Origin of the sequence: Pseudoglutamicibacter cumminsii (genome assembly GCF_016907775.1) — a bacterium.
Taxonomy (GTDB): domain Bacteria; phylum Actinomycetota; class Actinomycetes; order Actinomycetales; family Micrococcaceae; genus Pseudoglutamicibacter; species Pseudoglutamicibacter cumminsii.
Genome location: NZ_JAFBCO010000001.1, coordinates 1,037,262 through 1,498,634 on the forward strand (window position 1 = coordinate 1,037,262; position 461,373 = coordinate 1,498,634).

A 461,373-nucleotide genomic window follows, 5' to 3' on the forward strand; every position below is an offset into this window, starting at 1 on the left:
ACGTCACGCACCTTGACAACGTTTTCGATCTCTTGATTGGACAGTGCGTTGGTGACCTCAACCAAGCGGGTCTTGTAACGTTCGAGCGTTGATAGTGCCTGGGTTGCGCGCGCAAGGATCGTTTCCGACCCTTCTAACTGGTGCCTTTGCCCGTCAACGTAGATCGTGATGGTGTTCATCGACTGGGACACCGCGATCACGGGGTAGCCGGTTTGGATTGAGGTTTGTTCCGCGGTGCGGTGGCGGGTGCCAGTTTCGGTAGCAGGGATGGTCGGGTCAGGAACCAGGTGAATGCCGGCATGAAGGATGCGGGTCAGATCTTTGGAGAGGATGATCGCGCCGTCCATTTTCGCGAGTTCGCGTAGCCGGGTTGGTGAGAACTCGATATCGATAGGGAACCCGCCAGTGGTCAGCTGTTCGATGCCTCGGTCGAAACCCAACACGATGAGCGCCCCGGTGCGGCCACGGAGGATCCGTTCAAGACCATCACGCAACTCAGTACCTGGCGCGATTTTGACCATCACTTGTCGTAGTGTCTCAGCCTGTTCGGGCTGCAGCTCGTCGGAGCGATGGTGGTCTGCCCGTACGTATTCTGGATAACGAGGCGTCACGAGAGTTGATACCTTTCACGTCGCACTGCGCGGCGAGGCGCCAACGCACGTCAAGACCTATCTATTTTAGGAGCGCTCGCCCGCGGGGGTGAAGCCCGCCAGGTGGAGGGCTTCCGCGAGGCTTGTTACGGTCCGGACGTCCATGCCTTCCGGGATTTTTCCTGGCCCGTTCGGGGAGGCTGGGACGATGGCCCGCTGATATCCCAAACGATGTGCTTCGGCTATACGCCGGTTAACATCCTGCACGGCACGCACTTCGCCAGCAAGGCCAACTTCACCGAACACAATCATGCGTTGATCCAAGGGATGCTCAGCTACAGCAGAAGCGACAGCGAGGCACGCGGCAAGATCAATCGCCGGTTCGGACAACCGGACTCCACCGACCGTCGCGACGAAACAATCCGTTTGCCCCAGAGCGAGCCCTGCACGCGACTCCAAAATAGCTAACAGCATCGAAACCCGCGAGGAGTCTAAACCGGTGGTACTACGACGCGGCGACGGCGTGGTCGCTGACGTCACCAACGCCTGTACTTCTGCGATGAGTGGACGGCGCCCCTCAACGGTTATAGTGAGGCACGTCCCTGGGACGGGTTGGATGGTTCGCGTGCGGAACAGCCCTGAAGGGTCCGCTAGCCCTTCGATTCCTGAATCTGTCAGGTCAAAGCACCCGACCTCGTCGGTGGGGCCGTACCGGTTTTTGACGGCCCGCAAGAGCCGCAAGCGTGAGTGTTTCTCGCCCTCAAACTGGCACACAACATCCACGAGGTGTTCAAGGAGTCGGGGCCCCGCGATGGTGCCTTCCTTGGTCACGTGCCCCACCACAATTGTGGTGATGCCTTTGGTTTTCGCGGTTCCGATCAACGCGGAGGCCACTTCACGAACCTGCGATACCCCTCCTGCGGACCCTGAAACTTCGGCTGACGCCAACGTCTGGACCGAATCCACGATCAACAAGTCAGGGTCGATCTGTTCGACCTGACCCAACGCCGTCCCTAGATCAGTTTCCGACGTCAAATACAGTTCGTCTGAGATCGCGCCGATGCGCTCTGCCCTCAACTTAACCTGCGCGGCAGATTCCTCACCCGAGATGTACAGAACCTTCAAACCAGAACGTGCAGACCGCGCCGCCGCGTCGATCAGCAGCGTCGACTTACCTACCCCAGGCTCACCAGCCAACAAGATGACGGCACCCGGAACCAAGCCACCACCCAGAACGCGGTCGAACTCGCCCACACCGGTGGGCCGATGCACCGCCGGTTGCGAGTCGATGTCAGCGATCTTCTGCGCAGGCTTACTCACCGACCGCACTTGAGTCAGCTGACCCAGCTCAGGGCCAACCTCTTCAACAGAACCCCACGTCCCGCACTCCGGGCAGCGACCAACCCACTTAACGGTCGCCCAACCGCACTCGTGACACCGAAACTCACTCGACTTTCGGGACGTCTTTTTCCCAGTAGAACTCATGCTTTTACCCTACGCAGATACCCTGACACTTTGTTCTCGAAGCGCGCCGCCACGCCCGACACAGCAGCCCGCCAAGGCAACGCCCTAGGTGCGCGGCAGATAATCCGACGCCGCATCGCGCGGAACCCCGGTGGCATGCAAAACATCCACTGCAATAGGCCGCAACAGCATGATCAACGTGGGCAACTGCATCGTCCCGCTGCGCCACGACGAAGCATCCAAGTCGCCCACGACTTCCTCCATGATGGAGCGTGCACGCCGCCGCATCATGTTCGCAGACCCGGTTGAGGTTTCCGCCGCGGAATTCGCTAAAGCATTCAGCGCGTCAGCGAACCCATCAAACAGAACATGCAAGCGTTGGCGCTGTTCCGCATCGGGCGCCAACGTATTTAGAAGCCCTGCCGCACGCCGAGCGACCACGTTGAGCCCACGCAAAATCAGGTCGGCAACATCCAATAGTTGTTCTTGGTCGCTTAGTTCGTTCCGGTGCCGCCGCCCCAGAACGCTCAACTTCGCGTAATCAGTTGACGTATTGAGCTCTTGTCGCGCCTGATCCACGAGCGCGCTCGCGTTACGCACCCGCACCAGTGTGTGCCAAGCCGCTTGTGAATCGGAACGTTCTAGCCCGTCACCCAGTTCGCGGAAACACTGACTGACCTCCCGCAAGAGCGCCGACAATTTAGCGGCCGGCGCTCGCCGTGGGTCACGTGGCCACAGAAGCATCAGCAAAAGTCCCACTGAACCGCCGATGACGGCGTCAATAGACCGTGTAAAAGGCCCTCCGTAGGGGATGGGCAGAAGCACCACGAGGAGGGACTGGACGCCCAGCTGGGTTGCGAAGACGACGCCCGGGTCGAGGAACCGTGCCAGAACTAGGGAGAGGAAAACAACGATGCCGGCTTGCCACACGCCCCGTCCGAGCAGAGTCATGAGGACGTCGCCTAAAGCGATGCCGAGTGTGCATCCGACGGCGACCTCGAGGGTTCTGCGGATGTGGGATGTGTTCGCGAAGCCGAGCACGATGAGCGCGCTGGTTGCCGCGAAGATGGGTTGCTGGTGGCCGAGCACTTTTTCGGCGAACCAGAAGGAAAAGACGGAGCCTACGGTTGCGAAGATGATCCGGGTCATTGAGATTTGTACCCGGCGTATTCCGCCCTTGAAACGAGTTTTGACGTTGCGGGCGATAGTGGACGATGCACGGGGTACCTTCTTTTGACCGCGTGTGGCCATCCCGCGCACCTCCTTACACCCGCTGTGATTAACGTCTACTGTCTATTCTTGCATCTCGGTGAATAGTTCACCTGTTGTTCATATAAGGCCTCAGCTTCTGTTACTTTGCGTCGTTAGCGTCTAAATGTCGCCGCAAAACCGCGGCACTCGCTTCCCCCAGGAATGAAAGAGAATGACCGTGCAGATTAAGCACTTCGGCCGTACGGCTGCAATCCTGTCCATCGCGGCCCTGGGCCTCACCGCATGTGGCCAGGCAAACAACACTTCGGAATCTTCGAACAACGGCTCGGACAACGGCGACGCCAAGCAGGTTTCCGGCACCCTCTCCGGTGCAGGTGCATCCTCGCAGGAATCTGCGATCGGCGCATGGACCGCAGGCCTCCAGGAGTCTCAGTCCAAGCTGAACGTTCAGTACAACCCAGCTGGCTCCGGCGCTGGCCGTAAGGCATTCTTGTCCGGCCAGGCTTCCTTCGCGGGTTCCGATGCTGCCCTTAAGGAAGATGAAGTTGCTGACGCAGAGAAGATCTGCGGCCCAGAGGGTGCTATCAACATCCCTGCTTACATCTCCCCGATCGCTATCGTCGTGAACCTCGAGGGCGTCGACGAGATCAACCTTGACGCTGAGACCCTTGCGAAGATCTTCGCTGAGAAGATCACCAAGTGGAACGACCCAGCGATCGCTGCGTTGAACGAGGGCGTCGACCTGCCAGACACCAAGATCATCCCAGTGCACCGCGCTGACAAGTCCGGTACCACCGACAACTTCACCGACTACCTCGCAGAGAACGCCAAGGACGCTTGGCCAGCAGGTAACGTCGAAGAGTGGCCATCGGACCTCGGCGGCGAAGCAGCTCAGGGTACTTCCGCTCTCGTTGGCGTTGTCCAGAAGAACAACGGTGCAATCGGTTACGCCGACAAGTCCGCAGCTGGCGACCTGACCCTGGCCAAGATCAAGGTTGGCGAGAACTTCCAGGCCCCAGAGGAAGAAGCAGCAGCTAAGTCCGTCGAAATCTCGGAGCGCCTCGAAGGCAAGAACGAGAACGACATGGCTGTGCGCATTAACCGCACCTCGACCGAAGAGGGCACCTACCCACTCGTCCTGGTTTCCTACCACATCTACTGCTCCTCCTACAAGGATCAGTCGACCGTGGACATGATCCAGGCATGGGGCCACTACGTAGTCAGCGAAGACGGCCAGAAGGCTGCCAACGCAGCTGCAGGTTCCGCACCGATGACCGAAACCATGCGTGAAAACGCTGCTAAGGCAATCGACTCCATCAAGGTCGCAGAGTAACGCACTACGTGTAGGGCGGCCGGCTTCATTGCCGGCCGCCCGCCACCGCGTATAAGCCCTTAATTTTTCCCTGGAATCACTCGCACAGGAGCAATCTCGTGACTTCCCCAACGCTGGCCCCGAAGAGTGGCCCGCTTGCTGAAAAGGCCAAAGGCCGGGTTGGTGACAAAGTGTTCTCCGGCGTCGCTCTCGCTGCCGGCATCATCATCCTTGTCATCCTGGTCTTCGTATCGGTATTCCTGGTCACCCAGTCCATTCCTGCGCTGACCGCGAACCCCGAAGAGATCACGGGCGGTGAAGGATTCTTCAAATACGTCCTGCCGCTAGCGATCGGTACTCTCATCGCTGCCGGCATTGCATTGCTCCTTGCAACCCCCGTCGCAATCGGTGTTGCACTGTTCATCTCCCACTTGGCGCCTCGAAGCATCTCGAAATCAGTCGGTTACGTGATCGACCTTCTGGCAGCGATCCCATCGGTCGTTTACGGCGCATGGGGCATGGCAGTCCTCGGCCCAGCCATGGTCGGCATCTTCAACTGGTTGCACGATAACCTCGGCTTCATCCCGATCTTCGGCGACCCATCCCAGACCGGCCGTACCCTGATGACCGCTGCGGTCGTCCTCGCAGTGATGATCCTGCCGATCATTACTGCGCTTTCGCGCGAAATCTTTGTTCAGACCCCTAAACTTCACGAGGAAGCGGCACTGGCCCTCGGAGCAACCCGCTGGGAAATGATCCGCATGGCGGTCTTCCCATTCGCCCGGGCAGGCATCGTGTCTGCAGTCATGCTTGGGCTTGGTCGTGCACTCGGTGAAACCATGGCGGTCGCAATGGTTCTCTCCGCAGGTGGCCTGACCATCAACCTGATCGGCTCCGGTAACTCGACCATCCCGGCCGACATCGCACTGCACTTCCCAGAGTCCTCCGGCCTGCGCGCTAACGAGCTCATCGCTGCCGGCCTCGTCCTCTTCATCATCACCCTCATCGTGAACTTGATTGCGCGGTGGATTGTGTCCCGTCACAAGGAATTCGACGGAGCGAACTAACATGACCCACCCGAATCACGAACGCAGCTCCCCGAAGTCTGAGGTAAAACCAGTGAACGCGACGCAACAGCGCAGCAAGAACGCTCCAGAGGGGGAACGCCGCCACGGCCGCAGCCGTCTCACCTCTGGGCAGATGCCACGATGGGGCGAGCCGCTCATCGGTCTGATCTCGTTGATCCTCGGCGCAGCCATTGTTGCCCTTATCGGATTCAACATCGCCGGATGGCTCTGCTTCTCCGCCATCATCTTCCTGATCGTCGACTTCGTCGCGATCCTGCTGGTCGAAAACCGTCGCCAAGCGACCAACAATCTAGCGCGCAACCTGATCGTTGGCGCTTTCCTGATCGCGTTGGTTCCGCTCGTCTCGGTGATCTGGACCGTAGTATCTAACGGCTCCAAGGCAATCTTTGCTCCAGGGTTCTTCGCATCTGACATGCAGGGCCAGATCGCGCTAGCCGACATCGAACACGTCCGTGAAGGCGGACCGCTCATCGGCGGTATTAAGCACGCACTTATCGGTACGTTGCTCATCACCCTCGCGGCCACCGTGATCTCGGTTCCGATCGGCCTGCTGACCTCGATCTACCTCGTCGAGTACGCACGCGACAACTGGCTCTCTAAGGTCATCCGTTTCTTTGTTGACGTGATGACCGGTATCCCATCGATCGTCGCAGGTCTGTTCGCGGCAGGTATCTCGGCCTACGTCATGCTTGACGTTCTCAAGTTGCGGCCAGGCTCCCAGTTGATCGGTTTCTCCGCAGCAATTGGTCTCTCTGTTCTCATGATCCCGGTTGTGGTCCGTTCTACTGAAGAAATGCTCCGTGTCGTCCCTAATGAGCTTCGCGAAGCATCCGCGGCCCTCGGCGTTCGCAAGTGGCGCACCGTCATGAAGGTCGTCCTCCCAACCGCGCTCTCCGGTATCGCCTCGGGTGTCACGATCGCTATCGCACGCGTGATCGGTGAAACCGCACCGATCCTCGTGACCGCCGGTACCGCATCGGTTGTAAACTTCAACCTGTTCAAGGACTGGATGATGGCTCTGCCGGTGTTCATCTATCGCCAGCTCAACTACCCAGCGGCGCCAGCGGCGCAAGACGCATCGACCCTCCGCGCATGGGGTGCAGCGCTGGTCCTGATCATCATCGTGATGTTGCTGAACCTGATCGCGCGCATCATCGCTAAGATGTTCGCACCGAAGCAGGCAGGCCGCTAAAGTTCGAGGGCGACTCAAAGCCCGGCCCTACGGAAGACCTCTCATAGACCACTGACCACCAGGTCAAAGTGAAGGAAATAAAACCATGGCAAAGCGCATCGACGTCACAGACCTCAACGTTTACTACGGCAGCACGCATGCAGTAAAAGACGTCAACATGACGATTGACCCTCGTTCTGTCACCGCATTCATCGGCCCATCCGGTTGCGGTAAGACCACGTTCCTGCGGACCCTGAACCGCATGCACGAAGTGATCCCGGGTGCTCACGTCAAGGGCAAGGTGTTGCTCGACGGCGACGACATCTACGCTCCGGGCGTTGACCCGGTCCGCGTCCGCACCGAGGTCGGAATGGTGTTCCAGCGCCCTAACCCATTCCCAACCATGTCCATCCAGGACAACGTGTTGGCTGGTTTCAAGCTCAACGGCAAGCGCCTCTCAAGCTCGAAGCGTGACGAGATCGTCGAGAAGTCCCTGCGCGGCGCTAACCTGTGGAACGAAGTGAAGGACCGCTTGGACAAGCCAGGTTCCGGCCTCTCGGGTGGTCAGCAGCAGCGTCTCTGCATCGCGCGCACCATCGCAGTTGAGCCGTCCGTGATCCTCATGGACGAGCCGTGCTCCGCGCTCGACCCGATCTCCACGCTCGCAGTTGAGGACCTCATCAACGAGCTCAAGGACACCTTCACCGTTGTCATCGTGACGCACAACATGCAGCAGGCGGCCCGCGTCTCCGACAAGACCGCGTTCTTCAACATTGCAGGCACCGGTCAGCCAGGCGAGCTCATTGAGTACAACGAGACGTCCACGATCTTCAACAACCCAGAGCAGAAGGACACCGAGGACTACGTTTCCGGCCGCTTCGGCTAAGCCGCGCTCTAGGTCTATGTCACGATGGTGACGTTCGGTTGATACCGGGCGTCACCATCGTTGTTTATGGGCTGGAACCGTTGGGGCGGGACCGTCGGTGCGCCGGAATCGTTGGCTTGGGACACCGGCGGTTTGGAGCCGTCGATGCGCCGGAATCGCTATCCGATGAGTGGCGAAGCAGCCAAGAACAGGATCGCGCTCACGAGGAACGTGGCGACCGGAGTCATCAACCAGTAGGACGCGACGTCGAGCACGCGCCGCTGATTCACGGTCACGTGACGCTGTGTGAGGCCCGCGCCCAGCAGGGACGTTGTCACCGACTGGGTTGAGGAGATCGGCAGGTGGAACGCGATCGAACCGAAGAACACGAGCAGCGACGAAGAAACTTTCGCCATGCCGGCGCGGAGAGGGTCGAGCTGCACGAGCCGCGTTGAAAGCGTGTAGGTAATACGCCAGCCGCCCACAACCATGCCTGCGCCGAGGATCAGCGCCGTAATCGCTTCGAAGCCAAGCATGTCGCCGTAATCGAAACCCATGCCGGCGGTGCTCGTCACAACAAGCAGGAAAACAGCTAGACGCTGGCCGTCCTGGAGTCCGTGGGCGAAAGCCACAGCCGCGGTAGCGGTGGCCTGGGAAAGGCGGCCGATGCGGTCGGCAGAGTTCGGGGTTTGGTACCGCATGAGCCACGCGATGGGGGTCATGATCAGGATCGACATCATGGGCGCAATGATCACGGTAACGACCAGCGGGAGAAACACGGCGATGAGTAGCGCGAGCCACACGCCTGTGTTTTCCATGTACCCAAGTGTCATGGCGGCAACCACTGCGCCAATGAGCCCGCCGTACATTCCGTGTGTTTGCGACGACGGCTGCCCACGCCACCATGTGAATAGTGACCACATCGCGGCGGAAGCTAGGGTCGCGATCGCCATCACGAGGCCGGCCTTCCCGCTAGCTAGGGTCAGCTCGAACTGGTCTTGGAACGCGATGCCGAGGCCGGTAGATAGGAAGGTTCCGGCGGCGGCGAAGCCAGCGACCATGATCGTCGCGAGCCCGGGAGTCAGCGCGCGGGTACGTACTGACGTCGCAACGGCGTTGGATGCGTCGTGGAACCCGTTGAGGAAGGTGACTAGCGCCCACAACAGGACCGCGAACACCAGGAGGAAACCCATCTCTAGGACTCCTTGACCAGGATGGTTCCCAGGTGGTTCACGGCCTGGAGCAGCTCATATTGAGCTTCGCGGAGGTCGTCGAGGAGCATTGTTTGGGATAGCGCTGTCTGTACGCGGGTGGTTTCGCTGACTTCACGTTTCCAGTTGCGGATTGCGTGACGACCGCGTGTGGTTAGGCGCATGAGATCAAGCCAGTCGTCTTCGACATTGTCGAGCTGGGCGAGGTGCGCGAACACTTTTCGGAACACTTTAGTTTGTTGCCCCATGAGTTCCAGGAGCTCCGCGAGCGAGGTTGAGCGCATCGGAATGGCTTCGGGGATGAGGCCGGCGGCGTTGTCGACGGCACCGATGGCGCTGCGGAGGTGGCGTGAGAACGTGAAGAGGTCTTCGCGGGGCAGTGGGTTGACGAACGAGGTCCGCAGGTGGGTGAGAAGTGTGTACGTTTTGTCGTCGACTTCGTTCAGGTTTTCTTTGATGGCTTCGCGTAGGGCGGTGCGTTCGGTTGCGGGCGCTGAGATGAGCTCAGCAGCTGAGGAGATGGCTTGGTGCAATAGCTCAGACATGCCGCTCAGCAACTTGAGGCTTTTAGCCTCAGAGGGGAATAGCCGCAGACGCACGGGTACCTCATTCTCACTTGGGACATTGTCACGCGGGACGTTACAGCTCGAAGTCTAGTGAGTGAAGGTTAACAGACCAATGTGGCTGATTGATGAATTCGTTGTGCCTCAGATGTGCGCGCTGCCGCGATAGTCTAGCGCCGGTGCAGCGGGCGGGTGGGGAGCGTGGGCCACGTGATGGTTGAGTGACACCGGGCCGGGGGCGCCTCTCGGCGGAAGGCCGCTCGAAGCGGCAAATATTTGGGGCCCGGGGCCTCCGCGGCCCGGTGTCTCTTCCAGTGTCCCAGATGGGGGCGGGGGCTCGTCAAGTGCCACGGTTGTTATTCGCGCCGTGGGCTGGGTTCGTCAAGCGCGGACTATTCGAGGTGGTTGCGCCGCCACATGTCGGCGGATGTGAGGAGGTCCGATGCGGTGGCTGTGAGGCGTCGTGAACTTTCGGTGAGTGAGCGGGCGTGGTGTGCGGCGTGAGCCTCGGCGCTGTCGGCGTGGGCTGCTTGTCCCGCGGCGATGACGCGGCAGAATGCTGCGGCCCGTTCGAGCGCGACGGCGAAGTCGCCTGTGTATGCACCGGTGAGGATCGCTGTGGTCACTTCAACCATTTCGGCAGGTCCCGGCGGGTCGGCAACCCCGGCGACGACGACTGTGACGTCATCCACTGACTTTCCGGCGCGGAATAGCGCAGACCAGCGGTCCGCGTCGTTCATGACGGCTCGGCGGAGGACGTAGAGGCGCCACAATGTTCCCGGCAGGGACACTGCGGGCGATGTGGACCACAGTTCTGCGAGCTCAAGGAGGCCGTCGGAGTCGGCGAGTTTGATGAGTCGGTCAAGGACGTCCGGCGCGACACCAGAGCGCCCGCGGTGCACGATGGCTTGGGCTGTCAGGTGTGCAGCCTCAGAATGGTGCGCGGGATCCGAGCCGGGAGCTTCACGGTCCAATAGTTCGGGAGGCATCACGGCCGGCTTGTGGTGGGTACGCGCCGAAGAACTCATCTTTACCAGTGTAGGAACCCGCGCTTTCGATGGCGTTCGGATGTTACTGGGCCGCCGGCCGGGGTACACGGCAGTGGTGGGTTAGGGAAACTATGGGGGTGTCGTTTACCATGGGTAGCTGGGGCCTATAGCTCAGCTGGCAGAGCACCGGACTTTTAATCCGTTGGTCCCGGGTTCGATCCCCGGTGGGCCCACACATAGATCAGCCTCGGAGCTGACGCGACGGTTTCCCGTCGAAGCGTCAGTTCCGAGGCTGATGTGTTTAAGGGAGCCGCAGGTCGCTACTACGGGGCCTCGCCCCCAGCAAGGCCGCCTCAGACCCCCAGCATTGTGGCGAGGTAATCGTTGAGGAGGATTCCGTTGGGGTCGACCTGCTTGCGGACCTCAAGCCAGTCCCCGAATTTCGGGTAGCGCTCGTGGAGGTCTTCGGGGCCGAGAGTGTGGAGTTTGCCCCAGTGTGGCCGTCCGCCGGCGGCTTTGAAGATGTCCTCGAGCACCGCGAAGTATTTCTTGTGTTCTTCGCGGTAGAACCGGTGCACCGCGATGTAGACGGAGTCGCGGCCGTGTGCGGTCGAGAGCCACACGTCGTCGCCTTTGGCGGCGCGGACTTCGAGCGGGAACGTGATCCCTTCGGGGAACGCGTTGACGGTGCGAACTACTTCGCTGAAAACCTCTTGGTAGTCGTTGATGTCGATCGCGTATTCCATTTCGCGGAACCGTGTGCGCCGTGGTGACACAAAGACTTTGTGGGACGTGTCAGCGAAACTGCGGTTTCCCATCGTGCGTGCCGCGAGCTTATTCAGTGCCGGCACGGTTTTGGGGATGAGTTTGCCGAGTTCGCATAGGGCCCGGTGGCCGCCGTTGTTGAGGAGTTCGTCTTCGAACCAGTGTTTGAACCCGGAGAGCGGTTTGTCGCCTTCGAAGCCAGGGGAGCGGCGGTTGATTTTGCGGGCGACGACGTCGGTGTGCTGGAACCAGTAGAACTCGACGTGGTCTTGTTCGCGGGAGAGGTCGATGAAGTTTTCGAGGGTGTCCGCGAGCGGTACGGGCCGTTCTTCTGCGTGGAGGATGAACGATGGCACGACGGCGATGGTCGCGTGGACGATGACGCCGAGTGCGCCGAGGCCTACGCGTGCGGCTTCGAAGAGTTCGGGGTGTTGCGTTGGGGAGGCGGTGACGATGTCGCCGGTGGGTAGCGCGATGCGTAGCGCACGGATCATGCCTGCGTAGCCGGTGTAGGCGAGGCCGGTTCCGTGGGTTGAGGTTGAGAGTGCGCCGCCGATGGTTTGCCGGTCGATGTCGCCCATGTTGGCGAGCGCTAGTCCGTATGGTTCAAGCAGCCCGGGGAGTTCCCAGAGGTGGGTTCCGGCGCCGAGGGTTACGGTTCCGCCCACGGGGTCGACTGCGTAGAGGCCGCGGAAGTGCCGCATGTCGAGCAGGATGTCGTCAGTGTGCGCGAGCGGTGTGAAGGAGTGGCTTCCGCCGACGGGGCGGACGGTGCGGTTCTCTTCTGTTGCGCGGGCAAGGAGCGCGGCGAGTTCGGTTTCGTCGCGTGGTGTTGCGATGTCGGCTGGTTCGCTGCGGTAGAGGCGGCACCAGTTGGTCCATTTGGTGGCGGACTTGCTGGTTTTGGCGGCGTGGCCCTGGGCGTCGGCTTGGGTGCTTGGCTGCGGTGCTGTTGTGGTTTTCACAGGAATGCTTTCCCTTCGCCGCGATAGGTGGGCCATTCGTCGATGACCTGGGAACCTGAAATGACTACGACGCTGTTGATGCGTTCTGATACTTCGCCGGCTTTTGCGTGGCGGAACCATACGATGTCGCCGATGTTGAGGTTGCGTGCGCCTGGCCCGGTGAGTGGGGTCTGTACTTCGCCGGGGCCTTCGGTGCCGCGGTATTTCACGTTGGGTGGCCACGCGATGGTGGGGAGACGGCTTGGTCCTGGAGGTCCGGAGGCAACCCAGCCGCCTCCGAGCACTGTTGCCGTGTTGTTGTTGGGTCGGCGCACAACGTCCATTCCGAACGTGAGCGCTGGCGCTGGTCTGAAGGCGGTGTAGTTGTCGAAGAGTCCGGGGCCGATGAGCCCGGATCCCGCCGCGACTTCGGTGATTGCGGCTTCTGCTCCGGTGGTTTCGATGGATCCGGTCCCGCCGCCGTTGACGAAGCGTAGCGGGGTGAGCGCGGAGATCGCTTCCACGGTTTCTGCGCGGCGGTGTGCGATGTCTTTCGCGGAGGCCGCTTGGATTCGCCGCAGGATGGTTTGCCGCGGAGTTTTGCCGGCGTTTGCTTCGCCTGCGATTTGTCCTTCGTAGGCCATGAGCCCGTCCAGGGTGAACCCTTTCCGGCCCACGATGTGGGTCGCCAGCTTGGTCACGGCCGTAGCGGTTGATAGCGGTGACCGTGCCGCGCCGATCATGACACCGCGTGCGGGGCGGTAGGACGCATCGAGCTCTACTGCGACTTTGAGGTCGGGGTGGCCGGGGGCTACATGGTCGATGAGGTCGAGTTGTTGTGGGTCGTCGACCATGAGAGTCACGTGTTCCAGTGCGGCTTCGCTGGTGGTCCAGGTTTTGATCGCGTCGATGTTGACGTTGGGGTAGGCGACCACGATGTCGCGATAGCCGTTTTCCGCGAGCCACACGGCTTCGGGGAGGGTGAAGCTCAGGATTCCTTCGAAGCCGGGGGTCTCCAACGCGGCGTCGAGGGCTTTGCGGATGCGGAGGGACTTGCTCGCGACGCGGATGGTCGGCGTGGATAGCGTTGCGTCGGTGCCGGCATGATGCGCGGCGGTGCTGCGGTGCGATGCTGCCTCAGCGAGCCGGGCGATGAGGTCGTTCGCGTTGGCCTGGAAGTGGTCAGCGAACAGGACACCCACGGGGCGTGACGTGTAGCCGGCATCAGCTAAGACGTCCTTGAGTGCCGGCCAGTCGATCTTCGCATCAGATATGTGACTGTTGTTGGTGCGATGCATGCTTCGTCCTTGAGGGATGTGCTGCAGGGATTCGTTCCGGAGCAACGCTTCGCGGATGCAAACGTGTCCTGGATGCAAACACTATGCCCCTTGTGACAGGCCTCACAACAGCAAAGGGCTTGATTAACTTCGAACAAGCACCGCATTAGGTCACGGAATGATCACGATTAGATACCGATACCTGTTCTCGAGTGTTACGGTCCACCAATGATCGGGCGCTCGATCCGCGTCAACTCAAGGAAGTATCCGATAACAACCCAGCTGTGAGAGAGCTGAGTTTTCCACCTTTCTCTTGCATCTGAGGGGAAACGTTCTACCGTGGAAGTATGCGACGTTTTTATGCGGCCGCCGGCGCGGCCCTGTTCAGCCTAACGCTGGGCGTCGCCCCTCAAGCTTCAGCCGCAACGCTGACTCATCAGCCGAGCGTGCTCACCGTTGACTCGACAGCGTCACCGCAGCATGGCAAGAAAGAGCAGCTCAGCGAAAAAGAATCGCTGCGCGTAGCAACTGTGAACGCCGGGTTGAGCGAAGACGAAGAAGGGGCGCTCGCCGAGCGCCTCGAAGGTGGCCAAGATGAGGCCGCCCAGATGCTCGCGCGCAATATCCAGAAGACGCGCCCTGATGTCCTGCTGATCACGGACATTGACACGGACACTCACGTCCCTGACATCTTCAAGGACCAGTACCTTGCCGAGGCGCAGGCGGACGGTGAGGCTGGATCTAAGGATCTTTCCCCGCTCGACTATCGGTACGTATATGCCGCGTCCACTAACGCGGGCGTGCAGTCGGGGGCGGACTTGAACGGTAACGGCTCCACCGGCGACGCCGGGGATGCATTTGGCGTTGGTCATTTCGAAGGCCAGCGCTCCATGATCTTGTATTCGCGTTACCCAATTAAGCAGGACGAGGTCCGTACGTTTAATGACCTCATCTGGAGTGAGCTCCCGGGCAATAGCCTCGACACGGAAAAGTATTCCAAGCTTGTGAGGTCGGTTCTGCCGCTGAACTCGACGAGCTTGTGGGATGTTCCGCTCGATGTCGACGGCGAAACTGTGCATGTTGTTGCAACAGGCCTCACATCGGATCAGGGTGAAGGTGCTGACGCGGACCGTCGGCTTGACCAGTTGCGTTTCCTCAACATGTACCTCAGCGATAGCGATGAGCTGCGTGACCTGACTGATGACGCCGGTGCTTACGGTGGTTTGGAACAGGAAGCTAACGCTGTTGTTCTAGGTGCGCTCGGCCCGGACCTCGAGTCGTTGGATGAAAACGCTGGGCAGAAGCGTCAGGACGCGGCGGAAGAGCTCGAAACGTTCTTGGACTCGGGCGAGCTGGACGTTGCGAAGCCTTCGAGCGCGGGAGCGCAGTGTGAGGACGATGCGTCGCCCCAGATCCGCACGATTCTAGACTTTGTGTGCGCAACCCAGTACGCGACTCGCATCGGTGGTGGCACGTCCCGCTCCGATTATGTGGCTGCTGCAAACGGCTCCACAATTTCGAAATCAGGGATTGAAGCCGCAATGAGCCGTGCCGTCGCAGAGAAGAGCAGCGCAGGAACCTCATCGGCTTCATCGGCCGGCGCCCGCCGCATGGTGTGGGCAGACGTCACGTTGAAGCGCGACTAGCTGACCCTAGCGAACTGCGGGCCGAGAGTTGCCGCTGATGAGCGGCTCTCGCATTGCGCGTTAGGCTGGGAACATGTCAACTGAGAGTGCACCTCAAACTAAAAAGACACCGCGGCGCGCCCGGAAGGCACGTAAACACAGCAAAACTGAGGCGTTGTTGCCGCGTGAAGCCACCGAGTTTCTTGCCCGCGGCATCGTTACTGACAGCGGCAACGTCAGTGATGGTTTCGAACGGGGCATCAAGCGCGTCGTCGGTTGGCAGCGGCCCGCTGTGGTCGCATACATTCGACGCCTCAGTGAGAAGCATCCTACGGCGACTCCGGCTGAGCTCGCGCGCATCCTTGAGACGAACTATGTCCGCACCGTAACCGGCATGGGTGCAGCGGGTGGTGCGGCCGCTATCGTGCCGGGGGTCGGGACGCTAGCATCCCTGGGGCTTTCCGCGGGGGTTGCGCTCGGGTATCTGGAAGCGACCGCGCTCTATGCGCAAGGGATGGCGGAACTGCACGGCGTTGCGGTGAATGATCCGGAACGTGCGGGCGAGCTTGTCATGGCGCTCATGCTGGGCGAAGAAGGCGTCAAGATCATTAAAGACATGTCGGGTGTCATCGCATCCGGTGGCACGGTGGGGATGCGCACGTTCTTCGCAACGGCGATTGGCGCGGGTGGATCCTATGCGTCCCTGGGGAAGCAACTGCATTCGCGGTTTTTGAAGAAGTTCGCTGCTCGGCAGTCGGCGTCCGCGGTGGGTAGGGCGCTGCCGTTCGGTGTGGGTGCGGCTTTCGGTGGTGTAGCTAACCGTGTGTTGGCTCGCCGCGTGGTGCGGGCTGCCCAGGAGATGTTCGGTGATATGCCTGCGGTGCGGCCGGAAGCGCTCGAGAGCTGAGGCCGGCGGGTTCCTGCTGGGCGCGTAAAGTTGGGTGCTTTGAAGTCTGACGTCCGGTCGTAGCCGGGATGTGGATAAGGAGTCCACGCAACTTTTCACAGCGGTCTTTCAGCTTGTGAAAAGTCCAGGTACACTCATGTGTTGTATATCACTCGTATCGCGTCAGCGCTGTGTACCTCAATATCACTGTGCACCTCAGTATCACTGTGCGGGGTTATCACTGTGTGGCGCGATGTCTCTACATAGAGCGGAGCGCTTATGGCTTGGGGTACCGACCTCACATCTGCACGCATCGCGGGTCGTAAACGACGCGCACGCGGCGTTTTGTCCCTCATCGCTTCCGTTGGTCTCGTTGGCACGATGTTCGCGGCGACTGTCCCGAGCCAGGCGGCTCAGGATCAGGCTGCGAACACGGTTGTTGCTGCGGCAGCAACGCAAGAGGCGAAGCCACGACAGATCACTGGAACCGTATACACCGACGACAACTGGGATAAGACCCATAACGACGGCGAGCAACTGCTGGCGGGTTACACGGTTGGGTTGTTTGACGCTAAGGTCTTGGGTACCGCTGGGAGGACGATTCCTCTAGACCTTGCGGTGGCCAAAACCACCACCGGCGAGGACGGGCGATACAGCTTTGAGGGCGTCGAAGATGGCAACTACGTCGTGGTCGCCTACCCGGTTGAGGAAACGGATGATCTGAGCCATGCAGGCGACTGGACCCCACCGGTGGGTGCTCCGTGGGTTACCAGGCCTCTCGAAGTCAATGAAACCACTGGGCATGCAGGTATTGACTTCGGTGTCATCAAGCCAAAACTCGGGTTTGAGGTGACCAAGAAAGTTAACGGCGCAGACAGCGTGAGCCTGGGCGTCGACGACAAAGCTACGTTCACCATCGAAGGTAAAAACACGTCCAACGTGATGGTGCAACAGGTGTACCTCAAGGACACCTGGGTGGCGGGGCGTACCCCGTTGAAGCTGACGTGCTCGCTTTTCAAAGCCGACGGCACCAAGTACACCAAAAAAGAGCTTAACGAGAGGTTTAAGAACATTTCCGCCAGCATGGCGGGCTTTGAAGAGGGAAACGGGTATCTACCGATGAAGATCGGTGAGCGGTTCTCTTGCACCGCAACCTACGTCGTGACGCAAGCCGACGTCGATGCGAAACAGGACCTCACAAACGAAGCCCAGGTTCGTGGTACATACTCGTATGTCCACCAGTTTTCAGGACGCAACGACACCCTCACCGTCAAGGCCTCCGACACTGCAGTGATTCGCCTCTCGGAGCAGGATCCCGCGCCGGAACCTACCGAGGAGCCGACGGGCGAGCCGACTGAGGAACCTACCGAGGAGCCGACGCCGGAACCTACGGAGGAGCCTACTGCGGAGCCAACGGAGGAACCGACGGCTGAGCCTACGGAGGAACCTACCGAGGAACCTACCGAGGAGCCGACGCCGGAACCTACGGAGGAGCCAACGGAGGAGCCTACTGCGGAGCCAGCTCCAGCGGCTTCGATGAAGCTTGAGACCCTCGTCGACGGCGAGAAGTCTGTTGAGAAGAACGCGGATGATGCCGCGACCTTCACGATGACGCTTGAGAACACGGGCGAAGCGGACCTGCACGACGTCACGTTCAAGAGTGCCTGGGTTGAAGGTAAAGACCCGCTCGAGCTCTACTGCGACGTTGACGGCGACTTCGTCTACGCGAACGACGAGAAGTTCACGCTGAAGGCAGGCGAGACCCTCAACTGCGAAACCGAGTACCGGATGACGCAGGAGGACATCGACGCGGGTAAGCCGCTGAAGAACACCGTGACCGCTGAGGCTGTGACGCGCCCTGCATCGGGAGAGCCGCAGACCCTCAAAGAGACGGACTCAGCCGAGGTCGTTCCAGCTGCTGTGGCGGCTCAGCTCGAGCTGATCAAGGAAGCCTGGGGCGAATACGGTACCGACAACAGCACCATCGGCGACGAGATCGAGTACATGTTCACGGTCTACAACCATGGCAACGTGACGGTAAGCAACATCGAGATCAATGACCCGATGCTCGCTGAAGCCGGCGCCGACGTCGTCTGTGAAGATGACACCCTCGGACCGAACGGTCAGACCGAATGCACCGCGGCGTACACCGTCACGGATGAGGACGTCGCCGAGGGGAAGACGGAACTTGTCAACACCGCGACCGTGAAGGGCAAGACCCCAGCCGGTGAAGGCGTTGAGAGTGACGCGGCAACGGCGACGACCGCAGTTGGCCTGCCGGGCTTGGCGATCGAGAAGAGCATTCTCGACGAGCCAGAAGAAGGCTTCACCGCGGGCGACACCGTGACCTACAGCATTGTGGTGACCGGAACCGGTACCGGCGGCACTGAATACGTGACCGTGCATGACAAGATGCTCGAAGACCGTGGCGGCGAGCTGACCTGTGAATGGGACGGCCGGGAGATCGCGAACGGGCAGATTTTCCTCGACCCAGAGGACACCGCTACCTGCACGGGCTCGATCACCGTGACGGAAGAAGACGTTGCGGCGGGCAAGCCGATCGTGAACACGGCGGAAGCGCGCGGTAGCTACAACGACGTTGAAGCTGAGACCGTGACCGCGACTGCGGAATTCACGCCGGCAGCGCCGGAAGAGCCGGAGCCGACTGACGAGCCGACTGAGGAGCCTGAGCCGACGGATACTCCAACGGACGAGCCGACCGAGGAACCGACGGAGCAGCCGGAACCAACCGAGGAGCCAACGGAGGAACCGGAGCCGACTGAGGAGCCAACGGACGAGCCGACCGAGGAGCCGACTGACGAGCCGACTGAGCAGCCGGAGCCAACCGAGGAACCAACCACGGATCCAACGGATGGCCCGACTGAGGGTCCGGAGCCGACTGACGAGCCGACGGAGCAGCCGGAGCCAACCGAAGAACCAACCACGGATCCAACGGATGGCCCGACTGAGGGTCCGGAGCCGACGGATGAACCTACCGAGGAACCAACTGCGGAGCCTACGGACGAGCCGACTGCGGAACCAACCCCGGATCCGAAGAAGGTTGAGCTGTCACTGACGAAGCTCGTTGCTGGTCCGGGTTCGGACGAGCCGGTTTCTGCGATCACGCTTGATGCCGATAAGAAGGCTACGTTCACGATCACTGGCACGAACACTGGTGATGTAGCTATTGAGAATGTTCAGCTCGTCGACACGTGGGTTGAGGGCAAGGATCCGCTTGTTCTTGAGTGCACGGTCGGGGACGACAAGGTGAATGTGGCGGACAAGTCCCTGCAGCTGCAGCCGGGTCAGTCGGTGACGTGTGTTACCGAGTACACCGTGACTGCTGAGGATGTTGCTGCCCAGGAGGATTTGGTCAATAAGGCGACGATCTTTGGCGACGGCGTCAAGGGCGAGGCGCGTGCTGTGAAGCGTGTGACGCTGTTCAACATGAGTGCTGTCGCGCGTGCCCTCGAGGCTGCCCCTGAGGTGACCGCGTCGTCTGAGGCTACTATCAAGATGGCTCCAGTACCGTCTGAGGATCCTACGGACGAGCCGACTACGGAGCCGACTGACGAGCCGACCGAGGAACCGACTGCGGAGCCTACGCCGGAGCCAACGGATGAGCCGACTGAACAGCCGGATCCAACGGAGGAACCGACCGAGGATCCTACGGGTGAACCAACGGACACCCCAACCGAGGAACCAACCGCGGATCCAACCGGCGAGCCGACGGATGAACCTACGGACGCTCCTACCGAGCAGCCAACGGATCAGCCGACCGGCGAACCTACGGATGAGCCAACTGAGGATCCAACAGATGATCCGACGAGTGGCCCGACTGAAGGTCCAGCACCGACGGATGCTCCAACCGATGCTCCAACGGACGAGCCGACGGATGAACCTACGGACGCTCCTACCGAGCAGCCAACGGATCAGCCGACGGAGGATCCAACGGATGAGCCAACCGATGAACCGAGCCAGGACCAGAATGTCCCAGCTCCGGGCATGCCAGGTGGCGACAACAGTGGCGACAACGCCGGTGACCACACCGACGGTCCAGGTTCGGGCTCGCTAGCCCAGACCGGTGCACAGGTCGCTGGAGTGATCGGGATTGCAGCCGTACTCGTGATCCTAGGCCTCGTGCTGACGATCATCATGCGTCGCCGCAGCCAGTAAAACGATCATGAATAACACGGCTATCGGGCTGCATCACTAACGTCAGTCCGACACCACAGAAAGGGTGGGAACACGAAGATCGTGTTCCCACCCTTTCTGTATCTAGCGAGCCTCACATAGGGCCGCCGAAAATGGCACACATCAACCAACCACAGAACTCACCACGCTAGCCAACGCGAAAATAGTGACACCCGCCAAAGAACCAACAACCGTGCCATTAATCCGGATGAACTGAAGATCCTTACCCACCATCAACTCGATACGCTCCGTAGCCTGAGACGCATCCCAATCACGCACAGTATCCGTAATCAACTCAACAGCCTTACCCCTATACCGCACAGCAGCCCACCGCGCCGCCTGCGCAGCCCACGCATCGACCTTCTCAGCCAACGGATCGCCGCCAACCAACCGCCGACCAAGATCAACCAAGCCATTCGTCAAAGACTCACGCAACGGGGCATCAACCGACACCGCCGCATCGGAAACAGACCGCTTCAACTGAACCCACACATCGGACGCGACCTGACGCAACCGAGGATCCGAAGCCAACGAGACCTTCAAACCCTCAAAACGCTCCTGCGTCACAGCATCCCGCTGCAAACCATCAGCCACCGACGCCAACCAGCCGTCAACACTCACACGCAACGGATGAGCCGCATCAGCACGCGCTGCCACTAAAAGACTCGCCAGCTCACGGTGCAGACGCTCACCGATCAACCGATCCACACGAGACGGCAACCAGCCCGGCGTCCTATCAGACACCAGCCGATGAACAACCTCCGAATGCTCCTGAAGCCAGCCCGCCGCTTGATCAATCAACGACTCCACCGCCGCAACATGCTGACGATCATCCACAACCCGACCCAAAACCACGCCAACCGTGCTAGCCCACTCAGGCTCAATCACATGCTCACGGACCAAACCCTCCGCGACCCGCTGAAAATCCTCATCAGCCACAACCTCCATGAGGCCAGAAGCGATCGTCAAAAGCTCGCCTGAAAGCCGCTCCGCACGGTCACGATCAGCGATCCAGCCGCCCAGGGGTTGCGCAACACGAAGATTCACTAAACGCTTCTCAAGAACCTCATCATTGAGGAAATTGTCACGCACAAAAACGCCTAAACTATCGCCAATCTGATCCTTCTTCCGGGGAATCAAACCCGTATGCGGAATAGGCAAACCCATCGGCCTGCGGAACAACGCCGTCACCGCAAACCAATCCGCCAACGCACCAACCATGCCGCCCTCGGCGCCCGCCCGGACGTAGCCAGCCCACACGTAACGGTCCTGCAACGCGAAACCCACCGCAAAAATCACAGCCAGAATTACGAGTAGTGCCGTCGCGACGAACTTCATTTTGCGAAGAGCCTGGCGGCGCTGCTCATCAGTCGGTAGGGTTGACCCGGCGGCGGGGGCCGGCGAGAGTTGAAAAGACGTGGACGGCACGGAAACCTCCCCAGAAGGAACGGACACCTCCATCTAAACACCCGCGCCGCATCGTTAACCGGCCACGGCACAGCAGTTAGGCTGAAAACGTGCCACGCATATTCGCCCACCGAGGATCATCAGGCCGCTACGCCGAAAACACGCGCGCCGCGTTCATGCAAGCAATCCAAGACGGGGCGGACGGCCTCGAATGCGACGTACGGCTCACCGGCGACGGGGAGGTCGTGGTGCATCACGACGAAAAGCTGGGGCGGACATCCAACGGTGTGGGCGCGGTTTCGGAATGGAGCTTGGCGGAGCTGCGGAGGGTGGACTTCAGCAGCTGGAAAACGTCGAGATGGCCGGCTGAATACGGCGGGGCAGGGGAACAGCTGCTGACGTTGAGCGAGCTGCTGGAGATCGCGGCGGCGGCAGGGCGGCCGATCGAGGTGGCCGTCGAAGTGAAACACACGCCCGCGCACAATCCCGAGCTCGACGACGCGGTGCTGGAGATCCTCACCACCCACCCCTCTTTAACCTTTAGCAACGTGAGTGCTTCTATTATGAGCTTCAGTCCGACTGCAGTAAGACGAATGACTGAAGTTTTCGGGGCTGCTAAAGTCTGCATGCTCATCGAAAACAAGCGGCGGACGGAACTACAAAGATCGAGACAAAACGTAGCAATGCAGCTACTCGATGAGCATCCGCAGCTTATGGCGGGGCCGGGCGTATCGTTCACCCGCGACCACGAAGAACACGTACGCCGATGGATAAAACAAGGCACAAAACACCGAGTGTGGACGGTAGATCGACTCGAAGATGCCCGGTATCTCCTTGAATTAGGGGTCGAAGAGCTCACCAGCAACTACCCGGCCGACCTCAGAGCAGCGCTGGGTCTCTGACACTCGCCCCAACCTCAGAAGTTAACCTTCGGCATCAAAATTGTAGTTATTTACTCCGCCAACAGAATTTCAGCAATTTCGGTGCCCAAGGTTTTATTGCAGGGGAGAAGCTGCCACATAGGATGGCATGCAAACCCAACCCCAGAGGAGCTGACATGCAGAACGAATCACGCCCCCGCATCGTTATTGCAACCCCGCTGAACGAAGAGCTCACCAACCGCATCATCACTGAACTACCCGAATGCGACATCGTCAGCGCGCCCGAGCTGCAACCACCAGCACGATACGCCGGCGACTGGCCAGGCGACCCAAACTTCAAACGCACCCCAGAAGAACAAGAACGCTACGAAGACATCCTCGCCACCGCCGACGCGCTCTTCGCAGTGCCAGACGAATCCGGGACACTCCTCGGCAAAATCATCCAGCGAAACGACAACCTCCGCTGGGTTCACACCACAGCAGCCGGCGGCGGGGCGCAAATCAAACGCGCCAACATCAGCCCCGAACGCCTCGAGTCGTTCACTGCCACAACATCGGCAGGCGTCCACGGGCAAACCCTCACCGAATACGCGCTATTCGGTGTGCTCGCCGGCGCGAAAGACCTGCCGCGCATCCAGAAAGACCAGCGGAACTCGCATTGGCCGGAGCCTCGATGGACGATGCGGGCGCTCGCCGACATGACCGTGCTGGTGCTGGGCCTCGGCGGGATCGGATCGCGTGCCGCGGCGGTGTTTTCTGCTGTTGGGGCTCGCGTCTGGGGCGCGTCGCGTTCCGGCCGGCCGGTTGACGGACTCGAGCGGGTCATCCCGATGGATGAGCTGCACAGCGTGCTGGGTGAAGTGGATGCGCTTGTTGTGACGTTGCCCGGGACGGACGCTACACGGCACCTGGTCGATGCGGAGTTCCTGAACGCTTTGAAGGACGATGCGGTTGTGGTCAACGTGGGCCGCGGTTCGGTGATCGATGAGGCGGCGTTGGTTGACGCGCTGGACCGAGGAAAGGTCAGTTTCGCTGCACTCGACGTCACGGAACGCGAACCTTTAGCACCAGAAAGTCCCCTATGGCAGCACGAGAAAGTGATGATTACCCCACACAACGCTGCGTTGTCCGATAAGGAACCGGATAGGGTCGTGGACCTGTTCATTGAGAACGCGAAAGCGTGGCTCGCAGGCGAAGAGATGAAGAACGTGGTCGACAAGGACCACTTCTACTGAGCTTTTTAGAACCTTCGGCATCGCTAGTGCTGAAATGCAGCCCCTGACGGGGCGATTTCAGCACTAGCGATGCCGAAGATGGTTTAAGGGGCTAATCCGTGATGCTCAGTTCGTTTCCGGGAACCGACGCCAGCAGCTTTCGCGTATAAGGGTGCCGCGGGTTCTTGAATATCTCCTCCGACGTCGCCGCTTCCACAAGCTCACCGGACTTCATTACACACACATAGTCCGAAATCAGTCGCACCACCGCCAGATCGTGCGAAATAAAAAGATATGAAAGCCCCTTCTCGGCCTGCAAGCGCCCCAGCAACTTCAGAATCTGGTCCTGAACCAGCACATCCAACGCAGACACCGGTTCGTCACACACAAGCAAATCCGGCTCCAACGCCAAAGCACGCGCGATCGCTATACGCTGCCTCTGCCCGCCAGACAACTCCGACGGATACCGTCCCAACAAATCCTCTGGCAACGCAACTTCATCCATCAGGGACCGCACCTTGTCGCGGCGCTCCGCAGGGGTCCCCACCTTATAGGCGTCCAGGGGCTCCCGAATGATACGCCCAATCGAATACATCGGATTCAGCGACGAATAAGGATCCTGGAAAATCGGTTGCATACGACGACGGACCCTCTTCCAGTCCGACTTCTTCAAACCTGACAAGTCCTCGCCGTCAAACTCGATCCGGCCGCTCGACGGCTCAGTCAGCCCCAACAACATCCGAGCTGTAGTCGTCTTACCTGAACCAGACTCACCCACAAGAGCAACCGCCGAACCGCGAGGAATCTCAAACGAAACATTCTTCGCCGCAAAGAAGTCCTCGCCACGCACCCCACGCTTCGGATAAGACTTGCTCAACCCCTCGACGCGGACCAGCGGATCCATCTCCGCCGGCGACGCCTCAGCGGAACCAGCCACCGCATCGTACGCCCCGCCTGCGCCCGTGAAATCGCCCGGCATCAAACGAGCCGCCGCAACCGACGGCGCAGCCCGCACCAACTCCTGCGTATAAGGATGCTGCGGGCTCTCCAAAAGCTGACGGGCAGGCCCCGACTCCACCACGCGCCCGCGATGCATCACCACCACATCCTCGGCGCGCTCCGCGGCGAGCGCGAGGTCATGGGTAATCAGCAGAACCGAAGTTCCGCGCTCGGCGGTCATCTCATCCAGCCGGTCAAGGATCACCCGCTGAACCGTCACATCGAGCGCGGACGTCGGCTCATCGGCAATCAAAAGACGCGGCTGGCATGCAAGCCCGATAGCGATCAGCACACGCTGCCGCAACCCGCCAGATAACTCGTGAGGATACTGATGCGCCTTCTCCTCAGGATTAGGGATACCGGCATCCCGCATGACCTCAAGGACGTGCTCATCTACCGTGCTCTTAGCTGCCGCCTTATTGACCAGCAGCGTCTCCGCGATCTGCCGCCCGACGCGCGCCACCGGATTGAGATTCGACATCGGATCCTGCGGAACAAGGCCGATGTGGGAGCCCCGGAGACGCTGAAACTCATGGTCGGAATAGGTGGCTAGATCCTGGCCGTCAAACGTTATAGAACCGGCAGTTACCGCGCCGTTGTCGGGGAGGAGGCCGATGATCGCCATGGCGAGGGTGGACTTGCCGGAACCAGATTCTCCCACGATGGCGAGGGTTTTGCCGCGGTTTAGTTGCAGGCTGGCGCCTTGGACAGCGTTGACGACACCATGGCGGGTCTTGAAACTGATCGAAAGGTCGCGGAGCTCAAGCAACGTGTCAGTTTCGGTTGCGCCAGGTGATTTACCGTCCTCGCGGGAAGTGGCGTGAGGCATACGTTCCATTTTGCCTTATGAGGTTCGATTTCCCACCGACGTTAATCTTCGGCACAGAAATTGTCGTTATTCCGCGGAAGGCGAGTCCGTGATTGCGCTGCCGAGTCAAGACAAGCGCATCCAAGCAGCGTTCCAGCTTGCAACTTTATTTCAGCAATTTTGGTGCCGAAGGTTAAAACAACTGCCGTTTTGGAGCACTCTCGTCGCTAAAGGTTCGAGAGGAGGTGGGCGGTGGCTTTCGCGATCGCGACCTCTTCATCCGTCGGCACGACCATGACCGTGATTGCCGAACCCTCGGCGGAAATCACAGTCGGTTCTTTCGCGACGTTGTTGTTTGCTTCTTCATCGAGTTCGATCCCCAACGGCGTGAGGCCCCGGCACACAATTTCACGGAAAGGCGCAGAGTTTTCGCCGATCCCGCCAGTGAACACGAGGCATTGCGCCCCGCCGATCGCTACGTGATACCCGCCGATGTACTTCTGCAACCGGTACGCAGCCACATCGAGCGCGAGCTGCGCTTCCGGGCTTGTTGCCGCCGCATCGACCACTTCTTTCATATGCGAACGCCCCGCCAGGCCCAGCAGCCCGGAGCGTTTGTTCAGCATGACATCCAGCTCGTCGGCCGTGTAGAGGCCGCGCTCGATGAGCTGCGTGACCACCGACGGGTCGAGGTCGCCCGACCGCGTCCCCATCACCAGGCCTGCCAGCGGCGTGTACCCCATCGATGTGTCGTAGGACTTGCCTTCGCGGATCGCGGTGACGGATGCTCCGTTTCCGAGGTGGGCGACGATGCCGTTGAATTCAGCACTAGCGATGCCGAGGGTTGCGGCGGCGACGCCGGCGACGTATTCGTGGCTGGTGCCGTGGAACCCGTAGCGGCGGACGCCGTGCTCCTTATAGAGCACGTCTGGGATCGCGTAGCGCCACGCTTTTTCCGGCATGGTGCGGTGGAAAGCGGTATCGAACACGACGACCTGCGGCAGGTCCGGCCACTGTTCCGATACGGCGCGAAGGCCCGATGCGGCAGCCGGGTTGTGCAGTGGCGCGAGTGGTGAGAGCGCGTCGATTTCCTCGATGACCTCGGGCGTGACGAGCGCGGGTTCGGAGAATTTTTCGCCACCGTGCACGACGCGGTGCCCTACCGCGTCGACCCCGTGGTCGGACCCGATTTCCCGGTCCATGTGTTCGGTGACGAGGCCCAGTGCTTCCCCGTGGTCGGCGACCCCGCCGAGCCCGATCTCTTCGATATTCCCGGAGAGCGCTTCGTCCCCTGTTTCCGGGTCGATGATCACGTATTTGAGGGACGATGACCCCCAGTTCATCACTAGAACGCGCACCGCAACACCTGAGCCTTCCACACTTTCCGTGGTGTGGCGCGTGTGTGAGGCGCCCACCACATCGTAGTCTAACTGGGTTTTAGCGCACTCCTGTTGCCGAAGTTAGTTTGTCTGGCGTGGGGTGAGGCTTTGCGCTTGGATCGCGGTGATGGCGACGGTGTTGACGATGTCGGCGACGGTGGTGCCGCGGGAGAGGTCGTTGACGGCCTTGTTGAGTCCCTGGAGGACGGGGCCGACCGCGACGGCGCCGGCGGATTGCTGCACGGCTTTGTACGTGTTGTTGCCGGTGTTGAGGTCGGGGAAGATGAGGACGGTCGCTTGGCCCGCGACGCTGGAGCCGGGGAGTTTGGAGGCGCCGATGGTGGCGTCGACGGCGGCGTCGTATTGGATGGGGCCTTCGACGGGGAAGTCGGGATGCTGGGCGTGCACGAGTTCGGTGGCTTCGCGGACGCGGTCCACGTCCTCTCCGGAACCGGATGCGCCGGTCGAGTAGGAGAGCATCGCGACGCGCGGGTCGACGTCGAATTGGCGTGCGGTCGCGGCCGATGCGGTGGCGATGGACGCGAGCTGTTCCGCGGTCGGGTTGGGGTTGACGGCGCAGTCGCCGTACACGAGGACCTTCTCCGGCAGGCACATGAGGAATACGGAAGAGACGATGTCGGCGCCCGGGCGGGTTTTGATGATCTGGAGGGCTGGGCGGATGGTGTCGGCGGTGGTGCCGACCGCGCCTGCGACCATGCCATCCGCGCCGCCGGTGTGGACCAGCATCGTGGCCCAGAACGTCTTGTCAGACATTTTGGCGCGGGCGTCTTGTTCGGTGATGCCTTTGTGTTTGCGTAGTTCGTAGAATTCGCGCGCGAACTCTTCGGTGCGAGGGTCGGTTTCGGGGTCGACGATGCTGATCCCGGTGAGGTCGATGCCTTTCTCGCGGGCCAGGGTCTCGACGTCCGAGCCGCCGAGGATGATGAGGTCGCAAATATTGCGACGGGTGATGATTTCAGCGGCGCGGAGGATGCGCTCGTCTTGCCCCTCGGGGAGGACGACGGTGCGGCGGTCCTGTTGCGCTTTGGTGACGAGCTGGTGGAGGAACCGGACGGGCGTCACGACGTTGGGCGCTGGTAGTTCGAGGCGCGCCAGGAGTTCGTGTTCGTCGACGGATTCTTCCCACGCGGCGAGCACGGCCGCGTTCTTGCGTGGGATGTTGTCGGTGACGTCGCCGTGGATGTTGGCGACGGTTTGCGCGGTGGTGAAGGTGCCGTCGTCGGTCGCGTAGACGGGGAACGGGGCTTCGGCGAGGATCGGCAGGACCGCGGAATCGACGGGGCGTGGGCCGGTGACGAGGACGCCGGCGGTTGAATAGAAGTCGAGGGTGCGGGACGCGGCGACGGCTGCGAGGAGGACGTCGCTGCGGTCTGATGGGGTGATGAGGAACGTGTCGTCGGCTTTGTAGCGTTCCAGGAGGTAGCCGACGTTCATGCCGGCGATGATGGTGTTGTTGATGGTGCGTTCGGGGTTGTTGGTGCCTGCGATGAGGCGGGCGTTGGTTGCTGTGGCGATGTTGTCGATGGTGGGTGCGGTGACGTCGGGGAGTTCCGGGATGACGTAGACCTTGCGGTGGGAGCGGCCTGGTCGGACTTCGGTGCGGATGTCGTTGATGTGGGCTGGGTTGGCGCGGTTGACGATCATCGCGAGGAGGGCGACGTTGGCGTCGTAGAAGGCGTCGCGGGCGAGGTCGACGGCTTCGGCGACGTCGTGTGGGGTTTTGTTGGAGCCGTTGACGACGCCGATCATGTGGCAGCCGAGGTGGTTGGCGAGGTGTGCGTTGAGTTCGAATTCGCTGCCGTAGTCGTGGCCGGTGAGGTCGGTGCCTTCGGTGACGATGACGTCGGTGTTGGCAGCGAGGGTCGAGTAGGTTTCGAGGGCGCGAGTGTAGATTTCTTCGGTGCGGCCGGCTGCGATGAGTTCGTGGGCTTCGCCGCGGGTGAGGCCGACGCCGGAGTTTTCGCGGGTGAGGCCGTAGTTGGCGCGGAAGTATTGGAGCGAGGTGTCGTTTTCGGGGGTGTCGGCTTCGGTGATGGGGCGGAAGAAGCCGACGCGGGTGGCGCGGCGGTGCAGGAGTTCGGTGACTCCGACGGCGACGATGGTTTTGGCTGCGCCGGGAGCGGTGGCGGAGATGTACAGGCCGCGGGTCATGAAGTCCTCGCTTGGGTTGTTGGGGGTGTACGTTCCCCATTTTCCCACCAATTTTAACCTTCGGCACTTTAATTGCTGTAAAAGTGGGGATTACGACACTAACGATGCCGAAGGTTAAGAAAAGGGCGGCACCTGTCTATGTGCAGCTCATGGATATGCGCTCTGGGGTGTACTGAAATGTCGTTTGGTCGGCTGTCTGGTTATTTTTATCGATATAACAGCACTCTTGTTGCCGAAGGTTGTTTTTAAGGAGGGTGGGTCAAGTATCTTGCTCTTTTTAGGCGGCCAGTTCGTAGTTGAGCGCTTCACGGATTGTGCGGATAACTGGGGATTGGCAGAGCCCCGGCGCCAGCCCTAGAGCCACTGGCTGCCATACTCGCAGCTTGATGCCGTAATGCCCGATCCGCACACCAAGCGGCCGAACAGGTCGTTGCCTACCGTTGCCGAGTTGGTTCCAGGCTGCTAGGCGGTCTTTCGTGAGCCATCCGAGCCGTTCTTGCCGGCACAGGTCGGTGTCTTTCACGATGATTTGTCGCCACCCCAGCTGGGCGGTGAGCGCGTTGCGTCGCGCGTCGGTCACTCGTTTCTGTTCGGTTTCGTGGATTGCGCCATCGTATTCGCATGCGACTTTCGCCTCTGGCCAGGTGAGGTCGGGGCGGACGATGCGGCGGCCGTCGTTGTCTTCGATCCACCTGTTGACCGCGGGTTCCGGGAGAGCGGCTTCGCGGCAGGCGAGTCGTAGCCGGGTTTCTTGCGGCGAGTCCGCACCGATGCGTGTGAGCCGTAGCGCTTCCCGAGCGATTCTGATGCCGGGGGTGTGGGGGTGGGCGTCGATGAATGCTGCGATTCTTTCGGGTGTGGATAGTGGTTTTTCACGGTTTTCGTACTTGGGGTTGGGGATGCGGATGATGTGGTCGAGGATGATCACCATGTTTTCGAGGTCGAGAATGTTGGCGAGGTCGAACCAGGTTCGTTCGACCGTGGTGATGCGGATGTGGGTGGGGAATTCGGGATCGGGGAGTGTTGTGACGTCGCCGGGTTTGAGGCGTCGTTTGTTCCATTCGAGGTGGTGGTCGGGGTGGTCGCGCCGCCATGTGCGGGACCAGAGGCTGATGCGTGGTGTTGGGGTGTTTGGGTCGTGTGTGGGGCTTTCGATCCAGTGGGGTAGCGGGAATTTGTAGTGTTGGGCGGCTTGGATGCCGGTGATAACGATGCGGGGTCGGCTGCGGCTGTATGCTCGGGCGATTGCGTCGGGGGTGGGTGTGGTGTTGCGGTGGCAGTAGATGCTTGGGGCTATGCGTTTGTATTGGTGTGAACGCAGTTGGCCGGGTGTGAGGCCGGCTTGGAGTGCTTCTTTGCGCGTGAAAGTGGTGTTGTGGAGTGCTTTGGGTGGTGGTGTTAGTTTTCGTCCCATAGATGCATGATGCAGTGTGTTGTGGGTCTTATAAACAGGTTTTTTCACATCTGTGGATAAATTATCTTTGGCAACGTGAGTGCTCGAAAAACTGTGGATAACGAGTGGGTTGCGTGGGTTTTCAGCACTAGCGTTGCCGAAAGTTAAAAGCTGTCACTTTGCTGGGCTTACTGGGGTAAACGTGGCACGCTGTTTTGTATGATTGCTGCTTTTTCTGTTGCGCCTTCTGGTGCTGGTTGTGATGCTGATGGCTCTGTTGCTGAGGCTGTTGCTGAGGCTGTGAAGGTTGTTCGCGAGTCGGGGCTGCCGAATCGCACGTCGAGTATGTTTACTGAGATCGAGGGCACCTGGGATGAGGTGTTTGACGTGATTAAGCGGGCTACCGAGGCGGTGCAGCGGTTCGGTTCGCGGGTTTCCTTGGTGGTCAAGGCTGATATTCGCCCTGGGTTCGAAGGTGAGATAGACGGTAAGCTTGAGCGCTTGGAGTCCGCTATTGAAAGGTCGGACGACTAGTTTTTGGTTTTAGCTGGTTCGCGTTGTGGCTTTGGGAGGTTTGAGTGACTGATTTTCCTGGTGAGGATTTTTCCTTCCAAGGACTGTTGTCTTCGGTTGCCCATGAGCCGGATGCGTTGGCGGCTATTCGCCGACAGATGGAGGCGGAGGGCGACTTGAGTGCGTCGCCTTCGTCGGGAAAGCTGTTGGCTTTGTTGACGTCGTTGACGCGGTCGCGTCGCGTCTTGGATATCGGTGCGGGACTGGGTTATTCGTCCGGCTGGTTTTTGCAGGCGTTGCCGTCTGATGGGCATTTACATGCCTTAGAAATTGATCGCGAGCGGGCGGCTAGGGCGCGGGAGAATTTGCGTCTGTTGGACCCTGAGGGGGAGGGGTCTGGTCGTTGGAATGTTGAGGCGGGGCCCGCTGTTCGGGCGTTGCATCAGTTGACGTGGAATCGGTTGGCGCCGTTTGATGTGGTGTTGATAGATGCGGACCCGGAGTCTGCGGCTACGTATTTGAAGTGGGCTTTGCGGTTGACTACGCCGGGTTCGGTTGTGATTTTGCGTGGCTTGAACGTGTTGGCGGACGCGGACTTGGAGGCTGCGGAACAGGCGTGGGCTGAGGAGTCGAAGGCCTCCGAATCTCTATATGCCGTAACCGGCATGAAATCTGCTTCAATAGATGCCGCTACAGGCATGTATGGTGCGCTCAAGCTTCTGCGGGATGACCCTCGTTTCGCAACCACGGCATTCGGCGGCGAGCATCAGTACACCTCAACGGGTACAGCGGTTGCGCTGATTACCGCGGCGAGCCCGCCGGCGTCCGCTGGAACTGATGTCCGCATCGAACCTATGACGCCGGAGACGGTCAGGGATGCGCTGCGAGTCAAAAACCAGGGCTGGCGCGACACGTACGACAAATATCTGGGCGAAGACGACCTGGATGACATGGACGCGCGGCTCGATAAGGACGTCGCGGCATGGTCTGCGATGTTGGAGCGCCCGGGGAATCAGTCGCGCTTCGCGGTTGCCCGCACATCGGATGGCCAGGTCGTAGGTGTTGCGACGGCGGCGCCTGTGCTTGATGACCAGGACCGTTTTGAAACGCACGCGAAGTGGCAGCTTTTCACGTGTTACGTGGATAAGGCGTGGCATGGCAGCGGTATCGCGTCGCGGCTGGTCGATTTCGTGGTCGGTGAGGATTCCTGCATTTTGTGGGTTGTTGAGGATAACGCCCGGGCGCGCGCTTTCTATACGAAGCTTGGTTTCGTTGCGGATGGCGCTGTTGAGGATTTGCCGGACGAGTGGTCTGGTGCGCGTGAGATCCGCATGATCCGCAACGTTCCAACGAAGAACCTCACTACGCATTCATGAGCAGGGGTTCGTCGCGCCGGAAGCGGGGGCGGGCGGCTCGTCGTTCGCAGGCTCTGCAGGTCGAGTCTTTAGCGCTCGATGGTGGTGTTGATTCCGATGCGGATGTTCCGCCGGTTGGTCCCGCGGATTTGCGGGAGGGCCAATGGCCGATTTCGACTGGCGTGGTGGCGTTAGAGCGGGATCCGTATTCGGATGACACATGGACGGTGCTCGTCAATGGGGTGCCGTCCTCGAGCGTGAATTTGTCAGATCCGCGGCACCTCGATTTCGAGTATATGCGGTGGATGGCATTAGTCCTGGGCATGTTTTTTGGCCGTGAGGATCGTGTGCGTGCGTTGCATCTGGGTGGCGGCGCGGCGGCTTTCCCGCGTTATGTGAATGCGGAGTTCCCTGAGTCCCGCCAGGTTGTTGTTGAGTTGGATGCGCGGCTTAATGAAATGGTGCGCGGCTGGTTTGCTTTGCCGCAGGCGCCGTTTTTGCGTCTTCGCTCTGGTGACGCTTTGGATGTTGTGCCGACGTTGATGGCGGGTAGCCGTGATGTTGTTGTGCGGGATGTTTTCGCGGGCGACGCGACGCCGGATGGTTTCGTTGATTCTGGGTTTGTCGCTGAGGTTGCGAGGGTTTTAGCCCCGGATGGGCTGTATCTGTTGAATGTGGGAGATGGCCCGGACCTGGTGAATATTCGGCGCGAACTCCCCACACTCAAATCAACCTTCGGCAACATAATTGCTGTTTCGGATCCCGCTGTGTTTAAGGGGCGCAGGCTAGGCAACATCGTGATGGGAGCGTCGAATCGGCCCTTTGGGGATACTGCGAAGCTGGTTAAAGGCTTGCTGTCTGACCCGCTGCCAGCTCAGTTAATTGAGAGCTCGGAGCTTGAAGCTCGCTTTGGCGCAGGGTGACCTACACACTAAAGACCGGGGCCAGCCGATGCAGTAAACATCTGCTGGCCCCGGCTCTTGGTCTGGCGCTGGTTACCGTGTTTGGCGTGGTTTGAAGATGGTGAGGTCTTGTTTTTCGCAGGTGGGGTCGTTGGTGGGGTTGCCTGGTTGGCAGGGCCCGGAGACGTTGACGGCTTTGAGTGTCCAGGCGCGGATGTTCAGTGGTTTGGCGTTGATATCGAGGGTGCCGGGGATGGTGTCCCAGGTTTTACCGTTATCGAGGCTGTACCGGCCGGTATAGGTCACGGTGGCATCGACGGTGTAGGTTCCGCGTTTGCGGTATTGGTGGGAGGTCGGTGTTTCTGTCTCCCATACGTGTGCTTTGGTGGGCAGCATCTTGCCTGGGGTGCGGGAGGTGCGGGTGTTGCCGTCCCCGTAGCTGTAGCTCCACTTTTGAGGTGTGAGTTCCACGGTGACTGGTTCGTCGAGGACCTTCACGGTTTTACGAACCACACCGTCGGACCCGCCTGTGTCGCCGTTGTTGCCGGTGAGGTAGAAGTTGGTCCAGGCGTTGGTGATGGTGTTGGGTTTGATCGCATCCGTGGTCACTTGGCCGGCATCGACCCGGATGCGTTTCGTTTCGGTCTCGACGAGGGTGCGGACCTCGGTCAGCGATAGCGGCCGCTGCTGTGGTTCTTGTTTGGATGGTTTGCCTTTGTATCGGCATGCGACCCGGGACTGACCCCCAGTCCGCGTGTAGAGCAGGTCGGATCGTTCGCCACACTCGCTCACGGCCCGGTGGGTGCACGCTTGGGTACGAGCTGCCTTGAGAGCGCGTCGGTCCTGAACCTCGGCTAGGTGAAGGCCGGTCCCAACCACTGTGGTCGATCCGGTGACCGCGCCGGACCGTGCCGCTACCCCCGTGGTCCTGCATGCTTGGTGCCATACAGGCCGCGGACCCAACCGCACCGGAGCGGCGGTCTGTTTCGTGCGGTGCCCCACAGGTTTAGTTCGATGGACAGTTTCATGTCTGGCTGATTGTGAGACTTCAACGCTGCCTGTGCCCGCCTCTTGGTCGAAGGATGCATCGGGTGATGCGAAAACGTAGCCTGAACCTAGAAGCATGAACGGAAGGATCATAAGCAGGCCGAGAGTCCGTTTATTCCGCAACTTGATACAGTCCTTCCATCTGCCATTTTCCGTCGACTCGGCGGAGCTTTACGAAGGCGTTTAACTCCGTTCCTCCCCGCAGTTCTTCGATCGGCTTCGATTTACCATGAGCGAATCGTTTACGTGGAGTCTCCGTTACAGTGAATTGGACCTCATAAAGTCCGTCGTTGTATTCCCTCAAATCGGGGTAAATATCGTTAAGAGTCAAGTCACCGCCGACGTTCCAGGTTTTCTGCGTTTGCATGACTTTGTAGCCATCTCGCAGCCCTTGGCAGTAGTCGCACGACTTGCTGGTCATTTCCCAGAACTCGGGCCGCAGGTCGTTGGTTTCTAGGCCATAGTTGAATTCCTTGACCCAGTGCTCAATGAACGCGACCTGGCCGGCCTTACTTTTCTCTTTCGCTACCTTGGGCAGCGGTCCCGGGTCAGGAACGTTGCGTGCCGGATGCTTGGATGTGGCCGGCTCGTATGGTCCCGATGGCGCTGCTGATTCAGATGGCGATGCGGCCGATGATGCGGGCGGTGGTGTGGCTGAGCTGTCAGCCACCTGGGTCACCGATGGCGATGCGGAAGCCGGCGGCGCGGTATCAGCCGGCGCCGCGTCGTCGTTATTGGTTCCGCAGGCCGCCAACCCGGTAGCGAGGGCAAGGGTGAGGAAGGTTGCGGTGGTGGTGGTTCGTTTCGGGTTGCGCATAAGGGGTCTCTTAGGGGGTTCTCGCTAGACGTGGTGGTTAGCGTGTTTGGCGTGGTTTGAAGATGGTGAGGTCTTGTTTTTCGCAGGTGGGGTCGTTGGTGGGGTTGCCTGGTTGGCAGGGCCCGGAGACGTTGACGGCTTTGAGTGTCCAGGCGCGGATGTTCAGTGGTTTGGCGTTGATATCGAGGGTGCCGGGGATGGTGTCCCAGGTTTTACCGTTATCGAGGCTGTACCGGCCGGTATAGGTCACGGTGGCTTCAACCGTGTAGGTTCCGCGTTTGCGGTATTGGTGGGAGGTCGAGGTTTCTGTCTCCCACACATCAGCTTTGGTGGGCAGCATCTTGCCTGGTGTGCGTGAGATGCGAGCGTTGCCGTCACCGTACGTATACCGCCATTGTTTTGGTGTGAGTTCTACGGTGACGGGTTCGTCGAGTACCTTCACCTTCTTACGGATCACACCGTCTGATGTGGGCGATCCGCCGTCGCTTCCGGTGAGGTAGAAGTTGGTCCAGGCGTTGGTGATGGTGTTGGGTTTGATCGCATCCGTGGTCACTTGCCCGGCATCGACCCGGATGTGCTTCGTCTCTGACGCGACGAGGGTCCGGACTTCGGTCAACGATAGTGGCCGCTGCTCTGGCGCTCGCTTAGATGGTTTGCCTTTATAGCGGCACGCGACCCGTGACTGGCCCCCGGTCCGCGTGTAGAGCAGGTCGGATCGTTCGCCACACTCGCTCACGGCCCGGTGGGTGCAGGCTTGGGTACGAGCTGCCTTGAGAGCGCGTCGGTCCTGAACCTCGGCTAGGTGAAGGCCGGTCCCAACCACTGTGGTCGATCCGGTGACCGCGCCAGACCGAGCCGCGACCCCCGTGGTCCTGCATGCTTGATGCCACACGGGCCGCGGACCCAACCGCACCGGAGCAGCGGTAGCCGGCTCTGGCGAAGAAGCCCCGGGAAGGGTTTTGACGTTCCGTTCCTCTTGCACGTCGTGTACCTCCAACCTGCCTCCTTCTCCGTCGTAGGAAACCTTTGCGGCGTTTGCAATACCACCATTGACGATTAAGAAGTAGCTGATGATTGCCGCAATAGCGCCGGTGATCTTGTTGCGAGTTTTAGCGCCCAGCACCGTATACCCCTTGGACTTCCCAGCCGTCATTCTTGCGTTCCAAGATGAGTGTTCCTGCATCAGTCGAGCCCGCTGCCGTTGTTTCTACTGCTGCTGACTCGCCAGGCCTAAAGAAGACCCGCTCTTCTTCATAAGCGGTAAACGTGACGTAGTACGTTCCGTCATCAAGTTTCTTATTGGGAGCGTGGATATTCTCGAAGTGGTTGTATCCGCCGACAATCCAAGCATTATCTTTCTTCATGCGCGCAAACGTTTTCTCGGCAGCTTGGCAGTATTTGCAGTCGCGTGAAGTGATCTCCCAGAACTCGTCCCGGAAGCCACCTGTTTCCCACGCATAGTTGACTTCTTTGAACCAGTGCTCAGCGAAAGCTATCTGCCCAACTTTGCTTTTCTCTTTCGCTACCTTGGGCAGCGGTCCCGGGTCAGGAACGTTGCGTGCCGGATGCTTGGATGTGGCCGGCTCGTATGGTCCCGATGGCGCTGCTGATTCAGATGGCGATGCGGCCGATGATGCGGGCGGTGGTGTGGCTGATGTGTCGGCCACCTGGGATACAGACGGCGCCGTATCAGCCGGCGCCGCGTCGTTGTTATTAGCGCCGCAGGCGGCTAGCCCAACCGCGAGAGCCAGCGTGAGTCCCGTTGCGATAGTACTTCGTCTTAGATCTGGCATGAATGTGCCCCTTAAACATGTCACTGCGTCCAGAAACTAAGGTAGGCAAACACAACTAGATGCACCATAGAAGAACAAAGCTCATATTAGATTCACAACCTGAGCACAGCTTTCAACGGTCGGATTCCCTGTAATTCCGCGGGAATCGATAACGGGACGGCCGCCTCGCCTTGTTGAACCTGTCCGAGCCTGCGGATAACAACAAGCGTGAAAGACGTCGAGAGTCATCAAAGCTACATAAGCGCGCCGGTAGCGCGCCGGTTGCGCTGCCCCGGCGACGGCCGTACCGCCGCCAGCCGGCCACCCGCCGGCCGCGGGTCCGCACCACCGAGCCACACCGCCACCCGGCCGCCCCGCATTGCCGGCCGTCGCCACGCCTGCCACCCCACCTCACCAACATAAAGCGGGGCTGCCGCGGCCAGTTTTCACTGGTCGCAACAGCCCCGCTGGGGTCGGCATTATTTCTACAATTTTAATGCCGAAGGTGAGATTTGGTTAGGCGGAGGCGCCTGTCCATCCGTCGACTAGACCCATCCCGAAGAACAGGATGAAGAACGCGGAGACGACCCACATGAGTGGGTGGACGTCTTTGACCCGGCCTTGTACGAGGCGGATGAACACGAACGCGATGAAGCCTGCACCGATGCCGTCCGCGATGGAGTAGGTGAACGGCATGAACAGGATAGTGAGGAACGCTGGCAGTGCGATGCCGATGTCGTTCCAGTCGATGTTGGTGACCTGGCTCATCATGAGGAAGCCGACGGTCACAAGCGCTGGAGCGACGGCTTCGAACGGCACGAACTGGACGAGCGGGGTCAGGAACATCGCGAGCAGGAACAGGACGCCAGCGACGATGGCTGAGATACCGGTGCGCGCGCCTTCGGCGATACCGGCGGAGGATTCAACGAAGATCTGGTTCGATGAAACGCCCGCGCCACCGCCGGCGACCGCGCCCGCCGCGTCGACGAGCAGTACGCGGTCCACGTTCTCGATGTTGCCGTCCTTATCGATCGTTCCGGCCGCGGTTGCGAGGCCGACCATGGTGCCCATCGCGTCGAAGAAGATGGACAGCAGGATTACGAACACCAGCAGGATCGCGCCGATCGCGCCGACGGATGCTGGGGTGAACGCTTCGACGACGTTGGCTTGCCCGATGAGGGACAGGTCAGGCAGCTGCCACGTGAAGTTCTGGCCTGGGACGACGAGCGCCCATCCGGTCGGGTTGTCTTCGCCGCCTGCGCCGATGTTGAGGGTCGCCTGCAGGATGTTCGCGAGGATCGCGGACGCGATGATGCCGATGAGGATCGCGCCGCGTACTTTGCGGACCACGAGGGCGATGGTGAGGAACAGACCGAACAGGAAGACGAGGGTTGGCCAGCCGACGAGGCGGCCGTTAATGCCGAGGGTGACGACGGTGCCTGGGCCGGTGCGTACGAAGCCCGCATTGACGAGGCCGATCAGTGTGATGAACGCGCCGATGCCGACGACGATCGCGGTTTTAAGCCCTGCCGGGACCGCGTTGAAGACTGCGGTTCGGAACCCTGTGAGCACGAGGACGAACATGATGGCACCCGCGATGACCACGAGGCCCATCATTGCTTGCCATGAGAGTCCCGGGTTGGTCGCGACGGTGACGGCTACGAGCGCGTTGACTCCGAGGCCGGTTGCGAGGGCGAAGGGCTGTTTCGCCCAGAGGCCCATGATGATGGAGAGGAGGCCGCCGACGAATGCGGTTGCTGCTGCGACGCGGGCGATGCCGAGTTCGTAGCCGTTGGTGTCGGCGCCTTGGAGGATGAGTGGGTTGAGGACGACGATGTAGCTCATCGCGAAGAAGGTTGCGAAACCGCCGCGGATTTCACGGCCGAGGGTTGAGCCTCGTTCGCTGAGCTTGAAGTATTTGTCGAACCCACTGGTGGTTTGGGTGGTTTGTGGTGATGACATGGTGTGAATTCTATCTGTTGTACGACGTGGGGTGAGGCTTGATGTCGCGGCTTTGCGTGGTGTTGTTGGTCGCTTTTGTGGGGTTGTGTTCGATGCGGGGTGGGGTTGGTCTGGGGTGTCAGGTTGCCGGGTGAATGATTATTGGTTTGAAAGTTATCGAATAGATGCAGGCTTGTAGTCGATTTATTGATGCTGTAGTTGTGATTTTTTAATGTGCGGTTGTGTGAAAGGTTGGTGAGAGGTTGCAAGGCCATCGCGCCTGTGAGGGTTTGCGCGGCGATACATGACCTGCTACAAGGTGTTGCCTGGAAAGTCGCTATTTTGTCACTTTGAAAGCTATATACTTTGCGGCCCTGTTGATATCATTAAGGCGTCTCATTAATCCACGATCTCAAGGAATGGGTGGAGTTCAATGGCTCGAATTGTTGTCGTCACCGGCGCTGGTTCTGGAATCGGTAAGGCTACCGCGGATCTTTTGCGGCAGCAGGGCGAGACCGTGATTGGCGTCGACTTGAAGGGCGCTGATCTTGAGGTCGATCTGACGAACATCGGGTCGATCGGGGACATGGTTGAGGCGATCAGCGAGAAACACGATCACATCGACGCGATCGTCGCGAACGCTGGTACAGCTTCGCAGACGCCACTCGATGTGAAGGTGAACTTCTTCGGCGCTGTCGACACGATCGAGGCGCTCAAGCCTTTGCTCGAGAAGTCGGACAATCCGCGCGTAGCTGTCACCGCATCGGCCGCTTCGCTTCAGCCGACGGACGTGAACCTGGTGAAGCTTCTGCTGGACGGCAAGCGTGACGAGGCCATCGAATACGGCGCCGCGCTCGCGGAGAAGGGCCAGGAAATCGGTTACGCGAACTACTCGGCGTCGAAGCGTGCGATCGCTACCTGGGTTCGCACCGTCGCCCCGACGGGGGAGTTCGCTGGTAAGGGCATCGCGATCAACGCGGTTGGCCCGGGCGTTGTTGAGACCCCGATGACGAAGGAGCTGCTCGCGACCGAGGAAGGCCGCAAAGCGGTTATGAGCGGCATGCCGGCACCACTGAACGGCGCCGTGCAGCCGGAAGCGATCGCTGAAGTGCTCGCGTTCCTCGTGTCGGAAGGCAACCGTTCGATGACCGGCCAGATCATCTACGTCGACGGCGGTTTCGACAGCATGGATCAGGGCCGCGGCGCCGACATCTGGCACGAACCAAAGCGTATGGACGAGATCGCATAACGCGCAGTTTTTAGATTCAACGGCCAACGGTGTCGGGATCCGCAAGGTTCCCGACACCGGTGCTTTAACTAACTAACACCAGCAGAAGGCGACAAGTAGCGACCACGCATCCACCCCATCGTCCTTTCAATCTTGGGCAACGTGAGTGCTGTAAAACTAAACCTTCGGCATCGTGAGTGCTGTTATTAATCTCCGGTTTTAGACCACGACTTCTCGCGGATACACAGGTTTCGCGGGTACGGTGGAAGTAGAACGCGGAAAACGCGAATCATCTGTAGGAGTTTCACCATGACCGAAAACCCAGAGACCACCCCGACCCCTCCCGCCAACGAACCGAACGTTGACACGTCGGCGTTGGACCTCGCCGCGATCCGTTTGGAAGCACGCAAGCAGGAGGACGCCCGCAACAGGGAAGAAGCGCAGAAGAAGAACACGCCTGGCGCTGGAGCTGTCGTCGTGGGTGTCGATGGTTCGGAGCAGTCGCTCGAAGCACTCGCGTGGGCAGCGGCCGAGGGTGGCCGTCGTAATCTTCCGGTTGAGGCCGTGATGTCGTACACGATCCCAACGTTCGTTGCTACCGCGATGGACGCCGGATATTCGGCGCTGGATGATGAGACGCTGCGTTCCGGCGCGGAGACGGTTTTGCGTGAAGCCCTGGCGGACTTGGATCGCCGCCGTCACGAGAATCCTGAGGTTCCGTTCGCTCCGGTTGACCGCGTGCGCGCCTACGTTGAAACGGGCGATGCGGCAGGCACTTTGCTGGAATACTCGCAGCACGCTGAGATGGTTGTGATGGGTGCTCGCGGCCGTGGCGGTTTCTTCGGCCGTATCTTGGGTTCGGTTGCTTCGGCTGTTCCGCCGCATGCACATTGCGCGACCGTGGTTGTGCCTAAGGGTTCGCTGGCGCGTAAGGAAGCGTCAGACACGGTTGTTGTTGGTGTGGATGGTTCCACTTCTGCTCGCCTGGCGATGCTGGATGCGGCTCGGGAAGCTGTTGCGCGCGGGTGTGAGTTGAAGGTTGTGTGGGCCCTGCCGCCGCTTTCAGGCACGCAGATGTGGGCGGCGTCCGCGATGGATCAGCAGTCGGTGATCCAGGAGATGAACACACAGCTTTCCGCAGCGGCTGACTGGTTGCGCCACCACTTTGAGGGTTTGCGCGTTTCGACTGCTGTTGTTGAGGGTGTTCCTGCTCAGGTTTTGATTGAGGAATCGAAGCGGGCCCGCCTGCTGATCACTGGTACGCGTGGCCGCGGCGGCTTCGCGGGCATGCTGCTGGGTTCGACGTCGCAGTCGGTCTTGAACCACGCGAAGTGCCCTGTGCTGGTGGTTCCGGCTCGTAAGGATGAGCGTATTGAGAACCGTGGCGAGTTCGGTCCGATGCCGGAGGCTGAGGAGAACTAACCGCCCCGTTTCGTAGGGTCTGGTCATGCCGGTGGGGCATGGCCAGACCCTTACTTTTTAATTTTGCTGGGGTTTAGTAGCGTGCCGCCAGCGGGTAGATGTTGTTGACGTAGCTGATCGGGGTGACGGAGATGCCTGCCCGCGGGTTGCGGGCGTGGACTACCTGGCCGTTGCCGATGTAGATCGCTACGTGGTAGATGCCCGATGGGGCGCCGTTATTGGAGGAGAACACGAGGTCCCCAACCTGCAGGTTTTTAAGGTTGACCTGCTGTGGTGCGCCGGTGAACTGTGCACTTGCTACGCGCTGTGTTGAAATACCGGACTGGCGGAACGCGTTCTGCACGAAGGACGAGCAGTCGAAGTATCGTGGACCGTTGGCGCCGAATACGTAGCCGTAACCGCTTGAGTTGGCGATGTTGAGTGCCCAGTTGAGAGCGGCCTGCTTGCCTGTTCCGGCGGATGCAACCTTCTTCTTGGCATCCTTAGCCTTCTTCTTTGCAGCGGCCTTCTTTGCGGCTTCTTCCTTAGCCTTCTTCTCAGCGGCGCGCTTCTCAGCGGCGCGCTTTTCAGCGGCCTTCTTCTCAGCGGCGCGCTTCTCAGCGGCCTTCCGCTCGGCTTCAGCGCGAGCGGCTTCCTCAGCAGCCTTCTTTTCGGCAGCCTTCCGAGCCTCTTCTGCCTTCTTAGCGGCTTCGGCTCGCTCGGCAGCTTCGCGCTCGAGGCGTTCGCGTTCGGCTTGCTGAGCTTCTTCTGCCTTGCGCTTGGCGTCTTCCTGTGCCTTGCGTGCTTCTGCGGCCTTCTTAGCTGCTTCAGCCTGCTCGGCTTCGAGCTGCTTGCGCTTCTCTTCTGCCACACGTTCGCGTTCGGCCTGCTCGGCGGCCTCGCGTTCGGCTTCTACGCGGGCGGCTTCTTCCTCTGCTTGTCGCTGTGCTTCAGCTAGCTCTTCGTCACTCGGGCCGTCGACGATTTCGCCGGCTACCGCATCGTCGGCTTCATCTTCGATGACGTTTTCAGGGCGTTCGATGCCGTCGACGACGGAGCTGGCCTGCTCTGCGGCCTGTCGCTCGGCTTCGGCGCGCGCAGCTTCAGCCTGGGCGCGGGCTTCTTCTTCACGCTGAGCTGCCTGTGCGGCTTCGAATTCGCGCTGGAGGCGTTCGTCTTCGCGCTTCTGGAAGGCCTTTTCTTCTTCGGAGCGGCTCGTTCCGTTGAGGTCAGCGAGGCGGTCAAGCAGTTCGTTCTGGTCTGCGGTTGCCTGCAGAACGGTGACGCGGGTTTCAGTGGCGACCTTCTGCGCCTTGGTTTCGGCGTCGGTCTGCTCGCCGAGTGCCTTCTCAGCGGCGTGTGCAGTTGCTTGTGCGTACGCGTCCCACTGGGATGCGAGCTCGGTTGCGTTGCGTGCGTTGGTGAGGTCGCGGGCGCGTGCGTCGGAGAGGTGACGGAGAACGTCGGAGCGGTTCAGGAGCTCCTGCGGGTCTTCGGCGGTGAGGAGTTCTGCTGGGCCGACTTTGATGCCGCCGTTGCGGTAGGTTTCCGACGCGATGCGGCCGAGGTCTTTGCTGGCGCGCTTTTCTGCCTTGCGTGCGGCCTCGAGCTGGCGCTTGGCTTCAGCGGCTTCTTCACCCTTCTGGACAGCGCGCTGCTGAGCGGCGCTGAGGGCGTCCCAAGCAAGCTGTGCGTTGGCCTGGGCGGAATTGAGGGTGAGAGACGTCTGGGTTAGCTGCGTCTCGAGGGTTTTGCGCATTTCCTTAGCGGATGCTGGGGAAAGCTTCGCAGTGTTGACTTCGTGTGCAGATGGGACGTTTGCCCGCTGCTTCTGCAGTGGCTTTGCGGTTGGTGCGCCCGGGAATGCGTTGGCGACGCCGACGAAGGTGGTTGCGGTGATCGCGACGGCGGTGACCGCGGCGGCAAGGCGGAATCGCTGTGCCATGGGGAAGTCCTTTTGTTTGGGGAAGCTCTGATTTGCCTGAATCGCGGCCCGCTTGTTGCGGCGAGATCACGATTCAGTAAAGGTCTCTCGGACACTCTACGAAACTTCTATAACGTTGGCAACATCGTAAACACAATTCACAGTAGTCACATGAGTAACACGAGTAACATTCGCCCCACAGATCTTTATCTTTGGCAACAAAATTGTCGTTATTAAGTACAGGAAGGATGCAGCGGCATGGCCTCGCAGGCCGCATAGGTAACGCAGAAATAACAGCACTCTTGATGCCGAAGGTTTGATTACAGGGGATGTGGGGCTGAAAAGAGACGCATCCCTTTCGGGTAACTCAGCGGAATCTACGCGGAATGAGTCGGGTTGGCGCTTAGAGTAGTTCTATGGACGTGATCATTTCTAAGACAAGAACAGATGCCGAAAAGAAGGCTGGCGCTGAAGTTGTTGACGCCATCCGTCGCAAGCCAGATTTGGTTCTTGGTTTGGCGACCGGTTCTTCGCCGATCGGCATTTACAACTACGTGGCGGAGCATGTTTGCGACCACGGGCTAGACGTGTCGAAGATCACGTGTTTTGCGTTGGATGAGTACATCGGCTTGGAGCCAACGCATCCGGAGTCCTATCACTCGGTGCTGACTAAATACGTCACTGAGCAGTGGGGTTTGAAGCCTGAGCAGGTTTTCATCCCTAATGGCATGGCTGAGGATCCACGCGCTGAGGCGGAGAAATACGAAGCTGAAATGGCTAAGCGTGGTTTCGCTGACCTGCAGATTGTCGGTATCGGCAGCAACGGCCACATCGGGTTCAATGAGCCGGGCTCCGCGTTGGGCTCACGTACTCGCGTGAAGACGTTGCACCCGCAGACGCGCCAGGATAATTCCCGCTTTTTCGATAACGACATCGATGCTGTCCCTGTTCACTGCATTACGCAGGGGATCGGTACCGTTATGGATGCGGACCGGGTGCTCATGATTGCGACGGGCGCGGCGAAGGCTGTTGCGGTCGCAGGCATGGTGGAAGGCCCTGTTGCTGCGATGGTTCCGGCGTCTGTGCTTCAGTTCCATCGTCGCTGTGATGTGTATGTCGATGCGGTTGCTGGTGCAGCGTTGAAGGCGCGGGATTACTACGATTTCGTTTCCGCGAACGAGGACGCGATTCCGAAGCCTCGCCGCTAATTTTTCATCTTTGGCATCGTGTGTGCTGTTATTTTGCGTCGCAAATAACAGCACACACGATGCCAAAGGTTTTAACGGGGGGTGGTTAGCCCCAGCCGAGTTCGTGGAGTTCGTCTTCTTCGAAACCGAGGTGGTGGGCGATTTCGTGGACGAACGTGATGTGCAGTTCCCGCACGATTTCGGCCCAGTTGGCGCAGGTTTCTTCGAAGGTGCTTTTGAAGAGGACGATGCGGTCGGGGAGTTGCCCCATTTCGTCTTCGCCGCGTTCCGTGAGTGGCGTCCCGTCGTAGTAGCCGTAGGTGAGCGCGTCGGGGTGTTCGCTGAATCCAGGTTCGGGCTCTTCCTCGATGAAGATATGAACGTTGTTCATCGCGGCGGTGAGCTCGCGAGGTAGCTGCTCGTATACCGAGTGGGCTGCGTATTCGAACGCTTCGGTGGTGACGCGGAAAGCCATGTTTTAACCATATGCGGCACCGGGTGACACGCCGATTAAACCTTGAAATCTCGGGGTTTTAGGTTAAATCTTGTGCTCGATTAGTCTACTTCGCGTTTATGCATTACACTGGTATCTCGGTGCACAACGCACTAGGCCCCCATCGTCTAGCGGCCTAGGACACCGCCCTTTCACGGCGGCGGCACGGGTTCGAATCCCGTTGGGGGTACGTTCAAAACTTTGGATTTGGACTACAAGATAAGTCCTGGTAGAGTTTTGACCTTGTGAGCGTTTTCGCTTCACGGCCCTGTAGCGCAGTTGGTTAGCGCGCCGCCCTGTCACGGCGGAGGTCGCGGGTTCAAGTCCCGTCAGGGTCGCGAGATCTTCGAAAGAAGCATCTGAACGGCCATCGCAAGATGGCCGTTCGGCTCTGTAGCTCAGTTGGTAGAGCGTTCGACTGAAAATCGAAAGGTCACCGGATCGACGCCGGTCGGAGCCACGTTTGAAACCCCCACTTCGTGTGGGGGTTTTTCTTTTTAATTCTGCTCCCGATGTTGCACGGGCTAGCAGGTGAATGCCCGGCCGCCGCTCGGCCTCCACGGCCGCCCGGCCGCCGGGGCCCGCGCCCCGCGGCGCACTCGTTAGCCAACAGGCAGGTTTTGTTGGGCTAGGTAGTCGAAGTCGCGGACATTTCCGCGTCTTCTTGCGTCTTACCGTGCGGTAGAGCGAAGCGGATTGTCATGACGATCAGAGCAAGGATGGTCCACCACATGTAGCTGTTAGCGACGATAATCTGCCAGGTGTTCCAGTGGTATTCGGTGTCGTTGTCGAAGGGCACGAACGCGTATGGTTCGTAAGCGAACGCTATGAAGCCGAGAGTGACCAGGGTGATCGATAGCCAGCGTGGGTTCGCGAGTGGGAAAGCGCGGTTCGCGGTTGCATAGCTCGCGAGTGCTACCAGGAGAATTGGCGCCCATGTCCAGTGGTGGCTCCAGGAGACTGGGCTGGCGAGGAGCGCGAAGAGAGAGTTGACGCAGAGCGCGGCGATCGGCGCCTGAGCTTTCAGTAGGTTGTGCATGATGAATGCGATGACTGCCAGTGCGAGGCAGACCAGCACGACCCATAGTAGACCGGACGATTCGTCGGTTCGGAGGCCTGAGCGGTAGAGCAGGCCGTTGATGCTCTGGTTCAGGGCGTATGCGGAGCTACCGATCCGCCCGGTTTCGATGAGCGTGTGAGTCCAGTATTTCAGCGAGTCTTGCGGCAGGATGAGCCACCCAATGGCGGTTGCGCCGATCGTTGCTGCGCCCATCCGTAGGATGGAGCCCCAGTCTTTACGTAGGAGGAACCAGAGGCCGAACACAGCGGGTGTCAGTTTGATGGCTACGGCTGCGCCTGTAAGAAGACCGCGATAGCGGCGAGGTACGACGAGCATGTCGACGAAGACTATGCCCATGAGTAGTACATTGATTTGTCCGTAGCCGATGGTGGTGTTGATGGGACTTAGGTAGATGAAAACTGCGGTGAGGGCTACTGAAATCCATCCTGCCGACATGCGGTCTAGTCGTGCCGCCGAGTTCAGTGTGTAGGCGAGCATCCACCATGTGACGCCGACTGTGGCGCAGGTCAGTAGAACGGCAGAGACGTTGAGGTGGACTAGCGCGAGGGGAGTGAAGAGTAGCGCGGAGATCGGCGGGTAGGTGAATGGTAGGTAGATGTCTTCGGTGATGTGGAACGCGCCGTCGTAGAGTTCTTGGCCGTCTAGGACGCGTTGCGCTCCGAGACGGTAGACGTCGAGGTCTAGGTTGTAGTTGAAGCCGTCGAGATTGAAGATTTTTTCCAGAACTAAAAGAACAAGCAGTACGCTCAACACTATTTTCGTTGTGCGGTTGATGTTGAGGTGCTTATAATCCGCCGGGTTTGGCGAAATCAGTTCTTTTGTCTGCATAGAGGCTGATTATTCCACTAATTCTGTAACCTCATGGAGCTGGCAATGCAGAGGGAGTTGAGCTGCTTCGTGCGTGGATGTTCTGCTCCCGATGCTGCAGGGGCTAGCAGGTGGATGCTCGGCCGCCGCTGTGTTAATAGCCTCGCCGACAAAGTCTCGACGTTGAAGGAATGCTTGCATGCATTTGATGCCGATGAATGTCTTTCATGCTTGCTGTTATCCGCAGGCCCGGACAGATTAAACATGACGACGCGGTCGTTCCGTTGCTGATTCCCGCGGAATCACAAGGAATCCGACCGATTGAAGCTGTGTTGAAGTTGTGAATCTAATATGAGCTTTGTTCTTCTATGGTGCATCTAGCTGTGTTTGCTTACCTTAGTTTCTGGAAACAGTGACATGTTTAAGGGGCACAATCATGCCAGATCTAAGACGAAGTACTATCGCAGCCGGACTCACGCTTGCCCTCGCTGTTGGGCTAGCTGCCTGCGGCGCAGATAACGACGACGCGCCAACGGCTGATACCGCGCCGCCGGCTTCCGCATCACCATCAGTAACCCAGGTGGCTGACGCCTCAGCCACACCATCGCCCGTATCATCGGTCGCATCGGCTTCTGAATCAGCATCGCCATCAGGACCCTACGAGCCGGCCACACCGAAACACCCCGCACGCAACGTACCCGTCCCGGGACCGTTGCCCGAAGTCGCGAAAGAAAAGAGCAAAGCGGGGCAGGTCGCGTTCATCGAACACTGGCTGAAAGAGCTTAACTACGGGTGGGAAACCGGATCCTTCCGGGACGAGTTCTGGGAAATCACTTCACGTGACTGCAAGTACTGCAACGAAATCAACAAAACGTTCTCGCGTATGAAAGACCACAAGGCCTGGACTGTGGGCGGGAAAATCCGTTACGAAAAGATCAAAGCACCGAATAAGAAGCTTGACGACGGCAACTACTACGTAACGTTCACAGTCCACGAGGCGGAACGTTCCTACTTTGTACCAGGAAAAGCCGAAGCCGAACAAACCGTGGCAGCCAACTCAACTGATGACGGCATGCTTGTGCTGGAACGTGTCGATAATCGCTGGAAAATAGAGGGGTTCTACGGTGTCAAACGCTAATACGCACAAGAAGCTCCTCGCTATAACTTCCACACTGACATGCCTTGTTCTCCTCTTCGTCGGCGAGAGGGCGCTTGCTATGGACCTCAATTTCCAGGACCAAGGGGTCGAAGCCTCAAACTTCTCTGAACAAAATTCGCGTGAGACGGGGCAAGTCCCACCGCCAACGAAATCTGTCACCCCGCCGGTGAAGGCTGCTGCTCCGGTGCGGTTGGGGTCGCGGCCTGTGTGGCATCAAGCATGCAGGACCACGGGGGTAGCGGCACGGTCCGGCGCTGTCACCGGATCAACTCGAGTGGTCGGGTCCGGTCTGCATATAGCTGAGATGCAGGACCAGAGAGCTCTCAAAGCAGCCCGCACCCAAGCGTGCACCCACCGGGCGGTGAGCGAGTGCGGGGAGCGATCAGACTTGCTCTACACCAGGACTGGGGGTCAGTCCCGGGTCGCGTGCCGATACAAAGGCAAACCATCTAAGCAAGCGCCAGAGCAGCGGCCATTATCGTTGACCGAGGTCCGGACCCTCGTCGAGACCGAAACGAAGCACATCCGGATCGATGCAGGGCAGGTCACCACGGATGCGATCAAACCCAACACCATCACCAACGCCTGGACCAACTTCTACCTCACCGGCAAAGACGGCGACACAGGCGGGTCCGACGGTGTGGTTCGTAAAACCGTGAAGGTGCTCGACGAACCGGTCACCGTGGAACTCACACCTCAAAAGTGGAGCTACAGCTACGGCGACGGCAACACCCGCACCTCCCGCACCCCAGGCAAGATGCTGCCGAGCAGAGCACACGTATGGGAGACAGAAACACCGACCTCCCACCAATACCGCAAACGCGGAACCTACACCGTCGATGCCACCGTGACCTATACCGGCCGGTACAGCCTCGATAACGGTAAAACCTGGGACACCATCCCCGGCACCCTCGATGTCAACGCCAAACCACTGAACATCCGCGCCTGGACACTCAAAGCCGTCAACGTCTCCGGGCCCTGCCAACCAGGCAACCCCACCAACGACCCCACCTGCGAAAAACAAGACCTCACCATCTTCAAACCCCGCCAAACATGGTAACCAGCGCCACGCCTTCGATACACGTTAGAGACGTCCCCATGCGAAACCGGAAACGACCCACCACCGCGACCATCCTCACACTCGCCCTCACCGCTGGGCTAGCAGCCTGCGGCGTGGATAACGATGCGAAGCCTGCCGCAGCGGCCGGGTCAGCATTACCATCGGAAAGCCCAAACGGCAAAGAAACCAAAGACGCGAAAGACCCAAAAGAGAAAACCCCTGAAACCAGCTCATCTCCAGCGAAACTGCATGAACTAGCGACATCCAAACGCCCAGCACGTAACGTCCCTGTCCCAGGTCCACTCCCCAAGGTCGCAAAACAGACGAACAAAGTAGGCCAGGCGGCTTTTGTTGATCACTGGTTGAAGGAAGTCAACTATGCGTGGGAGGTCGGTTCCTTCCGGAAAGAATTCTGGGAGATCACCTCACCCCAGTGTGAATACTGTAAAGCCGTTGACAAGGTCTTCTCACGCATGAAGGACCGCGACGCCTGGGTGGTCGGTGGAGAGATTCGTCTTGAAAACGTGCACATTCCAAATAAAAAGCTCAAGAACGGAAACTACTACGTGACGTTCACAGTGCACGAGGACGAGCGCTCCTATTACGTGCCCGGGAAAACGAAACCAGTCCAAACTGTAGAGGGAGGATGGGGCGACGGCACCGCTATGGTCTTGGAGCGCAAAGAAGCCGGCTGGAGAATGCGCGGGTTTTACGCAATCGACGATTTGCCTCGAGAGAAGTAAGGGGCACTAACAGGCGCGGTCAGCGCCTACCGGCCCTACGCAAAACACCAGCCTCTAACCAGCGTGAGCCCACATCGAAATTGAATCCCACCGCCGCCGCAACCGGAAATAAGCGGACGCGGCGCTCGACACATCCTCATCCAATAACGCATCCAACCCATCGGCGACATCCAAAGCCGAATCATCCGGCCACGCCCTCGCCGTCAACAAGCCATAATCCAGCTCAACCATGGAATCCGGGTGGAACTGCCCCAACCAATCATGCAACTCGGCAACCGACGCCAACATGCCACCCGGTTCTGACCCGTCATCATCCACACCTGACGCACCAAACAGGCCGGATAGCTCGCCATCCTCATCGAAACCGTCCGCATCGGACTCATCGCTCATAATCATAGAAAGGGACGACAACGCCTCAACCGCATACGAAGCTCGCTGGCGAGCCAACACCAAAGGCACCCGCACCGAAGCCGTGAACGGCTGCGAATCATCCGCCGTGACGACCTCCTCCTCATCCCCGGGACGGAACAGCGTGAACCAACTCAACGGGACCCGCCACGTAGACATCCGCGTGAAGGCGGATCTCCCGGTTGAGACGTTCGGTGGGGTTGTTGGACCAGATCTGCCGCCACACATCGTCGGGGAACCCGGTGAAGGCGAGCAGGTCCTCACGGGCATCGCCGAGGTGGTCAGCAACCTCGGGCAGCCTGCTGTCGGTGTACTCCAGCAGGCGGTCGAACTGCTCGTGCACGGCCGATGCGGTGGGCTGGTCGTACACGCTGTGCAACATCGCCTTCACCGCCGGCCACATGGACTTGGGGCACACGGCCATGAGGTTGGCGGCGTAGTGGGTGCGGCAGCGCTGCCAGGCGGCCCCGGGCAGGTGTGCCGCGATCGCCTCCACCAGCCCGGCGTGGGCATCGGAGGTCACCAGCCGCACTCCGCCCAGGCCACGGGCCACCAGGTCGGCGAAGAAGGTGTTCCACGAGGCCTTCGTCTCGCTGGTGGCGACTTGCATGCCCAGGACCTCGCGGTGGCCGTCACCGTTGACGCCGGTGGCCAGCAGCACCGAGGCTTTGACGACCTGCTTGTTCTCGCGGACCTTGATCGCCAGCGCATCAGCGGTGACGAACGTGAACGGCCCGGCCTCGTCCAGACGTCGGTGGCGGAACGCGGCGACCTGCTCGTCGAGGTCGGCGGCCATGCGCGAGACCTGGGATTTCGACAGGGCGTGGATGCCGAGCGTCTTGACGAGCTTGTCCATCCGGCGGGTGGACACACCAGCGAGGTAGCAGTCCGCCACGACCGTGATCAGGGCGGACTCGGCCCGCTTGCGGCGCTCGAGCAGCCACTCCGGGAAATACGAGCCCTGGCGCAGCTTCGGGACGGCGACATCGATCGTGCCGACGCGGGTGTCCAGCGGGCGCTGGCGGTAGCCGTTGCGGCGATTCGTCCGCTGCTCGGAGCGGGCGTTCCATTCGGCCCCGCACACGCTGTCGGCGTCGGCGGAAAGCAGGGCGTTGATCATGGTCTGCAGCAGCTCGCGCATCAGATCCGGTGATGCATCGGCGAGGGCACGGGGAATCGGCCAGCCACATCCCGTGCTCCTGCAATCGCTCACTATGAGCCTCCGCCGCAGCCGGAGGGAACCAGGCATCCAAAACATCCTCGGGCGCGTAATCCTCCAACAAAGACGCCGCAATACCCGCCCGCAACGGCTCCTGCGCAGGGCAAAACATCACGACATCGCCATGATCCCTGTCGAGCAGAATCGTGCGATACTGCTCAACCGTCCCATGCGGAAACGGATCCACCCGCGGCCGCGAAATACGCGCCAAAGAACGCCACAGCGTAGCCTCTTCATAGAATGGCGCATCCAACGCATGCCCCGGCGTGGCAATCAGAGACTGTTCAGCGTCATCGAAACTGGAAAACGGCGAATACACACGCAAATACGCGGTAGGCGGTGCGTTACGCAACGTCCCCATGGACATCTCCGGAAAACCGCCGATGCCGCGGCCACTACCGCTGCCGGCGCCGCCAGCGCTGTTACCGATGCCGTCACGGCCGGTGCCGCTACCACCGGTGCCGCCGTCGTCGTTGCCTGAAAAAGTCGCCATCAGACCGCTGAACCCAACTGAACCAACCCAGCGGAACTTTACGCCAGCGTCACGACGACCGGCGCATGATCCGACGGGCCCTTACCCTTGCGTTCCTCACGGTCAACGGCGGCATCAGTCACGCGCGCAGCCAAAGCGGGGGAGAGCAGCTGGAAGTCGATGCGCATCCCCTCACCCTTAGGGAAACGCAGCTTCTGATAATCCCAGTACGTGAACACACCGGGGCCGGGGTGGCGCTCACGCATCGGATCCACAAAACCGGTGCCCAGGAACGCGTGGAAAGCGTCGCGCTCGGGTTGGGAAACGTGAGTGAGTCCGTTGTCGAGGAAGTACTGCATATCCCATACGTCCTCGTCGCGCGGGGCGATGTTCCAGTCGCCCGTCAACGCGATTTGCGCCTGCGGATCCTCCGCTAGCCAGCCGGCCGCCTGCCGGTTCAGCTCCGCGAGCCACTCCAACTTATACGGCATGTGCTCATCGTCCAGGGCGCGCCCATTCGGCACGTACAAGCTCCACACGCGCACGCCACCACAGGTCGCGGCGATCGCACGAGCCTCCTGAACCGGATCCACCCCGCCCTTACCGAACGCAGGCTGGCCAGGGAACGTCCGCTCAACATCCTCGAGACCCACACGGGACGCGATCGCAACACCATTCCACTGCGAAAAACCGAAATGCGCTACGTCGTAATCGAGCGACTCGAACAGTTCCCAGGGGAAGTTCTCGTCCTTGCATTTGGTTTCCTGGATGGCCAGAACATCAACATCATTCTGCTCAAGCCACGCCTCAACACGGTCAGCGCGGGCCCGCAGCGAATTCACATTCCACGTTGCAATCTTCACGCACACAACCGTATCAACGTCCGCGGTGGCAGGGCGGCAGGGCACGATGCGGCGCCTCGGCAGTGCAAGGCCGCCACCCGCATCGGCGGCTACTTAGACCGGACCGACTTCAGCGCCGGGAAGTCGCGCTCCTTGTACTCGGTGCCCTGAGCATCGGGCAGCAGCTGCCCGTCGGGGCCGCGCTTCGCGGATTCTTCGTTGCGCAGGTCAACGCGGCGGATCTTGCCGGACACGGTCTTCGGCAGGTCCGCGAATTCGAGGCGGCGGATCCGGCGGAACGGTGGCACGTTTTCCTTGCAGTAACGGAAAATCGATTCCGCGGTTTCCGGGGTCGGTTCGTGCCCGGCCGCGAGAATGATGTACGCCTTCGGCACGGACAAACGGATCGGATCCGGCGACGGCACCACGGCGGCCTCCGCGACGGCGGGATGCTCAACCAGGACAGACTCCAGCTCGAACGGCGAAATACGGTAGTCCGAAGACTTGAACACGTCGTCGGCGCGCCCCACATATGTGTAGATGCCGCGCTCATCCACCTCAGCGATGTCGCCCGTGTGGTAGAGCCCGCCGCGCATCGCACGCTCGGTGCGTTCCGGCTCGTTGTAGTAGCCCGCCATGAGCCCGCCCGGGCGTGGATCCAGACGCAAGCACAGCTCACCCAGCTGCGCCTCTTCGCCCGTGGTCGTGTCGATCAAGACCGGCTCGTAGCCCGGCATCGCGCGCCCCATCGCGCCGATCTTCACCGGCATACCAGGAGGGTTCGCAACCTGGACCGTGGACTCGGTCTGCCCGAAGCCGTCGCGGATCGTCTGACCCCACGCCTTCGCAACGGTATCGATCACAACAGCGTTGAGCGGCTCACCAGCGGAAACCAGCTTCTTCGGCGGGTTCGTCAGACGCGTCAAATCAGCCTGGATCAGCATGCGCCACACGGTCGGCGGCGCGCAGAAACTCGTGACCGACTCCTCCGACATGTGCTCCATCAACTTGATCGCATCGAAACGCTCATAGTTATAGATGTAGACGGTTGCCTCTCCGATCCACGGCGCAAAAACATTCGACCACGCGTGCTTACCCCACCCCGGGGACGCGACGTTCAAATGCACATCGCCCGGCTCAATCCCGATCCAATACATCGTGGATAGATGCCCCATCGGGTACGAATAATGCGTGTGCTCAACCAGCTTCGCTTGCTGCGTGGTGCCCGATGTGAAGTACAGCAGCATCGAATCGTCACCGGTGGCCTTGTGTTCCGGAACGAACGATTCCGGCGCGGCATCCGCATCGGCCCAATGATGAGCCCCAGCGAAAACCGAATCGACATCGATCAGCGAGTACTCGCCCTCGATGTCCGCGAACTTCTCCAGATCATGCTGGTCAGCGATGACCCAGCGCGCACCGCCACGCGTAATGCGGTCCTGAAGGTCGGCGCCCACCATCTGGGTAGTGGTCGGGATCAAAACCGAACCGAGCTTCACGGAAGCCAAAACCGACTCCCACAGCTCAACCCGGTTCCCGAGCATCAAAATGATCTTGTCGCCAAACTTCACACCCAGCTGCGCCCACCACGACGCCACCTGATTCGACCGCTCCGAAAGCTCCGCCCACGTGCGGGTGGTGCGCGTCTCGTCGTCCTCAACGATGATGAGCGCAGGGTCGTTCGCGCGCTCGCCGGCTGCGACCTGATCGAACCAGTCGAACCCGAAGTTGAAGCCCGGGATGTCCGGCCACGTGAACGTTTCACGCGCTTTTTCGTAGTCCTCCCGGTAGGTCAGCAACTGGTCGCGTGCGGCCTTGTACTGCTCGAATTGTTGCGACATGGGTTCCTCCCGGGGTTCGTCGATCCCGCCGCTATTGATGCGGGCGGGGAGCGCTGGTTCGCGCGGTTTTGACGAGGTTTGTGTTGAACGGATTGTTGTTTAGGTTATCGATAAAAACGTTTGCGAGCCGGAAAGATACGGACCATGACGAAGGTCATTCGTGGTGGCGGGGTCAGTTCCGCCACTGCCTCATTCTTTCCACCAGGCGTCCGATGGGGTGGCTGGGGTGCGGCGCTTGTGTCGGCTACGGAGGTAGGCGGCTTCGATGCGTTCTGCTGCTTCGTCTGGGACAGTTTCGCCGCGCAGATACGCGTCGAGGTGGGCGTAAGAGACACCCATTTCGTCCTCATCGAGCCGGCCGGGTTGGCCGTCCAAGAGGTCCGCGGTCGGGACTTTATCGACCACGCGTTGCGGCGCCCCGAGGTGACGCAACAGTTCACCGACCTGCCCCTTCGTGAGCCCAGCCAGCGGGAGCACATCGGCGCCGCCGTCACCGAACTTAGTGAAGAACCCCATCGTCGATTCCGCGGCCTGATCGGTACCAACCACCAGCTGGCCGCGTTCGCCTGCGAGTGCGTACTGTGCCGCCATCCGCATGCGGGCCTTCAGGTTGCCGCGGTTGAAGTCCGTGAGAGGGGAGCCCGTGGTGGCTTCGATCTGCTGCTCAAGGCCGGCGACACCCGGCGCGATATCCACGACGTGCGGGTCATCGGCCTGGATGAAGTCCATCGCGGCCTGCGCGTCGGCTTCATCGGCCTGGATCGCGTGCGGCAAGCGAACCGCGGTGAACGTGGCGTCTGTGTTGTGCTGGGTACGGAGGCGTTCGACCGCGAGCTGCGCGAGGCGGCCCGCGAGCGACGAATCAACCCCGCCCGAAATACCCAAAACATAGCCGCGCGCGTGAGCCGTGAGGGCGTAATCCACCAAGAACTGGACGCGATCCTCGACTTCCTGAGCCGCGTCAATCTTGGGTTTGACACCCATTTCAGCGATGACCTGTTGCTGCAGAGACCTCATAAACCCAGCTTAGTCCTAGGCGTGGGTGTGTGGGTGGGTGCGTGGGCGGCGGCGCGGGATGGTGCCGGCTTACGATGCGGGTGGCGCCGGTGGCGGCGGCAAGAAACCACGCGGGGTGGTGTTGTCTTCCGGTTCTTCCGTCGGCGCAGGGTCAGCTGGTGGTGCAGTGTTTGTTGGTGGAGCTGGCGGAGGTGGCAACTGTGGGGAAGCCGCGGGCTCAGCGTTAGGCGCGGCTGCGTCGTGGGCTGCGGGCACATCGGGAGTTGTGGGTTCAGCGTTAGCCGCGGGCTCGGCGTTAGGCGCAACCGCATCGTCGGCTTCCTTGCTGTGCGGGCCGGCGCTCTGAGCGATCTCCTGACCAACCTCAGCCGCGGCCGCCTCAACAACGCCGCGCATCGAAACCTTCTCGGAAACCGGGGCATCCAGGCCGACATCGTCCGGGACCTGCGGAGCCGGAATCACGGGCTGAGCCGCACGAATATGCGGGTCAGCGATCGCCTCAGCCTCATGCTCGGCGGCACGAACCGCGGCATAAATGTCCTCAGAATCAGCGCCGAGGCGCTTAGCGATCGCGGCATCAACCGCATCGGCATCAGGTTCCCAATCAGTAGGTTCCCAATCCGTGGGCTCCCACGAAGAATGAGGCTCGGGAATCTCAAGCTCGGCAGGAGCCGCATCGAACGGCTCAACATCCTCGGCCGGGCCAGGAGGAGTAGGAAGAGACATCGGGTACCCCCAATCGTTGACCTAACCCCAGAATACGGGGAATAAGGCGTGAGGGAAATGAGGAAAACCCGGCGGAGCGCCTAAACTAGGGAACATGACCAGCAACGAACGCGCACGCCTGCAACAGCTCATCAGCGACCTCGCCGTGGTGCGAGGCAAAGTGATCCTCTCCTCCGGGAAAGAAGCCGACTACTACGTTGATCTGCGGCGGGTGACGCTACACCACGAAGCCTCGATTTTGATTGGTCGTCAGCTGCTGGAAGCCTGCGACGACGCCGGTGTGAGCTTTGAGGCGGCTGGCGGGCTGACGATGGGCGCCGACCCAGTGGGTACTGCGATCATGCACGCGGCGCGGGAAGCGGGACGTGAGATTGACGCGTTCGTGGTGCGGAAGGCCGCGAAAGACTACGGCATGGGCCGGCAGGTTGAGGGGCCGGGCGTTGAGGGGCGCGACGTGCTGATCGTGGAGGACACGTCGACAACCGGTGGTTCCGCGCTTACCGCGGTGGAAGGTGTGTGGAAGGCGGGCGGCAACGTGGTTGCTGTAGCGGTGATCGTTGACCGTGACACCGGCGCCGCTGAACGCATCAAGGAAGAAGCCGGCGTGCCGTACATCGCGCTGTTCAGCAAAAACGACCTCGGCCTCTAACCTTTAGCAACAAGAGTGTCGAAAAACCTTTGGCAACGAGAGTGCTGAAATAACCTTTAGCACCGTAAGTGTCGAAATAGATTGTGGCTGCCGCCCCTTGCCGGGGCGGCAGCCACTTTTGTGTGCGGCTTATGTACGCGGATGGTTGCGGCAGGAAAATAGCAGCACTAGTGATGCCGAAGGTTAAATGCGGCTTGGGTTGGCTGCCGAATAACAGCACTCACGTTGCTGAAAGTTATTTCAGCGCTCAATCCGCTCAACGTTATTTCAGCAATTTCGTTGCCCAAGATTAGAAACCGGGCTAGATGACGCTGAACTTATGCCCCGCACGCAGCCGTGCTCGAGCGATCTGCACCATCAGCAAACCCACAACAGCCCACGCCAAGCCGCGAACCGCATCGAACGCAAGCAAAGACCACGCCACGCCCGAGTTCAAGCTACCCACCGCATCGACCACACCAGTCAGCGGGACCACCGCACTCAACGGGGCCAGCCACTGGGGGAACAACGCGACCGGCACAATCACGCCCGCCATAACCGGCACAACAGCGCCGGCGAACGCGGCACCCTGATACGGGTCAGACAACGCCAAACCGATGCCCGACATCGAAATCCCCAACAAGCCGCCCACCAGCAAAGCGCACAGCACCAACACGAACAGCCGTGCCACAACCGCCAAGCTAGCGTGTCCGGACATCACCGTGATCACCGTAAGGGAGGCCAGACCGGCAGGCAACGCGAGTAGCACCGGCATCACCAGCGACGCCAGCCAGTACGCGAGATCCACCCGCCGGTATTCATGCACAACCTGGAATACCCCGAGGTTCCGGTCGGTCGCGGTCTTGGAAACCACCCCGGAACACACGCCCAAGCCGATGCCCACCAGCGTGGACGCATACGCGGTACGCAGCACATCCATGGACCCGACGTCCTTGGCGAGCAGAACACTGAACAGGATCTCTAGCAGCGGGATCGCAAGCATCGACACCAGCAAGGTTCCGATGGTCGCGTACGCAATCGACGAGGCTAAAGAAACCCTGAAAGCCGCGGCGAAACGAGATGCGAAACTCATCTAGATCACCGCCAAGGTGCCAGCGGAACGGGCCTTGCGGATAGCTGATTTGCCGAGCCAGTACGATGCGACGAACCAGCACGCTGTCACGCCCAAGCCGATGAGCAGACGGAACATGACCGCACCTTCCGGGACTTGGCCCAACAAAACCTGGGTTGAGGCTGACAGCGGAATAATGTAGCTCAGCTCGTGTAATACCGGTGGCGCGTCTGTAGAAGTGAAAACAAGACCAGAAAGAATGAAAACAGGAATCAGAAGAAGCTCTTCATACGCAATAGCGTTCGGTGTCAGCACGAAAAGCGCTGCAATCACAAAAGAAATGCTGAGACATGAAACCCACAGCAACAGGATGCTGACCGCAACCGAGGCCCCTGAAACCGGGGGAGTGCCGTGGCCTACGTCAGTCGCAATCCACAGTAGACCCCACGCGAGCCAAGCGACCGCGAAGGATAGAAGCCCGAAAACCGAGGCCGCAGACACAACGGCAGCCGCCGGGGAAAGAACGTTGATGCGTGCACTGAATAGGTGGACAAGCGTGCCTTTGAACCGTTCGAACCCGAGGATTCCCGCGGCAACAGTGGTGGTGGTCCACATACCAACGATGCCGCTACGCATCCACGCAACCCACGCGTCGCCACCCCACGCATAGTAGGCGAGCGCTTGAATAGCGAGAATGCCGAGGGTCGATGTGGCCATCAGCGAAACGAAAAACGGAACCCGAGCGAACTCGCCCAGGTGGAAAGCAACCATACGGAAGTAGCGCATCATGGGCGTTTAAGCTCACCTGCCAATGACAAATAGGCTTCCTCAAGCGTGGGCTGACGGGTTACTAAATCGTTCGGTATTTCGATGCTGTGTTCCCGGAAAATACGCTGCACTTCAGCTTGAATCTGTGCGGGAGTTTGGCTGCTTTCCCAGAAAATAGTGAGCCCCCATCGTGCGCCTTTCGGGGACTGCCGCAACTCTTTTACGTGCGGGTGGGAGCGTAGCGCTTCGACGATCTCGGTGTCGCCTGCGTGGATTGTTGCAGTGGTTGTAGCGGTGACACCTGCGTAATTCACGACTTCCGTGAGCCCGCCTGTGAAGTGGATGCGGCCGGCGCCGATCACGGAAATGACATGGGACACGTCCTCAATCTCAGACATCGTGTGGCTGGTGAGGAAGACGGCGTGCCCGTTGTTAGCGAGATCCTTCAGTAGGGCACGGATGGATAGCGCGATGTCTGGGTCGAGCCCGTTTGTTGGCTCATCCATGACGAGCAGGGCTGGTTCGCCCAGAAGAGCGCGGGCGATGTGGAGGCGTTGAACCATGCCGCGCGAGAAGGAATTAACTTTCTGCTTGCCGTTTTTAGATAAACTGACAGCGTTAAGAACCCGTTCGGCTTCGGTGGCGATGTCTTTTGGTGGGATGCCTGCGACGTTGGCGAAGAAACGCAAGTTCTTGATAGCGCTCGCCCTAGGGTAGAAGCCGAGCTCACCGCCGAGCGCGAGTCCGACATCGCGGCGGGCCTGCTGTGATTGCGTTGCGACGTTGTGGCCATTGACGATGACGTCTCCCCAGGTTGGGTCCAGGATAGAGGCCGCCATTTTCACCAAGGTAGTTTTTCCTGCGCCGTTCGGGCCAATGAGCGCATGGATCTGGCCAGGTTCAACGGTGAATGAAACGTCACTGACTGCAGTGAACTTTCCCTTGTCATACGTCCGCGAAACGTTCCGGAACTCTAATGCGGGAACCTTCGAATCAGTAGAAATGTTCTTCCCCTATTGTGTTTTGCTGAAGTGGGTTTTGGTGAAGTTGGCGCTAAAGCTGTTGACCTTTTGTCAGCAGGTTTTCGACATGAGCGGTGAGTGCGGCAAACCGAGTGACCGTGAGCCGGGCTAGAAATAGTGTGGCACAGGTCATGCAGAGGTGTAAATACTCTGGCGGGACTGCGATGACGGTAGCGGCAGGAAAATAACAGCACTAGTGATGCCGAAGGTTAAACACGGCCCGGGTTGGCTGCCGAATAACAGCACTCACGTTGCTGAAAGTTATTTCAGTGCTCAATCCGCCGAACTGTATTTCAGCAATTTCGTTGCCCAAGATTAAATCGCTTGAGGCTGGCGGGAATGAAATGGCGCACTCAGCGGTTGCTATAATTGACACGTCAACAAACTTCAGGGTTTAAGCCCCGGCATCTAGGAGAAACCACCATGGAATTCGGTATCTTCACCGTCGGAGACCTCACCCCGGACCCCACCACCGGCAAAATCCAGACCGAACACGAACGTCTCCGGTCCATCCAGAAATACGCGATCAAAGCCGAAGAAGTTGGCCTCGACTTCTTCGCACAAGGCGAGCACCACAACCCACCTTTCGTCGTGTCCTCACCAACCACCAACCTCGCCTACATCGCCGCGAAAACCGAGCGCATCAAACTCACCACCTCAACAACCCTCATCACCACCAACGATCCCGTCCTCATCGCCGAGGACTACACGATGCTGCAGCACGTATCCGGCGGCCGCATCGACCTCATGATGGGCCGCGGCAACACCGGCCCCGTCTACCCGTGGTTCGGCAAAGATATCCGCCAAGGCATCCCACTCGCGATCGAGAACTACCACCTGCTGCGCAAACTCTTCCGCGAAGAAACCGTGAACTGGGAAGGTAAATTCCGCACCCCGCTCCACGGCTTCACGCTCGCGCCACGCCCACTCAACGACACCCCACCATTCGTGTGGCACGGCTCCATCCGCTCCCCAGAAATCGCAGAACAGGCCGCCTTCTACGGCGACGGCTTCTTCCACAACAACATCTTCTGGAACATGGAACACACCGCATCCATGGTCCAGCTCTACCGCGAACGCTACGAACACTACGGTCACGGCGGAGCCGAGCAAGCCATCGTCGGCCTGGGCGGCCACATCTTCGTAAGCGAAACCGAGAAGAAAGCCAAGGAATTCTTCCGTCCATACTTCGACAAGGCGCCCGTCTACGGTTACGGGCCGTCGCTTGAAGAGTTCACGCGGGACACGCCACTGACCGTCGGCACCGTGGATCAAGTGATCGAACGGACGCTTGGATTCGCCGATGCGGTGGGCGACTACCAGCGGCAAGGCTTCCTGATCGACCACGCAGGCCTGCCGGAAGAGGTTGTGTTGGAGCAGATCGAGATCCTCGGCCGCGAGATCGTGCCCGTGCTCCGCCGCGAATTCGAGGCGCGCAGACCTGCCGGCGTCCCGTCGCGGGCACCAAGCCACGAAGAGCTCGCCGCCCTGCCGAAGGATCACGACTACCACCAGGTCATCTCGTCGCCAGTCGCCCGCGCGGCAGAAGCCGCGAAGCGGGCCGAAGCGGCGGAGAGCAACAACTAAGAGGGGGAGACATGGCACTCAAACTTGTTGCAGTAACAGCGGGGCTTTCGCAGCCATCGAGCACCAGGCTTTTGACCGATCAGATCGTCAACGCCGTCCGCGCCTCGGTGACCGCGCGCGGCGAAGACGTTGAGGCAGAGGTCATTGAGGTTCGTGAGATCGCGCAAGATCTCACGCAGACGATGCTGACCGGCGGGATGCCGACCCCGAAACTCACTGAGGTGCGCGAAAAACTTGCGGCGGCCGATGGTGTTGTTGCGGTGACGCCGGTGTTCACCGCGAGCATGTCGGGGCTGTTTAAGATGCTGTTTGATTCGCTCGATGTGGATACGTTGCGGGGTGTTCCGGTGCTGGCGGCGGCGACGGCGGGGACGCCGCGGCACCAGCTGGTGATTGATCATGCGATGCGCCCGATGTTCGCGTACCTGCACACGACCGTGGTCCCGACTGGTGTGTTCGCGGCGACCGAAGATTTCGGGACGGCAGCGGGGAAGGGGCTTGCTGGACGTATTGCGCAGGCAGCGGATGAGCTCACCCAAGCGATGATGAGCTTCGGCAACACAGTTGCTGGTTTCACCGCAACGCAGCAGCCGGCCGGGAAGGGCGGGCGTCAGCGGACGTCCGGGAATGAGCTGACGGACGTGGTGGATTTCGCGACCCTGCTCGAGGGACACGACGGAACCCCAACTTCCTAACGCCTAACCCCACCAAATTAACCTTCGGCACAAAAATTGTAGTTATTTCGTTGGTAGTGCCGCTGCCGCTGGCAGCGGCAGGGGAGTAACAGCCGTGCCACGGGGCACGGCCACACCACCAAGGCACGCGGCCGCAGCAGACCAAGGCGCAGTGGCACCGGAACCCGCGGCGAAAAATAACAGCACTAGCGATGCCGAAGGTTAAAACGGGAGGGTGGCTGCGCAAAAATAGCAGCACTCACGTTGCTCAAGGTTGTTTCGGTTCTCGAACCGGGCTGCGTTATTTCAGCAATTACGTTGCCCAAGATTAAAACGGGGGACGTACAGTTGTATCCCGTGAGCGAGAACCAAACACCAGACGAGAACCAAACCCCCGAGCACGTCGTCGGCGTCGGCCCCTGGGAAGGCCCCCACCCCGAAGGCGACCACTGGGACCTCGAACTCCTCACCCACGGCGACCGCCGCAACGTCCTCGACGAATACCGCTACTGGAAACACGAAGCTATCGTCGCCGACCTCAACGCCCGCCGCCACCCGCTCCACATCGCCATCGAAAACTGGCAACACGACTTCAACATCGGCACCGTCGTCCGGAACGCCAACGCATTCAACGCCGCCGCCGTCCACATCGTAGGCCGCCGCCGCTGGAACCGCCGCGGCGCCATGGTCACCGACCGCTACATGACCGTCATGCATCACCCGACCGTCGAAGACTTCGTGGCCTGGGCCCGGCAAGAAAACATCCCGATCCTCGGGGTCGACATTTTCCCCGACTCCGTCCAACTGGAAACCTACAACCTCCCAGAACGATGCGTGCTCGTCTTCGGGCAAGAAGGCCCCGGCCTCTCCGAAGAAATGCGGTCAGCCGCGAAAGACACCCTCTCCATCGAACAATTTGGATCAACCCGCTCGATCAACGCCGGCGTCGCCAGCGGAATCGCGATGCACGCCTGGATCCGCCAGCACGTCTTTAACCAACACCCCTAAACGCCAGCCCGCGCGGTGTTTCACGCCACACTGCGCAACTCACCCCGCCCCGCGCCACCCCAGCGCTCCAACGCAGCGCTGCACCAGCGCGGGTCGGTAGCATAGAGGAAGACAGCGGCACCGCCTTCCAGCGGAACCGTTACGTGCGCACACGCCGGCCGGCACGCAAGACCACGCTGGCCAGCACATCGTGCGCCTAGACAGCCGCGCCAGCCCCTATATAGAAGGAGCCCACATGGGTGTTGCAACACCGGACCAGTACAACCAGATGCTCGACACCGCCAAAGCCGGCGGATTCGCTTACCCTGCGTTCAACGTGACCAGCTCCCAGACGGTTTCCGCGGCGCTCGCCGGCCTCGCGGAAGCAGGTTCTGACGGCATCCTGCAGATCTCCACCGGTGGCGCGCAGTACTTCTCCGGCTCCACCGTGAAGGACCGCATCGCAGGTTCACTCGCTTTCGTCGCGTATGTGCGTGAGGTCGCGAAGAACTACCCGATCACCGTCGCGCTGCACACCGACCACGCGCCACGCGAACAGATCGACTCGTGGGTCATGCCGCTCATCGAGGCCTCCAAGGCGGAGGTTCAGGCCGGCCGCGACCCACTGTTCAACTCCCATATGTGGGACGGCTCCGCTGAGACGCTGAGCGAAAACCTCCGCATCGCGCGCGAACTGCTCCCGCTCACCGCGGCGAACAAGCAGGTCCTCGAGGTTGAGATCGGCGTTGTCGGTGGCGAAGAAGACGGCGTTGAGAACGAGATCAACGAGAAGCTCTACACGACCATCGACGACGCCGCTGCAACGGTTGAGGCGCTCGGCTCCGGTGAGTTCGGCCGCTACATGACCGCTCTGACTTTCGGTAACGTTCACGGCGTTTACAAGCCGGGTAACGTCAAGCTCCGCCCTGAGCTGTTGAAGGAAATCCAGGACGAAATCGGCCGCCGCCTCGGCAAGGATAAGCCGTTCGACCTCGTGTTCCACGGCGGTTCCGGCTCCTCCGAGCAGGAGATCGCAGACGCGGTTTCCTACGGTGTCATCAAGATGAACATCGACACCGACACGCAGTACGCGTTCACCCGCCCAGTGGTTGAGCACATGTTCCGCAACTACGACGGCGTGCTCAAGATCGACGGCGAGGTCGGCAACAAGAAGCTGTACGACCCACGCTCGTGGGGTGCCGCGGCCGAGAAGTCGATGGCTGACCGTGTGGTTGAGGCGTGCCAGGACCTCGGCTCTGCTGGGAAGGCGATCAAGTAATGATTGGCCGTAACTTGTTAGGGATCCCGGAGACGCGGATCCCGGAAAACCCTGAGTTGATTGCCCGGTACGATGCGGGCGATGAGGCTGAGGATTTGGTGCGTCAGTTCCCTGCCGAGCAGCTTCCATGGGCTTTGATGGCCGAGGATGCTGCCGCCGATGGCCGCGACATTGAGGCGTACGCGTTTGCCCGGGTGGGTTACCACCGTGGACTGGATGCGTTGCGTCGCGCTGGCTGGAAGGGGCAGGGCCCGGTTCCTTACGAGCATGAGCCGAACCGTGGTTTCTTGCGTTGCTTGTACCAGTTGAAGCTCGCTGCCGAGCGGATTGGTGAAACCGAAGAGGTCCAGCGGATCAGCGATTTCTTGCGCGATTCGGACCCGGATGCGGAAGCGAAGCTCGCCGCCAACTAGCCCTCTTTTTAACCTTCGGCATCAAAATTGCTGCAAATTTATGCGAGAGCATTAATTTTTTTACAGCAATTTTGATGCCGAAGATGTTTAAACCGCGGTTTCGCGCCGCTTGCGGCGCGCCCGCATGACCCCGCTAGCTTGCGAAGGCGCTGATGCCCGTGAGCTTTTCGCCCAGGATCAGCGTGTGCACCTCGTCGGTGCCTTCATAGGTTCGCACCGACTCGAGGTTGTTCGCGTGCCGCAGCGGCGAATAATCCAACGTGATGCCGTTACCGCCGCACACCGTGCGCGCCTCCCGCGCAATCTCAATCGCGGTCTTGACGTTCGCTAGCTTCGCAACGGAAATCTGGTGGAACTCCAACGTCCCCTCATCCTTCGCCCGGCCCAACTGCAGAGCCAACAACTGGCCCTTATTCAGCTCGACCGTCATCCGCGCGAGCTTCTCCTGCGTCAACTGGAACGCCGCCAACGGCCGCCCAAACTGTTCACGCTCCAACGCATACCCCAGCGCCGCCTCAATCGAATCTCGCGCGGCACCCATCGCGCCCCACGCGATTCCGTACCGCGCCTCATTCAAGCACGCGAGCGGGCCACTCAACCCCTGAGCGCCCGGAAGCAACGCATCCGCGCCAAGCCGCACCCCATCCAGGGTGATGTCGCACTGCAACGAAGCGCGCATCGAAAGCTTCTGCGTGATCGGTGTGGCCACAAACCCTTCCGAATCAGTCGGCACAATGAACCCGCGAACCATCGAATCCACACCCGGCTTCACGCGGGCCTCATCCAAAACACCAGCTGCCGCTGCGTCCTCGTTGCTCACGTGCGCCCAAATCACCGCAACCTGCGCGATCGACGCCAGCCCGATCCACCGCTTAGCCCCATCCAGGACCCATTCGCCGTCAACCCAGCGGGCACGGGTAAGCATCGAGACCGGGTCGGATCCCGCGGTCGGCTCCGTCAACCCGAAACAACCAATCACCTCACCCGCCGCCATCCGTGGAAGCCACTGCTGCTTCTGCTCCTCGGAGCCATGCTTATAGATCGCCGACATCGCGAGCGAACCCTGCACCGAAACCACGGTGCGCAAACCAGAGTCCCCGGCCTCAAGCTCTTGCATCGCGAGCCCGTATTCGACCGCGGACCGCCCCGCGCACCCGTAGCCGCTCAGGTGCATCCCGAACAGCCCCTCGGCCGCCATTTTCGGCAGCAACTCAACCGGAAGTGTCGCGGAATCGAACCACTCGGCGATGTTCGGCCGGATCTCGGCGTCCACAAACGCCGCCACGCGGTCGCGGGTCTCGCGCTCGGTTTCGCTAAGCATCCCGTCGATGTTCATGAGGTCTGTCCGGTTGCGTGGCATGGGTTCCCTTCCGTGATGATGCCGATGCGGTACGTGCTGCGCCGCGGCCGTTGCGTTCGTGGTTGGTTGCGTTGGTGGTCAGCGCACGATGTGCTCTCAAGCAATCAGGTCTGTTGCGTGGGTCACATCCTAGGGTCCATCTTGCCACCGGATGGCGCGCGGCGGAAAACTAGGGCCGGGGCGCGCCGCTGGCGCCGGGCCGGGCAGTCGTGCTCGCGCCGCACCCCGGTCGCAGCCGCTCGTCACCGGTCGCGCCCACGGCGACCGTGCCTCGTGTCTGGACCTAAACTCCGTCTAGATTCTGGACAGCTCGGGTTCGCCGTGATGTCATGTGACTATGCTCACATCAGGTGCAGGTCAGGTTCGGGGCCGTGACGCGGCCCAGGCTAAAGCCCAAATGAAAGGCCCCTTGGAGGGTCTCGTCGTCGCGGATTTCACCCGTATTCTTGCGGGTCCGTATGCGACGATGTTGCTCGCTGACCTCGGCGCTACCGTCATTAAGGTTGAGTCTCCCAGCGGCGACGACACCCGCACGTGGCAACCCCCGGCCCGCGACGGCGAAGCCACCTACTACCTGGGCGTCAACCGCAATAAGCACGCAATCGCCCTGAACCTGAAAGACCCACACGACCTCGAAACCGCCCACCGCATCGTCGCCAAGGCCGACGTTTTCATGGAGAATTTCCGTCCCGGCGGCCTCAAACAGTTCGGCCTGGACCCGCAGAGTGTTCGAGACAAGCATCCGCACGTGGTCCACGCGAGCATCACTGGTTTCGGCTCCCGCGGCGGCGCGGACATGCCCGGCTACGACTTGCTGGCCCAAGCGACCTCTGGCTTTATGTCTCTCACCGGCGAACCTGACGGCGACCCGCAGCGCGGCGGCGTGGCGATCTTCGACATCATGGCTGGCCTTCACGCGGCCGTCGGCGTCCTCGCTGCCCTTCGTCAACGTGAACAGACCGGCCGCGGCCAGCACATTGAAGTCAACCTCTTGAGTTCTGCGCTGTCGGGGCTGGCGAATCAAACCTCGGGTTTCGTCGGCGCGGGCGCGGTCCCATTCCGGATGGGCAACGACCATCCGAGCCTGTTCCCGTACGGCCCGTTCATGTGTTCCGACCGGCATGTGGTGATTTGCGTGGGTAACGACCGCCAGTTCGCGTTGCTCGCCAAGGTGCTCGGCACGCCTGAGCTCGCGGAGAACGAGGACTACGCGACGATGCCCGCCCGCAACCGCAACCGGGATGCGTTGCGCCCCCTGCTTGAACAGCAGCTCGCGCGCGCCACGGCCGACGAATGGGCCGCAACCTTCCGCAAGGTGGGGCTTCCGGCGTCGCCGATCCTTGGGGTCGACGAGGGTGTTGCGTTTGCTGATTCGCTCGGCTTGGATCCGGTGATGACACCGGAAGGCAATCCCGATGGGGTGCCTACGGTGCGTACGCCGTTGTGGCTTTCGGACGCGGAGCCTGCGTATCACAAGGAGCCGCCACGGATAGATGAGGATCGTGATGCAATCTTGGCGTGGCTCAAAGACTAACCGCGCCACAGATCAGCCGGCGCCGGAACGCACGCGGCAGGCCCGTAAAGCGGGTTTCGCGGCGTTCATTGGCACGACCATCGAATGGTATGACTTCTACACGTATTCAACCGCGGCCGCCCTCGTTCTAGGGCCGCTGTTTTTCCCGGGGGAGCTCGGGGTTCTGGCGTCGTTCGCGACGTTCTGGGTTGGTTTCCTCGCCCGCCCTCTCGGAGGCGTGATTTTCGGCCACTGGGGTGACACGTTCGGCCGCAAGAACGCCCTCATCACAACGCTGTTGCTTATGGGCGGCTGCACGACTGCGGTCGGTTTGCTCCCAACCTACGATGTGGTGGGCTGGTGGGCGCCGGCTGCTCTGGTTGTTCTGCGGCTGGTGCAGGGCGTCGCGATGGGCGGCGAATGGGGCGGGGCCGTGGTGCTCGCCGCGGAGCACGCTCCCGGAAACCGCGGGATCTTGTACGCGGCGTTCGCGCAGCAAGGATCCCCAGCCGGAAACCTGTGCGCCTCTGGCGTGTGGCTTCTAGTTGCGATGCTTCCAGACGACGCGTTTTTCACGTGGGGCTGGCGCGTCCCGTTCCTCATATCCGCGGCACTCGTAGCGATCGGCTTGTGGATCAGGGTCTCGGTTGACGAATCGCCTGCGATGATGCGCGGCAACCTCCACCGCCATGATGATGACCTGGCCACCGCGCCGGCTCGTGCCTCAAGCACCGCCACCGCAATCAAGCCTGCGCCAGCCGGCAACCCCACGAAGCCCGGGTCGCGAGCTCGCCGCGAGGCTCCCATCGTGACGTTGTTCCGGGAGCATAAGGCGATGGTTTTGTGGGGCGTGGGCGCGAGCGTTTTGGCGACCACGGTCACGTATTTCAAGGCTACGCTCGCGCTTTCGTGGGCCACGGATGCGGGCTTGTTCTCTCGGCAGGGTTTCCTGGCGATGGTCACGGCGGCCTTGGTGGTGCAGTTCTGTGTTCAGCCGCTGGGTGCGCTGTTGGTGCATCGTGCGAAGGAGCGCGGCCGCGTCCGCCGTACGGTCGCCGCGATGCTGAGCCCTGAGATCGTGTTGCTTCCGCTCATGTTCGTTCTGATCAGCACGGGCAACCCGGTGCTTGCGCTCGCGGGGATTTTCGCGGTGACCGTCCCGCACGCGCTGTATTTCTCAGCACTCGCGGGCTTGCTCTCGGAATCATTCCCGCCCGAGGTCCGGTACACGGGCATTTCGTTGAGTTATCAGGTCGCTTCATCGGTGTTCTCGGGATCGGCCCCGCTCATCGGGTCCGCGATGCTCACGATGACCAGCGGGCACATCTGGCCTGTTGCGGTGATGGCGTCGTCGTTCGCCGTATTGACGTTGGTTTCGGCTCTCAAGCTGTGTGGTTCTGGGATTGATAGAATCAGGGAGTAAGACCCTCAGCCGAAAGCGCGCGCTGGCGCGTGCGCCGACGATGAGGGTGTTTCCCTGCCAACGCACTAGAAGAAATGTGCGCGAGGAGTAGATGCATGCCGGCCGTCGTTATTGTTGGCGCCCAGTGGGGCGATGAAGGCAAAGGCAAAGCAACCGACCTGATAGGTGGTCGTGTTGATTACGTTGTGAAACCGAATGGCGGTAACAACGCAGGTCACACCGTTGTGGTGGGTGGTGAAAAGTATGAGCTCAAGCTCATCCCGGCAGGTATTTTGGCCCCGAACGTGATCCCTGTTTTGGGTAACGGTTGCGTTGTGAACCTTGAGGCGCTCTTCGAGGAGATCGATGCGCTTGAGGCCCGCGGCGCGGACACGTCGCGTTTGCGTGTTTCCGCGAACGCTCACTTGGTTGCCCCGTACCACCAGACTCTGGATAAGGTCACGGAACGCTTTCTGGGTAAGCGCGCGATCGGCACCACTGGCCGCGGCATCGGCCCAACCTACATGGATAAGATCGGCCGTCTCGGCATCCGCGTCCAGGACATCTTCGATGAATCGATTCTGCGTCAGAAGATCGAGGGCTCGCTGCGTCAGAAGAACGAACTCCTGGTCAAGGTGTATAACCGCCGTGCGGTGACGGTCGAGGAGATTGTCGAATATTTCTTGAGCTTCGCTGACCGCCTGCGCCCGATGGTGATCGACGCTGAGCTCGAACTCAACAAGGCGCTCGATGAGGGCAAGGTTGTTCTCATGGAGGGCGGCCAGGCGACGTTCTTGGACGTGGACCACGGAACGTACCCGTTCGTGACGTCCTCGAACCCAACCGCCGGCGGCGCGTCCGTGGGCGCGGGCATCGGCCCGACCCGCATCCAGCGTTCGATCGGCATCATCAAGGCGTACACGACCCGCGTGGGTGCCGGCCCGTTCCCGACCGAGCTGTTCGATGACATGGGCGAGCGCTTGCGCACCGTGGGTGGCGAGTTCGGCGTCAACACGGGCCGTCCGCGCCGCACCGGCTGGTACGACGCCGTGATGGCTCGCTATGCGTCCCGCGTGAACGGCTTCACCGACTACTTCCTGACCAAACTCGACGTTTTGACCGGTATCGAGAAGATCCCGGTGTGCGTCGCATACGACGTTGACGGTGTGCGCCACGACGAAGTCCCGATGACGCAGTCCGAGTTCCATCACGCTAAGCCGATCTTCGAGTACTTCGATGGCTGGACCGAGGACATTTCGAGCGCTCGTACGCTCGATGACCTTCCAGAGAATGCCCGTAAATACGTCAAGGCGCTCGAGGAGATGTCCGGCTGCCGCTTCTCCGCGATCGGTGTGGGTCCGGACCGTGACGCGACCATCGTCGTGCGCGATCTGATCGGCCCGGTTGAGGACAACTGAGCCTGAAGTCAACTGACCCCATCGGGCCCTGAAAAGACCGTTACTAACATGTGAAGCCAGCGTGCATAGAGCGTTTGTTCTATGCACGCTGTGCTTTACCCCTGAGTGTGTAGAGTAGGCCTCACACCGCTTGTTGCAGACAGCAAGGAGAACGCGATGAAGATTTCCGTTGGCCAGTTCAGCCCGACCGCCGATGTCTTCGAGAACCTCGAAACATTGGATAAGTTGGCGCGGCAGGCCGCCTCTGAGAAGGCGGACATGATCGTGTTCCCAGAGGAATCGATGCTGTCGCTGGTTCAGGCTGGCGATGATTTCGCTGACCTCGTTGAGAAGGGGTGGGAGCGTTTCGCCCGCCAGGTTGGTTTGATCGCTGCGAGCCACGGCATCGCTGTTGTGGTGGGCGGCTATGAGCCGAATGCGAACGGCAAGCCGTACAACACGTTGCTGGCTGTGGATGCGCATGGCGCGGAGCTAGAGACGTACCGCAAGATCCACTTGTATGACGCGTTCACGTTCAAGGAGTCGAACCGTATTTCCGCTGGCGACCCGTCGCAGGTTGCGACGTTCAAGTATGGGAACCTGACGTTCGGGATGATGACGTGCTACGACGTTCGTTTCCCTGAGCTCGCCCGCAACCTCGCGTTGGCTGGCGCTGATGTTCTGTTGGTTCCGGCGGCGTGGTACAAGGGCGAGAACAAGATTGACCACTGGCAGACGCTGCTGAAGGCTCGCGCTGTGGAGAACACGGTGTGGGTTGTCGCCGCGGGCACGGCGTCGAATCAGACGATCGGCTACTCGGTCATTCTGGATCCGTTGGCGCAGCCTGTCGCGTACCTTGAGGACGAGCCGTACGCCTTGGTCACGGGCAAGGTTGGCCGCAAGAAGCTCAAGAACGTGCGTGAATACTTGCCGGTTCTTGAGAATCGTCGCCTTGGGGTCGATGCGCCAAAGGCATGATCGTTGACCGCGGGCCAGCCGCGGCATCAGCTCTGCCCTGACTCAGGGCAGAGCCAGCCCCATCGTGAGAAAGCTACATCCAGTCTTTCTTTTTGAAGACGATGAACAGGAACAAAGCGAATCCGAACATTGCCGCGAGCGCGAGCGGGTAGCCGAAGCTCCATTCGAGCTCGGGCATGTTGGTGAAGTTCATGCCGTAGATCGCGCCGATGAGCGTGGGCGCAAAGATGATAGCCGCCCAGCCGGAGATCTTCTTCATGTCTTCGTTTTGACGCTGCGAAACAAGCGTCGCGTTGACCTGCAGGATCTGGTTCAGCGCGTCGCGTAGTTCGGCGATGTCCGGGATGATCTGTGACAGGTGGTCGGAGACGTCGTCGAGGTACATCCGCAGTTCGGTGTCGGTCCCGTAACGCGTGGTACCGATCAGCAAGCGGCGGATCACGGTCGCCAAACCGTTAGACATTTGGCGTAGCTCGATGATCTCGCGCGACAGGCGGTAAATACGCTCGGCAGCCGCAGGGTCGCCCGAGAACACCTGCCGCTCAATTTCCTCTTTGTCAGTCTCGAGACCACGCAGCACGGGGCCGTATCCGTCAACAACCGCATCGAGCACTGCGTGTAGCACGGCTTCAGGGCCGTGCTGGAGGAGCTCGTTTTGTTCGCCGAAGCGGTGCTCAAGCCGGAAACCTTTCGCCTGCCACGCGCGCACCGCCGCCTGGTCCTGGCACAGAACCGCCACCTGGTTGCCGCGCATCAAGAGGTTGAATTCGCCGAACACGACTTCCTCGATGTCATCCTGATATGCGACGGAGTGGGTCACGACGAATAAGGTGTCGCCTTGCCGCTCCGCTTTAGCGCGCTGCGACGGCGCCTGCAGATCCTCGAGCAGCAGCGGGTGCAGATCCCAGGCTTCGGCGAGCTCTTCGATCTGCTCATCGGTCGGCTTGTCCATCGAGATCACGACGATCTGATCAGGGTGCTCCTCGGAGTACTTGCCTGCAGTCTCGATGGTGTGGGCGCCGGTCAGCGGGAACGCGCCTTCGCTGTCGAAAGAGACAGCACGGATGTTGTCCTTCGGTACGTGAGGGGTCCGTGAAGCAACAGGGATGCGCTTACTACTCGAACGCGCCGGGAAAGGGGGCAGGCCGAGCTTGGAGCGAATCTTGTTGCGTGCAGACATGACTCTATTCTGGCACCAGTTCCGCCAGTTGCCTGTCAGCACGCCGCACGGTGACGCCTGCAACATCGAACATGAACCGCGCCGCGTAGACACGTCACAAGCTCTCCGCGGCGGCCGCGGCTACGCGCGCAGCTGCCGCTTGGAGGAGATGACCCCGGTGTCGAAGCCTGCGAGGTGGAGCCCGCCGTGGAAGCGTGCGTGCTCGATCTTGATGCACCGGTTCATCACAGCAGCGAGCCCGCCGGCCTCCGCGATGCGGGCGGCCTCCTCGTTCCACAGGCCCAGTTGCGCCCAGAACACCTTTGCGCCCACGCGCACGGCTTCCTCAGCCACGCTCGGGAGGTCTTCGTTGCGGCGGAACGCAACCACGACGTCGGGCACCTCTGGCAGGTCATCGAGGCTTGGATAGACCGGCTCACCCAACAGCTCGGTGGCTCGCGGGTTGATGAAGTACAGCTTGTACGGCGCGGAAGACTGCAGGTAGGTCGCCACGAAGTACGCCGCGCGGGCGGGATTCGTGGAGGCGCCGACGATCGCAACGCTCTTCGCGGCACGCAACAGGTTCAGCCGCTGCGGGGCGGACGGGCCAACCCACGTGCTGTTCGCTTCAGTAGTGGCGGTTTCGTTGCTCATTACGCTTCCTCCTCGCTCACAGCACCGTTCACGGCGGCTTCCAACGCTTGGTCGAGGTCCCAGATGATGTCCTCAACATCCTCAAGGCCCACGGAAATACGGATCAGGTCTTCACCGATCCCGCCAGCAGCGAGCTGTTCGGCGCTGAGCTGCTGGTGCGTCGTGGACGCCGGATGCAACACGAGGGTCTTCGCGTCGCCGATGTTGGCCAGGTGGCTTGCGAGCTGCAGGTTCGCGATGAACTCGGCCCCGACGTCGCGCCCACCCTTGACGCCAAAGCTGAACACGGAACCCACGCCGTTCGGCAGCAGCTGCTTGCCGCGCTCGTGGTAGGCGTGGTCTTCGAGGCCGGCGTAGGAGACCCACTCGATGCGGTCGTCGTCAGCGAGCCACTGTGCGACCTTGCGGGCGTTAGCGATGTGCGCGTCCATGCGCTGCGGCAGGGTTTCGATGCCGATGAGCAGTTGCCACGCGGACTGCGGCGCCAGGGAAGCGCCGATGTCACGCAACTGTTCGTTGCGCAGCTTGGTGAGGAAACCGTACTCGCCGAAGTTACCCCACCATGACAAGTCGCCGTAGGACGGGACCGGCTCGGTCATGGACGGGAAGTTTCCGTTGCCCCAGTTGAAACGGCCGGATTCAACGACGACGCCGCCCAGCGTGGTGCCGTGGCCGCCCAGGAACTTGGTGGCTGAGTGGATCACGATGTCCGCGCCGTGCTCGAGCGGACGGAAAATGTACGGCGGGGTCAGGGTCGAGTCCACGACCAGCGGGACGCCGTGTTCGTGGGCGAGGGCGCCAAGGCCCTCGATGTCGGTGATGACCCCGGATGGGTTCGCTACGACCTCGGTGTAGAGAACCTTGGTGTTCGGTTGGATCGCGGCGGCGAAATCCTCGACCTCGGTCGAGTCGATGAACGTGGTCTCGACTCCGAAGCGGCGCAGCGTGACGTCGAGCTGGGTCACGGTTCCGCCGTACAGCTTCGAGGAAGCGACCACGTGATCGCCGGCCTGGCACAGCGCGGCGAAGGTGATGAACTCGGCGGCCATACCCGATGACGTCGCAACCGCGCCGATGCCGCCCTCAAGCGAAGCCACGCGTTCCTCGAACGCCGCGACCGTAGGGTTAGCGATACGCGAATACACGTTCCCGTACTTTTGGAGCGCGAACAGCGTTGCCGCATCGTCCGCGTTTTCAAAGACGAACGACGTCGTGTTGTACAGCGGGACAGCACGCGAACCGTGCTCTGAATCAGGGGTAGCGCCCGCATGCAGGGCACGGGTACGGAAACCGAATTGACGGTCGGCAGAAGACATGGAACTCCTTTAATCCATCGATCCCGGCATGAGCACCATTCGCTGCAGCGGTGGTGCTGCGTCGATGGTTGCTGCGGTGTCACAGGGCCAGGTCCCTCGACCGCTCTAGATGGTCAGCCACCATTATGCGCACTCACCACAGCCAGGGCAAACGCATGTGACGTACTAAGGCGCGCAGGTAATAGTGTGGCCGGCATAAGCTGGGACTATGACCACGAGCCCAAATCACATCCCCTCACTAGCGCTCGTCCGCCACGGGCAGACCGACTGGAATAAAGAACGCCGTTTCCAGGGGAGCAGCGAGGTGCCGCTCAACGCGACCGGCATCGAGCAGGCCCGCGCCGCCGCAGAAACCTTGCGAACTGACGCGGCATCACGATGGGGTAGCCCGTGGGACGTCATCCTCACCTCCCCGCAACTCAGGGCACGCGAAACCGCGGAGATCATCGCTGAACACCTCGGACTCGGGGCGCCGCGCGTTGTCGCCGGGCTCAAGGAACGCTCATACGGGCCCTACGAAGGCCGCGCCTACGGCGACCTCGACAAAGAGACCTTCACCTACCTCTTCCCAGCGCACCTACCCAACGTCGAAGAGGTCGAGGCCCGCGGTAAAGAGCTCGGAATCCTCGAAGGAGTCGAAACCTCCAAAGATGCAGGCCACCGTGCCGCATCAGCGCTCGCCGAAACGCTCAGGGGCAACCCCGGCCAGCGCATCGTTGCAGTCTCCCACGGCTCAACCACGCGCTGCCTCCTCAACACCCTGGACGAGTGGAACATCAGCAACCCTGGCCTAAGTAACTGCGACATCCGCTACCTCACCCCAGCCCAAGAAGCCCACCTGCACCACATCCGCAACGCACTGCCCTAACCCGGCGCTACATCACAGCCCGGCCCTGCGTCACAAGACTGACCCACTACACTTGCTGTGACGCCGTTCACGGATGCAAGCCAAGGAATTCCATCATGAGCACAGCCAATTCGACTACGGCACACGAGCCGATCCCAGCAGAACTCAACGAGCAGGTCGTGAGGTTGCGCCGCTATTTGCACGCGAATCCGGAGCTGGACCGGCACCTGCCAGTGACCCAAGCGGCGGTTCTGGATGCGCTCGAAGGAACCGAAGGGATCGAGCTGCACACGGGGGAAGCGCAATCCTCCGTGACGGCGGTCCTGCGCGGCGCCGCGCCGCTGCCTGAAGGCACCCGCCGCCCTGTGGTCCTGCTTCGCGGTGACATGGACGCGTTGCCGGTAACGGAAGAAACCGGGCTCGAATATTCGCCGACCGAAGCCGGGAAGATGCACGCGTGCGGCCACGACATGCACACCGCTGGCCTCGTGGGTGCCCTGCTGTACCTTGCGCAGCGCCGCGAAGAACTCACCGCCGATGTGGTGGGCATGTTCCAGCCGGCCGAAGAAACCGCTGGCGGCGCCAAAATCATGATCGAGGAGGGCCTGCTCGAAGCCGCTGGCCAGCCAGTCGATGAAGCGTACGCGATCCACGTGTACGCCGACCGCTACGCGCATGGAACGTTCGTCTCCAAGCCGGGGACCATCCAGTCCGGATGCGACGACCTCGTCATCACGGTCCACGGCAAAGGCGGCCACGGATCCGCCCCACACCAAGCCGCAGACCCGGTGCCTGTCGCGGCAGAGATCGTCCTCGGCTTGCAGACCATGGTGACCCGCCAGTTCGACCCGTTCGACCCCGTCGTCGTGACGGTTGGATCGATCAAGGCGGGTTCAGCGGCGAACATTATCCCGTCCACCGCAACTATCGAAGTCACGCTGCGTTCCTTTAGCCCGGCTTCCCGCGAAAAGCTCGTGCCGGCGGTCAAACGCGTCGCGGAAGGCATCGCGGAAGCGCACGGTATGAGCGCAAGCTACAGCGTCGAATGCGACTTCCCGGTGACGGTGAACTCCGCCGAACATGTCGATTACGTCGCGGAGACCGCGCGCGAGCTGTTCGGAGAGCACGCTTATCGGGATCTTCCACGCACCGAAGCCGGATCGGAAGACTTTTCCGAGGTGCTCGAGCGTGTACCGGGCGCCTACATTTTCCTGGGCGCCGTGACCCAAGGCGAAGACCCCACTACGGTGCCGGGCAACCACTCGCCTCACGCGATCTTTGATGACCGCGTGCTCGGGCGCGGAGTACGGCTGTTCGCGGAGCTCGCGCTACGCCGCGGGCCCGTCGCGCAGTAACTACACGACGCAGCAACGACCTGGCCGGAGTAACGACCAGCCCGCGACGTGCGGGTCCACGGCCCTGATGAGCCGCGGACGCGAACATCTAGTAGTGGTAGGTATCCGATGGGGCAGGGGCCGGATCGGATGCCTTCCGCCAGTGCACGTTGTAGGCCTTCGCAAGCTCCAGGATCTTGTTCGCGCGGGAAAGACGCGGAAGGTCGGAGCCGTTGCGGATCTCGCCCCCGTCTTCCTCGAATTCCGCGAGGAACTCGTGCGCCCACGCAACGTCCTCGCCGGAAGGAGAGAGGCCCTCGTTGATGGTCGCGGTCTGCTCCGGAACCAGGCACAGCTTGCCGGTCATGCCGAAATCAGTCGTGACCGCGGCGGCTTCTGCGAGCTTGAGACCCGTCGTGCCCACGGTTGGGCCGTCGATCGGGCCCGGAAGGCCGGTCGCTCGGGACGCGATCGTGAACTGCGAACGCGCATAAGCGAGCGCCATCGGGCCGTCACCCATACCGGTATCGCGCCGGAAATCACCGATCCCGAACGCCAAACGATACGTGCCCTTCGCCGCGGCGATCGAATCAATACGCTGCAAGCCACGCGCCGTCTCAACCAAAGCAACCACAGGGATCCCCGGGAGCCGACGTGCGGTCTCGTTGACATGGTCGGTCGACTCAACCATCGCAAGGATCACGCCCGCCAGGCCGCCCTCAGCCACAGGGCCGCCCACGGCGGCCGGCAGCGTGCGAGTTAGAGCCTCAACATCGCCTTCCCAGTACTTGGTCGCATAGCCGTTCATGCGCACCCAAGCCGTGTGGCCCGTCGTCAGCCATTCGACCGCGGCTTCACGGGCGGCAGCCTTATCCTTGGGAGCGACGGCGTCTTCGATGTCCAAAACCACCACATCGGCGGCGGATTCTTCAGCCTCAGCGAAGCGATCAGGGTGCGCAGCGTTCGTCAAAAGCCACGAACGAGCGAGGTCCGGGCCGATCTTCTGACCAGCGGCGGTAGGGATCTGTGCAGGGAAAATAGGAGCCATGACCTCACGCTACTGAGTCTGGCGCTTCTTAACCCACGTTGTGACAACATATATCGCCGAAATCAACGCAATCCACACAGCGCCCGCGATGAGCGAGACCCGCGTACCTGGGAACCACGCCATCAAACCGATCACCAGAACCAAGAACGAGCCCGCGAAGATCGGGGTGATCGGCCACAACGGAACCGGGAACTCAAGGTCCTTCTTAGGGACGCCCTCGCGGCGCAGTTTGATGCGCATCGCGGTGTGGGACAGCAGAACCATGCACCACAGCCACGTGATCGCGAACGCACCAACCGAAGCGACGACAGCGAAAGCCGACTCCGGCATGAGGAAGTTCAAAACCACGCCTACGGTCAGTGCGCCCATCATGAGCAGCGCCGCAGCCCACGGAACGCCCTTACCCGTGGTCCGTGTGAACGCTCGTGGCGATTGCCCCAAGTGAGCCATACCGAACAACATACGGCCGGCACCATACGAGTTCGCGTTGATCGCGGAGATCGCGGCCGTGAGCACCACAACGTTCAAGATGTGCTGAGCCGCCGGAATGCCCAGCGCCGCGAAAATCTGCACGAAAGGTGAAGTGTCCGAGCTCATGTGGTTCCACGGAACCAGCGTCATGATGACGCCCAAAGCGAGAACATAGAACAGCAGGATACGGATCGGAACAGAGTTCACGGCGCGTGGGATCGCGGTGTGCGGATCATTGGCTTCACCCGCGGTCACGGCGATGGTCTCAATGCCACCGAAACTGAACACGACCATCGTGAGGCACGCCAAAATACCCATCACGCCGTTAGGTGCCAAGCCGCCGTGATCGAAGAGGTTATGAAGGCCCGGGGTGGCCTCGCCCGGCACGCTCATGCCGAAGATCAGGATCGCGATGCCGCCGAGGATCATCGCGATAACGGCGCCGACCTTGATGATCGACATCCAGAACTCCATCTCACCGAACACCTTGACGTGCCGGGTGTTGATGCCCGCGATCAGCAACACGACCGCCGCAGCCCAGATCCATTGAGGCGCGTTAGGGAACCACAACCCCATATAGACGGACACCGCGGTAACGTCCGCGATGGAGACGACGAGCATGCAGAACACGTACGTCCAGCCGGTCGTGAACCCCAGATAGCGTCCGAGGTACCGGGTCGCGTAGTCAGAAAACGCGCCGGCGACGGGGTTGCGCACCGCCATCTCACCCAAGGCGCGCATCACGATGAACACCGCGGCACCTGCCACGATGTAGGCGAGCAGAACGATGGGGCCAGCGGCCTTGATAGCGTCCGCTGACCCATAGAACAGCCCGGTTCCGATCGCGGAACCGAGCGCCATGAACTGGATGTGGCGCCCGGTCAGGCCTTTGGAGAGGGATGTCTGTTCAGCCTGCTGCCCGGCCTGCTCAGCCTGCTGCCCGGCCTGCTCAGCCTGCAGCCCGGCCTGAGGTGAAGCGTCGGTTTCTGACGACGTGTCTCTGCTAGAACGCATGCATCGAGACTAGGCCGATCAGTGACGCAATGCACATTCACATTGGGGGTCCTGCAGTCCGCCCATCGAAGTTTGGACGAACTGATCTCAAATCAGCTTAAATCGCGCATTTTCTCGGGTGTGGGATGTGCTCGCGCGAGTGCCGTGTATGCCCGCACCGCCAGCTAGCTCCGGGCGGCTTCCAGGACGTCCGGGATGCATTCTTCGTTCCGCAGGCTCGTGGTGTCGCCGAGCTGTTCGCCGGTGCACGCCTGGGTCAGGATGCGTCGCATGATCTTGCCGGAACGGGTTTTCGGTACGTCGGGCACAAGGATGATGCGGGCCGGCTTGGCGATGGGGCCGATCCCCTTGGTTACGGTGTCGCGCAACCGTTGCGTGAACTCCGCGACAGCGTCCTTGTCGGCGGACTCGCCGAGCAAGCTCTGATCCGCCGGGACAACGAATGCGTTGGCCGCGTGGCCGGTCTTCGCGTCCGGTACGGGGCACACGCCGGCCTCCACGACGCCGGGGTCGGTCACGAGTGCGGACTCGATTTCGATGGTCGAGAGGCGGTGACCCGAGATGTTGATGACGTCGTCGGTGCGTCCGAGAATCCAGGTGTCGCCGTCGGCATCGATTTTCGCGCCGTCGCCTGCGGTGAACCAACCGTATTCGGCGTAGGCCTTCCAGTAGGAGGTGTACCAGCGTTTCGGATTGCCCCACACGGTGCGCGCCATGGATGGCGGGAACTGGGTGAGCACGATGTTGCCTTGGGTTCCGGCCGGGGTTGGGTTGCCTTGGTCGTCGACGACCACGGTTGCGACTCCTGGCATGTCACGTCCTACGCTGCCGGGCTTAACGGTGGTTGCGTCAGGCCGCGGTGTGAGGATGGTGGAGCCGGTTTCTGATTGCCACCACGTGTCGACCATGCTGATGCCGCGCTCAGGCTCCCCGGTTTCGGGGTTGGCTGGCTGGTAGGTGTCGCGGCCGATCTGTTGGCGCAGCCAGCGGGCGGCCTCTGGGTTGACGGCTTCACCCACCGTTCCGCCGAGGCGGATGCTCGAGAGGTCGTATTCGGCCGGGATGCCGTCTGGGAACCAGCCCATGAGCGATCGTACGAGGGTTGGTGCGGTGTAGTAGGAGGTCACGCCGTAGCGTTGGATGACTTCGAAGTGCCGGCCAGGGTGTGGTGCGTTCGGTACGCCTTCGTAGATAACCTGCGTCGCGCCGGCCCCCAATGGTCCGTAGATTTCGTAGGTGTGGGCGGTGACCCACGCGAGGTCTGCGGTGCACCAGTGCACGTCGCCCGCGCGTTGCTCTGGGGCCGGGTGGGCGAAGATCTGGTTGTAGGTGGCTACTGCTCCGGTGAGGTAGCCGCCCGTCGTGTGCACAAGGCCTTTCGGTTTCCCTGTGGTTCCAGAGGTGTACATGATGAACATCGGGTTTTCCGCATCGAACGCTTCCGCTGTGTGCTCGCGCGGCTGGCGCGGAACGATCTGGTCCCACCAGATGTCGCGCCCTTCGGTCCACGGGATGTCGCGGTGGCCGGTGCGGTCGATCACGAGCACGTGCTCAAGCTGATTGTCGCCGGACGCGGCTTCGTCCGCGATGTCTTTGACGGGCACGGCTTTGCCGCGGCGGTACTGGCCGTCGCTCGTGACGAGCAGTTTGGCGCGGGTGTCTTCGATGCGGAAGCGCAGTGCTTCCGCGCTGAAGCCACCGAAAACGAGCGAATGCACAGCCCCGATGCGTGCGCAAGCAAGCGTGATGACGATGGTCTCGACGAGCACCGGAAGATAGACCACGACGCGGTCGCCGCGGCCGATGCCGAGTTCCGTGAGCGCGTGGGCGGCTTGCGAGACTTCCTCGGTGAGTTCGCGGTAGGTCACGGTGCGGCGGTCGCCGGGCTCGCCTTCGAAGTAGAGCGCGACCTTGTCCCCATTGCCTGCCGCTACGTGGCGGTCTGCGCAGTTGACGGCGGCGTTGAGGGTGCCTCCCGCGAACCAAGTTTGCTGGAGCCCTTCCTGAGTTTCAGGGTTGGGAGGGGTCAGCGTGTGCACGGTGTCCCAAGGGGTCTCCCAGGTGAGCTGGGCGGCCTGTTCCGCCCAGTACGCCTGATGTTCTTCGGCGCTGAGCTGCCTGGCGTCGAGCTGTGCTGTGTCCTGTGATGCGTCCTGTGCGGAGGCGGCTTGATGCGCGGGTGTTGACGTCAATGTCATGCTTTGTCACTCCATCGATCCTGGCGTGAGCACCATGCCCGTCGTAACCGGGGTGGTTGCTGCGGCGTCGTAGAGCCAGATCTCTCAGCCGCTCTGGATGGTTGTGGTGTCCATAGTGGGTGACGAAGGCGGCCTCACGCAAATCAGGTGGGCGTGTGTGTCATGTTGCTCAACATGGGCACGTTCGCAAGGTAGCGAAAGTGCCCGATGCGGTGGTTGCGTCGTTAACGGCTCTCGCGCTTCAGCGGTTGTTACGTGCTTGCTTGAGGCGCCATTTAGGCATCGCCGATGTGAGATGTCCGGTGGCTGCGCGGCTGGATGCGGAAGCTTGCCTTGCTTGTGCTCGCTTGGATTGTGTTTGTTGGACCCGCCGTTTATGGATGCGGTGCTGGTGCTCAATTCGCTGCTGACTCAGACGTTGGTTCTGAGTGACCGAGCCGCCGGCTTCCCCATGAGTGGCCACCGCATCGGAAGCTGAGTCTGTGGTGCCGTCCGTACGGGAGCCAGCCGCCGCATCGATCACCGGGATCGCGCCCGTGGACGGGTTCGCGCTGCGGGCCTCACGCCGCAAGATGGACGGGATGCGGCGGCGAGGCAAGCGGATTTCCGTGGGGCCCGGCAAGTATAGGTTGTACTTCTGGGCCAGAATCACCAGGATTCCGACGCTGAACATCGCAACGAACATGCCCCAGTCGGAGAGCTTGAGGTAGAAAAACAGCAGCATCTGTACCGAACCGAACAGCGAGGCCGTCGCGTACAGCGGGGAGCGCCTGAACACGGTCGGGACCTGACCGACCATGAAGTCGCGGATCATGCCGCCACCCACCGCCGTCATGACGCCCATCAAAAGCGACGGTAACCAATCCAAGCCGGCGGAGAGCGCTTTGAGGGTTCCGGTGGCCGACCACGCACCCAATGCGAGGCCGTCCAGCAGAGTGAGTGTGCGCGTCGTCCACTTGCCGTTGAGCGGCATGAGGAACGCGATGAACGCACCTAGGATCGCGGCCGGCAGATACCACGGGTTGGTGGTTGCGACGGGTGGGCCTTGGTCGATCATGAGGTCGCGGACAATGCCGCCGCCGAGCGCGGTGACGATCGCCATGACGACGAAACCGACGGGGTCAAAGTTCAGTCGCCGAGCAATCACCCCGCCCATGATCCCGTTGATGACAAGCGCGATGATATCGACGGTCAAGAAAACTTCTGGCCGTGCAAATTCCACGTCGCCATAGCCCTTTCGTCCGCAGAAATAACTGCCCTGAGCATATGCCCTGGGGCGGTGCGATGCTTCCGAAAGTGTAGTAGCCGGTTAGCTTGTGTCATTTTTTGTCATCGGGATTACGCGATTTGCGTGAGGTGCCGGGTATGGCTTTATGCTGAATCCGTATCCATCCAGAGCGGCCGAGAGATCTGGCTCGTAGACGCCGCAGCAACCATCCCGATGGATTCCCTAGCAGGAATCGTGAGGGAAAGGTGCTCCCGCCAGAAGACGATGGCGCAGCATTTCAGGGCTGCGGGAAAGGGTTAGCATGTCGTCTGAAAAACCTATTCTTCTCAACGCTTTTGCGATGAACACGATTGGTCACCAGTCCCCAGGCCTGTGGAAGCACCCTGAGGACACGTCGCGGGATTACAACAAGCTTTCTCACTGGGTTGAGCTTGCGCAGATCCTCGAAGAGGGCCGTTTTGCCGCCCTGTTCATCGCCGATGTGATGGGTGTCTATGACGCCTATCAGAACTCTCCAGAGACCGCGCTGCGTTCGGGCGCCCAGATCCCGTTGGCTGATCCGGCGGTCATCGTTTCGGCTATGGCGGCGGCGACCAAGAACCTCGGTTTCGGCGTGACAGCTGGCACCGCTTACGAGCACCCGGTTGGCTTGGCCCGCCGCTTGGCGAGCTTGGACCACTACACTGGCGGCCGCGTCGGCTGGAACGTTGTGACTGGCTACCTTGAGTCTGCGGCGAAGAACTTTGGCCAGACGCGCCAGATGGAGCACGACGAACGCTACGATCACGCGGACGAGTACATCGACGTTGTTTACAAGCTGTTGGAGGGTTCGTGGGAGGACGATGCGGTTGTTGCTGACCGCGAATCCGGCCTGTTTGTGGACCCGGACAAGGTGCACGAGATCGAGCACGAAGGTCAGTGGTTCAACGTTCCGGGCATCGCGATCACGGAGCCTTCCCGCCAGCGCACGCCGGTGATTTTCCAGGCTGGTGCGTCGTCTCGCGGTATGGCTTTCGCGGGTAAGCACGCTGAGGCTGTGTTTCTTTCGCAGGCGACCAAGGAAGGTCTGGCCAAGACGGTTAAGAAGATCCGCGAGGCTACCGTTGCGGCCGGCCGTAACGCTGATGACGTCAAGATTTTCGCGATGATTACCCCTGTTGTGGGTAAGACGAACGAGGAAGCGTGGGAGAAGTTCCGCGAATATCAGTCGTACGCGGATGAGCAGGGCGCGTTGGCGCTGCTGGCGGGCTGGACGGGCATCGACTTGTCTGAATACCCGTTGGACGCGGTGATTGGTGAGGACGTGGAGTCCAACGCGATCCAGTCTGCTGTGAGCATGTTCCAGGCGGCTTCGGGTGATTCCGATAAGCCGTGGAATGTGGGCCAGCTGGCTCGCTACATCGGTGTGGGTGGCTTCGGTCCGGTTGCCGTGGGTACCGGCCGCGAGATTGCCGAGCAGTTCCAGGAATGGGTCCGCGACACCGGTGTGGACGGCTTTAACGTCGCTTACGCGGTCAAGCCGGGCACATTCCGCGACGTCGTTGACTATGTGATTCCGGAGCTTGAAGCCCTGGGTGTCTATCCGACCGCAGAAGAGTTCGCCGAGGACACGGTCGCGTGGGACGCGGACCGTCCTGTTGAGGATCAGACCGGCTCTTCTTTGCGTCACGCTTTGTTCGGTCGTGGCGACCGTCTGCCGGAGAACCACCCGGGTGCGGCGGTGCGTCGCGGTAAGTGAAAGAATCCTTTCACCTATTGACTATGCTTTGGGGACACATGAAGATGTGAACTATGTAGGCATGTTGTGTGCCTTATGACCAGGGTAGGGAAATAAGACATGAAGGAAACGCGAGGTTGCGACGCTAGACGAGTGTGTCAGCGCGCGCCTCGCGTTTCTTTTGCTGTTAAAGCGGGCCTGGGATTCAAGGTGGGCATCGGCTTCGCGGTGTTCGGTGTTGCGTGTGCGTATCCGGTGCTGAACACTCAAGCCGTCGATGCGGCACACGCGGTAGTTGCGGTTGCTTCGACTAACGCTGTGGGCACGGATTCTGTTGTTACGGTTGAGGGTTCGGCTGAACGAGCGTCCGAACGCTCGGACCGTAATTCGAGCTCACCAGCGGCTTCATTGGGTCCGACACCAACGGTGACACCGCCAGCGAATCCATCGCCGTCCGAGACCGCGCCCTCTGGCACTGCACCAGCGGAACCGGCGCCAACGACAACGACGCCAACGTCTTCGGAACCATCAACTTCGGACCCAAGGACCCCGAACCCTACGCAACCAGGCCCTACGGACCCGAGCGCTACGAACCCGAGTCCGACGCATCCAAGCCCTACGGCACCGAGTGAGGGGCTCACGCCGACGGGTGAGCCGCTCCCGGGTGACCTGCCCACGGCATCGCCGAGCGACAGTGGCCAGTCGAGCGAAAAGGCAATCGTATCTGAGACGCCGATCGACGCCCCGGCACACGCAACCACTGTTGATACGCAACCAAGCAAAATCCACGGCGGGCCGGGGATGGCCACACCTCAAGGCGTCAAACCGGCCCCAGTGAAGCGTGCCCCTGTGAAGCTGCGCGAAGTCCCGAACGAGACTCCGCCGACAAGCGGCACTCCTACGAGCACCAAGATGCACGTGATCTACAAAGTCGAGAAAGCCCCTGAACCGACGTTAGGCACCGTGAACGTTGAACCTGTAGCGGACGTTAACGAGACCGCTAAAGGCATCGGCACTGCGGTTGGCGGTGGGATCGCGCTGTTCGCGATCGCTCTGTGGGGTCTGTTGCGCGGCCGGAAAATCTAACCAGATAAGGCTTTTTAACAAGCGAAGGTGTGGGCACCAGGTTGATGCCCACACCTTCGCTGTATTCGATGGATGCGCTAGGTTACTCAGCGCATCGGCTTAGCCGAAGTAGCGCTCCATGGTTTTGCCCCAGCCTTCGCGAACCTCGTCGAGGGTCGCGGAGAACTCGCCCTGAACCTCGATAGCGTTCGACGACGCATCGACCACACCAAGGCGAACGTGCGCGAAGCCGCGTGCCGCAGCCATAGCGGTGAAACGTTCCTCTTCGGAACGTGGCAAGCACACGAGTGCGCGAGCCTGCGACTCGGAGAACAGAGCGGTGAACGTATCGATGCCGTCACGCTGCTTGAGCTCATCCAGGTTGACACGCACGCCAACGCCGTAGCGCATCGACATCTCAACCAGGCCGGCAGCGAGGCCGCCTTCGGAGAGGTCGTGTGCGGCATCGAACATGCCGTCGCGGGAACCAGAAACCAGGAGCTGGCCGAGCGTGCGCTCGGCGTCCAAATCAACCTTCGGAGGAAGGCCGCCGAGGTGGTCACGCATCGCAGCGAATTCGGAGCCGTCCAGCTCATCGCGGGTCACGCCGAGCAGGTAGACGGCGTTGCCGTCGTGCTCTTCACGCCAACCGGAAACGGTGCGTGCCGTGACGTCGTCAAAGCGACCCATGACACCCACTACAGGGGTCGGGTGGATCGGGGTCTCACCGGTCTGGTTGTAGAGCGAAACGTTACCGCCAGTGACCGGAACCTGCAGCTCGAGGCATGCATCCGAAAGGCCCTCAATCGCCTGAACCAGCTGCCACATCACGTTCGGGTCCTCAGGGGAACCGAAGTTCAAGCAGTCGGTCACGGCCATCGGGGTAGCGCCCGAGGTCGCGACGTTGCGGTACGCCTCAGCCAAAGCCAGCTGAGCGCCAGCGTACGGATCAAGGTAGGCGTAGCGGCCGTTCGCGTCGGTTGCGAAACCAACACCCATGCCGGTGTTCTCGTCAACGCGAATCACGCCGGCATCGTCAGGGGACGCCATTGCCGTGTTACCGCCAACGTTGGCGTCGAACTGCTGGGTGACCCACGACTTATCGCACAGGTTAGGGCGCGCCATGAGCTCAAGCATCGCCTGCTTGAGGTCCTCGCCCTGTTCCGGCAGGTTCTTACCGGCCTCGGAGGAGCGGAACGTGTCAGCCTGCAGCGCGTCCTGGTAGTCAGGGCGAGCGTATGGACGGTCGTATTCAGGGCCCTCTTCAGCGGCGGTCTGCGGATCGATGTCCACGATGACCTCGCCGTTCCAGGTGATGATGAGGCGTGGTTCCTCGGTGATCTCACCGATCCAGGAGTATTCGACACCGTAGTGTTCCAGGACCTTCTCGAACGCTTCAGCGTTCTCGGGGGTCACCACGGCCATCATGCGTTCCTGAGATTCAGACATCAGGATTTCGGATGGGTTGAGGCTTGGGTCGCGCAACAGCACGTCCTTGAGCTCAACGTTCATGCCCACGCCACCGTTGGAGGCGAGCTCGCTGGTTGCGCAGGAAATACCTGCCGCGCCGAGGTCCTGGATCGCGACGACGAGCTCTTCACGGAACAAGTCAAGGCAGCATTCGATGAGGACCTTCTCAGCGAACGGGTCGCCCACCTGAACGGCAGGGCGCTTGGATGGCTTGTCTTCTTCGAAGGAAGCGGAAGCCAGAACCGAGGTGCCGCCGATGCCGTCGCCGCCGGTGCGCGCACCGAACAGGACCACACGGTTGCCTTCGCCCTTAGCGTTCGCGAGGTGGATGTCCTCGTGACGCATCACGCCCACAGCGAGCGCGTTGACGAGCGGATTGCCCTGGTAGACGGGGTCGAACACGGTTTCGCCGCCGATGTTCGGCAGGCCGAGCGAGTTACCGTAGCCGCCGATGCCGGCCACGGCGCCGTGTACGACGCGGGCGGTGTCTGGGTGGTCGATCGCGCCGAAACGCAGCGGGTCCATGACCGCTACGGGGCGGGCACCCATCGAGATGATGTCGCGAACAATACCGCCGATGCCGGTAGCGGCACCCTGGTACGGCTCAACGTAGGACGGCGAGTTGTGGGACTCGATCTTGAAGGTTACGGCCCAGCCGTCACCGAGGTCGGTCACGCCAGCGTTCTGGCCCATACCGACCAGGGTGTGCTTCTTCATCTCGTCGTCGACCTTCTTACCGAAGGAACGGAGGTGAATCTTCGACGACTTGTAGGAAGCGTGCTCCGACCACATCACGGAGTAGATCGCGAGCTCGGAATCCGTTGGGCGGCGGCCGAGGATCTTCTTGATGTCCTCGTATTCGTTTTCCTTGAGCCCCAGTTCAGCCCACGGCTGTTCGACGTTTGGGGTGGATTCGGCGTCAGCGACGGTGTCAAGGATGAAGTCTTGGGTGGTCACTTGGCGTCCTCCACGAAGTTGCTAATCAAGGAAGTGAACACGGTCAGGCCGTCACGGCCGCGGCCGTCGTCGGGACCAAAGCCCAGCTCAACTGCGTGCTCTGGGTGAGGCATCAGACCAACCACGTTGCCGGCTTCGTTTGTGATGCCAGCGATGCTGCGGCGGGAGCCGTTCGGGTTCCAGCCTTCGTAGCGGAACACCACGCGACCCTCGGCTTCGAGCATGTCGAGGGTCTTTTCGTCAGCGACGTACTGGCCGTCCTGGTTCTTCAGCGGGTAGACCACGCTCTGGTTCTTCTCGTACAGGCGGGTCCACTTGGTCTCGTTGTTTTCGATGGTCAGCGGCTGATCGCGGCGAATGAACTTGAGGTGATCGTTCTTGATCATCGAACCTGGAAGCAGGTGAGCTTCCGTGAGGACCTGGAAACCGTTGCAGATGCCGAGCACTGGGAGCTTATCGTCCGAGTTCGCGGCGTCGATGATGCTGTCCATGACCGGCGCGAAACGAGCGATAGCGCCCGGGCGCAGGTAGTCGCCGTAGGAGAACCCGCCGGCGATCACAACAGCCTGAACATCCTTGAGGTCGCCATCCGCGTGCCACAGGTTCACTGGCTCGCCACCGGCCAAGCGCACCGCACGGCACGCATCGCGGTCATCGAGCGTTCCAGGGAACGTGACAACGCCGATCTTGACACCCGAGTTCGGGTAGGTGTCCACGGAGTTATCAACCAAGAAAGGGAAATCGGTGGTGCGGGGCATTACTGACCGTCCTCAACCACAGCCACGTTGACAACGTCTTCGATGACCGGGTTGGACAGCAGGGTCTCAGCGGCTTCGCGAGCTGCAGCCAAGGTATCTTCGGTCACTTCGCCGTCCACGGTCAGTTCAAAGCGCTTGCCCTGACGGACTCCGCTGAACTGGGTGAAACCGAGGCGAGGGAATGCACCGAGAATTGCTTTACCCTGCGGGTCCAGAATCTCGGGCTTGGGCATGACGTCAACGACGATCCGGGCCATGTTGTGGGATCTCCTGAGGTGGCAGTTTTTTGTCGCGAGCACACGAAAGTGGTGCTGGCGCACTTGCCTCTCTATCTTATCCGTTTACGTCCACGCGTGGGATGTGATGCGTCTAGATGATGCCTTGGTTGAGCATCGCGGTTGCTACGCGGCTGAAACCGGCAACGTTCGCGCCGAAAACATAGTCCCCACCGCGGCCGTACTTATCGGCGGATTCGAGGCAGGTTTCGTGGATGTTCTCCATGATCTCGGTGAGGCGCTGGACGGTGTAGTCGAATGTCCAGGAGTCACGGGACGCGTTCTGTTGCATCTCGAGCGCGGAGGTCGCAACGCCACCGGCGTTAGCTGCCTTGCCTGGGCCGAAGAGGACCTTCGCGTCGCGGAATGCTGCCACCGCATCGGGGGTCGATGGCATGTTTGCGCCTTCGGACACGGCCTTGACGCCGTTGCGGATCAAGGTGTGGGCGTCTCGGCCGTTGAGTTCGTTCTGGGTTGCGCATGGCAGTGCGACGTCGGTCGGCAGGTCCCAGATTGAGCCGTCGGTGACTACGCGGGCGCCGTTGCCGCGGCGTTCTGCGTAGTCAGCGATGCGGCCGCGCTCGACTTCCTTGACCTGCTTGATGAGCTCGAGGTCGATCCCGTTCGGGTCGTAAACGTAGCCGGAGGAGTCGGAGCACGCCTGCACGGTCGCGCCGAGCATCTGGGCTTTTTGCATAGCGTAGATCGCGACGTTGCCAGAACCGGACACGGTGACTTTGGCGCCGTCGAAGGATTCGCCGCGGGTCTTGAGCATGGATTCCGCGAAGATCACGGCACCGTAGCCGGTCGCTTCGGTGCGGGCACGCGAGCCACCCCACAGCAGGGATTTACCGGTGAGGACGCCGGATTCGTAGGCGTTGGTGATGCGGCGGTACTGGCCGAACATGTAGCCGATTTCGCGTGCGCCCACGCCGATGTCACCTGCAGGGACGTCGGTGTACTGGCCGATGTGGGAGGCAAGTTCGGTCATGAACGACTGGCAGAAACGCATGATTTCCGCATCGGATTTGCCGTGCGGGTCAAAGTCGGAGCCGCCCTTACCGCCGCCGATTGGCATGCCAGTCAGCGAGTTTTTGAAGATCTGCTCGAAGCCGAGGAACTTGATGATGCCGATGTTGACGGACGGGTGGAAACGCAGGCCGCCCTTGTACGGGCCGAGGGCGGAGTTGTACTGAACGCGGAAGCCGCGGTTGATCTGAACCTGGCCGTTGTCGTCAACCCACGGGACGCGGAAGATGATCTGGCGTTCTGGTTCGCACAGGCGCTGCATGATCCCGTACTCCATGAGTTCGGGGTGCTTCTTCACGACTGGGCCGAGCGAATCGAAGACTTCTGCAACTGCTTGGTGGAACTCTGGTTCGCCAGGGTTGCGTCGAAGTACGTCAGCGTATGCATCCTCAAGCTGTGGTTCCACAGTTCCTCCTGAAATCGTCTTGCAGGTCTCCAGTGTAGAAAAATTTGTTGCCGGGCCGGTTTTTTATTTCATAACGGCTGGCAATGTGAAGAGTCAGGTCGATGTGTCTAGGCGATGTATCTAGGTGGCGGCTGGGACTTGTGGGTGGCGGATTCCGGGGTGAGTTTTAGGGATCGAGCCGAACAGCATCCAGCCGGACGCGATGAGGCTCACGGCGAAGAGTGGGTAGCTGAGCAGTACGTGCGCCACGGAGAGCCCGATGACGTGGCCGGTGGCCCAGAAGTAGCCGAGCACGATGACGCGGACGCCGTATTGAGCTACCCAGAACCAGGATGCTCGGTTGTAGGCGCGCAGGATGACAGGGTCTTTGCGCCAGGTTGTTTTGGTTCCGAGGATCGCGCCGAGCACGATCCCGAGGAACGGCCACCGGACCATGATGGAGGCCATCCATGCGAGCATCGAGGCGGCATTGGAGAGGAGCCGGAGCAGGAAGAAGTCCACGGCGTTGCCGGTGTAGACAGCGACGGCGGCTGACGCTACGACGGCGAGGAGCCCGAAGATCACTGAGGTCAGTTTGCGCCGCTGGTAGAGCGCGAGGCCCGCGATGATGAGCCCGGAGAGGGTTGCCGCGGCACCGCCGATGACGACGTTGTTGTTGCTGAGCATCCAAGCGATCACGAATACGACGGGCGGGATGGTCGCTTCGATCGCTGGTCGCGCGCCGCCGAGCAGCTCGAGGAGGGATTCGGACTTAGCGTTAGCCTCCGGCGTAGCGTGCTCTCCGCGCTCATGTGGTGTGGCCATAGGCGCTAGTCTAGATTCCGACCATCGTGTGTTCTGGCTCATATCGCACGCGATGGGGAAGGTGAGGTTTCATGGCCAAGGCAACTCCGGCATCGGACGCAACTGTTTCCACCGGTGCAGTTGTTTCCGCGGAAGCAATTGAAGCGCTCAACGTGGCGATGAGCGGCAGCATCGCGACGGATGAGGCGACGTTGCGTGCGTATTCGATTGACCGTTCGGGTGTTGAGCCGGATGGTGTTCCGGTTGCGGTGGTGTGGCCGGAGGATACGGAGCAGGTTCAGGCCGCGGTGCAGTGGGCGCGTGAGCATGGCGTGAGTGTGGTTCCGCGGGGCGCGGGCACGGGGCTTGCGGGGTCGGCGACGGCGGGCTCGGGTTCGCTTGTGGTGTGCCTTGAGCGGATGAATAAGGTTCTGGAGGTTTCGGCGGATGACCGCTTGGCGGTGGTTCAGCCGGGCATCTTGAACGATGAACTCAACGCTGTTCTGCATGAGGATGGCTTATGGTGGCCTCCGGATCCGGCGTCGAAGGCGATTTCCACGGTGGGTGGCAACATCGCGGCGAACGCTGGCGGGTTTTTGTGCGCTAAGTATGGCGTGACGCAGCAGTGGGTTTTGGGGCTCACGGTGGTTTTAGCGGATGGCCGTGTGGTGTCGATGGGGCGCCGCACCGTCAAGGGTGTTTCAGGTTATGACATCACGTCGATGCTGATCGGTTCCGAAGGCACGTTGGGGATCATCGTTGAGTGTGTTTTGAAGGTGCGTCCCTTGCAGTCGGCCGAGCGCGCGACTTTGGTTGCGGTGTGTGATTCCGCTGTCGATGCGGCGGCCGCTGCGAGCGCCGTGACGGCGGCGAACCTTCAGCCGGCGATGATGGAGCTTCTGGACGAGGTCACTTCGGCCGCTGTGGTGGGGCACTTGGTCGCTACAGATGAGACGTTTGTGGACCCGACTGAGGGCAAGCCGGCGTCGTTGCTTTTGGTTCAGACGGATGGCTTGGGTGCCGCCGCGGAGTTGGCTCAGGTGCACGATGCGGTGGCTGGTTTCGCCCGGCATGTTCGGGTTGCGCAGAGCGATGCCGAGACCGAAGCGCTGATCGGTATGCGGCGTGCTGTTTTCCCTGCGATTGAACGCATGGGCGGAAGCGTTTTGGTTGAGGACATCGCTGTTCCGCGGACGCGGATGGCGGAGGCGTTCACGCGGATGCGCGAGATCGAACGCAAGTATGGGGTCACGTTGCCGAGCGCGGCTCACGCAGGTGATGGCAACATGCATCCGGTGTTCGTGTTCGAGCCGGTCGCGGGCGAGACGGGGCTGGACGCGGTTCCGGCTCACGTGTGGGAAGCTGCCGATGAGGTTTTCACTGTTGCGCTGGAGATGGGCGGAACGCTCACCGGAGAACACGGTGTGGGCTTGCTGAAGAAGCGTTTCCTCCCGGAAGAGCTCGGCGAGGATCAGACGGAACTTCAACAACAGTTGCGGAAGGTTTTCGATCCGGAAGGGATCATGAACCCCGGCAAGGTCCTCGACTAGCCCGCGGCCTGTGGTGCGGTGCGGAGTCTGCGGAGCGGCACTAGCCGCCGCCAGCTAGCCCGCGGCCGCGCGGAACGAGCCGGCGGCCGCGCGGATCTCGGCGACAGCATCGAGCCCCCGCTGGCGCAGCTTCTGCGAGCGTTCGGAGAACCCGCGTTGCCGCTCAACGTATTCGGCCTTGCCGTCCGGGGTTTCGATCCGGATGGGTTCGAAGCCCCAGTCGCTCAAATCATACGGGGAGGCCTGCATGTCCATGATGCGGGTGTCCCACGCGAGCTCGAAAGCGTCCATGATCAGCCCAGAATCCACGAGCGGCGCGAGCTTGTACAGCCACTTATAGACGTCCATTCCGGCATGCAAGCAGCCTGGTTGTTCAAGCGCAACCTGCTTCTCACGCGTAGGTGTGAACTGATTCAACCCGCGAGCCTGCTGCGCATAAAACCGGAACGCGTCGAAATGCGTGCAACGGATCTGGTGGGTTTCAACCACCTCATCCGTGCCCGTGGAACCTAGCCGCAGAGGAACATGGTCGTGACGAACACCGTTCTCTTCGGACTTATACGCCATAGCCCACTCGTGCAGCCCAAAGCACGAAAAGCTACCCGGCTTCGCCGCAACCGAACTGAAGATCGTGTCAGCGAAGTCCACCATCCGCTCCCGCGCCCCCACGAACTCCGCGGCATCCACCGTGACGCCCGGAGTCCCGCGGCCATCGGCATCCTCAACCACCGTATAAAAGCGCCATCCAGACCGCTCAGCAACCGCATCGTCCCCTAACAACACCACCCCGGGGCCGGCGTGCCAGCGCTCCAGCTGTGCCGGCGGGAACGAGTAATACGTGAACAAGAAGTCATAAATCGGGTGGGCTTCTTGCCGCGCTCGCCGTTGCCGGAACGGTTCCGTGTACGCGCGGGCGCGTTCGGTGTGGGCCCGTGCTTGGGCACGCCACTGGTCCGGTGAAAGCAAGATGGGCATACATCCATTGTGGACGATGCGGGCGATGCGGCGGTACGGCGGATGCAGCCGATGCGTTGGCGCGGCCGATTGGGCCGCGCCTCACCGATCCTCAACCGAGGCTCAACCGATGACGTTCGCCGGGCCGATCCTGCGTAGACTCTTGAGTTGGTATCAGTTGTTGCAAACCGTTGGTTTGCGGTTCTCAGGAGCACCATTGTCGTTTTTGCCTCCGACGGCTCCCGCTGAGTTGCGGGCCGCGCTTGAATCCACCGAAACACGTACTGAGAAGGATTCGCTCGGTACACGCGAAGTCCCGGCAGAGGTGCTGTGGGGTATTTCCACGCTCCGTGCCGTAGAAAACTTCCCGATCACGGGCCGCACCGTTGGGCAGATCCGCGAGCTCGTGTGGGCGCTAGGCGCCGTGAAGCTTGCCGCTGCGCGTGCGAACCATGAGCTGGGCCGGCTTGATGACGCCCGTTGCCAGGCGATTGAGGCCGCGGCGCAAGAGGTCATGGACGGTAAGTGGGATTCACAGTTTGTGATCGACCGGGTCCAGGGTGGCGCCGGAACCTCAACCAACATGAACGCGAACGAGGTCATCGCGCACCGTGCGCAGCAGATCATCGGTGACGATTCGATCGAGATCAACCCGATCGACCACGTCAACGCCGCCCAGTCCACCAACGACGTCTACCCGTCTGCGCTCAAGCTCGCTCTGCATTGGGCGATGCGCGGGCTCATTGACGAGGTCGCGCTGCTTGCCGATTCCTTCGGTAAGAAGGCGATGGAGTTCGCGGAGATCACCAAGATTGGCCGCACCCAGCTTCAGGATGCGGTGCCGATGACGTTGGGCCAGGAGTTCGGTGCGTTCGCTGACGCGATGCGTGAAGACGTCGTGATGCTGCGGAACTTCATCCCGCACCTGCTGGAACTCAACTTGGGCGCTACCGCGATCGGTACCGGGATCACGGCGCCGGTCGGCTACCGGGAGCTCGTGCTCAAGCACCTCCAGCAGATCACCCAGAACAACGTGATCGGCGCCCGCAACCTTGTTGAGGCGACCTCGGACACGGGCGTTTTCGTGCTCGTTTCCGGCGGCCTCAAGCGCACCGCTATCAAGCTCTCCAAGATCTGCAACGACCTGCGTTTGCTCTCGTCCGGCCCGCAGGCTGGCCTCAACGAGATCAACCTGCCGCCGATGCAGGCCGGGTCTTCGATCATGCCGGGCAAGGTCAACCCTGTGATCCCGGAGGTCGTCAACCAGGTCGCGTTCCGCGTTGTTGGCGCTGATACGACGGTTGCGATGGCGGTAGAGGGCGGCCAGATGCAGCTTAACGCTTTCGAGCCCGTGATGGCGGATGTTCTGTTCGATGCGATCGAGTCCCTGCGCGCAGCATGCGCGACGTTGCGGTTGCGTTGCGTTGACGGGATCGAAGCGAACGAGGATGTGCTTTCGCGGCGGGTCGCCGAATCCGTGTCGGTTGTGACTGCGCTTTCGCCGCTGATTGGTTATGCACGCTCCGCCGACCTCATGAAGCAGGCGCTCGAAGAGAACGTATCCATCATCGACCTCGCCGTCCAAGAAGGCGTGCTCGATGAAGCCACGATCCGCCGCGCGATTGCCGACGCGACCGGCCACACCCAAACCGTGGAATAGAGGTAAAACAGCTTCCCACTTAACTTCCCACTCAACATAACACTGTGGGAAGTTAAGTGGGAAGTAAGTGGGAAGCTTGGTCGCGACGGATTTTGCCTGAGTGCTATGTCTTGATCCGGTAGCGCTGTCGAGGGCTTCTCAGCGGTTCAGTGCGCTCGACGATACCTTCCGCGATGAGTTCGTTCACTGCATTTTGAACTGCTGTGCGGCTCAGTTTTGTGCTCTTGACGAGCTCGGCTGTGGAAGCAGAGGCTTGACCCTTTAACGCGGTGAGTACTTGGTCAAAGGCGCTTGCATAGCGTTCTTTATCTGCCACTCGCCGTCGATGGAAAACAATGGTGAAGCTGTCTAGCCGGTTGATGTACTCAGGCGGCGGCATGAGGGCGTCGGCGAGCGAACGTTGAATGACAGCGATGCCCGTGCCCCTGTTTTCAGCCACGACACCTGCCCCGCCACCATCGTCGTGAAACTTTACGTCCTCGAGGAACGAAGAGAGGCGTTGGTTTCGAGTTGAGCTGACCCCTGGCTTCCCTAGGTTCCCTACGGTAACGCCTCCATAAAGCCCTCCCGGACTCGTGATTTCCAAGCGATCAACGAACATGTTGATTTGTACCTGGCTACCTTGCGCGTGAGGTGAGTAATCGCGGTGCATGAGGGCATTCACGAGAGCTTCGCGTACCGCAATAGGAGGGTAGTCAGGCAAATCCGAACGGTACTTTTCGCCGATCAGAGCGGCAGTACGCATGTTGCTTTTGACGATTTGGATTCCTTCGTCAACGAGCTCAGGGATGGTGCCTGTAAGGGTTTTGCTGTCCAGGAGTCGAATCCCCTCGGTAACAGAGCCCTTCGTAGTTCCTGGGAAGCTCGCGAATGTCACCGTGAGACGCGGAAAAAACTCCTGCGGGTATTCGCCCATAACAAGAAGGGATGCCAGCGTTGGGTGTCCGTCCTTGAGAATTCGCAGGCGTTTCATTGCTGCTTCAGTGCCGTCGTTAAACGTTTTGGGGCGACGCTCGCGCTGGACGGTCATGTAGGCATTCACGGTGTCTGAATGCAGGTCATCAAGTTGTGCTTCTGTTACGGGCTGTTCGTCCCATTTGGGTTGGACTCGCTCCTCGATGAGACGATCGACCTCGTATTGCGTGAGTCGGACGTCACCGTCGCCAACCCGTATATAGCTACCGCCGTATTTTCCCTGGGCAGTGACGTAACAAGGTTTGGCCTCGGAAGTCATTTCATTGACTTCCGCTACAACAACTAAGGAGTCCTCAAAGGGAACTATGTTGATGAGTGGGCGTACAGGAGGAGTGGTTTGGGCGCATTGGGTCTCCAGCGCATCCTGAGCCTTCGTGGCATCGAAGCCTTTTACAGGTAGGAAGCCGTTTGACTCATCGAGTCCCAGAATGATGAGGCCGCCGTTGGCGTTCGCGAATGCGCTGAGGGTTTCGCGGATTGACTTGCCCGCATTGCTTTTGACCTCGGTTGGCTGGTTGTCTGTTCCTATCAACCGCAGTGTGTGGACGATTGACTGTAAACGTTCGGTGTCCATGGAGTGCTCACTTACTTCCCACTTAACTTCCCACTCAACATAACACTGTGGGAAGTAAGTGGGAAGTTAAGTGGGAAGCTGTCAAGAGTGTGGGTGGGAGCCGAGCGCGCCTAGCGGCAGGGCGCTTAGCGTCCCGTGCCGCCGTAGACCGTGGCCTCCTGCTCGGTGTCCAGGCCGAATGCGGTGTGGATCGCCTCGACAGCCTTCGCGAGCTTGTCTTCGTGGGTCACGATCGAGATGCGGATCTCAGAAGTCGAGATCAGGTCAACGTTGATGCCTGCCTCATGCAGGGCGCGGAAGAACGTCGCAGAAACACCAGCGTTAGAGCGCATCGCAGCGCCAACCAGCGAGACCTTACCGATCTTGTTGTCCTGCTCGATATCCTCAAAACCGATCTCGGCCTGAGCCTCGCGCAGCGCAGCAACCACGCGGTCAGCCTGAGCCTTAGGCACGGTGAACGTGATGTCAGTCTTACCGGAACCCGCCGTGGAAACGTTCTGAACAATCATGTCCACGTTCGTGTCCGCCTGAGCGATGACCTCGAAAATATGGGCGGCCTTACCCGGGATATCCGGGACGCCAATAACGGTGACCTTCCCCTCGGAGAGGTCGTGAGCTACGCCGGCAACGATCGGTTGTTCCAATGGTTCCCCCTCCGGGAGTTCAATCTTGTCTGAAGCGTCAGGGACAATCCACGTCCCCTCATTGTGGCTAAACGACGAACGCACATGAATCGGGATCCCGAAACGACGCGCATACTCGACGCAACGCAAATGCAGAATCTTCGAACCGTGCGCCGCAAGCTCCAACATCTCTTCGCTCGAGAGCGTATCGAGCTTACGTGCATGATGAACCACGCGCGGATCAGCCGTGAAAACACCGTCCACATCCGTGTAAATCTCGCACACATCGGCATCCAAAGCCGCCGCGAGCGCAACCGCAGTCGTGTCAGAACCGCCGCGGCCCATCGTCGTAATGTTCTTCGAATCCTTCGACATGCCCTGGAAGCCGGCCACAATCGCGACCGAACCGAGCTCAACCGCGCGGCGCACGCGCGCAGGGGAGACCTCGACGATGCGGGCGGAGCCATGCAACGCGTCAGTAATCATGCCCGCTTGTGAACCTGTGAACGAAACAGCCTTGCCGCCTGCGGCTTCAATTGCCATCGCGAGCAGAGCCATCGACATGCGTTCCCCGGCAGACAACAACATGTCCATCTCGCGAGCGGGAGCCTTGTCCGTAATTTCGGCCGCTAAATCCAACAGCTCATCAGTGGTGTCACCCATCGCAGAAACAACAACCACAACGTCGTTGCCGGCGTTGCGGGTTTCCAGCACACGGGCGGCGACTCGCTTAATGCCGGCGGCATCCGCAACGGAGGAGCCACCGTATTTCTGCACGATCAGAGCCATGAGCGCCTTTCGCTAGGTCGATGGGGTGGCCGGCAGAAGCGGCAACGCCCCATGGGAAGTGTCTGTTTTAGCCTACGGTGCGGTTGTATGGCGAACACAATAAGTGACGCCCAATGCCACATAAGTTGTGTGACCTAGTCGGTATGGCGCGGTGGTTGGCAGTCTCTCTGGGCATCAGAGAGCATCCCTGGCCCTGTTGTTTACCTGATCTTTGATTATCATCTGTGGTGTGGAACACTTCAAAGGTGATTTCTTCCACTGGAATCAGGTTGACGGTGCCTTATGCGCGGCTATTCTGATTTCAATCGAAACAACAAGACAGGGGCGGGACCACGATGAGCAACAAGGAAGAGCTTCCGCAGCCATTCGGCTTGGAAATCAAAGCTTGCCGGCTCGACGGGCGAAACGTTGCTGGGCAACTCACGTTCGACGCCCCCTCTGAGCGCGTATCCATCCAAGTCGCGAGCCTGCACCATCGCTCAGACCACGTCCTGGTGACAGACACCAACGGCCAAAGCTACATGCTGGACCGCGACCAAGTCGTGTACGCGACCCGTCTGCAAGCCGATCAGCACCTCTTCCACATCCTCGCCGCGCTCAACAGCATCCAAGACGAACTCGAACGCGACTGAGCTGATTACACGGTTGAGCTAGTTACGCGGCCGAGCCCATGCCGTTCGGTTAGTCGATGAGCGAGCGGCGCCCCTCAAGCGCGCGACCGAGCGTGACTTCGTCCGCGTATTCGAGGTCCCCACCCACTGGCAGTCCGGATGCGAGCCGGGACACCTTCACGCCGATGCTCCGCAAGATCCGCACCAGATAGGTTGCGGTGGCTTCGCCCTCGAGGTTCGGGTCGGTTGCGATGATGAGCTCCTGGATCGCATCGTCCGAAAGCCTGGTTAGAAGTTCTTTGATGTGCAGCTGATCCGGGCCGATGCCCGCCATCGGATCGATTGCGCCGCCGAGCACGTGGTACCGGCCGCGGAACGCGCGTGTCCGCTCGATCACCATGACGTCCTTGGATTCCTCAACGACACAAATGATGCTGCCGTCCCGGTTAGGGTCGCGGCAGATCGCGCACTTTTCGTCTTCGGTGATGTTGAAGCACACTTCGCAGAACGACACTTTGTCCTTAACGACGCGGATGGCATCCGCGAGCCGGCTCATATCGTCTTTATCCGCTTCCAGGATGTGGAACGCGATGCGCTGAGCAGACTTGGGGCCAATGCCGGGTAGACGCCCGAGCTCGTCGATGAGGTCTTGGACGGCGCCTTCGTACACGGTGCACTCTCCTGACGGTTACGGTGAGGCGGATCAGCGACGGTGGGGTAGCGGATTGCCTTCGAGGTCTGTTTCTTCGATGAGTTTCGCGTTGAGTATGTTCTCGAACGCGGCCCGGCCGAACGCGACCGAGTTTTCGAGGTGCTCGTCATCCTCGCTCGGAACAAAGTCGTAGTCGTCGACCGGCTCTGGTTCCACGGGTGCGGGAACGCTTGATGCTGGCGCGCCCCAACCTGAACTGGTGCCTTGGCTCGAGTTATTACTCTGGGCGAGCAACTGTTGGTAGCGGCTGAGCTTCGCCCCGACTGGCCTGGCAGGAGGCGCCGCAGGGGTCGATGGGGTCGATGGGGTTGGCGCCGCAGTGGGTGATGGCGCGGCCGGTGTCGGTGACGCAGCCGCCGACGGGGCAACAGGCGTTGGGGACGGAGCGGCAGGCGCTGAGCCTGGCACCGGAGCTGCGGGCGCGTCGGGCTGCTGCGGCGTCGTTGCCGCGCGCGGAGCTGGAGTTGTAGGCCCGGCCGGCTTCTCGGGCTGAGGTTCCGGCTCCCCGAAGTTCGGCTCGCTGGCCTCGGGCTCTGGTTCCGGTTGTTCCTCGTATTCCGGCTCTGCATCATCCAGCTCTGCATCATCGGGCTCTACGGAGTCCGGTTCTGCGTATTCTGGTTCTGGATATTCCGGCTGTCCGGGTGCCTCGTAGTGTGGTTCCTTCGCGGCCGGAAGGTCGTTCCGGCCGTCAGCTTTTGGGCCGGCATCGCCGCCTTCAGCGACGTCGATGTCCGGTGTCACTCCTATCACGGCGCTGATGGAGGCCTTGAGTGTTTCGGCGGCATCGGCACGGTTCCGGAACGCGTTCATCGGCCCGGGGTTGCTGAACCCGAGCGTGAGCGTCTTTCCGTCGTAGCCGGCAATGGAGACGTCCTGCTGCAGGATCGACCACACGAACCTGCGGTTCTGCTTAACGTTCTCGAGAATCTGCGGCCAGGCCCTGCGGAACATCTCCACCGAGCCAGCGGCGCCCGCTGCGGGACGCTCAGCCTGCGGTTCTTGTGCAGGTGTGGGAACCGATGCTGGTTCCTCAGCAGGTTTCGGTGCTGGATTCGCTTCTTGCGTCGGCTCTGGAGCAGGCTTTTGCGCCGGAGCAGGTTCCGGTTTTGCCGCTGGTTCCTTAGATGGTTCCCGAGCCGGTTCCTGGGTTGGTTCCGGGGCAGGTTTGAACTCCGGCACTGGCGCTGCCGGTACACGCTCCTCGGCAGGAGATGGTTCTTCAGAGGCTCGAGGTGCCGCTGGGATCTGAGGTGCCGCTGGCGCGGCCGGAACGGCTGCCGCAGTAGGCGCGGCGGGCACACCTGGGGCGGCGGGTGCGGAGTTGCGCAACGCAGCACGCGCGGCGGCAACACCGCGCTCGCCGGCCGGCACATCAGGTTGCGCTGCATTGCTGTCAGGCGTCTTCGTGTCCGGTGCTGACTTGGTATTTGGCGCAGGCGCAGGGGACGCGCTACCGGCCTCCATCGGGCCGCCGCTGAAGCTCAAGTGGCGTTCAACCCGGTCCATGCGGGCGGCGAGGCCGCGGTCGGTGTCATCGGTGGACGGCAAAAGCAGGCGGGCGCACAGCAGTTCGAGGTGCAGACGGGGGCTCGTCGCGCCGGTCATCTCGGTGAGGGCAGCGTTAGTGATGTCACCCCAGCGGGACAGCTCAGCGGGACCCAGGCCCGATGCTTGGGCCGCCATGCGCTGGATCTGGTCTTCGGGAACGCCGTGCAAAACATCGGCCGCGTTTTCGGGGATAGCGCGCACCAGGATGAGGTCACGGAAGCGCTCTAGGAGGTCTTCGACGAAACGGCGAGGATCCTGACCGGACTGGATCACGCGGTCCACGGCCGCGAACACGGAAGCGGAATCGTGCGCAGCCAACGCATCAACCACATCGTCCAATAACTCACCGTGAGTGAAGCCAAGCAGAGCGACCGCGAGGTCGTAGGAGACACCGTCGTCCCCTGAACCGGCCATGAGCTGATCCAGGACAGAGAGCGTGTCGCGGGCGGAACCGCCGCCCGCGCGGACCACGAGCGGGACCACACCTGGGGCGATCGAAACATGCTCAACGTCAGCGAGGTGCTGCACGTATTCGGTCATCGGCTCAGGCGGGATCAGCCGGAACGGATAGTGGTGGGTACGCGAACGGATAGTGCCGATGACCTTCTCGGGTTCGGTCGTCGCGAAAATGAACTTGATGTGCTCAGGCGGCTCTTCAACGATCTTGAGCAGCGCGTTGAATCCGGCTGAGGTCACCATGTGAGCCTCGTCGATGATGAAGATCTTGTAGCGGTCACGCGCTGGGGCAAAGGACGCGCGTTCGCGGAGCTCGCGGGCGTCGTCAACACCGCCGTGGGAGGCGGCGTCGATCTCGATGACATCGAGGGAACCGGACCCTCCGGTGGCGAGGTCGCGGCATGACGGGCATTCACCGCACGGATGCGCGGTAGGGCCCTGTTCGCAGTTTAGGCAGCGAGCGAGGATGCGGGCCGACGTTGTTTTACCGCAGCCGCGGGGTCCGGAGAACAGGTACGCGTGGTTGACACGGTTCTTATCCAAAGCCACTTGGAGTGGTTTGGTCACGTGATCTTGCCCGATGACGTCTTCAAACGTGTCGGGTCTAAACCGGCGGTATAGGGCTGTGCTCACCCCTCCAGCCTACCCAGATACGGCAGGGGACCCATAGCGGCTGATTCGTGATCGTGGGTGGATATTCGTTCTAAGCAAACAAACAGGATAGTTCCTAGACATGCACGGGGAAGTGTGGAAGTGTCACAGGTAGAAGACCTCGGGGAATCACCCCGGTCTCAGCGTGAAAGGAGTATCCCATGAGCTTGGGAGACAAGTTGGAAAACGCTAAGGACAAGGTAGTCGGCACCGTCAAGGACAAGGTCGGCGAACTGCGCGACGACAAGGGCCAGCAGGCTGAAGGCAAGGCTCAGGACGCTAAGGGCCAGGCCGGCGACGCTGTTGAGGACGTCAAGGACAAGTTCAAGTAAGCCTTGCGTCACATAGATTTCAACGGTAGTCGCAAGCTACGAGTGTTCGGCTAGCTGACTACTGGAATACGTGCGAGGGGTTCATGGTGATGACCACCGTGAGCCCCTCGTCCATTTAATGGGTCTGACCCATTTAACAGGTCTATAGCAGGTCTGCCTGGTTGAAGCGTTAAAGTAGCGACCCCTCACGCACCTGCCAGAGCCCACTTACCCTTGCTGCCTTCCGGCCCTGGGGGAGTTCAGCGAGATAACACCACGTGAGGGGTCGCGTAACAGTCTAACTGAGAGGTCAATGGGACGCGAATCAGGCGAGATTCTGGCGTCGATTGGCTCTTAAACGTTTAGTTCGCTAAAGTATGTAAAGCCTTGTTCACGTTTCGGCTTGAACGGGTATCCGAGGAGGATTCGCCTAGCGGCCTATGGCGCACGCCTGGAACGCGTGTTGGGTTCACGCCCTCGGGGGTTCAAATCCCCCATCCTCCGCTTGTGTAATGTGTCGGGACATCGTTCATACGATGTCCCGACATTTTTTATGTCCTGGGGTGGTGATGTGTCGCGTCATCGTTCCGCTTTTTCTGGTGATGTGTCAGGACATCGTTCCGCTTTTTGGGTTGGTAGTTTTTGGTGGGGTCGATGGTGTATTCGCCGATGATTTCACCTGTTGTTTTGTTGATAGCGAGGGCCTGGGGGCCGTTGACGAGCAGGATGATGCGTTGTCTGTTGTGGGCGTGGCCGATGCCGAGGTGGCGGAGTTTTCCGGCGTAGCGGAGGGTGATTTTGCCGTGGCCGTCTACGCGGTCGGTGCGGACTCGCCAGCAGCTGTTGCCGAGTGTGATGGTGGGTTCGTCTTTGGGTGTGGCGGTGTAGGCCTGGTGGGGTGTGCGCCTGTTGATGGCTCGGTGTTTTCGTTGGGTGTTATAGAGGGTCTGGAAGTCGTGGAGTTGTCGTTGTAGGTCTTGGTGGGTTTGGGCTGGTGGTTGGGCTTTGAGCCATGTTTTCAAGGTGCGGTGGAAACGTTCGATTTTTCCTTGGGTGGTGGGTTTTCCGGGGCGGCCGTTCTTTTGTTCGATGTTGAGATCGGCGAGGAGTTGTTCGAAGGGGTTGGGTTGTTTATTGGTGGTGCGGCCTCCGGCTAGGCGTGTGGTGTAAACGAGGCCGTTATCGGTCAGGGTTGCTGCGGGTAGGCCGTGCTGGTCGGTGGCTTCTAGGAAGGTGTTGACTACGATGTGGCCGGTGATTCTGGGGTGGACGCTGATGTGGGTGAGGTAGCGGGAGTGGTCATCGAGCCAGGAGATGATTTCGGTGTCGGTGCCATCGGCTAACGGCCAGTGTGTGAAGTCGGACTGCCAGAGGCTGTTGGGGGCTGGGGCTTGGAATCGTTGCCATGAGGATCGGGGTCGTTTTTGTGGTTGGGGTTGGATTGTCCCGGCTGTTTTCAGGATCCGGAAGATGGTGCTGGTTGAGGGGCGAGTCTGCTCGGGTAGCAGGTCATAGATCGTTTCAGCACCAGCGTCTAGGCCGTCTCGAAGGAGTTGGTGGCGTAGCGCGAGGATAGTTTCGCGTAGTTTTTCTGGTGTCTGGTTGGGGTTGGTGTGCGGGCGTTTGGAGTGTGGGTGGAGTGCTTCAAGCCCGCCGATACGGAAGCGTTTGAGCAAGGTCCTGATCCAACGGGTGCTGACACCAAAATGTGCGGCTGCGTCTTTAACGCTCATCCCACCGTCAGTGATGGCTAGCACGATCGCTCTGTTGCGTGTGTATGTCATACCTCAGCATGCCGACTCACCCCACCTTATGCGGAACGATGTCGTGACAGACGGGTGAACGATGTCGTGACAGATGGTTGGCAGGGTGTCGTGGCACATCTGTGAGTGGGTTGGGGTGGTTAGGGGTGAACGATGTCGTGAAACCAAACACCCCATCCTCCGCTTGCACCCCCGGGATTATTGAGATTCCGGGGGTTTCCGCTTTAACCCGCGGGTTTCCAGATGGCGGTCATCGCGACGATCCGTCGTGTCAAAGCCCGTGCCGCCGCGCCGAACCAGCGATTTTTGTAGCAATTTAGCGAAAATTTGCCGCTATCCGTTCTTTAGGTTGTTTTTTGGCATATCGTGTTTCCAGGAGTAATCCCGATTACATTCGCCAAACTTAGAGGAGTGGATCATGGCGGAACAGAACATTCCGCAACCGCCGCAGCAGCCGGGCGGCGGGCAGCAGCCACAGAATAATCAGTACGGCGGCTACCCACAGCAAGGCGGCTACCCACAGCAGGGTGGTTACCCTCAGCAGGGCGGCTATCAGCAAGGTGGTCCTCAGCAGGCGCCTAAGCCGAGCCCGTTCCAGGGAATCTCGAAGGACGTCTACAAGAAGCTCGGCGTTGTGCTGGGTGTCGGTGTTGGTGCGGCGGTCGTTTCCGCGTTGATCTTCGGTTTCCTCTTCTGGGCCGTCTACGACGAAAACACGTCTTTCGGCGGGTACAGCGTCCCGGACTTCATGCGTGCGAACTTCTTCTCGTTCATGCATTTGCCGGCGGCGGGTTTCCGTAACGCGCTCCACTACGGTGGTAGCACTCTGGCTATCATCCCGCTCTCGATCTCGGTTCTCACCTTGCTTGCGATGTGGTTCTTCGGACGCAAGTTGCGCGTCACCACGCTGGTTTCGAACTGGATCGCTAAGCTCGTGATCGCCGCCGCTTCCGGCCTGGTGTTCTGGGGCGTTCTGGTTATTCTTTCCGCGATCTTCGCGTGGGCACCTGGCCATGGTAGTGGCGCGTGGGCCGGCTCGTTCGGCGGCGCTGTGTACACGCTCGTGACTGTGGGTGGTCTTGTGTGGTTCTTGCTCTCTCCGAAGGGCATCCCGGACAAGCTCAATATTGGCGTTGGCGTGCGTTTGCTGCTTGAACACCTCGCTTTCGCTGGCGTGTTCGCGCTTATCTTGGGCCTCATCGGCGTCCTAGCAGCAGGAGAGTTCGCTCCTAAGGGCATGCTTTTCGTCAGCATCCTTGCGGGCGTGCCGAACGTGATCTTCAGCTTCTTCAACACGATCTACCTTGGTTCGCTGTCCAACGGCTACGCGAGCGCATTCGGATACAGCACGTATCAGTGGTGGGAAGTGCTCATTGGCGTTATCGTTTCGATCATCGCGCTGGTGATTTTCGCTATCCGCTGGGCTGCACGCGGCCAGGCCGTAGCGCCAATGCACGCGATGTGGCGCTTGCCTGCCATCTACGCGGCAGCTGGCCTGTTCATGCTGTTCGCTCTGTACACGGGTAAGAATGCCGGCATGTCTGCCGGCCTTGGCCTCGCCGGCTGGAACTTCATGTTGTTGGCCGTGGTCGGTGCGATCATCGAGGTTCTGGCTCGTTTCGTTGTCCCGGCGTCGATGGGCTTCCTGCCGGGTACGCTGCTCAGCTGGATCAACGTTGGTATCCCGGAAGGCCCACAGAACTTCCAGCAGTTGGGACAGGTTGCGCACCAGCGCCGCCAGGAGTCGCAGGCTCGCATGCAGCAGATGCAACAGCAGATGCAGCAGCAGGGTCAGCAGTACCCGCAGCAGAACCCTTACGGTTATGGCCAGCAGGGTGGTCAGGCTCCGATGCCTCCGCAGCAGGGTCAGCCAGGTCAGTTTGGTCAGCCTCAGCAGGGTGGTCAGGCGCCGATGCCACCGCAGGGCGGTCAGGCTCCGATGCCTCCGCAGCAGGGTGGCCAGGCGCCACAGCCTCCACAGAACGGCCAGGGCGGCCAGCCGCAGAACCCAAACGGTCAGAACTAGTCATGGTTGATTGACCTTTCGCGTGGGCCTCAGCATCGATGGTGCTGAGGCCCACGTGTCTGTAAAGGGCACTGTGTGATCTGAGCGGCTGTGCTGAGTTTTTGCGCGGGTTCTCGCGTAATGTTTGAAGCACCATGATTTTTAAGGCTGTCGGCAGTTCTCGCCCTTATCCGGCTCACGGGTTGACCACGTCTCGTGACTGGGCTGGGGTGCCTCCACGGCAGGTGCGGTTGGCGGATTTGGTCACAACGAAAGACAAGTTGGACCTGGCTCAGTTGTTGAGTGAGGATTCGACTTTTTATGGGGACCTGTTCCCTCACGTGGTCAAATATGAGGGCGAGATGTACCTCGAAGATGGCTTGCACCGGGCTTTGCGCACGGCGTTGTATCGCCGTGAGGTGATGCATGCCCGTGTGCTTGATGTGGACGCGATGTATTCCGATGGGACACCGGTGAGGAGGCGGGGCGCATGAGTAGCAAGGACGCTGGCTCGAAGCCTGCCGCCGAGTCTGCCGCTAAGCTTGCGGCCACGTCCGATGTGACTGCGACGGAGAGCGGTGCTGAAGGTCGTACGGTTGCGTCTGAGCCGTTGCCGTCGTTGATTAGCGATGAAGACAAGGTTATGGCTCGTAGGTCGCGCGCGTGGGTTGTGGGCGGCCTCGTTGCGATCGGTGTTGCGGGAACTGCGCTGGGTTTCACATGGTGGCAGCGGGGTACGTGGACGCCGGATTTCCGCGCTCCGAATCCTGCCGTTGTGTGCCCGGTGTGGCCTTTGACTCCGGCAGCACCTGCCGATGTTTCTTTGAATGTGTTCAACGCTTCCACGCGGGAGGGGATTGCGGCAGAGGCCGCCGATACCCTGCGTGAACGTGGTTTTGATGTTCGCACGGTTCGTAACGCGACGTTGGATGTGAAGACGGCGGAGTCGGTTGCGTTGATTTATGCGGGCCCGGATGACACAGCTGCGGCGTTGGCTGTGCAGAATCAGATCCCGGGTTCTCAGGTTGTGTTGCAGCCGGATAGGACTAACGGGATTTTGGATGTGGCGTTGGGGGTTAAATATGGCGGCATCACATCGCCCGAGGGTGTCCCGAAGGGTAACGGGACGCTGAAATGCACTAAGCCGTGGTTTGAGCGCTGAACCGGTCTTATTGTTTATGACGTTCGATTGTTCATGATCTGCGTCATAATCAGGCACGGCTTACTGTGAGCTTCCACACTCGGTCTACTATGGCGGCAATACTTCCTGCCATCCCGTGGATTTTGTGAGGGGATTCAGCGATGCCTAATACCGCTGTTCGTGCTAACCGGACTCGTGTCGCGTTCGCGACACTCGTGGGTACCACTGTTGAGTGGTACGACTTCTTTATTTATGCGAACGCTGTAGCGCTTGTGTTTGCGCATCAGTTCTTTGAGCCGCTAGGGGCAACTGGCGCGCAGCTGGTTGCGTTCGCATCGGTCGGTTTGTCGTTCTTGTTCCGGCCGTTGGGTGCGTTCTTGGCGGGCCACTACGGCGATAAGCTCGGCCGCCGGAAGATGCTTGTGATTACACTGCTGTTGATGGGTGGCGCGACGACGGCTATCGGCTTGATCCCAACGTATGCGGCGATCGGTGTAGCGGCTCCGCTGTTGTTGTTGGCGATGCGTATTCTGCAGGGTATTTCCGCTGGCGGTGAGTGGGGTGGCGCTGTCTTGATGGCGGTCGAGCACGCTGGCCGTGACCGCCGTGGTCTTGCTGGTGCTGTCCCGCAGCTGGGCGTTCCTTTGGGCATGTTGTTGGCTTCGGGCATGATGGCGCTCATGACGGGTGTGATCGCTCCGACTGAGGAGGCGTTCAACTCGTGGGGTTGGCGTGTTCCGTTCTTGTTGTCCTTCCTGTTGGTGTTCTTGGGTTATTGGGTTCGCCGTTCTGTTGATGAGTCCCCTGTGTTCCAGGAGATCGCAGAGCGCAAGGAACAGATCCACATGCCGCTGGTGCAGCTGTTCAAGAAGTACTGGTATCTCGTGGTTTTGGGTGCGCTGGTGTTCGCGGGTAACAACGCGTCTGGCTACATGACCACCGGCGGGTTCATCACTAACTACACGACGTCGTCGTTGGGTATGGATCGTACGGATGTGCTGCTTGCGGTGACGGCGGGTTCGTTCTTCTGGTTCGTGTTCACGTTGCTTTCGGGCTTGATGGCTGACGCGATTGGCCGAGTGCGCACCTACCAGATTGGCTTCATCGTTCTGGGTGTCTCTGTGTTCTTGGTGTTCCCGATGATTTCGACGAAGTCGCTGGGGATGCTGTACCTCGCGTTGCTGTTGTTCTCGGTTGGGTTGGGGCTCACGTATGGTCCGCAGTCGGCCCTGTATTCGGAGATGTTCCCGGCTTCGGTCCGGTTCTCGGGTGTTTCGGTGTCGTATGCGATCGGTGCGATTATCGGTGGCGCGTTCTCGCCGATGATCGCGAAGGCGATCTTCGATTCGACTGGCTCAACAACCATGATTTCTTGGTATTTGTTGGCGTTCGTGGTGATCGGTTTTGTTGCGGTCTCGCTGATTCGTGACCGTAGGGGGATCGATTTGTCGATCAGCAATGAGGTTGAGCAAGCGCACGGTGCCGTGGTTTTCCAGAAGGCAGCTTGATGCCGAGGTAATGGGTGACCACCCCACGGTTTTTGGGGTTGGTGCGGTACTATTTTGACCGCGCCGACGCTCAGGATTGTTGCATTGGCGCTTCCCGCGTAATTTAGTGGGATAGGGGCCGTAGTTGAAGCGGTTCCTGACTGAAAGGGATCTACGAGCGTGATGCGACGCAGTGGGAGCGAGGTCGTCTGATGCCCGCTATGCAAAGGTTCGCTGCACATGGCAGCAAGTATGGGCAGTTGACGCTGTTCATGGTCCCGTTGGGGATCGCGATCAACTTTATTGCTGGGCAGATTGTGCTTCTGCTCAAGCTGCCTGTGTATATGGATGCGATTGGCACCATCCTGGTGGGTGCGGTCTGTGGGCCGTTGCCGGGTGCGTTGGTTGGTTTGTTGACGAACTTGATCAATGCGATCACGTTGCCGACGTTGGTGCCGTACGCGATTGTGTCGGTTCTGATTGGTCTGGCTGCGGGTTGGCTGGCTAGGGTCGGTTGGTTCCGTAACGTATTCCATGTCGCGTTCGCGGCGCTTATTTTTGCGCTGATTGGCGGTTTCATCGGTTCCCTGATCACCATCTGGGTTTTCGGTGGTTTGTCGGCGTCTGGTGTTGGCTGGGTGACCGGTATTCTCCGCTCGTTGGGCGTGGGTGAAACCGCGGCTGTGTACTTGGCCTCGATGCCGCTGGACTTCATCGATAAGGTTCCGTCTGCGTTTATTGCGTGGCTGATTATTTTGCGGATGCCTACCCGTGTGTTGGTCAAGTTGCCGTTGGGCGACAGGTATTTGAAGCCGCCTAAGAAGCACGATGCGTTGGCTGATGCACAGAAGCATCCGGGCGAATTGACGTTGGGTCGGTGATGGGAATGACTCAGAAAGTTCAGACTCAGGTAGCGCGGGTCAAGGACTTGCGTGCGTACTACTTGGACCGTTATTCCAAGCCGTATCGTTTGGGTAACCCGATCCGCGATCTGAACCCGCTGATCCTGTTTGCGTTCTTGGTCGCTATTGCGGTCGCCTCGATCGCGTTGCCGTGGCCGGTTTTGGCTCCGGCCGTCGGCTGTGTTGTGTTTGTGGTGATCGCGGTTCTTGCGAGCCGCGCTAAGCAGTTCATCCCGCTGTATCTCAAGCTGTTCTTGGGTGTGGGTTCGGTCCTGTTTATTCTGCGTGTGTTCTTGATCGCGCCAGAGGAAGGCGCAACGGTTTACTGGAGCTGGGGCGACAACCTGGCCCTGTCTACGACCTCGATCGCTGCAGCGGCACGCTTCACCCTCGTCGTGATGTCTTTGTGTGGCGCTTTGGCGCTGTTCTTCCAGCTGGTACCAGCTAAGAACTTGATGCTCGCGTTGCAGGGCGTTGGTTTGTCTTCGCGTTCGACCTACGTTGTGTTGTCTTCGTTCCAGTCGATCACTGATCTTCAGAAGATGTCGAAGGTTGTGGTGGATGCGCAGAAGGCTCGCGGTATTGAGATGGAGGGCGGTTTCTTCCGCCGTGTTGCCGCGTTCTTCCCGATCATTACTCCCGTGTTCCTTGCCGCGATCGGTCAGACGGAGGAACGTGCTCTCGCTTTGGATGCGCGTGCGTTCAACGTCCCGGAGAAGCCTTCTCAGTTGTCTTACTTGCCGAAGGTTGGTGTGGGGCAGTGGCTTCTGTTGCTGGTCTCGTTGGTGATCGCTGTGGGCTCCATCGTCCTGGCTGTGGTCCTGTAAGGGGTTCTTGTGAACATTGTTGAGCTGAAGAACGTTTCGTTTTCGTATACGCATCAGCAGGAGCGCGCGCTGGATGGCGTGAACCTTGAGCTGGCCCCTGGGAAGCTGTACGGCGTGGTGGGTCGTAACGCTGCTGGTAAGTCGACGCTGGCTTCGCTGATGCGTGGTTTGATCCCGTACTTCCACTCGGGTGATCTGGACGGCGAGGTTCTGTTGTGGGGCCGTTCGCTTGAAGAGTGGTCGCCTGCTGAGTTGTCTCGCCGGATCGGTTACGTGTTCCAGAACCCGTTCACGCAGATCTCTGGTGTGCGTGAGACGGTGTTTGAGGAGATCGCGTTCGGCCTGGAGAACCTGGGCTACACGCGTGAAGAGATCGTGGACCGTGTTCTGCAGGTTGCGGAGCGGATGGATCTGCTCCCGTTGCTGGAGAAGGACCCGAACGGTTTGTCGGGTGGTCAGCGTCAGAAGGTCGCTTTCGCTGCGGTGATTGCGATGGACGCGGACTTCATTGTGATCGATGAGCCAACCTCGCAGCTTGACCCGGAATCCTCGGAGGAGGTTTTCCGGATTATTGCTCAGCTGAAGGAGCGCGGTAAGACGCTGGTTCTGGTTGAGCACAAGGTCGACTTGCTCGCGGAGTACGTTGATGAGCTGATCGTGATGGAGGCGGGCCGTGTGACGGCTGCTGGCCCTTCGCGTGAGGTGTTTGCTTCGCAGGAGCTGGTGGATGCGGATGTTCCGCGTCCGGAGGTCACGCAGCTTGCGTTTGCGTTGCGTGAGGCGGGTGTTGCGGTTGATCCGCTGCCGATCACGTGTGAGCAGGCGTTGGAGGCGTTCGCGTGGGTTGGCGGTTCGGTTTCCGGCGGTTCTGCTGCCGATGCAGCTGGCACTGCCGGCACTAAGGGCACGGCTGTGAAGGGTGAAGGTGACCACTGATGTCGATTGAGTTGAAGGATGTCGCCTTCGCGTATGACGAGGCGTCCCCGGTTTTGGCTGGGTTGAACATGTCGATCGCTCCGGGCGAGCGGGTTGCGATCGTGGGTCAGAACGGTGCTGGTAAGACCACCACGGTGAAGCTTATGAACGGCTTGCTCAAGCCGACGAGCGGTAGCGTTCTGGTCAACGGCACGGATACGTCGAAGATGACGAACGCGAAGATGGCGCAGACTGTCGCGTACGTGTTCCAGAACCCGGATGATCAGCTGTTCCAGTCGGATGTGTATTCGGAGCTGGCATACATCCCGAAGTATTTGAAGTGGGGTAAGCAGGACACCAAGCAGCGTCTTGAGCGCGCTATTTCGATGACGGGTATCCGTCCGTTTGTTGACGATAATCCTGCTGACCTTCCGTTTGCGATCAAGAAGTTCGTTGCGATCGCTGCCGTGTTGGTTCCGCGCGTTGATTTCGTGATTCTGGATGAGCCGACAGCGGGCCTTGACGGCCGAGGCCTTGAGATCCTTCAGCGCATGTTGGATCGCTTGCATGAGGACGGCATCGGGGTCATCACGATTACGCACGACATGCGTTTTGTGGCTGATTCGTTTGATCGCGTGATTGCGATGGCGCACGGCAAGATCCAGGCGGACGGCACCCCGGGTGAGGTTTTCGCTCGTGACGATGTGCTGGCGGAGTGCCGTTTGCAGCGACCAACTGCGGCCCACATCGCACGCGAACTCGGCCTCGGTGATCACCTGGGTATCGAAGAGATCGCTGCCGCGATGATCGCTAAGAAGTAGTCCATACAAGAACCCGCTATAGCAAGAACCACTCCTAACCTATCGACGGCGCTGAGCTGAGGAGGATCATGTCTACGTTCCCTGTTGTGATGGATGTTGATACCGGCATCGATGATGCGATGGCGTTGATGTATGCGGTGCGTAACCCGCATATGGATGTGCGTGCGGTGTCCACGGTGGCAGGCAATGTGTCGCTCAAGCAGGTTGTTGAGAACACGGTGAAGATCCTGGATTTGATGGGCGCTAGCGATATCCCGGTTGCTGCGGGTGCTGTGGCGCCGTTGAATTCACCTGCTCGTGACGCGTCGTATGTGCATGGCGCGGATGGCCTGGGTGGCGTTGAGTTGCCTGCGCCGTCGCGTGAGCCTGTGGCTGAGCACGCAGTGGAGCTGATGCGCCGCACCATTATGGAATCGGAGCAGAAGGTCACGTTGATTGCGTGCGCTCCGCAGACGAACCTTGCGCTGCTTTTGCGGATGCACCCTGAGGTCACGGAGAACCTGGAACGGATTGTGTTCATGGGTGGCTCCGCGAGCGTGGGTAACGCGACTCCGGTTGCTGAGTTCAACATTTGGCATGATCCTGAGGCCGCGGACATCGTGGTGAAGTCTGGTGTGCCGCTGGTGATGTATGGCCTGGATGTGTTCAACCATGTCGCTATCCCGGACGATGTGGTGGCTGGCTTGAAGGCTTCGGACCATCCGGTGGCCCGTGCGTTGGGTGGTATCGCTGGGTTCACGTACGGCGATGACGAGGATGAACCGCAGGCTTATTCGTTGATCGGTGACGCTGGCGCGGTAGTTGCTGCAGTGCATCCGGAGATGTTTGTGAGCTCGGAGCACCGCATCGAGATTTCCTTGGCTGACGAGGTCACGCGCGGCCAGACCGTGGTGGATCAGCGCGCCCAGGTGGGTGAGGACCGCTTGCACGGTAAGAAGATCGACGAGATCCCGGTAGCGGAGGTTGTGTTCTCGGCGAAGGACGAGATGGAAGTGATCCGCGAGTTCCTCGACGTTGTGCTCGAAGGCGAGTTCAAAGAGCTGTATTCCTAAGAGTGAGGCCTTGCGCCTCCGTGAACGAGATCCGTTAGGTGTCGCGGACCCAGCTGCCGCATCCCATCGAACTGAAGAATTCGCCTTCTTTGAGGGTCAGGCGTGGTGTTCCGCTGTCGACCACACGGGAGTATTTCACCTTGGAGTAGGCAGAGTCTGCGTAGACGGCATAGACGCAACGGTCGCTGACACTGGATTTCGTGCGGTACTTGCCTTCGGGAATGTCTTCTCCGATTTCCCATTGGCCGCTGCTTCTGCCTGGCCGCGAGACGATCTCGATATCTTTCTCGAGTTTCTCGCGGTCCTTTTTGAGCTTCTTTCGATCTTTTTTGAGTTGCTCCTGGTCCTTCTTCAGCTTGGTTTGATCGTCTTGAAGTTCCTTCTGTTTCTTCTGTTGATCTTTCAGCTGAGCGTTGAGGCCGTGTTCTTCGTCTTTATAGGACGCGATGGTTTGCTCGAGTTCCTCGCGCTTCTGTTCGCCCTTGGCGGCCTGCGAATCAACCTGAGATTTCTCAGAGGACAGCTTCATGTATTCAGCTGAACGCGTCGGGTCTGGCGCGAGCAGGGTGTTGCCGAGGATCACGCCGCCACCGAGACCGAGCATTGCCGCTAGGACTGCGGCGATCGTGATGTTTTTGCCTGTTCCGTCTGATGAGCGTTTGGATGCCGAGCGGCGCGATGAGGCACGGCGGGACGATGCGGGGGAGGCCGCGTTGTGGGTCGCGGACATGAGTCCTGCCGCGGTCACGCCAGCTGCAACGCTGGTGGCTCGGCCGGAATCGGTGGAGTCGTCTAGGTAGGGGCCGCCGGATGGTGCGTTGACGGCGGAATATGTTGCCGCATCGAACGTTGCGGGGGCGTCCTGGTACCACATTTCGCTGTCGAGGCCGTGGTATTCACTGCTCGGTTCAGGGTCGACGAAAGGCCCTGAATCAGAGGAAGGGGCAGGCGTGAGGAACGCCGTGTGGTTGGTGAACGTCGCGTCGTCGATGCTCTCGCCGTGCGTGGTGTCCTCGTTAGGGAACTCTTCACTTTGGAAGTGAGTGTCCTGGAATGTGGTGCCGTGGCCGTCGGTGCCGTCGAGGCCTGCTCCGTGGAACGCGTCTAGCGGCAACGGTGCAGGCGGTACCGCAGGGGCCGCGTCGGACGTAGCCTCGGGAGCGGCGGGCGCGGCGGGCAGTGCTTGTGTTGCTTCGTCCTCGGGGCCAGGAGGAGGTGGGGACGCTGGGAAACTCTGCGTCGCTTCCTCATCATGACGGGAAGATTCAGACATTATTCCATCCAGAACTACAGCGGTGACTTAATTTCTAACTCACCATTGTGACCTGTTGACAGCTGTATTGCCTAGCCCGCTAAAGTTCCCGCATGAGCTACATCACATCATCGAACCATAAGAAAACCATCCGTGCAGTGTTCGCAGCATCCGCGGCAGCAGCTCTTATTGGAGCCTTGGGCGGTTGCGGAACAGCATCCGAGTCAGAACAAAATACGGCACAGGAAAGCTCGTCGCAAACCCACTCGGCCGAACAGAAAACTGCAGAATCCCGGCTCGCTGCCATTAAGAAGGAAGGCGTGCTCACCGTGTGCACTACGGGAGACTATGCGCCCTTCACGGTAGAAAAGGACGGCGATTTCAGCGGAATCGACGTTGATCTAGCTAAGAAATTCGCTGAAGATCTAGATGTCAAAGTGGAATTCGTGAGCACCGAATGGAAGACCCTGATGCCGGATTTCCTCGCCAAATGTGACATGGCGGTAGGCGGTATCTCCGTCAATGATGAGCGCGCCAAGAAAGTCGATTTCAGTTCCTCGCTGCTCAAGGACGGCAAGACGCCGATCGCACGTTGCGAGGAGAAGGATAAGTACAAGACGATCGAACAGATTAACCAGCCAGGCGTTGTGAGCATCATGCCGGAGGGTGGGACCAATCAGGTGTTCGCGAAGAAGCACTATCCGAAAGGCACCCTGAAAACTCACGACAACAAGACGATCTTCGATGAGATCGTTAAAGGCAGCGCTGACGTTATGACGACTGACCGTGCCGAAGTTCTGTACATCGACGAAAAATACCCGGAGCTGTGCGCGACTAACCCGGATCGTCCATTCGACCAGTTTGATAAGGCATTCATGTTGCCTAAGGGCGACGCCGAATTCAAGAAAGCTGTGGACGACTGGCTCGAGAAGAGCTTCAAGGACGGAACCTACCGCGAGATCGAAGAGCCGTGGGTAGGGGATCAGGAACTGAGCTTCCGCACGGAATAATCAGCTGCCCAACAGCAAACGCCGTAGCCCTGCCTCTTTAGGGTAGGGCTACGGCAGGGCCGCGACGAGGCGGGGCAGCACGTCCTGGATCGGTTCGGTCACCATAGCGTCGGCGAACGCATCGAACTGGGTCGGCTCCGCGTTGATGATCACGACCTGCGCGCCGTTTTCCGCTGCCAATGGAACCAACCCAGCCACCGGATACACGGTGAGGCTCGTGCCGATCGCAAGTACCACATCGCACGCTTGGGCGAGCTCGATGCTCGCCTGCATCGTGTCCTGATCGAGGGCTTCCTCGAACAAGATCACGGTCGCGCGAGTAATCCCGCCGCACTCAGGGCAACGTGGATCCGTCTCACCAGCGTGAACGCGGGCAACCATGTCAGCCATCGGGCCTTCCGCACCGCAATCCTCGCACCGCCAACGCCGCTGATTCCCGTGAATCTCGTGGACCAGTTCCGGTGAGTTACCCGCCACCAGGTGTAGGCCATCGGTGTTCTGCGTGACGATCCCCGCAAGCCGGCCCGTGCGTTCCAACGCAACCAGCGCATCGTGGCCCGGATTCGGCTGCGCCTTCAACGCGACCGAATCCGCGCGCACCTGCCACGCCTTACGCCGCACAGCCTCGTCACCGAGGTACCAGGACAGGGTGGAGATCCGCTCCGCATCGGGGTCCTGGGTCCAGCGACCCTGAGGGCCACGGAAATCAGGGATGCCCGATGCGGTAGAGATGCCCGCGCCCGTCAGTGCGAGCACGCGCTTGGCTCCAGAGAGCACGGTGGCGGCGGCATCGAAAGCTGCGGCATCAGATGGAGGGATCATTCGGGTACGGTTCCTGTTGCGTCCTCACCCTCGAGCCAATGACGCACGGCCTCGCGGCCGCGGTCCATGAGCTCTTCATGGTCGTCGCTATCGAGGTTGAAGCTGATAGAGGTGTACGGGGCGGTATCGATCGCGATCACGTTTTGACCGATCTCCGGGTCATCGATCCGGCGGGTCTCGCGGCCCTCCAAAACCACCTGACCCAAGGCACGCAACTGAGGTATCGGCTTACGCACCGACTCCAGCTGCTCCTTACCAGGGGTGCGCGGGGTCATATTGATGCCGATCGTAGGCCAGTCAGCCTCCCTCTCCTCATTATTAGCCAAGAGTTTGATAGGGAAGTTAGAGACCAGCCCGCCATCCGCAAACGTGACGGTGCCACGTTTACCTGTGATCTCAACAGGCTGGAACACGCCCGGTAGCGCGGCGGAAGCGTGCACCGCATCGGCCACTGAAATCTCATCCGGATCCAAACCGTAGTCCTCGGCATCCCACGGGAACACAGCCATGCGGCGCTGGCTCAGGTCAGTCGTGAGCGTCACGAAACCATAGCGATGCGTGATGTCCTCATCCGCGAACGGGGAATCATCGCGGCGCAGGTCACCGAAGGTTTCCGTTCCGAGGTCCTTCATGACTCCGGCGATCCACGAGTTCATATAGCGGCCCGGGTGCATGCCTCCGTACCGCAACAACCGGTACGGGATGGCGAGCTTGGATAGCGGGCCGAACTTGCTCGCGATTGGGCCAGCATCCAGGATCTTGGTGAAATCAAAGGACGTCACCAGGTCGCTGAACCTATCCAGGCTTTCACCCGAATGCTTCAAAGCGGCGAGCAACGCGCCCGCCAGCGAACCTGACGAACTGCCGATAATCCGCTCAAACGTGTAGCCCGCTGCACGCAGTTCATCCACCGCGCCAGCCACGGCAACAGCCTTCGCCCCGCCACCTTCAATCACCAGGTCGACCGGCTGTGGGGCGAGCCGTGCCTCCCGGAAAGTCGCTTCAGACACCGTAATTCTCTTCAGATACCGTAAATCACCTTAGACACAGTTGCCTTACACCGTCATCGCGATGAGCTTCTCGACCTGATATTCCTCGATGCCGTTGTGGCCGCCTTCCTTACCCAGGCCAGACGCCTTCACGCCACCGAACGGAGCTGCAGGGTCAGCCACAGCCGGACGGTTCAAGCCCACCATGCCGACTTCGAGCGCTTCAGCTGCGCGCATCGCCTGCACGATGTCCTGCGAGTACACGTACGCGACCAGGCCAAAGCGGGTGTCGTTAGCGATGCGGATGGCCTCTTCATCGGAATCAGCGATGTACAGGGACGCGACGGGGCCGAAGATCTCGGTGGTTGCGATATCGGAATCCAGCGGAGCGTTCTCGACCACGGTCGGGTTCAAGAAGTAGCCGTCGCTGTCCGGGCAGTCGCCGCCGGCAAGAACCGTGGCGCCCTTTTCCTGCGCATCGGCAAGTAGGCCCTGCACGCGCTCACGCTGGCGGTCAGAGATCAGCGGGCCCACTGTCGTCTCCGGATCAGTTCCGGCACCCACACGCAAGCGGGCGACTTCCTCGAGGAAGATCTGCTTGAACTCATCCGCAACATCCTTGTGCACGATGATGCGGTTGGCAGAAATACATACCTGCCCGGCATTGCGGAACTTCAGGCGCGCAGCGCCCTTCGCGGCCCAGCGGACATTCGCCTTGGACAGCACGAGGAACGGGCCGTTGCCGCCCAGCTCCATCGAGGCGGCCATGACGTTATCAGCGGCCTGCTTCAAAAGCTGAGTACCCACCGGAGTGGAGCCTGTGAACGAGACCTTGCGCAGGCGTTCGTCCTTCATGAGGTCAGCGGACTGCGCCGGAGCGTCAAGCGTTGGAACCAAGTTCACCACACCAGCGGGAACACCGGCGTCGTGAAGGACCTGAACGAACAGCGACATCGTCAACGGCGTCAGGTCAGACGGCTTGATGACTACCGTGCAGCCGGCAGCAAGCGCAGCGCCGGCCTTGCGTGCACCCATCGAAACTGGGAAGTTCCACGGGGTCACAAGATAGGACGGGCCCACAGGCTGATACGTCGTGATGATGCGGTATCCGCCCTTCGGGGCGGGAGCGAAGTTACCGGTCTGATGCTGAACCTGCTCAGAGAACCACCGCAGCATCTCCGCGGCATCGGTGGCCTCCCCCTTCGCTTCACTCAGAGGCTTACCCATCTCCGTCGAGACCACCTGAGCGATGTCATCGGCACGCTCAAGGATCAGCTCATATGCTTTGCGGAGAATATCGGAGCGTTCACGAGTGGTCGTGGAACCCCACTCCTTCTGCGCAGCAACAGCGGCATCCAACGCGCGCCGCGCATCCTCAACTCCCGCATCGGCCACCTGCGTGATCTCCTGGGCCGTGGCCGGGTTAAGAACAGGGAACGATGCGCCGCTGGCCGCAGCAACCCACTCGCCGTCAATGAACAAGCCAGTCTGGACGTCAAAAGAACCATTCGAGCTGGTGAAAGATACAGAAGTCATACTCAGAGTCTCCCACGTGGCACCCACCGAACTCCACGTGAACTCTTCGTGTTTTGTCAACGTTTCCACGGTTTTGAGGGAATCACCTGCCTACAATGGTCAAACAACGATGGTGGTGGTAGCGCCGGCACCAGATGCCGCGTTGCGCACATGGCAGGGCAGGTTGAGGGAAGCGAGGGGGAGAGAGCATGAGTGGTTCCCCTATGGCCTCAACCTGGCGCACTGATTCGCGAGCCGTGAAGCTCCATAAGTCGGTTCGAGTCACTGTCGGTTCGATCGTCACCAATTTGATCCCCACCGCGATTGTCGCGGTCTTCGTCTACACATCAGCCCCAGGCGCGGCGGTCGGCCGGGCACTGATGTATATAGGCATCCCACTTGGTGGCCTCATCTTCCTGGTTGCGATCGGCGGCGCCGTCGTGGCGCTCATCGTCGGGCACAACGAGCAACGTAGCCTTCGAGGGGAAAGCGGCGCCCACGTTGCCAACGCCCACGTTGCCGGCGGCGCCGGGGCTGGCAACGGTGCTGGGTCTGCCAACAGTGCCGGGGATGGGGCGCGCGTACCGTTGGGGCGCATCTGGACCATGCTCGTGGTAACGCTCGCTGTGACGGCGTCCCGCATCGTCGCCAATTGGTGGTTCTTTTCAACCAACGGCGCGGGCTCCGCGGCACGAACCGATGTAGGACCGGGGCCGTTCGTATTGACCTCGTGGATTCTCTACATTGTGGCCGCCGTGACGGCGTTCTGGACGTTCTTTGGGGTGCGGCGCTACGAAAAAGCCGTGGCGCCGGAGGCAGAGGCTACGGTACCGGGATCAGAGCCGGCCGCGAGCTAGATTTCCGACTCCTCCAACGCGGCGAGGAAATCCTCAAGCGAAGCCATCGGGGTCCCGTATTTTCTGGCGTTCTTCGCTTTCCCCGATTCACTGTTGACATCCGCGAGCACCAGCAGATCCGTGCGGGTTTTTGTGACGTTGGCGCTCGAAACGAATCCGTGTTCCTCTATGAACCTGGCGAACACGGCCCTGTCCCAGGTTTTGCCACCGAGCGTGATGGTGCCTGTGAACGCGATCCGCGCCTCCGGCTTCAGGAGGTCCGCAAGCACGGGGCCGGGCGCGGGCGGTTCGTACGGGATCACGACGCCAAACTCGGCTTCGATGGTGCGTTTGAGTTCCGTTGTTGCAGGGCCGAGGGTGCGGCCCTCGAGCCGGGCCGCCAAGTGGTTGATGTGCGCTTGCGTCAGCTGTTTATCCTGCGGAACGAATGTGAGTGGTTCAGCGGACGGAACGGCGGCGCTGGGGTGGGTACCGGCGTCGGTTGCGTTTGTAGCGGAACGGGTGAGTAGATAGCCAGAACATTTGCTGTGTTCCCATGCGGTCCATGGGTCAGGATCCTCAGGTGTGAATCCGTGGTGGGTATGGGCGAGTTCGCGCGCACGCGGGAGAGCGCCATTGGTTGAGAGGGCGGTGGAGTTCGCGGGGGTGGTGGGGCCGGCGCTCGCCGTGCGGTTACCGACGCCCCCTTCGCCGCCTATGTCAACAAACAGCGGCATATGTTCCATGAGTCCGAGCCGGCGCAACTCGAAATCGATGAGCCCGCGCAACGTATCAGCGTTCGCCGCGACCACGGTCCGGCCACCAAGAAGCGAGCCCAGCGCAGTTAATGCTTGCGCCGTATCCGGCGCGAGCGTGAGCATATCCGCATCGATACCGTACTTAGAAGCCGCATCCCCTAGATCCCGGCCAGGGTTCACGAGCGTTGATGCTTCCTCGCCGTCAGAGGTCACCACCGCGATTTCTAGCGGGCGTGGACGCCAGCCGCGTCCCGCATCACCTACCGTGACCACCGACATGAATGCAAGGCCGGCATCGTGGGCGGCTTCGGCATCGTGTGCGGAGTCGGTCAGTGTGGCGCCGCCAACGTCAGCGCCACGTTGGGAACGTAAGAAGCGCCGCAACGATGGGGCGACGTGGATGTCTTTCGGTAGAACGGTCCGCCGCAAAATCAGACCATCCATCGAACGGACACGTGATAACGCGACGTAGAGCTGACCGTCGGAGAACACGCCTCCGCGGATGTCCACGATCGCGCGGTCAAGAGTCTGGCCTTGGGCTTTGTGGATGGTGATGGCCCACGCAAGCCGCATGGGCAGTTGCCGGAACGTGCCCTGAACAGAATTCGAGAGCCGGCCGCTTTCCAACGCGATCGGGGAGAGAACTTCCCACGTGTGCGGGCGGGTGATGAAGATGTCGCCGCGAGGAGTGGCCACTTCCGCCCACGGTTCGCCGTCCTTATCCCAACCTAAGTCAGTGATCTCGCCCAGGGTTCCGTTAACCCAACGGTCCAGGGGATCGTTGACCACCATCATGACCTGCGCGCCAATCCGCAACTCCAACTCGTGGGGGACGGGCGTCTCGAAGCCAGTCAGGTCGCCGACGGTGTCGGCTTCGGAAGTCAGCGCGAACGTCGTGAGCTTTTCGAGTTCCCTCCGGTTCGCGGCATCCGCCATCCGGTTGGTGGTGGTGAGCGTCATCCACGGCTCATCGGCCGGAGGGGAGAACCCCGGATCAACCCGTTCGTTCAGCTCCGCGAGGCTGCGTTGTGTCAGTGACCCATCCCGCACACCGTTGAGCAACTCAGTGAACCGGGAGCCGTGTTCTTGCCGGAACACGTGAGTGAGCTCGAAGACGGGGAACGACCCTTCCGGGAAATGCCGTGCAGAAAAGAAGTACGGACTTTCATAGTCCTGTTCAAAACGCTCTTGTTCGCTCGGGCTCACCACAGGCGGCAGTTGATATACGTCACCCACCAGAACCAGCTGAACCCCACCGAACCGCTCGCCGGGCCGCGGGCCATACAGTTCCAGTGCGGCGGCCACCGCATCGAACAGATCAGCCCGCACCATCGACGCTTCATCGATAACCAGCACATCGAGCCGTTCCAGCACTTCACGATGGGCTGCAGGTGAATACCGAGGCGAGCGCACCATCGCTTCCGTCATGCCGGGCCGGAAGCTAAACAACCGGTGTAGCGTCAACCCGCCGACGTTCAGCGCGGCCATACCGGTGGGTGCAGCCACTAGTACGTTGCGGGATGTCTGTTCCATGAATAGCCGCACAAGCGTGGACTTACCCGTACCCGCTTTGCCTGTGATGAATGCGTGATTGCCCGCTTGGAGATGGTTGAGTACAGCACTCAACTCGGGGGTCATCACGATGCCGGGCATGGCTTGATCTTATCCGTGTGGGTGGGCTTGCGATGAGGTGGTTGGGTTGGATGCTCGGGGGATGGATGAACTGTGTGGATAGACATCGCTGGTTTGTTGAACGACGATGCGAGCTTTATTGCGTGTAGTGAACAGGTGGGGTGCTCAAGTGGACGGGACGCACCGGGTGTGTTTAGGTAGTTATCATCCGCTGTTTTCTAAGCGAATTCAGTGGAGTGTGTTCATGAGTTTAGCTTTGCTAGCCCGCAAACATGTACTTACGAACACTTTTCCGTGATGGCGGAGCGAGGACTTCTCACCCTTGGCTCCGCCATCACTCATTTAAAGGTGGGGTTAGGCGCCTAGCTGTGATGGGGTGAGGGTCTCTCAGCGGCCAAACGTCCATTTCTCTGTCCGCTCCATGGAACTGAAAAATATTTTTCAGGAATTATTTCGCGCCTCGAACGGACAGTTTGGGGTCATTTATCGTCATCTCTCATCTGGCGAGATCCGCTTGAAATCAATGAATTTTGCGAGACGTAGGGGCAGTTTTGAGTCAATTTAGGAACGTTCGTTCAGTTGAGTGAGCTGACTTTTGGCGCTTTGGGTTAGTAAATCCAGTGGGTATATTTACTCGCGAGTCACCTCTATCTCCGGTGAACCTGTGTATCTCTTGTGTGTCTGAGTGAAGGATTACTACTGTGGCGCAAGAAAAATTGCGGCTCAAGAGGCTAAAGAAAAGGGTTTTAGCTTCGATAGCTAGTTTTGGTTTGTTAGCAACGATGTCCCCTGCTGTCGCGTCATCCGCAACAGCGTCCCAAACGCCGGCTTCGTCGCATGGAGCGAAGCCGGCATCGGTGGTTTCGAAACTCACTACTCAGAATCAGGCTTCATCCAACGCTTCGATGACTCCAGCGCGCGTGAACTCGAACGTGTGCGCGCCGAACACCTCGTTCGGAATCCTAGAGAACGGGCAGTTGCGTAAAATTAACACGGCCGACGGGTCAACGCAGAACCTGGGGTCAACGAATCTTCGGGCCACTTACCCGCTGAGCGGGATGGACCTTGGCTATGACGCGGCATGGGCACGTAAAGAGCAGGTCAATGGTCTTGGTGTGACGCGGGATGGCAACACGTTCTATGCGTTCCGCGGCTGGTCGAAAGGGTCCTATCAGAACAGCATTTGGGTTGAGGGCGTGCGCCGCCACTTCGACCTGTTCAAGTACGACGCCAACGGAAACAACCCGGAACGTATCCCGATCACGGAGAACGGTCGCGACTATTACCAGTTCCGGGAGTTGAGCTACGAACAGCAGAACATGGACCTGATCGCGGGTGCTGTTAACCCCGCTGACGGTCGCTATTACTTCGGTGGGTTCCATCAGGAAAACGACGGCAATGGACGTTACAACCTCTACTTTGCTCTGCGCTCGGTAGATCCGAAAGGTGGGCGCCTGCGTCACATCGCGAAGGTATTCGTAGAAAGCAAAGCCGGACCGTACAGCTGGGACGATGCGAACGGTGACATCGTTTTCGACCATGCTGGTAACTTCCACTTGCTGTTCGCTAAGCAGCCGTCGGGTGGAACTTCTGCTGTTAAGCTCGTGACCATTCCGGAGTCGTGGCTTCCGGTAGACAGCAACACGCCAGATATGCCAAAGCTGTACGGTACGTCTACCGTGACTCGCTACATCAGCGGAGCTGATGGCGTTGCGAACAGCCTTTCCGTCGACTCAGACGGTCAGCTCATCATCGCTACGGTTCGCACCGCGTTCAAATACGATCCGACGTCATTCGTCTTGGACCGTAAGGCTAACTCGATCGATGGCAACACTGGTCTGATTAACACTGACCTCGCGTCGTGCCACACGCCACCGACGCTCGAAGTGAAGAAGGACGTTGTACAACGCATTGCGCAGGACGACCAGTTCCGTTTGACCGCGGACGACCAGGCTCAGGACAGTGGTATCTTCGCTGAAGCGACGACGAGCGGTAACAAGACCGGTGTGCAGGAGCAGCAGATCGGGCCAGCGATCGTCCGTTTTGGTGGTGAATACATCATCAATGAAGAAATGGCTGCTGGCTCCACTTCGAAGCTGAACAAATATGACACGACGTTGTCGTGCGAAGCGAGCTATCCGCAGGGCGGCACTGAAAAGCTCGAGCCGACCCCGGTTTCTGGCCAGCAATACAAGGTGACGATCCCTGAGCACAGCGCCAAGGGGCCAGCCAACGTTTCGTGCATTTACACGAACACTCCTGTTGGTAAAGATCCTGTCTTCAAGGTGAAGAAGGACTCGGCCGAGGCTGGCGCTACGGCAGCTGATGGTGAGTGGATGTCTGCTTACACCGTGACTGTCACTAATGATGGTGAGATCGACGGCACCTCCAAGGCTGTCACCGATACTCCATCGGTTCCTGCTGGTTTTGAACTGACTGAAGCCAAGGTTGACGGTGAGACCGTCGAGTTGGTTGATGGTTCGTTCACGATCAGCGAGGGTGTGAAGCTGGCTGCTGGTGAGGACAAGGTGTTTGAGGTTGTTCTCTCTGGTACCTATGAGGCTGGTAAGGCTGACTGGGTCGCTGTCGGTGAATGCGAGACCGAGGGTGAGGGCAATCCTGCCAAGGGTCTGTTCAACAAGGTGACCATGGAGGGTGACTCTGATGGTCCTGAGAACAATGACGCGTGTAACCCTGTGTCGAAGGATCCGTCGTTCAAGGTGAAGAAGGACTCGGCCGAGGCTGGCGCTACGGCAGCTGATGGTGAGTGGATGTCTGCTTACACCGTGACTGTCACTAATGATGGTGAGATCGACGGCACCTCCAAGGCTGTCACCGATACTCCATCGGTTCCTGCTGGTTTTGAACTGACTGAAGCCAAGGTTGACGGTGAGACCGTCGAGTTGGTTGATGGTTCGTTCACGATCAGCGAGGGTGTGAAGCTGGCTGCTGGTGAGGACAAGGTGTTTGAGGTTGTTCTCTCTGGTACCTATGAGGCTGGTAAGGCTGACTGGGTCGCTGTCGGTGAATGCGAGACCGAGGGTGAGGGCAATCCTGCCAAGGGTCTGTTCAACAAGGTGACCATGGAGGGTGACTCTGATGGTCCTGAGAACAATGACGCGTGTAACCCTGTGTCGAAGGATCCGTCGTTCAAGGTGAAGAAGGACTCGGCCGAGGCTGGCGCTACGGCAGCTGATGGTGAGTGGATGTCTGCTTACACCGTGACTGTCACTAATGATGGTGAGATCGACGGCACCTCCAAGGCTGTCACCGATACTCCATCGGTACCGGAGGGCTTCACCATCACCGGTGCGACTGTTGACGGTACCGAGGTTGAGATCACTGACGGTGTCTTCACGGTGACGGATGGTGTGAAGCTGGCTGCTGGTGAGGACAAGGTGTTTGAGGTTGTTCTCTCTGGTACCTATGAGGCTGGTAAGGCTGACTGGGTCGCTGTCGGTGAATGCGAGACCGAGGGTGAGGGCAATCCTGCCAAGGGTCTGTTCAACAAGGTGACCATGGAGGGTGACTCTGATGGTCCTGAGAACAATGACGCGTGCAACCCTGTCGGTAAGGACCCATCCTTTGCTGTAAAGAAGGATGCAGACACCACGTCTGTCGTGACTTCCGAAGGCAAGACCTGGAAGGCCACCTATAAGGTGACCGTTTCGAACACCGGCGATATCGCTGGCACGTCGCAGGCTGTCACTGACACCCCATCCGTTCCGAAGGGCTTCGCCGTCACCGGTGCGACCGTCGACGGCGAGGCTGTTGAGATCACTGACGGCACCTTTACGGTGACCGAGGGCGTGAAGCTCGCAGCTGGTAAGGCTAAGACCTTCACCGTGACCCTGACTGGTGATGTCGCCAAGTCCGGCGTCGCGTGGCTCGCAGTCGCTGAATGTGAACTCGAGGGCGAAGGTAACCCTGCCAAGGGCCTGTTCAACAAGGTCGCTATGGAGGGCGACTCCGATGGCCCTGAGAACAACGATGCCTGTGTTCCAGTCATCAAGGAAGGCGAGCCTGCCTTCAAGGTCAAGAAGGACGCAGACACCAAGTCCGTTGCCACGGCCGAAGGCAAGACCTGGAAGGCGGTGTACTCCGTGACTGTCGCCAACATCGGCGACGCAACCGGCACGTCAAAGACTGTCATCGACAGCCCGAGCGTTCCGGAAGGCTTCACGGTCACCGGCGCCGAGGTCGACGGCAAGGCCGTTGAACTGGTCGATGGATCGTTCACCGTGACTGAGGGCGTGAAGCTCAAGGCCGGCAAGGCTAAGACCTTCACCGTGACCCTGATCGGTGATGTCGCCAAGTCCGGTGTTGACTGGGCCGCCGCGGCTGAATGTGAGCTAACCGGCGAGGGTAACCCTGCCAAGGGCTTGTTCAACAAGGTCACCATGGAGAACGACTCCGATGGCCCAGACAACAACGACGCCTGTGTCCCAGTCGTTCCGCCTGCTCCACCAGAAGGGCCAGTTGATCTGTCCAAGACCGGTGCTGACGTGCTCGGCATCATCGGTGCAGGGACGGGGCTGCTGATGCTCGCAGGAGCCATGCTCATGTGGCGCCGCCGCGCAGCAGAACACTAAGGTACGGCTAAGGAAATAAGTAAGCTGCTGAGCAGCTAGCCCTCCCAAAGTGCGGGGTCAAAGATCAAAAAGATCTTTGACCCCGCACCCGTTTAAGCACCACGGACAAAAAGACATGACGCCTCCCGCCAGACCAGCCAGGTGGCAGCAAGTGTGTGAGTGTGGTAGAAATAGAACGCTATTGCAAATGAGTCTCAATAGCGTTAGATCTATTCTCCACATTAGAAAGCGCACAGTCATGCCGCCATTAGGGAACAAGGCTCCAGCGTCGAACGCCACGCCAGTTACCACCGCCGCGCCAGCCTTCAGCGCCAAGAAGCACGTGACCAAGGGCGTCAACGCCCGTCTCGCCGCCACCTCAGGTGTACTTGCCCTGCTGCTCGCGGGAGTCGCGCCAGTGGCGGCACACGCTACCGATGCTCCAGACAACGCATCAGCGATCGCTGCCACCACGGATAACTCAGCGGCGAACAACGCGACCGCGGCACCAGCAGCCGACCACCTGGTCCTTGAAAAGGGCCACGTCGACGCGTTCAACGTCACCGCATCCAACGGTGCCCTCAAACTCAACTTGAAGGAAGACGTCACCGGATCCCACGTTCAGCGCGACCCATCCAAGGTCGAACTGCACGTCAAGGACGCGGCCAAACAGACCATCCCAGACGGCTGGCCAGGCGCCGGCCAAAGCTACTTCCTGCCTCAAACGCAAGACCACAACCTCCTCTGGCCAGGATGGGACACCCTCGGAACCCAGGGAGGCGGGGTCGACAAGCACATCGACCTCGAATTCACCGCGGTCAGCGGCCCCGGCAAGGTGTATCTTTTCGGCACGAACGGCTTCGGAGGGATGGAGCCGCTGTTGAAGGGCGGCGCGACCGAGCTCAAAGCCGGCGCGGTGCGCGAACAAACCTTCCCAGCCCACACCCACGCGAACTGGGCGTTCACCAAGCCAGGCCTGTACAAGATCACCGTCAAAGCACGCGGCATCGCGAGCAAGTCTGGTGCCACTGTTGAATCAGAAGAGCAGACCTACTACTTCACCGTAGGCTCCAAGCACAAGGGAACAGCCTTCAAGAAGGCTGAACCAAAACCGCAGCCTGCACCAGAGAACCCTACGCCAGCCCCTGAGGAACCAAAGCCGTCGCCTCAGCCTGAGAAGCCAAAGCCGACGCCTCAGCCTGAGAACCCGGCTCCGGAAAAGCCAAAGCCAGAGCCAGAAAAGCCACAGCCAGAGCCTGAGAAGAAGCCTGCGCCAGAGAAGCCGAAGCCAGCGCCGGCTCCGGACAAGCAGAAGCCAGCGCCGGCTCCGGAAAAGCAGAAGCCAGAGTCGCAGAAGCCGGCCGTGAAGAAACCGGCAGAAAAGCCAGCTTCCGAAAAGCCCGAAGCAGTAGCACCATCGAAGCCAGTCGCTGAAGATGCTGGAGCTCCGGCAGCAAACGCGCCTCAAGCTCCGGCATCCCCAGGGGCAGCTCAGTGCATGCCAGTTGAGGAAGCGCGCGAGGCAACCCAGCAGGAAATTGAGGCAGCAAACTCGGGCGGACAGCAGGGCAAGACTCCCGCAACCACCGGAAGCGCGACCAAGGGTGGAACCTCGGCGCTCGGCGCATCGGGTCTGTTGCCGATGTCGCAAGTCAACGGAAGCGCGACGGTTCCAGCTAACTCGCACGTGCACCCGAACTGGGTGTTCTCCAAACCGGGCACCTATACGGTTCAGATCCGTCAGACCGCAACCCTCAAGAGCGGCGGAACCACGTCTGCTCGTGCAACCTTGCGCTTCAACGTTGGCCCAGGTGCCGCGGGTGCAACCAGCGGGCACTTCGACCTCGGCTCGCAGCTCAACGGCAAGACCCTGAAGGCATCCCTCAAGGACGACCGCAAGCAGCCAGCCGCGTGGATTGAACCAAGCTCGATCACGTTCGCACTCGGTGACGCGGCACGCGTCGCCGCGCCAGCCGGCATCGAATTCGTTGCACCGAAGGGCTCCAACGTGTGGATGGTCCCATCCACCCAAATCCCGGGTGTTCCATGGATCGGCGCAAACACGATGCACCCATCCCTCAAAGACACCACGGGCCCTGTGACGTGGACGCTCGAATCCGTGAGCGGTCCCGGTAACGTCGCGGTCTTTACTTCCGGCAACTTCGGCCAGATCGTTGGCCAGCGCTGGTTCAACTCGACCGCGGGCGCCGCAATGCCGGGCAAGCAGCCAGGCACACAGCCGGGTAACGGCTCGTCTACCCCTGGTTCCGCATCGGGCACTGAAGGCTCAAAGCCGACCGTGACCGTATCCGGCATCGCGAAGGACCAGAAGTCTGCGAAGAAGGGTCAGCTGTTCAAGAAGGGCAACAAGGTCATGGTTGTGGACACCGTTGGCCGTACCGCCGACGGCAAGCCATGTGCGCTGCCTCAGGCTAGCGGCGGTTCGCTTGCACGCACCGGCGCGGACGTCGTCCACATGGGTGTAGCTGGCGGCCTCCTCGCGGCAGTCGGTGCGGGAGCGTTCATGGTGCTTCGCCGTGCACGCAACGCGGAGTAATGCGTGAACCAACACCAAACGGATAACAGCCAGCAGGCCGCAAACGAGCCTGTACCTCAGCGGGGGCTCTCGCGGCGATCGTTTATCACGCTCGCTGTGGGGGCCGCCGCTGCGGCTGTTTTCCTCCCGGGGACAACAAGCCGCGGCCTCGAGAGCGGGGGTCTGCGGATCGTAGCGACCACCGGGATCCTCGCGGACCTCGCCCGCAACGTTGTCGGGGAACACGCCCACGTGAGTGCGCTCGTCCCGGACGGCGCTGACCCGCACTCGTTCGAGCCGACCCCGCGGGCGATGCGCGACATCGCGCTCGCGGACCTCGCGTTCTCGAACTACCTCATGTTGGAAGAACAATCGATCATCCGCGCGATCGACGGGAACATTGGCGCGGACGCAACCCACATTGCGCTTGCAGAGGAGGCCTCGGGTTACGGCGCGGAAATCATCCCGCTCGTGGAGTCCCGCTCGCTGGATGCCGTGTGGCTCGGGCTGCGGGTTGCAACAACAAGCGCGGATGCCGGTAGCAAGCTGACGCCGGGAACCAAACGTGGAGACGCGACGCGCTTGGGTCTCGTCTCGGCCGACGGCCCGGGCACGGTATTCGCTTTCGTGACGGGAACGTTCGGGCGGCCGGAGAAGGTCTTCGACTCCTCCTTGCCAAAAAACTCGCGAGAGAACATCACAAACCTCCCGCCGGGCGCACACACTCACATGTCGTGGGCGTTCACCGAACCGGGCGTCTACACGTTGCGCTTCCGTGCAACCCCTGCCGCCAGCGGGACGCTGGGCAATAAACAGGGCGACAACAGCGACCAAGCCGCCGATGTGTCGGGCATTGTGGCCTCGACGTTGCGGATCGCTGTTGGCGTGAGCCCTGACAAAGCTACCGCTGACATGCCGGCGGGGACAGCGGGGGCTGAGCCCCGCATCGTCAGCAAGGGGCATGCAGACATCACGGCGGACATCGTGAACCGTCGGCTCGTGATGCGTGTGGATGAGCCGAAGCCGGAGGACATTCCGCTCGAGAACACGGTGATCCACGTGCCACCGAAAGCGCTGCAGCCGATCCCGGCTGACCCCGCGTTCAGGTTCATCGGCCGCCCGGGAACCGACGTGTATCAGCTCCCGCAAGCGGTACTCGGCAAGCACGTGCACGGCGAAATCGACCCTCACCTGTGGCACGACGTGGCCAACGCGCAAGCCTATGTTGAGGTGATCCGCGACCAAGTGATCAAGAAAGACCCACGCAACGCGTCCCGTTACCGCAGCAACGCGTCGGCATACATTAGCCGGCTCGACGAGGTGGACGATTACGTTGCCCGCTCGATCAAGTCCATCCCGGAGCGCAACCGGAACCTCGTGACGACGCATGAGGCGTACGGGTACCTCGCCAACCGGTACGGGCTGGACGTTGCGGGTTCGGTTTCGCCTTCGCCGGGGCAGGAGCCCTCGCTCGCGGAACGCCGGAGGCTCGCCGCGACCTTGCGCGATCTCAACGTCCCGTCAGTGTTCATCGAACAAACCGCGGGCACCACGGCGCAATCGTTGCGGGACGCCGCGAAGCTGGCTGGGGTTGGTGTCGCGCCGATCTGGGGTGACGCGTTCAGCCCTGGCGTCAACACGTACGAACTTTTGATGCGCGCCAACGCGGATTCGCTCGCGCGCTCGCTCGGCGGGAAGCCGCTGGGTGATCACGATGCGCCCGGCCGGTAGCCGCGGCGCCTCACCTACCGTTGGTCGGCGGTAACCGCTGGCGGCCGGCCCTACATACTGCTGAAATCTGGAACTGATAAGGACACTCACGATGCTGAAGTTACATACGCTCAAGCCTGCGGGCAGGCTGTCGGCTCTTTTGTTGACCGGCGCGCTCGCTTTCGTTCTCGCTGTTGCTGGGGCTTTCGTGGGCGTTTTCGGGCAGGCTTCGGTGGCGCACGCTGAGCCGTCGGATGATCCGGCGCTCGAGCAGACGGTCGAATCGGATGAACGCACCGTCACGGGCGAGCCAGCTGTTATGGACGTGGGGCACGCTGATCTGGGGATGCGTCGCGTGGATGGCGAATGGGTTTTACAGGTTCGTGATGACCGCACCTCGCCTGCGGTGTGGCGCAACCTTGAGGACGTTGTGATTCAGGTGCACGACGCCGGCAAGCAGCAGATCCCGGACAGCGGCTACGAATTCACCGGCGCTAAAGGCGGCGAGGAAGCCTGGGTTGTTCCGCAGGTTGAGGTCTCCGGTGTGGTGTGGCTGGGCTGGAACACCCAGGACCCTGAGCTCATCAAGCACGCCGAGCGTGGCGTGACCATGAAGTTCAGCAAGGCCGAGGGCCCTGGCCAGCTCACTCTGTTCCTGCAGCCGGGTAACTTCGGTGACCCGCAGGTGCTGGTTGACAGCTCGAACCTCGCCGAACACAACAGCGTCTTCATCGAGAAGAACACGCACACTCACGCGAACTGGGTTTTCACGAAGGAAGGCCAGTACACGACTGACCTCACGATGACCGCCGAGGATAGCGAAGGCAAGAAGGTATCGGCCTCTGCATCACTGGTGTTCGCGGTAGGTGACGCTACGGATACCGATGCGGCGCACGAGGCCGCGAAGAAAGCCAACAGCGGCGGTAAGGAAGCGGCCGGTGACGGCGCTAGCAAGGGCGCATCGACTGAAGCGGGCGAGAACAAGCCGGCGGGCGCATCGTTGGCATGGTGGCTGGCCGGCGGTGCGGCTGTGGTGATCGCGGTGGGCGTGGTTGTCGGCGTGGTGCTGCAGCGCAAGCGCCGCGAAACCGAAGAGAAAGTGTGGGGCAGCGGTGCTGACGAGTGAGAAGAAAGCGCTGAGTGCCCGCAAAGCGCTGACGGATGAGCAGGCGTTGAGGGAACATCACGCGTTGCATCACGGCAACACGGTGCTCGAGGGTTGCGATGTGTGCGTCAACCTGGGGCAGCGGCCTGTTCTGGAGGGCGCCTCGATCAGCGCCGCCGCGGGGGAGATCCATGTTTTGTTGGGCCCGAATGGTGCCGGTAAGACGACGCTGATGCGTGCGTTGCAGGGGCTCGTCCCGTTGGCGGGCGGTTCGGTGAACCTAGAGGGCCGTTTGGGTTATGTTCCGCAGCGGCACGATATCGACTGGACGTTCCCCGTGACGGCGGCCGATGTGGTGCGGCTTGGACTGGTGCGTTCGGTTTCGCGGTGGCGGCGGCTGGGTGTTTCGCACATGAAGCGGGTTGCTCACGCCTTGGAGCGGGTTTCGATGACGCACTTGCGTGACCGCCCGATCTCCGAGATGTCTGGTGGTCAGCGGCAGCGGGTCATGATCGCTCGCGCGCTGGTTCTGGAGCCGAGCGTACTGTTGCTCGATGAGCCGTTCACAGGGCTGGACATGCCAACCCAAGAGGAGCTGTCCGCACTGTTCGTTGAGCTCGCGCGGCAAGGGGCGGCGATCGTGATGTCTACCCACGACCTCAGCCACGCCCTCACCATCGCGGACCGCGTGACGCTGCTGAACCGTACCGTGATCGCGGAAGGCCCGCCGCGTAGCCTCAACGATCCGAAGCTGTGGCAACGCACCTTCCAGGTCAGCGAAACCTCGCCGCTGCTAACGCAAGTTGGCGCCTTCACAGGCGCCGCCGCGTCGGACGGCGCGACTAAGCCAGCACCGGTGCCGATGACCAAATACAACGCAACCACCGCATCGGAGGGGGTGACGCATTCATGCTGACGCCGCTGGATTTTCTGCAGGATCTGTTCAACCCGCAGCTCGCGTTTCTGCCGAAGGCGCTGGTTGTTGCGACGTTCTCCGCGCTCGTGTGCGCCGTGGTGGGCACGCATGTGGTGTTGCGGGGGATGACGTTCATGGGCGACGCGATTTCGCACGCCGTTTTCCCGGGGCTCGCTGTGGCGTTCGTGTTGCAGGGTTCGCTGTTGTGGGGCGGGCTGATCGCCGGCGTGGTGACCGCTGTTTTGATTGCGGTGTTGAGCCAGAATGAGCGGCTGCGCTCGGATACGGTGATCGGTATTTTGATGGTCACGATGTTCGCGATCGGTATCGTCGTGATGTCGCGCGCGCCGGGCTATTCGGGCAGCCTCAGCACGTTCCTGTTCGGTTCGCTCACGGGTATCCCGGACTCGGCGCTCGTGACGACAGTGGTGGGGTCGGTTCTGATCTTGGGCGTGCTGGCTGTGTTCCATCGCGACCTGATGATGGTGGGGCTGGACCGCGGTTATGCCGCGGCGATCGGCATGCGGGTCATGCTGTTGGACATCGTGTTGGCGGTTGTGGTGACGCTGGCGGTGGTGATGAGCGTTCAGACGATCGGTAACATCCTGGTGATCGCGCTGCTCGTGACGCCGGCGGCCGCGGCGCGGATGGTGTGCGACCGGATGGTTCCAATGATGCTCACGGCGGCCGGATTCGGTGTGCTGGGTGCGTTCGTGGGGATCTATGTTTCGTGGTCGCTGGATGTGCCGACGGGCGGCGCCGTGGTTCTCGTGTGTGCCCTGATCTTTGTGTTGGCTTGGCTGTTCGGGCCGCGGCACGGTGTATTTGCGCGGCGGGCACCTCGATTGATTGCCGAGCGTTATAAATCCCAGCCAAATTGATATTTCAGTTCCTATTGATTGCCTCTTATTCTTAAAGAAGAGCAATCAAAGGAGGCGGCTGTGGACATTAAATCGTTGAGGTACTTCACGGCTGTTGCGCAGACCCTCCACTTCGGCGAGGCCGCAACGCGGCTCCACATTGCTCAGCCGGTGCTGTCGCAGACGATCTCCCGGCTTGAAAAAGAGCTCGGCACCACCCTGCTGAACCGCACCACGCGCAAGGTCGAACTCACCGAGGCCGGCGCGTACCTCAATCAGGAGGCCCGCCGCGTGCTCGCGGACGTCGATGCGATGATCGATGGGGTGCGCAACATCGCTAACGGTTCGGCCGGGATTATCCGCATCGGCTTCACCGGAACCACCGGTTTCGCTCAGCTCGCCCGCATCAAGCAAGCCGTGACCGAGGCGCTGCCGAACATCACGCTCGAAGTGCATACGGACCTGTTGACCCCGGCGCAGCTCGAACAGATCCACAACGGCCACCTCGACATGGGTATCCTGCGTGGCAACACAACGGACCCGGCGCTGGAAACGTATCCGCTCGGAACGGAACGCCTCGTGGCCGCGATGCCGGAAGGGCATCCGCTCGCCGCACCAGACATCGAGCCTGAGCTCAAAGACTTCGCGGGCGAAAACTTCATCGCTTTCGGCGATCCGCGTTCCAACGTCAACGCCCGCGGCGTGGCAAGCTGCCATGCCGCAGGCTTCACGCCGCACATCGCGCACACCGCGCCGGGCACGGCGGGACTGCTCGCGCTTGTCGCCGCGGGAGCCGGGGTCGCGTTCATCCCCGAATCCGTGCAGGCGCTCCAACCGCAAGGCGTGGTGTTCAAGACCGTGCCGGGAACCCTGCCAACCGACCTCGCGCTAGTAACCCGCGCCGGAACATCCAGCCCCGTGATCAAGCACGTCATCCAAGCGTTAGTCAGCACCGACGTCGTAAGCGACGCCGCGGCAGGCGACGCGGTGGGCGGCGACACTGCAGACGCAGACGCAACCAAGGTTTTGAACTCTTAACCAAACTTACGTAGGACTCACTGAAGGGAGATCGATGTGGCACAGACACGGTTCCATGAATCCGCGCTCGCCGCAGTAGAAGGCATCAAGGACGGTTCGACTGTTCTGATTGGCGGTTTCGGTATGGCGGGTATGCCCGTCACGCTGATTGACGCGCTGATTGAGCAGGGTGCGAGCGACCTCACGGTCGTATCGAACAACGCAGGCAACGGCTATACGGGGCTCGCGGCGCTGCTGCAGGCGGGTCGCGTACGGAAGATGGTGTGCTCGTTCCCCCGCCAGTCGGATTCCTATGTGTTCGATGAGCTGTACCGTGCGGGCAAGATCGAGCTTGAGGTGGTGCCGCAGGGCAACCTCGCTGAGCGTATGCGTGCCGCTGGCGCGGGCATCGGCGCTTTCTTCTGCCCGACCAGCTACGGAACCCCGCTCGCGGAGGGCAAGGAAACCCGCGAGATTGACGGCCGTAACTATGTGCTGGAGTACCCGATCAAGGGCGATGTGGCGCTGATTCACGCGGAAACCGCGGACAAGATGGGCAACCTCGTGTACCGGAAGACGGCGCGGAACTTCGCGCCAGTCATGGCGACCGCGGCAACCCGCACGATTGTTGAGGTGAACAACGTGGTTGAGGTGGGCGAGCTGGACCCAGAGAACATTGTGACCCCGAAGATTTACACCGACGACGTCCTCGACTTGTCGGCCCTGCCAAAGGAGGAGACCGCAGCATGAGCCAGGACAACGTGAAGAATGAAGCCGTAGGCGCTGGCGTGGAGGGCGCCGACGCGGAGCGCGGCACGGTTGAGCACACCGACCGCGGCCCGCTGGAGAAGACCGAGATGGCGCAGATCGTGGCCCGGGACATCCCGGATCACTCGTTCGTGAACCTCGGTATTGGGCAGCCGACCCTGGTTGCCGACTACCTGGATGCGGATTCCGGCGTGACGCTGCATACGGAGAACGGGATGCTCGGCATGGGTCCTGCGGCCAAGGATGATGAGGTTGATGAGGAGCTCATCAACGCCGGTAAGATCCCGGTGACGGAGCTGCCGGGGGCGAGCTTCTTCCATCACGCGGATTCGTTCGCGATGATGCGCGGCGGCCACCTGGACGTGTGTGTTCTGGGTGCGTTCCAGGTTTCCGGTGGCGGCGACTTGGCGAACTGGTCCACGGGCGCCCCGGATGCGATCCCAGCGGTGGGTGGCGCTATGGACTTGGCGATCGGCGCTAAGGATGTGCTGGTCATGATGACGCTGTTCACCAAGGACGGCAAACCGAAACTGGTCCCGGAATGCACCTACCCGCTGACCGGTACCGGGTGTGTTTCCCGCGTGTACACGGACCGCGCGATCTTCGATCTGACCGACGACGGCGTGGTTGTTCTGGAGACGTTCGGGATGAGCTTCGACGAACTTCAGGAAGCCCTCGACATCGAACTCAAGCGAGCATAGTTAGCGCTTGATGAGTTAGCGCTCGATTACTTAGCCCGAGAGGCGGCGGCGGGGCCGGCTTGGTTGCGTACCAAGCCGGCCCCGTTGTTGTTAGGTGGAGGCTTCTGTCCTTTCCTCAATATCGTTAAATGTGAGGATCTGTGTGACCTTATAGTTCTCGAGAGAATGGTCATTATTCCTTTGCAGATCCCGATCAAGTCCCGAAAATTGATAATGCTTGAAACTTTCGACCACTACGGATAATGTGATCTATATCACAGGTTAGGGGGTGATTGTATGAAAACTCTTCGGAAGGTAAAAGCTCGCTTGCGTGGCCAAGGGCGAATTGTTTGTCTGGCCTACTCGAAGCAATATACCTGGTAAAGTTCTCGTTTCTTCGGGAGGGCCGGGTCATCCGAGCCCTCCCGTTGTTTAGGTGAATTGGAGAGCACTATGCCTGTGAGAGGGCCAGATTTTCCGAGACAGTCGTTATGGAAGCACATGGTCGAGTGGCATGAAAAGTATGGCGAAGCTAAGACGCCGGTAAAGCTTGAAACGGGCCCGTGGTTAGTCACGGATGAGGCCTTAATAAAGGCAATATTGCACGACCAAGCGAACTACGTGGACGAATCAGCGTTTCTGCGGACACGCAATTTCTTTCCACTGCCGCACGATCAACGGGTAAGAGTCCTTAAACGGTTTATTGGCCTAGCATCGCCGGCAGTAGAGCAGCTGCCTGAGTTTCTTGATCAACAGTTCAAGAGACCACGTACGCTAAGGATGCAGTCAGACGGAATCTGGCTTATGTACTCTTTGTACAAAGATAGGATCTTCGATCCGCGACGGGCATCTGATTTCAACAACCACGTTGAATACTACCTTGGTAGGAAGACTGTACGGGACGACGTGCAAGGTGCTTTCTGGCGGTTGAAGGGTAAGGCTCGAGACGAGCTTGATCTGAAAGTTGGTGAACTTCTAGATCAAGAAAACCATGTTGCCTACGATGATCTCGTAACGATAGTTAATGACGTTGAACTGGAACTCCTACCGGCCGAAAAGAGTGAGCTTTTTCTTCGCTTGGTGCAGTCGTTAGTAGCCTTCACAGGTGCCGCTTTCGAGGTTGCTTTCTACTTTTTGGCAGTTAACCCATCGTGGCTTCAGTGGCTTGACAACGAACTCAAAGCCCGTGCGTTCATTCTGGAACTTCAGCGCTTGTATCCAACTGCCTGGCGACTTACCAGGACCGCGGCGAGAGACCACTATCTCAACGGTGTTTTAGTTGCGGAAGGAGACGAAGTGATTTTGGGACACAGCGTTGCTCAAAAGTCTATTGAAGCATGGGGGCGCGACAGTGAAATTTTCGACCCCGAACGCTGGGTACAACAAACACAGAATCGTCTATTGACTTTTGGGGCTGGCCCAGGAGTATGTCCAGGTAAAAATATCGCTATAAAACTTCTAACGCAGGCAGTACTTTGGGTGGGCACGAACGTCTCTGAACTTCAAATAAATAGTCCTGCTCAAGAGCCATATGTGCGGTCGATACTAGCCGCGCCGCGTGCGGAACTAAACTTTCACCGGAAATGAGTTGTCATGGGTGTGGTTAATCGCAGGTTGCGGTTGGCGAAAGCTTCGAACGCTGCTGACGCGTTTTTCGGGCAGGCTTTTGGGCCGTGGATTGAGATTGTCGCGGTTGCCCTCCTCGCCGCTAGCGCGTGGCAGATGGGTCTACTTAACGCGCTGACCACTGTGGCGTTCATGGTTCTGGGCATCCCCATCGGCGTTTTCGTTGACCGTTTCGAGGCAGTACGGGTCTTGAAGCTCGCGCTCGTGGCGAAGGTTGCGCTCGCCGCAGTGCTTGTCGCGGTGGCGGTGAGCGGGCATTTGACCATCCCGTTCCTGCTGGCGTTCGCGACCGTCATGGGTATTGTGACGGTCGCGACTGAGACCGCTCAGGTGTCCACGGTCCCAGCGCTTACGGATCATGACGGGCAGATCAGCCGGACGGTCGCGAACATCGCAACCTGGGACAGGATCGCCTCACTTGTTGCGCCGGTCGCCGTCGCTTACGGCGTCACGATGTTGGGCGCTAACTGGACGCTGCTCGCGGCCGTCGGTTTCGCGGTGCTCGCGATGATCCTCGCGCTGTTCATCGCGCGGCCGGGCGTGATGCAGGCTGTGCGGGATGGGGCGGAGTCGGGCGAGGTCGACGCGGATGCAGATGCCGATGCCGGGGCCGAGCAGACCGCCGGGCAGGCACCCGTGAAGCAGTCGTTTTGGGAGCAGGTCAAGGATGGCTGGTCGGTGCTGGTTGCTGACCGGCAGTTGGCGGGTATGACGTGGCTTTCGGCGTTCACTAACGCCGGTTTGTCGATGGGTGCCGCGGTTGAATCGATTCTGGTTATCCAAACTTTGGATTTGGGTGTCGAGTTTTACGGCATTCTTGGTTCCTTGGCGGCTGTTTCGGGGGTTGCGGCATCGTTCGTCTCGGGCCGTATTGCTGATGCAGTTCCGGTCAGGAAACTGTACGTGTGGGGCGGCATGGGGCAGGGCGTTGCCGCGTCCTTGCCGCTGTTTGCGTTGTTGGCGCCGCAGGCGGCCGTGGTGCTGCTGATTATTCACACGATGGCGTGGGGCATCATCCTGACTATCACGAACGTGGCCTCGCAGATCTATGCCGCGACCACCGTCGAACAGCGCCTGCTTGGCCGGATTTCTGCGTTCCGCCGCACACTCACGATGGGTTTGGTTCCGATCGGCAGCATTGTCGGCGGTGTCCTTGGCACGGTTGCCGGCCTGTGGTTGCCGCTGCTTTTGTGGCCGGTTTTCACGCTGTTCGGTGTGCTGATCTACATGACGTTGGATCGTCGCCGCGGCCCGGACACGGCCTAGAACCTCTTATAGCCAACGACAGCGGGGCCGGCTTGGTTGCGTACCAAGACGGCCCCTTTGTTGTTGTTCGTATAGGATTCAGGATGTTGTGTTGCAGATCACAGGGGGCTGTCGTTAACTGGGTCCCATTGCTAGAAATGAGTTGTCATGGGTGTGGTTAATCGCAGGTTGCGGTTGGCGAAAGCTTCGAACGCTGCTGACGCGTTTTTCGGGCAGGCTTTTGGGCCGTGGATTGAGATTGTGGCGGTTGCCCTCCTCGCCGCTAGCGCGTGGCAGATGGGTCTACTGAATGCGCTGAGCATGGTGGCGTTCATGGTTCTGGGCATCCCCATCGGCGTTTTTGTTGACCGTTTCGAAGCGGTCCGCGTCTTGAAGCTCGCGCTCGTGGCGAAGGTTGCGCTCGCCGCAGTGCTTGTTGCGGTGGCGGTGAGCGGGCATTTGACCATCCCGTTCCTGCTCGTGTTCGCGACCGTCATGGGTATTGTGACGGTCGCGACGGAGACCGCTCAGGTGTCCACGGTTCCGGCCCTTACGGATCATGAGGGGCAGATCAGCCGGACGGTCGCGAACATCGCAACCTGGGACAGGATCGCCTCACTTGTTGCGCCGGTCGCCGTCGCTTATGGCGTCACGATGTTGGGCGCTAACTGGACGCTGCTCGCCGCTGTAGGTTTCGCGGTGCTCGCGATGATCCTCGCGCTGTTCATCGCGCGGCCGGGTGTGATGCAGGCAGGGGCGGCCGCGGCAGAGTCGGGTGAGGGCGACGCGGATGCAGATGCCGATGCCGGGGCCGAGCAGACCGCCGGGCAGGCACCCGTGAAGCAGTCGTTTTGGGAGCAGGTCAAGGATGGCTGGTCGGTGCTGGTTGCTGACCGGCAGTTGGCGGGTATGACGTGGCTTTCGGCGTTCACTAACGCCGGCTTGTCGATGGGTGCCGCGGTTGAATCGATTCTGGTTATCCAGACTTTGGATTTGGGTGTCGAGTTTTACGGCATTCTTGGTTCTTTGATGGCTGTTTTTGGGATTGCGGCGTCGTTCGTTTCGGGCCGTATTTCTGATGCCGTGCCGGTCAGGAAACTGTACGTGTGGGGCGGCATGGGGCAGGGCGTTGCCGCGTCCTTGCCGCTGTTTGCGTTCGCGGTGCCGCAGGCGGCCGTCGTGCTGCTGATTCTTCACGCGATGACGTGGGGCATCATCCTGACTATCACGAACGTGGCCTCGCAGATCTATGCCGCGACCACCGTCGAACAGCGCCTGCTTGGCCGGATTTCTGCGTTCCGCCGCACACTCACGAGGGGGTTGGTTCCGATCGGCAGCATTGTCGGCGGTGTCCTTGGCACGGTTGCCGGCCTGTGGTTGCCGCTGCTTTTGTGGCCGGTTTTCACGCTGTTCGGTGTGCTGATCTACATGACGTTGGATCGTCGCCGCGGCCCGGACACGGCCTAGAGCCCCTTATAGCCAACGACGCCGGGGCCGGCTTGGTACGTAACCAAGCCGGCCCCGGCGTCGTTATGGCGGCAGCGCCGTTCTGGCGCCCGCGATGCAGCGGCAGCCGCCGCGCCGATTTCTACAATTTTGATGCCGAAGGTTAACTGAGTTATTTGTGGACGGGGCGGATCGCCAGGTTTTCAATCATCGCCTCCGGCGTCGCATCCACCGCGAGCCGGACCGTCGCGGCAACCGATTCCGGGCGGATATACAGCGAACCGTCGTAGTCGTGGTTACCGTAGGACGCCTGCAACTCCATCTGCATGTCCGTATCCACGCGGCCCGGATGGATTGAGGTAACCCGCACCGCGCCGCGTTCCTCCTCACGCAACGCATCCGAGAATGCACGCAGCGCGAACTTCGAACCCGAATACACCGCAGCCCCTACGCCGGAGAAATATCCGGAACCGGAGTTGATCGTCACAACCTGACCACCCGCAGCACGTAGCGCCGGCAGCAACAAACGCGTCAGCTCAGCGACCGCGAAAACATTGACCGCGAACACCCGCTCATACACATCCCACGGGGTCTCCGCGACGGTCTCGCCGTCAGCCACACCCGCCGAATGCACCAGAACATCCAACCGCGCGCCAGCACCGCCCGCACCGCCGCCACCGAAGCCGGCGTCCGCAACCGCGCGAGCAATCGCGTCTTTACCAGTCAGTTCGGCGATGAACGGGCGGGCACCCGGGAACTCGGCCAGCACATCGGCCAGTGAATCCTCACTAGAGGCACCCAAGATCAGCTCATGCGTCGAGGCTAGCTCGCGCGCAATCGCCAACCCGATGCCACGCGAAGCACCCGTGATCAACGCAACCGGCTTGTCGGAATCATGTGAAGTAGTCATGCAACCAACGTAGCCGCTCAGTGCTCGGTAAGAAACCAGCGCTTGCCAGGGACCCGCGTCGTCCTAACACCGGCACAGCCTGGGGTTCCTGAATCCGCGCCGTCCGCCTAGGATGAGGTGCACATCACTTTGCTGAAACGCCTGAAGCGTCTAGAGCGCCTGAAGCGCCCAGGGCACCTAAGCACCCAGGAGGTTGGGCATGGCTAAGCCGAAGATGCAGGAGCATTTGGAGAATCTGCGTCCGGATCCGTCGAAGGGTCGTGACGTTAAGCAGAAGTCGCCGGGGGAGTTGGACCCGGCTGTTGAGACACGCACGGTTCAGGTGCGTTGGGGTGGGCTCGTGCTCGGTGTGGCGTTGAGCTTGCTGATCTATTTCATCCTTCCGGATTCGATGTCGCATAACTCGCGACTGACGGCCGCTACCGCGATTGTGATGGCGGTGTGGTGGATGACGGAGGCGCTACCGATCCCGGCTACGGCGTTGTTGCCGCTGATTATTTTCCCGGTGTTAGCGCAGCCGATTCAGGCGGAGGGGAAGGACCCGAAGCCGGTCACGTTTGACATGGTGGGTGCCTCGTATGGTTCCAACACGATCTTCCTGTTTATGGGTGGCTTCTTCCTCGCGTTGGCGATGCAGCGGTGGAATTTGCACCGGCGGATCGCGTTGGCTGTTTTGCGGGTGATGCCGAATAAGCCTGGCGCGATGATCGCGGGCTTCATGATCGCGACTGGTTTCATTTCGATGTGGGTTTCGAACACGGCTACCGCGGTGATGATGTTGCCGATCGGTATGTCTGTGTTGTCGCTGGTGAATCAGATTACGCACAACGATGATGCTCACCCTAAGACGGGGTCGATTGCTTACGATGCGGAAGGCGAACCGGTCAGGTCGGCTGTTGACTTGATTCGCACTAAGTTCGGTTCCGCTTTGATGTTGGGTATCGCGTATGCGGCGTCGATTGGTTCGCTGGGTACGTTGATCGGTACCCCGCCGAACGCGTTGCTTGCGGGCGCGATGAGTGACCGTTTGGGTTTCACGATCGGTTTCGCTCAGTGGATGCTGGTGGGTGTCCCGATTTCGGTTGTGATGATGGCGGTGACGTGGTTCCTGCTGGTCAAGGTGTTGTTCAAGCCGGAGATCGACGAGATCCCGGGTGGCCGTGAGCTGATTCGTTCTGAGATGAGCAAGCTTGGCCCGATGTCGCAGGGTGAGATCCGTGTGATCATCGTGTTCATCGCTACCGCGCTTGCGTGGATCATCATCCCGACTGTCGCTCAGTTGACCGGCGGTAAGGCGATCATTTCCGATGCGGGCATCGCGATGGTCTCTGGTGTTGTGTTGTTCATGATGCCGGCTGGCGCTGAGCGTGGTGTGCGTTTGTTGGATTGGAAGACGGCTAAGGAACTTCCGTGGGATGTTCTGTTGCTGTTCGGTGGCGGTTTGGCGTTGTCCAGCATGTTCACGCAGTCGGGTTTGACGGACGACATTGGTGGTTTCGCGGCTCACTTGAACGGTGTCCCGCCGATTCTGATTGTTGCGGTTTTGGCTGCCGCGATTCTGTTCTTGACGGAGTTGACGTCGAACACGGCTACTGCGGCGACGTTCATTCCGGTGTCGATCGGTATCGCTACTGGTATGGGTGTGGATCCGTTGCTGTTCGCGGCACCTGTCGCGTTGGCGGCGACGTGCGCGTTCATGCTTCCGGTGGCGACGCCTCCGAACGCGGTCGCGTACGGTTCCGGTTACGTCACCATTGGGGAGATGATCAAGGGTGGCTTCTGGCTAAACGTCATCGGCATCGGGGTCGTTACGCTTGCAAGCTCGACCTTGCTTGTGTGGGTGTTCGGCCTCGCGCTGTAGGGCAACGTGACCTTATAGAAGCGAGCTGACGTCGTCAGCATCTGCTTTAGCGGTCCCGCAACCAACGTTGGTTGCGGGACCGCTTTTCGTTGCTGATGCCTCCGCCGGGTATTGTTGGAGGTTCGTTCATCGAAAAGAAAGAACAGAACATGGCTGCCGAGACTTCCGGCGAAGCAACATACGGTACATCGCTGACCAAAGCGGAGCCGTACGGTACAGAACAGATCCCCGATGTCGAGAGACACGGCAGCCCGCGAAGCCAGTTCACGCTCTGGTTCGCCGCGAACATGGTGCTCGCGGTTATGGTATCTGGTTTCTTCTCCGCGCAATTTGGTTTGTCAGTCATCCAGGGGTTGACCGCGGTCGCCACAGGAACGTTGTGCGGCGTGCTGGTGATGGGGTTGCTGGCCGGCATCGGTAGCAAGCTGGGCGTCCCGCAGCAGGTTCAGGGCCGCGGCCCCATGGGTTTCTACGGGAACTACCTGCCGATCACCCTGCTCACCATTGTTTCCGCGATCGGGTGGACGGCCGTGAACACGGTGTTCGCGGTGATCGCGCTCCAAGTGTTGGTGGACATCAACTTTGCGCTCGCCGCGGCACTCATGTTCGCGGTGCAGGCGGTCTTTGCGGTGTGGGGCCACAACGTGGTGCACGTCGTGAACAAGGTGGCGACCGTCGTGCTGACGGTGTTGTTCCTGGTGATCTCTGTGCTTTCGATGCGGGAGGCTGACTTCACGCTCGCTTCCAACCCCGATGCGGGCAGTTACATGGGCCCGGTAGCGGGCTGGGTCACGTTCGCCGGTTTCTTCTTCGCGTACGTGATGACGTGGACGCCGTTCGCATCGGACTTTTCGCGGTATCTGCCGCGCCGCACCCCGCATTCGAAGGTTGTGCTCTATACCGCCGGCGGCAGCTTTCTCGCGCTGACCTGGCTGGGTAGCATCGGTGTTCTGGTTTCCAGTTTCGCGGGTGAGCTGGATGCGATCCCTGCCCTGGCGCAACTAACGGGTTCGTGGGCGCCGGTCGCGATGATTACCGTGGTGCTGTCCACGATCCCGGTGAGTGCGATGAACCTGTACGGCGGCGCGCTCTCGCTGCTGACGCTGAAGGTTCCTGTGAGCCGTATTGTTGCGGTGGTCATTGTGGCAGTGGTGAGCCTCGGGATGACTCTGCTGATGCAGGATGACCCGTACGGCGGTTTCTATAACTTCCTTTCGGTGCTCGCTTACCTGGTGGTTCCGTTCAGTACCGTGCTGTTGTTGGATTATTACTTGCGGATGCGTAAACCCGCTGTGGATAGCTCGGTGGAGTTGTATAACACTGGCCGCCGGTTCGAGTGGGGTTTCTTCGCGTGGATCGGCGGATGCTTGATTTCGATGCTGTTCTGGGACACCGAACTGCTGGTGGGGCCGTTCGCTGAACTGTCCCGCTCGGTGGGTGACCTCGGTTTCCTGGCCGGGATCCTCGGCGCCGGGGTGCTCTATATGCTGATGTATAAGATGCCTGTGCCGACGGGCCTGTTGCGTACGCGGAAGGCGGCCCGCCAACAGGCAGAAGCCGAGGCGGCCGCTGAAGCTGACGTCGCTGGCGAAGCTGACTCCGCCGTCGACACTGGCGCCGCCACTGAAACTAAACCCGCCACTGAACTGGAAGGTTGAGGATTGATGAGTACCGCATCGGACGCTTCTGTTCCGGCAACCCAGCAGCGTGCACCGCAGAAGGGGGCGCTGGTTTTTATTGATATGCAGAACATTTTCGCTGACCAGGCTGGTCAGTGGGGTGTCTCAAATTACGCCGAGGTTGAGCAGGCGATGGCGCGGCTGCGTGAGCGGGATGACTCGCCGGTGATTTGGACTCGCTTTGTGCGGGACCCGGAAGAGCATGGCGCGTGGGCTGACTATTACGACCGTTGGGACGAATGCCGCGCCGAGCCTGAATCCGCGGTGTGGGACCTGACCTCCCCGGTGCTCGAAGGGGACCGGGTGTTGTCGATGCCGACGTTCTCCAAATGGGGCGATGAGCTCGCTGAAATGACCAAGGACTATGACCGCCTGGTGCTGGCCGGTGTCGCGACGGACTGCTGCGTGATCGGGACCGCGCTGGGTGCCGTGGACGCCGGCAAGTGGGTTACGGTGCTGACGGACGCGTGTGGCGGCGGAACCAAAGAAGTGCATGACCAGGCGATGGCGATCATGGACTGCTTCAACCCGATGCTCACGCTCATGACCGTGGACGAATACCTAAACTCGTAGGCGGACTGGAACCCGTAGCTGGAGAGGACGTGGCCATTGTGGCTGGTGCACCGCGCTGGAAGACTGTGCTGTTCGATTTGGATGGGACGCTGATCAACACGATCCCGTTGATTGTGGCGACGTTCCACCGCACGTTTGAGCATTTCGGGGTGCAGGCCCCGGATGATGAGGTCATGAAATCGTGGATCGGGTTGACGTTGGAGGACACGTTCCGCCCTGTCGCCGGTGAGGACGCGGCCGATGAGTGGGTTGCTGTGTACCGGAAGTTCAACCAAGAGATGCATGACGACGCGGTGGCTCCGTTCCCTGGCGTGGACCGGGTGTTGGCTGATCTTGAAGCGGCTGGTTGCACCGTGGGTGTTGTCACGGCGAAGCTGCCGGACATGGCGCGCCGCGGTTTGCGGGTGTGTGGTTTGCCGGAGCTGAGCCCGCTGGTGGGTAACGGTGACGTTGAGCGGCATAAGCCGGCACCGGACCCGGTGTTGAAGGCGCTCGAGTTGGCGAGTGCTGAGCCTGGCGGCGGCCCGGGTGGCGCCGTGTATGTGGGGGATGCGCCCACCGATATTCAGGCGGGCAACGCCGCCGGCGTGGACACCGTGGGTGTGACGTGGGGCGCGGCAACGCGTGAACAGATCGACACCGCGCACCCAGGACAGGTCGCTACGAGCATGGCGGAGCTACACAAGATCCTGCTGCCGGGTGGTTGACGCACGCCGGCTGAGGCGGGTGCAGGTAGAAGCGTGGAACGGGTGCGGCCGAAGCCGCATCCGTTCCCTTTTAAGCGGTGTGTTTAGGTGCTGTGTTTAAGCGCCGTGTTTAGGCGCTGTAGAGCGGTGGGACTGCGCGGTCTGTGCGTTCCAGAATGAACCAGTAGTTGCCGCTTTCGGCCGCCCGCTGTTGTTGCGCATCGAGCGGTTGGAACTCGTCTTCGTCGACAACGCTGTGCACTGTCCACAGCCCCTCGGCGGTGAAGAGATCGTGCCAGCCCGAGATCGACAAGGAGAGCTGAAGCAGGAGTTCATCGACGATGAGTTCGTCACCGTTCCAGACTCGTACCCGTTCAGTTTCGAGGTCGTAGCCGTCGCGGGGTTCCCGCTTTGCCAGCTCCCAACGTACCGTGATGTTTTGGTATTCAGGGTTCTCGGCTGGGTCTCCGAAGCCTTCCCAATCGCCGTATTCACCGGGCTGGGGACGTTCGGTCAGGTCCGCGCCGAAGGAATCGAGATGGATCAGGTACTTGCCGCCGGTGGTCACGCTCATCGCGGCGCGCCGCAGGTGGGCGGCGACCAGCTCCGGGGTGGGTAGGCACCGTACGGTGTTGAGCGCGGAGAAAGCCCCCGGGTATGTGGGCAGGAGCGCGACCTCGGTGAGGTCGCCGAGGATCAGCCGCGGCGTGTGTTTCGTTTTCCGTTCGGCCGCTGCCTCGCTGAGGTGGATGAGTGCGTCGCTTGAGGAGTCGATGCCGTCCACTTCGTAGCCGCGCTCCAACAACGGAAGCAACACGCGGCCCGAACCGCAACCGAACTCTACGAGCCGGTCAGCGTTGGTGGTGGAGGTGATGAAGTCGAGTTCTTCGCTCGCGTCCCAGCCGAAGATGTTGTCGTAGAGCACCGGGTTATCGAACAGTCGGCCGCCGGGCGCCTCATAGTTTTCGGCGTCGCTTGGCGGTTTCGTGGAGTGAGCCACCATCTTGGCGACCTTCTCGTGTGGGCACGCCGACTGTGCGTGCGACTGGTCGCCGGCCTCGTCGTTCAGAGTGACTTTGGGCGTCCATGTGCCCTGAGGGGTTTCAATGATCAAGGAATCTCCTCGTTTGATGTGCGAAATCCTTGCACTAAAGAATAACCGCAACGAGCCGCTAACGACTAGGCCAGACCAGGCGGGGGCTGGCCAGGTCGGGCGCGTCGTCTAGGCGGCGTTTGGCTGGCTGTTGGGAAGTTAAACCTGGGAAGTGAACCCTAGGCCTCGTAGTTAAAAACCGGATCGATGAAGTGGGCCACGAGCGCGACTTGGTCGTCGAGCTCGGCTTCGCATGCGTGCTCGAGGTGCTCCTTTCGACGCCAGGCTGCCCACTTGGACTGGCTGACGGCGCCGTAGCCTTTCAGATGTGGACCGACGGGTTCAAGGGAGATGCCGCGGTACTGAGCGACGGCTTCGGCCGATCGCCGTAGTTCTTGTGGGTCGAACCCTTGCCTGCAGAGTTGGACGATGTCGACGTAGTCGCGCCACCGCGTACTAGTGATGCCTCTTTCCAATATAGTGACGGCTTTCTCAGCGATTGTTGTCTCGGCGGCGTAACCCAGCAGCTGTAGTGGTTCGCCGAGTAGCCGATCGATTGTCACGAGTTGCGGTGGGGGAATGATGGGATCCCCGGTAGAAACATCCCATGCCGAGGTGCCTTTCCATGGCCCGATGGATGCTTTTACACGTACTCGATAGCCGGGATAGGTGGAATGTTCTCGGATCTCCTGAACTGTGATGCTCGCGTCGTCGAATATAACCCCGTCATCAGCGGACTGGTTGGCGATGTCGGCGACAACGAGGCCAAGGTGCTGTGGACTCACGTCTGCGTTGATGGCGTTAGCGTCCGCATCCTTTGTGGGACGGCGGACGCCATACGCTGCGAGCAGGATTCCTCCCTTGAGTACGAAGTCGTCTCCGTGTCCGCTACGCACCAGCCGGTCAAGGAACGACTCGTGCAGGTGGCGGATCATGTACTCCTGAGTGGGAGTTGGTGATCCTGTTTTGCTCGCTGTCGACCGAGCTTTGGCTTGGAGGGCGCGGAATACGACGTCGCCATGTGTCATGTCAGCAGCTCCAGGGCTTGGAGGAGCGGGGTCTTGGCCCGGGGGAGTTGCAGGGCGAGCTGCATCAGGGTGTTGGGTTTGCCGCCGCGACGCAACCATTCTTTGAGGGCGTCTCGCGCGGTTTCGTAGCCGAGCTGGCCGCGTAGCCGGAACGCGTCGGCGATGCAACGTTCAGGGGAATAGAGCCCGATCCGCAGGTCTGTACCTTCGATAGGTATTTCTTCGCGGCCGAGGTCGAAGGTTTCGGCGTCGAACTGGTGCCATGTGATCGCCTGCTCGGTTGTGGGGGAGCGGGTGCCGCGGGGGATCGCGATGTTGAGCGTGTCAGGGATCGCGTCAGTTAAGTCATGATAAGCGAGCGCAGAAGTGAGGCAGATCGTCGACTCGGGGCGTCGGGTTGCGGCTTCGGTCATGCCCCAGTCGGCGACTGGCGCGTCCTCGGGAAGATAGATCCCGCGTGCGATCCGCGTCATGGCGCCAGATTCTGCGGCCCGGTAGAGCCCGGTGCGGGACAGGCCTGCGCGGGCGGCGGTAGATGGGGTGATCGGACGCATGCGTTCACCTCCAGTACATGAAACAAAACGCTTACAGATAATTATATCTGTTGATGTTTAGTTCCGCTAGGGGCTGATGGATGTGACGTAAGTTAGATCTAATTGTTCTTTCGAACCAGTGACCTTATAGGACCGTTCACCGTGGTCTGGCCGCGGTGCGTGTTTCAGGAGTCTGAACGTTTTGGCGACACCGACGTCGATTGAGTTGTTCCTTGCCGATGGGACCCCGGGCGGGCTGATTGCGGCGGAGATTTCCGGGTGGACCGGCAAGATCATCGCCGCCCCACGGAAATCGCTGGGGGCGTTGCTGGCGCGCGAGGAGGCGCTCTCGAACGGCGTCTATATTCTCTTGGGTGAGGACGCCGAGTCCATCAACAACACGTGGTGCTACATCGGTAGGTCGGAGAACTTCGCGGAGCGGCTGCGCAACCATCAAGCGAATAAACCTAAGTGGCAGCGGGCCATCATCATCCTGAGCTTGCACCATTCCTTCAACGAAGGGCACTGGGGCTATATGGAAGCCAAGCTATTGCAGGAGGCGCGGAAGGCAGACCGGTGCAGCTTGGATGAGAACAAGAACAACCCGCGCTCCCGGAAACTCTCGGAATCGCAAGAGGCATCCGTCAACGAATTCATCCGCAAAGTGAAGCTGATTCTGCCGATGTTGGGCGTCAACATCTTGCGGTCCGCGTCCGGGGAGGAGGGTGCGGCGCCTTCCGTTCAGCGTGGTGTGAAGGACGAATCGCCGGTGTTTTCTCTGGTGCACGCCAGCCGTGGCGTGGATGCACGGATGCGGCCGGTGGATGGCGAACTGTTCGTGCTGGAAGGCTCGCGCCTGGTCAAGCAATGGGACACCAGTGCGGCGCGCTCTGAGCACACCCGCCGCAGCTATGAGGCGTTGGCACAGCAACATCGCAAGCTGATCGCGGACGGTTCGCTACGGGTAGAGGACGATGCGTGTGTTGCCACCCGCGACATCGTGTTCAACTCGCCCTCTACGGCGGCAGCGATATGTCTTGGCCGTAGTAGTAATGGCCGGATTGCATGGACAACTAGCGGCGGGATGACGTATGCGCAGTGGGAAGCCGCCGCGGAGTAGCGGTGGCGTGAGGAATGAGGTAGGGCCGATGAGTGATGAGTTTGTAGACCCTCTCTTGGTAGGTCTGCGCGAAGACCTGGTGACCAGGGGCCTGCGGCGTGTCCTGGATGCGACCGCCCTTGAAACGCAGATTGGCAAGGTTGACAAGGCCGACTTCCCGCACGTCGCGGCCCGCTTCGTTGCGGAACGCCTCGAACAAGAGCTCCAGCAGATCAGCGGCGAAGAAGAACGTATCGATTTCGTGAACCGGCTTCTGGCGACCATGAGTTCCGTGAGCCACGGCGAGCACATCGAGGGGCCTAAACCCCAGCAACTGTTGAGCACCGCGAAACCACCTCACAAGGCGCCGCAGTCACCGTCGATCCCGATCTCCGAAGTCGCTCTACTGACCAACGCGCAAGGCGACCCCCGCCTTGGCCCCGAGCTCAAAACCGAAATGCTCAGCGCTGACGCCGTCGACGTGGTGATGTCTTTCGTTCGCTGGTCCGGCATCCGGTTGATCGCTCAGGAACTTCAAGAGCTCAACCGGCGTGGAGTCCCGGTCCGTCTCCTCACCACCACCTATATGGGTGCAACCGAGAAACGCGCCCTGGACTATCTGGTGAATGAGTGCGGCGCCGAAGTCCGCATCAGCTACGACACCCAAACCACCCGCCTACACGCCAAAGCGTGGGTCTTCCGCCGCAACACCGGCTTCCACACCGGCTACATCGGCAGCTCCAACCTCAGCAAAGCGGCGATGGTGGACGGGCTCGAATGGAACGTGCGGGTTTCCAACATCCAGACCCCAGCGCTGGTCGAAAAGTTCGAGGCCACGTTTGAAAGCTATTGGCAGTCGCCGATCTTCGAACCCTACGTTCCTGAAAAGGACGGGGAACGGCTCCAGCAAGCACTCAACAACGGCGCCGCGGACAAGGTTCCGGACTCGCTGTTGGCCACGAACCTGGATGTTCGCCCGTACCCGCACCAGGCGATCATCCTGGACGACCTCCAACACGAACGCGAAGTCCTCAACCGGCACCGCAACCTCGTGGTTGCGGCAACCGGTACCGGCAAGACCGTGATCGCCGCGCTGGACTACCGCCGCCTATGCGAAAACACCAAGGGCCCACGCCCGCGGTTGCTGTTCGTTGCGCATCGGCGTGAAATCCTGGAGCAATCCCTGCGAACCTTCCGTGACGTTCTCGGCGACGGCTCTTTCGGGGAGCTGTTGGGCGGGAACTACCGGCCCACCAAGTGGGACCATGTATTCGCATCCATCCAGACACTGTCTCAGGAAACGGTCTTCACCAAGCTGGACCGCGATCACTTTGACGTGGTGATCATCGACGAATTCCACCACAGTGCCGGCGCCACGTACGAACGCGTCATCCAGCATTTTGATGGGTGTAAAGAGTTCCTGGGGTTGACCGCAACTCCTGAGCGGATGGACGGCCAGAACATCGTGGGCCAATACTTTGACGGCCGGATCGCGAGCGAACTCCGGCTCTGGACTGCGCTGGACAACGATCTTCTGGTTCCTTTCCACTACTTCGGCATCGCCGATGGTGTGGACCTATCCGGTGCCCAGTTCACTGCCGGCGGGTACCGGGTCGCGGACCTGGACCGTCTTTATACTGGCAACGATCAGCGCGCTAAGAAAATCATTCAAGCCACCCGCGAGATCGTGACTGATACCGGCAACATGAAAGCCCTCGGCTTCTGCGTCTCTGTTGACCACGCCACCTACATGGCCGAAGTTTTCAACCAGGCCGGCATCCCATCGGGCGTTGTCACGGGCAAGACCTCGCGCGAGGACCGCGACCAAGCGATCAAACAGCTTGCCTCTGGCGAGTTGAACTGCCTCATGGCGGTCGATGTTTTCAACGAGGGCTTCGACCTGCCAGCTATTGACACGGTCCTGATGATGCGGCCGACCCAGTCGGCCACCATCTTCATCCAGCAGCTAGGCCGCGGCCTGCGCCGAGCGAAAGACAAGAGCATCCTGACGGTCCTGGATTTTGTGGGTCACCAGCACAAGAACTTCCGCTTCGATATCAAACTGCACGCACTCACCGGTCAGGACCGGAAACAGTTGCAACGTTCTGCGGAGGATCATTTCCCGATGCTGCCGGCAGGGTGTCAGATTGTGCTCGATGAGGTCACTCAGAAGGAGGTTGTCGCTAACCTTCGGAGCCAGGTGACGATGAGCACCAAGGACTTCCTGGCGGATGTGCGCCAGATGAGCACGGCGGCTGACGTGAAAGCTGGCCTGCACCTCAAGGACTATTTGGAGCGGTCTGATCGCGACCTTCCGTCGGTATATAAACCGGGAGCGACCCGCACATACCTCGGTGATAAAGGACCGAACGCGTGGGTCCAATATGAAGCATGGGCGAATGAGCGCAGCTCGTTCCGTCCGAGCGAAGCCGAAAGCAAACTGCTGCAGCGAGCCAACAAGTTTGTACATGTGGACGACCCGGTCCGTTTCGAGGGATATCTGCGCGTATTGAACAGCGGCAAGGTCACACCTGAGTTGCTGCAGGATCCGGTTGCGTTGATGCTGTACTACTCGTTCTGGCCGTCTGGTCATGAGAATGGGGTTGCAGCTGGGTTGACGGAGCTTCTGGAGGCTCGGTTTGTGCGGGAGGAACTGGCGCAGATTATGCAGTTCCGGGAAGTGGTTTCCAGGGCTGTTCCGCGTCCGCTGTCTGGAGGGCTTGAGACCCAACCCATCAGAAGCCACGCGACCTATACCCGAGAGGAACTGCTTGCTGGCTTGGGCGTGGGGTCGCTGAACTCGGAGAAGCCTGGCAGCATCCGTGAAGGCGTGAAGTGGATTCCGGAACTGCAGACCGATGTGTTGCTGGTGACGTTGAAGAAATCGGAGGCCGACTATTCTCCGACCACGATGTATCACGATTACGCCTTGACAGACACGCTGTTCCATTGGGAATCTCAAAGCCTCACGCGGGAAGCATCGCCCACCGGGCAGCGGTACATCAACCACGAATCAGAAGGCTCGCACGTGGTCCTGTTCGTCCGGAAGGCGAAGAACGGTGAGATCGGAACGGAGCCATACACGTGCCTCGGTAACGCCCGCTATGTGAAGCATTCAGGGGAGAAACCGATGCAGATCATTTGGGAACTTGAACGCCCGATGCCGGCGAGCTTGTTCGATATCGCTCGCGCGGCTCGGTAGGTAGTAGCGGCGGGTCACGACATCGTCATGGCCCGCCGCTATCCCTCCGGGTAGATTCAGAGCATGGACCTGCATGAGTTTGTTGCACCCTTCGCCAAGCATCTTGGCGCGTGGAGCGGCTCCGGTCGCGGCTACTATCCCACCATCGACGGCTTCGAATACAACGAAACCCTCACCTTCACCGGTGTACCCGGCAAGCCGTTCGTCAAGGTTGAGCAGAAAACCACATCGCCCGCCGGGGCACCCATGCATGTGGAAACCGGATACCTCCGCTTCAGCGCAACCGACCACGTCGAACTGATCCTCGCGCAACCCACCGGGCAAACCGAACTGCTCGAAGGCACCTACAACCCCGCGAACGGGACGCTCGAGCTCACCGAATCCCGCATCGTGAACTCCAGCACCGCGAAAACCGTCAACGAAACCCAGCGGTTCTACACGTTCAACCGCGACCAGCTGACCACCGCGTTCCACATGGCCGCGGTCGGTGAAGCCATGACGCAACACCTCGAAAGCACGCTACACCGCACTGAAGCGGACCGCGCCGGGATGCACGCATAAGATAGCCCCGTGCCCATCACCCGCTCCATCCACGAAACCGCCGCCGCGCATCCCACGTGGCCCGCGATCACGAGCGAAAACTGTGTGCTCAGCTACCGCGAACTGGTGCAGGAAAGCTCCCGCATCGTCACCGCCGCCAACTGGCTGCACCGCAAAGCCCGGTTGGTGGGACGGAATGAGTCAGAGTCGCGGCCGGTGACCGCGGTGTGCACTACATCGGCGTTTGAAGCGGCACGGATCATGACGGCGCTTGCTGGTTCCGAACACGTTTTCGCGGCGATAGACCCGCGATGGCCGGTCGAACATCAGCGCAACATCGTGCGTTCGGCAGGGATCGGCGTGGTGATCGTGGATGACACACAATCCGCCGCAACCCTCCGGGAAGCCCTAGACGAGGAATGCGACGAGGACTGGGGCGGGATCGTCTGCACGATCACGGAGTTCCGGAATCTCGAACACGCGGTTGATACTGAGCCGGATGCTGCGGAGGAGGACGTTGCGAGGGAGGTGCCGGGCGAACGCCCCGAGGACGAACCTTTCCTCATGCTGTTCTCTTCCGGGACCACAGCCGCGCCGAAAGCGTTCCTCAAAACCCGCGGGCAATACCGGGCGAACCTCGAGGTCTCCAAACGACACCTCGGAGTAGGGCCTAAAGACGATGCTACTGGGCCAGAAGACGGTTCGACGCCGGGACATGGCTACGTGCCGGAGGGCGAGCTCGGGGCTCGCCTCCGGATGGGGCCGCGCGTGGTCACGTTTGCGCCGGGACCGTTCGCTTACTCACTCACCCTCTACGCGGCGGTGGAAGCGCTCGCGACCGGCGGCACCATCCACCTTTCCAGCAGCCACACCGACGGGCTCGCGCTCGCGGACCTGGGGGAGCGCATCGCGCGCGAAAGGATTACCCGCATCGTCACCGTCCCCGCGATGCTACGCGGCATCATCACCCAAGCCACCCGCACGCCGGAGCTGTTTGCGCGGCTGGAGCTGATCGTTGTGGGCGGCGCCGACCTCCCCGAAAACCTCCGCCACGAGCTCGCCGCCGTCCTCCCACGCACCGAACTCATCAGTTATTACGGCGCCGCGGAAATCGGGTTCATCGGGCAAGGAATCCCCGGCCACCCCGGATGGCATGAGGTCTACAACGGGGTTGACGTGCAGATCCGCGACGAGAACGGCGTGCCCGTGCGTGATGGTGAACGGGGCACCATCTGGGTTCGGGCCGCATCGGCCTCGGACGGATATGTGGTTGGCGGCAACACGGCACATGACGGCGGCGGCCTGCTGGATGAGCGCGGCTGGGCGAGCGTCGGCGACCAAGGCCGCACGCGCATCGTCGACGGCCGGCGACAGGTCCAGGGGGTGGGCCGCGCCGGCGACATCATCAACACCGGCGGCCACAAGGTCGCGCTCCCGGAAGTGACCCGCGCCTACACGGACTTCACGGCCGGTGGACAAGCGTTCGATGCGGTTGCGGTCGGGTTGCCGGATGCCACGCTGGGTACGGTTCTCGCGCTCGCCGTCGAAGACTTCGGGGTGGGACTGAGTAGCAGTGGGTTGAGCGGCAGTGGGTTGGGCGGCACCCGCGTCGACCCCCTCCTGACCAAGGCAGCGTTGCGTGAGTGGGGCAGGGAACGGTTGGCGCCGCAGTTCGTTCCGGCGCAGTACTACGTGGTGCCTCGGCTGCCGCGAACGGTGGGCGGCAAAATCAAGACCACCGAACTCGCCGAACTGCTTCGCTCCAGCCATGCTGCACAACACGGCGCGGAAGGGGTGCAACGGTTATGACGCACGCGAAAGTCACGATCACCGGGCTTGGTGCAATCACCCCGAGCGGGCTGACCGTCCCCGAGGTGTGGGACTCCGTCGTCAACGGCCGCAGCGGCATCCGGGTTCTGGAGGGCGAGGGGTTCGAAACCCCGCACGCCCGCGAACTCGCTGTGCGCATCGGCGGTCAGGTCCGCGGCTTCAACCGCGAAGACTACGTGGACCGGCAGCTCGCCCGCCGGCTCGAGGACATGCACGTGTGGGCCATCGCCGCCGCCGACCAAGCCCTCGCTCAAGCCGGCATTCACTTGCCCGGTGCCACCGAACCTAACGCTGCCCTGCCGTGGGATCCGTCGCGGGTTATGGTCGTGGTGGCTACGGGTTCGGGTCCGTTGCGGCCGCATCATGAGGCGGCGCTCGCGTTCGAACAACGCGGGCAACGCGGCGTCCCGTTGAGCCTTACGATGCACGGCGCCCCCGACGCCCCTGCCGCACTCATCAGCCAGCGGTACGGGGTCACGGGGCCGGCTCGTGCGGTGTCGGCGACGTGCGCCTCCGGTGCCGTCGCGCTTGGGGAGGCGATGCGCGCGCTACGTCACGGGTATGCGGACGCCGCGATCGTGGTCGGTGTAGAGGACTGCGTGAACCCGATCAACGTGTCCTCCAACGCGAACGTTCGGGCGCTCGCCGCGGGCTACGAGGCTAACCCCGAGCAAGCATCACGGCCGTTTGATCGCGGCCGAAAAGGGTTCGTGGTTACCGCCGGGGCCGCCGCGGTGGTTCTGGAACGTGAAACCGTTGCACAGTCCCGCGGGGCGCACGCGCTCGCGGAGCTCGCGGGTTACGGTGCTTCTTCGGACGCCCACCACCCGACGGCCCCTCTGCCCGATGGTCGCGGTGCCGCAGCCGCGATGCGCGCGGCTCTCGCTGACGCCGGGCTTACGCCGGAACAGTTCGCCACGGGCGGTCCGGATGGTGGCGCCAGTGGTCACGTTAACGCGCACGGAACCGGGACGATGGCAGGCGACGCGGCGGAGGCCGCCGCGCTCACCGCCGTGTTCGGCGGGGCAGGGAACCTAACCCGACTCCCGATCACCGCGACCAAGTCCTCGACCGGCCACCTGCTGGGTGCCGCGGGAGTCCTCGAGGCAGTGATCAGTGTGTGTTCGCTGCGGGAGGGGATTATCCCGCCGACCATCAACCTGGAGGACCCAGCGTTCCCGGAGCTCAACATCGTGCGCGAACCGCGCCGCATGACCCCGGAAAGTAACACGGCGGTTTTGTCTAATTCGTTCGGGTTTGGTGGGCATAACGCGGCGATCCTCATTACGGCGCGGGAGTAGGCGACCCGCGCGGAAGCCAACGGCCCAGCGCGCCTGGGGCACCGGCCGTCGGCCCCCGTAACAAGACGCGGCAACCCATTGAGGCGGGCCCTGCTCAGGCGTAGAGTGCAACAACGCCCGGAAGGCTTACACCGGCAGGTAGCCGGCGTGGACGGGCGCGACCTCAAACGCTCGCAGGAGAGTGAACCTCATGTCCGAAACCCGCATCGATTTTCTGTACCTCAACGAACCAGACATGATCGCCGCGGGGGTGACCGATATGGCGCGGTGCGTGGACGTGATGGAAGAGACTCTCGTGCTGCTGCGGCGCGGGGATTTCCGGATGGCGGGCGCGAACGCGATGTCGCACGGCGCGATGATCAGCTTCCCCAAGGAACCGGAATTTGAGAACATGCCGGCCGACGGCCCCGACCGGCGTTTCATGGCGATGCCCGCCTACCTGGGCGGCCGGTTCCACACCGCGGGCGCGAAATGGTACGGATCCAACGTAGAGAACCGGAAGAAGGGCCTGCCGCGCTCAATCCACACCCTGGCGCTCAACGATGCGGATACCGGGGCGCCGCTCGCGTACATGTCCGCGAACCTCATCTCCGCGTACCGCACCGGCGCGATCCCGGGCGTCGCGGCCAAGCATCTCGCGCGGAAGGATGCACGTACGTTCGGCATCGTCGGCCCTGGCGTGATTGGCCGTTCCGTTACGCAGGCCGTTATGTCGCAGTGCCCAGGCATCGAGGAGATCGTGGTCAACGGCATCGACCAACCGGATGTTGACCGCTACCGCACCTTCATCGAGCAGAACTTTCCGCACATCCGTTCGGTGCGGGCCGCATCGGACGTTGAAGAGGTAGTGCGGGCCGCCGATGTGGTGACGGTGACGGTCACGACCGGTGGCGAAGGCTCGTCCGCGTTCCCGTTCATTGATGAGGAGTGGATCAAGCCGGGCGCAGTTCTTTTGTTGCCGACAGCGGTGCGGTTCGATGACACGTTCATCGCCTCGGACCGCGTCACGAAGGTGGTGGATTCGTGGCGCCTGTACGATGCGTGGGCTGAGGAATACGGTGTGGGCGCCTACCAGAAGCTCGGGATTATCGGCACGCACTGGCACGACCTGATGCGGGCCGGGCTGCTGGAGCGGGACTCGATCGTGGACATGGCGGACATTATCGAAGATGCTGCGCCTGGCCGGCAGGATAATGAGCAGATCTTCCTGTATTCGGTGGGTGGTATGCCGGTTGAGGACGTCGCATGGGCGACCGAGGTGTACCGGAACGCTGTAGAGAAGGGGATCGGGACCAAGCTCAACCTGTGGGATGCGCCGAACCTGGCGTGATCAAACCTGTGAATCAGCTTGTCCTATTCTTGTAATACCCCATGTGGTGTCACTATTATTAGTCCCGTGTTGAAGAGGATCGCATTGCAGGAAACCTTCCTACGGCAGATTTTTCAGCACGAGTCTTGGTAGGTAACTGAAGGATGGGGCTCAATGGCACGGCCAATCTTCGCAAACCGTTCAACACGTGGAACCGTGTTCGCGGTTCTCGCCGCGTTTATCGCGGTCATCATGGTTTTCGCTTCGCAAACGGTTTATGCCTTTGGTAGCGCCGATAAAAGCGGCGGCACCAAAGCGTATGAGCTAGAAGGTGTGTGGAAGGACCAACCCGAGGTGGTCACATCGGGTCTCGATGTTCTTTCTATGGTGTGGCACCTGGATATCAACGATTCGGCGCCAGCGCCAGGCAATAAACCCACCACTGACAACCTCCTGACTGTCACGGTGAAGAACGCGCACTTTGGCGAGATCCCCGCTCAATGTCTCAGTGGCGAGGCGGGTGCTTCAAGGATTTCAGAAGATCAGCGCACCTTGACGTGTGACATCGGTGAGCGCGATGAGGGTACCGCTCAGATGGTGCTGTCGGGCGTCAAGGTTGATGGCCCAGCTGAGTCGAAGGTCTCTGCGAAGGCAACCTTCCGGGGTCTTGAAGCTGAGCTGCCGGAGATCCCGATCGTCGCGCCGTTCATCATGGACGCCAAGTTCGATGCTGGTGCACCGAGCTCGTTGACTGGTCAGCCAGACACGTACCAGTTCATGTCTTTCCCGTTCTCGTTGGCGCATTCAACGGGATCCGCGGCGGGCCCGGAAAGCGTGAGTTATGACATCACGATCAATGGTGTCCGCGGCGAAAGAATCACTACGCAGGATGTAGCGTGCGCGCCTATTGATCGCGTGCATTCTGGTTATCCGTACTCAGCTCCGGGTAAGCCTCAAGCGCAGACCGCGAAGTTCCCTACATGTGAGTTCACTCTGGTTGATGCTGAGACGAACACTTTCCGTTTGACCTTGTCTGATCTGGATTATGTTTCGAAGCGTCCAGAGCTTGACTCGAATGGTGTCCGTTTGCCTCAGGTTCAGCCGAAGCATCCGCGCGAGGTGATCGCTGCTGGAGAGCTTCGCATCAAGGTTCCGTATATGGTTGCCGGGCCAAATTCGAACGCCAAGACCAACGTGACGCTGAAGGCATCGGCGCCGACGTACACCGCCGTCGATGGGTCGACGAGTGATGACGACCCGTCGAACAACCAGAACCGCGCCCCGATGATCCGCGGCAACTGGACGGGTGCATGGGTTGTTGGGTCCCAGTACCCGAAGGCATACCCGGGTATCGGATGGTCTGACACGTCGCGTGCTCCCGTGGGCGCTACTGTGATGTCGGTGTCCGGAATCGCTCCTCCGCGCGTTGAGGGCTTCTCTGACAACTGGATTTGCAACACCCTAGATACTGAGCGCGTCGATTTCGTCGACGCCCGTGTGGTTGCTGACCCTTACGCGAAGCCGAACGTCTACTACGGCGAGAACGTGGAGGGCCTTGACATCCTCTATTACACGGGTGAGGTCAAGGACCCCAACCTCTTCGACTGCGGTACCACGGAAACCCCGTTTGATGAAGGGAAGGACGAAAAGGACGGCTGGAGCTACACCAAGCCTGCCGACCTCTCGACGGTGAAGGCTGTCAAGCTGCGTGTGCCTCGCGCTAAGGGCCACTTGTCGAAGCTCCCGCAGTCGTACTTCTACCTGGTGATCGAACAGAAGATTCACGATGACGTAGAGATCGGTGCGGACGTGTGGACGTGGACTTCCGTCCTTAACGAGAGGCACACTGAGTGGAAGATGGATATCAACGCGAAGATTGCTTATGGCCGCGTGACCAATGAACGTGAGATTACTCCTGGGTTCGCATCCCCTGGCGTGGTTACTGAGGGAGTCCGCTATCCATACGCTGGCCCAGGACGTGACCTCTTGCGGGTGGTTCCCTCGCTACCTGTTGTAGCCAAGGACGTCGCCCAGCCGGAGTATGGTCCGGGTGAGGAAGCTGACTACACGATTCGTTATGGCCTCGAATCCGAGGTTGCGAACATGCCTAAGGATCAGGTGGTTATTGAAGACACCTTGCCGGCAGGTATGGAGTATGTTCCGGGTAGCGCTGACGTTGAGCCTGACGTGAAGACCAACGCTAACGGCCAGCAGGTTTTGACGTGGACGAAGGACGACGTTGAACCTAATATCCGCGTCTTTGAGGACGGCAACGCTTACGTCATTAACTACAAGGCGAAGTTGCCTAAGGACGCAAAGCCTGGAGCGGTTTACACCAACGAGGTCGCGGCATCGAGCCAGGGCCAGACCCGCAAGGCGACAGCTAAGGTGACGGTGCCGCGGGCCGGCTACACGTCGCTGAAGAAAAACGTTGAAACGCCTGTTGTTGAGACGACTCGGAACGGTGTTGCGGCTAACGAATGGACGCTTAGCCTGACGTCGAATGACCCGACACGTTCGAACCTCACTGACGTGATCGATGTGCTTCCGTCAAACAATGATTCCCAGGGTTCGAAGTTTGATGGCACACTCAAGGTGACCGGAGTTGAAGGTGCTGAAGGCGCGAAGGTCTACAGCACCACTGTGGACCCAGCTGAGATTGATGAAGACCCGAATGCCAAGGTCAATGGTGGCACCGGAACACCGTCTGACATCTGGGAAGAAGGCGTGAAGGAGGACGCGACCGCGCTCCGCGTTATCACCAAAGCCCCGCTGGCATTTGGGGATACTCAAACGATTACTGTGAAGACTGAGCTGCATCAAGCCCAGCATGGCGATGTTGTTGTCAACAAGGCCGTGGGTCGTGCTGAGAACACGAAACTGCGGATGCGTACGTCTGCGCAGTTCACGGTGCGCACGCCTGTCGACGTCAGCGTTGAGAAGGTGTGGAAGGACGAGAACGGCGAGACTCTTACGGAGACTCCGGACTCGGTGCAGGTGCAGTTGATGCGCCAGCAGGGAGATAAAAGCACCCCGGTGGGCGAGAAGGTTGTGCTTTCAGCCGCAAATGACTGGAAGCACACGTTTGAATCGCTTCCAGCCGTGGTCGATGACGAGCCGGTCAGCTACACGGTGAAGGAAGACTCGGTTGACGGCTACACTGCGCAGGTCGAGGTTGCGGACGCCGGCGGCGTCTTCGAGGTAACGGTCACGAATACACGTGAACCGGAGCCAACGCCTGAGCCGACGCCTGAGCCGAGCGAGGAACCAACGCCTGAGCCGAGTGAGGAACCGACGCCGGAGCCGAGTGAGGAACCGACGCCGGAGCCGAGTGAGGAACCGACGCCGGAGCCAAGCGAGGAGCCGACGCCGGAACCGAGTGAGGAGCCGACGCCGGAACCGAGTGAGGAACCAACCCCGGAACCATCCCCGGAGCCGGGTGGCGATCCAACCCCTGCTCCGACCCCGGAGAAACCGGGGGTTCCTGAAAAGGGCCTGGCTCGAACTGGCGCGGAGGTTGCAGGCTTCCTCGCACTCGCGGCCACGTTGCTTGCAAGCGGGTTGTTCCTGTTGAGGCGACCACGCAAGCAGTGAAACTCGTGCGAGCGGTAGCTAGCTGACAACGCTGTAACTAGCTGGCAACAGAGCGGTGGCCCCTCCGGATAGGAAGGGCCACCACTCTGTTGTGCTGTGATGTGTTGTGTTGTGTTGTAAAACCATGCAAGCCCAAGACCGACGGTCGGTCGGCTGAGGCTGCGTGGTTCGGTTTAGCTGATTGGTTCTGGCATCGGCTTGACGGTGTAGGCGATTTCGATGCTGTCGCCGGTTTCTGGGTTGGTCATCACTACGCGCCATGCATCGGCGAATTGGTTGACCTCCCCATCCATAGGGATGGTGCCGGAGATCAAGATGGTGCCTTCTTCCGCGTCGCCGCGTTCGGTGAGCTTCTCGATCCAATACTTTGGCGGCAAAAGCTCGGCGAGGGTTCCGTTCTGGATCTGCTGTTCATTGCCGTCTGCGCCCGTGACAAAAGCCTCCAGGCGGATCGCGTCGAGGTTTTCTTCAACGTCTTTCAGGCGCCATGCTTTCTTGCCCAGAACGTCTGGAGAAGCGTTCTTGCTCCAGGCGACGCCGTGCTCTTCCAGTGCGCGGTCGGTGTGGTCGCATGCCACGGTGAGCAAGACGTGGTTGGCGGTGAAGATGATGGCCCATTCAGCTTCGCCGGAGGTCTTGTTGTGCTGTACGTCGACAACCTCCGTCTGCTGCGCGAGGTAAGGAGACACCGGGTAGAGCGACGGGATGGTGGCTGGGGCAGGCACGCCGAGCTCTGCGAGCTCGTCGATGTGGGCCTGGACGTCCTCCTGGTTTCGGCCAGCGTAACCGGCGTTGAGGAGCTTCTTGACGTTCACTGTTTCGGTTGATCCGTCAGGTAGTTCGAAGCTAAGGGTGGTCATTTTGGTGCGTCCTTTCAGGCTTTTACGTGTTCGTCGTCGACGTTAGAATCTCAGAGTTCATTCTTGTATACAACTTGTATATAATCAACGGTACCTGTGACCTGCTTCACTAACGAAAGGTTGTTCGAAGTGAGCTCGACGCCTAGTCCGGCTAACGCAAAGCCGGAAGTTTCAAAGAAAGATTTGTACAAGGCCTTTGTAGCGAGTCTGAGTGGTACCACGCTGGAGTGGTACGACTTCGCGATCTACTCTGCTGCTGCGGCCATCGTCTTCCCGCAATTGTTTTTCCCTACCGATGACCCGATGACCGGCGTCCTGCTGGCGTTCTCCACGTACGCGGTGGGTTACATTTCGCGTCCGGTTGGCGGCATTGTTTTTGGTCGTCTCGGTGACCGGGTAGGCCGTAAGAACATCCTGGTGTGGACACTGATTTTGATCGGTGTTGCGACCGTCTTGATTGGTCTTCTGCCAACCTACGCTCAGATTGGTGTAGCCGCGCCTATCATCCTGGTGCTGTTGCGTTTTGCACAGGGTGTCGGTGTTGGTGGCGAGTGGGGCGGCGCCGTCCTGCTCTCCGGTGAATACGGAGAACCTGAACGCCGCGGATTCTGGTCTTCTGCGGCACAGATTGGTCCTCCTGCAGGCAACTTGCTCGCTAACGGAGCTTTCGCCCTGCTCTCCCTCATCCTCACGAACGATCAATTCATGGCGTGGGGTTGGCGTGTAGCGTTCCTGGTTTCTGCACTTCTGGTTGCTTTCGGTTTGTGGATTCGCCTCAAGCTGGAGGACACCCCAGTGTTCCGCGCTGTCGAGGAGTCCGGTGATAAGCCAGAGAAGCCGATCACCGAGCTACTCAAAACTCAGCCTAAGCAGCTGCTTTCCGCGGTCCTTTCCCGCATCGGTCCGGACGTGACGTACGCGCTGTTCACTGTGTTCACGCTGGCTTACGGCACGCTGGTTCTGGATCTTGAACGCACGATGGTGTTGTCAGCGGTCATGATCGGTTCAGTTTTCCAGCTGGTGCTTATCCCGTTGGCAGGGCATATCTCGGACAAGATCAACCGCCGCTGGGTTTACGGCGTTTCCGCGGTGGCAGCGGCAACGTGGGGATTCATTTTCTTCCTGCTTTTGCACACCAACCCGACCCTGTGGATGTACGTGGGTATCCCGATTGGTTTGTTCTTCCACTCGTTCATGTACGGCCCACAGGCGGCATTTGTGATCGAGCAGTTCCACCCGCGTCTGCGTTACACGGGTGCATCACTCGCTTACACCATCGCCGGTGTTTTGGGTGGTGCTATCGCTCCGGCGATGTTCACGTTGCTGCTCAATAAGACCGGCACCTGGGTCTTCGTCGCGCTCTACTTGGCGGTTGCATGCTGCGTGACCATCATCGGTTTGGTGATGGGCCGCGATAACAACGTGGAAGAGGACCACGAATACCTCGAGTCCATCAATAAGACCCGCCCGGTCATCGCGGGGAACTAAAGATCAGCTGCGGTTCCGCGGTCCGTGACCGCGGCTGTTACCAGGGGAAGTTCATCCCGCGGTCAAGCTGGCCGAGGAGGATATCCCGGGTGATGGTGATGTGTTCACGGATCGCGGCGACTGCGGCGTCTGCATCGCCGGCGTCCAGCGCGTCGAAGATGGCGTGGTGTTCACGCAGGACCTCTTGAAAACGGCCCTCGTTCATGGCCGCGCTGATACCGAAACGCATGTGGGTGACGCGCAGCTTGTGGTACATCTGCGACATGACGGCGTTGTCTGCGGCGTTGACGAGGGCGGCGTGGAAGGCCTGGTCGATCGAGATGAACTCTTTACGGTTTGCGGTGGCGATGTCGAGGGCTTCTTGTTCGGCTAGGAGGGATCGCATCGCGGTGCGGGGTACGGTGTCGGCGGCGATGGTCGCGCGGGCGCAGTGTTCTTCGATGAGGGACCGCATCGCGAAGGTGTCGCGGACGTTCTTGGCTGTCGTTGGCGGGACGTACGCGCCGCGGTGGGGGATCAGCTCAACGAATTCATCGGCGGCGAGCATGATGAGGGCTTCGCGGATAGGGGTTCGCGAAAGCCCTAGCCGTTCCACCAAGGTGGCTTCGGTGAGGAAGGTTCCCTGCACTTCAGGGTCAGTGAGCACGAGCTCCCGTAACCGCTCGTATGCGGCGATGCGGGCAGCCGGACCAACAAGTTTAGCCATAGTTTCAACCCTAGCCTTTCGCTATTTAGATGTTCATAGCAGGTCAACGTTCGTGTCGACAAGAACCGGCGCAGTAGCTGGGGTGAGGAAGGAAGTTCAGTGAAGGTAGCAATCGCTCAGATCAATTCGAGCTCGGATAAGCAGAAGAACCTGGACCTGATTCAGCGCAACGTTGCGGACGCCGCTGGGCAGGGGGCACGGCTGGTGGTGTTCCCTGAGGCGACCATGGTCCCGTTCGGTAGCAACCTCGCTGATGCTGCGGAGGAGTTGGATGGCCCGTTTGCTCAGCGTGTGCGTGAGCTGGCGGCTGAAGCCGGCGTGGTGGTAGCCGTAGGCATGTTCCGTCCGGGCAGCGGTGGCCGTGTCATCAATACGTTGTTCGTGACGGGTGTTGATGCGGCCGGCGAAAAGGTCGAGGCGAATTACGACAAGATTCACCTCTTCGACGCGTTTGGGCACAAGGAGTCTGATGCGGTGGTTCCGGGGGATGATCTTGTTGCGGTGAACATCGACGGTGTCACTGTGGGCTTGACGATCTGTTACGACGTGCGGTTCCCGGCCTTGTACACCTCGTTGGCCCGTGCTGGCGCTGACGTGGTTGTGTGCTCGATTTCGTGGGGTTCGGGTGAGGGTAAGGTTGAGCAGCTTGAGCTGTTGGGCCGTGCACGCGCCTTGGATTCGACGACGTATGTTGTTGGCTGTGACCAGGCTGATACGGCGGTGACTGGGGCGGAATCGACTCCAGGTTCCCCGAATGGCGTGGGGCATTCCTTTGTTGCGGGGCCGACTGGCAACATGATCGCATCAGCGGGAAGCGGCGTGGAGCTGTTGGTGGTTGACCTTGATGTGGATGCGGTCGCTCCTGCGAGGGAGAAGCTGCCGGTATTGCAGAACTCCCGCTTGGAAGGTGAGAACCGTGTCCGCGTGATGTGAGTGGCGTCTGCGCACTGTCGATGCGGCGGCCCCGGATGAGTTTCTATCCGCGGCCGCCGCTCTTGTACATAAGAAGCCCGCGCTAGAGGCATAAAACTTTCGCGTGTAGGGGGCTGGTGCTCATTCGTGCGGTTGTGGTGGAATAAAAATCGTGGGTCCGTACCCCCCTCATTTTTGAGTTCGAAAGGCTCCGCATGCGCCGCACCACCGCCGCCCTTTCCGCCCTCCTCCTCAGTGTTGGCTTGGCCAGCTGTTCCCAAAGCAATAACGATGCGCCGCAACAGGAGCAGAACCAAAGTCAGCAGACGATGCCTCAACAACAGCAGGGGCAGCCGCAGCAACAAGGTCAGCAGGGGCAGCCGCAGCAGACTCCGACGCAACAGCACCAGAACCAGCAACAGCAGAGTCAGCCGGCACCGACGCCGAGCCCTTCGATGCCGCGTAATCACCCGAGTAACGGCGGGCTGAAACCTGACCTTTCAAAGCTGACCCAGCCGTCGGGCCCCTATGAGAAAGCTACGCTGAGTCATCCTGCGCGGAACGTGCCCATCCCGCGGCTGAGCCCGAATGTGAAAAACGACCGAGCCGGCGTCAAGGAGACCGTGCGGTACTTCATGGCTTCCCAAGAATATGTTCGACAGACGGGTAAGGCGCGGCCGTTAGCTGCGGTGGCGTCGGCAAGCTGTGAAACCTGCTGGCTGTACGCCACAAGTGTGAATAATCTGACGTATTCCAAGGGCAACTGGTACGTGGGTGACGGGCTCACCTATGACGAACGAACGCTACAAATCCAGGAGCATCCTGACCGGCCTGGGGTAGTTGTCGCGTCGTTCGATTTCTTTGAGAACGAGGTGACCCTCGTTGAGAAGGGTCGCCCGCAAGTGGTGGCGCGGCCGAACACGTTCCGCTCCACGATGACCATGGAGTACACCCCATCCGTGGAGAGGTGGATCATCCTCCACCTCGACAACCAGCCACGGTGAGGTTGGCGCATGAACAGGCTGGAACGAGAACTTATTGCCTCACCTCTGCGCCGGTCGGCCCGGGACAGGTCGGTTCGGTTCGCTGATGCGGGTATCGAACCGGCTGCTCGCCCATTTTCGTTGGGTTGCGTTCAGCAACTCGAAAATGTCGTTGCAGACGAAACCGCGTTTGCCCTTGCCGACGCTGCGCCGCTCTAGGACGCCGGCCTCAGCGAGGTATTCAAGGGCGTTATGTGCTGAGGTGCCGCTGGTTCCGGTCAGCCGAGCCGCCACATCGACAGTCAAAGCAGGCAACTTCGGCAGGGCGTCGAGGATCTTCCATACGGTTGAGTCGCTACGCGGAGTCCGTGTGTCGGTCTGCTCGGCATAGTCGGCGACCATGGCTCGAGCGTCACGTTCAAACTCGTCGAGCTCATCCCTGAGTTCAGAGGCAAGATCCACAGCGTCATCGGCGGCAGCGATGAACGTCCGCAGCCACGCGTTGATGCCTTCGCTGATGCTGAGCTCGCGGACCGGTTCAGCATCTGATGCGAGCTCAGCGCTGTGCGGGATGCCACGGAACCTCATGAGCCCGGCAATGTATTCATCGGAACGCGTCAGGAGCACCTGACTGATCGGCAGGACGGACCCTTCTGTGAGGCCGCCACGGACAAGCACGGTGTGGATGAGCGCACGACCGATGCGCCCATTACCGTCAGCGAAAGGGTGCAGAGTTTCGAACTGCGCATGAACCAGCCCGGCCTGGATCAGGGACCCCACGGCGGCGCCGTTCATGAACTCCACCAGGTCCTCAACCGCGGGAACTAGCGCGTCTTCGCTGGGCGGAATGAACTCGGCTTGGCCCGGGTGGAACTCGCTCCCGCCAACCCAGTTTTGTCTGTCACGAATGCCTGAGGCGCCCAGGTGGGGTAGCAGTTCTGTCTGTAGCGCTTCGATGTCGGCCCACGTGACGTTTTCGGCTGTCCCGAGGCCCTCAACAGCGCTGGTGAGGGCCGCGATGTTGGCGGCGACTTCTGCCGCTACCGACGGATGCCCCGCGTCAGGGGAGCTGTTAGTCCCGTTTTCTAGTTGCTTGAGCTCTTCAAACACGATGTTCTTCGGGTTAGAACGCAACCCCTCTATGTAGGAGCTTGACACGGCTTCGCTACGCAGAAGGTGGCGGGACACGGCTTCGAGTTTGCCTGCGGCGTCGTGAAACTTCAGGTTTCGAATGCGGCGCTCCACGCGGCCGGCTTCGGCCGCTACTGCCGGGTCGATGCGCCACTCAGGTCTGGTGAGCGAGAACGGCTGATATGCCCAATAGGTTCCGTGCCAGCGGTCGCGCGGGCGCCGTGCATTGTCAGAGGGAGTCCATTCCCTAGCTGTCCACGACATAAGCCCTAGCCTTCCAACGAGCGACGTTTATCTCAAGGATAATGCTTATCCTTGAGAGAATGACCGCTTTACCCAAGGATAATGCTTATCCTTGGGCGCTGGCCTCGCGCGGCCAAGGGTAACCGCGAAGCTTAAACAACGACGGTGCTAAGCGCCGTCACCTCAGTGATCGGCTGCTCGGCGCCGTCGTTTGGTGCTGCAATTAGCTCAGCAGAAGCCAGCTCAGCAGGACCTGGCTCACAGGCTCGTTACTGGGTCTTGTCCGTTCATGAAGGCGATGAATCGGTCCTCTGGAAGCTGGTCCACGTCAACCAGGTGAGCCAGCACCTGTGCGACCAGTTCGCGGCTGGTATCCGTGTTCTCCGGTACACCGCTGTTCGGGTTGAAACGCTGCACACCGGCGGGCGCATCCTCATCGGTGAGCAGGCCCGGGCCAACGATGGCGTAGTCCAGGCTGGTGGCCTGCAGGTGCTCATCGGTGGCGCGCTTAGCCAGCACGTAGTGGTGGAAGGGGTCTTCTTCGTCGATGGGGTGCACGAACGAGGTCGCGAAGCTCACCATCAGGTAGCGCGGGTTGCTAGCTGCGCGGGTGGCTGCGTCGATCGATGCGATCGCGGCGTCGCGGTCGATCGCGTACGTCTGGTCGACACCGTTGCGGCCGCCGTTGCCCGCCGCCCAAATGATGACGTCTTTGTCGCGCAGCAGCTCATCCCACGCGGCGTCGTCGAAGTCGAGCATCTCGGCAATACGAGGCTTTGCGCCGAGGGCTACGATGTCGGCCTCATATTCAGGTTTCCGGATGAGGGCCTCGACGTTGTGGCCGGCCTTGGTCAGCAACGGCAAGGCGCGCAGGGCAACTCGTCCGTGGCCGCCAATGACAAGGACATTCTTAGATGTAGTCATGCCAACAACCCTACGCGCGGGGTCTGGAGCGGCTTCAGGTTCTGCTAATAAAGATGAGTTTACTCCCGAGTCCTCCAGACCGCCTCGGCCGTCATCCAGGGGCTCCAGCGCCGTTAACCCTGCTTCGGCGGGCCGCCCGGCTCCTGCCACTGATGGTTCGGCGGCTGCTGCCATTGCTGCTGGTTGGGATCTCCGTAGTACTGCTGCGGGTTCGGAGCAAACTCCTGGAGTGGAAACTGCTGCGGTGGATACTGCTGAGACGGCCCGGCATGGGCGGTCCGGTTCTTGCGTCGAGCCACGACGATGATGAGCGCAAGGACGACGATGACCCCCGCGGCAATCCCGATCACAGCGAAGGTCGGGAAACCTGCAGGCTGCGCCGGCGTGGCAGGCTGCGCCGGCGTGACGGGCTGGGCCGGCGTGGCGGGCGTGACCGGAGGGCCAGCCACGTCATCGGCCGGTTCCACATCAGACGGGGCATCGTTCCCGTTACCCCAAACCCCGGCGTTCGGGGCCATCCCCAGCCAGCCTTGATCCTTTGCCACCTGGGGTAGCCACACGACGGCCTCCGGGTCGAGGCCCGCATCGACCTTGTAGTGCTCGGGATACGCCATTGTCGAATCGTCCGCGAAGCCGTCACACAATTGACGTACGACATCCCACTGCGGATCATCGTTGGCCATACCGGGATAGGTGATGGGCACATCGGGGTACTGCATCGGGTCATTGTCGATAAACGCAACCGGATCGATGACGCCAAACCCGAGCTCTCTGCTCTGGCGTCCACCGTTACTCGCCGTTTCCGTCAGCGAGTGAATGAGCTGGTGATAGGTCGCATCGGGCCATTTCTGGTGTCCGAGCGCCAGCGTTCCCGCAACGATCGGCGACGAAAAGCTCGTGCCTGCACCATTGGATACCAGTTTTCCATCCGCCTCGCGCAAGGTGAGCTTTTCCCCGGGCGCCGCAACCGTGAGCCCCTTACCTGCTGCCGCCCAGTTCGTGGCTGCTCCGCCCGGCTTCGAGGCGGTCACCGACACCACACCCGGCAGGCCGGCCGATTCGGCGGAGACCTTCCCGTCGTTTCCCGCGCCGGTGATGAGCGCCTTGCCACGCATCTGCCAGTAGGCATTCTGATAGCTGGTCGGCTGCGTCGGCCCGAGTAGCGACATCGACATGATGTCGGCCCCAAGTTTTTCGGCCTCCATCATGCGCCCGCCACCGAACACCATCTCATCGCAGCCGGACGGCCAGGCCGATGAGGCCGGGGTGATCGCAAAGGGTTGTTCCATGACGAGGAGCTTGGCCTTCGGCGCCACCCCTTGGATACGCCCGTCGCCTCCCTGTCCGACGATCATCGTCGCCACCTGAGTCCCGTGCGCAACGGACTCCTTATGGGTACCCCCGTCAAGATCGACGGCGCTCTTCGAGGCCTCTCGTATCGGCAGGCATTCGTCGGGCATCGGCACGAATTCAATATCAGCACCCTGGAGATCGGGGGAATTGAGGTCGACGCCCGTTTCAGCGATAGCGATCGTCACGCCGGCCCCATCGAGGCCTTGATCGCGCAGCTTCGAGTAGCCCAGTTCCTTGTCAAACCACGACGACGCATTGCCGGCAGCAACCGACGGAGCGAGTGGGACGAGAATGCTCCCGGCCGTTACGACGGCGGCAAGAAGAGCACCCCACATCCGCCGACGAAAGGTTCGTCCCCGGGCCGTCCCACACCGTGACGGCGTCGCATCATTCGGGTAATCCTCAACGCGCATTACCGGGATCCTCTCACCTTAAACAAGCCACGGCGATACCCCAACGCGGGACGCCACCCGTCAACCCTAGTGAGCATAAATGAACACCACGTGAATCATGCCGCCACATAAAACGAAGACTGCCTCTCGGTACGTCCGAGAGGCAACATGGCCGTGTCGAGCGGTGGGTACGGTCAGACGTCCGATGGCGGCGGGCCGACGACGACGAGGTCCAGTTCGTTGCGGGCTCTGTCGAATCCTTCTTTGGGGAAATACGGTTCGCCGCCCTCCTCATGGACGAGGTGATCCGTCGGCTCATTCATGTACTCGAAGAAGGGCTCGAAGATCGGCGGCGTCAGTAACCCGAGCATCTGCGTGTTGTTGGCCGCAAGCGAGAAGCTGTGGATGGTTCCCGCCGGAGCGTGGAGGAAGTCTCCGGGGCCCAATCTGATCTCTTCCCCGTTGGCGTGAAGCTTCACAGCCCCCTGGACGCAGAAGAAGTTCTCCGAGTGAGCCATGTGGAAGTGAAGCGGGATGTATCCGGCCTTGGCGCCTCGGGTCTCCATTGCGAAGAATCTGTCACCTGTGTTGCGTCCCCGGACCGGAAAGACGTTGGTCTGCTGGTGGGTTTCGAACCTGTCGCCGTATCCCGCCTGATTGACGAAGGCCTCGACACCGCCGGGGAGAGTCTCTGCGACGTCTCCGAACGGCGCATCTGCTGGCCCCTCATGCAGTTGGACGCCGAACTGGCCGCTGACCTCAGAGGTGAGGAGACCACCCAGGCTCCCGGACGGACGGCGGGAGAAGATGTGCGATGCGGTTCTGTGCCCGGCCCCGGCGGCCAGCCGGTACAGCCAGTCGTCGGTGGAATGCAGCAGGAAGGTGTTGAACGCAGCTTCCAATTCATCGCGGAAGATGTCTGGAATGTGGGCTCCTGGTCGGGGTCGCTCATTGACGGATTTGTGGCACCAGATATCACCCAGAACAAGCCGATGCTACCTTCGGGGAACCTGAAGCAAGCGGTTGCGGGATCCCCACGTGGCGGCGCTACGAGATCGGCGACCACTTCATCCACTTCGATTTTGGTGAAGAGGGCCTACACAAGGTCACCCTCCTCCTGGAAACCCCCGAAGTCCAGAAAAACTAAGCACGCGCCGTACCTGTTTCGGCTAGTCGGCCTGAGCGGCCTCCGCAGGAAGCCCCGCCAGCCAGGGGAATGTGTATCTGCTCATTCAAACCGATGGCAGCGATGCCGAGCGTGAGGCGCAACTGGTGCTCGAAGTGGTCGAGCGGGCCGGTGGGCGGGCCGTGCTCACCACCGACCCCGAGGCAGCCGCATCACTGGTGGATGTGCGCCGGCAGGGTTTCCCGGCGCTGGATGCAATGGGTGCGGTGCTCGTTGAAGATGTTGCCGTGCCGCGCTCAAAAATGGTGGCGATGTTCGCCGAAAGCGGCAAGTGAAATGTTTCAGGCGGCACTTGCACTCGGCGGCACGCTCTCGGGCGAGCACGGCATCGGCCTGCTCAAACGCCGCTGGCTCGGCGACGAGCTGGGCGATCGGCAATATGAGTTGCAGCGGCAGATCAAGCGCGTCTTTGATCCGAAAAACATTCTCAATAGGGGCAAGGTGTTTGCTGAATAGTGACTATTGAGTGGCATTTGTGAATTGTTGATGGTGCCGACTCGTTAATTTCTCATCGAACCTGAAGATAGCGAGGTAGCTGCGGGAGTACACTGAGCTTGGGCGTTATCGTCGCCGATCGGTGCGTGATCCGTGCCGACTCATCTTCCAATTAGGAGGTCGTAATGAAGGCAGCACGCTACTACGGAAATCACGACATTCGCATCGAAGACATTCCCGAGCCGAAGGTCACCCCTGGCACAGTCGGTATTGACGTTGCCTGGTGCGGTATCTGCGGCACCGACCTGCACGAATACCTCGACGGCCCCATTTTCTGCCCGCCCGCGGGGCACCCACACCCCATCTCGGGTGAAGAGTCGCCCATCACGCTCGGGCACGAAATGTCGGGCGTTGTCTACGAGGTGGGCGAGGGCGTTGAAGGATTCGAAGTTGGTGACCACGTTGTCGTCGAACCCTACATCATCGCTGACGGCGTCGACACTGGCCCCGACAGCAACGACTACCACCTGTCAAAAGACATGAACTTCATTGGCCTGGCCGGTCGCGGCGGTGGCCTGTCAGAAAAAATCGCGGTCGAGCGCCGTTGGGTGCACAAGATTTCGAAGGATATTCCCCTCGACCAGGCCGCGCTCATCGAGCCGTTCTCGGTAGCCGTGCACGCGGTTGAGCGCTCGGGTGCCAAAGCCGGCGACGTCGCTATCGTCGGCGGTGCCGGGCCGATCGGTGTGCTCTGCGGTGCTGCGCTCAAGGCCATCGGAGCCACCGTCGTGGTGTCTGAGCTGAGCGAACTGCGCCGCCAAAAGGCACTCGACTCGGGTGCCGCCGACTACGCCTTCGACCCGCGCGAGGTCGACGTGGTCGAGAAGGTGCGCGAACTCACCGACGGTAAGGGCGCGAATGTCGCCATCGAGGCCACCAGCGTGCAGGTCGTGCTTGACACTCTGATGGATGCACTGCGTCCCACCGGTGTGCTGCTGATCGTCTCGATCTGGGGCCACAAGGCCGACTTCGACATGCACAAGCTGGTCATGAAGGAGATCGACATGCGCGGTTCGATCGCGTACGTCAACACGCATCCCAAGACCATCAAGATGGTTGAGGAAGGCAAGGTCGACCTGAAGCCATTTATCACCGGCAAGATCGGCCTTGACGACCTCATCGACAAGGGCTTCGACACCCTCATCAACCGCAACGAAACCGCGGTAAAAATTTTGGTGTCGCCCTCGGGTGAGGGTCTCGAATAGTCCCAACGAAGTGCGTGCATCCTGATGCGCACGCTGAACGCCCCGCAGTTTTGCTGCTGCGGGGCGTTCGCTTTGGGTCCGGGCGGGCTGCTGGGGCTGTTTTGTGACACTAGGCTTGGAGCATGTCTGAACTGTCTTCGCGCGCATCCGCAGAAATTGAACTCGTAAACGAACACGGCACCAATAACTACGGCTCGCTGCCGGTGGTGCTCGCTGAAGGCAAGGGTGCCTGGGTCACCGATGTAGACGGTAAGCGCTACCTCGACGCCGTGATGGCATACTCGGCCGCAAACTTCGGCCACTCGAACGACAAGTTCATCGATATCGCCTGCGCCCAGATGCGCAAGCTCGACGTCACGTCGCGAGCGTTCTACGCCACCGCTTTGGCGAGTTCGCCGAGGCGATCACGAAGCTGTCAGGCCTCGACCGCGTGCTAATGATGAACACCGGCGCCGAAGCCAACGAAACCGCGATCAAAGCCGCCCGCAAGTGGGGCTGCAAGGTGAAAGGCGTGGCCGCCGACTAGGCCAGAATCATTGTGATGCGCGGCAACTTCCACGGCCGTACCACGACCATCATGTCGTTCAGCGATGACGAAAACGCGCGGGATGGATTCGGTCCGTTCACACCGGGACGCCGTTCCGTTTCCAGGTCGAGGGCATCCTGCCCGATATTGTCACCTGTGCAAAATCGCTGAGTGCCGGTCTTTACCCGGTGTCGGCGGTGCTCGGCAGCAACGAGGTGATGGGCGTATTCACGCCGGGAACGCACGGTTCGACCTTTGGCGGGAACCCGGTGGCAACCGCGCTCGGTAAAGCGGTGTGTGACGAACTCGCCACCGGCAGGTGGCAGGCGCACGCCGAAGAACTGCATCCGGTGCTCTTTGATGGACTGCGCGCGCTGCTCGGGCACGGTCTCACCGAGGTGCGAGGTGTGGCGCTGTGGGCGGGTGTTGATATTGACCCTGCGGTCGTTTCGGGCTCACTGCTTCTTAAGTCCGCGAAGGTCCTCGGACCGAATGGTGTGCGGCAGGGGTATTACGGTCAGGACATTAACCTGACTACCTAGAACCTGGCGCGTATCAACATGTTTTTGCATGACGTGAACTATGACAAGTTCAATATCGCGCACGGGGATACGCTGATTGATCCGCAGCATTGGGATGGTCAGCCGTGTGAAGCGATTGTTTCTAACCCTTCGATTCTTATTTAATTCTTGTTTAATTCTTGTCAGCAGTGTCAGCTACACTCAAATCACAATCAAGAAGTCTGACGTGAAGCCTCTCAGCTTGTCGACTAGCAACCGCTTATCGCTAGCGGTGCTCCTGGGAGAAGATTGGCCCTCGATCAAAAGAATCGAGTGGAAACAGCGACATTCAAGGAAATAATCATGACCAATCCGAGCTTCTCTTCGGATCACGATGATTCTGACCGCCCCGGCGGCCCCCTCCAACACAGCGCGGACATCGCCAAGTGCACTGACTATGCTTCTTTGGGGCATCAGATGCACTGGGTTCGTGCTCGAAGAGCGATGCTGAGCGATGATTGGGAACCTGCGCAGATCATCACTTCGATAGGGCACCAGCTTATTTTCGTGACGGGTAGTGGCATCCATCTAATGTGGAACCATGATCCGATCTTTCTGTCGAGTCGTGTCAACCTCGCAGCCCAAGCAGAGGATGTTGAGGTCATGTGGTCGGCTAGCTTCAGTATGCTCACTATCCGCGTTGGCGATAGTCGGAGCTGGTGCTGTGTCGGTCTCCAGGACGGCCCGATAACCCCCTGCACGTTCTGAATAGCGGTGGCTTCTCTTAGCTCGAACAAGCTGTGTCAGAGGTGGGCGGGGTGTCTGTGTTAGCGTTCTTCACCCTCGCCTCCATCGCCGCCGCATCAAGCTCAGCGCAGGCCGGCTCGTTCAGCCAGCGCCTGCGCCGTAACCGAGCGCGAATCCGGGCCCACACCCTGCTGAGCGACCGCGGCCGGCGTTCCTGTTGCGAGGATCTGGCCGCCCTCGTCGCCGGCTCCCGGGCCGACGTCGATGACGTGGTCAGCCTGCGCGACCACCCGGAGGTCGTGCTCAACCACGACCACCGTCGCGCCATCCTCGACCAACCGCCGCAACTGCGCAAGCAGCAGGTCAACGTCCGCGGGGTGCAGCCCCGTCGTCGGCTCATCCAGTAGGTACAGGCTGTGCTTACGGCTGGAGCCGCGTTGCATCTCGGAGGCGAGCTTGATCCGTTGCGCCTCGCCGCCCGAAAGCTCCGGGGAACCCTGCCCCAGCCGCAGATAGCCCAGACCGAGCGCGTGCAGGAATTCGACCGAGCGTAGAATCCGCGGCTCCTCCGCGAAAGCCTCAAGCGCCTCGTCCACGGTCAACGCCAAAACATCCGCGATGCTGCGGCCGTTCCACTGCACCTCAAGGATCTCCGGCCTATAACGCTTGCCGTGGCAGGCCGGGCAGGTCGTGTACGTGCCCGGCAGGAACACCAGCTCGACCTCGATGCTGCCCGCGCCATCGCACTCGGGGCAGCGGCCCTTCGTTGTGTTGTAGGAAAAGTCGGATACCGACATGCCGCGCCGCTTAGCCTCGGGTGTTGCGGCGAAGAGCTTGCGGACGTGGTCGAAAAGGCCCGTGTAGGTCGCGACGGTGGAACGCACAGTGCGGCCGATCGGCTTTTGGGTGATGTGAACCAGGCGGCGGATCTTATCCAGCCCCGTTGCGCTCTCCACCCGGAAGTCCTCGGAAGAGTCGGAACCTGGCGTGAGCTCAGCGTCCGCGTCCTCGGCGGTGGCCTCATCGGCGCCAACCACCTGCTGGGCCGAACGCGCCGCCGCGTCAGCCAGCACCCCGGTGACCAAGGTGGACTTGCCGGAACCGGACACACCCGTGACCGCGGTGAGCGCGCCGAGCGGGAAGTCGACGTCGGCCCCGTCGAAAGCGCGTGCGTGCACGCCGGTCAGGCTGATGGATTCACCGGTGCCGGCCGGGGTGTCCGTCAGTTCCGGGAACTCCGCGTTCAACGCGGCAGCAGTGGGGGAGCCCAGCTGCTCTGCTTTAGCGCGGAACTCGCTCGTGGGGCCGGAGAACACAAGTTGACCGCCGCGCTCGCCGGCGCGCGGGCCGATGTCCACGATCCAATCGCATCCCGCCACCAGGGACATGTCGTGCTCCACCAGAAGCACCGAATTACCGGCGTCGATGAAGCGCTGCAGAAGCTCGGAGACCGCTTTCCGCTCCACGACGTGCAGGCCGGCCGAGGGCTCATCCAGCACATAGGTTGTGCCGAACAGGTTCGAGTTCAACTGGGATGCCAGCCGCAGGCGCTGATGCTCACCCGCGGACAAGCTGCGTGCCGGGCGGGAGAGGCTCAGGTGGCCCAGCCCCAGCTCGATAGCCGCGCGCACCGTGGGCAGCACCTGATCCAGCAGTAGCTTTTCGGCCTCGTCGTGCTCGTTCCACTGCTGCTTGCTGATCCCCTCCACACGCTGGAGGCGGTTCTCCAGCGCGGACAGCACGTCCTTCAAGGCCAGGTTGTTGAACTCGTCGATCGCGTAGCCGGCGTAGGTGACCTGCAAGGTGTCCGGCTGGAAGCCGCGGCCCTGGCAGGTGGGGCACGTCGATGAATGCATGAAGGAAAGCACGCGGCGGCGGTTCTTATCCGACTCGGTTTCCGCGAGGGTGTCGGTGAGGTATGTGGCTACCGAGCGCCATTTGCCTTTATAGGACCCGTGCACAGCGTTTTCGTCCCGCACCGGGTGGACGGTGACCACCGGCTGTTCGTCCGTGAACAGGATCCAGTCGCGGTCCTTTTGTGGAATCTCCCGCCACGGGATGTCGATGGGGTAGCCGAGGGTGCCCAGGATGTCCCGGAAGTTCTTGCCCAGCCACGCCCCGGGCCATGCGGCGATCGCGCCGTCCCAGATGGACAGGCTGGGGTCCGGCACCATCGATTCTTCCGTTGGCCGGTGCACAGCGCCGGTACCTTGGCATTCGGGGCACATGCCGGCGGTGGTGTTGGGGGAGAAGGCGTCGGAGTCGAGCCGGCCGTATTCGAGCCGCTCCCGCATGCCGGCCGGGTAGGTCCCGGAGCGCGAGAAGAGCAGCCGAATACTGTTCGACATATTCGAGATCGTGCCGACGGAGGAGCGCGCCCCGCCCAGGGTGGTGGACTGTTGCAGGGCCACCGTCGGCGGCAGGCCAGTGACCGACCCGACGCGCGGGTTGACTGCGCCACCGATGAGCCGGCGGGCGAAGGGGGCGACGGATTCCAGGTAGCGGCGCTGCGCCTCGCCGTGGATGGTGCCGAAAGCGAGGCTGGATTTGCCTGAACCTGAAACGCCGGTGATGGCCACGAGGGTGTCGCGCGGCAGGTCGACGTCGATGTGTTTCAGGTTGTGTAGGTGCGCGTCACGCACCCGGATCATGGGATCGTGCTCCGCGCGCGCCGTTGCGTGCGGAACTGTGTGCGGAACCGTGAACTCGGGCTGGGCGTGAGTCATGGTGGCCACTCTATCGGGCAGGCCGTGCCGGTGTAGGTGGTGAAGGCTCGACGATCAGCGCGAGTCCCGCCGCCGCGCAACAACCCGCGCCTTATCGACCTTGGCGAAAGGACCTGACATATCCTGTCAGAAAGCTTTCTTTTGGCTTCCATTCGCGTGCCTGGGTTGTGAGGGGTTGTTGTGGGTTCTTTGTCGCGTGAGGTTCAGCGGGATCGTTTGCACCGGACTATTTGGGAGGTCGCGAACGAGCTCCGCGGCGCGGTGGATGGCTGGGATTTCAAGAGCTATGTGCTCGGAATGCTGTTCTATCGCTTCATTTCGGAGAACCTCGCGACCTTCATCGAGAAGAACGAGGGCGAAGGCTTCAGCTACGCGGACCTGACGGATGAGCAGGCTGAACCGATCCGTCAGATGATGGTGGATGAGAAGGGTTTCTTCATCCTCCCCTCGCAACTGTTCGTGAACGTACGCAAGCGGGCGGCGCAGGACGAGAACCTGAACGAGACCCTGGAGAAGGTTTTCCAAAACATCGAAGGCTCATCGGTGGGGCATGCGAGCGAAGACGACCTCAAAGGCCTGTTCGATGATCTTGATGTGAACTCGACCCGCCTGGGTAACACGGTGGAGCGCCGCAACGAGAAGCTGCGTAAGCTGCTCAACGCGATCGGTGAGCTGGACATGGGGGAGCAGCACGATGAGGGCATCGACATGTTCGGTGACGCCTACGAGTTCCTCATGCAGATGTACGCCTCGCAGGCCGGTAAGTCCGGCGGCGAGTACTACACGCCGCAAGAGGTCAGTGAGCTGTTGGCGCGGCTGACGGTGATCGGTAAGGACAGCGTGCAGCGCGTGTACGACCCGGCTGTCGGTTCGGGTTCGCTGCTTCTTAAGTTCGCGAAGGTCCTGGGCCCGAATGGTGTGCGGCAGGGGTATTACGGTCAGGAGATCAACCTGACTACCTATAACTTGGCGCGCATCAACATGTTTTTGCATGACGTGAACTATGACAAGTTCAATATCGCGCACGGGGATACGCTGATTGATCCGCAGCATTGGGATGATCAGCCGTTTGATGCGATTGTGTCTAACCCGCCGTATTCGACGCGGTGGGAGGGTAAGAATAATCCGTTGCTGATTAACGATGTGCGGTTCGCTCCGGCCGGTGTGTTGGCCCCGGTGACGAAGGCGGACCTCGCGTTCACGATGCATGTGCTTGCGTGGCTTGCGGTCGATGGCACGGCCGCGTTGGTGCAGTTCCCTGGGGTTTTGTATCGCGGGGGCACGGAGCAGAAGATCCGTAAATACTTGGTGGACAACAATTATGTCGATGCGGTGATTCAGTTGCCGGAGGACATGTTCTTTGGCACCACGATTGCTGTTTGTGTGCTCGTGTTGAAGAAGTCCAAGAAGGACAATGACGTGTTGTTTATTGACGCGTCGAAGGACTTCGTGCGGCAGGGTAAACATAATGTGATGGCGCCGTCGCACCGCGACAAGATCGTTGAGATGGTCGCGGAGCGCAGCGAGGAGCAGTACGTTTCCAAGCGGGCGAGCGCTGAGGAGATCGCGGCGAACGACTACAACCTCTCCGTGAGCTCCTACGTGGAGATGGAAGATACCCGCGAAAAGATCGACATTGCTCAGTTGAACGCCGAAATCGCGGAAATCGTCCAGCGTCAGGCCGCGTTGCGGACCAGCATCGACGCGATCGTCGCCGAACTCGAAGCAGGTGCAGCCAAGTGAACCGCGTCGAGAAACTGATCCAAGAACTCTGCCCCAACGGGGTTGAGCATAAACCGCTTGGCGAAGTTGGAGGCTTTGTTAGGGGCGGGATCTTTCAGCGCAAAGACTTGTTTGAGACAGGAAAACCGGGAATCCATTACGGCCAGATTCATACTGTTTACAACATTTCTGCGTCCAAAACTATCTCTTTCCTCAACGATTCAACATATGAGAAAGCGCGTAAGGCTCAGCCGGGTGCGTTGGTCATAGCGACGACAAGCGAAGACGATGAAGCGGTCGGAAAAGCCGTTGCATGGCTAGGAGATAGCCCCGCGGCAGTGAGCGGTGATGCGGTCATTTTTGAGCATCAGCAAGACCCAAAGTTTGTGTCCTACTGGTTCAATACGCAAGAGTTCCATCAGCAGAAACTTCGCTATTTAACGGGAACTAAAGTCCGGAGAATATCGCCAGCTAGCCTTGCAAAGATGGTCTTCCCGGTTCCGCCGATTGAGGTGCAGCGGGAGATCGTTAAGATCCTTGATCTTTTTACTGAGCTCGAGGCTGAGCTCGAGGCTGAGCTCGAGGCTCGCCGGAAGCAGTACGAACACTACCGCGACCAGCTCCTCGAACTGGAGGAGTGGCCACAAGTTGCTTTGGACGACGCCTTCACCCTCAAGGGCGGCTACACCCCGGCAAAAAGCAACAAAGAATACTGGGAAGACGGGACGATCCCATGGATACGCATGGACGACCTGCGCTTACTTGGCACGAGGCTAAATACGGCTCAAACCAAGGTGAACGAAGCTGCGGTAAAGAAAGGTGGGCCTTTTGTACCGGGCTCATTTGTTGTTGCTACGACGGCAACGATCGGCGATCATGCTCTGGTTCAAGTTCCTTTCCTTGCGAATCAGCAATTTACAGTCTTGACACTGAAGCCTGAATGGAAACAGAGATTTGATCTGAATTTTCTATACTTTTATTTTTTCAAGCTCGGGGACTGGTGCCGTCAGAACGTTCGTAACGCGAGTATTCCAACGTTGGATCGGCGTAAGTTCAAGAGCTTCCAATTTCCGTGCCCGCCGATTGAGGTCCAGCGGGAGATTGCCGACGTTCTCGACAAGTTTGATGCGCTCGTGAACGACTTGTCGTCTGGTTTGCCGGCCGAGATCGAGGCTCGGCGGAAACAGTATGAGTACTATCGAGACAAACTATTGACCTTCAAAGAGTTGCAACCAGAAGCGGCATAAACCCACTTCCACTTCGGTTCTCGTTAACGGCAGGGTAGGGGATAGGTAGGGATGGAACGCTCCACAATCGAGGATCTGGGCCGCGGCACAATCGCCCCCATCGCGGTCAGCGATGAAGCGACCGTCGTTGCCACCTACGAACCCGACACCACCGCATCGGACGCCTACCAGTCCGAAGCGCAACTCGAAGACGCCCTCATCGCGCAACTCCAAGCGCAAGCCTACGAATACGCCGACATCCGCGACGAGGCCGCCCTCGTCGCGAACCTGCGCACCCAACTCGAAGCGCTCAACAACATCCAATTCACAGACGCGGAATGGGAAACGTTCTTCGAAACGTCCATCTCCAGCGCCAACGAAGGCCCCAAAGAGAAAACCTGGCGCCTCCACAACGCCAACACCCAACTGTTACGCCGCGAAGACGGAACCACCAAAAACATTCGGCTGATCGACAAAACCCACATCCACAACAACAAACTCCAAGTCATCAACCAATACGCCGTCGACGCCGGAACCGGCCCCGGCTCCGCGACCCACTCCAACCGGTACGACGTCACCATCCTCGTCAACGGGCTGCCACTCATCCACATCGAACTCAAACGCCGCGGCGTCAACCTCCGCGAAGCGTTCAACCAAATAGCCCGCTACCAAAACCAATCCCTCTGGGCAGGCCGCGGCCTCTTCGACTACGTACAAGTGTTCGTGATCTCCAACGGAACACTCACCAAGTACTACTCCAACACCACCCGCCCCAAGAAAACCGACAACACCAAACGCACCCCCAACACGTGGGCCTTCACCTGCTGGTGGGCAGACAGCAAAAACAAAATCATCCCAGACCTGGGCGGCTTCACCCGCACCTTCTTCGCCAAACACACCATCCTCAACATCATCACCAAATACTGTGTGCTCCGCGAAGACGGCAACCTCCTGGTCATGCGGCCCTACCAAATCGCCGCGACCGAACGCATCCTCCAGCGCATCGACGTAGCCGCCAACAACAAAATGCTCGGCACCACCCAAGCCGGCGGCTACATCTGGCACACCACCGGCTCCGGCAAAACACTCACCAGCTTCAAAACCGCGCAACTCGCCACCGCGCTCCCCAGCAACCCCAAGGTCCTGTTCGTTGTAGACCGCAAAGACCTTGACTACCAAACCATGCGGGAATACGACAGCTTCAAAAAAGGTGCTGCGAACTCCAATACCTCCACCAAAATTCTCACCGAACAAATGGGGGACCCCAACGCGCGCATCATCATCACAACCATCCAAAAACTCTCCAACTTCGTTGCTGCGAACGCGAAACACCCGATCTACAACGAACACACGGTGATCATCTTCGACGAATGCCACCGATCCCAATTCGGTGAAATGCATAACGCGATCACCAAGAAATTCAAGAAATACAACATCTTCGGGTTCACCGGAACACCGATTTTCCGCGATAACGCCGGCAAATCTTACGGTGCACGCGACGGCCGCGTAGTGCTGCGCACCACCGAGGAAACCTTCGGCGAACAACTCCACACCTACACAATCGTCGATGCGATCGAAGACAAGAACGTCCTCCCCTTCAAACTCGCGTACAACAGCGTGCTGGCGCGTGCCGGCGGGGTAGTTGCGGAAGACGCAAGCCGCGCGCAAGAAGAAGCCGCACTCATGGCGCCCGAACGCATCAGCGCCGTCACCAGCTACATCCTCAAACACTTCAACCAGCACACCCGACGCCTAACAGATACCGGCGAATCCAACACCACGTACATCCACACCGTCACGAGCAACACCGCTGACGTCGCTCGCACACGGGGTAGAGGCGGCGAAGCGATCACAGTCAAGCGGCGCGTCAACGGTTTCAACGCGATGATGGCCGTGCAATCCGTTGAAGCGGCCAAGCTCTACTACAACGAATTCAAAGCACAGCAGGCCGAGCTGCCGGAGCATCAGCAGCTGAAAGTCGCCACAATCTTCAGCTACGGCGCCAACGAAGACCCCGAAGCCGGAATCCTCGCGGAAGAAGGGTTCGACACCCGCGGGCTCAGCGGTGAGAACCGCGAATTCCTGGACACCGCCATCGCCGACTACAACAAGATTTTCGGCGCCAGCTACGACGCCAACGGCGACAACTTCCAGAACTACTACCGCGACCTCTCCATGCGGGTCAAAGACCGCGAAGTAGACCTGCTGCTGGTCGTGAACATGTTCCTCACCGGCTTCGACGCCCCAACCCTGAACACGCTCTACGTAGACAAGAACCTGAAATACCACGGGCTGATCCAGGCGTTCTCACGCACCAACCGCATCCTCAACACCGTCAAACGGTACGGGAACATCGTGTGCTTCCGTGACCTCCAAGAGAACACCGAAGACGCCCTCGCGTTGTTCGGGAACGCTGACGCGCAAGGTATCGCGCTACTGGAGCCATACGAGCACTACCTGGACCAGTACCGGCTCAAAGTCGCAGAGATGCTGGCCTTCCATGCCCCCGGCACCGGGGTGCCTGCGAGTGAAAGCGAACAGCGGCACTTCGCCGAAGTCTTCGGCGAGATCCTGAAGCTACGGAACCTGTTGGCCGGGTTCGATGAGTTCCCCGAGGATGATGACCTCACCCCGCGCGACATTCAAGACCTGCAGAGCGTCTACCTCGCGGTGCGCGATGAGATGCGGGCGGATGCCGAGGCGAACGAGCCGCAACCGGAACAGCTTGAACTTGTGTTCGAGATCGAGCTGATGCGGCAAGTGGAAGTCAACGTTGACTACATTCTGATGCTGGTTGAGAAGTTCCGCGAACCGATGCTGAAATCCCAGGTTCCGGACTACCAGTACAAGGAACAAGTGTTGCAGGCGGTTGAATCCAGCCCGACGTTGCGCGATAAACGTGACCTGTTCATGGACTTCATCGAACTCGTCAACACTGACGCGAGCGTTGCCGAACAGTGGGTCGCGTTCATCAGTCAACGCCGCGAACAAGAACTCGGAACACTCATCGAAGAAGAACGACTCCGCGAGCCTGCCGCGCGAGACTTCATGGAAAGCGCCTTCGACGCCGGGGAAGTCCCCCGCATCGGAACCGACATCGGCAAAGTGCTACCCCGCATGAGCTTCTTCGGCAACACCACCGGCGGTGAGAGCCGCGCCGAAGTCAAGGAACGCGTGCTCAACAAGATGACGGAGTTCCTGGAACGTTACGAACCGCTCGGGTGAGTGCCGCTCGGCTAAGCGGCGCTGACCGCCGCAACTGCAACTACGACCAGCCGCCCCTGTGCGCATGTAGACCACTCAGGGGCTGCTGGCGCTAGCCATGTGGCGCGATGCTCGCAGATCCGCTAATGTTGTCTCGCCAGCTATTGAAAATGAGAATGATTAGCAATATGCGAATCATTAGCAACTGAATCATTCGTAACAGCGTCATCACCAGCAGAGTCATCACCAGCTAAGGAGCGGTTCATGCGCGTCCTCCGGGCCATCCGTGCCTCCCTCGCCGCCGCGGCCATCGCGGCAACCACCTTCGCCACCGCATCGAGCATCACTGCGGCACTGACCCTCGGCGCGGCCCCTGCCTATGCAGGGCCGGATGACAGCCGCAGCGTGGAAACGAAAGCCCACATCGACGCTCCTAAGGTTTTCTGGAACAAGCAAGCTGGCACGTTCACGATCAACTCGCAGTCCAATGGGAAAACGGTTCCGCTCGAAACCACCGCCAACTGGGTAGGCCGCGGCTACAACGACGACGGCAGCCAAAACTACACATTCCCCATCACCGCAGACCCTCGCCTGGACTTCCTCGGCAAAGATGGCCAGCTGCTCTACATGGCGCCGCAAGTTCCAGGGCCAGGCAACAGCCCCATCTGGTCGGGCTTCGGAGCGGATACCGCGGTGCCCATCGAGCAGTTTCAGGACGGGAACTTCGCGTTGGAAATGGTCGGCTTCAACGGCCCCGGCCAGATGAACATGTTCAACTACTCCACGTACGGCAGCCTGCCGGTCACGCGCCTGTTCTCTTCGCACGACAAGGTGTCCCGCACCGTCTGGCTGGACCCCGGCACGCACACGCACAACATCACAACCTTCACCAAGCCGGGCCGCTACGAAGTCACGTTCGACGCCACCGCGCGCACAACCGACGGCAACTTCATCACCTCCAAGCCCACGACGCTCGTGTGGCGGGTAGGCGGAACCAACCCTGCCGATGAAAAGCTCGGAGACGTCCGCGCCGCATACAACAAGGCGGCCAGCGTCGGCGTTGCTGAGCCATCCGCGCCGAGCTTCACCATCGTCCCGCACGCCGGCAGTGAACTCGACGGCGACAAGAACCTCACCGACCTGACCTTCAACGCCGGCAGCAAGGACGCTGAGGGCACGGTGGTGTTCTACATCGACGGCTATCACCTCGCCGAGGTCCCGGTGAAGAACGGCACCGCGACGTGGAGCGAGATGATCGGCTCGCAGACCTCGAACTTCCAGGCCGTGTTCGTGCCGACTAAGGGTGCGGCCCGCTGGATCAGCGCACCGCTGAGCGCCACCACGGGACAGAATGCCGTGTCCACGCAGGATGCCGGCCAGTTCCCTGAGGAAACCCCCGATGCGCCCGCCGGTGAGTTCTCGAAGGGTGAGGTCACGGTCGGTTCGCGTGATGTGTCCGTCACCGCACGGCCACAGAGCAAGAGCGACCTCATCAACATCGACACCAAGCCAGCCGACGACTCGCTGATCTATAACGTCACCGGCGGCTTCTATGAGGAAGGCTACGACGAGCCGACCTGCCCCGTTGAAGGCGTGAGCGGCCCGGGCCGCCGCACCATCGTGGCCGACAGCGAGTACTGCAAGGGCGAAGGCTATTCGCTTCGCCTTACGCTGGAGCCGCAGCCGCGCGCTGCGATCGGCAACACGGACGTGATCGACCTCGGCCAGGTCAATGGCAAGGGTAAGACGGTTGAGACGCAGTTCTCCGGCGTCGGGGAAAGCACTGCGCCGGAGCCGGGCGAACCAGCACCGGGCGGCCCTGAGCCGAACCCGGGCGAAGGCGACGACGGGACCGACGGCTCCGACGGCGCGATCCTGGACACGCCTGTGACGATCAACAACGGCCACGTGGACTTGCGCGCCATGGAGGTAGACGGGAAGTTCTCGGTGGCGTTGGGTGATGATTCGCGTCAGCACGCCAAGGAGTCGGTGCTCCGAACCATCAACTCGACGACCCTGGAGGTCACCAAGCTCGCGAAGGTCAAGCGTGAGGGCAACGTGCTGGCCGATGAGAGCTATGACGTGCTCGGCCCGAAGGGTAGCGAGCTGTATGTTTTGCCGCAGGGGCAGCAGCCGGGGCGTGTGTGGCCGGGCTTCTCGAGTGAGGCCCTGGACCGCGTGAAGTACCCCGAGGGCGCAACCATGACGCTCACCCCGGTGAGCGCGCCTGAGGGCGGCAAGTGGTTCGCGTACACCGAGAACCTGGGCGCCATCAACCGGATGTATGCCTCGAGTGAGAAAGCTTCCGACGTGCCGCTTCCTCCGGGAACCCACATGCACACCGCGTGGGCGTTCACTAAACCGGGCACCTACACGATCGATGTGACGGCCCGCGCCAAGCAGTCCGGCGACGGCGAGCAGGGAGCCCAGGCCCGCAGTACTGCCGCAAATAACGATGGCGGGGAGGCTACCGCTGAAACGCAGCGGCTGACGTTCGTGGTCGAGAAGAAGTCCGCCACCGACGAACCTGGCGACACGGAACCTCCAGTGGAGGAGCCAACGGAAGAGCCGACGCCGGAAGATCCGACCGAGCAGCCGACGGATCAGCCAACGCCGGGCGAGCCGGGCGACGAGCCAACTGAGCAGCCGGGTGACGACGTGACGCCGGAGGAGCCAACCGAGGGAATGGCTCCGGGTCAGCCAGCCGACCCAACGCAACCGGGTGGCACCGACAACGCTGGTGCCACCGATAACGCCGGCACCCCATCGGAAGCCGGCGGCACAGACAACGCAACCACCCCATCGGACGCTGCCACTCCATCGGAGGCTGGGGGAGCGTTGGCCCGCACGGGGGCTGAGGTTGTGCCAGCCGCGTTGGCGGCCGTGACTGTTGTGGCGGGTATGGCGTTGTTGATGGTGATGCGCCGCCGACGTGCCTAAGGCGTCTTGAGGTGAGCCTCGTCGTTCCCTTTCTTGCGAGGGGAGGCGCTCGTGGATGTGGTTTTCATTTTCGCGAGGAAGCCGCGCAGCGTGATGAGTACGCCGTAGATGACGGAATACAGAACCAGGCGGTAGAGGAACGTGAGGAAGTCGTTGATGTCGCGGAGCTCGTTGCCCTCTGCATCCACGATGATGTTGTCGGGGGTGACGGCTGTTTCGCCTTGGGTGGGGTGCTCGATGATGACGCTAGCGTAGAGGTATTCGCCCTCGTTGAGGAACAGTGCCTCAAACGGCGCGTTGTAGATCGGGTTGCCAGGGACGTCCGCGATCGCGCTGACGATGGCCCCGACTATGAACAGGAGGGTACCGAACACGGTCCACCCCTTGCATGGGAGGAGCAGTATGAGGAAGATCCCGAGGAGAATCCCTGATGCGACCCACGGCACTTCCAACATCACTACGACCAGGAGCATGAACAGTTGCATCCCTAGGTAGAACAGCCCGAAGATCAGGAGTAATCCGAGGACGCCGAAGATAATTCGGATCTGAGGCGGGACCTTCTTGAGAAGCCTGCGAGCCATCGGAGTTTTCGAAGTATTCGGTGCTTCTGGTGAGGTTGTCACAGCGACGTCCTTTATCTTCGGTGCAGTCACCGCTTTCGCTGGTGGAACTGCAGGAACCTGACGCTAAGGTTAAAGGAAGTATCTTTTGAAATCACGTTAGCCGCCCATGGTGAACTGGTCAGCGACCGTCGGTGAACGGCAGGTGAACCCGGGGGTGGTGGGTTGACGTAGAAACGGAAGCGGGGGTTGTCGCGATGTATCGCGACAACCCCCGCTCGTGTGTTTAGTCAGCTACGTTGGAGACACAGCCTCGGGCTGGTGGGGTAGGCGAGCATGAAGCCCCACACCAGAACCGATACGGCGAAGATGATTTCGAGCGCGATGAGGATCAGGACCATGTAGTCCATCACGTCACGAAAACGAAATAAAACCGAGGCGTAAAGGGTTCTTCGGTGCCAGGTGCGGTCACATCTGTAAAGTGATATAGGTCACAGGGTTTCCGGTTGGTGTGCCGAACGGGTGCAACTGCCGTAGCCAGGGCTTACTTCGCAGGAGACATCCATGTCAGAACACAACACTGAAACGAACACCTACCGCGCAACGGATTACCTCGTCATCGGCGCAGGATCAGCAGGCTCCGTCATCGCTCGCCGCCTCCTCGACGCCGGACACACTGTCACCGTCGTAGAAGCCGGCGGCCAGGACGCCAACCCGGACATCGACGATGTCTCCCGCCTTGGTCTGCTCTGGAGCGGGCCACACGACTGGGACTTCACCACCACCCCACAAGCCAACGCCGCCAACCAGCAGATCCAGATCCCGCGCGGCAAGGTCCTCGGTGGATCCCATGCACTCAACGCAACCATCTGGGTTCGCGGCGCTAAAGAAGACTTCGACGGCTGGGCCACCGAACACGGCTGCGCCGGCTGGTCCTGGAACGACGTCCTCCCATACTTCAAAGCCATCGAGAACTATCCTGAAGGCGACCCGGAAACCCGCGGACACGACGGTCCGCTCGACGTCCGCACCGATTACTCTCGCCACCCCATCCAGCAGGCCATGTATGACGCGACCGTCGCCGCCGGCGTCCCAGAGAACCCGGACTACAACTCCGGTGAGGAAGACGGCGTTGCATGGATGCAGCTGAACATCCGCGACAAGAAGCGCTTCAACACGTGGCGTGCCTACCTCAAGCCCGAGGCCGACAACCCGAAGCTTCAGCTCATCACCAACGCAGAAGTCGAGACCCTGACCCTGGATGGCAACAAGGTGACCGGCGCGCGGGTCATCGTGAACCACGACGGCGCTGAAGAGACGGTGGACCTTGTCGCAGGGGAGACGGTGCTCGCCGCGGGTGCGTTGGGTTCCCCGGTCGTACTGATGCGTTCGGGTATCGGACCGGCCCACCACTTGAAAGACGCTGGGGTCGATGTGGTGCACGACCTGCCAGGAGTCGGCCAGAACCTGCACGACCACTTGCTTTCACCGGTGGTGTGCACCACCGAAAAAGAGCTGCCTCCCGTGGTTGAGGCCGCTGCTCAGGTGCACTTCTTTGCGAAGTCCTCACCTGACCAGCCAGTGGTGGACACCCAGCCGATCTTCTTCAGCGTGCCTATGTATACGCGCCACGCCGCGTTCCCGATGACCGGCCCCGACGTCGGCTTCTCACTGTTGGCGGGGATTGTGCGGCCGAAGTCCCGCGGCTCCATCAAGCTCACCGGCCCAGGCGTCAAGGACCCATTGGAGATCGACCTCGCCGCCTACGAGCACCCTGACGACTTGGAGGCGATGAAGTTCTCGCTGCGCCAATGCCGCCAGATCGCGTCGCAACCACAACTCACCGAAGAATGGGGTGCCACCGAGCTGTATCCAGGACCTGAGGTCACCGATACTGACGCCGATCTTGAAGAGTACATTCGCGCAACCAGCACCACCTACCACCACCAGGTTGGAACCTGCGCGATGGGAACGGGCGAGGACGCCGTCGTGGACCCAGAAAGCTTCCGCGTCTACGGCGTTGACGGCCTGCGCGTTGCCGACGCAAGCATCATGCCAGTCGTGACCTCCGGCAACACCAACGCACCATCCGTGATGATCGGCGAGAAAGCCGCAGCCCACATCACCGGCAAGCAACCGTTCTAGGAGCGTTCTGTTCTAGAACCGTTCTGTTTTAGAACCTTTCTGGGGCGCAGACACAAAAGCGGGGGTTGTCGCGACGCATCGCGACAACCCCCGCTTCGGTTAGCTCAGCCAGCCTCAGACTGGCGGGTTAGGTGAGGAGGAAACCCCACACCAGAACGGAAATCGTGTAGATGATTCCGAGCACCACGAGGATCAGCACCAGGTAGCCCATCACATCGCGCAGCTTCAGCCCAGAGATCGCGAGTGCGGGCAGGATCCAGAACGGCTGGATCATGTTGGTCCACTGGTCACCAATCTGAACGGCCATCGCCGTGGCCGCCTGGTCCGCGCCCAGCGCGGTGGCCGCTTCCGCCATCACCGGCCCCTGAACAGCGAACTGGCCGCCACCGGAAGGCATGAACAGGTTCAGGAAACCAGCGGAAATGAACGACCAGAACGGCAGCGACTTCGCGGTTGCGAACGCACCGAACGCATCGGCGACAGCGACCGCCAAACCAGACGCACTCAAGATAGCCATGATGCCCGCATAGAACGGGTACTGGATGACGAGGCCAGAAATGATCTTGATGCCGTCATTCACGGCGTTAAGGAATGCCGATGGGCGCGCGAACAGCAAGATCGCGAGGAACAGCAGCAAAATGTTGACCATGTCCAGGTTCAGGTCGCCGCCACTGAGGAAGTAGCGGGCCACGTACACCATCGCGATCAACCCGAAACCAATGCCAATAACCCGGGAATCATTCAACCGGCTAGCAATAGTAGGGGTCTCAACCTGCTTAGGTTTCGTCGAAACTGTTCCGAAAGCAGCCCTATTAATCTCACGAACCTTCGCTGGGTCCGTAGGGTGCAACAGCATGTTGAACAGCGGCAAAATAACGAGCGTTGCCAACGTCGTCAGCAACAATTGCGGGGTGAAAATCGTTTCCGAAAGCGGAATCACACCCACTTGTTTCTCCATAAAGCTGCCCGGCGTAGCCAACAGCAGCGGGACTGGAGCCGAAATCCCAAAACCAAATACAGCAAAACCTGAATAGCCCGCGGCAATAGCGAGCGGATAATGCAAGCCCTTAACGTTCATCGCGAGCTTTTGCGCAACAATACCGCCCATCACCAGGCCGAAGCCCCAATTCAGCCAAGAACCAACACCAGCAACCACAGTTGCGGTGGCGATAGCGACGCGCGGCGAATAAATCTTAGAAGCCAAGCTGTCCAGGAAGCGATCCACCGGTGGTGTCTTCGCGAGCACATAACCCGACAACAGCACCAAAGTCATCTGCATTGAGAAGGCCAACAGGTCCCATAAACCTGCGCCCCAGTAATCGACAACCTTGAGTGGGCTAGTGCCTCGAACTATGACCGCTAAAGCCATCGTCGTGACTGTTAGGAATATTGCTATGACGAACGGATCGGGTAGATATCGATCCATCAGATTCGAGAAGAATTGGACCGCCGCTTCAAGCGGCCCTCGTTTCTTCTTACCGGTCTGTAATTGGCTGGTCTTTAGTTGTGTGGATTCTGTCTGTGTTTGTATTTCTGTTCGTGTTTGTGTTTCCGTTTGTGCGGATTGTGTCTGCGTTGTCTGCAAGCCATCTTCGTCTGGTTCGGCTTGCTTTTGACGCTTCCGCTTGAGGGTTAGAACCCCGTTTTTCATCATTCCCCCTAAGGGCTCGTTGAGTGTTGGTATTTACACACTTTCAACGCCGCGCGGCATCGCGTTAACGCCCGGCGAAGAGGCCCCCTTTCCGTAGCTACAAACTGGTATGCCGCGGACGTTGAGAAAGAGCGTATGCGCTGCGGGAGGGTGGGGCGACGAACATGACGAAATAAAAACAGGGGCGTGCGAATTCCCGGACTGTGAAGTGGACGACGGACTTGTTCGCGTAACGTCACCCCGTGTTTCCCTGCAGGTGCTTGAATGGGTTCATGAGCGAGAAACTGTTTGAACACGAATCCGAAGAGTCCATGAGCCGCGAGCAGGCCGCCGCCCGCCTGCGCGACCTAGCCGACGCGCTCGAACGCCAAAACAAAGTGCGCGTCCAGTCCGGCGAAACCGACGTCACCGTCGACGTACCCGACCATGTTGGTTACGAATACGAAATCGAAGTCAAACAAGGCGGAAAGTCGGAAATCGAAGTCAAGATCTTCTGGAAATAATCCCGCCGGGGCTGCCCGCCTAAGCGACAGCCCCGCCTAAACACAACGATGCCGCCGTGCACTGGAAACCAGTACACGGCGGCATCGCTTGTCAGCGGCTTTTACGACCGCAACTGAAACTGAAGCTACGAACGCAGCGAGCGCATCGCGCCTTCAACGCGCTGCAGCTCTTCAAGCATCGTCTTCGCGGCGGCTACGTGATCCTCGGTGGCGACGAACTCGCCGTCCTTGAGGTGCTTGCCGAAACCATGCAACGCCACCTGCTCCGTGAGCGGGAACAGCTTGAGCGTGGACGTGATCGGCTTCAACGTCTGCACTGCACGCATACCGCCGGAAGCGCCACCGTAGCTGACAAAACCAAGCGGCTTGTAGTGCCACTCAATCCACAGGTAATCCAGCGCGTTCTTGATCGCGGCAGGGAAACCGAAGTTGTATTCCGGCATCACAAACACAAACGCGTCCGAACCATCCACGAGCTCCGACCACTTCTTGGTGTGCTCATGCTGGTAATCATGCAGGCGCGGATGCTTCGGCTCGTCCATCATCGGCAAGTTGATCTCGCCGAGGTCAGCAACCTGAACCTCAAACTCGCCATGCTCGCGCGCCACCTTCTCAAACCACCGCCCGATCGGCAACGCCTTACGGCCTGGTCGGGTACTAGCAATCACGATGGTCAATGTCGGCTTAGCCACGAAGCATCCTCCAAAAGATCTTTGACATTTGTCCAGTGGACATTTTAGGTGAGGGGTCGCGGCATGCTTCCACACACTTCCACGGCCTAAAGCTTTTCCCACTACACGTGAAGCACCTCACACGACACAGTGGATAACACCAAGGACCACACCACAGGCCAACACCTGGGTGAACCTCGTGAAAGGAGCAGAATCATGCTCACCAAAATCAAAAACAGCCTCGCCAACACCCGCGCTTGGGGCATGAACATGCTCGCCAGCGAAACCCGGATCATCCGCCTCAACCACCGCGGACCACACAAAACCACACACTGCCCGGAATCCAACGAAGCCTGGGCCGGCTGGGCTGTGTAACACTCCAACGCCAACAAACATTAGGGCGCGGCCAGCACTAACGCTGGCCGCGCCCCTGTTTCAGCGTCTACTTAAGCGTCGACGTCGACTTCCTTCTCAGCCTGCGCCTTCGCCTCCGCCTCAGCTTTCGCCGCCGCGGCCTGCGCTTTCTTCTTTTCGCGCACCTTCCGCTTCGCCTTCCTCCGTGCCAGCCGCATCTTCTGCCGCTCAATAGCCCGAGCGCGCCGCTCAGCTGCCTCCGCCTTGATCTCGGCGTGCTCCTCCTTCATGCCCTCAATCGCTGAGGACTTACCGCCACCCGGCAACCCCGGCGCAAGCGTCGCCCAGTCACGCACGGCCTCAACACGCGTGACCAAGAAGCACGCGAGCACCAGCATCAGGAACCCGGTGATCAGCCACCCCATCAGGATGCTCGCCGCCGCAGACGTACTGAGGATCACCCCACCACCGATCAGCGAACGGAACGCCTCAACCGTGTACGTCATCGGCAAGTAAGGGTGAATATCCCGCAGGATCCCCGGCATCGTCTGCCACGGATACGTACCGCCCGCCGAAGCGATCTGCAACACAATCAGGATCAGCGAAAGGAACCGGCCCGGCGCACCCAACAAGCTCACCAACCCCTGGTTCACCGCGAGGAACGCGAGCGAACCCAACGTCACCAGCCCCCACAGCAGGAACGGGTGCGCCACCTCAAGCCCAAAAATGAACTGCACGACGATGGTGATGATCGCGGCCTGAACGATCGCCATGATCGCGGCACGGCTGTAGGACGCGAACGCCATCTGAATGAACGAATACCACTTGCCGCGGTACTTACGAACCAGCCGCTCAGGGATCGGCGCGAGCAGCATGAAGAACGCGATACCGCCAATCCACAACGCGAGCGACATGAAGTACGGGCTCAAACCCGTACCGTTATTCGCCATCTCGTTGATGCGCTCAAGCTCGCCCGTGACCGGCGCGGAGTTCACCTCGGAGAGCTTCTTCTTCTCATCCTTGGAGAACGCCGGGACCTTGCCCGCACCATCCTTCAGGCCATCCGTGAGCTCACCCGAACCATCAGCCAGCTGCCCCAAGCCGTCATGCAACTGGTTGGAGCCATCGTGCGCTTCCTTCGCGCCGTCATCGAGCTTGCCCACGCCAGCCTGCAACTGGCCAGTGCCATCCGCAAGCTTGCCGGCACCCTTCGACAACTCACCGGCACCATCGTTGAGCTTGCCGATGCCAGCCACCAACTCAGGAGCCTGCTTGGCCAGCTGCTTGGTGCCGTCCTTAAGCTGCTTGGCGCCGTCAGCGAGCTCAGGGGACTTCTCAGCCAACTGGCCCAAACCCTTGGAAAGCGTGGTCGCGCCATCATTCAACTTGCCGGTAGCGGCGTTAAGCTCACCCGCGCCCTTCTTCAGCGCAGCATTGCCCTCGCGCAGCTTCTGCAGGATCTCCTCCGGAAGCAGCGGTTTCTTGTTGCCATCCGTCAGCCCAGCGTTCTTCGCGGCCTCACGCACCGAATCGATGCCCGCGCGAATATCCGCCGCATCCTGCTGTGCCGTACCGAAGCGCTTAGCGAACTTCGGATTATCCTTCAGGAACTGCTGGAACTCCTCCGAACCCTCCAGGTCCTTCAGGAAACCATCCACACGCTGCGCCGCCGGATCCAAATCGATCGTGACATTCGGGTGCAACGCATCGAAATCCTTCTGAGCCTTCTCAGCGGCAGCCAACAACTGATCGTTCGCGCCGGTCAGCTCCTGCGCGCGCTTATTCAACTCAGTGATCTTGCTGTTAAGCTCACCCGTGCCCGAGCTCAACTGCTTGGAACCCGAGAACAACTGCTGGATCGCATCGTTCGCGGTACCAGCACCCTGAGCGAGCTTGCCGGCACCCGCATCTAAAGCCTTCGCCGCATCGGGCATCGACGAGGTCTTGGACTTCAACTCGGCCAAACCAGCTGCGAGCTCACGCGCACCGCCGGACAACTTGCTTGCGCCAGCGTTCAGCTCACCCGAGGCGTCACGCAAACTCTTGGTGCCATCGGACAACCGCAGCAGGCCAGAGCTCAACTCACCCGAAGCATCGCGCGCCGAATTCGCGCCATCCGTGACCTCACCCGAACCATCCGCGGCATCCGTGAGCGAACCGTTGATCTCCGTGAGGCTCACATACACGTTCTCCAGGTATTCCTTAGCGAACTGCGAACGTAACTCCGTGGTCAGCTTGTCCTCAACCGAAGACGCGATCTGCCCCATGATGAAGTTCGTTGAATCGTTCGTCTGGATAGTCATGTGCGCGGAGGCCGATTCCTCGATCGAGGCCTCCTTCTGCGAGGCCTTCGCCGCGTGCGCCAGATGCTCTGAGAACCCCTCCGGGATCGTCAACACCGCTAGCGCATCACCATGCTCCAACGCATGCTTTGCGTCCGCAGCCGTGGCGGTGTCCCAGTTGAGGTTCTGTTCCGAATCATTCTCCATCAACTTTTTAGTGAGCTCATCACCCACGTTGATGGTTTCGCCCTTGACCTCCGCCGCGGTGTCCTCATTCACGATCAACGCGGGGATGTAGTTGAGCCTGCCCGTCGGGTCAAGGTTGGAGAGGATCAGCATCGTCGCATAAATCAGCGGGATGCAGCCCACCGCAATCAGCGAGATCGTGAGCCGGCCATACCGATGCAGGAACCCCTTGAAACCGGTCGGTTCGTTTCCGCTGGTGCCGGTGCCGGCGTTGTCTGCGCTGGCGTGGGTGTCAACGTTGGCATCATCAGGTGGTGATGATTCCGGTGCGGGTTGTTGCTGTGAATCTGTGTGTGAAGCCATAATTGTGAGCTCTTAAGTATCTGAAACGCTTAAGGAAACGGGTCTCTTCAACGGGAGAAGTTGAACGTGAGCGGGGAGTGAAGCTAGTGGAGCAGTACGCGCTGGGTAAGGTTCTGCAGGGTGGCGGCTAGCTGTTCCACGGTTTCATCGCGTGTCCCTGCAAGCCAGCCGATAGCGTTGCCAACCACGCCGTCGGACACGAACTGCAACTGCTGAACCAGCGTTGGTTCGTTTGAATCTACTAGATCTTCTGAGTCGAGGTGTTCTGAGTCGAGGGGGTCTTCCTCAAAATGGGTGAGGCTCGTGAACGGGTTCTTGCTGCGGTCCAGCCCTTTTTCGAGCGCGAGCCCATTCCATAGCTGGCGGGCTAGTGCGTAGGTGATTGCCTGGATAACCCGGTAGCTGCTGGGGCCTTGGGTGACGTTGAGGAAGAACTCCTGATCTTCCCTCAGATGGGTTAGCAGGTTGCGGATCGCGGCAGCATTGTTCGTGTGGCTGTCGCTGGTCTCGCGAGCCACAGCCATGCCGTCCTCGTCCCATGCGGTGAAGAGCAACTGTTCAAGGTTGTGAACAGCCACCGCAACCGCGAGTCCCGTGAGGTCGCCGAAGTGTTGGTACAAGGTGGGACGGGAAGTGTTGGCCTCCCGCGCAACCATGGATGCCGTGATTTTGTCGATCGGCTGTTCCCTCAATAGTTCGGTCATGGCGGCGATGAGGGTCTCGCGTGAACGCGCCACGCGCGGATCGACCTCAGCCGGCGTGTGTGGTGCGGCCGCTGCGGTCTGTTCGGTTGAGTCAGTGTTAATAGTCATGAGCCCCTCCGTTCGCGTCTGCCCGAATCCTTGAATTTACCACATATAACTTACATGTGTAAATAAACTGTACAGGGGGCGAGTGGGGCTATGCAATGGGTGTGAGCCGCATCGCTCCGGGTACGAGTCCGAACCGAACGTGTGTCCGCGCCGGCCCGGGTGCCATATTCTTGAGCTAACCGCCAGCTCGCACTCGAAGAGCTAGCGCGCCCCGTAATCTTCCCAGAGGAGAACCTTATGGCCGGTGGACTTGCCGCCTTGTTTGATGACGTCGTGGCTATCGCCCGTGCCGCCGCCGCATCGTTGGATGACGTCGCCGCCGCAACTGGCAAAGCGACCGCGAAAGCCGCCGGTGTGGTCGTGGACGATGCGGCTGTAACACCCCGCTATGTTCAGGGCATCACGCCGCAGCGGGAACTGCCGGTGGTGTGGAAGATTGCCCGCGGCTCCATCATTAACAAACTGGTGATCATCTTGCCGCTCATCATGTTGATGAGCGAGTTCACTCCTTGGCTACTCACTCCACTGCTGATGGTGGGTGGCCTTTTCTTGTGCTTCGAAGGCGCGGAGAAAATATGGGAAGTCCTCACGGGGCATTCGGACGATGAGAAGCCGCCGGCCTCATTCCAAGGTGCCACTGAAGAGAAGCAGATTGTCCGCGGTGCGGTGCGGACTGACTTGATCCTGTCTGCCGAGATCATGGTCATTTCGCTCTCTGCTGTGGACGGCATGGGTTTCTGGATGCGCCTCATCTCGCTGATCGTGGTGGCGCTGGTCATCACGGTGGCGGTGTATGGCGTGGTTGCGTTGATCGTCAAAATGGACGACGTCGGCCTCGCCCTGGCCAAGAAGCCGTCCACTGAGAAGCTTGGTGTTGGCATCGTCAAGGCGATGCCGGTGGTCATGAAGACCCTCTCGATCGTCGGCGTGGTCGCGATGCTGTGGGTCGGCGGGCACATCCTGCTGGTCGGCATGCACGACCTCGGCTTCCACCCGATCTATGAATGGGTGCATCACCTCGAGGTTGCGGTCGCTGGTGCGACCGGCGGAGCGGGTGCCGCGCTCGGCTGGCTCACCAACACGTTCTTCTCCGCCGTGCTCGGTTTCGTTGTCGGCTCGATTGTGGTCGCTGTGGTTGCCGGCGTTCACATCGCGATGCGTGGGAAGGGTCGGGAAGGGGAGACCGCTGAAGGCGCTGGCGAGGCCACCGATGGCAAAGATGGCGACCAAACTAGCGTTGCAGGCGAGGGGAAGGGGTGACGAATCCACCCCTCGTATAACAAAGCAATAACTTTTGCTTCAAGCAGTGGATAAAGGTTTAAGCGTCACATAGATTTATACACAGGTGGCTCACAGAAGTTCGGCTGTGAAGCTACCGATGACCTCGGCGGATGCGCCCTGGGAAAACAGCCCCGAAGCGGCGAATGCCTCGCCGCACCGGGGCTGTTTCGCATTTAAATCGACGGTTGACGCGTTCAAGCGCCCGAGGGTACCGTTGTCATATCTACCTCAGCCGTTGACCCTCCACCGATAAGGAGAGTGCCGACGACTGGGGTTTTCTCATATCAAACGAGGGAAATAAGTGCGGAAAGCAACTGGAGAAAAGGTGCCGCCCCGTGAAATTGTCACGGCTGTCCTGGTTGATGGAGGTTTCTACCGCAAGAGAGCGGCCGCCTTGCTCGGTAAGAAAGACCCTGAGGAGCGGGCAGAAGAACTTCTTAAATACTGCAAGCGCCATATTCGGCAATCCCGTGCCGGACTGTATCGCATCTATTACTATGACTGCCCTCCGTCAGACAAAGTCGTCTATCACCCGTTAACGAAAGCACATGTCAACCTGGGCAAGAGTGAACAGTTTAAGTGGATGACTACCTTCCTCAAAGCTCTCACAAGAAAGAGGAAAGTGGCCGTCCGCCGCGGTGAAACACTGGCAACCCAGGGTAGTTATGTCTTGAAAGATCGGCCGCTCAAACAACTATGCGCTGGGACACTTCAGGTGGGAGACCTAAGCGAACGGGATTTTGAGCTTGAGATAACGCAAAAAGGCGTAGACATGCGCATCGGCCTCGATATTGCTTCCCTCGCGGAGCAGAGGCTGGTCAATCAGATAGTCATGATCGCTAGTGACAGTGACTTTGTGCCAGCTGCAAAGCTAGCTAGGCGCTCGGGAATCGACTTCATTCTCGATCCGATGTGGGCGCACGTCGCAGACAGCCTCAACGAGCATATTGATGGTGTTCGCCAATGCGTCAACAACAAACCGGGCAACCTCGATGACCCGTTGCACGTTGACTATAAAGCTAAAGACACTGACGACGGTAGCGATGCAGACGAATTATGATTCGTCGGAGTGGACTGTCTCCACTCGTTCATTGGGAAGCCCAGACAGAGGTGGGAAGGGCTAATCCGCCCCTTGTCGTGTCTGCTCCCGCGCCTTCTCGCGCGCGAACCACCACCACAGCAACAACAGCGCAACCGCAACGATCATGATGATGTCAATCCACACATCGGACAGTGCAGCCGCCTGAGTCTGGAGCCACATCTGCGTCTCCAATGGAACCAGCTGGGGCGCGGTCACCAAACCATTCGTGGTCCAGAAAAGAACACCCACGGCGATCATCAAAACACCCGTGACCACCGAAACCACGTGGAACTCACGCCCCGCAACACTGAAGGTGCGGCCCCGCAAAACGCCACGGCCCCGCGTTCCCAACCGCTGCCACAACATCGCGATCACGAACAGCGGAACCACCATGCCCGCGCCGTACACCGCCATCATGAGCCCAGACATCCACGCGCTACCCGACGTCGCCGCAAGTGTGAGCACCGAACCCAAAATAGGGCCCGCACACGCGCCAGCAAGCCCCGACGTCAACCCCAACAACAGGCTCTTGACCAGCCCCGTGGCCATCGACGTCCGCTCATGCACCGCATCGGACCCCGGGACCCAACGCGCAACATCGAACCCCAGCCCAAAAATCTGCAGCACACCCAAAACAATCAGCACAATGGCCGCAACAATGATCATCGGCGTGCGGTACTCGTTGAACAACTGAGCCAGCGCCCCCACACCCAAGCCCAGCGGGACCAGCACCGCGACCATGCCCACAAAGAATACGAGCGAATGCACCACAAGCCGCGCACCCGAACCCACGACAGTCCCGAAATACGCCGGCAACAACAACGCCGAACACGGGCTCAACAACGCAAGAGTCCCGCCGATGAACGCCGCAACAACCCCGATATCCATGACGTATGCCTCCTAAAGCAGGCGCCGCTTACTCGGAATCCTGCTGGGAACGCTCCTGGTCCAGCTGCTGCTCAACAATCAGCTCAAACTGCTCGGTCGGCTGCGCGCCGCTCACCGGCTGCGTGCCCACAATGAACATCGGAGTCGAGGTCACACCCAGCTCCGCCGCCTTATGCTGATGCTGCGCCACAAGATCCGCGATCTTCTGCGAACCCATGTCCGCCTTGAACTTCTCCGCATCCAAGCCAAGCTCCTCGGCGATCTCAACCATCTTGTCCTCAGGGAAGCTCTTCATCGGCTTCCCGCCCGGATACAACGCCTTCTGGAACTCGAGGAACTTACCCTGCTCACCGGCCGCCGCTGCGGCCTGCGCCGCCTTAACCGACTCCTCGCCGAACACATTCGCCTCACGGAACTCAATCCGCAAGTCGCCCGGCTCAACATACTTCTCCATCAGAACCGGCAACGTATTCGTGGTCCACAAAGCACAGAAACCGCACTGGAAATCCGAATACATAATCATCTGAACCGGCGCATTCGGCTCACCGACCGCCAGCGTGTCATCCGGGTTCCGCTCCGGCAGCGACCTAATCAGCTCAAGCCGAGCCTGCTCTTCGCTGTTCTGCTCACCCTGGTTCTTCCGCTGCTCGTCGACTGCGGCATCCTCCGCCGCATAATCCGGGACGTTGCCCTTGTTGCCGTTGCCGCCGTCGCCACCACGCAAAACCAGCACCAACACAATCGCAACCACCGCCGCCACAATCACGATGGCGGGGAACAGATACTTACGCCATGCCGGCGCCGTGCTCTCAGCGGTTTCCGATGCAGCGGCTTCCGATGGGGTAGGGGACTGATTAGGCACGAAGGCTCCTTAGCCGAGGTCTCCATTAACAGGGCCCTAATAAACAACAGGGCTCTAATAAACAAGGTATAGGCGCCCCTATTTTCGCACGGAACGCCAATAACACAACCATTGCACTATCCGCTATTCCAAGCACTGGAAACGTATGCCAATTTACGCATATTGAAGTGAAGGCTTCCAAATAGTGGAATGAGCAGGTAGAAGCCGCAATAATTCTCCTATGGCAAAAACAGCAACAACTGATACTGAAGCGCAAGTGCAGACAGGTCAGGCATCACTCGTCAAGTGGGTCTTCTGGCCCACGGCTGTGATTGTGGTCGGTTTGTCAGCCGTCACCATCATTTGGCCAACGCTCATGCGAGCCGCGTTCGAATCCATCACATCGTGGATTACCTCCAACTTCGGTTGGTGGTACGTGTTCCTTGCCTTTGCTTTCGTGGTGTTCTGCGTAGCGCTCGGACTATCGAAGAAGGGCGACATCAAACTCGGCCGCCCCGACGACGAACCCGAGTTCTCGCTCATGTCCTGGTTCGCCCTCCTCTTCGCGGCAGGTATGGGTATCGGTCTCGTCTTTTTCGGCGTGACCGAACCGATGTCCCACTTCGTGGAGCCTCGCCCGGGTGAAGACGTCTCCGGCGTCATCAGCGACTCAACTGAACACGGCGGGGAAGTCGCCACCACCACCGCAAAGCGTGCACAATCAGCCATGGCAACCACGTTCCTCCACTGGGGCTTCCAGCCATGGGCCATCTACGTCATCGTGGGCCTCTCGCTCGCTCTTGCCATCCACCGTCGCGGCCGTCCGCTCTCGGTGCGTTGGGGACTCGAACCGCTCTTCGGCGAAAAGCGCGTCAAGGGTACGTTCGGTAACGTCATCGACGTCATCGCGCTCGTCGGTACCGTCTTTGGTGTCTCCACCTCCCTCGGCCTGGGCGTCAACCAGATCACCGCAGGTATGGCACACATGGGGTGGGTCGACGAATCCAATCCATGGATCAAATACGTCCTCATCGCCGTGGTCACCGCGTGCGTTCTCTGGTCCGTTCTGACCGGCGTATCTAAAGGCATGAAGTGGCTGTCCAACACCAACCTCGTGCTCGCAGGCGGTCTGGTGCTGTTCCTGCTCATCGTTGGGCCAACCCAGTTCCTGCTCAAAGAATTCGTGCAGTCCATCGGCTACTACCTGCAGAACTACCTCGGCCTCTCCATGAACACCTCCGCCTTCCAGGGTGAAGCCGGTGAAGCCTGGCAGGCCGGCTGGTCCACGTTCTACTGGGGCTGGTGGATTGCATGGTCCCCATTCGTGGGCGTCTTCATCGCCCGCATTTCCCGTGGCCGTACCGTCCGCGAGTTCATCCTCGGTGTGATGGGCGTTCCAGCGACCATCACGTTCCTGTGGTTCGCGGTCCTCGGCGGCAACGCGATCTACCGCGAAATCCACAAGACCCCGGGCTACGAATCGATCATCGGTTCCGATGGGGGAGTCGATTCGAACGCGGCACTGTTCCAGATGCTCGCGCAAATCCCGGGCTCCGCTGTGCTCATCGTCGGTGCCATGTTGCTCTCCGCGATCTTCTTCATCACCTCTTCGGACTCCGGTTCCCTCGTGATGGCGATGCTCGCAACCGGCGGCGACAGCGAACCACGCTCGTGGATCCGTGCGTTCTTCGCGGTCGCAACCTCCGTGCTCGCAGCAGCCCTGCTGATGGCCGGTGGTCTCGAAGCGCTCCAGGCCGCATCGATCTCCGTGGCGCTACCGTTCTCGTTCGTCATGGTGCTCCTGGCAATCGCCACATGGAAGTACCTTGGCGCCAACGTCCGGCGCAACGACAAGCTCCGGCGTGAAGCGTTCATCGAAGAAATCGGTGAGGCATACGGGCTCGAAACCGAAGCAACCGAATCCACCACCAAGAAATCAGACTCGTGGTGGCGCGGCCTACGGAACTAATCCAGCCGTAATGCTCCGGCTATAAAACACAGCGTGGGGAAGGTCGTTCAGCGGCCTTCCCCACGCCGTGTTTAACGTTGCGCCCACGCTGTGTTTAGAGCGGTAACTGACCCCAGGCCGGCCCACCTCTTAGTAGATGGAGCCCCCCATGCAACGGACCGCGTAAAGATACGCAAAAACCGGTAGGCTATTGTGCACTTGAATGCCCCGCTCGCTCGCGAGCGCAAGCAACCGTGAACACGCGGAGCGCTTACGCGCCACCGCATCTCACGCATCACACTGAAAGGCCGTAGCCATCAGACGCCCCGCACTGTTCAAGCGAACTCACGCACGCACCAGCGAAACCCGCGCGAACCGCGGCACGCGACGCATCGGCATGCTCGCACGAGTCACCGCCGTGCTCGCCGCCGCAACGCTCGCGCTCACAGCATGCGGCGCTGGCGGCTCCAGCAAGCACAACGAAGGATCCAACGGCAAGGGCAACGGCTCCAACAAAACCGCGGTCACCGTCGGGCTGACCGCCGCACCAGCCAACCTTGACTTCACCACCACATCGGGCGCCGCCATCCCGCAAGCGCTCATGACCAACGTGTATGAAGGGCTCGTGACGGTCGACCAAAACGGCGACCTTAAGCCGATGCTCGCAGAATCCTGGGACGTCTCGAAGGACCGCACCGAATACACCTTCACGTTGCGCGAGGGCGTGACCTTTTCCAACGGCACCAAGTTCAACGCGGAAACCGCTAAGTTCTCGATCGAACGAGTCAAGACCGACGCCTGGAAGAACGGCCTCAAAACCGGCATGGACGTCGTCAAAAAAGTCGAAGCCATCGACGACACCACGCTCAAAGTAACGCTCAAACACCCATCCAAGGCATGGCTGTGGGACATGGCAACGCTCGTTGGCGCGCAGTTCGCACCCGACGGCGTAGACAAACTCGCAACCAAGCCAATAGGCACCGGCCCGTTCACCGTGACCAAATGGGACAACGGCCGCAGCCTGACCCTCGAAGCGCGCGACGACTACTGGGGCGAAAAACCAGCCTCCAAGAAAGTCACGCTGCGCTACTTCGCAGACGCCACCACGGCCGCTAACGCGCTCAAGACCGGCTCCGTAGACGCCATCCCAGAGTTCCAAGCCCCGGACCTCATCCCAAGCTACGAAAAGAACCCGAAGTTCAAGGTTCAACGCGGCACCACGACCAGCAAAGTTATGCTCGCGATGAACAACAAGAAACCGCCATTCAACAACCTCAAGGCACGCAAAGCGATCATGTACGGCGTCAACCGCCAAGCTGTCCTCGACTCCGCATGGGGCGGCTACGGCGACCTCCTCGGCGCGCCAGTGCCACCAACAGACCCGTACTACGAAGACCTCAGCGGCGAATACCCATACGACCCTGAGAAAGCCGCGAAACTCGTCGAAGAGGCCGGCCTCAAGGGCGAAACCGTGACCATCGCGACGCCATCACGCCCATACGCGACCGCGGCAGCGCAGGTCATCGTCTCCGACCTCAAAAAGATCGGCCTCAACGCCAAAATCGAGCAACAAGAGTTCCCGGCAGTATGGCTCGACAAAACCTATACCAAAGGCAACTACACGCTCTCCGTGATCGCCCACGTAGAACCTAAGGACCTCCTCAACTTGGTCCGCGGCGACTACTACTTCGGCTATGACGACTCCCGCATTGCCGAGCTCCGCGAATCCGCAGACACCGCAGGCGACGAGGAATGGGTCAAGCTCACCAAGGAACTCGTGCGCAAAGTGTTCATCGAAGACGCCGCGGCGAACACCCTGTTCCTCATGGCAGGCATCACCGTCATGGCTGCAGACATCGAAGGCATGCCGGAAAACACCCCAACCACCGCGCTCGACCTCACCAAGGTCCACCACAACTGATGCGCGCGTCACTCATGCGCGGGGGTAAGCGGTGATCCGCAGCCTGACCCTGCTCGCGTTGCGGATGCTGACAACGCTGATCGTCGCCTCCATGATCCTCTTCGTTCTGTTGAGGATCATGCCGGGCGACCCCGCACAAGTCGCGCTCGGCCTGCAGGCATCCCCTGAAGCGGTCGCGGCACTGCGCGCAGAATACGGCCTGGACAAGCCTCTGGTGGTCCAATACCTCGAATGGATTGGCTCGTTCCTGACCGGGAACGCAGGCGAATCCTTGGTCACCGGCCAAGACATGACCCCCATCGTCGCCGACCGCTTCGCCGTCACGATGTGGCTCGTGATCCCCTCGGTAGCGCTCAGCCTGCTGGTGGCCGTAGTGCTCGGTGCGTGGTCGGCGCGCCGCGCCGGAAAGCCCGATGCGGTCCTCATCTCACTCATGACCCAAGGCTTCATGGCCGTGCCGGCGTTCCTCGCGGGCCTACTGCTCGTGCTGCTCTTCTCCGTGAAGCTCGGCTGGCTACCGGCCTCCGGCTGGGTCGCCCCCAACGAAGGCTTCGGTACGTTCCTTAAGCACCTCGTCCTTCCTGTCATCGCGCTCTCACTCGTGCAAACCGCGGTACTGACCCGCTATGTCCGCACCTCAATGGCCACCGTGCTGCGCAAAGACTACATCCGCTCCGCTCGCGCCCGCGGCCTCAGCAAATCCGCGGCAATCCGCCGCCACGGCCTCCGCAACGCGGCCATCCCTGTGCTGACGGTTGCGGGACTGCAACTGGCGGCGGCAGTCATCGGCGCCGTCGTGATTGAGCGGGTCTTCGACATCCCGGGTCTCGGCGACCAACTCCTCACCAGCGTCGATCACCGGGACATGGTCACGATCCAAGCCATCGTGATGCTCTTGGTGACCGTGACCGTGGTGATCAACGCGATCGTCGACGCCCTGCTCGTGGCGGTTGACCCGCGGCTTCGCGTCAAGGCGGTGGCATGATGCGCAGACTCCCCGTAACTCTGTGGGCTGGCAGTGTCCTGATTGCGATGGTCGTGCTGCTTGCGCTGTGGTCGTGGGTTATCGGTGCCCCATACGATCCGGTGGCAGCCGACGCGACCGCTCGTTTGCAGGGCGCGAGTGCCGAACACATCATGGGCACCGACCGTTTTGGCCGCGACGTATTTTCGATCATCCTCGGAGGTGCGCAAGTCGCGCTGTCCGTGGGCGTGGTTGCGGCGCTCATCGCGTTGCTAGTGGGGACCCCGCTGGGCATGTGGGCAGCGATCCGCCGCGGCTGGGTTCAAGGGGCAGTGACTCGCTCATCCGATGTGATTCAGGCGTTCCCTTCGCTACTTTTGGCGATCGTATTCGCAGCTGTTTTCGGGGCGTCGCCCATGGTTGCTGCGGTTGCGATTGGCATTGGTGCGATCCCTGGATTCGTGCGGATGGTGAGAGCCGTGACTGCACGTATTCTGCGGGAGGAATATATTACTGCGGCGCGGGCAGCTGGCCGTAACTGGTTCAGCATCGCGTGGCGGCACGTGCTTCCGAACCTCGTGGGGCTTTTGCTCGTCGAGATCGCGGTGACCTTCTCCATCGCGATCCTCGCCGAATCTGCGCTGAGCTACCTCGGCCTCGGGACTCCCGCCCCTGAACCATCGTGGGGTCGCATGCTCTACGAGCATCAAGTGTTCATCGAAGTAGCACCCATGACGCTGGTGTGGCCAGGGCTTGCGATCGCGATCAGCGTTCTAGGCCTCAACCTGTTCTCCGAAGGCCTGCGCGACGTGCTGCAAGAGCGCCGCTCTTAGGCGCGGTTTTCGCGGTTACAAGGCTTGAAAATCCCTTGAGCTGTGCGGGTGCGCCCTGAATGTTCACCTGTTGGTGGCCTGATGTTTGCCGTTCTTTGTGCCTATGCATAGAAAACTCAGTAGTCTAAACTGCGACTATCGACAGCCTGAGACCCGAGCCACAGCGAAGGACAAGCGACGTGTCGTCACGCGAGAACACCACACCTGAAGGAAACAACCCCCAAGGCACCGGCAACCCGGAGAGCGCCGGCAATCCAGAGAACGCCGGGATTCAGCCGCCGTCTGGCTACACCCCGCCGCCACCAACGCAGGACGGCCAGGGTAGCCACACTCAGGGCGTGCCGCCGCAAGACGACGCGACCGCCGTGTTCCCGTCGACCCCATACGGAGCCAACGACGACCAGACCCGCGAATACTCCGCAGTTTCCCGGCCGGTCACGCCAGCAGCGCAACAGAACCAGGGCTACGGCCAGCAGGATTACGGGCAGCAAGGGCAGTACCAACAGGGGTACGGCCAGCAGGGGTACGGCCAGCAGGGTCAGTACCAGCAAGGCTACGGTCAGCAGGGTTACAACCAGCAGGGCGGCTATGGCGGCCCAGGTCAGGGCGGGCCAGGGTATGGCGGACCCGGTTATGGTGGCCCTGGCCAAGGTGGCCCTGGCTACTACGGTCAGCCGGGCGACGAGCAAGGCGGCGGCAAAAAGAAAAAGGGCGGCGGCCTAGCGTGGGTTTGGTGGCTCATCGGCGTTCTGGTTGTGCTTGTCGCTGCAGGCTTGGTTTACATGTTCGTGTGGGGGCCGTGGAGCAACCAAGAAAATGGCGGCAACAATGACCCATCGCCGAGCGTGACTCAACCCGGTGAGAACAGTGGTACCCCGGGCTGGAACAGCGAAAACCCAGGTGGAGATAACCCAGGCGGCGACAATCCAGGTGGGGACAACCCAGGTGGGGACGATTTCTTCTCGACCGACCCATTCGGTAACTCCGGAAACAACTCGGGCGGTGGGGAAACCGATCCGTTCGGCGGCAACTCGGGTGGCGGAGACACCGATCCATTCGGCGGCAACTCCGGCGGTCCATCAGAAGATCCGTTTGCTTCGGCGAGTGACATACTCCGTGAACTCGAAAACCTGCCAGAAATAACGGAACCCTCAATTGAAGACCTGGGCGTCAGTCGATGACCTGGGAGTGACTCCCGGTTTCTCAACCTCACCCCGTAGCAAGGCTCACACCCGGAAGGTAATGCCATGACTTCAGGAAACTCGATGCCCCCAGGGCCGAACTCGCAGCCGGGTCCTCAGTCGGGCCAGAACCCCGGCCCGCAGGGCGGGCAGCCGCAGTATGGCCAGCAGCCGCCATCGGAACAACAAGGCCAGCAGGGCTACTATGGCGCGCCACCTCCGAATGGTGGATACCAGGGTGGACCTCAGCAAGGGGGCCAGCAGTATCCAGGTCAAGGTGGCCCGGGCTATTACGGCCAGCCGGGCGACGAGAACGGCGGCGGCAACAAGAAGAGCCGAGCATGGCTGTGGTGGCTCATCGGCGTCATCGTGGTCGCGATCATCGCCGGCCTCGTTTACATGTTCGTGTGGGGGCCATGGAGCAAGCGCGAAAGCAACACTCTCGACGTTGACCGACCAACCGCACCAACTGAGGCGATGCCAACCATACCTTCACCGCCATCCGTGCCAGGTGGATCTACCGGCCCTAACTCAAGCGACGATCCCTTCGGACCAAGTACGCCTGGTTCAACCGATGAACCGTTCGGGCCCAACCCAACGTCCCCAGGCGATATCAACCTGCCTTCCTCCAACCCTAGCCACAACCCGTGGAACAGCGCTCCACCATCTAACTTTGGCTCTGTAGATCCAAACACCGGAGCGACCCTCGAATCCTTCAAGGACGTTCCGCAATTCTGCGAGTGGCAGTTCGGAAAATCCTCATGGCGAGCAACCGACGACAGCATGACCTACCAAGGGGCGAACAGCGGCGAGGGCTTCACTGACGTCACCTGTGGCCTATCGCTGGTCACCCTGAACAGCAGCAAGCTGGAACCAGGCGTCCAGGCGCCAGGCGTTGACAAGCTCATGGACGCCATGATCTATGGAAAGCAGGAGAAGGGCACCGTCAAAGACAACGAGCTTGGCAACTTCTTGCCAAACAACAAGCCGTTGCGTATTGACTACGAGATCACCCAAGACAACATCAAGATCGAGGTATCGGCGCGATAACCCGCCACCACAGCTCACCTCGCTCACACCCAACGGAGGCCGCGGCATCGCATCGATCCGCGGCCTCCGTTACATCAGATCCCTGCAACGAGGTCCATACAGTTAGACTCACCCTTATGTCAGCCGCACTCCCTAAAGACCCCATCGCATCCGCCCAAGCCAACTGGGAGAAATCCGGATGGGGCGAGGTCTCCGAACCCATGGCGACCGTCACCAGCATCGTCCGCGCCAACCAAATCCTCACCGGCCGCGCCGAAGCCCTGCTGCGCCCGTTCGACCTCACCTTCGCGCGGTACGAAATGCTCATGGTCCTGCGCTTCGCACGCCGCCCCATGGCGATGTCCAAGGCCTCACGCGTGCTGCAAGTGCACCCCACATCGGTCACCGCGGCGGCAGAGCGGCTCGAACGTGACGGCCTCATCACCAAAACCCCAAGCCCCGATGACGCCCGCACCGTACTGCTCGCCATCACCGAAGCCGGCCGCGAACTCAGCGAAGAAACCACACAGATCCTTAACCGGGAACTCTTCGCCCAAACCGGTTTCACGCAACGCGAGATCACCACACTCAACCGCATCCTGCGCAAATTCCGCCAGAAAAACGGGGACTTCGCCGAACCCCTCGGATAACGTCACAATCCGCGGGAACACACATGCGCGTGCGTTAGATTGGTGTCATGTCGAGTACCCGCCGGAAAGCATCCGCAAGCGAACCTGTAGCGCCGCCAGCACACCAGAGCGCGATCGCTCGCCGTGTTTTCCCCACGGGTAAAGAGCCAGACCCACGTTTCACCCTCGCGAACGAACGCACGTTCCTCGCGTGGATCCGCACCTCGCTCGCGTTCGTCGCCGGCGGTGTCGCACTCGAGGCGTTCGAGGTCGGCAACTGGGATCCCGTGCTCCGCAAGTCGGTGGCTATCGCGGTGATCGCGATGGGCTTGCTCATCGGTTTGGGTGCCGCGTTCCGTTGGTTGCGTGTTGAGCGAGCGATGCGCCACGACCATCCGCTGCCTGTCCCGCTGATCATCCCTGTGCTTGCGTTGATCGCTGCCGCAGGCTCAGGTGCTGCTGTCGGTTTGGTGCTAACGAACTGATGTCGGAACACGGTAGCGGCGAGAGGCGGGAGACCCGAGTCCGTCTCAGCACTGGGTGGCACACCGTCAAAGAAACGGGTGTCACGATCAGCCGCGCCGTGCGTCGTCGTATCCCGATCAAGCCGCCGCAACCCCTTCCGGAACCCGTCGACGTCGGCCTGCAACCGGAGCGCACATCGTTGGCGTGGTCCCGCACGGGCTTTGCCGCGCTCGTCGCTGGGTTCATGGGTGTCCGCTGGTATGGGCAGATGGGGTCGCTGTTGCTCGTGGCGACCGCGCTGACGTTCGTGGGTGCGGTGTGGGTTTCGACGACCCAGCGGGGCCGTCTGCGTCGCATGGCTGAGTCATTCGAAGAGCGGCAACCGCCACCCGTGGTGCCGGTCATCACGATGACGCTCATGGTGGTGGGTATGGCAGTGATCGCGATCATCGTGGTGCTCCGCGTATAGCCTGCCTTAGTTTGTGTACCGCTTGATCACGAAGACCCTCAGCTGCTCCGCGAGTGCGGCGAGCTCTTGATGCGCGTAGTGGTCGGCGCGCCACGCGGCGTGCAGGGTCACGGTGAGCTCATGGCCCCCGTTGGTGATGCGTAGCGGGACGAGGTCGAAGCTCGGGTCCTCGGTCACCACAGCGACCCCCTCCGTTGCGACGAGCGCTTGGGCGACGCGGCCTGAGTTGGTTTCGATGATGTCCGGCTGCGAGAGGCCCGCGGTTTCGCATGCGCCATCGAATACGCGGCGTGCTTTGAATGCCCGCGATGGAATGTGGATGGTGTGCTGAGCGAGTTCCTCAAGAGGAACGCTGCGGCGCTGAGCCCATGGATGCTGCGCGGAAACATATGCCCACACCGGCATCTTTTGAAGCTGAACGTGGGGGATGTCGGCTGCCGGAGCGGAGGGCATCACTGCTAGATCGGACGTAGCGATCGTGTCCTGCAAGCTCGCATCCAAGGACGCCTCAACAATGTTTGGTTGCCACTCGGACTGCTCCAGTGTCGCCACGAACGGAATCACAACGTCGATGAGCGTGGTGCCTGGCGCGGCGAACGTCACTTCACGCATGCCGCCGTGGGCGAGTAGATCCGCGAAGTCGAGAGTGTGCTGGAACTCGGTCAGTAGCTTCTTGGCGGCGGGGAGAAAATCGCGGCCAGCTTTGGTGGGAGTGAGTCCGGACGGAACGCGATCAAACAGCACAAGCCCGACGTCGCGGCTGAGCTTCTGAAGCTGTCGCGTGACTGCCGGCTGTGTGATGCCGAGGTCTCGAGCCGCGGAGGATACGGAGCCGGCTTCGGAGACGGCTACGAAGGCTTTCAGGTGCTCGATGTCCATGATTCCCAGTCTATGCGAATTTGTTATGGGGGATATGCCAAGAACTGATTAGACAGTCATAATGATTTCGGAACAGAATGTGATGTACGCAACTTTCTGCGATCCGTTTTCACCGGGAGGTTCACACCACAATGCACGCGGACAACACCAACGTCAGCACCCCGCTCGAACAGAGCCGCCACCTCGCAACTGACCTCCCGGGCCCCAAGGCCCAGGCACTGGCCGAACGACAGCGCGCATCGGTATCTGCCGGCGTCGGCGGGACCATGGCGACCTACGCTGTCCGCGCCGACCGCGGCATCATCGAAGACGTCGACGGCAACCGCCTCATCGACCTCGGCTCCGGCATCGCCGTGACCTCCGTGGGTGCATCCCACCCGAAGGTCGTCGCCGCGGTCCAGGAAGCCGTCGCGAACTTCACCCACACTTGCTTCATGGTGACCCCATATGAGTCCTACGTTGAGGTCGCTGAAAAGCTCAACAAGCTTGCCCCGATCTCCGGCGAAACCCGCACTGTGCTGCTCAATTCGGGCGCTGAAGCCGTAGAAAACGCCGTGAAGATCGCACGCTCCGCAACCGGCAAGTCCGCCGTCGTCGCATTCGATCACGCCTACCACGGCCGCACCACGCTCACGATGGCGTTGACCGCGAAAGCCAACCCGTACAAGAAGGCCTTCGGTCCATTCGCGCCGGAGATCTACCGCGTCGCAGGCTCCTACCCGCTGCGCGACGGCCTGACCGGCGAAGAAGCCGCCGCTCGAGCCATCAAACAGATCGAAGTCCAGGTGGGTGCGGATGACCTCGCCGCGATCATCATGGAGCCGATCCAGGGTGAAGGCGGATTCATCGCCCCAGCGCCAGGCTTCCTCCCGGCGATCGTCGAATGGTGCAAAGCCAACGACGTCCTGTTCATCGCGGACGAAGTCCAGACCGGCTTTGCCCGCACCGGCTCGATGTTCGCATGCGAATACGAAGGCATCGAGCCAGACCTCATCACCACCGCGAAAGGCATCGCCGGCGGCATGCCGCTCTCCGCAGTAACCGGTCGTGCCGAGATCAAGGACGCCGTCCACACCGGCGGACTCGGCGGAACGTACGGCGGTAACCCCGTCGCATGCGCCGCAGCGCTCGCCTCGATCAGCGTGATGGAAGAAGAAAAACTCGCCGACCGCGCGCAAGAAATCGACCGCATCATCACCGAAAAGTTCACCGCCGCGCAGGAAAAGGACAACCGCATCGCGGAAGTCCGCGGCCGCGGCGCGATGAAGGCCATCGAATTCGTTGACCCAACCACAGGCGAACCAGATGCGGCGCTTGCAGGCGCCGTCGCCAACGCAGCCCGCGCACAGGGCGTCGTAACCCTGACCTGCGGAACCTACGGCAACATCATCCGCCTGCTACCGCCGCTGACCATCAGCGACGAACTGCTCACCGAAGGCATCGACATCATCCTCGAAGGCCTCGCACAGAACTAGTCCTCGCACAAAACTAAGCGGCACGCAACCAAGCAGCGTAGCCAGCATTACAGACTCAACTGACAATCCACACCAACAGGAAGCGATAACAATGACGAACGCTCAGAACCCAACCATCGACCGCGATGTGGTGGTCATCGGTGCAGGTCCAGCTGGACTCATGGCCGCATACACCCTCAAGAAGGCCGGCAAATCGGTCGCCGTCTTGGAAGCACGCGAACGCGTAGGCGGCCGCACCTGGAACGGTAAGGTCGCAGGAACTGACGGCAAGGAACACTTCATCGAGATCGGTGGCCAGTGGATTTCCCCAGACCAGACCCGCCTCTCCGACCTCGTCGAGGAGCTCGGTCTCAACACCTTCTCGCGCTATCGCGAAGGTACCTCGATCTACGTTGACCCGGAAGGCAACCGCCACAAGTACACCGGCGACCGCCTCCCAGTAAATGACGCGACGAACAAAGAGATGGATAAGCTCATCGACCTCATGAACTCCGTCGCAGAAGAGGTCGGCGCATCCGAACCGTGGGCCGCTGAGCGCGCCGCGGAGCTCGACTCGATCTCCTTCAAGGACTTCCTCGCACAGCACACCGACGACCAGGAAGCGATCGACAACGTCTCGATCTACGTCGCATCCGGCATGCTCACCAAGCCAGCGCACACGTTCTCCGCGCTCCAAGCGGCACTCATGGCCGCATCGGCGGGTTCCTTCTCCAACCTCGTGGACGAAGACTTCATCCTGGATAAGCGCGTTGAGGGCGGCATGCAGTCGGTATCGCTGACGCTCGCCAAGCACCTCGGTGACGACGTATTCCTCGGCAGCCCGGTCCGCGAACTCGAATGGGCCACCCCCGACCCATCGACTGCTGACGAACTCAACAACATCGCCGCCGATGTGCGCAACGGCGTGGAAAACGGTGTGCTCGGCCCAGTCACCGCGGTATCTGACAAGGTCACCGTCAACGCGAAAGCAGCCGTGCTCGCCGTGCCGCCTAACCTCTACAGCCGCATCCAGTTCGTTCCGCCACTTCCGCGCGAACAGCAGGTTGCGCACCAGCACATCTCGATGGGCCTGGTCATCAAGGTTCACGCGGTCTACAAAACCCCGTTCTGGCGTGAAGAAGGCCTCTCCGGCACCGGATTCGGTGGCGGCCGCCTGGTCCAGGAGGTCTACGACAACACCAACTACGGCGAAAACTTCGCCGGCGGAACCAGCGGTGAAGAGGACCCATGCGGAACGCTCGTGGGCTTCATCTCCGACGTCTACGCCGAAGAAATGTGGGCTCTGCCAGAAGAGGAGCGCAAACAGCGCATCCTCTCCGCTATGGCCGACTACCTCGGCCCGAAGACCATGGAACCGATCGCGTTCTACCTCTCCGACATGGCGGCAGAGGAATGGACCCGCGGCGCGTACGCAACCAGCTACGACCTCGGCGGCCTGAGCCGTTGGGGCCACCTGCAGAACCAGCCAACCGGCCCGATCTTCTACGCATGCTCCGACATCGCCGCTGAAGGTTATCAACACGTCGACGGCGCTGTGCGTATGGGTGAGGCCGCGGCTCATGCGATTCTGGAAGCACGTTAAAAATCACGCGCACCCGGCAACCGGGTGCTGTTGAGGAGGACACCGTGCCAGTTCCATCCCGTCGAATCCTTGTAGGTTACGTCGCTACCGCGGCGGGCCGTGACGCCCTGAACTTGGGTATCACGCTCGCTGTGGACCGCGATGCCGAGCTCCACGTGGCCATGGTTGCTCCGGAAGCGGAGCCGTATGCGGCCGCAGTTTCTCAGGGCGCGGGCTATGAGCGCGTCTTGCGCCGCCAGCTGCAGGAATGGGTCGACGAAGCGGTCGCTTCGGTCCCGGAAGGCGTCCGCGTGTTCGGCCACGTGGTGTCGGCACATTCGGATGCGGAGGGACTGCTGGCTCAGGCTCGGGAGGTCGATGCGGGCGCGATTGTGATCGGTGCCCGCGGCGGCGGTGTTCTGGGCCGGTACCGGATCGGTTCGGTGGCCCAGGCGCTGCTGCACAGCTCGCCGGTCCCAGTGGTGTTGGCGCCTCGCGGCTATGTAGGCCGCGGCCCGCTGAGCCGCATCACGGCCCTGTTCGGCGACCGTCCTGGCGGTATGCAGGTGATCGCTGAAACCCTTGCTGCCGCCGATGCGACGGACACCCCGGTCCGGTTGGTGACGTTCGCTCAGGCCTCTGAGACCGGTAAGTCTTCGGCCGCTCACACAGGTGTTCCAAACGCGGAAGCGATGAAGTCGTTCGTGTTGGAGCAGCTGGACCGGTTGGGCAGTGGCGAGCACGGTGAACGTGCTCGGGCAATGATCAACTCCGGCCAGGCGATCACTGAAGTGGTTACAGGCAAGGAGATCGAGAAGTCGGTGCGCCGCCTCGATTGGGAACCGAATGAGGTCGTGGTTGTCGGCTCGTCACGCTTGGCCCCTGCTGGGCGAGCGTTCATGGGCTCCCACGCCGCACGCGTTCTGCGTGCGATCTCGGTTCCCATGGTGGTGGTTCCCGCACCGCGCTGAGTTACTAGCGGCCGCGGTCACGTCGCTCCGCGGTTCTGATGGAAGGGGAGGGTACGTCCATGGCCACCTCAAAACAGAAACAAAAGAGCAGCGAAAGCTTCTCTGGCAAGGGGCTTGCGGCCGGTAAGGTCGGCGTGCTCGGTGCTGTGGTGATCGGTGTCTCGTGTATCGCACCGGCTTATACCCTGACGTCAGGCCTAGGCCCAACGATCTCCGAGGTGGGGACGCACGTTCCCGCGATCTTGTTGTTGGGTTTCATCCCGATGCTGTTGGTCGCCTTCGGTTATAAGGAGCTCAACAACAGGGTCCCGGACTCGGGTACGTCGTTCACGTGGGCGACTAAGGCGTTCAACCCGTGGATCGGGTGGATGGGCGGCTGGGGTCTGATCGCCGCGACCGTGATCGTGCTTTCGAACCTCGCGGCCGTTGCGGTGGACTTCTTCTACCTGATGCTCGCGCAGCTGTTTGGCGACCCCGCCATCGCTGATCTCACACGTAACCTGTGGGTCAATATCCCCACAACCATCGTGTTGATCGCCCTGGCTGCGTGGATTTCCTATGTGGGTGTTGAGGCGACCAAGGCCGTCCAATATGTTCTGGTGGTCATCCAGATTGTTGTGCTGGGCGGCTTTGTTGTCATGGCCTTCCGCGGTGTCAGTGAAGGTACGGCATTCGATGCGACGCCGGTGAGCTTGGACTGGTTCAACCCGCTTTCTGCTGGTGACTTCTCGGTCATCGCGGCCGGTGTTTCACTGTCGATCTTCATGTTCTGGGGTTGGGACACGACCCTGACCATGAACGAGGAGACGAAGGACCCGAAGACGACCTCGGCGCGCGCATCGATCATCGTGATGCTCGTGATTATGACGGTCTACATCAGCGTGGCACTCGCCGTGGTTGCGTGGGCTGGTACGGGTGATGAGGGCCTCGGCGCCGGTAACCCTGAGAACCAGGAGTCGATCTTCGCGGCGCTCGCCGGGCCGGTCATGGGTCCGTTTGCCCTCGCGATGGCGGTCGGCATCATGGCATCCTCGTTTGCTTCGCTTCAGTCGACGATGGTCTCGCCGTCTCGCACGCTGCTGGCGATGGGCTATTACGGTGCGTTGCCACCGAGCTTCGGGAGGATCTCTCCGAAGTACCGTACACCGTCTATGGGCACGATCTTCTCGGCCGCAGCCGCCGGAACCTTCTACATTGTGACCCGCCTGTTGAGCGAAAACGCGTTGTGGGACACGATCACCGCGCTCGGCCTCATGGTGTGCTTCTACTACGGGATCACGGCGCTCGCGGCGGTCTGGTACTTGCGCCACGAGCTGTTCGAGAGCGCCAAGACGGTGCTGACGCGGCTGGTATTCCCGCTGCTGGGCGGCATCATGTTGCTGATCATGTTCTTCAAGACCGCATACGACTCGCTCGACCCAAGCTACGGTTCCGGTTCTTCCTTTGGCGGAATCGGAATGGTTTTCATCCTCGGGATGGGCGTGCTTGTGATCGGGGTCACTATTATGATCATTACGGCGATCAAGAACCCAGCGTTCTTCCGCGGTGAAACTCTGCCGCAGGTGGACTCCACAACCGACACCTACATGGGTGACGTCGTCGGGGCCGCCCTCGAAGATGGCGACGCAACGACCGCATCGGCCGCTGAGGAAAAGGATAAGGAGCAGAAGTGACCAACCAGTCCGCCGGATATGTGATGCCTCCGGAGTGGGAACGCCACGAACGCACGTGGATGTCTTTCCCGACCCCGAATGACACGTTCGGTGATCGTGGCTCTGAGTCGCTTGAGCGTGCGCGTGATGCGTGGGCTGAGGTTGCGCGCACGGTGGCTCGCTATGAGCCTGTGGTGATGGTCATGGACCCTGCTGATGAGGCCGATGCGCGGGCTCGCTTGGGTGAGAACGTCACGTATTTCGCGGCTCCGTTGGATGACGCGTGGATGCGTGATTCCGGCCCAACGTTCGTGCGTGCCGCGGACGGTGAGCTTGCCGGTGTCAACTGGGTTTTTAACGGTTGGGGCGCCCAGGACTGGGCGGCGTGGGATCACGATGCGTTGCTTGCTTCGCGGGTCGCCGCGCGTGCCGGTGTCACGCGAGTGGACTCACGGCTTGTCAACGAAGGCGGCGGGATCCACATCGACGGCAAGGGCACCGTGCTGCTGACCGAATCCGTGCAGATGGATCCGGGCCGCAACCCTGGTGTGGATCGCGAAGAGATCGAGCGGGAGATCCACAGTAAGATCGGCACGTCGCACGCCGTGTGGGTTCCGTATGGCCTGACCCGCGATAACGGACAGTTCGGAACCCGCGGCCACATCGACATCGTTGCGTGCTTCACCCCGGCCGGCGACGTCCTGCTACACATGCAGAACAACCCTGACCACCCGGACTACAAGGTGTCCCGCACCATCAAGAAGGTGCTCGAGGCTGCGACCAACGCTGAAGGTGAGCCGCTGCGGATCATCGAGGTTCCGGCCCCGCAGGTGCTGACCGATGACGAAGGCTGGGTCGACTACTCCTACATCAACCACTACGTCGGCAATGACTGCGTGATCCTGTGCGGCTTCAACGACCCGAATGACGAGGTTGCCGTCAAGATCATGCAGGAAGCGTACCCGGGCCGCACGGTTGAGCTCGTCGATGCGCGCGAAATCTTCGCGTGCGGCGGCGGGATCCACTGCATCACCCAGCAACAGCCAGTGGTGGGCGCATGAGCAAGGTTTTTGATGCCGGCGACGTTGTTGAGGCGAGCATCGCCGAGCTGCGTGCCGCGCTTGAAGAGGGGCGGGTGACAGCTGTCGAGCTGGCGACCGCGTACCTGGACCGCATCGATACCTACGATGGTGAGCTCAACTCGGTCATTGTGCGTAACCCGGATGCGTTGGCTGAGGCGGAGGCCTCGGATGCGCGCCGCCGTGCCGGTGAGTTGGCGTCGCCGCTGGACGGGATTCCGTACACCGCGAAAGAGTCCTACATGGTGCGGGGGCTCACGGTTTCGGCGGGTTCGCCCGCGTTCAAGGACCTCGTTGCGCAGCGCGACGCGTTCACGATCGAACGGCTGCGTTCCGCTGGCGCGATCTGCCTAGGGCTCACTACGATGCCGCCCATGGCTAACGGCGGAATGCAGCGTGGCCTCCACGGCCGCGCCGAATCCCCGTACAACCGCAGCTACCTCACGAGCGCTTTCGCGTCCGGTTCTTCGAACGGATCCGGTACCGCGACCGCCGCGAGCTTCGCGGCCTTCGGGCTGGGGGAGGAGACATGGTCTTCGGGCCGCGCCCCGGCATCCTGCAACGCCTTGTGCGCCTATACGCCCTCCCGCGGAGTGATTTCGATGCGCGGGAACTGGCCGCTGGTGCCCACGATGGACGTGTGCGTACCCCATACGCGGTCGATGGCGGACATGCTCGAGGTCCTCAACGTGATCGTCGCCGACGACCACACCCGCGAGGGTGACTTCTGGCGCGAACAGCGCTGGATCGATGTCCCGAAAGCCTCCGAAGTGCGGCCCGCTGACTATCGCGAGCTGGCTCAGCAACGCCCGCTGGCTGGCATGCGCATCGGGGTCCCGGGCATGTATATCAACCAAGACCAGCACGCTGGAACCGGCGGGGACCGCACGGCGGACGCTGGCGTGGGCGGGCCGATGGGGCAGAAAATCCACACCCACCCCGACGTCATTGCGCTATGGGAGAAAGCCCGTACCGTGCTCGAAGACGCCGGGGCTAGCGTGGAGATCGTGGACTTTCCAGTAGTCAGCAATTACGAAGGCGACCGGCCTGAAGCTCCCACGATCTCAACCCGCGGGATGGTGAGCCCCGAATACCTCACCGACGAGGTCGGATACCTCGCCGCGTGGTCATGGGAGCGTTTCTTGCGCGCCAACGCTGAGGCCACTGAAGCTGGCGAGGCAGCGCCACGGCCCGCAACGCTCGCAGACGTTGATGGGGCGGAGATCTTCCCGCATCCGGAGGGCGCGCTCGAAGACCGCTACGTCGGCTTCGACGATGACATCGCGACCTACCCGGACATGATCCGGGAACGCGGCTTCTGCGAACTGGCGGATATCCCGGGCATCGGGGACGGCATCGCGGGCATGGACCAGACCCGCGAGCTCGACTTCGATGACTGGATGGCCGAACGCAAGCTCGACGTGATTGCGTTCCCGGCGATGGCCGACGTCGGCCCAGCCGACGCCGACACCAACCCCGAATCAGCCGAGAAAGCATGGGCCAACGGGGTCTGGGTTGCCAACGGCAACCTCATCCCACGCCACTTCGGCATCCCGACCGTGACCGTACCCATGGGAGCCATGCACACCGCAATGCCTGTGGGCCTCACGTTCGCGGGCAAGCCATATTCGGACAACACGCTGCTGGCGCTCGCCGCAGAGTTCGAATCCCGGCACCCGGCCCGCACCACACCAAACCTGACCGTAACTAGCAAGGATTCAGCCGCCACCATCGGCAGCGAGTGAAAACAAAGGAGCAGGAACAATGTCCCAGTCCTACGTTGGCATCAACCCGGCAACCGGCCAGGTCAACAACGAATACCCACACACCACTGACGCCGACATCAGCGCGGCCCTCGACAAGGCCGTCAAGGGCTACAAGGAGTGGCGCGCCAAGAGCGTCAAGGAGCGCGGCGAGATCCTCGCGAAGGTCGCCGACTTGTTCGTTGAGCGCCGCCGCGAACTCGGTGAAATCGCGACCAAGGAAATGGGTAAGCCATTCGGCGAGGCCCGCGGTGAGGCCGCGTTCTCTGGCGAAATCATCCGCTACTACGTTGAGAACGCCGAAGAGCTCCTCGCTGACGAGGTCATCAAGGATGACGAAGATGGCAAGGCCGTCATCCAGAAGCGTCCGCTTGGCCCACTCGTGGGCGTCATGCCGTGGAACTACCCGTACTACCAGGTTGCACGTTTCGCTGGCCCTAACCTCATGCTCGGTAACGTCGTTCTGCTCAAGCACGCGGAATCCACCCCGGATTCTGCCCTGGCTATCCAGAAGATCATGGACGATGCGGGCATTCCGGAAGGCGTCTACCAGAACATCTTCGCGTCCCACGAGCAGATCGCATCGCTGATCGAGAACCCGCAGGTTGCTGGTGTCTCGCTGACCGGGTCGGAACGCGCAGGCCGCGAGGTTGGCGCTACCGCAGGTAAGGCCCTGAAGAAGTCCGTTCTTGAACTCGGCGGTAACGACCCATACGTGATCCTCTCGAGCGAAGACCCACGCCAGGCTGCACGCGACGCGATCGCGATCCGCTTCGAGAACACCGGCCAGGCCTGCAACTCGAACAAGCGCCTCATCATTATGGAGGACATCTACGACGAGTTCCTCGACGAACTCATCAAGGAAACCGAGAAGCTGCAGCCACACGACCCAATGGAGAAGGGCGAGAACGTGTTCGGCCCGCTGTCCTCCGAGAAGGCAGCTGACCGCCTCGTGGAACAGCTCGAAAAGGCCGTCTCTGAAGGCGCGACCCTGCGCGTCGGTGGAACCCGCCTCGACCGCCCAGGCTTCTACGTCCAGCCAGCCGTTCTGACCGACATCCCGAAGGACACCACCGGCTACAAGGAAGAGCTCTTCGGCCCAGTCTTGAGCGTCTACAAGGTCTCCTCCGACGAGGAAGCGCTCGAACTCGCTAACGACACCGCATACGGCCTCGGCTCCGCAGTGTTCGCAGTCGAGGAAGGCCGCGCAGAACGCTTCGCCGAGGGCATCGAAGCCGGAATGGTCGGCGTCAACGGCCCAACCTTCGAAGACGTCGACATGCCATTCGGTGGCGTCAAGGGCTCCGGTTTCGGCCGCGAGCTCGGCAAGCTCGGCATCGACGAATTCGTCAACAAGCGCCTCATGTGCTTCAACAAGTAAGCGACTGACGCTGGTGCTGACGCCAGTGGCGTCCGCTAACAACAGCTTCAGCTAAAACAGCAGTGGCGGGCGGTTCACACGAACCGCCCGCCACTCGCCTTTAAGAGGGGTGTTACTCCGCGCTGTCTACGAAGATCGTGGAGAAGTCACGATCCCCGCGGCCCGTCTCCTGAGCCGCATCCAGCGAACGCAGAGCGGCACGCACGGCAGGCATGTCCGCATCGAACGCATCGGCATCAGCCACGCCCTGCTCAAAAAGCTCACCGAAACGCTCCGAATCAGCAACCGCGGCGAGCATCAAACGAGCGTCCTTAGCGATCGCATCCACCGTGAAATCACCCGGCGAGCTCACCCGCTCACCCTCAACAAACGGGCGCTTCATGTTCGCGATGAACGCGAGGCCGGTCGAATCCAACATGTCCAGAGTCTCCGAGCCATCCAGCCCAGCCGCGGCACCCAACGTCAGAGCCTCACGCAGACCCTGAGCCGAAACCGCCAAAGCGAGGTTCGCGAGCAACTTACCCGCCGTCGCCTTCTCCGCGGAATCAACCACACGCAAACGCGCCGGATCAGCCCACACAGCCACCACATCTGCGGCCTGAGTGCGCACGGCCTCATCCGGGGAACCCACATACACGCCCAGCTTGCCCGCACGAGCCGGCCCCAACGTGCCCACCACCGGGGTCGCAACATAGGTCGGAACCGCGGAAGCGAACTCACGCGCATCAGCCAAACCCACCGTCGTGGCATCAAGCCACGGCACACCATCCGGGATCAAGCCCGCACCCGTGATGACCTCACGCACCACATCAGGGCCAAACAAACACGAAACCACGATGTCCGCGCCGGCCACCGCATCGGCGGCAGACTCAGCGAGCGCAGCACCCTCATCCACCAACGGTTGCGCACGCTCAGCCGAGCGGTTCCACACCGTCACCTCATGATCGGAGAGCAACTTACGGGCAAGCTCGGTGCCCATCCGGCCAGTACCAAGAAAAGCAATCTTCATAGATTCAGTCTCTCGCACCGCGGTGTCAGCGCCAACAGCAGACCCATAGACGCAGCTCTCCCCGGGCCTTAGAAAAGAAGACCCGGGGAGAACACTAACTCATGAGAATCAGCCGCTAGTGGGAGCAGCCGCATCCTGCATCGTTGGAGTCGCTGCCGTCGCTACCGTCGGTCACACAGCACACCTGCTGCTTCTCTGGCGCAGGAACATCCAGGACAGGGGAGCGGTCGAAGAAGCCGTCTGGGCGCAGCTTGAACCCGACCGTGTCGACCGGCATGATCGGCCAGTCCTCAGGGCGCGGGAAGTGAGTCAGGCCGAAGGAGTGCCACACGACGTTCTGCTGGGTGTCGATGTCGCGGTCGGCTTCGATCCACTGCTTGATGCCGTGCTTACCCGGGTTCTGGTTCGGGTAGTCGCCCGTTGGGTACTTCTGTTCCTTCGCGTAGCGGGTCACCCACAAACCGTGGCACATCACGGTTGCGCGGCGGCCAATCGAGGATTCCTCGTGGTCCGCCAAGAGCAGCGGGGTGCCTGCGGGGTGCAGCTTGTACGCGACCGGGTGACCCAAACGGTTCTTGGATTCTGGGTTGGAGATGACCCACGAACGGCCCACCGAGCTGTCCGGATCGCGGACCGCCTCGGATTCCTTGGCGAGCAGGGTGCGCTTGCGGGTGAACGCGTTACCGCGTGGGTTCTCCTCCGAGACCGGAACACGCACGGCGTCCTCTTCTTCGACGCGGGATGGGCCACCGTCTAGCGCGAAGTCGAGGCGCGCGGCGAACTGGTGCTGGTGGAACGGTGCACCCAGGCCCGGGGCGATCTCGCTGTTGTAGCGTGGGTCGCCCGTGTAGCCGGAGGTGAACACGATACCGGTGGCCTTAGCCTCGAACTCGATGTTGCCGTCGAGGTAGAGGTACCAGTAGAAGCCGTAGTCGTAGTTACCGACAGTGGTGAAGATTGAGAACACCATGCGGCGGTTACGGCGGGTGTAGGCGGTGTCTGCCCACAGATCGGTGTGCTTGGCGAGCAGCGAGTAGTCTTCCTCGTGCATGCAGATGCCGTTGGTGATGGTGACTGGGTTGCCGTCGTTGTCTGCGATGGTCGGGGACAGGTAGGTGATGTCGCCCAGGCAGTCGCAACCGAGCTCAAGCGAGTTGGCGCACTGGCCGATGAGGTACTCGCCGGTGTCGAAGTAGTTCTGCCACGAACGCACCGGGCTTGGGTCGCCGTACGGGACCACCATTTCAGCGATGGATGCGCGGTTGAGGATGCGGCGGCGGCCCTTGACTGGGTCGTCGAAGCACACGTTGTGCAGCACGAGGCCGTCACGCATGTCGAAGCCGACGTCGAGGCTCCAGCGTTCCCATTCGACGTGGTTGCCGTTGGTCACGGTGAATGATGGACCCTCAGGCTGGGTGATGACGATCGGCTTCTGCGTTTCACGCAGCGGGTGGCCGGTGTCCTCCGGGGTCATGTAGTTGCCGTGCTCTTCAGGAATCGGGTGCTCAAAGAAGTCCAGGACCTGCATGACTTCCTTGTTGCCCACATCGACGTAGCCGAGAAGTCCCTCGATTGGGCGTGCCCACGCGGAGTCGGCTTCGTGTTCTTGTACGAAAGCGAGACCACGCAGAACGCGTTTGCCGGATTCCTCCGGGTATTCGAATACGCCAGCGGACAGCGGCGCTACACGCACGTTCTCGACCTTGAGGCCACGCTTTTCGATCGCCGCGATCCACTCAGGGTGCTCCGCGAGCAGTTCTTCAACGAGAGGGAACTCCTCAGCCAAAACAGGCAGTTCGCCATATTCCTGGGTGTCGATTTCGTGGTGGCATTCAACGGTTCCGTTGGTCACGGACACGGTTGCGTCATAGGACTTCTGTTCTTCTGCGTCATAGAGGAACACGCGGACCAAACGGTTGACGGGGGCGTCCTCTGGCAGGTCGAAGTCAGGGTCGACGACGCCGATATAGGCCAGGCGGGTTGCTTCGCTGAACTTACCTGCTTCGCGCAGGATGCTCACGGCGGTCTCCACTTCTGCTGGGGTCAGCAGGGTGTGGTGCCCAGGGGTTGTGTTGGTCGGGGTGATGGTCTGCGACATGCTTTCTCCAATTCGACACGCGTGCGCCGGTGCGCCGGTTGGCGTGGTTGGTGGTTTGTGCATCGCGTGGTGGTGAGCTTTCGTGCCACCCCACGTTTTTCTATACTCGTAGACAATAAATGTGATTCGCATTACATGCAAGTGATCTGGAACAAATATTTTCCGAGCCATTGAAGGGTTCCATGCCTAAGGTTGTTGACCACCAAGCCCGCAGAGAGCACATCGTCGATGCCGCCTGGGCGCTCATCGGGCGCGAAGGTTTCGAAGCAGCCACGATGCGCGATATCGCCGCCGAAGCCGGCTTCGCTAACGGTGCGATCAAGCCCTACTTTGCGAGCAAGCAGAAACTCCTCGAAGCGGTCTTTAAATCCGCATTCGACCGCACCAATGACCGCGCCGACCTCGCATGCGCTCATCTCGCCGGCCGCGCCGCGATCGAAGCGTTTGCCCACGAAGTCCTCCCGCTCACATGTGAGACCCGCAAGGAAGCCGCCGGCGTCGTCGCGTTCTGGGGTGCGGCAACTGACCAATCAGAGGTCAAAGCCATTCATGAACGCTCGATGCAGAGCTGGCGCAAACGCATCGCCGCGTGGTTCATTCAGGGGCAACAAGACGGTGAGTTCACGCCGTCCCAGGACCCGCATCAAGCCGCCGATGCGCTCGTAACGTTCATGCTGGGCGCCCAAGTCGTGCTCACCATGGAGCCCCGAAATGCACTCCCGGACATGCTGACCGGGCTGCTCGCGGCGCTGCTTGACGGCTTCACCCGTGGCGTTGACTCAACCCCCGACCTTGGCCCAACCCGTGACAATGCCCAGATGACGGCGTAGATTGAGCGCACCATGTTGTCCACGTCACGTTTGCAGGAAGTTCAGCCGGTCAGTGGTGCGCGGCCTGGTTCTACTCAGGCCAGCCTCGTCATGCGCTCGCCGGTAGCCCGCTCCTTCGGGGAATGGCAGCGGGCGTCTTCGCAAGCGTTCGTACCACTACACGCCCACGCAACGCGCGCCGGAAACTTCACAGCCAAACTCGCGAGCTTCCAACACGCCGCGGCATCGGCCATCCGCATCGACGCATCAGCTCACGCCGTGGAGCGCACCCCTGAGCTGATTTCTGCTGGCGGGGGAGGGATGCTCAAATTCACCCTCCAAGAAACGGGGCGGTCCTACCTGATTCAGGGCGGGCGTGAACTTGAACTCACGCCGGGGCGGCTCGCGGTCTATGACACGTCGGAGCCGTACACGATGGTCGTCGACGACGATTCGAGCATGCTCATCGTGATGCTCCCGTACGCGCGTTTGTCCGCGCCGGCGCGGGATCTGACTGCGCTGGCTCTCGGTGAAGACGGCGGAATGGCCGACGTCGTGGCCCCTTTGCTTACGGGACTTTCGCACCGCATTGCACGGCAAGGGTATGTCGAGGCTGGCCGGCAGGATGCCGCGGGTCTCGCTGCGCTGTGCGCGCACTCTGTGGGGTTGATTGATGCGATGTGCCTCGACCAGGCCGAGCGGGACTTCGGCGTGGATGCTGTTGAAGGTTCCGCTTTGGCGGCGGTCCGCGCCACGATCGAATCGAAGCTGCGCGACCCTTCGTTGGCTCCGGCCACGCTGGCTCAGATGCACTTCATGTCGCTGCGGCAGCTGTACACGATTTTCGAGCCGATGGGCGTTCCCGTTGCGACGTGGATCCGGACCCGCCGGTTGGAAGAAGCGCGCAAGGAAATCCAAGACCCCGCGCTGGCGGGGGTTCCGGTTTCGCATATCGGTGCGCGTTGGGGATTTCCTGACGCTGCGCATTTTTCGCGAGCGTTCAAGGCTGAGTTCGGGCAAACCCCTTCGCAAGCGCGCGACGCAGCACGTTCTGTTGGCTAGCTCAGCATCCGAATGCAAGCCTGCACAAAAATGCAAGGGGCATGCACGGGAATGCTAGCTGGGTGATCTCTGCACCAGCATGATAGTGAGCCACATCACATATCGTTCCTAGGTGGCCGCGGGACCTCTGTCCCGGAATGTCTCTCGGCCCCATTTTCACAGTGAGGTGCCACATGACCGCTGAAACCACGGGGTCAGCTACCGCGGCGCAACAGAGCGCCCGGCCTCCAGCATCCAAACGCATCGGAACCTTCTCGCTTGCGCTCATGATTATCGCGGCATCCGCGCCGCTCACCGTGCTCGCGGGCGGTGTCAGCTCTAACTACGGCGTGACCGGCCTACTCGGCGTGCCGTTGAGCTTCCTCATCCTCGGCGTGATCCTCGCGCTCTTCGCGGTCGGCTATGCCGCGCTCTCCGCACGTGTCCGCACCGCCGGCGCGTTCTACGCCTACGTTGCCCGAGGGCTCGGTCGCGTGACCGGCGTTTCCGCGGCATGGGTCGCGCTGCTCGCCTACAACGCGATGCAGGTCGGCATCTACGGCATGTTCGGCTTCGCGTCCGCGGACACCTTCAACGCACTCTTCGGCATCGACGTCCCGTGGTGGGTCTACGCCCTAGCCGGTTGGGTGCTCGTGGGTATCCTCGGCGTCAACTCGGTTGACCTTTCAGCTAAGGTCCTCGGCGTCCTCGTCATCATCGAGTTCATCATCGTGTTCGCCTACGACTTCTTCGCAGTCATCGACGCCCCGGCCGGCCTCTCCGCCGACGGCTTCATGTTCGGAGACCTCTTCGCGCCCGGTGTCGGTGCAGTCCTCGCGTTCTCGATGGCCGCGTTCATGGGCTTCGAATCCGGCTCCGTCTACGTTGAAGAGGTCAAGGACCCAGAGAACACGGTCCGCCGCGCAACCTTCGGCGCCGTGATTGCAGTAGCGATCTTCTACGCGATCTCCGCGTGGGCCATGATCATGGCGCTCACCCCGGAAAAGACTGTCGCAGAAGCCGGAGAACAAGGCCCAGGTGTCGTGTTCTCGCTCTTCAGCGCGCACATCCCGGCCAGCCTCGTGGTTTTCGCGCAGGTCATGTTCGTGACCTCGCTCATCGCAGCGCTCATCTCTTTCCACAACGTCGTGGCACGCTACCTGCGCACCCTGGCACGCGAAGGCGCGATGCCTAAGTTCCTCGCGATCTCGCTCGGCCGCGGCCAGGCGCCAGCACTCGGCTCGATCTGCCAGTCCTCGATCGCGCTCGCCGTACTCATCGTCTTCGCGATCGCCGGCTCCGGATCTGAAGACCCGATCATGTTCCCGGTCGTGACGCTGTTCACGTGGCTCACCAACGTCGGTTCCTTCGGCCTCATCGCGCTCATGGCTGTCACGAGCTTCGCGGCGATGGCCTACCTGGGAACCAACGCCCCGGAAGCCTCGATGTGGACCAGGTTCGTTGCGCCGCTGCTTGCGGGACTCAGCCTGAGTGGTGTCGTGGTGCTCATCATCACGAACTTCTCGTTCCTCGTCGGCATCTCCGAAACCAGCCCGCTCAACTGGATCCTGCCGGGCCTCGTGGTCCTCGCCGCGCTCTTCGGCGGAATCTGGGCGGCATGGCTGCGTTCAGCTCGACCTGAGCGTTATCTCAAGCTCGGTGGCGGTGAGGCAGCAGAGCTCGAATGGGAGCCAACAGAACGGAACTGAATCCACAACTGAACACCTCAACTGACCTGAATTCCACATCGTCCATCGTTCCGAATCGACCTTCCCGCGCGGCGCGGGATAGGTTTAACACATAAATGTGAGCTGCGCCTCACCTAGGCGAGCCTCATATGCAAAGCCTCATACACACAAGGAGTGTCATGACTGCAGAAAACGTCACCTATGCAACCGCTGAAGAGCTTCGCGCAGCGTTCGACCTTCCAACCGAAGGCCGCGAAATCAAGGACCCAGCGACCGGCGAACTCGTCGGCTACGCGCCAGAGCCAACCGTGGAGGACCTCGACCGCGCTGTGGTCAAGGCACGCGAAGCACAGAAGGCATGGGCCGCTAAGTCCATCGAGGACCGCACCAACGTCATGATGGCGGTCGCCGATGCGCTCGATGAGAACGCTGAACAGCTCGCTCAGCTGCTCTCCCGCGAGCAGGGTAAGCCGCTCAACGGCCCGAACGCTCGCTTCGAGGTCGGCGCGTGCTCCGCATGGCTGCGTGCAACCGCTGCGATCGAGGTCAAGCCAGAGGTCCTGTTCGACGACGAATCCGGTAAGGCTGAACTGCACTGGCGCCCGCTCGGCGTGGTCGGCGCGGTTGGCCCGTGGAACTGGCCGATGATGATCACGATGTGGCAGATCGCCCCGAACCTCAAGATGGGTAACGCGACCGTCATCAAGCCTTCCGAGTACACCCCGCTTTCGGTGCTCGCGATGGTTAACGTCATGAACCGCGTCCTGCCTGAGGGTCTCGTTCAGGTCATCGCTGGTGGCCGCGACGTGGGTGAGGCGTTCACCGCTCACAAGGACATCGACAAGATCATGTTCACCGGCTCGATCGAAACCGGTAAGGCTATCGCTAAGGCTTCCGCTGAAACCCTCAAGCGCGTAACCCTTGAGCTCGGCGGTAACGACGCCGGCATCGTGCTCGATGACGTCGACCCAGCTGCGATCGCTCAGGACCTGTTCTGGGGCGCGTTCATCAACACCGGCCAGACCTGTGCGGCACTCAAGCGACTCTACGTTCCGGACTCGATCTACGACGAGGTTGTCGAGGAACTGCGCAAGGTCGCTGAAGCGATGCCGATGGGTGTTGGCCTGGGCGAGGAGAACGTGCTGGGCCCACTGCAGAACCAGATGCAGCTCGATGTCGTCAAGAGCTTGGTTCAGGCCGCTAAGGACAGCGGCGCCCGCGTCGTGATCGGTGGGGAAGAGCGCTCGGCAGACGAAGCCGGCTTCTTCTACCCAACGACCTTGGTTGCCGACATCGACAACGACAACCCGCTGGTCGCGGAAGAACAGTTCGGCCCGGCTCTGCCGATCATCCGGTACACGGACCTTGAGGAAGCCATCGAGATGGCGAACGGCCTCGAGGTTGGTTTGGGCTCGTCTGTATGGTCCTCGAACCGCGAGCGCGCCCTTGAGGTTGCTAACCGCCTCGAAGCTGGCACCACGTGGATCAACAAGCACGGCGCGATCGACCCGCGCATGCCGTTCGGTGGAGCTAAGCAGTCCGGCTACGGCGTTGAATTCGCGATGGAGGGCCTCAAGGAGGTCGCGCAGCCTCACGTGATCAACTACTGATTGCGGCGGCGCCGCGGCGCCGGGGTGGCTCTACCCCTGGGTGTCGTATGTAGATGTTTCTGAGAGGGGTTTTGGGGTGCCTTGCGGGGCATCTTAAAACCCCTCTCTGTGTACATTTCAGGTTTTAGCTTTGCGTCACACAGGCCGACAATGTGAGCAAGAGCATAAATAAACTGGAATTATGGGTAGAGTTAGGTTGCATCAAGAGCAGTTCGTCCAAAGAAAATGGCGCAAAGCCGTCAATCTTTCGTATCTAGCTGATCTTTGATGACTTTCTGTGACAAAGTTCACATCACACTCTCATCTTTGACATGACGGGAAGAAAACCATGAAGCGTACTCGCGCAACATCCCTCGCGGCTGTAGCCGCAATTGCAGCCCTCGGTTTGTCTGCCTGCGGCGGCGATTCCAACGGCGGCGGCTCAAACGGTGGCGAAAAGAAGAAGGTCGACATCGTCCAGTTCGTTAAGCACCCGTCACTCGACGCAGCTAACGAAGGCTTCAAGAAGGGCCTCAAGGACAACGGCATCGACGCCGAGATCAAGGAATACAACGCACAGGGCGAGGCCGCTAACAACGCCCAGATCGGTTCCCAGATCTCGACCGGTAAGTCGGACCTGATCCTGACCATCGCAACCCCAAGCGCGCAGGTCCTCTCGCAGGCAGTCAAGGATCGCCCGATCCTCTTCACCGCGGTCACCGACCCAGTTGACGCTAAGCTCGTCGATTCGCTCGAAAAGCCAGGTAAGAACGTCACCGGCACCTCGGATGCGAACCCAGTTGAAGAGCAGCTCGAACTGCTCAAGGAGATCAACCCTGACGCTAAGAAGATTGGTATCGTCTACTCCTCCGCAGAGCAGAACTCCAAGGTTCAGGTTGAGTGGGCTAAGGAAGCCGCGACCAAGCTCGGCATGACCGTTGAAGCCAAGGCGATCTCCGCATCCTCCGAGGTTTCCCAGGCCGCAACCTCCCTCAACGTTGACGCGTTCTACGTGCCAACCGACAACATGGTCGTTGCATCCCTCGAGTCCCTCCTGAAGGTCGCGGAGAACAAGAAGGTTCCAACCATCGCGGCAGAAGGCGACTCCGTCAAGCGCGGCGCAACCGCAACCGTCGGCATCAACTACATGAAGCTCGGCGAACAGACCGGTGCGATGGCCGCGAAGATCCTCAAGGGCGAAGCCAAGCCAGAAGAGATGGCTGTCGAAACCCAGTCGGAATACGACGTCTACGTCAACGAGACCGCAGCCAAGAAGGCCGGTATCGAACTTCCGAAGGACCTCGTCGACAAGGCAGCCGAAAAGTACTGATCCACCCACGGATCACGCAAAAACCCTGACGTGAAGCACGGCCCGCACGCCCACCTTCACCGAAGACAACAGCGGCGGTGCAGGGAGCAGTACACAGCCCTCTGCACCGCCGAACTGTGAGAACACCACCACGCACGCAGGAGCACACACCATGTTTTTCAGCGACATGCTGGCTCAGCTACCCTCCGGTACGGAGCTCGGGCTGATCTACGGCATCGCAGCCCTCGGGGTCTACCTGACCTTCCGTGTCCTCGGTTTCCCTGACCTTACCGTCGACGGTTCGTTCACGACCGGCGGCGCAACCGCAGCAGCGGCTATCGTCGCAGGCGTGCCACCATGGCTCGCCGTGCTGATGGCATTCGGTGCGGGCGCTATCGCAGGCTCGCTCACCGGGATCCTGCACACCAAGGGCAAGATCGACGGCCTGCTCGCGTCCATCATCATGATGATCGCGCTGTACTCGATCAACCTGCACATCATGGGCAACTCCGCAGCGATGCCACTGCTCGGCCAAACCACCATGCTCACCCCGCTCGAAGAAAACGGCTTGCTGCGTGACAACTGGGCCGGCGCCGGCCTGCTGCTCATCGGTGTTCTCGCGGTCGCATTCGTCCTCATCTGGTTCCTGCACACCCGCACCGGCCTCGCACTGCGTGCAACCGGTAACAACAGCCAGATGGCAACCTCGTTCCGCGTCAACACGGACAACCAGAAGATCCTCGGCCTCGCGATCTCGAACGGCCTCGTTGCAGTCTCGGGCGCTTTCCTGGCCCAGTACCAGTCGATCGCAGACGCGACGATGGGTATCGGTCTCATCGTGATCGGTCTGGCCTCCGTGATCGTCGGTCAGGCGATCTGCGGCCAGCGCCGCGTATGGCAGGCAGTCCTCGCCTGCATCGCCGGTTCGATCCTCTACCGCTGGGTCCTGCAGATCGCGCTTGGTGCGGGCCTGCCGGCATCGGACATGAAACTCGCATCCGCGGTCCTCGTTGTCATCGCGTTGCTGCTGCCACGCCTCGAAATCTTCAAGAAGATGAAGGGCCGCAAGCTCCGCCGCGAACAAACGGAAGCTGAAGCCGGACTTCCAGACGACGCTGACACCCCAGCTAAGGCCAAGGCATAAGGAGAGACACATGCTTGAAATTCAGAACCTCTCCCGCACGTTCTTCCCGGGAACCGTCAACGAACGCAAAGCCCTGCGCAATATCAACTTGAAGCTCAACAACGGTGACTTTGTGACCGTGATCGGCTCCAACGGTGCAGGTAAGTCGACGCTGCTCAACATGATCGGTGGGCGCTTGCGCCCGGACACCGGCAAGGTGGCGATCAACGGCAAGGATGTCACCAAGATCAAGGAGCACAAACGGGCCCTGTGGGTTGCGCGCGTGTTCCAGGACCCGATGGCCGGTACCGCCCCGGAGCTCACGATCGAAGAAAACCTCTCGGTTGCGGTCTCCCGCGTTCGTAGCCGCGGCCTGCAGCGCGCTGTTTCCCATAAGGACCGTGCACAGTTCCGCAGCGCGCTCGAAACCCTTGAGCTCGGCCTCGAGAACCGCACGAAAACCCCGGTCGGGTTGCTTTCGGGTGGTCAGCGTCAGGCGCTCAGCCTGCTCATGGCAACTATGACGCACCCACAGATCCTGCTGCTCGACGAGCACACCGCGGCACTCGACCCGCAACGCGCAGCGCTCGTCTCCCGTCTGACCGGCGAGATCGTGGAACGCAACCAACTCACCACGCTCATGGTCACCCACAACATGGAGCAAGCTATCCAGCTGGGTAACCGCCTCATCATGATGCACGACGGGCAGATCATCCTCGAGCTCGACGGCGAAGAGAAGAAGAACGCAACCGTCTCGAGCCTCCTGGCAGAGTTCGACAAGATCGGCGGCGAGCTCTCCGACCGCTCCCTGCTGGCATAAAGAACAGCTGGCATAAGGAAGGGCTGGCAGAAAGGCCGGGCCGGCATAGCCAGCCACAGCACGATGCGGTGCGCACCTTAGTGAGGTGCGCACCGCATCGTGCGTTTAAGCACTGTGTCCTTTTAAAGGCTGCGGTCCTTTTAAAGACTCGGTGCCCGTATCAGGCCGCGCGCCGCGAGTATTTACCGCACAGACGTGAGGCGCGGTATCTTGAAGAGTATGCCCACACAGTCTGTTAAGCGCGGACAACGCCCGCCCATGAACCCTGTCGTAAAGATCGGTGCGCTGGTGCTCGGCGCGATCGTTGTTGTCGCGGTACTTGTGCTTGCCGCCCGCGGGCTGCGGAGCCTCGACGCCGTTGAGCAGTTCATTCAACGCTATCCAGGCACCTCAGAACCGCCTGCGTTCAGCGAGCCCGGATTCCCGCTGTGGGTGCGCATCACGCACTACCTGAACTTCCTGTTCATCCTGCTTCTGATGCGTTCCGGGATGGAGAAACGCGCGATCGGCGCGCGCAAGCACCCCGCGTACTGGACACCGAGCAAGCGCGGCGGTCGCAAGATCCCGTTCTTGCTGTGGTGGCACCAGTTCGTTGACGTTCTGTGGGTTGTCAACGGGCTCGTCTACGTGGTGCTTCTGTTCTCGACCGGCCGCTGGGGCCGCTTGGTGCCGACCAGCTGGGACGTTTTCCCGAACGCGGTCTCCGCGGGCCTGCAGTACGTGTCACTTGACTGGCCACTGACCGAATCGTGGGCCGCCTACAACTCGTTGCAGCTGCTCGCGTACTTCGTGGTCGTGTTTATCGCGGCGCCGCTGGCGATCATCTCGGGCCTTCGGCTTTCGAGCTTCTGGCCTAAGGATGCCCCGAAGCTCAATAAGGTCGTGTCAGCTAAGGTTGCGCGCGGCCTTCACTTCCCGCTCGCGGTGGTTTTCGTTGCGTTCGTGGTGTTCCACGTGTTTCTCGTGTTCACGACTGGGATGCGGCAGAACCTCAACCACATGTTTGCCGGGACCGCCGACACCTCGTGGGTTGGTTTCTGGGGCTTCGTGATCTCCACGGCTGTTGCGGTGGGCCTGACCGCCGCTGCGACCACCCCGGTACTGCGGCCTATCGCCGCGACCCATGGCAAGGTCACGACCCGCTAGGTCACGACTCACTAATCCGCGCCCCGCTGAGCCAGGTCTCGCTGAGTCAGGTTTCGCTGAGTCAGCGAGCGTGTATCAGCGCGATGATGTCCGCGAGCCGCGCCGGAGTCATGCCGGCGAGGGTTTCACGGATGATGAGCCCGTCGCGTCCCGTGATGGCCGCGGTATGGGGGATACCCAGGGTTGCTAGTCCCGCGTTGACTGCGGAGGCTGTGCCGGGCGTCGAGTCTTCGATCGCAATCACCCGGGTTGCCGGCAGTTCCAACCCCGTCGCCTCGCGCAACAAACACAGCCCCTTGAGGTAGGGCTCAGGCTCTGGTTTGTGTGGGTACACTGTGTCTCCGGTGATGACCGCATCGAATGGATTGCGTCCCAAGACCTCGATGAAAGCGCTCGAGAGAGGCGTCTCAGACATCGTGACGAGCGCCTGGGGAACCCCGGCCTCGCTGAGCGCTTCGAGGAGCTCGCGTGCGCCTGGCCTCCACGGGATACCGAACTCTCGCACCCCTTCGGCGACCTCCGTGATGAGGTGGTCGATGATCTCGCGGACTGACAAGTTCAGGCCCGCTTCCCGCATCTTTTCGGCGGCCGCTGGTAGGGAAGCGCCTACGAAGTCCTCGACGTCCTGTTGCGTCCAAGGGGCGCCTGCACGTTCCATGAGTGAGATCTCGGCCCGGCCCCACAGCGGGTCGGAATCGATGAGGGTTCCGTCCATGTCCCACAGGACTGCTGCTGGTAGCTGGTTGCTCATGTTCACTCTCACTCGCTGTGTAGCCGCCGATGCGGTGGCCGGTGTGGTCGACGATGCGGCGGCCCCGTTCGCGCTGGTATGTGTGCGCTGGTATGTTCGCCTCTAGTCTAGGCAGGGGACCTGGAGGGGCAGACCGGGCAAGAGAAATTGCGGCACTTAAAACGCTGTGGGGTATGGGATGAAAATCCCATACCCCACAGTCGATGGTGGCGATCGGTTAGTTCAGTGAACTACTCCGCGATTATGGAGCGGTGATCACCTGTGCGCGAGAGCCGTACTGCTTCTCGTTGCCGCCCTTGAGGTTGCCGGTGCGGTTGTTCAGGTGCAGGACCAAGAACTTCTTGGATGCGTCCTGAACCAGTACCGGAGCGGCGGAACCCTGAACCGAAGTGACGAGCAGGCCGTCGGTGCGGTTCGCGATACCTGGGTTAGCGGCATCGAATTCGATCCAGTCGGTCTTGTCAACCGCAACGTTCTTACCGTTTTCGTCAACGTGGTACATGGACCAGGACGAGACCTTGTAGCGGATCTTCGCTGCGTCTTCCTTGGTCAGGCCAATCTCCTTGAGGGATACCGGGAAGATAGCGACGTTCGAGTCGAAAGTCGCTGGGTCCTGGTTACCCAGCAGGTCGTTGACCGGGCGCAGGTCGACGGTCTTGCCCGACTTCGCATCGGCGGTTACTGCGAGGTCCAGATCGAGGGAGTCGAGCCGGGTGTTGAACATGTTGTAGTCGGCCTTGCCGTCACCGTTGACATCGATGTCGATGTTGAATTCGGTGGCGCTGTTCATGCGTGCCCAGTTGCCCCAGGTCGAAATACCGAAACCGAGGAGGCCGTCCTCCATGCCAGTGACCGGTACGGTCGAGGTTGCGCCGACGTACTGGAGGTCCATTTCACGGGCGGCAGGAACCTTGTCCAGCTCCTTCTTCCCGCGCTCCGAGGTTGCGCCGAGCTCGAGCACGGCTGCCTTGGAGATGAACGCTTCGTTGCGCAGACCGGAGTCTGCATCAGGGCCGCGGAACTGGACGGTCGAACGGTCGCCGCGGAGCTTGGTCAGCTTGGCGGTTGCGTTACCTGCTGGCTTTGGTGCCGAGGTCACTGGGACGCGCAGGGTTGGCTGGGTCGAGGAAGTGAATTCGACGCGGCCGGTCGTGTCTGCAACGTATGCACGTGGCAGATCTTCCTGCTTTGCATCCATGGTTGGGTCCATGGTGCGAGTCATCTTGTTCTTGTCGAAGGAGAGAGTCACCTTGACCTGTGCGATGCCCTTGGATGGAACCGTGACGCGCTGCTTGTCGAGGGAGACCGTGACACCCTTCTGCTGGGTTGCGCCCTTGTATGCGACGTTGTAGGTCTGTGCGCGGGTGGTCATGTTGCGCAGTTCGACCGTCTTGGTAACGGAATCGGTGTTCTGGACAACCTCAACGACACCGAAGTTAGCGGAGACGAGGTCCTTGCGGTCCTTGTCGTAGGCGATAACCGGGGTCTTGAGAGCGGCGTCAGCCATCACACGGCCGGAACCAACACGGTTTGGACCGTAGACGTTCTTGCCCTTCTTGATGTCGGCAGCCGCGGTGTTCATGACGATGTTCTTGATCTCGAGTGGCGTGTAGTTGCCGTTAGCTGCAACCAGAGCCGAAACACCCGCGGTGAACGGGGTAGCCATCGAGGTACCCGACATGTTCAGTGCACCGTTACCCATACCAACACCTGCGGAAGGAATCGAGGTACCTGGTGCTGCCACGTCTGGCTTCACAACGGCATCCGAGCCGTGCAGACCACGCGAGGACGATGGGTTCAAGGTGTCCAGGGCGTCGGTGTTGATGGACATCGAGGAGGTCTTGGCTGGATCAACGCTGATCTCGAGCTCGCCCTTCTTAGCGGCCTCGACAAGCTCCTCAGATCCGGACTTAGTGAACTGAACGCCTGGGATCTTGTCGTTACCGGCAATACCTGCGGTGAAGACCTCGTTCGGAGCGTTGAGAACAACACCCTTAGCGCCTGCTGCGGCAGCGTTGTCGAAGCGAGCCTTGGAGCCACATTCGAGCTTCTCGCCGGCTGGGTCGTCAGTCCAGTGCAGCCATACCCACTTGCCCTTGATCGACTCGTCGCCGGTCAATGGGGCACAACCGGTGGTCTTGAGGCCAGACTTCGGAACAACAACCTGACCGGACTCTGCCTTCTCCCATGGGTAGGAAGCGGAGAGCTGGCCTGGGTAGTCCTTCGCGAGGTCCTTAGGCTTGGTCACGGTGATCGCGTCAGCTGCGGCCTGCGAGCCGACGGAGTTAGCAACCGTGAGGGACGATGGTGCAACACCTGGTGCGCCACCGATGTCGGTGATGTCACCGGAGTTACCGGAAGCGATGACGGTCAGGATGCCCTGCTTGGTGAGGGCGTCGACCATGTCGGCCTCTGGGTCATCGGCCGGGGTGTTGGTCGAGCCCAGCGACATGTTGACGATCTGTGCGCGGTCAGAGAAGTCGCCGTCACCGTTCGGGTCGAGCACACGGTCGAGTGCTTCGCCGACAACGTTGGTCGAACCTTCACAGCCGAACACACGCAGGGACACGAGGCCAGCCTCTGGAGCTGCACCTGGGCCGATGCGCATCGCGTTGACCAGGTCGTCGTTGAGGGATTCGTAGTCGCCGCGGAAGGTCTTGCCGTTTTCGTCGACGCCGTAGCCGGCAGCGGTGCCGGCGACGTGGGTTCCGTGGCCGCCAAGTTCACAGTCAAGCGGGTTGGAGTCTGGCTTTGGGAGCGAGAAGGGAGACGCAGCGTTGTAGTCATCGCCAACGAGGTCCCAACCGCCCTTGTACTTCTTTGGATCGTAGAGGCCGGAATCAGCCGATGGCATGTCCTTGGAAGCCTTAGCTTTCTTGTAGGCTTCCTTGGTGCCTGGGCCGCCGAAGGCTGCGTGGGTGTAGTCCAAACCGGAGTCGATAACCGCGATGGTGACGCCCTTACCGGTCTGCTTCTGAGCGGCCCATGCCTGGACGGAGCCGGTGTCGATCACGGTGCCCTTGTTGTTGCGGGTCTTTGGAATGATCGCGGAAATCTTGACGACGTCGTCGCGGGATGCGAGTGCGCGCAGGCTGTCAGCGTCACCCTGAAGTGCAACGCCAGGAAGAGCGTTGGTGGTCTTGTAGAGGACCTTCGAGTTGGACTGCTTTGCAACGGAGGTGCCCTGTGCCTGGATCTGCTTGCGGAGCTGGCGGACCTTAGCGACGTTCTTGACTGGACGCTTTTTGCCGCTACGCACCTGGGCTGGCTGGGAGAGCTCGTAAGCACCCTTACCGGCGAACTGTACGTAGACGGAAACCTGGCCCTCCATCTTGGCCAGAGGGCCCTGGACCTTGAGAGAGTTGAGTTTCTTCAGATCAAGGTCAGATGGCTTGAGCTTGTTCTTATCAACCTTGTCCTTGTTTTGGCTGAGCGAATCTGACTTAGCTGCAGGGTTCATGAATGACGATGCGTTAGCGGCGGGCACTGTACCCACGGCTAGCGCAGCACCTACAGCCAGCGCTGCGGCGCCGCGTGCTACGCGGCGCGTTTTGCTGTTTTTCAAGAGATCTCCTCAAGAGTGCTTTGGTGTCGAGTAATGGGACAAATGCTGATGAGAACGACGCGGTCAACAGAATGTGCGGTACATCACATCAACACTGATGAGATTTGTCTAAACCGGAGGTAATGTCAAGGGAAATTTTTGTACTTGATAGTCCGCTAAGGCGCGCCTTTGAGCTGGCTGTGTCGGCTGGGGTTGTTGGATGTAAAACATCCCGGGTTTCTCAGATTTTGTCTGTGAAGTCTGAGAAACCCGGGATGAGAATTTTTTCAAAATATGTCAGGAGCTTTTTGCTCGCGGATAGGCCACGCACAGAGATGCGGGATGCGCTTCGGGAGCCTAAATCTGTTTCCACGGGAGCATGCGGTGCATGCTCACAGTTAGCGCAGGCCGCCCTGCCACAGAGCGTCGAATGGGAGGGAGGATTCCACGCGCTGACTGATCCCGCGCGTCACGAACTCCTTGGCTTCGCGGGCCGCCTCGAGCGGGGAGCGGCCCTGAGCCAGCAGCGCGGCAATAGCCGCAGCGAGCGAGCATCCAGCGCCGGACACCGCGTGATCGCCGACCTTAGGCGTCGAAAGAACCTCGAACTCGCCGCCATCATAGAAAACATCCACAGCATCAGGGCCGTCCAAACGGATACCGCCCTTAGCGAGCACAGCAGCGCCGGACTTCTCGTGGATCACCTTGGCGGCCTTCTTGAGGCCCTCAACGTCAGTGATCTCAAAGCCCGCGAGCGTCGAGGCTTCAAAGAGGTTTGGGGTCACGAAGGTAGCCTTCGGAAGAAGCTTGGCAACCAATGCCTGGTCGGTGTCCAAAGCCGCGCCCGGCTCCTGGCCCTTGCAGATCAAAACCGGATCCAGGACAACGTTGTCCCAGTCCTGGTTTTCAAGCGCGCCAGCCACGGTTTCGATGGTCTGCGGGGTGCCCATCATGCCGAGCTTGACGGTGCGAAGCTTGCCTTCATACGAGGTCTGCGAGGCCTCGAGCTGATCCGCGATCACCTGCGGATCAACCGGCACGAAGCGGTGGTTCCAGTTGTCCTTCGGGTCGAAAGAAACGATGCAGGTGAGCCCGGCGATGCCGAAAACGCCGAGCTCCTGGAACGTCTTGAGGTCAGCCTGAGCGCCGGCACCGCCGGTGGCTTCAGAACCTGCGATGGTCAATACGATGGGGGGATTCTCAAAAGTCATAGTCATATCGTAAAACCGCGGGATGTCATGATCAGCCAAACTGACCGAACGACATGCCAGAATAGGTCGGGAACTTTCATGTTTCGCAGCAACCCGGTGGTGGCAGGACCGGGCCGCGCATCATCCCCTAAGGAGAGTCATGTCCAGCCGGCCTGAAACCATCCCTGCCAGCCCCGCATCAGACGCCGCACGCGAGCATCGAGCCGTCTTCGCATCGACGGGTTCGCGTTTTTACCCCACCATCCTGGCCCTCATGGGGCTGGTGTTCGTGCTCAGCAACATCGGCGCAAGCAAGGGCGTTGAGCTGTTCGGCCTCGTAACGGACGGCGGTTTCTTCCTCTTCCCGCTCGCCTACATCTTGGGCGACGTGGTCTCGGAGGTCTATGGGTGGAAGGCCTCACGCCGAGCCATCATTACGACGTTCGTGTTTGGTGCGCTCGCGGTACTGACGTTCCAGGCGATCATCGCGCTGCCTGCCGCGAGCTTCTATGAAGGCCAGGAAGCGCTTGCAGCAACGTTGGGACCGGTATGGCAGATCGTGCTGGCCTCCCTTCTAGGTTTCATGGCCGGCCAGTTGTCGAACGCGCTCATCATCGTGTGGCTCAAGCGTCGCCACGGCGAGCGCGGCCTGCTCCTGCGCATCCTGGGTTCCTCGGGTGTGGGTGAGGCATTGGATACGCTGATTTTCTGCTCGATCGCCGCACCGGTTATTGGGATCGATTCCTTCGGGGTTTTCCTGCAGTACTTTGTGATTGGTTTCTGCTGGAAGCTCGGTGTTGAGGTTGTGTTCTCACCGGTTACGGTCGTGGTGATTAAGCTCGTGAAGCGCTTCGAGCCGAGCTACCCGAAGAACGGTGCCGCAGTAGCCGTCTAGATTTCCGGTCTGTCGGCGTTGGTCGGCGGTGCAGCCGCCTAGCCCTCCGGCCCGTCTGGCGAGCCGCTGCCGCCGTAGTAGTTGCTTAAGACGGTGTGCTTGTAGTCCTCGTAGGTTCCGTTTTCGATCGCTTCGCGGGCGCGGTCCACAAGCCTCACTGTGAAGGCGAGGTTGTGGATTGAGATGAGCGTGTGGCTCAGCATTTCCTTCGCCTTGTAGAGGTGGTGGATGTAGGCGCGCGAGTAGGTGCTGCAGGTTGCGCAGTCGCAGCCCGGCTGTAGCGGGCGGAAGTCTTCGCGGAAGCGCCGGTTGGAGAGGTTGTAGCGGCCGTAGTCGGTGTAGAAGGCCGAGTTGCGGGCTACGCGGGTCGGGGAGACGCAGTCGAAGGTGTCGGCGCCGTTTTCGATGGCCCACAGGACGTCGTCGGGTTCGGAGATTCCGAGCAGGTGGCGCGGCTTATTTTCCGGTAGCTCTTCGGCACACCAGCCCACGATGGTCCCGAGATTTTCTTTCTCGAGCGCGCCGCCGATACCGAAGCCGTCGAATGGCATGGCCCCAAGGTCTTGGCAGGCTTGACGGCGTAGGTCTTCGTATTGCGCGCCCTGGATCACGCCGAACAGCGCCTGGTAGGGGCGGTGGCCGCGTTCGTCGGTGAGTCGGAAGTGCTCGAGGATGCAACGTTCAGCCCAGCGGCGCGTGCGTTCGAGCGATTCGATCTGATACTGGCGCGAATTGTGCAGGGTTGTGAGCTCGTCGAATGCGAACATGATGTCCGCGCCCAGGCCGTGCTGAACCTGCATCGAAATCTCTGGCGTGAAGCGGTGTTTATCGCCGTTGATGTGGGATGTGAACCACACGCCGTCGTCATCGACGTTAGCCATGCGTTCATGCCCGGGTGCCACCGCATCGTCGGCTCCGCCACCCACGGGGGCGCCATCCGCGCCCATGTCGATGACCTTCTTGAAACCTGAACCCAGGCTCATGACTTGGAAGCCGCCGGAATCGGTGAAGGTCGGGCCGTCCCAGCCCATGAACTTACCCAGCCCGCCCGCGGCGTCCACGACCTCGTGGCCAGGCTGAAGATACAGGTGGTAGGCGTTGGAGAGCACGGCCTGCGCTCCGAGTTCCGCGACATCGCGCGGAAGTACAGCCTTGACGGTCGCCTTGGTTCCGACCGTCACGAACGCGGGGGTCTTGATTTCCCCATGTGGAGTGCGGATCACGCCGGTGCGGCCGCGCCCGTTATCCATGCGGGTGCCCACGGTGAAGCCGAACTCCGACTGCCGCTCGTGCCCGGCCGGAAGCTCAGGCTTGACGTAATCCGCGGACGGCGCGTGGCTAGCTGGAGCGGAGCTGTGTCTAACTGGAGCGGAGCTCGGCCTAGTTTGCGCGGGAGTGGTCTTCACGGGGTTCTCCTGAAGCTGAGCGGATGATCGGTATTTCGCGTTCGATCAGCGCTAGGTAATCGGGGCGTTCACGCTCGAACGCCAAACGGTAGGCGGTCGTGACCATGAGGGACTTCAGGCGGTTCCACCGCAGGTCCAGTTCGAGGTCTGTGTTGAGGGTGTCGCGGGCGCGCTGTATTTCACGGTCGTATAGCGATGCGTGCTCAAGCTGACGGCGGTGGATCTCGCGTGCGCTGCCCGGCAGGGTCGCGATAAGCGCTTCCTCGCCCTCCTTGAGCTGTTCCGCGTAGCCGGCTGCCGCATCGTGCTCCCCGGCTTGGCGGGCAAGCCAGCTTGCCAATGCGAGGCCCTGGCGGGCGGGAACCCAGCGGGTCGTGTTGTCGGCGAATGTCTGCTGGGTCAGGACGTTGAGGACCGGCCACGCGAGGTCAGTGTTCTCGTACACGATGGCGAGCTGGTACGCGGCCCACGCGAGCGTGTCGAGGTGGGAACCGGCGCGCGTGTTGATTCCGGGTGCAACACGGAGCGCGGCGGTCAGCATCTGGTGGTCTTTGCGATAGGTCGCTGCGGCTTCAACAAGCGCTGCCTCTGCGGTCCCGTCCTCAACGGGAACCGCGAGCAGCTCGTCGATGCCGGGGCCGAGGTCCCGTTCGGTGAAGACCCGGATGGTCGAGTTGATGGCCACGGTCGCGTGGGTGCCGTCCTCCAGGACGACATCGACGTAGGCGTCGGTCCCGAACGAGTCTTTCACGATGGTCGCGGAACGCACCGGCTGCGAGGGCATACCGGAGCGACGCATGAAACGGTCGCCCTTGGTGATGTCGCGGGCGGGGATCGCCTGACGATAGCGCGGAAAGTTGCCGTCGAAGTTGACGGTCACCGTCCCCACCCCACGTGAGCGAGCGCTTGGTGGATGATTTGCCCGCGTCCGCCCGTGAACTCGGCCTGGACACTTTCCGAAAGAGCTTCTTCCGGTGTGAGCCACGAAAGCTCGAGCGCGTCCTGACGCGGATTACATTCGCCTTGAACAGGGATCACGTAGGTCAGGGCGACGGCGTGCTGACGTTCGTCGGTGAGCCCGGTTTCGGACGGCGAAGGGAAGTATTCTGCGATGGTGAACGGAACCAGCGAGGCCGGCAACGACGGCATCGCGAGCGGGCCGAGGTCTTTCTCGAGGTTACGCATCAAGGCGGCGCGGATCGTTTCGCGGTACATGACGCGGCCGGAAACGAAGGTCCGCTCGAACTGGCCGTCGTCGGTGGTCGTGTAGAGCAGGCCGACCTCAGATACGTAGCCCATCGGATCCACACGCACAGGGATTGCCTGGACGTAGACGATCGGTAGGCGTTGTCGGGCTTCGTACAGGTCCTCTTCTGAGAGCCAACCTGGGTTTGGGTCTGGGGTCCGTACTGCGCTCATAGTCTTTGTTCTACCTCACTGGGGGCGTGCTTGCCAGCGTTGGGTGGGGTGTGGTTGTTGTGTTCAGCGTTTAGCGCATTCCGCGCCAGTAAGCGTCCGATGCGGGGTTGTTTTCTACGCGGACGCGCAGCGAACGTGCGGCGACAGCTGCCCAGCGTGGGTTGCGGAGGGCCGCGCGGCCGATTGATGCGGCGTCTGCTTGTCCGCTAGCCACGATGGTTTCGGCTTGTGCTGGCTCGGTGATGAGACCGACCGCGCTCACCACAGCTTGTTCAGCGGGTAGCGCTTGGCGGATCGCGGCAGCCAGTGGAACTTGGTAGCCGGCACCGACCGGGATGACCTTAGGGTCCGGGTGGATGCCGCCGGAAGAGATGTCGAACCAGGTCACGCCGGTTTCGTTGAGCAACCGGTGGGCTAGCTCGATGGTGTCCTGTACGGTGACACCCTCGTCGACCCAGTCGCTTGCGGACAAGCGGATGCCCAGCGGCTTGTGTGCCGGCCAGACCTCGCGCACCGCAGTTGCGACCTCGAGCGCGAAACGTGCACGGTCCTGCCCGTACTCGTCATCGCGCTGATTGGTGAGCGGGGAGAAGAACTCGTGGATCAGGTAGCCGTGGGCCCCGTGGAGCTGCACGGCGTCGTAGCCGGCTTGATCCGCGCGGCGCGCGGCCTCACGGAACGCCTCGATGACGTCGCGGATGTCCTCGGTGGTCATCGCGCACGGAGTGAGAAGTCCCGGCTGGATCGGTTCTGAACCCGGCGCGATGACCTCCCACGCACGGTCTTCGTCCAACGGCCCTTCAGGCTCGTTAGGCAAGTGCGGATAGGTCGAGGCTTTGCCGCCCGCGTGCCCCAGCTGAACAGCGGCAGCCGCGCCGTGAGCGTGCATGAACTCCACCATCGTGCGGTGGGCATCAATCTGCTCATCCGACCACAAGCCGAGGTCTTGATCCGAGATCCGGCCGCGTGCCTCAACAGCGGTGGATTCGACCGTGATGAGGCCGAAACCGCCGGTCGCGAACGCTCCGTAATGCACCAGATGCCACGGCTGTGGAACGCCGGTGCGTGGCGCGGAGTACTGGCACATCGGGGAGACGAACGCGCGGTTGCTTACCGTCAGGCCCGCACCTTCGCGCGCCGGGATGGTCAGTTCAGTAAACAGCGTGGAAGCCACGGAACTCCTTAGTCGTCGGCTTAGTCGCGGGCAGGGGGTCTGCCGTGCGGCGGACCTCCAGCTTACGAGGTAGGTCTTCAGCGGGGGAGGTAGGTTTTCGCGAAGTTGACGAGGATGCGGTGCGCCGCCGACACGTCCGCGTTGCGGGCCATGCTCGCAATCGCATCGAAATCTTCCGGATCAAAGTATCCGTTTTCACGATACGCTTCGATGCGTTCGATGAGCCCGGCCGGGTCCAGCTCGGGGTGGAACTGGGTTGCGTAGATGTTCTGTTTGAGCTTGTACATCTGTACCGGCGCAGGGCCCGATGTGGCGAGCAACACCGCCTCGGGCGGCAGCTTGGTTGTCGACTCTTTGTGGCCTACAAACGCATCGAAGTGTGGCTCAACGCCGGCGAGCAGCGGGTCGGTGAGGCCCTCCGGGGTGAGGCTGATGTGGGAGATACCGGCGGGTTCGGAATACGTGCGGTCGATGACCGCGCCCGAGGCGAGGCCGAGCACCCCAACGCCGTAGCACAGGCCCAGGAACGGGAGGTCTTTTTCGATCACGACCCCCACCACGCGCGCGAGCTCTTCCTCAACGCGGACCTGAGTTTCGCTGCGGTCGGCATCGGTTGCTGTGAAGGGGCTGCCTCCGAGCACGAGCGCCGAATGCCGCTGATGCCACGTGTTTTCGAAGCCTTCGGGAAGCGACTGCGCTTCGAGGCGGAACCGTTCAACATCGCGTTCCTCGAGGCCAGAAAGCCGCACGAACGCTTCATATTCGGCGTCCGCTAAAGCATCTTCCGGGCGGGTCTGGATGAGGAGGAATGGTGCGCTCATGGGGCCCATCCTTTCACGTGCGTGATTCAGTTGCTGCGGCGCAGATTCGCGTCGATGAATGCTTCTTTGACGCGGATGTCGTTGCGGCGCGTGATTGCTGCGATGAGCGTTCCGACCATCGTGAGCCCGGCCGCGAAGATGAGGGCGGCGTTGAAACCTAGGGTCACGATGTGGGCGATGATGAGCCACGTAGCTCCCCACGCGAACGCGATCGGCGGCCAGATGCGGCCGCGCTCGGATACCGCGGCGAGCAGTACAGGGATGCTTGCCGCGACGAGCGCGAGCGGAGCCCATAGCCCTTGCGGCGGAACAGCCCATCCGGACGCGGTTGCCGCCACGCCTGCGGTCCATGCGGTGATGAAGGCGCCGGCACCGAGGCTGAGTTCCGCTGGAAGGTCCGTTTCGAAGTATTCACGATGCGTTCGTGCCGTGAGCAGGTTAAGTCGCCGCACAGATTCCGCGGCCAGAGCCGTCCACAGCACAGCGCACGCCACGGCGAGCCACCACGAACCAGTCATGGCAGATGCGACCCAGCCTCCGATGGCGGTCGCAGTTGCCGCGGTAACCCAGCCGGTGCTGCGCTGGCGGCGGGCTGAATGCTGATTGCGTTTCCATGAGAAGCCGCTTGCGACGAGCAAGCCGAGAGCGGCGGCGGGAGTCAGTGCCAAACCGGGAACCAGCGGCGCAAGTTCAACACGTGCACCGGACTGGCCCATGAGCCCGGCTGGGATGCCGCCGCTGAAAAGCACGAAGCTCGCCACGACCGCAACGGTGGAGACGACGGTGGCCGCGATACGCCGGAAGACATCACCTTCGCGAGGCTCAGGAGGGGCCGAGAACTCTGGCAGGTTGTATGGGAGTACCACGGTCTGTGGCGCATGATCCTGCGTGGCCGACGATGACGGCCTCCGTGAGACCGCGATCGGAACGTACTCGGTTGGTTTGTAACCAGGATCGCTGTGGCGCACGGACTGCTCCCGGAGAGCCTCGCGAGCCTCCCACACGCTCTCTTCGAGCGTGAGCTCGCGAGCCTGCTGATCACGTGCGGTGCGCTCAGCGATCGCTTCCTGCGCCGCAGCAACCGCGTCTTCCAAGCTGCCATCGAACGGTGCAGCGTTTTCAGAAACCTTGTTGCGCTCGGAAACCTTGCCCTGCTCAGTATCCTTGCCGCGCGCCGCATCGGGCCCCTTGCCGGCCTTAGCCACCCGCTCACGCGATGCCTCCGCCGCCGCAGCGCGACGTGCCGCTTCAGCGTTCGCATCATCCACATCGAACGGTGCTTCACGTTCAGGGAAACGCAACGTCTCCGGGCGGATCCGCGCCGGGAAATACAAGGTCTCGCCGTAGCCCTCTACAGACTCGCTTGCGCGCTCGCCGTGGCTAACTTCCGTGTTCTGGGCATCAGAAGAACCCCGAGCATCATCAAGCTGCTCGCCTGAGCGGTCATTGTTCTTCTCGGGATTGCTCCAACGGGAGGGAAGTTGCACTGACGTCTCCTCGAAGTCGACGGCGGCGTCTCTGTATCCACACAACAGGGACTACCCCAAAAACACTACCGAGGATCATGCCAAGAACCGCGGAACCCCACGCCGGCAAACCGAGAACAGTGTGCAGAATCCCACCAATCAGGACCATATAGATGACCCACAGCACAGAACCGACGAAAGAGGACCACCACACGGTGGACCATTTGAGCTTCGAAAGCCCCGCGCCAACATACGCAACCGAGCGCCCACCAGAGATGAAACGCAAGCCCACAAGAACCGAAAAGCTGCCCGCCGTTCCAAGCGACCCCGCGGTCGAGTCCACGCTCGCGAGCAGCCGGCGGCCCCATCGTCGTTTTTCAAGCGAAGCGCGGCGCGTACGCACCATCCAGGTGATCCACACTTCGCCCAAAACATGGCCGACCACCGTGACCGCGGCCGCGAGCGGGCCGTTGATGACGCCTTGCTGAGCCAGCGCGGGGATCGCGAGCGCGAACAGTTCCTGCGGTAACGGCGGGAAGAACACGTCGAGGATCTGCGTCAGAAACGTCCCCAGGTAGAACCAAGCGCCCCACGCGTTCGGGTCAAGGAGGTTCATGCGTGTGTGCCTTGGTTGGCGGCGGGGCTGGGGTGATCCAGGGGGCCGGCTGGAGCGAGAGGGCCCAGCGTCAGGCGCTGCTGCGTTGTGAAGCTGCGGGGTTGGCCAGTGAGCGGGTCGGTGAACGAAATCGTGTGGGCGAGGAGCTGGAGCGGTTCGTCGTGGTTGTCCGGCCCGTCATCGAGCAGGTACGGGTAATGCTGGTCGCCGATGATGCCGGAGCCCAGTTGCGCGAGATGGACGCGCAGTTGGTGGGTGCGACCGGTTACGGGGGAGAGGTCCCACAGGCACACGTCTTCCCCGCGGCGGTTGGTGCCGTGGGCTGCGAGCCGGATGCGGGTTTCGGCGTTGGCTGGGAGGTCGTGGAGGCGTACCACGATCTCGCCCTTAGTTTTCTTGATGTGGCTGCGGACCGTGAAAGGAAGTCGTGTGCCGCCCAGGGCAGGGCGAAGCGGATCCCATTCGGGCGGGGTCAGCGTCACTGCCTGGTATTTCTTGGTGACTTCGCGGCGTTCAAACATGGTTTGGTATGCGCCGCGGGTCGCCGGGTTAATCGAGAACATGACGACGCCGGCTGTTGCGCGGTCGAGCCGGTGGATTGGCACAAGGTCGTTCATGTTGAGTTGTACGCGCAGCCGGGCGAGTGCGGATTCGCGGACGTAGCGACCGCCGGGTGTCATCGGCAGGAAATGTGGCTTATCCACCACAAGCAGGTCGGCGTCGCGGTGGATGATGCGGCAATAGAACGGGATGTGCTCCTCATTGGGGGAGTCCCGGTAGTACCAAATGAATTCGTGCGCACCCAGCGGGGTGTCTGGGGTGACGCGGCTGCCATCGACCGCCGCAACCTCGCCGTTGGCGAAGCGGCGCCGCAAGCCCTCGGCGTCGATGTGCCCGAAACGATGCAACGTGTACTCCTGGATGGTCTCCCACGGGCCGGTTGTGGGCACGCGAAGGCGGGTCGCGTTGATGCCGTCTTTGACCGGTAGCGGGGAGTCTTTATAGGAGGAAGGTTTGAAGCTCATGCGTTTCAGGACTGGATGTGTGAACTACACAGAATATGCGAAATACCTTGCCCATTCTTGCAGGCCTTGCCGGGGTAGCGGTGTTACGGCGGCTCTTTAGGCACCACAGCAAAGTTAAGGTAGCTTAACAATTGCCGGGGTATGTTGAAGCCTTAAGCTGGCCAGGAGGACACCATGCAAGCAGCCGATGCGGTGCGCGTCGAAGAGCTGACCGTGCGCTACGGACACAACACCATCCTGAGCAACGTCAACCTCAGCATCCCCGCAGGACGCATGGTGGGAGTCATGGGCCCCAACGGCGCCGGGAAATCCACCCTCGTCAAAGCTTGCATGGGGCTCATTCCGCGAGCCACAGGCCGCATCAACATCAACGGTAAAAGCCTTGACGAGGTGCGTGGCGAAGTTGCCTACATTCCCCAACGCACCACAAGCGACTGGGACTTCCCGATCACCGTCCTAGAAACCGTGGTGCTCGGAAGCTATCCGCGGCTACGCACCTTCCAACGGCCCAGCCGAACCGACCGCGAACACGCCCGCGAATGCCTCGATGCGGTCGGGATGAGCGAGTACGCCACAACCCAGCTAAGGGAACTCTCCGGAGGCCAAGCCCAACGCGTCTTCACCGCGCGAGCCCTCATGCAAGAGGCCACCGTGTTCTTCCTCGACGAGCCTTTCGTGGGTATCGACGCCGCATCCCAGGCCCGCATCACACACATCCTCAAGCAACGCGTCGCCCACGGCGCGACCGTCATCGTGGTCCACCACGACCTCAACAACGCACGCCTCATCTTCGACGACATCGTGCTCGTCAACCGCGGTATCATCGCCAACGGAGCCACAGCCGCGATCTTCACCGCAGACAACCTCTCCGCAACCTACGGGCCCGACATCATCACCTACGCGCCGGCGCTGCTCGGCGGCGGGGAGAACGAGAACCTATGACCTTCATCAACGACCTTTTCGAATACACATTCCTCGCCCGTGCACTCTTCACCGCAAGCGTTGTGGGGCTTGTGTGCGGGGTCATCGGCAGCTTCATCATCCTGCGGGGGCTCTCACTCATGGGGGACGCGATCTCCCACGCCGTGCTGCCGGGGATCGCGCTCGCGTTCATGTTCGACGTCTCATTCTTCGTGGGAGCGCTCGCCGCGGGGCTGCTCGCGGCGTTCGGGATCGGCGTGGTCTCGACCACCACAACGCTCAAACGTGACACCTCGATCGGGATCGTGTTCACCGCGTTTCTCGCGTTCGGCATCATCTTGCTCTCCAACACGACCGCGACGTTCTCACTGACCGATGTATTGTTCGGCAACGTGCTCGCGGTTCGGAAGCAAGACATGTGGCTTGCGGTGGTGATCGGCGCGGTTGTGTGCGCGGCGGTCTTGTTGTTCTATAAACAGCTGAAGATCACGACGTTCGACCCGGTCCTCGCTGATTCTTACGGGGTTCCCGTCAAAGCTGTGCATTACGGTGTGCTGGTTGCGCTAGCCCTCGTGACGGTCGCGTCCGTCCAGACGGTGGGCGTGATCCTCGTGGTCGCTTTGCTCATCACACCTGCCGCGACCGCGTATCTGTTGACCTCGCGCCTGCCGAGCATGATCGCGGTTTCTGCGCTCATCGGTGTTGTGGCCGCGGCGGGCGGGATGTACTTCTCGGTGAGGTTCAACATCGTGTCTGGGCCCGCCATCGTGCTCACCGCGTTCAGCATGTTCACGCTCGCATATCTCTTCGCGCCACGCACCGGCGTCGTTACGAAAGCGATCGCTGGGCGATGACGCGGAAAGTGACTTTCAAAGCGGTGCTTGCTGCCATCGCGGTGGCGTTGCTTGCCGTGACAGGTTGTAGCGTGGTTCCGCGAGACGAGGCCGGTAGTGGCGCCGGGTTCGGTGGTGACGGCAAGTTCAACGTCGTGACGAGTTTTTCTGTTCTCGAGGACATGACGCGGCAGATCGGCGGGGAGCACGTGAATGTCTATAACCTCGTTCCGGTGGGGCAGGACCCGCACGAATACGAGCTCCGTCCTGCCGACACGACTCACGCTCAAGATGCTGACCTGCTGATTTCCAGCGGCATGAATCTAGAGGGTGGGGAGGACGGCTGGATCAGCCGGCTCATGAGCGCCGTGGACCTGGACACCAGCCAACACGTGGAGGCGACCCGCGGCATCAAACCGCTCTACATCAGCGACGGGGTGGAACAGGACGAAGCTGACGGCGATCAAGCATCCGATCTGGATGAGGACGAAGTTAATCCGCATGTTTTCGTTGACCCGGCTAACGGGGCGAAGATGGCGGAGAATATCGCGGAGGCTTTGATCCGTGCGGACCCGGCGCACGCTGCTGAGTATCGGGCTAATCGGGACGCCTATGTTGGTCGCATCAACGAGTTGGCGGGCAGTTATGACGAACTGTTTGCAGGCGTCGCGGAGCGTGACCGGATCATCGTGACGAGTGAGCGGGCGTTCCAGTATTTAGCAAAGCGTTACGGGCTTGCCGAGGGCTATATCTGGCTGATCGATACGGAGGAAGCGGGTAGTCCCGAGCAACTGAAGCGTGCCGTGGATTTTGTGCGCGAGCATCGGCCGCGGGCGCTGTTCGTGGAGACGAACGTCAATCATCGGCCTATGGAGACTGTGTCGGAGGAGACCGGTGTGCCGATCGCCGGAACCCTGTACTCGGATGAACTCGGTGCGCCAGGCACGCCGGCTGGGACCTACATCGGTTTCCTGGAACACAACCTTGAAAGCCTGACCCGCGGGCTCGGTGGCGAGTAGGGCTAGATCTTCGGGAACCGGCGCTTCTCAGTGAACGGTTCGACGTGGAACATATCAACGCCGCGTTCTCTGAGCCCTTCAAGTACGCGTTCGCTCACGATCCACGCGAAACTGTGGGCGCTTTCCCGCCAAGCATATGACGTAATCTCGCTGGTGCCTTCCGTGTTTTCGACGAATCCGACGTAGCCGGTGACACGCCCCTCGTTCGCGCTGAAAAGGTTTACCTCGAATGTTGAGCACCCTGCTACCCCGAGTTCAGCTACTGCATCCGCGAAACGTTGGGACACGAGCGTGGGCGGGCCACCCCAGAGAATGTCGCCCCGACGTTTACCGCGACTTATTGTTTCTCGTTCGAACCACACGTCGAATGGGAGCTCTTCGAGGTTGCCGTCGGCAACAACATCGTAAATATCGCGTCCATCGTCAAGGGTGTACGGCCCCAACGGGGGTTTCCCTTCCCAAACTGTGTCAATCCAAAAGTCTCGCTGGGTGCTCAGCGGCAATATCTCGTACCAAGTCGTCACGGGGTCCCACGTCAGGTCTAGGCGGTGTTCGGATAGGTCCGATCCTATACCTCTACTGCTTTGGAACTGCCGAGTTCTCAGAAATCCGGGCGGAATCGCACGCCCGACGGCAGTGAAGAGAACCCTGCCCCGAGGAGCGCCGCAGCCAGATTCGTGCCCAGGATGTCTTCGCCGTTGACCTTCTGGAGCGTGATGACCTGCGACCGGGCACGCCGCAACGCCTCAACCAGTGAGACTGCAACGATCGAGGTCAACGCTGACTGCACATCGGCCGCCGACGCGCTGGCAGGCACCGCGCCGCTTGCGGTAGTGAGATGGTGCGCGAGCTCATCGATCCACGAAATGACGGTCCGACCACCCCGCTCCACATACAGTGCCGCGTGACCATCCACCATGACCACGAGGGCACCAGCCTTCCGGCCCGGTCGTGCTTTCGCGGGCGGGTCTGGCCACGGCAGAACCCCGCCGAAAGGGTTCGCGGGATCAGTCGCCGCGAGCGTCACCGCAGTGTATGCAGGTGTGCCCGTGGCAAAGGTTGCGGACGGGGCAGCGGCGGGTGCATCGTTGTCGCGGACAAATTCACGTAGCCGGTCTACCGTCCCCGACAACGCGAACTGGGCCGCCCCGAGTTTCTCCACGAAATAGCCGCGGCGAACCGTCCCGGTCTCCTCACGCCGCTGGAAAACCTTATACAGCGTCCCGAAACTGGCGCCCTCAACTGAGGCCCCGCCCTTCGTGACGACCCCGTAGCGGGCCAACAGCATCTCGGCGCGGGCGGCAGCCAGCAACGTCGGGTCGGTCTCCGGGGCAGGCAGCGCGGCCCATCGTCCCGCGTTCAGCCGTTCCGCAGGAGACAACACGGCCGGCTTCGACGCGGATGCCGAACGCAAACCACGCAATCCGGCCCGCCCCACCCTCGTGGTGCGGGTGCGGGCACGCGAACGCGACTGATGCGTCGCCTTACCCTGCGTCAACAGAGAACGCACCGGCAGGAACGAATCGTTCGTGACCCGGCCGGACCACAATAAATCCCACAAAACCGAACCCACAACGGAGTCTGTGACTGGGGTGGCGCCAGGGTCCGCGCCGTCGGCGGCCAAAGCCTGCGCAATCTGCCCCACATAGAACGCACCGCCGGAACCCAAAACCTCCAGCACGCGCTCGTGGAGGGTCGAGTGGACGGCCGCGTCGTCGGTGCTCGTTGCGTCGCCTGGGTTGGTTGCGTCGGCAGGGCTCTTGGAGTCCGCGCCGTTAGCCACCACCGCATCGGGCATGGCCAGGGGCAGCGAGAGCGCCGCGGTATCGGTGGTGTGGAATGCGATCCAGCCGTCATCAGCAGCGAGCGCCCCCGCGCCAGAGAACACAACGTCGCCCGAAGCGAGGAGCTCCTCGAGCATCGCCGGCGCATAATCCGTCACGCGCGCCGGGAACACGTAAGACTCCCACGCGCTCGCCGGCAACGGGACTCCCGCGAGCTGCTCAATCACGGTGTAGACGCCGTCCAAGCCACGCAACGCATCAGCGCTATGCGACGCTTGAGTGCCGCGCCCAGCGCCCGTGCCGACGTCTTGCCAGTCGAGCAGGAATCGCGCGTACGCGTCTTGCGGGGTGGGCTCGATTTCGCTACGCAGTGCCGCGAGTGTGCGGGCGCGGATGCGCCGCAGGATCTCGGTGTCGCACCATTCACCTCCGGTGCGCCCGGGCGTGAATTCGCCGCATTCGATGCGGTTGTCCTGCATCAGCCGCCGCAGGGTCTGGATCACGACGGCGTTGGCCAGCCCCAGCGAATGCGCGGCTTGTTCTGTGGTGAAGGGGCCGTGGGTGCGGGCATAACGCAGCACGAGGTCTTCGAGCGGCGCTTCGACGGGTTCGAGGAACGCGACCGGGACACCCATGGGCAGCGGGATGCCCAGGGCATCCCGTAGACGTGCCGCATCCTCGATCGCGGCATACATCTCAGAGCCACGGATCCTGACCTTGAGCGCGCGCCGCTGAGCCACGAGCTCATCAGCCCACGCCGCCGCGTCCTCAACCGACGCGTGCGGTGCGGCACCTGCGCCGGCGTCGCTATCCGCGCCGCCATCGTGGGCGCCTGCACCGCCAGTCCGGCCATCGTCGTCCTGACCATCGGGCGGGTTGAGGCGGGCCGCGAGTTCTTCGGCGTTGAGTGGGCCGAGAACCCGCAACACATCGGCGACCCCTTCAAGCCCCCACGCCCGCCGAGAGGGTGCGAGTCGTTGGGCTTCGGCTTCGACTGCGGTGATGATGTCCGCGTCGAGCAGTTCGCGTAGTTCGCCGCGGCCCAGGATTTCGTTGAGCAGCTTAGGATCCAGGCTCAGCGCGGCCGCGCGCCGTTCCGCGAGCGGAGAGTCGCCCTCATACAGGAACTGTGCGACGTACCCGAACAGGAGGCTTTGCGCGAACGGCGAGGGTTCGCGGGTCTCAACCTCGGTGATGCGCACCGCGCGGGAAGCGAGCTTTTCGGTCAGCGCGCGCAGTGCCGGCATGTCGTAGACGTCCTGGAGGACCTCGCGCACGGTTTCCATGACGATGGGGAACGTCGGATGCTTGGCCGCTACTGCGAGTAGTTGTGCGGCTCGTTGGCGTTGTTGCCATAGAGGTGTGCGGCGGCCTGGATCACGCCGAGGCAGGAGCAGGGCACGGGCTGCGCATTCGCGGAAGCGGGCCGCGAAGAGTGCGGAGCCGCCGACGCGTTCGGTCACGATGTCTTCGAGCTCATCGGGTTCGAAGATGAAGATTTCGGCGCCGGGTGGTTCGTCTTCGGCGAGCGGTAGCCGCACGACGATGCCGTCGTCGGATGCCATCGCGGACCCGTCGAGTCCGTAACGTTCCTCGATGCGGGCGGAGACCGCGAGTGCCCACGGCGCGTGCACGGCTTTACCCCATGGTGAGTGGAGCACGAGCCGCCAGTCGCCGAGTTCGTCTTTGAACCGTTCGATCACAAGATGCGTATCGCTCGGTACGCGTCCGGTGGCTTGTTGTTGGTCTTTGATGTAGCGGATGAGGTTGGTCGCGGCCCATTCGTCGAGCCCGGTTGCGATGAGTTCAGCGTGGGTCTCTGTTTCGGGTTGGTGCGCGATGCGGGCTTGGAACGCGCCGAGCGCTTGGCCGAGTTCGGCGGGTCTGCTGAGGTCGTCTCCGTGCCAGAACGGTAGCTTGCCGGGTTCCCCGGCGGCTGGGGTTACGAGGACGCGGTCGAACGTGATGTCTTCGATGCGCCACGCGCTCGCACCGAGCTGGATGACTTCGCCGATGCGGGTTTCGTAGACCATTTCTTCGTCGAGTTCGCCTACGCGTTTGTTGCCGGTTCCAGCTTGGTCGCCGTCGGCTAGGAATACGCCGAAGAGCCCGCGGTCTGGGATGGTTCCGCCGCTGGTGACGGCGAGGCGTTGCGCGCCGGGCCGGGCGGTTATGGTGCCTTCGTCGCGGTCCCAGATGATGCGGGGGCGTAGTTCCGCGAAGTCGGCGGACGGGTATTTGCCGGCGAGCAGGTCGAGCACGGCAATGTAGGCCGAATGCGGTAGCGATGCGTAGGGTGCGCTGCGGCGGACGGTGTCGTACCAGGTTTCGACGTCGAGGGTATCCAGCGCGGCAGCGGCGACGGTGTGTTGTGCGAGGACGTCGAGTGGGTTGGCGGGGATCGCCATGGTTTCGATGAGTCCTTCATGCATCCGCTGCACCGTGATGGTCGTGGAGACGAGGTCGTTGCGGTGTTTGGGGAAGAAGTGGCCGTGGGATTCGGCGCCGACGTGGTGGCCGGCTCGGCCTACGCGTTGCAGTCCGGCGGAGACGGCACCGGGGGATTCGATCTGGATGACGAGGTCTACGTCTCCCATGTCGATGCCGAGTTCGAGCGAGCTGGTCGCAACCACGCATGTGAGCGCGCCGGTTTTGAGGGATTCTTCGATCGCGGCGCGGCGCTCTTTGGACACGGAGCCGTGGTGGGCCATCACGATGTCCGGCACGGCTGTTTCTGTTCCGGTGCGTTCGTTTTCGTGGCGGGTGTTGAGCTCGTTGAGCGCGGTGGTGAGTTTTTCTGCGAGCCGCCGGGAGTTGACGAACACGATGGTGGATCGGTGGGCGCGGATGAGGCTGAGGACGCGTTCTTCGATGTGGGGCCAGATGCTGGCGCTCGCGACGTCGGTGGGGAGGCCGGTTTGTGGAGCGGGTGCGGTCGCGAGGTCCGCGAGGTCGGGCACGGGGACGGTCACGCGGAGGTCCCATGTTTTTTCTGATGGCGGGGCAACGATCGTGACCGGCTGGTTTCCGCCTAGGAAACGCGCGACTTCTTCGTGTGGTTCGACTGTCGCGGAGAGCCCGACGCGTTGCGCGGGTTTGGCCAGGAGATTGTCGAGGCGTTCGAGTGAGACCGCGAGGTGGGCGCCGCGTTTGGTTGAGGCGAGTGCGTGGACTTCGTCGATGATGACGGTGTCGATGTTGCTGAGGGTCTCCCGCGCTTTGGAAGTCAGCATGAGGTAGAGGGATTCCGGCGTGGTGATGAGGATGTCCGGCGGGTTGGAGATGAGCTTGCGGCGCTGGTTGACGGGGGTATCGCCGGTGCGGATCCCAACCGTGATCTCTGGGGTGGCAATCTCTGAAGCGGTGTTCTCGAGGGCGGTTTTGCTGTCGGCAGCTTGGTTGAGGTGCCGTGCGGTTTGTGTGATGCCGATGAGGGGTGCGCGGAGGTTGCGTTCGACGTCGGTTCCGAGCGCTTTGAGTGGGGAGATGTAGAGGACGCGGGTGCGTTTCTTCTTGCCGCGTTTCTCTGTGCAGGGTTTCTCCGTGCCGTCTATCTCTGTGCCCTGTGGCTTTTCGTCTGCGGCGGGGTGCTGTTTTCCGTGGAGGAGTTGGTCGAGTGACCAGAGGAATGCGGAGAGTGTTTTACCGGAGCCGGTGGGTGCGATGACGAGTGTGTGGTTGCCTTGGGAGATGGAGTCCCATGCGCCGAGTTGTGCTGCTGTGGGCTGTGGGAAGGCGCCGTTGAACCAGGTGCGGGTGGGTTCTGAGAACCGGCCCAGGATGGTTTCTGCGTTAGGTGTTTGTAGTGCCACTCGTTGTTAGTTTATCTCCCTGCTGAGTTTAGTTTTTGCTGGTGCTGATGAAGTAGTACATGAGCACGACCATCACCACGAACGCTATCGCGGCTCCAGCGAAGACATCCCAGCCGAGGCGTTTGCGAGGGCTGAGCTTGGCGATCAGTATGCCGATGACGCCAAAGAGCAGAGGGGGTAGGAGCAACCGGGGGAGGATGTCGCCGTTAGCAAGGAACGCGGGAACGTACATGCAGAGGCTCGTGACCACTCCGCTGACGACCAGGCCGATGTAGGTGTCGCGGCGCGGTTCGGGCACTTCCACGTTGCCCGTCGGTGCGGTGTCCGTGGACGCCGGGTTCGTGGGTGGGGTGCTCTTCGGCGCGAGATTGTTCTCGTTCACGGTTTCCACCTTGATAGATCGGGCTGCTGGTGCTTCTGGATGCTGCTGGTGAACGAACTGTTAGTGGAGCGAACTCAGCATAGCGACGCACACACCCCACGCGATGATGAGGCCGGCGAAGGGTCCTGCGATGAGTCCCCATCCGAATGCTTTGTTTTCCCCCTTGGCGACCATGATGATGCCGATGACGGCGAGGATCATGGGCGGAATGAATAGGACACCGAAGTTGCCTGTTCCGAGAGTGACCGGGGTCAAGAGGACGGTGAAGAGGATCGAGACGAAAGCACCTGCGAGCATGAGCCCGCAACCGCCTTCGTCGTTGCCGTCTTCGTTGGATCGAGGCGGTTCGTAGCCGCGACTGCTTTGGCCCGGCGGGGCGGTAGGCGGTTCCTGACCCATCTGTTCCAGGGGCTCCCATGCCGGTTTTTTGTTGGGATCGTTGATCTCGAACTCGTCTTTGCGGTCTTCGCTCATGCAGATACCTTGACTTTCTCAACTGCAGGCGTGTGCTCTGGCATCGCTGCGGGCGCTAGGTGGGTGTCCCGTGCAGGGGGAACGTCGGCTTCGGCGGCTGGTACCCAGAGTTTGCCGCGTTTGATGAGGTAGGCGATGCGGATCGCGAAGATCGGGATGGTCACGAGTAGGAACATTTGTGGCCGGGTGAGGCCCATCCACGCGACCTCGTTGCCGCGAACGAACTCGACGAAGAACCGGAATACCGCGTACGCGCCGATGTAGAGGGTCAGGGTCTCACCTGGCGCGATGGGCTGGAACCGCAGCCAGAACCACAAGATGCAGAACGCGATCAGGTGGAACGCGGACTCGTATGCGAAGCTCGGGTGCAGACCCACACCCGCTGGGGTGAGGAGGTGCGCGCCTTGTTCCTCGGTGAGCACAACACCCCAGTCGCCTCCGGTAGGAGTTCCGGGCCGTTCGGTGAGATAGCAAGCCCACCGACCAAACGCCATCGCAAGCGCCACAGCTGGCGCGAACAAGTCACCGCTACGGGACTTATAGCCGATGATCTTCTTAGCGACGTGCACACCGAGCCAGGCTCCAACCAACGCGGACAAGAAGGACGCGTTGCCGTGGAGGAACTGCTCGATGAAAGTCAGGTTTTCGCGCGGGTCGAGATGCTGTGCCCACGTTCCCATGCGCCCGAGGGCCGCGGCGCCCGCGAGCGCTCCCAACACGAGGATGCCCGTGCGCTGATTGAGGCGTGAACGCCGGCGCGCTTCGATCCAGAACACTATGGTTCCGAGGAACAACGCGATCGCCACGAACACGGAGTGTGTGTCGAGACGGACCCCGGGGATGAGTTCGAAACCGAGAAGATCAGATAAGTCTGGGTACATGGTCAGCTCACTATCTTGATCCAGGCCATGACCCACAGTGGGGTCAGGGCGGCTGCGAGTACGGCGAGTGTGGTGAGGTAGGCGATCACGCGTTTAGTGTCGCCAAGTTTGCACTTTGATTTCATGAGGCCCGCGCGTCGTGCTTTCGTGTAGCCGCGGATGCCAAGAATCGAGAAGAATAAGAGGGATAGCGGCCCGAAAATGCACGTCAGGAGAGCGACCGTCGCGAAGATGCACAACCGCAACGGGTCGAATGGCTGAGTTGTTTCCGGCCGGGCTGCTTCCGGCAACCCGCTTGTGACACGCTGGTTTAGCGGCGGAGTGTTCGGCGTCATGAACGTTTGCTCTGTCTCGTGCGCGTTACTGCTCATCGTGCATCCCCATCGTCAGCCCTCACCGTGTACCTTGACCGTGATAGGTAGTCGGTGGCGTCCGCCGCTGTTATGTGCAGGCGTGCTCGACGTCTCAGGTTTCCCTGTTGCGGTGGAGATGCGGCGCTCGCCGAGCGGAGCCCACGCTTGGACGGCGCAGAACGGAGCACACTGGTGGATCGCGTTGCCGTCCTCATCCGCACCGTCACGGACGGTGGCAACGTGTACACAACATTGGGTCAGGCGTTCTTCGATCATCGTGTTGATGTCCATGAACGGTTTGATCGTGATGCGTTTGACGCGTTCGCCCATGAACTGGCGAAGACGGTGTTGCTGCCCTGGCAAGGATGACGCCGCGAGCTTAGCGAGCGTTCCGATCCCTAAGTCGCATCCCACACAAATGTCGCGCCACAGGGAACCGATCGACGGATGTGAAAGTGAGGACTGCTCAGAGAACAGATCCAACAGGGACTGTTTGACCTGTTTCTTGAGGGTCTTGTTGACGCCGGAGTCCGCGATGCGGTTGGCGAGCATGTCGGGGTTCAAGTCGAGGAACTCTTTCAGCTTCTCGGGCCCCACGAGGCTCGTGAGCGAAGACCACTTTCCGGAGTCGTCCTTGAGCAGATAACCCAGTGAGCAGCAGTGCGGGTGGGAGCACGGCAGCGCGGTCATGTCCCGCCACGTAACCAGCCCATCGGTCTGTTCTTCGAGGCGAGCGAGAACCCCGGTGTGGGTCAAACGGTCGTTCGGATCAATGCCCGCGGAACGGCCGGAACCGAATACCGGCTGGATTGTCACGCCACCCACGAACGGGGTTTCCAGGGCGCGGCGAATCACGGTACCGATCTCGTGATCGTTGACGCCCAGCGCGGCTGTCATCGTCAAGGTGGTGAAAATCCCGGCCTCAGACAACCGGTCCAACGCCTCAAACTTGATCTTCCGAATGTCTCCGCCTCGGTGGTGTCGAACAGAGCATTCTTCTTCGCCGTCGTACTGCAAATAGACTTCGAGCCGCTCGCGGTGTTTCGCGAGGAAATCAACGAACTCTTGATCCTGGGCAATGCGCAGACCGTTGGAGTTCAACAGGATCCGGACCACTGGCCGCGCGGCCAGCTCTTCGATGAGCTGCTCAAGCCACGGGTACAGCGTCGGCTCCCCGCCGGAGAGCATCAAAACGTCGATGCGGTTTTCTTCGCGGGACAAACGCGTATCAACCGAGGCGAGAACTTCAGCCAGCGGAGCAACAGCGGATTCCGCCGGCGAAGAAGATGCGAAGCACGTGGGGCATTTGAGGTTGCAGTGGTCGGTGATGTCTTCCAGCAGGATGCACGTGTGCTGGGTCTGCATTGTCGGAAGCCCGTATTCATAGGCTTCAGGAACCGGCAGGAAGTTGTTCGCCATGTCCGGCGTGTGCACCTTGGTTGGGGCCGTCCACTGCTCAAGGTAGGTGAGGATCTCAGCAGATTCGTCATACAGCGTGCGCTGCAGACCGTGCTTGCGGCACCCACGCTCGAGCCACACCTGCCCATCGGGATATTCAGCGAGCCAACCGGTCAACCGTTCAACCTGGGCGAGCGGTCGGTATGGGTCTTCCTCATGGCACACGGGACAGAACGCATTCACGTATCGGTGAATGCGGTATGAACGAAGCGGCATCCCAGGTGCATCAACAGGCATGTTATGAGCCTAGGACATGAAAATAGTCCCGGCCACACTTCACGCAGAATTGTGGACTAAATCCGGCATTTCGGCCGCTGTGTACAGCCGAACAACTCGCGCACCCGGCACCCGCGGGCGCCTGGCAACTCAGAACTCTTACACGTGGTGGTAGCCGCTTCCAGCCATGATCTCTTGCGAGCGGTACACCTGCTCCACGAGCATCAACCGCACGAGCTGATGCGGGAACACCAAATCAGACAAAGACCACACCAAGTCTGCGCGCCGGTGCACACTCTCATCCACGCCGAACGCCCCGCCGATCACCACAACAACCCGCTTGCCCTGGTCGATCGGCCCACGCAGAGCCTTCGCGAGCCGCGGCGAGCTGAGCATTTTCCCGCGCTCATCCAACAGCACCACGTAGTCGCCGCCACCGATCTTCTTCAGAAGGCGAGCTGACTCTTCAGCCCGCGCCGCATCGTCCGCTTTGGAACTGTGCTGCAACAAATCCCACTGAACATCCCACGGCTTACGCAGCCGGCGTTCATAACGCTCGATGCCCTCTTCAACCCACGACTCATGCTTACGGCCAACAGCCAGAACCCTGATACTCACACAAACCATCCTGGCATGCGTGTGCAAGACTGAACCACATGAATCACGCCCACACAACGGAAGCATCCGCGCCAGAGCCGCCAGTGCAACAACCGGGGAGCCGCCCGCATCTGCGCCGACTGCGGGCCAGCGATGCCGACGCCGTGCGTTCAGCGTTCGCTTCATGCCCGGAGATGGTGCGCCAGGGCAACGTTACTGACGCCGACTCTGCCGCCCGCTACGTCGCGGCCCTCGTCAACGATGACGACTGCGCCGACGCGGCAGGTGTGGACCAGACCGACGGCGACGCATCCGCCGCCGCTGACTCCACCGCAGATGCGTGCGATGACAAGGATGCGTTCGCTGTCGTGGACGAAAACGACAGGCTGTGGGGACTCGTCTGTATCAACCGTGATGCGGCGAATAGGGTTGGCTGGTTCTGGTACTGGATGCACGCTGCCACGCGGAAGCAGGGCTGGACTTCGCAAGCGGCGGCAACTGTTGCAAACTGGGCTCTTCGGGATGGCGGCTACGAACGGCTCGAGCTGGGGTATCGCGCTAATAACCCTGGCTCAGCGTGCGTCGCAGCCGCGGCAGGTTTCGTGCCGGAGGGCATCGAGCGGAAGAAGTTCCTTGTTAAAGGTGAGCGCATCGATGTTCATGTGAGTGGCAGGCTGCTCACGGACCCAACCCCGCAGACGCCGGAGCTTGAGATCGTATGGTGACTAACCGCGCCCAGCCCCAACATCAACCCGCCGCCACGAATCGTCGCGGCGTGTGGGGTCCATCCTCTGGACGCACCGCGCCGCACACTGCGCTGCGCCCCGGCCTGAACATGTCCGTTTTGCTCGTGTGTGCGGTCGCGGCACTTACGGGCGCCGTCGTGCTCCTCTCTTATGTGGGCATCAACGCGACAGGTCTGCCAGTGGACCGGAACGTCCTGGACGCCGCCGTCGACGCCCGCACGGAAGCCATGGACCGCATCGTCCCGTCGTTCACCATGGTCGGAAGCACGCCGGTGTTCACACCCATCATGGTCGTGATCGCGGCGGTGATCGCTCTGACCAAACGCACGATGTGGCCGGTCGTGGTGCTGGCTTTCACGGCAACGTTGTCGGTCGGGACCACGGTGATAGTGAAGAACACGTTCAACCGTGATCGTCCGCCGCTTGAAACTCAGCTTCAGCCGCACGAATTCTCCGGTTCGATACCGTCTGGGCACACGCTGAACGCTGTCGCGTTGGTGAGCGTGAGTGTTGCCATGATCTTGCGGTGGGCCGCACGCTCGTGGGTGCGGTGGCTCACCGTGGTGCTGGCGGTCGCGTATATGGTCGCGATGGCGCTGTCCCGCATCTACATGGGCGTGCACTGGGTGTCGGATGTCGCGTGCGGCGCGCTTTTGGGCACGGCGATCGCGTGCGTGGTCATAGCGTTCGATGTGTGGGCTAGGTCGCGGGGAACGCGCGACAACAGCGCCACCCACTAGACAGCGCCACCCACTAGACAACGCCACCCACTAACCGGAGCTTAAAACCAAGAGGGTTCCAGAACTTTTGTTCTGGAACCCTCTTGTTCGTGGCGGTAGCGGTGGGATTTGAACCCACGGTGCAGGTTCGCTGCACACAACATTTCGAGTGTTGCACCTTCGGCCGCTCGGACACGCTACCAACTCCGGATACTCTATGCCATAGGCGGGGTTGAGTCCAAACCGGAGCAATGCTTGCGGGCATCATGTGGAGGCTTCGCTGCGGGCTCTGTTGCAAAGATTGGCGGCAGTCAGAGGTAGGCTGTCGCTCTGCGCCGATCAGGCGGCTGCTGCGAAATGGTGGTTGAGCATGCCCATGGCCTCCGTCAGCGCCGAGGGCCCAATGCCAAAAGCTCTCTCCACAAGGCGCACCTCGCCCCTGATGCCGGGCTGCAGGCACCAGGGGCGAGCCTGTCCTTTGCGCAGGGCTCGCATGACTTCGAATCCCTTGATCGTGGCATAGGCCGTGGGGATCGATTTGAAACCGCGCACCGGCTTGATCAGTATCTTGAGCTTTCCGTGATCGGCCTCGATCACGTTATTGAGATACTTCACCTGCCGGTGGGCCGTCTCCCGGTCCAGCTTTCCTTCGCGCTTCAATTCGGTGATCGCTGCACCATAGCTCGGCGCTTTGTCGGTATTGAGCGTGGCAGGCTTTTCCCAGTGCTTCAGGCCTCGCAGGGCCTTGCCCAGGAACCGCTTCGCTGCCTTGGCGCTGCGGGTCGGCGACAGGTAGAAATCGATCGTGTCGCCCCGCTTGTCGACTGCCCGGTACAGGTAGGTCCACTTGCCCCGCACCTTGACGTAGGTTTCATCCAGGCGCCAGCTCGGATCAAAGCCACGCCGCCAGAACCAGCGCAGCCGCTTCTCCATCTCCGGGGCGTAGCACTGGACCCAGCGATAGATCGTCGTATGGTCGACCGAAATGCCGCGTTCCGCCAGCATTTCCTCAAGGTCGCGATAGCTGATCGGATAGCGACAATACCAGCGCACCGCCCACAGGATCACATCACCCTGGAAATGGCGCCACTTGAAATCCGTCATCGTTCCGTCCGTCCAATCTCCGCCAAGCATGCTCAAGCTTCACGATTTTTGCAACAGAGCCATATCGACAACCTCTCGCGCAACCAAGACATCGCGGTCGGACTGCAAGTGATCTTGAAGCCACGGGCCCGTCCCACCCCGACATGGACCTCGATGCCCGAACGGACGTTAGATTTCGAGTTCTAGGCGTTCTGCGATGAAGGTTGGATCCCAGCCGGGATTGAAAGTGTCGACGTGGGTGAATCCGAGCCGCTCGTATAGGCCACGCAGGTTCGGGTGGCAGTCGAGCCGCAGCTTGGCGCACCCCTGCGTTCGCGCGGCATGGCGGCAAGCCTCGATCAGCGCGGAGCTGACACCCCGGCCCGCATGTGTCCGTCGCACCGCGAGCTTGTGCAGATATGCGGCCTCCCCCTTGAGGGCGTCGGGCCAGAACTCGGGATCCTCGGCCGACAAGGTGCAACAGCCGACGATGCCGTCGCTGCAACTCGCGACTAGGAGCTCGGATCTCAGGACGAAGGTCTCCGCGAATGTCCGGTCGATCCGCGCGACGTCCCAGGCGGGCGTTCCCTTGGCGGACATCCACGCCGCAGCGTCGTGCATCAGCCGCACAACCTCGTCGATATCACCCGAGCAGGCGACCCGAACGTTCGGAGGCTCCTCGCTGTCCATTCGCTCCCCTGGCGCGGTATGAACCGCCGCCTCATAGTGCAGTTTGATCCTGACGAGCCCAGCATGTCTGCGCCCACCTTCGCGGAACCTGACCAGGGTCCGCTAGCGGGCGGCCGGAAGGTGAATGCTAGGCATGATCTAACCCTCGGTCTCTGGCGTCGCGACTGCGAAATTTCGCGAGGGTTTCCGAGAAGGTGATTGCGCTTCGCAGATCTCCAGGCGCGTGGGTGCGGACGTAGTCAGCGCCATTGCCGATCGCGTGAAGTTCCGCCGCAAGGCTCGCTGGACCCAGATCCTTTACAGGAAGGCCAACGGTGGCGCCCAAGAAGGATTTCCGCGACACCGAGACCAATAGCGGAAGCCCCAACGCCGACTTCAGCTTTTGAAGGTTCGACAGCACGTGCAGCGATGTTTCCGGTGCGGGGCTCAAGAAAAATCCCATCCCCGGATCGAGGATGAGCCGGTCGGCAGCGACCCCGCTCCGTCGCAAGGCGGAAACCCGCGCCTCGAAGAACCGCACAATCTCGTCGAGCGCGTCTTCGGGTCGAAGGTGACCGGTGCGGGTGGCGATGCCATCCCGCTGCGCTGAGTGCATAACCACCAGCCTGCAGTCCGCCTCAGCAATATCGGGATAGAGCGCAGGGTCAGGAAATCCTTGGATATCGTTCAGGTAGCCCACGCCGCGCTTGAGCGCATAGCGCTGGGTTTCCGGTTGGAAGCTGTCGATTGAAACACGGTGCATCTGATCGGACAGGGCGTCTAAGAGCGGCGCAATACGTCTGATCTCATCGGCCGGCGATACAGGCCTCGCGTCCGGATGGCTGGCGGCCGGTCCGACATCCACGACGTCTGATCCGACTCGCAGCATTTCGATCGCCGCGGTGACAGCGCCGGCGGGGTCTAGCCGCCGGCTCTCATCGAAGAAGGAGTCCTCGGTGAGATTCAGAATGCCGAACACCGTCACCCTGCTGCGTAACATCGTTGCTGCTCCATAACATCAAACATCGACCCACGGCGTAACGCGCTTGCTGCTTGGATGCCCGAGGCATAGACTGTACAAAAAAACAGTCATAACAAGCCATGAAAACCGCCACTGCGCCGTTACCACCGCTGCGTTCGGTCAAGGTTCTGGACCAGTTGCGTGAGCGCATACGCTACTTGCATTATAGCTTACGAACCGAACAGGCTTATGTCCACTGGGTTCGTGCCTTCATCCGTTTCCACGGTGTGCGTCACCCGGCAACCTTGGGCAGCAGCGAAGTCGAGGCATTTCTGTCCTGGCTGGCGAACGAGCGCAAGGTTTCGGTCTCCACGCATCGTCAGGCATTGGCGGCCTTGCTGTTCTTCTACGGCAAGGTGCTGTGCACGGATCTGCCCTGGCTTCAGGAGATCGGAAGACCTCGGCCGTCGCGGCGCTTGCCGGTGGTGCTGACCCCGGATGAAGTGGTTCGCATCCTCGGTTTTCTGGAAGGCGAGCATCGTTTGTTCGCCCAGCTTCTGTATGGAACGGGCATGCGGATCAGTGAGGGTTTGCAACTGCGGGTCAAGGATCTGGATTTCGATCACGGCACGATCATCGTGCGGGAGGGCAAGGGCTCCAAGGATCGGGCCTTGATGTTACCCGAGAGCTTGGCACCCAGCCTGCGCGAGCAGCTGTCGCGTGCACGGGCATGGTGGCTGAAGGACCAGGCCGAGGGCCGCAGCGGCGTTGCGCTTCCCGACGCCCTTGAGCGGAAGTATCCGCGCGCCGGGCATTCCTGGCCGTGGTTCTGGGTTTTTGCGCAGCACACGCATTCGACCGATCCACGGAGCGGTGTCGTGCGTCGCCATCACATGGGCTCTGTTGCAAAGATTGGCGGCAGTCAGAGGTAGGCTGTCGCTCTGCGCCGATCAGGCGGCTGCTGCGAAATGGTGGTTGAGCATGCCCATGGCCTCCGTCAGCGCCGAGGGCCCAATGCCAAAAGCTCTCTCCACAAGGCGCACCTCGCCCCTGATGCCGGGCTGCAGGCACCAGGGGCGAGCCTGTCCTTTGCGCAGGGCTCGCATGACTTCGAATCCCTTGATCGTGGCATAGGCCGTGGGGATCGATTTGAAACCGCGCACCGGCTTGATCAGTATCTTGAGCTTTCCGTGATCGGCCTCGATCACGTTATTGAGATACTTCACCTGCCGGTGGGCCGTCTCCCGGTCCAGCTTTCCTTCGCGCTTCAATTCGGTGATCGCTGCACCATAGCTCGGCGCTTTGTCGGTATTGAGCGTGGCAGGCTTTTCCCAGTGCTTCAGGCCTCGCAGGGCCTTGCCCAGGAACCGCTTCGCTGCCTTGGCGCTGCGGGTCGGCGACAGGTAGAAATCGATCGTGTCGCCCCGCTTGTCGACTGCCCGGTACAGGTAGGTCCACTTGCCCCGCACCTTGACGTAGGTTTCATCCAGGCGCCAGCTCGGATCAAAGCCACGCCGCCAGAACCAGCGCAGCCGCTTCTCCATCTCCGGGGCGTAGCACTGGACCCAGCGATAGATCGTCGTATGGTCGACCGAAATGCCGCGTTCCGCCAGCATTTCCTCAAGGTCGCGATAGCTGATCGGATAGCGACAATACCAGCGCACCGCCCACAGGATCACATCACCCTGGAAATGGCGCCACTTGAAATCCGTCATCGTTCCGTCCGTCCAATCTCCGCCAAGTATGCTCAAGCTTCACGATTTTTGCAACAGAGCCTCGCTGCGCATCGTGGCGAAGAAATCCTGGAGGATTCTCTGGCATTCATCGGCGCGCATACCCGCGAAAACTTCGGCCCGATGATTGAGCCGCGGCTCCCGCAGGATGTCCATGACGGAGCCGGTCGCGCCGGCTTTCTCGTCCCACGCGCCGAAAATAACTCGCGGGATCCGTGCCAGAACGATCGCACCAGCGCACATCGCGCATGGCTCAAGCGTGACCACAAGCGTGCAGTCGGTAAGCCGCCAGCCGTCGCCCGCTTCGGCATCGTCCGCGAGAATGCGCGCGGCCTCACGGATAGCTACAACCTCGGCGTGGCCGGTCGGGTCGCCGTCGCGTTCACGGATGTTGTGGCCGCGTGCCACGATCTTCCCGTCAGGCCCCACGATGACCGCGCCGATGGGAATGTCGCCGTGAAGGGCGGCCGCGCGTGCTTCTTCGAGCGCGGCGTCCATCCATTCGTTGGCGCCTGAAGGTGGTTTGATCGGCATGTCCATAACGGTAAACCATGATTCTTCGCACCATGTAGTCGGTTGAGGCCCCTACGCGGATGCGTGGGCGGTATTCTGTTTCTATGCGCGTACATGTTGTTGAGCATCCCCTCGTGGCCCACAAGATTTCGGTTTTGCGTGACAAGACGACCCCGTCGCCGGTATTCCGCCAGTTGACTGAGGAACTTGTGACCCTGCTTTCTTATGAAGCCACACGTGACATCCGTACCCGTGAAGTCACGGTTGAGACGCCTGTCGCGACGACCAAGGGCGTTGCTTTCGCTAAGCCAACCCCGCTCGTCGTGCCTATTCTTCGCGCTGGCCTGGGCATGCTTGAAGGCATGATGCGCCTGCTACCTACCGCTGAGGTGGGCTTCTTGGGCATGGCGCGCAATGAGGAGACCCTCGACATCATCACGTATGCGGAGCGGCTCCCGGAGGACCTATCGAACCGTCAGGTTTTTGTGATCGACCCGATGCTTGCAACGGGTGGAACGTTGGTTGAGTCGATCGGCTATCTCTTCGATCACGGCGCGGATCAGGTGACCTGCATCTGCTTGATCGCGGCTCCGGAAGGTGTTGAGCGCCTGCGCAAGGCCTACGGCGATGACGAGCGCGTGAACCTGTATGTCGCCGCTTTGGACGAGTGCTTGGATGAGAACGCCTACATCGTCCCGGGCTTGGGTGATGCGGGCGACCGCCTGTACGGCCTCGCTGAGTAATTCGCAGCGCTAGACATCAGCACGGCGGCGTGTTGGCGCTGTTTCTGTTGGAGGGCTGTACGGTAGCCGGATCGTGAAGACAGTGTCGCCTGGCTCGGATTGGGCGATGATGGTTCCGTGGTGGGCTTCGACGATCGCTTTGACGATCGCGAGGCCGAGTCCGCTGGTTGAGGATGAACCCGAGCGTGCTTTGTCAGCGCGGGCCAGTCTGTCGAAAATTTTCGGCAGGAATTCTGGATCGATGCCTTCCCCGGTGTCATGGAATCGGAGTACGACGTCGTAGCCGCTGTGGCGTGAACGTGCATGTTCGTCTGTATGCAGTTGCGTCGTGGATGTGTTGCCGGGTGAAGTTGAGGTGCGCGGCGTGGGCACGCTGGTCGCTTCGGACGGTTCGATGCCGACTGTGATGTTGACCTGGGTTCCGGAACTCGTGTGCTTCGCTGCGTTGGACGCGAGGTTGGAAAGGACGCGGCTGAGCTGTGTCGGGTCGCCTTCGACGTAGGCGGGCGCGCCTTCGGTGAAGGCATCGAATTCCCACGTGTGGTCGGAGAACGCGGCCTGGGAGTCGAGGTAGGCGTTGGCGGCGAGCTGAACCATGTCGATGGTTTCCATTGCGGAGGCGGTGGTGCCTTCATCAAGACGGTTCAGCAGCAGGAGTTGCTCGACCATCTCGGTCATGTTTTCTGTCTGCTCAATGAGCCTCTCGAGCGAGCGTTCGCCGTCGGGGGATAACTGGTCGGTGACGTGGATGAGTTGTGCGTAGCCGCGGATTGCTGCGAGTGGTGTACGCAGTTCGTGGGAGGCGTCGGCTACGAAGCGCCGCATTTTGGTTTCTGATGCGGTACGGGTTTCGAGGGCGCCACCAACGTTGTCGAGCAGCCGGTTGAGGGCTCCGCCGAGCCGACCGAATTCGGTTGATTTGCTTGCGAGGTCGCGGTCTACTCGTTGGTCGACGTGCACGTCTGACTCTGAGAGCGGCAGGGTCGCGATCGAGTCGGCGACGTCGACGACGTGTTCTAGCGGTTTCATCGTGGACCGCACAACGAAGGTTCCGATCGCACCGACGAGCACGATACCGACGGCCGAGACGATCAGCATCGTGAGGTCGAGCGTCCTGAGTGTCGCGTAGGTGCGTTCTGTCGGGAGGCCCGCGACCATCACGGTTGAAGAGGGGAGCTCGGATGAGCTGACCGGTTGAATTCGGAGTCGGTAATCGCCTGCGTCGAGGCTGATTGTGATGCCCGCGGAGGTCTCTGTTGGGTCGACTTTGGCGACTTCGGAGAGAATCGTGTTGCGGTCGGTGTCCGAAAGCTTCGTGGGCATGCCGGTGTAAGGATCAGAGAGCTCTGGCCCGGCACGGAATTGACCGTCCGCGACGAGGGCGGCGAGGGTTCCGACGGGCTGGCTGCTGACGTCTGTGACGGGCATGTGGTCGCTAGCGGATGTCGCGCGGTCGATGGTTGCGGTGAGGCTGGAATCCAGTTGCCCCCACAATCGGGCAGCCATGAGGGCGTGTGTGAACCCGCCGATGATCATAGAACCAGCGGCGAGCATAAGGGTCAGCAAGACCACCAAGCGTAAGCGCAGTGACATGCGCGCATTCTTGCGAGCTGTGTGGCGCTTGCTGAGACGCACGTGTTAATCACGCTCCGGGCTTGAGGACATATCCAGCTCCGCGAACCGTGTGGATCATAGGTGAGCGGCCTGTATCGATCTTTTTACGAAGGTAAGAGATGTAGAGCTCAACGATATTGGCTTGCCCATCGAAGCCGTAGTTCCACACAGACTCCAGGATCTGCGGTTTGGATACTACACGACGCGCGTTCTCCATTAGGTACTTCAATAGGTCGAACTCGGTTGCTGTGAGTTGGATTTCAACGCCGTCACGGTGGACTTCGTGCGATGCAGTGTTGAGGCTGAGGTCTCCGACGACGATTTCAGTTTCGTCGGCGCTTGCCGCCCCGGAGCGTTGCACGAGGCGGTGGAGACGGAGCAGGAGCTCTTCTAGGTTGAAAGGCTTGGTGACGTAGTCGTCGCCACCGACCGCTAGGCCTTCGATGCGTTCGTTGGGGGAGTCTTTTGCGGTCAGGAAGAGCGCTGGAAGGTCTGGTTTGAATCCGCGGATTCGTTTGAGGACTTCAGGGCCTTCAATTCCAGGAAGCATCCAGTCGAGGACGACGATGTCTGGGTTGATTTCACGTGTGAGCTGAACGGCTTCGAGGCCGTCGTGGCAGACGGTTGCTTCCCAACCGAGCATGCGTATGCCCATTGCTACAAGGTCTGCAAGGGTTGGCTCGTCGTCTACGACGAGGGTGCGGATTGGGGAACCGTCTGGGTGTTCAAGACGCGGGAGTTCTTGAGGAGAGAAACGAGAAGTGCTCATATAACTACTTTTCCTGAGAGACGTGAGGCAACTCTATGTGGTAACTGTGTATTGGCTGTGCTGAATCGCTACCTGAGTGAGGTCGGATTGTCAAGAGTTGATCGAAAGTATATGCAGTGCGTTGAATCAATATTCATTCGATAGCCAATAGATCTGTGCATGGCTGCACTGAGTGACTAGTGTCAGTCACCCCTTGAGGTCCGCTAGATATGCAAAAAGTCTTTGATAATTCGCATCTATAGTTCAAGATGTCTAATAAAGTGACCTTGATCACATAAATGGGCGCAAATCTCGGATAGTGAGACGAATGAATAAATTTTGCTTGCGGTATTGGAATATTGCGAGCAATATCTTGTCATACAAGGAAATGAGTCGAAACTTATAACGTTTCAGGATTTCGGACCTTTGTGAAAGTCGCCGTTTTATACGGCGTCATCTTCGCTCAGGCGCGTTCATAAGCGTTAGGGCTTCGGCCGGCCGAACCCCGGGGCGGCCCGTGCACCGGGGTTACGTCTAAGGAGCAGGTATGTCCACCAATGCCGGATACGTCCACATCTCTGTCCGCGCCGCACAGAAGCGCGCAGCAGCTGCTCGCCGAGCCGCTGAACTAGGTCGTGCAGGATGGGGGAACCTTGCGCCAGTGCCACAGGGGCGTCACGGCATTCATCCGATGCCGGGGCATCTTGGGCAGGAACAGGCTGCTCCTGAAGCCGGCTCTGAGCCGACAGCTCGCGGCTTCGTTGTTTACGTAGGTTTGGACGAGGAGACCGCGGCGGCCGCAGGCACTTCGCTCTCACGCTTGTCTTCGCAGGTGACCACGTTCCTGCAGACCCTCGTCCCGGATGCGCAGACGCACGCAGCAGTCGCGCTCGCACCAGCTAACGCTGGCGGAAACAACATCGACGTTGTGCGTCAGGCCCTCGGCGACCCAACCGTCGCAGGTAACGCACAGGCTCGCCCTGTGCCAGCCATCGCTGACCCGGCTCGCCACACCGTTGGTGTGCTGATTGATCTTTCCCGCCGCGAGGTGCAGCTCGATGGCGAGATCCTGAACCTGACCCACAAGGAATTCGAGCTGCTCAACTACCTCGTTGAGAACGGATCCCGCACCGTGGGCCGCGAGGAGCTGCTTGAGAGCCTATGGCGCGGCGCTGACGAAATTCCGAACGAGCGCACCATCGACGTTCACATCCGTCGCCTCCGCGCAAAGCTCGGCCGTCTCTCCAATACGGTTCGCACGGTCCGCGGCCAGGGTTACCGCTTCTACGATCACCCAGAGGTGACAGTATGGGCGGTTCCGGAATACTCGATCTAATCGAGAACTACATAACGTAAGCAGTGGGGCGGAGCTTGATGCTTCGCCCCACTCGCATTTAATGGTGTTGGGCCAGCGCTGTTTCGATGCGAAGTGAGGATGATGATGGCGGCAAAGACTTTGTTGATCATGCGGCACGGTAAAGCCGAAGCTCCGTGGGGTCAGGAGGACCGGATGCGTCAGCTCACTGAGTTCGGCTGTGAGCAGGCGCGCCGTGCGGGGGAGTATGTGCGGACTGAAGGGCTGGCGCCCGATGCGGCGCTGGTGTCCGATGCGGTGCGTACGCGTGCAACGTACGCGATGTTTTCGTCTGCGCTTGGTGAGGATGCGCCGAGTGCATATCTGGATCCGTCCTTGTATCTCACTGACGCCGCGGGGCTGATCGCTGCGATCAATCATGTCCCGGAGACGGTTTCGCGCCTGATTGTGGTGGGGCATATGCCATCTGTGCAGGATGCGGCGATGCGGTTGGCTTCTATTGATTCGGATGAGCGTGCCGTGATGGACATGGCGGATCACTATCCACCAGCATCGTTGTGTGTGTTCCACTTTGATGGCGTGTGGGCTGAGCTTGATGGGCGCGATGCGACTCTTGAGCGGTTCGTGACGTTCAGGTAGATCGCGCAGGATCCGCGCTGAGACTCGCGGTTAAAGTGCGGTTGCGCCTAAACCTTGGGGCGTACTTAAGGTCGGGGCCACTCTTAAAGGGGCCACTCTTAAAGAAAAACTCCGGCAAGCGATGCTTGCCGGAGTTTTGATTTGCGCGCCCTAAGGGATTCGAACCCCTGACCTTCTGTTCCGTAGACAGACGCTCTATCCAGCTGAGCTAAGGGCGCATTCAGTTTTTCACCTGATGTTCACCTGTTTGGTTCTCATCGATGGCGACCTGCTCAACAATACAGGCACTTGGAGGGGTGTGCAAATCGGTTTGAGGTCAACACGCAAAAGATGTACCGGTCTATTTGACTTGCACGACCTGTGGAAACGAGAGAAACCGCGGAAAATCAACGAACTTCCCATATGTTTCGGCTCGTCAAAGCTCTATTCACGTGGGACGCCTCACGTCACAGGAGGCTGACTTCAGCAAACCATGAGGTTGCACGGCTACTCTTGTTGAAGACGAAACAGTCCATTTGGAGGCACAGTCTTATGACCGCGAACGCCGAGCAGACCGCATTGTCCGCGCCTACTTCCCACCAGAAGTTGGCCCAATGGGTGTCCGAGGTGGCAGCACTGACCCAGCCGGATGCAATCCACTGGGTTGACGGTTCCGAATCCGAAGACCTGAAGCTCAAGCAACTCCTGGTTGACTCTGGTACGTTCACCAAGCTCAACGAGGATCTATTCCCTAACTCTTACCTCGCGAACTCCGACCCAGCTGACGTCGCTCGCGTGGAATCCCGCACGTTCATCTGCTCCGAGAAGGAAGAGGACGCCGGCTTCACGAACAACTGGATGGACCCAGTTGAGATGAAGACCAAGCTCAACGGCCTCTTCGAAGGCTCGATGCGCGGCCGCACGATGTACGTCATCCCGTTCGTGATGGGTCACCTTGATGCGAAGAACCCTAAGTTCGGTGTTGAGATCTCTGACTCCGCATACGTCGTGACGTCGATGCGCATCATGGCCAAGATCGGTAACGAGGTCTTGCGCAAGATGGAAGAGACCGAGGCGTTCTTCGTTCCAGCGCTGCACTCCGTTGGTGCTCCGCTCGAAGAGGGCGAAGAGGACGTCGCTTGGCCATGCAACGAAGAGAAGTGGATCGTTCACTTCCCTGAAGAGCGCTCCATCGTCTCCTACGGTTCCGGCTACGGCGGTAACGCGCTACTTGGCAAGAAGTGCTACTCGCTGCGTATCGCTTCCGTCATGGGTCGCGATGAGGGCTGGCTCGCTGAGCACATGGTTCTTATGCGCCTGACCAACCCAGAAGGTAAGTCCTTCAACATTTCCGCCGCGTTCCCATCGGCGTGCGGTAAGACCAACCTCGCTCTCATCGACCCAACCGTCGAAGGCTGGAAGGCCGAGGTTCTGGGCGACGACATCGTCTGGATGAACTTTGACGAAGACGGCTCCCTGCGCGCGGTCAACCCTGAATACGGTTTCTTCGGTGTGGCTCCGGGCACCGGCTGGTCCACGAACCCGAACGCTATGCGCGCCATCGCCAAGGGCAACACGATCTTCACCAACGTTGCACTGACCGATGAGGGCGGCGTTTGGTGGGAAGGCATGACCGACGAAGCCCCACAGCACCTGATCGACTGGCAGGGTAACGACTGGACCCCGGATGCCGGCCGCCCGGCCGCACACCCGAACAGCCGTTTCTGCACCCCGATTAGCCAGGCCGACATGCTGTCCGAAGAGTACTACAACCCGGATGGCGTCAAGCTCGACGCGATCATGTTCGGTGGTCGCCGCAAGACGACCGTTCCACTGGTTTCCCAGGCCCGTAGCTGGTCCCAGGGCGTGTTCTTCGGTTCGACCCTGTCCTCCGAGACGACCGCCGCAGCAGAAGGCGCGGTTGGCGTTGTGCGTCGCGACCCAATGGCGATGCTTCCATTCATCGGCTACGACGCGGGCGATTACCTTAACCACTGGGACAAGCTCCGCGAGCTCCCAGCAGCTCAGGGCGGCAAGAACCTCCCGGCTGTGTTCCTGGTCAACTGGTTCCGCCGCAACGCCGATGGCGGCTTCGCATGGCCGGGCTTCGGCGAGAACTCGCGCGTTCTGAAATGGATCTGCGACCGCATCGAAGGCAAGGTTGAAGCGACCGAGACCCCTCTGGGCCTCATCCCTGCGGAAGGTTCACTGGATCTGGCTGGCCTCGAGATCAGCGATTCGGACCTCGAAGCCGCAACCCGCTTTGACGTCGAAGAGTGGAAGAACGAACTGCCGCTCATCGAGCAGTGGTACGAGAACTTCGGCGACCACCTGCCAGCCTCCATGCGCGCTGAGCTGGACGCCTTGCGTGAGCGCCTCGGAGCTTAACGTAAGTCGTTACAGCTGATGCTGTGAACTGATGACGATGCCGCAGTCACTAAAGTGAAGTGACTGCGGCATCGTTGTTTTCTGCTCAGAAAGGCGGGGCCATATGGCGGAGCTGACGTTGATTTTCGATGGCCGCTGCGGCGTGTGCACGCGGGCCGCGGGCTGGTTGCGGCGCCTGGATAGGGGCGGCCGGGTTGAGTTGCGGGCATCACAAGAGCGCGGGGTGCGGGAAGCGTTTGGGCTCACGCAGGAGCAGACCGCCGTTGAGATATGGGCTTTCCGCATGCAGCCCGGTGGACGGGATGTAGCGGTTTCGCGTGGCGCAGGCGCGGCTTCTGTTGCGTTGGACGTCGCGTTGGGTACGCGCATTTTCAGGGCTGTGTATCGGTTCCCGCCTGTGCGGTGGTGTGCCGACCTCGTCTACGCGTGGGTGAGTGCCCACCGCGGGCGGTTCCCGGGCATCACGCCGTGGTGCACGCAAAACCCCGGGGCTTGCGAGGATGCTGAGGCATCCCGTGCAAACCCCGGGGCGTGCGGAGCGGTCTAGTTAGAGGAAGCGGTCGAGCGCGTGAGGTCTCGAGCGCTTTAGCTCGAGCTAGCCGCGGAGGATTCCGAGTACGGAATCGCGGATACGTTCCATGGTTTCGCGGTCGTTGGCTTCCGCATTGAAGCGGAGTAGCGGCTCGGTGTTGGACGGCCGCAGGTTGAACCACCATGAGCCGTCGGTTGCGCTGACCGTGGTGCCGTCGAGGGTTTCGACCTCGGTGTCATCGCCGGATCCGAGCTCGTCAACGACCTTCTGGGTTGCGGCAGCGGCGTCCGCGACCTTGGTGTTGATCTCGCCGGACGCGACATACGGCTCGTATTGGGCAACAAGCTCGGACAACGGCTTGTCTTGCCCACCGAGTGCGGCAAGAATGTGCATCGCGGCGAGCATCCCGGTGTCGGCGAAGTAGAAGTCCCGGAAGTAGTAGTGGGCGCTGTGTTCGCCACCGAACACAGCGTCTTCTTCCGCCATGACGGCCTTGATGAACGAATGCCCAACGCGGGTTCGCACAGCGCGGCCGCCGGCCGCCTCAACCGTTTCCGGGACTGCCTTGGACGTGATGAGGTTGTGGATCACCACCGGAGTTTCTTCGCCCGCGGCCTTCGCGCGAGCGATTTCGCGGGCCGCAACCAAAGCGGTGATCGCGGAAGGGGAGACCGCGGCACCGTTTTCGTCCACCACGAAGCAGCGGTCAGCATCGCCATCGAAAGCAAGGCCAAGGTCTGCGCCGTGCTGCTTCACGGCGGTCTGGAGGTCAGCGATATTTTCAGGCTCGATGGGGTTAGCGGGGTGGTTCGGGAAGGAACCGTCGAGCTCGAAGTAGAGCGGGAAGATCTCTAGTGGTAGGGCTTCAAGCTCTGCATCGCCCAGGACGGCTGGGGTCGTGAGCCCAGCCATGCCATTGCCCGCATCGACGACCACCTTGAGCGGCCGGATGCTGGAAAGGTCAACAAGGGAACGCAAGTGCCGCGCGTAGTCCGCAAGCACATCGCGGTGTTCAATCTCAGCGGGCGCGTTGAGCGGCTGCGGGAGGCCCTCGTTGAGGTACTTCTGGGCGAGGATGCGGATGTCCTCTAGGCCGGAATCCGCGGAGATCGGCTTGGCGCCGGCTCGAGTCATCTTGATGCCGTTATAGCCCGCGGGATTGTGGGACGCGGTGAAGGTGACCCCTGCGGCGTCGAGGGAGCCGCTTGCGAAGTAGAGCTCATCGGTTGAGATTTGGCCGAGGACCACGGGATTAGCGCCACGTACCGCGAGGGTCTCAGCGAAAACATTCATGAACTGTGTGCTGGATGGTCGCATGTCTCCGCCGACAAGTACCGTGGACCCGGCTAGGCCAAGGACATCGACGAACGCGGCGGCGGTCGCTTGGACGGTTTCGTCTGTGATGGTCTCGCCGACGATACCGCGCACATCATAGGCTTTAAATGAATCGCTGAGATTGATCGTGGTCATAACTGTCAGACTACGCTGTCATGCTTGTGCCACTGGTCAGGCTCACGGAAACAGCGGGAGGCGTGAGATGGAACATACGGGTAATAAGGGTCTGTCTGCTGATTTCGATGCGGCTTCTGCGCTCGCCGCGCTCCGCCGCCTGGTGGGCAACGACGCTGCGCAGTTTCACCCGGGGCAACTTGAGGCGATCGAGGCGTTAGTCGGGCGCCGGCGTAGGGCCTTGGCGGTTCAGCGGACTGGGTGGGGTAAGTCGGCTGTGTATTTTGTGGCGACTGCGTTGTTGCGGGCGCAGGGTGCTGGCCCAACGTTGATTATTTCTCCGTTGCTGGCGTTGATGCGGGACCAGATTGCGGCGGCTGAGCGGGCTGGTGTGCGTGCGCACGCGATCAATTCGGCGAACGCGACGGAGTGGGAACAGATTCGAGCCAAGCTCGCTGAAGATCAGGTGGATGTTCTGTTGGTGTCTCCGGAGCGGCTGAATAATCCGCGGTTCCGCGAAGAGCAGCTTCCGCAGTTGGTTGAGCGGATGAGTCTCCTTGTGGTGGATGAGGCGCACTGTATTTCTGACTGGGGGCACGATTTCCGGCCGGATTACCGCCGCATCAAGGATCTCATCGAACGCCTTCCGCAGGGAGTTCCTGTTTTGGCGACCACCGCGACCGCGAACGAGCGGGTGGTGCGGGATGTTGAGGAACAGCTCGCCGCGGGTGGCCAGGACGTTTTCACGTTGCGCGGCCCATTGGCAAGGAAGTCGCTGAGGCTCGGGGTTTTGCGGATGGCGAGCCCGCGCAAGCAGCTCGGTTGGCTCGTGCAGCACGTGGGGGAGCTTGAAGGCTCCGGGATTATTTATGCGTTGACGGTTTCTGCGGCCGAAGACATCGCGCAGATGCTACGTGAGGCCGGGTTGAACGTGCGGGCTTACACAGGCCGCACGGACCAGGATGAGCGGCATGAGCTTGAGGATGCGCTCAAGAACAATCAGGTCAAGGCGTTGGTTGCGACGTCGGCGTTGGGCATGGGCTTCGACAAACCTGATCTTGGTTTCGTGGTGCATGTGGGTGCGCCTAGCTCGCCGGTTGCGTATTACCAGCAGGTGGGGCGTGCGGGCCGTGGCACTGAGCGAGCGGATGTTCTGTTGTTGCCGGGGCCGGAAGACCGCGAGATTTGGCGGTATTTCGCCTCGGCCTCAATGCCGCAGGAGTCTGTTGCCCGGGCAGTGATCGATGCGTTGGCTGAGGCGGGTGGGCCGGTTTCGGTTCCGGTTCTGGAAGCGCGGGTCAATGTCCGCCGGACTGCGCTGGAATTGTTGCTTAAGGTGCTGGCTGTTGACGGCGCGGTTGAGCGCGTTCAGGGTGGCTGGGTTGGCACGGGTGTTCCGTGGAGCTATGACCGTGAACGTTATGAACGGGTCGCGCAGGCGCGTGAAGCGGAGCAGGAAGCGATGCTGGCTTATGAGCAGACGGATGGTTGCCGGATGCGTTTCCTCTCCGAGCAGCTGGATGACCCGCATGCAGAAGACTGCAGGCTCTGCGATAACTGTGCCGGCCGGTGGTTCCCGTCTGATGTGGGGGATGAAGCCACGCACCTCGCTGAGGGTGGATTGAGCCGGGTTGGTGTCGAGATTGAGCCGCGGAAGATGTACCCGACAGGACTGTCCGCGTTGGGCCTCGATGTAAAGGGGCGGATCCCTGCCGAGCTTCAGGCCGGTGAAGGGCGCGCGCTGGCTCGGCTAACGGACCCTGGGTGGGGTGCGAGGCTGCGTGAGTTGTTGCAGCAAGCTCCGGATGCCCCGGTTGCTGCCGATGTGGTTCGTGCGTGCGTCAAGGTCGTCGCTGACTGGTCGTCGGCGGCTGGCTGGATGGGGGAGGACGGCACGGCGTCGCCGGAGCGTCCGGTGGGTGTTGTGGCGATGCCATCTGCGCAGCATCCGCAGCTCGTATCCAGCTTGGCGTCTGAGCTTGCTCGGATTGGGCAGATGCGCTTTATCGGCGCGCTTGAGTACGCGGGGGCGCCTCCGCGTACGGGGCCGGGCGGTAACTCGGCGTACCGGTTCGCGGATGTGCAGGGTGCGTTCCTGGTGCCGGAGGCGATGCGTGATGCGGTGGCGTCGGCGCCGGGTCCGTTGCTGCTGGTCGATGACCTCGTGGATTCGCGATGGTCGATCACTAGTGCGGCTGCAGTGTTGCGCCAGGCGGGTGTGCCAGGGGTGCTTCCTTTTGCTTTGGCGGTTGTTGGTTAGCGGGGCTTCGTAGAATTAGAAGTATGGAACCATCGTTTCTGGTCTTGGGCGTTGTAGTTGGTGTGGTCGCGATTGTGTTGGGTCTGCGGTCCGCGGGGAAGCGTGCGCGGAAGAATTTGCAGGAGAACACTACGCCTGAGCGTGCCCGCGAGGTGTCGGAGCTTTTAGACGTTGAGACCCATAAGGCGGTTTATGCCCGGATCGCTCAGAATGATCTGATGGGTGCGGCGCAGTTGATTAAAAGCGCGACTGACCGTTCGAACATGGACTGCATCACCGACGTTGTGGCGTTGCAGCAGTACCCGCAGGTCAAGTCGCAGGCCGCGTTCCGCGAGATAGAAACCCCGGAATTCGAGACGCCGAAGTTTGAAAATCTGGAGCTGGAAAGCCTGGAGCGCAAGGCGTCTGAGGCGTCGTCAGCTGAACCGCACGCCGACGTCCAGGATTCGACCGCATCGGGCCCTGTTGATGCCTCTGATCTTGATATTCCTTCTGACCAGGATTGGGCGATCCCGGAAGATTGGGCGGTCCGGTACGGCGATGAGGCGGCGGCGTCCGAGCGTCACATGAACTTCACCCACAACGATGGGGAGCGTGAGCATTCGTTCAGTACTCAGGACATTCCGGCTGCTGAACGCGACCAGCTGATGGCTAAGTTGCGTGACCGTCGGTTCGATGAGGCATCCGAGATCATCGGCCGGCATATTGACCTGGATCAGGGGATCATTCGCCGCGCTTTGGAAGCAAACATGGCCGCTGGTTCGGGCAACGGAGTCACGTTGCAGGTCAACGTTGGTGACGGGCGCACGGTCACGTTCAGTACGGACCGTTTGAGCGAAACCGAGCGGGGCATTTTCATGACGGCGATGCACATGGAAGACGTGGACGCTGCCGTGGATATTTTCATGCGTCATACCGGTGTTGATGAGGAACACGCGCGCGAGGTGCTCCAGCAGGTGGCGCACCTATATAAGCGCGGCCACTAAGCGCGCATCTGCTTCGTTTAGCTTTCCGCTAAGGCTATTCACCTGGGTGAGGTGTTCGCCTTTAATGGTCGTGTAGGTCTGATCTAGTTTTCTCGCCTTATACGTTGTCCCGCTAAGGAGGAACACATGGCATTGGCACCAAACGGAAACGATCCATTTGCTGGCTTGGGTGAGGTCCCAAGCTTCGAGCTGACGTCCACCACGGTTGAGGATGGTGGGATGTGGCCGGCTGAACAGTACTCCGGCGCTTTCGGCATTGAGGGCGGTAAGGACATTTCGCCGCAGCTCAGCTGGTCTGGCGCACCTGAGGGAACTAAGAGCTTCGCGGTCACGGTGTTTGACCCGGACGCTCCAACGCAGTCGGGTTTCTGGCACTGGGTTCTCACTCGTATCCCGGCTTCGGTTACGGAGCTCGCTGAAGGCGCAGGCGATGGCCTGGACCTTCCGGAAGGTGCGTTCCAGTTGAAGAACGATGGCGGCCAGCCTGGCTTCATCGGTGCCGCTCCGCCGCAGGGCCATGGCCCGCATCGTTATGTGATTACCGTACACGCGCTAGACGTTGAGGACCTGGGTGTGGATGGCGACACCTCGCCGGCTAAGCATGGTTTCATGATGTTCGGTCACACGCTGGGCCGCGCCACGATTGTGGTCAACGGCGAGATCCCAGCGTAGTTTTCAGCCGATACGGCTTGTATGTGATTCGGGGGTGGTTCCGCGGCATGGGTCGCGGAACCATCCCCGACGCGTTTACTTCTGCCTCCGCCCTGGATGGTTAGGTCTCGCTAACTTTAGGTGATGCTTAGTAAGCGAAGCCTTTCTTTGCTAGCGCTTGCCGTTGAAACGGAGGATGCTGTTCATACGACTTCAACGAATGTAGGGCCTGAGAACAGGTCGGAGCCGCATCAGGCTTCGGGACACGCGCAAAAACTGAACTGGCTACGTGCGGGTGTTTTGGGCGCTAATGACGGCATCGTTTCTGTCGCTGCGGTGGTGGTTGGTGTCGCGGGTGCGACGAGCCAGATCGGCCCGATTCTGACGGCCGGTGCCGCCGCTGTGATTGGTGGCGCGGTGTCGATGGGGTTGGGTGAATACGTTTCGGTTTCTTCGCAGAGGGACGCGGAGGAAGCCCTAGTTGCCAAGGAGAAACGTGAGCTTCAAGAAGATCCTGAGGGTGAGCTTGAGGAGCTGCCGCAGCTGTATCAGGAGCAGGCGCTCTCGCGTGATACTGCGGAGAAGGTCGCGGTTGAGTTGACTGAGAAGGATGCGTTGAAGGCGCACCTGCAGATGGAGCTCAACATCGATGAGGATGACATTGTGAGTCCGTGGCATGCGGCTTTCGCGTCGATGCTCGCGTTCCTTGCTGGTGCTATCTTGCCGATGCTGACGATCGTCCTGCTCCCGCAGGGGGCGAACATTGTGGGCACGTTTGTTGCGACGTTGGTTGCGCTCGCGCTTACGGGGGCGGTTAGTGCCGAGCTGGGCGGTAGTTCGCCGGTCAAGGCCGGTATACGCGTGGTGATCGGTGGCGCGATGGCGCTCGGGTTCACGTACCTTGTGGGCTACCTGCTGGGCGCGTCCGGGGTCGCTTGAGGTGTAAGTGTTTCAGCGCAAGTTGCCTGCCCCTAATATGGCTTTAGCCCGGCACCCTTATAGGGTGCCGGGCTAAAGCCGGTCTGTCACCAGTCACCTGAAAACAGATTTAGTCGAGGTTAGCGATGGCGTAGTCGGCCTCTTCTTTGGTGAATTTTTCACCGTGTTCGCTCGTCAATTGGTCATGAATTGCGCTTGGAGACATAGCCATCGAATCTTGATAATTCTTGGCTGTTTCGAGGGCGTTCTTTTTATAGTCTGCCTTGAGATTGTCGATCGCGTATTGAGCTGCTTCTTTAGTAAATTTTTCACCGTGCTCGCTGGTGAGCTGATCATAGATTCCGGCCTTGCTCATGTGCATCGTATCGGAGTAGGCCTCCGCAGCTCTGAGTGCTGACTTATATTCCGTCGGAGTTTTCTTTTCAGTTGGCTTATCAGGCTTTGTGGAGGCGCTTGATTTCTCACCTTCACTTGTCTGTGACTTAGGCTTCTCTGAAGCTGATGGGGTCGAGGAACCGGCCGGTGATGCGTTCTCTTCACCTCCGTTAGCCAATGCAGCAATGATGCCGATACCGAGGACGACGTAGATGGCGATCATCCACCAGCGGGTCCAAAGCGACTTTTTCCTGGAAGTCTCGGGGGTGCTACCCGAGGATTGAATGTCACCCGGCTCAGACACTGGTGGCATCTGTGGGGAGTTATGGTCTGACACGTATGAACCTCCATGATGAACATGCATTTAACTCTTCTTATCGACACTAGTGTCCCATGAAATGTGGCGGGTGGACAGTAGTGCCCCATAGAGTGGTGTAACTCGGTGGCCGAGATCGTCTCCGACTTCGTGTCGTTGTCGGATGTAGAGCGGCCACCGCGTGATCCTTCGAGTCAACCTTCCAAAGAATCCTCGAACGGAGTCATCACGATGACCGCACCCCATATTGTCGACCCTGCCGGCCTGCTGGGCCAAGCCCTCGCCGATGCATCACCGGATCTGATGCGCGAGCTGCTGCAGACCATGATCAACGCCCTGCTTTCCGCCGACGCCGACAGCGTGTGCGGGGCCGAATGGAACGCCCGCTCCGAGCAGCGGACGAATCGCCGCAACGGCTACCGCCAGCGCCCGCTGGACACCCGCGTCGGCACGATCGATGTCGCCGTCCCGAAGCTGCGCCAGGGCTCGTATTTCCCGGAGTGGCTGCTCGAGCGCCGCAAGCGGGCCGAGTCCGCCCTGATCACGGTCGTGGCGGACTGCTACCTCGCTGGTGTGTCCACCCGCCGGATGGACAAGCTCGTCAAGACGCTCGGCATCCACGCCCTGTCGAAATCCCAGGTCTCGCGCATGGCCGCCGACCTCGACGAGCAGGTCGCCGCGTTCCGCCACCGACGTCTGGACGAGGCCGGGCCGTTCACGTTCGTCACCGCTGATGCGCTGGCGATCAAGGTCCGCGAGAACAAGCAGGTCGTCAAAGCCTCGGTGCTGCTGGCCACCGGCGTCAACGGTGACGGCCACCGCGAGGTCCTGGGCATGCAAGTCGCCACCAGCGAGACGAAGGCCTCGTGGAACACCTTCTTCGCCGACCTGGTGGCCCGTGGCCTGGGCGGAGTGCGGCTGGTGACCTCCGATGCCCACGCCGGGCTGGTGGAGGCGATCGCGGCACACCTGCCCGGGGCCGCCTGGCAGCGCTGCCGCACCCACTACGCCGCCAACCTCATGGCCGTGTGCCCCAAGTCCATGTGGCCGGCGGTGAAGGCGATGTTGCACAGCGTGTACGACCAGCCCACCGCATCGGCCGTGCACGAGCAGTTCGACCGCCTGCTGGAGTACACCGACAGCAGGCTGCCCGAGGTTGCTGACCACCTCGGCGATGCCCGTGAGGACCTGCTCGCCTTCACCGGGTTCCCCGACGATGTGTGGCGGCAGATCTGGTCCAACAACCCCACCGAACGTCTCAACCGGGAGATCCGCCGCCGCACCGACGTGGTCGGGATCTTCCCGAACCGGGATGCCATCGTTCGCCTCGTCGGCGCCGTCCTGGCCGAGCAGACCGACGAATGGGCCGAAGGCCGCCGCTACCTCGGTCTCGAAGTCCTCAGCCGCTGCCGACTCACCCTGACCACCGACCCCGCCACCAGCTCGCCGACGGAGGTGAGCACCGACGACCTGATGCAACTACCCGCCTGACCACCCACGAAGGATCACCATTCAGTTACACCACTTCCAGGGGCTTGACCCGGGTGGACTCCGATATGTCTTTACGACATTTTCTTCTACATGTCTGCGGGGTACTTATCGTGTACAAGGGTGGTGTCCTGTCGCGAAAGACGAGCCGGAAGGTTCGAGGTCTTGGGGTAGGTTCTGCAACCGATTCGTCGAATTGTGAGTCCCTTTTGAGTCCACCCGGGCATGGAATAGACCTGCGTGTGGGCATTCTGTGGGCATTCGGGACAGTTTTGAGACAGTTTGTGCCAGTTTTCCGTTTGAATATGGCTCTTTGACGCCGCGAGAAGGGGTCACTGCAGCTCCGCTACTTCCGCATGATTCCGGGGTTAAACGGGAAAACCCCCGGAACTTCAATAAGTCCCGGGGGTCGCGAGCGGAGACGGGGGGATTCGAACCCCCGGTCCGGTTTAACCCAGACCCTTCATTAGCAGTGAAGTCCAATCGGCCACTCTGGCACGTCTCCACGTTGCCCCGATAAAAGGGCAACATCCCATAGCTTAGCCGAGGGCACGCGCTCACATCAAAGTGAACACCCGCCGCTAGCCGGTCACGTGTCCGTTCACGCTAGTTAAACGCGGGCCGAAAAACCATTAGCTGCGGGTCATCGCGTCCCAGATGAAGCTGTAGCTTCGGGCAGCGGTGCGGGCCGCCGATGCGTGGTCAACTGAACCTGAATGTCCGCCATCCACTTCCTCGTGGTACCACGCGTTACGGTGGCCAAGCTCCTCAAGCAACGCATAGAAGTGGCGGGCCTGGACGGGGCCTACGCGGTCGTCGGACGCTGTGGTCCACACCAGCAGTTCAGGCCACGCAACATCACGGGTATCGTCGGCGGTGTCAGCGAGCCGGTGCGTCGCCGAAATATCGCGCAGATGCTCAACATCCGCTGGAACATCGGGATCGCCGTATTCAGCGATCCACGAATGCCCAGCCGAAAGTTGCGTGTACCGCAACATATCCAGCAGCGGGACACCGCACGAGATCGCGCCGAACAGCTCCGGATAGCGCACATACATGTTGCCCGCGAGCAGACCACCATTAGAGCCTCCGGCCATACCCGTGAAAGCCGGGGAAGAAACGCCGCGCTCGTGAAGATCGCGAACCACGGCGGCGAGATCCTCGTACGCGCGCGGTCGATTCTCGCGCAAAGCTGCCGCGTGCCACTCCGGGCCGTACTCGCCGCCACCACGGATGTTCGCGACCACAAATGCTGGAGCCCGGCCTTCACTCGTGCGGCGCTCAAGCCAGCCGCGTCCCACCGCTGCGGAGTAGCCAGGCGTACGGGATACCCGGAAACCGCCATAAGCGCTCACATACACCGGCGTCTTACCGTCCAGCGGCGCATCCTTCGGAGCGATCAAGAAATACGGGACGCGCGTCCCATCATCAGACACCGCGAAATGCTGCGAAACCTCGTGCACGCTCGCATCGAAACGCTCCGGAGCAACCCCGATGACTCGCCAGCCAGCGCCGCTGTCAGAGCCGGCCTCAGCGGCGCCGCCAGAATCAGCAGCGCCGCTACCACCAGCGTTACCGGCGGTCGCGAGCGAACCCAGCTGCAGCGTCGGAGGCTGGAGGAACCCTTCCGAAACCATCCAGATGTCGTCGCTGTTTTCCTCATCGAATGGCCACATGCTTACCGACGACAATTCAGGAACGCCAGGCAGCTCGGTCACGGCCCAGTTGTTGCGCGGGTCCAAACGCACAACGCGGGAAGCAATGTCCTTCATGATGACTGCGAAGCCGAAGTTCTTAGTGAAACCCACCGCCTGAACAGACTCAGACTCCTCGGGCACAAGCACGGCACGCAAGCCGGAACGCTCACCAGCGAGCCACTCCGCGGCCTTGACCACCAACACCGTACCGGCCGGGTAGGTCTGCCCGCCTACCTCCCATGTGCTCATCGGGCGGATCAGCAGCCAGTCCTGATAGAAACCAACGCGGGCGTCCCCTGGGGCACCGATCTTCTGAACCCCAGCCCCGTCGCGCATATCCACGTAGTTCGTGCCCGTGAAGAAGTCCTCCGAATCCCGGAACACGGTCTTCTCAAAACCCGGGGTCGTGTCCACACCAGCGCCAGCCGAAACGTGGCTCGCGTCGATCTCGAACACAACCTCCGCATCCGCCAGATCCTGCCCGCGGCGCACCTGACGCACACACCGCGCATAGGTCGAACGGGTCGCATCGTCCTCGCCCGTCACCGTGGAAACCAAGAACGAATCATCAAAACCCCAGCTCACGGACGTCTTCGCCAACGGCAACTCCAAGCCGCCTTCCACGAACTCGCGGTCCACCGCATCGAACTCGCGGACCACCACCGCGTCACCACCATCAGGGGAGAGTACCACCAACGCTCGCCGCGGCTGCCCGCCCGGCTTCGGTTCCCACGAGGCGCCACGCCACACCCAGTTCACGCCCTCATCGGCGCTCAGCTCATCGAGGTCCAGCAACGTCTCCCACTGCGGAGTCCCAGCAACATACGAATCCCAGTCCGTGGTGCGCCAGATCCCACGCGGATGCTCGGCATCCTGCCAGAAGTTCGTGTGGAACTCACCGTGCTTGCTCACAGCAATGAGCCGGTCTTCAGCATCCATCGCCTCTTGGATCCGCGCCACCACCCGATCATGCTCGTCAGAAGCAAGGTGCGCGTCGGTCGCTTCAGTGCGCTCCGCCGCCCAAGCGAGTGCCTCCTCGCCGCGGATCTCGTCCAAAAAAGAATGAATATGCGTCAGATCAGTCGGTTTAGTCACAGCCTAAGAATACGTTGAAGTGATAGAGATAAATACATGGAACAAGCAACAGATCATGCTCAGGATGCAGGCCTTCTTCGCGTCGTCGTGATTGGCGCTGGCCCGCGTGGAACCTCGGTGGTGGAGCGTCTCGCGCTCGCCGCGGCAGGGCGTCAGGCGTGGGCTCCGGCTGATTTGTTGATTGATGACGACGACGGTGGCACCCTGGACACGCGGCCGTTGCGTATCGATGTGGTTGATCCGTGCCCTCCGGGTTCTGGCAGGGTATGGGATCCGGGGCAGTCGCGGAACTTGTGGATGAACACGCCGTCGATGTTCCCTACGGTTGCGCCGGAACGGCCGGCTGGCGTGGGGCGGGCTGAGCATCCGGGGCTGAGTTTTGAGCAGTTCCGTCTGTCTGGTGGCGATGGCGCCGAGTTGAGTGAGGTCGAGCGGGCTGAGCTCGAGGCGTTGGGGTCTGGCAGTTTCCCTCCGCGCCCACTGTACGGCCGGTATTTGCAACACGTGTGGGAGGGTGTTGCCGCCCAGCTCGATGGTTTGGGTCATGTGGATGGGCCGCATGTTCACGCTACGTTGGCGGTATCGGTTGATCCGCACGTGGGTGGTGGTTACCGGGTCGTGTTGGGTTCGGGTCAGGTCTTGTATGCGGACCGTGTGGTTCTGGCTGTTGGGCACGTTCCTGCCCGGATTTCACCTGAGCAGGAAGCCGTAGGGTCGGCGTGCGCATCGCATCCGGGCACGCACTATGTTCCGCCGCATGTTTCCACTGACGTCGACTACAGCGCGCTCCCTGCCGGGCAGAACGTCCTGGTTCGCGGCATGGGCCTGAACTTTTTCGACCTCATGGCTGAAGTCACGTTGAGCCGTGGAGGCCGTTTCGAGGAGACCGGCGGCCCTGCAGGCCAAGCGCTGAAATACATCCCCAGCGGCAAGGAACCCATCCTCATCGCCGGCTCGCGGCGCGGAACCCCGTACCGCGCTAAAGCGGCGATCCCAGCGTTCATCCCGCAGGGCATCGAACTCAAGTTCTTCACGTATGAGCGCATCGTTGAGGCTGCGGAGAAGGGCGCGACCGGCCGTCTGCCGGGCACCGTGGACTTTGAACGTCACGTGTGGCCGTTGCTGAATCGCGACGTGATCCGCACCTACTACAACGAGCTCGCCGCGGCGCCCGAGGTGTTCGAATCCACCCCATCTGTGTTCCTGGACGAGCTGGACGAGATCCTTGCCGCCCCGACCGACATCGGCGATGAAGTGTGGGTCCTGAAGCTCAAGGATGCGCTGGCTCGCGCGCTCCCGGACCGTGAACTGTTCGATATCCGCGCTTTGGCCCGTCCGTGGTCAGGGCACGGCGCGATTACCGCCGAGGCGTACCGCGCCGCAACCATCGAGATGCTGGAAAGCGATGTCGCGGCCGCGTCCTTGGGTACGGGTTCGCCGCTGCACATGGCGATCGGTGCACTGCACGCAGGCCGCATGATCGTGAAGCGATTGATCGCCGAAGGGTACATCGACGAACGTTCCGTCGCCGCCCAGGTGCGCGGCTGGTTTGAGCCTCTCGTTGAAGGGTTGGCTTCGGGTCCGCCTTTGGAGCGCATCGAGCAGATGGTTGCTCTGATGCGCGCCGGGATCGTTGAGGTTCTGGGCCCTGAGCCGTCCTACACCTACGATGCGGAGGCCCGCTTGTTCCGTGCTGTGTCGCCATGGGTGGGTGGCGCGGAGCCGGAGGCGACGTGGATGGTTGAGGCGATGATGCCGGCCAACCGTGTTGCGATCACGGATTCGCCGCTGTTGCGTTCGATGCTGGCATCGGGTCTGGCACGTCCGCGTGTGCGCATCACCGATGATGGCGAGCAGGTTCCCGGCTCTGGTCTTGATGTTGAGGGCGCCGATTACCGTGTGGTCGGCACGAGTGGTGCCGCCGCCGATGGCGTGCACGTGCTTGGTCTGCAGTTGTCCTCGGTGCAGTGGGGGACTGCGATCGCGGCCGAGGCCGGCGGTGACCCGCACGTGGGTGCCCGGACGCTCGCGGACGCGGAAACAATCGCCCGCTCCATCTTGCTGGCCTAGTCCCGCGGTTTAAAGCGGAAAACCCCGGAATCTCTACGATCCCGGGGTTACGCCAGCGGAGGGTAAGGGATTCGAACCCTTGGTACGGGGTTACCGCACAATGGTTTTCAAGACCATCTCCTTCGGCCGCTCGGACAACCCTCCAACATCGCTCGAGTTTATCGCATGCTTCCGTCAACTCTGTATTCGTGTCAGTCTGGTGTGTATGTGCGCTGATCGTGAGTCCAATACATCCTCCGCGGCAACCCCTGCCGATGCGGCCCCTCCCACTGAGATGACGGTGGTTTCTTTTGATGGCGCGGGCGGCCCTGAGGTGATCCGGGTCGGCCGCGGCGCGGTTCCGGTTCCTGGCCCGGGTGAGGTGTTGATCCGCGTGCATGCGTGTGGCGTGAACCCGGCTGATGTTTCGCAGCGGGAGGGGAATTACCGCCCTCCGAAAGGCGCGTCAGAGGTCCCGGGGCTTGAGGTCGCCGGTGAGGTGGTCGGTCACGGTCGCGGTGTGAATGCCGATGTGTGGCCTCTGGGGGAGCGCGTGGTTGCGCTGATCGATGCGGGCGGCTATGCGGAGTATGCGACCGCTCCGGTCGCGCAGGTTTTGCGGGTTCCTCGCGGCATCAGCTTGGTCGATGCTGCCGCGTTGATTGAGGTTGCGGCAACCGTGTATTCGAACCTCGTGATGACCACCCGACTCCAGGCCGGCGAGACCGTTCTGGTGCACGGCGCATCGGGCGGTATCGGAACGTTCGCGGTGCAGTGGCTTTCCGCGTGCGGACATACGGTCTATGCCACCGCATCGACGGCTGAGAAGTGCCAGTGGGCTCGCGATCGCGGCGCAGCTGAGGCGATCAACTACAAAGACGAAGACTTTGTTGAGCGCATCAAGCACCTCACCGACGGCCGCGGGGTGGATGTTGTGCTCGATGTCGTCGGTGGCGCATACCTGGACCGTAATTTGAGGTGTTTAGCTACTGATGGCCGGCTGGTCACGATCGGTTTGGTCGGTGGCCGTAAAGCTGAGCTAGATATGGGTCGGATGATGGTTAAGCGGCTTTCGGTGCACGGGACAACGTTGCGTGCACGGCCCGCGGATCAGAAGGCCGTGATCGTTGCCGCGGTGGGTCAGCATGTGTGGCCTTTGATCGCCGACGGGCGGGTCACGGTGCCGGTTGACGCTCGCTTCCCGCTGGAGCAAGCAAAGGAAGCACATGAATATCTGGCCAGAAAAGAGCATTACGGAAAAATTGTCTTAACGACGCTGTCCGGGCATCGGGCGTAATGTGTCATGTACAAATCATCACGAGTGCCTAGTGAATGAGGTTTCTAATGTCCACAACCTCCGACGAGGTTCAGCAGCCACCGGCGTATGTTGATCCTGACGTCCTAGAAGCTGAGGAACGTAAATGGACGCCAACCCGCATCATTGTGTGGGTCGGCGTCGCTCTTTTGGGTGCTGTCGGTTGGGGCGCTATCGCGCTCGGCCGCGGCGAACCGATTAACGCCGTATGGCTGGTTTTCGCGGCCGTCGGTACCTACCTGATCGCGTACCGCTTCTATGCAAAGTACATCGAGCGTAAGGTCGCTAAGCCTGATGACCGCAGGGCAACCCCGGCGGAAGTGAAGAATAACGGCCAGGACTACATGCCGACTGACCGTCGCGTCTTGTATGGCCACCACTTCGCTGCGATCGCGGGCGCTGGCCCGCTGGTTGGCCCGGTTCTGGCGGCCCAGATGGGTTACCTGCCTGGCACGATTTGGATCATCGTCGGTGTGATTCTCGCCGGCGCGGTTCAGGACTACCTCGTACTGTTCTTCTCGATGCGTTCCGGCGCGGTTTCGCTGGGTCAGATGGCTCGCCAGCAGCTGGGTCGTTTCGCTGGTACGGCGGCGATCATCGCGACCGTGTTCATCATGACGATCATCGTAGCGATCCTCGCGCTCGTCGTCGTGAACGCTCTGGGCGAGTCCGCGTGGGGTCTCTACTCGGTTGGCCTGACCATCCCGATCGCACTTTTCATGGGTATCTACCTGCGCTTCTTGCGCCCGGGCAAGGTCATGGAAGTTTCCATCATCGGTTTCGTGCTGTTGATGTTCGCCATCATCTCTGGCCGCTGGGTCGCTGAATCCGAGTGGGGCGCTTCGTTCTTCCACCTGGATAAGACCACGATCGCCTGGATGATCATCATCTACGGTTTCGTCGCCGCTGTCCTTCCAGTGTGGCTGCTACTCGCGCCGCGCGACTACTTGTCGACGTTCATGAAGATCGGTGTGATCGCGCTGCTTGCGGTCGCGATTGTTGTGGTGCGCCCGATGCTGGATGCGCCTGCCGTATCGATGTTCGCCTCGGTCGAAAATGGGCCAGTGGTATCGGGTAAGTTGTTCCCGTTCCTGTTCGTGACGATTGCGTGTGGTGCCCTATCTGGCTTCCACGCTTTGATCTCCTCGGGTACCACGCCTAAGCTCGTTGAGAAGGAACGCCAGACCCGCTTCCTGGGTTACGGCGGCATGCTCATGGAGTCGTTTATCGCGATCATGGCGCTCGTTTGTGCCCTCGTGATCGACCGCGGCGTGTACTTCGCTATGAACTCGGGTGCCGGTCTCACGGGCGGCACAGTGGAAGGCGCGGTCCAGTTCGTGAACTCGCTCGGCTTGGTCGGTGCGACCGAGCTGACACCGAACATGCTGACCGAGCTTGCCAACAACGTCGGTGAAGAATCTGTCGTATCCCGTACAGGTGGCGCCCCGACGCTCGCGGTGGGTCTCGCCTACATCATGCAGCAATGGTTCGGCGGCATCTCAATGATGGGCTTCTGGTACCACTTCGCGATCATGTTCGAGGCCCTGTTCATCCTCACCGCTGTGGACGCCGGTACCCGTACCGCCCGCTTCATGCTGCAGGACGCGTTCGGTAACTACATCCCTAAGTTCAAGGACATGTCGTGGAAACCGGGCGTCTGGATAACCACCGCGATCATGGTCGGCCTATGGGGCTACATCTTGATCTTGGGTGTCACTGACCCGCTCGGCGGTATTAACACGTTCTTCCCGCTGTTCGGTATCTCTAACCAGCTGCTGGCCGCGATCGCGTTGGCGATCGTCATGGCTATCGTGGCGAAGAAGCAACGCTTCAAGCACATCTGGGTCGTTGTCTTGCCGATGGCATTCGCCACGGTGATTACGATGTACGCCTCGCTTTTGAAGATCTTCTCGCCTAACCCTTCGGTCGGCTACTGGGCTAACCACTTCAAATACAAGGAAGCGCTCGCCGCGGGCGAGACGAGCCTCGGCACCGCCAATAGCGTTGAAGCGATGAACGCAGTTGTTCGCAACACGTTCGTCCAGGGTTCGCTTTCGATCCTGTTCATGCTGCTGGCGGCTATCGTGATCACGGCTTCGACCATCGTCACGATCAAGGCTTACCGCCACGGCAAGGTCGTGGATCCGTTCGAGGTTGAGGACGTTGAGTCCCAGTACTACGCTCCGAGCGGTCTGATCGCTTCGAAGTCCGAGCGCGAGCTCGAGAAGCGCTGGCAGGAATACGACGAGAAGGTCGCTGCCGGGGGCGCTCCACGGAAGGAGTGACGTGCTCTCATGAGCCAGGTCATCGCATCAGTAACTGAGTTCCTCCGGAAGTCCGGCCGCTACTTCAGCGGTGTCGTCGGTGCAGATAAGTACCAGCGCTACGTTGAGCATTTTCGCCGGGCACATCCGGGCGAGGAGCCGCTCAGCGAGAAAGACTGGTGGCGCCAGTACCACGACTTCCAGGACAAAAACCCTGGAGCTCGCTGTTGCTGAGCGGCTACCGCTGACCACAGTTGCTGAGCCGCTGCCGTTGAGGCTTAGCACGCTCAAACCAGCTATCTTGGGTGCATGCGTGAGTTTTTCAAAAGCATGTTCGGGAACCCCGACCGCAAGGACACTAAAGAGCTGGGCGAGGGCGTGTGGCGCTCCGACTATTGGCGGTTTCGGCGCGCGGTAGACCGCATGCACCAGGTTCTGGAGCAGGCTCAATCCGACAGCGCGTATAGCGTGATCCTCACGTACGCGGACGAGGTGGGCGACCATCTTGACCGCGTACGTGAGGTGGCACGTAGAGCGCACGCCGCGTTCCCGTCGTCGGGGGACCACGTTCCTGCGGCAGCGATGGATGTCCACAACGCGCTCACCAAAGCGGCCACACACGCGGCGACGCTCGCGCAGTCTGCGGCGATGCTCGGCTGGGGCACAGCAACGGAAGCTTCGGAAGCCGGGTGCCTCTCCGTGGCGCAAGAGAACCTGGACCGTAAGAGCGGGGCAGTGGACTCTCAGATCAGCAAGGCGGAAACCGCCCTGCAAGAAGCGCTGCAAGGGACATAGATAAAGCTCAATAAGCAATGCAAAAGGTTCGGGGCCGCACCAATACTGGTACGGCCCCGAACCTTTCTGTGAGAGCCCCCTGCCGGAATCGAACCGGCGACCTTTTCATTACGAGTGAAACGCTCTACCGACTGAGCTAAGGAGGCCTGGCGGTGAACCGCCGGCATACACAAAGGTGCATGCCACGAGTCGAAACTCTATCGGTTCACAGCGCCGCGGTCAAAACGAGTCCGCAACCCTTCAGTTGCTAACAGTTGCTAGCACGAAGTTTTGCTCGGCATTTCCCCCTGGGTCAGGTACTTGTCGACGCCCGCTGTAACGCACATGTTGGAACGTCCGTAAGCGGTGTGGCCCCATCCGTCCCAGGTGAGCAGGGTCGAACCTGGAAGCTGCTTCTGCAGGCTCTCAGCCCAGTGGTACGGGGTTGCAGGGTCGTGCTTGGTGCCAACCACCAAAACTGGCGGGATCTCGTCAGACACCGTGAACTTATCCTGCGCGGCTGCACCGGCGTTAGGCCAGCCGGCACAACCATCGCTCTCGCTGAGTGCCTCCCCATAGAACGGAGCTTCCTTAGCGAACTTCTTGCGGGATTCTTGACGCGACTCCTCGGTGAGCTCCGGGAGCTTGTAGTCCATGCAGTTGTAAGCGCGGAATGCCTCGCTCGAGTTGGTCCTGTAAGTTCCGTCCATCTCGCGGTCGTTCGAAAGATCCCACAAGAACACCAGGCCCGATGGGTCCTTCTGCTTGATCGCAAGGTTCAGCGCCTCAGTTAGCATCTCGTGGGCAGCCGGCTCGTACATCGGCAAGAGGATCGCTTCGAACGCGGCGGCACCGGTGAGCTGGCGGCCATCATCGATCTTGAGCGGCTTGGCATCCCACTCGTTGATCCAGTAGGTGAGCTTCTTACGGCCATCCGCAACATCACCATCGAACCAGCAGTTTGTTTGCTGAGCGCACGACTCCAGGTAATGGTCCAGGCTCTCTTCGAAGGACTTCGCCTGATCCAACGCGACCTCTTCAATGCCAAGCGATGGGTCCATCGCCGCATCGAGCACCATGCGTCCAGCGTTGCCCGGGAACATCGACAAGTACTGGGCTCCAAGCTTGGTGCCGTACGAATAACCGAGGTAATCGAGCTTCTCTTCGCCCAGCGCCGCGCGGAGGATATCCATGTCGTGTGCGGAGTTCGGCGTCGTGATCTGGCTCAGAAGTTCTTCCGGCTTAGTTTTCTGCTTGCACTTGACCACATCGGCTTCTGCGGCTTTCTTGATTTCGTCAACGCTCTTATCGTCGTTGCTCGGCATGCGTGAATCGGACATCTGCTGGTCACGGTCTTCGTCCGTGAAGCAGTTCACGGACGTGGATTGGCCCACACCGCGCGGATCGAAACCTACGATGTCGTAGTTCTTGAGGAGGGTACGCGAGAACATCATGGTGGCTGAGTCTTTGACCATGTTGACGCCCGAGCCGCCCGGCCCGCCAGGGTTAACAACGAGGCTGCGTTCTGATTTCTCGGTTGCCTTCGCGCGGATCAGCGCGAGCGTGATGGAACCCTCGTCCGGCTTCTCATAGTTCAAAGGAACTGTGAGTTCGCCGCATTCGAAGTCGTCGCAGTTCTTCCAGTCGATCTTCTGCTCGTAGAAAGACTTGAGCCCCTCGTTGCTTGCCTCGGCTGATTCGGAAGCGCTCGATGGGTCGGCTGGGGCAGGCTTGGATGCGCCACCACCGCACGCTGTCAGGGTCAACGCAATGGCGGCGGCCGCTGCACCGAACATGGTGAGGCGTCGGGGCTCACGACGGGTCTTGTGTGGGGAAGTCACGGTGTCCTCGCTGTTGTCGACGGTTGGGGGTAGGTCTTGTGATTACTAAGCGGCTTGTTATCGGCCTGCTTATTACCGGGCAACGGTACGCCCGCGTGGGTTGACAATGATCGCGGCCATGAGCGCTTCGATTGCTACCTGTGGACTCACATTACCGGCGATTCGTTCGCGCGCGGTCGCGATGTGGTCGATCGCGGCTACCGAATGGCCTGGATTGGTCGCGGTCGCGTACTGGGTCAGTTGCGGTGTCAGGTGTGCGTTGACGAGCTCTTGGTCTGTCCCGAGCTGGATCGTCAAAACGTCGCGGAAGAACGTTGTCAGATCGATCAGTGCCCGGTCTATCGAGTCTGTGGTTCCTCGCCGGCCGCGGCGTTTAGCGGCGTCGGCAAGGCGTTTGAACTCTGACCGCAACTGCCGTGGGATCGATTCCTCGGGGGAGAGGCCGAACGTTTCCCGCAACGCCGCCTCATCTGATTGCGTGCGTTCTTCAACCGAGGCCGTCGCTTCCGCCGTTGCGATCTCAACGAAATGAGCCGCCGCGGCCATCGCGTTAGCGATGTTATTGGCTCTGAACGGCGTATTCACGATGTCTTCGCGCCGCTGCCGGGCACCCTCGTCGCGAGCAAGCCGCCGAGCGACACCGATGTGGCCCTGAGACACCCGCGCCGCGAATTCTGCTTGCTCCGGCGTCAGCCCGTCCCTGCGCACCAAAAGTTCCGCAACATCGGCGTTATCTGGGATGCGCAACGTGACGTTGCGGCAACGGGAACGGATAGTGATCAAAACATCCGCGGGCGATGGCGCGCACAGGATCCACACGGTGTGTGGGGGCGGTTCTTCGATCGCTTTCAGCAAGACGTTGGTTGTGCGTTCCGTCATGCGGTCGGCGTCTTCGACGATGATGATGCGCCACCGGCCGGTCGCGGGTCGGTCATGCGCGGTATTGATGAGGTGTCGGACGTCCTCAATCGAGTAGGTCACGTTTTCTGTGGTGACCATGCTGACGTCGGGGTGGGTTCCTGCGAGCACGGTGCGGCAAGCCTGGCATTCACCGCATCCCTTTGCCGAGGGGTCCGGTTGTTCGCATTCAAGTGCCGCGGCGAAAGCCCTGGCGGCGTTGGTTCGGCCGGAACCGGGCGGTCCGGTCATGAGCCACGCGTGGGTCATTGCACCGCCGGTTGCCGCTCGTTGCAGTTGTTCAATAACGCGCTCTTGCCCCGGGAGGTCTTTCCACACGCTCATGCGTTCTCCCCAGCGCTACGGGGCATCCCGTCTAGAAGCGGGGCGGCCGCCGCATAGATTTGCTGCGCAATGTCCTCGATGCTGGCCCGCGCATCGATGACAAGGTAACGCTGCGGATCCAGGGCCGCGATGCGCTCAAACTCCTCCATGAGTGTCCCGTGGAACTCGTCGGATTCAGCTTCGATGCGGTCGCTGGTTCCCCGCTCACCTTGCCGTGCGCGTGAATCCGCTACCGGCATCGTGAGCACGATGGTGAGGTCAGGTTTCAGCCCGCGGACAGCGGGCGCGTTGATCGCGGAAACCGTTTCGAGTCCGAGTCCTCGGCCGGCACCTTGATATGCGAGAGAGGAGTCGAGGAAGCGGTCAGAGATCACGACCGATCCGTCGCGTAGCCACGGCAGGATCTTGTCGTTGACGTGAGCTGAACGCGCCGCCGCGTAGATCAGCGCTTCAGTGATGGGGTCCATCGGCGCGTAGGTCGGGTCAAGCACGATGCCGCGCAGGGCTTCGGAGACGGGTGTTCCGCCTGGCTCGCGGGTCGTCTCAACGCGGAGGCCGGCTGAACGCAGACTTTCGGCGAGGAGCCGGGCCTGGGTCGACTTGCCGGTGCCGTCGCCTCCCTCGAACACGATGAATACACCGGAGAGGTTCCGGGGTTGCTGCGTTGAATCTCCCTGCATGCCCTTAACCCTACCGTTGTAGAGGGGACCCTACCGGTGTCCAGGTGATCAGAGGTCAGCAAATTGAGGTAGCTCGAGACTAAAGGTTGGTAACACGGCCCTGTAGCCTCCGGCGGGGCGGGCAAGACCACATAGAATGGTGCACATGACTTGGGCTCTCATGACCGAATTCGTGATTTCCGTTGTGATCGACGGAATCATCTTCGTTCTCGCGCTGATCGCACTCCTGGACTGCCTCGGGCATCCTGCGGATCGTTTCCGTGTCTTCAGCAGGATGTCTAAAGGCGCATGGGCGGGAGTCCTTGCGGCAGCCGCGCTCCTAACAGGTCTTTCCTGCATCAGCGGAGTGAGCGCCCTCATGGGCACGGCCTTCGCGGCAGGCATCCTGGGTGCAGGCGGGTTCGGAATGATCCTGATCTTGGCTTCCGCGGTCTTCACCGGCGTGTACCTAGCAGGTGTTCGCCCTAACGTGTCCGGCAAGAACGGGTACGGATCGTATTAAGCCGTAGCGCCCATCGTTATCTAAACCCATCGTCATCTAAACACCTCGTCAGTTAGGCACCTCGCTCCCGCGAGGATGAAAGGCGGATCATGACTTATAAGCTGATTTTGCTTCGGCACGGTCAGAGCGAGTGGAACGAGAAGAACTTGTTCACTGGCTGGTATGACGTGACGTTGACTGAGAAGGGGCGTGCGGAAGCTAAGCGTGGCGGTGAGCTGCTCAAGGAGACCGGCAACCTGCCTGACATTCTTCACACGTCGCTTCTGACACGCGCCATCGTGACGTCCAACATCGCTTTGGAAGCCGCGGATCACGTGTGGATCCCGGTCAAGCGTTCATGGCGTCTCAACGAGCGCCACTACGGTGCGTTGCAGGGTAAGAATAAGGCTGAGGTTCTGGAGCAGTTCGGTGAGGAACAGTTCATGACCTGGCGCCGCTCTTACGACACTCCGCCGCCGGAGCTCGATGACGATTCTCCGTTCTCGCAGGCGAATGACCCGCGCTACGCCGACCTCGTTTCGATGCCTCGCACCGAGTGCCTCGAGCAGGTTCTCGAGCGCCTGCTGCCGTACTGGACTGAGCAGATTGTTCCGGACCTGAAGGCAGAAAAGACTGTTTTGGTGACCGCGCACGGTAACTCGTTGCGTGCGTTGGTCAAGCACTTGGATGGCATCTCGGATGAGGACATCGCCAAGCTCAACATCCCAACGGGTATCCCGCTGGTATACGAGCTCGATGAGAACCTCAAGCCGGTCAACCCAGGTGGTACGTACCTTGATCCCGATGCGGCAGCCGCTGAGATCGCGAACGTTGCGAACCAGGGTAAGAAGTAAGACGAACCGTCAATAGATTTGGGCCCGGTACCTGTTGCAGGTACCGGGCCCAAATCTATGCCGCGAACGGTTGCTGCGGTGTAAGTTGTCGCCGTGTGCCGCTTAGTTGAATGGCAGGTCGACGGACTCTGGCTCCCATTCGCCGGTCACGAGGTAGGTGACCTTGCGGGTTACGGAAACGCCGTGGTCGCCGAAGCGCTCGAGGTAGCGGGAGGTCAGGGTTACGTCCGCGGTGGTTTCGGCGCTTGCATCCCATTCAGGGGAAGCAACTGCGCGGAACACGGAGGAGTGCAGCTCGTCGATCTTGCGGTTCTTTTCGATGATCTGGCGTGCGAGGCTCAGGTCACGGGTGTCGAGCAGGTCGCCGAGCATGTGTGCCAGTTCGATGTCGAGCTTAGCCATGTCGGCGAAGGTCGGGACGATGCTTTCTGGAGCTACCGCGTTAGGGAAGCGGAGGCGGGCCAGCTGGGCGATGTGGCGAGCGAGATCGCCCATGCGCTCGAGGGATGCAGACATGCGCAGGGATCCGACGATCATGCGGAGGTCGGATGCGACTGGGCCCTGGAGTGCGAGGACGTCGATGGCGCGCTCGTCCAGTTCGTTCTGCATGAAGTCGATGCGAGCGTCGCCTGCGATGACTTCCTGCGCTAGTTCGGTGTCTTGGGTGGTGAATGCCTCCCATGCCTGTTCCATTGCGGTTGCAACGCGGTGGGACATGGTGATGAGGCCTTCGCCGATGGACGTCAGCTCTGCTTGGAAGACTTTGCGCACGGTTGCGGGTGTTCCTCTCGATTGTCAGACATATGCCGGGGCAGTGTGGCTGACACTGGGCACATGTGGGGGACTATGAACTATCTTCGCCCTACTAAGTATCGGGGCGGTAGGCGTTACATGAACATCAGGTGAACAGGTTGTTGGGAAGTCTATTCTCTGGTTGTTGTCTAGTTTTCCAGGGTTAGGCTCTTAGTGTGGACAATACGCAACTCATTGCCGTGATTGCAGGCCTCGTCGGCCTGCTCATTGGTGTGGGCGGAGTCCTTGCTTATAACGCATCGCAGCGTGGCAGGGTTCTCCAGCTCGCTGACGATACTCCAGACTTGCCGGATGGAGCGGCTGAAGTCTTAGGGGTTATTGGTCGTGCTTACGTTTTGGTCGATGAGGTCGACGGCGTGGTGCGGGCGAATCCTTCGGCGTACGCGTATGGCTTGGTGCGTGGCCACACGTTGGTGCATGAGGACATCGTGAAGATGATCGCGAAGGTCCGCCGCGACGGCGTGGTTCGTGAAGGCGAGTTTGAGCTTCCGCGTGGCCCTGTGGGGCAGGGGTTCATCGTGGTGCATGTTCGTATGGCGCCGCTGGGTGGCGAACATATTTTGATCCTCGCGGATGACCGCACGGAAATCACGCGTACCGCTACGATGCGCCGTGACTTTGTCGCGAACGTGTCTCACGAGTTGAAGACTCCGGTGGGTGCGGTCGGTCTGTTGGCTGAAGCCATCGAGAGCGCGGCTGACGACGAGGTTGCTGTCCGCCACTTCACCAAGCGTCTGGCGAAGGAATCGCAGCGTCTTGCGGCTTTGGTTCAGGACATCATCGAGCTTTCGCGTTTGCAGTCTGCTGACGTTGTGCAGGCCGGTGAAGAAGTCGATATGTCCAAGCTTGTGAGCGAGGCCGTGGATCGTACCGCTTTGATCGCGGGTGAGAAGAACATCGATATCAAGATCGGTGGCGTCAAGAACGCGATTGTTTACGGTGAGTCGGACTTGTTGATGACCGCGGTGCGGAACTTGATCGATAATGCGATCAGGTATTCCCCTGAGGGGACGACGGTCGGTGTCGGTATCACTGATCGCAATGGGTTGGTGTCGGTTACGGTGACTGACCAGGGGCCGGGTATTCCGGCTGATGAGCAGGAACGCGTGTTTGAGCGTTTCTACAGGCTTGATTCGGCTCGTGCCCGCTCGACTGGTGGTAGCGGGTTGGGTCTGAGTATCGTGCGGCATGTCATGGAGAGCCATGGTGGCGAGGTGACCTTGTGGTCGCAGACGGGCCAGGGCTCGACGTTCACGTTGCGCTTGCCGCGTCTAGAAAGTGAGGAAGCCCAGAGTGTTTCCTCGTCAGGTTCTAGCCTCGAGGAAACCTCGAGCGTTGAGGGAAAGTGAGTACAGCACGGTGACACGCATTCTGATTGTGGAGGATGAGGAGTCGCTCTCCGATCCGCTCCATTTTCTTTTGGAACGCGAGGGATTTGATGCCGCGGTCGCTGCTGACGGGGAAACCGCTGTTCAGGAGTTTGACCTGCATGGTGCCGACCTTGTCCTGTTGGACCTGATGCTTCCGGGGCTCCCGGGAACTGAGGTGTGCCGTCAGTTGAGGCAGCGTTCTAACGTCCCGATCATCATGTTGACGGCTAAGGACTCTGAGATCGATAAGGTCGTGGGTCTTGAGCTGGGCGCTGATGACTATGTGACTAAGCCGTACTCGTCGCGTGAATTGCTGGCTCGTATCAGGGCTGTTTTGCGTCGTCAGGGTGAGGCTGAGGAGCTGATTTCGACGACGGTGCAGGCTGGCCCGGTCCGGATGGATGTCGAGCGGCATGTGGTGACGGTGCGCGGTGAGCGCGTGCAGATGCCACTCAAGGAGTTTGAGCTTCTTGAGATGTTGTTGCGTAATGCGGGGCGTGTGATGACGCGCGGGCAGCTGATTGACCGTGTGTGGGGCTCGGATTATGTGGGCGATACGAAGACGCTTGATGTGCATGTGAAGCGTCTGCGCGCCAAGATTGAGGAGGAGCCCGGCTCGCCTGTTCACCTGGTGACGGTGCGTGGCTTGGGCTATAAGTTCGAGGCCTAAATTTGGAGGCCTCAGCGCAGGGCCTCTGAGCGCGTTGGGCCTGTCTTAAACGGTGTGGGCCGGACACTCGCTTGAGTGTCCGGCCCACACCGTTTGTTGCGCCAAACCCTGCCGCTAGCTCGGGCCAGGCCGAAGTCTTAGTGATGCTGCAGTCTTAGTGACGCTACAGCCTTAGTGAGGCTGCAGTTTTAGTGGCCGTGCTCTGCCTTCTCGGAAGGCTTGAGGTGGTCGCTGCGGGATGCGTCGTGGCCGCCTGGGACGTAGTCGGCGTATTCAGGCAGGGTGCCGTCGACTACCGGGACCTTGGCGGTCGTGCTGTTGCCGCCGCTCTTGAAGGTCACCAGGACCTGCTGGCCTGGGTAGGTCCCCTTGTCGGCTTCCTTGTTGGTGTCGCCTGGGACCGTGAAGGTGCTGGCGTACTTGTCGTCTTCGAGGCGCATCTTGTTGCCTGCTTCGACCGAGGTGTCCACGCTGCTGCTACCGAACTCGAGGGTCAGGTCGGCAGAGGTGTCGCCCTTGTTTAGGATGGTGCCGATGTAGCGGGCCTGCTGGTCAGCGCCGTTGGTGACGAGCATCAGGTTCTGGATGGAGACGTCGCCGACGTGTGCGGAGACGCCGTCTGATGGGTCGTACTGGTAGGTGGTTGCCTGGTCGTTGATCGCGGCGCAGCCGGTAGCGGTGAGCGCAAGCGCGGCAAGTGCGGCGCCCGAGGCGGCGCGACGGATGCGGGCCTTCACGGGAAGTTTCACGAAATTCGCTCCTCATCAATGAGTCATCTGCGCGGTTGTTTGCTCATTTAAGGGTGCAAGCAGACCACCGCCTCCTGCGATTCTATCGTGTTTGAGTGGTTCCCGCGGCTTTGGGTGTGTGTTGGTGACAAAGTGCTCGCGTTTTAGGGCTCTCGCGGGTGCTTGAAAGCGAGCTGTTCAGACCATATTTGAGAGCTGTCTCACGCTCATTTTGAGGTACTCACATTTGAGCCGTTATGGCTTGTTTCCCTTATGTTTACGGGGATCTCCGGCCTGACGCAGGGTTAGTCATGTTATTCTAGATATCTAGAAAGGGGTTTATCCGCATGATTTTTGACGTCGGAGAGACGGTCGTTTACCCACATCACGGTGCTGCCACGATTGAAGAAATTAAGATGCGCACCATCCGGGGCGAGGAGAAGATGTACCTCAAGCTTCGGGTTGCACAGGGCGACTTGGTGATTGAGGTCCCCGCTGAGAATGTGGATCTGGTTGGCGTCCGTGACGTTGTGGACCGTGACGAGCTTGAGCACGTTTTCGAGGTGTTGCAGGCTCAGGATGTGGAAGAACCTGCTAACTGGTCTCGCCGTTATAAGGCGAACTTGGAGAAGCTGGCTTCTGGCGACGTGAATAAGGTTGCTGAGGTTGTGCGTGACTTGTGGCGTCGTGAGAACGACCGCGGCCTTTCGGCTGGTGAGAAGCGCATGCTGGCTAAGGCACGCACCATCCTGACCTCGGAGTTGGCTCTTGCTAAGAAGCTGACTGAGGAAGAGGCCGAGGTTGTTCTGGATGACGTGCTGTCCGGCAAGCGTAAGGCAAAGGCCTAAGTTTTCATACGGGGGTTGAATGTCGCGTCATGTGACTCATCTTCCGGCTGAGCGTACATCGGAGTCTGTAGCCATCGTGGTGGTGGCGGCGGGCTCCGGTACGCGTTTAAAGGCCGGTATGCCTAAGGCTTTGGCGGCGGTTGCTGGCCGGAGCCTGGTTGAGCATTGTTTGGATGTTGTGGTTGACCCGCGGCTCGCGCGGCAGGTTGTTGTGGTGACTCCGCCGTCGGACGTCCGCGTCGCCGAGTTGGTCGCCGCGCATCCTGCGGTTGACGGCGTTGCACTTTCAACGGTTCCTGGTGGAGCCACGCGTCAGGAGTCGGTTGCCGCTGGCCTTGCTGAGGTGCACGATGCGCGTTTCGTTGTGGTTCACGATGTCGCCCGAGCCTTCGCGCCGGCCTCACTCTTTGAACGCGTCGTTGACCGGCTACGCTCAGGCGCGGATCTAGATGGTGTGGTTCCGGGCCTACCGGCGGTGGATACGTACAAGATCGTTGATGCGGACGGCGTCGTGGTGAACACTCCGGAACGTTCGTCGTTGCGCGCGGTACAGACTCCGCAGGGTTTTGTCGCTGAGACGCTGCGCCGGGTGCACCGTGAGTCGGTTGGTCGCGATGCCAGCGACGATGCGGGCTTGCTTGAACAGGCCGGTTTCAGGGTCGCTGTGGTCGATGGGGATGAGCGGGCGTTGAAGGTCACGCACCCGCGTGATGTTGCTATAGCTGAAGGCATTGTCGCGGCTGAAGGCGTCGCGGCAGCAACCGAAGATGCAGAAGAGAAGGATGAGAACCGTGAGTGAGACGCAAGAAGTGGGCGCACCGTTCCCGGCAGGGTGCTTGCCGATGGTTGGTTTGGGTTTTGATGTTCATGCGTTTTCGGATGAGGATCCTTCCGCGCCTGACGCGTTGCCGCTGATGTTGGCTGGGCTTGAGTGGCCGGGTGAGCGTCGTTTGAGTGGCCATTCTGATGGCGATGCGGTCGCACACGCTGTGTGTGATGCGTTGTTTGCTGCGTCTGGTTTGGGTGACTTGGGTACTCAGTTTGGTACTGATCGTCCTGAGTTCGCGGGGGCGTCCGGTGTGACGTTGGTGCGTGAGGCCGCGAGGCTTGTTGCGGAAGCCGGTTTCACAGTCGGCAATGTCTCGGTTCAGTTCGTGGGCAACCGCCCGCGTTTCGCCAAGCGTCGCGAGGAAGCGAACCGGGTTTTGTCGGAAGCCTTGGGCGCTCCGGTAGCTGTTGCGGCGTCGACCTCGGATGGGTTGGGCTTTGAAGGCGCCGGTGAGGGCATTTCGGCTCGCGCCGTCGCGTGGGTGTATCCGACCCCGAACAGATAGGGTTAAGCTCGTGAGCTTGCGTTTTTATGACACCCGTACCCGTGCCGTCCACGATTTCGTCCCTGTAACTGAGGGGCACGTGGGGCTGTATTACTGTGGCGCGACGGTTCAGGGTATGCCGCATGTGGGGCATGTGCGTTCGGCTATTGCGTTCGACATTTTGCGCCGCTGGCTCACGTATCGCGGTTTCAACGTCACGATGGTCCGTAACGTCACGGATATTGATGACAAGATTTTGGAGAAGTCGGCGCTGTCGTTCTCTGATCCGGAGCAGTTGGGGCCGGATTATGTGGCTGATGAACAGTGGTTTGCGTTGGCATACCGTTTTGAGGCCGCGTTCCGTGAGGCGTATGCGACGCTGGGTGTTTTGCCTCCGACGTATGAGCCGCGCGCTTCGGGCCACATGACTGAGATGTTCGCGCTCATCCAGCGGTTGATCGATGCGGGGCACGCGTATGCGGCTGAGGACGGTTCGGGCGACGTGTACTTCGATGTCCGTTCGTACCCTGCCTACGGTGGTTTGACGCATCAGTCGGTCGATGACATGCAGGATGCCGGCGACGCCGATCCTCGCGGTAAGCGCGATCCGCGTGACTTCGCTGTGTGGAAGGGCCATAAGGATGGCGATCCGTTGACGGCCTCGTGGGTTTCGCCGTGGGGTCGTGGCCGTCCGGGCTGGCACATCGAGTGCTCGGCGATGGCGGGCAAGTATCTGGGCGAGACCTTCGATATCCACGGCGGCGGTTTGGATCTGCGTTTCCCTCACCACGAGAACGAGATGGCTCAGTCGCAGGCTGCCGGCGATGGTTTCGCTCGTTTCTGGATGCACAACGGCATGGTCACGTTTGAGGGCCAGAAGATGTCGAAGTCGGTGGGCAACACGGTATCTCCGCGTGAGATGTTGGAGCAGGCTCCGGCGGATGTTGTCCGGTATTTCTTGGGGCAGGCTCATTACCGTTCGCAGTTGGATTATTCGCCGTCGTCTTTGGCGGAGGCTGGTGCCGCGTTGGATCGTGTGAAGGGCTTTGTTGCTCGCGCCGCTGAGAAGTTCGGTGCCGACGCGTTGGCAGGTGGCGAGGTTGCGCCGGCTTTCGCTCAGGCCATGGATGACGACTTGAATGTTCCGCAGGCGCTTGCCGTGTTGCATGAGACGGTGCGTCGCGGCAACGCAGCCTTGGCTGCCGGAAGCGATGCGGATGCCGATGTGGCGTTGCAGGCCGCTCGTCAGGTGGCTGCGATGAAGGCGGTGCTGGGTCTTGATGATGCAGCGTCGTCTGGTGGCTCGGGTGAGGGGCCTGAAACGGTTGCTTTGACCCAGTTGGTGGAGGCTCGTTTGGCTGAGCGTGCTGCTGCACGCGCCGCTAAGGATTTCGAGACTTCTGACCGCATCCGTGATGAACTCGCGGCCGTGGGCATCACGGTCAAGGATGGCGCAGATGGCGCATCCTGGTTTTTGGGAAACTAAACTTGTCGTTAGCCCGGCTGCCGGGCGTTGTAGTTAATGGTTGTGTCCGTTGAGGAGGGCATATGTCGGCGCCACGTAAGGCACCACGTAACCGTAAGGGGCCCTCTAAGGGCAGTGGCGGTAAGAACAAACGTGCGTTGGAAGGCCGCGGTCCGACTCCTAAAGCGGAGGATCGCGTTTATCACAAGGCGCATCGTGCCAAGCTTTTGCGGGAGCGTTCGCAGAATAAGCAGGGGAACCGTCGCCAGCAGACCGGTGGCCGCCGTTTCTCTGAGGAGCATGTGAACGGTCGCAACGCGGTGTTGGAGGCATTGCAGGCTGATATCCCGGCGAAGGCTCTGTATGTCGCTACCCAGATTGATGTGGATGACCGCGTCCGGGAGGCCTTGAAGCTCGCGGCTCAGCGTCGAATCCCTATTCTTGAGGCAACGAAGCCTGAGCTGGATCGTTTGACGGATGGTTCGGTTCACCAGGGCATTGCTATGCAGATCCCGCCATATGAGTATCCGGATGCGGCAACGAGCCTCGCTGATGCGATGGAGAACTACCGAAACGGTACGGCCGGCGCTCCTTTGGTTGTTGCTTTGGATGGCATTACCGATCCACGCAACTTGGGCGCGATCATCCGTTCCGCATCGGCGTTCGGTGCTGGAGCTATCGTGATTCCGGAGCGCCGCACTGTCGGTGTCACGGCTACTGCATGGAAGACTTCGGCGGGGGCTGCGGCTCGCGTGCCGGTTGCTCGAGCAACGAACCTCACCCAGGTTTTGCGTCAGGCCAAGCAGGATGGCTTCTATGTTTTGGGCTTGGATGGTGGTGGCGATGTGTCTCTGCCTGACCTGGAGCTAGCTAAGGAACCGTTGATTGTTGTTGTTGGCAACGAGGGCAAGGGCTTGTCCCGCTTGGTTTCCGAGACGTGCGATCAGATTGTGTCGATTCCTATCAGCGCATCGATGGAATCGCTGAACGCCTCGATGGCTGCGGGGATCACGCTGTACGAGATCGCGAATAAGCGACGAGCGTCACAGAATTAATTTTTCGCTCTAACGCCCCTGGGGACGTCTGTCATGACGTGTTCCAGGGGCGTTTTTGCTTGTGATTCGGCGGAACTCTTCGCGCTGCTGAGTTGGCGGAGCACTCGGTTTTGCTTTTTGGTGTGGGTGTGTGTAGAGTGTTTTCCTGTTGCCCGCCGAGATGGAGTGCCGGTTGCCGGCGTGTCTGGTGGACAATAGCCCTTCAAGCCTCTACTAGTTTGTTGCTGTTTTGGTTTCGGGGTTTTATATCTCTCATATCGCTGCTTTCCTGGTTGAGGCCTAAGGGTTTCATGGTTGAGTTTCTGGGTGTTTACCTGGTTTTGTTCTTTTGGAAAGTTTGTGGTAGTGTGGGTATCCGCTCTTGAGTGAAGCGTCCTGGTTATTTTTCTTTTCTCGCATGTTGTGTGTGGGTTTGTGGGGCGTGGATTCTTGGGTGTCTGTTGTTTGAGAACTCAATAGTGTGCCAAGTTTGTTTGTTGATACCAAATATTTTTTGTTTGGTGGTTGCCTGCATGCCTTGATCCCTGTCGGGGTGTGTGGGTTTCTGCTTGGATTAGATGTTGGCCATGCTGTGGGGGCGTTTTCCCGCTCTTTGTGGTGTGGTTGTCCGCTTTGTGAACATCGTTTTTTGTTTTTTGCGGAGAGTTTGATCCTGGCTCAGGATGAACGCTGGCGGCGTGCTTAACACATGCAAGTCGAACGCTGAAGCCTGGTGCTTGCACTGGGTGGATGAGTGGCGAACGGGTGAGTAACACGTGAGTAACCTGCCCTTGACTTCGGGATAAGCCCGGGAAACTGGGTCTAATACTGGATATGACCTCCTGCCGCATGGTGGGGGGTGGAAAGATTTATCGGTTGGGGATGGACTCGCGGCCTATCAGTTTGTTGGTGGGGTAATGGCCTACCAAGACGACGACGGGTAGCCGGCCTGAGAGGGTGACCGGCCACACTGGGACTGAGACACGGCCCAGACTCCTACGGGAGGCAGCAGTGGGGAATATTGCACAATGGGCGCAAGCCTGATGCAGCGACGCCGCGTGAGGGATGACGGCCTTCGGGTTGTAAACCTCTTTCAGTAGGGAAGCAGCCCTTTTTGGGTGACGGTACCTGCAGAAGAAGCGCCGGCTAACTACGTGCCAGCAGCCGCGGTAATACGTAGGGCGCGAGCGTTATCCGGAATTATTGGGCGTAAAGAGCTCGTAGGCGGTTTGTCGCGTCTGCTGTGAAAGCCCGGGGCTTAACTCCGGGTGTGCAGTGGGTACGGGCAGGCTAGAGTGCAGTAGGGGAGACTGGAATTCCTGGTGTAGCGGTGGAATGCGCAGATATCAGGAGGAACACCGATGGCGAAGGCAGGTCTCTGGGCTGTTACTGACGCTGAGGAGCGAAAGCATGGGGAGCAAACAGGATTAGATACCCTGGTAGTCCATGCCGTAAACGTTGGGCACTAGGTGTGGGGGACATTCCACGTTTTCCGCGCCGTAGCTAACGCATTAAGTGCCCCGCCTGGGGAGTACGGCCGCAAGGCTAAAACTCAAAGGAATTGACGGGGGCCCGCACAAGCGGCGGAGCATGCGGATTAATTCGATGCAACGCGAAGAACCTTACCAAGGCTTGACATGGACCGGATCGGCGCAGAGATGTGTTTTCCTTTCGGGGCTGGTTCACAGGTGGTGCATGGTTGTCGTCAGCTCGTGTCGTGAGATGTTGGGTTAAGTCCCGCAACGAGCGCAACCCTCGTTCTATGTTGCCAGCACGTTATGGTGGGGACTCATGGGAGACTGCCGGGGTCAACTCGGAGGAAGGTGGGGATGACGTCAAATCATCATGCCCCTTATGTCTTGGGCTTCACGCATGCTACAATGGCCGGTACAATGGGTTGCGATACTGTGAGGTGGAGCTAATCCCAAAAAGCCGGTCTCAGTTCGGATTGGGGTCTGCAACTCGACCCCATGAAGTCGGAGTCGCTAGTAATCGCAGATCAGCAACGCTGCGGTGAATACGTTCCCGGGCCTTGTACACACCGCCCGTCAAGTCACGAAAGTTGGTAACACCCGAAGCCGGTGGCCTAACCCTTGTGGGGGGAGCCGTCGAAGGTGGGACTGGCGATTGGGACTAAGTCGTAACAAGGTAGCCGTACCGGAAGGTGCGGCTGGATCACCTCCTTTCTAAGGAGCACTCAACGCCACAACCCGCATGGATTTATGCGTGTGTTTGGTGGTGTCAGAGATATGTGGTGCTGCTGTCACGGGTGTTGACAGGTGCCATGCTCATGGGTGGAATATCAACGAAACCACACACTCCTTTATGGTGTGTGGGTCTTGGCGCATTGTTGGGTCCTGGAGCAACAGGCCACCACGTGTGTGGTGTGGTTGTTTCTCTGGTTGTCCCCTGCCTGATCCTTCTTCTGTTCTGTATGGAGCGGTGGTTGGTGGGTGTGGGGTTGTTGTTTGGTTACTGCATAGTGGACGCGAGCATCTTGTGAGGATGACGCCCCCTCTTTTTTGTGGGGTGTTGTTTTCATGTATGTGATTTTCTCAACCCGACATAGCCAGTTTCTGGTTGTGTGGGTTGTGTTTTGTTGCTCATGAATCAATGGTTTGCACTTGTGTGTGTAAGTTGTTGAGAGCGTATGGTGGATGCCTTGGCATCAGGAGCCGATGAAGGACGTGGGAATCTGCGATAAGCCTGGGGGAGTTGATAACCGGACGGTGATCCCAGGATGTCCGAATGGGGGAACCCCGCATGCTGTGAGGTGTGTGACCTGACACTGAATATATAGGTGTTATGGAGGGAACGAGGGGAAGTGAAACATCTCAGTACCCTCAGGAAGAGAAAACAATAGTGATTCCGTTAGTAGTGGCGAGCGAACGCGGATGGGGCTAAACCTGTATCGTGTGATACCCGGCAGGGGTTGCGGTATAGGGGTTGTGGGTGTATGTGTCCAGTTACTGCCGTGGCTGGCTGGTGAGGTGCGGGCGTGGAGACGAAGCAGTGTGAGTGCTGCACCGTAGAGGGTGTGAGTCCCGTAGTCGTATGATGTTCCGCCGCTAGATCGTATGACCCGAGTAGCACGGGGCTCGTGGAATCTCGTGTGAATCTGCCAGGACCACCTGGTAAGCCTGAATACTACCTGATGACCGATAGCGGATCAGTACCGTGAGGGAATGGTGAAAAGTACCCCGGGAGGGGAGTGAAATAGTGCCTGAAACCATGCGCTTACAAACCGTCAAAGCCCTTATACGGGTGATGGCGTGCCTTTTGAAGAATGAGCCTGCGAGTTAGTGCTGTGTCGCGAGGTTAACCCGTGTGGGGTAGTCGTAGCGAAAGCGAGTCTGAATAGGGCGTTGAGTGGCACGGTCTAGACCCGAAGCGGGGTGATCTACCCATGGCCAGGTTGAAGCGTGTGTAAGAGCACGTGGAGGACCGAACCCACCTAGGTTGAAAACTGGGGGGATGAGCTGTGGGTAGGGGTGAAAGGCCAATCAAACTCCGTGATAGCTGGTTCTCCCCGAAATGCATTTAGGTGCAGCGTTACGTGTTTCTTTACCGTGGTAGAGCTACTGGATGGCTGATGGGCCCTACAAGGTTACTGACGTCAACCAAACTCCGAATGCGGTGAAGTGAGAGCGTAGCAGTGAGACTGTGAGGGATAAGCTTCATGAGTCGAGAGGGAAACAGCCCAGAACATCAGCTAAGGCCCCTAAGCGTGTGCTAAGTGGGAAAGGATGTGGAGTTGCTGAGACAACCAGGAGGTTGGCTTAGAAGCAGCCACCCTTGAAAGAGTGCGTAATAGCTCACTGGTCAAGTGATTCCGCGCCGACAATGTAGCGGGGCTCAAGTACACCGCCGAAGCTGTGTCACTCCACATATTGTGGGGTGGGTAGGGGAGCGTCGGGCATGTGGTGAAGCCTGGGTGGAAACCATCAGGTGGAGCGTGTTCGAGTGAGAATGCAGGCATGAGTAGCGAATGGCGGGTGAGAAACCCGTCCGCCGAATGATCAAGGGTTCCAGGGTCAAGTTTTTCTTCCCTGGGTGAGTCGGGACCTAAGGCGAGGCCGACAGGCGTAGTCGATGGACAACGGGTTGATATTCCCGTACCGGCGAAGAACCGCCCATATCGAAGCGATGATGCTAACCACCCCAAGCATGCTTGACTGGCTACTTAGTAGCTGGCTGGTGTGTGCGGCGTGGGACCCGAATTGTGGAGGTAAACGTGTTAACAGGTGTGACGCAGAGAGGTAGCCGGGCCAGGCAATGGAATCGACCTGGTCTAAGAGTGTAGGCCGGTGTATAGGTAAATCCGTACACCACTTGAGGCTGAGACTTGATGGGCGCCCACAAATTGGTGGGTGATCCGGTGATCCTGTACTGCCAAGAAAAACATCGACGTGAGGTTCTAGCTGCCCGTACCCGAAACCGACACAGGTGATCTGGTAGAGAATACCGAGGCGAACGAGAGAATCATGGTTAAGGAACTCGGCAAAATGCCCCCGTAACTTCGGAAGAAGGGGGGCCTGCCCCGTGACCCCCACGTGCTGGGGTGAGCGGGTGTGGGCCGCAGAGACCAGAGGGAAGCGACTGTTTACTAAAAACATAGGTCCGTGCGAAGTCGCAAGACGATGTATACGGACTGACTCCTGCCCGGTGCTGGAAGGTTAAGAGGACCTGTTAGAACCCTTGTGGTTCGAAGCGGAGAATTTAAGCCCCAGTAAACGGCGGTGGTAACTATAACCATCCTAAGGTAGCGAAATTCCTTGTCGGGTAAGTTCCGACCTGCACGAATGGAGCAACGACTTCCCTGCTGTCTCAACCATGAACTCGGCGAAATTGCAGTACGAGTAAAGATGCTCGTTACGCGCAGAAGGACGGAAAGACCCCGTGACCTTTACTATAGTTTGGTATTGGTGTTCGGTGCGGTTTGTGTAGGATAGGTGGGAGACTGTGAAGCAGCCACGCCAGTGGTTGTGGAGTCATTGTTGAAATACCACTCTGATCGTATCGGATGTCTAACCTCGGCCCGTGATCCGGGTCAGGGACAGTGCCTGATGGGTAGTTTAACTGGGGCGGTTGCCTCCTAAATGGTAACGGAGGCGCCCAAAGGTTCCCTCAGCCTGGTTGGCAATCAGGTGTCGAGTGTAAGTGCACAAGGGAGCTTGACTGCGAGACTGACAGGTCGAGCAGGGACGAAAGTCGGGACTAGTGATCCGGCAGTGGCTTGTGGAAGCGCTGTCGCTCAACGGATAAAAGGTACCTCGGGGATAACAGGCTGATCTTGCCCAAGAGTCCATATCGACGGCATGGTTTGGCACCTCGATGTCGGCTCGTCGCATCCTGGGGCTGGAGTCGGTCCCAAGGGTTGGGCTGTTCGCCCATTAAAGCGGCACGCGAGCTGGGTTTAGAACGTCGTGAGACAGTTCGGTCCCTATCCTCTGCGCGCGTAGGAAATGTGAGAAGGGCTGTCCCTAGTACGAGAGGACCGGGACGGACGAACCTCTGGTATGTCAGTTGTACCGCCAGGTGCACCGCTGATTAGCTACGTTCGGGAAGGATAACCGCTGAAAGCATCTAAGCGGGAAGCCTGCTTCAAGATAACATTTCCATCCAAACTTGTTTGGGAGAGGCCCCCAGCTAGACCACTGGGTTGATAGGCAGGAAGTGTACGCACGGACCATAGACGTGTTCAGCTGACCTGTACTAATAGGCCGATCACTTACACACCAACACCAACACATCCTTTACGAGGGTTCGCGTCCACTAAGCGGTCACCACACCACAAACCCACCCCTTAGGGTGACACACACATAATTCAATACAACAGCACACACGCGTGTGCACGTAACACACAGGTTTCCCCACCAGCAACACTGGCAGGGGTGAGAAAGTTACGGCGGCTATAGCGTGGGGGAAACGCCCGGTCCCATCCCGAACCCGGAAGCTAAGCCCCACAGCGCCGATGGTACTGCAACCGGGAGGTTGTGGGAGAGTAGGACACCGCCGAACATAACCATATAAGAGGATGTTGGTCCTGAAGCTCCCAACCCCACCAGACAGGGGTTCGGTAGAAGCATCAGGACCAACACCTGTTTAAACCACCAACACACAACAACAAGTCGGTTGCGCCGCTATGCGCTAGCCTCGAGTGCAACCAATGCGCTCTACTCAGCTACATGCTCTGTTCTATAAACTGAAGTCATGTCTGACATGCCATGGTTCAGTCACGCAGCACACGAGGCTGTACCTCCAACCCATAACAATCAGGGAACGCAGGTTCGAGTGGAAGCTGTCCTCCCCGTCGACATCCTCAGTGCATGCGAAGGACTGCTCGACTATACAGACCTCTGGTGGCCACGCGAACACCGTCTCAGTTCAGACCCCGAGGCTCAACTGATATGGGATGAGAACAGTCTGTTCGAGGTGAACGCAGAAGGTCTCACAGCAGTGTGGGGCCATAGCCACGGAAGCGAGCCTCCGCTTGAGCTCAGCCTTCTCATCGAGAACGAGAACTTTCCCCGCCACGTAGCAACCTTCACATTTACGCAACTAGGTGCTCAGTCAACTCGCATCGACCTTCGTGCCCAATCACCGCTGAGTGGTACGCGCGTCGGAGCGAGTATATGGCGCGATGTAGTCCACGGTTATTCGACATTCATGGGGAGACGGCAAGACACCTGATTATGTCTGTCGGCGTAGCTGCTGTAAGGTGTGTACGTCTCGTCTTCGGGGTGTGGCGCAGCTTGGTAGCGCGCGTCGTTCGGGACGACGAAGTCGCAGGTTCAAATCCTGTCACCCCGACGCGCAGTTGTGGCCCGGAGAGTGTTCTCCGGGCCACAACTATTTAAGCGTGTTCTCTAGTCGCTCGCTTGTTTCTTAGATACTGTTACTCGCAAGTCATTTTCATATTTTTGAGTGCATGTGTGAGGGCTGTTGTCATGGACGCAGACGTCATTGTTGTTGGTGCTGGCTTAGCGGGACTCGTCGCCGCCAGGGAAGCTATTCGCGGCGGCCTGTCTGTTGTCGTCGTTGACCAAGAGAACCGACAGAACCTGGGCGGACAAGCGTTCTGGTCCTTCGGCGGTATGTTCCTCATCGACACCCCGCAACAGCGTCGACTAGGCGTTAGAGACTCTGCGGAACTTGCACACTCCGACTGGACTGGAACGGCGGGCTTCGACCGCTTCGATGAAGAAGGCGGTCTAGGGCAAGACAGGTGGGCACGCCGATGGGCCTACGAATACGTTGAGTTCGCGGCTGGGGAGAAGGCCTCATATCTGGCCGAACATGGCATCAAGTTCACCCCGGTCGTCGGATGGGCGGAACGCGGCGGCTCAGTTGCGGACGGCCACGGCAATTCCGTTCCACGCTTCCACGTCCCATGGGGCACCGGCACTGGCATCGTGAAGCCGTTCATCAACTTCGCGCTGCAAGCCGAGAAAGACGGCAAGCTACGCTTCAACTTCCGCCACCGCGTCACCGGTCTGTTGACGGAAGGTGGCCGCGTCGTCGGGGTTGAAGGCGACATACTTGAGAGCTCGGCACGCGACCGCGGACGCGCATCCAGCCGCGTTGCCACCGGAACGTTCACGCTCAAGGCACCGGCCGTCGTTATGGCGACGGGCGGTATCGGCGCCAACGCCGAGCTGGTACGCGCGAACTGGCCTGAACGGCTCGGGACTGCGCCGAAGAACATGATCTGCGGGGTCCCGGAATACGTCGACGGTTCGGGCCTGATCGCGGCGGAAGCCGCAGGCGCACGATGGGTCAACAAGGACCGTATGTGGCACTACACGGAGGGGATCATCAACTATGACCCCGTGTGGCCGAATCACGGGATTCGGATTCTTCCTGGCCCGACGCCGATGTGGTTCGATGCGCGAGGAAGGCGCCTTCCGCACCCGAACCTTCCGGGCTATGACACGCTGGAGACGCTCAAATACCTTCGGACCACGGAGGACATTAAGGACTATGACCATTCGTGGTTCATCGTCAACGAGCGGATCCTTGCGAAAGAATTCGCGCTGTCCGGATCCGAGCAGAACCCTGACATCACGTCGGGCAAAGTGAGCCGAGTCATCGCTTCTCGTTTGTCTTCCGGCATCCATGGTCCGGTGCGTCGTTTCCAGCGCCGCGGACAAGATTTCTTGACGGCCGAGACGCTCGAGCAGCTCGTGCCGAAGATGAACGAGCTCGTGGGGGAAGAACTCATCGACGTAGATCATCTTCGGGAGCAGATCGAGGCGCGCGACCTGCAGATCGACAACCCGTTCTCGAAAGACGCGCAAATCCAAGGGATTCACAACTCACGCGCTTTCCGCGGCGACCGGATGATCCGTACAACCAAGCCGCACAAGCTCCTGGATCCAGCGGCAGGACCGCTGGTTGCTGTGCGTTTGAACATCTTGACCCGCAAGTCTCTGGGCGGGCTGCAGACTGACCTCGCCTCCCGCGTCATCGGTGCTGATGGAGACACCCTTCCGGGCCTCTGGGCGGCGGGCGAGGCCGCTGGCTTCGGGGGCGGCGGCGTGCACGGCTACCGTGCGCTCGAGGGGACATTCCTCGGAGGGGCTGTGTTCTCGGGGCTGCTAGCGGGCCGCTCGCTCACTGAAACGCTACGCGGATGAAGTAGTCCGCGGGGTACTTTCAGGTTACGTACACCGTTTCGCCCAAGTGAGCCACGTATACTACAGAGGTTGAATGCCGAGTAGGCGACACATCAGATCGAATCAATAAGGACGTTACTGAGGATGGCAAAGAATCCAGCGCGCTCCTCGAATAAGGACCGTGTGCAGGCAGCCCGCGAACACGCGGAGCAGCAGCGCATCGCAACGCAGAAGGCTCAGCGCCGCCGCGCGAACCTGATCAAGGCAATCATCGCCGCTATTGTGCTGGTCGTTGTTGCGGTAGCCGTGGTGATCATCATCGGCCTCAAGAACAAGGGCGAGGATCAGTACGCGGAAGGTCCATACCCGAAGACCGGTAACGAAGTTGGCGGCGTGCTTTTCACGGGCCCAACAGAGGCAAAGGCTACGAACCTTACCGGCAAGGTCAAACGTCCAGAAGGTGACAACCCTCTGCCATCTGAAAAGGTCAACATCAGCGGCGTTGATAAGAACGCGACGCCTGTTCAGGTTATCGTCTACGCGGACCCTGCATGCCCTCACTGCTACGAGTTTGAAAAAGGCTGGGGCCCAACGTTGAAACAGCACCTCGAGGCAGGCAAAATCACGCTCGAGCAACGAATGGTCCCGTACCTGGACCGTGGCTCACCAAGTAACTACTCGTCCCGTTCTATCAACATGCTCGCATGCGTCGCTGACTCCAAGCCGGAAGCTTACAGCGCAGTCTTGAATGAACTGTTCGAGGTCACTATGTCCCAGGGCGAGCAGAAGAACCAGGAACTGATTGACCTTGCCAAGAAGCACGGCGTCGACGGCAACATCGACAGCTGCGTCACCGACGGAACGTTCCGTCCATGGGTTGCGCACGCTGACCGCCAGGCTCGTGAAGATGGCGTTAGCGGCACCCCGAGCGTATTCGTCAACGGCGAACGTTGGGACGGCAAAAAGAACCCAGATTTCGGCGGCTGGCTGCAGGGCAAGATCGATGCCGCAGGTAAGGACGGCGACGCAAAGCGCAGTAACGCTAAGGACGATAAGTAGTCCATAAGCTTCATCCTTGTAACGTTTTCTGGGGTTCGCTGGCCAAACGCATACACGCTACGGGTGAGTGTGTGTTTGGCCAGCGAATGTCGTAAGATTGTTTATCGTGCCTCAGTGCGGGCACGGTACGCCTCCTTAGCTCAGCTGGCCAGAGCAACTGTCTTGTAAACAGTAGGTCGCCGGTTCGAATCCGGCAGGGGGCTCGAGGACGAATCCCGTCAAGGAATATTTCCCCTAAGAAATATTTCCCCTAACAAAATAATTCCTAGGATCCTTAGCTCAGTTGGTTAGAGCGTTCGCTTCACACGCGAGAGGTCGCTGGTTCGAATCCAGTAGGATCCACTTTGAAGCCCCGAGTTCACTCACGAACTCGGGGCTTTTCCTTGTAATCACGTCCTTGTAATCACGCGGAAAATCAGGGTTTCCACGTCGCTGGCATATACTCATAAGATGACACTAAGTGACAGGAAAACTGCCACACACTGCCACACACTGCCACACACTGCCACACCTGGACGGAGTGGGGGGCGTGATGACCACGAAGAAGAAAGTGTCAAGAGGCATCGCAGAGTACCGCGGGACGTGACGCGTAGATTCTTGGAGGCATGAAATTGTTCGGAGGCGGCCCCTATAAGGCGGACTATGAATACAGCACGTTTGAGTTACACGCTGTGTTTGCTGAGGCGCTGGTTCAATCTGTTGGTTTACCTGAGGATTGTTCAGACTTCATTCAAGGACCGCTCGAGGCAGGAGAGGCCTGGCTGGCTTTAGAGATAACCGCTGACCTTATTGAATCTTATGGCGCGAAAGTGGACCCGACTTTGTTTCGGCAAATGGAGGACGCACAGCGTCACTATCTGGATGAGACCTTGCAGGGCGCTATTGAAAAAGTGCGCCCGTATGTAACACCAGCTACCTAATCTTTTCGAACCTTCTAACCTACCCGGGTTTGCTCGGGTGGGTTTTCTTATACCCGAAAACAGGTTTCCGTACTACCGCCGGGGGTATAACGGCGGGCTAATCCACGCACATGATTGCGGCATGAATGGAGGGCACACATGTCCGAAAATGTTCAAGAGAACAAAGAATCACAGTCCACCGATACGGCGGGGTTTACTCCTATCAATAGCCAGGAGGAACTAGACCGGATTATTGGGAATCGGCTCGCACTGCGAATCTCCCCGCCTGTTTGCCCGCCCCGATGAGCTCACACAGGCGGCGTGGAGCTGCTCGCCCCGCGAAGGAGATACACAGCGGGATCAAGGGGCCGCAGACGGTCGGGGAAGAATCCGAACTGCCACACAAAACTGCCACAGCTAAGAAAGTCGCCCGAAGGTCCCTGAGAATACGCGGCCCTGTGGATACTCCAGTAGGATCCACGCGCAAGCCCCGAGTTCGTGGGTGAACGCGGGGCTTTCCGTTTAATTTTGCGCCTTCGAAATGCGCACGTCCGTGGCACGGCCTAAAGTGGGATAAGGCGCAAGTCTCACGTGCAGAAAACATGCGTCACAAGCCATGTGCAGTAAGCCACATGCACGTTTCTGAGTAGCGGCAACACTGGGCAAATCATTAGGCGAAATACTAGACGAACCACTTGGCGAGGGGAGACGACAACAGAATGACCGACCGTCAGAACTCACGCCAGCCACGCTTCCGCCGCAAGAACAAGAATCTCCCCAACACCCAGCCCCACCAAGCTGGCGTCGACCGGGACGTGCCTCACCCGACCACATTCGACCCCAACATTCCGCTACCTGCCGTCCCTCCGCCATCGATACGCGACATCGCTAACGACAACGACGAGATTCTCCGCGAAGAATCGCGTGCAAACCCGACACATGCAAACCCGACGCATGCAGAACCGGCTCATGCAGAGTCGACTGATGCAGAAGTCGCCGGCGTAGAAGTAGTCGACCCGTCACATCGGGCCGACACCTCGGCGACCTCCGTCTGGACAGTTGCGCAACGCCAAGGTTCCATCCTTCGCTCGCTTGAAGCCGTCCAAATCACGCAAGACCAGACACCCGTAGCTGACCCCGCCCACGCCGCTGACGGTGAGCGGCCCGCGAGCATCGTATCGATAGGCGAAATTGCGCCGCAAGAAGCCGGCCGACCGCACAAAAAGAAGGGCCCCCGCGGAGTCCGGTCACCACACCGTCGCGGGAAAACGACCGCCGCAGAGAAAGCCAGCGGCCGGAAACAGAAAACCAAGGTAAGCGATACAGAACAGCGTGCGACGACGGCCCCACTCGTGCGCGGTCTTCGCGGCATGTTCCAAGGGGAAGCGCCTGCGACAACCACGTTCAACATCGTCGACAGGCTCATTGGTTCGCCGTTTGAACAAGCCGCCGCCCGTACCGACCCGCAAGCAGAGGCCGAAAAAGAAGCCGAGAATGTACGACGCGCAATGCGGTTCGCGCTCGACATCGCTGAACTCATGTTGCGGTGGGGCTCCGGCGCTCAAGAAGTAGAGACCGCGATCATCGCCGTCACCGCGTCATCCGGTCTGCGGCACATCGACGTCGACATCACCAACCAGTCGATCCACCTCAACTGGACCCCTCCAGAAGGCATGCCGGTCTCCGTGATGCGGGTCGTGCGGTCCTTCTCCGATAACTACAAATCGCTTGCCGCACTCCACCAGCTTGTCGCTGACATCGCGGCAGGGCGTATAGAAATCGAAGCCGCGCAAGCCCGCATGCGAGCGATCCGCCGCTACCGGCATCCGTACTCCGCGACCGTCACGTTCATCGGAAGCCTCGCGTTCGCAACACTCTTCGTCGTGTTCATCGGCGGCGGATGGCGCGCGGCAACTGCGGTGTTCTTCACCCAAGCGTTCATCTCCACCGTGACACGGCTCAACATCAAGTGGAGAGTCCCGGAATTCTTCAACGTCGCATCAAGCACACTGCTCGCGACAGTCATTGCGTTGCTTCTCTACAACTACGAGATCATCAGAAACCCGGAGATGGTGGTCGCCGGCGGGCTCATGCTGATCCTGCCCGCGGGCAGGTTCGTTTCCGCGGTCCAAGACGCGATCTACGGGTTCCCGCTCACCGCGGTCTCCAGGCTCTTCTCGGCACTGATCATCTACGCGGCCATTATCACCGGCGTCATGGCCGGCGCCTACGTCGCTGCATCCTTCAACCTGAGCGAAATCGACCTCGCCCGTCCGCCAGCAGCTAACGACCTCCCGTTCTGGGTGCTTACGCTCCTCGCAGTCTTCGCAGTCCTTAGCGGGGCGGTCATCCAACAGGTTGCACCGATGCACTTGCTGCCGATCGCGCTCGTGGTCGTCGCAGGCTACTCGACGTACTGGGTCTTCGCTCACAGCCTCAACGTTGGGCCGCGAGCAACCCCAGCGGTTGCCGCCGCAGTCATGGGCCTGCTTGCACGCCTCATCGCCCAACGGCTCAACATCCCTTCGCTGATCCTGATCGTGCCATCGATCATCATCATGCTGCCCGGGCTTGCGATCTTCCGGTCGATGTACGCGATGGTTCAGCAAGCCGAAGGTATCTCGACCTCGATAGCGGGCATGGTCGTCTCGTTCTCGATCATCATGGCGATCGCAGTCGGCGCGGCCTTCGGTGATCTGCTCGCACGCCCATTCACTGCAGGCCTCAACCTCGCATACAAACAGCGCACCCGCCGACGCTAAATGGCGCAACAAGCTACGGGGTAACGCTAGCTAAACAGTCCAATCGATCGGGTCATACCCCATCGAAACCAGCGCCTCATTCGCGCGAGAAAACGGACGCGAACCAAAGAAACCGCGGCGCGCCGACAACGGCGACGGATGCGCGCTCTCAATCACCGGATGCCTTTCAAGCAACGGCGCGAAACCCTGCGCATGCCGCCCCCACAAAACAGCAACCGGGGCTCCACCCTGCCCATCCGACCCGCGCCGGCCCAGCTCCGCAACCACCGCTCCCGTGATCTCATGCCAACCAATACGAGAATGAGACCCCGCCTCACCCCTGGCCACCGTGAGCGACGTGTTCAAAAGCATCACGCCCTGAGCCAACCACCGCGAAAGATCACCGTGCCCCGCGGGAGCGAGCCCCACATCGTCGGCAAGCTCACGGTAAATGTTCACCAAGCTACGCGGCAACGGACGCACCGACGCATCGCATGCGAAAGCCAACCCGATCGGATGCCCCTCAGTAGGGTAAGGGTCCTGCCCGATAATCAGGACCCGGACATCCTCGGGAGGGACAGACAACGCACGGAACACATGCTGCGGAGCCGGCAGAATCCGTTCACCCGAGGCAAGGCGGGACGCCAACTCATCACCCACGCGGCCCAACTGCGGACCCAAGCCAGCCAACACATCGCACCACGCCGGGGCGACGCCCCAACCCATCCACCGCTCACGCCACTGCGGAAACCAGCCCGAAGGATCAGCGGAAACCTCAGCGCTCGTCGGGACAACCACTGCCGGAGGCGCGCTAGCCGGCATAGAACGGTCATCAGGCACAGAACTCATAAACCCCATGCTGACACGCTCGACAGCTAGAATGAAACACGCACAACGCCGGGCCGCAAGGCATCAGCGCCAAGCAACACATGAAAAGGAGTGCAGTGGCTGAAACACCTCACACCCCGCACTCTGCAGAAGACGAGACTCTCACCGAACTGAAACGCGGGATCCTCGACTTCGAAAAGAAAAGCTTTAAATATAGCGGTGCGAAAGAAGACGCGATTCACGAACGCTTCGGGCTCACCACGACTCAGTATTATCAGATCCTTAACGGGCTCATTGACCAGCCGGCGGCTCGGCGCTACGCGCCCTACGTTGTGGAACGACTGCACCAACAGCGAACCGCGCGGACCGCAGGTGCCGGCGGGACACGGTCGACGCGCGCGCGGTCAACGCGCACACCGTCGAAGCGAATGAACGGATAGGACAACCATGGGCAAGCGATACCCCACCGACGAATTCGATTCAGTCCCCCAGACACCCAAGCGGGCAGGTGCCCACAGATCTTGGGCTGTATTCCCGCACCCAGCCAAGCGTCTGCGTTCCATCCTGATCGTCGGAGCTTTCGTGCTAGCGGTGGGGATCCTGATGTTCACCGTGGTGCGGCCGTGGTCAGCAGAAGCTTTCGGTGACCTCAAAAAAGACGAACAACAGACCGAACAACCTCAAGCGTCTGGTTCCGAAGAGGAGAGCCCTTCGGCCGGGCCGAGCGATGAGCCAACCGGGGAGTCATCCGCTTCCGACGGGGCCGAATCTGATGGGCCCAGCGATGCGGCGGATACCAGCGCATCTGCGAGCGAGGACGCTGAAAGCGACGCCCCGAGCGAAGAAGAACTCGCCGTGCCTCTCTGGGTATACAACGCAAACGGCAACGCCGCGTTGACTCAAGACGCCGTAACCCACCTCACAGAAGAAGGCTTCCAGCCCGTAGCGGGCGGACAGTGGAGCCGAATCGAAGACACAAGCACGGTGTACTACAAGAATGAAGCCGATGGCGCGCTCGCCGCGAAGATCGCCGGGAAACTCAAGATTTCGGGCACCTACCAGCACCAGAACATCCCGCAAGACATCACAGTGGTGATCGGGAGCGACTACACGCCGCGCTAGATTGCGCTGTGTTGGATTGCACCGCGCTAGATTGCGCTGTGGGCGCACTTGACGGCGCCTATCTTGCACTCTCGGGTCTAGAGTGCCAACATGGTATTAGCACTCGGACATGATGACTGCCAGAAATGACAGGGACATGTTTTGAGACCACTCGAGGACGTGAGGGATCTAAATCCCGGCCGTCGCGGGCGCGACCTTGAGATGGGACAGAAATGCTTTCATTAGACGTTTCCGGAAAGGAACATCTGAATCCATGGCAAAGACCATTGCATTCGACGAGGAAGCACGCCGCGGACTCGAATCCGGCCTCAACCAGCTGGCCGACGCCGTCAAGGTAACCCTTGGCCCACGCGGCCGTAACGTTGTTCTGGAGAAGAAGTGGGGCGCACCCACCATCACCAACGACGGCGTCTCCATCGCAAAGGAAATCGAACTCGAAGACCCATACGAGAAGATCGGCGCCGAGCTCGTCAAGGAAGTAGCTAAGAAGACCGACGACGTAGCAGGCGACGGCACGACGACCGCTACCGTGCTGGCCCAGGCCCTCGTGAAGGAAGGCCTGCGCAACGTAGCAGCCGGCGCTGACCCGATCGCGATCCGCCGCGGTATCGAAAAGGCCGTCGAAGCAGTTACCGAGCAGCTGCTCGCTTCCGCTAAGGAAATTGAAACCAAGGAAGAGATTGCGGCAACCGCATCGATCTCCGCAGGTGACAAGCAGATTGGTGAACTGATCGCCGAAGCCCTCGATAAGGTAGGCAAGGAAGGCGTCATCACCGTCGAAGAGTCCAACACCTTCGGCCTCGACCTCGAACTCACCGAGGGTATGCGCTTCGACAAGGGCTTCATCTCCGCGTACTTCGTCTCCGACGCCGAGCGCCAGGAGACCGTGCTTGAAGACCCATACATCCTGATCGTCAACTCGAAGATCTCCGCAGTCAAGGACATCGTTCCAGTTCTCGAGAAGGTCATGCAGTCCGGTAAGCCACTGCTGATCATCGCTGAGGATGTTGAGGGCGAGCCTCTGGCAACTCTGGTTGTCAACAAGCTGCGCGGCACCTTCAAGTCCGTTGCGGTCAAGGCTCCAGGCTTCGGCGACCGCCGCAAGGCAATGCTCGCTGACATTGCGATCCTGACCGGCGGCCAGGTCATCTCCGAAGAGGTTGGCCTCTCGCTCGAGAACACGACCCTGGACATGCTGGGCACCGCCCGCAAGGTTGTTGTCACCAAGGACGAAACCACGATCGTTGAGGGCGCAGGCTCCGCCGAGGAGATCGCCGGCCGCGTCGCACAGCTGCGCGCCGAACTGGACGCAACCGAGTCCGACTACGACCGCGAGAAGCTCCAGGAGCGCCTCGCTAAGCTCGCAGGCGGCGTCGCCGTCCTCAAGGCCGGCGCGGCAACCGAGGTTGAGCTCAAGGAACGCAAGCACCGCATCGAAGACGCCGTTCGCAACGCGAAGGCAGCCGTCGACGAGGGCATTGTCCCAGGTGGTGGGGTTGCGTTGATCCAGGCAGGCGAGAAGGCATTCTCGGGCCTCAACCTGGAAGGCGACGAAGCGACCGGCGCGAACATCGTCAAGGTTGCCATCGAGGCTCCGCTCAAGCAGATCGCGCTCAACGCAGGCATGGAGCCAGGCGTTGTTGTTGACAAGGTTCGCGGCCTCGAGCCAGGCTTTGGCCTCAACGCTGCAACCGGCGAATACGTCAACCTCCTCGAGGACGGCGTGAACGACCCAGTCAAGGTGACCCGTTCCGCACTGCAGAACGCGGCATCCATCGCTGGCCTGTTCCTCACCACCGAGGCTGTTGTTGCTGACATCCCGGAGAAGACCCCAGAGATGCCAGGCGCCGACCAGATGGGCGGCATGGGCATGATGTAATGCCTGCCCAACCGTGAGGTTCGCTAGAGCCCACGGAACACAGTTGAGGCCCCGCACACGAAGAATGTGCGGGGCCTCAACTGTTTAATATGCGCGGCTAAATGCGTGTGGTGCTGTGCCAACAAACTCGAGGCCTGGATTAGCTCAGCTCTCAGTCGATGCGCCGGTCGCTGCGGGGCGAACGGTTAGCCGAAGAGGAAATAGAGCTGGCAATTAATCCGAACAGGACACCAGCGATCGGCCACACCATCCAAGCAACCGACCAGGCGTCGAAGGCTAGTCCCCACACGAGGAAAACCAACGTTGCCAGGCACCAGTATGGGCCAGCGATGCGGTCAATCTTGCGGCGCGCCTCCAACTGCTCAGGCGTGTAATCATTGGTCGATGTGAGCTGGCTATAAGCGCTGCGTTCCATGCCGCCGATGGTCAGCAGAGCCACGCCGATGCCCGTGAGAGGGAAGAGAATCATCAGCCCGATTTGGATGAGGCGTTCGGGTGTATCAGAAGAGTCGGCTTCGGTGCCGCATATAGCGATCGCCGCGGTCGCAAGGATAATGAGCGCGACCCCGACCGCCATTAAGACGTTGCTCCGCCTTACCCGTAGATTCTTCTCCTTTTTGTAGGCGAGCAGAACGTCAGGTTGGAGGTCGACCGAATCGAACTCTTTGACATTGACGTCGGTGCCAGAGGAACCCGAGACGAAGAACAGTGACACACCGACCGCAACGAAAAGGAATAGCCCAGCCAGGCCGGTCGTGAGCGGGGAGAGGGGTCCGGTGTTTGTGAACAATGCGCCCTTCGGAGCATCTTCCGCCATAGAAAGAGTCGCGATGATACCGAAACCGATCAAGCATAAGAACACGCCCGCGGCGACGAAGCGTGCGGTACGGCGACGCTGGGCAAGGAATGCCTCGGCTTCCGCCTTCGACAGGTGCACCCCGGAATCGCGGTAGGTGTCGACTTCGGTGCGGATACCCAGGTCGTCTGCGAGTTCGTCCAGATTGCCGAACTGGGTGATGACCTGGCCTACGGCCTCATTATCGCTCGCTCCAGAATTGCGAAGCTCCGTGTAGCGGTCTTCGCACATCTGCAAGAGTTCGGTGCGAGCCCGCCTGACCTCGCGTGAATCGGGTAACGGCTTAAACAAGTTTTCGATGTAGGTCTGGATTGCGTTCACGATAGCTCCTCATTCCTGATGAAAAGACTGACCAACTCAACGGTGGCAAGCCACTCTTGACAACGCGCTATATAAAAACTGCGTCCCGAGTCTGTGATGCGGTAATAGGTGCGTGGACGGCCGGTCTCAGAAGCCCCTTTGAAAGATTCAAGAGAACCGGCTTCTTCAAGCCGGCGCATGGCCGAATAGAGGGTGGTTTCCTTGATGCTGTAGCGGCCTTCGGCCCGGTTTTCGATGTGTTTGGATATCGCGTATCCATATGAAGGTTCATCCCAGACGCATTCGAGAACAAGAATGTCGATCACGCCGCGGATGACATCTCCGCTGATCATGTCACCTCCGTTCATCGCTGCTAGCAGTTCATGCTTTGATCCTACACGTGTCGTACTATGTCTGCCATAGTATGAGTGAAAAATTTAGAGGCGGACCCGGAATGGTGACTCCGGGTCCGCCCCTGGCCAACGTTGCTTCCGCGGCGTTGCTCTCTTGTCGATGCTGTTTCTATCGATGCATCTTCAGGCGAGCGAGCTCGCTTGCGATGTTCTTTCGAGCTTTCGCTTCCCAGTTCTGAACCCCGAAGTCAGTGATGTAGAGCTGCGGGGTCGCGAGCATGCCCTCCAATATGCGGGTTCGTCCCGCAATGAAGTCTGCCTCGGGTACGTGAGCATATTCGTGGCGCACATCGAGCGTATAACGCTGATAGCCGGCTTCGGGACGCGCCAAAACCGACAAGTCAGCGTCCAACAACATACTGACCCCGACGTCGATATCGGATGCACCCTGAGTTGCATCAGCAGCGACTGCCGCGTGGTCAGCGGTGGCAAGGATGGCCTGGTGCACCCGTTGCACTACATCGTCATCTACGATCCCCGTGAGCTGGTGGGCCGCCAACTCGGCAGACGCGTGTTCGTCTTCGCCGGGTGTGCCCTCATAGATTGCGTCATGCCACCACGCCGCCAGCTGGGCGACGCGCATAGCGGTTCGTCCGTCATGCGAGCCACCCAAGCCTGCGGCTGTGGAGATCGTATCGATGCCAGTGAGCACCTGATTCAGGTGCCGGAGGTCGTGGTAGTGGCGGTGCGGTTCCTTCCACCGTTCAATCAGCTCGCGGCCCACGCCGCTGTGGCCCGGAAGTACGTCTTCAAAAGCTGTCTGCAGCCGAACTTCGATACGTTCGATGCGGTCACGCGCTGGAACACGTAAACCCGAGTCTCGCAGCCGTCTGGTGAGTTCACTTGCCGAAACTGGGATTGCACCCAACTCGACGAGCGAATCATAGACGCGGAGTGGGGCATCGTAATGGTCGTGGTCGAAAGCTTGCGGCGGGAGCCCCGCGCGCTGCGCAAACGCGTGCAGCTCCTCCAACGACGTATCTGACACCACATGTGAAAAATGGGTTCCGTGGGCCGGCCACACGGGAGGATCAATCAGAATCGTCATAAACCCAGCCTAGACGGCGCCGCTTGTGCTAACGCGGCAGAACGAGGCTGGTTGTCTCAAGGAGATCAGTAAGGTTACTGGGCGAACAAGCTCATATTCGCCTGCTCAACCTGGTCATACTGTTCAGATGCACGTGTCAGTGCGACAGAGATCTGAGACAACGACTCCTCGACCTGGGCCTGAGTAGCACGCCACTGAGCCACGATGTTTTGGAAATTAGCCGAAGCCGAGCCGCTCCAGGTGCCCTGAAGCTCAGAGAGCGAGGCACGCATGCTATCCACTTCGGCACGCACACGCTCAGCGGTAGCCAGAACCGCTGCCGACTTCTGGCGCATAAGCCCGGTATCAGTTGCAAACATAGCCATGGTGAAAACCTCCATACGTTGGATTGGTATTGATTCAGGTCCGTTTTGGCCCTGGTCACCACGCTATGAAAACGCCGGTCGATGCAGACTGGTTCGTCAGAAGATGTGGACAAGTCTTACTGCACGTGACCATGTGAATAACGCATCAGCCGAGCGCGCCCTCCCAACCGTTATTTCTCTGGTGGAGGAGGGGGGTACGACGCCAAATGGGACGGCCCATCAGAATCCGGAACCACGTCATCGTCCGAAACCGCGTCAGCATCCGATACCTCGTTGATATCCGGAATCTCATCCTCATGCGATTCCTCCGCGTAACTGTCCTCCATTTCAGAGAACTCAATTCGCGGCAACCGAAGCTCCAAGGTCGCGCCACCGCCAGGGGTATCCGAGATCACGACACTTCCATCGTGCTGCTTAGCGATCGCTGCAACGATCGCCAGACCCAAACCGGTCCCGCCAGTCTCGCGGTCACGCGACTCATCTCCACGGTAAAAACGCTCGAAAATACGCTTGGCGTCCTCCGGCTTAATACCCGGACCATGATCCACGATCGCCAAGACCACCGTGTCACGCCCCTCAATCACAGGCCGCGAACCTACCGCAACCTCAATCGGGGACCCCTCCGGCGTATAGCGCATCGCGTTCGTCATCAGATTCACCAAAACCTGACGTAATTTCGCCTCGTCACCGCGGGTGGGTGCAGAAACAGGCGGAGTCCCATCCAAGCCCACCAAACTGATCTTCCGATCAGGTGCGCTAACGCGCGCATCAGCCACCGCATCGTGCGCAAGAATCAACAGATCAACTTCTTGCGACTCCAACGGGCGCTCCTCATCAAGGCGAGCCAACGTCAATAAGTCCTCAACTAGCTGAGTCATCCGCTTAGCCTCAGACTCAATACGGCCCATCGCCTGATCCAAAGGCTCACCATCAGGAATACCGCCGTGTCGATACAGCTCCGAATAGCCGCGGATCGTTACCAACGGAGTGCGCAACTCGTGCGAGGCATCCTGAATGAAACGCCGCATCTTCTCCTCGGAGACCTGCTGTGCCTTAAACGCAGACTCAATCCGGGACAACATGACGTTCAACGACTCCGAAAGGCTACCGACCTCAGTCTCCATCGGATACTTCGGAACACGCGACGACAAATCGCCGCCAGCGATCTTCGCGGCCGTCCGCTCAACATCGGACAACGGCTTGAACGCCCTAGTCGTGATGACATAACCCACCAGCGACATGACCATCGTCGCGAGTGTACCCGCAACCAAAATCGACGCGGTTGCCTGCTCAACCGTGCGTACCGTGTCCCGCAAAGGCCACGCAATCACCATGGTCCCGGGACCATCCGTACGCATGACAGCCTTAACGCGCCAACCCCGCGACGCCGGGTCCGTGCCCGCAACCGTGAACGGACGCCGGCCGTGCTCATTGACAAGCTCAGGCGTGATCGGAGGCAGGGCCGGCTGGTCCACAGTGCCGACGCCTTTTGTCAGCACAACCTCGCCGTCCGCGTCAGACAGCTGACCGAAAAACGTCAATGCATTAGGCGACGTCCCAGTGACCCTGTCCGAACCGACGCGCAACGCAACCTCAAGGCCCGTCTGAAGCTCACCCAAGCTGGACGCCAAGTCACGGTCCACACGCTCCATCAACGCGGCCTGCGTTGTCTGAGCGGTACCCCACGCCGTCGCCGCGATGCCAGCCATCATCAGGCCAGCCATCATCGCGACGAGCTTAGACCGCAGCGAAATGCGGCGGAGGGTACGGCGAAACCAGTCGAACAAAGAAAAGTAACCTATCGCTTATCAGGGGTGCGCAACAGATAACCGACGCCACGCTTGGTGTGAATCAGCGGCTCCCAATCGTGCGGGGCGTCCACCTTGCGGCGGAGATAAGAAATATAGGATTCGACGATGGATGCGTCACCGTTGAAGTCATACTCCCATACGTGATCCAGGATCTGCGCCTTCGAAAGCACGCGGTTCGGGTTCATCATGAGGTAGCGCAAAAGCTTGAACTCGGTAGGGGAGAGGTCGATGGCTTCGCCGCGCCGACGTACCTCGTGCGCGTCGTCATCAAGCTCAAGGTCGGCCACGCGGAGGATCTCGTTCTCCATTTCAGGTTGGGTGCGGCGTAGCACGGCGCGGATACGGGCGACAACCTCGTCGAGCGAGAATGGTTTGGTTACGTAATCGTCGCCGCCGACGGTCAGGCCAGTGACCTTATCGCTCGTGTCGTCACGCGCGGTCAAGAAGACGACAGGGAAGTGGCGACCGGTTTCACGCAAACGGCGCGTGACCTCGAACCCGTCAAGGTCAGGGAGCATGACGTCCATGACGGCCAAGTCTGGTTCTTCGCGCTCAACCGCTGCCAGTGCTTCCTGGCCGGTTCCGGCCGCAACCACGTCGAAACCAGCGAAGCGCAACGACGTCGCTAGCAGCTCACGAATGTTCGGCTCATCATCAACGACGAGCAGTTTAGCTTCAGAAGAATTCGGTTTCATAAGCACATTATGTCGATGAAAGCTGGGCGTTGGCTGGATGGTTGCGGGACGCTTGCCTGATGCTAGCTGGATGCCTGTGGTTCACTGTTAGGAGGTTGCCTGCGGTGCAGTGCCGGCCGGAAGCCAGGGGCGCAGTGTTAGCCAGGCAACCGCATCGTTATTCTGCTGAATCTGTGCGGGCAGCACGACGATTAGCTCGCGAGCGTTCAACGCCACCCCACACGAGCAAAACAATGACCCCAGCGAACGCGGTCGGCAACCCCCACAGGCCAACCGCCGTGAAGTAGCGGCCAAAGCCAAGATGCAAGAAATAGTCGACTAAAATGCCGAGCAGAGCGAACAAACTCACCACGCCCGCAAGTGCGGTGATGAACAAGATCGCGGTCCACACGGGGCGGCTCGCGGTCTTCACATCGGCGGCTTGCTCAGGGGAGGACAAAGGAGCCTGCGCTTCCTCGGTAAAAACTTCCTCAGTGGAAACGTCAGTGTCGGTGGAAACCTCGCCCGGGCCCTCGGCGGGGCGGTCGGCGCTGAAATTGTGGCCTGAATTATGCTGCGTCATCAGTGCAATGCTAGCGCTAAACGATGTCGTAGGCTTAAAAGTCAAGAACGCTGTGAACACGCGGCCACCCGAGAGTCCCGTGTGGCGCTAAGGAGGAAACGTGGCCCGTAAACCGAAACTCGATTCGGTGCTGGCAGAGGCTAAAGCGCAGGCACGCGACGCGCTACTTGAGACTGAGCCCGAAAACGTTGTGGGTGAACACATCGAGGTTGTCGCGGAAGATTCCCGCGTGGTGACCCACTATTTCGAATGCACGCAAGACGGGTATGTCGGCTGGCGCTGGTATGTGACGTTGGCGCGCCCGCCGCGTGGGAAAACCGCTACCGTGAGCGAGTCTGGCTTGGTTCCCGGCGATGGTGCGCTTTTGGCTCCGGAGTGGGTTCCGTGGGAAGAACGCATGCGCGTCTATAAAGAGGAGCAGGCCGCTAAGAAGGCAGCGGAAGAAGCTGAGCGGGAAGCGCAACAAGCCGACGATGCGGATGAGGACGCCGGCGAGGATGTTGAAGACGCAAGTGATGCTAATGATGAAGCGGCGGATGCTGAAGCAGGCGCAGACGCCGACGAAGTTGCTACTGATGATGCCGCTGGTGGGCGCGGCAACCGCGCGGCCCGTCGCGAACCGCTGCAGCGTCGCCGCCGCCAACGCCGCCGTCGCGGCCAGCGGAACAGTAAGAAGAACTAGGTGCTGGGTCTAAGCATCAGGCCTGAGCGTTAAACGGTGTTGGGGCGAGGACCATCCTCGCCCCAACACCGTTAAGGTTCTAAGAATGATCGCTGACGCCGGGTCAGCTGCTCCCGTTAGCGGTTCTCCAAGAGGTAGTCGATGGCTCGGGTGAGCTTGCGGACGTCATCCGGGTCAACGTTGACGAAAGTTGCGATACGCAGCTGGTTGCGTCCGAGCTTGCGGTACGGTTCGGTGTCAACGATGCCGTTGGCGCGCAAAGCCTTGGCGAGCCACGCGGCGTCGACCGAATCGTCGAAGTCGATCGTGCAGATGACCTGCGAGCGGTCCTGTGCTCGCTCAACGAACGCGTTCGCGAGGCTGTGGGAGTCAGCCCAGTCGTAGATGACCTGGCTTGATTCGGCGGTGCGGGCCGTGGCCCAGTCCAGGCCGCCGTTCTCGTTCATCCACTTAAGCTGCGCATCGAACGACAGCAAGGTTGGGAGCGAAGGCGTGTTGTAGGTCTGGTTCTTCGCCGAATTATCCACGGCGGTCTTGAGGTTAAGGAACGCTGGGACCCAGCGGCCGGACTCAGCGATCCGCTCAACGCGGGCCAGAGCGCGAGGCGACATGATCGCAACCCACAGGCCGCCATCGGAACCGAAGTTCTTCTGCAACGAGAAGTAGTAGACGTCAGTTTCCTTGATGTCGACGGGCAGGCCTCCCGCCGCGGACGTGCCGTCGACCAGCACCAGCGCGTCCTCGGAAATGCCGGCCGGGCGCTGGACAGCCGCCGCGGCACCAGTTGAGGTTTCGTTGTGAGGCCACGCGTACACATCGGCGTCCGATGCAGTGGGTTCCGGGACCGTGCCAGGCTCCGATTCGATGACCTCGGAGTCTTCAAGGAACGGTGCCGCCTGGGTCGCGGAAGCGAACTTGCCGCCGAACTCACCAAACACCAGGTGCTGGGCTTTGCGCTCAACCAAGCCGAACACGGCAGCATCCCAAAAGGCGGTAGCGCCACCGAGCCCCAAAACAACCTGATAGCCCTCAGGGATGGAGAAGAGCTCAGCCACGCCATCCTGCACCGACTTCACAAGATTCTTCACCGGAGCCTGCCGGTGCGAGGTCCCGAGCAGGTCCTTGTTGCCAACAATGGCCTGGACCTGAGCGTCGCGCACCTTGGAGGGGCCAGCGCCGAAACGGCCATCAACAGGAATCATGTCTGCAGGGATGCGGGGAAACTCGCTCACTCATACTCCTAGATCGAGAACGTCGGTTTCGATGGGCGGCTGAAACCGTGTGCCTTCAGTTTCTCGCATCCGGGCCTAAATCCCCGGGTTCTGGTCAGCTTTATGACTCAGATTGATGACCCGGCGCTCGATGCGGTGCCCGGCCGGGTTGCTGCGTGTACAACAGCTAATAGACCCCATAGCCCAGCGGCGATGACAGCTAGAACTGCAGTGACCCAATGAGGGATAGGGGTTGCGGCTGTCAGTACGAACCCAACGGACACAAGGGAAAACACGGATGCGGCGATGCCGATGGCAAAACCTCGTGCGGGGGAGTGACGTGCAACCTCTGATACCGCAAAGATGCCGGTAAATACGGCGCCGGCGGCAGCCGCAATGGCGACTAACGTCAAACCGTTCGCTCCAGTGAAAATGGAACCGAAGGCGCAGCAAGCAACGATAAAAATCTTCAGCCCGGTTGAATATTCCATTCTTCCTCTATGCCACGGGGCGTATTGAAATCATTTAACAACAAGGTAGGGGATATGCGGCCCCTTGGGAAGTCGCGTCAGGCTAGGGTTTAATGAGTGAGAGCCTCGCAGAGCCCGAGTGTGGGTTGGAGCCGCACATCATTGCCTGCAGGCTAACGCTGAAGGAGCAGTTGTAGGACATGTCTGAACTCATCGATACGACAGAGATGTATCTGCGCACGGTTTTGGAACTTCAAGAAGAAGGAATTCCACCTATGCGTGCACGCATCGCCGAACGCCTTGGTCATTCCGGCCCAACCGTCTCTCAGACTGTTGCCCGCATGGAACGCGACGGCCTCCTGCTCTTGGACGAACATCGTCACCTGACCTTCACCACACTTGGTCGCGAGCGCGCGATCTCCGTGATGCGTAAACACCGCCTCGCCGAACGCCTGCTTGCCGATGTGATCGGCCTCGACTGGGAGTTCGTGCACGAAGAAGCGTGTCGTTGGGAACACGTCATGAGCGACCGCGTCGAGAAGCGCATCGCCGAAATCCTTGACGACCCGTCCGTGTCCCCGTACGGAATTCGCATCCCAGAAGCTACGGATCAAGGTGAGCCTCATATCTCAGGCGTGAACCTCGAGAAGGTCGTCACTGAAGCTGGCTCATATGAAGGTACGGTTTTGGCGCTCGCCGAGACCCTTCAGGTTGATCCGATCCTGCTTGGCCAGCTGCGCGATGGCGGAATCAAGCCTCAGGCCAGCATCACCGCGGAGGCGAAAGATGACTACATCGTGGTGCGCGTCGACGGTGTCGAAGGCGCGCTCGAACTCCCGCCCGAGGTTTCGGCCCACATTTTCGTAGCCCAGTAACGCGTAGCGCAGCCGCTAAACAGGACGTCTCGTGGTGTCGAAATAGCGCTATGCGGCGCCTGGATGGCGTTATAAAGGTAACGATGAGTCACCCCAGTTGTTATCAAATTGTGACTTTGGCTGAAAATCGTTACGATTAACGGCGGAGGAAAGCCGTGCAGGCACCTCGCCAGCTGACTAGCTAATCACTAGTTCACTAGCTAAGCAGAGCCATCTCAGGGGAAGGGGAAGGCTGCGCATGCATCAGCAGCAGTCGATGAAGCCACGTGGTCGCCGAGCGAACCGCGTCGCTACGCCCACCGCTATGTCGTCCGTACCAACCGCGGATTCACCGCGTCGTTTCGCGGGCACATCTCGTTATGGTGTCGCGGCAGATCTCGAAGCGTTGCTTGCGCTCGCGCCCCAAGCCGATGCGGTTGAAGCTGGCGCTCCTGCGCCCGTCCGTGCTGCAGTAGTTGCGGCCCCAGTGGAAGAGGCTCCAGCTCGCGCCGCATCGAACGTCATCGCCTTTGAAACGCGTAGCGCTCGCCGTTCCAAGAACGCGCACGCCGCCCGCAAGCTAGGCGGCTACGCGACTGCGATCGGTAATATCCCTCAGCGTGCCGCGGTAGCAGCGGCTTCGGCTGGCTTGGTTGCCCTGTTGCTTGCACCTGGTCAGAGCCCTAAATCTGAGGACGATGTGGTCAGCGTAGAGCGTGCCTCTCAGTCGCTTCCTGTGGTTAACGACGTCGTTGCGCCGGCTGTTCCGCAGACGGTTGCCCACGTGCAGGCGCAGGCTGTCGCCCCAGAAACGCTGGCTGAAATCCTTGAATCGGCAGGTGGGCCGCTGAACCTGACGCCGGAGCAGAAGCTAGGTCTGCTTGCTCATCCGGTCAACCCGGTCCGGGTTACGTCCCCATTTGGTAACCGCCCAGACCCATGGGGCGGCAATAAGATGGTAGGACACGTGGGGCAGGACTACGCGACGACGTGCGGGCAACCTGTGTACGCGACCGCACCGGGAACTGTTGTTCAGTCTGAATCTGCAGGTCACTCTGGCCTGCGCGTGACGATCGATCACGGCTTCGGCTTGGAGACGGCATACAGCCACAACACGGCGCTTAAGGTGAACGTCGGTGACGAAGTCGATACCGGTGACCTGATTGCTTTGTCCGGTACTACGGGCAATTCCACGGGATGCCACGTTCACTACGAAGTCATTATTGACGGTGAATTTGTTGACCCGGCTGACTGGGTTGGGCGGCAGTAAAGAGTGCTGTCCGACACACCGGTCACCGTTCCGTGATCAAAATGTGACAATTCGATAACGTTGCAGTATTGTTATCAAAGTCGGAAAGAGACATCGATCCGACAAGGACTCGGAGCCGAACACTGCCCCGAGCTTAAACAAACCGAACACGCAAAGGCAGTGGCGGGGGAACCAAACTTTCGGAGCTAAGGAGCTCCTAGGGGTAAAGCGGGAAACCGCCGAGAGACTCCCTCTCGAACCCGACAGCTCACCCCGCAGGCACAGGGAGAGGTAATTAGAAGTGACCAAGCGTATTGAAAAGGGACGCCACCGCGCGGCCACATCCGCTAGCTCATTCGAGATCCTTAGCCGCGCAGTTGCATCCAACGCTGGCGCAATGGGTCGTCAGGCAGCGGTTGTTGCGGCAGCGAGCGGTCTCGTCGTAACCCTTGGTGTTTCCGGCGCTAACGCCACCAAGCAGGATCAGGCGGCAACTCCTGAAGAGAACAAGACGCTCAACGTTGAGCGCACTGCTTCCGTCAAGCCAGCCGATATCAAGGCAGAGGCAAAGGTAGCTCCAATCGCATCTGTGAAGGTCAAGGCGACCCCAGCTCCGGTTGTTGAAGAAGTAGAGGAAGCAGACGAGGCGGCTGCATCGTCCGCAAACGGCGCCCAGTCGGAAAACACCGACAACGGCCTCACTGAGGCTGACTACGCTGCTCAGACCAGCGCAGACGGCACCACCGCGGCTGCAACAGCTCCAGCGACGTCCTCGCCAGCACCTAAGAAGAAGGCTGAAAAGGACACCCCAGCACCGAAGGCAGCTTCCGGCATCGCCGGCACCGCACTTTCCTACAAGGGTGCTCCATACGTATGGGGCGGCACGACCCCATCCGGTTGGGACTGCTCCGGCTTTGTGCGCTACGTATACGCACAGAACGGCATCAACCTCAAGGGCCGCTCGACCCACGCGATGCTCGCATCGGGTCAGCTCAAGCGTGTGTCCAACCCACAGCCAGGCGACCTCGTGTTCCAGAACGGCAACAACCACGTCGGCATCTACATTGGTGGCGGCAAGATCATCGGCGCTCAGAACCCTAAGGTCGGCACTGTGATTCGCCCAGCGAACTCGCCATATGGTCCGCTGACCGGCTACTACCGCGTCGGCTAAGAAGCCAAGCTTATGCAGCTAACGAGCAGCAGGCTCGTACATCAGCTCCAATAGCAAACAGTGATGGGGCGGAACCTCAAGAGGTTCCGCCCCATCACTGTTTAACCTCCTCGGTGATGGAGGGTGGGCCAAAAGCCGACGCCTAGACCAGCTCACTCGCCGCCGCGACCGATGACCCGCGGCAAAACATGCTCACGCAACAACGGAGCGACATGCGGGTCCTCGATGGCCTCCACAGGATCCCGCCACGCGATCTCAGCCAGCTCTGCATCCGCACGGACAGGCCCATCGTGCGCCTCATCGTAATCAACATCGAAAAGATGCGCGATTAACGGAGTGTCGGCCTCGTTAGCGGCCCAGCCTGACCAGATTCCCCTGGGTATGTACCTAGACTGGGGAAGAAACAAACCGATCTCTTCACCGAGTTCTCGGGAGGCAGCCTCAATCGGTTGCTCACCAGGTTCTGGTTTGCCACCCGGTTGCATCCATTTAGATGTACCGCGCTTGCGAACCAAAAGAATCCGGCCGGAACCGTCAAGAACTCGAACGGCTGAAACGGTGATCGGATTGTTGTTAGCGAAATCTATACGTGCTGATGTCATAACCACTCAGACATAAAGGGAAGGGTTGCCAATGAGTCCGAAAGAAGGTCAAAGCCTCATCACGGACTTTAACCAGGCTATGGTCCTGGCCGCGATCCGTGCCAAGGATGAAGGTGTGTCGCGCGTCGAACTCACCGAACGCACTGGCCTCTCCGCGCAGACGATCTCGAACGTGGTTCGCCGGCTCATCAACGATGGATGGATTCGTGAATCAGGCCGCGTGATCCGAGGCCCTGGAAAGCCACGCACCACGCTTCAACTAGTAGCGGACCGGTGCATCGCCATCGGTATCCACGCTGATTTTTCAACGCTTGAACTCGTGCTGATCGACCTCAACGGCGACGTCCTCTCACAGAGGCGTCAACCTTTCGAGGAAAGCTGGAGCTCAGTGGAAGTTCAGGTCGCCGAGGTACAACGCCTCGTTGTCGCGATGCTGAGCGAAGCCAACATCGGAATGGACAGAGTGCTCGGGGTGGGTATCGCATCCTCCGGGCACATCAACACCGAAACCGGCGTGATGCATCACCCATACATCTGGGACGGACCCGGTTTCGCGGTAGTGGAACCGCTTGAGGAAGCACTCGGATGCCCTGTCTACCTCACACGCGACATGGTCGCTGCGACGATGGCGGAACGCTGGGTGGGTATCGGCCGCACCGTTTCGCACTTCATGACGGTCTACGCTGGCGCTGGCCTGGGCGCGGGCCTCGTATCGAACCACGAAGTGATCGTGGGGCATCGCGGCAACGCAGGGGACTTTACGCACCTTGAAGTCCCCTACGCGCAAGAAGAAACGTGCCCGATGTGCGGTAGGAATAACTGCCTGTACATCAACCTTGAACCTCCAGCTTTGAAGCGCCTCTTCGCGGCTGAAGGCGTTGAGATGCCAGACATGACGGGTATTCCGGCCTACGCAGAAGCTGAAGTGCTCCTTGCGTGCTTGAACCCAACGAAATTCGATTCCCAAGGTGTCAAGCGTGTACGCGAGCGCTTGTTGTCTATGGTCAGCGGATGCGTGGGCGAGATCGTGGGAATGCTCGACCAGGACAAGGTTGTCGTGTCCGGTCCGTTGTGGGAGCACGTTCGGGAAGATTACGGCGAGACCCTCGCAGAGCAGGTGCGTTCGCGTGCTGAAGGCGTCGTGTGGTCCCCGGTAGAGATCGTGCCGACGGAGCTCGGGCCGTGGATTGCACCGCTGGGTGCCGCGTGCATCGTGCTTGACGCGGCGCTCATGCCTCGCCGCACGTTCACAGCGTCTCCAGCCGCGACAGCATCGTAGGCCGGCCTTGCCGGCACGCTGTGAACCGGGGTAAGTACGAACCAGGCTCACGGCGAAGCCGTCTTGGTCATCAGTGCCCCTGGCGGGATTCGAACCCACGGCCTTCCCTTTAGGAGAGGGACGCTCTATCCATCTGAGCTACAGAGGCTTGCGTGTTTCGTGCACTGAGGCGAAACACACTTTGTCTATCCTAGCGTTTACTTTGCGCCATCATAGTTTGGGTCGTTCCAGCGTTTGCGGAATTCTGTGACGAACCAGGCCACAGGTAGCGCGATGACGCATATCGCGATGACCGCGAGCAGTACCCAGCGGATGAGCCCGACGATTGCGGTGGCGGTGACCAGCGTCGAACCAGTTGCTGAGAGCATTTCGTCAATCATGATGTGGCTTGCGATGCCCACCGGAATGAAGGCAAGGCAGGCCCAGACCAAAGCTTGTTTGATGGCCTTGTTTGCTGGCCCGACCAGTGCCGCTACCGATGCGCCGGCTGCACCCGCGAAAACCGTGAACAGGGTTCCGGCCGCCATATGGGCACCCGAGAGCAACACATGGTGGTCCTTGGTCATTGCTGAACGGATGCCTTCAACAGTTGCGGTATCGAACCAGAACAAGTGATCTGGTAGAACAGCCCCGACGGCTTTATGAAGCTGCGGCAAAGCGTTGCCGTGGAAGTACCACGTGAGCACTGCGGCTGCGACGACGAGCGCGATCACGAACGAACGTGGGCTCATGTTGTTGCGAGTGTCGTTCGGATCAGCACCTTGGGGGCTGTGACTTACGGCTGGACGCTGGGGCGCGGCAGGACTCTTGCGCGCAGGGGACTGGCTCGGGCGGCGACGTTTACGGGACATGCTTTCTATTATGGGCGACGCCGCATTCAGCCCGCTTCGGGAACGTTCGGCGGCGTCTCATTAGACTAGAAGAGCTATGGATGCCTTGTTCGATCCTTTTGGTTCCTCTCACGCGATTCGCCCCGAGCGCCAGTCTGCGCCGCAGATGGCGCCTGATGTGCTCGTCGACGGCTTGAATCCTCAACAGAAAGCCGCCGTTGTTCACCGGGGCGCGCCGCTACTCATTGTGGCCGGCGCCGGCTCCGGTAAGACGCGCGTGCTGACCCACCGCATCGCGCATTTGCTGGCCACGGGCGAGGCCCGCCCGGGTGAGATCCTCGCGATCACGTTCACCAATAAAGCCGCTGCAGAGATGCGGGAGCGTGTTGAGCAGATCGTGGGGCAGCGCGCCCAGAACATGTGGATCTCGACGTTCCACTCGACTGCCGTGCGCATCTTACGGCGCGAAGCGAAGGCGCTGGGCATGAAGTCCACCTTCAGCATCTATGACGCCCAGGATTCGCTCCGGTTGATCACGATGGTCGCGAAAGGCCTTGAACTGGACCCTAAGAGGTTCGCTCCGAAGGCTTTGCAGAACAAGATTTCTGCGCTCAAGAACGAACTTGTGGACCCCGAGGATTATGCCGGGATGATCCAGCAGAATAACCCGTTCGAGAAGGCGGTCTCGCAGGTCTATACGGAGTACGCCGCCCGGCTCAAGCAAGCCAACGCATTCGATTTTGATGACCTGCTCACGCAGCTCGTGTACTTGATGCGGGCGTTCCAGGAAATCCGGGATTCGTATCGCCGCCGCTTCCGCTACGTCCTCGTTGACGAATATCAGGACACCAACCACGCCCAATACGCGTTCATCCGTGAACTTACCGCAGGCGACTCCCCAGTGGAGGGCGCCGAGCTGACGGTGGTGGGCGACACCGACCAGTCGATCTACGCGTTCCGTGGCGCGGACATCCGCAACATCCGGGACTTCGAAGAAGACTTCCCCGATGCTGTCACGATCAAACTGGAACAGAACTATCGTTCAACCCAGAACATCCTCGGGGCGGCGAACGCTGTGATCTCCCATAACTCGCAGCGTCAAGACAAATCGCTGTGGACCGCGATGGGCGACGGCGAGAAAATCGTGGGATACGCGGCTGAATCCGAGCAGGCCGAAGCGAAGTTCATTGCCGACGAGATCCTGCGGCTTTCCGATGAAGAAGGCATCCGTCCAGGCGATGTCGCGATCTTCTACCGCACCAATGCACAGTCTCGTTCGATTGAAGAGCAGCTGATGCGGGTGGACCTCCGCTACACCGTGGTCGGTGGCACGCGGTTCTATGACCGCAAAGAGATCCGCGATGCGATCGCTTACCTGCGGGTGCTCGTCAACACTGCCGACGATATTTCGCTACGTCGCATTCTCAACGAACCGAAGCGAGGCATCGGGGACCGTGCGGAAGGGGCGGTTGCGGCGCTCGCTGAACGCGACCGCATCCCGTTCTGGGACGCCCTCTTACGCGCCGACGAAGCGCCCGGCATCGCGACGCGTTCGCTCAATCAGGTGCGGGCCTTCGCTGAGATGATGCAGCAGCTCATCACGGTCGCGGAAGGCTCCGGACCGACCGCCGCGCTCGAAGCCGTACTCGAACAGACCGGCTACCTCCAGACCCTACGGCTGTCCTCTGACCCGCAAGACGAGTCCCGCGTGGAAAACCTCGCCGAACTCGTCGCTGTGATCCGCGACTTCGAAAAGGAAAACCCGGAGGGAGGGCTCGCGGAGTTCCTCGAACAGGTCTCTTTGGTTGCTGACGCCGACTCGATTCCAGACCAGCCAGACGACTCGGAAGGCGCGGCGCTCGCCGCCGCGGAAGGGCAGGTCACACTCATGACCCTGCACACCGCGAAAGGCCTCGAATTCCCCGTCGTGTTCCTGACCGGTATGGAGCACGGGATCTTCCCGCACCAACGCTCCCTCATGGATCCCAAAGAGCTCGAAGAAGAGCGCCGGCTCGCATACGTCGGCATCACCCGGGCCCGGCAGAGGCTCTATGTTACGCGCGCCGAATACCGTTCGATGTGGGGCCAGGCTCAATACAATCCGGCGAGCCAATTCCTTGAAGAAATCCCAGACGAACTGCTCGACTGGCAGCGGGAAGGTAGCGCCCGGACCCCGATCGGTGGAACCGGTTTCGCGACAAGCCGCTACGCAAAACGATGGGGGTCCGACACGGAGACTTGGGCCGTGCCAGGCGCGGGCCGTAACCGCGGCCGCATGGCCGGTGACCCCGAACCCCACACCCTGCGTACAGGCCCGGTATCAAGCGGAAAGCAAGCGACTTCAGGCCCGTCCGTGACCAACTCTGGGCGACCATTTGAGCCGCGTGCCGCATCGGGCGCTAACCCTTCCGGCGACGGCGAAATCCTCAACCTCACGCCAGGGGATTCAGTCATCCACGCGACGTTCGGAAACGGCACCGTCAAAGCAGTCGCAGGGCAAGGACCGAAGACTGTAGCGACCGTCGTTTTCGACACGGCAGGCGAGAAACGGCTCCTGCTCCGATACGCGCCACTCACCAAAGCCTGAAACCCCCACCAGCCCCAATTGTGAGCCGCGTCACCGCGGGGCTGAACAAGGCGGGCGGCACGCGGTATCCTGAAGAGTGGTGGCGCACGCCGTAGCGCCAAGCAAGGCCAGCTGGTCTTGCACCATCGGCTCTGGAATCCACCACAGACCACGAGCTGATGCCAAAACACACTTCTTATAGGAAGAGGACAACACCGTGGACCTGTTTGAATACCAGGCGCGCGACCTGTTCGAAAAGCACGGCGTACCCGTGCTCGCCGGCACAGTCGCGACCACCCCTGAGGAAGCCAAGGCCGCAGCCGAAAAGATGGGCGGCGTCACCGTCGTCAAGGCTCAGGTCAAGGTGGGTGGCCGAGGTAAGGCTGGCGGCGTCAAGGTCGCTAAGAACGCCGACGAAGCCTTCGAGCATGCCAAGGCGATCCTGGGCATGGACATCAAGGGTCACACCGTCCACCGCGTGATGATCGCCCAGGGCGCAAACATCGCCTCCGAATACTACTTCTCGATCCTGCTCGACCGCGCAAACCGCAACTACCTCGCAATGTGCTCGGTTGAAGGCGGTATGGAAATTGAGCAGCTCGCAGTTGAGCGCCCAGAAGCTCTCGCCAAGGTTCCAGTCGACCCAACCACGGGCATCGATGAGGCCAAGGCCAAGGAAATCGTAGAGAAGGCCAACTTCGACGCCGAAACCGGCGCCAAGGTTGTTCCAGTCATCCAGAAGCTCTGGGACGTCTTCGTCAAGGAAGACGCAACCCTCGTTGAGGTCAACCCACTCGTCTCCGACGCCGACGGCAACATCGTCGCGCTCGACGGCAAGGTCTCCCTCGACGACAACGCAGAATTCCGCCAGCCAGAACACGCCGACCTCGTCGACGAGAAGGCTGAAGACCCACTCGAAGCAAAGGCCAAGGAACTCGGCCTCAACTACGTCAAGCTCGACGGCCAGGTAGGCATCATCGGTAACGGTGCCGGCCTCGTGATGTCGACCCTCGACGTCGTCGCCTACGCAGGCGAGAACCACGGCGGCATGAAGCCAGCTAACTTCCTCGACATCGGTGGCGGCGCCTCCGCAGAGGTCATGGCAAACGGCCTCGACGTGATCCTCAACGACGAACAGGTCAAGTCCGTGTTCGTCAACGTCTTCGGCGGCATCACCGCGTGCGACGCCGTCGCATCCGGTATCGTCAAGGCCCTCGAAATCCTGGGCGACAAGGCAACCAAGCCACTGGTTGTCCGCCTGGACGGTAACAACGTTGAAGAAGGCCGCCGCATCCTGTCGGAGGCTAACCACCCGCTCGTGACCATGGCCACGGGCATGGACGAAGGCGCCGACAAGGCAGCCGAGCTGGCCAACGCCTGAGAAAAGGGAACTGAGAAAACTCATGTCGATCTTCATTAACAAGGACTCCAAGGTCATCGTCCAGGGCATCACCGGCTCCGAGGGCGCAAAGCACACCGCACGCATGCTTGCCGCAGGCACCAACATCGTCGGCGGTGTTAACGCTCGCAAGGCTGGCCAGGTCGTGACCCACGGTGACAAGGAAATCACCGTTTACGGCACCGTCAAAGAAGCAATGGAAGCGACCGGCGCGGACGTCTCGATCGCGTTCGTTCCACCGGCATTCTGCAAGGACGCAGCTGAGGAAGCCATCGAGGCTGAAATCGGCCTGCTGGTCGTCATCACCGAGGGTATCCCGGTACAGGACACCGCAGAGTTCTACAACCTCTCCCTGACCAAGCTGGGCGAAGACGGTAAGCCGAAGACCCGCATCATCGGCCCTAACTGCCCAGGCATCATCACCCCAGGCGAGGCCCTCGTCGGCATCACCCCAGCCAACATCACCGGCCCAGGTGGCGTTGGCCTGGTATCGAAGTCCGGTACCCTCACCTACCAGATGATGTACGAGCTGCGTGACCTCGGCTTCACCACCGCAATCGGTATCGGTGGCGACCCAGTCATCGGCACGACCCACATCGACGCCCTCGAAGCGTTCGAAAACGACCCAGACACCAAGGCCATCGTCATGATCGGTGAAATCGGTGGTGACGCTGAAGAGCGCGCCGCAGAGTTCATCAAGGCGAACGTAACCAAGCCAGTTGTTGGCTACGTTGCAGGCTTCACCGCCCCAGAAGGCAAGACGATGGGCCACGCAGGCGCTATCGTTTCCGGCTCCTCCGGCACCGCACAGGCTAAGAAGGAAGCCCTCGAAGCCGCTGGCGTCAAGGTTGGTAAGACCCCATCGGAGGCAGCACGCCTGCTCCGCGAGGTCTACCCAGGTTGAGGACGGGCTGTGGTGAGCGCACCGCGCAAGCGGTGACACTCACACCCTCCACATAAACGTTTGGTCCCGCACACTGAATGGTGTGCGGGACCAAACGTTTAACGCGACAGTAGCCACGGGGCTAGCGGTGGCTAGCGTTCGACGTGGCGCTCGGCTGGACCGTCGTATGCGGACAGCGGGCGGATGAGCGCGTTGTTGGCGCGCTGTTCCATGATGTGGGCTGTCCACCCCATGATGCGCGCGCACACAAACAGTGGTGTGAACATCGGGATGTCGAAGCCCATGAGCCAGTAGGTTGGCCCTGCAGGGTAGTCGAGGTTTGGTTTGATGCCCTTCGCCTCGTCCATCGACTTCTCCAGGCCCCGGTAGAGGCCGAGCAGTTCATGGCGGTCGTAGTAATCCAGCATCCGGAACAGCGCTTCTTGCATGGTCGGTACACGCGAGTCGCCGTTCTTATAGACGCGGTGGCCAAAGCCCATGATTTTCTTCTTCTGAGCCAGCGCATCGTCCATCCACGCCTTAGCGCGTGCCTCAGCGTCCTCGGCCGACTCATCCGCACGAATCCCGAGCTCTTCGAAGGTGTGCATCACGGCTTCGTTCGCGCCACCGTGCAGAGGTCCCTTGAGCGCGCCGATAGCCCCACCCACAGCCGAGTGCAGATCAGACAAGGTCGAGGTGATGACGCGAGCCGTGAACGTGGACGCGTTGAACGAGTGCTCCGCGTACAGGATGATCGAGACGCGGAACGCATCCACAACCTCCTCAGCGGCTTCCTCGCCGAATGCCATCCAGAGGAAGTTCTGTGCGTAATCCAGGTCTTCGCGTGGCTCCACGATTTCAAGCCCACGACGACGGCGCTGGTCATAGCAGACCACCGCCGGCATCAGCGCGAATAGCTCCTGCGCCTTCCGCAGCTCAGCTTCGGGCGAGCTATCCTCAGCGTCCGGATGCGACGCACCAATCACAGCGGTGGCTGCGTGGCACACGTCCATCGGGTGGCACGTGGTCGGTAGCTCGTCGATGACGCGCTTGAGTTGCTCACTCAAAGCGCGGCCGGAACGCTCACGGCGGGTGAATTCGGCGAGCTGCTGTTCGGTCGGCAGGTCGCCGTTCCACAGCAGTAACGCGACCTCCTCGACGGAGCATTTCGCGGCGAGCTCCTGAACCGGATATCCGCGGTAGAGAAGCGAGTTCGTTTCTGCGTTGACCTTGGAAATCGCAGTGGTATCCGCTACGACTCCGGCAAGGCCCTTATAGATGGTTTGCTCAGTCATGACGCCTCCTTTAAGGCTTGGTTCGATGCCGTGAAAACACCGATGCAGGGTCGGCTTTAGGCCAGCGGCTTGCCGGGGACTTCGAAATTGAACACACCGGTGTCGAATTGGTTGTAGCCGTTGTAGTCAACAAGCTCATACAGCCGTGCACGTGTGAGCATGTTGTCAACCTCGGATTCCTGGGTGCCGTGCGTGCGGATCGCAGTAAGGACGCGCTCGATGGCGCCCATCGCTTGCCGCTGCAACGTCACCGGATAGATGATCATGGACACACCGGCGTCCTGGAGCTGCTGTTTGGTGAACAGCTGGGACTTACCGAATTCGGTCATGTTCGCGAGCACCGGAACATCGAGGGTGGAAGCCATCGCCTCGAACTCGCCCAGATCTGCCATCGCTTCCGGGAAGATCGCGTCAGCACCCGCATCGGCGAGCTTCTTGGCGCGTTCAAGAGCGGCGTCGAAGCCGTCTACGCCGCGGATGTCGGTGCGTGCCATGATCACGAAGTTGCTGTCCCGACGTGCTTCGACAGCGGCGCGGATGCGCTTGACCGCGGTCTCATCGTCGACCACGTTCTTGCCGTCCAGGTGTCCGCAACGCTTCGGGTTGAACTGGTCTTCGATGTGGCAGCCGGCCAGGCCAGCGTTCTCGAGTTCCTGCACGGTGCGGGCTACGTTCATCGGTTCACCGAAGCCGGTGTCCGCATCGACGAGGCACGGAAGGTCGGTGGTCCGGGCGATCTGCCCGGCGCGGGTTGCAACCTCGGTCAGGGTCGTGAGCCCGATGTCCGGCAGCCCGAGCTCGTTAGCGAGCACACCACCGGAAATATAGACCCCATCGAAACCCTGTTCCTGAATCAGCTTGGTTGACAGCGGAGTGAACGCGCCAGGGAACTGAGCCACCTCATCGGCAGCCAACGCCTCACGGAACGCTACACGCTTCTGCTCAGGTGTGACGTGGGAATACAGCATTCTTAGAACACACCCTTCTGTGCCTTGTCGAGGTCGACGGATGCCTTGATGTTGAGCTGGTCGAGCTCACCAACACCGAGCTCAGGTAGACGCTGGACCGCGTCGAGGAAACGCTCGATTTCCTCTTCGGCCACGATGCCTTCAGCCAGCGTGCGGAACTTGTTGATGTATTGCTCGCGAGCGAATGGACGCGCACCGAGCGGGTGGGCGTCGGCAACAGCGATCTCGTCGGTGATGACGGTGCCGTCCTTCAAAGTGATCTCAACCGAGCCGCCGAAAGCCTTCTCCTCAAGATCCAGCGAGTGGTAGCGGCGAGTCCATTCAGGGTCTTCCTCAGTGGTGACCTTGTGCCAGAGCTCCACGGTGTCTGGGCGCTGGGCGCGCTCCGGAGCGTAGGAATCCACGTGGTGCCACGCGCCGTCCTGCAACGCGACCGTGAAAATGTATGGGATCGAGTGATCCAGGGTCTCGCGGGATGCCTTCGGATCGTACTTCTGCGGGTCGTTCGCGCCGGAACCGATCACGTAGTGCGTGTGGTGCGAGGTCTTGATCAGCACGGACTCGACGTTGGCTGGGTCGGTTGCCTCAGGGTGTTCCTTATTGAGCTTGCGCGCCAAATCGATCCACGCCTGCGCCTGGTACTCGGCGGAGTGCTCCTTGGTGTAGGTGTCAAGGATGGCTCGCTTGGCTTCGCCTGCGGCTGGCAGCGGGACGGTGTATTCGGCCTCAGGGCCGGACAGCAGCCACGCGATGACGCCATCTTCGCCTTCGTAGATTGGCACTGGGGAAGTCTGGCCGCGCATCGCACGGTCCACGGCCTCGACTGCCATCTTGCCTGCGAACGCTGGAGCGTGGGCCTTCCACGTCGAAATTTCGCCCTTACGCGACTGGCGGGTCTGCGTGGTGGTGTGCAGTGCCTGGCCGATCGCCTGGAAGATCGTTTCCGCATCGAGGCGGAGCAGGGTTCCGATGCCGGCGGCGGCTGCTGGACCAACATGGGCGATGTGGTCGATCTTGTGTTCGTGCAGGCAGATGCCCTTGACGAGGTTCACGTGGATCTCGTAGCCGGTCGCGATGCCGCGGATGAGGTCCTTACCGCTGGCCCCGGTGTGCTGGGCTACAGCGAGGATCGGTGGGATGTTGTCGCCCGGGTGGGAGTAGTCGGCGGCGAGGAACGTGTCGTGGTAGTCGAGCTCGCGCACGGCCACGCCGTTGGCCCATGCCGCCCACTCAGGGGAGACTGGGGCGTCGTCTTCTGGTGCGCCGAAAATGAGTGCGCCCTTGCCGGTGTAGCCGCCGTCAGGGGTGACACGGTGGGTGAGTGCTTGCCCGCGGGCGGAGACGATCGGGTCGCGGTTGAGCGATGCGATCGCTACGGAGGCGTTGTCGATGATGCGGTTGATGATCATCTCGGTGACCTCGTCGTCGACCTCGACAGGGTCGGTCGCTACCAGCGCGAGTTTGTACGCGAGCTGCTCTTCGTGCGGCAGGTGCTCTGCTGATGGGTAGGTGCGTACCGTGTGGTTGATGGACACGTTATGCCTTCCTTCCGGGCAATAGCGTTGGGGGGATTGAAGACTGCTTCCACACGTGAGTTTATCCAACCCGAGGTTAGACATGCGGCGGCCCCGTTGGCGACTGATTCGTTCAGTCACTAACGGGGCCGCTTCTCGTCGTGGCGCAGATTTTGCGAGAGGAGATGCACCTAGACGTAGAGGTCTTTGTTGTCGCTGAGAGGAGCGCCCAGCTCAACAAAGAGGTTTCGGTTGAGTGCGAAGCCTAGGCGGGCTTCGTCAATGATCTCCTCCTGGTTCGCTTGTTGAGCGAAGTGGTCCAGGTGGATGCGGTAGGTGTCTTTATAGATTTTCGGCTTATCGATGGTGGGGAACTTCCACATCGTGAGCAGTTCGCTCGGGATGTTGTAGTGGCGTGCGACGAGTGCACCGATGGCCTGGCCGCCAGATAGGTCGCCGAGGTAGCGCAGGTAGTGGTGGGCGATGAGCCGCTCAGGCGTAGGAAGTGCGCCCACTTCGTGGATGCGCTGGGTGTATAGCGTGACTGCGTTGGTGAGGTCTGGCATCTCGATGCCGAGGTACTCGGTGAGGCCTGCGAGGTCGTTGCGGATAGCTTCGCTACGGTCCAGCGCTGGGTCTAGGAGTTGCTGGACGCTCGGGTCTGAACGCCATGCTGCGCACGCTTTTTCGAGTGCGCCATAGAGCGGCTTGTATTGAGCCAGGAGCCTCACGTAGTCCTCGGCGGTGAGTTTGCCTTCCATGAGGTCCTGGATGAATGACGAGTGTTCAGCGGCGTCATGTTCGGTGCGCGTGGATGACTTGAGCTGAGCGGCGAACGATGGCGCTTCAGTAGTAGGGGTTGTCATGGATCTTGCTTTCGTGGTGAGGGAATTCGTGCGTCTAAGGTCAGCCTAACCGTATGTATTTCATTTACGCAAGCCTTCACTTGCCTAATTGGATTAGTTAAGTTTAGGCTTATCTGTGTCGTTTGAGGGTGGAAGTGGGCACCACCTGAAATCACGAGTATCTCCGTATGAGCACCTAGCGCTATTGGGGTGCTCACAAAGCAAGGATTAGAAAAAGCTATGAAGCAAAAGACCACTCGCATGCGCCGTGTGGGGAAGGCCTTGGGGTCTTTGTTGTCCTTCGCGCTGGTTGGCGCGATGGCAACCGTCCCAGTGGCTACAGCGCACGCAGATGCCGGCTCCGATGCCGGGTCTAAGCCCACGATCACGGTGACTCCAGCTCCTGCCGAAGGCGGCGAGGTCACTGTCACCGGTAAGAACTTCTACCAAGGCGACGCTCAGGGCGACGCATCAACGGGAATCTACCTCGGCTACGGTCCGTCCTCTTCTGCGGGTTTCTATCAGGGTGGAAGCACCAAATCGGTATGGATCGCTGCAGGCAAGAAGGACGAAGACACTGATCGGGGACGCACCGCTCCGCTGAACGCTGACGGTTCGTTCGCAGTCAAGGTCAAGGTTCCTGCGAAATCCGACACGAGCCTCTCGTTCTTCACGTCTAAGGGCCACGGCAAGGGCATGAAGGACACGAGCCAGAACGCTTCCGCACCGATCACTTACGTCGAGACGCCAGCGCCTCAGCCGGAACCTGCTGGCCAGGGCGGCCAGCTCGAGTGGGGTGTCAAGGAAAGCTTCCGTAAGTACGTTGTAGGTCGTATTGCGCGCGGCTCGATCGAGACCAGCGGCGGTGCTGCCCAGAAGCCGAACAACGGCATTTTCACCCTGCCTAACGGCCAGGGAACGTACGAAGACGGTAAGGGAACCCTGACCTTCGACGGCCAGTTGGCTTTCAAGGGTCACCATGGCGAGATGGACCTGACGATGTCTGGCTTCAAGGTGACGTTCACCTCGGAGACCACCGCGCAGCTCATCATGACGGTCAAGGCGCCAAAGACCTCCGTCACGGAGGCCGTGGACCTGACGGACGCGCACGTCGCGGACCTCACGTTCGCTAAGGACGCTGTGACGGTCAAGGGCGGCAAACTCAGCCTTACTAACGCTAAGGCGATTTTGACTGAGGACGGCGCTGTGGCAATGGCTGGATTCTACGAGCCTGGCCTCGAGGTGGATCCAGTGTCCATCAAAGACGCTGCTATCAAGGTAGAGGCTCCGCAGCCTGAGCCAACGCCAGAGCCAACGCCAGAGCCAACGCCTGAGCCAACGCCAGAGCCAACTCAGGAACCAACCCCTGAACCAACTCAGGAACCAACGCCTGAGCCAACTCAGGAGCCAACTCAGGAGCCAACGCCTGAGCCGAAGCCTGCTGGCAAGGGCGGCAACCTGGAATGGGGCGTCAAGGAAAGCTTCCGTAAGTACGTTGTCGGGCGCATTGCTCAGGGCTCTATCGTGACCGATGGTGGTGCCAAGCAGAAGGCAAACAACGGCGTCTTCACGTTCCCTAACGGGAAGGGTGCTTACAAGAACGGCAAGGGCAACGTGACCTTCGACGGCAAGGTGACGTTCAAGGGCCACAAGGGTGAAATGAACCTGACGATGTCCGGTTTCGCTGTGGAGTTCACGTCGGACACGACCGCGAACCTCATCATGACGGTCAAGGCACCAAAGACCTCCGTAACGGATGTAGTCGATTTGAAGAACGCACGCGTTGCCAAGCTCACGTTCCCTAAGAGCGCCCTCAAGGTCAAGGACGGCAAGCTCAGCCTCACGAACGCTAAAGCAACCCTGACTAAGGATGGCGCTGCAGCAATGGCTGGGTTCTACGAGCCAGGCATCGAGATCGATCCAGTGTCGATCAAGAACGCGCTGGTTACGCAAGAAACCCCAGCTCCTGTGCCAGCACCGGAAAAGCCGAAGCCAGCACCTAAGAAGCCAAAGCCTGCGCCGCAGAAGCCTGCACCTAAGCCGGCTCCGCAGAAGCCAGGCCCGGTTGCACAGGAAACTGGCAACGGCAAGACAAAGGCTCCTAGTGCCCCGATCTGCCGCATTGAAAAGGTTCCTGGCAAGCCAGGTGCATCGACGCTGAGCTGGGGTGTCAAGACCTCCTTCCGTAACTACATCACCGGCGGTATCGCAAAGGGTGCCATCGCACCTGGAAACGGTGCAGCCCGCACTGCAAACGGATTCACATGGGGTGCCGGTTCTGGAACCCTCACTGCGAACTCCGGAACGGTTTCCTTCCCAGGCAGCATTCACTTCACGGGCCACAAGGGCGTCCTGGACACGACCATCTACGGCCTGCGCGTGAAGGTCACCGGCCCAGGTAAGGGCCAGCTGATCGCGAACGTCAAGTCGCAGTCGATGGAAGGCAAAGACCTCTCTGCCAACAACATCGTGTTCGCAACCCTGTCCTTCAATGGCGATGCTTCCAAGGGCATCAACAACGCGACCGTGACCTTGACTAAGGCAGGCGCTAAGGGCTTCGCGGGCTTCTACGAAGCCGGCCTCGTGCTGGATCCGCTCACCCTCACGGTAGGCTCCACCGGCATGGTCGACAAGGAAATCTGTGTTGACCCAGACACTGGTGCGGTTGTTTCCCCAGACGGTTCCGCAATGCCAGGCACGGGTGCTGGAAACCTTGCCTCGACCGGTTTCGGCGGAACCACCCTGGCGGGGACCGCAGGCGTACTGGCCCTCATCGGGCTTGCGCTCATGCGAGGCTCGCGCCGTAAAGACTCCGTTGCATAACCACGCCACACTGGCGTAAATCTGCCCACTCATGCAACGGAAAAAGCGTGTGGTTGCAGCCTCTCCAACAGGCTGCAACCACACGCCCTCATTCATTCTCTAAAACTTCCCTTCTACACATAAAGCGATGCAATCATGACTCACGGCACCTCCAGCGCTACTTCATTCCGTGCGAAAACCACCTCACGCACCTCCCGCTTGGCTTTGTTCGGCGTAACGGGACTCACCCTCGTCAGCTTGCTCGCAGGGTGCACATCAGCCGCATCCACCGACGAATCGCCGAGCCCATACGCAACCGCGACCGGTTCAGCCTCAACCTCACCTGAACCGAGTGCTCAAGATAAGAGCGTCAACGCCGTCGATGCACTCAAGGTCAAAGGACCTGCTGAGGCACGCGATATCCCCGACATGAAACCGGTCATGTCCGGAGTGAAACCTTCGCTTCCGACCACAGTGACCGACGCCCACGGCAAGGAGATCACGGTCAAGTCGGCTGACCGGGTGCTTGCGCTGGACCTCAACGGGACCCTGGCCGACACGGTGGTTGGCATGGGGTTGCACGACCGACTGATCGGACGCTCAAACTCTGACACGAGCGCCCTGCTTAAAGACCTCCCCGTCATCACGAAAGACGGGCACGACACCAATGTTGAAGCGATCCTGAATCTCAAACCGGATCTCATCATCACGACCGAAAACATCGGTGGAGCGGAATCGTACCGGCAACTCGAAAACGCCGGCATCACGGTTGTGAGGCTCGAACCAGCCACCAGCATCGACGGGATCCCGGACGCAATCCGCGCGGTAGGCAAGGTCTTCGGTACTGAAGATGCCGCTGAGAAACTCGCGGAACAAAGCAAGAAAGACCTCGCCGAAGCTAAGACGTACGTCGAGGAACTGAAGTCAAAGACGCCGCGAGCGCCTCGAGCAACCGTTCTCTACGTGCGCGGAACAGGCGGAGTCTTCTTCATTCTCGGTAACGAATACGGCGCCTCCGACATCGTAGAAGCCCTTGGCCTGGAAGACATGGCTCGCACGCACAACATCGGGGGTATCAAGCCAGCCAACGCGGAATCGCTGCTGAACCTCAACCCTGAGATTGTGTTCGCGATGAAGCGCGGGGTCGAATCCGCGGGTGGTCTCGATGGCTTCCTCAAACGCCCTGGCATGAGCGCAACCGTGGCTGGCAAGAACAAGCGCATCATCACAGCAGCGGACGGTCAGCTGCTTTCATTCGGACCGCGTACGCCAGAAAACCTCAAAGCTCTCGCTGAAGCCGTATACCAGGATGGACAGTCCAAGAAATGACCCAAACCGTCGAGAGCAAACGCAGCGCGAGGGCACGCGCCGCGTGGCTCACCGGCATCGTACTGACCGTCGCGGTGGTCTGCGTTCTATTGATCTCATCCACCGCGGGTCAGTACACAACAACGCCCCTTGAAGTTCTGAGCTCCATTAAGAGAGTCCTCATCGAAGGAGCCGACCCCACCGAAAACTCAACCGACGCCGCGTTGTGGACCATCCGGTTCCCTCGAGCACTCCTCGCCGCCGTGATCGGGGCGAGCCTCGCCTTGGCTGGCACCGTGATGCAAGGAATCTTCGCCAACCCGTTGGCGGAACCGAGCGTCGTCGGCGTCAGCGCCGGCGCGAGCGTCGGTGCCTGCGTCTCGATCGTGTTCGGTTTGACCGCCACGGGTACGTGGGTTCTTCCGGTAGGGGCATTCATCGGCGCGATGATCGCCACGGCTTGCGTATGGATGCTCGCGAAAGGCTCAGGCAAGGTCATGGTCCTCACCTTGGTTTTGACCGGTATCGCGATCAATGCGATCGGCGGGGCACTCACGAGCTTCCTTGTCTACCTGGGCGACACGACCTCCCGTGAAGAGATCATTTTCTGGCAAATGGGTTCACTCGCCGCCGCTCGTTGGGAACAAGTGGGCATCTGCCTCGCTGTACTGGCAGTTACCGGCCTTGCCATCTGGTTCTACAGGAACAAGCTCGATGTGCTCGCACTCGGCGACGCCGCCGCCCACGGAACCGGCATCAACGTTGAACGGTTGCGATTCATTAGCGTCATCCTGGTGTGCATCCTGACGGGCACGGCGGTCGCATTCTCCGGCATGATCGGTTTCGTCGGGCTTGTGGTCCCGCACGCTCTCCGACTCATCGTGGGCCCTTCGCACAAATACCTCCTCCCGTTGTCGCTGCTCGGGGGAGCGACGTTGCTTGGGGTAGCCGACACCGCAGCCCGCACACTCATCCCACTCAGCGACATCCCTGTGGGTGTTTTCACCGCGATCGTGGGTGGCCCCGTCTTCATCATCCTCTTGCGGGGAACCCTCAAAAAAGGAGGAATCAGGTCATGAACGCGCTCGACGTCGAAGACCTCACGATCAGCGTCAACGGCAAGATCCTCCTCGACTCCGTCTCGGTGTCCGTGCGGCCAGGGGCCGTGACCGGGATCATCGGCCCCAACGGGGCAGGCAAATCGACCCTGCTCTCTGCGCTCGCCGGCTTTACGCCCCCGCATAAAGGCAGAATCCTCATCAACGGTGAGGACGTCAGCGGGATCCCGCACCAGGAGCTCGCAAGACAGCGTGCTGTCATGACCCAGAACTCGGACGTCGCGTTCCCTTACACGATCCGAGAAATCGTGGAGATGGGGCGCACTCCGTGGGGCACCAATCCGGCAAATGGCGCGGCCGTTGACCAAGCGATCGAACTCACCGGTCTCGGGCACTTGCTCGAACGAGAAATCACAACGCTTTCGGGTGGCGAACGCCAACGTACAGCGTTTGCACGCGTCATATCTCAAGCGTTCCCCGTCTGTGTGGGACGGGTCATCCTCCTCGACGAACCAACCGCGGCGATGGACGTCGCCTACGCCGAACACACGCTAGCCCTGACGCAAGAGTTCGCAGCTCTTGGCGCCGCCGTCGTCGTGGTGATTCATGACCTCGACGCCGCCGCATCATATGCCGACGACCTCATCGTGCTCGACCACGGCACAGTCTGTGCCGCAGGACGAACAGCTGACGTGTGCGATGCGCAGCTACTGAGCTCCGTGTACGGAACCGCCCTCGAAGTATTCGAAGCAGGCGGACGCACACGCATCAGCCCCGTTCGCCCGTGCCGTTTTCTGCTGCCGAGGCAAGACCTCACCTCAGCGAGCACTGAAAACTAGCGAGCACCGAAAACTAGCATGAGCCCAGGCTGTTATTCAGCCAGCAGCTCGCGGATATCGTCAGCGCTCAACGCGGAACCGAAACCGTCCCCGCCGTCCATGACGGATGTGATGAGTTCACGCTTGGCGTCCTGCAACGCCACGACCTTCTCTTCGATTGTGCCCGCAGAAACCATGCGGTACACCATGACGTTGCGGGTCTGCCCGATGCGGTGCGCACGGTCCACAGCCTGGGCCTCCGCGGCAGGGTTCCACCACGGATCCATGAGGAAGATGTAGTCAGCCTCCGTGAGGTTCAAGCCGAAACCGCCGGCCTTGAGCGAAATCAAGAAGACCGGGGCGTCGCCATCCTTGAACTCCTGGATCGCTTCCTCACGGTTGCGGGTCGCGCCATCCAAATACGCGTAATCGATGCCGGCCTCATCCAGCCGAGCACCAGCCCGCTTGAGGAACGACGTGAACTGCGAGAACACGAGCGCGCGGTGGCCCTCAGCCAGCAGCGAGTTCAGGTAATCCAACAAAACATCCAGCTTGGCCGATCCCACATCCGCGAACTCTTCTTCATCCACCAACGCAGGATCCAACGCCATGAGACGCAGCGTGGTGAGCGAGGTGAAGATCGTGAACCGGTTCCGGTTGATGTCCTCAACCAAGTGCAGGACCTTCTGGCGCTCACGCTGCAGACGCGTGTCGTAAATGCGGCGGTGCTCTTCCGAAAGGTCGATCGCCAGAACCTGCTCTTGCTTGCTCGGCAGGTCCGTCATGACCTCGGCCTTGGTACGGCGCAACATGAACGGACGGACTCGGCGGCGCAAACGCTCAAGCGGCTCAACAGCGCCCATGCGTTCGATCGGCCGGCCGAACACCTCAGCGAACTTATTCGAGGAAGGGAACAAACCGGGGGAGGTGATCGCCAGAAGCGCCCACAGCTCCATGAGGTTGTTCTCCAACGGTGTACCCGTGATCGCGAACTTCACGCGGGCATTCAATTCCCGAGCAGTCTGATGCGCCTTGGTCGACTTGTTCTTGACGAACTGAGCCTCATCCAGAATCAGCGCAGACCAGCCGAGCTCCTGATACACATCCGAATCCAAACGGAACAGCGTGTACGAGGTGACCACGACATCGTTGCTTGCTGCGACCTCAGCCAACGGTTGCGACGCTTTCGTCTGAGTATCCCGCACGCCAGCGACCTTCAAATCCGGTGCGAACCTGCGCAACTCGGCCAACCAGTTAGGAACCACCGACGTCGGCGCAACCACCAAAACCGGGCCCGCGCCGCCGGTAGCAACGGTAGCCTTCGATGCGGATGTTGCTTCCGGTGCGGCGTCGGGTTCAGTGCCGCCCCACTGCTCACGCATGTAGGCCAGCATCGTGATGACCTGAAGCGTTTTACCCAGGCCCATGTCGTCGGCGAGGATGCCGCCCAGGCCCTGCCGCCACAGCGAAGCGAGCCAGCGGAACCCCTCAACCTGGTACGGGCGCAGTGTCGCCTCAACACCATCCGGCACCGCGGTGTCAGCCCCGGCGCCATCGGCCAAGCCAGCGATCGCGGCATGCCACGAATCAGGGCCAGAAACCTCGGTGGCAAGCCCCGCGAGTTCATCCCACAGATTCACCTGATAACGGGTGATCCGCGGCGGGTCCTTAGGGTTTTCTTTCAACATGTTCGCTTCCTCGATGAGGCTGCGAAGATGATGGAACAGAGGCTGATCCAGCGAAACGTAGGTCTTATCCGACATCAGCATGCGCTTCTGGCCGGCAGACAGCGCCCGCAGAATATCGGCGTATGGGATGCGGCGGTCACCGACTGTGATCATGAGGCCCAGATCGAACCAGTCGTTCTTATCGGACTCGACGGTCGTGACCGTGAGCTCAGGAGCCTCGGTCAGCTCCTTATAGACAGGCCGCTTACCGACATCGAGCACGCGAACATGCGGAATCTGCTCTAGCGCCGGGATGCCGCGACGCACAAAATCGACCGTCGCAAGGCCCTCAAGTGTGTGCGACATGAGCCCGCCATTGCTGCGGTACGGCTCGAGTTCGTCCCAGCCATGCTTGGTCAGAACCTTCAGCGCCTCGGCACGCAATTGAGCTTCAGCCGCCATGTCGCGTGCGTAATCATCGATCCCGCCGGGGCCGTAATCGACCTCCGAATCGACGACCACCACATCGTCCGGCTGATACGTCGCCACAACAACCAGCGACGGGGGAGTGATCTGCGGCAACGCAACCGAGCCGTTCGAGGACACGAAGCTCACGCGGCGGCCGAGGCGCTGATACGGCCCCGAGAAGAAATGATCGACTTCGCCGGCAGGGACAGTGATGGCCGACGGGCGGCGCACCAAGAAACGAGCCTCCGGCTCCAAAGTGTGGTCCACGGGTGCGATCTCAACAGTGTGGCCATCCTCAGCCAGCGCCCACACACCGTGCCGGCCGACCGTGCCGGCCGCAACGTCCTCACCCAACGCGATGGTCCTGGCGCCGATGGTCCTGGCGCCGATGTCCATCGTCGGGATCAGCTCAAGGCCAGCGTCCGTGCGCTGCGCATCGAAATACACGCGGCCGGAATCAACCAGCTCAATGCCGGAGATATCGCCCGAACCCACGAGCTCGATGCCGAGCGCGTGAGCTTCCTCAAGCAAGGAAAACACCAAGCCGGACGCGAAATCATCGAAAATCAGCCAGTCGTTATCTTCACCGAAATACAGTTCACCATTCGCTCGATACAACGGAACCAACTGGCAGAACCACCGATGCTGCTCCGGATCCAACGGCAAACCATATGTTTTGAAGGAAATCGTGTTCCACCGCAACGCAGAGCGAATCCAACGACCCTGAGGATTGCGGAGTACAGGGCGGATCGCCAGCGTAAATCGGCTACGAGCACCACGCGCACCCACTGCCTTAGGGCCCTGTCCCACCCCATACTGGCGCTGCGAAGCATCCCGCGAATCACGCAGCTCAAACTGCAAACCCAGCGGCTGAATATCCTCAGGCTTCCGCCCATCCCGGCCAGCGCGCCCGCTCTCCAGGATCCGCGACAGCGCGAGCTCCCACTCAGCATCAACCGGCTGCAGGGCCTCCTCGGCCTCCCGCTCATCCTTAGCCTGCATGTGGCGCGCATTCGAATCGATCAGCAGGGCAGCAACATGCTTACACCCCGGCTCAACGTCCATGCCGCACGACATCTCACCAATCAGGAACCCGGACTGATCCGAAACCAACGTGACGTCCGCGACCACCTCAACACCGTCGTCGAACACCGTCCCTGAAAGCTTCAGCGCATCAGAGTCCCACACAAGATCAGACAACTGACCCGCATCAACCAGCATTTTCCCGCGGGTAAAAGAGCCGCCGCCAACCTTTTTGAGGACTTCGCGGGCATCAACCAAAGGAAACTTCGCAGAACTCATCACCGCATAGTTTCTCATCTAGGGCGAGAGGTCATGAAATCGGGGGCCTCTGCGCGGGCCGGATTATGAGGTGGGAGAGGGTCCTACAACGCAACTGTGCCGAACAAGAGCCCCAAAACATACGTGACAGCCGCCGCGCCCAAACCGATGAACAACTGCCGGAAACCACGCGAAACCGGGGACGATCCAGAGATCAGCCCCACGAAACCACCCGTAATGAGCAACGCAGCGCTCACCAGGATTGTCGCGATGATCACAGCGGTGATACCCGTCATGCCAAAGATATACGGGAGGATCGGGACGATCGCGCCGATCGAAAACATCACAAACGACGACGTTGCGGCACCCCACGCGCTTCCGTGCCCGTCGAGCTCTTCATCACCTGGCAAGGTGCGGCCCTCGTGCGGGAGCGGCAGGGAGGTCGACGGGTCGCAATCGCATTCGAAACGGCCCATGCGTTCCGCCGCGCGATGCTCCGCCGCCTCTTGCGACATCCCTCGCGCCAAGTACACGAGCACAAGCTCGTTCTCATCGAGATCCAAATGCGGGGCTGCATGCAAGGTTGCGTGCGTGGGGCGGGACGCATCCAGAAGCTCCCGCTGGGAGCGGATCGAAACGAACTCACCAGCGCCCATCGAAAGCGCGCCCGCAAGCAAACCTGCGATACCGGTGAACATCACGATCGACGGCGCAACACCCGTAGCGCCGATACCCAACACAAGCGCGAAGTTAGACACGAGGCCATCGTTCGCGCCGAACACCGCCGCACGGAAATTACCTGAGAGCCGCATCCGCCCCTCAGTCGCTAGACCCCGCACAACCTCTTCGTGAACCAGCTCATCGGCCGCCATCTTGCTCGGGACATCCGAATCCTTCGCATACGGATTATTACCCTCCGCGCGCTGAACGAGCGCGAGAACGAAAATCGAACCGAAATGCGTAGCCAAGAAACGCAGCAACGAACGCTGAATCGACGGCCGAGACGGCTTAGCGTGCTCGCCTAACAACGCGCGCCAGTGGTCCGCGTGACGTTCCTCCGCTTCCGCGAGCGCCGTCAAAATGCGCGCGTCCTCGGGGGACTTCGCTTTCTTCGCGAGAGCCTCGTAAATCGCGCCCTCCGTCAGCTCATCCGCCAAATAGCGGCGCCACCGGCGGATCTGCGCGGGTGTCGGTTCAGGGCGCTGGTCAGCTGGGGACGGATGCTGAGTGGGGGACGGGCGGGACTCAGAAGGCGATGCGGTACTCACGGGCACCAGTTTAGAAAGATCACGATGCGGGTGCCGGGCAGAAAGTTATGCCACCTTCACTGTGCGGGAATACCGAGTGAATAACGGCGGGGGATTACCGAGTGGGGAGCGTCCGCGCGATCATCTGGTTGAGCACACGACGGGCCGTCGGTACGGACGCTTCCTCCGCCTGCACCATAAACATCGGAGCATCTAGAACGCTGTCATTGCCCGCCACTGAGACATTGTCCGGGCCTGAGCCATTGCCTGAGCGTGCGTCGGAGCTACTACCAAGCCGCGCAACGGCCGCTGATGACGGTCCCGGCACACCAGCGCGCCGACCACCATAGAGCCACGTAGCGCCCGAACCCACCGCAATCAACGCCGCCGCCGCGATATCCCACGGCTTCACCGCAGGGCCGAGCACCGCATCGTGCACACCAGACGCCAACCTGCACACATCCACCGTGGTGCACACATGCCGGCGAACCGTAGCGAAAGCCTGCACCAGATCAGCGAACTCAGCGGCCGCATCGACAGAAACCTCGAGAGCCTCAGCATGCGGATGGTCCGTGACCAACGCACAACCAGACTCCACGCCGCGGCCCGCGGACACACACGGCTGCCAGCCGTGCTCAGCTGAGGTCGAGTTGGCCCTCTGTTCAGAAACCGCAGCGCCATCCCCGCCGACCCACGCACGCCACGTGAGCCCCAAAGCCGGCGCACACACGACACCCGCCACAGGGACCCCATCGACCACCGCGGCAACCGAAATCCCAAAATCCGGCAAGCCATGAACAAAATTGCTGGTGCCGTCGATTGGATCGATGACCCAACAGACCGCACCCGCGGGAATGCCCGCACCGGATCCTCCCGCACCAGCGCCCGCCGCACCGCCGCCTTCTTCACCCAGGAATACAGCCACCGGAGTCCGTTCACGCAACAACGCGATCAAACGCGCCTCGGTCTCAATATCCGTCTGCGTCACCACATCATGCGCCGACGACTTCTCACGCGCCCCCACGCCGTCGCGCCACGCAGCAACAACATCGCCAGCCACCGCCTCCACCGCGGCAACCGCGATATCCCGCAAACGCTCGGGCTCCCCAGCAGCCAGCCGGGCAACCACATCGTCAGCTCCGGGCCACACCGGACCGACCACCGCATCGAAAAGATCAGAACCCATGCCGACATCAGTACCCATACCGCCAGCCTAATCAAGAACAGCCGGCAACACATGAGAAACTAGAACCGTGATGAAAGACGCACACCATCAGCACCGCCGCCGCGCTCGAAAAGAATTCGCATTAGCGCTTGAAGACCGCTGGCAAGACTTCCGTCTCAAAGTATCCAAACGCCGTGGAGACAACGTCGCGGTAGTCCCATACCGCGGTTACGGCAGGAGCGGCGAAAATGGGTGGGTGCGCATATTCGCGCGGGTCGTCATGGCCAAACCAGGTTCACGGCTCGAAGACCTTCACCTGCCCACGGTTGTGGAAGAAGGTGTCCGCGGATGGCGCCACTTCATCTCACCCACGGTGCCTGAATACCCCGTCAAAATCCGCATCAACGGAGACATCTACGACGTCTACTCAGACCGCGGAGGCGTGATCGACGAACGCCTCGCCGTCAACCTCGAACCGGGGTGGCACCACGTCGAATTCCTCGTCGACGACGCGGAACCCGTGACCGGCCACGTGTTCATGGTCAACGAAAACCAGAAACACGGGATCATCTGCGACGTCGACGACACCGTAGTAGTCACGATGCTCCCGCGCCCACTGCTTGCCGCGTGGAACTCCTTCGTGATCGACGAGCACGCCCGCGTCCCAACCCCCGGCATGGCGGTATTTCTTGACCGGTTCTCCAACGCCCACCCCGGCGCGCCGACCCTCTACCTCTCCACAGGCGCGTGGAACACCAACCGGGCGCTCAGCCGATTCATGGCCCGCAACCTCTTCCCAGACGGCCCACTCCTGCTCACCGACTGGGGCCCGGTAGAAGGCCGCTGGTTCCGCTCCGGCGTCCAGCACAAAGTCGACAACCTCCGCCGCCTCGCCCATGAATTCCCTGACATCTCGTGGCTCCTCGTAGGCGACGACGGACAAAAAGACCCCAATACCTACGCCGAATTCGCGCGCCGCTACCCAGACAACGTTTCCGCGATCGTGATCCGCCAGCTCACCCCATCGGAAGCCGCGCTCGCCGGTGGACGTAACGCAGCCATCATGAACACCACACCCGGTGTTCCATGGGTCTATGAGCCCGATGGCGGCCGCATCGCCGCCCGGCTCGTCGCGCTCGGCCTCATGCCAGAAGCGCCCGATGCCCTCGACCCAGACAACTAAGACAACTAACAGACGCAGTCAACTAACAGGCGCAGACAACTGAAGCGAGAAGGACACGATATGAGCCGCCAAACCGTCTCCGTACCACTGCGCTGGGCAGACATGGACGCTTATGGGCACGTTAACAACGCCAACCAGATCCGTCTCATGGAAGAAGCCCGCGTAGCAGGCTTCGGAGTCCCCGGCGGAACCGGCTCGCCCGTTAGCCGCGAAGGCAAAGTTGATCTGTTCGAAAACGTCGGCGAGGGCCTCATGATCCTTGTGGTCGAACACACGATCCGCTACCTCGCGCAACTCCCATACCGCGACGTCCCCGCGGCCGTGGACATTTGGATTTCCGACATCAAACCCGCAACCTTCACCGTCAACTACGAAATCCGCGACGGCCACGACGGGACACTATGCTCCCGCGCCATCACACTCCTGGCGCTCGCCGACGGTGAAACGGGGCGCTTAACCAGAATCCCGGCCGCCGTCCGCGAAGCCATGCAGGCATTCACCGACGACAGCCGGGAATCCGATTAAGTCAACAGTGCGCTGAACGCACCGCTAATAGAGCGCACCTAACGCACGACTCAGCTCAGCGCGCTAACGCACGACGGTCGCGCCGGCTTCCTCGAGGGACGCCAGTGCCGCTTCCGCCGCGTCCGCATCAACATAAGCGGTGTGCTCGTTCAATACGGTCACGCTGAAGCCGTGTGCGAGGGCATCGCGCGCGGAGGCCAGAACGCAGTGGTCGGTTGCGATCCCCACAACATCCACGTGGGTGATGCCCTCTTCCTTGAGGACCTCAGCCAGACCGGTCCCGTCGTCAGCGACCCCTTCGAAAGCGGAGTAGGCGGGGCTCCCCATGCCCTTGCGGACCTCGAGCTCGATCCGGGACGTATCCAAATTCGGGTGATAGGCCGCGCCCTCAGTGTTAGCAACGCAGTGGACCGGCCACGTCGTGGTCCAGTTCGGTTCCTCGCCTTCAGGCGCGAAGTGGCCGCCGTTATCGCCTTCCGAGGAATGCCAGTCCCGCGATGCCGCAATCAACTGATAGTCATGGCCCGGGGCGGTGAGCGAGTTGATGGAAGCCGCAACAGCAGCACCACCATCGCACCCCAAAGCACCGCCTTCAGCGAAGTCGTTCTGGACATCGACGATCAGCAAGGCACGGCCGTCAGCCGCGCGTTCAGCCTTGTGTCGGTGAGTCTGTTCGGACACCATCGTTAGCTTTCTTTTCTTGAACCAGCAGGACCTTACTTAGCGGACAGGGCTGCGACCTTCTTCTGCGCAGCTTTGTGGGCGCGGTCAGCCTTGCGTTCCGCACGCTTGGCGGCGATCTTCGCTTCGCTGCGCTTGGATCCGCCGAAGAGGAACGCGCTGAGGCCCGATGCCGCGGTCACGATGGCAACGGCCTCTTCCGCGCCGACCTTCTTGGCCAGCGGATGCGAGTAGCCGAAAGCGCCAAGGTAGATCGCGAGCAGCACGAGCGCGCGTGGCCAGCCGACCTTCTTGACCCAGATGCAGGTTGCCAACACGCCACACACTGCCAGAACTGCGCCGCCGAGTGGACGGTTCTTGGTGCGGCGGGCAACCTCGAAGCCGCCCACGAGGCCGGTCGTGGTCAACAGCGGGGTAGTCAGATTAGCCATGGTGGCTCTCCTTAGATGTGGGGTGAAGGTTGGGGTGAATTGGGGACAGGCCCGCTTATTCCTTGGAGCTATCGGTGTCAGAGGATGGCTCTGCGTCTTCCGGTGGGGTCTGGGATGCCGAGCGGATCATGCTCAGCACAGCGACCACGCCGCCGATGCTCGCGAGGGCTTTCAAACGATTCTTCTTACGTCGCGGGTCCACTGGCTCGGGGCCAATCGGGTTGGTCATCGCGCGCAGCTTGCGGCCCTCGTAAACGTCCTTGGCGTACGCCTTTTCCTTCTTCTTGATGCCCGAGGTCGAACGTGGTGGGAGCAGGACCTGCTCTTCAGCTTCAAGACCAGCGGTGAGCTGGCGAGCACGCTGAGCTTCCACATCGACTTCCGCACCCAGAACCAGCACACAGTTGATGATCCAGATCCACATCAGACCCGCGATCGCACCACCGATGGAGCCGTAGGTCTTGTTGTAGTTAGCGAAGTTGGAGAGGTACCACGCGAAGCCCGCGGTCGCCAGTGCCATTGCGACGAGCGCGAACGTTGCGCCCAGGGTGATCCATCGGACCTGTGGGCGGCGCACGTTAGGGGTGAAGTTGTAGAGCAAACCGATCATGACGATCGCGACCACGATCAGAACAGGCCATTTGAGGATGTTCCAAACAGTCACCGCTTCAGGACCCAGGCCGATCCAGCCGCCGATCATCGACGCGAAGTCACCTGAGACGAGCAACAGCAGGATGCAGATCATCGCGCCGAACAGCAGTGCGAGGGTGATGAGGTACATCTGGATGCGCAGGAACATCGCGGCGCGGCCCTCTTCGACACCGTAGACGGTGTTGATGGAGCGGGAGAACGCGTTGACGTAGTTCGAAGACGTCCACACGGCACCCAGGACACCGATCACGAAGAATAGGCCCGCGCCGTTGCCTTCAGTGAGCCCGGTAATGGGTTCTTCGAGGACTTTCGCCATCTCAGGCGAGCCGACGTCTTCGATCGTGTTGAGCAGCAGCTTGGTGGTTTCTTCGCCTTGGCCGAACAAACCTAGGGTCGAGACCACGGCGAGTAGCGCCGGGAAGATCGCGAACACTGTTCGGTAGGTGAGGGCAGCGGCCATGTCCATGCCGCCGTCGCGAGTGAATTCGCGGAGTGCTCTGCCGAAGATGTATTTCCATCCGGCCGCCGGGATGGGGCCGGCGTTGTCCATGCGTTCTTCGATCGCGTCTTTTGCGTCGGGGTCTGCCGTGATGCTTCTCTCCACGCTATTGGCCTTCCTGATGGATGCTATTGATCTAGAGCCTAGTCATCTCACAGGTTTGATGCCACACTCGCGCTTTTTTGGGGTGTCCTGCGGGTGTTCTCGCCGCGCCTGCGCGTGCTGTGGGTTCTAAGATGGCACGATCGTTGGTGGAGTGTCGTGAAACTGTGCTCGATGTTGTGGCATGGCGCTCGATGCTGAGTTGAGTTGGTTGAGGGATGTTGCAGGATGCCTACAGATTTTAAGGACTCGCGTGACGCTGATACGTCGCCTTCGGGTGAGGTTGATGCGGGCGCGGAGCTTGCTTATGAGGCGACTGATGAGCGTCCTTCGTTGACGACGCGCACCCGGGAGGCTCTGTATCGTTTCCGGGTTGGTTTGCAGGAGGGCATGCCGCTGCCGCTGGTGATTCAGGGCAGTATTGAGGCGATTCAGGTGTATGTCCTGGGGCTGATTGTTGTTGCGATTCCTTTGGGTGTTGCGGCGGCGTCTGGCGGCTGGTTGAGCGCGAGTGCGGGCGATGTTGCTCATGCGACTGGGCAGTGGTGGCTCATGGGGCATGGGGTTCCGTTGGTACGTTCGGATGCCGCTATTGGTGGTGAGGGGACGATGTGGTTCCTTCCGTTGGGGTTCGTGTTGGTGCCTGGATGGTTGGCGTGGCGTGCGGGCCGGCGGTTGGCGCGGGCGTCGTGGTCTGATCAGTTGTGGCAGGCGATGTTGGGTTCGCTGGTCGTGTATGGCTTGTTGGGTATGGCGACGACGTGGTGGGCTTCGACTGAGTTGGTTTCTGCGCCGTGGTGGGGTGCGTTGTTGATTCCGTTGGTGATCCACGTGATTGGTTTGATCGGGGGAGCGTGGCGTGAGGCGGGCTCGTTTGGCCGGTTGATTGGTTTTGATGCGGCGGATTGGGTTGTTCAGCATTCGCAGTATCAGCGGTGGGCTGGCTCGTATGTGTGGGCTGTTGTGCGTGCTGGTTTTGTGGGGTTTGTGACGGCTGTGGGGCTGGCGTCTGCGGTTTTCACGGTGCAGTTGTTGGTGCATTGGGTTGATGTGGTCAATAACGTGATGCGTTTGAATCCTGGTGTGTGGGGCGGTTCGGCGTTGATGTTGTTGCAGTTGGTGTTTGTTCCGAACATGGTCGTGTACACGCTGGCCTATCTGACTGGCGGCGGTTTTGCCTTGGGGTCCACCACATCGGTTTCTGCGTTTGGTGTGTTCGGGACTGATATGCCGCCGTTGCCGTTGTTGGGGATGCTCCCTGAGGGCCCGCATGTGTGGGTTGTTGTGATTCCGGTGGTGGCTGGGATTGTGGCCGGCTGGTGGTTTTTGCGTGAGGGCGAGAACCACTTGGAGGAGTGGTTGACGCTCCGTTTCGAGCAGCGCTGGGTTGGTTTGACGTTGTCCTCGCTGGTTTTGGGGCTTCTGGTGGGCGCGGTTTCGGCTGCTGGTTTTGTGGCGTTCGCGTTTTTGTCCTCTGGCACGTTGGGGCTGGGTGTTTTCACGTGGATTGGCCCGCATGTGTGGGCGTCTGCTGGTTTGCTGGTCGCGGAGATCGGCGTGGGTGCTGTGATCGGTAATGTTGCGGCGCCGTTGTTTGAGCGTGATCCTGTTTTGGATGCGTGAGTTTTAGGGAGGGTTTCGCGATGCGTGCGGTGGTTTTGCTTTCGGGGTCTGGTACAAATTTCCAGGCTGTTGTTGATGCTGTTTCTGCTGGTCGGTTGACTGGTGTGGAGATCGTTGCGGTGGGTACGGATCAGCCGGGTGCGGCTGGTCTGCATCGTGCTGATGGCTTGGGTGCTGAGACGTTCGTTGTGGACCCTGAGGATTACGATGCGCGGGCTGAGTGGGATGCCGCGTTGGCTTCCGCTGTGGCTGGTTTCGAGCCGGACGTGGTGGTGTGCTCGGGCTTTATGCGGATTTTGGGTGCGGCGTTCCTTGAGCGTTTCGGGGATCGGACGGTGAACACGCATCCGGCGTTGTTGCCGTCGTTCCCGGGTGCGCACGGTGTGCGTGACGCGTTGGCGTATGGCGTTAAGGTCACGGGCTGCACGGTGCATTGGGTTGATGCGGGTGTGGATACGGGCCCGATCATCGCGCAGCGTGCGGTTGAGGTGCGCGAGGGCGAGTCGCAGGATGAGCTGCATGAACGGATTAAGGTTCAGGAGCGTTCTGCGTTGATTGAGGTTCTGCAGGGTCTTGCGGATGGCGCAATCACGTTCCCGTCCGTAGGAGATTGAAGCGTAGACTAGTCGTGTCTGCCTTGTGAGGCGGGCTGTTTCTCATGCGCATTGTGTAGTGCGTATTTTCCGCGATTTCTCCTGAGGAGCCTTTTCTCGTGACCGTTCAGGATTCCACGCCGACGACCGTTCCGATTAAGCGTGCACTGATCTCTGTTTATGACAAGACCGGTTTGGAGGACCTTGCTCGCGGCCTGCATGAGGCTGGCGTCGCGATTGTGTCTACCGGTTCTACTGCTGGCCGTATTGCTGATGCGGGTATCCCGGTGACTGAGGTGTCTGAGGTGACGGGCTTCCAGGAGTGCCTCGAAGGTCGTGTGAAGACTCTGCACCCGCGGGTTCACGCGGGTATTTTGGCTGATCGCCGCAAGGATGACCATGTTCAGCAGCTCAAGGACATGGAGATTGAGCCGTTTGATCTGGTGGTCGTGAACTTGTACCCGTTCGTTGAGACAGTGCGTTCGGGTGCCGACCAGGATGCGGTGATTGAGCAGATCGATATCGGTGGCCCGTCGATGGTTCGCGCGGCCGCTAAGAACCACCCTTCTGTTGCCGTGGTCGTGAACCCTGAATTCTATGGCCAGGTCGTTGAGGCAGCTCGCGGTGAGGGCTTCGATTTGGCGACCCGCCGTCGTCTGGCTTCGCTCGCTTTCGCCCACACTGCCGCCTACGACAACGCTGTTGCCGCGTGGACCGCGGCTCAGTTCGGTGACCCGGGCGCGGAAGAGGCTCCGGTGTTCCCTCCATACGCTGGCTTGTCGCTCGAGCGTGCTGAGGTTCTGCGTTACGGCGAGAACCCGCACCAGCCGGCAGCACTGTACGTGGATCACGCCGCGTCCCCGGGTATTGCTCAGGCTGAGCAGCTGCACGGTAAGGCGATGAGCTACAACAACTACCAGGACGCCGACGCCGCAGTGCGCGCGGCTTATGACTTCGATGAGCCAGCGGTTGCCGTGATCAAGCACGCTAACCCGTGCGGCATCGCCGTCGCGACCCCGGGTGCCGAGGACCCGATCGCTGACGCGCACCGCAAGGCTCACGGAACCGATCCGTTGTCGGCTTTCGGCGGCGTGATCGCGGCTAACCGCCCTGTTACGGCGGGTATGGCTCGCACGGTTTCGGAGATCTTCACCGAGGTTGTTGTGGCCCCGGGCTTCGAGGATGAGGCCGTAGAGATCCTCTCCAAGAAGAAGAACATCCGTCTGCTGGCCCTTCCGAAGGACTTCAAGCAAGACACGGTTTCGATCCGTCAGATTTCCGGTGGCGCCCTGCTCCAAACAACCGACCAGCTCGATGCACCAGGCGATGACCCGAAGACCTGGACGCTCGCGGCCGGCGAACCAGCTGACGAGAAGACGCTCGCCGACCTCGCTTTCGCGTGGCGTGCCCTGCGTTCCGCTAAGTCGAACGCGATCCTGCTCGCCAACGACGGCGCCGCCGTCGGCATCGGCATGGGCCAGGTCAACCGCGTCGATTCGTGCCGCCTCGCAGTAGAGCGCGCCAACACCCTCGGTGTCACGGTTGCATCCGACGTCAACGCGGCAGGCGGGGCGGAAGCCGACGCCAACGCACAGTCTGAGGAACGCGCACGCGGAGCCGTTGCCGCATCGGACGCTTTCTTCCCGTTCGCAGACGGCCCGGAGGTCCTCATCAACGCTGGCGTGCGCGCGATCGTCCAGCCGGGCGGTTCCGTACGCGACCAGGACACGATCGACGCCGCGAACAAGGCCGGCGTGACGATGTACTTCACGGGTGAACGCCACTTCTTCCACTAAACCCACTCCGAAGACCACCTAGCGGAGGCCGGTGAGGTGATTGCCAATGAACGCACGTTCGGCAACAAACCTCACCGGCCTCTTTGCGACCCTTTAGAATAGAGACGAGTGTGCCCAGACAACTGACGGGCACAACCCAACTCATCAGCGACTGTTGAGGGAGAAAGCCGCCACATGGCAAAGATCATCTATACACACACCGACGAAGCGCCGATGCTCGCCACGCACTCGTTCCTGCCGATGGTTGAGGCTTTTGCCTCCCAGGCGAACGTGCCGATGGAAACCCGCGATATTTCGCTGGCTGGCCGCATCATCGCAACGTTTTCTCACATGCTCCCAGAGAACCAGCGCATCAACGATGCCCTGGCTGAGCTGGGCGAGATGACCCAGAGCCCAGATGCGAACATCGTGAAGCTTCCGAACATTTCGGCTTCCGTACCGCAGTTGAAGGCAGCCGTTGCTGAGCTGCAGGCGCAGGGCTACGACCTGCCGAACTTCCCAGACGAGCCAAAGACTGACGAAGAGCGCGAGATCCGCGAGCTCTACGGCAAGGTCATGGGTTCCGCTGTGAACCCGGTCCTGCGTGAAGGTAACTCCGACCGCCGTGCACCGCAGTCCGTCAAGAGCTACGCGAAGAAGAACCCTCACTCGATGGGTGAGTGGACCAAGGACTCCAAGACCAACGTCGCGACGATGGGCAAGAACGACTTCGCGTCCAACGAGAAGTCCGTTGTGCTTGAGAAGGACGACGAGCTGACCATCCGCTTCACCCCTGCCGGCGGCGAAGCGAAGGTTCTCAAGCCCGCGTTCAAGGTTCTCGAAGGTGAGGTCGTTGACGGCACGTTCATGTCCGTCAAGGCACTCGACGCTTTCCTCAAGGAGCAGGTTGCGCGCGCTAAGGACGAGGGCATCCTCTTCTCCGCGCACCTCAAGGCGACCATGATGAAGGTCTCCGACCCGATCATCTTCGGCCGCGTTGTCCGCGCTTACTTCGCTGACCTGTTCGAGAAGTACGGCGACAAGCTCGCAGAAGCTGGCCTGTCCCCGAACAACGGCCTCGCAGCGATCATCTCCGGCCTCGACTCCCTCGACGCCGAAACCGCTGAAGCCGTCAAGGCAGAGATCGAGAAGGCCTACAACGAAGGCCCGTCGATCGCTATGGTTGATTCCTCCCGCGGAATCACCAACCTTCACGTCCCATCGGACGTCATCGTCGACGCATCCATGCCAGCGATGATCCGCACCTCCGGCCAGATGTGGAACGCTGACGACAAGACCCAGGACACCCTGGCGATCATCCCTGACTCCTCCTACGCTGGCGTCTACCAGACCGTGATTGAGGACTGCCGCGCGAACGGCGCGTTCGACCCAGCAACCATGGGTACCGTCCCGAACGTTGGCCTCATGGCTCAGAAAGCTGAAGAGTACGGCTCGCACGACAAGACCTTCCAGCTCGAGGAAGACGGCACGGTTGAGGTCGTCAACTCCGCAGGCGATGTTCTGATTTCCCACGAGGTTGAGGCCGGCGACATCTGGCGCGCATGCCAGACCAAGGACCTGCCGATCCGCAACTGGGTTGAGCTCGCAGTTGAGCGCTCCCGCCAGTCGGGTATGCCAGCTGTGTTCTGGCTCGATGAGAACCGCGCACACGACGCGAACCTCATCGAGAAGGTCAACACCTACCTCAAGGACCTCGACACCGACGGCCTGGACATCCGCATCCTTGCTCCGAAGGAAGCAACCCAGTTCTCGGTTGATCGCATCCGCAAGGGTGAGGACACCATCTCGGTGACCGGTAACGTCCTGCGTGACTACCTGACCGACCTGTTCCCGATCCTCGAGCTCGGCACCTCCGCGAAGATGCTCTCGATCGTTCCACTGCTTGCTGGTGGTGGATTGTTCGAGACCGGCGCTGGCGGTTCCGCACCGAAGCACGTTCAGCAGCTCGTTGAAGAGAACCACCTGCGTTGGGACTCCCTCGGTGAGTTCCTTGCTCTCGCTGAGTCCTTCGAGAAGTTCGGCCGCCAGACCGAGACCCCAGCAGCTGAGGTTCTTGGCCGCGCACTCGATGCAGCGACCGGTACGTTCCTCGACGAGAACAAGTCCCCATCCCGCAAGGTAGGCGAGCTCGACAACCGCGGCTCCCACTACTTCCTGGTTCGCTACTGGGCTGAAGAACTCGCACAGCAGACCGAGGATGCGCGCCTTGCACAGGTCTTCGCACCTGTTGCGAAGGCACTCGCAGAGAAGGAAGAGCAGATCATCTCCGAGCTCAACGGCGCACAGGGCGTAGCAGTTGACCTGGGTGGCTACTACCGCCCAGACGAGAAGAAGGTCTCCGAGATCATGCGTCCTTCCGCAACCCTCAACGAGATCATCGACGGCCTCAAGGCCTAAGTTTCTCGCTTCAGCGGGGCTAGCACAGCTCGCTGATACAGCGAACGGGAGGCGTGACCATGTGGTCACGCCTCCCGCGTGTTTAAGTGCGAGTGTCTACGGCGTCGAGGTGCGATCTAGTTATCGAGCGCTACTGCGTGACGGCGGGCCAAGCCGACGTAGGTTTCGGCGGAAGTTGACAGTGCCGCAACTTCCTCATCGGTCAGCTCACGGCGGACCTTCGCAGGCGCGCCTGCAACCAGAGACCGCGGCGGAACCTCCATGCCCTCCAAAACGAGCGCGCCAGCGGCGACAAGCGACTGCTCACCGATCACAGCGCCATTCATGATGGTCGCGGACATGCCAACCAGCGTCCCGTTGCCCACAGTGCAGCCATGCACCACGGCGGCGTGGCCGACAGTGACATCGTCACCGAGGGTGCACGGGTACTCAGGGTCAGCGTGAACCACGACGCTGTCCTGAAGATTGGTGCGGGCGCCAACGCGGATCGGGGCGGAATCCCCGCGGACCGATACCCCGTAGAACGCCGAAGAATCCTCAGCCATCACTACATCGCCACTAACCGTGGCGGTAGGGGCCAGGAACGCGGCGGCCTCGACGTCAGGGGTTCCGTTATCAAGTGGAATGATATGTGCCATGCGACCAGCCTACTGACGCCGGCGCGCTGTTGCACTCAAAACGCTGTTGCACTCACAGCTCAGTCGCGAACCCACGAATCCGGAAGCACGGGTGCGTCCTTCGGGTCGAAACCGCCCACCGGGATGGTCTGGTTCGGGCAGCTCTTGAGAACGCGTTTCATCGCGTCCTTTTCAGGCGGGCTGACCCACAAGCCATACCGAGACTTGACCGCGATCTGCCGGGCCACCATCGGACATCTGTACGCCTTGTTAGGTGGGAGCCAGCTAGCGGCATCGTGATCGGATTTCTGCTGGTTGAGCGGGCCGGAGACCGCGAGCAGATTCAGCGGGTCGTTCGCGAGCAGGACGCGTTCGCGTTGGCTCAGGTTCTGCGCGCCCTTTTGCCACGCATCAGACAGCGCTACGACGTGGTCGATCTGAACCGCCTGGGAGGTGCGGGGACCGCGTTCAAAGTTGATGGTTCGGCCCGAATACGGGTCATTCAGAACGCCCGATATGACCTTGCAGCGGCCTTCACGTGTTGTGTTGCGGAGGTCTCGGGTGAGGATGTCGTCGCGGGTGCGGCAGCCGTTGCGGTCGGTATCGAGCCACGCGCGGCCGAAGGCGCCGGTGCGGTCGTAGCCGGTCTTGGGTGCTCGGCCTTTGACCTGGAGCGTTTCGAGGACCACCGCTGCGTTGTTGGATGGCTTCGCCGGTTTAGATGGCTTGGCTGGTTTGGTCGGTTTGGAAGGCTCGGCCGGCTTAGCTGGCTTCGCCGTTTTGCTTGGCTTGGCTGATTCTGACGGGTGAGCGGATTCGCTCGGTGTGGGCGATGCAGTTGGTGCGGCCGGCTGAGTGGTTTGCGAAGGCCCCGGCTCCGAAGGTGCCGCCTCCGAAGGGCTCGGCGTCGCTTCGACTGACGGTGCGGCGGTCTGCGAGTGTTCCGCGTCTTCAGCCGAGCACCTTCCGATCATGGAAAGCACAAAGAGAATCACCACGACAACCAGGATTTTCTGCATCGTGGTTGACTGCGTCGATGAGGCTCCGGACTTTCCATGCATACCGAGCATCATCCACCAGCAGGAGCCTCATACGCGGGATCGGCTCGCCATTGAGCCCTATGTGACGCATCACGGCAGGGTACACAACGCTACGGCACACAGTGCCGGGCCGTGGGGCGTCATAATGGACTCATCATGCAGTGCGATTATTACGATGCGGGCGTGTGCTTATCGTGCACGCTCATAGAACAACCGTATGGCGAGCAGGTCGAGCTCAAGCAGCGGCAAGCTCAGCAGTTGCTTGAGCCGTACGGGCCAACGACCTGGCTTGAACCGTTCACCGGGCCTGAGCAGGGGTACCGCACGCGCATCAAGATGGTGCTGGGCGGCACGTTCCGCCGACCGACGTTCGGGATCCTGGACCGTGAACGTCGCGGCGTTGACCTGCGCGAATGCGGCGTGATCCACCCTGACTTGACCCGGATGTTTGGCCTGATTCATTCGCTCATCCGCATCAGCAAGCTTGCCCCGTACTCCGTCCCGAAGCGAACCGGTGAGCTCAAACAAGTTCACATGACGCTAAACGAAGCCGGGCAGATCATGCTGCGCTTCGTGGTCCGCTCCCGCGCCGGCGTGGCGGCACTGCGCCCGCATCTGGCGGGCTTCCTCGCAAGGGCGCCGCACATCGTGACCGTGACCGCGAACCTGCTACCGGATCACGTAGCGCTCGCCGAGGGTGATGAGGAAATCCACTTGGCAGGGGACAAGACCTTCCCGCTGAGGATCAGCGGTTTGCCGTTGCGGGTTCGCCCGCAAGGTTTCGTGCAGACTAACCAGGTTGTCGCGGAAGGGCTCTATGCGCAGGCAGGGGAGTGGGTTGCGACGGCCTGCGCGGGCAACGAAGGTGCGCCGCCGGAAACGGTGTGGGACCTGTATGCGGGTGTGGGCGGTTTCGGATTCACGGCTGCCCAGGCCGGTGCCGGGTCAGTGGTCGGCGTTGAGACCTCCGACGAGGCGGTTGCAGCGGGCAACGCTGCGGCGGCTCAGCAGGGTATGGGCTCAGTCGAGTTCATCGCGGCGGACGCGACACAGTGGGTGCGTGAAAAGCCCGCGCCTGAGCTGATCATCGTGAACCCGCCTCGGCGTGGCCTGGGCCCCGAGCTGCCCGGCTGGCTCAACGAATGCTCCGCAGAGCGGATCATATATTCGAGTTGTAACCCGACCACGCTCGCGCGCGACCTCGCCGCGATGGACAGCTGGAAAGTTGATCAGGCACGCTTGTTCGACATGTTCCCGCAGACCCCACACATGGAGGTCATCGCGCTACTGAGCAGGCTCTAGGAGTAGGGCCTAGAGCGCACAGTATCAGTCGAAAACACCCGTGCTCAGTCGAAAACAACAGTGCGGTGGCCGTCCAACAGCACACGATGCTGTGCGTGCCAGCGCACGGCACGCGCGAGAGTCTGAGCCTCGGTCGCGCTGCCTTGCTGCACGAGCTCTTCCGGGGTGCGGTCGTGGCGGACCGGCGTGACGGCCTGATCGATGATCGGGCCCTCGTCGAGGTCGCTCGTCACATAGTGCGCGGTCGCGCCGATGAGCTTGACGCCGCGAGCATGCGCCTGGTGGTACGGCCGTGCACCCTTGAAAGACGGCAAGAACGAGTGGTGGATGTTGATCGCGCGGCCCGCGAGCTCGTTGCAGAGCTCGTCGGTCAGGATTTGCATGTAGCGGGCGAGCACCACGAGGTCGATGTCGTGTTCCGCAATAAGCTCGCGTAGCTGAGCCTCGGCCTCTGGCTTGTTGTCTTTCGTGACCGGGATATGCGCGAAAGGCACGCCATAAAACTCAGCCAGCGGCTTCAAATCCGTGTGGTTGGACACGATGAGCGGAACCTCGATCGGCAGGTAGCCCGCGTGTTGGCGGCTCAATAATTCTTCAAGCGCGTGCGGCGCCTTCGAGCACATGATGAGGGTCCGCAGCGGCGCGCTCGCGTCCCGCACATTCAGATCCATCTGGAACTGCTGAGCAACCGGGCGTAACTGAGCCTCAACATCGGCGGTTGGAAGCGACACATCCGCTTCGATCCGCATGAAGAACGTACCGGTCTGCTGTGAACCGTACTGTTGGGACTCAATGATGTTGCCGCCAGCCTGGAACAGCGCGCCGGTGACGTGATGCACGATGCCGGGCTGGTCTGGGCAGGACAAGCTCACCACAATCCGGTGGTTGCTGTTCGCATCGCGGTTCAGAGTCACGTCGCGGTTTTCGGCTTCGTCGCGGTGGTTGTTTTTGAGTTCCATAGGCTTCACGATAGCGGCGGTACGAGGCGGGGCTGGCATTCGTTGAGTTGTTAAGTCGAGTATCGGACGGTGCCTGGGGAGTGTTCACGGGCTAGAATGAATGCGTCCGCCGTGTGTTCACTCGTCACCTCACGTGCCGGGTGCCGCGGCATCAGCTGTTGCCGAACAACAACGAGCGCTAAGCGCCGCACAGGAGAGGCCCCGTGTCACAGACTCCCGATGTCACTAATCAGCCGCTTGCTGAGCTTGACCCCGAAATCGCTGCCCTGATCGATCAGGAATTGGGTCGCCAGCGCGACACCCTGGAAATGATCGCTTCTGAAAACTTCGCGCCGCGCGGCGTTCTCGAGGCTCAGGGCTCGGTTCTGACGAATAAGTACGCCGAAGGTTATCCGGGACGCCGTTATTACGGCGGTTGCGAATACGTTGACCAGGTTGAGGACCTGGCTCGGGACCGCGTCAAGGCACTGTTTGGTGCTGGCTTCGCTAACGTTCAGCCGCACTCGGGTGCTTCCGCTAACGCTGCCGCGTTGGCGGCGATGATCAACCCTGGCGACACGATGCTGGGCCTTTCGCTCGCTCACGGCGGCCACTTGACGCACGGCATGAAGCTCAACTTCTCCGGCAAGCTCTACAACGTTGCGGCGTACGAGGTTGACCCTGAGACGTTCCGCATCGACATGGACAAGGTGCGCGAACAGGCGCTCGAGACCCGCCCGAACGTGATCGTTGCTGGATGGTCTGCGTACCCACGCCACCTGGATTTCGAGGCGTTCCGTTCGATCGCCGACGAGGTTGGAGCGCTTCTGTGGGTTGACATGGCCCACTTCGCTGGCCTGGCTGCGGCTGGTCTGCACCCGAACCCAGTTCCGGTTGCTGACGTCACGACCTCGACCGTCCACAAGACCCTGGCCGGCCCTCGTTCCGGTGTGATCTTGTCCAACACCGCCGAGATGTCTAAGAAGATCAACTCTGCTGTGTTCCCTGGCCAGCAGGGTGGTCCGCTTATGCACGCGATCGCCGGTAAGGCCGTTGCGTTCAAGGTCGCTGCTTCCGAGGAGTTCAAGAACCGCCAGGAGCGCACGCTCAGCGGCGCGAAGATCCTCGCTGAGCGCCTCACCGCTAAGGACGTCGCTGACACCGGTGTTTCGGTTCTGACCGGCGGCACCGACGTCCACCTGGTCCTGGTTGACTTGCGCGAATCCGAACTGGACGGCCAGCAGGGCGAAGACTTGCTCCACGAGGTGGGCATCACCGTCAACCGCAACTCTGTCCCGTGGGACCCACGCCCACCGATGGTGACCTCCGGCCTTCGCATCGGTACGCCGGCCCTGGCGACCCGCGGCTTTGGCGACAAGGAATTCACCGAGGTTGCGGAAATCATCGCGGTGGCTTTGCGCGACGGCAAGAACGCCGACGTCGATGCGTTGCGTGCCCGCGTGGATAAGCTCGCGGCTGACTTCCCGCTCTACCCTGGCCACGAGAACTGGTAAGGGGCAACGTGACTGCAGTAAAGCTTGATGGGCGCGCGGCGTCCAAGGCGATCAAGGAAGAGCTCGCTGAGCGCATCGCGGTGCTCAAGGAGCAGGGCGTGACCCCGGGGATCGCCACGGTCCTAGTGGGTGCTGACCCGGCGTCCCAGTTGTACGTGGGGATGAAACACAAGCAGTCGGTGGCTTTGGGCATGAATTCGATCATGCGTGAGCTGCCTGCGGATGCGACCCAGGAAGACGTTGAGGCGCTGATTGACGAGCTCAACGCTGATGAGTCTTGCCACGGCTACATCGTTCAGCTGCCGCTGCCGAAGCACCTGGATACGGATGCGATTCTCGAGCGGATTGACCCGAAGAAGGACGCGGACGGCTTGCACCCGACCAACCTCGGCAAGCTGGTTCTCAACGTCAATGACCCCATCGAAACCCCGTTGCCGTGCACCCCGCGCGGTGTGATTGAGCTTTTGACGCGCAATGGCGTTGAGATCGCGGGTAAGCATGTTGTTGTTGTGGGCCGCGGTGTCACGATCGGCCGTCCGATCGGCCTGTTGTTGACCCGTCGCGAACACAATGCGACCGTGACGTTGACCCACACCGGAACCAAGGACATGAGCGAGCACTTGCGTCAGGCTGACATCGTGGTTGCTGGCGCGGGTGTCAAGCACATGATCAAGGCTGAAGACATCAAGCCGGGTGCCGCTGTACTGGATGTGGGTGTGACCCGCGAACCGGATCCCGAGGGTGGCCGCGATAAGGTCTACGGCGACGTCGACCCGGCGGTCGAAGAGGTTGCGGGATATCTTTCGCCGAACCCAGGTGGTGTGGGCCCGATGACGGTCGCGCTGCTCATGACTAACGTTGTTGAGGCCGCCGAACGTTCCCTCAAGAAGTAGGCGATCGCATCACGTAGAGGTATCAAACCTCGCTGATACGCGAAGTGGGGGCGTCCAAACAGTTCGAACTGTTTGGACGCCCCCACTCGTTTAAGCGGTAGGCCGTGTCAGCTTAGTTGCGGACGTTGGCTTCGATTCGCTGGCCGACTTCTTCGTCGATGTTCTTCCAGTACTCAATCGCGTTGGAGAGAACTGGCTCTACAACGTCGGAGAGTGCGCCGGAAACGGTCTCGACGAGGCGGTCACGGCCGGCGTCGTCGAAGACGTTGCGGACCAGGTCGTGTGCCTGCGAGAAGTCGTCGTCGTCCTTACGGAGGGTGTAGGCGGCGCGGGTCAGGTCGCCGTCAGCTTCCCAACCGTTGTCGACCGGGCCCTCTTCATCCGACCACGAGTCACCGAACGAGTTCGGAGCGTATACGGAGCGAGCACCGGTGTGCTCGTACCACATGTTGCCCTCGAAGTTGTAGGTGTGGACGTCGTTGATTGGACGGTTGACAGGCAGCTGCTGGAAGTTGGTGCCGATGCGGTAGCGCTGTGCATCCGCATATGCGAAGTTACGGCCCAGCAACATCTTGTCTGGGGAGTTACCGGTACCTGGAACCATGTTCGCTGGGGAGAAAGCAGCCTGCTCGATCTCAGCGAAGAAGTTCTCAGGGTTGCGGTTCAGGGTGAAGGTACCGACCTTGTGGCGTGGGTAGTCACCCAGTGGCCAAATCTTGGTGAGGTCGAATGGGTTCAGACGGTAGGTCTTAGCCTCTTCGTACGGCATGATCTGAACGTGCATGTCCCACTTCGGGTAGTCGCCGTTCTTGATGGCCTCGAACAGGTCACGGCGGTGTGCTTCAGCATCAGTACCGGCGAGCTGCTCTGCTTCCTCGTTGGTGAGGCCCTCAACACCCTGCTGGGAGAGGAAGTGGTAGCGAACCCAGAAGCGCTCGCCTTCAGCGTTGACCCACAGGTAGGTGTGGGAGCCGTAGCCGTTCATGTGGCGGTAGCTCTTAGGGATACCGCGGTCACCCATGAGGTAGGAAACCTGGTGTGACGTCTCTGGGTTCTGAGTCCAGAAGTCCCACTGCATCGTGTTGTCGCGCAGGCCGTTTTCAGGCAGGCGCTTCTGCGAACGGATGAAGTGTGGGAACTTCATTGGGTCGCGAACGAAGAAGATCGGGGTGTTGTTACCGACGAGGTCAAAGTTGCCCTCTTCGGTGTAGAACTTGAGTGCGAAACCGCGAACGTCGCGCCACGTGTCTGGGGAGCCGAGCTCACCAGCAACCGTGGAGAAACGAGCCAGCATCGGGGTCTTCTTGCCAGGCTGCAGGAAGTCAGCCTTGGTCCACTTCGAAACGTCTTCGGTGACCTCGAGCTCACCGAACGCGCCGGAGCCCTTTGCGTGTGGGCGGCGCTCTGGAACGTTCATGCGGTTGAAGTGTGCCAGCGTCTCGACCAGGTGGTGGTCGTGCAGGACGATCGGGCCGTCCTGACCAACGGTCAGCGAGTTGCGGTCGCTGACAGCAGGGATGCCGGCCTGGGTGGTTGAACCCGTGCCGTGTGGCTTGGTGTTCTCAGCCATGTTGCTCCTTTACTTGGATGAGATTGAAACTTTGTGGACGACCTTATGTTTCTTTGCAGTCCTCGCAAAGACCGCGGTAGAGAACCTCCGCCACAGCAATGTCGATGCCGTGGGCGTGTGAAGGTTCAAGGCACGGAGCGTGCCCGACGGCGCACTCCACGTCCTCAAGTCTGCCGCATTTCACGCACTGAACATGGTGGTGGTTGTCTCCGGTTTCCACCTCATACAGGGTGGGGGAGTTAGGGACTTCCACGCGCCGCAGCAACTTCACGTTCGTGAGGTCGTGCAAGATCATGTGCGTGGTTGAAAGCGCTAACTGAGGTAGAGCTTCCGATGCGAACTTGTGGATCTGTTCTGCTGACGCATGGGATGACGCGGCTGTTGCTCGCATCACCGCCATGCGTTGCTTGGTGACACGGCGGTGATGCGCTTTGAGCGTTTCTGCCCATGAGCGTTCACGGTCGTCAACTGGTGTAGCCGCCGTGATCGGTCCGAGTGTCATGCAACACATTCTAGCAAATTATTCTGAATTATTCAGAATAGGAGGCGAATTCTTGGTGACGTGACAGAGAAGCCAGTTGCTGTCCGAAGCACCTTTGTGCTGGAAGACTTCACGCCGACCTTATGTAGTATTCACATGTGACACACGACTCAAAACAACATTCTGAGATATCAGGCGCGGCCTCCCTTGAAACCTCCCGGACGGGAGCGCCAGCTGTTCTGCGGGCACGTTCGCTGACTAAGCGATTCGGCGACTTCACCGCCGTCAACGGCATCGACTTCGACGTCGCGGCAGGCGAATCCTTCGGTCTGCTAGGCCCGAACGGCGCCGGCAAGTCCACGACCATGAACATGATCGGCGGCGTCTCAACCCGCACATCGGGCGAGCTCAGCATCCTCGGAATGGACCCGAGCGAAGAAGGCCCACGCTTGCGTGCACACCTCGGGGTTGTGCCACAGCAAGACAACCTCGACGAAGAACTCACCGTCCGCGACAACCTCTACATCTACGGCCGCTACTTCGGGATGAAACGCCGCGAAATCGTGCCGCGCATCAAAGACCTGCTCGCGTTCGCGCAGCTTGAAGACAAGGCCGCCAACCGCGTCGACCAGCTCTCCGGCGGTATGAAGCGCCGCCTGACCATCGCGCGTTCGCTCATCAACGACCCCGCCGTGCTGCTACTCGACGAGCCAACCACCGGCCTCGACCCACAGGCCCGTCACATCCTGTGGGACCGCCTCTACCGGCTCAAAGAACGCGGCACAACGCTCATCATCACAACCCACTTCATGGACGAAGCCGAGCAGCTCGCTGACCGGCTGATTGTGGTCGATGGCGGCGAGATCAAAGCTGAAGGTTCGCCTTCCGCGCTCGTGCGCGAGTATGCGACCCGTGAAGTCGCGGAGATGCGCTTCGGTTCGGACCAGAACGCTGCGGCAGCCGAGATCCTGAACAAGGACGGCTTCCGTACCGAGACCCTCGCCGACCGTGTGCTCGTCTACGCAGACGATGGCGAAGCCGCGATCTCTCGCGCCGTGAGCCTGGGCTTGCGTCCCGTCTCGACCCTGGCCCGCCGCGCATCCCTTGAAGACGTGTTCCTGATCCTGACGGGACGGTCCCTCATTGACTGACTCTCGCAACCCACACGCAACCAGCACCTCGGCAACCGCCGGCGCCTCAGCAACAGGCGCCGACGTCATCGAACGCCGCGAACCGATCACCGGGCCCACAGAACAAGGCGACCGCTCTGCGCGAAAGGTCGCCCGTGCAGGCTCGTGGTACTTCGCTGAATATCTCTTCCGCGGGATGCGCCGCTACATCGACGTGATCCTCGCGGACTCCGTCGGAACCCCACTCATCTACCTCATCACGATGGGCATGGGCCTCGGCACTGTCCTGACGAATAATCAGACGAGCTTCGACGGCGTCTCCTACATCACCTTCATCGCAGGTGCTCTCGCCGCGACCATGGCGGTCGGTATTGCGATGGAGGAAATGACCTTCCCCGTGATGGGTGGGTTCAAATGGAACCGGACCTATTACGGTCCGCAAGTCACCCCGATCACGCCGCAACAGATCGCTCGGGGCACGGTGATCGCGGTCTCGATTCGCGTGGTGGCGCAGACCCTACTTTTGCTTCTGATCCTCGCGGCCTTCGGCGCTATCCACAGTCTGAGCGCCGTCTTGGTGATTGTGTTTTCAACCATCGCAGCGCTTGCATTCGGCTTGCCGTGTATGGCGTTCGCGGCCGGTATCTTCCAGGAGCGCGGCCAGTTCTCGGTCATCATGCGCTTCATTTTCACGCCGATGTTCCTGTTCTCGGGAACGTTCTACCCGCTCGAACACCTGCCGATCTACCTGCAGTGGATCGGTTGGATCTCACCCATCTGGCATGCAGCCGAGCTGAACCGGTGGGCGATCTACGGGCACGAAGTTGAGCCGTGGATGTTCCCGGTCCACCTCGGCGTCATGATCGTGGTGGCCGTGATCGCTTTCCTGATCGCGCAGACCCGCTATTACCGCCGTTTACGCGGCGAAAAGGTTAAGACTCGCGTGTGGGGTGCGCGCGCTGCCAAGAAGACGATGGCGAGCATGGCCCCCGCTGACACCTCTGATGAAGCAGGTGATCCGTACGCGGTCGGCTACGGAAGCCAACCTGGAGTTGTCGAGGCGTCACGTGGAGTTGAGGGAGCCGGCGACGTTGCCGCCGGCGCGGCTACGGACGATGCAGTAGCGAGCCAGCAGGCCCCGGGTGCAGCGCAAGCCGCGCTTTCGCAGGTCAGCAAGCCACGGCGTCGTTGGCTATCCAACCTGTATGGCCGCAACGCTAAAGCGGTCATGGAACGTTCGTGGATGGCGACCAAGAACTCGACGTGGATTGTGATCGTGACCGGCTTCGCCGAGCCAGTGCTCTACTTGGCTTCGCTCGGTTTCGGCCTCGGCGTGGTCATCAGCGGTGTTGAAGGACCTGGCGGGCAGACGATGAGCTACGCGGCCTACATCGCGCCGGGATTGCTCGCGGTTTCAGCCATGAACGGTGCCCTCATGGACACCAACAACATGTTCTTCAAGCTGCGCTACGCCAAGCTCTACCGGGTCATGCTCAACACGTCACTCGGCCCGATGGACGTTGCGATCGGAGAAATCACGATGGCGATGATCCGCGGGTTCATCTACTCGCTCGGCTTCTACCTCATCGCCGCGGCAGCGGGTCTCGTGGGGTGGGGCAGTGGGTTGCTCATGATCCCGGCTGCCGTGCTCATCGCATTCGGATTCGCAGCTGTGTTCATGGCCATCACCACGTGGTTCACGCGCTTCCAGCACCTCGACTGGCTGAACATGATCGTGCAGCCGCTGACCCTGTTCTCCGCGACCTTCTTCCCGCTGGACGTCTACCCGCAAGCCGTGCAGGCTGTGATCGCCTCGCTACCGCTGTGGCACGGCGTCGACCTGCTGCGCATGCTCGCGACCTCGACGTTCACCATCGACATCCTGTGGCATGTTCTGTACTTCGTTGTCATGGCGGTTGCAGGGCTGACGGTTGCGACCATGCGGTTCAAGAAGATGTTCCTCACCTAACGAGTGGGCCGGACACAACACGTGAGCAAGACCGTGCGCGGATGAGGCAGATGCGGCTGAGGTATCTGGGATAATGGACACCATGTCTGAACTCCCTTCGTCTCATAAACAGGCCAGCGCGCGCGCTCGGAACGTCGCTCGCCCGCTCGGCATGGCCTCCTGGATGATGGCCGTGCTGACGCTCGCGCTCATCGTTGCCATTATCTTCGCGGCCAACTCCAACCAAGTTGTGGGCTGGATCGTCGTCATCATCACGGGCCTGTGGCTCTTGCTCGTGGCCGGTGTGTTCCTGACCCTGCGGGCCGGCGCTCGTGCAGTGGGCCGTCGCTGGGATAAAACGAACGCGAATCTCGCCGCTAAAATCTCGAACAACGCGAGCCCAGACAGCACCCGTCCAGGCGTGATCAGCGAAGCCGAAATGAATCACGAGATGAAGCTCGATCACTCGTTTAAGATCGTCCAGGTCCAGCACGGTGTGGTGATGGAAAACCTCGGCAAAGACGATGAACAAGCCAAAGACATGGTCAACCGTGCGCTGGACACCATCAACATCACCGCGACCAACGCACGCGACATGATCAAACAGCGCCGCAAAGACCGCCACACCAGCACCGTCGAGGGCGAAATTATCGACTAACGCTGGGCAGGTCAGCCCGCGCAAGGAATCGAACACAGGAAACCGAAGAGCTAAAGGTAATTGAGTGTCTGAGAACGCATTGCGAGTTGCATCTTTCAACGTCAACGGAATCCGCGCGTCAGCACGCCGTGGATTCGATGAATGGCTTGAAGACCGTGGAGTGGACATCCTTGCCCTCCAAGAAGTGCGTGCACCGGATTCAATCGTTCAAAAACACTTCGAAGGAAGCGACTGGCACGTGCTGCACGCAGAAGCCGCAGACAAAGGCCGTGCCGGCGTTCTCATCGCCTCCAAGCGGAAACCCGACGCAACCCGCGTTGGAATCGGTGAAGCATACTTTGAAACCTCCGGCCGCTGGGTCGAAGCCGACTATACGATCAACGGCCGCAAGCTCACCGTCGTCTCCGCATACGTGCACTCCGGCGAAGTCGATACCCCACGCCAGGACGATAAATACAAGTTCCTCGACACGATGCTCGTGCGCATGCCGGAACTCGCGAAGCAGGCAGACGACGTGCTGATTGTGGGTGACCTCAACGTGGGGCACACCGAACTCGACATCAAAAACTGGAAAGGCAACGTCAAAAACGCCGGCTTCCTGCCGGAAGAACGCGCCTACTTCGACAAGTTCTTCGGCGAGATCGGTTACAAGGACGTTGCACGCGAACTCGCAGGGGAGGTACCTGGCCCGTACACGTGGTGGTCCTATCGCGGAAAGGCCTTCGACAACGACGCCGGCTGGCGCATCGACTACCACATGGCCACCCCCGACCTCGCCGGCCGCGCAATCCAAGCGACCGTCGACCGCGCCGAATCCTACGACAAACGAGTATCAGACCACTCGGCGCTCGTCATCGACTACAGCATTTAGCGCCCACCGCATCAAACACCTACAGCCCCAGCACACAGCGTCTAGCGCACGCACCATCTGAAGGACACCAGCATCACCATGAGCACCGAAACCGAAACCCCGAAGGAAACAGCACACCGCCAACGCATCCTTTCCGGAATGCAGCCGTCCGCGGACTCCCTACACCTCGGCAACTACCTGGGCGCGCTCGTTCAGTTCGTGAAGCTTCAACACGATGCCGACGCGTTCTACTTTGTCCCAGACCTGCACTCGATCACGTCCCCAGACGGCTCGACCAACCTCGCACAGCGTACCCGCACTACCGCCGCGCAGTACATTGCAGGCGGCGTCGACGTCGATAAGGCAACTCTGTTCATCCAGTCCCACATCCCAGAGCACGCCGAGCTCAACTGGGTTCTGCAGTGCCTCACCGGCTTCGGCGAAGCCTCCCGCATGACCCAGTTCAAGGACAAGTCGAGCCGCTACGGCGCCGACTCGACCAACGTGGGCCTGTTCACCTACCCATCGCTCATGGCCGCCGACATCCTGCTCTACAAGGCGGACCAGGTACCGGTAGGCGACGACCAGACCCAGCACGTCGAACTGACCCGCACCCTCGCGCAACGCTTCAACCACCGCTTCGGTGAGGTCTTCGTGGTTCCTAAGGCCGTCAACCCACCAAACGGCGCCCGCATCTACGACCTGCAGGACCCGACCTCCAAGATGTCCAAGTCCGGCGAATCACCTAACGGCCGCATCGACATCCTCGACGCACCAAAGACGATCGCCAAGCGCATCAAGTCCGCAGTGACCGACAACGGCACCGAGATCTCCTTCGACCGCGAGACCAAGCCGGGCGTATCCAACCTGCTCTCGATCCTCTCCGCGGTGACTGAGAAGCCGATCGACACCCTCGTTGAAGAGTACGAAGGCAAGATGTACGGCCACCTCAAGGTCGATGTCGCCGACGCCGTGGTCGCGGCCCTCGAGCCGGTCCGTGACCGCACGCTTGAGCTGCTGGACGACCCTGCCGAACTGGACCGCTTGCTCGCCGTTGGCGCGGCGAAGGCCCGCGCGGTTGCACAAGAGACCCTCAAAGAGGTGTACGACGCGGTCGGCTTCCTGCCTCCGGCCCGCCTCTCCTAAAAACCTCAAGCCCGCCTCGAATGAGGCCAAGGCACGATCTGGAGCCCAGTATTTCGCTGGGCTCCAGATTCTTTTAACAGCTGCACGGTAAGGTTCAAGTATGGGAACCGAACGCAACGAGCACGGAGCGACCCAGAACGGAGCAACCCAGCACGGAGCTGTGCAGGATAGCATCCGCCTTCCTGAGGCGAGCCGGTCCTTCCTCGGCATCGTGATCCCCGTCGAAGGTGAGTACGCCCGCAAAGTGTCTGCCACACGTGCGGCCACGGGTGACCCGTTCGCCTACATCCCTCCGCATATCACGCTGATGTCAGGCGTGCCGCTGACTGATCCTGCGGAAGCGATTGCTCACGTCCGCAACGTTGTTTCAGCGTTTTCGCCATTCCCTATTCGTTTCGCTGGAACGGATACGTTCTACCCGGTTTCACCCGTGACTTATCTCCGTGTGGCGGAGGGCGAGCGGGAACTCACCGAGCTACATGAACGCCTGCATTCGGGGCAGCTCGGTGCGAAGCCGGCGTTCCCTTTCGTGCCACATCTCACCCTGGCCCAAGAGATCGCGCCTGAGCGTCTTGCCGAGGTGCGCCGGGAGTGGGAGGACGTCTCGTTCAATATGGCGGCGCACAGCGTCACGGTGCATGTTGGCGACGGTACAGGGGCTTGGACTCAGATCGAAGAGCTCGCATTCAGTGGCTGATCTTTCGCCGCTGTACCGTCCAACACTGTTAAACGTGTGTGGGCCGGAAAGGGAATGTCCCTTTCCGGCCCACACACGTTTGAGGGGCTAAGCCCTACGCGGTCATGCCGTCACCTTAGATGGTGCGGTTCAGGATCGCACGCTTGACCTCAGCGATGGCCTTGGTCACCTGGATGCCACGCGGGCATGCCTCGGTGCAGTTGAAGGTCGTGCGGCAACGCCATACGCCTTCCTTGTCGTTGAGAACCTCAAGACGCATATCGCCGGCCTCGTCACGCGAGTCGAAGATGAAGCGGTGAGCGTTCACAACGGCCGCTGGGCCGAAGTACTGACCGTCGGTCCAGAAGATCGGGCACGAGGTGGTGCATGCGGCACACAGGATGCACTTGGTGGTGTCATCGAAGCGTGCACGCTCTTCCTGGGACTGCAGGCGCTCACGGGTTGGAGCGTTGCCCTTAGTCACGAGGAACGGCATGACCTCGCGGTAGGACTGGAAGAACGGTTCCATGTCCACGATGAGGTCCTTCTCGACTGGAAGACCCTTGATTGGCTCAACGGTGATTGGCTTGGAAGTGTCCAAATCCTTGAGCAGGGTCTTGCATGCCAAGCGGTTGCGGCCGTTGATGCGCATAGCGTCGGACCCGCAAATGCCGTGAGCGCAGGAACGACGGAACGAAAGCGAACCGTCCTGATCCCACTTAGCCTGGTGCAGAGCGTCCAGAACACGGTCGGTGCCGTACATGGTCAGTTTGAACTCGTCCCAGTGGGCCTCGTCGGAGACCTCTGGGTTGAAGCGGCGGACCTTCAGGGTGATATCGAACTGTTCGATTTCGCCGGACTCGGAGCCAGCAACCTCAATCTTGGATGCTGGTTCAGCAACGTTGGTAGACATCAGTACTTACGCTCCATCGGTTCGTAGCGGGTGAAGACAACCGGCTTGGTTTCGAAACGCAGGCCGCGAGTGCCGTCGATGTTGGCAGACTCGTCCTTGTAGATCATGGAGTGCTTCATGAAGTTCTCATCGTCACGGTTCGGGTAGTCCTCGTGGTAGTGGCCACCGCGGGACTCGTGACGGTGCATAGCAGCAACGGTCATGACCTCTGCAAGGTCGAGCAGGAAGCCGAGTTCAATGGCTTCGAGCAGGTCCAGGTTGAAGCGCTTGCCCTTGTCCTGGATGCCAACAGACTTGTAACGCTCGCGCAGAGACTCGATGTCCTCGAGAGCCTGCTTCATGGAGGCCTCGGAACGGAATACCTGCATGTTGGTGTCCATGGTCTGCTGCAGTTCTGCACGGATGTGTGCAACGCGCTCTGGGCCGTCGTTGTGCAGAGCATGGTTGACCTGCTCTTCGACGAACGCGGTTGGGTTCTCCGGAACGGCAACGAACTCAGCATCGCGTGCGTATTCAGCGGCGTTGATACCGGAACGCTTACCGAAGACGTTGATGTCCAGAAGCGAGTTGGTACCCAGTCGGTTCGAGCCGTGAACGGAAACACAGGCGACCTCACCGGCTGCGTACAGGCCCGGGACGATCGTGTCGTTGTCCTGGAGGACCTCACCCTTCACGTTGGTTGGGATACCACCCATGATGTAGTGAGCGGTCGGGAAGACCGGGACAGGCTCGGTGTATGGCTCGACACCCAGGTAGGTGCGTGCGAACTCGGTGATGTCCGGGAGCTTCTCGTCGATGTGGGAAGGCTCGAGGTGGGTGAGGTCGAGGAGGACGTAATCCTTCTTCGGGCCAGCACCGCGACCTTCGCGGACTTCCTGAGCCATCGAACGTGCCACGATGTCACGTGGCGCGAGGTCCTTAATGGTTGGTGCGTAGCGTTCCATGAAGCGCTCACCGTCGCCGTTACGCAGGACGCCACCTTCACCACGGGCAGCCTCGGAGAGGAGGATGCCGAGGCCTGCGAGGCCGGTTGGGTGGAACTGGACGAACTCCATGTCCTCGAGTGGCAAGCCAGCGCGGAATGCGATGGCCATGCCGTCACCCGTGAGGGTGTGAGCGTTCGAGGTGGTCTTGAAGATCTTGCCTGCGCCGCCGGTTGCGAAGACAACCGACTTAGCTTGGAAGACCTCGATCTCGCCGGTCGCGAGGTCGTAGGTCACGACGCCAGCAACACGCTTCTGCTTGTACGGGGTGCCGTCTTCGCGGGTTGCGTCCTCTTCGGTGAGGAGCAGGTCGAGGACGTAGACCTCGTTGAAGAACTCAACGTTGTGCTTGACGCAGTTTTGGTAGAGGGTCTGCAGAATCATGTGACCAGTACGGTCTGCTGCGTAGCAAGCGCGGCGGACAGGAGCCTTACCGTGGTCGCGGGTGTGGCCACCGAAGCGACGCTGGTCAATCTTGCCCTCTGGGGTTCGGTTGAACGGGAGACCCATCTGCTCGAGGTCGATCACCGCGTCGATGGCTTCCTTAGCCATGATCTCCGCGGCGTCCTGGTCAACGAGGTAGTCGCCACCCTTAATGGTGTCGAACGTGTGCCATTCCCAGTTGTCCTCTTCAACGTTGGCGAGTGCCGCGCACATACCGCCCTGCGCTGCACCGGTGTGAGAACGAGTTGGGTAGAGCTTAGTCAAGACCGCGGTGCGTGCACGCTGACCTGCCTCGATGGCTGCGCGCATGCCGGCGCCGCCGGCACCGACGATCACGACGTCGTACTGATGTACCTGCATTCGTGTTTTCCTTTTCGAAACGTCAGGGGGGCTACTCAGGCGCCACACACGGCGAGAGTCGAGCCGGGGATGCATGGATCAAAAGTGAAAATGACCAGGGTGCCGAGAACCACCGTGAAGATCGATGCGATGTAGAGGATCGTCTTGAGCCAGAAGCGGGTGCGATCCTTCTCAGCGTAGTCATTGATGATGGTGCGAACACCGTTGGTGCCATGCAGCATTGCCAGCCACAGCATCGTCAGATCCCAGAACTGCCACAGCGGGTTGGCCCACTTACCGGCAACGAAACCGAAATCGATAGCTGCGACGCCGTCGCCCACCAACAGGTTGGTGATGAGGTGGCCGAAGATCAGGACGATCAAGACCACGCCCGAGAAGCGCATGAACAGCCAAGCCATCATCTCGAAGTTGTTGCGGGACTTACGTGACCGGTTGTACTTCGGGTCAATCCGTGGGGAACGGGGAGCTTCAATCTGTGCAGTAGCCATGATTAGTTACCCCCAAAGAAGTGGCTGAACACGAGGGTCAAGTGGCGGGCGCCGAATGCGGCGACGGTCACGACCCAGAGGACAATGACGCCCCAGAAGAGGCCGCGCTGGATCTTGGTGCCCTGTTTGAGGAAGTCAACCAAGATCAAGCGGACACCGTTGAAGGCGTGGAACACGATAGCGGCAACGAGTGCGAACTCAGCGAGTGCCATGATCGGGTTCTTGTACGCGCCAATCACGGCGTCGTATGCGCCTGGGTCAATGCGAACCAGGGCGGTGTCCAGAACGTGGACGAGCAAAAAGAAGAAAATAACGACACCGGTAACGCGGTGTCCCACCCATGACCACATGCCTTCACGGCCGCGGTACAGGGTGCCAGAAGATGTCTTCGACACTGATCTACCTCCAAGACCACCGGGCGTATGTGCCACTTTGGGCACAATTTCGGGTGCGCGCCGATGTCAGCGTTCCTATCTAGCCTAATGCACTTTGAGTTCACGTGCGGCGTATCTCGCGCCGTCTGTGATCTGCGTCGCTTAAATGTGGGTGAGTGTCCGGTGGCAGGTGTCATTTGGCTGAAATACGCACGTTAAAGCTTTCCTAATAGAGTGCGGGCCGCCGTGAAACGGGGCATGTGTGTCAGGCGGGGCAGGTGTTCTCGGGTAGGGTGAATCAAATGATGATGAATGATGGTGTCTCCGACGACGTCATGAAGCGCTTTTATGGCGTCATTCCTGCCGGCGGGACAGGGACTCGATTGTGGCCATTGTCCAGGGCCGCTGCCCCTAAGTTTTTGCATGACCTCACTGGTTGCGGCAGCACCCTGATCCGTTCGACATACGAACGTCTTTTGCCACTCACTAACGAGCGTGTTCTTGTTGTTACGGGGCAGGCTCACGGCGAGGCGGTTCGTCGTCAGATCACAGAGCTTCGCGAGCATGACCTCGTGTTGGAGCCGGAACCGAAGGACTCTGCCGCGGCTATTGGCCTGGCTGCCGCGATTCTCAATAAATATGATCCCGACATCATCATGGGTTCGTTTGCGGCCGATCAGGTGATCACTCCGGAAGAGCAGTTCCGTGAAGCGGTCGTGGAGGCAGTGCATGTTGCCGCCACGGGCAAGATCGTGACGATCGGCATCACACCGAGTTATGCGGCGACCGGTTTCGGTTACATCCGTGCGGGAGAAAAGTTGAAGATCCCAGGCGCTCCGAACGGCCGAAAGGTCGTCGAATTCGTTGAGAAGCCGGGGGAAGCGGCTGCTCAACGTTACCTGGCTAGCGGTAACTACTTGTGGAACGCGGGCATGTTCGTGGCCCCTGTTGGGCTCATGCTCAAGCACCTGCGGGAGAACGAGCCGACGCTGGCGACGGGTCTTGAAGAGATCGCTGAGGCGTGGGGGACTGACCGTCAAGAGCAGGTCATTAACGATGTGTGGCCTGGCCTGCCTAAAACCGCGATTGACTATGCGGTTGCGGAACCAGCAGCCGCCTCGGGCGATGTTGCGGTGGTTCCAGGTGAGTTCACGTGGGATGACGTGGGCGACTTCGCGGCCCTTGGGCGTCTTAATCCGGCAGAAGATGACTCCCGCGTCAAAGTCCTTGGCCATGGCGGCCGCGTCTACGTCGATGAGTCCTCCGGCATCGTTGTATCTGATACCAACCGTGTGATTGCGCTGATCGGTGTGGAAGACGTTGTCGTCGTTGATACACCTGATGCGCTGCTTGTGACCACCAAATCTCACGCGCAACAAGTTAAGGACGCAGTTAACGCGTTGAAGGCTCACGGCCAAACCGACGTACTCTAACAGCGACGTACTCTATTGAGGTGACGAAGAGGAAGGTAACGCCGTGACAGCTCAAACGCCCGCACTGGACACTTCTGCGCACATCGAGGATCTGTTTGAGAGCCTCGTGGCGTTCCGACGTGAAGTGCATGCTGATCCGGAGTTGTCATTCGAGGAGTTCCGTACAACCGACAGGATCGTAGAAGCCCTCGAAATAGCAGGACTTGAGCCTCAGCGTTTGCAGGACACCGGCGCTTACGTTGATATCGGCGAGGGGCCTTTCGCGATCGGCTTGCGTGCAGATATCGACGCTCTGCCGGTCACCGAAGTCACGGGACTCGAGTACGCATCCAAAAACAAGGGCGTAGCCCACGCGTGCGGCCACGACGTCCACACGACCGTGATGCTCGGCGTCGCGTTCGTGCTTCACCGCCTGAATCAGGAAGGCAAGCTCAACGCTCGCGTCCGCGTCATCTTCCAGCCAGCTGAAGAAAAGATGCCGGGCGGCGCTAAGAAGGTCATCAAGCAGGGCATCATTGACCCGCTTCCGCGTCTGGCCGCGTTGCATTGTGAGCCGCGCATCCTTGCCGGCCGCGTTGGAACCCGCATCGGCGCTATCACCTCGGCATCTGACACGATCCGCATTCGCCTTCACGGCCGCGGTGGCCACACGTCCCGCCCGCATCTGACCGAGGACCTTGTGTACGCGATGGCGCAAATCGCGCTGGGTGTTCCGGCGGTTCTGAGCCGCCGCATCGACGTTCGTTCCGCGGTTTCTGTTGTGTGGGGTCAGATCAGCGCGGGTAACGCACCCAACGCGATCCCGGCGTTCGGTACCTTATCCGGCACGATGCGCTGCCTCGACGCCGGTGCGTGGGATCAGGCGGGCGAGTTGCTTGATCAGGTCATCAAGCAGGTTGCGGCACCGTATAACGTTGAAGTTGAGGTGGATCACATCCGCGGTGTTCCGCCGGTTGTCAATGCCGAGTCCGAAACCGCGCTCATCGAAGAAGCGGCCCGCCAGGAGATCGGCGGCGAGGCTATCGAACTGATGCCGCAGTCGATGGGCGGCGAGGACTTCGCCTGGATGACGATGCGGAAGCCGGGCGTTCTGATGCGCTTGGGTACGCGTCGCCCGGGTGGGCCGGTTTACGATCTTCACCAGGGTGACTACGATCCGGATGAATCCGCGATCAAGACTGGCGTTGCTGTGATGACTCGCGCCGCGCTGTTGGCGGCGGACGATGCGGCGCAGAAAGCGCAGAAGAAGTAACAGGTCGCAGAAGTCGGAATAAAGCACACAAGCCGTAACGCCGCGTCGATAGGAAGAGTATGACGGGATGAACCTGATCGGACTAGTTGTCGCTTCAAAACTGGGCGACACGTTGGACATGGTCAACGATTGGATCCTCCACACAGCGACCGCGTGGTGGGTCCTGCCTGTTGTCTTCCTGATGTCCTTGATCGATGGGTTCTTCCCGGTTGTCCCGTCGGAGTCTTTGCTCATCGGCTTGTCTTCGGTGTGGAGCACGCAGGGTTTCTTACCGCTCATGGTTTTGGCGCTCGTGGGCGCAACCGGCGCTTTCATTGGCGACCAGATCGCTTATTCGATGGGCCGGGCGGTGGGCCGCCAGGGTTTCAAATGGATGCGCAGACCTGCGGTCGCGAAGATGCTGGTGACCGCCGAAAAGCAGCTTGAGAAGCGTGGCGGCGTCCTGATTTTCACTGCGCGGTATGTGCCCATTGGTCGCGTCGCAGTGAACTTCACGGCCGGCGCGACGGGCTACTCGCGTAAGGCGTTCATGCTCTATGACGCGATCGGGTGCCTCATGTGGGGCGCGTATTCCGTGTTGATCGGAACCGTGGGTGGCCAGTGGATGGAAGAGAACCGTCTGCTGGGGATTTTCATTTCGATCTGTATCGCGATGGCGCTCGGCTGGGTCTTGGACCGCATCGTGCATCGCGTGATTTTTCGGGTTAACCCTGACTGGGAAGAGACTGAGCCGAAGCCTAAGCCTCCGCGCCGTGAGGTGCATTTGAAGGATCCCGATGAGTCCTGATCACGAACATTCCGCTGACCTCGATCAGGTGACGGCCGCGCTGGAACGGGTGCGCGGCATCGTGCGTTTGTTGCGTAGCGAATGCGGTTGGACGTCGGCGCTGACCCCGCAGAAGCTGACCCCGTACCTGATCGAAGAAGCTCAGGAAGTGCACGATGCGGTGGCTGGGGACGCGCCGGATGCGGACTTGGTTGCGGAGCTGGGGGACGTGTTGTTCCAGATCCTGCTGCACGCTGAGATGGGCAGGGAGCGCGGAGCGTTCGATCTGGACGACATCGCCGACGCGCTGAGTGCTAAGTTGCTGCGCCGAAACACGCATCTTTTCACGCCGGAAGGCTCGCTACGGCCCGACCCGCAGAACAGCGCGGAAGCGGCTGAAGCGGCGTGGGCGGAAGCAAAAAAGCGTGAGAAAGAGGCTCGGGCGCACAACGACCGATACGATGGGAAGTGACGAGCGGCGCCACCACAAAGCCACGCGCCGTTAAATCATCAAAGGAGCACAAACCCATGCCTCTGATTGACGCCGTTCATGCGCGCCAGGTCATCGATTCCCGCGGTAACCCAACTGTTGAAGCTGAAGTTCTTCTCACGGACGGCTCGCTGGGCCGCGCCATCGTGCCTTCGGGCGCATCTACTGGTGAATTCGAAGCGGTAGAGCTTCGCGACGGCGACAAGGGCCGCTACCTCGGCAAGGGCGTCACCAAGGCCGTGGACAACGTCATTGACGTTATCGGCCCGGAACTCCAGGGTTTCGTTGCGACCGATCAGCGTGACATCGACCAGCTCATGCTTGACCTGGATGGCACGAACAACAAGTCCAAGCTCGGCGCTAACGCGCTGCTCGGCGTTTCGCTTGCGGCAGCTCACGCGGCTTCCGAGTCTTCGAACCTCCCGCTGTACAAGTACCTCGGCGGCCCGAACGCTCACGTTCTGCCGGTTCCGATGATGAACATCCTCAACGGCGGCTCTCACGCCGACTCCGATGTGGATATTCAGGAGTTCATGATCGCGCCGCTCTCTGCACCAACCTTCTCTGAAGCGCTGCGCATGGGCGTTGAGGTGTACCACTCGCTCAAGGCTGTTCTGAACGAGAAGGGCCTCTCGACCGGCCTCGGCGACGAAGGTGGCTTCGCGCCGAACCTGCCAAGCAACCGCACCGCGCTCGATTTGATCGTGACCGCGATCGAGAAGGCCGGCTACATACCAGGCGCCGACGTCGCGCTTGCGCTTGACGTTGCATCCTCCGAGTTCTACAAGGACGGCGTCTACGTCTTCGAAGGCGAGAACCGCACCGCAGAGCAGATGGCTGACTACTACGCCGAGCTCGTTGAAGCGTACCCGCTCGTTTCTATCGAAGACCCGCTGTATGAAGACGACTGGGCAGGTTGGAAGAACCTGACCGAGCGCCTGGGCGACAAGGTCCAGCTGGTGGGCGACGACCTGTTCGTAACCAACCCAGAGCGCCTCGAACGCGGCATCAAGGACGACACCGCGAACGCGCTGCTCGTCAAGGTCAACCAGATCGGTACCCTCACCGAAACCCTCGACGCGATCACGATGGCTCAGCGCGCAGGCTACGCGTGCATGATCTCGCACCGCTCGGGTGAAACGGAAGACGTCACGATCGCTGACCTCGCCGTGGCAACCAACGCCGGCCAGATCAAGACCGGCGCGCCAGCCCGTTCCGACCGCGTCGCAAAGTACAACCACTTGCTCCGCATCGAAGAGGAACTCGGCGAAGCCGCAGCCTACGCAGGCGCATCCGCTTTCCCACGTTTCAAGGCCTAGATTCAGGGCCTAACGCACAGCTGGCTACGGCCGTGATCGCGTCTGGAGAGACTACCGATGCGGTCACGGCGCGGTTAGCCCGCAGACACAGCTCAGCTGAGTAGGATAGGAAACCACCGAAGCTTTGTTCTTCGGTGGTTTCCTGCGTTACTAGCGGGGATGGAGCTAGCGGGAAACGATCTAGCGGGTATGGATGTAGCGCCGAGAGGATGTGCCAATGAGCCAGCGACGCCCACGCGTACCGCATGCGCACAGTGCACAGCAGGCGCGTGAAGCTAGTGCGCAACAAGCGCGGGAAGCTGAGCAAGCCCGCAAAGCTGAAGAAGCCCGCAAAGACGCTGAAGCCCTTAAAGACGCTGTGGCGTTGCAGGCGGCGCGAAAACCTGGACAAACACATCAGCCTGAATCTGCGGGAACCGAGGCTGACAAGGCGCAAGAGACCATCACCGCTACATCTAAGGCGCGGCCCAGCAAACAAGATAAGAAGCAGCGCCGCCTCGAAAAAAGCGAACGCCGCCGCATGCAACGCGAGCAGGCCCGCAAACGTGCCGAGGCACGGGCGAAAGACACCGAAGAACGCAAAGCGCGCTTCCACGCGCGCCAAGAAAAAGCTAAACAAGAGCGCGCTTCGCGCGCCTCAGCGCGGGACACCCAGCGCCCACCGCAACGCAACGACCAAACTGGAACTAAGCGCGGACGTGCCGCGGCGCGAGCCGCGGCGGCCGAGCGACGCAAAGCCCGCGTCAACGACCGGCTCACTGAACGCGCCGCACTTCAAGGTGCCATCCGCTCCACCGGAGTACGTGCCTCAGCGCAAAAGACCAAGCCAACGCCGCAACAGCCTGTTCCAGCGAAAAGCTTGTCGATGCGCGTTATCGTGCTGACCATCGTCGTCATCATCTCTGCGGTGACGATGTTCCCGGCACTCACAACACTCGGCAATCAGACGGCTGAACTCAACAAAGCCCGCGCCGACATTGCCCAAGCTAAAGCCGAACAAGAACGGCTAGACCGCGAACTCAAACGCTGGGACGACCCCGAATACATCAAGCAACAGTCACGCAACCGGCTCAACGTGTATTCGCCGGGGGAGAAGCTCTACGTTCCGGTCGGTAAGCCGGCCAAGAAGAAGCTCGCATCGACAAGCCATCCAAGCGGGTACAGGCAAGGGTTGCCGTGGGCAGAAGGTCTGTGGGATTCCACGGTTTCATTAGGAACCAACCCGACCTCACGCCAACAAACCGACCAGAAGACTGAACAAAACCAGAAGGCTGAACAGAACCAGAAAACTGAGCAGAAAGACGATTCTGGGCAGAAGCGTAACGAGGAGAAGAAATGACGACCCCCGCCGCAGAAGCGCTCAACAGCGAACAGCGGATTCCTACTGAAAAGGACGTCGACACCGTGTCACGCCAACTGGGCCGTCCTGCCCGCGACATCGTGGAGATTGGGGCACGTTGCGTCTGCGGAAACCCGCTTGTGGCGACCACCGCGCCTCGTCTGAGCTCGGGAATCCCGTTCCCGACCACGTACTACCTGACGCACCCGGTTGCTACGTCCGCGTGTTCACGCGTCGAAGCTGAAGGCCTCATGGTCACGATGAACGAGCAGTTGGCCGAAGACCCGGAACTTGCGAAAGCGTACGCCGCGGCTCATGAACACTACCTCGCTGTTCGCGACGCGATTGGTAAGCGTTCCGGTGTAGGAGAGGTTCCGGAGATCGCGGGCGTATCTGCAGGCGGGATGCCTGACCGCGTCAAGTGCATCCACGTGCTCGTAGGCCATTCGCTGGCGGCGGGCCCGGGAACGAACCCGCTCGGTGACCAAGCTCTCGAGGCGATTTCCGAATGGTGGCGCCCCGACGTGTGCTCGTGCGCTGGCGCGTGGGACACCGAAGGTCCAGCCCCATCCAAGGACAAATCACGCCACGTCCGGACCCAGGCCGGCGACCCTGAACAGAAGCGCATCGAACGCGCCGCTAAGCGTGCCGCAGAGAAGGCGGAGGGCAACTAGATGCGCGCCGCCGTCATCGACTGTGGAACCAACTCAGTCCGTCTGCTGATCGCCGACATGACAGTCACCGACGGCGAGATCGAACTCACAGACTGCGTCCGCACCATGGAGGTTGTGCGGCTGGGTCAAGGCGTGGACTCGCATGGCCGGGTCTCGCCAGAAGCCCTCGAGCGGCTCGCGAAAGCCCTCGACGGTTTCGCCGCGATCATCGAACGCTACAAGCCAGAGCAGACGACCTTCGTAGCGACGTCAGCAACCCGCGACGCCGCGAATGCAGAAGAAGTGCACGATGTGGTGCGCCGCCACCTCGGTGTGGAACCTAACGTCATAACCGGCGACCAAGAAGCCCTCTATTCCTTCACCGGCGCAGTTTCGGCTGTCGATGTTGCACCGGCTGAAAATGTCCTGGTGCTTGATCTCGGGGGAGGGTCAACCGAGTTTGTGATTGGCCGGGAAGGCGAAGTGCTCGCGGAAGCCTCAACCCAGATGGGTGCGGTCCGCTACGCCGAACGGTTCATCCACTCCGACCCGCCGCTTGAGAGCGAAAAAGAAGCCATCGCGAGTGCCGTCGGTGACGTACTGACCGAGCTATCAGACACCATCGACCTCAGCACAGTAGACCGCCTCGTCGGCGTCGCAGGCACTGTGACCACAGTGCTGGCTCACGCTCTCGACCTGCCGGCCTATGTGCCAGAACGCATCACCGGCGCATCGATTCCCGTTCCACTGGCGATAGCAATCTGCGGAGAACTCGCGTCCTTCTCTAAGAAGAGGCTCGCCGACTTGCCGTATATGCACCCCGGCCGCGTCGACATCATGGCCGGCGGAGCGATGATCCTCAAAACCATTCTTGAAACCGTCCACGAGCGCAGCAACGGTCGCGTCAAAGAGCTCGCTGCCAGCGAAAACGACATCCTCGACGGGGTTGCGCTCGAACTCATGCGCCGCACGATGTGACGCAGACTTTGACAAACTCAGATCAGGCATAGAATGGAGCTATGCCTAGCTCACAGCAACTATCTCAGCGCCCACGTACTCTCGTCGTAGGTGGTGGATACCTCGGTCTCTACGTTGCCAAGAACCTCCAGAAGAAGGTTCGTAGCCTCGGCGGCATCGTAACCGTGGTTGATCCGCTTCCATACATGACCTACCAGCCGTTCCTCCCAGAAGTTATGGGTGGATCGATCGAACCACGCCACATCACCGTGCCGCATGCACGCTGGCTCCGCCACAGCGAACTCGTTCGCGGCTCGGTCGTCAGCATCGACCACAAGGCGAAGGAAGCCCTCGTCAAGGGTGAAGACGGTGAAGAGTTCACCATCCCTTACCAGGATGTCGTCCTCGCGGCCGGCGCGATCACCAAGACGTTCCCTATCCCAGGCCTCGCAGACGCCGGCATCGGCGTCAAGCGCGTCGAAGAAGCGATCTACCTGCGCGACCACGTTCAGGAGCGCATCCAGTTCGCAGACAACACGGACGACCCTGTAGCACGCAAGCGTGCACTGCGCGTCGTCGTCGTAGGCGGTGGCTTCAACGGTGTTGAGACCATCTCCGAGTTGCACGACGCAGCTGTTCTGGCTGCACAGCGTTGCCGCAACATCACCCCAGCAGACCTCGACTTCCAGCTCGTTGAAGCAATGGGCAAGATCATGCCTGAGGTCCAGGAAGACTCCGCTAAGTGGGTTGTTGAGCACCTCCGCGACCGCGGCATCACCGTGCGCCTCAACACCTCGCTTTCCGACGCGACCGACCGCCACCTCAAGCTCGTTTCGATGCCAGGCGGCGACCCAGTAGACGAGTTCGACGTCGACACCCTCATCTGGACCGCTGGCGTCCAGGCTAACCCGATGATTCGCGACACTGACCTCAACGTCGAACAGCGCGGCCGCCTGACCGTTGACGCGACCCTGCGTTGCGTTGACGCTGACGGCAACGTCATCGAAGGCGCATGGGGTGCAGGCGACATCGCTGCGGTCCCAGATCTCTCCGGTGGCGGCCTCCCAGACGGCACGTGCGTACCGAACGCGCAGCACGCCGTCCGCCAGGCGCCAGTCTTGGCAAGCAACCTGCTCGCTGAACGCTACGGCCAGGGCGAAATCAAGGAATACAAGCACACCAACCTCGGTGCTGTCGCTGGCCTCGGCTACGGCAAGGGCGTTGCCAAGATCATCAAGTTCCCAATGCATGGCTTCCTCGCGTGGGCTGCACACCGCGGCTACCACGGCATGGCTATGCCAACCATCGAACGCAAGATCCGCGTCTTCAGCGGTTGGATCAACCAGCTCATCGCAGGCCGCGATGTGTGGGGTCTGCGCAACGTGAACCGTCCATTCGACGAGTTCCGCAAGGCAGCTTCCCCTAAGAAGAAGGCTGATTCTTCCAAGTAACTCTCACAGCGAGGTGTTCGGCTGCGAGTATCAGCCGAACACCTCGCTTTCTTTTCACTCTTCACGGTGGATTCGCCGTGAAAACCGATACTCACGCGCGCTCCGCTACACAGCGTTCAGCGCGCACGCCCCCATAGCCCAATGGCAGAGGCAGAGGACTTAAAATCCTTTCAGTCTGGGTTCGAGTCCCAGTGGGGGCACGTGCCAGGTGTTGATCTGATTCAGCCGATCGCGGTCTTGAAAGACCCCGAGGCTTTAGCGACCCACGAAGATACGTGCCTTGCGGCCGCGCTCGCATCCGTTACCGCATGGCTGGCTTTCCCCGATGACCCGATGTGGGAGCCATGGCTGTACGGGACCGACGGCCGCGGCGGGGGCCAAGGTAAAAGCGTGCGACGAGGGAAACCGAAAGACTTCCGCGCACTCGAGACCGCCGGCGCAGTGATGGTGAGCGTCGGAACTGCGAAGGCTGCCGCGCTCGCCCCGACCGAATATCCACTCACCGGACGCATGAAGCAACTGCAGGTGTCCGGAACCGAGTTCGAACACACCGGCGAAGCAACAGTCCACGGCGACATGGAAGCGCCACGTGTCTTGCACATCGGGATCGACACCGTGCTGGGGATGTCGACCGGCAAAGCGGCCGCACAATCGGCTCACGCGGCCCTGACATGGGCGATGCAACTCAGCCCCGAAGAACTTGAAGCCTGGATTGAACACGATTTCCCGTCAACCCTTATCCCGCTCGATCGTGACGGATGGAGCACCACAGCAACCAATGCAACCGTTGTGATCCGCGACGCGGGACATACCGAAATTAAGTCAGGTTCCGTTACAGCTGTCGCTTGGTGAAGCCGACCTGTAGGATAGATCACGGTTCCTTGGACGCGCGTTTCAGCACGTGAATCTCACGGGGTGAAGGGCGCCGCCCTAAGAAAAAGAGGTAGAAAATTAATGGCTTACCGCAGCAGTAACCCGGTGTTTAAAGACAAAAACTTCCGAGAGAAGATGCGGAACGGCGAGGGCGCTGAAGCTATTCACGCGCCTTCGGCAGCAGACCTTGACCGTATGTACGGTGCGCCTTCGGCACAGGCCGGCCAGCAGGCTCCGCAGCAACCGTACGGTTACAACGGTCCACAGAACGCCCCACAGAACCAGTACGGCTACCAGCCGCAGCAGGACTACCAGCAGCCGAACTACGCTGCAGGTGACCTGAGCGTCCAGGGTAATCAGGGCGACCGGATGGTTATGGGCGATGTGCTCAACAAGATGACCATCATGCTCGGCCTCATTGTGGCTTCCGGCGCGGTCGCTTGGTTCCTGGTGATGAACTCGGTCCGCAACGCGATGGCGGGCATGGGTTTCGGCGCGCTGGGCGGCTCGGTTTTCGCGATGGTGGGTATCGCGGCGCTTGCGGCGTTCGTGATCGCTCTTGTCAACCAGTTCAAGCGGGTTACCTCGCCAACGCTTTCGGTGATCTACGCGGTCCTTGAAGGTTTCGTTCTGGGTGCGATCTCCGCGATCGCTGAAGTCGCCTACCCTGGTATCGCGCTTCAGGCGGTTCTCGGTACGGTCCTCGTCTTCGCTGTGACCTTGGGCCTGTTCCGCTCCGGCAAGTACCGCACCTCGCCACGCATGACCCGCATCGTCATGGTTGCGGCAATCGCGTACCTCGCGTTCTCGCTCGTGAACCTTGGCCTCGTGCTGATCGCGGGTACCTCGATGCGCACGGGCCTCTTCGGCATGGCGATCGGCCTGTTCGCAGTGCTGCTGGCGACCTACTTCCTGGTCATGGACTTCGAGTTCATCCAGAACGCAATCTCCCAGGGCGCTCCAAAGCATGTTGCATGGACCTGCGCTTTCGGCCTGACCTTGACGCTCGTGTGGATCTACATCGAGATCCTGCGCCTGCTCATGATCATCCGCGAAATGGTGGATCGCTAAGCGGGGACGCGGAGAGCGACCAGCTTTCTGAAACATCCGCGTTGACAACGCTCAGCGCATAAAGCATCGACACGGTATGCCAAAACACATGTTTTGGCATACCGTGTTTTTATGCCCGAACCATCGAAGCGTCGGCTCCGGAGCGCCGGAGCGAGACTCGCAGAGCGGCTCCGTAGCGTGCGCAGCACGATTGAGCGGCGCCGTGAAGAACTCAGCCGTGAAGAACTCAACGAACCACAAGCGCCTGTCGAGCAGGAACCCGAGCGTCCCGACATAAAGGTGCCGAGCGATGTTCCGCAGCCGTTGAAGGTCACAGCGGGTTATGCGTGGCGGATCGGTGCGATCATCCTGGTGACGGTCATGATCCTGTGGGGTCTGAGCCGTGTCGCGGTGGTGCTGATTCCGGTCATGATTGCCGCGCTGCTGGCGGGCCTACTGTTGCCGCTGAAGCGACTGTTCCTCAAGATGCGGTTCCCGAACGGCCTCGCGACGTTCAGTACGTTGCTCGTCTTCGCCGCTGCGTTGACGGGTGTCGTGTGGCTTGTGGTCGCAACCATGGCCGACGGCGCGGAGAGACTGTGGTCTGAAGCGATCACTGGTATCAATTCGATCCGCACATGGCTGGCGACTGGCCCGCTGCAGATCACTGACACGCAGATCACCGACTGGGCGCAAGAGATGCTGCATCGCATGCAGGAGAACTCGCAGGATCTTCTGAAGCAGGCAGCCTCGGTCGGAACCACGGTCACACACTTCCTGACTGGTCTGTTGCTCACGGTTTTCGCTTTGATTTTCTTCCTGCTCGATGGCGCGAAGATTTGGAAGTGGACAGTCGGCTTGTTTCCACGCCACACGCGGGCCGCTGCTGACGGCGCTGGTCGCCGCGGGTGGGGTTCGCTTGTTTCCTATATCCGTGTTCAAGTCATCGTTGCGCTGATCGATGGTTTCGGCATCGGGCTGGGTGCTTTCATCCTTAATGTCCCGCTCGCGCCGCAGCTGGGTGTCTTAGTCTTCTTGGGCGCGTTTATCCCGATCGTGGGTGCATTCCTGACCGGTGCTATCGCGGTTCTGATCGCGCTCGTGGCCCAGGGCTGGGTTGTCGCGCTCATCATGCTCGGCGTCGTGCTGTTCGTTCAGCAGGTCGAATCGCATGTTCTGCAGCCGTTGATCATGGGCCGGGCAGTGAGCCTTCACCCGCTCGCGGTTGTTCTGGTGGTCGCGTGCGGTACGTTCCTCTTCGGTATCGCTGGCGCTCTGTTCTCCGTCCCGCTTATTGCGATCATCAACAGTGTTGGCAAGTACCTTGCGGCTCGAGAGTGGGAGCGAGACCCTGCGGTGGAGCATCGCCGTAAAGAAGCGGGGCAGCATGACTCAAAAGCGGAGCAGGCGCCAGCGGGTACATATGATGAAGACGAGGCCCGTCTGGTTTCAGACCGCGCTGACACTATAGCTGGTCGAAAGCAGCCGGAGCAGGGCAGTCAGGAAACCTAACCCCCGACAATAAACGCTGGAATCCATCAGCCAGGAGAATCGGAATAGTGACAGAACAGGCACGTCAAGAAGAATCGTCCACGTCGAACGAAAACGCAACGATGATTCCTCGGGAAGACCCGACGCGTGACCTTCCGGTGACGCTTGCTGATGTTCGTCGCGCAGCTGAAGTGCTCGATGGCGTGGTTGAGAAAACTGGACTGCACCACTCGCGTGCCCTCGAACTACACACGAAAGCCCCGGTGTGGCTCAAGGCGGAGAACCTGCAGCGTTCCGGTTCGTTCAAGGTGCGCGGCGCGTATGTGCGCATGAATAACCTCACGGAAGAGGAACGTGCCCGCGGCGTTGTGGCCGCATCGGCTGGTAACCACGCTCAGGGTGTCGCCCAGGCGGCTTCGAAGCTGGGTATCAAAGCGCGGATCTACATGCCGTTGGGTGTAGCGCTCCCTAAGCTCACTGCGACGCGCGACCACGGCGCGGAGGTCGTGTTGCACGGCGAGACGGTCGACGAGGCGCTCGCAGCCGCTGAAGCGTACGCGGAAGAGAGCGGCGCGGTGTTTGTACACCCGTTCGACCACCCGGACATCATCGCTGGTCAGGGAACGATTGGCCTGGAGATCCTGGAGCAATATCCAGAGGTTGAGACCGTGATCATGGGCGTTGGCGGCGGCGGCTTGCTTGCTGGTGTCGCTACCGCGATCAAGGGCCGTGCGGCGGAGCTTGGCCGGGATATCAAGGTCATCGGCGTGCAGGCTGAGGATGCTGCGGCGTATCCGCCGTCGCTGGCGGCCGATGCGCTGGTTCCGTTGACGAAGGTCCGCACCATTGCTGACGGCATCGCTGTGGGACGCCCGGGCCAGATGCCGTTCGAGATCATTCGGGAGCTCGTTGACGACGTCGTCACGGTGTCTGAGGACGCGTTGGCTCGCGCGCTTGTGTTCTTGCTTGAGCGTTCCAAGCTCGTGGTTGAGCCTGCTGGGGCAGTGGGGGTTGCGGCGCTCCTGGAGAACACTCTGGTTGAGTCCGGCGTCGAGCCCTCCAAGACGGTCGCTGTCCTCTCTGGCGGCAACATCGACCCGCTGCTGATGCTCAAGGTGATCCAGCGTGGTCTGGCTGCCGCGGGACGTTACCTCACCATCAAGATGATGCTTCAGGACCGCGCAGGTGAGCTCGCAACTATTTCCCGCATCATCGCTGATTCCAGCGCGAATGTGACCCGCGTGGATCACACCCGCATCGGCGGCGCGTTATCGATGGGGGACGTCGCGATCACGATTGACATGGAAACCAACGGGCACGAGCATTCAGATGAAGTGCTCGATGCGTTGCGCGCCCATGGCTACGATCCACAGGTCATTCTGTAACTCAGGCCATTCTGTAGCGTTGTATGTGCAGACAGCGTGAGGGGCGGTTCAGATGATTCTGAACCGCCCCTCACGCGTCACAAGCCCTGAACGGGCTGTCGAAGATGTTTAGCCGTCGTAAGGGTGTGCCTCTACGATCTCGACAGGGATCTCCTTGCCGTTAGGCGCGGTGTAGCTGAGCTTCTCGCCGACCTTGTGGCCGTCGATCGCCTGACCGAGCGCCGAGTGATCCGAATACACTTCGAGGTCGCTGCCGTCAGCAAGCTCACGGTTGCCGAACAGGAAGCGGGTCTCCATGCCAGCGATCTTCGCGACAACAACCATGCCTGGCTCGACTACGCCATCGTCTTCAGGGGTTTCACCCACCTGAGCGGACTCGAGCAGCTGCTTCAAGTACACGATGCGGCCTTCGTTCTTCGACTGCTCTTCACGCGCCGCGTGGTAGCCGCCGTTCTCCTTCAGGTCGCCCTCTTCACGAGCAGATTCAATACGCTCGAGAATCTCAGCCCGGTATGGGCCGGAGAGGTGCTCCAATTCAGCGCTCAGACGATCGTAGGCTTTCTGCGTAAGCCACACTTCTTCATGCTGAGACGTCATGAACACTCCATTTCGTTGAACCACGCACCGGGTGCGCAGTGATTAATTGCAAAAGAAAATACCCACTGGTGACCTTGACCGGACTGAAGCAGCGTCAAGCTAATCCCAGCGGGCACATTCGTTATCGCACGAGTCTAGCCCGCAAAATCAAACAATGGGAGTGTTTGCGGGCTAAATCTGCATAAAATTCACGTTCGGCTTACTGCGTGCCGGTGCGCCAACACGACTCGTAACCCGCGGTGACAGGCGTGAACGTGGTGCGCAACGGAACCGTTTTCTGCACGATGTACCGGTTTCCTGAGCGTTCCGTGCTTTCGCTGGCCTGGAAACGCACTTCCCGGTAGCCGACCACAGAATAATCCTGGCTCAAAGCACGCAAACCGCATGTCACATCGTCCCCAGCTTCCATCGTGACAGCAACCGTGACCTCGGCGCTGCGGTCGTTGATGAGCTGATACGAGATCTCTTTAGCGTCGAAGCTCTTCTGAAGGCGCAGGCTCGCAAACAAAAGATAAGCGGACAAGCCAAGAATGCCGACTACGGCAACAATCCACCAGCCGCGCTTCGAGAGCGTGCGGCGCGTTGAGCCGTAGCGGTTCGCTAGGCTTGGGGACTGGCGAGTATCCTCGCCACCGAGTTTGAGATCACCTGAGGACATGATGTTTCCAGTCTATCTGGGGCATCGGAAGGGGAACCGCAGCACCATGGGACATTCTCCGCGTAGTGTGCCTGATTCGTCTGGCTTGCGTGTACTTTCTGTTCACGCGCACCCCGATGACGAAGCTAGCAAGGGCGCATCGATGGCCGCGGCATACGCGCAGGCTGGGGCTGAGGTGCTCGTCGTGACCTGCACCGGCGGCGAACGTGGTGACATCCTCGTTGAGGAAGTCCAGCGGATGCCGCGCGCGCACCGTGACCTCACAGGCCTGCGCCGTGAAGAGATGAAGCTCTCCGCTAAAGCACTCAACATCAAGCACATGTGGCTTGGTTTCGAGGACTCTGGCCTCCCGGAGGGTGATCCGCTACCGCCGCTACCGGAGAGCTGCTTCGCCTCAGTCCCGCTCTATGATGCCGCGGCACCTTTGGTGCACCTGGTGCGGACGTTCAAACCGCATGTGCTCATCACGTATGACGAAAACGGCGGCTACCCTCACCCGGACCACATCCGAACGCACCAGATCTCTGTTGAGGCGTTCAGGGCTTCCCACCGCGAGAACGAGTATCAAGGCCTGGGCGAGCCGTGGACGATCTCCAAGATGTACTACGACCGTGCATTCTCTCTAGAACGGTTCAAGGCTCTTGATGAGGCGATGCGCGAGCGCGAAGGAGTGTCTCCGTTCGCTGACCGCATCGAGTTCATGGAAAAGCGTCAACGCGACAGCAGCAACCCTGCCGCACGGCACCGCGTGACGACGCATGTTCCCATCCAGGGTTTCGTTCACTTGCGTGATGAAGCGCTTTTGGCGCATCGCTCCCAGGTCGAGCCAGGCGGATTCTTCTTCGCCGCACCTCCTGAGCTGGTGGAAGAGGTCTACCCTTGGGATGACTATGTGCTCGCGGCTACGCGTGTGCACACTGAGCTTCCGGAATTCGATCTGTTTGCGGGCCTGCACGATGGCGAAGGCGACCGGATCGGTACGTTGCGCCCGGTGCCGGAAGCTTTCAAGCCGGAGCTTGCGAACGACCGGCGGTAAAATGGATCAATGCATGGGGAACCGATGATTCCCGGATGCGTTGAGTATGGAAGGTGAGCATGCTTCTTTCAGTGTTGTCGTATGTCCCAGCGAACTTGGGCACTGACTCGGAAGAGTACCGCGCCATCGGGCCGGGTTTCCCGGGTTTTGTGGCTATCGCGTGCCTCGCGGTTGCCGTTATTTTCTTGATCGTGTCTATGGCTCGCCGCATCCGTCGTATTGATTATCAGCAGCCTGTTGAGACTGCTCAGGCGGACCTCGTGGAGCAGGGGCAGGCTGAGGAGATTGAGCGTGAAGCGCGCCGCCGTCTTGCCGAAAAGTACGGTGAGACTGCCGATGCAGGACAAACTCCGCGCGCATGAAACTACCGAAGGTTTCGTGGCCGCCGCGCTTCCTGTATGGGCTGTATGAGCGGCGGCTCACGCGTGAGTTGAAGCCCGAGAAGTTGCCGGGGCATATCGGCGTGATGGTCGATGGCAACCGGCGCTGGGCTAAGCTTGCGGGCGCTTCGACGGCCTCGGGGCATCGGGCTGGTGCGGATAAGATTCTCGAGTTTCTCGAGTGGTGCCGTGAGTTGGGTATCCGCACGGTGACTCTCTACATGCTCTCTACCGATAACCTCAACCGTGATTCGTCTGAGGTTGGCGCGCTGTTGCGGATCATCGACGAGACCTTGACCCGCGTAGGTTCCGAGGGTTCGATGCGTGTGCACCCGGTGGGTGCGTTGGATGTCTTGCCGCCTGAGCTAGCTGATAAGTTGCGCGGATTGCGTGACAGCACGGCTGACCGCACGGGGCTACACGTGAACGTCGCGGTGGGTTATGGTGGCCGCCGCGAGATTGTCGATGCGGTGCGTGCGTTGCTCGAGGACGCCGACGCGAAGGGCATGAACGCTGGTGATGTTGCGCGGGAGCTGGATGCGGATATGATCGCCAAGCACCTGTATACCTCTGGCCAGCCTGATCCGGATCTTGTGATTCGCACGTCTGGGGAGCAACGGTTGTCTGGCTTCTTGATGTGGCAGTCCGCGTATTCCGAATTCTATTTTTGTGAAGCGTTGTGGCCTGACTTCCGACGGGTGGACTTCCTGCGTGCGTTGCGGGACTATCAGCAGCGACAGCGTCGCTTTGGTGGGTAACGCTTCCGACGGCGGTTAGCTTGTCCACAGCGGCATCGCAGGATTGTTCTGTCCACAATCTCGGGCGGTTTCTCGCTAGTTGAATGGGGTGTGCATAGCCTTGAAGGCATGCGCACCCTGATTTTTTCCTATGCCGAGTCCGGCACGTTGTGGGGCCTTATCGTGGCTGCATCCCTCGTGTGCACGTGCGTGGCTTTCGTAGGGTTTGGTGCGGTTCTGGCGGTGATTGATGCGCGAACGCATCGTCTACCTAATGTGTGGGTTGGCCGACTGAGTGCAACGTGCGCGTTCTTCCTGACGCTCGCGACGTTCGCCTCGATCGGCGCGGGGGAGTTCCTCGGCTTCGCATGGGCCCTCGCAGCGGCGGGTGGAGCCCTTGTGTTTCTCGGTTTGCGGTGGATGACACGCAAGGGACTCGGCCTGGGTGACGTCAAACTTGCGCCGGTGCTGTGCGCCCTGTGCGCGGTGGTGAGCTGGGGTCATGTCCTACTGGCCGGGGTTCTGATGTGCCTCATCGCTGGCGTGCATGCGCTCATCGTGATGATTGCGACGCGGAACCCGCGTGCCTTCATCGCGTTTGGCCCGGCGATGCTGTGTGGAACCGGGCTTGCTTTAGCGCTGTAAACCCCGGCATGCAGAACAACCCAGCACAGAACAACCCCGTGGCCGCCCATCGGTGTGATGAGCGGCCACGGGGCCGTCAGCAGTGAAACTCTAGTGAAACGCTCGCTCCGGGATGGGTTGAGCGCCTCAGCAGTGTTTAGTTGAGGTGCGCTTAGTTGAAGCGACCGGTCATCGTGGTGACGTCGAGCGCCTTGTCGAGGTCTGCCTCGGAGATCTTGCCTTCGCCTTCGCCAACGAAACCGAGCGCAACGGTTGCCTCGCGAACGGTCATGCCTTCGGCGACAGCCTTCTTAGCGATCTTCGCGGCGTTTTCGTAGCCGATGAACTTGTTCAGCGGGGTTACGACGGACGGCGATGCTTCAGCGAGGAAGCGTGCGCGGTCCTTGTTGACGGTGAGGTCGGTGATCATCTTGTCGACCATCACGCGGCACGTGTTGGAGAGCAAGCGGATCGACTCGAGCAGGTTGGCGGCCATGACAGGGATGCCGACGTTCAGCTCGAACGCACCGTTGGTCGAGGACAGCGAGATGGTCGTGTCGTTACCGATGACCTGGGCGCACACCATGGAGGCGGCCTCGCAGATCACTGGGTTGACCTTGCCTGGCATGATCGAGGAGCCTGGCTGGAGGTCTGGGATGTGGAGCTCTCCGAGGCCGGTGTTCGGGCCGGAACCCATCCAACGCAGGTCGTTGTTGATCTTCAACAGCGAGTACGCGATGTTGCGAAGCTGGCCAGAAGCCTCAACCAGGCCGTCGCGGTTAGCCTGAGCCTCGAAGTGGTTGCGTGCCTCGGTGATCGGCAGGCCGGTGTTCTCCGCGAGGTTAGCGATGACCTTCTCTGGGAAGCCTTCAGGAGTGTTGATGCCCGTACCAACAGCGGTGCCGCCCTGTGGGACCTCAGCTACGCGTGGAAGGGAAGACTCAACGCGCTCAACGCCGTACGCGACCTGAGCTGCGTAGCCGCCGAAGACCTGGCCCATCGTCACTGGGGTTGCATCCATGAGGTGGGTGCGGCCGGACTTGACGACGTCCTTCCACTCAACGCGCTTCTTCTCGAGTGCCTCGGAGAGGTACTTGAGCGCTGGGATGAGGTCGTTGACGAGAGCGCCAGTGACCGCGACGTGAACAGAGGTTGGGAACACGTCGTTGGAGGACTGGGAAGCGTTGACGTGGTCGTTCGGGTGAACCTGGGTCTCGGAGCCGTTAGCCTTCAGTTCGCGGGTCGCAAGCTCTGCGATGACCTCGTTGGTGTTCATGTTCGAGGACGTGCCGGAACCGGTCTGGAAGACGTCGATCGGGAACTGATCGTCGTGCTTGCCAGCGATGATCTCGTCAGCTGCGTGAACGATCGCGTCAGCGATCTCCTGCGAGATCACGCCGAGTTCGAGGTTAGCCAGAGCAGCAGCGCGCTTGACCTGGGCCAGAGCGTGGATGTGCTGAGGCTCAAGCGTCTTGCCGGAGATCGGGAAGTTCTCAACTGCACGCTGGGTCTGTGCGCGGTACAGAGCGTCGATCGGTACCAGGACCTCGCCCATCGTGTCGTGTTCAGTGCGGAATTTAGGTGTTTCAGCCATACTTCAGATCTTACCGCTCAGCTCATTCGTACGGATGAAATCTTGCCTGCAGAACACCAAAATAACGCTAGCTGTCAGCGAAATATGTGCTGAGTGGCCATGAAAGACCTCAGGCCACCGGGACGCCGCCTAGTCGATAGGGTCGACGAGCTTGACCGTCCCCGTGTCGAGCGAATACACGGCGCCAACGATCTTGACCTTGCCGGCTTTCTCCGCGCGGTAGAGAACGTGAGAGAGGTCGCGAAGGATCTTCACGGTGCGGCGGGTGTGTGCCTCGACGGCTCCGCTGAGCCCGGGGGTGGTTGCGTCTTCGCGGGCCTGAACCACGGAAGGGAGGATGCGTTCGACGAGTGCGGCGATGTTCCCTGGGGGAGTGTCACCCGAATCGAAGGTCGTTTTAGCGGCATCAACGGCGCCGCAGGACGTGTGGCCCAGCACCATGACCAGAGGCACCTTGAGAACCTCGACCGCGAACTCGATCGAGCCGATGACTGTTTCACCCAAGGTGTGGCCAGCGGTGCGGATCGCAAACAGGTCGCCGTAGCCGACATCGAACGCGTACTCCATCGGGACGCGGGAGTCCGAGCAGCCAACAACAGCTGCGATCGGGTGCTGTTCTTTACGCAGCAACTCACGGCGGGACTTATCCGAGTTGGGGCGCAACGGACGGTCCAAGGCAGCACGTTCAGCGCCCTCCAACAGGACGGCGAGTGCCTCGTCTGGGGTGAGGGTTGGGTTGGTTGCAGGCATGTTGACCTCGTAGGTGCGGTCCCTCAAGTAGAGGGTGGATGGTTAGTGCCTATCTTAGGGCGTGAACCGGTCCGTTACGGTGCGGATTTCTGGATGGTTTCGGCGACTTCCGGCAGGAAATCGGCGACGTCGTTGTTCATGGTGATGACGTAGGTGAAGCCGTTGATCTGTGTGACCCAGCTGGTCTTGCCTTTGTCGCCCTTGCCGCCGCTGGAACGTTCAGTCCATTCGGTGCCGTCGACGGTGTGCTTCTTCCCGGTGGGGACGGAGCCGTCGGTTGCGAGGGTGACCCAGGAGTCGTTGGCTTTGTCTGTCTGTTTGACGGCCGCGAACGCTTCGTCGCGGATCACGACGCCGAGGTCCCAGAACGCTACGCCGTCAGCGGTGCCTGGGTTCCAGCGGGCGTAGTTGACGTACCAGTCTTCGGGCAGATCTGGTGCGATCGCATCGAAATCTAGGGTTTCTTTGGTCTGCTGCGCGACTGCGGCAACGTCGACGCGGTCGTTGTATTCGTTCTTCTTGTTCGCGGGGTTGAGCAAGATGACCGGAAGGACGACGAGGATCGTCAGCACCGTGGAGATGATCATGCCCTTGAGGGTCTGGTTGGCGCGCTTGGCTTGCTTCTCGGTCAGCGGAGCCTTGAAACCAGGTTCGCCGGGCAGCGGGGCGCTGTTAGGCGTTGCGGCATTAGTGGTTTCAGCCGCGCCGGTCTCAGCTGCTCCGGTGTCGTGAGGCTGTTTTTTCGCGTCGTCAGAATTCTCAAGCACGGCTCTATTGTCCACCATTCGAATTTAGTTGTGGAATTTGGTGTGAAGAGTGCGTGGGCCTCAGCTTCACAACGCTGAGGCCCACGATGGTCACGGCGCGGAGGTCATGGCTGGCATTCGCTCTACTTCACGTCGGTGTCGTTGTCCTTGCCTTTGCCGTGTTCCTCGCCCTGGCCAGCCTCGTTGCTGCCATCGGAGAGCGTGCCGTCTTCTTCTTCGATGATCGCGCCTTCCGGGACATCGATGCCCTCAGCGAGGGCTTCCTGCGTGATGACGATGTCACCCGTCTCCGGGTCAACCAGTGAAGGCTGCTGCGCGGCCGGCAGCGGTTTGCCGTCCTCGTCGAGGTAGAGGCCGGATTCGTAGTCGAAGCCGATCGGGTTGCCGTCGGCGTCGGTTCGTGCATACCAGTCGGTGAGTTCATCCGATGTCGAATCGAAATCGTGGCCGGCTGCGTATTCGTTATCGGATGCGATAACGCGCAGCTCGAAGTTATCGCCGTGTTCTTCGATGCCATATTTGACGGCGTTAGAGAGCGCGGCGTCTTCGAACTGTTGGCGAATCACAAGCGGGTCGGTCCGCATCTCTTTATAGAGCGCGATCGCCATGAGCGCGAGCACGACCGCGAACGGTAGCGCGGTGATCGTAATGAGGTTTTGCAGGCCCTGCAACGCGGTCTTACCGGCCATCAGGAGGATCACTGCGGCGATACCGGCCATCAAGATCGCCCAGAACGCCGTAATCCAACGCTTAGGGTGCGGGTTACCGCGCTGCGATAGCTGCGAGTTCACGATCGATGCGGAGTCCGAGGTCGTGATGAAGAAGACCGCGAGCATCGCGATCACGATCGGCGCGATGAACTGGGCGCCCGGGAGGTGTTCAAGCACCACGAAGAAGATGTCTTCGGGCGCGGGGAGCTTATCGATGTCGTTGCCCGGGGCGATGTCACCTGCAGTGCGCTGGAGATAGATCGCGGTACCGCCCAGGATCGTGAACGCGAGCACGATGATCGACGACGGGATAGCCAAGACGCCCACGACGAACTGGCGAACCGTGCGTCCCTTGGAGATCTTCGCAACGAAGACGCCCACGAATGGGGCCCATGAGACCCACCATGCCCAGTAGAACGTGGTCCATGCGGAAAGGAACTGGTTCATCTCTGGGGAGTCAGCGGTAGTTGCCGCGAGCATCGTCGGCAGTTCCGCGAAGTAGGTCGAAACAACACCAGGGATGACGTTGAGCAGGAAGACGGTCGGACCAACGATGAAGAAGAACAGCGCAAGCGCCAGCGCTAACACGAGGTTGATGTTGGAGAGCCGCTTAATGCCCTTGCTCACGCCGGATACCGCGGACCAGATGGTTCCGATGGTCAGCAGCACGATGATGATGAGGGCAAGTTTGTTTGCGCCGGGGCTCCAGCCGGTCACGAGCTCGAAGCCTCGGCCGATCTGCAGCGCGCCGATACCGAGCGATGCCGCGGTACCGAAGAGCGTTGCGATGATCGCTAGGCCGTCGATGACGCGGGCACGCACCGAGCTTGAGGATCCACCCCACAGTGGTGTGAGGATCGAGCTCATGAGCGGAACGCGGCCGCGGCGGTAGGAAACGTACGCGATGGCGAGGCCCACGATGCCGTAGATGGCCCAGGCGTTGAGGCCCCAGTGAAGCGCCGACTGCGCCATGGCCTTCTTGACCGCATCGACGGTTGCGGGGTCATACGCGCCTGGGCGGGGGGAGAGGTAGTACGTCATCGGCTCGTAAGGGCCGAAGAAGATCACGCCGATACCGATACCAGCGCCGAACAGCATCGCCGCCCACGAGACCGTCGAGTATTCAGGCTTGTCACCTTCGAGGCCCAGCGGGATGCGCCCGTACTTGGTGAAAGCGAGTACCAGCAGGTAGATCACGAGCACGATCGCGAGCGAGTTAAAGACCCACCCGAGGTTCGTCATGATCCAGTTCAGCGCCTTTGTGGTCGCCGAAAGCACCTGGTCAGGTTTCAGAACACCCCACACCACGAAGCCGATAATGGCAAGCCCGACGGTGATGAGCATCGGCCTGTCGACGCCGTAGCGGATCTTCTGATGATCAACGTCCACACCAGGAACCAACGCCGGGTGGATGTTGTGTGGGTAGCGGTTCAGTTCGCCCAGGAACTGGCCGGCCTTGCGCCCCACGCTTTTCAGGGTCTGCCCGGCGGTAGGTTGAGGGCTGCGACGTGCGCGGTTTTCCGCGGTCAGTGGGCGCCCCGGATGCTCAGCTGCTACTTCCTTGGCGGCGCGCCGGCCCCGTTTCTTCTGTCCGTTCTCATCCGCTTTATTCGGCTGAGAATCGCGTCCATCCTCCGATGACATGTTTTCTCCTCAAGGTATGGGTTCGTTCTTCATCATATAGAGATATGTTTTTCGGCTAGTGGTACGGGATCTTCGGCTAGTCATGCTGAGCCTTTTCCTTGCAGGGGCATATGATGAACGTGAGGCATCGTGCCGTTATTACTGCAAGCGAGAACACTGAAGAGGACTCCGTGACGCAAGAGCAGGACTACACCCAACTTTCCCCTAAGCTGTCCGTTTCGTCGGCTGTTCCTGACCGGAACTTGGCGATGGAGCTGGTCCGCGTGACTGAGGTCGCGGCGATCGCATCGGCCCCGTGGGTTGGCCACGGCGACAAGAACGGGGCGGACGGCGCGGCTGTCGATGCGATGCGTGCGATGCTCACGACCGTTGATTTCAACGGTGTCGTGGTGATCGGTGAGGGCGAGAAGGATGAAGCCCCGATGCTGTTCAACGGCGAGCACGTGGGTTCCGGTAACGGTCCCGAAGCCGATGTTGCGGTTGACCCGATCGACGGCACCCGTCTTACGGCGCAGGGCCTGAACAATGCGCTGTCCGTGATGGCTGTTGCTGAACGCGGGACGATGTACGACCCTTCGGCAGTGTTCTACATGGACAAGCTCGTGACCGGCCCGGAGGCCGCGGATTCGGTTGATCTCCGCTTGCCGATCGGCGAGAACATTCGCCGTGTTGCGAAGGCTAAGGGTAAGAAGCCATCCCAGGTGACGGTGACCGTACTTGATCGCCCACGTCACGCTGACATGATCAAGGAGATCCGCGAGGCTGGTGCGCGCACCAAGCTGATCCTCGACGGTGATGTTGCAGGCGCGATCGCGGCCGCTCGCCCTGATTCGGGTGTCGACATGCTCGTGGGTATCGGTGGTACCCCTGAAGGCATCGTGACCGCGTGCGCTATCCGCGCACTGGGCGGCGTGATCCAGGGCCGCTTGCACCCAACGGATGACGCTGAGCGCGAGGCCGCAGAGAAGGCCGGCTTGGACGTCAACCAGGTTTTGTCGACCGAGGACCTCGTCACGACCGACAACTGCTACTTCGTCGCGACCGGCATCACCGACGGCGACCTGCTACGCGGTGTCCGCTACCGTGGCGACCGCATCGTGACCCAGTCCCTCGTGCTTCGGGCCAAGTCCGGCACCGTTCGCGAAGTAACCGCAGAGCACCGCGCCGACAAATGGGACGGATTCACCCGCTAAAACACAGAGCATTAAACGTTGGTGGGGCGTGGATGATGATTCATCCACGCCCCACCAACGTTTAGCCCTCTACCTGGTCATCTAAGTCGCTACCTGGTCATCGTGGCGGATGAACCGGATGCGGCTACTTTCTGCCGGTTGAGCGGGGTAGCACACAAGTACGCGTGGGCATCCTCGTCCGCTTCGATAGAAAGCTCACCTGCAGAGGCGGGGATGAAGGCGGACTCGCCGCGGCCGAGGTGGATCTGTGTCCCGTCGGCTCCTCGCACGGTGACGTTGCCCGCGAGCGCGATGATGCACGCCGGACCCCGCAGTGAAATGTTCCCGGACGAAGCTCCCTTGATACGCACGAGCTCGAACTCGTCGAACTCGGTCGAGTACAGCTCGATGCCTGGCTTCTCTTGCTCGGGGCGAACCCACGTCGGTTCGAGTGAAGCGAAACGGACGATCGACATCAGCTCGTCAACGTTGATGTACTTGGAAGTCATGCCGCAACGCAGAACGTTGTCTGAGTTGCCCATGACCTCAACTGCGGTCCCGTGGAGGTATGCGTGGAGGTTCCCCGCTTGCAGTGCCACGGCTTCGCCTGGCTCAAGCTCGACGTAGTTCAACAGCAATGACACCAGTACACCAGAGTCGCCTGGATATTTCTGGTTCAACCATGGAAGTAGCGGGAGCAGCGCATCGACGGTCCGAGCCGCCTCCGCATCGCGTTCAATGATCTGCACTGCGTCCGCAACAACAGCATCAATGCCGTCCACACCGGTCACCAAGTAAGCCAGTGCAGACTTGTAGTCCCGATGGTTCAGATGCTCGATGACCGTGTTCGCCACGGCGCGCGTCTCTTCACGCGAGGTGTTGCCGCGCAGAAACTCCCAAGCTGGGATGCCCTGCTCTGCCGAACGGAAACCCGTCAACGCCTTGAACGGAGTCAACGCCAAGATCATCTCCGGCTTAGGGCGAGGATCCTTATACATCCGATGCGGAACATCGATCGGAACACCCGAGCTCTGCTCGAGGATGAAACCAGCCTTCGCCTGCTGAGCGTCAGGGTGTACCTGCAACGACAGCGGGGCATCGGCAGAGAGAACCTTCATCAAGAAAGGCAAGCTCACGCAATCGGCAGGCTGAGACGCAACGACCGCGGCGCCGAGATTCTCTTCAGGGCGCTCTTTCAGAACATCCGTCAGCGAGCGACCATCGCTCAACAAACGGCTAGGCGCGGCAGGGTGGGAGCCAATCCATAGCTCAGCCTCAGGGCGTCCACTCGGCGTGTGCCCCAATAGCTCCGCCAGCGCGGTAGGCGAACCCCAGTCATAGTCGCGGATGGAATTCTCCAACTTCTCCACGGCTATCACCTCTCCTGACTCTTACATACGACCGTTCAATACGCGTGGCCCGGCCTGTACAAGCGAGCTTACCCCGCTTTGCATGAATCGTTGTTTTGTGCGATCTGTTCAATTCGGCCGGTGTCGCCGATGTACTCAAGTTCCTGCAAATACTTTTCGGTAATCGGCGAACCGTCACGTTGTGTAGTGATGACCTGATCTTCCACCCCTAAAGAGGCCTCAGAGGAAGATTCAGGTGAACTTTGTGTAACTTCCGGTTTAGGTTTCGCAGAAGACTGCTTCCCGGAACTCTTCGGGGCCGCATCTTTCTTCTTCGGTTCAGACTTGCTTGAGGCGTTCTCTTGAGCCTTAGCACCGTCGTCCGTCGCCTTATCAACCAACTGATCAATGCGCTGATGAATCAGATCGTAATCAGGGTATGTAGAGAACAAATCCCCAGGCTTACCGAAATCCGGGGCGCCCAACGTGAGCTTCAAGAACGTATGCTTCCGGGTCTTCTCAGCAAGGCCTATAAACGAGCCCAGTTGAGACTGCGGAATGTTCGTGCGAACAATCTCTTCACCCGAGTCCATAATCTGAGTGAAATTCGTCAAGACATTCTGCGGAGTGAACTGTTTGACCATCGCCTGCTGCAAACACTGCTGACGGCGAATACGGTGATAATCCGTCGTGAAGTCACGCGAACGCGCAAACCACAGCGCCTGCTTGCCCGTGAAATGATGCTCGCCAGGACCGAACCACTTGGTGCGCAAACCCGTGTTCGGGTCGCGCTTCCCGTTATACGGAACCCAGCCGCCCGACGTGATCTTCACGCCGCCCAGCGCATCGATCAGGTGCTCAAAACCACCCATATCGACCGTGACATACATCTGAATCTTCAGCCCCGTGACAGCGCTGGCGGCCTCCATCGTCGCTACCGCGCCAGGGTCGTCAGTATCCGGATACTTATCCGCATACTTCTGCTCAACTGTTGGATAAATCGCGTTGAAAATACACGCGTCCCCACAGTTGAAACCGTTCGGATACACCTCGTGCATCGGCGAATCCTCAGGGAAAGGGGCATTCTGAAGATTACGCGGAATCGAAATCACAACCGCGCGGCCGGACTTCGCATCAATCGACCACACCTGAGCCGAATCTGGGCGCAAACCGACGCGAGACTTACCCGCGTCTCCGCCCAAAACCAAAATGTTGTAGCGGCCGTCAATCGGATCAACGGCAGGGCCCGACGCAAAAATACTTCCCAGAGTCGCCTTGCTCTTAAACGCAATATACGAGCCGTAACCCAAGCCACCCGTCGTCACGACCACAGCCAACACCGTGAACGCGGTGATAATCCCGCGCATCCCCGGCGCCAACATCGTAGGCTTCGTGATCCGGTACGTGTGCACAAACAGCAACAGCCAGCCCACGGCAAGCGCCGCCAGCACAACGCCCACCAGCACCAAAACCCACGGCCGGCTAAAAACGTCGAGTAGCGAGCTACGATTCATCAACGCCCACACGACCAACACGAGCAGCGCGACCCACACCGTTATGGTGACGGTCAAAGCTTTGCGGCCCAACCGCTTATAGCCGGTGACAAGCTGCGCGCCACCCGGGACAAGCAACGTCAACAGCCACAAAATCCAAGCACGCTTAGAGCGGCCGGGGGCGTTCAACTGTTCCGGATCTGGGACTGATTGCGCCTTTAAGAGCTGGGACGAATCGTTCACACTCAAAACCTATATGTATCTACGGCTTACTGCGCAGAAGACTCGGCGGCGCGCTTCTCAGACAAGGCACGCCCCTTAGCATCGGCGCCTGCACGCATCTGCTCAGCATAATCAGCCAACGCGGCAGAAATACGCGAAGCCTCCTCGCCAGCGCCGCAACCCAAAATCCGGGCCGCATACAAGCCAGCGTTCTTCGCGCCATCGACCGCCATCGTCGCAACCGGCACACCACCCGGCATCTGAACAATTGAGAGCAAAGAATCCAAACCATCAAGATTCTTCAAGCTCACAGGCACACCGATAACCGGCAGGGTCGTGACCGACGCCAACATGCCCGGCAAATGCGCCGCGCCACCCGCGCCAGCGATGATGACCTCGAAACCCTTCGACTTTGCATCCGTACCGAACTGGATCATTTGATGCGGCATCCGGTGAGCCGAAACCACATCCACGAAATACGGGATACCCAACTCGTCCAAAACATCAGCGGCCGCCGACATCGTAGGCCAGTCAGAATCCGACCCCATCACAATCGCAACGCGAGGCTGCTTCGCCTCACCAGAAACAACAGAGCTCATGCCGAGAATCCTTCACTCATGATGTTCGCAGCAACGCGCGCCTTCTCACGCACATCGTCCACGCTCTCACCATCGAAACCAACACGGTTAACATGGCCGATCTTACGGCCCTGACGCACCGACTTACCGTAAACATGCACCTTAACCTGCGGATCCGAGGCCAACGCATGAGGCAAAGCTGCCGCGAGATCCTGATTCGATCCACCCAAGAAGTTCTTCATCACCGCAACAGGAGCCAACGGTTCAGGGGAGCCCAGAGGAAGATCGGCGACCGCGCGCAGATGCTGCTCAAACTGGCTCGTCACCGCGCCATTCTGAGTCCAGTGACCCGTGTTGTGCGGACGCATCGCAAGCTCATTGATCAGGAAGCCGGGGCCGCGGCCAGGAGTCTCAAACAGCTCGACCGCCAGGACGCCCGTCACACCAAGCTCAGACGCGATAGTCAGAGCGGTCTGCTGAGCGGCTTGAGCGGTTTCCGTGGAAAGATCCTGCGCCGGAGCGATCACCTCATCGCACACACCAGCGACCTGGATCGTGTGAGTAACAGGCCACGCCGCCGTCTGACCCGACGGGCGGCGAGCAACCAAAGCGGACAATTCGCGTGAGAAATCCACCAATTCCTCACACAAAACCTGACCACGCTCAAACCACGCGCTGATCCGTTCAACATCGTCAGCGGAATCCAGCTTCTCAACGCCCTTGCCGTCGTAACCGCCACGAGGAGTCTTAGCGATGATCGGCCAACCGGCCTTCTCACCGAACGCGACCACATCATCTGCCGTGTCAGCCGCGCACCACTGCGGATTCGGTAGCCCCAAGCGCTCAACGGCCTCGCGCATCACAATCTTGTCCTGGGCATGAATCAACGCATCCGGGCCAGGGTGGACCCGCACACCCTTATCGACGAGCTCGTGCAAGATCTCAGCCGGAACATGCTCATGATCAAACGTCACAACGTCCACAGAGTCAGAGAAATCCAGGACAGTCTGCCGATCCTTATAGTCACCCACCGGCGCGTGAGCCACAGCCCGCGCGCTCGCCGTCTCTTCTGATTCACACAGAATCGAAAGCTCGATACCCAAGTTCAGGGCCGCAGGAGCCATCATCCGGGCAAGCTGCCCGCCGCCAATCACACCAATGCGCAAAGTTTTCATCCTTTCTAGTCTAAGATAAAGCGCTTGTAGCCCACTGCTCATCCGAGCAAGCGTGGTGTGACATGTAACCCACCGTGAATCCGTGGGAACAAATCACCACAAGCGACGACACAGCCGCCATCTATCAGAAGGGAGCATGATGCGAACCCTATGGGCCAAAATGCGTACCCTCGTTGAAGTCTTGTGGCGCGAAGTCGCTAAGTTTGGCGTGGTCGGCGCAGTCGCGTGGGTCATCGACACCGCCGTGTTCCTGTGGCTCATCAAAGGCCCCATGGACGACGCCGAAGTCTGGGCTAAAGGCTGGGCGACCGTTGTCGCCTCGATCTTCTCGTGGGCTGCAAACCGCTGGTGGACCTTCCGACACCGCCGCAACAACCGGTGGGTCCGTGAACTCGTGCTGTTTGCGGTCATGAACGCAATCGGCCTCCTCATCGCAGCCGGATGCGTGTTCTTCACCAAATATGTGCTCCAGATGACCAGCCCGATGGCCCTGTTCATCGCAGGCTCGGTCGTGGGACTCATCCTCGGCACTATCTTCCGTTTCATCGCGTACCGCTTGTGGGTCTTCAACGAGTCCAAAGGGTCAGAACACGAAGACCGTCGCGAGGTCACGCGCTAAAGCGGCTCTGTGTGGGCAATAGTCGCGCTGTGTTGTCAGTAGCCGCGCCGCGTTCTAAGCGGTAGCGGCGCGTGTGATCCGCTCCTGGGTGCGCAAAGTGTCAACCGGCGCGCCGTCCACCAAAGCGTCAGGCGCAACCAGAACGAGCGAACCCTCAGGCTGGCACGCCAAAAGAGACGCAACAGCAGCCGACCAACCCTGTGCTGTGTCAGCACCGCCCACCGCAAGCCACGAGACCGAAGTGCCTGCACCATCCGCGGCCTCAGCGGCAAGCAACTGTTCGAGCGAAGCGGAGTCCACGCCATCGACATCCCACGAAGCCTGCGCGGCATTCGCGGCAGAAAACATCAAGGCATCCGGCTGGGCGCGCACCTCGGCGGCATGATCAACCATCCCTTCCGGGAGATCGTCAGGGAACGAAACCGCGAGCGCCTCCAGCGTTACTGCCAACACATCGGGAGCCGACATGTGCTCCGAAGGACGGTTGGTTATGACGAGATCGGCGTCCTCTGCGCGATCCGTGACCGTGGCACCTAAAGACAACGCGGCCAACGCAAGCGGAAGCGTGCGCCAATGAGGCGGAACATCCAAACACACGGTGCCGCCGGCGCCCAAGCCGAACTCCATCTCAAGCAAACCGCTGTTCTTGGCCCACCAATTAACAAGCACTCGGCCCGATAGTTCGATGCGGGGACCAGCCGAGTGGTCAATCAGCAAAGGAGCAGGGGACGAGCCACGCTCAGCGAGCGCCGTCAGCGCGGCGGGGATTGTGAGTGCGGAACGCAGGTGCGGGCGTGAAGAGGAACTTGCGATAGGAGCCATGCTTCTATTGTGCTTCACGGCGCTGAGCTTCATGGTGCTGCGTTTCAAGGTGCTCAAGCACTGTGCGTCAAGGCGCTGTGTTGAAAGACGATGAGGTTCTGTCTTGAAAGACGATGAGGCGGGGCAGGGCCGGATTTAAGCGAGGGCTGAGCGCGGCTCATATTCGCGATTCGGCATAAATTCACCTGCAGTTCTCAGCTAATTCAAAGGTTCATATGTATCGCGCTTGGGTGAAGCTATATCAAGCTCGATCTTGCTACAAAACGCGCTTTGGGGAAGATTTTCAGCGAACTGGCATTTGACGAAATCAACTTACATGGATGTAATTATGTATGTGCACAAGGCACGCCACTGTGCCTCAGGGTGCTCGATTGTGGCTGGCGAGTAATCAAGAAAACGGTTGCCGCAACAGTCTCGCGAAGGCCCTGGGTGGAAGAGCGTCGACCCCGATGCTCCCGGTGGATCTGAAGTCTGGATGAAGGGACGCATGACACATGGCACAGCGTGACCGCCACGAGCTCGCGGAAGGGCGCGAGAAACGAGCAGTTGTTACGCGCGATGTGCCCGGCGACTGGTTCCTCGACCCAGCAGATCCAGAGGCCGGCACTCGCTACAGCAGCAACCTCGACCTCGAAGAAGCAGCCACGGCTTTCCTCTCCGCGCATTCGCCGGCTGAGACTCCAAAAGCTGATACGCCGGAAGCGTTGGCCACGGTAACGCCACTGCACTCCGATGTTTTTGGTGCGGATGTCTCCGCTGCTGATCTTGCTGAAGCAGAGCAGCGGCCAGCGGCCCAGACTGACGCCGCATCCGCATCGGGCCTTGTAGAGGCCGCGCCGAACAGCGGCGCACGACCTGCCGAGGTGCAGAAACCTTCGTCGCAACAGTTCGTTTCCCTCGTCGAATTCATGGGCATGGACGACGAAGGCGAGCTCGGCTGGCAGACCCAGGCACTGTGCGCGCAGACTGACCCGGAAGCATTCTTCCCGGAGAAGGGCGGCTCAACACGCGACGCCAAGAAGGTGTGCGGATCGTGTGCAGTCCGCGCAGAATGCCTCGCATACGCCCTCAAAAACGATGAACGCTTTGGCATCTGGGGTGGGATGTCCGAACGTGAACGTCGTCGACTTCGAAAGCAGGGAGCCTGATCGCTAGTTCAGCTCATGTCACAGCCGTCATCGTCACGCATGACGCCGCATCGTTCTTACCGGCCACGGTCGAAGGTCTTCTGACCCAGACCCGGCCGGTCGATGCGTTATATGGCGTCGACGCGGGTTCGCGGGATGGGTCTGCCGAGCTGTTGAAAGAGCTCCTCCCCGAATCTGCGAAGGTTCTGGAAGCGCCTGGAGCACATTTCGGAGGCGCTGTTCAGCGGGCTGTTGACCACATGCCGGCACCGGCTGAGGGCGATTCGAACGAGTGGCTGTGGTTCATCCATGATGACTCCGAGCCCGCCCCTGATGCGCTTGAGCTGATGCTTGAGGAGATCAGCAAGTCTGAATCGACCGCGATCGCAGGCGCTAAACAAGTGGATGCGACGGACAGAGTCCACTTGCTTGATGCTGGTTTGAGTTTGACCCGCCGTGGTGAACGGTTCGCGGGTGTTGGTCTTGAAGAGAAGGACCAGGGTCAGTACGACATGTACACGGACCGGTTGGGTGTGAACTCTGCCGGCATGTTGATTCGTCGCGACGTGTTTGAGGAGCTGGGAGGTTTCGACCCGGCTCTTCCTGGCGTGGGTGATGACGTCGATCTGGGGCGTCGGGCGTGGCTGGCTGGGTACCGTGTGGTGCTTGTGCCGGGTGCGTACATGTATCACCGTCCTGACGTGGTCAAGGAGATCGCGGGGGAGGACGCCCAGTACGCTGCGGCTCAATACACGAGGCTCAAGTATGCCGCGCCGTTCACATCGCTGTTCCTTGGGCTCTGGATGGTGGTCTCGGGCCTGGGTAGTGCTTTGTTCCGTTTGGTTGCGGGCGATACATATACGGCAGGGCTTGAGTTCCGGCATGCGTTTGCGCCGTTGACTCGCGCCGGATCGGTGCGTCGTGGCCGAAAGGCCGTGCGGCGTATTCGGAGAGTTCCCCGTTCGAGTGTCAATCGACTTTTGGTGGACCGTTCGCAGTATCGGGATCATCACCGGGCGATTCGCGATGGTTTGATGCTCAATGACGCTGAGCTTCAGACGAGCGAGGCCGTAGGCGCCGAGGCGAGCGGCGATGATGATTCGTTCGACGCGGCAGCGGCTGATGGCCGCACGACCCGCGGTGTTGCTGCCGGGGTTGTTGCGGTTGCTGTTGCCGCGATTGTGGGTGCTGTAACGTTCCGTGGCTTGATCTTGGCTCATGGTGTTGCGGGCGGTTCGCTTGTGACTCCGAGCGGGGATTTGTCGCACATGTGGCATGCCGCGACCGCTCCGTGGGCTACCGAGATGTTCGGTATGGCTTCTGGCCCGGATGCTTTCGCTGGGGTTTTGTTCTGGCTTGCTTTGGTGAGCGGCGGCAATGCCCCGATGGGTATTGTTGTCGCGTATTTCCTCGCGTTGCCGGCTGCTGCATTGTCGATGTGGTGGGCTTTGCGCCTCGTGACGCGTGTACCGTCTTTCCGTGGCATCGGTGCCTTGGTGTGGGCTTTAGCTCCGGTGTTTGCAGTGGACTTGACGCAGGGGCGGATTGCTCCGGCGCTGGTGCATGTTGTGCTTCCGCTGTTGGTTTACGCGTTGGCTCGTGCGGTGGGCGTGCGCGGCGCGGTGGGTGCCGCATCGTATTCGGAGGGCGAGGGGCGTCCTTCGTGGCCTTCGGCAGTGTTTGCGAGTGTGCTCGCAGTTCTGGTGGTTGCGGCTGAGCCGTTGTGGCTTGTGCCGTTGGTGCTGTTCACGGTCGTTTCTGCTGTGGTTGCGCGGAGGGGCCGGGTTCTTGCGTGGGTTCCTGTTCCGGCTTTGATCGCCTCTGCACCGACGATTCTTGATGTTCTGCGAACCCCTCGTGCTTTGTTGGCGCAGCCTGGTTTGCCGTTGGCGGGTGAGCCTGCGCCGGCGTGGCAGGCTTTGTTGGGTTTCCCTCTTGGGTTCGACGCGGGTTCCGCTGTGGCAGGCTGGGGTTGGCTTCCTGAGGGGTTCGGGGCGCTGGTTGTTGCCCTGGTGTGCGGTGTTCCGCTTTTGCTGGTGGGCCTGGTTGGTTTGGTTGCGCCTGGGGAGTCGACCACGTGGGTTCGTGTTCTGGCTCTTGCCGCGCTGGTCGTGTTCGCGGGTTCGGTTGTCGCTAGCTGGTTGGCGGCGAGCGCGACTGGCGGACAGCTGACTCATTACTACGTGGGTTCCGCGGTGAGCCTCGTGTGGCTTGTTGCGGTGTTTGCTGCTGGGGCGATGCGTGAGGCTGGCACTGTCCGGATACGGGCTGGTTTTTATCAGACTCGTTTTGTGGGTCGCTTGGTTGCCTGGTCGGTTCTGGTGGCGGTTGTCGCGAGTGCGTCTGTGTGGATTGCTCCGATGACGCAGTCTGGTACGGCTGCCGCGGATTCTGAGCGTGGTTTGGGCGTGCAGCAGCGTGTGCATGCGGTGGCTGAGACGACTCTTCCGGTGACTGCCGCTGACCGTGGCTTGGGTCCGTTTGAGGAACGGACTTTGATTTTGACGGGCGCTGAGGACGGCCTGTTCCGCGCGAATGTTGTGGGCGGCGACGGTCTGCGTCTTGAAGAGGTGCGTTTGCGTCAGGACGCGAGCGCGCTTGCAGGCGATGTGCTTGATCCGGCCGGTGGGGTGCTTGCGAAGCCGACGAAGGCTCAGCGTTTGGTTAAGGAAGCTGTAGCTGGTTTGGTGTCCGCCGACGGTGGTGATGTGGCTGAGACGCTGCGTCAGCTGGGTGTTGGCTACATCGTGATGAAGTCTGGTCCTGATAATGCTGCGGTTGCCAAGAACCTTGATTCTCTTCCGGGTATTTCTGCGGTGACGCGTGGGGAACGCGCAGCTTCGTGGCTGTGGCAGGTGGAGCCGTCGGACAAGGGGCAGGCTTTGTATGAGTCCACTGGGTCTGTGACGTCCCGTGTGTGTGTTGAGGCTGCTGACGGTTCGGTTCTTCAGTTGCTCGAGAGTGAGCATGCCCGGGTCGAGGATGCCTCTATCGAGGGTGCGACGAACAGCTCAGTGGGTTCTGACGAGGAAGAAGCTGGCAGCCGTCTGGTGGTCATGGCCGAGAACTACGATGCCGGCTGGACTGCAACGCTGAACGGTGAAGAACTGCGGCCGCAGAAGTACAAGGGCTGGATGCAGGCCTTTGAGCTTCCAGAAGGCGGCGGGACGTTGAACATCACGTATTCGACGTGGTGGCATACCCCGTGGGTCATTCTTTCGGGAGTCCTTGTGGCGTTCTGTGCGTTGTCGATGATGCCGATGCCACGTGGTTGGCGTAACCGTGTCCGGTACCAGCCGGTGTATCGCGCGCCATACGTGCCGGGGGAGGCTCCTGAAGAGAAGCCGGAAACGGATGCGGAACCTGTTGTAGCGGAGGAGGGCGAGCATGAGCGAAAAGAAGAGCAAAACTGAGGCCTCCTCGGCGGTCAGGTCTCGTTCGAAGGCCGTGTTCGCTTCTGTGGCTGGCGTTGCGTTAGTCGCGGCGTTCGGTGGTGTCGCGGTCGCTGACCATATGCTTGCCCCGGAGAGCAAGAGCGATGGTGTCGAGGTCGAGGCGACGTCCCTTCCGGTGACACAGAGCACGTTTGTGTGCGGCCCGACTATTGCTGCTGTTTCTTCGCAGCAGGGGGCTACGGATTCGGCTTATGCGCCGGGCGCAGACCAAGCGGCGTCGACGTTGAGTGGTGTCGCTTTGGGGGACCGCGGGATGCGTGTCCCGGGAGCGCGCATTGTCAGCGGTGACACTACTGCGGAGCTTTCGAAAGACCTCCCGGAAGAGGAAGCACTCACGGTCTCTACCCGCAACGAACAGGGGCTTTCGGGAACCAAGTCCGTCAACAAGGGCGGCGTTAAAGCGCAAGATTCGGCGTGGTTCACGGTGCAGGGCCTGGGAGGTAAAGCCTCACCAGCCGCTGGTGTGCGAACCATCAGCCAGAAGGACGGGGACCTCGAAGGTTTTGCGAGCGTCCCCTGCACCGCGTCCGCAACCTCGCACACGATCGTGGGCGGCTCCACAACGCTGGGCCAGTCCGCTGTCCTGGTCGTGACGAATACTCAGCAGGCCACAGCAACGGTGCAAGTTAAGGTTGCAACGAAGGACGGCGTGAGCGCGTCAGGCATCCCGCAGTTTACGCTCAACCCGGGGGATACCCGCACGATCAATCTTGCGGCGGCAGCTTCGGATTCTGAGGCTATCGCTGTGTCTGTGACGTCGACGGGGGCGCCGGTGCGTGCCGCGGTGTCTCAGACCGTCCTGAGGGGCTTGGTTCCTGGCGGTATTGACAGCATCGAAGCGCAAACCGAGCTCGGCCGGAAAGTTGTGATCCCGGGTGTCCAGTCGCAGGATCCTGCTGCGGACCGTTCTGCAGGTAAGGCCGAGGACTCGGGGGATCTGACGCCGTCCGTCGTTGTCTATAACCCTTCGGCAACGCAGACGGAAGCGAAACTACGGGCGTTCCGGGACAATGGAACCTCGGTAGACCTTGGAACAGTCACGGTTGAGGGGCAGAGCGTGGGCCGCGTAGCGACGGATGCTCTACCGGCGGGCGTGTATTCGATTGTTGTCGAGGCCGATAATCCGGTTGCCGCGACTGCTCGGATGCTCCGCGGCCAGGACGCGAACAAGGCTCACGACGTCGCTTATATCCCGGGGACCCCGGCATTGGGGAGCCAGAACGTGGTTGCTGTTCCGGAACACGGCGAGGCCCGGTTGCGGATCTTCGGGGCTGACGATGCGGTGGTTACAGTCACGCCGGTTCTGCGCAACGGCTCGATGGGTAAAGCCGAGCGGGTCGATGTGGGCGCTCACCGAACCGTTGATATTCAAGCTCATAAGGAAGCGGTGGGCTGGCATGTAGCCTCGAACCGAGGCGAAGCGTACGCCTCCGTCGTCACGACCCAGGGCGTTGGGATCGGCGCGATGAGTGTTCTGGGAGCGGACCAGTCGAACGCTACCGTCAAGGTTGATCTAGGTCCTGTTGCGCCGCGCACGGTCAGCGGCGAATACTGAGTTGCGTCTACCGGCCGGGCCCTGAGTGCTGGGCCTTAACGGTTGGGTCCCGTCCCGTAAATCGGGTCGATGTCTTCGGGCGGGATGTTGAGGAACTCGCTCACGAGCTCGATCACCACATCAGCGACGATGTGTGCGAGGTGGTGCTCATCGAGCGCCGCGGATTCCAGGGGCCTGCGGAACAGGACAACGTTGCGCGTGCTGTTCCGCGGATTCGTGCGTTCTTGCCTCACCGTTGCAACACCGAGGGGCGTGGTTTCTCCACGGGAGACAGCCCGCTCGAGGGAAGCATCGCTCGGCACTGTCCGCACCACAAAGTTGATGCCTTCGAGCTGTTCGCCCCACGTTTCACAGAGCCGGTCTACGACTTCCCACATGATCTCTTCGACGACCTGCTGGCGGTGCGGAGCGCCTGGCGCCATCGGCGGGAGGATGTTGCCACGCCATCGACCGCGGAGCTCAGCGCGGCGACGCTGGCTGCCGATGCTGGCCGCGCGCGAGGCCAACGCCCCGGTGCGGCGCGGATGCGGGTCGATGTTCCAACTCATAACGTCAGCATATCGGCGGGCTAGCGGTGCTGAGAGTCACCTCGGGTCTGCGGCCGTGCCTCCGCATCTTTAGCGGGTGCCGCTAGTACGCTTGCAAACGTGGAATCTCAACGTTTTTGTTCTCGTCCAGGGTGCGGCAGGGAGGCGTACGCAACCTTGACGTATGCATACGCAGACTCCACGGCTGTGCTCGGCCCTTTGGCTCTCAAAGCGGAGCCTCACGCTTACGATTTGTGCCGTCACCACGCCGACCGTTTGTCGGTCCCGTTGGGGTGGGAGCTGTTGCGACTTGAGATCCCGGAGCAGCGCAAGCCTCTCTCCAAGGACGACATGTATGCCTTGGCGGATGCTTTGCATCAAGAAGCTCAAAGGGATCAGGAGCAAGCGGAGCGAACGGCTCCGCGTCGTTCACGTGAACGTCTCGGTGGGGAGAACGCTCCGCCGCCTGCTAAGCCGGGGCTGCATTTGGTTCGTAACGACGACGACTAACACTTTTCGCGGCGGCCCGCTTGGCGACGCCGCACCTTAGATTTTTCTCAACGCATATGGCGGAAGGACCTTCGATGTCGCAGAACAACCCTGATCCTCTCCACGAGGACGGAGGCGAGCAGATCCCGGCGGATGCCGTGAACCTGCCGGAGCCTCCATCGCCTGAGGATGCACCGTCGTCTGAGGGGGCTCCAACGTTTGAGGAGGCGCCAACTTTAGAAGAAGCTATTGCGCCGCAGGAGGTGCCGCCCGCCCCGTCGGTGGACGATGCCGGTGCTCCAGCTGAGGCCGCGGATGCTCCGGCTGACGATGCGGAAACTATGTTTTCGACGCGTCGCTTGGCTCGCACTCGTGACGATGAAGAGGCTGCTAAGGGCTCCGCTGAAGGTAATGCTGCCGGTGCCGATGATGCTACTGGTGCAAATGATCCAGACGCTACGCAGGCTTTCCCGCCTGTTGCTGAGCACGCTTCGGAAGAACCTGTCGCCGTGGGCAGCCCGGAGGATATGGATGCGACTCGGACGTTGACGCCGCAGCCGTTGGCCCCGGGTGAGCAGAAACGTGACCTTTCTGGAACGTCTGGCCCGGTCCGGCCTTCTCAGCTGGGTGCCTACACGCCGATCCCTGACGGGAACACGGAAGGGTTCAGCGAGGAGACCTCGCGCGACACCGTGGCCGCGAGCCTCGACTACAAGCCAGTCTTCCCGCGCATCCTGCAGTGGGTTGTTGCGATCCTGACCCCGTTCGTGTTGCTTGCCGGCGCAGTCCGGCTCGTTGCTTCCACGGGTGTCATGTGGCTCATCTACCACGTACCGGGTTTCCCAGCGGATCAGGCCGGGTTCACCACGAAGGATCGTGTGCTGAACGGCTCGTACGGCGTGGACTACCTCAACAACTTCGCGGGCAGTAAGTATCTTTCCCAAGTTCAGACGGAGAACGGTCCGCTGTTCACAGCTAACGAGGTCTCGCACATGGCTGACGTGAAGTCGCTCGTGCAGCTGTGCTACCTCGTCGGCGTGATTGCGCTTGTGCTGTTGCTCATCAGCTTCATCATTCTGCGCAAGACCTACCCGGGTGGCATTCGTCGCGGCCTGTTCGCGGGCTCGATCGTGACGTTCGTGTTGGTGATCGCGGTAGCTATCGTGGCTCTTCTCGGCTGGGACGAGTTCTTCGTCGGCTTCCACCAGTTCTTCTTCTCGCACGGCAACTGGCAGTTCGCGTGGGATGACTCGCTGATCCGCCTGTACCCGCCGATGTATTGGATTTACTCGGCTGGCCTGCTCGGCGGCCTGCTGTTGATCGGCAACCTTGTGCTGATGTTGACGACATGGCCAACACGCCGCCGCCGCGAGCGCTCCCGCGAGCAGATGGAAGAGAAGCGTAACGGCTCGGACTACGTCATTGAATACGACGCCTTCGACGAACGCTAACGGAACTCTTCAGCGCATCAACCGCTGACGCCACGCAACGAAGCGGGCGGCACCTGAATCACTCAGGTGCCGCCCGCACCGTTGTTGGATCGGATCGCTATCAGCGCGCTGATAGCGCTTGCGATACATCGCCGCCGGTTTATTTGCGCTTGCGATACATCTCAGCGATGGTGTCGGCGTACTGTTCGTAGACCTTCGGGCGGCGCACCTTCATCGACGGAGTGAGGGTACCGTCGTCTTCGTTGAAGTCTTCTTCGAGGATCACGAACTTCCGGATCGATTCCGCCCTGGAGACGGTCGCGTTGGCGCGGTTGATGTATGACTGGATTTCTTCGTGGACGCGGCTGTTATTGAGGGCGTCGCTGAAGCGTGCCACGCCGGAGACTTTCTCGGCCTTCGCCCAGATCTGTAGCTCCTCTTCATCGAGGGTTACGAGCGCGGAGACAAACGGCTTGTCATCGCCCACAAGCACAACCTGGGACACGATACGGCCTTCGCGCACGATCTCCTCGAGCGGGCCCGGGACAACGTTCTTGCCGCCAGCGGTGACGATGATGTCCTTCTTGCGGCCCGTGACCGTGAGGAAGCCATCTTCGTCGAGCTCGCCGAGGTCGCCGGTCGCGAAGAATCCGTCTTCGTCGAAGGCCTTTTCTGTGGCTTCTGGGTTGTTCCAGTAGCCTGCGAAAACGCCGATGCCTTTCGCGAGGATTTCGCCGTCGTCTGCGATGCGCACGCAGGTTCCGGGGATCGGCAGGCCAACCGAGCCGACGCGCTGCTTACCTGGCATGTTGACGGTCAGCGGCGCCGTGGTTTCGGTGAGTCCATAGCCTTCGAGGACGCCGAGGCCGATCGCGTTGAAGAAGTGCGCGAGGTCGGGGAACAGGGGTGAAGCGCCGGAGATTGAGTAGCGGACTTCGCCGCCCATGATCTCGCGGATCTTGGGGTACACGAGTTTGTTGTAGAGCCGGTATTCGGCTGCGTGGAGTGGATTGACTCGCGGCTGAGGTTTGCCTCGGCGCACGAGGTCCTGGGCGCGGCCGCGTCGGGTTGCGACGTAGCGTGCGCGCCGGAAAATGAAGCCCTTGCCGTCGGATTCTGCCTTCGCGAGAGCACCAGCCATGAGTTTCTCGTAGATCCGAGGTACCGCGAGGAGGAACGTCGGTTTGATGTTCGGCAGGTCGCGCGTGACGGTGCGCGGAGAGCAGTGCGAAACCGTGATGTCGCGGTACATGCAGGCGTGTTGCACGGCGCGAGCCAGGATGTGCGCCAGAGGGAGGAACAGCGCTGTGCGGCCGTTGTTCCCAACAACCTCGCTCAGGTGCTCGACGAGGTTGACGGCTACCAGCGAAATGTTGCCGTGGGTAATGATGCAGCCCTTGGGGCGGCCGACGGTCCCGGAGGTGTATACGAGGGTAGCGGGGTCATGGAGGCCCGGGCGGCTGCGTCGGCGGTCGACTTCGTCGTCTGGGACGGCGGAGTCTCGCCCTGAAGCCATGAGGTCTGCGAGGCCCGCGCCGATCGGCACACCGTCGTAGAGGACGGTGGACGGGTGTCCGGCTTCATTGGCGACATCCATGCGGAGGTGGAGCGGTGCCTTATCTGCCGGCAGGTTGGCGACGGCTTGTGCGGCCGGGTCTGACGCATCGGGGGTCTGGGTGAGGATGTGGGACGCCCCGGAATCGGTGAGGATCCATTCGATCTGTGAGATCGAGGAGGTCTCGTAGATGGACACAGAGATGCCGCCCGCGAACCAGGCTGCTTGTTCCGCGAGCGCCCATTCGAAGGATGTTGGCGCCATGATCGCGAGCACGGAACCTTCTTCGAAGCCGTTAGCGATGAGGCCTTTCGCGAGGTCGGTCACGAGGCGTTTGTAGTGCGCTGCCGTGACGCTGACCCAGGTTTCGGAGTCGGGGTCGTAGACGGAGTAGACGGGCAGTGGCTTGTTGCGTGCAATCCGGTCTAGCAACAGCTGTGGCGTGTTGTAGCTGGATGGCAGCGTCTCAAGTTGCGGCATGCACCGTTCGCGCACTGTTTCTCCTGGTTGTTAGGTGGATTGAAACGGGTAGGTCTGAGAGTAGTTCCGCGGCGTCTGGGGTTTTAGGTCCAGCTTGGTAGCCAGATGCGCCACTGTATTTCTTCGCTGAAGAGTGTCTGCCCGGTGACGATAGGCAGGAAGAACGCTGAGACAAGCAGGATGATGAGCACGATGCCGGCGACAGCGGCGGTGCGGATCTTCGCTTGCCGCGGTGCTGTTCCTGCCGGTGGCGCGAGCATCCGTAGAGCGTAGACGACGGCGAGGATCCAGCTGAGCTGGAAGCCGGTTGTGTAGAAGAAGAACATGGTGCGTTCTGGGTAGAACAGCCATGGGATGTAGCCGGCCACCACACCGGCGAGGATCATGAGTGCCGCCCAGTCGCGGCGTGCGAGGAACGCCCACAACACGATCAGGATGCTGATGGTTCCGGCCCACCACAGGATCGGGTTGGGGAGGTCGGTGACAACTTGGACGCAGTTGCGGCCGGTTTCGCATGGGACGCCATCGCGTTTGGTGGTGTCCCATTTGAAGAGGGTCGGGCGACCTGCGACGGGCCACGTCCAGGGGTTTGAAGCCCAACCGTGGTCTTTGGTCAGCCCCGTGTGGAACGCGTAAGCCTTGCCGTGGTAGGTGATGAGGTCCGCGAGTGAGCCGGGGAAGATTTTGACCCACGATGCGCCTTCGCGTGCCGCGAGCCCGTGCCCCCATGCACGCGGTTCCAGCATCCAAGGGATCCACGTGGCAAGGTAGGTGAGCGCTGCGACGGGTACAACACGAATGAACGCCGGGATGCCGTTATGCAGGATTCCGCCCGCGAGCCAGCGTTCGATCCCAGCGGCGCGGCGCGCTTGGCAGTCCCACCACACGATCAGCAAGCCGAACACTGCGATGAACGTGATGCCGGACCATTTGACCGCGCACAAGGCGCCGAGCGAGATTCCGACCCCGAGCTGCCACGGGCGAAACCACAAGCGTGGCCCCATGCCGGCGTAGAGAGTCCCTTGACTGTCGGTTGCACTAGAAGAGCCGCTGCCGCCGGCGAGCGCGTACGCGAGTTTGCGCCGTCCATGGTCGCGGTCGACGAGCACAAACCACGCAACGATCGTGATGAACAAGAAGTAGAAGATGTCGAGGATGCCGGTCCTCGACAGTGCGATCTGTTGCCCATCGAGTGCTACGAACAGGCCGGCCAGGCCACCCCACACAGCCGAGCGGAACAGGCGGGTTGCGGCCATCGTCGTGAAGACTGCGGCGAGCGTTCCGGCGAAAGCCGTTGCGGCGCGCCAACCGAAACCGGAGTCGGTTCCGAAGATCGCCATGCCGAGCGCCATGATCCACTTACCGAGTGGCGGGTGGACGACGTAGGAAGGCTTATCGTTCGGGGTCGCGGTGCCGTTGACGAAGGCGTCGTTGATGTCTTTAGGCCATTCGCGTTCGTAGCCGTAGTTCAGCAACGAATATGCGTCTTTGACGTAGTAGGTTTCGTCGAAGATGAGCGCGTTGGGGTGGGACAGGTTCCAGAACCTGATGACCGCGGCGAGCACGCCAATCAGTAGCGGCAGCCACCAGCGGGCGTGTGAAACGACTGCGTTGAGCTTGCCTCCAGGCATTCCGGTGAGGCGGAGGAGCAGCTCGTCAAGGCTCGGCTTCGAGCGGGTCAACGCAGCACCCTGGTTGTTGTGGGCGTGCCGTTGCCGTTGAACAGTCGATGCGGTGGGCGCGGAAACAGTCACAGGCACACTCTACTGAACTCTATTGAATTATGTGGCTGAAGGCTCTGTTGAGTAAGGCGTGAAATAAGTGGCTGAAGGCTCTGTTGATGTAGGCGGCTGAAGGCTCCAATGAAGACTGTGCTGAATGATGCGGCTGATAGGTGGGTAGGCTGGTGGTGTGAGTGACGTAACTGGGCGCATCGAGATTGCTGGAACCCCCATCGGGAATATCGCTGATGCGAGTCCGAGGCTGGTTGCGGCGTTGGAAGAGGCCGATGTGGTTGCGTGCGAAGACACGCGGACCACGGCGAAGCTGTTGCGGGCTTTAGGTATCAGGGCTCGCGGTGAGCTGGTTGCGTATCACGAACATAATGAGCGTTCGCGTGCTGAGGAGCTGGTTGATAGGGCTCGCCGCGGCGCTCACGTGGTGGTGGTGAGCGATGCTGGCATGCCTGGTATCTCTGACCCGGGCTACCGGATTGTTGCGCAGGCCGTGGTTGAGGGTGTGCCTGTCACGGTGGTTCCGGGGCCTTCCGCATTGATTTGTGCGTTGGCGGCATCGGGGCTTCCCACTGATCGGTTCACGTTTGAAGGTTTCATGCCGCGGAAAGCGTCGGAGCGCACCTCTGTGATCCGTGCGTTGAGCACCGAGACCCGCACCGTCGTGTTTTATGAGACCCCACACCGGATCGAGGCGACGCTCGAGGCGCTCGCCGAAGGTTTGGGTGGTGACCGTCGCGCCGTGATTTCGCGTGAGATCACCAAGATGTATGAGGAGCATCGGCGCGGCACGCTCGATGAGCTGCTCGCGGGTGTCGTGGAGGATCCGCCGCGGGGCGAGATCGTTGTGGTGCTCGAAGGTGCTTCGGAACAGGTTGAAGCGAGTGTTGATGAGCTGGTTCCGGTGGTCTTGGAACGGGTCGCAGAAGGGGAGCGGCTTAAGGATGTGTGCAAGTCTCTGGCCGAGGCGTATGGCGTTTCGCGTCGGGAGCTTTACGACGCAACGGTCAAGGCACGCCCATAGGGTGGGCCTCCGCATTGGCCCGGCGAAACATAGCAACGAAATATGGCGCGGGACCAACGAAGTGCGGACGAAATGCAATGTCGCTTTCTGGTGGAATAGTTCACAACACATATAAGTTGAGCTAAGTAGATCTCGATAACCGGTGTCGATACCCCGTAGCAAAGGAGAGCCATGACTTCACAGCGCGAAGCCGAACTGCTGGAATCGGTCCCTAAGGGCTTGCTGATTAATGGTGAATGGCGTGATGCCTCCGATGGTGGCACGTTCGATGTTCTTGATCCCGCAACAGGCAAGGTCCTGGCTACGCTTGCGTCGGCTACGTCCGAGGATGCGATGGCTGCGTTGGATGCCGCCGATGCGGTTCAGGCTGAGTGGGCTCGCACCCCTGCCCGTGAGCGTTCCGAAATTCTGCGTCGCGGTTTCGAGCTCATTCAGGAGCGCGCTGAGGACTTCGCTCTGCTCATGACCTTGGAGATGGGTAAGCCTCTGAACGAGGCGATGGGCGAGGTCAAGTACGGTAACGAGTTCATGCGTTGGTTCTCTGAGGAAGCGGTGCGTCACAACGGCCGCTACAACGCAACGCCTGAGGGCAACATGAAGATGATCGTGCAGCACAAGCCTGTTGGTCCGTGCTTGCTGATCACCCCGTGGAACTTCCCACTCGCGATGGCTACCCGTAAGGTTGCTCCTGCAGTGGCTGCTGGTTGCACGATGGTTCTGAAGCCAGCCAAGCTGACTCCACTGACTGCACAGCTGTTCGCGCAGGTCATGATGGAAGCTGGCCTTCCTGCGGGTGTCCTCAATGTTGTGGCAGGTCAGTCCGCATCGAAGATTTCGGGCCCGATCATGCAGGACCAGCGTCTGCGTAAGGTTTCCTTTACTGGCTCGACTCCGGTTGGCCGTCAGCTGCTCAAGGATGCCGCTGACAACGTTCTGCGTACTTCGATGGAGCTGGGCGGTAACGCTCCGTTCATCGTGTTCGATGACGCCGACATTGACGACGCGGTTGAAGGCGCTATGGCAGCGAAGATGCGCAACATGGGTGAAGCGTGCACCGCGGCAAACCGTTTCTTGGTTCAGGACTCGGTTGCTGAGGAGTTCACCCGCAAGTTCGCGGAGAAGATGGCGGCACTCAAGCCGGGCCGCGGCACCGAAGAGGGCGTCAACGTTGGCCCGATCATCGAGGAATCCGCGCGTGAGGACATCCACGCGATTGTGACCAAGGCCGTTGAGCAGGGCGCCAAGGTAGCGACCGGCGGCGAGAAGGTCGAAGGCGACGGCTACTTCTACAAGCCGACCGTTTTGACGGATGTTCCGCACGACGCCCAGATTCTGCGTGAAGAGATCTTCGGCCCGGTTGCACCGGTGACGACGTTCTCCACCGAGGATGAAGCGATCGAGCTCGCTAACGCTTCCGAATACGGTTTGGCGTCCTACATCTACTCGAAGGACAACAACCGCCTGATCCGGGTTGCTGATCAGATCGAGTTCGGTTTGGTCGGCTTCAATCAGGGCGTGATCTCCAACGCGGCGGCACCGTTCGGTGGCGTCAAGCAGTCGGGCCTCGGCCGTGAAGGTGGCGCTGAAGGTATCGAGGAATACAGCACCGTGCAGTACATCGGTATCGCTGACCCATACGCCAAGAAATAAGACCTCTGAGAAGGTTGGTGACAGAACAGGTCGCTGACAGAACGCGGTGGCTATCGCTGAGGCGGTGGCCACCGCGTCGTTAAAGCCCCTGCGTCATTAAGCCCCCTGCGCATCGATAAGGTTGTTGATATGTGTTCTGTGATTCCTGGAGAAACTCCACGCTTGTACGTCCCTGAAGCCCATGAGGGACTCGGTGATGACAGCGGTCGCAAGCGCGCGGCCGTGAACGAGCAGGGTTCCCGCCGCAAGCTTGAGTACCCGCCCGCGCCGGAGCCGCTGCCGGTCCCGGTGATCGACAATCACACGCATATGGATTTTCATGATGGCGATGTCGCGCTGTCTGTAACCCAGCACATGGATGTTGCCGAGCAGGTGGGTATTTCTGGTGCCGTCCAGGTGGGGACGGACGTTGAGTCTTCGCGCTGGTCTGTTGCTGCGGCGGAGGCAGACCGCCGGGTGCTTGCCGCTGTTGCTTTGCATCCGAACGATGCGGCGCGCGCTTACGCTGAAGGCACGCTTGATGATGACTTGTCAGTCATTGAGCAGTTGGCCGCGCATCCGCGGGTTCGCGCGATCGGGGAAACCGGCTTGGATTACTTCCGTACCACTGAGGACGGTTGGGCTGGCCAGCATGAGTCGTTCCGTCGGCACCTGGACATTGCGCGGCGGTTGAACCTGCCGGTCCAGATCCACGACCGTGATGCGCATGAGGACACGGTGCGGATCCTGGAGGAAGAGAACTTCGACGGCACGGTCGTCTTCCACTGCTTCTCTGGGCCGGTTTCGATGGCGCAGAAAGCTCGTGAGAAGGGCTGGTATGTTTCTTTCGGCGGGACTGCGACCTTTAAGAACAACCATGAGTTGCGCGAAGCGATCGTCGCTGCCGGTCCGCAGCTGTTGATGGCTGAAACGGACGCCCCGTTTTTGACGGCTCACCCGTTCCGTGGCCGACCGAACGCTCCGTATATGACCCCGTACGCTGTTCGCTATGTCGCGGAGATGTTTGAGTGGGATCTGGATGAGTTTTGCCACATTCTCACCGAGAACAGCGCACGCGTTTACGGTGATTTTGACGCGGGTTTCACGCAAGTTTGACCAGGGAAGGCGTCTGGTCTGCGCCCGGTAAAAGACTTTTCTCAGGCATCTGGAGTAGCTCTTAGATAACGATTAGGTTACGATTGTTATCGCATCGTGATCTTCGGCGTCGTGTAGACATGCACTTTCTTCCCCAAACGCCGCATCATCAGAGACATCTGAGGATGAACACGCATGCCAAGAAATGTCCCCGAACACAATGCCCTTTGTAGGCATGAGGTTTTTCGTGAACAAGAAGATGAAACGCGGCTTGATCATCGGCGGCCAGGCGACTGTAGCTTCCGCGCTGGTCCTGGGCACCGTTGGATTCGTAGCAAATAACAAGTCGATTGAGGTAGTCGTCGACGGGGAATCCCAGAACGTCCGTACCTTTGGTGGAAAGGTTGAGGACGCCCTTCGCGCCGGCGACATCAACGTCGGTAAGCACGACAAAGTAACGCCCGCGATCGATTCCGATATCGCTAACGGCGACACCGTCCACGTCTTGACCGCACACGAGGTCAACTACACCGTCGACGGCGAAGACAAGACCGTCATGACCACAGCTCGCACGGTGGACGAGCTGGTTGATGAGCTCAAGCTTGAAGATGGGTCGGACATCAACCTCGACGGCGACGTTCAGCTTGCAAGCGCTGAGACCCTGACTGTGCTGACCCCTAAGGAAGTCAAGCTGGATCTCGCGGGCAAGAAGTCGACCCTGACGACCACCGCACTCGACGTTGACGCAGTCCTGGAAGAAAAGGGCGTCAAGGTTGGCAAGGATGATGAAGTGAAGCCGGCACGCAACACCGTTGTGTCCGAGGGCATCACCATCACCTACAACAAGATCGAGAAGAAGAAGGAAACGAAGACGGAGAAGATCGCGTTCGAAACCAAGCGCGAAAACGACTCCTCGCTTCCGAAGGGTGAGACCAAGACCGTCAAGGCCGGTAAGTCCGGTGAGCGTAAGGTCGTGACCGAGACCGTGCTGCGTAACGGCAAGAAGGTCTCCTCCAAGAAGGTTTCCGACGAGGTGACCCGCGAACCAGTTGACGCACTCGTCAAGGTCGGCACCAAGAAGGTTGAAACCAAGTCGGCGTCGTCCTCCTCGTCGTCTTCGAACTCCGGCTCGAAGTCCAAGGCTAAAGCCCCAACCGGCAACATTTCCGCGACCTGGCAGGCACTCGCTCAGTGCGAGTCCGGCGGTAACTGGTCCATCAACTCCGGTAACGGCTACTACGGCGGCCTGCAGTTCTCGGCTTCGTCCTGGCGTGCAGCTGGCGGCACCAAGTACGCTCCGCTGCCGCACCTGGCAAGCCCTGCAGAGCAGATCGCTACCGCAGAGAAACTGCGCGCTAACGGTGGCTGGGGCCACTGGCCAGCATGCTCCGCACGCCTCGGCCTGCGCTAAGTCATAAAAGCTCAGCCCTAAAAAGCTAACTACATACAGTTCAAGCCCACGATGCAGCGGAACGCAACCGCGGCGTCGTGGGCTTGACCTGTTGAGGGACATTAGGATGAAGGGGATGACTCACGTATCTGAAACCCCGGCTTCGGCTCCGCTTTTAGGGGCGGCTCATATTCGCGCGCTCGCTGAAGAGCTTGATGTGACCCCGACTAAGACGCTGGGTCAGAACTTCGTGATCGATGGGAACACGATCCGCAGGATCGTTGCCGCGGCTGACTTGGCTGGTGATGAAACGGTTCTGGAGGTGGGGCCGGGCCTTGGTTCGCTGACGTTGGGGATCCTTGATGCGGCTGAGCGAGTGCTCGCGGTCGAGATCGACCCACGTTTGGCGGGGCGGCTTCCGCGCACGGTCGAGGAATGGCGGCCGGACACGCATCAGAACCTCACGGTCATCAACGAGGATGCTCTCAAGGTCGCTGAGCTTCCTGCCGCGCCCGATGCGTTGGTTGCGAACCTCCCGTATAACGTCGCGGTCCCGGTGGTGCTGCACCTTCTAGCGCAGTTTGAGAGCATCCGTTCCGGCTTGGTCATGGTGCAAGACGAGGTGGCTGATCGTTTGGCTGCTCGACCAGGGAACAAGCTCTACGGAGTGCCGTCGGTCAAGGGCGCGTGGTACGGGACGATGACGAAGGCCGGAGTCATCGGGATGAACGTTTTTTGGCCTGCACCTAAGATCCGCTCCGGTCTGGTTGCTTTCCTTCGCGGACCTGAGCGCGGGGATGAAGCGTTGCGTGAAGCGACGTTCGCGGTGATCGATGCGGCGTTCGCTCAGCGACGTAAGACGTTGCGCGCGGCTCTCGCGGGGTGGGCAGGTTCCGCTGCCGCGGCGGAGGAATACGTGCGTGCAGCGGGGGTGGACCCGCAGCTACGCGGCGAGAAACTCGAGATCGAACAGTTCATCGCGATCGCCCGCGCGCGCGGCGCGGCAGAGGATGGTGCGGAATGAGCGTTCCGTTGCTTGAAGAACAATCGGGTTTTGCTCGCTCCGTCACGGGTCGAGCCCCGGGCAAGATCAACGTCAGCTTTGAATGCGGCGACCCGCGCGAAGATGGCTTCCACCCGGTAGCGACGCTGTATCTCGCGGTCGGGCTGGATGAGCAGGTCACCGCTCTGTATCGCGCGGACGGCGAGATCACCGCGGAGCTGGATGACGCATCGACCATTGCGGTGGACCGGGAAACGTTCCCGGTGGGTGCAGACAACCTCGCGGTTAAAGCCGCGCTCGCGTTGCGTGAGGCGACCGGTGTGAGAGCGGGCGCTGACTTGCGGATCCTCAAGCGCGTTCCGGTCGCCGGCGGGATGGGTGGCGGTTCAGCCGATGCTGCGGCGGCGCTCGTGGCCTGCAACGCGTTGTGGGGGACACGCTTGACTCGCCATGACCTTGCCTCGATTGCGGCGCGGCTCGGTTCCGACGTCCCGTTTGCGCTGTATGGGGGAGCGGCCGTCGGTTTGGGGCGCGGCGAGGACCTCGCTCCGGTTCCATTGCGTTCGGAGTCCCACTGGGTTTTGATCCCGGCTTCTTACGGGCTTTCGACGCCGAAGGTGTACGGGGAGCTCGACCGTCAACGCGAACGTGCTGGCTTGAGCTTTCCGGCACCCAAGGAAGTTTCGCCTGAGGTTCTGCACGCGATGCTCGAAGGGGATCCGCATAAGCTCGCGGCATCGGTCCATAACGACCTCACGCCGGCGAGCATCGCCCTCGCGCCGGAGCTCGCGCATGTGATCGAGCGAGCCGAAGAAGCCGGCGCGCTTAAAGCGATTGTTTCGGGCTCCGGGCCAACACTTGCGTGCATCGCGCGTTCGTCCGCCCACGCCGAACGGATCTCAATGCAGGTGCGTGACGAGCTCGACGTACAAACGATCGTGGTGAGTGCCCCCGCGGCAGGGGCATCCATCGTCCCGCACAGCGGCAGTTTCTAGGGGCCCGATTTCTTAGCCCACCGCTCACTCAACCAACCACTCAGAAGGAAACCCCACACAGATGTCCCACCTCTTAGGTGCTGAATCGATCTCCATCACGTTCGGTACCCGCACCGTGCTCGAAGACGTCACGCTCGGCATCGACGAAGGCGACCGCATCGGCATTGTGGGTCGCAATGGCGACGGCAAGTCAACGCTCATGAAGCTGCTGGCACAACGCATGCAGCCGGACACGGGCCGTGTGACGCATCGGCGAGACCTGCGGGTCGGGTACCTAGACCAGTCCGATGTGCTGGACCCGGAACTGAGCGTTCTGCAGGCGATCGTGGGCGACGTCCCGGAACACGAGTGGGCCGCTGACCCTCGTGTCCGAGACATCATGGACGGCCTCACGGGAGGCATCGACCTGCAGAAGAAGATCGGCGAGCTTTCGGGTGGGCAGCGCCGCCGCACCGCGCTCGCGAAGCTTTTGGTGGCGGACTGGGACGTCATCATGCTCGACGAGCCGACCAACCACCTCGACGTTGAAGGTGTCGCGTGGCTCGCCCAGCACCTCAACCAGCGTTGGCGAGCCAACGAGAACGCGTTCCTTGTGGTGACCCACGACCGCTGGTTCTTGGACGCCGTGTGCACCATGACGTGGGAAGTGCACGATGCGGTGGTCGATGCTTTCGATGGTGGTTACGCCGCGTATGTGCTGGCTCGCGCTGAACGCGACCGCGCGGCCGCGGTCAAGGAAAGCAAGCGGCAGCAGCTGGTCAAGAAGGAGCTCGCGTGGCTTCGTCGCGGCGCGCCGGCACGCACATCGAAACCGAAGTTCCGCATCCAGGCGGCCAACGCGATCATTGAAGACGTTCCAGCCCCGCGAGAGAGCCTCGAACTTAAGAAGATGGCGATGGCGCGGCAGGGTAAAGACGTCATTGACGCCGAAAACCTGACCTACACGTTGCCGAACGGCCGCACGTTGTTCGACAACATTACGTGGCGGCTCGCACCGGGTGAGCGCGTGGGGCTCGTGGGTGTCAACGGTGCGGGCAAGTCAACGCTCATGCGGCTTTTGGACGGGCAGGTCGAGCCGAGCAGCGGCCGCATCAAGCGCGGCAAGACCGTGGTTTCGGCGATCTTGTCGCAGGAAGTCAAGGAACTCGAAGAGCTCGCAGACAACCGGGTTGTGGACGTCATCAAGGCTGAGGGAAGCCAGTTCGTTGCGGGTGGCCGTGAAGTTTCCGCAGGCCAGTTGCTTGAGCAGGTCGGGTTCAACTCGCACAAGCAGTACACGCCGGTGCGCGATCTTTCCGGCGGTGAGAAGCGACGTCTCCAGCTCTTGCGGCTCATGGTCGGCGAACCCAACGTGCTGATGCTCGACGAGCCGACCAACGACCTCGACACCGACACGCTCGCCGCGATCGAAGACCTCCTCGACACGTGGGCTGGAACGCTCATCGTGGTCTCTCACGACCGCTACCTCTTGGAGCGCGTGACCGATCATCAGATGGCGTTGCTCGGCGACGGCAAGATCCGTGACCTCCCAGGCGGTGTCGACCAGTACCTGGCGTTGCGGGAGCAAGCGTTGCAGGCCGGTGGTCCACAGTCCGTTGCGGGAGCAAACGTTGCAGGCGCGGGGGCTACCGCATCGTCAGCTGAAGCTGACACCGGAGCGCAGCCGAGCGGACCCACCTATTCCGCGGCAGAGCAGCGCGAAGCCCGCAAAAACATGCAACGCTACGAACGCCAGCTCGAACGCGCAGAAAAGGCGCTCGCCGAGGCCGAGGCGAAACTCGTTGCGGCCACCGAAGCCGGGGATTTCGATGCGGTCGCCCAGCTGACCCAGGAAGCCGGCGAGGCGCGGGATCACCGGGACGAGCTCGAGATGGCGTGGCTCGAAGAATCCGAGAAGGTCGACTGATGCAGAAGCAGGCGGAAGTATCTGCGCCGGAAGCAGCGGCGTTGAACACATCGGAGTATCGGCCGCGGCGCATCGCGCTGTCCTACATCATGGATGCGGTCAACGTTCCCCAGGATTATGCGGACGAGCTCCACGGCCTCGCGGCTAACACGGGGCGTTCGATCGTTGAGGTCGGCGGGCATGTGCAGCCGTGGTTTATTGATGCCCTCCGGCCTACCTGCAGCGCGCGTGACGTTGTGGCTCGCTCTGATGCGGTCGTGATCTTGGGCGGTGCTGACGTGCATCCGGGGTTGTACGAGCTGGCACGTAAGCGTTGGCGCGACGTCGACCTTGCCGGTGTGAGCGCGAGCGCCGATGATTTCGAGATCGCCCTGGTCCACGAAACCTTGGCCGCCCGCAAGCCGTTGCTGGGCATCTGCCGTGGCCTACAGATCATCAACGTGGCGCTCGGCGGAACACTCCTCCCCGACATCGGCCGCCCCACGATCCACAAGTCAGAACTCGAAGGCGACGGCTGGGCCGACCACAGCGTGAGCCTCGCAGCCGGAAGCGCGATCGAAAGCATCTACGGGACGCGCCAGATTACGGTCCGCTCGGCACACCATCAAGCCGTCGATGCGCTCGCCGACGAGCTCGTGACCGTCGCGACTGCACCGGATGGGCTGATCGAAGCGGCGGAGCACCCCGAGCATCCCGCGATGCTCGCCGTCCAGTGGCATCCGGAAGACCTCTACGGTGACAAAACTCACCTCGATGCCCTCATGAGCTGGTTCCTACGCCAGATACCGTGACGCGCAGATAGACGTTCATGAGACATCCGGTTAAGAAAACAAGGCGCGACGTGGCACAATGGGGAACGGCCTGAACAGTTTTAGCTGCGTCAGGTTGGTCCGCCATGGTGTAACGGCAGCACGCCAGCCTTTGGAGCTGTGTGGTCTAGGTTCGAATCCTAGTGGCGGAGCGGTAGTGGCAGGGCAATGGAAGGAAACATAGCCAGGTGTCCAGCGAAAAGGTCCATCCGGCAGCAGTGATCGTTCTAGCCGCAGGCGCTGGAACGCGTATGAAATCCTTTACGCCGAAAATCCTCCACACGCTCGGCGGCCGTTCGATGGTCGGCCACGCGCTCGACACCGCGCACGCGCTCGAACCGGACCGGCTCGTCGTTGTTGTCCGCCACCAGCGTGACCGCGTCGCTTCCCACGTTCTTGACCACGCACCTGACGTGAGCATTGTCGACCAGGACGAGATCCCTGGCACCGGCCGTGCCGTCCAGGTTGGCCTTGAAGCGATGGATGACCTCACTGAAGGCACCGTGCTCGTAACCTACGGCGACGTTCCGTTGTTGACCCCTGAACTTCTGACGGAACTCATTGAGCGTCATGAATCCGAAGGCAACGCGGCGACCGTTCTGACCGCAACCATCGACGACCCAACCGGTTACGGACGTATCGTGCGTGATGAGAACGGCGACGTCGCGGGCATCGTAGAACATAAGGACGCGACCGACGAGCAGCGACTCATCAACGAGGTCAACTCCGGCATTTATGCGTTCTCGGCGAACGAACTGCGTTCCGCGCTGTCCCGCGTATCGACCGATAACGCACAAGGCGAGATGTACCTGACCGACGTGCTCGGCATCATGCGTGAAGACGGCCACCGCATCTCCGCGGCCGTGACCACCGACCAGTGGCAGGTTGAAGGCGCGAACGACCGCGTCCAGCTCTCGGCCCTCGGGCGTGAACTCAACCGCCGCATCACCGAAAAGTGGATGCGCGAAGGTGTGACGATCCAGGATCCGGAAACCACGTGGATCGATGTCGATGTCGCTTTGTCCCAGGACGTGACCTTGCTGCCGAACGTTCAGCTCGTTGGCCGCACCTCGGTGGGGCAGGGCTCGGTGATCGGCCCAGACACGACTCTGCGCGACACCCACGTCGGGCAGAACGCAACCGTCAAGCGCACCGACGCAACCGAATCCCGCATCGGCTCCGGCTCGACCGTTGGGCCGTTCAGCCACCTCCGCAAAGACACCGTGCTCGGTGAAGACGGCAAGATCGGCGCGTTCTACGAAACAAAGAACGTCCAGATCGGTGACCGCACCAAGCTGTCCCACCTCGGCTACTCGGGCGATGCGATCATCGGGGAAGACACCAACATCGGCTGCGGCAACATCACCTCGAACTACGATGGTGTCAACAAGCACAAGACCGTGATCGGTTCGCACGTGCGCACCGGCGCGTCCACCGTGTTCATCGCTCCGGTTGAGATTGGTGATGGTGCCTACACTGGCGCTGGAGCTGTGGTTCGTAAGGACGTCCCGGCAGGTGCCCTCGTGATCTCGGAGGCCCCGCAGGTCAACAAGGAAGGCTGGGTTGAAGCGAAACGCTCCGGAACCCCCGCCGCGGTTGCAGCGGCATTGAGTTCAAATAAGCCAACCGATCAAGCGACGCCAGCAGAAGGCGACAAGAACTAGACCTTTCTGCGGCGGGCTACTCCGATTCGCCGCAGAGATATAAGCTCCACTTAACACCCCATCTTCGAGGAGAACGGACAGCCTGCAATGTCTGAACTGAGCTACAACGTAGACAAGAAACTGGTTTTGGCTTCCGGCCGTGCCCACCCAGAGCTGGCGCAGCAGATCGCCGACGAGCTCGAAACGGAACTCGCTCCAGTTTCTGCGTACGACTTCGCCAACGGCGAGATCTATGTACGCCCAGGGGATTCCGTTCGGGGTAAAGAATGCTTCGTGATCCAATCCCATCCGTTCCCGATGAACAACTGGCTCATGGAACAGCTCATCATGATCGATGCGCTCAAGCGTGCTTCCGCCCGTCGCATCACCGTGGTCTCGCCGTTCTATCCATACGCACGCCAGGATAAGAAGGGACGCGGCCGCGAGCCGATCACCGCCCGCCTCGTGGCAGACCTCTACAAGACCGCTGGCGCTGACCGCATCATGTCCGTGGACCTGCACACCTCGCAGATCCAGGGCTTCTTTGACGGGCCGGTCGACCACCTTATGGCGATCCCGTTGCTCGCCGACTACATCCGCACCCGCGTTGGCAACGAGCCGCTCACGATCGTCTCCCCAGACACCGGCCGCGTTCGCGTCGCCGAAATGTGGGCCGAGCGCCTCGGCCACGCACCACTGGCGTTCGTCCACAAGACCCGTGACCTCACGGTTCCGAACAAGGCAGAGTCCAAGACCGTGGTCGGTGACGTCAAGGACCGCGTCTGCATCCTCATCGACGACATGATCGACACCGGCGGCACGATTTCTGGCGCTGTGTCCGTCCTCAAGAACGCAGGCGCTAAGGATGTCATCATCGCGGCGACCCACCCGGTCTTCTCCGACCCAGCCGCCCAGCGCCTGAGCGAATCCGGCGCACGCGAAGTGGTTGTCACCAACACACTGCCAGTCCCGGCATCGAAGCACTTCCACAACCTGACCGTGCTCTCGATTGCTCCGCTGCTGGCTCGCGCAATCAAGGAAGTCTTCGAAGACGGCTCCGTCACGAGCCTCTTCGACGGCCGCGCATAACCGTTTCATACAGGCCTCAGCCATGTGCCCCTCCACATCGCAATGTGGAGGGGCACATGCGTTTAAGAGCACCGTGAAAGCTCTGGTAGACTAGGGGAGTTGCCCAGGCGAGGGGAACCCCGGTTCCCGTGATCGACGAGGCCTTCTGGATTTACCGGCTGGATGCGTTCTGCACAGCCGAAGGTGAGCTTAGAAGCCACGACGAGCCCCCAGGGCGAAGACCAGCCAACACCACAGCACACGTTCGAACATTCGAATCCGAATGCTAGAACCGCTGTGCGGATACTGAAACGGTGTGGCGTCATCGACCAATAGGAGAAGAGCTCTCATGCAGAAATTTGAAAACATTGACGTAGAGGTCCGCGAAGACTTCGGTAAGGGTTCCGCACGCCGCGCACGCCGCGACGGCCAGATCCCAGCAGTCGTTTACGGCCACGGCACCGAGCCAGAGCACCTCTTGCTCCCTGCTCACCAGACCACCCTGGCTGTACGTCAGGCGAACGCTATTCTGTCCCTCAAGGTTGCAGGCGACGAGCGCCTTGTCATGGTGAAGGACATTCAGCGCCACCCACTGCGTCAGACCGTTGACCACCTCGACCTGCTGATCGTTAAGCGCGGCGAGAAGGTTTCGGTTGACGTTTACCTTGATTACCAGGGCGAAGTTGCGCCAGGCCTGGCCGCTGCCCTCGATATCCAGGAAGTCACCGTCCTGGCGGACGCTCTCAACATTCCAGACACCCTCGTTGTGAACCTCGAGGGCCGCGAAGAAGGCTCCGTTCTGGCTAGCGACATCGAGCTGCCAGAAGGCGTCGAGCTCGAGATCGACCCAGAGACCGTCATCGCAACCGTTGAAGAGCCACAGGAAATCGAGCTCCCAGAGGACGAGGAGACCGAGGAAGCAGGCGAAGAGGCTGCCGAGACTCCAGCAGAAGAGAAGTCCGAGGAAGACTCCGAGTAATCCCCACGGATTCCTTGCATTTTCGGAGGGCCGCCACACATGTGGCGGCCCTCCGCCGTTTAAGCGGACTGCAAGCTGTGGGCAACTCTTAGCTACTCCTCAGCAACTTCATAAGATTCTTCTTCGTCCGTTCACTGTTCCTTTAGGCAGGGGTTAGTTCGAGGGGGAGTTGAGGTTTACCTCACTTCCCATGCTCAGTGCTGTTGGTCAAAATCACGCCAAAAGAAACGGATTACCGCAGTGAAAGCAGTTCGCACCCCTGTGATCGCAACGGCCGCAGCTGGCCTCGCACTCGCATCCTTCGCCACCGCTGTTCCAGCTAACGCTGAGCCAAAGGTCGACGGCCCAAAGAACGTCATCGTCCTCATTGGTGACGGCATGGGCTACAGCCACATCGATAACTACAACGCCTTCACCAAGAACGAGGTGCACTGGCAGGTAGAAAAGGGCCCAGACAAGAAGGTCATGCCTTACGGCGGCAACACCAAGCCGAAGGAAGGCTGGCAGACCTGGGACCACACCGGTATGTCGACCCACTGGGTTGACGGCCTTGTCTACGACACCGCCGAAGCATGGACCAAGTTCGACTGGGTCAAGAACAAGCCAACTGACTCGGCCGCCGCAGGTACCGCAATGGCTACCGGTGTCAAGACCTACAACGCAGGTCTCGGTGTTGACCCGAACAAGAAGGTCGTAGAAAATCTGAGCGAACGCGCTAAGTCCCTCGGTAAGTCCGCAGGCGTGGTTTCCAGCGTTCCGTTCTCCCACGCAACCCCAGCTACATACTCCGCGCACAACGAGACCCGTCAGGACTACCACGGCATCGCCAAGGAGCAGGTCGAGGGTGACATGGATGTCGTTATGGGTGCAGGCCACCCATTCTTCGACGACAACAACAAGAAGCTCGCTACGCCGAAGTACAAGTACATCGGTGCAGAAGAATACGAGAAGCTCGCAGGCGGACACACCGACTACGCGTTCATCGAGGACAACGAAAGCTTCCGCAAGCTCACCGAGAACGGAACCCCATCCCGTGTGTTCGGCATCGCTCAGGTTGGAAACACCCTCCAGCAGAGCCGCGCAGCAGGCGCAGCAAAGAACGACGTCATCGACCTGCGCACCATGACCGAGGGTGCACTCAACGTCCTCGATAACAACGACAAGGGCTTCTTCCTCATGGTTGAAGGCGGCGCTATCGACTGGGCCGGCCACGCCAACCAGACTGAACGCGACGTCGAAGAGGTCGAGGACTTCGACAAGGCAGTCGAGGCCGTCATCGAGTGGGTTGAGAAGAACTCCAGCTGGGACGAAACCCTCGTCATGGTGACCGCGGACCACGAAACCGGCTACCTCTCGGGCGCTCCAAAGGGTGATTTTGCTCCGATGATCCCGCAGGGCGGCGACAACGCTGTAGCTCAGCGCAACGCTCAGGCAACACCAGCGCAGGTAACGAACAAGTACGCATCGCACACTTGGAACAGCGGCGACCACACCAACCAGCTCGTGCCGATTTTCTTCAAGGGTGCCAACGCAGCTGACGTGAAAGCACTCGCAACGAAGACTGACACCGTTCGCGGCGCCTACATGGACAACACCGACGTAGCCAAGTGGCTGCTGAACACCGCATGGGTTGCGAACGAAGAGGCTCCAACCGAGGAAGCTCCGACCGAAGAGGCTCCAACCGAAGAGGCTCCAACCGAGGAGGCCCCGACCGAAGAGGCTCCAACTAAGGAAGCCCCAACCGAAGAGGCTCCATCCCAGGAAGCTCCTTCTGAGGAAGCTCCATCCGAAGATGCTGAGGACACCACGGATGTCGTTGTCGACAACACGAACGACGCTCAGGGTCCATCGACGGGCGGCGACCTTGCCCGCACCGGTGTCAACACCGAGCTTGTCTGGGGCGCAGGCCTCGCGGCAACCTTCATGATCGGCGGCATGACCGTTCTCCTGGTCAACCGCGCACGCCGCGCAGAAGCTACCAAGTAAGTAGCCCCAACATCCTGAAACAAACGGGCTGATTGAGCCCATCAGTATCAGGACAAATACCATCGGTACCGCCGTGGACGCCCACGGCGGTACCGATGCGTTTAAGCCTGGAAGCGCAAGCACAGATACGCTTGAGGCATGGCATCTGATACGTACCTCATCGCCGGCCTCGGCAACACGGGCGCCCGTTACGCGAAAAACCGACACAACATCGGCTTCATGGTCGCCGATGAGCTCGCCGGCCGCATCGGCGGAACCTTCAAAGCGTCCTCAGCGCACCGCAGCATGCTCCTAGAAGGACGGCTCGGCATCGGTGGCCCACGCGTAGCCCTCATCAAACCGACAACACTCATGAACCGGGTAGGCGGTGCCGTCTCGAGCGTTGCGAAGTACTTCGGGATCCCGGACTCCAACGTGATCGCCATCCACGATGAGATCGAGCTGGACTTCGACACCACACAGTCCCGACTCGGAGGCACCGAAGCCGGCCACAACGGCCTACGAGACATCACCAAAGCCCTGGGAACCAGAGATTACTGGCGTGTCAGGGTCGGAGTGGGGCGCCCGCCTGGACGCCAGCAAGTCGCGGATTACGTCCTCTCCGATTTCTCCGCGCAAGAACGCAAAACCCTGCCGATGACCATTTCGGATGCCGCCGACGAGGTCGAGAAGCTCATGTCCTCGCTATAGGTTTCGGGGCAGTACGCTTTCTCACAGTCAGCGGCATCGTGTGAAACACCGACCTTGAGAGCCGTGATTCCGCGGATCTATCCGCCGGCATCGAACATATTCAGCGGATCTTCACCACATTACATGGGGTTTTCCATGACTATCCCAGGGTTTATTGAGACTCGGTCTGTAGTGTCGAAGACACCTCAAGGGTGCGAGTGATGACAGAGGAGCTCCGGTTGAACATCAACCGGAGCTCCTCGCTTTAAGCAGTGGGTTATTGAAGTAGTGAGTGCAGACTGGGCCGCTAGTACTTGACCTGGCTACGCTCAGAGGCTTGCTTGGCCTGCGCTTCTTGCTTGTAACGGCGGTTACGTGGTGCGAGCCAGATGCTCGCGAGTACGGCCGCGAGAACCGATGCCAAGAGGATCGCGATCTTCGCGTCCTCACCGTGCAACGATTCGACGCCGAAGGACAGCTCAGCAACCAGCAGCGCGACCGTGAAGCCAATGCCGGCGACCATCGTGACGCCCAACAGATCGCCCCACTTGATCTTCGGATCAAGCTCAGCGGCCGGCGTGCGCGTGATGAGCCACGTCGCACCCATGATGCCCAGCGGCTTACCGACCACGAGACCAAGGATGATGCCCCACACCACGGTGTCAGTCATCGCGGTCTTGAACGCATCCATGCCGGCGATGGTCACGCCAGCAGCGAAGAACGCGAACACCGGAACAGCGAGACCGGTCGAGAACGGGCCGACGCGGTGCGCGAGGACTTCAGTGAGCGGAATACCACGGTGACCCTTCTTGACCTTGGCTGGGACCGTGAAACCAAGGAGCACGCCTGCGATGGTCGCGTGGATACCGGAGTTCAGCATGAAGACCCACGCGAGGAACCCAAGGCCCAAGAGGATGATCCATGGGGCCCAGTTCTGGCGCCGGAAGAAATTCGGGAACAGCTGCGCCAGCGTTCCGTAGATCGCGATCGGCACGAGCGAAAGGCCGAGCCACATGAACGAGATGTCGGAGGAGTAGAAGACCGCGATGATGATGATCGCGATGAGGTCGTCAACCACCGCGAGTGTCAGGAGGAACAGCTTGGCTGGGGTGGGTAGCCATGCGCCAACGACGGCAAGCACCGCAACTGCGAACGCGATGTCGGTTGCCGCTGGGATCGCCCAGCCGTGCATCGTGGATGCTGGCTGTCCGATGTTGACGAGCAGGTAGATGAGCGCGGGAACAGCCACGCCGCCGAAAGCCGCAGCCATAGGAGGGAGCGCGTGTTTGAAGTTCCGCAGCCCGCCGGTGACGAACTCGGTTTTGAGCTCAAGCCCAACCACGAAGAAGAACACCGCGAGCAGGCCGTCGGAGGCCCAGTGCCCGATTGACATGTCGATGGTCGTGAAGCCGAGCGGTACCACGAAGTGCGAGTCACGCACGGCGTAGTACCAGTCCTGTAGCGGGGTGTTCGCCACGGTGACTGCCGCGATCGCGGCGATGATCAGCAGGATGCCGCCGATCGAGTCGGAGCGCAGAATGTTGCCTACACGGTGGCTGAACTTTGATTGTCCTGCGCGTGCCGGCGTGGTATTGAAGTGCGTCAGGTCGTCGAAGGGGACGTGATAAACCTGTCCGTCATCGGGGTGCTGGATCGCGACGGTGTCTTCGCGAGGTTCCGTGAGCAGGAGGGGCTTGTTCTCTCCCGCGTTTTCCTCGTCTACGTTGTTCGTGCCGGTGTCAGCGGCGCTAGCTGTATCCAGGTTGTCTGGAGTTTTCAGATCATCCGCTGCGGCATCGTTGTTTTCTGGTTGCTTCAAGGAACTCTCCTGCTTATGTGTTTCCATTGCCGACCAGACTTCCCGGCGCACCAAGGCACCATCCTAACGAAATTTTGATTCGTTAGGCGGTGCCGCACGGGCCATGACGCGTTTTACTGCGAAATGTGGGCGCTGATGGCGTTAGCGCGGACTGTGAGGATCTTTGCGACGAGCGGTTCGGCTTGTTGCGCGATCTTGGGGCCGAGGAACGGGATCGAGCTTGTGACTTCGCCCGTGATACCCATCGTGGTCGAGCCGTTTTCAGCCGTGAGCTTCTCAATTCCTGCGAAGGCCACGGGTACGCCCGAGACACGGGCGGTGAGCTCTGCTTGGGCGGCGTCTGCGCCCGATGTGTGGCTCCAGTTTTCGGTGATGGTTACGTTGAGGCCGTTCTTGATGAACTTTTTGACGGCGGCGGGCAGCTGTTCGGCAGGGACACCGACGGTCATGGCCACGGTGGGGGAGTCAGCTTCGCCTGTGACGCTGTGGTCGATCAGGGTGCCTTTCGCCTTCGCCGCGAGTGCTTTGGCTACGTCGCGGGAAGCTGCGGCGGCGATGATGTCGGTGATCGGGGCGTTGATGCTCGTTGTGGAGGACAAAGCCATGGGGGTGGTCTCGCTCTCAGCTCTAGGTGGATGGCGGCGCGGCACCGATAGGATGTTGGGTGCAGTTAATAGTACGTGCAGTCACTGTTGTGAGTGGCTGGAATCGATTGATCCCTTGTGGAAGTCCCCAGTGGGATGAGGAAGGCGCCGCATGTCCTTGAACGGTCTGCTCACCGCGTTGGCGAAGGACCCTGCTTTTGAGCGGATCCGGGTTTCTGCTGAGCGTGGACCGGACGTTGCGGATGAGAAGGAGATCGCGGCGCCGGACGGTTTGCGGCCGCCGCTGGTCGCGCAGATCGCTCAGGCTTTGCCGCAGCCGGCTGGTGGTGGGGGTGATGCGCGGGCGGTGACTGTCGTGGTGACGCCGACGGGCCGTGCGGCGGGTGACTTGGTCGATGCCCTGGGAAGTTATCTGCCTGAGGGTTCGGTTGAGGAGTTCCCTGCGTGGGAGACGTTGCCGCATGAGCGGTTGTCTCCGAAGTCGGACACGGTGGGCCGCCGGTTGAATGTGCTGCGGCGTCTGCATGTGCGCGATGAGGCGCTCAAGGTTGTTGTGATGCCGGTGCGTTCGTTGATCCAGCCGATTGTGGATGGCTTGGGCGCGTTGGAGCCTGTTGAGTTGGTGCGTGGCGCTGAGCTGGATTTCGATGGCGTGGTTGCTTCGCTCGTGGCTGCCGCGTATTCGCGTGTGGACATGGTCGCTAACCGCGGTGAGTTCGCGGTGCGTGGCGGGATTATTGACGTGTTCCCGCCGACTCAAGAGCATCCGGTGCGTGTCGATTTCTTTGGTGATGAGATCGAGGAGATCACGTATTTCTCGGTCGCTGATCAGCGTTCTCTGTTGGGCGAGGATGCGGCGTTGGAACGGGTTGAGTGCCCTCCGTGCCGTGAAATGTTGGTGGATGAGGGTGTGCGTGAGCGTGCGCATGGGCTCGCGGATTCGATGCCCGGCGCGCGCGACATGCTCGAGAAGATCGCGGCCGGTTTGAGCGTTGAGGGCATGGAGTCGTTGGCGCCTCTGCTGGCGGAGAAGATGGTTCCGTTGTCTTCCGTGTTTGGCCCGGGGTCTGTCGTCATTGTTGCTGATCCGGAGCGGGTTTCCGGCCGTGCCGCTGATTTGTTGGCTACGAACGCCGAGTTCTTGGAGGCTTCGTGGTCTTCTGCGGCGATGGGCGCGGATGCGCCGGTTGATATTTCGCAGGTCACGGGCGGCATGGACCACGATGCGGAGGCGGCTGGTTTCCAGACGTTAGGTCAGGCTCGTGCTGGGGTTTTGGATGCTGGCTTGGCGTGGTGGACGATGACTGCGTTGGGTTCGGATGAGGAGCTCGTTCAGGAGGGGTTGACGGTCCGGATTCCGGCGCGTGAGCCTGCCGCGTGGCGTGGCGATGTTGCGCAGATGCTCGAGTACGTGGGTGGCCGCGTCAGGGATGACTGGTCGGTTGTTGTGGTCACGGATGGCGCGGGCCCGGCGAACCGTTTGGTTGAGCTTTTCTCTGACGCGGATATCCCGGTGAGCCGCGTCGAGTCGATCGACGAAGCGCCGCGGCCTGGTCTGATCCAGGTGACGCAGGCGCTCGCCGGCAATGGCTTCGTTCTGGATGATGTGAAGCTTGCGTTCCTCACGGAAGCCGACGTGTTGGGCCGAGCTAGCTCGGCTGTGGCACGGTCTACGAAGAAGCTGGCTTCGCGTCGTCGGAATGCTGTTGACCCGCTGACCCTTGAGGAAGGCGACTATGTTGTGCATGATCAGCACGGCATCGGGCGTTTCATCCAGATGCAGCAGCGCAAGACCGCCGGGGCGGTGCGCGAGTATTTGGTGATCGAATACGCGCCGTCTAAGCGTGGAGCGCCGGGGGACCGGCTGTTTGTTCCGACAGATCAATTGGATCAGATCACGCGGTACGTGGGTGGGGATCAGCCGCCGCTGTCCAAGATGGGCGGCTCGGATTGGTCGCAGACCAAGTCGAAGGCCCGCCGGGCGGTCCGGGAGATCGCGGGCGAACTGGTCAAGCTGTATTCGGCGCGGATGGCGTCCCGCGGGCACGCGTTCGCGCCGGACACTCCGTGGCAGGCCGAGCTTGAGGCAGCGTTCCCGTTTGTTGAGACCCCGGATCAGTTGACCACTATCGATGAGGTCAAGAAGGACATGGAGTCTGAGGTCCCGATGGACCGCTTGATTTCCGGCGACGTGGGCTTCGGTAAGACTGAGGTTGCCGTGCGTGCCGCGTTTAAGGCGGTTCAGGACGGTAAGCAGGTCGCCGTTTTGGTCCCGACGACGTTGCTTGCTCGGCAGCATTTTGAGACGTTCACGGAGCGTTTCGCGGGTTTCCCGGTGGTTGTGCGGGCGCTTTCGCGTTTCCAGACGGCGAAGGAATCGAAGGAGACCCTCGATGGGCTCGCCGACGGTTCGGTCGATGTGGTGATCGGTACGCACCGGTTGCTGTCTAAGCAGGTTGCTTTCAAGGACCTGGGTCTCATCATCGTGGATGAGGAACAGCGTTTCGGTGTTGAGCACAAGGAGCAGCTCAAGAAGCTACGCACCAATGTGGATGTTTTGGCGATGTCCGCGACCCCGATTCCGCGCACGCTCGAGATGTCGCTGACGGGGATCCGCGAGACCTCAACGTTGGCGACCCCGCCGGAGGAACGCCACCCGGTTTTGACGTATGTGGGCCCGTACACGGATAAGCAGGTGGTTGCGGCGATCCGCCGCGAGCTGATGCGTGAGGGCCAGGTTTTCTACGTCCACAACCGGGTGTCCTCGATCGATAAGGTTGCGGGGCAGCTCGCTGAGCTGGTGCCGGAAGCGCGGATCGCTGTTGCACATGGTCGCATGTCGGAGAGCCGGCTTGAGCAGATCATGGTGGATTTCTGGGAGGGCCGCTATGACGTGCTCGTGTCCACGACCATCATCGAGACCGGCCTGGATATCGCTAACGCGAACACGCTGATCGTGGACCGCGCGAATAACTATGGCCTTTCGCAGCTTCACCAGTTGCGTGGTCGTGTGGGGCGTGGCCGTGACCGCGCGTACGCGTATTTCTTGTGGGATCCGGAACGTCCGTTGGGCGAAGTCGCGCTTGAGCGGCTCAAGGCGGTTGCGGCGCACAACGAATTGGGTTCGGGCCACCAGTTGGCTATGAAGGACCTCGAATTGCGTGGCGCGGGCAACCTTCTGGGCGGCGAGCAGTCCGGCCATATTCAGGGCGTCGGATTCGACCTGTACATCCGTCTGGTGGGCGAGGCCGTTGCCGCGTTCAAGGGCGATACGGACTCCACGAGCCAGGAAATGAAGATCGAGCTTCCGTTGAACGCTCACTTCCCTGAAGACTATGTGCCGAGCGAGCGACTACGCCTCGAAGCGTACAGGAAGCTTGCGCAGGCCGCTGAACCGGAAGCGGTCGATGCGGTGGTTGAGGAACTCAAGGACCGTTACGGTGAGCTTCCGCAGGCAGCGCAGCTGTTGGTTTCAGTTGCGCGGGTGCGTATTGTGGCGCGTTCGGTGAACATCAACGAGATTCAGGCCCAAGGCAACTACATCCGTTTCGCGCCGGACAACCTCGCTGAATCGAGGGTCATGCGGATGAAGCGCCTGTACCCGGGCGCGATGCACAAGCCTGCGCTGAAAGCGGTTCTGGCTCCGTTCCCGAAGGGGCAGGGGCTCGGCGCTCAGCGGCTCACCGACCAAGAACTACTCGACTGGGTTGAGACGTTCCTGACTAACGTGTTCGGCGAGTCCTAGGCCTTTCAGCGGCCTAGGTTAGTCGCCTAGGAGAACGGCCGAGCGCCGCAGGAAAGCTACAACAGAAACCTACATACAGAAAGGTGGGGCGCATCCGTCACGGATGCGCCCCACCTTGACGTTTATGAGCCGTGCGGACTGTGCCCGCTACAGGAGCTTACTTGGAGACGGCCTTGCGGTATTCGTCGTCGACAGTGTCCAGGGCGCCGGCTTCGTTCGCGGTGACGTCTGGGTTCTTGTCTGCGCGGCCGGTTACGTGCTTGCCGATGCCGAATGCGAGGGTACCACCCATGACACATGCGATGAATGGGAACCATGCCTTCGCTGGGTCATGCAGATCAGCGAAAGTCAGGGCGTAGATACCAGCGAGGAGAATCGCGAACAGCACCACGAACAGAATGATGTTGCTGACTGCGTGACCTTCACCTGAGTGGTTCTTGTTCTTTCCATCGGCCGAGTACACGGATGGCCTCCTTGGGGCAAAGCATTGGGGCAATGCATTGATTCAAAGCAAAGCGATGACGACAGCGCTTGCGCGCATTCGTGTCTATCGTATCAAGTTTGAACGGCTCCTGCGGCAACGTCGCCGGATCGCCGTGACAACCGCATCGTACGCGATCCCGACTGACGGGGATTCAGCGAGCGCGTGCCTGAGATGACACACGTGCCTGAGATGACACAATGGAGGCTGTGAGCGCTCAAGTTGATTTTAACTCTCCACGTCTTGTCATTATTGGTGGCGGCCCAGGTGGTTATGAGGCCGCGATGGTCGGTGCGCAACTCGGTGCGCGGGTGACCTTGATCGAGGAACAGGGGACGGGTGGTTCGGCTGTTCTGACCGACGTCGTCCCTTCCAAGACTCTGATTGGTTCCGCAGACGCCGTGCGCCGTGTGTCCGTTGCGAATGAGCTGACGATCCGTGGCACGGATGAGCATGAGGTTGATGCGGACCTCGGCTACATCAATGAACGTTTGCTTGCGTTGGCTGCCGAGCAGTCGGCGGACATCCGGGCTGGCTTGGTTCAGACGGGTGTTGAGGTCGTCGATGGCCGTGGCCGTTTGGTGGGCACGCACACGGTTGAGGTGGCGGGCAAGGACGGTTCGGCCACCCGCTTTGAGGCTGACTACGTGATTGTTGCTGTGGGCGCGCATCCGCGTGAGCTGCCGACAGCTGTTCCTGATGGGGAACGCATCATGACCTGGAAACAGGTGTATGAGATGAAGGAGAAGCCTGAGCATCTGATCGTGATCGGTTCGGGTGTCACGGGTGCCGAATTCGCGTCCGCATACAACCTGTTGGGTACGCGCGTGACCCTCGTGTCCTCGCGTGACCGTGTTCTGCCTGGCGAGGATGAGGACGCGGCCCGCCTGCTTGAGGATGTTTTCGAGGAGAACGGTGTTGAGGTTCGTTCTGAGGTTCGCGCCAATTCCGTGACCCGTGACGGCGACAAGGTCACGGTCGAGCTTTCCGACGGCACCACGGTTGAGGGCTCCCACTGCTTGGTTGCGGTTGGTGCGATCCCGAACACCGCGGATATGGGGCTTGAAGAGGCCGGCGTGGTTGTCGCTGAGTCTGGCCACATCACGGTTGATGGCGTGTCCCGGACCACGGTTCCGCACATTTACGCGGCTGGCGACTGCACAGGCGTGTTCCCGCTGGCGTCGGTCGCCGCGATGCAGGGACGGATCGCTGTGGCTCACCTCATGGGCGATGCCGTGACCCCGCTCAAGGTCGACGAGGTCGCCTCGAACGTGTTTACCTCCCCTGAAATCGCGACGGTCGGTGTGACCCAGGCGCTCGTTGATCAGGGCGCCGTGGTCGCCGATTCCTTCATGCTGGATTTGTCGACCAACCCACGCGCCAAGATGATGGGTATCAAGCGCGGCTTCATCAAGATTTTCGCTCGCCGTGGCAGCGGCACCGTGCTTGGCGGCGTTGTTGTTGCTCCGCGCGCGTCCGAGCTCATCTATCCGATCGCTACCGCGGTGCGTAAGCACATGAACGTTGACGATCTCGCGGACACCGTGACGATCTACCCGTCATTGTCTGGCTCGGTTGCAGAAGCCGCTCGTCGCCTCCATCGCCACATCTAGGGGGGAAGCGCGGCGACACCGTTGCATCGTGTGGTGACCGCCGCATCTGACGCTGCAAAGCAAGCAGCGACAACAGCACAACGTCAGGGCCGGGAAACTTCCACGTTTCCCGGCCCTGACGTTTATTAATTCCTCAGCGGTGCGATTCTTATTCGGGATCGCTTGTTCGGCGTTGCTTATTCGTCATCGATGGTGCAGAGCACCTCGGATGCGGAGACGGTCCCGCCAACGCTCGCCTTGAGCTTCTTGACCACACCGTCGCGGTGCGCGGTGATTGGCTGTTCCATCTTCATCGCTTCAAGCACCACGATCAGGTCGCCTTCGGAGACCTTCTCGCCGTCCTTGACGGCCACCTTGACGATTGTGCCCTGCATAGGAGAGGTCAGGTCGTTACCGGAAGCCGCTGCGGCTGCACCGCCGCGAGCCCGCTTAGGGCGCTTCGGCTTGTGCTGGGCGCGGGAGCCGCCGGAACCGGAGCCGAGCGAGGCCGGCAAAGCGATCTCGAGGCGTCGGCCGCCAACCTCGACCGTGTAGTGCTGGATGTCCTCGTCGTCTTCCTCAGCCGGGGTGGCCTTGGTGTACGGCTTGATGGTGTTGTTGAACTCGGTTTCGATCCAGCGGGTGTGAACCTCGAACGGCTTGTCCTCATCCTCAGGGATGAACGCCGGGTCTTCCATCACGGCGCGGTGGAACGGAACCACGGTCGCCATGCCGTCAACCTCGAATTCCTTCAAAGCGCGGCGGGAGCGTTCAGCAGCTTCCTGGCGGGTGCGGCCGGTCACGATGAGCTTAGCGATCATCGAGTCGAAGTTACCGGTCACGGTTTCGCCCTGCTCAACACCGGTGTCTACGCGAACGCCTGGGCCGGTAGGGAACTTGAGCGTCGTGAGGGTGCCTGGGGTCGGCATGAAGTTGCGGCCCGGGTCTTCGCCGTTGATGCGGAACTCAAAGGAGTGGCCGCGCAGCTCTGGGTCTTCGTAGCCCAGCGTTTCACCGCGGGCGATGCGGAACTGTTCACGGACGAGGTCGATGCCACTGATCTCCTCGGAGACGGTGTGCTCAACCTGGAGGCGGGTGTTGACCTCGAGGAACGAGATCACACCGTCCTGGCCTACAAGGAACTCACACGTGCCTGCGCCGACGTAGCCGGCTTCGCGCAGGATCGCCTTCGAGGATTCATAGAGGCGTTCGTTTTGCTCGTCCGTCAAGAACGGTGCAGGGGCTTCCTCGACGAGTTTCTGGTTGCGGCGCTGAAGCGAGCAGTCGCGGGTCGAAACCACGACGACGTTGCCTTCCTTGTCAGCGAGGCACTGGGTTTCGACGTGGCGAGGGGCGTCCAGGAAGCGCTCGATGAAGCATTCGCCGCGGCCGAACGCCGCGGTCGCCTCGCGTACAGCGGAGTCGTACAGCTCAGGGATGTCGGAGCGGTCGCGAACGACCTTGATACCGCGGCCGCCACCACCGTGGGCAGCCTTGATCGCGATAGGCAGGCCGTGTTCGTCAGCGAAGTCTAGAACCTCCTGGGTCGAGGAGACCGGGTCCTTCGTGCCAGGAACCAACGGAGCGCCAACCTTCTGCGCGATGTGGCGGGCCTGAACCTTGTCACCCAACGCACGGATCGCCTCAGGGGACGGGCCAATCCACACCAGCCCGGCGTCGATTACTGCCTGCGCGAAATCAGCGTTCTCCGCGAGGAAGCCGTATCCCGGGTGGATCGCATCGGCCTTGGCGCGCTGAGCGACCGAGATGATCTTCTCGATGTTCAAATAGGATTCGGTAGCGGAAGCCCCACCCAGCGCGAACGACTCATCCGCCATGCGAGCGTGCATGGCGTTGCGGTCAGAGTCGGCGTACACGGCGACGGACTTAATGCCCTCATCGGCCGCCGCGCGAATAATGCGGACAGCGATTTCGCCACGGTTGGCGATCAAAACCTTCGTCAGTTCTGGCATGAGCCTGGCTGCTCCTTACGTTGCATAGACTCTGTGAGCCTATCCGATATGTGGGGAACCTCCTGAATTATCCAGGATTTCCCGCCCGAATTGGCCTGTTTTTTGTGGGAACCCTACAGGCCTCTGCACTGCCTTAAGCCTACGACGACCCGCGCGCTTCGGTCACTTCCGCTCACGTTCGCGGTTGGCTGGCTTGTGCGGGCGGCTGGTTGGCTAGGCGGGCCACACGAGTGTGAGTGGATACCCGAGCTCGGCGAGCATGCGCCGAAGCGCGGCGGGGGACAGCCCGACGACCGCGTGGAAGTCGCCCTCGATACTGTCGATGAGTGCTGCGGCGCGACCGTCGACCGTGAAAGCGCCGGCGCACGGGAGCGGCTCTCCCGTGGCGATGTACGCGTCGAGTTCCTCATCGCTGATGTCCGCGAAACGAACCGTGGAGGACACGCACTCGGTGGCCTGGCTGCCCGATTCAAGGTCGATCAGGCAATGCCCCGAATGAAGCACGCCTTCACGGCCTCGCTGAGCAAGCCAGCGATCCCGCGCTACCTCCGGGGTGTGGGGCTTCCCGTACGCGACGCCTTCGAACTCGAAAACCGAATCGCAACCCAAAACGAGCCGCGAACCCGTCGGGTTTGCGCGCAGTGTCTCTGCCACATCGGCGGCCTTCGCTTCAGCCAGCAGCTGCGCCTCATCCGCTGGGCTCAGCGGTGCTCCCTGAGCTTCACGGGCCGCGGCGACCACGGCGTCCTCATCCACATGCGAGGCTTGCTGCGCGAACGCGATTCCAGCGGCTCGCAACACGGCCGCACGGCCAGGAGACGTCGAACCCAGCACGAGTGACGGAAGTGTAGCCGTAGCGGAGTCAACGACAAGGGAGTTAACTGCCAAGGTGGCCCTCCAACCGTTCGGCACGCAAAGCGGCGATCGTTGAGATCGGTAGCGGAGCGAGATCGACCCCGGTTGTAACCGTGATGAGCTCGTCAGCCAAGGCCGGGTTGCGGGCCAAAACAGGCCCGTGTGGATAGGTTCCATACACGGTGCCCTTGACAGCGCCCTCCGTGCCGTCGCCGTTGCCCACGCCCTCGATCACATCAGCGAGCGGCTCAGTACCAGCCGACAACCGCGTCTGGCCGCCATGGTTCTCAAAGCCCGTGATCAAAGCATCGTTGCCGCTCACGCCGCGGCGACGCGTCACAATCTCGCCCACCGCACGCGGATCGCACCGCACCGTCTGGGCGTTCAACAAGCCGAGGCCCTCACGCTCAGCGTTATCGTGGCCCACCGTGAACGTCTCGCCAAGAATCTGATAGCCCGCGCACACCCCAAACACGACCGCACCGCGCTCAACAGCGCGAGCCAAAACGCCATCGTCGGCAAGTGCGCGAACGGCGGCGGTCTGGGCGCCATCCTCGCCGCCGCCCAAAACATAGATGTCAGCATCGTCAGGGACCGGGGAACCAGGTTCCGCGACGTACTCGGTCACGTCAGCGCCGCGGCGGCGGGCACGCTCGGCCAAAACCATCGCGTTACCGCGGTCGCCGTAAATACCCAGCAGCGACTGGTAGACATTCACGATGCTGAGCTTGCGGCCCGACAGTTCCTTAGACCTGGCTGCGCGGTTGTTTGTAGTTGCGCTGTTGTTCGTGCTCGCGTTGTTTGCAGTGCTCACTTGGCGCCTCCCATACGACGCAAAACCTGGAACGGAGTGTAGGTAGCGATGACATCAAGGGGCGCGGACTGATCCGCGCGCATCGACCCCGCTGTTTCGATCGCGGTGCCGAGGTCCTTGATGGTCTGGCATTCAACGCCCGCGTAGTCGAGCCGGACCGCGAGGTCGAACGTGTTCCGGCCGGTCGCGATGACCTGCCGGCCCCGCAACGACTCAAAGTCAACATCCCACAGCCACGACACATCGCGGCCGTCAGCGAGTACCGAGTCGATCGCCAAAACAAGCGGATCGCTCGTACCCAGCGGAAGCGATTCCGCCCAGCCGGCAGGGTTCTTCGAAAGCATCAACCGGCACTTCACACCGCGAATCTCGTTGATCCCAAAGCGCCCAGCAGGGGCCTGAACCTTCCGCATACCAGCCAGAGCAGTCTCAGTGTCCACACCGAATTCACGCACGGTAGCCAACGCAACAGCGGCGTTACCCACGTTGAACCGGCCGGGCACGTTCAGCTGCAGGTCGAGTTCGTTGCCATCCGCATCGTGCACCGTTTCACCGCGCACCACGATCGTGGCCTTGTGCTGGCTCCGGCCGCAGCCAGGGCAACGCCATGTACCGGCGAAAGTGACGTTGCCGGCGTCATCGACCTCAGGGTTTTCGCGCTCCAAAACCGTGTCGCAGCCCGGGCACAGCACGGCATCGTCGTTCCACACCGAACCTGAATTGACCCACACGGTTTCGCGCGCGGTTTCGGCGGCCCACGCAACCAGCGGCTCTTCCGCGTTCGCGATCACGAGCGGGCCGTCTTCACCGGCCTCTTCGAGAGCGTTCCGCCACGCCCGAGCCAGGGCCTTGATTTCGTGGTTTCGGTCCAGCTGATCACGGGAGAAGTTCAGCATCGCGAGGATCTTCGGTTTCCCGAGCTTCACGAGGTCGGCGACCACACGCTCGTCGACCTCGAGCACCGCAATGTCGGCTTTCGGAGCTTCTGACAGTGCGGATGCGATGCCGCGGTGGAGGTTCGCGCCGTCAGAGTTCGTCACGAGGCGGTCGGCATCCTCGCCCAAGGCTTCGCGTACGGCGGCAGCCACAAAGTGGGTGGTTGTGGTTTTGCCGTTGGTTCCGGTGACCGCGACGACGGTGCGGCCAGCAAGTAGGTGTTCGAAAGCTCGCGGGGCCAGACGGGTGAGGATCGCACCTTGGATCGACTGACCCGAACCACGGCCCACGACGCGTGAGGCGAGCGATGCGGCACGCCCCGCGAACGTCGCCAAAGACAAACGCGCACGGTCGAGAGCCGAGAGGCCCGCCCGGGCGCGTGGTTTAGACGTAGGAGGTTCGGGGAGTTGATGAGAAACCATAGGCTCTATCTTTCCACGTGGGGAAGCGCTCACAGCGCTTCCCCACACGGAAACATAGGCCAAATGTGATATTTCTGGCTCACTCCGATGTCAGCGCGGCAGGCGGCGCGGTTGAGCCGAGCGCGCTGCGCTGTTTAGCCGATCGCCCCGCTTAGCGGAGTGCCCTGCGCAGCGAGTCGAGACCCATGCCGCCG

At 60.7% G+C, this 461,373-nt stretch carries 376 protein-coding genes, 16 tRNA genes, 3 rRNA genes, 1 other RNA gene, 6 pseudogenes and 5 riboswitches (2 of these 407 running past the window's edge); of the genes and pseudogenes, 230 read left to right on the forward strand and 172 right to left on the reverse strand.

Annotation, left to right across the window (positions count from 1 at the left end; translation table 11 throughout):
• The 3 genes from disA to JOD50_RS04810 form a co-directional block, all read right to left on the reverse strand.
• Positions 1 to 557, reverse strand: partial view of a DNA integrity scanning diadenylate cyclase DisA gene (gene disA / locus JOD50_RS04800; RefSeq protein ID WP_275587715.1) — the 5' portion only. It extends 538 nt beyond the left edge of the window; the window shows 557 of its 1,095 coding nt (coding positions 1–557); it begins with the start codon at positions 555 to 557; its stop codon lies off the left edge, out of view.
• A 120-nt stretch (positions 558 to 677) separates the two neighbouring features.
• Positions 678 to 2,075 (reverse strand): DNA repair protein RadA, encoded by a 1,398-nt coding sequence (gene radA / locus JOD50_RS04805; protein WP_204880615.1) that lies wholly within the window; start codon positions 2,073 to 2,075, stop codon positions 678 to 680.
• 84 nt (positions 2,076 to 2,159) lie between these two features.
• A complete protein-coding gene (locus tag JOD50_RS04810) occupies positions 2,160 to 3,305 on the reverse strand; it encodes an FUSC family protein (protein ID WP_204880616.1) in 1,146 nt (381 codons plus the stop codon).
• Between the two features lie 172 nt (positions 3,306 to 3,477).
• On the opposite strand from JOD50_RS04810, the gene pstS reads away from it, so the two are divergent.
• The 4 genes from pstS to pstB all read left to right on the forward strand — a co-directional run bounded on the left by pstS (position 3,478) and on the right by pstB (position 7,723).
• Complete coding sequence (gene pstS / locus JOD50_RS04815; protein ID WP_204880617.1) at positions 3,478 to 4,599, forward strand: phosphate ABC transporter substrate-binding protein PstS; 1,122 nt, start codon at positions 3,478 to 3,480, stop codon at positions 4,597 to 4,599.
• 98 nt (positions 4,600 to 4,697) lie between these two features.
• Entirely contained in the window at positions 4,698 to 5,645 is a 948-nt protein-coding gene (gene pstC, locus JOD50_RS04820; protein WP_338052020.1) for a phosphate ABC transporter permease subunit PstC, read from the forward strand.
• A 133-nt stretch (positions 5,646 to 5,778) separates the two neighbouring features.
• Positions 5,779 to 6,858 (forward strand): phosphate ABC transporter permease PstA, encoded by a 1,080-nt coding sequence (pstA, locus tag JOD50_RS04825; RefSeq protein WP_239541717.1) that lies wholly within the window; start codon positions 5,779 to 5,781, stop codon positions 6,856 to 6,858.
• An 85-nt stretch (positions 6,859 to 6,943) separates the two neighbouring features.
• Entirely contained in the window at positions 6,944 to 7,723 is a 780-nt protein-coding gene (gene pstB / locus JOD50_RS04830; protein WP_204880619.1) for a phosphate ABC transporter ATP-binding protein PstB, read from the forward strand.
• A 158-nt stretch (positions 7,724 to 7,881) separates the two neighbouring features.
• Here pstB and JOD50_RS04835 read toward each other — a convergent pair whose 3' ends face one another.
• The 3 genes from JOD50_RS04835 to JOD50_RS04845 all read right to left on the reverse strand — a co-directional run bounded on the left by JOD50_RS04835 (position 7,882) and on the right by JOD50_RS04845 (position 10,504).
• Positions 7,882 to 8,895: an inorganic phosphate transporter gene (locus JOD50_RS04835; RefSeq protein ID WP_204880620.1), complete on the reverse strand. Its 1,014-nt coding sequence runs from the start codon at positions 8,893 to 8,895 to the stop codon at positions 7,882 to 7,884.
• A gap of 2 nt (positions 8,896 to 8,897) precedes the next feature.
• Complete coding sequence (locus tag JOD50_RS04840; protein ID WP_204880621.1) at positions 8,898 to 9,458, reverse strand: hypothetical protein; 561 nt, start codon at positions 9,456 to 9,458, stop codon at positions 8,898 to 8,900.
• Positions 9,459 to 9,868: 410 nt separating this feature from the next.
• Positions 9,869 to 10,504 carry a hypothetical protein gene (locus JOD50_RS04845; RefSeq protein ID WP_204880622.1) on the reverse strand — a complete coding sequence of 212 codons (636 nt, stop codon included), beginning with the start codon at positions 10,502 to 10,504 and terminating at the stop codon, positions 9,869 to 9,871.
• Positions 10,505 to 10,625: 121 nt separating this feature from the next.
• On the opposite strand from JOD50_RS04845, the gene JOD50_RS04850 reads away from it, so the two are divergent.
• Positions 10,626 to 10,698 (forward strand) — tRNA-Lys (locus tag JOD50_RS04850).
• 120 nt (positions 10,699 to 10,818) lie between these two features.
• Here the strand turns inward: JOD50_RS04850 and JOD50_RS04855 are convergent.
• Both JOD50_RS04855 and JOD50_RS04860 read right to left on the reverse strand, forming a co-directional pair.
• Positions 10,819 to 12,195: a D-arabinono-1,4-lactone oxidase gene (locus JOD50_RS04855; protein ID WP_204880623.1), complete on the reverse strand. Its 1,377-nt coding sequence runs from the start codon at positions 12,193 to 12,195 to the stop codon at positions 10,819 to 10,821.
• Entirely contained in the window at positions 12,192 to 13,472 is a 1,281-nt protein-coding gene (locus tag JOD50_RS04860; protein ID WP_239541528.1) for a type III PLP-dependent enzyme domain-containing protein, read from the reverse strand. The genes JOD50_RS04855 and JOD50_RS04860 overlap by 4 nt, the downstream gene beginning before the upstream one ends.
• Before the next feature lie 326 nt (positions 13,473 to 13,798).
• On the opposite strand from JOD50_RS04860, the gene JOD50_RS04865 reads away from it, so the two are divergent.
• From JOD50_RS04865 to JOD50_RS10395, 3 genes are all read left to right on the forward strand, one after another.
• Positions 13,799 to 15,097 carry a hypothetical protein gene (locus JOD50_RS04865; protein ID WP_204880624.1) on the forward strand — a complete coding sequence of 433 codons (1,299 nt, stop codon included), beginning with the start codon at positions 13,799 to 13,801 and terminating at the stop codon, positions 15,095 to 15,097.
• Between the two features lie 73 nt (positions 15,098 to 15,170).
• The gene (locus JOD50_RS04870; RefSeq protein WP_204880625.1) at positions 15,171 to 15,983 is read left to right on the forward strand and encodes a hypothetical protein; all 813 of its coding nucleotides are present in this window, start codon (positions 15,171 to 15,173) and stop codon (positions 15,981 to 15,983) included.
• Positions 15,984 to 16,241: 258 nt separating this feature from the next.
• A complete protein-coding gene (locus JOD50_RS10395; RefSeq protein WP_275587676.1) occupies positions 16,242 to 20,138 on the forward strand; it encodes a DUF7507 domain-containing protein in 3,897 nt (1,298 codons plus the stop codon).
• A gap of 141 nt (positions 20,139 to 20,279) precedes the next feature.
• On the opposite strand, the gene JOD50_RS04900 is transcribed toward JOD50_RS10395, so the two are convergent.
• On the reverse strand, positions 20,280 to 21,584 hold the full coding sequence (locus JOD50_RS04900; protein WP_204880626.1) for a DUF445 family protein: 1,305 nt from the start codon (positions 21,582 to 21,584) through the stop codon (positions 20,280 to 20,282).
• Positions 21,585 to 21,673: 89 nt separating this feature from the next.
• Here JOD50_RS04900 and JOD50_RS04905 point away from each other — a divergent pair, with 89 nt between their 5' ends.
• Both JOD50_RS04905 and JOD50_RS04910 read left to right on the forward strand, forming a co-directional pair.
• Positions 21,674 to 22,465, forward strand: a complete 792-nt coding sequence (locus tag JOD50_RS04905; RefSeq protein ID WP_204880627.1) for a glycerophosphodiester phosphodiesterase family protein — start codon at positions 21,674 to 21,676, stop codon at positions 22,463 to 22,465.
• A 155-nt stretch (positions 22,466 to 22,620) separates the two neighbouring features.
• Positions 22,621 to 23,679 (forward strand): D-2-hydroxyacid dehydrogenase, encoded by a 1,059-nt coding sequence (locus tag JOD50_RS04910; RefSeq protein WP_204880628.1) that lies wholly within the window; start codon positions 22,621 to 22,623, stop codon positions 23,677 to 23,679.
• A gap of 91 nt (positions 23,680 to 23,770) precedes the next feature.
• Here JOD50_RS04910 and JOD50_RS04915 read toward each other — a convergent pair whose 3' ends face one another.
• The 4 genes from JOD50_RS04915 to JOD50_RS04930 form a co-directional block, all read right to left on the reverse strand.
• A complete protein-coding gene (locus JOD50_RS04915; protein ID WP_204880629.1) occupies positions 23,771 to 25,486 on the reverse strand; it encodes an ABC transporter ATP-binding protein in 1,716 nt (571 codons plus the stop codon).
• A gap of 206 nt (positions 25,487 to 25,692) precedes the next feature.
• The gene (locus JOD50_RS04920) at positions 25,693 to 26,823 is read right to left on the reverse strand and encodes an acetate/propionate family kinase (RefSeq protein WP_204880630.1); all 1,131 of its coding nucleotides are present in this window, start codon (positions 26,821 to 26,823) and stop codon (positions 25,693 to 25,695) included.
• 102 nt (positions 26,824 to 26,925) lie between these two features.
• Positions 26,926 to 29,064: a phosphate acetyltransferase gene (pta, locus tag JOD50_RS04925; protein WP_338052021.1), complete on the reverse strand. Its 2,139-nt coding sequence runs from the start codon at positions 29,062 to 29,064 to the stop codon at positions 26,926 to 26,928.
• Between the two features lie 229 nt (positions 29,065 to 29,293).
• Positions 29,294 to 30,430, reverse strand: a complete 1,137-nt coding sequence (locus tag JOD50_RS04930; RefSeq protein ID WP_204880631.1) for a PDDEXK family nuclease — start codon at positions 30,428 to 30,430, stop codon at positions 29,294 to 29,296.
• Between the two features lie 198 nt (positions 30,431 to 30,628).
• Here JOD50_RS04930 and JOD50_RS04935 point away from each other — a divergent pair, with 198 nt between their 5' ends.
• From JOD50_RS04935 to JOD50_RS04945, 3 genes are read left to right on the forward strand one after another with little or no spacing between them, the layout of a single operon-like run.
• Positions 30,629 to 30,943: a thiamine-binding protein gene (locus JOD50_RS04935; protein WP_204880632.1), complete on the forward strand. Its 315-nt coding sequence runs from the start codon at positions 30,629 to 30,631 to the stop codon at positions 30,941 to 30,943.
• 44 nt (positions 30,944 to 30,987) lie between these two features.
• The gene (locus JOD50_RS04940) at positions 30,988 to 32,298 is read left to right on the forward strand and encodes a GNAT family N-acetyltransferase (RefSeq protein ID WP_204880633.1); all 1,311 of its coding nucleotides are present in this window, start codon (positions 30,988 to 30,990) and stop codon (positions 32,296 to 32,298) included.
• Positions 32,295 to 33,200 carry a spermidine synthase gene (locus tag JOD50_RS04945; protein WP_204880634.1) on the forward strand — a complete coding sequence of 302 codons (906 nt, stop codon included), beginning with the start codon at positions 32,295 to 32,297 and terminating at the stop codon, positions 33,198 to 33,200. Before JOD50_RS04940 ends, JOD50_RS04945 begins: the two co-directional genes overlap by 4 nt.
• 72 nt (positions 33,201 to 33,272) lie before the next feature.
• Here JOD50_RS04945 and JOD50_RS04950 read toward each other — a convergent pair whose 3' ends face one another.
• The 5 genes from JOD50_RS04950 to JOD50_RS04970 all read right to left on the reverse strand — a co-directional run bounded on the left by JOD50_RS04950 (position 33,273) and on the right by JOD50_RS04970 (position 38,777).
• The gene (locus JOD50_RS04950; protein WP_204880635.1) at positions 33,273 to 34,181 is read right to left on the reverse strand and encodes a hypothetical protein; all 909 of its coding nucleotides are present in this window, start codon (positions 34,179 to 34,181) and stop codon (positions 33,273 to 33,275) included.
• Positions 34,182 to 34,338: 157 nt separating this feature from the next.
• Positions 34,339 to 35,043, reverse strand: coding sequence for a DUF6318 family protein (locus tag JOD50_RS04955; protein ID WP_204880636.1), 705 nt, complete (start codon positions 35,041 to 35,043; stop codon positions 34,339 to 34,341).
• 37 nt (positions 35,044 to 35,080) lie between these two features.
• A complete protein-coding gene (locus tag JOD50_RS04960; protein WP_204880637.1) occupies positions 35,081 to 36,196 on the reverse strand; it encodes a hypothetical protein in 1,116 nt (371 codons plus the stop codon).
• Complete coding sequence (locus JOD50_RS04965; RefSeq protein WP_204880638.1) at positions 36,153 to 36,836, reverse strand: DUF6318 family protein; 684 nt, start codon at positions 36,834 to 36,836, stop codon at positions 36,153 to 36,155. Before JOD50_RS04965 ends, JOD50_RS04960 begins: the two co-directional genes overlap by 44 nt.
• Before the next feature lie 495 nt (positions 36,837 to 37,331).
• Positions 37,332 to 38,777 carry an NCS2 family permease gene (locus JOD50_RS04970; protein ID WP_204880639.1) on the reverse strand — a complete coding sequence of 482 codons (1,446 nt, stop codon included), beginning with the start codon at positions 38,775 to 38,777 and terminating at the stop codon, positions 37,332 to 37,334.
• Between the two features lie 412 nt (positions 38,778 to 39,189).
• Between JOD50_RS04970 and JOD50_RS04975 the strand changes: the two genes are divergently transcribed.
• A complete protein-coding gene (locus JOD50_RS04975; RefSeq protein ID WP_204880640.1) occupies positions 39,190 to 40,005 on the forward strand; it encodes an SDR family oxidoreductase in 816 nt (271 codons plus the stop codon).
• 288 nt (positions 40,006 to 40,293) lie between these two features.
• Positions 40,294 to 41,406 carry a universal stress protein gene (locus tag JOD50_RS04980; RefSeq protein ID WP_204880641.1) on the forward strand — a complete coding sequence of 371 codons (1,113 nt, stop codon included), beginning with the start codon at positions 40,294 to 40,296 and terminating at the stop codon, positions 41,404 to 41,406.
• Positions 41,407 to 41,479: 73 nt separating this feature from the next.
• On the opposite strand, the gene JOD50_RS04985 is transcribed toward JOD50_RS04980, so the two are convergent.
• The gene (locus tag JOD50_RS04985; RefSeq protein ID WP_204880642.1) at positions 41,480 to 43,330 is read right to left on the reverse strand and encodes a C40 family peptidase; all 1,851 of its coding nucleotides are present in this window, start codon (positions 43,328 to 43,330) and stop codon (positions 41,480 to 41,482) included.
• Positions 43,331 to 43,725: 395 nt separating this feature from the next.
• Between JOD50_RS04985 and nagB the strand changes: the two genes are divergently transcribed.
• Positions 43,726 to 44,517 carry a glucosamine-6-phosphate deaminase gene (gene nagB, locus JOD50_RS04990; RefSeq protein ID WP_204880643.1) on the forward strand — a complete coding sequence of 264 codons (792 nt, stop codon included), beginning with the start codon at positions 43,726 to 43,728 and terminating at the stop codon, positions 44,515 to 44,517.
• Between the two features lie 85 nt (positions 44,518 to 44,602).
• Here the strand turns inward: nagB and JOD50_RS04995 are convergent, their stop codons facing one another.
• Positions 44,603 to 44,971: a metallopeptidase family protein gene (locus JOD50_RS04995; protein WP_204880644.1), complete on the reverse strand. Its 369-nt coding sequence runs from the start codon at positions 44,969 to 44,971 to the stop codon at positions 44,603 to 44,605.
• A 135-nt stretch (positions 44,972 to 45,106) separates the two neighbouring features.
• Here JOD50_RS04995 and JOD50_RS05000 point away from each other — a divergent pair.
• The 3 genes from JOD50_RS05000 (at position 45,107) to JOD50_RS05010 (ending at position 45,449) form a co-directional block, all read left to right on the forward strand.
• A tRNA-Glu gene (locus JOD50_RS05000) sits at positions 45,107 to 45,179 on the forward strand.
• A gap of 74 nt (positions 45,180 to 45,253) precedes the next feature.
• A tRNA-Asp gene (locus JOD50_RS05005) sits at positions 45,254 to 45,327 on the forward strand.
• 49 nt (positions 45,328 to 45,376) lie between these two features.
• Positions 45,377 to 45,449: transfer RNA gene (locus JOD50_RS05010), tRNA-Phe, on the forward strand.
• Positions 45,450 to 45,617: 168 nt separating this feature from the next.
• On the opposite strand, the gene JOD50_RS05015 is transcribed toward JOD50_RS05010, so the two are convergent.
• Complete coding sequence (locus tag JOD50_RS05015; RefSeq protein ID WP_204880645.1) at positions 45,618 to 46,898, reverse strand: glycosyltransferase 87 family protein; 1,281 nt, start codon at positions 46,896 to 46,898, stop codon at positions 45,618 to 45,620.
• 415 nt (positions 46,899 to 47,313) lie between these two features.
• Here JOD50_RS05015 and JOD50_RS05020 point away from each other — a divergent pair, with 415 nt between their 5' ends.
• The 3 genes from JOD50_RS05020 (at position 47,314) to JOD50_RS05030 (ending at position 49,839) form a co-directional block, all read left to right on the forward strand.
• Complete coding sequence (locus tag JOD50_RS05020) at positions 47,314 to 48,015, forward strand: DUF6318 family protein (RefSeq protein WP_204880646.1); 702 nt, start codon at positions 47,314 to 47,316, stop codon at positions 48,013 to 48,015.
• Positions 48,016 to 48,517: 502 nt separating this feature from the next.
• Positions 48,518 to 49,096: a hypothetical protein gene (locus JOD50_RS05025; protein ID WP_204880647.1), complete on the forward strand. Its 579-nt coding sequence runs from the start codon at positions 48,518 to 48,520 to the stop codon at positions 49,094 to 49,096.
• A 113-nt stretch (positions 49,097 to 49,209) separates the two neighbouring features.
• Positions 49,210 to 49,839 (forward strand): DUF6318 family protein, encoded by a 630-nt coding sequence (locus JOD50_RS05030; RefSeq protein WP_204880648.1) that lies wholly within the window; start codon positions 49,210 to 49,212, stop codon positions 49,837 to 49,839.
• Positions 49,840 to 49,893: 54 nt separating this feature from the next.
• On the opposite strand, the gene JOD50_RS05035 is transcribed toward JOD50_RS05030, so the two are convergent.
• The 7 genes and pseudogenes from JOD50_RS05035 to JOD50_RS05060 form a co-directional block, all read right to left on the reverse strand.
• On the reverse strand, positions 49,894 to 50,475 hold the full coding sequence (locus JOD50_RS05035; RefSeq protein ID WP_476704302.1) for a DUF8083 family protein: 582 nt from the start codon (positions 50,473 to 50,475) through the stop codon (positions 49,894 to 49,896).
• Positions 50,366 to 51,460 (reverse strand): annotated as a pseudogene (locus JOD50_RS05040) (IS256 family transposase); the annotation flags it as partial. The gene JOD50_RS05035 and the pseudogene JOD50_RS05040, both read right to left, overlap by 110 nt.
• Positions 51,453 to 51,959: pseudogene (locus JOD50_RS10735) on the reverse strand (DUF8083 family protein); the annotation flags it as partial. The pseudogenes JOD50_RS10735 and JOD50_RS05040, both read right to left, overlap by 8 nt.
• 38 nt (positions 51,960 to 51,997) lie before the next feature.
• Positions 51,998 to 52,801 carry an exodeoxyribonuclease III gene (locus tag JOD50_RS05045; protein WP_204880650.1) on the reverse strand — a complete coding sequence of 268 codons (804 nt, stop codon included), beginning with the start codon at positions 52,799 to 52,801 and terminating at the stop codon, positions 51,998 to 52,000.
• An 89-nt stretch (positions 52,802 to 52,890) separates the two neighbouring features.
• Positions 52,891 to 54,621: an AMP-binding protein gene (locus tag JOD50_RS05050; protein WP_204880651.1), complete on the reverse strand. Its 1,731-nt coding sequence runs from the start codon at positions 54,619 to 54,621 to the stop codon at positions 52,891 to 52,893.
• Between the two features lie 189 nt (positions 54,622 to 54,810).
• The gene (nadE, locus tag JOD50_RS05055; RefSeq protein ID WP_204880652.1) at positions 54,811 to 55,638 is read right to left on the reverse strand and encodes an ammonia-dependent NAD(+) synthetase; all 828 of its coding nucleotides are present in this window, start codon (positions 55,636 to 55,638) and stop codon (positions 54,811 to 54,813) included.
• 69 nt (positions 55,639 to 55,707) lie between these two features.
• Positions 55,708 to 56,364, reverse strand: coding sequence for a hypothetical protein (locus JOD50_RS05060; protein WP_204880653.1), 657 nt, complete (start codon positions 56,362 to 56,364; stop codon positions 55,708 to 55,710).
• A 94-nt stretch (positions 56,365 to 56,458) separates the two neighbouring features.
• Between JOD50_RS05060 and pyrE the strand changes: the two genes are divergently transcribed.
• Complete coding sequence (gene pyrE, locus JOD50_RS05065) at positions 56,459 to 57,013, forward strand: orotate phosphoribosyltransferase (RefSeq protein WP_204880654.1); 555 nt, start codon at positions 56,459 to 56,461, stop codon at positions 57,011 to 57,013.
• A 301-nt stretch (positions 57,014 to 57,314) separates the two neighbouring features.
• Here pyrE and JOD50_RS05070 read toward each other — a convergent pair whose 3' ends face one another.
• From JOD50_RS05070 to JOD50_RS10515, 3 genes are read right to left on the reverse strand one after another with little or no spacing between them, the layout of a single operon-like run.
• A complete protein-coding gene (locus JOD50_RS05070; RefSeq protein ID WP_204880655.1) occupies positions 57,315 to 58,085 on the reverse strand; it encodes an ABC transporter in 771 nt (256 codons plus the stop codon).
• Entirely contained in the window at positions 58,086 to 58,853 is a 768-nt protein-coding gene (locus JOD50_RS05075) for an ABC transporter permease (protein WP_204880656.1), read from the reverse strand.
• On the reverse strand, positions 58,850 to 59,836 hold the full coding sequence (locus JOD50_RS10515; RefSeq protein ID WP_204881549.1) for an ATP-binding cassette domain-containing protein: 987 nt from the start codon (positions 59,834 to 59,836) through the stop codon (positions 58,850 to 58,852). The genes JOD50_RS05075 and JOD50_RS10515 overlap by 4 nt, the downstream gene beginning before the upstream one ends.
• A gap of 441 nt (positions 59,837 to 60,277) precedes the next feature.
• Here JOD50_RS10515 and JOD50_RS05085 point away from each other — a divergent pair, with 441 nt between their 5' ends.
• From JOD50_RS05085 to JOD50_RS05105, 5 genes are all read left to right on the forward strand, one after another.
• Entirely contained in the window at positions 60,278 to 61,441 is a 1,164-nt protein-coding gene (locus JOD50_RS05085; protein ID WP_204880657.1) for a CE1758 family FMN-dependent luciferase-like monooxygenase, read from the forward strand.
• An 11-nt stretch (positions 61,442 to 61,452) separates the two neighbouring features.
• A complete protein-coding gene (locus JOD50_RS05090) occupies positions 61,453 to 62,136 on the forward strand; it encodes an FMN reductase (protein WP_204880658.1) in 684 nt (227 codons plus the stop codon).
• A 327-nt stretch (positions 62,137 to 62,463) separates the two neighbouring features.
• Positions 62,464 to 63,123 (forward strand): TrmH family RNA methyltransferase, encoded by a 660-nt coding sequence (locus JOD50_RS05095; protein WP_204881550.1) that lies wholly within the window; start codon positions 62,464 to 62,466, stop codon positions 63,121 to 63,123.
• Between the two features lie 235 nt (positions 63,124 to 63,358).
• Entirely contained in the window at positions 63,359 to 64,381 is a 1,023-nt protein-coding gene (gene fbaA / locus JOD50_RS05100; protein WP_101629763.1) for a class II fructose-bisphosphate aldolase, read from the forward strand.
• Entirely contained in the window at positions 64,381 to 64,794 is a 414-nt protein-coding gene (locus JOD50_RS05105) for a DUF3151 domain-containing protein (protein WP_204880659.1), read from the forward strand. Before fbaA ends, JOD50_RS05105 begins: the two co-directional genes overlap by 1 nt.
• A 133-nt stretch (positions 64,795 to 64,927) precedes the next feature.
• On the opposite strand, the gene JOD50_RS05110 is transcribed toward JOD50_RS05105, so the two are convergent.
• Positions 64,928 to 66,154, reverse strand: coding sequence for an acyl-CoA dehydrogenase family protein (locus JOD50_RS05110; protein WP_204880660.1), 1,227 nt, complete (start codon positions 66,152 to 66,154; stop codon positions 64,928 to 64,930).
• A 397-nt stretch (positions 66,155 to 66,551) separates the two neighbouring features.
• On the opposite strand from JOD50_RS05110, the gene JOD50_RS05115 reads away from it, so the two are divergent.
• From JOD50_RS05115 to JOD50_RS05130, 4 genes are all read left to right on the forward strand, one after another.
• Positions 66,552 to 67,688, forward strand: coding sequence for a CaiB/BaiF CoA transferase family protein (locus JOD50_RS05115; protein ID WP_204880661.1), 1,137 nt, complete (start codon positions 66,552 to 66,554; stop codon positions 67,686 to 67,688).
• A complete protein-coding gene (locus tag JOD50_RS05120) occupies positions 67,660 to 69,090 on the forward strand; it encodes an MFS transporter (RefSeq protein WP_204880662.1) in 1,431 nt (476 codons plus the stop codon). Before JOD50_RS05115 ends, JOD50_RS05120 begins: the two co-directional genes overlap by 29 nt.
• Positions 69,091 to 69,185: 95 nt before the next feature.
• On the forward strand, positions 69,186 to 70,487 hold the full coding sequence (locus JOD50_RS05125) for an adenylosuccinate synthase (protein ID WP_204880663.1): 1,302 nt from the start codon (positions 69,186 to 69,188) through the stop codon (positions 70,485 to 70,487).
• A gap of 156 nt (positions 70,488 to 70,643) precedes the next feature.
• Entirely contained in the window at positions 70,644 to 71,444 is an 801-nt protein-coding gene (locus JOD50_RS05130) for a carbon-nitrogen hydrolase family protein (RefSeq protein ID WP_204880664.1), read from the forward strand.
• A gap of 73 nt (positions 71,445 to 71,517) precedes the next feature.
• On the opposite strand, the gene JOD50_RS05135 is transcribed toward JOD50_RS05130, so the two are convergent.
• From JOD50_RS05135 to JOD50_RS05145, 3 genes are all read right to left on the reverse strand, one after another.
• Positions 71,518 to 72,624, reverse strand: a complete 1,107-nt coding sequence (locus JOD50_RS05135; RefSeq protein WP_204880665.1) for a magnesium and cobalt transport protein CorA — start codon at positions 72,622 to 72,624, stop codon at positions 71,518 to 71,520.
• A 120-nt stretch (positions 72,625 to 72,744) separates the two neighbouring features.
• Entirely contained in the window at positions 72,745 to 73,257 is a 513-nt protein-coding gene (locus tag JOD50_RS05140; protein WP_204880666.1) for a CoA-binding protein, read from the reverse strand.
• Positions 73,257 to 74,573, reverse strand: coding sequence for an O-acetylhomoserine aminocarboxypropyltransferase/cysteine synthase family protein (locus tag JOD50_RS05145; RefSeq protein WP_204880667.1), 1,317 nt, complete (start codon positions 74,571 to 74,573; stop codon positions 73,257 to 73,259). Before JOD50_RS05145 ends, JOD50_RS05140 begins: the two co-directional genes overlap by 1 nt.
• Positions 74,574 to 74,584: 11 nt before the next feature.
• Positions 74,585 to 74,689, reverse strand: a riboswitch (SAM riboswitch).
• A 92-nt stretch (positions 74,690 to 74,781) separates the two neighbouring features.
• Here JOD50_RS05145 and JOD50_RS05150 point away from each other — a divergent pair.
• Together JOD50_RS05150 and JOD50_RS05155 are read left to right on the forward strand one after the other, a co-directional pair.
• Positions 74,782 to 75,441 (forward strand): histidine phosphatase family protein, encoded by a 660-nt coding sequence (locus JOD50_RS05150; protein ID WP_204880668.1) that lies wholly within the window; start codon positions 74,782 to 74,784, stop codon positions 75,439 to 75,441.
• A 95-nt stretch (positions 75,442 to 75,536) separates the two neighbouring features.
• Positions 75,537 to 76,775, forward strand: a complete 1,239-nt coding sequence (locus JOD50_RS05155) for a M20 metallopeptidase family protein (protein WP_204880669.1) — start codon at positions 75,537 to 75,539, stop codon at positions 76,773 to 76,775.
• An 88-nt stretch (positions 76,776 to 76,863) separates the two neighbouring features.
• Here the strand turns inward: JOD50_RS05155 and JOD50_RS05160 are convergent, their stop codons facing one another.
• The 4 genes from JOD50_RS05160 to JOD50_RS05175 form a co-directional block, all read right to left on the reverse strand.
• Positions 76,864 to 77,802: an HpcH/HpaI aldolase/citrate lyase family protein gene (locus tag JOD50_RS05160; RefSeq protein WP_204880670.1), complete on the reverse strand. Its 939-nt coding sequence runs from the start codon at positions 77,800 to 77,802 to the stop codon at positions 76,864 to 76,866.
• 9 nt (positions 77,803 to 77,811) lie between these two features.
• On the reverse strand, positions 77,812 to 79,287 hold the full coding sequence (locus JOD50_RS05165; protein WP_204880671.1) for an amino acid permease: 1,476 nt from the start codon (positions 79,285 to 79,287) through the stop codon (positions 77,812 to 77,814).
• Between the two features lie 164 nt (positions 79,288 to 79,451).
• Positions 79,452 to 81,485, reverse strand: a complete 2,034-nt coding sequence (acs, locus tag JOD50_RS05170) for an acetate--CoA ligase (protein ID WP_204880672.1) — start codon at positions 81,483 to 81,485, stop codon at positions 79,452 to 79,454.
• Positions 81,486 to 81,493: 8 nt separating this feature from the next.
• A riboswitch (SAM riboswitch) is annotated at positions 81,494 to 81,589 on the reverse strand.
• A 137-nt stretch (positions 81,590 to 81,726) separates the two neighbouring features.
• On the reverse strand, positions 81,727 to 82,707 hold the full coding sequence (locus JOD50_RS05175; protein WP_204880673.1) for a TRIC cation channel family protein: 981 nt from the start codon (positions 82,705 to 82,707) through the stop codon (positions 81,727 to 81,729).
• A 163-nt stretch (positions 82,708 to 82,870) separates the two neighbouring features.
• Positions 82,871 to 82,984: riboswitch (SAM riboswitch) on the forward strand.
• Between the two features lie 30 nt (positions 82,985 to 83,014).
• On the opposite strand from JOD50_RS05175, the gene JOD50_RS05180 reads away from it, so the two are divergent.
• Positions 83,015 to 84,451, forward strand: a complete 1,437-nt coding sequence (locus JOD50_RS05180; RefSeq protein ID WP_204880674.1) for an LLM class flavin-dependent oxidoreductase — start codon at positions 83,015 to 83,017, stop codon at positions 84,449 to 84,451.
• Between the two features lie 99 nt (positions 84,452 to 84,550).
• Entirely contained in the window at positions 84,551 to 85,516 is a 966-nt protein-coding gene (locus JOD50_RS05185; RefSeq protein WP_204880675.1) for a hypothetical protein, read from the forward strand.
• Between the two features lie 99 nt (positions 85,517 to 85,615).
• Here the strand turns inward: JOD50_RS05185 and purL are convergent, their stop codons facing one another.
• The 5 genes from purL to JOD50_RS05210 form a co-directional block, all read right to left on the reverse strand.
• Entirely contained in the window at positions 85,616 to 87,922 is a 2,307-nt protein-coding gene (gene purL, locus JOD50_RS05190) for a phosphoribosylformylglycinamidine synthase subunit PurL (protein ID WP_204880676.1), read from the reverse strand.
• Positions 87,919 to 88,680: a phosphoribosylformylglycinamidine synthase subunit PurQ gene (gene purQ, locus JOD50_RS05195; protein WP_204880677.1), complete on the reverse strand. Its 762-nt coding sequence runs from the start codon at positions 88,678 to 88,680 to the stop codon at positions 87,919 to 87,921. The genes purL and purQ overlap by 4 nt, the downstream gene beginning before the upstream one ends.
• On the reverse strand, positions 88,680 to 88,937 hold the full coding sequence (purS, locus tag JOD50_RS05200; protein ID WP_204880678.1) for a phosphoribosylformylglycinamidine synthase subunit PurS: 258 nt from the start codon (positions 88,935 to 88,937) through the stop codon (positions 88,680 to 88,682). The genes purQ and purS overlap by 1 nt, the downstream gene beginning before the upstream one ends.
• Positions 88,938 to 89,049: 112 nt before the next feature.
• Complete coding sequence (gdhA, locus tag JOD50_RS05205) at positions 89,050 to 90,390, reverse strand: NADP-specific glutamate dehydrogenase (protein WP_204880679.1); 1,341 nt, start codon at positions 90,388 to 90,390, stop codon at positions 89,050 to 89,052.
• 120 nt (positions 90,391 to 90,510) lie between these two features.
• A complete protein-coding gene (locus tag JOD50_RS05210) occupies positions 90,511 to 91,194 on the reverse strand; it encodes a DUF3159 domain-containing protein (protein WP_204880680.1) in 684 nt (227 codons plus the stop codon).
• A gap of 71 nt (positions 91,195 to 91,265) precedes the next feature.
• On the opposite strand from JOD50_RS05210, the gene JOD50_RS05215 reads away from it, so the two are divergent.
• The gene (locus JOD50_RS05215; RefSeq protein WP_204880681.1) at positions 91,266 to 92,723 is read left to right on the forward strand and encodes an FAD-binding oxidoreductase; all 1,458 of its coding nucleotides are present in this window, start codon (positions 91,266 to 91,268) and stop codon (positions 92,721 to 92,723) included.
• Between the two features lie 54 nt (positions 92,724 to 92,777).
• On the opposite strand, the gene JOD50_RS05220 is transcribed toward JOD50_RS05215, so the two are convergent.
• Entirely contained in the window at positions 92,778 to 93,698 is a 921-nt protein-coding gene (locus tag JOD50_RS05220; RefSeq protein WP_204880682.1) for a 3-methyladenine DNA glycosylase, read from the reverse strand.
• Positions 93,699 to 93,894: 196 nt separating this feature from the next.
• On the opposite strand from JOD50_RS05220, the gene JOD50_RS05225 reads away from it, so the two are divergent.
• On the forward strand, positions 93,895 to 95,337 hold the full coding sequence (locus JOD50_RS05225) for an aspartate ammonia-lyase (protein ID WP_239541531.1): 1,443 nt from the start codon (positions 93,895 to 93,897) through the stop codon (positions 95,335 to 95,337).
• Positions 95,338 to 95,440: 103 nt separating this feature from the next.
• Here the strand turns inward: JOD50_RS05225 and JOD50_RS05230 are convergent, their stop codons facing one another.
• Both JOD50_RS05230 and JOD50_RS05235 read right to left on the reverse strand, forming a co-directional pair.
• Positions 95,441 to 96,886 carry an ATP-binding protein gene (locus JOD50_RS05230; RefSeq protein WP_239541532.1) on the reverse strand — a complete coding sequence of 482 codons (1,446 nt, stop codon included), beginning with the start codon at positions 96,884 to 96,886 and terminating at the stop codon, positions 95,441 to 95,443.
• 125 nt (positions 96,887 to 97,011) lie between these two features.
• The gene (locus JOD50_RS05235; protein ID WP_204880684.1) at positions 97,012 to 98,298 is read right to left on the reverse strand and encodes an aspartate kinase; all 1,287 of its coding nucleotides are present in this window, start codon (positions 98,296 to 98,298) and stop codon (positions 97,012 to 97,014) included.
• Between the two features lie 335 nt (positions 98,299 to 98,633).
• Between JOD50_RS05235 and JOD50_RS05240 the strand changes: the two genes are divergently transcribed.
• Entirely contained in the window at positions 98,634 to 98,930 is a 297-nt protein-coding gene (locus JOD50_RS05240) for a hypothetical protein (protein ID WP_204880685.1), read from the forward strand.
• Positions 98,931 to 98,979: 49 nt separating this feature from the next.
• On the opposite strand, the gene recR is transcribed toward JOD50_RS05240, so the two are convergent.
• Positions 98,980 to 99,579, reverse strand: coding sequence for a recombination mediator RecR (gene recR / locus JOD50_RS05245; RefSeq protein WP_204880686.1), 600 nt, complete (start codon positions 99,577 to 99,579; stop codon positions 98,980 to 98,982).
• Between the two features lie 33 nt (positions 99,580 to 99,612).
• The gene (locus JOD50_RS05250) at positions 99,613 to 102,261 is read right to left on the reverse strand and encodes a DNA polymerase III subunit gamma and tau (RefSeq protein ID WP_204880687.1); all 2,649 of its coding nucleotides are present in this window, start codon (positions 102,259 to 102,261) and stop codon (positions 99,613 to 99,615) included.
• A gap of 179 nt (positions 102,262 to 102,440) precedes the next feature.
• Here JOD50_RS05250 and JOD50_RS05255 point away from each other — a divergent pair, with 179 nt between their 5' ends.
• Positions 102,441 to 102,611, forward strand: coding sequence for a CsbD family protein (locus tag JOD50_RS05255; RefSeq protein WP_204880688.1), 171 nt, complete (start codon positions 102,441 to 102,443; stop codon positions 102,609 to 102,611).
• Positions 102,612 to 102,784: 173 nt separating this feature from the next.
• Here JOD50_RS05255 and ffs read toward each other — a convergent pair.
• Positions 102,785 to 102,881: signal recognition particle sRNA small type (gene ffs, locus JOD50_RS05260), an RNA gene on the reverse strand.
• A gap of 128 nt (positions 102,882 to 103,009) precedes the next feature.
• On the opposite strand from ffs, the gene JOD50_RS05265 reads away from it, so the two are divergent.
• Positions 103,010 to 103,094 (forward strand) — tRNA-Ser (locus JOD50_RS05265).
• Between the two features lie 47 nt (positions 103,095 to 103,141).
• On the opposite strand, the gene JOD50_RS05270 is transcribed toward JOD50_RS05265, so the two are convergent.
• Positions 103,142 to 104,374: an IS481 family transposase gene (locus tag JOD50_RS05270; RefSeq protein WP_239541533.1), complete on the reverse strand. Its 1,233-nt coding sequence runs from the start codon at positions 104,372 to 104,374 to the stop codon at positions 103,142 to 103,144.
• Positions 104,375 to 104,771: 397 nt separating this feature from the next.
• Here JOD50_RS05270 and JOD50_RS05275 point away from each other — a divergent pair, with 397 nt between their 5' ends.
• The 9 genes from JOD50_RS05275 to JOD50_RS05315 all read left to right on the forward strand — a co-directional run bounded on the left by JOD50_RS05275 (position 104,772) and on the right by JOD50_RS05315 (position 113,503).
• Complete coding sequence (locus tag JOD50_RS05275; RefSeq protein ID WP_204880689.1) at positions 104,772 to 106,379, forward strand: proline-rich domain-containing protein; 1,608 nt, start codon at positions 104,772 to 104,774, stop codon at positions 106,377 to 106,379.
• 134 nt (positions 106,380 to 106,513) lie between these two features.
• Positions 106,514 to 106,852, forward strand: a complete 339-nt coding sequence (locus JOD50_RS05280; protein ID WP_204880690.1) for a type II toxin-antitoxin system VapB family antitoxin — start codon at positions 106,514 to 106,516, stop codon at positions 106,850 to 106,852.
• Positions 106,849 to 107,520, forward strand: a complete 672-nt coding sequence (locus tag JOD50_RS05285) for a LytR C-terminal domain-containing protein (RefSeq protein WP_204880691.1) — start codon at positions 106,849 to 106,851, stop codon at positions 107,518 to 107,520. Before JOD50_RS05280 ends, JOD50_RS05285 begins: the two co-directional genes overlap by 4 nt.
• Before the next feature lie 140 nt (positions 107,521 to 107,660).
• A complete protein-coding gene (locus JOD50_RS05290; protein ID WP_204880692.1) occupies positions 107,661 to 109,007 on the forward strand; it encodes an MFS transporter in 1,347 nt (448 codons plus the stop codon).
• Positions 109,008 to 109,198: 191 nt separating this feature from the next.
• On the forward strand, positions 109,199 to 109,867 hold the full coding sequence (locus tag JOD50_RS05295) for an ECF transporter S component (RefSeq protein ID WP_204880693.1): 669 nt from the start codon (positions 109,199 to 109,201) through the stop codon (positions 109,865 to 109,867).
• Positions 109,868 to 109,872: 5 nt separating this feature from the next.
• Positions 109,873 to 110,715, forward strand: coding sequence for an energy-coupling factor transporter transmembrane component T (locus JOD50_RS05300; protein ID WP_204880694.1), 843 nt, complete (start codon positions 109,873 to 109,875; stop codon positions 110,713 to 110,715).
• A 9-nt stretch (positions 110,716 to 110,724) separates the two neighbouring features.
• Entirely contained in the window at positions 110,725 to 111,651 is a 927-nt protein-coding gene (locus JOD50_RS05305) for an ATP-binding cassette domain-containing protein (RefSeq protein WP_204880695.1), read from the forward strand.
• Entirely contained in the window at positions 111,651 to 112,451 is an 801-nt protein-coding gene (locus JOD50_RS05310; protein WP_204880696.1) for an energy-coupling factor ABC transporter ATP-binding protein, read from the forward strand. The genes JOD50_RS05305 and JOD50_RS05310 overlap by 1 nt, the downstream gene beginning before the upstream one ends.
• A gap of 68 nt (positions 112,452 to 112,519) precedes the next feature.
• Positions 112,520 to 113,503 carry a nucleoside hydrolase gene (locus JOD50_RS05315; protein WP_204880697.1) on the forward strand — a complete coding sequence of 328 codons (984 nt, stop codon included), beginning with the start codon at positions 112,520 to 112,522 and terminating at the stop codon, positions 113,501 to 113,503.
• A 34-nt stretch (positions 113,504 to 113,537) separates the two neighbouring features.
• Here JOD50_RS05315 and JOD50_RS05320 read toward each other — a convergent pair whose 3' ends face one another.
• Positions 113,538 to 114,776, reverse strand: coding sequence for a hypothetical protein (locus JOD50_RS05320; RefSeq protein ID WP_204880698.1), 1,239 nt, complete (start codon positions 114,774 to 114,776; stop codon positions 113,538 to 113,540).
• Positions 114,777 to 114,868: 92 nt separating this feature from the next.
• Here JOD50_RS05320 and JOD50_RS05325 point away from each other — a divergent pair, with 92 nt between their 5' ends.
• On the forward strand, positions 114,869 to 115,765 hold the full coding sequence (locus tag JOD50_RS05325; RefSeq protein WP_204880699.1) for a transporter substrate-binding domain-containing protein: 897 nt from the start codon (positions 114,869 to 114,871) through the stop codon (positions 115,763 to 115,765).
• 48 nt (positions 115,766 to 115,813) lie between these two features.
• Here the strand turns inward: JOD50_RS05325 and JOD50_RS05330 are convergent, their stop codons facing one another.
• From JOD50_RS05330 to JOD50_RS05340, 3 genes are read right to left on the reverse strand one after another with little or no spacing between them, the layout of a single operon-like run.
• Complete coding sequence (locus JOD50_RS05330; protein WP_204880700.1) at positions 115,814 to 116,587, reverse strand: SIR2 family NAD-dependent protein deacylase; 774 nt, start codon at positions 116,585 to 116,587, stop codon at positions 115,814 to 115,816.
• Positions 116,584 to 117,597 (reverse strand): patatin-like phospholipase family protein, encoded by a 1,014-nt coding sequence (locus tag JOD50_RS05335; RefSeq protein WP_204880701.1) that lies wholly within the window; start codon positions 117,595 to 117,597, stop codon positions 116,584 to 116,586. Before JOD50_RS05335 ends, JOD50_RS05330 begins: the two co-directional genes overlap by 4 nt.
• Before the next feature lie 45 nt (positions 117,598 to 117,642).
• A complete protein-coding gene (locus JOD50_RS05340) occupies positions 117,643 to 119,112 on the reverse strand; it encodes an NAD-dependent succinate-semialdehyde dehydrogenase (RefSeq protein ID WP_204880702.1) in 1,470 nt (489 codons plus the stop codon).
• 188 nt (positions 119,113 to 119,300) lie between these two features.
• Between JOD50_RS05340 and JOD50_RS05345 the strand changes: the two genes are divergently transcribed.
• Positions 119,301 to 119,948 (forward strand): hypothetical protein, encoded by a 648-nt coding sequence (locus tag JOD50_RS05345; protein WP_204880703.1) that lies wholly within the window; start codon positions 119,301 to 119,303, stop codon positions 119,946 to 119,948.
• Here the strand turns inward: JOD50_RS05345 and JOD50_RS05350 are convergent.
• Positions 119,945 to 122,338 carry an AAA family ATPase gene (locus JOD50_RS05350; RefSeq protein WP_204880704.1) on the reverse strand — a complete coding sequence of 798 codons (2,394 nt, stop codon included), beginning with the start codon at positions 122,336 to 122,338 and terminating at the stop codon, positions 119,945 to 119,947. The two genes, JOD50_RS05345 and JOD50_RS05350, sit on opposite strands and share 4 nt — an antisense overlap.
• 761 nt (positions 122,339 to 123,099) lie before the next feature.
• On the opposite strand from JOD50_RS05350, the gene JOD50_RS05355 reads away from it, so the two are divergent.
• From JOD50_RS05355 to JOD50_RS05410, 12 genes are all read left to right on the forward strand, one after another.
• Positions 123,100 to 126,909 carry a hypothetical protein gene (locus JOD50_RS05355; protein WP_204880705.1) on the forward strand — a complete coding sequence of 1,270 codons (3,810 nt, stop codon included), beginning with the start codon at positions 123,100 to 123,102 and terminating at the stop codon, positions 126,907 to 126,909.
• 238 nt (positions 126,910 to 127,147) lie between these two features.
• Positions 127,148 to 129,445: a choice-of-anchor M domain-containing protein gene (locus JOD50_RS05360; RefSeq protein ID WP_204880706.1), complete on the forward strand. Its 2,298-nt coding sequence runs from the start codon at positions 127,148 to 127,150 to the stop codon at positions 129,443 to 129,445.
• 3 nt (positions 129,446 to 129,448) lie between these two features.
• On the forward strand, positions 129,449 to 131,155 hold the full coding sequence (locus JOD50_RS05365) for an anchored repeat ABC transporter, substrate-binding protein (protein WP_204880707.1): 1,707 nt from the start codon (positions 129,449 to 129,451) through the stop codon (positions 131,153 to 131,155).
• A 91-nt stretch (positions 131,156 to 131,246) separates the two neighbouring features.
• Positions 131,247 to 132,260, forward strand: coding sequence for a choice-of-anchor M domain-containing protein (locus tag JOD50_RS05370; RefSeq protein ID WP_204880708.1), 1,014 nt, complete (start codon positions 131,247 to 131,249; stop codon positions 132,258 to 132,260).
• Positions 132,247 to 133,155: an anchored repeat-type ABC transporter ATP-binding subunit gene (locus JOD50_RS05375; protein ID WP_338052028.1), complete on the forward strand. Its 909-nt coding sequence runs from the start codon at positions 132,247 to 132,249 to the stop codon at positions 133,153 to 133,155. Before JOD50_RS05370 ends, JOD50_RS05375 begins: the two co-directional genes overlap by 14 nt.
• Complete coding sequence (locus tag JOD50_RS05380) at positions 133,149 to 134,036, forward strand: anchored repeat-type ABC transporter permease subunit (RefSeq protein WP_204880709.1); 888 nt, start codon at positions 133,149 to 133,151, stop codon at positions 134,034 to 134,036. The genes JOD50_RS05375 and JOD50_RS05380 overlap by 7 nt, the downstream gene beginning before the upstream one ends.
• 60 nt (positions 134,037 to 134,096) lie before the next feature.
• On the forward strand, positions 134,097 to 135,053 hold the full coding sequence (locus tag JOD50_RS05385; RefSeq protein ID WP_204880710.1) for a LysR substrate-binding domain-containing protein: 957 nt from the start codon (positions 134,097 to 134,099) through the stop codon (positions 135,051 to 135,053).
• Positions 135,054 to 135,089: 36 nt separating this feature from the next.
• Entirely contained in the window at positions 135,090 to 135,782 is a 693-nt protein-coding gene (locus JOD50_RS05390) for a 3-oxoacid CoA-transferase subunit A (RefSeq protein ID WP_204880711.1), read from the forward strand.
• A 107-nt stretch (positions 135,783 to 135,889) separates the two neighbouring features.
• Positions 135,890 to 136,501 carry a 3-oxoacid CoA-transferase subunit B gene (locus tag JOD50_RS05395; RefSeq protein ID WP_233430864.1) on the forward strand — a complete coding sequence of 204 codons (612 nt, stop codon included), beginning with the start codon at positions 135,890 to 135,892 and terminating at the stop codon, positions 136,499 to 136,501.
• Positions 136,502 to 136,981: 480 nt separating this feature from the next.
• The gene (locus tag JOD50_RS05400) at positions 136,982 to 138,067 is read left to right on the forward strand and encodes a cytochrome P450 (RefSeq protein WP_204880713.1); all 1,086 of its coding nucleotides are present in this window, start codon (positions 136,982 to 136,984) and stop codon (positions 138,065 to 138,067) included.
• A gap of 6 nt (positions 138,068 to 138,073) precedes the next feature.
• Entirely contained in the window at positions 138,074 to 139,372 is a 1,299-nt protein-coding gene (locus JOD50_RS05405) for an MFS transporter (RefSeq protein WP_204880714.1), read from the forward strand.
• Positions 139,373 to 139,519: 147 nt separating this feature from the next.
• Entirely contained in the window at positions 139,520 to 140,818 is a 1,299-nt protein-coding gene (locus tag JOD50_RS05410; protein WP_204880715.1) for an MFS transporter, read from the forward strand.
• Positions 140,819 to 140,969: 151 nt separating this feature from the next.
• Here JOD50_RS05410 and JOD50_RS05415 read toward each other — a convergent pair whose 3' ends face one another.
• Positions 140,970 to 141,707, reverse strand: coding sequence for an SDR family oxidoreductase (locus JOD50_RS05415; protein WP_204880716.1), 738 nt, complete (start codon positions 141,705 to 141,707; stop codon positions 140,970 to 140,972).
• Positions 141,708 to 141,906: 199 nt separating this feature from the next.
• Between JOD50_RS05415 and JOD50_RS05420 the strand changes: the two genes are divergently transcribed.
• The 4 genes from JOD50_RS05420 to JOD50_RS05435 all read left to right on the forward strand — a co-directional run bounded on the left by JOD50_RS05420 (position 141,907) and on the right by JOD50_RS05435 (position 146,527).
• Positions 141,907 to 143,568, forward strand: coding sequence for an SLC13 family permease (locus JOD50_RS05420; protein WP_239541534.1), 1,662 nt, complete (start codon positions 141,907 to 141,909; stop codon positions 143,566 to 143,568).
• 149 nt (positions 143,569 to 143,717) lie between these two features.
• Positions 143,718 to 145,226, forward strand: coding sequence for a purine-cytosine permease family protein (locus JOD50_RS05425; RefSeq protein WP_204880717.1), 1,509 nt, complete (start codon positions 143,718 to 143,720; stop codon positions 145,224 to 145,226).
• 6 nt (positions 145,227 to 145,232) lie between these two features.
• Complete coding sequence (locus JOD50_RS05430; protein ID WP_204880718.1) at positions 145,233 to 145,820, forward strand: cysteine hydrolase family protein; 588 nt, start codon at positions 145,233 to 145,235, stop codon at positions 145,818 to 145,820.
• Between the two features lie 29 nt (positions 145,821 to 145,849).
• The gene (locus JOD50_RS05435; RefSeq protein WP_204880719.1) at positions 145,850 to 146,527 is read left to right on the forward strand and encodes an HAD-IA family hydrolase; all 678 of its coding nucleotides are present in this window, start codon (positions 145,850 to 145,852) and stop codon (positions 146,525 to 146,527) included.
• A 109-nt stretch (positions 146,528 to 146,636) separates the two neighbouring features.
• On the opposite strand, the gene JOD50_RS05440 is transcribed toward JOD50_RS05435, so the two are convergent.
• The 3 genes from JOD50_RS05440 to JOD50_RS05450 form a co-directional block, all read right to left on the reverse strand.
• Positions 146,637 to 147,620, reverse strand: coding sequence for a class I SAM-dependent methyltransferase (locus JOD50_RS05440; RefSeq protein ID WP_204880720.1), 984 nt, complete (start codon positions 147,618 to 147,620; stop codon positions 146,637 to 146,639).
• Positions 147,621 to 147,778: 158 nt separating this feature from the next.
• Positions 147,779 to 148,627 (reverse strand): nucleotidyl transferase AbiEii/AbiGii toxin family protein, encoded by an 849-nt coding sequence (locus tag JOD50_RS05445; protein WP_204880721.1) that lies wholly within the window; start codon positions 148,625 to 148,627, stop codon positions 147,779 to 147,781.
• The gene (locus JOD50_RS05450) at positions 148,624 to 149,181 is read right to left on the reverse strand and encodes a type IV toxin-antitoxin system AbiEi family antitoxin domain-containing protein (protein WP_204880722.1); all 558 of its coding nucleotides are present in this window, start codon (positions 149,179 to 149,181) and stop codon (positions 148,624 to 148,626) included. Before JOD50_RS05450 ends, JOD50_RS05445 begins: the two co-directional genes overlap by 4 nt.
• 181 nt (positions 149,182 to 149,362) lie before the next feature.
• Between JOD50_RS05450 and JOD50_RS05455 the strand changes: the two genes are divergently transcribed.
• The 7 genes from JOD50_RS05455 to JOD50_RS05485 all read left to right on the forward strand — a co-directional run bounded on the left by JOD50_RS05455 (position 149,363) and on the right by JOD50_RS05485 (position 162,035).
• Positions 149,363 to 150,280 (forward strand): GIY-YIG nuclease family protein, encoded by a 918-nt coding sequence (locus JOD50_RS05455; protein WP_204880723.1) that lies wholly within the window; start codon positions 149,363 to 149,365, stop codon positions 150,278 to 150,280.
• Positions 150,281 to 150,308: 28 nt separating this feature from the next.
• The gene (locus JOD50_RS05460; RefSeq protein ID WP_204880724.1) at positions 150,309 to 153,461 is read left to right on the forward strand and encodes a DEAD/DEAH box helicase; all 3,153 of its coding nucleotides are present in this window, start codon (positions 150,309 to 150,311) and stop codon (positions 153,459 to 153,461) included.
• Positions 153,462 to 153,524: 63 nt separating this feature from the next.
• Positions 153,525 to 154,022 carry a heme-binding beta-barrel domain-containing protein gene (locus JOD50_RS05465; RefSeq protein WP_204880725.1) on the forward strand — a complete coding sequence of 166 codons (498 nt, stop codon included), beginning with the start codon at positions 153,525 to 153,527 and terminating at the stop codon, positions 154,020 to 154,022.
• A 9-nt stretch (positions 154,023 to 154,031) separates the two neighbouring features.
• Positions 154,032 to 155,810, forward strand: coding sequence for an AMP-binding protein (locus JOD50_RS05470; RefSeq protein ID WP_204880726.1), 1,779 nt, complete (start codon positions 154,032 to 154,034; stop codon positions 155,808 to 155,810).
• Complete coding sequence (locus JOD50_RS05475) at positions 155,807 to 157,132, forward strand: beta-ketoacyl-[acyl-carrier-protein] synthase family protein (protein WP_204880727.1); 1,326 nt, start codon at positions 155,807 to 155,809, stop codon at positions 157,130 to 157,132. Before JOD50_RS05470 ends, JOD50_RS05475 begins: the two co-directional genes overlap by 4 nt.
• A 190-nt stretch (positions 157,133 to 157,322) precedes the next feature.
• On the forward strand, positions 157,323 to 158,462 hold the full coding sequence (locus JOD50_RS05480) for a tyramine oxidase subunit B (RefSeq protein ID WP_204880728.1): 1,140 nt from the start codon (positions 157,323 to 157,325) through the stop codon (positions 158,460 to 158,462).
• Positions 158,463 to 158,615: 153 nt separating this feature from the next.
• Positions 158,616 to 162,035 carry a Cna B-type domain-containing protein gene (locus tag JOD50_RS05485; RefSeq protein ID WP_204880729.1) on the forward strand — a complete coding sequence of 1,140 codons (3,420 nt, stop codon included), beginning with the start codon at positions 158,616 to 158,618 and terminating at the stop codon, positions 162,033 to 162,035.
• 173 nt (positions 162,036 to 162,208) lie between these two features.
• Here the strand turns inward: JOD50_RS05485 and JOD50_RS05490 are convergent, their stop codons facing one another.
• Complete coding sequence (locus tag JOD50_RS05490; protein WP_204880730.1) at positions 162,209 to 162,895, reverse strand: DUF2848 domain-containing protein; 687 nt, start codon at positions 162,893 to 162,895, stop codon at positions 162,209 to 162,211.
• 129 nt (positions 162,896 to 163,024) lie between these two features.
• On the opposite strand from JOD50_RS05490, the gene JOD50_RS05495 reads away from it, so the two are divergent.
• On the forward strand, positions 163,025 to 164,383 hold the full coding sequence (locus tag JOD50_RS05495; protein ID WP_204880731.1) for an MFS transporter: 1,359 nt from the start codon (positions 163,025 to 163,027) through the stop codon (positions 164,381 to 164,383).
• Positions 164,384 to 164,420: 37 nt separating this feature from the next.
• Here the strand turns inward: JOD50_RS05495 and JOD50_RS05500 are convergent, their stop codons facing one another.
• Complete coding sequence (locus JOD50_RS05500) at positions 164,421 to 165,089, reverse strand: GntR family transcriptional regulator (protein ID WP_204880732.1); 669 nt, start codon at positions 165,087 to 165,089, stop codon at positions 164,421 to 164,423.
• A 99-nt stretch (positions 165,090 to 165,188) separates the two neighbouring features.
• On the opposite strand from JOD50_RS05500, the gene JOD50_RS05505 reads away from it, so the two are divergent.
• Positions 165,189 to 166,022, forward strand: a complete 834-nt coding sequence (locus JOD50_RS05505; protein WP_204880733.1) for a nitrilase-related carbon-nitrogen hydrolase — start codon at positions 165,189 to 165,191, stop codon at positions 166,020 to 166,022.
• Positions 166,023 to 166,253: 231 nt separating this feature from the next.
• Here JOD50_RS05505 and JOD50_RS05510 read toward each other — a convergent pair whose 3' ends face one another.
• Entirely contained in the window at positions 166,254 to 166,505 is a 252-nt protein-coding gene (locus JOD50_RS05510) for a hypothetical protein (protein ID WP_204880734.1), read from the reverse strand.
• Here JOD50_RS05510 and JOD50_RS05515 point away from each other — a divergent pair.
• Complete coding sequence (locus tag JOD50_RS05515; protein WP_239541733.1) at positions 166,457 to 167,005, forward strand: DUF6318 family protein; 549 nt, start codon at positions 166,457 to 166,459, stop codon at positions 167,003 to 167,005. The two genes, JOD50_RS05510 and JOD50_RS05515, sit on opposite strands and share 49 nt — an antisense overlap.
• 39 nt (positions 167,006 to 167,044) lie before the next feature.
• On the opposite strand, the gene JOD50_RS05520 is transcribed toward JOD50_RS05515, so the two are convergent.
• The 4 genes from JOD50_RS05520 to JOD50_RS10410 form a co-directional block, all read right to left on the reverse strand.
• A complete protein-coding gene (locus tag JOD50_RS05520; protein ID WP_204880736.1) occupies positions 167,045 to 168,379 on the reverse strand; it encodes a Fic family protein in 1,335 nt (444 codons plus the stop codon).
• Positions 168,380 to 168,616: 237 nt separating this feature from the next.
• A complete protein-coding gene (locus JOD50_RS05525) occupies positions 168,617 to 169,282 on the reverse strand; it encodes an NAD(P)H-binding protein (RefSeq protein WP_204880737.1) in 666 nt (221 codons plus the stop codon).
• Positions 169,283 to 169,395: 113 nt separating this feature from the next.
• Positions 169,396 to 171,048 carry a S8 family peptidase gene (locus JOD50_RS05530; protein WP_204880738.1) on the reverse strand — a complete coding sequence of 551 codons (1,653 nt, stop codon included), beginning with the start codon at positions 171,046 to 171,048 and terminating at the stop codon, positions 169,396 to 169,398.
• Between the two features lie 173 nt (positions 171,049 to 171,221).
• Positions 171,222 to 171,929 (reverse strand): quercetin 2,3-dioxygenase, encoded by a 708-nt coding sequence (locus JOD50_RS10410; RefSeq protein ID WP_239541535.1) that lies wholly within the window; start codon positions 171,927 to 171,929, stop codon positions 171,222 to 171,224.
• A gap of 316 nt (positions 171,930 to 172,245) precedes the next feature.
• Here JOD50_RS10410 and JOD50_RS05540 point away from each other — a divergent pair.
• The 7 genes and pseudogenes from JOD50_RS05540 (at position 172,246) to JOD50_RS05565 (ending at position 175,707) form a co-directional block, all read left to right on the forward strand.
• Positions 172,246 to 172,669: pseudogene (locus JOD50_RS05540) on the forward strand (FAD-binding oxidoreductase).
• Positions 172,670 to 172,833: 164 nt separating this feature from the next.
• Positions 172,834 to 173,913: a 2,3-butanediol dehydrogenase gene (locus JOD50_RS05545; protein ID WP_204880739.1), complete on the forward strand. Its 1,080-nt coding sequence runs from the start codon at positions 172,834 to 172,836 to the stop codon at positions 173,911 to 173,913.
• Positions 173,914 to 174,035: 122 nt separating this feature from the next.
• A complete protein-coding gene (locus tag JOD50_RS05550) occupies positions 174,036 to 174,350 on the forward strand; it encodes an aminotransferase class III-fold pyridoxal phosphate-dependent enzyme (protein ID WP_101629836.1) in 315 nt (104 codons plus the stop codon).
• Positions 174,350 to 174,439, forward strand: coding sequence for a hypothetical protein (locus tag JOD50_RS10520; RefSeq protein WP_260076816.1), 90 nt, complete (start codon positions 174,350 to 174,352; stop codon positions 174,437 to 174,439). Before JOD50_RS05550 ends, JOD50_RS10520 begins: the two co-directional genes overlap by 1 nt.
• Before the next feature lie 146 nt (positions 174,440 to 174,585).
• Positions 174,586 to 174,852, forward strand: a pseudogene (locus tag JOD50_RS10740) (aminotransferase class III-fold pyridoxal phosphate-dependent enzyme); the annotation flags it as partial.
• A gap of 21 nt (positions 174,853 to 174,873) precedes the next feature.
• A pseudogene (locus JOD50_RS10745) lies at positions 174,874 to 175,110 on the forward strand (N-6 DNA methylase); the annotation flags it as partial.
• 60 nt (positions 175,111 to 175,170) lie between these two features.
• A riboswitch (SAM riboswitch) is annotated at positions 175,171 to 175,287 on the forward strand.
• Positions 175,288 to 175,302: 15 nt separating this feature from the next.
• The gene (locus JOD50_RS05565) at positions 175,303 to 175,707 is read left to right on the forward strand and encodes a hypothetical protein (RefSeq protein ID WP_204880741.1); all 405 of its coding nucleotides are present in this window, start codon (positions 175,303 to 175,305) and stop codon (positions 175,705 to 175,707) included.
• A 101-nt stretch (positions 175,708 to 175,808) separates the two neighbouring features.
• Here JOD50_RS05565 and JOD50_RS05570 read toward each other — a convergent pair whose 3' ends face one another.
• Positions 175,809 to 178,337 carry an excinuclease ABC subunit UvrA gene (locus JOD50_RS05570; RefSeq protein ID WP_204881555.1) on the reverse strand — a complete coding sequence of 843 codons (2,529 nt, stop codon included), beginning with the start codon at positions 178,335 to 178,337 and terminating at the stop codon, positions 175,809 to 175,811.
• 264 nt (positions 178,338 to 178,601) lie between these two features.
• Between JOD50_RS05570 and JOD50_RS05575 the strand changes: the two genes are divergently transcribed.
• The 4 genes from JOD50_RS05575 to JOD50_RS05590 all read left to right on the forward strand — a co-directional run bounded on the left by JOD50_RS05575 (position 178,602) and on the right by JOD50_RS05590 (position 187,504).
• A complete protein-coding gene (locus JOD50_RS05575) occupies positions 178,602 to 180,155 on the forward strand; it encodes a type I restriction-modification system subunit M (RefSeq protein ID WP_239541734.1) in 1,554 nt (517 codons plus the stop codon).
• Positions 180,152 to 181,381 (forward strand): restriction endonuclease subunit S, encoded by a 1,230-nt coding sequence (locus JOD50_RS05580; RefSeq protein ID WP_204880743.1) that lies wholly within the window; start codon positions 180,152 to 180,154, stop codon positions 181,379 to 181,381. The genes JOD50_RS05575 and JOD50_RS05580 overlap by 4 nt, the downstream gene beginning before the upstream one ends.
• Before the next feature lie 51 nt (positions 181,382 to 181,432).
• On the forward strand, positions 181,433 to 184,585 hold the full coding sequence (locus JOD50_RS05585) for a type I restriction endonuclease subunit R (RefSeq protein ID WP_204880744.1): 3,153 nt from the start codon (positions 181,433 to 181,435) through the stop codon (positions 184,583 to 184,585).
• 243 nt (positions 184,586 to 184,828) lie between these two features.
• A complete protein-coding gene (locus JOD50_RS05590) occupies positions 184,829 to 187,504 on the forward strand; it encodes a choice-of-anchor M domain-containing protein (RefSeq protein WP_204880745.1) in 2,676 nt (891 codons plus the stop codon).
• Here JOD50_RS05590 and JOD50_RS05595 read toward each other — a convergent pair.
• Entirely contained in the window at positions 187,501 to 188,127 is a 627-nt protein-coding gene (locus JOD50_RS05595) for a hypothetical protein (protein WP_204880746.1), read from the reverse strand. The two genes, JOD50_RS05590 and JOD50_RS05595, sit on opposite strands and share 4 nt — an antisense overlap.
• 501 nt (positions 188,128 to 188,628) lie before the next feature.
• Here JOD50_RS05595 and JOD50_RS05600 point away from each other — a divergent pair.
• A complete protein-coding gene (locus JOD50_RS05600; protein ID WP_204880747.1) occupies positions 188,629 to 190,209 on the forward strand; it encodes a GMC family oxidoreductase in 1,581 nt (526 codons plus the stop codon).
• Positions 190,210 to 190,336: 127 nt separating this feature from the next.
• On the opposite strand, the gene JOD50_RS05605 is transcribed toward JOD50_RS05600, so the two are convergent.
• Entirely contained in the window at positions 190,337 to 191,863 is a 1,527-nt protein-coding gene (locus JOD50_RS05605) for a short-chain fatty acid transporter (protein ID WP_338052033.1), read from the reverse strand.
• A gap of 269 nt (positions 191,864 to 192,132) precedes the next feature.
• On the opposite strand from JOD50_RS05605, the gene JOD50_RS05610 reads away from it, so the two are divergent.
• A complete protein-coding gene (locus tag JOD50_RS05610; protein ID WP_204880748.1) occupies positions 192,133 to 192,363 on the forward strand; it encodes an amphi-Trp domain-containing protein in 231 nt (76 codons plus the stop codon).
• A 125-nt stretch (positions 192,364 to 192,488) separates the two neighbouring features.
• Here JOD50_RS05610 and JOD50_RS05615 read toward each other — a convergent pair whose 3' ends face one another.
• The gene (locus tag JOD50_RS05615) at positions 192,489 to 193,055 is read right to left on the reverse strand and encodes an NAD(P)H-dependent oxidoreductase (RefSeq protein ID WP_204880749.1); all 567 of its coding nucleotides are present in this window, start codon (positions 193,053 to 193,055) and stop codon (positions 192,489 to 192,491) included.
• A 195-nt stretch (positions 193,056 to 193,250) separates the two neighbouring features.
• Between JOD50_RS05615 and JOD50_RS05620 the strand changes: the two genes are divergently transcribed.
• Entirely contained in the window at positions 193,251 to 193,409 is a 159-nt protein-coding gene (locus JOD50_RS05620) for a hypothetical protein (RefSeq protein ID WP_204880750.1), read from the forward strand.
• 71 nt (positions 193,410 to 193,480) lie between these two features.
• On the opposite strand, the gene JOD50_RS05625 is transcribed toward JOD50_RS05620, so the two are convergent.
• Both JOD50_RS05625 and JOD50_RS05630 read right to left on the reverse strand, forming a co-directional pair.
• On the reverse strand, positions 193,481 to 196,219 hold the full coding sequence (locus JOD50_RS05625; protein ID WP_204880751.1) for a YhgE/Pip domain-containing protein: 2,739 nt from the start codon (positions 196,217 to 196,219) through the stop codon (positions 193,481 to 193,483).
• Positions 196,220 to 196,302: 83 nt separating this feature from the next.
• Positions 196,303 to 197,031: a TetR/AcrR family transcriptional regulator gene (locus tag JOD50_RS05630; RefSeq protein WP_204880752.1), complete on the reverse strand. Its 729-nt coding sequence runs from the start codon at positions 197,029 to 197,031 to the stop codon at positions 196,303 to 196,305.
• Between the two features lie 237 nt (positions 197,032 to 197,268).
• On the opposite strand from JOD50_RS05630, the gene JOD50_RS05635 reads away from it, so the two are divergent.
• Together JOD50_RS05635 and JOD50_RS05640 are read left to right on the forward strand one after the other, a co-directional pair.
• The gene (locus tag JOD50_RS05635) at positions 197,269 to 198,291 is read left to right on the forward strand and encodes a DUF808 domain-containing protein (protein WP_204880753.1); all 1,023 of its coding nucleotides are present in this window, start codon (positions 197,269 to 197,271) and stop codon (positions 198,289 to 198,291) included.
• Positions 198,292 to 198,613: 322 nt separating this feature from the next.
• Positions 198,614 to 199,372, forward strand: coding sequence for an NYN domain-containing protein (locus JOD50_RS05640; protein WP_204880754.1), 759 nt, complete (start codon positions 198,614 to 198,616; stop codon positions 199,370 to 199,372).
• Between the two features lie 60 nt (positions 199,373 to 199,432).
• On the opposite strand, the gene JOD50_RS05645 is transcribed toward JOD50_RS05640, so the two are convergent.
• Positions 199,433 to 200,281: a cytochrome c biogenesis CcdA family protein gene (locus tag JOD50_RS05645; RefSeq protein WP_204880755.1), complete on the reverse strand. Its 849-nt coding sequence runs from the start codon at positions 200,279 to 200,281 to the stop codon at positions 199,433 to 199,435.
• A 28-nt stretch (positions 200,282 to 200,309) separates the two neighbouring features.
• Positions 200,310 to 201,143 (reverse strand): thioredoxin domain-containing protein, encoded by an 834-nt coding sequence (locus JOD50_RS10425; RefSeq protein ID WP_204880756.1) that lies wholly within the window; start codon positions 201,141 to 201,143, stop codon positions 200,310 to 200,312.
• A gap of 220 nt (positions 201,144 to 201,363) precedes the next feature.
• Here JOD50_RS10425 and JOD50_RS05655 point away from each other — a divergent pair, with 220 nt between their 5' ends.
• The 9 genes from JOD50_RS05655 to JOD50_RS05695 all read left to right on the forward strand — a co-directional run bounded on the left by JOD50_RS05655 (position 201,364) and on the right by JOD50_RS05695 (position 210,561).
• The gene (locus JOD50_RS05655; protein ID WP_204880757.1) at positions 201,364 to 203,091 is read left to right on the forward strand and encodes a BCCT family transporter; all 1,728 of its coding nucleotides are present in this window, start codon (positions 201,364 to 201,366) and stop codon (positions 203,089 to 203,091) included.
• A gap of 376 nt (positions 203,092 to 203,467) precedes the next feature.
• Positions 203,468 to 204,991 carry an ABC transporter substrate-binding protein gene (locus JOD50_RS05660; RefSeq protein ID WP_204880758.1) on the forward strand — a complete coding sequence of 508 codons (1,524 nt, stop codon included), beginning with the start codon at positions 203,468 to 203,470 and terminating at the stop codon, positions 204,989 to 204,991.
• 31 nt (positions 204,992 to 205,022) lie between these two features.
• A complete protein-coding gene (locus JOD50_RS05665) occupies positions 205,023 to 205,976 on the forward strand; it encodes an ABC transporter permease (RefSeq protein WP_338052034.1) in 954 nt (317 codons plus the stop codon).
• Complete coding sequence (locus JOD50_RS05670; RefSeq protein ID WP_239541536.1) at positions 205,973 to 206,788, forward strand: ABC transporter permease; 816 nt, start codon at positions 205,973 to 205,975, stop codon at positions 206,786 to 206,788. Before JOD50_RS05665 ends, JOD50_RS05670 begins: the two co-directional genes overlap by 4 nt.
• A 179-nt stretch (positions 206,789 to 206,967) precedes the next feature.
• The gene (locus JOD50_RS05675) at positions 206,968 to 207,969 is read left to right on the forward strand and encodes a hypothetical protein (RefSeq protein WP_204880759.1); all 1,002 of its coding nucleotides are present in this window, start codon (positions 206,968 to 206,970) and stop codon (positions 207,967 to 207,969) included.
• 66 nt (positions 207,970 to 208,035) lie between these two features.
• The gene (locus tag JOD50_RS05680) at positions 208,036 to 209,019 is read left to right on the forward strand and encodes a hypothetical protein (protein WP_204880760.1); all 984 of its coding nucleotides are present in this window, start codon (positions 208,036 to 208,038) and stop codon (positions 209,017 to 209,019) included.
• Positions 209,020 to 209,135: 116 nt separating this feature from the next.
• Positions 209,136 to 209,648, forward strand: a complete 513-nt coding sequence (locus tag JOD50_RS05685; protein WP_101629864.1) for a MarR family winged helix-turn-helix transcriptional regulator — start codon at positions 209,136 to 209,138, stop codon at positions 209,646 to 209,648.
• Between the two features lie 47 nt (positions 209,649 to 209,695).
• Positions 209,696 to 210,112, forward strand: a complete 417-nt coding sequence (locus tag JOD50_RS05690; protein ID WP_101629865.1) for a YidH family protein — start codon at positions 209,696 to 209,698, stop codon at positions 210,110 to 210,112.
• Positions 210,112 to 210,561, forward strand: coding sequence for a DUF202 domain-containing protein (locus JOD50_RS05695; protein ID WP_204880761.1), 450 nt, complete (start codon positions 210,112 to 210,114; stop codon positions 210,559 to 210,561). The genes JOD50_RS05690 and JOD50_RS05695 overlap by 1 nt, the downstream gene beginning before the upstream one ends.
• Before the next feature lie 6 nt (positions 210,562 to 210,567).
• Here the strand turns inward: JOD50_RS05695 and JOD50_RS05700 are convergent, their stop codons facing one another.
• On the reverse strand, positions 210,568 to 211,440 hold the full coding sequence (locus tag JOD50_RS05700) for a LysR family transcriptional regulator (RefSeq protein ID WP_204880762.1): 873 nt from the start codon (positions 211,438 to 211,440) through the stop codon (positions 210,568 to 210,570).
• 131 nt (positions 211,441 to 211,571) lie between these two features.
• Between JOD50_RS05700 and gabT the strand changes: the two genes are divergently transcribed.
• From gabT to JOD50_RS05735, 7 genes are all read left to right on the forward strand, one after another.
• On the forward strand, positions 211,572 to 212,915 hold the full coding sequence (gabT, locus tag JOD50_RS05705; protein ID WP_204880763.1) for a 4-aminobutyrate--2-oxoglutarate transaminase: 1,344 nt from the start codon (positions 211,572 to 211,574) through the stop codon (positions 212,913 to 212,915).
• A gap of 91 nt (positions 212,916 to 213,006) precedes the next feature.
• A complete protein-coding gene (locus JOD50_RS05710) occupies positions 213,007 to 214,497 on the forward strand; it encodes a flavin monoamine oxidase family protein (RefSeq protein ID WP_204880764.1) in 1,491 nt (496 codons plus the stop codon).
• A gap of 44 nt (positions 214,498 to 214,541) precedes the next feature.
• Positions 214,542 to 215,447, forward strand: a complete 906-nt coding sequence (locus tag JOD50_RS10610) for a universal stress protein (protein WP_204880765.1) — start codon at positions 214,542 to 214,544, stop codon at positions 215,445 to 215,447.
• Between the two features lie 59 nt (positions 215,448 to 215,506).
• Positions 215,507 to 217,120 carry an APC family permease gene (locus tag JOD50_RS05720; RefSeq protein WP_204880766.1) on the forward strand — a complete coding sequence of 538 codons (1,614 nt, stop codon included), beginning with the start codon at positions 215,507 to 215,509 and terminating at the stop codon, positions 217,118 to 217,120.
• Positions 217,117 to 218,160, forward strand: a complete 1,044-nt coding sequence (locus JOD50_RS05725) for an agmatine deiminase family protein (RefSeq protein ID WP_338052035.1) — start codon at positions 217,117 to 217,119, stop codon at positions 218,158 to 218,160. The genes JOD50_RS05720 and JOD50_RS05725 overlap by 4 nt, the downstream gene beginning before the upstream one ends.
• Positions 218,157 to 219,923, forward strand: coding sequence for an amidase (locus tag JOD50_RS05730; protein WP_204880767.1), 1,767 nt, complete (start codon positions 218,157 to 218,159; stop codon positions 219,921 to 219,923). The genes JOD50_RS05725 and JOD50_RS05730 overlap by 4 nt, the downstream gene beginning before the upstream one ends.
• A gap of 19 nt (positions 219,924 to 219,942) precedes the next feature.
• Positions 219,943 to 221,322 carry an NAD-dependent succinate-semialdehyde dehydrogenase gene (locus tag JOD50_RS05735; protein ID WP_204880768.1) on the forward strand — a complete coding sequence of 460 codons (1,380 nt, stop codon included), beginning with the start codon at positions 219,943 to 219,945 and terminating at the stop codon, positions 221,320 to 221,322.
• A 112-nt stretch (positions 221,323 to 221,434) separates the two neighbouring features.
• On the opposite strand, the gene JOD50_RS05740 is transcribed toward JOD50_RS05735, so the two are convergent.
• Both JOD50_RS05740 and JOD50_RS05745 read right to left on the reverse strand, forming a co-directional pair.
• Complete coding sequence (locus JOD50_RS05740) at positions 221,435 to 222,349, reverse strand: NAD(P)-dependent oxidoreductase (protein ID WP_338052036.1); 915 nt, start codon at positions 222,347 to 222,349, stop codon at positions 221,435 to 221,437.
• A gap of 97 nt (positions 222,350 to 222,446) precedes the next feature.
• Positions 222,447 to 224,429 (reverse strand): primary-amine oxidase, encoded by a 1,983-nt coding sequence (locus tag JOD50_RS05745; RefSeq protein WP_204880770.1) that lies wholly within the window; start codon positions 224,427 to 224,429, stop codon positions 222,447 to 222,449.
• Between the two features lie 182 nt (positions 224,430 to 224,611).
• Between JOD50_RS05745 and JOD50_RS05750 the strand changes: the two genes are divergently transcribed.
• From JOD50_RS05750 to JOD50_RS05785, 8 genes are all read left to right on the forward strand, one after another.
• Positions 224,612 to 225,259 (forward strand): TetR/AcrR family transcriptional regulator, encoded by a 648-nt coding sequence (locus JOD50_RS05750; protein WP_204880771.1) that lies wholly within the window; start codon positions 224,612 to 224,614, stop codon positions 225,257 to 225,259.
• Between the two features lie 12 nt (positions 225,260 to 225,271).
• Positions 225,272 to 226,300, forward strand: a complete 1,029-nt coding sequence (locus JOD50_RS05755) for an AraC-like ligand-binding domain-containing protein (protein ID WP_204880772.1) — start codon at positions 225,272 to 225,274, stop codon at positions 226,298 to 226,300.
• A 173-nt stretch (positions 226,301 to 226,473) separates the two neighbouring features.
• Complete coding sequence (locus JOD50_RS05760; protein WP_204880773.1) at positions 226,474 to 227,988, forward strand: APC family permease; 1,515 nt, start codon at positions 226,474 to 226,476, stop codon at positions 227,986 to 227,988.
• 158 nt (positions 227,989 to 228,146) lie between these two features.
• Positions 228,147 to 229,577, forward strand: coding sequence for an aldehyde dehydrogenase family protein (locus tag JOD50_RS05765; protein WP_204880774.1), 1,431 nt, complete (start codon positions 228,147 to 228,149; stop codon positions 229,575 to 229,577).
• A 328-nt stretch (positions 229,578 to 229,905) separates the two neighbouring features.
• On the forward strand, positions 229,906 to 230,886 hold the full coding sequence (locus JOD50_RS05770) for an ABC transporter substrate-binding protein (RefSeq protein WP_204880775.1): 981 nt from the start codon (positions 229,906 to 229,908) through the stop codon (positions 230,884 to 230,886).
• 151 nt (positions 230,887 to 231,037) lie between these two features.
• Positions 231,038 to 232,009: an ABC transporter permease gene (locus JOD50_RS05775; protein ID WP_239541537.1), complete on the forward strand. Its 972-nt coding sequence runs from the start codon at positions 231,038 to 231,040 to the stop codon at positions 232,007 to 232,009.
• Between the two features lie 10 nt (positions 232,010 to 232,019).
• Complete coding sequence (locus JOD50_RS05780; RefSeq protein WP_204880776.1) at positions 232,020 to 232,808, forward strand: ABC transporter ATP-binding protein; 789 nt, start codon at positions 232,020 to 232,022, stop codon at positions 232,806 to 232,808.
• A gap of 258 nt (positions 232,809 to 233,066) precedes the next feature.
• Positions 233,067 to 233,954, forward strand: coding sequence for a cytochrome b/b6 domain-containing protein (locus JOD50_RS05785; protein WP_204880777.1), 888 nt, complete (start codon positions 233,067 to 233,069; stop codon positions 233,952 to 233,954).
• 61 nt (positions 233,955 to 234,015) lie between these two features.
• On the opposite strand, the gene JOD50_RS05790 is transcribed toward JOD50_RS05785, so the two are convergent.
• From JOD50_RS05790 to JOD50_RS05800, 3 genes are all read right to left on the reverse strand, one after another.
• Positions 234,016 to 234,705 (reverse strand): HAD family hydrolase, encoded by a 690-nt coding sequence (locus tag JOD50_RS05790; RefSeq protein ID WP_204880778.1) that lies wholly within the window; start codon positions 234,703 to 234,705, stop codon positions 234,016 to 234,018.
• 241 nt (positions 234,706 to 234,946) lie between these two features.
• Positions 234,947 to 238,270 carry a S8 family peptidase gene (locus JOD50_RS05795; protein ID WP_204880779.1) on the reverse strand — a complete coding sequence of 1,108 codons (3,324 nt, stop codon included), beginning with the start codon at positions 238,268 to 238,270 and terminating at the stop codon, positions 234,947 to 234,949.
• Between the two features lie 377 nt (positions 238,271 to 238,647).
• Positions 238,648 to 239,460, reverse strand: coding sequence for a hydroxymethylpyrimidine/phosphomethylpyrimidine kinase (locus JOD50_RS05800; RefSeq protein ID WP_239541538.1), 813 nt, complete (start codon positions 239,458 to 239,460; stop codon positions 238,648 to 238,650).
• A gap of 139 nt (positions 239,461 to 239,599) precedes the next feature.
• Between JOD50_RS05800 and JOD50_RS05805 the strand changes: the two genes are divergently transcribed.
• Positions 239,600 to 240,334 (forward strand): queuosine precursor transporter, encoded by a 735-nt coding sequence (locus tag JOD50_RS05805; protein WP_204880781.1) that lies wholly within the window; start codon positions 239,600 to 239,602, stop codon positions 240,332 to 240,334.
• A 38-nt stretch (positions 240,335 to 240,372) separates the two neighbouring features.
• Here JOD50_RS05805 and tgt read toward each other — a convergent pair whose 3' ends face one another.
• The 8 genes from tgt to JOD50_RS05845 all read right to left on the reverse strand — a co-directional run bounded on the left by tgt (position 240,373) and on the right by JOD50_RS05845 (position 248,261).
• Complete coding sequence (gene tgt / locus JOD50_RS05810) at positions 240,373 to 241,584, reverse strand: tRNA guanosine(34) transglycosylase Tgt (RefSeq protein WP_204881561.1); 1,212 nt, start codon at positions 241,582 to 241,584, stop codon at positions 240,373 to 240,375.
• A 130-nt stretch (positions 241,585 to 241,714) separates the two neighbouring features.
• Positions 241,715 to 242,620 carry a DUF6707 family protein gene (locus JOD50_RS05815; protein ID WP_204880782.1) on the reverse strand — a complete coding sequence of 302 codons (906 nt, stop codon included), beginning with the start codon at positions 242,618 to 242,620 and terminating at the stop codon, positions 241,715 to 241,717.
• Positions 242,617 to 243,159, reverse strand: a complete 543-nt coding sequence (locus tag JOD50_RS05820) for an NUDIX hydrolase family protein (protein WP_101629887.1) — start codon at positions 243,157 to 243,159, stop codon at positions 242,617 to 242,619. The genes JOD50_RS05815 and JOD50_RS05820 overlap by 4 nt, the downstream gene beginning before the upstream one ends.
• A 70-nt stretch (positions 243,160 to 243,229) precedes the next feature.
• Complete coding sequence (locus JOD50_RS05825; protein WP_338052037.1) at positions 243,230 to 244,333, reverse strand: NADH:flavin oxidoreductase/NADH oxidase; 1,104 nt, start codon at positions 244,331 to 244,333, stop codon at positions 243,230 to 243,232.
• Positions 244,334 to 244,410: 77 nt separating this feature from the next.
• On the reverse strand, positions 244,411 to 245,154 hold the full coding sequence (locus JOD50_RS05830; protein WP_204880783.1) for a glutamine amidotransferase: 744 nt from the start codon (positions 245,152 to 245,154) through the stop codon (positions 244,411 to 244,413).
• 26 nt (positions 245,155 to 245,180) lie between these two features.
• Complete coding sequence (locus tag JOD50_RS05835) at positions 245,181 to 246,641, reverse strand: hypothetical protein (protein ID WP_204880784.1); 1,461 nt, start codon at positions 246,639 to 246,641, stop codon at positions 245,181 to 245,183.
• Positions 246,598 to 247,236 (reverse strand): DedA family protein, encoded by a 639-nt coding sequence (locus tag JOD50_RS05840; RefSeq protein WP_204880785.1) that lies wholly within the window; start codon positions 247,234 to 247,236, stop codon positions 246,598 to 246,600. The genes JOD50_RS05835 and JOD50_RS05840 overlap by 44 nt, the downstream gene beginning before the upstream one ends.
• A complete protein-coding gene (locus JOD50_RS05845; RefSeq protein ID WP_204880786.1) occupies positions 247,233 to 248,261 on the reverse strand; it encodes a pseudouridine synthase in 1,029 nt (342 codons plus the stop codon). The genes JOD50_RS05840 and JOD50_RS05845 overlap by 4 nt, the downstream gene beginning before the upstream one ends.
• 174 nt (positions 248,262 to 248,435) lie before the next feature.
• On the opposite strand from JOD50_RS05845, the gene JOD50_RS05850 reads away from it, so the two are divergent.
• Genes JOD50_RS05850 through JOD50_RS05860 form a run of 3 tightly spaced genes read left to right on the forward strand, consistent with a single transcriptional unit; the run spans position 248,436 to position 251,034 of the window.
• Positions 248,436 to 249,203: a metal ABC transporter ATP-binding protein gene (locus tag JOD50_RS05850; protein WP_204880787.1), complete on the forward strand. Its 768-nt coding sequence runs from the start codon at positions 248,436 to 248,438 to the stop codon at positions 249,201 to 249,203.
• Entirely contained in the window at positions 249,200 to 250,036 is an 837-nt protein-coding gene (locus tag JOD50_RS05855; protein WP_204880788.1) for a metal ABC transporter permease, read from the forward strand. Before JOD50_RS05850 ends, JOD50_RS05855 begins: the two co-directional genes overlap by 4 nt.
• A complete protein-coding gene (locus JOD50_RS05860; RefSeq protein WP_204880789.1) occupies positions 250,033 to 251,034 on the forward strand; it encodes a metal ABC transporter solute-binding protein, Zn/Mn family in 1,002 nt (333 codons plus the stop codon). The genes JOD50_RS05855 and JOD50_RS05860 overlap by 4 nt, the downstream gene beginning before the upstream one ends.
• A gap of 2 nt (positions 251,035 to 251,036) precedes the next feature.
• On the opposite strand, the gene JOD50_RS05865 is transcribed toward JOD50_RS05860, so the two are convergent.
• The 8 genes from JOD50_RS05865 to JOD50_RS05900 all read right to left on the reverse strand — a co-directional run bounded on the left by JOD50_RS05865 (position 251,037) and on the right by JOD50_RS05900 (position 261,012).
• Positions 251,037 to 251,477, reverse strand: coding sequence for a hypothetical protein (locus JOD50_RS05865; protein WP_070508043.1), 441 nt, complete (start codon positions 251,475 to 251,477; stop codon positions 251,037 to 251,039).
• A gap of 158 nt (positions 251,478 to 251,635) precedes the next feature.
• Positions 251,636 to 256,630 (reverse strand): Lhr family ATP-dependent helicase, encoded by a 4,995-nt coding sequence (locus tag JOD50_RS05870; RefSeq protein ID WP_204880790.1) that lies wholly within the window; start codon positions 256,628 to 256,630, stop codon positions 251,636 to 251,638.
• A 28-nt stretch (positions 256,631 to 256,658) separates the two neighbouring features.
• Positions 256,659 to 257,012 (reverse strand): hypothetical protein, encoded by a 354-nt coding sequence (locus JOD50_RS05875; protein WP_204880791.1) that lies wholly within the window; start codon positions 257,010 to 257,012, stop codon positions 256,659 to 256,661.
• Between the two features lie 60 nt (positions 257,013 to 257,072).
• Positions 257,073 to 257,486 (reverse strand): hypothetical protein, encoded by a 414-nt coding sequence (locus JOD50_RS05880; protein WP_204880792.1) that lies wholly within the window; start codon positions 257,484 to 257,486, stop codon positions 257,073 to 257,075.
• Positions 257,483 to 258,367, reverse strand: coding sequence for a prolipoprotein diacylglyceryl transferase (locus tag JOD50_RS05885; RefSeq protein WP_204880793.1), 885 nt, complete (start codon positions 258,365 to 258,367; stop codon positions 257,483 to 257,485). The genes JOD50_RS05880 and JOD50_RS05885 overlap by 4 nt, the downstream gene beginning before the upstream one ends.
• 2 nt (positions 258,368 to 258,369) lie before the next feature.
• On the reverse strand, positions 258,370 to 258,738 hold the full coding sequence (locus JOD50_RS05890; protein ID WP_239541539.1) for a hypothetical protein: 369 nt from the start codon (positions 258,736 to 258,738) through the stop codon (positions 258,370 to 258,372).
• Between the two features lie 15 nt (positions 258,739 to 258,753).
• Entirely contained in the window at positions 258,754 to 260,415 is a 1,662-nt protein-coding gene (locus JOD50_RS05895) for a radical SAM protein (RefSeq protein WP_239541540.1), read from the reverse strand.
• 138 nt (positions 260,416 to 260,553) lie between these two features.
• On the reverse strand, positions 260,554 to 261,012 hold the full coding sequence (locus JOD50_RS05900) for a 23S rRNA (pseudouridine(1915)-N(3))-methyltransferase RlmH (protein ID WP_204880794.1): 459 nt from the start codon (positions 261,010 to 261,012) through the stop codon (positions 260,554 to 260,556).
• Between the two features lie 38 nt (positions 261,013 to 261,050).
• Here JOD50_RS05900 and JOD50_RS05905 point away from each other — a divergent pair, with 38 nt between their 5' ends.
• Together JOD50_RS05905 and JOD50_RS10615 are read left to right on the forward strand one after the other, a co-directional pair.
• Positions 261,051 to 261,716, forward strand: a complete 666-nt coding sequence (locus JOD50_RS05905) for a GNAT family N-acetyltransferase (RefSeq protein ID WP_204880795.1) — start codon at positions 261,051 to 261,053, stop codon at positions 261,714 to 261,716.
• Positions 261,713 to 262,477 (forward strand): phosphatase PAP2 family protein, encoded by a 765-nt coding sequence (locus JOD50_RS10615; protein WP_204880796.1) that lies wholly within the window; start codon positions 261,713 to 261,715, stop codon positions 262,475 to 262,477. Before JOD50_RS05905 ends, JOD50_RS10615 begins: the two co-directional genes overlap by 4 nt.
• A 90-nt stretch (positions 262,478 to 262,567) precedes the next feature.
• Here JOD50_RS10615 and JOD50_RS05915 read toward each other — a convergent pair.
• The 4 genes from JOD50_RS05915 to sul1 all read right to left on the reverse strand — a co-directional run bounded on the left by JOD50_RS05915 (position 262,568) and on the right by sul1 (position 265,208).
• Positions 262,568 to 262,658 (reverse strand) — tRNA-Ser (locus JOD50_RS05915).
• Positions 262,659 to 262,795: 137 nt separating this feature from the next.
• A complete protein-coding gene (locus JOD50_RS05920; RefSeq protein WP_001389365.1) occupies positions 262,796 to 263,560 on the reverse strand; it encodes an IS6-like element IS6100 family transposase in 765 nt (254 codons plus the stop codon).
• A 168-nt stretch (positions 263,561 to 263,728) separates the two neighbouring features.
• A complete protein-coding gene (locus tag JOD50_RS05925) occupies positions 263,729 to 264,229 on the reverse strand; it encodes a GNAT family N-acetyltransferase (protein ID WP_000376623.1) in 501 nt (166 codons plus the stop codon).
• Positions 264,230 to 264,356: 127 nt separating this feature from the next.
• On the reverse strand, positions 264,357 to 265,208 hold the full coding sequence (sul1, locus tag JOD50_RS05930) for a sulfonamide-resistant dihydropteroate synthase Sul1 (RefSeq protein WP_000946487.1): 852 nt from the start codon (positions 265,206 to 265,208) through the stop codon (positions 264,357 to 264,359).
• A 101-nt stretch (positions 265,209 to 265,309) separates the two neighbouring features.
• Between sul1 and intI1 the strand changes: the two are divergent.
• Positions 265,310 to 266,065: pseudogene (intI1, locus tag JOD50_RS05935) on the forward strand (class 1 integron integrase IntI1); the annotation flags it as partial.
• 54 nt (positions 266,066 to 266,119) lie between these two features.
• Here intI1 and JOD50_RS05940 read toward each other — a convergent pair.
• Together JOD50_RS05940 and tadA are read right to left on the reverse strand one after the other, a co-directional pair.
• Complete coding sequence (locus JOD50_RS05940) at positions 266,120 to 266,884, reverse strand: IS6-like element IS6100 family transposase (protein WP_001389365.1); 765 nt, start codon at positions 266,882 to 266,884, stop codon at positions 266,120 to 266,122.
• 39 nt (positions 266,885 to 266,923) lie between these two features.
• Entirely contained in the window at positions 266,924 to 267,436 is a 513-nt protein-coding gene (gene tadA / locus JOD50_RS05945; protein WP_204880797.1) for a tRNA adenosine(34) deaminase TadA, read from the reverse strand.
• Between the two features lie 83 nt (positions 267,437 to 267,519).
• Here tadA and upp point away from each other — a divergent pair, with 83 nt between their 5' ends.
• Entirely contained in the window at positions 267,520 to 268,158 is a 639-nt protein-coding gene (gene upp, locus JOD50_RS05950; protein ID WP_101629962.1) for a uracil phosphoribosyltransferase, read from the forward strand.
• 9 nt (positions 268,159 to 268,167) lie between these two features.
• On the opposite strand, the gene JOD50_RS05955 is transcribed toward upp, so the two are convergent.
• Both JOD50_RS05955 and JOD50_RS05960 read right to left on the reverse strand, forming a co-directional pair.
• Positions 268,168 to 269,751 (reverse strand): sensor histidine kinase, encoded by a 1,584-nt coding sequence (locus tag JOD50_RS05955; RefSeq protein WP_204880798.1) that lies wholly within the window; start codon positions 269,749 to 269,751, stop codon positions 268,168 to 268,170.
• A gap of 49 nt (positions 269,752 to 269,800) precedes the next feature.
• On the reverse strand, positions 269,801 to 270,541 hold the full coding sequence (locus JOD50_RS05960; protein WP_204880799.1) for a response regulator transcription factor: 741 nt from the start codon (positions 270,539 to 270,541) through the stop codon (positions 269,801 to 269,803).
• A gap of 526 nt (positions 270,542 to 271,067) precedes the next feature.
• On the opposite strand from JOD50_RS05960, the gene JOD50_RS05965 reads away from it, so the two are divergent.
• Together JOD50_RS05965 and JOD50_RS05970 are read left to right on the forward strand one after the other, a co-directional pair.
• Positions 271,068 to 271,856: a winged helix-turn-helix domain-containing protein gene (locus tag JOD50_RS05965; protein WP_204880800.1), complete on the forward strand. Its 789-nt coding sequence runs from the start codon at positions 271,068 to 271,070 to the stop codon at positions 271,854 to 271,856.
• Positions 271,857 to 271,961: 105 nt separating this feature from the next.
• Positions 271,962 to 272,474 (forward strand): SixA phosphatase family protein, encoded by a 513-nt coding sequence (locus tag JOD50_RS05970; RefSeq protein ID WP_239541541.1) that lies wholly within the window; start codon positions 271,962 to 271,964, stop codon positions 272,472 to 272,474.
• 144 nt (positions 272,475 to 272,618) lie between these two features.
• Here JOD50_RS05970 and JOD50_RS05975 read toward each other — a convergent pair.
• Positions 272,619 to 272,692, reverse strand: a tRNA-Arg gene (locus JOD50_RS05975).
• 313 nt (positions 272,693 to 273,005) lie between these two features.
• Here JOD50_RS05975 and JOD50_RS05980 point away from each other — a divergent pair.
• Together JOD50_RS05980 and JOD50_RS05985 are read left to right on the forward strand one after the other, a co-directional pair.
• Positions 273,006 to 274,841 carry a phosphoenolpyruvate carboxykinase (GTP) gene (locus tag JOD50_RS05980; protein WP_204880802.1) on the forward strand — a complete coding sequence of 612 codons (1,836 nt, stop codon included), beginning with the start codon at positions 273,006 to 273,008 and terminating at the stop codon, positions 274,839 to 274,841.
• A gap of 103 nt (positions 274,842 to 274,944) precedes the next feature.
• The gene (locus tag JOD50_RS05985; RefSeq protein ID WP_239541542.1) at positions 274,945 to 275,388 is read left to right on the forward strand and encodes a thiol-disulfide oxidoreductase DCC family protein; all 444 of its coding nucleotides are present in this window, start codon (positions 274,945 to 274,947) and stop codon (positions 275,386 to 275,388) included.
• A gap of 48 nt (positions 275,389 to 275,436) precedes the next feature.
• On the opposite strand, the gene JOD50_RS05990 is transcribed toward JOD50_RS05985, so the two are convergent.
• Positions 275,437 to 276,843, reverse strand: coding sequence for a phosphomannomutase/phosphoglucomutase (locus JOD50_RS05990; RefSeq protein WP_204880803.1), 1,407 nt, complete (start codon positions 276,841 to 276,843; stop codon positions 275,437 to 275,439).
• A 67-nt stretch (positions 276,844 to 276,910) separates the two neighbouring features.
• Here JOD50_RS05990 and JOD50_RS05995 point away from each other — a divergent pair, with 67 nt between their 5' ends.
• From JOD50_RS05995 to JOD50_RS06010, 4 genes are all read left to right on the forward strand, one after another.
• On the forward strand, positions 276,911 to 279,082 hold the full coding sequence (locus tag JOD50_RS05995; protein ID WP_204880804.1) for a RecQ family ATP-dependent DNA helicase: 2,172 nt from the start codon (positions 276,911 to 276,913) through the stop codon (positions 279,080 to 279,082).
• A gap of 23 nt (positions 279,083 to 279,105) precedes the next feature.
• Positions 279,106 to 280,068, forward strand: coding sequence for a hypothetical protein (locus JOD50_RS06000; RefSeq protein ID WP_204880805.1), 963 nt, complete (start codon positions 279,106 to 279,108; stop codon positions 280,066 to 280,068).
• A gap of 126 nt (positions 280,069 to 280,194) precedes the next feature.
• Positions 280,195 to 280,740: a YbhB/YbcL family Raf kinase inhibitor-like protein gene (locus JOD50_RS06005; RefSeq protein ID WP_204880806.1), complete on the forward strand. Its 546-nt coding sequence runs from the start codon at positions 280,195 to 280,197 to the stop codon at positions 280,738 to 280,740.
• A 123-nt stretch (positions 280,741 to 280,863) separates the two neighbouring features.
• The gene (locus JOD50_RS06010) at positions 280,864 to 281,658 is read left to right on the forward strand and encodes a VIT1/CCC1 transporter family protein (RefSeq protein WP_204880807.1); all 795 of its coding nucleotides are present in this window, start codon (positions 280,864 to 280,866) and stop codon (positions 281,656 to 281,658) included.
• Positions 281,659 to 281,767: 109 nt separating this feature from the next.
• On the opposite strand, the gene JOD50_RS06015 is transcribed toward JOD50_RS06010, so the two are convergent.
• Positions 281,768 to 282,370, reverse strand: coding sequence for an Ltp family lipoprotein (locus tag JOD50_RS06015; protein ID WP_338052039.1), 603 nt, complete (start codon positions 282,368 to 282,370; stop codon positions 281,768 to 281,770).
• Positions 282,371 to 282,580: 210 nt separating this feature from the next.
• On the opposite strand from JOD50_RS06015, the gene JOD50_RS06020 reads away from it, so the two are divergent.
• Positions 282,581 to 283,840: an IS256 family transposase gene (locus JOD50_RS06020; RefSeq protein WP_070491369.1), complete on the forward strand. Its 1,260-nt coding sequence runs from the start codon at positions 282,581 to 282,583 to the stop codon at positions 283,838 to 283,840.
• 413 nt (positions 283,841 to 284,253) lie between these two features.
• Here JOD50_RS06020 and JOD50_RS06025 read toward each other — a convergent pair.
• Positions 284,254 to 284,342, reverse strand: a tRNA-Ser gene (locus tag JOD50_RS06025).
• 127 nt (positions 284,343 to 284,469) lie between these two features.
• Positions 284,470 to 286,629, reverse strand: coding sequence for a prolyl oligopeptidase family serine peptidase (locus JOD50_RS06030; RefSeq protein ID WP_204880809.1), 2,160 nt, complete (start codon positions 286,627 to 286,629; stop codon positions 284,470 to 284,472).
• 36 nt (positions 286,630 to 286,665) lie between these two features.
• Here JOD50_RS06030 and JOD50_RS06035 point away from each other — a divergent pair, with 36 nt between their 5' ends.
• Positions 286,666 to 288,699, forward strand: a complete 2,034-nt coding sequence (locus JOD50_RS06035; protein ID WP_204880810.1) for an FAD/NAD(P)-binding protein — start codon at positions 286,666 to 286,668, stop codon at positions 288,697 to 288,699.
• A 56-nt stretch (positions 288,700 to 288,755) separates the two neighbouring features.
• Here JOD50_RS06035 and JOD50_RS06040 read toward each other — a convergent pair.
• A tRNA-Ser gene (locus JOD50_RS06040) sits at positions 288,756 to 288,843 on the reverse strand.
• Between the two features lie 130 nt (positions 288,844 to 288,973).
• Between JOD50_RS06040 and JOD50_RS06045 the strand changes: the two genes are divergently transcribed.
• The 4 genes from JOD50_RS06045 to JOD50_RS06060 all read left to right on the forward strand — a co-directional run bounded on the left by JOD50_RS06045 (position 288,974) and on the right by JOD50_RS06060 (position 293,052).
• Positions 288,974 to 289,975, forward strand: a complete 1,002-nt coding sequence (locus JOD50_RS06045; RefSeq protein ID WP_204881566.1) for an NAD(P)H-quinone oxidoreductase — start codon at positions 288,974 to 288,976, stop codon at positions 289,973 to 289,975.
• A gap of 47 nt (positions 289,976 to 290,022) precedes the next feature.
• Positions 290,023 to 292,278, forward strand: coding sequence for a carbon starvation CstA family protein (locus JOD50_RS06050; protein WP_109303767.1), 2,256 nt, complete (start codon positions 290,023 to 290,025; stop codon positions 292,276 to 292,278).
• A gap of 9 nt (positions 292,279 to 292,287) precedes the next feature.
• The gene (locus JOD50_RS06055) at positions 292,288 to 292,491 is read left to right on the forward strand and encodes a YbdD/YjiX family protein (protein ID WP_101629921.1); all 204 of its coding nucleotides are present in this window, start codon (positions 292,288 to 292,290) and stop codon (positions 292,489 to 292,491) included.
• A gap of 75 nt (positions 292,492 to 292,566) precedes the next feature.
• On the forward strand, positions 292,567 to 293,052 hold the full coding sequence (locus JOD50_RS06060) for a hypothetical protein (RefSeq protein ID WP_101629922.1): 486 nt from the start codon (positions 292,567 to 292,569) through the stop codon (positions 293,050 to 293,052).
• A 73-nt stretch (positions 293,053 to 293,125) separates the two neighbouring features.
• Here the strand turns inward: JOD50_RS06060 and JOD50_RS06065 are convergent.
• The 4 genes from JOD50_RS06065 to tmk form a co-directional block, all read right to left on the reverse strand.
• Positions 293,126 to 293,198, reverse strand: a tRNA-Thr gene (locus JOD50_RS06065).
• 111 nt (positions 293,199 to 293,309) lie between these two features.
• Positions 293,310 to 294,872 carry an alpha/beta fold hydrolase gene (locus JOD50_RS06070; RefSeq protein WP_204880811.1) on the reverse strand — a complete coding sequence of 521 codons (1,563 nt, stop codon included), beginning with the start codon at positions 294,870 to 294,872 and terminating at the stop codon, positions 293,310 to 293,312.
• 72 nt (positions 294,873 to 294,944) lie between these two features.
• Positions 294,945 to 296,114: a DNA polymerase III subunit delta' gene (locus JOD50_RS06075; RefSeq protein WP_204880812.1), complete on the reverse strand. Its 1,170-nt coding sequence runs from the start codon at positions 296,112 to 296,114 to the stop codon at positions 294,945 to 294,947.
• Positions 296,111 to 296,794, reverse strand: a complete 684-nt coding sequence (gene tmk, locus JOD50_RS06080; protein ID WP_204880813.1) for a dTMP kinase — start codon at positions 296,792 to 296,794, stop codon at positions 296,111 to 296,113. Before tmk ends, JOD50_RS06075 begins: the two co-directional genes overlap by 4 nt.
• Before the next feature lie 145 nt (positions 296,795 to 296,939).
• On the opposite strand from tmk, the gene JOD50_RS06085 reads away from it, so the two are divergent.
• Both JOD50_RS06085 and JOD50_RS06090 read left to right on the forward strand, forming a co-directional pair.
• On the forward strand, positions 296,940 to 297,296 hold the full coding sequence (locus JOD50_RS06085; protein ID WP_204880814.1) for a DUF2516 family protein: 357 nt from the start codon (positions 296,940 to 296,942) through the stop codon (positions 297,294 to 297,296).
• An 89-nt stretch (positions 297,297 to 297,385) separates the two neighbouring features.
• A complete protein-coding gene (locus JOD50_RS06090) occupies positions 297,386 to 298,129 on the forward strand; it encodes a phosphoglyceromutase (RefSeq protein ID WP_101629927.1) in 744 nt (247 codons plus the stop codon).
• Positions 298,130 to 298,231: 102 nt separating this feature from the next.
• On the opposite strand, the gene phoU is transcribed toward JOD50_RS06090, so the two are convergent.
• Entirely contained in the window at positions 298,232 to 298,900 is a 669-nt protein-coding gene (gene phoU, locus JOD50_RS06095) for a phosphate signaling complex protein PhoU (protein WP_101629928.1), read from the reverse strand.
• Between the two features lie 197 nt (positions 298,901 to 299,097).
• Between phoU and JOD50_RS06100 the strand changes: the two genes are divergently transcribed.
• Positions 299,098 to 300,291, forward strand: a complete 1,194-nt coding sequence (locus tag JOD50_RS06100) for an ATP-binding protein (protein WP_180754706.1) — start codon at positions 299,098 to 299,100, stop codon at positions 300,289 to 300,291.
• A gap of 10 nt (positions 300,292 to 300,301) precedes the next feature.
• A complete protein-coding gene (locus JOD50_RS06105) occupies positions 300,302 to 300,982 on the forward strand; it encodes a response regulator transcription factor (protein WP_101629929.1) in 681 nt (226 codons plus the stop codon).
• 188 nt (positions 300,983 to 301,170) lie between these two features.
• On the opposite strand, the gene JOD50_RS06110 is transcribed toward JOD50_RS06105, so the two are convergent.
• The gene (locus tag JOD50_RS06110; RefSeq protein ID WP_204880815.1) at positions 301,171 to 301,731 is read right to left on the reverse strand and encodes a hypothetical protein; all 561 of its coding nucleotides are present in this window, start codon (positions 301,729 to 301,731) and stop codon (positions 301,171 to 301,173) included.
• A 326-nt stretch (positions 301,732 to 302,057) separates the two neighbouring features.
• On the opposite strand from JOD50_RS06110, the gene JOD50_RS06115 reads away from it, so the two are divergent.
• The 8 genes from JOD50_RS06115 (at position 302,058) to rrf (ending at position 312,391) form a co-directional block, all read left to right on the forward strand.
• On the forward strand, positions 302,058 to 302,558 hold the full coding sequence (locus JOD50_RS06115) for a CarD family transcriptional regulator (protein WP_101629931.1): 501 nt from the start codon (positions 302,058 to 302,060) through the stop codon (positions 302,556 to 302,558).
• A 31-nt stretch (positions 302,559 to 302,589) separates the two neighbouring features.
• A complete protein-coding gene (gene ispD / locus JOD50_RS06120; protein WP_285331228.1) occupies positions 302,590 to 303,357 on the forward strand; it encodes a 2-C-methyl-D-erythritol 4-phosphate cytidylyltransferase in 768 nt (255 codons plus the stop codon).
• Positions 303,358 to 303,400: 43 nt separating this feature from the next.
• A complete protein-coding gene (ispF, locus tag JOD50_RS06125; protein ID WP_239541751.1) occupies positions 303,401 to 303,892 on the forward strand; it encodes a 2-C-methyl-D-erythritol 2,4-cyclodiphosphate synthase in 492 nt (163 codons plus the stop codon).
• A 10-nt stretch (positions 303,893 to 303,902) separates the two neighbouring features.
• Complete coding sequence (gene cysS / locus JOD50_RS06130) at positions 303,903 to 305,357, forward strand: cysteine--tRNA ligase (protein WP_204880818.1); 1,455 nt, start codon at positions 303,903 to 303,905, stop codon at positions 305,355 to 305,357.
• A gap of 62 nt (positions 305,358 to 305,419) precedes the next feature.
• Positions 305,420 to 306,391, forward strand: coding sequence for a 23S rRNA (guanosine(2251)-2'-O)-methyltransferase RlmB (gene rlmB, locus JOD50_RS06135; protein WP_204880819.1), 972 nt, complete (start codon positions 305,420 to 305,422; stop codon positions 306,389 to 306,391).
• 634 nt (positions 306,392 to 307,025) lie between these two features.
• Positions 307,026 to 308,556 (forward strand): 16S ribosomal RNA (locus tag JOD50_RS06140).
• A 444-nt stretch (positions 308,557 to 309,000) separates the two neighbouring features.
• Positions 309,001 to 312,109 (forward strand): 23S ribosomal RNA (locus JOD50_RS06145).
• A gap of 165 nt (positions 312,110 to 312,274) precedes the next feature.
• Positions 312,275 to 312,391, forward strand: a 5S ribosomal RNA gene (rrf, locus tag JOD50_RS06150).
• The 16S, 23S and 5S rRNA genes sit together here, the layout of an rRNA operon.
• Before the next feature lie 366 nt (positions 312,392 to 312,757).
• Here the strand turns inward: rrf and JOD50_RS06155 are convergent.
• Positions 312,758 to 312,907, reverse strand: a complete 150-nt coding sequence (locus tag JOD50_RS06155; RefSeq protein WP_204880820.1) for a hypothetical protein — start codon at positions 312,905 to 312,907, stop codon at positions 312,758 to 312,760.
• 202 nt (positions 312,908 to 313,109) lie between these two features.
• Between JOD50_RS06155 and JOD50_RS06160 the strand changes: the two genes are divergently transcribed.
• From JOD50_RS06160 to JOD50_RS06190, 7 genes are all read left to right on the forward strand, one after another.
• Positions 313,110 to 313,183, forward strand: a tRNA-Pro gene (locus JOD50_RS06160).
• Positions 313,184 to 313,320: 137 nt separating this feature from the next.
• Positions 313,321 to 315,009 carry an FAD-binding dehydrogenase gene (locus JOD50_RS06165; protein ID WP_204880821.1) on the forward strand — a complete coding sequence of 563 codons (1,689 nt, stop codon included), beginning with the start codon at positions 313,321 to 313,323 and terminating at the stop codon, positions 315,007 to 315,009.
• Positions 315,010 to 315,132: 123 nt separating this feature from the next.
• On the forward strand, positions 315,133 to 316,047 hold the full coding sequence (locus tag JOD50_RS06170) for a DsbA family protein (protein ID WP_204880822.1): 915 nt from the start codon (positions 315,133 to 315,135) through the stop codon (positions 316,045 to 316,047).
• Between the two features lie 129 nt (positions 316,048 to 316,176).
• Positions 316,177 to 316,250: transfer RNA gene (locus JOD50_RS06175), tRNA-Thr, on the forward strand.
• 65 nt (positions 316,251 to 316,315) lie between these two features.
• Positions 316,316 to 316,389: transfer RNA gene (locus tag JOD50_RS06180), tRNA-Val, on the forward strand.
• 263 nt (positions 316,390 to 316,652) lie between these two features.
• Positions 316,653 to 316,967, forward strand: a complete 315-nt coding sequence (locus tag JOD50_RS06185; RefSeq protein WP_204880823.1) for a hypothetical protein — start codon at positions 316,653 to 316,655, stop codon at positions 316,965 to 316,967.
• A gap of 698 nt (positions 316,968 to 317,665) precedes the next feature.
• Positions 317,666 to 319,708 carry a threonine/serine exporter family protein gene (locus tag JOD50_RS06190; RefSeq protein WP_204880824.1) on the forward strand — a complete coding sequence of 681 codons (2,043 nt, stop codon included), beginning with the start codon at positions 317,666 to 317,668 and terminating at the stop codon, positions 319,706 to 319,708.
• Between the two features lie 30 nt (positions 319,709 to 319,738).
• Here the strand turns inward: JOD50_RS06190 and JOD50_RS06195 are convergent, their stop codons facing one another.
• Positions 319,739 to 320,536, reverse strand: a complete 798-nt coding sequence (locus JOD50_RS06195; protein WP_239541544.1) for a uracil-DNA glycosylase — start codon at positions 320,534 to 320,536, stop codon at positions 319,739 to 319,741.
• 95 nt (positions 320,537 to 320,631) lie between these two features.
• On the opposite strand from JOD50_RS06195, the gene JOD50_RS06200 reads away from it, so the two are divergent.
• The 3 genes from JOD50_RS06200 (at position 320,632) to groL (ending at position 323,516) form a co-directional block, all read left to right on the forward strand.
• Positions 320,632 to 320,955: a DUF3263 domain-containing protein gene (locus JOD50_RS06200; RefSeq protein ID WP_338052040.1), complete on the forward strand. Its 324-nt coding sequence runs from the start codon at positions 320,632 to 320,634 to the stop codon at positions 320,953 to 320,955.
• Positions 320,956 to 320,962: 7 nt separating this feature from the next.
• Positions 320,963 to 321,637: a LytR C-terminal domain-containing protein gene (locus JOD50_RS06205; protein ID WP_204880826.1), complete on the forward strand. Its 675-nt coding sequence runs from the start codon at positions 320,963 to 320,965 to the stop codon at positions 321,635 to 321,637.
• A 253-nt stretch (positions 321,638 to 321,890) separates the two neighbouring features.
• On the forward strand, positions 321,891 to 323,516 hold the full coding sequence (gene groL / locus JOD50_RS06210) for a chaperonin GroEL (protein WP_101630990.1): 1,626 nt from the start codon (positions 321,891 to 321,893) through the stop codon (positions 323,514 to 323,516).
• 151 nt (positions 323,517 to 323,667) lie between these two features.
• On the opposite strand, the gene JOD50_RS06215 is transcribed toward groL, so the two are convergent.
• The 7 genes from JOD50_RS06215 to JOD50_RS06245 form a co-directional block, all read right to left on the reverse strand.
• A complete protein-coding gene (locus JOD50_RS06215; protein WP_204880827.1) occupies positions 323,668 to 324,693 on the reverse strand; it encodes a permease prefix domain 1-containing protein in 1,026 nt (341 codons plus the stop codon).
• Positions 324,690 to 325,025, reverse strand: coding sequence for a PadR family transcriptional regulator (locus JOD50_RS06220; protein WP_204880828.1), 336 nt, complete (start codon positions 325,023 to 325,025; stop codon positions 324,690 to 324,692). The genes JOD50_RS06215 and JOD50_RS06220 overlap by 4 nt, the downstream gene beginning before the upstream one ends.
• 169 nt (positions 325,026 to 325,194) lie before the next feature.
• Entirely contained in the window at positions 325,195 to 326,133 is a 939-nt protein-coding gene (locus JOD50_RS06225; protein WP_204880829.1) for a DUF4031 domain-containing protein, read from the reverse strand.
• Positions 326,134 to 326,207: 74 nt separating this feature from the next.
• Positions 326,208 to 326,498, reverse strand: coding sequence for a WXG100 family type VII secretion target (locus tag JOD50_RS06230; RefSeq protein WP_204880830.1), 291 nt, complete (start codon positions 326,496 to 326,498; stop codon positions 326,208 to 326,210).
• 170 nt (positions 326,499 to 326,668) lie between these two features.
• On the reverse strand, positions 326,669 to 328,285 hold the full coding sequence (locus JOD50_RS06235) for a sensor histidine kinase (RefSeq protein WP_338052041.1): 1,617 nt from the start codon (positions 328,283 to 328,285) through the stop codon (positions 326,669 to 326,671).
• Positions 328,286 to 328,296: 11 nt separating this feature from the next.
• A complete protein-coding gene (locus tag JOD50_RS06240; RefSeq protein WP_101630994.1) occupies positions 328,297 to 329,004 on the reverse strand; it encodes a response regulator transcription factor in 708 nt (235 codons plus the stop codon).
• Positions 329,005 to 329,161: 157 nt separating this feature from the next.
• Positions 329,162 to 329,566, reverse strand: a complete 405-nt coding sequence (locus JOD50_RS06245; protein WP_109303585.1) for a hypothetical protein — start codon at positions 329,564 to 329,566, stop codon at positions 329,162 to 329,164.
• Positions 329,567 to 329,666: 100 nt separating this feature from the next.
• Between JOD50_RS06245 and JOD50_RS06250 the strand changes: the two genes are divergently transcribed.
• Positions 329,667 to 330,248, forward strand: a complete 582-nt coding sequence (locus JOD50_RS06250; RefSeq protein WP_204880831.1) for a DUF3027 domain-containing protein — start codon at positions 329,667 to 329,669, stop codon at positions 330,246 to 330,248.
• Between the two features lie 116 nt (positions 330,249 to 330,364).
• Here JOD50_RS06250 and serC read toward each other — a convergent pair whose 3' ends face one another.
• Both serC and JOD50_RS06260 read right to left on the reverse strand, forming a co-directional pair.
• Complete coding sequence (gene serC, locus JOD50_RS06255; protein WP_239541755.1) at positions 330,365 to 331,450, reverse strand: phosphoserine transaminase; 1,086 nt, start codon at positions 331,448 to 331,450, stop codon at positions 330,365 to 330,367.
• Between the two features lie 137 nt (positions 331,451 to 331,587).
• Positions 331,588 to 331,950: a hypothetical protein gene (locus tag JOD50_RS06260; protein WP_204880833.1), complete on the reverse strand. Its 363-nt coding sequence runs from the start codon at positions 331,948 to 331,950 to the stop codon at positions 331,588 to 331,590.
• Positions 331,951 to 332,129: 179 nt separating this feature from the next.
• Between JOD50_RS06260 and JOD50_RS06265 the strand changes: the two genes are divergently transcribed.
• From JOD50_RS06265 to JOD50_RS06275, 3 genes are all read left to right on the forward strand, one after another.
• Positions 332,130 to 332,804, forward strand: a complete 675-nt coding sequence (locus tag JOD50_RS06265; RefSeq protein WP_204880834.1) for a metal-dependent transcriptional regulator — start codon at positions 332,130 to 332,132, stop codon at positions 332,802 to 332,804.
• 238 nt (positions 332,805 to 333,042) lie between these two features.
• Positions 333,043 to 334,053: a M23 family metallopeptidase gene (locus JOD50_RS06270; RefSeq protein WP_204880835.1), complete on the forward strand. Its 1,011-nt coding sequence runs from the start codon at positions 333,043 to 333,045 to the stop codon at positions 334,051 to 334,053.
• A 130-nt stretch (positions 334,054 to 334,183) separates the two neighbouring features.
• Positions 334,184 to 334,328: riboswitch (cyclic di-AMP (ydaO/yuaA leader) on the forward strand.
• A 5-nt stretch (positions 334,329 to 334,333) separates the two neighbouring features.
• Positions 334,334 to 335,203 (forward strand): C40 family peptidase, encoded by an 870-nt coding sequence (locus JOD50_RS06275; protein ID WP_338052042.1) that lies wholly within the window; start codon positions 334,334 to 334,336, stop codon positions 335,201 to 335,203.
• A gap of 152 nt (positions 335,204 to 335,355) precedes the next feature.
• Here the strand turns inward: JOD50_RS06275 and JOD50_RS06280 are convergent, their stop codons facing one another.
• On the reverse strand, positions 335,356 to 335,805 hold the full coding sequence (locus tag JOD50_RS06280; protein ID WP_204880836.1) for an NUDIX hydrolase: 450 nt from the start codon (positions 335,803 to 335,805) through the stop codon (positions 335,356 to 335,358).
• A gap of 31 nt (positions 335,806 to 335,836) precedes the next feature.
• Between JOD50_RS06280 and JOD50_RS06285 the strand changes: the two genes are divergently transcribed.
• Entirely contained in the window at positions 335,837 to 337,084 is a 1,248-nt protein-coding gene (locus tag JOD50_RS06285) for an ROK family transcriptional regulator (protein WP_204880837.1), read from the forward strand.
• 74 nt (positions 337,085 to 337,158) lie between these two features.
• Here the strand turns inward: JOD50_RS06285 and JOD50_RS06290 are convergent.
• Positions 337,159 to 337,232 (reverse strand) — tRNA-Arg (locus JOD50_RS06290).
• A gap of 49 nt (positions 337,233 to 337,281) precedes the next feature.
• On the reverse strand, positions 337,282 to 337,935 hold the full coding sequence (locus tag JOD50_RS06295; RefSeq protein ID WP_204880838.1) for a hypothetical protein: 654 nt from the start codon (positions 337,933 to 337,935) through the stop codon (positions 337,282 to 337,284).
• Between the two features lie 76 nt (positions 337,936 to 338,011).
• Between JOD50_RS06295 and pcrA the strand changes: the two genes are divergently transcribed.
• The 3 genes from pcrA (at position 338,012) to sucD (ending at position 342,783) form a co-directional block, all read left to right on the forward strand.
• Positions 338,012 to 340,501, forward strand: a complete 2,490-nt coding sequence (gene pcrA, locus JOD50_RS06300) for a DNA helicase PcrA (protein WP_204880839.1) — start codon at positions 338,012 to 338,014, stop codon at positions 340,499 to 340,501.
• A gap of 196 nt (positions 340,502 to 340,697) precedes the next feature.
• Positions 340,698 to 341,861, forward strand: coding sequence for an ADP-forming succinate--CoA ligase subunit beta (sucC, locus tag JOD50_RS06305; RefSeq protein ID WP_204880840.1), 1,164 nt, complete (start codon positions 340,698 to 340,700; stop codon positions 341,859 to 341,861).
• 22 nt (positions 341,862 to 341,883) lie between these two features.
• A complete protein-coding gene (sucD, locus tag JOD50_RS06310; RefSeq protein ID WP_101631005.1) occupies positions 341,884 to 342,783 on the forward strand; it encodes a succinate--CoA ligase subunit alpha in 900 nt (299 codons plus the stop codon).
• 131 nt (positions 342,784 to 342,914) lie between these two features.
• On the opposite strand, the gene JOD50_RS06315 is transcribed toward sucD, so the two are convergent.
• The 4 genes from JOD50_RS06315 to JOD50_RS06330 all read right to left on the reverse strand — a co-directional run bounded on the left by JOD50_RS06315 (position 342,915) and on the right by JOD50_RS06330 (position 347,405).
• Positions 342,915 to 344,057: a bifunctional 2-methylcitrate synthase/citrate synthase gene (locus JOD50_RS06315; protein WP_204880841.1), complete on the reverse strand. Its 1,143-nt coding sequence runs from the start codon at positions 344,055 to 344,057 to the stop codon at positions 342,915 to 342,917.
• 56 nt (positions 344,058 to 344,113) lie between these two features.
• Positions 344,114 to 345,025, reverse strand: coding sequence for a methylisocitrate lyase (gene prpB, locus JOD50_RS06320; RefSeq protein WP_204880842.1), 912 nt, complete (start codon positions 345,023 to 345,025; stop codon positions 344,114 to 344,116).
• A gap of 2 nt (positions 345,026 to 345,027) precedes the next feature.
• Positions 345,028 to 346,560 carry an MmgE/PrpD family protein gene (locus JOD50_RS06325; protein WP_204880843.1) on the reverse strand — a complete coding sequence of 511 codons (1,533 nt, stop codon included), beginning with the start codon at positions 346,558 to 346,560 and terminating at the stop codon, positions 345,028 to 345,030.
• A gap of 170 nt (positions 346,561 to 346,730) precedes the next feature.
• Positions 346,731 to 347,405, reverse strand: coding sequence for a biliverdin-producing heme oxygenase (locus JOD50_RS06330; RefSeq protein WP_204880844.1), 675 nt, complete (start codon positions 347,403 to 347,405; stop codon positions 346,731 to 346,733).
• A 219-nt stretch (positions 347,406 to 347,624) separates the two neighbouring features.
• On the opposite strand from JOD50_RS06330, the gene JOD50_RS06335 reads away from it, so the two are divergent.
• From JOD50_RS06335 to JOD50_RS06350, 4 genes are all read left to right on the forward strand, one after another.
• Complete coding sequence (locus JOD50_RS06335; protein ID WP_204880845.1) at positions 347,625 to 350,207, forward strand: HtaA domain-containing protein; 2,583 nt, start codon at positions 347,625 to 347,627, stop codon at positions 350,205 to 350,207.
• A 135-nt stretch (positions 350,208 to 350,342) separates the two neighbouring features.
• Positions 350,343 to 351,515: a heme/hemin ABC transporter substrate-binding protein gene (locus JOD50_RS06340; RefSeq protein ID WP_204880846.1), complete on the forward strand. Its 1,173-nt coding sequence runs from the start codon at positions 350,343 to 350,345 to the stop codon at positions 351,513 to 351,515.
• Complete coding sequence (locus JOD50_RS06345) at positions 351,512 to 352,573, forward strand: FecCD family ABC transporter permease (RefSeq protein ID WP_204880847.1); 1,062 nt, start codon at positions 351,512 to 351,514, stop codon at positions 352,571 to 352,573. Before JOD50_RS06340 ends, JOD50_RS06345 begins: the two co-directional genes overlap by 4 nt.
• A complete protein-coding gene (locus tag JOD50_RS06350) occupies positions 352,570 to 353,391 on the forward strand; it encodes a heme ABC transporter ATP-binding protein (RefSeq protein WP_204880848.1) in 822 nt (273 codons plus the stop codon). The genes JOD50_RS06345 and JOD50_RS06350 overlap by 4 nt, the downstream gene beginning before the upstream one ends.
• 32 nt (positions 353,392 to 353,423) lie before the next feature.
• Here JOD50_RS06350 and JOD50_RS06355 read toward each other — a convergent pair whose 3' ends face one another.
• The 3 genes from JOD50_RS06355 to JOD50_RS06365 form a co-directional block, all read right to left on the reverse strand.
• Positions 353,424 to 356,807, reverse strand: a complete 3,384-nt coding sequence (locus tag JOD50_RS06355) for a DEAD/DEAH box helicase (protein WP_204880849.1) — start codon at positions 356,805 to 356,807, stop codon at positions 353,424 to 353,426.
• A gap of 83 nt (positions 356,808 to 356,890) precedes the next feature.
• A complete protein-coding gene (locus JOD50_RS06360; protein WP_204880850.1) occupies positions 356,891 to 358,054 on the reverse strand; it encodes a VIT1/CCC1 transporter family protein in 1,164 nt (387 codons plus the stop codon).
• 94 nt (positions 358,055 to 358,148) lie between these two features.
• Complete coding sequence (locus JOD50_RS06365; protein WP_204880851.1) at positions 358,149 to 359,237, reverse strand: inositol monophosphatase family protein; 1,089 nt, start codon at positions 359,235 to 359,237, stop codon at positions 358,149 to 358,151.
• Positions 359,238 to 359,289: 52 nt separating this feature from the next.
• Here JOD50_RS06365 and JOD50_RS06370 point away from each other — a divergent pair, with 52 nt between their 5' ends.
• Entirely contained in the window at positions 359,290 to 360,381 is a 1,092-nt protein-coding gene (locus JOD50_RS06370; protein WP_204881570.1) for an App1 family protein, read from the forward strand.
• A gap of 60 nt (positions 360,382 to 360,441) precedes the next feature.
• Positions 360,442 to 360,906, forward strand: coding sequence for an acyl-CoA thioesterase (locus JOD50_RS06375; RefSeq protein ID WP_204880852.1), 465 nt, complete (start codon positions 360,442 to 360,444; stop codon positions 360,904 to 360,906).
• Positions 360,907 to 360,969: 63 nt separating this feature from the next.
• Here JOD50_RS06375 and JOD50_RS06380 read toward each other — a convergent pair whose 3' ends face one another.
• From JOD50_RS06380 to JOD50_RS06390, 3 genes are read right to left on the reverse strand one after another with little or no spacing between them, the layout of a single operon-like run.
• Positions 360,970 to 361,590, reverse strand: a complete 621-nt coding sequence (locus tag JOD50_RS06380; protein ID WP_204880853.1) for an isochorismatase family protein — start codon at positions 361,588 to 361,590, stop codon at positions 360,970 to 360,972.
• A 32-nt stretch (positions 361,591 to 361,622) separates the two neighbouring features.
• A complete protein-coding gene (locus JOD50_RS06385) occupies positions 361,623 to 362,018 on the reverse strand; it encodes a hypothetical protein (RefSeq protein ID WP_309136525.1) in 396 nt (131 codons plus the stop codon).
• A gap of 55 nt (positions 362,019 to 362,073) precedes the next feature.
• Positions 362,074 to 363,273: a YhjD/YihY/BrkB family envelope integrity protein gene (locus JOD50_RS06390; protein WP_204880854.1), complete on the reverse strand. Its 1,200-nt coding sequence runs from the start codon at positions 363,271 to 363,273 to the stop codon at positions 362,074 to 362,076.
• Positions 363,274 to 363,498: 225 nt separating this feature from the next.
• On the opposite strand from JOD50_RS06390, the gene JOD50_RS06395 reads away from it, so the two are divergent.
• From JOD50_RS06395 to JOD50_RS06410, 4 genes are all read left to right on the forward strand, one after another.
• Positions 363,499 to 364,893 carry a cell division protein PerM gene (locus tag JOD50_RS06395; protein WP_204880855.1) on the forward strand — a complete coding sequence of 465 codons (1,395 nt, stop codon included), beginning with the start codon at positions 363,499 to 363,501 and terminating at the stop codon, positions 364,891 to 364,893.
• Positions 364,894 to 364,913: 20 nt separating this feature from the next.
• Entirely contained in the window at positions 364,914 to 365,507 is a 594-nt protein-coding gene (gene purN, locus JOD50_RS06400) for a phosphoribosylglycinamide formyltransferase (protein ID WP_204881571.1), read from the forward strand.
• 98 nt (positions 365,508 to 365,605) lie between these two features.
• The gene (gene purH, locus JOD50_RS06405) at positions 365,606 to 367,282 is read left to right on the forward strand and encodes a bifunctional phosphoribosylaminoimidazolecarboxamide formyltransferase/IMP cyclohydrolase (protein ID WP_204880856.1); all 1,677 of its coding nucleotides are present in this window, start codon (positions 365,606 to 365,608) and stop codon (positions 367,280 to 367,282) included.
• 174 nt (positions 367,283 to 367,456) lie between these two features.
• Entirely contained in the window at positions 367,457 to 369,679 is a 2,223-nt protein-coding gene (locus JOD50_RS06410; protein ID WP_204880857.1) for an NADP-dependent isocitrate dehydrogenase, read from the forward strand.
• Between the two features lie 116 nt (positions 369,680 to 369,795).
• On the opposite strand, the gene JOD50_RS06415 is transcribed toward JOD50_RS06410, so the two are convergent.
• Together JOD50_RS06415 and JOD50_RS06420 are read right to left on the reverse strand one after the other, a co-directional pair.
• Complete coding sequence (locus JOD50_RS06415; protein ID WP_204880858.1) at positions 369,796 to 370,317, reverse strand: gamma carbonic anhydrase family protein; 522 nt, start codon at positions 370,315 to 370,317, stop codon at positions 369,796 to 369,798.
• A gap of 59 nt (positions 370,318 to 370,376) precedes the next feature.
• The gene (locus JOD50_RS06420) at positions 370,377 to 371,357 is read right to left on the reverse strand and encodes an HNH endonuclease family protein (protein WP_239541545.1); all 981 of its coding nucleotides are present in this window, start codon (positions 371,355 to 371,357) and stop codon (positions 370,377 to 370,379) included.
• A 111-nt stretch (positions 371,358 to 371,468) separates the two neighbouring features.
• Between JOD50_RS06420 and JOD50_RS06425 the strand changes: the two genes are divergently transcribed.
• Complete coding sequence (locus tag JOD50_RS06425; RefSeq protein WP_338052044.1) at positions 371,469 to 372,638, forward strand: class I SAM-dependent methyltransferase; 1,170 nt, start codon at positions 371,469 to 371,471, stop codon at positions 372,636 to 372,638.
• A 44-nt stretch (positions 372,639 to 372,682) separates the two neighbouring features.
• Here JOD50_RS06425 and purU read toward each other — a convergent pair whose 3' ends face one another.
• Positions 372,683 to 373,546, reverse strand: coding sequence for a formyltetrahydrofolate deformylase (purU, locus tag JOD50_RS06430; protein ID WP_420825539.1), 864 nt, complete (start codon positions 373,544 to 373,546; stop codon positions 372,683 to 372,685).
• A gap of 254 nt (positions 373,547 to 373,800) precedes the next feature.
• On the opposite strand from purU, the gene glyA reads away from it, so the two are divergent.
• Entirely contained in the window at positions 373,801 to 375,090 is a 1,290-nt protein-coding gene (gene glyA / locus JOD50_RS06435) for a serine hydroxymethyltransferase (RefSeq protein ID WP_204880859.1), read from the forward strand.
• An 8-nt stretch (positions 375,091 to 375,098) separates the two neighbouring features.
• Positions 375,099 to 375,983 (forward strand): bifunctional methylenetetrahydrofolate dehydrogenase/methenyltetrahydrofolate cyclohydrolase, encoded by an 885-nt coding sequence (locus JOD50_RS06440; RefSeq protein ID WP_204880860.1) that lies wholly within the window; start codon positions 375,099 to 375,101, stop codon positions 375,981 to 375,983.
• Between the two features lie 112 nt (positions 375,984 to 376,095).
• Here JOD50_RS06440 and JOD50_RS06445 read toward each other — a convergent pair whose 3' ends face one another.
• Together JOD50_RS06445 and JOD50_RS06450 are read right to left on the reverse strand one after the other, a co-directional pair.
• Complete coding sequence (locus JOD50_RS06445) at positions 376,096 to 377,553, reverse strand: catalase (RefSeq protein ID WP_204880861.1); 1,458 nt, start codon at positions 377,551 to 377,553, stop codon at positions 376,096 to 376,098.
• Between the two features lie 43 nt (positions 377,554 to 377,596).
• Complete coding sequence (locus JOD50_RS06450; RefSeq protein ID WP_204880862.1) at positions 377,597 to 378,055, reverse strand: Fur family transcriptional regulator; 459 nt, start codon at positions 378,053 to 378,055, stop codon at positions 377,597 to 377,599.
• 167 nt (positions 378,056 to 378,222) lie between these two features.
• Between JOD50_RS06450 and JOD50_RS06455 the strand changes: the two genes are divergently transcribed.
• From JOD50_RS06455 to JOD50_RS06480, 6 genes are all read left to right on the forward strand, one after another.
• A complete protein-coding gene (locus JOD50_RS06455) occupies positions 378,223 to 379,185 on the forward strand; it encodes an ATP-binding cassette domain-containing protein (RefSeq protein ID WP_204881575.1) in 963 nt (320 codons plus the stop codon).
• Positions 379,178 to 381,133: an ABC transporter permease gene (locus JOD50_RS06460; RefSeq protein WP_204880863.1), complete on the forward strand. Its 1,956-nt coding sequence runs from the start codon at positions 379,178 to 379,180 to the stop codon at positions 381,131 to 381,133. Before JOD50_RS06455 ends, JOD50_RS06460 begins: the two co-directional genes overlap by 8 nt.
• 82 nt (positions 381,134 to 381,215) lie before the next feature.
• Positions 381,216 to 381,770, forward strand: a complete 555-nt coding sequence (locus JOD50_RS06465) for a hypothetical protein (protein ID WP_204880864.1) — start codon at positions 381,216 to 381,218, stop codon at positions 381,768 to 381,770.
• A 64-nt stretch (positions 381,771 to 381,834) separates the two neighbouring features.
• Entirely contained in the window at positions 381,835 to 382,641 is an 807-nt protein-coding gene (locus JOD50_RS06470) for an exodeoxyribonuclease III (protein ID WP_338052045.1), read from the forward strand.
• A 78-nt stretch (positions 382,642 to 382,719) separates the two neighbouring features.
• Positions 382,720 to 383,766, forward strand: coding sequence for a tryptophan--tRNA ligase (gene trpS, locus JOD50_RS06475; protein ID WP_204880865.1), 1,047 nt, complete (start codon positions 382,720 to 382,722; stop codon positions 383,764 to 383,766).
• Between the two features lie 100 nt (positions 383,767 to 383,866).
• Complete coding sequence (locus JOD50_RS06480) at positions 383,867 to 384,463, forward strand: 2'-5' RNA ligase family protein (protein WP_204880866.1); 597 nt, start codon at positions 383,867 to 383,869, stop codon at positions 384,461 to 384,463.
• 115 nt (positions 384,464 to 384,578) lie between these two features.
• Here the strand turns inward: JOD50_RS06480 and JOD50_RS06485 are convergent, their stop codons facing one another.
• From JOD50_RS06485 to sdhC, 4 genes are read right to left on the reverse strand one after another with little or no spacing between them, the layout of a single operon-like run.
• On the reverse strand, positions 384,579 to 385,355 hold the full coding sequence (locus tag JOD50_RS06485) for a succinate dehydrogenase iron-sulfur subunit (RefSeq protein WP_101630191.1): 777 nt from the start codon (positions 385,353 to 385,355) through the stop codon (positions 384,579 to 384,581).
• Positions 385,355 to 387,142, reverse strand: a complete 1,788-nt coding sequence (gene sdhA, locus JOD50_RS06490; RefSeq protein WP_204880867.1) for a succinate dehydrogenase flavoprotein subunit — start codon at positions 387,140 to 387,142, stop codon at positions 385,355 to 385,357. The genes JOD50_RS06485 and sdhA overlap by 1 nt, the downstream gene beginning before the upstream one ends.
• Before the next feature lie 35 nt (positions 387,143 to 387,177).
• The gene (locus JOD50_RS06495; RefSeq protein WP_204880868.1) at positions 387,178 to 387,630 is read right to left on the reverse strand and encodes a succinate dehydrogenase hydrophobic membrane anchor subunit; all 453 of its coding nucleotides are present in this window, start codon (positions 387,628 to 387,630) and stop codon (positions 387,178 to 387,180) included.
• A 2-nt stretch (positions 387,631 to 387,632) separates the two neighbouring features.
• Positions 387,633 to 388,025 carry a succinate dehydrogenase, cytochrome b556 subunit gene (sdhC, locus tag JOD50_RS06500; RefSeq protein ID WP_101630194.1) on the reverse strand — a complete coding sequence of 131 codons (393 nt, stop codon included), beginning with the start codon at positions 388,023 to 388,025 and terminating at the stop codon, positions 387,633 to 387,635.
• A gap of 284 nt (positions 388,026 to 388,309) precedes the next feature.
• Between sdhC and JOD50_RS06505 the strand changes: the two genes are divergently transcribed.
• From JOD50_RS06505 to ilvA, 14 genes are all read left to right on the forward strand, one after another.
• Positions 388,310 to 389,437 (forward strand): mannose-1-phosphate guanylyltransferase, encoded by a 1,128-nt coding sequence (locus tag JOD50_RS06505; protein WP_239541765.1) that lies wholly within the window; start codon positions 388,310 to 388,312, stop codon positions 389,435 to 389,437.
• Positions 389,438 to 389,480: 43 nt separating this feature from the next.
• Positions 389,481 to 390,689: an amidohydrolase gene (locus JOD50_RS06510; protein ID WP_204880869.1), complete on the forward strand. Its 1,209-nt coding sequence runs from the start codon at positions 389,481 to 389,483 to the stop codon at positions 390,687 to 390,689.
• Positions 390,690 to 390,756: 67 nt separating this feature from the next.
• On the forward strand, positions 390,757 to 391,476 hold the full coding sequence (locus JOD50_RS06515; protein ID WP_204880870.1) for a DedA family protein: 720 nt from the start codon (positions 390,757 to 390,759) through the stop codon (positions 391,474 to 391,476).
• Positions 391,466 to 391,927 (forward strand): MazG nucleotide pyrophosphohydrolase domain-containing protein, encoded by a 462-nt coding sequence (locus JOD50_RS06520; protein ID WP_204880871.1) that lies wholly within the window; start codon positions 391,466 to 391,468, stop codon positions 391,925 to 391,927. The genes JOD50_RS06515 and JOD50_RS06520 overlap by 11 nt, the downstream gene beginning before the upstream one ends.
• 56 nt (positions 391,928 to 391,983) lie before the next feature.
• Positions 391,984 to 393,264, forward strand: a complete 1,281-nt coding sequence (gene eno / locus JOD50_RS06525) for a phosphopyruvate hydratase (RefSeq protein WP_204880872.1) — start codon at positions 391,984 to 391,986, stop codon at positions 393,262 to 393,264.
• 217 nt (positions 393,265 to 393,481) lie between these two features.
• On the forward strand, positions 393,482 to 394,603 hold the full coding sequence (locus JOD50_RS06530) for an FtsB family cell division protein (RefSeq protein WP_204880873.1): 1,122 nt from the start codon (positions 393,482 to 393,484) through the stop codon (positions 394,601 to 394,603).
• Complete coding sequence (locus JOD50_RS06535) at positions 394,600 to 395,277, forward strand: DUF501 domain-containing protein (RefSeq protein WP_204880874.1); 678 nt, start codon at positions 394,600 to 394,602, stop codon at positions 395,275 to 395,277. Before JOD50_RS06530 ends, JOD50_RS06535 begins: the two co-directional genes overlap by 4 nt.
• Positions 395,278 to 396,234: a Ppx/GppA phosphatase family protein gene (locus JOD50_RS06540; RefSeq protein WP_204880875.1), complete on the forward strand. Its 957-nt coding sequence runs from the start codon at positions 395,278 to 395,280 to the stop codon at positions 396,232 to 396,234. It abuts the gene before it with no gap.
• Between the two features lie 41 nt (positions 396,235 to 396,275).
• Positions 396,276 to 397,664 carry an NAD(P)/FAD-dependent oxidoreductase gene (locus JOD50_RS06545; protein ID WP_204880876.1) on the forward strand — a complete coding sequence of 463 codons (1,389 nt, stop codon included), beginning with the start codon at positions 396,276 to 396,278 and terminating at the stop codon, positions 397,662 to 397,664.
• A 127-nt stretch (positions 397,665 to 397,791) separates the two neighbouring features.
• Positions 397,792 to 397,864, forward strand: a tRNA-Leu gene (locus tag JOD50_RS06550).
• A 1-nt stretch (position 397,865) separates the two neighbouring features.
• Complete coding sequence (locus JOD50_RS10620; protein WP_204880877.1) at positions 397,866 to 398,516, forward strand: peptidyl-tRNA hydrolase; 651 nt, start codon at positions 397,866 to 397,868, stop codon at positions 398,514 to 398,516.
• Positions 398,517 to 398,618: 102 nt separating this feature from the next.
• The gene (locus JOD50_RS06560; protein WP_101630204.1) at positions 398,619 to 399,608 is read left to right on the forward strand and encodes a Bax inhibitor-1/YccA family protein; all 990 of its coding nucleotides are present in this window, start codon (positions 398,619 to 398,621) and stop codon (positions 399,606 to 399,608) included.
• Between the two features lie 177 nt (positions 399,609 to 399,785).
• Positions 399,786 to 401,099, forward strand: coding sequence for an AI-2E family transporter (locus JOD50_RS06565; RefSeq protein WP_204880878.1), 1,314 nt, complete (start codon positions 399,786 to 399,788; stop codon positions 401,097 to 401,099).
• Between the two features lie 101 nt (positions 401,100 to 401,200).
• Complete coding sequence (ilvA, locus tag JOD50_RS06570) at positions 401,201 to 402,463, forward strand: threonine ammonia-lyase (RefSeq protein ID WP_204881578.1); 1,263 nt, start codon at positions 401,201 to 401,203, stop codon at positions 402,461 to 402,463.
• Positions 402,464 to 402,571: 108 nt separating this feature from the next.
• On the opposite strand, the gene greA is transcribed toward ilvA, so the two are convergent.
• Both greA and JOD50_RS06580 read right to left on the reverse strand, forming a co-directional pair.
• Positions 402,572 to 403,060, reverse strand: coding sequence for a transcription elongation factor GreA (gene greA / locus JOD50_RS06575; protein WP_101630206.1), 489 nt, complete (start codon positions 403,058 to 403,060; stop codon positions 402,572 to 402,574).
• 199 nt (positions 403,061 to 403,259) lie between these two features.
• Positions 403,260 to 403,718 (reverse strand): DUF4307 domain-containing protein, encoded by a 459-nt coding sequence (locus JOD50_RS06580; RefSeq protein WP_204880879.1) that lies wholly within the window; start codon positions 403,716 to 403,718, stop codon positions 403,260 to 403,262.
• A 67-nt stretch (positions 403,719 to 403,785) separates the two neighbouring features.
• Between JOD50_RS06580 and mca the strand changes: the two genes are divergently transcribed.
• The 4 genes from mca to JOD50_RS06600 all read left to right on the forward strand — a co-directional run bounded on the left by mca (position 403,786) and on the right by JOD50_RS06600 (position 406,516).
• Positions 403,786 to 404,754 carry a mycothiol conjugate amidase Mca gene (gene mca, locus JOD50_RS06585; RefSeq protein WP_338052046.1) on the forward strand — a complete coding sequence of 323 codons (969 nt, stop codon included), beginning with the start codon at positions 403,786 to 403,788 and terminating at the stop codon, positions 404,752 to 404,754.
• Positions 404,755 to 404,813: 59 nt separating this feature from the next.
• Entirely contained in the window at positions 404,814 to 405,116 is a 303-nt protein-coding gene (locus JOD50_RS06590; RefSeq protein ID WP_204880881.1) for a hypothetical protein, read from the forward strand.
• Positions 405,113 to 405,892, forward strand: a complete 780-nt coding sequence (locus JOD50_RS06595; protein ID WP_204880882.1) for an isoprenyl transferase — start codon at positions 405,113 to 405,115, stop codon at positions 405,890 to 405,892. Before JOD50_RS06590 ends, JOD50_RS06595 begins: the two co-directional genes overlap by 4 nt.
• Positions 405,893 to 406,000: 108 nt before the next feature.
• Positions 406,001 to 406,516, forward strand: coding sequence for a prepilin peptidase (locus JOD50_RS06600; RefSeq protein WP_204880883.1), 516 nt, complete (start codon positions 406,001 to 406,003; stop codon positions 406,514 to 406,516).
• A gap of 151 nt (positions 406,517 to 406,667) precedes the next feature.
• Here JOD50_RS06600 and JOD50_RS06605 read toward each other — a convergent pair whose 3' ends face one another.
• The 4 genes from JOD50_RS06605 to JOD50_RS06620 form a co-directional block, all read right to left on the reverse strand.
• Positions 406,668 to 408,089, reverse strand: coding sequence for a class II fumarate hydratase (locus JOD50_RS06605; RefSeq protein ID WP_101630212.1), 1,422 nt, complete (start codon positions 408,087 to 408,089; stop codon positions 406,668 to 406,670).
• Between the two features lie 129 nt (positions 408,090 to 408,218).
• Positions 408,219 to 408,839, reverse strand: a complete 621-nt coding sequence (locus JOD50_RS06610) for a carbonic anhydrase (RefSeq protein ID WP_204880884.1) — start codon at positions 408,837 to 408,839, stop codon at positions 408,219 to 408,221.
• A gap of 74 nt (positions 408,840 to 408,913) precedes the next feature.
• Complete coding sequence (locus JOD50_RS06615) at positions 408,914 to 409,606, reverse strand: DUF4245 domain-containing protein (RefSeq protein WP_204880885.1); 693 nt, start codon at positions 409,604 to 409,606, stop codon at positions 408,914 to 408,916.
• 122 nt (positions 409,607 to 409,728) lie between these two features.
• Positions 409,729 to 411,960: a BCCT family transporter gene (locus JOD50_RS06620; protein ID WP_204880886.1), complete on the reverse strand. Its 2,232-nt coding sequence runs from the start codon at positions 411,958 to 411,960 to the stop codon at positions 409,729 to 409,731.
• A 248-nt stretch (positions 411,961 to 412,208) separates the two neighbouring features.
• On the opposite strand from JOD50_RS06620, the gene glpX reads away from it, so the two are divergent.
• Entirely contained in the window at positions 412,209 to 413,153 is a 945-nt protein-coding gene (gene glpX / locus JOD50_RS06625) for a class II fructose-bisphosphatase (RefSeq protein ID WP_397427671.1), read from the forward strand.
• Between the two features lie 89 nt (positions 413,154 to 413,242).
• Here glpX and manA read toward each other — a convergent pair whose 3' ends face one another.
• The 4 genes from manA to JOD50_RS06645 all read right to left on the reverse strand — a co-directional run bounded on the left by manA (position 413,243) and on the right by JOD50_RS06645 (position 417,949).
• A complete protein-coding gene (gene manA / locus JOD50_RS06630; RefSeq protein WP_204880887.1) occupies positions 413,243 to 414,502 on the reverse strand; it encodes a mannose-6-phosphate isomerase, class I in 1,260 nt (419 codons plus the stop codon).
• Positions 414,503 to 414,570: 68 nt separating this feature from the next.
• Complete coding sequence (locus JOD50_RS06635; protein WP_338052047.1) at positions 414,571 to 416,217, reverse strand: LCP family protein; 1,647 nt, start codon at positions 416,215 to 416,217, stop codon at positions 414,571 to 414,573.
• 26 nt (positions 416,218 to 416,243) lie between these two features.
• Positions 416,244 to 416,795 carry a 5-(carboxyamino)imidazole ribonucleotide mutase gene (purE, locus tag JOD50_RS06640; protein ID WP_239541547.1) on the reverse strand — a complete coding sequence of 184 codons (552 nt, stop codon included), beginning with the start codon at positions 416,793 to 416,795 and terminating at the stop codon, positions 416,244 to 416,246.
• Positions 416,792 to 417,949 carry a 5-(carboxyamino)imidazole ribonucleotide synthase gene (locus tag JOD50_RS06645; protein WP_204880888.1) on the reverse strand — a complete coding sequence of 386 codons (1,158 nt, stop codon included), beginning with the start codon at positions 417,947 to 417,949 and terminating at the stop codon, positions 416,792 to 416,794. The genes purE and JOD50_RS06645 overlap by 4 nt, the downstream gene beginning before the upstream one ends.
• Positions 417,950 to 418,085: 136 nt before the next feature.
• Here JOD50_RS06645 and JOD50_RS06650 point away from each other — a divergent pair, with 136 nt between their 5' ends.
• Positions 418,086 to 418,568 carry a GtrA family protein gene (locus JOD50_RS06650; protein ID WP_101630218.1) on the forward strand — a complete coding sequence of 161 codons (483 nt, stop codon included), beginning with the start codon at positions 418,086 to 418,088 and terminating at the stop codon, positions 418,566 to 418,568.
• Positions 418,569 to 418,622: 54 nt separating this feature from the next.
• Here JOD50_RS06650 and JOD50_RS06655 read toward each other — a convergent pair whose 3' ends face one another.
• Complete coding sequence (locus tag JOD50_RS06655) at positions 418,623 to 419,390, reverse strand: TIGR03089 family protein (RefSeq protein ID WP_204880889.1); 768 nt, start codon at positions 419,388 to 419,390, stop codon at positions 418,623 to 418,625.
• A gap of 494 nt (positions 419,391 to 419,884) precedes the next feature.
• Between JOD50_RS06655 and JOD50_RS10535 the strand changes: the two genes are divergently transcribed.
• The 3 genes from JOD50_RS10535 to JOD50_RS06670 are packed head-to-tail and all read left to right on the forward strand — an operon-like array spanning position 419,885 to position 425,527.
• Positions 419,885 to 420,538: a WhiB family transcriptional regulator gene (locus JOD50_RS10535; protein ID WP_275587681.1), complete on the forward strand. Its 654-nt coding sequence runs from the start codon at positions 419,885 to 419,887 to the stop codon at positions 420,536 to 420,538.
• 29 nt (positions 420,539 to 420,567) lie between these two features.
• Positions 420,568 to 423,930, forward strand: a complete 3,363-nt coding sequence (locus JOD50_RS06665) for a glycosyltransferase (protein WP_420825540.1) — start codon at positions 420,568 to 420,570, stop codon at positions 423,928 to 423,930.
• A complete protein-coding gene (locus JOD50_RS06670) occupies positions 423,905 to 425,527 on the forward strand; it encodes a DUF5719 family protein (protein ID WP_204880890.1) in 1,623 nt (540 codons plus the stop codon). The genes JOD50_RS06665 and JOD50_RS06670 overlap by 26 nt, the downstream gene beginning before the upstream one ends.
• Before the next feature lie 35 nt (positions 425,528 to 425,562).
• On the opposite strand, the gene JOD50_RS06675 is transcribed toward JOD50_RS06670, so the two are convergent.
• Positions 425,563 to 426,075, reverse strand: coding sequence for a metallopeptidase family protein (locus JOD50_RS06675; RefSeq protein ID WP_204880891.1), 513 nt, complete (start codon positions 426,073 to 426,075; stop codon positions 425,563 to 425,565).
• Positions 426,076 to 426,231: 156 nt separating this feature from the next.
• Here JOD50_RS06675 and JOD50_RS06680 point away from each other — a divergent pair, with 156 nt between their 5' ends.
• Both JOD50_RS06680 and JOD50_RS06685 read left to right on the forward strand, forming a co-directional pair.
• Entirely contained in the window at positions 426,232 to 426,564 is a 333-nt protein-coding gene (locus JOD50_RS06680; protein ID WP_239541548.1) for a DUF3499 family protein, read from the forward strand.
• 74 nt (positions 426,565 to 426,638) lie between these two features.
• On the forward strand, positions 426,639 to 427,994 hold the full coding sequence (locus JOD50_RS06685) for a TIGR01906 family membrane protein (protein WP_204880893.1): 1,356 nt from the start codon (positions 426,639 to 426,641) through the stop codon (positions 427,992 to 427,994).
• Between the two features lie 139 nt (positions 427,995 to 428,133).
• On the opposite strand, the gene JOD50_RS06690 is transcribed toward JOD50_RS06685, so the two are convergent.
• Both JOD50_RS06690 and JOD50_RS06695 read right to left on the reverse strand, forming a co-directional pair.
• The gene (locus JOD50_RS06690) at positions 428,134 to 430,023 is read right to left on the reverse strand and encodes an AMP-dependent synthetase/ligase (RefSeq protein WP_338052048.1); all 1,890 of its coding nucleotides are present in this window, start codon (positions 430,021 to 430,023) and stop codon (positions 428,134 to 428,136) included.
• 68 nt (positions 430,024 to 430,091) lie between these two features.
• Complete coding sequence (locus JOD50_RS06695; RefSeq protein ID WP_204880894.1) at positions 430,092 to 431,762, reverse strand: phospholipid carrier-dependent glycosyltransferase; 1,671 nt, start codon at positions 431,760 to 431,762, stop codon at positions 430,092 to 430,094.
• Between the two features lie 157 nt (positions 431,763 to 431,919).
• On the opposite strand from JOD50_RS06695, the gene rsmI reads away from it, so the two are divergent.
• The 14 genes from rsmI to pth all read left to right on the forward strand — a co-directional run bounded on the left by rsmI (position 431,920) and on the right by pth (position 447,958).
• On the forward strand, positions 431,920 to 432,765 hold the full coding sequence (gene rsmI, locus JOD50_RS06700) for a 16S rRNA (cytidine(1402)-2'-O)-methyltransferase (RefSeq protein WP_204880895.1): 846 nt from the start codon (positions 431,920 to 431,922) through the stop codon (positions 432,763 to 432,765).
• Between the two features lie 171 nt (positions 432,766 to 432,936).
• Positions 432,937 to 434,415 carry an NAD-dependent succinate-semialdehyde dehydrogenase gene (locus JOD50_RS06705; protein WP_204880896.1) on the forward strand — a complete coding sequence of 493 codons (1,479 nt, stop codon included), beginning with the start codon at positions 432,937 to 432,939 and terminating at the stop codon, positions 434,413 to 434,415.
• A gap of 129 nt (positions 434,416 to 434,544) precedes the next feature.
• Complete coding sequence (locus tag JOD50_RS06710; RefSeq protein ID WP_204880897.1) at positions 434,545 to 435,510, forward strand: TatD family hydrolase; 966 nt, start codon at positions 434,545 to 434,547, stop codon at positions 435,508 to 435,510.
• Positions 435,511 to 435,736: 226 nt separating this feature from the next.
• Positions 435,737 to 436,900: a transglycosylase family protein gene (locus JOD50_RS06715; protein ID WP_204880898.1), complete on the forward strand. Its 1,164-nt coding sequence runs from the start codon at positions 435,737 to 435,739 to the stop codon at positions 436,898 to 436,900.
• A gap of 115 nt (positions 436,901 to 437,015) precedes the next feature.
• Positions 437,016 to 437,903 (forward strand): 16S rRNA (adenine(1518)-N(6)/adenine(1519)-N(6))-dimethyltransferase RsmA, encoded by an 888-nt coding sequence (gene rsmA, locus JOD50_RS06720; protein ID WP_204880899.1) that lies wholly within the window; start codon positions 437,016 to 437,018, stop codon positions 437,901 to 437,903.
• On the forward strand, positions 437,900 to 438,877 hold the full coding sequence (locus tag JOD50_RS06725; RefSeq protein ID WP_204880900.1) for a 4-(cytidine 5'-diphospho)-2-C-methyl-D-erythritol kinase: 978 nt from the start codon (positions 437,900 to 437,902) through the stop codon (positions 438,875 to 438,877). Before rsmA ends, JOD50_RS06725 begins: the two co-directional genes overlap by 4 nt.
• Before the next feature lie 61 nt (positions 438,878 to 438,938).
• The gene (locus JOD50_RS06730; RefSeq protein ID WP_204880901.1) at positions 438,939 to 440,783 is read left to right on the forward strand and encodes an ABC-F family ATP-binding cassette domain-containing protein; all 1,845 of its coding nucleotides are present in this window, start codon (positions 438,939 to 438,941) and stop codon (positions 440,781 to 440,783) included.
• Positions 440,783 to 441,574, forward strand: coding sequence for a gamma-glutamyl-gamma-aminobutyrate hydrolase family protein (locus JOD50_RS06735; RefSeq protein WP_204880902.1), 792 nt, complete (start codon positions 440,783 to 440,785; stop codon positions 441,572 to 441,574). Before JOD50_RS06730 ends, JOD50_RS06735 begins: the two co-directional genes overlap by 1 nt.
• 98 nt (positions 441,575 to 441,672) lie before the next feature.
• Positions 441,673 to 441,744: transfer RNA gene (locus JOD50_RS06740), tRNA-Gln, on the forward strand.
• A 36-nt stretch (positions 441,745 to 441,780) separates the two neighbouring features.
• Entirely contained in the window at positions 441,781 to 443,256 is a 1,476-nt protein-coding gene (glmU, locus tag JOD50_RS06745; protein ID WP_204880903.1) for a bifunctional UDP-N-acetylglucosamine diphosphorylase/glucosamine-1-phosphate N-acetyltransferase GlmU, read from the forward strand.
• 87 nt (positions 443,257 to 443,343) lie between these two features.
• The gene (locus JOD50_RS06750; protein ID WP_101630237.1) at positions 443,344 to 444,324 is read left to right on the forward strand and encodes a ribose-phosphate diphosphokinase; all 981 of its coding nucleotides are present in this window, start codon (positions 443,344 to 443,346) and stop codon (positions 444,322 to 444,324) included.
• A gap of 328 nt (positions 444,325 to 444,652) precedes the next feature.
• Positions 444,653 to 445,282, forward strand: coding sequence for a 50S ribosomal protein L25/general stress protein Ctc (locus JOD50_RS06755; protein ID WP_204880904.1), 630 nt, complete (start codon positions 444,653 to 444,655; stop codon positions 445,280 to 445,282).
• 240 nt (positions 445,283 to 445,522) lie between these two features.
• Entirely contained in the window at positions 445,523 to 447,268 is a 1,746-nt protein-coding gene (locus tag JOD50_RS06760; RefSeq protein ID WP_204880905.1) for an alkaline phosphatase, read from the forward strand.
• 138 nt (positions 447,269 to 447,406) lie between these two features.
• Complete coding sequence (pth, locus tag JOD50_RS06765; RefSeq protein WP_204880906.1) at positions 447,407 to 447,958, forward strand: aminoacyl-tRNA hydrolase; 552 nt, start codon at positions 447,407 to 447,409, stop codon at positions 447,956 to 447,958.
• A 286-nt stretch (positions 447,959 to 448,244) separates the two neighbouring features.
• Here pth and nhaA read toward each other — a convergent pair whose 3' ends face one another.
• Both nhaA and JOD50_RS06775 read right to left on the reverse strand, forming a co-directional pair.
• Entirely contained in the window at positions 448,245 to 449,756 is a 1,512-nt protein-coding gene (nhaA, locus tag JOD50_RS06770) for a Na+/H+ antiporter NhaA (protein ID WP_239541549.1), read from the reverse strand.
• 113 nt (positions 449,757 to 449,869) lie between these two features.
• Entirely contained in the window at positions 449,870 to 450,361 is a 492-nt protein-coding gene (locus JOD50_RS06775) for a DUF2505 domain-containing protein (RefSeq protein WP_204880908.1), read from the reverse strand.
• A gap of 151 nt (positions 450,362 to 450,512) precedes the next feature.
• Between JOD50_RS06775 and mfd the strand changes: the two genes are divergently transcribed.
• Complete coding sequence (gene mfd, locus JOD50_RS06780) at positions 450,513 to 454,106, forward strand: transcription-repair coupling factor (RefSeq protein WP_204880909.1); 3,594 nt, start codon at positions 450,513 to 450,515, stop codon at positions 454,104 to 454,106.
• 157 nt (positions 454,107 to 454,263) lie between these two features.
• Here the strand turns inward: mfd and JOD50_RS06785 are convergent, their stop codons facing one another.
• The gene (locus JOD50_RS06785) at positions 454,264 to 454,569 is read right to left on the reverse strand and encodes a hypothetical protein (protein WP_204880910.1); all 306 of its coding nucleotides are present in this window, start codon (positions 454,567 to 454,569) and stop codon (positions 454,264 to 454,266) included.
• A gap of 218 nt (positions 454,570 to 454,787) precedes the next feature.
• Here JOD50_RS06785 and JOD50_RS06790 point away from each other — a divergent pair, with 218 nt between their 5' ends.
• Complete coding sequence (locus JOD50_RS06790) at positions 454,788 to 456,200, forward strand: NAD(P)H-quinone dehydrogenase (protein WP_204880911.1); 1,413 nt, start codon at positions 454,788 to 454,790, stop codon at positions 456,198 to 456,200.
• A 176-nt stretch (positions 456,201 to 456,376) separates the two neighbouring features.
• Here the strand turns inward: JOD50_RS06790 and JOD50_RS06795 are convergent, their stop codons facing one another.
• The 5 genes from JOD50_RS06795 to JOD50_RS06810 all read right to left on the reverse strand — a co-directional run.
• Positions 456,377 to 458,152, reverse strand: a complete 1,776-nt coding sequence (locus JOD50_RS06795; protein WP_204880912.1) for an acetyl/propionyl/methylcrotonyl-CoA carboxylase subunit alpha — start codon at positions 458,150 to 458,152, stop codon at positions 456,377 to 456,379.
• A gap of 213 nt (positions 458,153 to 458,365) precedes the next feature.
• Positions 458,366 to 459,040 carry a Maf family protein gene (locus tag JOD50_RS06800; protein ID WP_239541550.1) on the reverse strand — a complete coding sequence of 225 codons (675 nt, stop codon included), beginning with the start codon at positions 459,038 to 459,040 and terminating at the stop codon, positions 458,366 to 458,368.
• Positions 459,030 to 459,821 (reverse strand): type 1 glutamine amidotransferase, encoded by a 792-nt coding sequence (locus JOD50_RS10445; protein ID WP_338052050.1) that lies wholly within the window; start codon positions 459,819 to 459,821, stop codon positions 459,030 to 459,032. Before JOD50_RS10445 ends, JOD50_RS06800 begins: the two co-directional genes overlap by 11 nt.
• Complete coding sequence (locus JOD50_RS06805; RefSeq protein ID WP_204880914.1) at positions 459,818 to 461,179, reverse strand: MurT ligase domain-containing protein; 1,362 nt, start codon at positions 461,177 to 461,179, stop codon at positions 459,818 to 459,820. The genes JOD50_RS10445 and JOD50_RS06805 overlap by 4 nt, the downstream gene beginning before the upstream one ends.
• 151 nt (positions 461,180 to 461,330) lie before the next feature.
• Positions 461,331 to 461,373: the 3' portion of a DUF885 domain-containing protein gene (locus JOD50_RS06810; RefSeq protein WP_204880915.1), read on the reverse strand. 1,628 nt of this gene lie beyond the right edge of the window; the window shows 43 of its 1,671 coding nt (coding positions 1,629–1,671); its start codon lies off the right edge, out of view; it ends in the stop codon at positions 461,331 to 461,333.

Coding starts and splice junctions, on each gene's coding strand:
- JOD50_RS06375 (WP_204880852.1), top strand. CDS start 360,442: ATGAGCCGCCAAACCGTCTCCGTACCACTGCGCTGGGCAGACATGGAC.
- JOD50_RS04870 (WP_204880625.1), top strand. CDS start 15,171: ATGTCAACTGAGAGTGCACCTCAAACTAAAAAGACACCGCGGCGCGCC.
- JOD50_RS06170 (WP_204880822.1), top strand. CDS start 315,133: ATGGCAAAGAATCCAGCGCGCTCCTCGAATAAGGACCGTGTGCAGGCA.
- JOD50_RS04810 (WP_204880616.1), bottom strand. CDS start 3,305: ATGGCCACACGCGGTCAAAAGAAGGTACCCCGTGCATCGTCCACTATC.
- tmk (WP_204880813.1), bottom strand. CDS start 296,794: ATGCAGGGAGATTCAACGCAGCAACCCCGGAACCTCTCCGGTGTATTC.
- JOD50_RS06595 (WP_204880882.1), top strand. CDS start 405,113: ATGAAACTACCGAAGGTTTCGTGGCCGCCGCGCTTCCTGTATGGGCTG.
- JOD50_RS05830 (WP_204880783.1), bottom strand. CDS start 245,154: ATGAGCGCACCATTCCTCCTCATCCAGACCCGCCCGGAAGATGCTTTA.
- JOD50_RS06515 (WP_204880870.1), top strand. CDS start 390,757: ATGAACCTGATCGGACTAGTTGTCGCTTCAAAACTGGGCGACACGTTG.
- JOD50_RS05660 (WP_204880758.1), top strand. CDS start 203,468: ATGCTCGCACGAGTCACCGCCGTGCTCGCCGCCGCAACGCTCGCGCTC.
- JOD50_RS06710 (WP_204880897.1), top strand. CDS start 434,545: ATGTGTTCTGTGATTCCTGGAGAAACTCCACGCTTGTACGTCCCTGAA.
- JOD50_RS05110 (WP_204880660.1), bottom strand. CDS start 66,154: ATGCCACGCAACCGGACAGACCTCATGAACATCGACGGGATGCTTAGC.
- JOD50_RS05395 (WP_233430864.1), top strand. CDS start 135,890: ATGGCGCAGATCGTGGCCCGGGACATCCCGGATCACTCGTTCGTGAAC.
- JOD50_RS05960 (WP_204880799.1), bottom strand. CDS start 270,541: ATGAGCACTTCTCGTTTCTCTCCTCAAGAACTCCCGCGTCTTGAACAC.
- JOD50_RS06410 (WP_204880857.1), top strand. CDS start 367,457: ATGGCAAAGATCATCTATACACACACCGACGAAGCGCCGATGCTCGCC.
- JOD50_RS05970 (WP_239541541.1), top strand. CDS start 271,962: ATGGCGGCAAAGACTTTGTTGATCATGCGGCACGGTAAAGCCGAAGCT.
- serC (WP_239541755.1), bottom strand. CDS start 331,450: ATGATTCCTGTTGATGGCCGTTTCGGCGCTGGCCCCTCCAAGGTGCGC.
- JOD50_RS05430 (WP_204880718.1), top strand. CDS start 145,233: ATGAGTACCGCATCGGACGCTTCTGTTCCGGCAACCCAGCAGCGTGCA.
- JOD50_RS06075 (WP_204880812.1), bottom strand. CDS start 296,114: ATGAGCGTGTGGAAAGACCTCCCGGGGCAAGAGCGCGTTATTGAACAA.
- JOD50_RS05885 (WP_204880793.1), bottom strand. CDS start 258,367: ATGTACCCAGACTTATCTGATCTTCTCGGTTTCGAACTCATCCCCGGG.
- JOD50_RS05985 (WP_239541542.1), top strand. CDS start 274,945: ATGGCGGAGCTGACGTTGATTTTCGATGGCCGCTGCGGCGTGTGCACG.
- JOD50_RS06240 (WP_101630994.1), bottom strand. CDS start 329,004: ATGAAACCGAATTCTTCTGAAGCTAAACTGCTCGTCGTTGATGATGAG.
- JOD50_RS05925 (WP_000376623.1), bottom strand. CDS start 264,229: ATGGACAGCGAGGAGCCTCCGAACGTTCGGGTCGCCTGCTCGGGTGAT.
- JOD50_RS04915 (WP_204880629.1), bottom strand. CDS start 25,486: ATGCCTCACGCCACTTCCCGCGAGGACGGTAAATCACCTGGCGCAACC.
- JOD50_RS05880 (WP_204880792.1), bottom strand. CDS start 257,486: ATGAGCGAAGACCGCAAAGACGAGTTCGAGATCAACGATCCCAACAAA.
- JOD50_RS05115 (WP_204880661.1), top strand. CDS start 66,552: ATGAAAGGCCCCTTGGAGGGTCTCGTCGTCGCGGATTTCACCCGTATT.
- JOD50_RS06295 (WP_204880838.1), bottom strand. CDS start 337,935: ATGTCCCGTAAACGTCGCCGCCCGAGCCAGTCCCCTGCGCGCAAGAGT.
- JOD50_RS05090 (WP_204880658.1), top strand. CDS start 61,453: ATGGCACTCAAACTTGTTGCAGTAACAGCGGGGCTTTCGCAGCCATCG.
- JOD50_RS06385 (WP_309136525.1), bottom strand. CDS start 362,018: ATGGCTAATCTGACTACCCCGCTGTTGACCACGACCGGCCTCGTGGGC.
- JOD50_RS05765 (WP_204880774.1), top strand. CDS start 228,147: ATGACTGCAGAAAACGTCACCTATGCAACCGCTGAAGAGCTTCGCGCA.
- rlmB (WP_204880819.1), top strand. CDS start 305,420: ATGTCGGCGCCACGTAAGGCACCACGTAACCGTAAGGGGCCCTCTAAG.
- JOD50_RS05480 (WP_204880728.1), top strand. CDS start 157,323: ATGTCCGAAACCCGCATCGATTTTCTGTACCTCAACGAACCAGACATG.
- JOD50_RS05405 (WP_204880714.1), top strand. CDS start 138,074: ATGGGTGTGGTTAATCGCAGGTTGCGGTTGGCGAAAGCTTCGAACGCT.
- JOD50_RS05415 (WP_204880716.1), bottom strand. CDS start 141,707: ATGACTACTTCACATGATTCCGACAAGCCGGTTGCGTTGATCACGGGT.
- JOD50_RS04970 (WP_204880639.1), bottom strand. CDS start 38,777: ATGTCATCACCACAAACCACCCAAACCACCAGTGGGTTCGACAAATAC.
- JOD50_RS05210 (WP_204880680.1), bottom strand. CDS start 91,194: ATGGCCACACCACATGAGCGCGGAGAGCACGCTACGCCGGAGGCTAAC.
- JOD50_RS05680 (WP_204880760.1), top strand. CDS start 208,036: ATGACTTCAGGAAACTCGATGCCCCCAGGGCCGAACTCGCAGCCGGGT.
- JOD50_RS05220 (WP_204880682.1), bottom strand. CDS start 93,698: ATGCCCATCTTGCTTTCACCGGACCAGTGGCGTGCCCAAGCACGGGCC.
- JOD50_RS05240 (WP_204880685.1), top strand. CDS start 98,634: ATGAGCAACAAGGAAGAGCTTCCGCAGCCATTCGGCTTGGAAATCAAA.
- JOD50_RS05700 (WP_204880762.1), bottom strand. CDS start 211,440: ATGGACATCGAGCACCTGAAAGCCTTCGTAGCCGTCTCCGAAGCCGGC.
- JOD50_RS06590 (WP_204880881.1), top strand. CDS start 404,814: ATGCTTCTTTCAGTGTTGTCGTATGTCCCAGCGAACTTGGGCACTGAC.
- JOD50_RS05980 (WP_204880802.1), top strand. CDS start 273,006: ATGACCGCGAACGCCGAGCAGACCGCATTGTCCGCGCCTACTTCCCAC.
- JOD50_RS06505 (WP_239541765.1), top strand. CDS start 388,310: ATGATGAATGATGGTGTCTCCGACGACGTCATGAAGCGCTTTTATGGC.
- nadE (WP_204880652.1), bottom strand. CDS start 55,638: ATGAGGTCTCTGCAGCAACAGGTCATCGCTGAAATGGGTGTCAAACCC.
- JOD50_RS05015 (WP_204880645.1), bottom strand. CDS start 46,898: ATGCAGACAAAAGAACTGATTTCGCCAAACCCGGCGGATTATAAGCAC.
- JOD50_RS05475 (WP_204880727.1), top strand. CDS start 155,807: ATGACGCACGCGAAAGTCACGATCACCGGGCTTGGTGCAATCACCCCG.
- JOD50_RS06350 (WP_204880848.1), top strand. CDS start 352,570: ATGAACGCGCTCGACGTCGAAGACCTCACGATCAGCGTCAACGGCAAG.
- JOD50_RS06005 (WP_204880806.1), top strand. CDS start 280,195: ATGGCATTGGCACCAAACGGAAACGATCCATTTGCTGGCTTGGGTGAG.
- JOD50_RS06750 (WP_101630237.1), top strand. CDS start 443,344: ATGTCTGAACTGAGCTACAACGTAGACAAGAAACTGGTTTTGGCTTCC.
- JOD50_RS05955 (WP_204880798.1), bottom strand. CDS start 269,751: ATGTCACTGCGCTTACGCTTGGTGGTCTTGCTGACCCTTATGCTCGCC.
- JOD50_RS04865 (WP_204880624.1), top strand. CDS start 13,799: ATGCGACGTTTTTATGCGGCCGCCGGCGCGGCCCTGTTCAGCCTAACG.
- JOD50_RS06685 (WP_204880893.1), top strand. CDS start 426,639: ATGTCGCAGAACAACCCTGATCCTCTCCACGAGGACGGAGGCGAGCAG.
- JOD50_RS05355 (WP_204880705.1), top strand. CDS start 123,100: ATGTCCCCTGCTGTCGCGTCATCCGCAACAGCGTCCCAAACGCCGGCT.
- JOD50_RS05330 (WP_204880700.1), bottom strand. CDS start 116,587: ATGATCCCTCCATCTGATGCCGCAGCTTTCGATGCCGCCGCCACCGTG.
- tadA (WP_204880797.1), bottom strand. CDS start 267,436: ATGCCGATCAAACCACCTTCAGGCGCCAACGAATGGATGGACGCCGCG.
- JOD50_RS04960 (WP_204880637.1), bottom strand. CDS start 36,196: ATGACGGCTGGGAAGTCCAAGGGGTATACGGTGCTGGGCGCTAAAACT.
- JOD50_RS04860 (WP_239541528.1), bottom strand. CDS start 13,472: ATGCATCGCACCAACAACAGTCACATATCTGATGCGAAGATCGACTGG.
- pth (WP_204880906.1), top strand. CDS start 447,407: ATGGCATCTGATACGTACCTCATCGCCGGCCTCGGCAACACGGGCGCC.
- JOD50_RS05770 (WP_204880775.1), top strand. CDS start 229,906: ATGAAGCGTACTCGCGCAACATCCCTCGCGGCTGTAGCCGCAATTGCA.
- JOD50_RS05400 (WP_204880713.1), top strand. CDS start 136,982: ATGGTCGAGTGGCATGAAAAGTATGGCGAAGCTAAGACGCCGGTAAAG.
- JOD50_RS05085 (WP_204880657.1), top strand. CDS start 60,278: ATGGAATTCGGTATCTTCACCGTCGGAGACCTCACCCCGGACCCCACC.
- JOD50_RS05520 (WP_204880736.1), bottom strand. CDS start 168,379: ATGTCGTGGACAGCTAGGGAATGGACTCCCTCTGACAATGCACGGCGC.
- JOD50_RS05270 (WP_239541533.1), bottom strand. CDS start 104,374: ATGACATACACACGCAACAGAGCGATCGTGCTAGCCATCACTGACGGT.
- JOD50_RS05525 (WP_204880737.1), bottom strand. CDS start 169,282: ATGACTACATCTAAGAATGTCCTTGTCATTGGCGGCCACGGACGAGTT.
- JOD50_RS05070 (WP_204880655.1), bottom strand. CDS start 58,085: ATGAGTTTCGCATCTCGTTTCGCCGCGGCTTTCAGGGTTTCTTTAGCC.
- JOD50_RS05500 (WP_204880732.1), bottom strand. CDS start 165,089: ATGGCTAAACTTGTTGGTCCGGCTGCCCGCATCGCCGCATACGAGCGG.
- nagB (WP_204880643.1), top strand. CDS start 43,726: ATGGACGTGATCATTTCTAAGACAAGAACAGATGCCGAAAAGAAGGCT.
- JOD50_RS05060 (WP_204880653.1), bottom strand. CDS start 56,364: ATGTCTCTTCCTACTCCTCCTGGCCCGGCCGAGGATGTTGAGCCGTTC.
- JOD50_RS06650 (WP_101630218.1), top strand. CDS start 418,086: ATGATGCGAACCCTATGGGCCAAAATGCGTACCCTCGTTGAAGTCTTG.
- rsmA (WP_204880899.1), top strand. CDS start 437,016: ATGACTCACGTATCTGAAACCCCGGCTTCGGCTCCGCTTTTAGGGGCG.
- sdhA (WP_204880867.1), bottom strand. CDS start 387,142: ATGCAGGTACATCAGTACGACGTCGTGATCGTCGGTGCCGGCGGCGCC.
- purE (WP_239541547.1), bottom strand. CDS start 416,795: ATGAGCTCTGTTGTTTCTGGTGAGGCGAAGCAGCCTCGCGTTGCGATT.
- JOD50_RS06465 (WP_204880864.1), top strand. CDS start 381,216: ATGTCTGAACTCCCTTCGTCTCATAAACAGGCCAGCGCGCGCGCTCGG.
- JOD50_RS05310 (WP_204880696.1), top strand. CDS start 111,651: ATGTCGATTGAGTTGAAGGATGTCGCCTTCGCGTATGACGAGGCGTCC.
- JOD50_RS05920 (WP_001389365.1), bottom strand. CDS start 263,560: ATGACGGATTTCAAGTGGCGCCATTTCCAGGGTGATGTGATCCTGTGG.
- JOD50_RS10535 (WP_275587681.1), top strand. CDS start 419,885: ATGGCACAGCGTGACCGCCACGAGCTCGCGGAAGGGCGCGAGAAACGA.
- JOD50_RS05450 (WP_204880722.1), bottom strand. CDS start 149,181: ATGCGTCCGATCACCCCATCTACCGCCGCCCGCGCAGGCCTGTCCCGC.
- JOD50_RS05625 (WP_204880751.1), bottom strand. CDS start 196,219: ATGGCTTCACACACAGATTCACAGCAACAACCCGCACCGGAATCATCA.
- JOD50_RS05315 (WP_204880697.1), top strand. CDS start 112,520: ATGTCTACGTTCCCTGTTGTGATGGATGTTGATACCGGCATCGATGAT.
- JOD50_RS10395 (WP_275587676.1), top strand. CDS start 16,242: ATGGCTTGGGGTACCGACCTCACATCTGCACGCATCGCGGGTCGTAAA.
- JOD50_RS04945 (WP_204880634.1), top strand. CDS start 32,295: ATGAGCAGGGGTTCGTCGCGCCGGAAGCGGGGGCGGGCGGCTCGTCGT.
- JOD50_RS05075 (WP_204880656.1), bottom strand. CDS start 58,853: ATGATGCGCTACTTCCGTATGGTTGCTTTCCACCTGGGCGAGTTCGCT.
- JOD50_RS06560 (WP_101630204.1), top strand. CDS start 398,619: ATGGCTTACCGCAGCAGTAACCCGGTGTTTAAAGACAAAAACTTCCGA.
- JOD50_RS06795 (WP_204880912.1), bottom strand. CDS start 458,152: ATGCCAGAACTGACGAAGGTTTTGATCGCCAACCGTGGCGAAATCGCT.
- JOD50_RS05600 (WP_204880747.1), top strand. CDS start 188,629: ATGTCAGAACACAACACTGAAACGAACACCTACCGCGCAACGGATTAC.
- JOD50_RS05325 (WP_204880699.1), top strand. CDS start 114,869: ATGAGCTACATCACATCATCGAACCATAAGAAAACCATCCGTGCAGTG.
- JOD50_RS05690 (WP_101629865.1), top strand. CDS start 209,696: ATGTCGAGTACCCGCCGGAAAGCATCCGCAAGCGAACCTGTAGCGCCG.
- JOD50_RS06610 (WP_204880884.1), bottom strand. CDS start 408,839: ATGCCTGCAACCAACCCAACCCTCACCCCAGACGAGGCACTCGCCGTC.
- JOD50_RS06010 (WP_204880807.1), top strand. CDS start 280,864: ATGCTTAGTAAGCGAAGCCTTTCTTTGCTAGCGCTTGCCGTTGAAACG.
- JOD50_RS05460 (WP_204880724.1), top strand. CDS start 150,309: ATGAGTGATGAGTTTGTAGACCCTCTCTTGGTAGGTCTGCGCGAAGAC.
- purN (WP_204881571.1), top strand. CDS start 364,914: ATGCGTGCGGTGGTTTTGCTTTCGGGGTCTGGTACAAATTTCCAGGCT.
- JOD50_RS05685 (WP_101629864.1), top strand. CDS start 209,136: ATGTCAGCCGCACTCCCTAAAGACCCCATCGCATCCGCCCAAGCCAAC.
- JOD50_RS04840 (WP_204880621.1), bottom strand. CDS start 9,458: ATGTCTGAGCTATTGCACCAAGCCATCTCCTCAGCTGCTGAGCTCATC.
- JOD50_RS05150 (WP_204880668.1), top strand. CDS start 74,782: ATGACCACGAGCCCAAATCACATCCCCTCACTAGCGCTCGTCCGCCAC.
- JOD50_RS05215 (WP_204880681.1), top strand. CDS start 91,266: ATGGCCAAGGCAACTCCGGCATCGGACGCAACTGTTTCCACCGGTGCA.
- JOD50_RS06270 (WP_204880835.1), top strand. CDS start 333,043: ATGCATCAGCAGCAGTCGATGAAGCCACGTGGTCGCCGAGCGAACCGC.
- pstS (WP_204880617.1), top strand. CDS start 3,478: ATGACCGTGCAGATTAAGCACTTCGGCCGTACGGCTGCAATCCTGTCC.
- pcrA (WP_204880839.1), top strand. CDS start 338,012: ATGGATGCCTTGTTCGATCCTTTTGGTTCCTCTCACGCGATTCGCCCC.
- JOD50_RS05370 (WP_204880708.1), top strand. CDS start 131,247: ATGCTGAAGTTACATACGCTCAAGCCTGCGGGCAGGCTGTCGGCTCTT.
- JOD50_RS05135 (WP_204880665.1), bottom strand. CDS start 72,624: ATGTCTGCACGCAACAAGATTCGCTCCAAGCTCGGCCTGCCCCCTTTC.
- JOD50_RS06205 (WP_204880826.1), top strand. CDS start 320,963: ATGGGCAAGCGATACCCCACCGACGAATTCGATTCAGTCCCCCAGACA.
- JOD50_RS06535 (WP_204880874.1), top strand. CDS start 394,600: ATGACGACCCCCGCCGCAGAAGCGCTCAACAGCGAACAGCGGATTCCT.
- gabT (WP_204880763.1), top strand. CDS start 211,572: ATGCACGCGGACAACACCAACGTCAGCACCCCGCTCGAACAGAGCCGC.
- JOD50_RS05605 (WP_338052033.1), bottom strand. CDS start 191,863: ATGATGAAAAACGGGGTTCTAACCCTCAAGCGGAAGCGTCAAAAGCAA.
- JOD50_RS05750 (WP_204880771.1), top strand. CDS start 224,612: ATGCCTAAGGTTGTTGACCACCAAGCCCGCAGAGAGCACATCGTCGAT.
- JOD50_RS05860 (WP_204880789.1), top strand. CDS start 250,033: ATGACGCGGAAAGTGACTTTCAAAGCGGTGCTTGCTGCCATCGCGGTG.
- JOD50_RS06085 (WP_204880814.1), top strand. CDS start 296,940: ATGACTTGGGCTCTCATGACCGAATTCGTGATTTCCGTTGTGATCGAC.
- JOD50_RS05755 (WP_204880772.1), top strand. CDS start 225,272: ATGTTGTCCACGTCACGTTTGCAGGAAGTTCAGCCGGTCAGTGGTGCG.
- JOD50_RS06675 (WP_204880891.1), bottom strand. CDS start 426,075: ATGAGTTGGAACATCGACCCGCATCCGCGCCGCACCGGGGCGTTGGCC.
- JOD50_RS06050 (WP_109303767.1), top strand. CDS start 290,023: ATGTCCACAACCTCCGACGAGGTTCAGCAGCCACCGGCGTATGTTGAT.
- JOD50_RS06335 (WP_204880845.1), top strand. CDS start 347,625: ATGAAGCAAAAGACCACTCGCATGCGCCGTGTGGGGAAGGCCTTGGGG.
- JOD50_RS04975 (WP_204880640.1), top strand. CDS start 39,190: ATGGCTCGAATTGTTGTCGTCACCGGCGCTGGTTCTGGAATCGGTAAG.
- JOD50_RS05695 (WP_204880761.1), top strand. CDS start 210,112: ATGTCGGAACACGGTAGCGGCGAGAGGCGGGAGACCCGAGTCCGTCTC.
- JOD50_RS05185 (WP_204880675.1), top strand. CDS start 84,551: ATGAAGGAAACGCGAGGTTGCGACGCTAGACGAGTGTGTCAGCGCGCG.
- JOD50_RS05720 (WP_204880766.1), top strand. CDS start 215,507: ATGGCCACCTCAAAACAGAAACAAAAGAGCAGCGAAAGCTTCTCTGGC.
- JOD50_RS06315 (WP_204880841.1), bottom strand. CDS start 344,057: ATGACTGAGCAAACCATCTATAAGGGCCTTGCCGGAGTCGTAGCGGAT.
- acs (WP_204880672.1), bottom strand. CDS start 81,485: ATGACATTGACGTCAACACCCGCGCATCAAGCCGCCTCCGCACAGGAC.
- JOD50_RS06185 (WP_204880823.1), top strand. CDS start 316,653: ATGAAATTGTTCGGAGGCGGCCCCTATAAGGCGGACTATGAATACAGC.
- JOD50_RS05905 (WP_204880795.1), top strand. CDS start 261,051: ATGAATCACGCCCACACAACGGAAGCATCCGCGCCAGAGCCGCCAGTG.
- JOD50_RS06600 (WP_204880883.1), top strand. CDS start 406,001: ATGCGCACCCTGATTTTTTCCTATGCCGAGTCCGGCACGTTGTGGGGC.
- JOD50_RS05360 (WP_204880706.1), top strand. CDS start 127,148: ATGCCGCCATTAGGGAACAAGGCTCCAGCGTCGAACGCCACGCCAGTT.
- JOD50_RS05320 (WP_204880698.1), bottom strand. CDS start 114,776: ATGTCTGAATCTTCCCGTCATGATGAGGAAGCGACGCAGAGTTTCCCA.
- groL (WP_101630990.1), top strand. CDS start 321,891: ATGGCAAAGACCATTGCATTCGACGAGGAAGCACGCCGCGGACTCGAA.
- tgt (WP_204881561.1), bottom strand. CDS start 241,584: ATGGATAACGGGCGCGGCCGCACCGGCGTGATCCGCACTCCACATGGG.
- JOD50_RS05840 (WP_204880785.1), bottom strand. CDS start 247,236: ATGAACCTCCTTGACCCGAACGCGTGGGGCGCTTGGTTCTACCTGGGG.
- JOD50_RS06330 (WP_204880844.1), bottom strand. CDS start 347,405: ATGACAACCCCTACTACTGAAGCGCCATCGTTCGCCGCTCAGCTCAAG.
- JOD50_RS05145 (WP_204880667.1), bottom strand. CDS start 74,573: ATGTCTTCTGCCGACCGTCAATTCGGTTTCCGTACCCGTGCCCTGCAT.
- JOD50_RS06165 (WP_204880821.1), top strand. CDS start 313,321: ATGGACGCAGACGTCATTGTTGTTGGTGCTGGCTTAGCGGGACTCGTC.
- JOD50_RS05585 (WP_204880744.1), top strand. CDS start 181,433: ATGGAACGCTCCACAATCGAGGATCTGGGCCGCGGCACAATCGCCCCC.
- JOD50_RS06580 (WP_204880879.1), bottom strand. CDS start 403,718: ATGTCCTCAGGTGATCTCAAACTCGGTGGCGAGGATACTCGCCAGTCC.
- JOD50_RS05300 (WP_204880694.1), top strand. CDS start 109,873: ATGACTCAGAAAGTTCAGACTCAGGTAGCGCGGGTCAAGGACTTGCGT.
- JOD50_RS05155 (WP_204880669.1), top strand. CDS start 75,537: ATGAGCACAGCCAATTCGACTACGGCACACGAGCCGATCCCAGCAGAA.
- JOD50_RS05790 (WP_204880778.1), bottom strand. CDS start 234,705: ATGAGCAACCAGCTACCAGCAGCAGTCCTGTGGGACATGGACGGAACC.
- JOD50_RS05120 (WP_204880662.1), top strand. CDS start 67,660: ATGCAATCTTGGCGTGGCTCAAAGACTAACCGCGCCACAGATCAGCCG.
- JOD50_RS05805 (WP_204880781.1), top strand. CDS start 239,600: ATGTCCAGCCGGCCTGAAACCATCCCTGCCAGCCCCGCATCAGACGCC.
- JOD50_RS06190 (WP_204880824.1), top strand. CDS start 317,666: ATGACCGACCGTCAGAACTCACGCCAGCCACGCTTCCGCCGCAAGAAC.
- JOD50_RS05645 (WP_204880755.1), bottom strand. CDS start 200,281: ATGGATATCGGGGTTGTTGCGGCGTTCATCGGCGGGACTCTTGCGTTG.
- JOD50_RS06060 (WP_101629922.1), top strand. CDS start 292,567: ATGCGTGAGTTTTTCAAAAGCATGTTCGGGAACCCCGACCGCAAGGAC.
- JOD50_RS05670 (WP_239541536.1), top strand. CDS start 205,973: ATGATGCGCAGACTCCCCGTAACTCTGTGGGCTGGCAGTGTCCTGATT.
- JOD50_RS05140 (WP_204880666.1), bottom strand. CDS start 73,257: ATGAGCAACGAAACCGCCACTACTGAAGCGAACAGCACGTGGGTTGGC.
- pstB (WP_204880619.1), top strand. CDS start 6,944: ATGGCAAAGCGCATCGACGTCACAGACCTCAACGTTTACTACGGCAGC.
- JOD50_RS06280 (WP_204880836.1), bottom strand. CDS start 335,805: ATGACATCAGCACGTATAGATTTCGCTAACAACAATCCGATCACCGTT.
- JOD50_RS04985 (WP_204880642.1), bottom strand. CDS start 43,330: ATGGCACAGCGATTCCGCCTTGCCGCCGCGGTCACCGCCGTCGCGATC.
- JOD50_RS06115 (WP_101629931.1), top strand. CDS start 302,058: ATGATTTTTGACGTCGGAGAGACGGTCGTTTACCCACATCACGGTGCT.
- JOD50_RS05780 (WP_204880776.1), top strand. CDS start 232,020: ATGCTTGAAATTCAGAACCTCTCCCGCACGTTCTTCCCGGGAACCGTC.
- JOD50_RS05130 (WP_204880664.1), top strand. CDS start 70,644: ATGAAGATTTCCGTTGGCCAGTTCAGCCCGACCGCCGATGTCTTCGAG.
- JOD50_RS06495 (WP_204880868.1), bottom strand. CDS start 387,630: ATGGCTACTGCACAGATTGAAGCTCCCCGTTCCCCACGGATTGACCCG.
- JOD50_RS05050 (WP_204880651.1), bottom strand. CDS start 54,621: ATGTCGCAACAATTCGAGCAGTACAAGGCCGCACGCGACCAGTTGCTG.
- JOD50_RS06670 (WP_204880890.1), top strand. CDS start 423,905: ATGAGCGAAAAGAAGAGCAAAACTGAGGCCTCCTCGGCGGTCAGGTCT.
- JOD50_RS06480 (WP_204880866.1), top strand. CDS start 383,867: ATGGGAACCGAACGCAACGAGCACGGAGCGACCCAGAACGGAGCAACC.
- JOD50_RS05655 (WP_204880757.1), top strand. CDS start 201,364: ATGGCAAAAACAGCAACAACTGATACTGAAGCGCAAGTGCAGACAGGT.
- JOD50_RS05035 (WP_476704302.1), bottom strand. CDS start 50,475: ATGTGTGGCGGCAGATCTGGTCCAACAACCCCACCGAACGTCTCAACC.
- JOD50_RS06450 (WP_204880862.1), bottom strand. CDS start 378,055: ATGACACTCGGACCGATCACGGCGGCTACACCAGTTGACGACCGTGAA.
- JOD50_RS06380 (WP_204880853.1), bottom strand. CDS start 361,590: ATGGTGTCCGAACAGACTCACCGACACAAGGCTGAACGCGCGGCTGAC.
- JOD50_RS06035 (WP_204880810.1), top strand. CDS start 286,666: ATGGAACAAGCAACAGATCATGCTCAGGATGCAGGCCTTCTTCGCGTC.
- JOD50_RS05490 (WP_204880730.1), bottom strand. CDS start 162,895: ATGACCACCCTTAGCTTCGAACTACCTGACGGATCAACCGAAACAGTG.
- greA (WP_101630206.1), bottom strand. CDS start 403,060: ATGACGTCTCAGCATGAAGAAGTGTGGCTTACGCAGAAAGCCTACGAT.
- JOD50_RS05820 (WP_101629887.1), bottom strand. CDS start 243,159: ATGAGCGCAGTACGGACCCCAGACCCAAACCCAGGTTGGCTCTCAGAA.
- JOD50_RS06775 (WP_204880908.1), bottom strand. CDS start 450,361: ATGGCTTTGTCCTCCACAACGAGCATCAACGCCCCGATCACCGACATC.
- JOD50_RS05350 (WP_204880704.1), bottom strand. CDS start 122,338: ATGCCCGGCATCGTGATGACCCCCGAGTTGAGTGCTGTACTCAACCAT.
- JOD50_RS05890 (WP_239541539.1), bottom strand. CDS start 258,738: ATGAGCAGTAACGCGCACGAGACAGAGCAAACGTTCATGACGCCGAAC.
- JOD50_RS05990 (WP_204880803.1), bottom strand. CDS start 276,843: ATGACCACGATCAATCTCAGCGATTCATTTAAAGCCTATGATGTGCGC.
- JOD50_RS05760 (WP_204880773.1), top strand. CDS start 226,474: ATGACCGCTGAAACCACGGGGTCAGCTACCGCGGCGCAACAGAGCGCC.
- purS (WP_204880678.1), bottom strand. CDS start 88,937: ATGGCCCGGATCGTCGTTGACGTCATGCCCAAGCCCGAGATTCTGGAC.
- JOD50_RS05515 (WP_239541733.1), top strand. CDS start 166,457: ATGCCGCGTAATCACCCGAGTAACGGCGGGCTGAAACCTGACCTTTCA.
- JOD50_RS06655 (WP_204880889.1), bottom strand. CDS start 419,390: ATGGCTCCTATCGCAAGTTCCTCTTCACGCCCGCACCTGCGTTCCGCA.
- JOD50_RS05295 (WP_204880693.1), top strand. CDS start 109,199: ATGCCCGCTATGCAAAGGTTCGCTGCACATGGCAGCAAGTATGGGCAG.
- JOD50_RS06230 (WP_204880830.1), bottom strand. CDS start 326,498: ATGGCTATGTTTGCAACTGATACCGGGCTTATGCGCCAGAAGTCGGCA.
- JOD50_RS06090 (WP_101629927.1), top strand. CDS start 297,386: ATGACTTATAAGCTGATTTTGCTTCGGCACGGTCAGAGCGAGTGGAAC.
- JOD50_RS04935 (WP_204880632.1), top strand. CDS start 30,629: ATGATTGCTGCTTTTTCTGTTGCGCCTTCTGGTGCTGGTTGTGATGCT.
- JOD50_RS06260 (WP_204880833.1), bottom strand. CDS start 331,950: ATGGAATATTCAACCGGGCTGAAGATTTTTATCGTTGCTTGCTGCGCC.
- JOD50_RS05165 (WP_204880671.1), bottom strand. CDS start 79,287: ATGCGTTCTAGCAGAGACACGTCGTCAGAAACCGACGCTTCACCTCAG.
- JOD50_RS06790 (WP_204880911.1), top strand. CDS start 454,788: ATGGAGGCTGTGAGCGCTCAAGTTGATTTTAACTCTCCACGTCTTGTC.
- JOD50_RS04835 (WP_204880620.1), bottom strand. CDS start 8,895: ATGGGTTTCCTCCTGGTGTTCGCGGTCCTGTTGTGGGCGCTAGTCACC.
- JOD50_RS06530 (WP_204880873.1), top strand. CDS start 393,482: ATGAGCCAGCGACGCCCACGCGTACCGCATGCGCACAGTGCACAGCAG.
- JOD50_RS05940 (WP_001389365.1), bottom strand. CDS start 266,884: ATGACGGATTTCAAGTGGCGCCATTTCCAGGGTGATGTGATCCTGTGG.
- JOD50_RS05380 (WP_204880709.1), top strand. CDS start 133,149: ATGCTGACGCCGCTGGATTTTCTGCAGGATCTGTTCAACCCGCAGCTC.
- fbaA (WP_101629763.1), top strand. CDS start 63,359: ATGGGTGTTGCAACACCGGACCAGTACAACCAGATGCTCGACACCGCC.
- JOD50_RS06370 (WP_204881570.1), top strand. CDS start 359,290: ATGAAAGACGCACACCATCAGCACCGCCGCCGCGCTCGAAAAGAATTC.
- JOD50_RS05275 (WP_204880689.1), top strand. CDS start 104,772: ATGGCGGAACAGAACATTCCGCAACCGCCGCAGCAGCCGGGCGGCGGG.
- JOD50_RS06365 (WP_204880851.1), bottom strand. CDS start 359,237: ATGGGTACTGATGTCGGCATGGGTTCTGATCTTTTCGATGCGGTGGTC.
- JOD50_RS05895 (WP_239541540.1), bottom strand. CDS start 260,415: ATGCCTGTTGATGCACCTGGGATGCCGCTTCGTTCATACCGCATTCAC.
- sul1 (WP_000946487.1), bottom strand. CDS start 265,208: ATGTTACGCAGCAGGGTGACGGTGTTCGGCATTCTGAATCTCACCGAG.
- JOD50_RS05855 (WP_204880788.1), top strand. CDS start 249,200: ATGACCTTCATCAACGACCTTTTCGAATACACATTCCTCGCCCGTGCA.
- eno (WP_204880872.1), top strand. CDS start 391,984: ATGCCTCTGATTGACGCCGTTCATGCGCGCCAGGTCATCGATTCCCGC.
- JOD50_RS06520 (WP_204880871.1), top strand. CDS start 391,466: ATGAGTCCTGATCACGAACATTCCGCTGACCTCGATCAGGTGACGGCC.
- JOD50_RS05630 (WP_204880752.1), bottom strand. CDS start 197,031: ATGACTATTAACACTGACTCAACCGAACAGACCGCAGCGGCCGCACCA.
- ispF (WP_239541751.1), top strand. CDS start 303,401: ATGGTTGGTTTGGGTTTTGATGTTCATGCGTTTTCGGATGAGGATCCT.
- JOD50_RS06735 (WP_204880902.1), top strand. CDS start 440,783: ATGCAGAAGCAGGCGGAAGTATCTGCGCCGGAAGCAGCGGCGTTGAAC.
- JOD50_RS06755 (WP_204880904.1), top strand. CDS start 444,653: ATGCAGAAATTTGAAAACATTGACGTAGAGGTCCGCGAAGACTTCGGT.
- JOD50_RS05465 (WP_204880725.1), top strand. CDS start 153,525: ATGGACCTGCATGAGTTTGTTGCACCCTTCGCCAAGCATCTTGGCGCG.
- JOD50_RS06265 (WP_204880834.1), top strand. CDS start 332,130: ATGTCTGAACTCATCGATACGACAGAGATGTATCTGCGCACGGTTTTG.
- JOD50_RS05255 (WP_204880688.1), top strand. CDS start 102,441: ATGAGCTTGGGAGACAAGTTGGAAAACGCTAAGGACAAGGTAGTCGGC.
- JOD50_RS04955 (WP_204880636.1), bottom strand. CDS start 35,043: ATGCGCAACCCGAAACGAACCACCACCACCGCAACCTTCCTCACCCTT.
- JOD50_RS05285 (WP_204880691.1), top strand. CDS start 106,849: ATGAGTAGCAAGGACGCTGGCTCGAAGCCTGCCGCCGAGTCTGCCGCT.
- JOD50_RS06195 (WP_239541544.1), bottom strand. CDS start 320,536: ATGAGTTCTGTGCCTGATGACCGTTCTATGCCGGCTAGCGCGCCTCCG.
- JOD50_RS05745 (WP_204880770.1), bottom strand. CDS start 224,429: ATGTCGCAGACCATCACCCCGACCAACACAACCCCTGGGCACCACACC.
- JOD50_RS05420 (WP_239541534.1), top strand. CDS start 141,907: ATGGCTAAGCCGAAGATGCAGGAGCATTTGGAGAATCTGCGTCCGGAT.
- sucD (WP_101631005.1), top strand. CDS start 341,884: ATGTCGATCTTCATTAACAAGGACTCCAAGGTCATCGTCCAGGGCATC.
- mfd (WP_204880909.1), top strand. CDS start 450,513: ATGTCCTTGAACGGTCTGCTCACCGCGTTGGCGAAGGACCCTGCTTTT.
- JOD50_RS06805 (WP_204880914.1), bottom strand. CDS start 461,179: ATGGTTTCTCATCAACTCCCCGAACCTCCTACGTCTAAACCACGCGCC.
- glpX (WP_397427671.1), top strand. CDS start 412,209: ATGGAGCTGGTCCGCGTGACTGAGGTCGCGGCGATCGCATCGGCCCCG.
- JOD50_RS06395 (WP_204880855.1), top strand. CDS start 363,499: ATGCCTACAGATTTTAAGGACTCGCGTGACGCTGATACGTCGCCTTCG.
- JOD50_RS05570 (WP_204881555.1), bottom strand. CDS start 178,337: ATGATCCGGGTGCGTGACGCGCACCTACACAACCTGAAACACATCGAC.
- JOD50_RS04995 (WP_204880644.1), bottom strand. CDS start 44,971: ATGGCTTTCCGCGTCACCACCGAAGCGTTCGAATACGCAGCCCACTCG.
- JOD50_RS05530 (WP_204880738.1), bottom strand. CDS start 171,048: ATGCGCGTTGAGGATTACCCGAATGATGCGACGCCGTCACGGTGTGGG.
- JOD50_RS06420 (WP_239541545.1), bottom strand. CDS start 371,357: ATGCATGGAAAGTCCGGAGCCTCATCGACGCAGTCAACCACGATGCAG.
- JOD50_RS06620 (WP_204880886.1), bottom strand. CDS start 411,960: ATGTCATCGGAGGATGGACGCGATTCTCAGCCGAATAAAGCGGATGAG.
- JOD50_RS05445 (WP_204880721.1), bottom strand. CDS start 148,627: ATGACACATGGCGACGTCGTATTCCGCGCCCTCCAAGCCAAAGCTCGG.
- purQ (WP_204880677.1), bottom strand. CDS start 88,680: ATGCCCCGCACCACCGATTTCCCTTTCTTGGTTGATAACTCCGTGGAC.
- JOD50_RS05845 (WP_204880786.1), bottom strand. CDS start 248,261: ATGAGCTTCAAACCTTCCTCCTATAAAGACTCCCCGCTACCGGTCAAA.
- JOD50_RS05280 (WP_204880690.1), top strand. CDS start 106,514: ATGATTTTTAAGGCTGTCGGCAGTTCTCGCCCTTATCCGGCTCACGGG.
- JOD50_RS06220 (WP_204880828.1), bottom strand. CDS start 325,025: ATGATCAGCGGAGATGTCATCCGCGGCGTGATCGACATTCTTGTTCTC.
- JOD50_RS05785 (WP_204880777.1), top strand. CDS start 233,067: ATGAACCCTGTCGTAAAGATCGGTGCGCTGGTGCTCGGCGCGATCGTT.
- JOD50_RS06705 (WP_204880896.1), top strand. CDS start 432,937: ATGACTTCACAGCGCGAAGCCGAACTGCTGGAATCGGTCCCTAAGGGC.
- JOD50_RS05965 (WP_204880800.1), top strand. CDS start 271,068: ATGTCCACCAATGCCGGATACGTCCACATCTCTGTCCGCGCCGCACAG.
- JOD50_RS05635 (WP_204880753.1), top strand. CDS start 197,269: ATGGCCGGTGGACTTGCCGCCTTGTTTGATGACGTCGTGGCTATCGCC.
- JOD50_RS06725 (WP_204880900.1), top strand. CDS start 437,900: ATGAGCGTTCCGTTGCTTGAAGAACAATCGGGTTTTGCTCGCTCCGTC.
- JOD50_RS06225 (WP_204880829.1), bottom strand. CDS start 326,133: ATGACGATTCTGATTGATCCTCCCGTGTGGCCGGCCCACGGAACCCAT.
- JOD50_RS05020 (WP_204880646.1), top strand. CDS start 47,314: ATGCCAGATCTAAGACGAAGTACTATCGCAGCCGGACTCACGCTTGCC.
- JOD50_RS05800 (WP_239541538.1), bottom strand. CDS start 239,460: ATGACTTTTGAGAATCCCCCCATCGTATTGACCATCGCAGGTTCTGAA.
- JOD50_RS10520 (WP_260076816.1), top strand. CDS start 174,350: ATGATGAACACCGGCGCCGAAGCCAACGAAACCGCGATCAAAGCCGCC.
- JOD50_RS05340 (WP_204880702.1), bottom strand. CDS start 119,112: ATGACTTCTGTATCTTTCACCAGCTCGAATGGTTCTTTTGACGTCCAG.
- JOD50_RS05180 (WP_204880674.1), top strand. CDS start 83,015: ATGTCGTCTGAAAAACCTATTCTTCTCAACGCTTTTGCGATGAACACG.
- JOD50_RS05730 (WP_204880767.1), top strand. CDS start 218,157: ATGAGCAAGGTTTTTGATGCCGGCGACGTTGTTGAGGCGAGCATCGCC.
- JOD50_RS06020 (WP_070491369.1), top strand. CDS start 282,581: ATGACCGCACCCCATATTGTCGACCCTGCCGGCCTGCTGGGCCAAGCC.
- JOD50_RS05550 (WP_101629836.1), top strand. CDS start 174,036: ATGTCTGAACTGTCTTCGCGCGCATCCGCAGAAATTGAACTCGTAAAC.
- JOD50_RS06285 (WP_204880837.1), top strand. CDS start 335,837: ATGAGTCCGAAAGAAGGTCAAAGCCTCATCACGGACTTTAACCAGGCT.
- JOD50_RS05425 (WP_204880717.1), top strand. CDS start 143,718: ATGGCTGCCGAGACTTCCGGCGAAGCAACATACGGTACATCGCTGACC.
- prpB (WP_204880842.1), bottom strand. CDS start 345,025: ATGCTGTATTCCCACGTCACACCTGAGCAGAAGCGTGTAGCGTTCCGT.
- JOD50_RS05125 (WP_204880663.1), top strand. CDS start 69,186: ATGCCGGCCGTCGTTATTGTTGGCGCCCAGTGGGGCGATGAAGGCAAA.
- ilvA (WP_204881578.1), top strand. CDS start 401,201: ATGATTCCTCGGGAAGACCCGACGCGTGACCTTCCGGTGACGCTTGCT.
- JOD50_RS05775 (WP_239541537.1), top strand. CDS start 231,038: ATGTTTTTCAGCGACATGCTGGCTCAGCTACCCTCCGGTACGGAGCTC.
- trpS (WP_204880865.1), top strand. CDS start 382,720: ATGAGCACCGAAACCGAAACCCCGAAGGAAACAGCACACCGCCAACGC.
- JOD50_RS04930 (WP_204880631.1), bottom strand. CDS start 30,430: ATGGGACGAAAACTAACACCACCACCCAAAGCACTCCACAACACCACT.
- JOD50_RS06045 (WP_204881566.1), top strand. CDS start 288,974: ATGACGGTGGTTTCTTTTGATGGCGCGGGCGGCCCTGAGGTGATCCGG.
- JOD50_RS06485 (WP_101630191.1), bottom strand. CDS start 385,355: ATGTCTACCAACGTTGCTGAACCAGCATCCAAGATTGAGGTTGCTGGC.
- JOD50_RS06340 (WP_204880846.1), top strand. CDS start 350,343: ATGACTCACGGCACCTCCAGCGCTACTTCATTCCGTGCGAAAACCACC.
- JOD50_RS05345 (WP_204880703.1), top strand. CDS start 119,301: ATGAGTGGTTCCCCTATGGCCTCAACCTGGCGCACTGATTCGCGAGCC.
- JOD50_RS06245 (WP_109303585.1), bottom strand. CDS start 329,566: ATGACGCAGCATAATTCAGGCCACAATTTCAGCGCCGACCGCCCCGCC.
- JOD50_RS05545 (WP_204880739.1), top strand. CDS start 172,834: ATGAAGGCAGCACGCTACTACGGAAATCACGACATTCGCATCGAAGAC.
- JOD50_RS06355 (WP_204880849.1), bottom strand. CDS start 356,807: ATGAGTTCTGCGAAGTTTCCTTTGGTTGATGCCCGCGAAGTCCTCAAA.
- JOD50_RS05410 (WP_204880715.1), top strand. CDS start 139,520: ATGGGTGTGGTTAATCGCAGGTTGCGGTTGGCGAAAGCTTCGAACGCT.
- JOD50_RS05565 (WP_204880741.1), top strand. CDS start 175,303: ATGACCAATCCGAGCTTCTCTTCGGATCACGATGATTCTGACCGCCCC.
- JOD50_RS06000 (WP_204880805.1), top strand. CDS start 279,106: ATGGAACCATCGTTTCTGGTCTTGGGCGTTGTAGTTGGTGTGGTCGCG.
- radA (WP_204880615.1), bottom strand. CDS start 2,075: ATGAGTTCTACTGGGAAAAAGACGTCCCGAAAGTCGAGTGAGTTTCGG.
- JOD50_RS06345 (WP_204880847.1), top strand. CDS start 351,512: ATGACCCAAACCGTCGAGAGCAAACGCAGCGCGAGGGCACGCGCCGCG.
- JOD50_RS05235 (WP_204880684.1), bottom strand. CDS start 98,298: ATGGCTCTGATCGTGCAGAAATACGGTGGCTCCTCCGTTGCGGATGCC.
- JOD50_RS05735 (WP_204880768.1), top strand. CDS start 219,943: ATGTCCCAGTCCTACGTTGGCATCAACCCGGCAACCGGCCAGGTCAAC.
- upp (WP_101629962.1), top strand. CDS start 267,520: ATGCGCGTACATGTTGTTGAGCATCCCCTCGTGGCCCACAAGATTTCG.
- pstA (WP_239541717.1), top strand. CDS start 5,779: ATGCCACGATGGGGCGAGCCGCTCATCGGTCTGATCTCGTTGATCCTC.
- JOD50_RS06545 (WP_204880876.1), top strand. CDS start 396,276: ATGCCTAGCTCACAGCAACTATCTCAGCGCCCACGTACTCTCGTCGTA.
- JOD50_RS06445 (WP_204880861.1), bottom strand. CDS start 377,553: ATGGCTGAGAACACCAAGCCACACGGCACGGGTTCAACCACCCAGGCC.
- JOD50_RS06055 (WP_101629921.1), top strand. CDS start 292,288: ATGAGCCAGGTCATCGCATCAGTAACTGAGTTCCTCCGGAAGTCCGGC.
- JOD50_RS05290 (WP_204880692.1), top strand. CDS start 107,661: ATGCCTAATACCGCTGTTCGTGCTAACCGGACTCGTGTCGCGTTCGCG.
- JOD50_RS05850 (WP_204880787.1), top strand. CDS start 248,436: ATGCAAGCAGCCGATGCGGTGCGCGTCGAAGAGCTGACCGTGCGCTAC.
- JOD50_RS06605 (WP_101630212.1), bottom strand. CDS start 408,089: ATGGCTGAAACACCTAAATTCCGCACTGAACACGACACGATGGGCGAG.
- JOD50_RS05105 (WP_204880659.1), top strand. CDS start 64,381: ATGATTGGCCGTAACTTGTTAGGGATCCCGGAGACGCGGATCCCGGAA.
- JOD50_RS04845 (WP_204880622.1), bottom strand. CDS start 10,504: ATGAGTTCTTCGGCGCGTACCCACCACAAGCCGGCCGTGATGCCTCCC.
- JOD50_RS04910 (WP_204880628.1), top strand. CDS start 22,621: ATGCAGAACGAATCACGCCCCCGCATCGTTATTGCAACCCCGCTGAAC.
- JOD50_RS05485 (WP_204880729.1), top strand. CDS start 158,616: ATGGCACGGCCAATCTTCGCAAACCGTTCAACACGTGGAACCGTGTTC.
- JOD50_RS04980 (WP_204880641.1), top strand. CDS start 40,294: ATGACCGAAAACCCAGAGACCACCCCGACCCCTCCCGCCAACGAACCG.
- JOD50_RS05160 (WP_204880670.1), bottom strand. CDS start 77,802: ATGGCTCCTATTTTCCCTGCACAGATCCCTACCGCCGCTGGTCAGAAG.
- JOD50_RS06645 (WP_204880888.1), bottom strand. CDS start 417,949: ATGAAAACTTTGCGCATTGGTGTGATTGGCGGCGGGCAGCTTGCCCGG.
- JOD50_RS05610 (WP_204880748.1), top strand. CDS start 192,133: ATGAGCGAGAAACTGTTTGAACACGAATCCGAAGAGTCCATGAGCCGC.
- JOD50_RS05230 (WP_239541532.1), bottom strand. CDS start 96,886: ATGGACACCGAACGTTTACAGTCAATCGTCCACACACTGCGGTTGATA.
- JOD50_RS06730 (WP_204880901.1), top strand. CDS start 438,939: ATGTCCCACCTCTTAGGTGCTGAATCGATCTCCATCACGTTCGGTACC.
- JOD50_RS05710 (WP_204880764.1), top strand. CDS start 213,007: ATGACGAACGCTCAGAACCCAACCATCGACCGCGATGTGGTGGTCATC.
- JOD50_RS05590 (WP_204880745.1), top strand. CDS start 184,829: ATGCGCGTCCTCCGGGCCATCCGTGCCTCCCTCGCCGCCGCGGCCATC.
- JOD50_RS04965 (WP_204880638.1), bottom strand. CDS start 36,836: ATGCCAGATCTAAGACGAAGTACTATCGCAACGGGACTCACGCTGGCT.
- JOD50_RS05995 (WP_204880804.1), top strand. CDS start 276,911: ATGGAACATACGGGTAATAAGGGTCTGTCTGCTGATTTCGATGCGGCT.
- pyrE (WP_204880654.1), top strand. CDS start 56,459: ATGACCAGCAACGAACGCGCACGCCTGCAACAGCTCATCAGCGACCTC.
- JOD50_RS05620 (WP_204880750.1), top strand. CDS start 193,251: ATGCTCACCAAAATCAAAAACAGCCTCGCCAACACCCGCGCTTGGGGC.
- JOD50_RS06540 (WP_204880875.1), top strand. CDS start 395,278: ATGCGCGCCGCCGTCATCGACTGTGGAACCAACTCAGTCCGTCTGCTG.
- JOD50_RS06415 (WP_204880858.1), bottom strand. CDS start 370,317: ATGGCACATATCATTCCACTTGATAACGGAACCCCTGACGTCGAGGCC.